A 461373-nucleotide genomic window follows, 5' to 3' on the forward strand; every position below is an offset into this window, starting at 1 on the left:
ATATCGCCGAAGCCCGCCGCGGCTGGCGTAACCGGACGCTGATCCGCTATGTGTGCGAGTGCCGCGCCACCGGGCAGCTCGCGGGCGTGATCGAACTCACCCCCGACCTGCCCGGGGTTCGCCTGTCGGTGATGATCGCGAAGCGCGGCGGCACACGGCGCCGGCGCGCGTGCCTGATGGCGCTGCAGGAACTGCTCGGCTGGCTGCTCGGCCAGCGCGGCGTGCAACGGATCCAAGCGCATTGCGTGGCCGGCAGCCCGGCCGGTCATTGCATCGAGCGCCTGGGTTTCCGCTGCGAAGCGGTGCTGAAACGTCACGAGCCGCAGCCGAATCGCGATCTGGACGCAGCGGACTGCCTGCTTTACGTGTTGACCCGGCACGCTTGTCCAGCCGCGCCGGCGCCCGATGCCGGCACCTGGCTGCGCGACTTGCTGCGCGATTCGTCCGGCGGCCGCGCGCGCCTGTGACGCAGGCGGTGCGCTCCGCCGCGCCGCCTGAGCCGCACTACGGCGCGTCGGCCGGGATCGCCGCCGCGGTCGCGCCCGGCGTCGCGTATTGCGCGCACACCGGGTCTTTCCAGTGCGTCGCCTGGACCAGCCGGTGCGCGTCGAATTGCACCTGGTACTGACACGTCGCGTATTCGCCGGGGCGGCCGGTCGGCAGCTTGAAGAGGTAGTTCCACGCGCGGACGCCGTACGTGCCTTCGCTGAAATGCGGTTCATGAATCAGCAGGTACACCTGGTTCTCGGTGATGCCGGGCACGACCTGCCGCAGGTCGCGCGCACTGACCCGGGCGCCGCCGGCCACCCATGCCGCACCCGGATCGGGGAACACCGGCGTGCCGTTTGCCGCGGAGGGTGCGGGCGTGCTGCAACCCGCGAGCAGCATGCTGCCCAGCAGCGCGATCGCCGCGCCCTGCATCGTGTCGATTCTCATGTCGAAGCGGGTCATCCCCGTCGGTTGGTCGGTTGAAAAGGAACGAGGCGGTGCTCGCTCATGGGCCGCGCCGTGTGCATCCCGCGCGGCAGTGCCAGCGGCAACGCAGGCTGCGGCGATGCGGGCAGCCGGCCGCCGGCGTGCGCGGGCGTCGCTCGTCCAGCCATTCGCGTGCCTGCACCACGAACCGCACGACGTTCACCACGCCGGCGGCTTCGTTGCCCGACGCGACGGACGACGGATCGCCCGCATCCGTGCCGGCACCCGTACCGATGCCGGCTTCGTCCGATGGCACGGACGACCGCGTACGACGGGCGAGCCACCCGCGTTCGACGAGGTTGGCCTCCAGCGCGCGCACGCCCGGCAGCGCCGCGCCGTGCGCGGCCAGCGAACGTCCCGTGGCGGCCGCGAGCGTGCCTGCGCGGCGCACGGTCGCGCTCGCGTAGCGGCCGGCCGTGCCGGCTGCATCGGCGATGACGTCGTGGGCGGAGCGGGCCGTCGGTGCCGCTTCGCCGCGTCGCGCCGTAGGCATTTGCGTCGTGGCGGTGGTGGTGACGGGCAGCGTGGACGCTCGCGGTTCCGTATCGGGCAGTGCATGACCGCGTGCCGGAGTGAACGGCTCGTTTTGCGCGACGGCGCCGGCACCGGCACGCGGTGGCGTTGCGAGTGGCCCTGCCGGTCCGGCAAAAACCGGCGTTCCGGCCAGCCCCCGCACCGTTTCGCCGGCCGCGCCGCCGGCGTGCGGCCCGACGTCGTCCCGACCTGCGGTGTGCAGCGCCGGCTGCGTATCGGCCGCGGATGCCCCGGCGTTACCTGCACCGGACCGAGGAGACAGGTCGCCCTCCGGTGCCGACGGAAGTGGCAGCGCGCCTTCGGGCGCGGCCAGCTCAGGTTCCTGCCGCTGGGCCGTGTCGCCGCCTTCGTCGGGCACGATGCCCGATACCGCGTTGCCACCTGCCTGCGCGCTTCCAGCGAGTGCCGGGCCCGTGCCGGGCGCCACCGGCCCTGTCGCGCCCCCGCGTATGCCGGGCACACCAAGCGCACCGGGCGCACCGGACGCCGTGCGCGGCCACGGTACGCCGTCACGTGCCGGCGCGGGCGCCGTGTCCGCGGGCCGCCCCTGGCCCTGCCCGCCACCGGCCGCGTCCTTCAGTTCCGCGCCCCCGCCGCCGATCACCGCGAGCAGGCTCAGCACGACATCGCCGTCGAGCTGCACCGCATCGCGCGCGGCATCCGGCGTCGCGCCGTCGGGCCCGCGCGTGTCGTCGGTCCGGGCGGCCTCAGTTGCCGTGCGGTGTGATGGAATGTGCGAAGACATGGGAGCGAACCGGGGCGAACGGGATGGCGAGCGCTTCCATCCGGCGAAGCCACGGCAGGCAACGTGCCCCGGCTCGATCGATCGTCGCGCGTGCCCGTGTCATGCGTCAGCGCCCGGCGGCCGCGTGCCGCGCGACCGGCGCATCGATGTCGTCGGCATACGCCGGCACCGGCATCGTCGTGCGTTGCCGTACCGGCGCGACGCGGTGTTCGCTCGTCTGGATGAAGATGCGGTAGCCGACGGCATACATCGTGCGCAGGTAGACGCCGTGCTCGCCGTTCAGGCTGAGCTTCTTGCGCAGCTTGTAGATGTGCTGTTCGAGCGAGCGGCTGACGACGTCCTCCGGGCTGCCCCACACCGTCCGTGCGATCTCGCCGCGGGCGACGTACTTGTCGAACTGCGAGAACAGCATCCACGCGATCGCGAACTCGCGCGACGTGAGCCGGATCACGTCGCCGGCCACGCTGACCGCCGACGCGTGGCGATCCAGCCGGTACGGGCCGCACGTCAAGCGTTCGCGGTCCACGCTGCTGCGCGTGCACTGGAGCCGGCGGCTGGTCAGGCGCAGACGCAGCAACAGTTCCGGCAGGCTGATCGGCGCGAGCACGATCTCGTCCGTTTCGTAGTCCAGCAGGTCCACGGCGTCCATGCTGTCGCCCGGCGAGCAGATCAGGATCAGCGGCGCGCGCTGGACGCCGTGGCACGCGCGATGGACGAGCACGGGATGCTGCGGATCGATGCCCCGCTCCATGCTGATCAGGATCGCATCGAACTCGCGACGCGTGAGCGCGCGGGCGAAGGTCGTTTCGTCGTCGAACCGGTCGACGGCGATGCCGTTCGCGGCGAGATGGCTGCAGATTGCATCGCGCCGCGTCATGTCTTTGGAGAAAACCGCAAGATTCATTATCAGCTCGTTCCCTGTATGAGCAGGCAGGAAAGGCGTCGTCCATGCCGGCCGGCGGGCGGCTTCATGCGAGGAGCGATGTCATGGTTCCGACTGCGGCAACTGGATGCTCCGGCGACGGCGACGGGCTGCATCGTCGAAGGCGGATGCGATGAATGCTACATACGACCCTGGGCAAGGGAGCCGGATCGGTAAACGGAGAATGTCAGGCGAAATCAGCGGAATACGCCGCAGCTATACGCAAATGGCGTCACCTGAAAAATAGCCACGTGGGAAACATTGGTATTGATTTTCAATGCCATTCCCATCATTGAATTCGCTTGAATTCGTTTAGCTTAATCGGTAAACAAATCAATGAAAAATGAGTTGATCGTGTCGCGCAAATTGTTATGCGGACCCCAGGAAAACCGCAATGCGATGAGATTATGCTGCATCCGGCAAACTTTCGTATTGCGCTTATCTGTAACGAATTGTCAATGAGGCTTCCCTTGCTGATTTCACCTTGATTTGTTTATCTTGATGTGTAAACAAATTAATATCGACCGATTGCGCTGGCGACAATCTTTTATGTCGATTCGATTAAATCCGCAATGATTCCATTGTGTCGATTTATGCCGATTTTTCATGAAGTGCGCCTTCCATTCATCGCGCGTCGATTGATGGTATCGGTTCACCCGTTTCAAGGCACGACCGCTTCCGGTTGTGCGAGGTCGCGGTTCATCGCCGCCAGGTAGCGGCCGTCGAGGAACCGGCACTCGTGTTTCAGCATGCCGTAGAGGATGAAGTCGGTCCGGTCGGACGCCCCCTCGCGAATCACCCCTTCGCGCCGGAAGCCGAGATTTTCGTCGAGCCGCTGCGCGGCCGGGTTGTCGGCGCGGACGTAGCCGCTGATCCGGTTGCAGCGCAACAGGATGAACGGGAAGCGGAACGCCGCGCAGACGAATCCGGGCGTGATGACGTGCGGCGAGCCGGCCACCGCGAAATGCATCGCCACGTTGGGGCCGTTGTAGGCCTGATACACGACGCCGGCCACGAGTCGGCCATCTTTCTCGAGGCCGATCGCGTCGTCGTAGTTGGGGTAACGCGCTTCCCCCGTCAAGGACGCTACGAACTGCATCACGTCCTCGCTTCGATCCAGAATGAGCCGTCTCATGCCAATTGCGAGTGCCATGCGGCGAGGCGCGTCGCGCCCGCCGCGTCGTCCGTCGTATCCGGGCCGGCGGATTGCCGCTGCCGGTCCGGCCGTGCCCGCTGCGTCAGACGGTGACCGTCTGCCCCTGCGGATCCACCGGTCCCAGCCCCAACTGGCTGAGTTTTTCGACTTCCTTGCCGGTCGCCGCATCCTGCGCTTCGCCCTGGCTGCCGCGCAGGTCGCCCGCCGACACGCTGACATCGGACGCGTCGATCGTTTCGCGGCCCTGCGGCTGATGCTTCCCGTTCGTCGAGCCGGTGTTCAGGATCTCGGCTGCGGTGCTCTTGCCGCTGTCGAACGTGACCGAGCCGTCCGCGTTCTGCTTGCCGATGCTCTTGCCGCTCTTGTCGTAGATATTGCCCTGATCGTCCATCTGCACCTGCACCGTGCCCTTGTCGGTGCTCAGCTTCACGTTGTGCAGCCCCTGGCCGGCCTGCCCGGAGCCGCCCAGGCCGACCGGTAGCCCGCCGTTCGCATACGGCGAGTTGCCCGATGGCGGCACGCTGCCATTCGGCGACGCGCCGTCGCCGAGCGTGATCGTGATGGTCTGGCCGCCGGTCGGCGCATTGCCCATGCCGAAGTTGGCGTTCTGGCCGCCACCGGGCACGCTGTTGCCGCCGTTCGCGTTGTACCCGCCGTTATTTTGCGGGTAGCTCACCGGGATCGTCGAACCGGCGTCCGGGCTGCCGTTTCCGTTGCCGTTCGGGCCGCGGAGATCGCCCGCCGACACGCTGACGTCGGACGCATCCATCGTTTCACGGCCTTGCGGCTGGTGCTTGCCGTTCGCCGAGCCGGTATTCAGGATTTCGGCCTCGGGGCTCTTGCCGCTGTCGAAGGTGAACGAGCCGTCCGGGTTCTGCTTGCCGATGCTCTTGCCGCTCTTGTCGTAGAGGTTGCCCTGGCTGTCCATCTGCACCTGCACGGTACCCTTGTCCGAGCTCAGCTTGACGTTGTGCAGCCCCTGGCCCGCGCCACCGAGGCCGTTCACGCCACCGTTACCGCCGGCCGGCGGCTTCAGGAGCGCGGCCAGCGAACCGGCGTCCAGCGTGAGGTTCACCGGCTGATTCGCCGACGATGCACCATTGGCGCCTGAATTGCCGAAGTCGGTCGGCGTGGTCGTCGACGGACTGACGGTAATCGTGATATTCGCGGCCATATCGGACACTCCTGTCTTTGATTGGAAGTATTTACCCGGCTTGCATTCCGTGCGGTCAATATAGGTGAGTGGATGACCCGACACGGGAACCGGCACGTATCGACGCGCATAAATACGAAGCGAAATATCGATTGCAACGCGTCATAATTACCTGACTCAAAATCGCGATCATGAAAAATTGACCGCTCCCTCTGCAATTACCGGCTTCTTCGCCGATCGCCGGCGATTGCCGCGCCGCTAGCGCCGCCCCATCGCTGAACCGAGTGCCGATTCGAGACGGTCGGTTGGCGACTGCGCCATCAGCCTGACGATCGGATCGGGATCGTCCTTCATCTGCTTGGCCTGATCCTCGTCGAGCGGCTTCTGCGCGACACCGCCGGCCGCGGTCCGCAGGTGGGCGATCGCCTCCATCTTCGACATCCCGAGATCGCGCATCAGTTGCAATGCCGATGCGATGTCGCTGCCGCCGTCGGCTCGCCGGTCGTCGTCGACCGCCTTGCGATAGAACGCCTTCAACTCCTTGTGACGCACGCCGCCGCTCGCCTGCAGATAGGCGGGCGCCAGCGACTGGCGCCCGTGGCTTTCCTCCAGCATGCCGACCACGCGCGCGGCCGCATGCTTCTTCACGAGGTCGACTTCCTGCTTCTTGTTGTCGGTCGACTTGTTCTCGTCGAACAGGTCGAACTTGAGCGGCAGGAAGCGCCCGATGCGCTGCTGGTTGACGGTGTCGCGAATGCCGTCCCAATCGCCCTTTTCCGTCGCGCCCGGCTCGCCGTCGAACTGTTTCTCCAGCCGGTTGCGCATCGCGCCATCGGCGATGGCCGCCATCTTCTTGTCGCGGTAGTGCTGCTTGAGCGAGTGGGCGGCCTTGCGGTTGTCGAGCAGGTCGCGCCCCGACAGGATCGCGCCGCCTGCGATCGCCGCCGGCGCGGCGCCATGCGTGCCGACCGCGAGACCGACGCCGGCCCCGATCCCCACGGCCGACATGGTCGTCTTGATCGCTGACCGGACCACGCGGTTCTTGCCCTGGACCTCGGCGATGTAGCGCCCGGTCAGCACGTCGAGCATCTTCTCCCGCTGGGGGCCCTCGGGCTGATTCAGGATCGCCACCTTGAGATCGTAGCGGGACTGGAAGTCGGTCTTTCCCGCGACTTCCGACAACGGCACCTCGTGGCCGCCCGTCGCGACCTTCGGCTCGTCGGCGGAAGCCGGCCAGTTCCCCAGCTGCTTCTGGTAGCGGCTCTTGCGCAGCGCGGACGAGCCCAGCTCCTGCGCTGCGTAGACCGTATTCACGCCTTCGTGCGCCAGGGCCAGCGCGGACGCCGGCGAGGCGGTCAGATGCGCCTTCGTCAGCCCCTGCACGATCCCGCCTTCCGGTTTCGTCCTGTTCAGCAGTTGGGGAAGCGCGTTCTCGTTGTCGACCTTGATCCATCGCCCGAATCTGCGTAGCGCCTTCGCGCCGACGGAGGCGTTCGGCACGAGCTGGCCCAGTGCTTCGCCATGCGGGCGCGGCGCGGCTTCCTTCTTGCCGGTGTTCGTCGTTCCGTCCGTCTTTTTGGGTGGGTCGTCGGCGCGCTTGCCCGTGGCCAGGTCGGCCGGCGGCGGGGTCGTGACGGTCGGGGTCGGCGACGCCGGCTTCGGTTTCGTCGCGTCGATCCCGCTGCCGGCTGCCTTGCCCGGTGTACTGGTAATCGCCTCGAAGTGCCCGTGCTGGTCCCAGACGACGACACGGTGCGTCGGCACCTGTCCCGCGCGATGCTGGCTGCCGTGAAACTGGCCGAGCGTCGTGACCGGATGCGTGTCGTCGACCCCCGCCTGCACGACACCGACCTGCATGTCGACCCCGAACTTCTCGTTCACGAGCGAGACGAGTGCCGCGCCGTGTCCGCCTTCGTTGGTGTCCAGCAGCAGCATCCTGCCTCTCTCGTCCGGGTGCTGCGCGTCGAAGCCGGCGCGGATCTCGCTCACCGCCTGGTCCAGCGCCGGACCGTCGAGGTCCGGCCTCGCGCACTGCACGAGCGCGTAAATCGAGCAGTTGTTGTCGCGGCCGCTGTTGCGGATCGGCTGCATGTCCTGACCGGCAAGCGACCGCTCGAAGCGCTCGTTGGACGCGCGAGTCGCGTCGAGTTGTGCGTTGCGCGCTGCCTGCGGCACATCGGCGACCACCGGCGTGTGCTTGTCCTTGCCGGAAGGCGGTTTGACGGACGGCGGCGTGACGGCCGGCGTGTCGACGTCGCCGGCTTCGCCGAAATACGTGTCGAATACGCGACCGAGACGCGCCACATGGTCGCCCGTTGCAGGCGGATCGGCGGTCTCGGCCGTCTTGGCGGCCTTCGCGACCGGTGTCGTCCCGGTCTCCGTCTCGTGCAGCGTGGCCGCGACGACGGCCGGCACATGCCGGGGCTCGGACGGTTCGACCTCGCTCGTCTTGTCCGTGATCGATGCGGGCCGGCTTTTCGATTTCAGCGAAGCGAGCGACGTGTTCGAGCGTAGCGACGGCGATTTCCTGACGGTGAAGCCCGTCGCGCGCTCGCTGCCCGGCAGCGCGCCGGGCCGCGCGACGCCATCCAGCGCCTTCAGCGTTTCCGCGCCCCAGTCGGACGGCGATTCCCGCGGCGTCTCCGCCGACTTCCTGGGCGAGCGCGTATCCAGCCCGGCAAGCTGCGGTGGCGGCGTCGCGACCGGAGGAGCCTTCTGCTTGCCGGTTTCCGGCGCCTTGCGTTCGCCGGACGTCGTCGAGGGCTCGGGCTGCCGCCGCTCGAGCACGGCATTGCTGATCTTTCGGAACATGGGGATCTCGCGGCAGGATCGTATTGCGCGCTACGTTGGCATAGTGCGGGCGCGGATCCGGCAGCGATACGAAGCGAGCGCCACTTTCGCGAAGGCCGTTCAGGCTCGTCCGCGCACGGATGCCGACAGCGGCGCTGCGCGCTGCGCGTTGCGCGGTGAATGCGAAAAGACGTTCGGGGATCCGAATGCGCCACGGTTTCAGGCATGACGCATCCACTACACTCGATTCGACCTGTCCGGCGACCGTCGCATCTTCCCCGGAACACCGTTGCCTGACCGGGGCCGCCGGCGTCCTCCCGATTCTCCCTGGAGCATTTCCACCATGAAAATTTCGTCTGCCCGCAACGGTGCCGTTTCCGAACACACGCAGGACAGCCCGATCGAGCCTTCCGCGGGAAAGCCGCGGGCGCCTGCAGCATCGTTGGGAAAGCTATCCGACTTGTCGTCGATGGCGCGCCCGAAGCGCGGCGCAGGTGCAACGGGTGCCACGATGGGCGCGGACAACGGCACGACGCCGTTTCACGCCGGCACGCAGAACGATTGCGGCCTGCATACCATCGCGTCCCTCACCGGCTGGTCCGAACCCACCGTGGTGCAGAAGCTCGGGCTGTCGGAGCAGGACGTGAAAGACATCAGCGCGCACGGCATGCAGCCCGATACGGTGACCGCCGCGTTCAAGCACATCAACAACGGCAACGTCGAGCATCGTCAGGGCACCGCCGACGATCTCGTCAAGGGGCTCGCGCAATTCCCCGAAGGTCACCAGTTCGCGCTCGGCATGCAACGCGATTCGGGCATCGGTCACCTGGTGTCCGCGAAACGGGTCGGCGACCGTCTCGACATCACCGACCGTCAAATCAACCAGACCACATCGGTCCGCAACGAGCAGGAGCTTCAGCAATACCTGCAGCAACAGGGTGCATCGAAAATCCACACCTGGTACGACAAGTAAGCCGCGTACCGGCAACCGGTTCCCTGCCCGATCCGGTCGGGCAGCGCCGGCGAGCAGATCGGCGCGTTGACGGCGACGCGCCTGACACACGGCAACACCGTTGCGCGTGGCCGTTCCCGCGATTGCACCGCTGTCACCGATCTGCCACCGTCGACCGGTAGCGTTCGGGGCTGACCCACGCTATCGACAGACGGATTCGCCATGCAGCGCACGTCGCGCGCCACGCCCCACGTCTATGCGGCCACGTCCCGCGCCCTCGCCGTCAGCCTCGCGATCAACCTGCTGCTGCTCACCGTGGAGACGGTCGCGGCGTGGTCCGCGCATTCGTCGGGGCTGCTCGCGGACGTCGCCCACGCGGCGATCGATCTCGCGGCCGATGCACTGATCCTCATTGCGTGCCGGCTCGACGCGCGCCTGCCGCCGGCGCGGCGCCCGACCTACGAACCGCTCGCGCTCGCGGGCCTCGGCGCGTTGCTCGTCGCGACCGGCGCGCAGATGATCTGGCACGCGGCGAACCGTTTTGCCACGCCGCCCGTCGTGCAGCCGGGCGCGACGGCGCTCGCGCTCGTCGCGCTCACGCTCGCCGGCAAGGCCGGGCTGTCGCACTGGATGCTGCGCAAGGCGCGCGAGACCGGCTCCGCGCTGCTCGAGGCGAGCGGCTGGCATGTGCGGACCGATGCGCTGTCGTCGCTGCTGGCGGCGCTCGCGATGAGCGCGGCATGGGTCGGTTTCGGTCGTCTCGACGATCTGGCCGCGCTGGCGATCGGCGCACTCGTGATCCGCACGGGTGTGGGTTTCATCCGGCGCGGCTGTGTACAGTGGCCGGCGCTGTCGGCATGGGCCGATCGGTCGACGCGCGGCTCGTGAACGCAGCGGGCATCGCCCTGCATTAGCCGCTATCGGCGATGAATGGAGAAGAGGCTCGCGCGGTGCGAGCCTCTTTTGCATGACGTCGCCGCCCTCATCGTGCCATACGCGACACGTCGACCCCTGTCGATGTATCGCCAGACGAATGCGGCCGGTTCCGATGGATCGACCTTGATGGTCGCTTACCCGAGCGGCACGACACTCCCGAGCAGAATCCGCACGAGCGTCGCCTGGCGCGTGACCCCTGTCTTCGAGAAGATCGCGCGCAGATGGGTGCGCGCCGTGTTCTTGCTGATCCCCGATTCCTCCGCGGCTTCCTCGAGGGTCAGTCCGTTCGTCAGCAGCAGCGCGAGCGACGTCTCGGCGGGCGTCAGGTCGAACAGCTTGCGGATGATTTCCTGCGCGCCCTGCGGCTTGCGGTCGGGGTCGCGCAGGAACAGCGTGACGGCCGGCCGCCGCTTGTTGTCCTCCGACCAGTCGGACAGCAGCACCGTGCGCACCAGCAGCCCGAGGCGCGGCTTGTCGAAGCTGCGCGTGATCGGCATCGCCTCGACGGTTGCCGCGGCCGTGCCGTGGTGCCCCATCACCGCATGGCGGATCAGCCGTTTCAGCGTGCGGTTCTCCTGCGCATCGGTCGCCTCGATCGTGCCGCGCGCAATCGTCAGACCGTTGTTCTGCTTGAGGATCTCGTCGGCCACGCTGTTCAGGTCGATGATCGTGCCGTTCTCGTCGAGCGTGATCGTGCCGATCTGCATCCGGTTGATCGCATTCGCATAGATCGAGCGTTCGACCTCGGCCGTGTCGAGCCGCGAATGCAATTCCACCGCGCGTTTCAGGTGCGGCAGCAGCAGCGCGCAGATCGCCTTGTCGCGCGCGGAAAACTGCTTCGACGCATGGTTGCGGCACACGCGGAAGCGGCACTCGACGCCCGACGCCGTGCGCAGGTCGGCGCCGAGGATATAACGCACGTCCTGCGGTTTCAGGAACTGCTTGTACAGCTCGCTCGACAACCAGCCCGTGTCGCCGAACACGTCGTCGACCGTGACCACGCGATCGGCCGGCAGGCCGACGAACGGGTCGAGCGAATAGTAGTAGTTGTTGTACGACGCCTCGCCGTCGCCCGGCACCACCGGGCCGAATTCCGACGCGTGCACGGACAGCGGCGCGCGGCGGTCGCTGGCGGCCGCGCGCAGGATCAGCGTCACGTAGTTCGCCTGCAGCCAACGGCGGACCAGTTCGAGCGCGCCGGCCCATGGCGGCGTCTCCAGCGGCCCCTGGTAGATGCGCGCCATCAGTTCGCTGAAATCCGCGACGCCGATGTCGGCCTCGTCACTGGTTGCCTGGCTCTCTTGCGGAGCCCATCTCGTCTCCATCAGCACGCTCCATCCTCCATACGGCATGTTTCCGGCGCGACCCAACCGCGCCGCCATGATTAAGACGCGTCTAAATTCCGGCGTCATCGGGAGATTCACTGAATGGTGAGAATTGGCCATCCGTGCGAACGAACCATCGTCCGATCGGATGATGTGGCGCCCTGCCCGCTGCGCTGGAATGCCCGTCAGGCCGTGCCGGCAAGCGTCCGGCGCGGACTCAGGGAAAACCGCGACACGGGTTTACCTGATTCAAAACGCATCCGATTCAGACAGGAGTCCCCATGCCGCTCGACCCACAGGCGCAGGCGCTGCTCGCCGCGTTTGCCCAGGCACCCGCGATCGATTTCGCGCAGCTGACCGTTCCCGCGTATCGCGCGAGCCTTGCCGCCGGCGGCGCGTTCGCCCCGGGCGATGCCGTCGCCGCCGAGGAGGACTGGCGGATTCCGCTGTCGGGCCGTCAGTTGTCCGCACGGCTGTATCGGCCCGCCACTGATGGGCCGTTGCCGCTGACCGTGTTCTTCCACGGCGGCGGCTTCGTGTCGTGCGGGATCGATACGCATGCGAACCTGTGCCGCAGCCTCGCCACCCGGGCGCGCACGCTCGTGCTGTCGGTCGACTACCGGCTTGCGCCCGAGGCACGCTTCCCGGCGGCCGCGCACGACGCATGCGACGCGGTGCGCTGGGCCGCCGCCAGTGCGCGCGATCTCGGCGCGCGCGCCGGGGCGATCGCCGTGGCCGGCGACAGCGCCGGCGGCAATCTCGCGGCGGTCGCCGCGCTGCAGTTGCGCGGCTCGGGCGTCGCGATCGCGCACCAGTTGCTGCTGTATCCGGTCGTCGATTGCGCGACCGAGCATCCGTCGTACGAAACGCTCGGCAACGGCTATTTCCTGACGGCGGACGCGATGCGCTGGTTCAAGCAGCACTATTTCGACGACGGCGCCGATCGCGCGTCGCCGCTCGCGAGCCCGCTCGCCGCGCCGGACGTCGCAGGCGTGGCGCCGGCGACGATCATCAGCGCCGAATTCGATCCGCTGCGCGACGAGGCCGAAGCGTATGCGCTGCGCCTCGCGCAGGCCGGCACCCCGGTGACGCTCGTGCGCTGGCCGGGCCAGCTCCATGGTTTCGCGAGCATGCTCGGCGCGATCGATGCGGCCGACCGCGTGCTGACCTTCGGCGCCGACGCGCTGCGCCGCGCGTTCGATTTGACGGAGGCACGATGACGCTCGCCGGCACGCTGGAGATCGTCGACGAACTGCGGGCGGGCCGGATGGTCCTGCTCGTCGACGAAGAGGATCGCGAGAACGAAGGCGATCTCGTGATCGCGGCCGATCACGTGACGCCCGACGCGATCAATTTCATGGCGCGCTTTGGGCGCGGGCTGATCTGCCTCACGCTGACCGCCGAGCGCTGCGAGCAGTTGAAGCTGCCGCCGATGGCCGATCACAACGGCACGCCGTTCGGCACCGCGTTCACCGTCAGCATCGAGGCGGCCGAAGGCGTGACGACCGGCATTTCGGCGGCCGATCGCGCGCACACGATCCGCGCGGCGGTGCGGGCCGGCGCCCGCCCGGACGATCTCGTGCAGCCCGGCCACGTGTTCCCGATCGCCGCGCGCCCCGGCGGCGTGCTCGTGCGTGCGGGACACACCGAGGCCGGCTGCGATCTTGCGGCGCTCGCGGGGCTCACGCCCGCGTCGGTGATCTGCGAGGTGATGAACGACGACGGCACGATGGCGCGGCTGCCCGAGCTGAAGGCGTTCGCCGCGCATCACGGGCTGAAGATCGGCACGATCGCCGACCTGATCCATTACCGACGCGAACACGAGTCGCTCGTCGAGCGCATCGGCGAGCGGCCGCTGCATACGCCTTGGGGACGATTCCGCGCGATCGAGTATCGCGATACGGTGCACGGCGCGCCGCATCTCGCGCTCGTGCGCGGCGAGCCCGATCCGTCGACGCCGGTGCTGACGCGCGTGCACGAATGCCATTCGCTGCTCGACCTGCTCGATGCGGAGCCGTCCGCGCACTCGTGGCCGCTGCACGCCGCGCTGCAACGGATCGACGCGGCCGGCTGCGGGGTGGCGGTGCTGCTCGACTGCGACATGCGTGGCGACGCGACGCGGGTGCCGACCGGCCATGCGCGCCGCGACGGACGCGTGACGGGGATCGGCTCGCAAATCCTGCGCGAGCTCGGCGTGCGACGGCTGAACGTGCTGTCGAGCCCGTTCCGGCTGCCGGCGTTGTCGGGGCACGACCTCGAGATCATGGCGTTCATTCCGCTCGGCGACGACGATCCGGAAAGCGCACGGAGCGTGCAGGCGAATCCGCTGAAGGCGGCGTGACGCGTTGACGCGGGATGGCCGGCGGGGTCTTCATTTGACAGTCTATCGTTTGTTTTTATTGAATACAGCCGATCATTTGTATTTTGACAATACATACCATAGGCTGTATTTTCAGATTACAAACGATCGCTTGTCATCCTGCGGAGCGCCCGATGGCTTTTCCTGTCCAGACCCTGACCCAACTGCGTCCGATACTCGTCGGCTTCCGGAAAGCCGCGGGCCTCACGCAGGCGCAATTGGCTGCCCGTCTGGGCGTCACGCAACAATCCTACGCGCAACTCGAGGCCAACCCGTCGGCGGTCAGCATCGAGCGGCTATTCAAAGTGCTGAACGCGCTCGGCGTTCACATGACGCTCGCACTGGGCAAGCAGGACGTGTCGGCGGCATCGGCCGATCCCGTGCCGGTGCCCGATGCCGCGCCGTCGGTTCGGAAACCGACCTCGAGCAAGCGCAAGCAGGAAACGGCCCGCGGCACCACGCCCGCCAAGAATCCAGCCAAACCTGCAACCGGCGCCAAGCGCAAGCGGCCCACTGACGCAGCACCCGGCAAGCCCCGGGTTTCGAAGCGGGAGGACTGGTGACGATGGCCACGCGTGGCCGCCACGACCGGCTCGACCTGTGGATGAATGGCATTCCGGTCGGCTACTGGGAAGTCCGGCGCGGCGTCGAGCGCCTCGTCTACCTGCCTGAATGGCTCGACGATCCACAGGGGCGGCCGCTGTCGCTGTCGTTGCCCTTCACGCCCGGCAACCAGTCGCACCGGGGCGCGATCGTCGCCGATTACTTCGACAACCTGCTGCCGGACAGCGAGCCGATCCGCCGTCGCATCGCGCAGCGTTACCGGCTCCGCTCGACGGCGCCGTTCGAGCTGCTCGCGTCGATCGGCCGCGATTGCGTCGGCGCGATCCAGATGCTGCCGCCCGGTGAGACGCCCGTCGATCTCGAGGCGATCGACGGCATGACGCTTGACGACGCGGACGTCGCCGACGTGCTGCGCCACGCGACCGCCACGCCGCTGCCCGGCCGCGCGGAGCTGGAAAGCGACCTGCGCCTGTCGATTGCCGGCGCGCAGGAAAAGACCGCGTTGCTGCGTCAGGGAAACCGCTGGCTGCGGCCATTGGGCAGCACGCCGACGACGCACATCTTCAAGCTGCCGCTCGGACGCGTCGGGAACATGCAGGCCGACATGCGGACGTCCGTCGAAAACGAATGGCTATGCTCGACGCTCGTCGCCGCGTACGGCCTGCCGGTCGCACCGTGCGAGATCGGCCGGTTCGACGACCAGAAAGCGCTGATCGTCGAGCGCTTCGACCGGCGTCCATCGCGCGACCGCACGTGGATCCTGCGATTGCCGCAGGAGGACATGTGCCAGGCGACCGGCACGCCCGCAGGCGCGAAATACGAATCCGACGGCGGCCCCGGCATCGAGACGATCATGGGCATCCTCGCGAATTCGGCCGACGCTGCGCGCGACCGGATGAATTTCTTCGTCGTGCAGCTCGTGTTCTGGGTGCTGGCGGCGATCGACGGCCACGCGAAGAACTTCAGCATCGCGCATTTGCCCGGCAACACCTACCGCAGCACGCCGCTGTACGACGTCCTGTCCGCGCATCCGATCATCGGCACGCGCCGCAACCAGCTTCCGCCGCGCCGCGCCCGGCTCGCGATGGCCGTGTGCGGGAATAACCGGCACTACGTGATCGGCGAGATCCAGCCGCGCCACTGGATCGCGCAGGGCCGGCGTGTCGGCCTGACCGAAGACGACGTGCACGCCGCGATGGCAGCCGTCGTCGCGCGCACGGAACCCGCGATCACCGAGGCTGCAGCGCAGATCCCGGCGGCGTTTCCGGCGGACGTGGCGGATGCGATCTTCGAGGGCATGCGACGGCAGGCCCGCAAGCTGGGCGCGGCCGGGTAGCCTCGGCAGTCGCCCGCGGCGATACGCTACGCGCCGGCGGCGAAGCGCCGGCAATGCTCCAGATACCCCGCTTCATGGCTGCTCACGAGCTGGACGATGCTGTTCCACAGCCACATCGGGGCATCGATCGTCTTCGCGCGGTTGCGGCCGAGTTCGGTGCGCCACGCCGCGCGTGTCGGCTTGTCCATCTGGCGCGCGTGGGCCACGCCGACCACCGCACCGAGATAGCGCGCGACGTCACGCGCATCGTCCTCGGCGAGCAGATCGATGTCGAGCTTCAGGTCCTGCGGCAGCAGTTCGCGGATCACGACCGCGCGATCGAGCAGGCGGGCAGCCCGCATCCGCTCCCCGAGCGCCGGCGACAGATGCCGTGCGCCTTCCACGACGCGCTCGGCGTTGTCGCGCGGCATCGCGGCCGTTTCGTCGCGCGGTGCAGCGGCCGTCACGCCCTCCTTGATGTCCATCAGACACAGGTCGTCGCCGTCGCTCACGTCGCCGTCGATGTCGAGCAGCACCGCGTAGCGCAGCCGTCCCAGCGAACTGCAGCCCTTCACCCAGTACGCCGCGTCGAGCACGTCGACCTTGCCCCCGTCCTTGCGGCCCTTGAGGCTCGTCGCGAGTGACGCGATCGCCTCGTCGCCAAACAGCTTGCCGATCGCACGGGATTCCTTCGCACTCAGCGGCCAGAAGCGACGGCCAAGCGGAATCGTCGGCGCGAGCCCTTCGATCCGTTCGACCGCGAGTTGCCGCCACGAGCGGCGCATGGCCTGCTTCATCACGAGGTGCACGGGTTCGGGGCGTTCGGGCAGCTTCGCGTGGCGGCTGCCGAATGCCGACGTATAACCCGCCGTCATCGCCTCCATCATGTGCACGATCGTCAGGCCCGCCAGTGCGGACCCGCGCGCGGCCGTCGCCAGCGAAAGCCCGAGGCGGATCAGGTCGTGAACGGGATTGCCGATGACCGTCTGGTCGAGATCCCGGATCTGCACGTCGACCTTCCCTTCGCTGTTCGCGACCGGGCCGAGATTGCCGGTATGGCAGTCGCCGCAGATCCAGATCGACGGCCCGTGCGGCAGCGCGCTGCCGTTGGTTTCGACGAGCCATTCGTAGAAACGCGCCGTATTGCCGCGCACGTACGCGTGGGGTGAACGCGCCATCTTCCGGCGGCGCTGTTCGGTGAGGATCGCCTGGCGCCCGGCGGGTTTCGGCATGCGCTTCTGCTTTTGTTTCTGCTTCGGCTGTGACTGGCTGCTCATTCGGTTCTCCGGATGTTCCTGTCGTGTGTGCGGCATGCCGCTTCGTCACGATGCCATTGATCGATGCCATTCTGCAAACCGGCAGCGTCGCCAAAGTCCGAACCCCCGGCCTGCCGTCTCATGCTTCATTCGGCCGGATCGGGGCCATCCACCTGGACGATGCGCGCCGGTGCGGGTTGCGCACAATGACCGTCGAACCCATTCCCGACGTCTTCCCGACATGGAACCCACCGAACTGTCTCCCGCGTTCAGCCCGCTGCAGATCGGCCCGCTGACGCTGCGCAATCGCCTGATCAAGTCCGCCACCAACGAGGGCATGACGCCGAACGGCGTGCCGTCGCGCGCGCTCGTCCGCTTTCACGAACGCATCGCCGAAGGCGGCGCCGCGCTGACGACCGTCGCGTACTGCGCGATCAGCGACGACGGCCGCACGTTCGTCGACCAGGCGCGGCTCGACGCGCCGACGGTCCGCCAGTTCCGCGCGCTGACCGACGCCGTCCATCGCCACGGCGCCGCCGCATCCGCGCAGATCACGCACGGCGGCTGCTTCACGTTCCTGCCGTCGCTGTCGACCAAGCGGCCATTGAGCGCGTCGGGCGGCTTCAACAAGGTCGGCGTGATGAGCGGCCGCTTCCTGAAGCAGGCGATGACGCGTGACCAGATGTCGATCATCGCCGACGAATTCGCGCAGGCCGCACGCCATGCGCGCGACGCCGGCTTCGACGCAGTCGAGATCCACATGGGGCACGGCTATCTGCTCAGCCAGTTCCTGTCGCCGCTGTACAACCGCCGCCGCGATGCGTATGGCGGCGACGCGGCGCGGCGTGCCGCGTTCCCGGCCGAGGTGCTGCGCCGCGTGCTCGATGCGGTGGGCCGCGACCTCGCCGTCGTCTGCAAGATCGGCGTGACCGAAGGTGTGCGCGGCGGCGGTACGGCCGACGATGCCTGCGAAGTCGCGCGGCGGCTCGAAGCCGAAGGCGCGCATCTGCTCGTGCTCAGCGGCGGGATGAACGTCGAATCGGTGTGGCAGTTGTTCGGCAGCCCGTTGCCCGGCGAGGCCCGCGCGAATGCCGACAACGCGATCGTGCGCGCGGCAATGGCGTTGCAGAAGCTCACCGAGCCGAAGATGGGCGCGTTTCGGGAGATGTATTTCCTCGAGCACTCGAGGAAGGTGCGCGCGGCCGTCAGGATGCCGCTCGCTTACCTCGGCGGCGTGCGTTCACGCGGGAACGTCGAGCGGGCGATGCGCGAAGGGTTCGACGCGGTGGCGCTCGCACGTGCGCTCGTGTTCGAACCGGATTTCGTCAACGGGCTGCGCGACGGCCGGCTCGCGCAGTCGGGCTGCACGTCGTGCAACCGTTGTGTCGTGTCGATGTACACGCCGGGCGGCACCGCGTGCGTGCTGCGCGAGCCGAACGACCCCGCGCCGAACCGCGTGCCGGCCGCAGGCATCTGAGGTTTGACGTGAACGCGTGATGCCCGACGCCTGATGCCTGATGCCTGATGCCTGATGCCTGATGCGGGCGCCGCGGCGGCTCAGCCGGCGTCGCGTGCGCGGGCGAGTGCCGCGAGATTCCCTTCGCCGAACCCGTGGTGCCCCTTGCGCTGCACGATTTCGAAGAAGATCTCGCCGGGCCGGCGCTTGACGAAGGTCTGGAAGAACAGGCGCGGCACGCCGTCGCTGCCGATCTCCCCGTCGACCAGCACCGCGCGGCGGCGCAGCGCGTCGAGGTCGACGCCGTGCCCCGGCAGCCGTGCGTCGACGTCGTCGTAATAGCGGGCCGGCGGCTCGACGAATTCGACGCCGTTCGCCCGCAGCGCATCGACGCAGGACAGGATGTCGTCGGTGGCCAGCGCGACGTGCTGCACGCCCTCGCCGGGGTGGTCGGGCAGGTACGCATGCATCAGCTCGGTGCGCCGCGTGCCTTCCTCATAGACCGGAATCCGCACCGCGCCGCACGGCGACACCATCACACGCGATTCCTCCGACACGTGCCAGTGCGCGTCGATTTCGTGGATCTCGCGAAAATGCAGCAGGTCGTGGTAGAAATCCAGCCACTCCTGCATGCGCCCCGCGCCGACAGTCTGCGTGAAATGATCGACTTGCTGCAGCCCGACACCCACGCAGTCGAGATCGGTATGCGCGGTTGCGATGTCGATCGACCGGAAATCGATGTCGAAGATGGAAATATCGCCGACGCCGCCGCGCTGGCCGTCACGCCCGCGCCAGCGGTCGACGAAATAGAGGTGCGAATCGCCGATGCCCTGGATCGCCGGAATCTTCAGCTCGCCGACGCCGACCTTCTCGCCCTCGAACGCCCACGCGCCGAGTTCGATCGCCCGCTCGAACGCGCGCCGGGCGCTGGCCACGCGCAGCCCGATCGCGCAGACGCCCATCCCGTATTCCTCCGCGTAGCGCGCGGCGAACGAGTCGGGCTCGGCGTTGATCAGGAAGTGCATCTGCCCTTGCCGGTAGAGCGTGACGTTCTTGCTGACGTGGCGTGCGATCGCCTTGAAGCCGAGCTGCTCGAAGCGCTGCGCGAGCGCTTCCGGCACCGGCGCCGCGAACTCGACGAACTCGAGGCCGGCCATCCCGAGCGGATTGGCAGCCGGATCGGCAGCGGGCGGCGTATCGCAGGACAGGGGGTGGGAATTGCCGGGCATTCCAGTCTCCGGGGGCATGCGTCGATGGGGATGGCGCTCGTTGCGTGCGGAAGGCGCGGCCAGGGGGGCGACCGCGCGTCCGCTCCGAACAGGCGAGTTTTCAATGCGCCAATTTTAACCAGTTCGTTCACGGCGGCACACCCTGGCCAAACGGGATATCGTCCCGCCGCCTAGTGCAAACCCGAAAAGCGTTCGATAATCGCACGGACTTGAACGCTAATCGCGCACTCTGTCCGATTGGCCAATTGCCGCCGTGCGGCGCGCGCCCTATTCTCCGTTCACTCATCGACTTCAATGCAGCATCGGACGCGGCGCCGCCACGATTCCACGATGCGCCGTGCCAGGAGACATCGCCATGACCCCAACCTTCGACACCCTCGACGCCGCAGCCGGCGCCCGCATACGCAGCCAGGCCCGCAAGGCCGCGATCGGCAGCTTCGTGGGCGCCGTCGTCGACTGGTACGACTTCCTGCTGTACGGGATCGTCGCCGCGCTGGTATTCAATTCCGAGTTCTTCCCGAAAGTCAGCCCGACGATGGGCACGCTCGCGGCGTTCGCGACCTTCGGCGTCGGCTTCCTGTTCCGGCCGCTCGGCGGCGTCGTGTTCGGCCACTACGGCGACCGGCTCGGCCGCAAGCGGATGCTGGTGCTGACCGTGATGCTGATGGGGCTGTCGACGGTCGCGATCGGCCTGCTGCCGGCGTTCTCGACGATCGGCTGGTGGGCGCCCGTGCTGCTGGTGCTGATGCGCGCGATCCAGGGTTTCGCGGTCGGCGGCGAATGGGGCGGCGCGGCGCTGATGGCCGTCGAGAGCGCGCCGAAGCAGAAGAAGGCGTTCTACAGCAGCGGCGTGCAGGTCGGCTACGGCGTCGGCCTCGTGCTGGCCACGGGCATCGTGTCGATCCTGAGCCACACGCTCGGCGAGGCCGCGTTCAAGTCGTGGGGCTGGCGCCTGCCGTTCGTGTTCAGCATCGTGCTCGTGCTGATCGGGCTGTGGGTGCGCAAGAACATGGACGAATCGCAGGAGTTCGTCGAGAAGGTCGAACACGGCAACCGCAAGTTGCGCCTGCCGGTGCTGGAAGCGCTCACGCGTCATCCGAAGGCATTCCTGCTGATCATCGCGCTGCGCCTGGCCGAACTGTTCACGATGTATATCGTCACCGCGTTCGCGCTCAGCTATTCGACGACGAACCTCGGCATGTCGCGCGACCTGTTCCTGAACATCGGCCTGCTGGTGGGCGCGGTGAGCTGCGTGACGATCCCGTGCTTCGCGTGGCTGGCCGACCGCTACGGCCTGCGCCGCATCTACCTGATCGGCGCGCTGATCGGCCTCGCGTCCGCGGTGCCGTTCTTCGTCGCGCTGGAAGCGCGGTCGCTCGCATGGATCGTGATCTTCTCGATCCTGCTCGCTAACGCCGCGCACGACATGGTCGTGAGCGTCCAGCAGCCGCTGTTCACCGAGCTGTTCGGCGCCGAGTACCGCTATAGCGGCGCGGGCGTCGGCTACCAGTTCGCGAGCGTGGTCGGCGGCGGGTTCACGCCGTTCATCGCGGTCGGCCTCGTCAGCGTGGCCGGCGGCTCGTGGCACCTCGTCGCCGGTTATCTCGCGGTGGGCTGCCTGATCTCGCTGGTGGTCGCCGCGCGGATGCGGGCGGCGCAGTAACACGCTGACCGGATGGCCGGCCCGATGCGCGGCCGGCCATCCCGCGTGGCTCGACGATGACCTGCAATGGCGCCACTGCCTCGCGTTCGAGCGCACGACGTCAAACACTGTCAGTTACACGCGTCGATTCGCCCTTTTCCCCGCTGAACATGCCACGCCGCGTGCCGACCAATGGCATCATATGGGCCTACGTCAGTCACCGATACGCCCCCATATCATGTCGAATCTCATCGTCCACGGCGGCACTCCGCTGCGCGGGGACATCAAGCCGTCCGCGAACAAGAACGCCGTCCTGCCGATTCTGTGCGCCACCCTGTTGACCGATCAGCCGCTGCGCCTCATCGGCGTGCCGGACATCACCGACGTGCGCAAGATCCTCGACATCTTCCGCACGCTCGGCAGCGACGTGTCGGTCGACTTCACGACGGGCCTGCTCGAACTCCACCATCGCAACACGAAATTCGATCCGGCCGTTCACCGGCTGCCGGAAGCGATGCGCTCGTCGATCATGCTGATCCCCCCGCTGCTCGCGCGCTTCGGCGTCGCGCGCCTCGAGAACGACGTGAAGGGCTGCACGCTCGGCGTGCGCGAGATCGATCCGCACGTCGAGGTGTTCGAGCGCTTCGGCGCGCACATCGAGCGCACGCCCGATTCGCTGATCGTCCGTACCGACGGCCCGTTGACGGCCAACGACCACTGGCTCGACTACGCGTCGGTCACGACCACCGAGAACTTCGCGCTCTGCGCGACAGCCGCCAACGGCACGTCGACGCTGATGAACGCCGCGTCCGAGCCGCACGTGCAGGAGTTCTGCCAGTTCCTCGCGATGATCGGCGTCGCGATCGAGGGCATCGGCACGTCGCGGCTGTGCGTGACGGGCGGCCGCAAGCTCGGCGGCGGCGAGTTCCGCTTCGCCGAGGATTTCCACGAGATCGCGACGTTCCTCGCGCTCGGCGCGATCACCGGCGGCGACATCACGGTGCGCAACTCGTCGCCCGAACATTTCCCGCTAATCGATCGCACGTTCGCGAAGTTCGGCGTGACCGTCACGCACCGCGACGGCTGGTCGCGCGCGGAACGCGACGGCCCGCTGCGCGTGCGCCGGCCGTTCACGCAGAACATCCTCACCAAGGTCGAAGCCGCGCCGTGGCCGTACCTGCCGGTCGACCTGCTGCCGATCTTCATCGCACTCGGCGTGCGCGCGGAAGGCAGCGCGATGTTCTGGAACAAGGTGTACGACGGCGCGCTCGGCTGGTCCGGCGAACTGTCGAAGTTCGGCGCGCACGTGCTGCTGTCCGATCCGCACCGGCTGATCACGTTCGGCGGGCTGCAGCTGACGCCGGCGCGCGTCGAGAGCCCGTACATCATCCGCGTCGCGATCGCGCTGCTGATGGTGGCCGCGAGTATCGAAGGCCGCTCGGAAATCATGAACGCGCTGCCGATCCGCCGTGCTCACCCGCACTTCGTCGAGAACCTGCGCTCGGTCGGCGCGAACGTCGAATGGACGAGCAGCGAATAAAGCACTGACGGTACGGCGCACGCCCGGCGAACAACCGTACCATCCTCCCCACCCGGCCGGCGCCTGCGCCGGCCGCGCCCTCCCGCGTTACTCGCCTCCCCCGCAATCGACATCGCCGCCGCCCATGTGGTCGAACCCGTAGAGCATCACGGCCGTCGTGCCGCGCGCGGGGTTGCTCGGGCGTTTCGCCAGGCCTTCATCGAGCGGAGACGACGGATACTGGACACTCGTGTCCATCAGGTTGCCCGGCTCCGAGCGCAGCTCCGCTTCGGTCAGCTTGCTCCCTTCCGCGCGCGGCAGCCCGAACGCCTTGCGCACGTCCGCTTCGTTCCACGTCCCCTTCAGCGTGACGGTGACCATCTGCAGCCTGCCTTGCTCCCAGTCGAGATCCACCTTCGTCGCGAGCGGATGCACGCTGGCCGCGAGCCGGTCGGGGAACGCCGGGCCCTCGTAGTAGGCCTTCGTGTTCTTGCACGCGTCGCCGGTGTTCCGGTACTGCTTCAGCGCGCAATTGAAGCGCTTGTCACGGTAGCCAAAGGCCGTTTCGACGTAGCAGCCGAATTTCGGTGACGTCATGCGCGGCCACGCGCGGATGTCGGCGGCCGGACGCGGCAATGACGTGTCAGCCGAGGAGTTGGCAGCGGCAAGTAACGGCGCGAACGCGGCGTACGCGATAAACAGGGATTGTCGGATTTTCATGTCCAGTTCAAGTCGATGCCGGGTTTGGCCCGATGTCATGTTCGCCTGCGCTGACAGACGCGCGGGGCGGGCAACTGAAACCGTCGGTACTCACACGAACGGATTTCTCAGCACCGGCCCGCCCTCCACACGCAAGCCGTCGTGCATGTCCTCGGTGTAGAGGTATTCACAGCCGTCGATCGAAGCGCTTGCAACGATACACGCGTCGTAAAAGGACAAGCCGTGCCGCTCCGCCAGCTTTCGCCCCAGGTCATGCGTGTCGACCGAGATCGGCACGACACGGCACAAACCCCTGATCGGCTCCAGAAACTGCCCCACGTCGATCCACGGCATCCGCAATTTGCGACTGCAGACACTGGCTACCTCGTTCAATACCTGGACACTGATGGTCGGCCGCCGAAGCAGGAGCGACTCGGCCAGGTTCGCCTTGGTATCGTCCTCGGACAACAGGTAAAGCACGACGTTGCTGTCGACGAACGAGTGCGTCGCATCAGTCCCGCTCATTCGCATCATCCCGGCTGAACTTGAAATCGGCGGGCAACTTGCCACGGAAACGCCGCAACCGCTGCAGAAGCTCTTCGGGCCTGGGCTTGCGACTCACGGCGAAAACGCGAGGGCTATCGACCACGATTTCGATGTCGTCACCTTCGCGAAGCTCCAGAGCGTCGACCACACTGGCCGGAAGGCGGACGGCCAGACTATTGCCCCACTTTGCAACCTGCATATGGACCTCCTTGGATATACGTCCTCAATTGTATATCCCAGTCTCCCGTCGGCAAAGCTGGCCAAATGGGGGATCCCGTCCTCCGCACGCCTTCCACCTGAAAAGGTGCGCGATAATCGCCCATTCACGCGCGATGACCGCGCATTCCGACGCCTGCTCACGACGATGAAAAAGCCCGAACTCGACCGACGCGACTGGATTGCCGGCCTCGAAAAAGGCCTGGCGATCCTCGAGGCGTTCGACAGCCAGCATGCGCGCATGACGCCCACCCAGGCCGCCGCGCGCACCGGCCTCACGCGCACGGCCGCGCGGCGCTACCTGCTGACGCTCGAATCACTCGGCTACGTGTATACCGACGGCAAGCTGTACGGTCTCACGCCGCGCGTGCTGCGGGTCGGCTGGTCGTACTTCGATTCGGCCCGCCTGCCGCGCACGGTCCAGCCCTATCTGCAGCAATTGAGCGCGTCGCTGAACGAGTCGGCGTACGTGAGCGTGCTCGACGACTGGGAACTCGTGTTCATCGCGCGCAACGGCGTGTCGCGCGTGATGACGACCGGCTTCGTGCTCGGCGCGCGCGTGCCGGCGCCGCTGACGTCGCCCGGCGTCGTGCTGCTCGCCCATCATCCGGATCGCGAAGCCGTACGCGCGTGGCTCGACGACACCGAACTGCCGCCGTTCACGCCGCACACGATCACCAACAAGGCGCGCCTGCTCGAACAGGTCGACCAGGCACGCGACGCCGGTTTCGCGGCGATCGAACAGCAATTGCAGGTCGGCGTGCGCGGCATCGCGGTGCCGCTGAAGAACCGTCACGGTGAAGTGGTCGCCGCGCTGAGCACCAACATGCCGATCGGCGCGGAGACGGCCGACGCGGCCGTGCGGCGCGTCCTGCCGCATCTGCAGGAAGCCGCGCTCGCGATGCTGAATGTGCTGTAGCGGCAGCACTCACCCAGGCCGCGTCCGCGGCCGCCCGATCTCGCTACGCGACGGATGGCGCTCACCTGCCGGAATCGGCAGTCTGCCGGCAGCGCCTCGTCCGTCTCACCCGATCCGCCACCACCGCGGCAGCAGGTCGCGCACTTCGCGCCGCCGGTAACGGTCGTCGATCAGGTGCACGACGCCTTCGTCGTGCTCGGTGCGGATCACGCGCCCAGCCGCCTGCACGACCTTCTGCAAGCCCGGGTACAGGTACATGTAGTCGTAGCCGTTGCCGAAGCGTGCTTCCATCGCGCGCCGCATCTGCTCGTTGACGTCGTTGACCTGCGGCAACCCGAGCGTCGCGATGAACGCGCCGATCAGGCGCTCGCCGACCAGGTCCACGCCTTCCGAGAATGCCCCGCCCAGCACCGCGAAGCCGACGCCACGACCGCCAGCGTCGAAGCGGGCGAGAAAGGCGTCGCGCTCGCTTTCCGCCATGCCGGGCGCCTGCGCCCAGACGGGCACGTCCGGATGCCGCGTCTGCATCAGCGCGACCACGCGCCCCAGGTAGTCGAAGCTGCTCAGGAAGCCGAGGTAGTTGCCGGGCCGCGTCGCGTATTGCGCGGCGATCAGATCGGCGATCGGTTCGAGCGAACGGTCGCGGTCGCGCCAGCGCGTCGACACGTGGCTCGCGACGCGCACCGTGAGTTGCTCGGCGCGGAACGGCCCGTCGACGTCGAGCCAGCCCGTGTCGCCGGGCAACCCGAGCGTGTCGCGATAGAAATGAAACGGGCTCAGCGTGCCCGAGAACAGCACGGTCGCGCACGCGGCTTCGTAGCGCGGCGCAAGAAAGCCGGCCGGAATCACGTTGCGCACGCACAGCGTCGACTGGACGCGGCGCCGGCGGCCGGCCGACGCCACGCCGTCCAGCGCCGGCTGGCGCGGCATCGGTTCGCCGTGCAGCGTCGCGTCGAAGATCGACGCGCTGTCGAACGCCTCGGCCAGCACGCCGAACTGGATCGCCTCGAAATGAAACCGCAGCAGTGCATCGCCGTTCGCGCGCGGCGCGTCGGCCAGGTGTTCGCCGATTGCTGCAACGAGGTTCTGCACGGCCGACACGATCGGGCCCGGGATCTCCGGATACGCGGCATAGCGCTCGGCCTGCGCGCGGCTGACCGAGCCCCAGGCGCGGGCGAGCCGGTCGAACGCCTTGCGCAGCGCCGCGGGCGCAATCTCGCGGGCCGCCGCGAACGCGAACGGATCGAGCGATGCGCTGTACATCTTCCTCGCGCGATCGAGCAGGTTGTGCGCTTCGTCGACGAGCACGCCGACGCGCCACTGGTTCTGCTGCGCGAGCGTGTGCAGCATTGCGCTGCCGTCGTAGTAGTAGTTGTAGTCGCCGATCACCATGTCGGACCAGCGCGCGAGCTCCTGCGACAGGTAGTACGGGCACACGTCGTGCGCGAGCGCCGCTGCGCGCACGGTCTCGCGGTCGAGCAGCCCGGCCTCGATCGCCGCATCGCGCGCGGCCGGCAGCCGGTCGTAGAAGCCTTTCGCGAGCGGACACGATTCGCCGTGGCATGCGCTGTCCGGATGCTCGCACGCCTTGTCGCGCGCGACGAGTTCCAGCACGCGCAGCGGCAGCACGGGCGTGCCGGCGCCGAGCGTCGTCGCCGCTTCGAGCGCGAGCGCGCGGCCGGGCGTTTTCGCGGTCAGGAAGTACACATGATCGAGCTCGCCCTCGCCGCAGGCCTTCAGCAGCGGAAACACGGTGCCGAGCGTCTTGCCGATGCCGGTCGGCGCCTGCGCCATCAGGCACCGCTCGTCGCGTGCGGCGCGATAGACGGCCACCGCCAGCTCGCGCTGGCCGCTGCGGAACTGCTCGTGCGGAAACGCCAGCGCGCGCAGCGCCGCATCGCGCGCCGCCCGATGGGCCGTCTCGCGCTCGGCCCAGCCGACGAAGCACGCGCACTGCTCGGCAAAGAACGTCGCAAGCTCGGCCGCGCCCAGCGTTTGCGTCAGCACCGTCTCGCGCTCGGACACGATGTCGAAATAGACGAGCGCGACGTCGATTTCCGGGAGGCTGCGCGCGTCGCACATCAGGTGCGCGTAGACCTTCGCCTGCGCCCAGTGCAGCGCGCGGTGGTTGTCGGGCATCGCATCGAGGCTGCCGCGATAAGTCTTGATCTCCTCGAGACGGTTCGCCACCGGGTCGTAGCCGTCCGCGCGGCCGCGCACGGTGAGCGTGCCCCAGGTGCCCGTCAGCGCGATCTCGGTTTCGTAGCGGGCGCCGCGGTTCGACGTGACCGCGCCGTGGCCGGCGATGCCTTCGAGCGCGGTCGGTGCGGGCGTGAAGCGCAGGTCGAGGTCGCCGCGTCGCGCGGTGAACTCGCACATCGCCCGCACCGCGACGACGTAGCTCATGCGGACAGTCCCGCCGCTTCGGCGTGCGCGACGCCCTCGCCGGCCCACTCGACATCGATCACGCGCACCGGGATGCCGTGCGCGACGCAGTACGCGAGCCAGCGCGTCTGGTTGTCCTGCAGGCGGTCGCCGGGGCCTTTCACCTCGATCAGCTCGTAGCGGCGCTCGCCGGGCCAGAAGCGGACGAGATCGGGCAACCCCGAGCGGTTGCTGCGGATATCCGCGAGCAGGCGCGTGAACCACAGCCGCAAGTGCTCGGGCGGCAGGCATGCGAGCGCCTCGTCGAGCAACGCGTCCGTCAGCACGCCCCAGAACACGAACGGCGATTGCAGCCCGGCCTTCGTCGCGAAATGCCGGCGGATCGTGTCGCGATAGGCGCCCGAATCGAGCTGCGCAAAGCACGCGGCGAACGCTTCCGCACGACGCGCGACGAAATCGGGTGCGTGCAGATCGGCCGGGCCGCGCTGGAACGGGTGGAAGAACGCGCCGGGCACCGCGGCGAACACGGGCTCCCAGCACAGCAGCCCGAACAGCGAATTGATCAGCGTGTTTTCGACGTAATGGACCGGCGAAGCCGGCTGCGCAAGATGGTCGCGCACCGCGAATTCGACACTGACGAACGCATCGGGGCGCGCGATCAGGAGCGTCTCGCGCGGCACGTCTGCGACCGCGGCAGCACGTTCGACGCGCTGGCCGAGCCGGCGCTGCAGGCGCGGCAGCATGCGCTCGACACGCTGGCGCTCCTCGTCGCTCTCGAAGCCGCCGCGCGCGGCGAGCGCCAGCGCGAGCGCCTCGTCGTCACGCCCGCAGCGTTCGAGCACGCGGATGCGCCGATGGCGGCTGCCGGGCCATGCGCTGCGTGCATACGCGTCGAGCGCGCCGTCCCAGTCGGCCCGGCGCTCACACGTCTGCCCGAGCGCGAACAGCAGCTTCGCGCGACGCGTCGCAAGCCACGGCTGGGTGCAGCCAACCGCGTCGATGGCGCGCATCAGGTCGTCGAACGGCAGATCGTCGGGCCACGCGTCGAGCGCGTCGCGACACATCTGCAGCGCGAGGTACGCATCGACGTCGCCGCGCTGCTGGAACGCACGCGACGACGGCGCGATCGGCACGCTTTCATACTGGAACACGCCGAGATCGGCGAGCACGAACTCGCTCCAGTCCTGATGGAGATTGCCGAAGAACATCAGGCGCAGCCGGTCGCACAGCGCGCCGACCGTCACGCGCAGCACGCGGTCGCCGGCCTGCGCGCACCACGCGTCGAGCGGTTGCGCGACGTCGTGCGCGGGCCGCAGCCGCTCGAGCCAGTCGGGCTTGCGCTCGCCCGCATGCGCGGCGAGTGCCGGAAAGATGCGCAGCAGATCGGCCTTGGTCGACAGCGCGAACAGTTCGTCGAGCGTCAGCGCAGGCGCCGGATCGACCCAGCCGAGGGTGACGAGCGGCGCGACCGCGTCGAGCGCGCAGCCGATTTCGTCGTAGACGAGCTTGCTGGCGCGGAAGTCGGACCCGTTGCGCATCAGCATCCGCACGAGCAGCGCGCGCGACGCCTGCGGCAGCGTCGTGAACTGGCGGACGAACGCGTGCTCGTGTGCGTCGAACAGGTCGGCGTAACGCGCGCCGAGCCAGGCCAGCGCGCGTTCGAAATTGGTCAGGTAGTAAAACGCCGGGGGCGTCGGCGATGCAGGCGTCACGGGGATCGATCACTGTACATTTGTACAGGTCGGAATCATATCAAATGTGACGGCAACTGCCGCACGCCCCGTCGGCGATCGGCTTCCCGGCCCCGCTCAGAACTGGTAATTCACCGACATGTCGAACACGCCGTTGGTCTTCTGCTGCGTGATCGGGCTGTGCGCGGCGCGGCCGACGAGCTGCTCGAGCGCGCCGTCGATCGTCACGAACCAGTGCTTGTTCACGAACCAGGCCATCGTCACGCCCGCGCCGACCGACTTGAGCCCGGCCCCCGACGAATAGGCCGGCAACCCGGAACGCGCGGCGGCGCCCTGGCTCACGCCGAACCAGCTGTTCATGTAGCGCGAATCGGCGAACGACACGGTCGGCCCCGCGAACCAGAAGAAATGCTCGTTGCTGCCCGGCAACGGCATGTATGCGGAGAAATCGCCGACCCACCCATTCGAGCCGCCGATGCTGCGCCGGATATCCGCGCGCAGCACGAGCGGAAATTCCTTCGAGATCACGTAATCGGCCGCCAGTTTCATCACCGGTGCCGCGTTGATGTTGTCGAGGCCGTTCAGGTGCTGGATGTCGTCGGCCGAGCGGCGCCCGAGGTCGTAACCGACGGACAGGCTCACGCGCCAGTTCGGCCCGCGCAGCACGTTCGCGCCGAGCCCTTCGCCGGTCGACAGGAAGAACAGGTCGCGATAGCGGATATCGACCGTCGGGCCGCCCATCACGCGATAGCGATCGGAGCCCGCATAGCGCGGCTGCAGCGTCATCGCGGCGCCCATGCTGATATCCCAGGTGGAGACATTCGGCTCGAACAGCTTCTGGAGCGGCACGCCCGCCGAGTATTGCCACTCGCCGAGCGGTGAAGGCGTCTGGGCCGACGCGTCGCGGGCGCCGGCCGCGGCGAGCGCCGCGCAGGCCGACACCCCGGAAACGAACCGGCGTGCGCCGGGTGACAGCAAAGGGCGAGCAACAGTCATCAAGGTCCCCGTCGGTTGCGCGAAACGAACCCGAAGTGAAGAAGCGCATTGCGCCTCTTCGGCTGCAGCGGCTGGCAGCCTGCGGCGCGAACGTAGCGTGCGCTGAATTAACGGACATCCTACGCGACACGCGCGCGGACGCAAAGCGCCCGCTGCGTGCGGGCACTTTGCCGTACGCGGGACAGTCCGGTGAAGCGGGATGGAATCAGAATCGCTCGACGTGATAGTCACCGGCCAGCGCGGCCGGGCTGCGCGTCGACATCATCCGCGAGAAGCCGTCGGCGAGCCGACCGAGCGCGAGTTGCTTCTGGCTCGCATCCCAGTGCGTATAGGTGTCGTACGCGGCATCGTCGAACGACACGGTGACGGCGGCCGGGCGGCCGCTGGCGCGAAAGCCGATCTGCAGCACGCCGCCCGGCAATTCCTCGATGTGATAGCGCAACGAGCGCGATTCGAAGTAGCGGCCCAGCACCTGAGCGATCGCGCGCTTGTCTGGCGATTGCACGTGAATGTCCATGAGGGTCCTCCTTTTTTGAGTGTTCGCGCGGACGGTTGTGACGCACCGCCTCCCGGCATCCGCATCGGTGGCGGCTGCGACGGCGGGTCGCCCTGCGGCGGCCCGTCTGGCACGGGCGGATCGACGGGATCGTCGTGCCCGGGCGGCGGCGGATCCGGGTCGACATCGGGCGTCGTCGGCTCGGGGCGGTGCAGCCTGGATGGCGTATTCATGTCTCTCCTGCGCGACGGCGCGCGCATCTCGATGGCGCCGGCATCGTGCGCAAGCGGCGTGCCCGCTCCTGCGCGCCCGGTTGCCCGCTCCGGTCGGACGCTGCCGCGCACTCAGTCGTCGTAGGCCGCCATCACCAGCCACATCGTGCGGCCTTCCGCGGTCAGCCGCGCCGCGAGCGCGAACCGGTCGGACGGCGTGCATTCCGCGACGAGCGCCCGCTGCGCACGCTCGGGGCCGTCGTAGACGGTGTCGTTCAGTTCGCGAACCTCGTCCTCGCCGTCGAACATGCGCCGCTCGGGCCGATAGACCAGCGACTCGCGCTTCCATGTGTCGAAACGCTCGCGTACATGGGCGAAATCGCCGCCGCATACGTTCGCGTCGTAACGTATTCTTTCCCTGGATGCATTCATCACGATGTCCTCTCGTCCACGCCGACGGCGCGCGTGGCTGCGCAGCGTGCGGTTTCGCCAACGCGCAACCGTCGTGCCGTCGGCCCGCGCAGGCATGGCGCTTGCGCCTCTATCCATGACCAAGGAGGTTCGACCATGACCGTTCACGCCCCCGGCCGCCACGACGCCGTGTCACCGGCTGCCGGACTGCTCTGGCTCGCCACGTCGCGTCCGCCGTCCAAAGACAAGACGGAGGAACGCATCGACGAGGGCCTCGAGGAGACGTTTCCGGCCAGCGACCCGCCCGCCGTGGGCGGCGCGACCCGTATCGATCCTGCCAAGCCATCCGGCAAGCACGAACGCCGCTCGCCGGACGTCCCTTCACCGCCCCGCGATCACGGCTGACGGCGGCAACCGGCCCGCGCTGCGCGGCGGCGCAGCCGCGTGCCGGAGCAATCTGGAGTTGATCTGATGAAACGCCTTGAACGCAGATGGCATGAAGTCAGCGGCGCCGCCGGCGTCGCCGCGCTGGCGGCGATCGAAAGCGCGGTGGTGCTCGCGATCGTCGCGATGACGGGCATCGGCCACTGAGGTCCTGCCCCGCCCGCTCGCGGCTGTCGCCGTGGAAGATGTACAAGCGGGCTGGCAAATTTCTCCGTCGCCTCGCCGGCCAGGCCCGGCGTGTGCGGCCCGCGCGCGGCACGCCTTCTGCTCCCCGATAGTCTTGCTCACGAAGGAGACGTTCATGTATCGCGTCACCGAGATCATGTCGCGCGACGTGGTGTGCGTCGCGCCGACCGACACGATTCGCCACGCGGCCGAACTGATGCGGCGCTTCGATATCGGCGTGCTGCCCGTTTGCGACGGCGCCGAACTCGTCGCGATCGTGACCGACCGCGACCTCGCGGTGCGCGGACTGTCGCACGGCCATTCGTCCGATACGCCCGTGCAGGCGGTCGCGTCCCAACCCGTGCAGTGGTGCGTCGAGGACGACGGTGTCGGCGACGTCCAGCAGCGGATGGCCGACGTGCAGTTGCATCGGATGCCGGTGCTCGACCGCAACCGGCGGCTGGTCGGCATCGTGTCGCTCGGCGACATCGCGACGCGCGCCGGCGGCCCCGAGCGCGACGAGCTGGCCAATACGCTCGAGGACGTGTCGCTGCCGCGCCGGCGTTGACCGGCGCCCGTTGATACCGCGTGGCCCGCCCGGGTGCCGCTTCGACCAGGAGGTGTTCGATGACAACGGACAGACCGTCGCGTGACGACACGCGCATCGTCGGCGGCAATCGCCGCACGACCGGCGGCGGGCCGGGGCCCGACGTGATGGCCGCCCGCACGCTCGAAGGCGATCGCGTGCTGACGATGGACGGCGACGACATCGGCCAGATCGCCGACATCATGCTCGACGTGCGCTCCGGCCGGATCGCGTATGCGGTCGTGTCGGCGGGCAACCCGCCCGGGAGCGGCGACAAGCTGCTCGCGGTGCCGTGGAACGTGCTCGTGCTCGACGTCGAGCGCCGCTGCTTCGTGTTGCCCGTCGCCACCGAACGCGTGCGCGAAGCCCCCGGCTTCGGCAGGGACCGCTGGCCCGCCATGGCCGATCCGGCGTGGGCCGAGGCGCTGCATGCGTACTACGGCAGTTCGCCGTACTGGCTGATCGAGGAAGGCGAAACGGCGCTCGACTCGCCGCCGTACGAGGCGTCGCCGGGCGGCCCCGAAGCGCCGGAAAGCCCTGACGGCGGCAAGCGGTAACGCGGATCGGCGCTCAGTGTGCGGCCGCCACCGTCTGCGCGAGTTGCCGGGCGGCGGTCAGGTGCGCCTTCAGCGTCGGCAACGCGTTGGCCGCGAACGCGCGAAGCTGCGGATCGCGGCCAACGCGCGCCTCTGTTTCGTAGAGCCGGATCGCTTCTTCATGCGCGCGCGGGCCCGCCAGCGCGACATAGGCCGTGTCGAACGCATGACCTTCCTTGGTTCGCAACGCGGTCACGGCCGGATCGACGAGCATCCGCGACTGGACCGGTACGCCCTTGGTCGCGCCAAGCTCCCGCAATTCGGCGGCGAGCCGTTCGTGATCGTCGACCATCCGGCGCGCGAACGCCTTCACGTTGGGGTTCGACGAGCGATCGAGCGCGAGCTGGCTGGCCTGCCGCTCCACCTTGCCGATCATGCCGGCCTTGTCGATGAATTCGACATCGATGCCGGTCGGCCGCTGGGTCATGCCGGCCTCGTCGGGCGTCGTGCCGGGGCGGATGACGCCCGGCGCGACCTGGGCCGACGAAGCGGGTAACGCCTGCGCATGAGCGAGTACGGCGATCGATGCGCCGACGCTCGCGGCCAGCATGATCGCCGCCGGCCGATGAATTCGATTCGTGTTCATCCGGACCTCCGTGTGTCGCGACGGAGCGGGCCGGCCGCGCGGGCGCCGTTGCGCCCATCGCGCCGCCTCCCTTCGTCATGACCGGGCGAGCCGCCACGCCGGCTGCTAGCGGCCGCGCCCTTTCCGATCGTGCGCGGCGTCCGGCGCGACATCGGCGATCACGCTCGCCAGCGTCGGCATGTCCACCGGCTTGCGCAGATACGCGTCGAACCCGGCCGCCATCACGCGGTGCCGGTCGGCGTTGCCGGCGTGGGCCGTGACCGCGACGACGGGCAGATGCCCGCTGCTGCCCGGCAAATGACGGATGCGGTCGAGCAGCCAGAAGCCGTCACCGTCCGGCATGGCGAGATCCGACAGCACGACGTTCGGCGCCTGCCGCTCCACCGCGTCGAGCGCGTCGTGTCCCGACTGCGCGGTCGATACCTGCGCGCCCATCGTTTCGAGGGCCGCGGCGAGGCTCGCGCGCGATGTCGCGTCGTCGTCGACGACGAGCACGCGCTGGCCGTCGAGCGTCACCGGCTCCGGCGTGGCCGCCGCGTGCAGCAGGTTGTCGGCCGGATCGTCGATGTCCCAGCCAGCCGGCAGCGTGACCGTGACGGTCGTCCCGCGCCCGGTGCCCGCGCTCGTCGCCACGACATCGCCGCCGTGCAGCTGCGCGATGTGGCGCACGATCGACAGGCCGAGCCCGAGGCCGCGCTCCGGCGACGCGAATGCGCGTTCGGGCCGGCTGAACGTCTCGAACAGGTGCGGCAGGTATTCCGGCGCAATGCCCTGCCCCGTATCGGCGACCGACAGCCGCACGCGCTCGCCTGCCCGGGCCAGCGCCACGACGATGCGCCCGCCCGGCGGCGTGAACTTGATCGCATTCGACAACAGGTTCGACAGGAGCTGGCGCACGCGCTCGCGGTCCGCCGGAATCACGCAGGTCGGCATCGCGTAGTGGGTCGACAGCTCGAGCCCGCTCGCCCGTGCCGTTGCGTCGAGTTCACGCGTGGCATCGCGCACGATCCGCACGAGATCGACCGGCACGCGCTCGAGGCGCAACCGGCCGGTCGCGAGCGACGACGCGTCGAGCAGGTCGGCCACCATGTGCGACAGCGACCGCGCGCTGCGATCGATCGCGTCGACGGCCTGTTGCGCGAGCCCCTGGCCGTCGATGTTGCGCAGCACCTCGACCCAGCCGTAGATCACGTTCAGCGGCGTGCGCAGCTCGTGCGACACCGTGGCCAGCAGTTCGTCCTTCAGCCGGTTCGACGTGTCCGCCTGGGCGCGTGCGTCGCGTGCGCCGCGCAGCGAGCGCAGGTTGCGCCGCTCGTCGCGGCGTCGTTCGTGCGCGTCGCGCAGCGTCATCGACAGGCCCGTGCAGTTGCCCTGCGCATCGACCATCGGCGAGGCGGCGAAGGTCGCCCGAAAACGGCTCCCGTCGCGTCGCACGCACAGCACGTCGAGCGGACCGACCGGCGCGTGCAGGTTCGCGAACGATGCGGGCAACGGATGGCGGCGCAACCAGCGCGGCGCGATCATCGCGGCGACGTCGCGCCCGGCGGCCTGCGCCGCGTCGATGCCGAAGATCCGGCGCGCGGCCGGATTCCAGCTCGTGATCCGGCGTGCGGCATCGACCCCGACGATCGCGTCGGGCGAAGCGTCGACCACACGGCGCAGCAGGCGGTCGTCGGGTACCGGCACAGGTGCGACCGGCGCCGGTTCGCGATGCGGCTCGCGGGCGTCGGCGTTGCCGCTGTCATCGGGTTCGCGCAGGCGATCGTTCGCGAGCAGCGGCTTCACGGCCATCACGAGCACGCACTCGACGAAGCTGATCGCGACGAACGCACCGGCTTGTACGAGCAGCGCGGCCAGCGGCGCATCGCGCCACCACAGCGTGCCGATCACGGCCACGCTCAACGCGGCCGCGACCAGCCCCCCGCCGAACGACGTCAGCCAGGCGGCAGCCGCAACGCCTGCATAAAAGGGCAGCGGCGCAAATGGCGCGTGCTCGCCGACGACGCGAACCGCCCACGCCTGCAGCGCGGACGCCAGCCCGACGGCCAGCACGATCCATGCACCCTGCCGTAACAGCTCACGGGTCAGGGTCCTCATTGCATCCTTGCCTCGCGCCGGCTCCGGTCGCACGGCGTCATGCCGCAAGTCGACCATCCGGCCTGCCGTCGAGCGTGCCGGGCGAGCCTGATGGCATCCGCAAGCGGCATGCCCGGCGCGTATCGCAGGATGGCTGCCTGCCTGACTCCGTCTGTCGGGTGTGCCGTAACCGGTTGAGCACCGGCCGGTGTCGCGCGCTGCATCAACGCACGTTGGTCATGACCAGCTTTTTCATCGAAATTCTGTAAAAAAGCACCGATACGACCCCGGATGGCACAGGAGTGCCGCGATGCGCGTCAGGACTCGATGGCCTGTTTCTTCCGTCCCCGCCGCGTACATTGGAAATTTCTATTTTGCGGCACCTTCGTGGTCGTTTCGCTGTCGATGAAAATATTGCAATCAACGGAGCGCGTGGTGCCGATTTTCAAAACGGCCCCACCCATGCCGATCCATGCCAATGGGAGAAACCGCAAACCGGTCGAAGCAACGTGCGGACGGCCGCCGGTTGTCCGGCCGGTCCACCGCGATGCGCACGCTGCTCGGCCGCATCGAGAAGATCGCCCCGACCCGCGCCAGCGTGATGATTGCCGGCGAAAGCGGGGTCGGCAAGGATATCGTCGCACGCCGGCTGCATGATCTCAGTGCCCGCTGCGACGGCCCGTTCGTCCCCGTGAACTGCGGCGCGATTCCGCCCGATATCGCGGAATCGCAATTGTTCGGGCACGAGAAAGGCAGCTTCACGGGTGCCATTGCGCAGCGCGAAGGGTTCTTCGAAGCCGCGCGCGGCGGCACGCTGCTGCTCGACGAGATCGCGGAAATGCCCGCGTCATTGCAGGTGAAGCTGCTGCGGGCGATCGAATCGAACGTGATCGTGCGGGTGGGCGGCACCGAGCCGATTGCGCTCGACGTGCGCATCGTGTCGGCCACGCGCCACAACCCGGCCGAAGCCGTGCGCGACGGCCGGCTGCGCGAGGACCTGTTCTATCGTCTCGCCGCGTTCGCGCTGTACGTGCCGCCGCTGCGCCAGCGCGACAGCGACATCGAGACGATCGCACTGGAATTCGTCGACGCGCTCAACGCGCGGCACCATGCGCACAAGCGGCTGACCGACGCGGCGATCGCCGCACTGCGCGCGTATTCGTGGCCCGGCAACGTCCGCGAGCTGCACAACACGATCGAGCGCGCGTACATCCTGGCGGACGAAGGCATCGACGTCACGCTGCCGAAGCCGGCGATGCCGCCCGAGCGCCTGTCGGAGAACACGATGGCGCTGCCGCTCGGCGCGACCTTGCACCATGCGCAGCAGCGCTTCATCGCGGCGACGCTGCGCCACTTCGACGGCAACAAGCCGCGCGCCGCGAAAGCGCTCGGGATCAGCCTGAAAACGCTTTACAACCGGCTCGCGCTGATGCGCGACAACGGCCGCTCCTGAGCGGCGCGGCCGTCTTTCCCGCGCGCCGCGTCAAGCGACCTTGAACCGCCCGACCGTGGTCGCCAGCGCGTTCGCCTGCGACTGCAGCGCGGTCGCGGCGGCCGTCGACTGTTCGACGAGCGCCGCGTTCTGCTGCACCATTTCGTCGAGCTGCGTGACCGCGCGATTCACTTCCTGGATGCCACGCGTCTGCTCGTTCGCGGCGTGCGTGATCTCGGAGATGATCGTCGTCACGTTCGATACGTTGGACACGATCTCGCGCATCGTGTCGCCCGCCTGGCGCACCTGCCCGGACCCGGCCGACACGCTCGCGACCGTCGATTCGACCAGCACCTTCACTTCGCGTGCGGCCTGCGCGCTGCGTTGCGCGAGGCTGCGCACTTCCTGCGCGACGACCGCGAAGCCGCGGCCCTGCTCGCCCGCGCGCGCCGCTTCGACGGCCGCGTTCAGCGCAAGGATGTTGGTCTGGAACGCGATCCCGTCGATCACGCCGATGATGTCGCCGATGCGGCCCGAGGCTTCCTCGATCTTCTCCATCGTCGCAACGACGTCCGACACGACCACGCCGCCGTGCGACGCGATCCGCGACGCGGCCGCCGCGCGTTCGTCGGCCTGGCCGGCGGCGGCGGCCGATTGGCCCACCGTCGCGGTGATTTCTTCCATCGACGCGGCCGTTTCCTCGAGGCTCGCCGCCGCCGATTCGGTGCGCGACGACAGGTCCTGGTTGCCCGCCGCGATCTCGTTCGCGGCCGTGCGCACCGATTCGCTCGCATCGCGGATCTGGCGCATCACGTCGTTCAGCTTGTCGACGAAGCTGTTGAACGAGCGGGCGATGTCGGCCACTTCGTCACGTCCGTCGGCCGGCAGGCGCTGCGTCAGGTCGCCGGCGCCCGAGCCGATCGCGGCCATGGCCTGGCGCACTTGCGACAGGCGGCGGAACGCGGTCGCGGTGATCGCGCCGATGATCAGCGACGCCACGCCGACGATCACGAGCAGCGTGATCAGCGACGCGGTCAGCAGCGAGCGCATCCCGGCCGTCGCTTCGTTCTTGTCGAGCAGCACCAGCGCGTACCAGTCCGTGCCCGGCACGGGGCGCGCGCGCACCAGCTTCGCGTCGCCGCCGACCGTCACCTCGACGGGCGCGGCCGCGGCCGCGATCGTCGCGCCGTTCGTCGCGCCGAGTTCGGGCGACACGTCGGCGACCGGCTTCAGCGTGAGCTTCGCGTCCGGGTGGGCAACCACGTGGCCGCTGCTGTCGATCAACATCCCGAAGCTCGCGGGCGTCGGGTGGATCGTCTTCACGTTCGCGATCACGGTGTCCATCGAGACGTCCGCCGCGACGACGCCCTTGACCGCGCCATCGCGCAGGATCGGCACCGCGAACGTGACGACGAGGTTGCCCGTGCCGGCGTCGACGTACGGCGGCGTGACGACCGGCTTGCCGGCCTGCGCGGCCTGCTTGTACCACGGGCGGCCGGTCGGATCGTAGTCGGGTGGAATGCCGGTCGGGTCGGAGAAGTGGAACGCCTTGTCGGCGTAGCCCGCGTAGACGTTCGTGAAACCGCCGGCCGTGGCCATCTGCTTGAACACCGGCAGCGGATCGGGCGTCAGCGCGGCATCCTGCAGCGACGCGATCATCCGGCTCCGGGTGGCGACCCAGTCGGCGATCCCGACCACGTGGCCGCTGGCGACGGAGGTCAGGTTGCGGTCGATCGCGTCGTCGTTGTACGAGCGCGCGATGAAATAGTTGATGAGCGTGGTGGCGACCAGCGCGAATACGACGATGGCGACGCACGCGGCAAGGATGCGGGCGCGGATGGACGAGAGCATGGCAACGACTCGGTAAGGGAGCGCGAACGCCCGGTGGACGAATTCACCGGGTAAACGGCAATCGCGCCACTTACTTGAGACCGCTGTGACAATTCAGTGAAAGTATGACGAAACGTAAGGCAGGTTGTTAGCGGATCGTCAGGTTGACTGTGCTGTGCGGCGCCGTGTGCGCACCGCCTGGGGAAGCGACGACGGCCCCGTCGATCCCGGGCACGGCGATAAAGAAGCGCGCTGGAACGGGCCGGTTCGCTGTCGATCAACGTATGAATGTCGATCAGGATCCGGCCCCGGCCCCGGCCACGGATCGTGTCACGTCCGCGCATCCGCCGCGGCGCTCGCCCGTCACAGGCGATGGCTCGGACGCGGATCGGCGTCCGCGGGCGCATCTGCACGCGTGTCGTCGTGGAGATCGTCCTGTCGGCGCATCCGTTCGCGCAGGTGCCGGATCGCGAATACGTGGATGTAGTCGTGCACCCGCGCGTCGGACGACAGCGCGCGGACTTCGTCGTCGAGCATCGCGCGCAACTGATCCGAACCGATCGCACGCTGTTTGGCGGCTTCCTTGAGTGAATCGAGCAAACTGTCCTTGGACATCGACGGACTCCTGACGGTCGAGGAACGAAAAGAAGAAGGTACCGGAAGCTTAAAGACTGAACGGCGGCGCGGCGTGCGATGCGCCGGCGCATGTTTGTGCGCGATCAACGGCACGTTGCGTGCCGCCGTGCCGATCCGTCCCCGAACCGGCCGCGCAAGATTCGCGGCGCAAACTGCCCGCGAACGAGACTGGAAACCCTGCCACGCCACCCCGGGGCGCGGCACCGGCTGACACAGGCCAACGATGGAACGTTGCCCGACGCCGATGCACTGGCCAAGTTAGACCGGCCGAAATCATGCGTCAAGCGATCCCCTCCGCGCGCTCCCCATTCGTCCGAATGAACGGGCCGGCGTGTCAGCGGATTCCTATAGGTGCCGCGCATTACCTGACAGCGACTTCAGCGCGCGCTGCTTGGCAGCGCACGGGCGCGACACGATACTGGTGACATGGACGAAACGTTCATACGGGTCATCGCTCAGCCGGCCGTCGAGCCGGCATGCGGGGCCTGGCGCAGGAGACCAACTATGGCACATCGCAACTTACCGGGCCGGGACGGCCAGCGGCGCGCGTCGGGCAAAGCGCGCGCCCTGCCTGCCCAGCCCGTGTCGGCGGGCAACCTTCCGTCCGACAATATCGACACCTTGCTTGCGCTGGCGCGCGAGGCCGGCTTGCTCGTCACGCTCGACGGGCAGATCGGCCGCGAAAAGTACCAGAGCGTCGCGGGCTCGGTGCTCGCGTTGCAACGGTTCGCCGCGGCACTCTGCGCGCGGGCCGCACCCGACGCGCCGGCCGATGCCGAGCCACGTCGCAAGGCGCGCCCCGGCTGGCCGCACGCGAACCGCCTGCGCAACCGCATGTGCAGCGCGTGCGCGCCGCTGCATGTCGGGCGTCAGCGTCCGCGGGTGCGCCGCGCTCCCGGCCGACGGCACGACCTGCGGTCGATGGTTCGCTTCACCTGAGCATGCAGGCAGCCGTTGGGCGGCGCGGGGGCCGTGCAACGGCTGAACGTCTCACGACGTCGCAGCGCCTGACGCACGCCGCGCCTGTACTACAGCGAGCGGCGCACCTGCCGCGATCCTCACCGATCCGCATCGACGCCACCGCGCGCCATCACGCCTCATGACGCGCCGTTCGACGCGGCGGCCATGACGACGATTCCTGCGGGGAAGGCAATCCAGACGGGGCCAACTACAACACGAACGCGGAAAGCGGACGGGGTGACTTGCACCCCGCCCGTCCTCCAAGGCAACCGTGGCTGCCTACCCTCGTGCCAGAGAGTTCTCGGTCGGATGACGCGCCGTGCATCGCACGGTGCGGCTCCGGAAATTGATGTCACGGCTGTGAATGCACCGTCGATCACCGCCATCAACACGCGTGTTGCAGCGTGGCTGCGCGGTACATGCACGACAGACCGGCGGTGTCGCCGGACGTTCCTTCAATGTCTCACGCGCGAGGCACGCCGTTTCTGATGCAGGTCAAGCCAAGCCTGCTTCGCTCTCGACATCGCACGATTTATTCGGCACCGCGCACGAGGAGGACCGGCACCTGTGCGAGATGCGCTATGCGGCGCGCCACGCTGCCGATCAGCCAGGCGGCGATGCCGCGCCTGCCATGCGTGCCGACCACCAGCAGTTCGGCGCGCCAGTGCACGGCGTCGCGCATCAGCGCATGAGCGACGTCGTCGCTGGTCGGGCGGGTTTCGACGACACCGCGCTTGCTCGGGTTCCCGGTCGCATGGAACAGCGGGCCGATCTTCGCGAGCGCATCCTCGCCCTCCGCGCGATAGGCATCCTCGAGCGCGCGCACCGGCACGATATCCGTCAGACGAACCGCGCGATCGATCACGTAGGCCGCATACAGCAACGTCGTCGGCGTCGCGAAGCCGAGCCCGACGCGCACCGCGTGCAGCGACGGCTCGCTGCCGTCGACCGCGAACATCAGCCGCTGCAGGCCGCCGTCCGACGGCCGTACGTAGGCTGCCGGCACGATCAGCAACGCGCAGCGCACGCGTGTCGTCAACGTGTCCGACATCGCGCCTTCGACGAGCCGCAGCAGCCCGTGATGCGGATTCGCGCCGACCATCAGCACGTCCGCGTTCCATGCCGACGTATCGCTCACCAAGGCATCGGCCACCGAGCCGCCCGTCACCGACGTATCGATGATGGCCTGCTCGACCTCGACACCGCTGCCGGCGAACATCGCCGCGATCCGTTCGTTGATGGCTTGCGCGTCGCGCATCAGGTCCTCGCGCGCGGACGTCAGCAGTGCGTCGATGCGCGGGATGTCGGGCAACACGAGGCGCGGGTTGTCGATGGCGCAGACAATGCGCAATCGCATGCCGGGGCGCAGCAGCGTGCGCGCATAGCGCGCGGCGGACAGCGATTCGGGCGTCGGATCGACGGCCAGCGCGATCCGCGCAAGCGTCGGGATGGGCTGGGCAGGCTGCATGGCGAAGGCCTCCGTGCGTGCGCGTCGTCGCGGAACGACGACGGGAGCTTCGCGCGGAAGCGGCGCACGGCGGCCGGGCCACCGCCGCGGTCGCGGCGGTCACGGGGATCGGCGGGTTGCCACGCGAAACGCGGACAATCGATTCGTTCAGCATAGGTCGTCCGGCCCGCGCGTGCATGATCGCGATCAAGGGTCGCGCGGGCCCCTGCCCGTGCGGCTTACGACTTCGTCGGCACCGATGCCGCCGGACGGTTCGCGTAGAACAGCGCATACGTGATGCCGAGCAGGACGATCCAGACCGGCCCGATCACGAGCGCGACGCGTGTGTCGGGCGTGAACGCCATCAGCACGACGACCAGCACGAGAAAGCCGAGCGCGACGAACGAACCCAGCGGATAGAACGGCACGCGGATCGGCAGGCGCGCGATCTTGTCGGCCGACAGCGTGCGGCGAAAGCGCATCTGCGCGATCAGGATCACGCACCACGTCCAGATCGCGCCGAACGTCGACACCGACGTGAGCCACGTGAACACGTGCTGCGGCGCGAGATAGTTGAGCAGCACGCCGATCAGCAGCAGCGCGACCGACACGATCACGCCGTACACCGGCACGCCGTTGCGATTGACCTGGCCGAGCTTGCTCGGCGCCTGGCCCTGCTGCGCGAGGTTGTAGAGCATCCGCGCGGTGCTGAACAGGCCGCTGTTGCACGACGACAGCGCCGCGGTCAGCACGACGAAGTTGATGATGCCGGCCGCCGCCGGGATGCCGAGCCGCGAGAACGTCATCACGAACGGGCTGCCCTGAGTGCCGATCTGGTCCCACGGATACAGCGACATGATCACGAACAGCGCACCGATGTAGAAAATCAGCACGCGCCAGAACACCGAGTTCACCGCCTTCGTCAGCGACTTCTCCGGGTTGCGCGCCTCGCCGGCGGTGAGGCCGAGCATCTCGACGCCGAGATACGCGAACATCACGATCGGCAACGCGGCGACCACGCCGTTCAGGCCGTTCGGCATGAAACCGCCGTGCGCCCACAGGTTCGACAGGCCGATCGCGACACCGCCGTTGCCGATGCCGAACGCGATCATCAACCCGCCGCCGATGATCATCAGCACGATCGTGACGATCTTGATCAGCGCGAACCAGAACTCGAATTCCCCGTACAGCTTGACCGCGATGAAGTTCACCGAGCCCATCGCCATGAGCGCCGCGAGCGCCCAGATCCAGTTCGGCACGCCAGGGAACCACATGTGCATATAGACGCCGACCGCCGTGATCTCCGCCATGCAGGTGACGATCCATACGAACCAGTAGGTCCAGCCGGTCAGGTAGCCGGCGAGCGGCCCGAGGTAGTCGCGCGCGTAGCGGCTGAACGCGCCGGCGACGGGATTGGCGATCGCCATCTCGCCGAGCGCGCGCATGATCAGGAAAATCGCGATGCCGCCCAGCAGGTAGGTCAGCAGGATGGCCGGGCCGGCGACGCGGATCGCGGTGGCCGAGCCGAGGAACAGGCCGACGCCGATCGTCGCGCCGAGCGCCATCAGGTTGATGTGCCGCTCTTCCAGCCCTCGATGCAACTGGTCTTCTGGTTGTTTCAAGTCCGTCTCCTGGCAACCGCGAATGGGCCGCCGTCATTGTCGATATCAATGCGCGACCGTTCATGCCGATCCCGGCATGCCGAAAACGAAATAATCTCCGCCGTCGTTTTCTGAATTAGAAACGACACGGATGTTGCGTCAATCCGATGGGAATCGCCGCCGATTATCCGTATGTTCCGAAACAATCCGGAAAACGGATCGGGCCTTTCACGGAATACGCCCGCGCGGCCCGTTCGACGCGGCTGTGCGCGTAACGGACGGCGACGGGATCAATCGCTTTCGGCGCGAACGAACACGCGTCGAAGGTGCGCAATCAGGCGCACGCATTATGCAGGCGGGATTATAGGGAGGATAAGCCGTTTCACGCCAGTCGATTTTCGTAAAAATCGCGGGGCGTGAAACCGGTAGTGGAATCCGAATGCGCGCGACGCTCGCGCTTGGATTTATTTCGACAGTGTCGCGCGCACCGTATATTCGCCTTCGATCGCACCGTGATCCGGCCGCACGAAATACCGCGACGCATCGAGATCGGCCGGCATCGGCTCGACCGGATAGCCGTGCTTTTCCCACGCATCGAGGCCGCCCTTCAGCGCGCGGATGTTGTGGATCATCTTCTTGCGCTGCATCTTCGCGATCAGGCGCTTCGCGGTGGCTTCGTTCGGGCACACGCAATACACGACGATCGGCCGCTTCAGCATCTCCGGATCGAGCAGGTCCGGCGAATCGAGATCGACCGGCACCGCGCCGGCGATCCGGTACGGTTCGCGCTCGCGAATTGCTTTCGGCCGCGCGTCGAAGATCAGCGGCGGCTCGTCCGACGTCATCATTTCGACGAGCTGCGGCGGCGAGATGCGCACTTGCGCGAGATAGCGGCGGAACTGCACGCGACGCACCCAGCGGTACAGCAGGAACGTGATGAAGATCGCGAGGAATGCATCGAGGATCGTGCCGCCGCTCGCGCGCACCCACAGCACGAACTGGACGATCTGGTCGTGAATGGCCGCACCGCCGACCAGCCAGAACGCGGCCCACAGCGATGCGCCGGCCAGGTCCCAGAACAGGAACACGCCGACGCCGATCGCGGTCGTGCCGAGCAGCGGCGCCGACACGAGGCCGAGGCCCGGCAGGAATTTGGACAGCACCAGCAGCGGTGCGCCGTATCTTTCGAAGACGTTACGTGCGAAACGCAGTGTCGTGTCGAGCGACAGCGAGAAGCGCACGAGGCCGTTCAACAGGCGCCGGCCACGCGTGCGGCCCATGAAGAACCACAGCGAATCGGCCAGCATCGTCGCGCCGATCGCCGCCGCGAACATGCTGACCCAGGACGCCTGCCCCATTGCCGCCATCGTGCCGCCGAGAATCAGCATCGGCACGGCCGGCACCGGCACGCCGAGCTGCGTGATCAACACGCTCGCGAACACGGCCCACGGGCCGAGCGACGATGGAATAGCGATGGGAAAGTGCCACACGGCGGCGCTCCTGGAAGGCATGCAGCCGTGCGACGAGGGCCGTCGGCACCGCTGGGCAACGGCCGCCGCGGCACGCCCGCGGCCGACCCGATGCACCACGGCATTCTAAACGGGTTTGGCCGCGGCCGCGCGGAACACGCACCATCGGCACGGGCTTCGCGCCCCGGGGTGGCGCCGCCGTGACAGTCACATGTCGGTGCGCTGGGCAAGTTGCCCGACGTGTTCCGAGTAATCGGGAAACGCGGCGGCCAGCGCGGCCGCGTCGGCCAGCTCGAATTCCGCGAACTCGAAGCCCGGCGCCACCGTGCAGCCGACGAGCGCGACATGCTCCGGCAACGCGCAGCGCGCGCCGAACCAGCGCCCGGCCCGCACGACCGCCTGGAACACGGTGCCCGGATGCGTGAGCGGGTTGCCGAGCCGGTGGATCGTCAGCCCGTCGCGCTCGTCGAGCACCCACACTTCGATCGGGTCACCCGCGTAGAAATGCCAGACTTCGTCGGAACGGATCCGGTGCCACGACGAATATGCGCCGTCGCACAACAGGTAATAGATCGCGGTCGACGCGGCGCGTGGCGCGCCGTCGGCCGGACGCACGACCGAATCGGCCGCACGGTAGGTTTCGCGGAAATAGCCGCCTTCGGGATGCGGCTGCAGGTCGAACTGGCGAATCAGGTCGGTCGCGGATATCGGCATGGCGGATGACGTCGGTAAGGTAAGGAACCGGGCACCCGGCGGACGGCGTCGCCTCGCTCATCGCGAACGCGGTCGCCTATCGCCGGATGCTGCTGCGTCGATCGCCGCGGCCATGCGCGCGGCGAACAAGCGGACACCGGTCGATGCTGCCAGAACTGCATGTCGGGATGCAACCGCCGGCACGCGATCGCGCGCGGGGGGACACCGGGCGTGCCGCCCTCGCGCGGTCGATGTGTCGGCAGCGGCAGTCGCGCTCACCCGCCGTGCGCGGGGCGTTTCCGTTTCATCAGGCCGTCATCCTACGAATGCGCGAGACGACCGCCGCCCGCGACCGTGCGTGCGTCAACGTCGGTGCGTTGCCGCGTGCGTCACGCAGCCGCCGACGTGCCGGTCTCGCTGTGCCGCACCAGCAGCACGGGCCGGTCGGCCGCGCGCAGCAGCGATTCGGCGACACTGCCGAGCAGCAGCCGGCGCAGGCCATGCCGCCCGCTCGTGCCCATCACGATCAGGTCGGCATCGGCTTCGGCCGCCGTGCGCATCAGCACGGTGGCGACATCCTCGCCGTACGCGTCGAGCGCGCGCACGGTGCCCGATACATGCGCCTGCGCAAGCACTGCTTTCGCCTCGTCGAGCACCGGCGTCACGGCATCGGTCGCGGCCGCCTCGCCCTCGCGCGCGGCCGCGAAGCCCGCATCGACGTCGACGAGCTGCGGCCGGTGCTCGACGACATACGCGCAGGTCACGTCGCCGCCGGACGCCGCCGCGATCCGGATCGCCTCGTTCAGCGCGAGACGCGCGCTCGGGCTGCCGTCGAGCCCGACGAAAATCCGCTTGTACATGGTCCGTCCCTCCGACCGGGCACGCATCGCGCGTCGCGCGACGGCGGCCCGTCATCGCCACCCGGCCCGATGCCGGATGGCCTGCCGAACAGTCTGCCCCACGTGCCGACGCGCCCGTTGATGCGCGTCAAGCGCGGCCGGCGCGCCCGCTGCTTCACGCCGGTTGCCGCAATTTCCAGTGACCCCATTACAAAAAACATGTAAATCGCGCACAATTTCATCTTGAAATTAGACGTTGCGCGCAGCCGGTGCGAGTTTCGCCCGGTTTTGCTGTGCCGCTCCCGGTGCCAGGGGGCGGCCCCTGACAACAGAATGCCAATCGAATGACCGCAAGTGGAACCCCGACGCGTGACACCCGAGGGCCCACGCGCCTCCAGACCATGTTACGCCAGCCGCTCGCGTCCAGCGTCGTTGCCCTGTGCGCCGGCGCCGTGCTGTCGCTCGGCGTCGCGCTGCTCGTGCGCGAGCAGTGGCAAGGCGCCGTCCACACGCGTTTCGAACGCCGCACGACGCATGTGACAGCCATGCTCCGCCACGAGCTGCAATCCGGCGCGGCCGTGCTCGAAGGCGCGCGCGGCGCGTTCAACCTCGTCCCGGGCATGACGCCCGAACAATGGCGCCGGTATGCGGAGATGCTCGACCTCGACAGCGGCCGCTCGCCGGTCCGCCAGATCGGCTATGTGCCGCTGCCGCCCGCGGCGCGCACCGCCCTCGCCGGCGCGAAGCCGATGCCGGCCGGCACGCTCGCGACCGCCGCGCTCAGCGCACCGGCGTCGAATTCACCGGTCGTGCGCTTCGGCGCGTCCGATGCGGCGCCGCTCACGCGCGCGCTGCAGACGGGCGACGTCGCGCTCGGCGTCCACCCGGCCGACGACGACACGTCCCGCGACGCCCGCACCTTCACGCTGTTCCTGCCGGTCGCCGCGTCGCCGCATGCGGCCGCCGCACCGCCCGGCCTGCGCGAAACCGGCGCCGACGGCGTGCTGTTCGCGGCGTTGAGCCCGCGGCGCCTGGTCGAGCGTGCGCTCGACGCGGAACGCGGGATCGACGTGTGGATCACCGCCGGCGGCGATCGGCGCGCGATCGTCAGCGTCGAAACGACGACCGACGAGGCGTCGGCATCGCCCGACCTGATGCGGCGCACCGACGAGCTGAATTTCGGCGGTACCGTGCTGACGCTCGCGTATTCCGCGGACGGCCGCCCGAGCGCCACCGGCGCGCAGCGCGCGGCCGGCACCGTGCTCGCCGCGGGCCTGATCGCGTCGATCGCGTTCGCGGTGCTGATCCATGCGCTGCTGCGCGGCCGCTCCGCCGCCGATCCGGGCGCGAGCAGCCGCGGCATCCTCAACGAGGCGCGGATGATGGGCATCATCCGTTCGTCGATGGAAGCGATCATCACGATCGACGAAAAACAGACGGTCGTGATCTTCAATCCGATGGCCGAGCAGGTGTTCGGCGTATCCGCGATGGAGGCGATCGGTGCGCCGCTGTCGCGCTTCATCCCCGAGCGGTTCCGCGCCGCGCACGCCAAGCACGTCGACCAGTTCGGCGTGACGGGCGTGTCCGAGCGCCAGATGGGCCGCCAGCGGGTGCTGTTCGGGTTGCGCGCCAACGGCGAGGAATTCCCCATCGAGGCGTCGATCTCGCAGATCCGCGACGCGTCGGGCAAGCTCTATACGGTGATGCTGCGCGACATCACCGAGCGGCAGCGCGCCGATAACGCGCTCAAGCAGTCGCGCGAGGAATTGCGCGAACTGTCGGCGAACCTGCAGAACGTGCGCGAAGAGGAAAAGACCCGCATCGCGCGCGAACTGCACGACGACCTCGGCCAGCAGCTCACCGCGCTGAAGATGGATCTGTCGGTGGTCGAACAGCAGCTGCGCGTGCCAGGTCGCACGCAACCCGACGAAGACGTGCAGACGCACCTGCAGGGCATGCGACGGCTGATCGACGCGACGGTCGCGTCGGTGCGGCGCATCGCGGCCGACCTGCGGCCCGTGATGCTCGACGATCTCGGCCTCGTGCCGGCGATCGAATGGCTCGCGAACGATTTCACGAACCGCTACGGGATCGATGTCGAGCGGCACATCGAAACCGGCGGGCTCACGTTCACCAGCGCGGGCGCGACCACGTTGTTCCGGATCGTCCAGGAAGCGCTGACGAACGTCGCGCGCCACGCGGATGCGACGCGCGTCGCGCTGCGGCTCGACGTCGAGGAAGGCTTCTGCGTGTTGCGTGTCGCGGACAACGGCCGCGGCTCGGCGCCCGGCGGCCCGGCCCATGAAGACAAATCGTTCGGCCTGATCGGCATTCGCGAACGCGCCCACATGCTGGGCGGCAGCGTGACGATCGACACCGCGCTCGCGCGCGGTTTCTCGATCACCGTCGCGCTCCCGCTCAGTACCGTCCAACAGGAAACGCTCATCACATGATCAAGGTGCTCATCGCCGACGACCATACGCTCGTACGCGACGGTCTGCGGCACATCCTCCAGAACGCCACCGGATTCGAGGTGGCCGGCGAAGCCTGCGACGGCCCGTCGACGATCGCGCTCGTGCGCGCCACGCCCGCGCAGGTGCTCGTGCTCGACCTGTCGATGCCGGGCCGCAACGGCGTCGAGCTGATCAAGCAGATCAAGGACGAGAAGCCCGCGCTGCGCGTCCTCGTGCTGACCATGCACGCGGAGCAGCAATACGCGGTGCGCGCGTTCCGCGCCGGCGCGTCCGGGTATCTGACGAAGGAAAGCGCGAGCGCCGAACTGGTCGGCGCGGTCACGAAGGTCGCGTCAGGCGGCGTCTACGTGAGCCTCGCGATGGCCGAGCAGTTCGCGCAGAGCCTGAACGAGCCGGCCGAGACGCTGCCGCACCAGCGGCTGTCCGACCGCGAATTCGACGTGTTCCGGCGGATCGCCGCCGGCCAGACGCTGACGGAGATCGCCAACGCGCTGTGCGTGAGCGCGAAGACGGTCAGCACCTACAAGACGCGGATCCTGGAAAAGATGCAGATGCCGCACGAAGCGGCGCTGGTGCGTTACGCGATGCGGCACAAGCTGCTCGACGAAACGGACGACGTGTAACGGACGACGTGTAACGGACGACGTGTAACGGACGACGCCCCGCCCCGGCTGGATCTCAGGTGCCGCCGGCCGCACGGCCTGCGGCCGTACGGAGTACCCCGCTTACCCGCTTACTTGGCCGGCACGGGGCACGCGAGATCGCCTTCCTCGCACGACAGATAGCCCTTCAGCGTTTCGGTACGGGCTTTCGTCAGATCGTCGAGGCAGGTCGACACGACCATCGGATACACGCTGCCGCCCTCGGCGTTCGCGCTGGAGAAGCTGCATTCGGCATCGCGGTACGCGATCCACGCACGCTGCGCATTCACGAGTTTGTCGGCGAGCGGCCGCGTATCGCGCAGGCGCGCGGTGACGGCCTGGTACGTCCGGTTCAGTTCCCCGTCGGTTTTCTTGTACGCGCGATCGGCGCACGCCGTCATCGCCGCCTGATCCGTCGCGTCGGCACAATTCGCCTGCGCGTGGGCGAGGTTCGCCGCCAGTGCGAGCGAGCACAGCAGACCGGTCATGACACGCATGGATGCTCCTGGTTGTTCGTTGAAGTCGTGGAACCCGGTGCCGGGCTTGCCGCGCGGTCGCGCATCGGCCGCCGTCTCGGGGCGACACCGATCGCGATGCTAGCGCACGCGCGCCGGCTTGTCAGCCGGTGTCGCAGCCCGCGACGGCTTGCATATCGCCCCTTCGCACCTACACTTGAAAATCGATACGCCGCTTCAGGCCCGCGCTATCGCATCCATCCCGTCTCCGCTTCCGCGCATTCCTCAGCGCATTTCGCGTTCGCATCGCCGAGCGGGGTGACGATTCGTCTGCCAGCCTCCTCCCCCCGGCCCGACGTGCCTTCGCCGTCGCCCCCTGGAGGGAATCATGAGTTATCACCTTGAAGGCCGTCTGCTCGAGGTCTGCAACTGTCGCGTACTCTGCCCGTGCTGGATCGGCGAGGATCCCGATTTCGGCGTCTGCGACACGATCGTCGCGTGGCATGTCGACAAGGGCACCGTCGACGGCGTCGACGTGGGCGGCAACACGATCGCCGCCGTGTGCCGGGTGCCCGGCAACATCCTCGAAGGCAACTGGACGGCTGCGATCTACGTCAGCGACACGGCGTCCGAAGCGCAGGAGCAGGCGCTCCTCAGGGTCTACACGGGCCAGGCCGGCGGCCCCATCGCCGAACTCGCGAAACTGATCGGCACGGTCGTGTCGATCGAACGCGCGCCCATCACGTTCAATGTCGAGGGGGCTCGCGGCACGCTGTCGATCGGCACCGACTACCACGCGGAACTCGAGCCGTACCTCGGCCCGAGCGGCGCGCAGACGACGCTGACCGACACCGTGTTCTCGACGGTGCCCGGCGCGCCGGTGTTCGTCGGCAAGGCGCCCGTCTACCGGTCGAAGAATGCGGCGATCGGCATCGACGTCGACCTGAAGAATCACAACGCGCTGCAGAGCACGTTCCGGTTCGACGCGTGACGCGCGATCGCACGCCCACGGTCATGGCTGCATCGCTGCACCGGCGCCTGTTTCCGCTCGTGCTCGCGAGTCTCGTCGCGTTCGCCTGGCTCACCCTGTGGGCGTGGACGCGCAGTCCTTACGGGCGCTACCTCGACCACGGCGACGGCACGTTGGCCGAACCGTTCAACGCGCTTTGCCGCGCGCTGCCCGGCGGCGCGCTATGGCTGCCGGCCGCGTTCACCGCGGCCGGCTGGACGCTGATGATCCTCGCGATGATGCTGCCGACGACGCTGTCGCTGTTCGACGCGTTCGCCCGCGTCGTCGCCAGCCGCCCCGACCAGACGCGCCTGCTCGCGCTCGTCGGCATCGGCTACGTCGCCACGTGGAGCGGCTTCGGCCTCGTCGCGCATGGGCTGCACGGGCTGCTGCTGACCGGTGTCGCGCGGGTGCCGGCGCTCGCGTGGCGCGGCTGGTTGATCGGCGCGGCCGTCTTCGCGCTCGCCGGCGCGTTCCAGTTCAGCGGACTGAAGACGCACTGCCTCGACCGGTGCCGCACCCCCTTCAGTTTCGTGATCAGCCGCTGGCGCGGCCGCACGCCGATGCGTCACGCGTTTGCATTGGGCGTCAGCCATGGGCTCTTCTGCGTCGGCTGCTGCTGGGCGCTGATGCTGCTGATGTTCGTCGTCGGCGCCGGCAGTCTCGGCTGGATGCTGGCGCTCGCCGCGTTGATGGCCCTCGAGAAGAACGCGTCGTGGGGGCAGGCGCTCACCGCGCCGCTCGGCGCCGCGTTGTTCGGCGCGGCCGTGCTGATCGTCGCCAGCCACGCGTGAGGCCCGCGATGCGACCGCCCGCGTCCGCCCTCGTGCTGCATGTCCGGCCGGGCATGCGCGCCGTTGCGCTGACGTCGATCGCGATGCTCGCTTTCGCATCGAATTCGCTGCTGTGCCGGCTCGCGCTGCAGGCCGGCCGGATCGACGCGGCCAGCTTCGGCAGCCTGCGCCTCGTATCGGGCGCGCTGATGCTCGCGATCGTCGCGCGTGCTGGGGCACGACGGCCCGCCCCGCCCGCCGACTGGCCGGCCGCGGCGATGCTGTTCGTGTACGTCACGTGCTTCTCGTTTGCGTATCTGACCGTTAGCGCAGCCACCGGCGCGCTGATCCTGTTCGGCGCGGTGCAACTGACGATGTTCGCGGCGGGATGGCATGCCGGCGAGCGGTTTGCCGCGACCGGCTGGGCCGGATTCGGCGCGGCGCTCGGCGGGCTGGTCTACCTCGTGTCGCCCGGGCTCGCCGCGCCGACGCCGCGCGGCGCCGCGTTGATGACGGCAGCCGGCATCGCATGGGGCATCTATTCGATCCGTGGCCGTCGCCCCGTCGATCCGGTCGCGACCACCGCCGGCAACTTCCTGCGCGCCGCGCCGCTGGCGCTCGCGCTGAGCGTCGCACTCGCCGCGCGCGTGCACGTCACGCCGGCCGGCCTCGCGCTCGCCGCGCTTTCCGGTGCGCTGACGTCGGGCCTCGGCTACGTGGTCTGGTATGCCGCGCTACGGCACCTCACGGCGATGCGCGCCGCGGCGGTTCAGTTGTCCGTCCCGCCCATCGCCGCGTGCGGCGCCGTGCTGCTCCTGTCCGAACAGCCGACCTGGCGGCTCGCGCTCGCATCGGCCGCGATCCTCGGCGGCGTCGCGGCCGTGCTCGCGACGCGGGCCCGGCGGGCGGGCAGCACGCGGTGATGCCCGTCAGGCGCGGCACGCTCACGCAGCCCCGCCCATTCCAGCGGCCCAAATGCAAAACCCGTACACGGATACCGTGCACGGGTTTCGGATGAAACGGCAAACCGGGCGCCCTTGCGGGCGCTGCCTGGCTTAGTGGCCGAAGAACACCGACGAACGGTCGGTGGCGGCCGGCACGACCACGCGCTGGCCCGATTGCGACGCCGCGGCCGGGTTCGAACCGTAGCCCGTTGCATCAGCTTGCGCGCCGGTGTTCTGTGCGGCGGCGATCTTTGCCTGGGCGGCCTGGATGTTCTCCGGGTAGTTCATCCAGTCGTTCGGGTTGTAGCCGGCCTTCTCGAGCTGGACCAGCTCGGCGCGCACTTGCGCGCGCGTCAGCGGCTGCTGGTTCGATTGGGCGAACGAGACGACCGGTGCGGCCACCAGGGCGGCCAGTGCAACTGCCTTGATCAGCGATTTCATGATGCGTTACCTCCAGAATTGTTTTGTCAGGCGCTTCGGACTCGGGGTCGTTGCGCATGAGTAGAAGTCTAGGAGGCGACGCTATCAGGGTAAATACTTAAATCGCGAATTCACTGTTGACGGAAACCAGACAATCGCCACGGAATACGTCGAATCGTCAGATGATTATCGGCATTCACGTGCTGAATACCGTGGCGCGGCGCCCCGTGCGTCCGGCCGTGCATCAGCGCCGCCGGTCGGTATCCGACGGCGCCATGAGCCGGTCGAACAGCAGCGCCTTGAGGCGGATCAGGTCGTCGGCGCCGGTCTCGCCGAACGCCGCGTGATGCAGCGTCAGCGCGGGCGCGGCCGGGTCGGCATGGACGGCCCGCACCGTGCCGTCGAGCGCCAGCAGCTCGACCCGGTCGCCCGCCGCGTACGGAAGCTGCACGCGCAAGGGTTCGCCGGTTGCGGCGATCGGCCGGTCGACGGCAATCGACAGGCCGCTCAAGCTGATGTCGTGCACCATCCCGATGCCTTCCGCGCCCTCCGACCCGCCTGCGCAACAGGCGGCGATCCGCACCGGCACGCGCGGCTCCGCACGCGTGCGCAGCCGGTCGACGAAGCCGGGCGGCGACAGCACCAGGAACCGCGCGGCACCCGCCGCCTGCACCGACTCGACCGTCGCACCGAACCGCGACACCGCGGCACGGCCGATCGCCACGGCCTCGATGTCGTCGCCCCGTACGAAGTCGAGGGCGGCCGCCGGCTGCGGCTCGACGAACAGCGCGCCCGACGCGGCGATGCCGATCAGCCGGCAGCGCTGCAGCCCGCGGGTCGTGCCGACCCGGCGGCGGATGCCGATCGAAGCGCCCGCCGACAACCCCATCCGCGGCGCGTGAGGCACCGCGTCAGGCGCGCGCGGCTCGGCCACGGCTTCGGCGTCGTCGCGCCGCCGTACCGGCCGGAAATGGTCGAACAGGAAGGCATGCTGCGCGGCATCGCGCAGCGTCGTGCCGGCCGGCAGTAGCGCGGCGCCGTCGGCATCGTAGAGATCGAAACCGAGCGGGACGCCGGCGGCGAGATCGTCGCGCGTGAGCGGGACGTAGTCGGTAGATAGCCTCATCGTGGAGGCGCGGAGCGACCGCGCGAGCTGTCATGACAACATGATTACGGCAGCATCGCGCGAATTCTGAACGGCTCCGTTACTGCGATGCGCCGGTTGCGTCCGGCGCGGCCGGTGCCGGCGCCTGGGACGGTGCGGTCGAAGGGGCGGCAGCCGGTGCGGCGCCGAGGCCCGCGCTGCCTCCGCCGGCCGCGCTCGCCCCCGCCGGCGGCTGCGCGGGTGGCGGCTGCGACGCGCCCGCCGACAGCGCGGCGGCCGACGCGGCCACTTCGGACGCCGGCACCCATTCCTCGACGATGCCCCCGGATGCCGCTTCGGGCGCCGAGGCAGCCGAGGCGGCCGACGCCTCGTCGGTATCCGCCTCGGGCGCCCGCTCCACCCGCTGCGTCCTGACCGGTGCGGGCGCCTTCTTCGCGTCGGGCGGGAACCACGTGTCGAACAGGTCCGTCGCGCGTTCGCGCAGCGACGCGAACCAGCCCGGCGACGGCTCGGTATCGAATTTCGCCTTCGTATCGACGAGCCGGGCGCGCTGCGCACGCTGGAAGAAATCGCCGACGATCGGCAGCGCGCTGTGCGCGCCCTGCCCCCAGTAGTCGCTGCGCAGCGTCACGCGGCCGTCGTCGAAACCGACCCACGCACCGGCGACGAGGCCCGGCTGCATCAGGATGAACCAGCCGTCCGCGTTGTCCTGCGTCGTGCCCGTCTTGCCGGCCACGTCGCCACGGATCCCGAAGCGCGTGCGGATGCTGCCGCCCGTGCCGCGCGTCACGACGTCGCGCATCACGCTGAGCAGCGTCTTGTCGGTTTCGGCGTCGAGCGCGCGCTCGGGCGGCGCCGGCGCGTATTCGGCAAGCACGTCGCCCTGGCGGTTCTCGATGCGCGTCACCATCTGCGGCTCGACATACAACCCGCCGTTCGCGATCGTCGCGTACGACGCGACCATCTCCTTCAGCGTGACCGGGCTCGTGCCGAGCGCCAGCGACGGCACGCGTTCGAGCGGGCTTTCGCGCACGCCCATGTCGCGTGCGAGTCGGGCCACGGCAGCCGGGCCGACCTTCTCCATCACCTGCGCGGTGATCCGGTTGCGCGACAGCGCGACCGCGTCGCGCAGCGTCATCGGCTTGCCGGTGGGCGGCACGTCGTCGTTCGGCCGCCAGATCTCGCCGCCCTTCAACGGGATCTCGACCGGCTGGTCGATGAAGGTATCGTCCGGCTTCATCCCGTTCGCGAACGCGACGCCATAGACGAACGGCTTGAACGTCGAACCCGGCTGGCGCCGCGCCTGCGCGACGTGGTCGAACGGCTCGTGGGTGAAGTCGCGGCTGCCGACCCACGCGCGGATCTGCCCGTCGCGCGGATCGATCGCGAGGAAGCCGGCCTGCACGTCGGTCTTCGTCTTGCACAGCGCGCGCATGAAACCACGGTCGGCCGCGAGCAGCTTCATCGCGGCCGCGTCGTCCTTGCCGGCGTCCTGCGCGGCCTTGTACTCGGGCGACTCGCGCATGAAGGTGCGGAACACCTCGTTGTCGGTGCCGCAGCCGTCGCGGCCGCTCCACGCGCTGTTCGCGATGCCCTGCAGCTGGTTGCCCTGCAGCGTGAGCGCCTGCGTCGCCATCTGCTGCAGCCGCGCGTCGATCGTCGTGCGCACGATCAGCCCGTCCGAGTAGATGTTGTAGTCGTTGCGGTCGGCCCACGCGATCAGCCATTTGCGCAGCTGCTGCGCGAAGTGCGGTGCCGGCCCCGGCGGCTCCTTCTGGCGCTCGAAGTCGATCCGCAGCGGCCGGCGCTGCCACTGCGCGAACTGCGCGGGCGACAGCTTGCCGTACTTCACCATCTGGCCGAGCACCGTATTGCGCCGCTGCAGCGCGCGCTCGGGGTTCAGCACCGGGTTGTAGTAACTGTTGCCCTTCAGCATCCCGACCAGCGTCGCGCTGTCGAGCACGTCGAGCTCGTCGGCCGACTTGTCGAAATAGGTGCGCGCGGCCATCTCGACGCCGTACGCGTTGTACAGGAACGGCACCGTGTTCAGGTAGGTCTCGAGGATCTGGTCCTTACTGTAGATCGCCTCGATCTTCAGCGCGGTGATCGCCTCCTTCACCTTGCGCGTGAGCGTCGGCGCACGGCCGATCTCGTCCGGATACAGGTTGCGCGCGAGTTGCTGCGTGATCGTCGAGCCGCCCTGGCGGCTGCCCGAGAGCGTATGGAGCGCGGCCGACGCCGTGCGCTTCCAGTCGAGGCCGTGGTGCTCGTAGAAACGGTGATCCTCGGTCGCGATCAGTGCGTCGACCATGTGCGGCGAGATCTGCTTGAGCGGAACCCACTCGCGGTTCGACGGCTTGAATTCGGCCAGCAGCTTGCCGTCGGCGGACAGCACCTGCGCGGGCTGGTCGACGCGCGCCTTGCGGATGTCGCCGATGCCCGGCGTGAACGGGATGAGCACGACCACGTACACCACGAACAGCGCCGGCACGGCGGCGCCGGCGAGCAGTACGCCGCGGCGCGTCGGGTGACGGACATGGCGCCACGCGGTGGCGGCGAGAGGCTTGACCCGCGCGACGGCGGCAGCCGCGACGGGTTGGGCGCGCGCGACCCATCTGGCACAGAAGGCACGCACTGACGACACGTTTCGGCGATTCACGCGGGTGGAGCTCGGCTGAAAAGGGTGCATCGTACCAAACTCGCGCGGGCCGCCGGACGGCGATGGCCCGGTGGCGACCTACCCGGGGCGGCTGCGCGGGCGGTCCGCACGCAAAAAAGGCGCGCGCCCCGCAACGGGAACGGCGCGCCAAGCCTGGTACGACAAACGGGCGGCCGCGACTCAGCGCACGAGAAAACCGTAGGTCAGCGGATCGCGCTCGTCGACGATCCAGTTCGCGAACCCGCAGATATGGGCGCTGCCTTCGACTTCCGGAATCACGGCCGGGATGTCGCCGACCGTCGTTTCGCGCAGCACGCGCCCCTTGAAGACCGTGCCGACGATCGATTCGTTGACGAGCGTGTCGCCGGCCGCGAGCAGCCCGCGCTGGCAGAGCTGCGCGACCCGGCCGCCGGTGCCGGAACCCGTCGGCGAACGGTCGACCTCGCGATCCGCGAACACGCAGCAGTTCGCCTGCGTCGATCCCGGGTGGCGCGGCGCATTCGCGATGATCGTGCCGTAGATGTGGTTGATTTCCGGGATCTCCGGATGCACGACCGGGTACTTCGCGTTCGCGGCGGCCTTCACTTCCGCGCCGAAGCGGATCAGCCGTTCCACCGCCGCTTCGCGCACCGGCAGGTCGAACGGCGCACCGTCGACGTAGAAATAGAACGCGCCGCCGTACGCGATGTCACCGGTCACGGTGCCGAACGACGGCGTCTCGACCGACACGTCGCGCTGCCAGATGAACGACGGCACGTTGACGAAGCGCACCGGCCCCGCATGCTCGCCGTCCCATTTGACGAACGCCTCGATGAAGCCGCACGGCGCGTCGATGCCGACCCGCGTTTCCGGCACCGTGCGCTGCACCCAGCCGAGCTCGACCGCCGCGGTCGACAGCGCGATCACGCCGTGTCCGCAATGGTCGCTGTAGCCTTCGTTGTGCACGAAGATCACGCCGAAATCCGCGTTCGGCGACACCGGCTCGGTCAGGTAGCCGCCGTACATGTCGGCGTGGCCGCGCGGTTCGAACATCAGCGCGCGGCGGATCTCGTCGGCGTTGTCCTTGAGCCACGCGCGGCGCTGGACGATCGTGTCGCCGGGCGCGCGCGGCAGCCCGCTCGTGACGATGCGGAACGCTTCACCGCCCGTATGGACTTCGACGGTGGAAAGGGATCGGGAAATTTTCATGGGGGAATCGGAAGCGTTGAAACGAAGAACGGCGGCCGCGCCGCCGTCCGATGGCAGGCTGGCCGTTACTTCGCGTACGGTTCCGGCAGGCCGTTGCGGATCACGTAGACGGTGGTCGGCGCGCCCTTCAGGTCGCCGTTCGCGTCGAACGAATAGGTGCCGGCGACGCCCGTGTAGTTCGATTTCGCCAGTTGCGCGATCAGCTTCGCCTTGTCGGTGGTCGTGCCGGCCTTGACCATCGCGTCGGCGAGCAGCTTCATCCCGTCGTAGTAGTTCACGCCATAGACCTGCGTATCGGTGTGATACGTGTCGTGGTACTTCTTCAGGAATTCGCGCCCGGCCGCCGTCTTCTCGAGCGCGACGCCGCCCTGCGCGCAGTAGACGATCGACGCCGCATCGCCCGCGACCTTGCCCATGTCGGCCGAGCAGATGCCGTCGCCGCCGAGCAGCTTCGCGCGCAGGCCGCGCTGCTTCATCTGCTTGGCCATCGGCGCGCCCTGTGCGGCATAGCCGCCGAGGAAGATCACGTCGGGGTTGCTGGCCTTGATCTTGGTGAGAATGCCGAGGAAATCGGTGGCCGACGAACTCGTGAATTCCTGGTCGATGATCTTGATCCCGTTCGCCTTCGCGACGTTCATGAACTGCTCGGCCACGCCCTGCCCGTACGCGGTGCGATCGTCGATCACCGCGGCGGTCTTCGCGTTCAGCGTCTTCGCGGCGAAGGTCGCCATCGTGCCGCCGAGCTGTTCGTCGCTCGCGCCGATCCGGAAGATGTTCTTGAAGCCCTGCTTGGTCAGTGCCGGGTTCGACGCGACCGGCAGCATCGGCACGCCGGCAGTCGAGTACACGCGCGAGGCGGGAATCGCGACGCCCGAGTTGTACGGCCCGAGCACCGCGACGACGCCCTTGTCGACGAGGTTCTGCGCCACCTGTACGCCGGCCTTCGGATCGGCCTGGTCGTCGTCGGAGACCAGTTTGAAGGTGACGGTCTTGCCGGCGACCTTGATGCCGGCCTTGTTGAGTTCGTCGACGGCCAGGCGTGCGCCGTTTTCATTGTCCTTGCCGTTCGCGGCCTGCGGACCGGTCAGCGGCGCCGAATGGCCGATCATGACCGCTTCCTGCGCCTGCGCGGAAGTCAGCGCGCCGGCGGCGATGGCCACCGAGAGCGCGGTAACGAGGTGTCGCATGATGTCTCCTGATTGGTTTTGTGTGAAACCAATGTAGGATACGCGTGGTTACCATGCAAGCAATTTCAAAATAAAAATGTCGATTTTGGTCATTTTTCAGACCAGAACGAGCCCAGCACGGTCACTTGGGCGTGATGTCGCGCCGCACGCGGCGGATGTGCTGCTCGACATAGAACGCCGCCGCATCGGCATCGCCGGACACGATCGCCTCGTAGATCAGCCGGTGTTCGGACACGTACAGCCGGATCCGGCCCGCATCGTAGATGCCGTCGTCCTTCAGCCGCTTCCACAGCGGCTGGTCCATCGTCTTCGCGACTTCGTCCGCGATCTTCACGATCAGCGCGTCGCCGGTCATCAACGCCAGCTGGCGGTGGAACAGCCGGTCGCTCTCGTTCCACAGCGCGCGCTGATGCGGATCGTCGACATCGGTAATGGTCTCCATCTGGGCCAGATAGCGTTCGGCACCGGAGTCGGCGCGGCCGTGCGCAGCCGCGAGGCGCGCGATCGCGGGCTCCAGGATCAGCCGCACGTCGAGCGTCGACGTCGGGCTGAAATCGGGTTCGGCCGCCCGGTGCGTGTCGCCGCGCGCCGCGAGCACGTCGAGCGGCGACGCGACGACGTAGGTGCCCGAATTGCGCTTCGTGAACACGAGCCCTTCGTTCTGCAGTGCGCCGAGCGCCTCGCGCACGGCCGGCCGGCCGACCTGGAACAGCCCTGCGAGCTCGCGCTCGGACGGCAGCCGCGACTCGGCGGCATAGCGCCCCGCGCGGATTTCGTCGCGGATCTTCTCGGCCACCTGCTCGTAGATCTGCAGCGGCCTGAAACCGCCTTCGAGTGTGTCGGGACGCGCGGACATCATCGTATGGCTCCTGCCCGGTCGAGGGCGTGAATCGGGAATGGGTTCGCACTATACCGGAGCGCGCCGGCATCGAGGCCATGGCGGCCCTTCTGGACAGATATTAGAACCAAAACCGGCGAGGCGCTTTATTTTCTGGGTTGCGGCCGGGCCAGCAAGTGGTATAGATTCGATCCACACTGCCCTGTGTCACGGTATCCGGCAGCTCTTGGCGGGCGCGGCATGCGCCCGTCGTCCACGCTCACCGACGCATGCGACGTACACGATGACCGCTCTTTCCCCGATTCCCGTTTTCGATGCGGCCGACACGGCCGCGCTGCTCGACTACCCGGCGCTGCTCGCCACGCTCAGGCAGGCCGTCGCCGACTATGCGGCGGGCGAGATCGTCAGCCCCGAACGCCTGGTCGTGCCGCTGCAGGCAGGCGGCGTGATGCTGTCGATGCCGTCGAGCGCACCCGACCTCGCGACCCACAAGCTCGTGAACGTGTGCCCGGGCAACGGCGCGCGCGGGCTGCCGACGATCCTCGGCCAGGTCACCGCCTACGACGCGACCACCGGCGAGATGCGCTTCGCGCTCGACGGCCCGACGGTCACCGGGCGCCGCACGGCGGCCATCACCGCGCTCGGCATCCAGGCGCTGCAGGGCGCCGCGCCGCAGGACATCCTGCTGATCGGCACCGGCAAGCAGGCGGCCAATCACGCGGAAGCGCTCGCCGCGATCTTTCCCGAAGCGCGCCTTCACGTGCGCGGCACGCGCGCCGACAGCGCAGCGGCATTCTGTGCCGCGCACCGCGCGCAGGCGCCGCGTCTCGTACCGCTCGACGGCGACGCGATTCCCGCTGCGATCGACGTGGTCGTCACGCTGACGACGAGCCGCACGCCCGTCTATCGCGAAGCCGCGCGCGCAGGCCGGCTCGTGGTCGGCGTCGGCGCGTTCACCGCGGACGCGGCCGAGATCGACGCGAACACGGTGCGTGCCAGCCGGCTGGTCGTCGACGATCCGGCCGGCGCGCGCCACGAGGCCGGCGACCTGATCGTCGCGCAGGTCGACTGGCAGCACGTCGCATCGCTCGCCGACGTGCTGGGCGGCGCATTCGACCGCACCGGGCCGCTGCTGTTCAAGAGCGTCGGCTGTGCGGCGTGGGATCTCGCCGCATGCCGCACGGCGCGCGATGCGCTGGCTGCGCGCCAGGCCGGCTGACCCGGCAACGCCCCCCCTTCGGCCGCGCTCGCGGCATCGCCCCCTCGCAGCCGCGCCGGCGATTTCCCGTACGCGTTGTAGGAATCGCCCTACAACGCGTCGCAGCGGCCTACATCAACTTCCAATTCGGCCGATTTCATTTTCGGCGGCGCAACACGATACTGCCCGCATGAATGCCAGCCAGTTACCCGCCGCGCTCCGGGTATTTCTCGTCGATCATGCCGCTGCCGTCCGGCAGCGGATCGCGCTGCTCGTCGGCGCGATCCGCGGTGTCGCCGTCGTCGGCGAAGCGGAAGACGGCCAGGACGCGTGGGCCCATATCCGCAGCAGCCAGGCGGACGTGGTGATCGTCGACCTGCGGCTGGCGGACGGCAGCGGCCTCGAGCTGATCGGGACGCTGTCGAAGGCCGCGCCGCGCATCGTCACGATCGTGCTGACGAATCACTCGGCGCCGGCATTCAGAGAGGCATGCGCGTTGGCCGGAGCCGACTACTTCTTCGACAAGACCGTCGAATTCGACGCCGCATGCCAGGTCATCGAATCCCTGGCGCACGCTCGCGTGCCCCACCCCTGACGAGCCGGAGTGACTCATGTCCACAGCCACCCCCTGCGCCGCCGACGTATCCATCACGCCCCGGCCGACGATTCCGCTTCGCGCGGTCACGCGCGCCGACGCCGCCAAACATCCCGCCGCGCGCTGCTCGGTGTGCGCGATGCGCTCGATGTGCCTGCCGCCGCACCTGACCGCGGCCGAATACGGCCGCCTCGACTCGATCATCTGCACGACCCGGCAGGTGCGCCAGGGCGACGCGCTGTTCCGCACCGACGATCCGTTCCAGAGCATCTATGCGGTACGTGCGGGTTCGTTCAAGACGGTGATGATGCATCGCGACGGCCGCGAACACGTGACGGGCTTCCAGATCGCCGGTGAAACGCTCGGGATGGACGGCATCGGCGGCGGCCAGCATTGCTGCGACGCGATCGCGCTTGAGGACAGCGTCGTGTGCATCATCCCGTTCGGTGCGCTTGAAGCGGCGTGCCGCGAGATCAAGCCGATGCAGCACTTCCTCTACCAGATGCTGAGCAGCGAGATCGTCCGCGAATCGAGCCAGATGCTGCTGCTCGGCACGATGTCGGCCGAGCAGCGCGTCGCGCATTTCCTGCTGAACCTGTCGTCGCGCTTCGAGGCGCGCGGCTATTCGGCGACGGAATTCAACCTGCGGATGACGCGCGAGGAAATCGGCTGCTATCTCGGGATGAAGCTCGAAACCGTGAGCCGGATGTTCTCGCGGTTCCATCGCGAAGCGCTGGTCGAAACGCGCGGCAAGCGCGTGCGCATCATCGATTCGCAAGCGCTCGCACGGGTCTGACAACCCGGAACCCAGGCCGCGCCTGGCGGCGCCGCGCGCGGTGCATCATCGCACCGCGCCATCGGCCGCCGCGTTGCGCAGCCCCACCCTTGCACCGGCCGCCTGGCACGCGAGCAGCGCCTGTTCGGCCTGCATGAACGCGCGGCGCAGCGCGTCGTCCAGGTTGACGCCGACGCACGGCGGCAGCGGCCAGCGCGCGGTGTCGTGCATCACGAGGTCGAGTCGTACGTCGTACACGCGTGCGCCATCGGCGTCGGCGCTCGCTTCAATGGCGAGGTGACAGCCGTCGATCAGCGTGCGAAACCGTTCGAGCCGCACCAACTGCGCGCCGGCTTCGGCTTCGACCGCGGCGGTCCCCGCGAATCCCAGGCAGGCGATCTGCATGCCCACGCCCATGTCGTGTCTCCTGACGGGGCCGCCCGCTCGTCGACCGCCTTGCATGTGCCGCCCCCACCGAAAGGCGGCGGCACGCGTTGCCCGTGGCACGGCGCGATTTCTGCGATCGCTGCCGGCCGATAGTCTGCCCGCGCCGTCGCCGGCGCGGGTCCGTTCATACGTTGAAGGTCTGCGACGTCTTCATCTCGATCCACGTCATGCCGGCCCGCAGCCCTTCGATCATCGCCTCGCGTTCGGTCGGATACGCATGACTGTGCTCGAACGTATGATGAAAACGCGCGGCGCCGCTGCCGTGCTCGACCGACACGCGGCAGCGGAATTCGCCCGATTCGCACGGGCGCGTCTCGACTTCGACGGACCAGTCGCGTTCGTGAATGTTGCCCTGCAGTGTCATGCGCCCTCCTGCGGTATCAGTCTCCGAGCCGGAAGTGGCCGCTGTGCAGCAGCACCGGCCGGCCGCCGATTTCCTCGAGCATGCGTCGTGCCATCGCCTCGATCGCCGACCGGTGCGCGTCGAATGCGGCCAGCAGGTCGCGTTCGAGCAGCGACGGCGCGCCGAAATGATCCTCCAGCGCCTCGGCCGTGACCGCGCACTGCACGCACCGTCCGTCGACCAGCGCCGAAAACGCCACGACCAGGTCGCGTGCGCAATATTCGGGTGGTTCCGACGGGAAAACAATCTGCATCTGTCGGCCTGTCATCGTCGTGATGGCTCCATGACAAGAGCATAGTGGCGCGCGCGCCCGCACGCTTGACCCACGTCAACCGGTTCGCTGCGCCGCACGATGACGGCGCGGCGGCGTGCCGGCGCGGCTGCGCGATGCCGCTGCAAACGGCTTTCAGCCCGCGTCGGGCTCGATCGCCGCGCCGCGCTCCGCGAGCAGTTCGCGCAGCACGCCGCGGTGGCAATGGCGCTCGTCGTCGCAATAGCAGCCGATCGAAAACGCGGTGGTCGCCGACAGCGCCGCCAGCAGGTCGAGCACCTTCGGCGCATCGCCATGCGCCATCTCCGCGCGGAAGTGACGCCGGAACGCGTTCCATTCGGCATCGGTTTTGGCGGCCTGCGCCTGGGCGACGAGTTCGGGGCTCGGCGACAACGTCGGCAGCCATACATCATAGTAGTTGCGCGACGCGAATTCCGCCTTCGGCACGCCGCGCGGCGGCCGCCGCACCGTGCCGATCCGCAGGCCCTCGCCGGCCGCGCGCGGCGTGCCGAGCTGGATGATCCGGATGCCCATGTGCTTCCTTCCGAGTTGCGTGGGATGCCGTGATCGTACCGCCGTGCGTGCCCCCGCGTCAGCCGGGTGACGCACATTGCGGCCGCGCAACGAAAAACCGGCTGCCTCCTTGCGGAGACAGCCGGTTCGGCCAGCCGCGTGGCGCGCCGGAGCGCGCCGCGCTCAGACGCCGCTCTTCAGCACCTTGCCGATGGCATCCGCGACGATGGCGACGTTCGAGTCGTTCAGGCCCGCGACACACATCCGGCCCGAACGCAGGACGTACACGCCGTGCACTTCGCGCAGCGCGTCGACCTGCGATTCGGTCAGGCCCGTGTACGTGAACATCCCGCGCTGCTTCACGTAGCGCGTCAGTGCCTCGCCGCTGACGTGGTCGCGCAGGCCGTCATGGATCGACTGGCGCATCCGCGCGATGCGGCGGCACATCGCCGCCAGTTCCTCTTCCCACTGCTTGCGCAGCGCGGGCGTGCCGAGCACGGTTGCCACGACCTTCGCGCCGTAGGTTTGCGGGTTGCTGTAGTTCGAGCGCACCGCGCCGGCCAGCTGGCCGAGCACGCGGTCGGCCGCGGCGGCATCCTCGCAGACGACGCTCAGGCCGCCCACGCGCTCGCCGTACAGCGAGAAGTTCTTCGAGAACGAGTTCGCGACCAGCGCCGGCACGCCACGGCGGGCCAGTTCGCGCACCGCGAACGCATCCGCGTCGAGGCCCGCGCCGAAGCCCTGGTACGCCATGTCGACGAACGGCAGCAGCCCGCGCGCCTCGATCACGTCGATCAGCTTCTCCCACTGGCCTTCATCGAGGTCGACGCCGGTCGGGTTGTGGCAGCACGCGTGCAGCAGCACGATGCTGCGCGCCGGCAGCGCGTCGATCGCCGCGAGCATCGCGTCGAACTTCAGGCCGCCCGTCGCTTCGTCGTAGTACGGATACGTGTTCACCGTGAAGCCGGCGCGCTCGAAGATGAAGCGATGGTTTTCCCAGCTCGGATCGCTGAGCCACACCTGCGATTCCGGGAAATAGCGCTTCAGGAAATCGGCGCCCACCTTCAGTGCGCCGGAGCCGCCGAGCGTCTGCAGCGTCGCGATGCGGCCGGCCGCGCGGGCCGGGTGATCGGCGCCGAACACGAGCGCCTGCACGGCGTCGCGATACGCGGCCAGGCCGACCATCGGCAGGTACGGCTTCGCGCCGCTGTCGCGCTGCAGCGCGGTTTCGGCTTCGCGCACGGCGCCCATCACCGGAATCCGGCCTTCGGCGTCGAAGTAGATCCCGATGCTCAGGTTGACCTTCTGGTCGCGCGGATCTTTCTGGAAGTTCTCGTTGAGCGTGAGGATCGGGTCGCCCGGGTACGCGTCGATGTGTTCGAACATGGCTTGAGTCGGTCTCGTTTGGAAGAATGGTCGGTCGTGGCCTGTATCAGCGTGCGGATGCGCCGTCGTGCACCGCATAGCCTGCATTCTTCTGACGGAAGCGATACCCGACCGCGAGCACCGCGAGCCATACCGGGATCAGGTACACCGACAGACGGAGATCCGGCGTCAGGTACATCACGACGAGAATGCCGGCCATGAATGCCAGGCACAGGTAATTCGTGAAAGGATAGCCCAGACTGCGGAAGGAAGTCTCCTCCCCGGCCGCGCGCTTGGCCTGGCGGAACTTCAGGTGGATCAGCGTGATCATCGCCCAGTTGATGATCAGCGCCGACACGACGAGGCCCATCAGCACCTCGAACGCCTTGCCCGGCATGAAGTAGTTGACCAGCACGCACACGCCGGTCGCGAGCGCCGACGCGCCGAGCGCGGCGAGCGGAATGCCGCGCTTGTTCACCGAGCACAGCACCTTCGGCGCATTGCCCTGCTTCGCGAGGCCGAACAGCATCCGGCTGTTGCTGTACACGCCGCTGTTGTAGACCGACAGCGCGGCCGTCAGCACGACCACGTTCAGCACGTTGGCCACCAGGTTGCTGCTCAGCGCGTGGAAGATCAGCACGAACGGGCTGCCGCCGGTGACGACCTTTTCCCACGGATACAGCGACAGCAGCACGGCGAGCGCGCCGATGTAGAAGATCAGGATGCGATAGATCACCTGGTTGGTCGCGCGCGGAATGCTGCGCTTCGGATCGTCGGCCTCGGCCGCGGTGATGCCGATCAGCTCGAGCCCGCCGAACGAGAACATGATCGCCGCCATCGACATCACGAGCCCCGACACGCCGTTCGGGAAGAAGCCGCCGTGCTGCCACAGGTTCCGGACACTCGCCTCCGGCCCCGCATGGCCGCTCGCGAGCAGCCAGCCGCCGAAGCCGATCATCCCGACGATCGCGGCGACCTTGATGATCGAGAACCAGAATTCCGTCTCGCCGTACGACTTCACGCTGGCCAGGTTGAGCAGGTTGATCGCGACGAAGAAGACCAGCGCCGACACCCAGGTCGGCACGCCCGGCCACCAGTACTGCACGTAGATCCCGACGGCCGACAGCTCGGCCATGCTGACGAGGATGTACAGCACCCAGTAGTTCCAGCCCGACAGGAAGCCGGTGAAGTGGCCGACGTACTTGTTGGCGAAGTAGCTGAACGAGCCGGCGACGGGCTCGTCGACGACCATCTCGCCGAGCTGGCGCATGATGAAGAACGCGACGATGCCGGCCACCGCGTAGCCGAGCAGCACGGACGGGCCCGCCATCTTGATCGTCTGCGCGATGCCGAGGAACAGCCCCGTGCCGAGCGCGCCGCCGAGCGCAATCAGCTGGATGTGCCGGTTCTTCAGCCCGCGCTTCAGGCCGTCGCTCTCGTTTCCAGAAACCATGTCTTCTCCACTCTGTCCGCGCCCGCCTGCAGCGGGGTGCGGCGCGCCTCGGTGTGCCGGGCGCTGTTTTGGTGTGCCGGGGCCGTTCGTGGAGCCGCCGGGTTGGGGACTGCAATCTTCGCGTGGCGGCGCCCGATTCGCGTCGGCGTGCCCGCCAGACCGGCCGCCGACCGTCGCCGCGCCCGCCTTGCTGCGCTCGCACACGAAAATCCGGCGTCAGTTTAGCGTCGCGACGGCGAAATCGGGTTTCGTAACCCGTTCATGCAAACCCTACATTATGAGATAAGATTGCATCTGGGAGACGGATGAGGAAATAAAAATGCATGAACCGGTTCTGGATCGCCTCGATCGCCACTTGCTCGCGATCCTGCAGGAGAACGGCCGCGCGTCGAACCTCGACCTGGCGAAGGCCGTCGGCCTGTCACCCGCGCAGACGCTGCGCCGCCACCGGCGGCTGGAGGAAATCGGTGCGATCCGTCGCTATGAAACCCGGCTGTGCCCCGACACGCTCGGTTTCGGCGTGACCGCTTTCGTGCACGTGACGATGGAGCGCGGGCATATCCGCGACCTGTCGAAGTTCCAGAAACTGGTGTCCGATCTCGCGCAGATCCAGGAGTGCTTCTCGGTGACGGGCGACATCGACTACGTGTTGAAGGTCGTCGCGCACGATCTGAAGGGCTTGTCGCGGTTCCTGCTCGAGACGCTGATGCGCATTCCCGGCGTGAGCGGCGTGCATTCGAGCGTGTGCCTCGACGAGATCAAGTGCACGAGTGCGATGCCGGTAGAGGCGTAACGCCAGCGCGCCGGTTGCGATCAACGATTGCTCGGAAAACGTGGTCGGCTCCGTCCTTGCCCATATCAATAATTAACAAGACGCCCAAAAATCGTTGGCAGATTTCTCGAAAAATCGTACAAGTCTAATAGGCGACTTGTTTTCTATGGGCGATCGTCGTCCACTCCTTAATGCGCCTGGGACCGACGATAAAAAAAATATTGGCGGCAATTCATCCCGATGTGGTGAGTGGCAGAATGTGCAGCAACCTTTATCGCAATTGGCCTTAACGCGCATCGCGGTGGACGCTCACCGCGAATCGCCCACAGGCGATCGACGGCACCCTAGGCGCTAATGCCTTTGCCGGAAGCTAAGATACCCCATGGCAAATCGTTCATATTCACTCAAGACCATCAAAGTCTTGTTCGGCAGCAGCGGCAACCAATGCGCTCATCCCGATTGCACAAATCCTGTCATAGTTTCTGGGACTGAGCAGTCTCATGACGCTGTATTGGGCCAAATCTGCCATATATATGCCGCTTCCGATAACGGCCCACGAGGACAGCCCGGTCTCAGCGACGAAGAACGGAACAGCCCTGACAATCTGATCCTCTTGTGCGGGTTCCATCATCCAATGGTGGATACCCAATATCAGAACTACCCCGCTGACCTTTTGAAGCAGTGGAAACGGGACCACGAGGCAAAATTCCAGAGAGACACTGCTGAGGCCATACATCGCCAAGAACAAGTTCAGCAATTCGCCTTCACCGTGGCGCTTACGGATCAGCAAATCGACGCAGAGGTACGCCGTATCCGGCAAGCTCGACATCTCGCAGGATATTCCAGCGTTGACAAAGCCCGCGCTCTAGCGGCGAGTGTTGAGAGCACCGAGCTTGCCGGTGGCTCCAAGGAAGTTAGAGCCCGAGCATTAGCCTGGTGTGCCAGGATGCTCACCCAGGATGAGAATCTCGCGCGCGCCAAGGAACTGCTGGCGAAGTCGCGTGATCTTGGGGGATCTCCGGAAACCGACATTGCCAACGCATGTATCGTGGCCGCTGAGTCCTCGTCGAGCACCGCCGGCCTAGCGCTGCTTGCACCGCTGGGAACATCTGAATCCCGATCCGTCATGTTGCGTATCGTCAGCAATGAGAGAGGACACGAGGGCTCGCTTGACTGGGTACGAAGCGCTGGCTTAAGCCTCACCTCTTTCAGTGGTGACGGCAAACTGACACTCATCATGAACCAAGAGCTTGCTGGGTGCTGGAGCGACGCGTATGCGAATGTTCAATTACTTACTGCCGCCGACTTTGAAGAGACGCCAGTATTGAACTATGCAGCCGCTCAAGCCCATCTCGCTCAAATCGTTCCCGAGGAATTGCGGACACAGGCGCTCTCACAAGTTCCGCTCAATGCCGCACACTTCCCCATTGCAGATAATCGGCAAGCGCTGCACGATCGACGCTGCGCCATAGAATTCTATGAGAAGCAAGCGACCGTCGCCAAGGAATTCGGAGCCAACGAAGCTGCGCAGCTGAGTTCTGACATGGCTTTGTGGCTTCGCCTTCGCGACCCCGAGCTTCATGATCTTGCTTTGGCAGCTTTGCGCGAAAACATGTCTAACGATGCGCTGATGATCAGGCGCTTTCCACTTGCCGCGCAGTTCGGCCTCAAAATCGATCTCGAAACAGTAGAACGCCGCATAAATGAGCGGGTTGCACTGACCGGCAAAGGCACTGCCGACGAAGCCTTAGCTCGACTGGCGCTCGCAATGACGAAAGGAACCCCCGCGGCGGCCGTCGAATACATCGCCGCACACCGCAGCCAGCTAAGCGAGTTTCTCGAGCGCACACCACTCCTCGCCATAGAAATCGAACTACTGTGCAAATCGGGGCAGGTCAACACAGCGAAAACAGCTCTAGCTCAATTGATGCCGATAGAGATAGGCGCGCTGGAATATCAGCGCTTGCAACGCATGATCGCCGAGGCGGACGGAGCCGACCCGGCTTCCGAGCGCCGGAAACTATACGAGAAGACTGGCGAACTACGCGATCTCGTGAACCTCGTCGACACTCTTGAAGAAGAGAGTGCGTGGCAGGACCTATGCCCGTTGGTCGAGGTGCTATTCAATCAGACGCACTCGGTCCAAAACGCGTTGCGCGCAACCCGCGCTTTTAATGGCGCCGGCGAGCATAAGCGTGCTCTGGGGTTCTTGGAAAATATTCCTGACATTGTTGATCAGGATAACGATCTGCAATCGCTACTCGCTTGGGCGCTCTATCACGATGGCCAATTTAGCAAGGCGTCAGAGATTCTGACACTCTTGCGCACTGAGCGAGATCACATCAACGACCGCGCTCTTTTCGTCAACCTTGCTATCGCATCTGGTCAATGGAACACGCTGGTCGAACATGCGACGCGCGAGTGGGAACACAAAGGCGATCGTACTGCAGCGGAATTGCTGAATGCGGGTCAATTGGCTCAGGCAGTGAATTCTCCCCATGCGAAGGATCTAATCATTGCATCAACAGAAGCTGACCCTGAAAATCCCCACATTTTGGCTCCGGCATACTTCCACGCGTCAAATGCTGGATGGGAAAGTGATTCGATGGTCAGCGATTGGCTGCTGCGCGCGGCTGCAAAGTCAGACGATCACGGTCCTCTGAAATCGGTCACGATGAGAGAACTGTTTGACGAGATGAAGCCAAATTGGGATCGTCGCCAGACTCATTTCTCAACGGCGTTAAGGGCCGGTGAGATCACGATTTCCGGTGCGGCCTACGCCCTAAATCAATCGATGATCGAAAATTGTCTGCTGCGCCCAGCGGCCAATCGACTGGAGTCCGACGCGCGGCGGCGCAGTGTTGTATATGCCTTCAGCGGGGCACGACCGCCAACGGTCCAAACGGAGCCGAAGCGCATAGCGCTTGATCTCACGGCGATCTTTACCTTCGCGCAGCTCAGCATTTTGCAGAAAGTCATCGATCACTTTGAGCGCGTGCTCATTCCAGATCAACTGTTGGTATGGTTATTTCAGGAACGCCAGCGCGTCGCTTTCCATCAACCTAGCCGCGTCAAGGACGCGCAGGCCCTGAAGCGCTTACTCGCGAACAATTCTCTGAAAATCTTTGAATCTGAAGTGTCGGCGAACCCCTTCCTCGTCCAAGAGGTGGGAGTTGACCTGGCGTCTATGCTAGAAACCGCGACTCAATCGCCGAACCATGCCTACGTCGTCCGCCCCACACCGGTTCGGCGCCTTGGCAGCGTAATGGAAGAGGAGGTCGACCTTACACAATACGAGGCGCGTTTGTGCAGTTGTCATGCGGTAGTCGAGGCACTCCGCTTAAAAGGAATGATCACAGCAGCCGAAGAGCAACGAGCCCTTTCGCATCTCAAACTCCATGAGAAGCGCTGGCCGAGCGAACCACGCATCCGAGACGGCGCTAGCCTCTATTTGGACGATCTATCGACAAGCTATCTACGGACAGCGGGCGTCCTCGGGAAACTAAAGGGTTCAGGTTTCACGGTCTACGTTACGAAGTCGCTAGATGATCGAGACAATGAACTTCTGGCTTACGAAAGTTTTGCCGATGAACAACTCGCCGTCATCGAGAACATCCGGGCGATACTGGCCCCCGCAATAGCAGATCGCCAGATCGAAACGATCGCGTCTCCCGATCGCGATAGAGAGGATTCTCGGCCACAAGCCCAACTGAATTTCCTAGCTACAGATAAGTTAGTTGATGCTTTTGTCGTCGATGATCGCTTCGTAAATCGCTATCTTCATATGACGCGTGGCGACCAACAGACCCCCATTCTGACCAGCCTGGATGTAGTGGAACATCTAGTCGCTTCTGGCTACCTCAGTGTAGATGAGGGGCGAGAGCACCGAACGACACTCAGAAGATCCGGGTACACCTTTGTACCCGTGCTTAACGATGAGCTGGCACATCACGTGATGCAGGCGCCGCTCGAAAATGGATCACTGATTGAAACCGCAGAACTTCGGGCGATACGAGAAGCCGCCCAGCGTTTGAGGCTGGCAAAGGTGCTCCAAGCTCCCACCGAGCTCGCATGGCTCAATCAGTACATCGTCGCCCTGATTCAAGCCGTGAGCTCGGTGTGGGACGGAGAAAACGATCCAAAGGTCGCGGAAGCCCGTTGCGAATGGCTACTTGGGCAACTTGACGTTCGCGGGTGGGCGTCGATTGCTGACCCACGTGCCGCTACGCAGTTCTCCGTGATGAGCTACGCGGGAATACTTCACGCACTTTGTTGCGCTCCGACAATTGCCCTGAAGCAAAAGAACAGCGCCTATCATCAGTGGATCGACGAGCGAATTTTCAGAGAAATCAAAGAAACTGAACCGGAGATCTTTCGTCAAGTTGTCGCATCAGCGGCAGAGTTATTCGGTGAAGTAGTGAAGGAAAATTGGGAGAACGGCAAATGATCGCCGAAGATAAATACCTCCGGGCAGCTCGTGTCATGGTCTTCGCCAATAGCTACGCACCGCTGCTCAGGCACGAACTGCTATCAAGGCCCGACATTCTTGATCAGGATGAAATCGAGACAGATGCAACGATCACACTCGGTTCGGAAGATTTGTCGTTTTTACGATCCCAGCTTTTCCCAGCCATTGCTTCGGCCTATGACCGAGTCTCTACTCCAACCGTTAAGACTGTCACCGGTGATGAATGGATAATCGTGTTTGTTGGCGAATCTCAGCCGCCCAACGTTGCGCTCGTGCAAGGCGACAAACGGTTCATTGTTGCCCAGTTCGCTCTGCTTGCGCCTGAAGTTAAGATGCGCCTTCATGCTCTCGAACAGATTGCCGACCATAACCAGCTCCCAAGTGATGTGATAGATCGCTGGCGCGTACTGCTTGAGCAGAGAGTACCGACGGACCGCGAGATTACTGCACTCCGAGATGAGCTTCAAAACACACCTATTCGAGTAGCCGAAGCCATTCGCGAAAGCCTAGAAGCCGGAAATCTATCGCTTGATACCCTTGTACCCCGAGATGAGGCCTACTACCGCCAGCTGGTTGGCGGCATCGGTGGCGCCATTACGCTAGAAGAATATGTTGCCGAGGTGACTGCTCCGTTCCTAGCAAAACTACTCGCCGGCGGTCATCGACGAGCATTGAGCTTAGCGTGGCCTCTCTGCTCCCACCAATCTATCAGCCCGCTGATTGAACGAGAGTGGAAAGGCGACGAGCAAGTCCTAGTCACTGAAATCTTGCGACTGGCTGAAAGTGGCGATCCTATAAGCCGCACTGGCGCAATCGAAGTTGGCCTGCGGAGGGTACAAAAACACCCAACACTGACGCAGCCGCTAGCAGCGTTGATCAATGCGTTTCTCGACGGCGAACCAACTGACGAGATAGACACGTTCGGACTCCATTCAGCCCTGTTCACCTGCATCTACGCCCAAATGGCCAAACGCCGCATCCTTGCGACATGGCCACCCTTCGCTCGCCGACTGGCAGCTATCGCGCACGCGAGTTGGATCGGCAACCACTTTCTGACACTAGTCGCGGACCGAACCGAACTCGTCCGCTGGCTGCAGAACGTGAGCGATAGGTATTTCGTAATCCAGACTCTGCTCGACATGCGGATTGAGCCACGTTGGTTTCCGGAGCTTGGTTCAGCCGAACAATGGAAAAACGAATTGTTGGGTCGAGTCTGGACGGCCGCGAATTGTGCGCCGGAGGCTGCCAAAGACTTAGGACTGGAAGAACGACTCATTGGAGATGTCGCACAGGTCATTACACATCAGATCGATCGCGCGGCGGCACATCTACCAGGCCCGCTCGAGGGCGGAACTCGCTCACAGATTGAACTTTCGCCAGAGGTAACAGCTCGGCTAGCGGAGTCGCTGAAAGGAGCGATCGACACCGCGACATTCATCAGCTTGATCAACGCGTCCCTGTGGTTTCATATCCCCGATCATCTAGCTGGTCTCGTAGCTGACGCTCTTGAGCGCTACCACTACCAAATTCAGGCTGACGAACATGTCACCCTGCCCGCCTGCCTTCTAGGCTTAGCCTCCGTTGCGGCTGTCAGCCGTAGCACAAAGCTGTGCGAGGCTATCCGAACGACACTGCGCGTCAATTGGCGTGTCGCCCCCGGGCGACTTACTGCTGATGAAACGTTTCGGGTAGGAATATTGGGATGTGCAGCCCATGCTGATTTGGCCGATTGGGCTACGCACGTTGGTCAATTTCTGACTGAGCTTTCGCTACAAGACTTATCAGCGGAAGACGCCGACACTTTGCAGTCGCATGTGCAAACCATGTGCCATCTCGTGCCAGAGCTATGGGGGACTTGTGGGCAAGCTCACGCGAGCTTCGGTTTGATAGCCGGAAAGTAAGTTGACTACGCTCGTACCCGATGCGATTTCATGGCGCGATCTTCGTGATCGTGACGCGCCATGCCGGCCATGAACCTCATCGGGTCACGAATCGCTCTACCCCGAGTGCACACTCACGCCCTCTGCCACGTCATTCTGGCGGTTTCGCATCAGCGTGCGGTCCATGATCAACCCGCTCGATTATCTTCGGGGTCGACGCGGAAATTGGTACTTGGATCTGGTCGATTCGACAGAAATCCTTTTCTGGGAAATTGAGTGAAACGACTGGCTGCCGCCTTTGTCGGATTCATTTGGGGCTTGCTCGTCACCAGCGCATCCCGGTTTCCGTCAACAGTCTCCATCAGCGACAGTCCACCGTGCTGCGCGTGCAACGATTACTCTCGCACTCGCCGAAACCAACGGCTTTCGCATCGACTCACCGCACCGCTTCGAACGCACTGATCAGCAACGCCCCCGCCGCGATCACCATGCAACCGGCCGCCCGGCGCGGCGTCAGCCGCTCACCGAGATACACGCGCGCGATCAGCGCCGCGAACACCACGCTCGTTTCGCGCAGCGCCGACACCGGCCCCATCGGCGCGCGATCCATCGCCCAGATCACGATGCCGTACGCGAGCGCCGCGAACACGCCGCCGCACGCGGCCTTCGCCGTTTCGCCGACCTCCTGCGTCAGCCGCAGCGGCCCCGCCCGCAGCCGGTAGTAGGCCGCCATCATCGCGCCCGTCAGCACGAACATCCACGCGGTATAGCCGACCGTATTGCCGCTCTCCCGCACGCCGATCCCGTCGACCACGCTGTAGGCCGCGATCGACACGCCGGTCGCGAACGCGGTCGGCAGCACCTGCATCATCCGGTGCTTCGCGCCGCGCCCGCGCTCCAGGCCGATCGCCAGGATGCCCGCGCAGATCAGCACGAGCCCTGCCTGCGCGCCCGGGTTCAGCCGCTCGCCCGCGAACGCCGCCGCACCGAGCGTGACGAGCAGCGGCGCGGTGCCGCGTGCGACCGGATACGCGACGGTGAGGTCGCCGTGCTCGTATGCGCGCACCAGCAGCAGCGTATAGACGACGTGCAGCACGGCCGACGCGACGACGCACGCCCAGCTCGCGGGCGTGATCGGCGCCGCGGCCGGCAGGAACAGCAGCGCGAACAGCCCGATCGCGATCTGCAGCACCGTGGCCGACCGCAGCCGGTCGCCGCTGCTGCGGACGAGCGCATTCCACGACGCGTGCAGGAACGCCGCACAGAGGACGGCAAACAGAACGGGGATCGGCACGGTGAATACTCGCTGACGGTCGGCCACGCGAATCGTCGCCGCAGGGCGTTCATCGTAGGAATACGTCATCCGATTGTCAAAAAAAGGGCGCTGCAGCGCACCGTGCGGCCACCGGTCGATCACGTCCTTTCGCCTGCCCCGCGCGGCATCCGCGGCAACCGACCCACGCACCGCGAGATGTGACGCGAAGGTGGCATGCGGGCAGCCCCTTTCCGTTCGCTTTCGCGTCGCATTCCGCCGTAATGAAATCGATACCGCAACGCAATCGCGACGAAACCACTCCGTCCCCATATCTTCATATGGGGCTGTTCCAATGCGCGTGCTCGCTCAAGAGCTTCGCGCCGAACCGACACGGCGACGGGGCCGCTCTCCACCATCGAAGACCTTACCTGGAGTTTCCCGATGTTCCGTCAAGCCTTGCTCGTCACCGCCTGCGCAGCCGCGGCGCTGGCGCTGTTCGCCTGCGGCGGCAGCGACGATCCCACGTCGACGCCTGCCGTGTCGTCGCAGGATGCGCTGCAGACCGCCACGCCGATCAAGCACGTCGTCGTGATCTACGGCGAAAACATCTCGTTCGACCATTACTTCGGCACCTACCCGAACGCGACGAACCCGTCGGGCGAACCGGCGTTCACCGCCCAGTCCGGCACGCCGACGATCAACGGGCTGACCGGCACGCTGCTCACCGCGAACCCGAACTTCACGAACACGGCCAACGGCACCGACGCGGCGAACCCGTTCCGCCTCGACCGCACGCAGGCCGCGACCGCCGACCAGAACCACGCGTACACGGCCGAGCAGCAGGCCGAGGACAACGGCCTCGCCGACCTGTTCCCGAAATACACCGGCAAGGGCTCGTCCGGCGGCGCCGGCGCGTTCGGCACGAAGGGCCAGGTGATGGGCTACTTCGACGGCAACACCGTGACGGCACTGTGGAACTACGCGCAGCGCTTCGCGATGAGCGACAACACGTTCACGACGGTCTACGGCCCGTCGACGCCGGGGGCGCTGAACGTCGTGTCGGGCCAGACCAACGGGATGCAGATCGTCAAGACGTCGAAGCAGCCGTCGACGCTCGCCGCGACCTCGTACTACATCAACGACGGCCAGGGCGGCTTCACGATGATCAACGACGTCGACCCGGGCTTCGACGTGTGCTCGAGCACGACCGACCAGGCGATGATGACGGGCAAGAACATCGGCGACCTGCTGAACGGCGCGAAGATCACGTGGGGCGGCTTCATGGGCGGCTTCAACCTGTCGACGACGAACGGCAACGGCACCACGGGCTGCGCGCGCAGCACGGTCGCCACCGCCGTGAACGCCGCGACGTCCGACTACATCCCGCACCACAACTGGTTCCAGTACTACGCGTCGACCGCGAACCCGCAGCACACGCGCCCGAGCTCGGTCGCCGCGATCGGTTCGAGCTTCCAGACCGACGGCAAGACCGCCGAACCGGCGAACCACCAGTACGACACGGACGACTTCTTCGCCGCCGTGAAGGCCGGCAACTTCCCGTCGGTCAGCTACCTGAAGGCGCCGGCGGCGCAGGACGGGCATGCGGGCTATTCGGATCCGCTCGACGAGCAGGCGTTCGTGACGAAGGTGGTCAACTTCCTGCAACAGCAGCCGGACTGGCAGAACACGGCCGTGATCGTCACCTATGACGACTCGGACGGCTGGTACGACCACGTGTACACGGCGCCGACGCACGCATCGTCGGACCCGGTCGACCAGGTCAACGGCAGCGGCAAGTGCGGCACGGGCGGCACCACCGGCGTGAACGGCGCGACCGTGAACGGCCGCTGCGGCCCGGGCGTGCGCATTCCGCTCGTCGTGATCTCGCCGTACGCGAAGCAGAACTACGTCGACCACACGATGCTCGACCAGGCGTCCGTCGTGCGCTTCATCGAGGACAACTGGCTCGGCGGCCAGCGCATCGGCGGCGGCTCGTTCGATGCGACGGCAGGCGACCTGCGCGCGTTGTTCGACTTCACGTCGAAGCCGAACACGACGCCGCTGTACCTCGACCCGACGCTCGGCACCGTATTGAGCTCGGCACCGGCGATCTGACCGGGACGTCGTGACCGCATGGCCGGCGCAGCACGCGCCGGCCGTTTCCATTTCAACGCGTCGCTTCGTGCGACGCCCGTTTTTCGACCGACAGCATGACAGCCCGCCCCGCGTTTCCGTCTCCCGATGCCGCCGGCACACCTACGCCGCGTGCCCCTTCCCGCCTGCTGCGCCGCGCGGCGTTCGTGATCGGCGCCGCCGTGCTCGGCTACGGCGCGTTCGCGATCGCGTTCCCCGCGCAGGTGCCCGCGGCGATCGGCACCGTCGTCGCCGACTGGACGGGCGCGAACCCGCATCCGGTCGTGCTGCAGCGGCCCGCTGCGCAACCGCTGTCGGCGGTCGCGCAGCTCGGCCGCGCGCTGTTCGCCGATCCGTCGCTGTCCGCGTCGGGCAAGCAGTCGTGCGCGTCGTGCCACAGCCCGGATCATGCGTATGGCCCGCCGAATGCGCTCGACGTGCAGCCGGGCGGCCTCGCGATGACGCAGCAGGGCTATCGCCCGCCGCCGTCGCTGATGTACCTGTACCGTCAGCCGAACTTCAGCATCGGCCCCGATGCCGGTGAAAACGACGCCGCGCCGAGCGTCGCGCAGCAGGCTGCATCCGCGGCCGGCGTCGTGAAGGCGCAGAAGGTGGCCGGCACGTCGGCCGCGCCGCAACTCGTGCCGCAGGGCGGGTTGTTCTGGGATGGCCGCGCCGATACGCTGCAGCAACAGGCGTTCGGCCCGCTGCTGAATCCGGTCGAGATGGCGAACGCGAGCGTCGCCGACGTCGCGCGCAAGCTCAAGCAGTCGTCGCACCGCGCGCAGCTCGAGCAACTGTTCGGCCCGCGCGTGTTCGACAGCCCGCAGCTCGCGGTGTCGGAGGCGATGTTCGCGATCGCGCGCTACCAGGTGGAAGATCCGTCGTTCCATCCGTACAACAGCAAGTACGACCGCTGGCTCGAAGGCCGTGCGCGCTTCACGCAGGCCGAACTGCGCGGGCTGCGCCTGTTCAACGATCCGGACAAGGCGAATTGCGCGGGCTGCCATCTGTCGAAACCCGGCAAGGACGGGCTGCCGCCGATGTTGACCGATTACCAGTACGAGGCGCTCGGCGCGCCGCGCAACAAGGAGCTGGCGCAGAACCGCAACCCGGCGTTCTACGATCTCGGCGTGTGCGGGCCGTTCCGCGACGACCTGAAGGACCAGACGCAGTATTGCGGGATGTTCCTGACGCCGACGCTGCGCAATTCGGCGACGCGCCACGTGTTCTTCCACAACGGCGTGTTCCACACGCTCGACCAGGTGATGGCGTTCTACAACGAGCGCAGCATCTCGCCGCAGAAGTTCTATTCGCGCAGCGCGGACGGCAAGGTCGACGAGTACGACGACATCCCGCCGAAATATCGCGCGAACGTCGACGTGACCGATGCGCCGTTCGACCGCAAGCCGGGCGACCAGCCCGCGATGACGGCGCAGGACATCAAGGATATCGAAGCGTTCCTCGGCACGCTGAACGACGAGCCGGTTCGGCATTGAGTGCGAGCCCGCGCGACGCGCGGCGCGGCCGGTTCGCGCTCGACCGATCGCCCGCGCGACGCATGCGGGCGAGCGCGAGCGTTTCCGGCGTCATGTCTCGATGCGCGAAAGATAAGTGTCCTGCATCGATTCCGTGTGATTTTCCGGCAGATATCGGCCCGGCATCGCGCGATGCCATTCGTAGTTGCCGCGCATGATTCCTTCCATCATCGCGACGTAGCGGCCCAGTTGCTCCTGTAGCGCGGCGTCCAGCCCCATGCTCTCGCACCAGGCAGGCATGCCGGATTTCAGTGCGATGAAATCCTGACAAAGACGCGCGACAATCTGCTGTGACTCCGCGATGGCATGGGCCCGGCTCATGCCGTGCCCATGCGTCAACTGGATCACGATGTTGTTGCGCTCACCTTCGCTCTCCTCGCGCTCCAGCGAGACGACATCGTTCACGATGCAGCATGCGGCAAAGCACACAAACGCCACGTCTTCGATGTACCCCGATCCGAGAAGCGCGGAAGGAAGTTCAATCGCGTTCCCGCGTTCGCCCAGATCGAGAAGCATATGGTAGGCGTAGCTCCTGACCCGTTTCCGCAGATAGGTCTGCACGTCCGGGTCCCAGGTATCCGCCGCGTGTTCTTCGGTTTCTTCCAGCAGGCGCTGGAAGTAATCCCCCAAATCCCGCAGGAAACGTGCGCGCCATTCGGACGACATGTCGCCCTCCCTCACCCGCGCCCATATATCCAGCCAGGCTGACTCGGGCCCTGACTGCGGGGCAAAAGCATCGGGGTCGCGCACGATCTCGATCACCCTCTCCAGCACCGGGCGAACCCGAGCAAGGTCGCCATTGTTGCGCACGCAATAATCGTCAAACACGGCCGCCCACATCATGGTGTCGCAAATGATCCGATTGTCCTCGAACGGGATGTTTCCCCACATCCACGCGACCGCCAAGGGCAGATCCGTCTTCATCAGGCTCTGCACGGCGGGCTCGCTGCCGGCGAGCCCTTTCTCCCGTAGCCACTGTTCATGAGCGTCCACCAATGCGGCAAGCTGGGGATGCAGGCTGGCGGAAAATGGCACATCGAAGTCAACAATTGGCATAACCGCTCCCGATTCATTTCTGCTTTGAAACTGCAATAGCCGCGTCACCCTGCACTTGCCGGTGCTCACGCGCAATGGCCGCAATACCCATTTTGAGTTATATGCGCAGGAAAATTCATTAACGCCCGAAACGACGCTGGCGAGAATGGAAGAATCGCATCGCCTCGTCAAAATCGGACCGTCTGAAATCGGGCCAGCATACCGGTGTGAAATACAGCTCGGAATACGAGCTTTGCCACAGCATGAAGTTCGATAGCCGCTGCTCCCCCGACGTCCGGATCACGAAATCCGGATCGGGCAGTCCGGCCGTATAGAGCCGGCTCGCGACCAGTTCCGGGCCGAGATCGGCCAGCAGGTGGTCCAGTGTGCCGGCCGCTGCGTATTCCGAGATTAGCGACCGGAACGCGTGCAGCAGCTCAAGACGCCCGCTGTAGGCAATCGCGACGTTCACGTCGATACCGTCAACGCCGACGGTGCGCCGCTCGGCCGTGCGTATGCGCTCCGTCACGGCCGTTGGCAGTCTGGTCAGATCGCCGATGACGCGCAGCCGGCAGAGGCCGCCGTCCGTCAGCGCGTCGAGCACCTCGACAATGACGGTCAGAAGCCCGTGCAGTTCATCGTCATCCCGCTTGAGGTTATCCGCGGAGAGCGGCCACAGCGTAACCATTGGAATACGGACATCCCTGCACCAGGACAGCAGTGCGTGGACGTTTTTGCCGCCGGCGCGGTAGCCATCAATCATCGGCAGTTGGCGTCGGCTCGCCCAGCGCCGGTTGCCGTCGAGAATGACCGCAAGGTGGTTGATCGCCGGCGCAGCGAAAGCCGCTCCATCGAGCTTGCCGATTGCCTGTTCGACCGCGACAGGCAGAATTGTCTCTTGACTCATCGAAACTCCTTTTCGACCAGGCAGACACCGGCGAGGGAAAACGGGCAGGCAATCAGATTCGGATTTGCCGTTCGCGACGATACGGTACGGCGCGGACTTCGGATTTTCAACAAATTTCAACCTCCATTATTTCTCTCCATGCGCAATTGAAATTGCAATTCAGGAAACTGAATAATGGTTGATATTGTTTTCTCATTCGTTCATTTCACAGGCGTCGCCATGCAAGGCGGCCGTGCATTCGGCGCGGCGCGATCCGCAGATCTGGCTCGCGATTTTCGAGTGGTTCTGCCACCAACTGATGATCTAAACGTTTCCCGCGTCGCAGCTTGCCGGCAGCGCGCTCGCGAGCGGGCTCGGGCTCGTGAATACCTGCTGGCTGCCGGGCGGCTCCGTCGGGCCGCCTGTCGCCGGCGCGATCGAACAGGCGACTGGCAATGCGAAGAACAGGCTCGCGCTGCTGGCGGCGCTAGTGGTCACTGCAATGGCCAGCCTGGCGCTGCCCCACGTAACTGGCGCAGAACCGCAACCCGGCGTTCTACGATCTCGGCGTGTGCGGGCCGTTCCGCGACGACCTGAAGGACCAGACGCAGTATTGCGGGATGTTCCTGACGCCGACGCTGCGCAATTCGGCGACGCGCCACGTGTTCTTCCACAACGGCGTGTTCCACACGCTCGACCAGGTGATGGCGTTCTACAACGAGCGCAGCATCTCGCCGCAGAAGTTCTATTCGCGCAGCGCGGACGGCAAGGTCGACGAGTACGACGACATCCCGCCGAAATATCGCGCGAACGTGGACGTGACCGATGCGCCGTTCGACCGCAAGCCGGGCGACCGGCCCGCGATGACGGCGCAGGACATCAAGGATATCGAAGCGTTCCTCGGCACGCTGAACGACGAGCCGGTTCGGCATTGAGTGCGGGATGACCGCCGCGTCGTATCAGCGGCGCGCGCGGATGCAGAGGAACGCCGGGGCCAGCGACAGCTCCGCATGAAGCCGCTCCGATGCGGCCTTCATCTCCGGCAGCGGCTTCGGCTCGACGAACCGGTCGAGCCGCCAGCCGCTGTCGGCCACGGCGTTCAGGATGTCGGCAAGCGGCCGCCGCCACGCTTCGACATAGGGTTTCGGTTCGCCGAAACCCGACCAGTGGAAGCCAAAGCGGGACGTATCGAAATAGGTGCCCTCGCCGCGCGTGCGTTCGTCCATCCAGTCGCGCATCGGATGCGCCATCGAAAACACGAGCGTGGCGCCCGGCCGTGCGACGCGCCGGAATTCGCGCAGCGTCGGCGCAAGGTCGCGCACGTAGTCGAACGCAAGCGAACAGACGATCTTGTCGAACGCTTCGTCGGGCAACCACGTGAGCGGCCCCTCCAGATCGCCCTCCACGACGTTGACCGCGAGGCCCTCGCAGCGCGTTTTCGCCAGCGCGACCATCTCCGGCGTGACGTCGAACGCATGCACAGTCGCGCCCAGGCGTGCGAGGTGTTCGCTGCAGATCCCGGGCCCGCAGCCGGCATCGAGCACCGCCAGGCCGTCGACGTCGCCGAGCAGCGCCATCGTTGCCGGACGTTCGTAGAGCGCGTTGTGCGCCTTCGTCGGCGCGATGTCGGCGTAGCGTTGCGCGAAGCTCGCGTATGCCTGGCGGCCGGGTGGTTCGTTCGGATCGGTCATGCGGACTCCGTCGATAGAAACTGGGGGGAGCCGATTCTGCCTGATCCGCCGGCGGGTGGCGACTCGACGTCTCGCCTGCCTCACGACAGGCCGTCGAGCAGCCGATACCAGGCCACGCCGGCCGCAATGTAGAAGCGCTGCAGCCCGTGAAACGGAATGGGCCGGATCGGCGTGCGCCGGAACGGCAGAGGCAGTTGCGCATCGCCCGACAGGTGCGCGGCCAGATGCTTGCCGAGCGTCGTCGCCATCGCGATGCCGCGCCCGTTGTAGCCGAGCGCGATCGTCACGCCCGGCGCGGGCTCGTGCACGTGGGGCATGAAATCCGCGGTGATCGCAACGCGCCCGGCCCACCGGTACTCGAACCGGACCCCCTTCAGTTGCGGATACAGCAGCGTCGTCGCACGCTCGAGATGGCGCCAGTCGCTCGTCGCACGCGGTTCCGCGAACGGGCCGCGGCCGCCCATCAGCAGGCGTCCCGCAGCATCTCGCCGGAAGTACAGCAACAGGCGCCGTGCATCCGATGCGACCTCGCCGCCGGCGAGGATGTCGCGACCGAGTTCCGGCGCGAGCGGTTGCGTCGCGACGATGAAGCTGTTCGCGGCGATCACCGACTGGCGCAAACCCGGCCACAGCCCGTCCGTGTACCCGTTGGTCGCGATCACGACGCGGTCCGCCGATACCGTCGCGCCGCCAGCCGTCGCGACCTGCCAGCGTCCGTCGGCACGCGTCAGCCCGACGGCGCGCGTCAGCCCGTGCACGATCGCCCCGCTCGCCTGCGCGGCGCGCACGAGGCCGCGCGTATAGCTGAGCGGCTGCACGCTGCCCGCGCGGCGATCGATCCAGCCGCCCGCATACACTCGCGTGCCGAGCCGGCGCGCGACCTCGTCGCGACCGAGCAGTTCGACCGGTGCGCCGCGCGCGGCCCATTGCCGCGCACGCCGGGCGACCGTGTCGAGCATCGCGGCGGTCGGCGCCGGCTGGATCCAGCCGTGGCGCCGCGCATCGCAGTCGATCGCGTGCCGCGCGATCAGGTCGAATACCGTGTCGGCCGCACCGCCGACCACGGCGGCAAGCTGCTCGCCGGCTTCGTCGCCGAACCGGCGGATCAATTCATCGGGGTCGTATTTCAGGCCGGGGATCACTTGCCCGCCGTTGCGGCCGGACGCGCCCCAGCCCGGCTGCGCGCCGTCGATCACGCGCACGCTCACGCCACGTTCGGCCAGGTGAAGCGCGGTCGACAGTCCCGTGAAGCCGGCGCCGACGATCGCCACGTCGCACGACGCGGAAGCGTCGAGCGCGGGCGTTTCGGGCGCCGGCGCGGCGGTCGCCGCCCACAGCGAATCCGGCCACTGGGCGTCGGGCCATCCGGGTGCCGCGTTCCTTGCACTCATGTTCGATCCGGGTTGGCGGCGTCGTCCGACGCCAGCAGTCGACGCAGGAATTCCTGCGTGCGGGGATGCTTCGGCTGCGTGAGCACGTCGCGCGCGGATCCGCTTTCGCAGATGGTGCCGTCGTGCAGGAAACACACGCGATCGGCCACCTCGCGCGCGAATGCCATTTCGTGCGTGACGACCACCATGGTCATGCCGTCGCGCGCGAGGCCGCGCATCACGCCGAGCACTTCGCCGACGAGTTCGGGGTCGAGCGCCGACGTCGGTTCGTCGAACAGGATCGCCTGCGGCTCCATCGCGAGCGCGCGTGCGATCGCGACGCGCTGCTGCTGCCCGCCCGACAGCTCGGACGGGTACGCATTCATCCGGTGCGCGAGCCCGACCTTGTCGAGCAGCGCGCGGGCCTGCTCGCGCGCTTGCGCGGCCGGCGTGCGCCGCACGTGGACCGGCCCTTCCATCACGTTCTCGAGCGCCGTGCGATGCGAGAACAGGTTGAAGCGCTGGAACACCATGCCGACCCGCATCCGCAGCTCGTGGATCCGTTTCGAATGCGCGTCGACCTTCACGCCGTCGATCGTGATCGATCCTTCGTCGTAAGTCTCGAAGCCGTTGATACAGCGCAGCACGGTCGATTTGCCCGAGCCGGACGGCCCGATCAGGCACACGACCTCACCTTGCTGCACGTCGAGGCTGACGCCCTTCAGCACCGCGTGCTGCTGAAAGCGCTTGTGTATCGCATCGATCCGGATCATGCGCTTCTCCTCAGCGAGAGTCGCTTGCCGAGCCGGTTCACGCCGAACATCAGCGGCAGGCCGAGCGCCAGATACAGCAACGCGACGAGCGTATAGACGCTCATGTTCTGGAACGTCGACGACGCGATCAGCTGGCCGGCGCGCGTGATCTCCGCGACCGTGATCGTCGACGCGACCGATGAATCCTTCAGCAGCATCACCAGCGTGTTGCCGTAAGGCGGCAGCGCGATGCGGAACGCCTGCGGCAGCACCACGCGCCGCATGATCATCGGCCCGCGCATGCCGATCGCGTGCGCGGCTTCGATCTGGCCGCGGTCGATCGCCTCGATGCCCGCGCGGAAGTTTTCCGCCTGGTAGGCCGAATACGCGATGCCGAGGCCGAGCACCCCGGCCTGGAATGCCGACAGCTGGATGCCGAGATCGGGTAATACGAAGTACATGTAGAACAGCTGCACGATGATCGGCAGGCCGCGAATCACGTTGACGACCGTGCTCCCGACCGTCGACACGGCACGGTTGGGCGACACCTTCAGCAACGCGAGGATCAGCCCGAGCACCGAGCTGAGCACGAACGCGCATGCCGTGATCTCGATCGTGACCACCGCCCCCTTCAGCAGGATCGGCAGGAAATCGATCGCGTTCTGAAAAAACATGAGGTCTCCTATGCGACGACCCTGCGGCACATCGCAGTGGGTGCCCGCGATGCGCGGGCGATACCGCTCGGGAATCCCGGGCGCGCGCTCAGCTCATGTGCCACTTCTGCAGGATCTGCTGCAGCGTGCCGTCGCTCTTCATCTTGCGGATCGCGCCGTTGAGCTGTTCGAGCGTCGCCGTGTCGCCCTTGCGCACGATGAAGCACACCTGCCCCTTCACGACGCTCTGGTATTCGGGCACGAGCCGGACCTGGCGGTTGACGCCGTGTTCGATCTGGTACGCGACGATCGGCTGGTCGGCGAAGCCGGCCTTGATGCGGCCGAGCGCGACGTCGCGCATGATGTCGGCGATCGAATCGTAGGTCCGGACTTCCTTGAAGATGCCCTTCTTGTTGAGCGCATCGACGAACGCCGTGCCGACCTGCGCGCCGACCACCTGGTCCTTGAAATCGTCCATCGACGTATAGCGGCCGGGGTCGTCCGCTTTCACGATCAGGCCTTCGCCGAACGTATAGACCGTGTCGGAGAAGTCGACGACCTGCTGGCGCGCCGGCGTTTTCAGCATCGCGGCCGAGATGATGTCGATCTTCTGCGTGGTGAGCGACGGGATCAGCGCCGAGAACACGGTCTGCTGCACGTCGACGCGAAACCCGGCCGACTTCCCGGCCGCGGTGATCGCATCGACCATCATCCCCTGGATCGAATTGCTCTTGACGTCGAGAAACGTGAACGGCACGCCGGTGGCCGTCGCGCCGACCTTCAGCGTGGGCTCGGCCGCACCGGCGCCGGCCGATGCCGTGGAGAAAGCGATGCAGGTGGCGAAACCGGCGGCCAGTGCGCCGAACCGCTTGATGAACGAAACCATGATGTCTCCTTCTCGAATACTTCGGTGCGCCGGCCGGTCGCGGATCGACACTGCGACGATGACTCGATCTTAAAACGAATCAAAAATATCGTAAAAAGATTTTTGAGTATCGATATGCGATACGGTATGATGCGATATCGAATCGCTTCGGCCCCTTGCACATGGAAACGTCGCCCGATCAGTCAAACGACCTGCTGTTCAACCAGTCGCTGGAGAAAGGGCTGAACGTGTTGCGCGCGTTCAGCGCGAAGCGGCGCACGATGACGCTGGCGGAAGTCGCCGACGCGGCCGGCATGACGAAAAGCTCGGCGCAGCGGATGGTCTATACGCTCGAGAAGCTCGGTTACATCCGCAAGCATCCAGTGACGCGGCGCTACCAGCTCACGCCGCACGTGATGCGGATCGGCTTCAACTATCTCGCGGCCGATACGCTGATCGACGTGGCGAATCCGTTTCTGTCCGAACTCACGAACCTGACCGGCGAAACCACCAACCTCACCGAGCCGGACGAGGACGAGATGGTGTACGTCGCGCGTTTCGTGTCGACGAAGTTCGTGCCGATCCACATGCCGATCGGCAGCCGCATCCCGATGTATTGCACCGGTTCCGGCCGTGCATTCCTGAGCGCGCTGCCGCCCGCCGACGCGCGCGCGCGTCTCGACGGCATGGCGCGTCCGCTGCACACGCCGCGCACGGTCACGGCGCTCGACGAACTCGTCGCGCTGCTCGACAGCGCGCGGCTCGAAGGCTATGCCACCAACCAGGAGGAGCTGTTCATCGGCGACATGTCGATTGCCGCACCCGTGCTCGGCAGCCAGGGGCAGCCGGTGGCCGCCGTGCACGTGGTGGCGCCGACGAGCCGCTGGACCTTCGACGACGCGCGCCGCAAGCTCGCGCCGGCCGTGATCGACTGCGCACGCGGCATCAGCAATTCGATCCGGACGCTCGAGTAGCACGCGCCACATGGCAGACACCGCGTGCGCCCTGTCGCGGCACGCCGGGTTGCACGACGCGCGAGTGCCGCTGCCAATAGCCTTGCCAGCGCCGGGCGCCTGCTCGTACGCGGTAGCCGGGCCCGTCGTGGTGCCGGCCTGGCCACCGCTTCAACCACCCTCCTCCGCGTTTTCCCCGATCCCGTTCGCCTTGACTCGATGCCTTCGATCGTCAACACTTTGCACATTGCAAGTGTGATCACACATCACAGATCAAACCTCGGAGAACCCCGTCTTGGCGCCTCGTATCGTCACGCCCGCACTGAAAGCCGTTGAACAGGAAACGATGGCCGACAAGGTCTACCAGCAACTGCGCGAAGCGCTGATGAGCGGCCGTTTCGCGCCCGGTCAGGCGCTGAGCCTGCGCAGCGTCGCCGAGGCGGTCGGCTCGTCGACGATGCCCGTGCGCGCAGCACTCACCCGGCTGCACGCCGAGCGCGCGCTGGTCGACGGCCCGAATCGCGCGCTCGTCGTGCCGCCGATGACGCTCGACATGCTCGACGAGTTGCGCGACGTGCGTATCGCACTCGAAGGCTGCATCGCCGAACGCGCGTGCGCACGCATGAGCGGCGCGCAGATCGCGGCCGTGCGCAAGACCTGCGAGACGATGCAGGCGCACGCCGAGGCAGGCCGCTCGCGCGCTTACCTGCAAAGCAATTTCGCGTTCCACAGCGGGATCTACGCGCACGGCGCAAGCGAAAGCACGCTCGCGATCGTCGAGAACCTGTGGATGCGCGTCGGCCCCTTCCTCAACATGGTCGCGCTCGACATCCCGCACATGCGGCGCTCGATGGATGCGCACCGCGCCATCGTCGATGCGCTCGAACGGCGCGACGGCGCAGGCGTGCGCGCAGGCATCGCGCTCGACATCGGCGGCGCGGCACACGATCTCGCCGAGACGCTGCGGGCGGAACAGACCCCGCGGACCGTGAACGCGAAGCCGTAGCGGCCGCCTGCCGCGGGCGCCCGGTCGCGAGCGTCCGCGATCCGACTACATCAACGATGGAGACAACCCGGTATGACAGCTTCCGACCTGCTGAAACCCTTTGACGGCCTGCGCGTCCTCGTGACGGGCGGCGCATCGGGCATCGGTCTTGAAATCGCGGACGCCTTCGCCGAATGCGGCGCACACGTGCATGTATGCGACGCGTCACAAGCCGCGATTGCAGCGCTCGCCGACCGGCCGCCGCGCGCCGGAGCCGGCGCGATCAGCGCGACGCTGGCCGACGTATCCGATCCGGCCGCCGTCGAACGCGTGTTCGCCGACGTATCGGCCACGCTCGGCGGCCTCGACGTGCTCGTCAACAATGCCGGCATCGCCGGTCCGACCGGCGGCATCGACGAAATCGACCCGGTGCAGTGGGAACAAACCGTCGCGATCAACCTGACCGCGCAATTCCAGTTCGCGCGCCGCGCGGTGCCGCTGCTGCGCGACGCGAAACACGGCGGCGCGATCATCGCGCTGTCGTCGGTCGCTGGCCGGCTCGGTTACGCGTTCCGCACGCCGTATGCGGCAACCAAATGGGCCGTGGTCGGCCTCGTGAAGAGCCTCGCGATCGAACTCGGCCCGCTCGGCATTCGCGTGAACGCCATTCAACCCGGCATCGTGCGCGGCCCGCGGATGCGCCGCGTGATCCAGGCCCGTGCGCAGCAGCTCGGCATCGGTTACGACGAAATGGAGACGCGCTATCTCGAGAAGATCTCGCTGCGGCGCATGACCGACCCGGCCGAGATCGCCGCGACCGCGCTGTTCCTGTGCTCGCCGGGCGGGCATGGCATCACCGGGCAGGCGATCTCCGTCTGCGGCAACGTCGAAGTGCTCTGACGCACCCTGCATCGTTCACCGAAAGGAATCCATCCGTGGCCAACGCTCGCAAAGTCATCATCACCTGTGCGCCGACCGGCGCGATCCATACGCCGTCGATGTCGCCGTACCTGCCCGTCACGCCGCACGAGATCGAAACGGCCGCCGTCGCGGCCGCCGAGGCCGGCGCAGCGATCCTGCATCTCCACGCACGCAATCCGTCCGACGGCAAGCCGACCCAGGATCCGGCCGTGTTCGCCGAATTCCTGCCGCGCATCAAGGCGCAAACCGACGCGGTGATCAACCTCACGTCGGGCGGCAGCCCGCACATGACGGTCGACGAACGCCTCCAGCCCGCGCTGCATTTCCAGCCCGAAGTCGCATCGCTGAACATGGGCTCGATGAACTTCGGGCTGTACCCGATGCTCGAGCGCTTTCGCGAGCTGAGGCATCCGTGGGAACGCGAACATCTCGAGAAGAGCCGCGACCTCGTGTTCAAGAACACATTCGCCGATATCGAAACGATCCTCACGCGCTGCGGGGCGAACGGCACGCGCTTCGAATTCGAGTGCTACGACATCTCGCACCTGTACAACCTTGCGCATTTTGTCGACCGCGGGCTCGCGAAGCCGCCGTTCTTCGTGCAAAGTGTGTTCGGCCTGCTCGGCGGGATCGGCGCACACCCGGAAGACCTGATGCACATGCGCCGCACGGCCGACCGCCTGTTCGGCAACGATTACGTGTGGTCGATCCTCGGCGCAGGCCGCAACCAGATTCCGCTGGCGACGATCGGGGCGGCCCAGGGCGCGAACGTGCGTGTCGGGCTCGAGGATTCGCTGTGGATCGCGCCGGGCAAGCTCGCGGAATCGAGCGCCGCGCAGGTCCTGAAAATGCGACAGGTGCTTGAAGGCCTGTCGCTCGAGATCGCGACACCGGCCGAGGCGCGCACGATGCTCGCACTCAAGGGCGGCGACGCGGTGAATTTCTGATCGCCGGGTAGCGCCCCAACACCAGAATCCGCAAGCGCAGTGACAAGGCGCCGGCCCGAGCCGGCCGGCGCCAGGACGCCCATTATCGCCCCGCTCCGTTCGAGCGCTGCCGGCGCGGCTCCGTCGTCTGCCCATCCGCTGCATGCATCGCAGCGGCATCTGCCGAACGCGGCGCACCGTGCTTGCCGTGCGCGCCGGTTCGCCCTTACCGGAGTCGTCCGCATGTCCACTCATCAGGCCCAGGCCCTGTCTTCCGCCGCCGGCGACGCGAGCGCGTCGCTGAACCGGCTGCTGTTCCGCAAACTCCTGCCGCTGCTGATCGCCGCGTATGTGATCAGCTTCCTCGACCGCACCAACATCGCGTTCGCCAAACATTCGATGGGGGTCGATCTCGGCATTTCGTCGGCCGCGTACGGACTCGGCGCGGGGCTGTTCTTCCTGACCTATGCGCTCTTCGAAATTCCGAGCAACCTGATCATGCATCGCGTCGGCGCGCGCTTCTGGATCACGCGGATCATGATCACGTGGGGTGCACTGTCGGTCGCGATGGCATTCGTCAGCGGCGAGACGTCGTTCTACGTGATGCGCCTGCTGCTCGGGGCCGCCGAAGCCGGCCTGTTTCCCGGCGTGATGCTGTACCTGACGTACTGGTTCGGCCGCGAGGAGCGTGCGCGCGCAACCGGCTATTTCCTGCTGGGCGTGTGCATCGCAAACATCGTCGGCGGGCCGCTGGCCGGCGCGCTGATCGAGCTCGACGGCACGCTCGGCTTCCACGGCTGGCAATGGCTGTTCGTCGTCGAAGGCATTCCGGCGATCCTGCTCGCATTCGTCGTGTGGACACGGCTGCCGGATCGTCCGAGCACCGCGCCGTGGCTCTCCCCGGAAACCGGGCGTGCACTCGAACGCACGCTGGCCGCCGAGCAGAATGCGGGCGCCGGCGCGCACGGCGGCCATGCGTTCGGCGCCGCGCTGCGCGATCCGCAGATCTGGCTCGCGATCTTCGTGTACTTCTGCCACCAGTTGACCATCTACACGGTGATTTTCTTCCTGCCGGGCATCATCGGCGCATCGGGACGCTTCTCGCCGTTCGCGGTCGGGTTGTTGACCGCGCTGCCCTGGCTCGCCGCCGCGTGCGGCGCCGCCACGCTGCCGCGCTTTGCGCGCGAGTCGCGGCATTCGCGCCGGATGCTGTGTGCGGGGCTGGTCGTGATGGCGGCCGGGATGGTCGGCGCCGCGCATGCGTCGCCTGCCGCGGGGCTCCTGTGCGTGTGCGTGGCCGCATTCATGTTCTTCGTCGTTCAGTCGATCGTCTTCACGTTTCCCGCGTCGCGGCTCGCCGGTAACGCACTGGCCGGCGGACTCGGACTAGTGAATACGTGCGGGTTGCTCGGCGGTTTCGTCGGACCGACCGTCGTCGGTGCGATCGAGCAGGCAACCGGCAATGCGAAGAACGGGTTGACGCTGCTGGCGGCCGCGCTCGTCATCGCGGCGTTCGCCAGCCTCGCGTTGCGGCACGGACACGAGCGGCCGGACGCGCGGTCGCACGGCTGACGGCCGGCCGGATTCGGGATCGCGAGAGGCGGACGTGTACGCCGCCCGTCTCTCGCGTCGCCCTGTCAGAACAGATACATCCCCGCGACGAACACGACGCCCGAGAACAGCAGCGTCGTCACGCAATACCCCATGATGTCGCGCACGCCGAGCCCGGCGATCGCCAGCGCGGGCAGCGCCCAGAACGGCTGCGCCATGTTGGTCCAGGCCTCGCCGTACGCAATCGCCATCGCGGCCTTGCCGAGATCCGCGCCGAGCGCCTGGGCCGCCGGCATCACGAACGGGCCCTGCACGACCCAGTGACCGCCGCCGGACGGCACCGCGAAATTGATCACGGCCGAGCTCAGGAACGCGAGCAGCGGGAACGTGTGCACGTTCGCGATATCGACGAACCACTTCGTGATCACGCCCGCGAGCCCCGAGTGATCCATCAGCGCCTGGATGCCCGCGTAAAACGGAAACTGAATCATGATCCCCGATGCGCCGCGCGCCGCGCCGGCCACTGCGCGTGCATAGGCCATCGGCGTACGGTGCAGCAGGATGCCGGCTGCGAGGAACGCGAGGTTCACGGTGTCGATGTCGAGCGCGAAGCCCTTCTGCACGAATTTCAGCACGAGGAACGCCGCACACAGCGCCGCGACGAAAACCGACAGCAGGCGGCTTTCCTCCAGCCGTTCCGCAAACGTCGCATCGGGCCCGAGCTGGCGCTCGACGCTCGGCGGTTCGGCCAGCAGCGCCGGATCGACGCTGACGACGTCACCCGGCTTCGGCATCATCATGCGCGCGAGGAACGGCAGCATCACGATCAGGCCGATCGTGATGAACGCGTTGTAGCCGGTGAAGATCGTCTCCGACACGGGAATCAGCCCGATGGTCTTCTCCATCGGATTGCCCTTCGTGGCCGCGACGAGCGGGACCGAGCCCGACAAGCCGCCGTGCCAGCTCAGGAAGCCCATGTAGGCGGACGCAACGAGCAGCCGGTAATCGCTGCCGGCGACACGGCGCGCCACTTCGCGCGCGAGCATCGCGCCGAGCACGAGGCCGAAGCCCCAGTTGATCGCGCACGCGAGCGCGCCGACGAACGCAACGAGCATCACGCCCTGCCCCGGCGTGCGCGCGGTGCTCGCGAGCGCGACGAGCATGCGCTTCACGGGCGGCGAACTCGCAAGTGCGTGACCGGTGACGAGGATCATGACCATTTGCATCGAGAACGCGAGCAGGTTCCAGAAACCCGAACCCCACATCGTCGTGAGTTGCACGGGCGTATTCGGCGTGAGGCCGAACGCGAGCGCGAACGTGACGATCGTCAGCAGGATCGCGAAAATCAACGGGTCGGGCAACACGCGGTGGACCACCTGCGTGAAGAATTGGGAAATGCGCTGTATCAACTTGAGCTCCTCGTTTCCTGATAGGGACGTCCGCGCGTGTCGTTGTTGGTTGAGGCGCGGAAACGCGCGGATTCTTGCACAGAACCGGCGCACGCGCTTTGGAGCACGCGGCTACGATCGCGTGCTGGCGCGGATGGGGAAACGGGAGAGGAAAACAGCGACCGGCGGTGCGATCGGCACCGCCGGTGAAAAGGACGGAAGCGTGTGCGTCAGCGCACGGCGGTCGCAGGTGTGCTCATGGTTGCAACCGGATTCGCCCGCCGCTCCGCCAGCCGCTGCGCGAACCGGTACGCAACGAGCGAGCCGGCCACCGCAAGCAGCATCGGCACGAGGCTGTCGTGATCCGCGCGCGTGAATTCGAGCAGCAGCACGACCGCCGTGATCGGCATCTGCATCGACGCGGCGAGAAACGCGGTCGCACCGATCAGTGCGCATCCGCCGATCGACGCGCCCGGCCATACAAGGCTCCACAACCCGCCGAGCACGACGCCGAGCAGCGCACCGTTCGCGAGGCCCGGTGTCAGCAGCCCCCCTTCCGCACCCGCCCGCAGGCTGCCGGCCTCGATCAGCACCTTCAGCACGAGCAGCGCCGCGGCGAGGCCGATCGTCAACGTGCCGTCGAAGCCCAGCGACGCCGGGCCCTTGCCGTTGCCGAGCAATGACGGAAACCCCATCGCGAGCACGCCGATCATCGCGAAGTTGATCAGTGCGAGCACCGGCAACCGCCCGTCTTTCGGCGCGTTCGCCCGGGCACGTGTGGTGAGCCGCACGAAGCCGTAAGCGGCAAGGCCGAACAGCGGACCGCAGACGATCGACCACGCCACCAGCGGCGTGCTCAGCACGAACGGCGGCACCGTGTACTGGTGCTCGTTGCCGAGGCCGATCCACGCAACGGCCGCGGCGATCGCCGACGTCGCGACCGCCACGACCAGCGCACGCAGTTCGAACGTGCCGAGCAGCACTTCGAGCACGAAGATCGCCCCGCCGAGCGGCACGTTATAGACGGCCGCGAGCCCCGCACCGGCACCGCACGCGACCATCAGCCGGCAGTCGTCGGGCGTGAGCCCCGCCGCGTGCGCAAACCGCCCGGCAAGCAGCGAACCGATCTCGCGCGGCGCGACTTCGCGGCCGAGCGGCGAGCCGAGCGCGACGGTGACGATCTGCAGCAGCGCGTGAACCGTCGTGCTGACGACCGGCATCCGCGGATCGGCTGCACGCACTGCGCGGCGAATGCTGACGAGCGGCCGGCCATACCGGTACAACGCCCACCAGCCGCCGCCGGCGACGATCCCGCAGACGACCAGCACCGCGAGGCGGCGCAGCGGATCGGCGCCGGTCACGCCGGTGAGGAAGCTCTCGGGGCCGATCACGTGCGCGACGCTGTAGCCGTACGCGACGTGCTGGATCGCATGCAGCAGCAGTGCGAGCAGCATGCCGCCGAGGCCCGCGCCGACGCCGGTCAGGATCGCGACGACGGCCACGCGCGCGAACGGGCTGGCGGCCGGCGAGGAGGATGCGGGGGCGGATGGGAGATCGGGGCGCATGGGATCGGCGAATGGAATCGAAAAGACGGCGCGCAACATGCACGCCGCCGTCAGGACCGCATCGTAGGCCGGCGCCCCATCATGAGACAAACGTATTTTTCGAATCGACTGATGCATTTTGTGAATACATGGCGTCTGACGGGCCCAAATCGCCCGCCGTTCACCTCAATCCGGATATATGACGCGCTCAGGTTCGCACCGCAGGATCGCCATCCGTTGACAGATCGACAGCGTGGCCTTGGCCTGTCGCCGCACCGCTTCGTCGTCGCTGTCCGCATCAAGCACGACGAGATTCGCCGGACGCGCCGATCAACCGCCGTACCGCACGGCGCGCATGTTGCAACGACGCGACAGGCGCGCCTCGATGAACGGATGCCGCCCGCACACGATCACGCAAAAACCGCCGGCGTCACGCGCGCGCGGCACATCGTGTCAGTTTTGTGAAGGACTCTTGCGGGATCCGGAAAGGTGCGCTCGCCGCCCCGGTGGCCTTGCGCGCGCGATGCGCCCCTACACTTGCGCCGAACTTTCGTTCCCAGTCCCACACGCAGGAGCCCTGACTTGAAAAAAACCCTCATCGCCGGCGCATGCACCGCCGCCCTGTTCGCCCCGCTCGCTCACGCACAGAGTTCGGTCACGCTGTACGGCCTGATCGACGCCGGCATCGTCTACACCAACAACGCCAACGGCGCGTCGCTGTGGCGCCTGAACAGCGGCACCGTCAACGGCAGCCGCGTCGGGTTTCGCGGCACCGAGGATCTCGGCGGCGGCCTGAAGGCGCTGTTCGTGCTCGAGAACGGCTTCAACGTGAACAACGGCGGGCTCGGGCAGGACGGCAAGCTGTTCGGCCGCCACGCGTACGTCGGCCTGAGCCAGAGCGGCTTCGGCACGCTGACGCTCGGCCGCCAGTACGACACGATGGTCGACTTCGTCGCGCCGCTGTCGGCCACGGCCGGCGATTTCGGCGACGCGAGCTTCGCGCATCCGTTCGACAACGACAACCTGAACCACTCGCTGCGCATCAACAACGCGGTCAAGTACACGAGCGAGACCTATGCGGGCTTCAAGGTCGGCGCGATGTACGCGTTCTCGAACGCGACCAACTTCGGCGCGAACCGCGCGTACAGCGTCGCGGCGAGCTACACGAACGGCCCGTTGAAGCTGGCCGGCGCGTACCTGCAGATGAACGGCACGAAGGGCTCGACGAGCGCGAGCCCCGGCGCGACCGATGCGGCCGAAGCGAAGAGCCTGAACCAGGGCGGCTGGTCGATCGGCTCGGACCGCATGCGTTCGTACGGCGGCGGCATCAGCTACGGGTTCGGCCCGGCCACCGTCGGCTTCGTCTATACGCGTTCGCAGTACGACAACACGGGCTCGTTCGGCTCGACCGGCCAGGTCGCGTTCAACAACTACGACGTGAACGTGCGCTATGCGGTGACGCCGGCCGTCAGCCTCGGCGCGGCCTACGTGTACACGGACGCCAGCGTGTCGAACCCCGACAGCAAGCACGGCACCGATCCGAAATGGCACCAGGTCGACCTGCAGGCCGTCTACAAGCTGTCGCGCCGCACGGACGTCTACGCGGAAGCGATGTATCAGCACGCAGCGGGCCGCGGCTACCAGGCGTTCATCAACGGCTCGGGCGGCGCATCGAGCACGGCGAACCAGATCGTCGGCACGATCGGCATGCGCACGCGCTTCTGACCGGCGCGATGCGTCGCCGCCCGCCGGCCACGAACCCGCGTTCGCACGCGGGTTCGCCGGCCGCGGGCGGCGTCGATCAATGTTGTGCCATCTGGAAGGCAGCCTGCCTGGAATCGGGGTTTTTGCGCGCGGGGGCGCTGCGTAGACTGCCTGCAAAGGTCGGGGTCACGCATCGCGCGTCGAACCGGCCGCCCACCCCGTCCCCAGGAGAACCTCGTGAAATCGCTCGTCGTTACCGCCGCCGCTGCCGTCCTGCTCGTTGCACCGGCCCTGTCTTTCGCCCAGTCGGCCCAGTCGCCCGTCACGCGCGCGCAAGTGCTGCAGGAGCTGATCGATCTCGAGTCGGTCGGCTACAACCCGGCGCGCGGCGAGATCAACAACTATCCGGACGACATCATGGCGGCGCAGGAACGACTCCACGAAAAGCGTCTCGCGGAACAGAAGGCAGCGCAGGCCGCCTACGGTCACGCCGGCGCACCGGCGACGGAATCGGGCGTGGCTACCAAGCCCGCGCTGTAACGGCATGACGAAGCGCCGCGCCCGCATGAACGATGTCATGCAGGCGCGGCGCGGTTGCGTTCGCTTGATTGGCTTTAAGAGAAGACGCCGGCAGCGTGGCAATGCGCCGGTACGCGCCTGCCGCTCAGGCGGCCTGCGGTTCGCGATCGATCGCGTTCAGCATCTCGACGTCGCGCGCGATCATCCCCGGCACCTGGGCCCGCAGCATCTCGACCCAGGTCCGCACCTTCGCATCGACGAAGCGGCGCGACGGATACAGCGCATACACGTTCATCTTCTGCAGGATATGCGCGGGCAGCACGCGGACGAGCGTGCCGTCGCGCAGCGCGTCGATCGCCGAGTACAGCGGCAGCATGCCGATCCCGATGCCGTCGCGGATGGCAAGGGCAAGCGATTCGGCCGTATTGGTCTGCACCGGCCCCGCGACGTGGATCTGCTCGACGCCTTCCGGCCCTTCGAGCACCCATTCGTGCGTCGGGAACGCTGGCGTGCACAGCGTCAGGCACGCATGCGCCGCGAGATCCTGCGGACGGGCCGGTGCGCCATGGCGTTTCACGTAATCGGGCGACGCGCACAGGATGCTGAAGGTCGAGCCGAGCAGGTGCGACACGAGTTCCGAATCGGGCAGCGACGACGCGGTCACGACGGCCATGTCGCTCGTGCCGTCGAACAGGTCGGGCATGCGCTGCGACAACGACAGTTCGATCGACACGTCCGGGAACTGCGCGTGATAGCGCGTCAGCGCGGGCAACACATAGTGATGGCCGACGCTCGCGAAGCTGTGCATGCGCAGCACGCCGGCCGGCCGTTCGTGCGCGCAACTTGCCTCTTCTTCCGCGCGGTCGACGTCGGCGAGGATCTGGCGGCAGCGCCGCAGATAGCTTTCGCCGGCCGACGTGAGCGCGAGACGGCGCGTCGAACGATTCATCAGACGGGTGCGCAGGCGCGCCTCGAGTTCCGACACCGCGCGCGACATCGCGCCCGTCGTCGAATTCAGCGATTGCGCGGCGGCGGTGAAACTGCCCGTCTCGACGACGCGCGAAAACACCCGCATGTTTTGTAGGGTATCCATTCCTGTGAGCAACCTGTAGCGGAGCCGCTATTTTCCTCCACGGGATGCGACAGATTGTTACTCCGGCTGCAACTATCGTTTCCCCGAAGCTGCGTTAATGCGCGGGCGCCGCACTCCTACAATCGGCGCCTCAACAGTCGAACGGACCCGTTCGGATGCGCCGCGCACCGTGCCGGCCCCGTACCGGCCCCCTCTTTTCATGAAGCCACAACCTGCGATCGAGCGCCCTTCCATCGAACCGGCACGATGGAGAACCTGGCTCGATCCACTCGGCGACGCGGCGCGCGACTGGGCCGCGAGCGACGGGCTGATCTGGCTGCACCTCGCGAAAACCGTGTTCGCGGCGCTCCTCGCAATGGGCATCGCGATGCGCCTGGAGATGTCGCAGCCGCGCACGGCGATGACGACCGTGTTCGTGCTGATGCAGCCGCTGTCGGGGATGGTGTTCGCGAAGAGCTTCTACCGCGTGCTCGGCACGGCGGCCGGCCTCGTCGCCGCGCTCGCGCTCGGCGGTCTGTTCGCGCAGCAGCCCGAGCTGTACATGGCCGGCATCACGCTGTGGATCGGCACCTGTATCGCGCTCGCGGTGCGCAACCGCCACTTCCGCTGGTACGGCTTCGTGCTGGCCGGCTATACGGCCGCGCTGATCGGCCTGCCGTCCGTGATGACCCCGCAGACGCTGTTCCAGTCCGCGCTCACGCGCGCCGCGGAAGTCGCGCTCGGCATCGCGTGCTCGGGTGCGGTCAGCGCGCTGATCCTGCCGCTCAGCTCCGCGAAGGCGCTGATGCGTTCGCTGGGCACCCGCCACGCGACGTTCGCGGCGTTCACGGCCGGCGCGCTCGCGGGCGACGTCGCTCGCGGCGATTTCGAACGACGCTTCGCCGATTTTGTCGACGACATCGTCGGCTTCGAGGCCAACCGTGCGTTCGCGTCGTTCGAGGATCCGCACATTCGCGCGCGCAGCCGTCGCCTCGCGCGGCTGAACAGCGAGTTCATGAACGCGTGCACGCGGCTGCATGCGCTGCACCAGCTCGTCAAGCGATTGCGCGCCAATGGCTCCGACGCGGTGCTCGATGCGCTGGCGCCGCACGTCGATGCGCTTGCGCAACGCTTCGCCGCGCTGCGCGACGAGCAGCAGCGCGGCATCGCGCCGGCCGCCGACGCACTGCTCGAGCTGCGCCGCTTCCACAGCGCGTTGCCGAAAGCCGCGCGGGCATCGCGGCGAACCATCGAGGCGCACGCTGCCGGCGGCCTGCTCGACTTCGATACCGCAATCGAGCTGCTGTACCGCTTCATCGGCGAATATCTCGGCTACGCCGACACCTATGCGTCGCTCGACCAGGACGATCACGCGTTCGAGCGCTCGGTCACGCACTACGCGGTGAAGACCAATTCGTTCTTCGTCGGGTTCGCGTTCCTGCGCACGATCGTCGCCGTCGGCGCGATGAGCGCATTCTGGCTCGCATCCGAATGGCCGAGCGGACCGCTCGCCGTGATCGCCACCGCGATTGCGTGCGCGCTCAGCTCGACGTCGCCGCGCGCGCCGAAGTTCGTCGCGCAGATGAGCGTCGGCGCGGCGTTCGCGACCGCGGTCGGCTACGTGTACCTGTGCTACGTGTATCCGAACATCGAAGGGTTCCCGCTGCTGTGCGCCGCGCTCGCGCCGGTGCTCGGCCTCGGCGCGTTTCTCGCGATGCGGCCGGGCTTGTCCGGCTACGGGATCGGCTTCGCGGTGTTCTTCTGCCTGCTCGCGGGGCCCGACAACGTGATCGCCTATACGCCCGAGCTGCTGATCAACAACGGGCTGGCGATCGTCGTCGCGATGCTCGCGTGCTCGCTCGTGTTCGCGGTCGTCTTTCCTACCCACATGCCATGGCTCACGGGCCGCATCGCGCACGACCTGCGCCGTCAGGTCACGCTGGCGTGCGAAGGGCCGACGGAGCGCCTCGCGCAGCGCTTCCAGTCGAGCACGCACGACCTGATGGCGCAACTGCGCACGCTGCTCGTGCGGCGCACGCGACAGCATCGCGACGCGCTGCGCTGGATGCTGTCGACGCTCGAGGTCGGCCACGCGGTGATCGACCTGCGCGACGAACTGAACGGGTTCTGCGCATCGAAACCGCCGCAAACGCTGCGCTGGACCGGCTCGATCGACGCGGTGCTGCACGAGTTGCCGCGCTTCTTCGACGACCCGACGCCCGGCCACCACGCGCGCACGCTGAAATCGGTGAACCTGGCGATCCGCGCGGCGCAGCACACGCTGCAGGCATGGTATGCGGTGCCCGACGAGCGGCACCGGATGCAGCGCATCGTCGGCTGCCTGCACTTCATGCGCAGCGCGCTGCTCGACAAGGATGCGCCGTTCAACCGGCACCGCCATTGACGATCGGTGCGCGCGCAACGGGATCCTTGTTCCGGATGGAAATAAGCTCTACAGCCGCGGTGATTAATCTTTAAGCAGTGCGAGCCTATAGTGTCCTCACTGCCAGCGAGACTGGCACCCACCCAGGAGAAACCCAAATGAAGCCGCTGCACCTCGCCCTCGTTGCCCTGTCGCTCACCGCTACTGTTGCTCACGCACAGCCGGCACCGGCAGACGTCGCACAGCAACCGGCGAACCGCGCTGAAGCCGTGAAGGCCGCCGGCCGCGTCGATCGTTCGCAATCGAAGCAGGAAGACCCGAACGCGTGTGTCGGCCCCGTCAGCTTCTGCAACATCTACTTCGGCAGCTGAGCATGACGCCGCGTCGTCACAGCCAGGCCCGCACCGCCCGCGTTGCATCCATGGGCGAGCGGCGGCCCGGCCGATCGCGGCCCGGCCGATCGCCGCATCGCCGCTCCCTTCCGCGCCGCTTCGATTGAAGCGGCGCATGCCGTTTCAGGCGCCGCGCCCCGGCCGCCAGCCCACCTCGCGCAACGCATCCAGCAAGCGCGCCTGCCCCAGCCCTTCGACCCGCGCCCCGCGCGACTCGACGTCGCCGCCCGCGACGAGCGCATTCACGATCGCTTCCTCCACCGCTTCCGCCGCCGCGACGAACAACGCGGAAATATGGTCGTTGTTGACCATCTTCACGCCGGTGGTCGGCGCGCCCTTGCTGCCGTAGTTCGCCGCCGGCAGGCCGTCGTTGCCGGTTGCAAACGCAAGGAAGATGTCGCCGCTCGAATCTTCCGTACCGCCGCCGACGCGCGCCAGCCCGACGCTCGCGCGCTGGGCGAGACGCGTGCACTGGTGCGGCAGCAGCGGCGCGTCGGTTGCGATCGTCACGACGATCGACCCCATCCCTGCCTCGCCTTGCGCGCCTGGCGCGCGGAACGGCGACGGCACGTGCCGCAGCACTTCGCCGACCGGATAACCCGCCACACGCAGCATCTCGCGCACGCCGTAGTTCGCCTGCACGAGCGCGCCGACGGTCCAGCCGCCCGCATCGGCCGCGAGCACGCGCGACGCGGTGCCGATGCCGCCCTTGAACTCGTGGCAGATCATCCCCGTGCCGCCGCCCACGCCGCCTTCGGCAACCGGCCCCGACTGCGCGGCGGCCAGCGCGCGCTGCACATGCGCGGCGCTCACGTGCTGGCCCCAGATGTCGTTCAGCAGCCCGTCGTAGGTTTCCATCACGACCGGCATGCACCAGTACACGCGGCCGGCCGCCGCTTCGCGCTCGTTCGCGACGAGCGCATCGCGCACCGCGCCGACGCTGTGCGTGTTCGTATAGGCGATCGGCGTGGTCAGCAGGCCGGCCTCGCGGATCCATTCCAGCCCCGTCGCGTCGCCGTTGCCGTTCAGCACGTGCACGCCCGCGAAGCACGGCGAATCGTGCGCCGCGCCCGCGCGCGGCTCGATGACGGTGACGCCGGTGCGGATCGACGCGTCGCCATTCTCGACGTTCAGCGTGCAATGTCCGACCCGCACGCCCGGAACGTCCGTGATCGCGTTGAAGCGGCCCGGCGTGCCGAGTCCGATGCGGATGCCGAGATCCCTCGTGCGCATGATGCAATTCCTCCAGTCTTTCAGTAGTTCGATGATTCAGTGTTTCGATGTTTCGGTACGGCAAGCTTTCGATCCCGCGCTCAGAGCGCGCGGAAGGCTTCGCTGTGGCGCGCCCAGACCGCATACATCACGAGCGCGGCGACCAGCAGCCCCGCGATGATGATCAGGTCGGTCGGCTTCGTGGCCGTTGCGAGCGTGGTGTAGAGCGTATACGCGGCGCCGATTACCGCGACGAGCGGCGTCACGGGCCACAACGGCATCCGGTAATGATGCTCGACATCACGACGCACGAAGCGGCTCGCGAGCGCGGCCAGCCCGACGACCAGATAGATCAGCAGCAGCAGGTCGACCGTGAACGCGGTCAATTCGTCGAGGCTCGACACGAACACGAGCCCCGCCGACGGCACCGCGAGCGCGATCGTGGCGAGCCACGGCGATTCGAAGCGCGGATGGATCGTCGAGAAGGCGCGGTTGCAGGTGCGCGACCAGAGCGCGTGCCGGCCGCTGCTGTACAGCAGCCGGCCCATCGTGATCACGATCGCGATGATCGCGTTGAACACCGACAGGAAGATCCCGCCGCTGACCACGCGCGACACGGCCGGGTTGCTCAGCGAACGCACGACATAGCCGATCGGGTCGGCGCTCTTCGTCAGCTCCGTCAGCGACGGCGCACCGAGCACGATCGCGGTGAGCGGAATCAGTTCGACGACGAGGATCACGAGCAGCGAGTAGATCACCGCCTTCGCGACATTGCGGTTGCCGCCGCGCAGGTCTTCCGCGAGATAGGCGGCGGAGCCGAAGCCGTTGTAGCAGAAGATCGCGGTGCCGATCGCCGGGACGATCGCGGCCAGCGTCGCCGGCACGAGCGCGTTGCCGCTCGCGACGACCGGCGCGATCAGCGCGTCGGCGCCGCGATGCGGCGAACCGAAGCCGAGGCCCGCGATCAGCATCAGCACGCCGATCTCGACGACGAGAAACGCGCCCGTGATCCACGCGTTCGTCTTGATGTTCAGCATGCCGAGCAGGTAGCTGAGCAGCACGATCGTCAGCGCGACCGACTGGTTGCTGAAATGCGTGCCGAGCGCGTTGTTCAGGTAGGGCGCGGCGCCGCTCGCGAGCACGGCGGGGATGAACACGCTGACGGACAGCACCGTGATGAAGGTCAGGTAGCCGGGCAGCGTGCCGAACACGCGCTTGGCCATCACGTACTCGCCGCCCGCGCTGCGGTGCGCGGCGCTGAGCTCCGCATAGCAGAGCGCGAACGCCAGCGCGAGCACGCCGCCGAGCAGGAACGACAGCACGGCGCCGCTGCCGGCCTGCTGGATCGCGAACGGCGCGATCACGAAGATCGAGCTCGCGGGCGTCACGCCCGAGACGGTGATCATCACCGCATCGCGCACGCTGAGCGTCTGCGACAGCGCGCGCGGCGCGTCTTCCGTTGCAGGCGCCGCTTGCAGCGTGCCCGTCGATTCCGACATCATCGCCATTTCGTTCTCCTGTGCTTGGGCCAATCCTTTGCCACTCTTTTTTGAACGCCCATACTCGGGCCCGATTGATTGCGTGGCAGTCTAGGAAGCCAATTTCAGGACCGCTATTCCCCCTTCGTGTTACGCCCTTCCGGTGGTGGTATGGATCGTCTCTTTTCCGAAATCGCGATGCACCAGGCGCTCGGCCGCGCAATCGATCATCTCGGCCAGCCGCGCTTCTGGCGGTTCCTGGTGCTGCTGCTCAATGAAATGGTGCCGTTCGACAACGCGCTCGCGACCGCGATCGGCCGCGACGGCGTGCCGCTCGTGCTCGACGAATACGACACCGGCGGCACCGATGTCGCATCGCCGGTGCCGCTCTACCTGAACGGCTTGTATCTGCTCGACCCGTTCCTGCAGGCCGCGCACGACGGGCTCGCCGACGGCTGCTACCGGCTCGAGGAAGTCGCGCCCGACCTGTTCCGGCAGAGCGAATATTTCCTGAGCTACTTCCGCGATGCGGTCGGCGACGACGAGATCCAGATCCTCGTGCGGCCGAACGCCGACGTGCTGCTGTCGCTGTCGCTCGGTGCGGGCACGCGGTTCGACGTCGAGCCGCTCGGCAAGCTGACGGCCGCGATGCCGTGGGTGCTCGCGGCGATCCGGCAGCACTGGCGGCTGGTGGGCGACGCGGCGCGCGCGACGCCCGATGCCGATCTCGGCGCACGGGTCGAGCAGGCGCTTGCCCGCTTCGGCGCGGGCGTGCTGACCGATCGCGAGATGTCGATCGCGAGAATGGTGCTGCGCGGCAATTCGTCGAAGGCGATCGCCGAGCGGCTGGCGATCTCCCCCGAAACGGTGAAGGTGCACCGGCGGCATTTGTACGCGAAGCTCGGGATTTCGTCGCAGCCCGAACTGTTTTCGCGCTTCATCCAGGCGCTGGGGGAAGACGCGGCCGGATGACGGCATCGGTGCCGACGGAGGGCAACCGGCGTGGAATCGGGCACACTCCGTGAAACGCCGCATGCCGCGGTCATCCGGTAAGGCCGATACGGACGCACCGTCGACAACAGGATTGCCCGACAACAGGAGCCCCGATTCATGTCGCTCATTCCGATCATCGGACTTGGCTGGCTGCTGCTGTGCGCGATCAGTGCCGCATCGATCGTGCTCATCCCGCCGGCGGTACTGGTCGCCTGCCTGATGGGCAAGCACGTCTGGTCGATCCTGACCCGCGGCCGGCTGCAGTGCGCGTTCCTGGCCTATCTCGGTTCAGCGCCGGTGCCGGCCATCTTCACGTTCCTGCTGGAGGCCGGCGCCTCGGCCGGGAGTCACGGCGGCGTGGCGTCCGACAGCCTGCGCCAATGGAACGAACAGTGCTTTTTCGTGTTCGTCGCGGCTGCGGCACTGAGCGGCCTGCTGTTGCTGGTGCGGCCGAAAGACGGGAAAACGGCGAACGCCGAACCGTCGCAGCCTGCGCGATAGCCGGCATGCGAACGACGGCGCGCCAAGCCGCCTGCCCGGGTCTCGAACAGGGGCATCGTCCTGCGCCGATTCCCGCAACGTCTATGTCGACTTCCACTTCGCGCCGATCTGTGCAAGCCCGGCGTGCTTGAGATCGTCCGGCAACATCACCACGCGGAACTCGCAGTCCGCATTCAGCATCAGGAACCACGGCTCCGCGAGCGCCGGGATCTGTGACGGATCATTCAGGTCGACGATCACGACCGCCCCGCGCCCGCCGTTCTGCTCAGTGAAATACACGGCCTCCGGCTTGACCGCTTCGAGTATTCGCCCGATCACGTCGCCGACGCTGCCGTCGCGCACCAGCGTGTTGAACGGCTCGTGAGGAATTCGTATGTTGAGAAGCATGCGCATGACCATCCTCCTTGGGCTGCGCCCGGCCTGGGCCCTTCAAGCATAGGTGCTGCGCGATGCCGCGCCAGTGGCGTCGAAGGCGGTTGCCGGCAGACATTCACATTTCGACGATTCGATTTCGTTGCGTGTCGCGAACGGCAAGCGTTCGCGACACGCGAATCAGCCGAGCCTGCCGTCGCGTTCGATATCGGTCGTCGACTCAGCGGCCCGCTCGCGCGGCCACGCCGGCCGCATCACATGGAACGCCCATCCGCCGCCGGCGCGATCGCGAGATGCAGCGGCCGGTCCGGCCGCAGCGTCACGTTCAGCACCGGCCGCGGCGGCACCCTGCCGGGCGGCGCCGACAACGCGTAGCGCTGCAGGATCATCGCCGCGACGACCGTCATTTCCGTCATCGCCAGATGCTGGCCGAGACACACGCGCGGGCCCGTGCCGAACGGCATGTAGGTTCCGCGCGGTGCGGCCGGCGCGTCGTCGGCAAAACGCTCGGGGCGAAACACGTCGGGCGCGTCGAACCATCGCGCATCGCGCTGCATGAGTTGCAGCGGCAGCATGAACAGCGTCCGCGCGGGAAACTGCCACGGGCCCAGCACGATCGGCCGCGACGCGCGGCGGCTGATCAGCATCGGCGCCGACGGATACAGGCGCAGCGTTTCCTCGAGCGTGTGCGTCAGGTAGCGTAGCGACGCTCGCGACTCGGCCGACGGTGCGCAACCGCCCAGCACGCGCGACACTTCATCGCGCGCGGCGGCCTGCGCCGCCGGATTCGTCGCCATGCACCACGCCCACCAGGTCAGTGCGCCGGCCGTCGTCTCGTGGCCCGCGAGGAACGCGGTCATGCATTCGTCGTGCACGGCCTGCAACGGCCATCGCCGCGCGTCGTCCCGATGCAGCCGCAACAAACGCGACAGCAGATCGTCGGGCCACGCACGCGCCGGCAGGTCGAGACGCGCATGCAGTTGCCGGTCGATCAGCCCGTTCAGCACGGCCATCGCCCGTGCCTTGCCGCGCTTCCACGGCACCCAGTCCGGCGTGCTCGCGGGCCAGTAAAAATCGGCGTTGGCCGCCGCGCTCACCGCGCGCACGGCTTCCTCGGCCGCACGTGCGTCGTCGCCGATCGCGTCGGAGAACATCGTGCGCATGATCACGTCCATCGCCAGCGACGTCAGCGCGCTTTCGATCGGCCAGTCCGGATCGCGCGCGGGCCACTGCGCGAGCGCATGTCCGGCCGTCGCCGCGATCGACGGCACGAACGTCTGCACCGCCTTCGGCATGAAATTCGGCTGCAACGCCTGCCGCTTGCCGCGCCACGCGTCGCCTTCGGCGATCAGCACGCTATGGCCGTGGACCTCCGCAAACACGCGGACGGCACGCTCCCAGCGCCCGAGCGCATCGTGATGCGTGACCAGGAGTTCGCGCACGAGCGCGGGATCGGTCACGACCACCGCATGCTCGGGCCACACGCGCACGTGCACGACGTCACCGTATGCGCGCTGCCAGCCGGCCAGCGTGCCGAGCAGGTCGCGCGACATCGCGCGCAGCAGCCCCCAACCCGTCAGGCCGGCAGGCGGCCCCGGCGGCCATACGCCGGGCGGGTGAAGCACGGGCGCCGCAGCAGCAGCGCCCGTATGGAATGGACATGAGGATGTGGATCGCGTGTTCATGGGCCGGATTGTCCGCACCGGCATGGCGGCGGTCTTGAACGCAAACGACATCGACACGCGTCGGGCCGCTCCCTATACTCCAGCGTCATGTTCTCCGACCCGTCATCGATCCCGCCGTCGTGCCCCGATCCGCTGGCGCGCGCCCCTCGCGCGCCGAGCGACGGGCGAGCGCCGCGTGGACGGCTGTACCCCGCGCCGGCTGCCCTGCAGGGCGCGGTGGTCGCGATCGTGTTGCACGATACGCGCGGGGTCGCCTTGAGCGACGCGCAGCGGCTCTCGCATTTTCCGGCCACGCCGCTCGTGTGCGTGTCGTGGTATCGGGATCTCGACGTGGGCTTCGTCGAACCCACGGCCGACGGGCCCCGGTGGCGCCCCTTCGGTGCCGCCGTGACGCTGTCGGGCAGCCATTCGGCCCCCACCGTGGCCTGGGCGCCGACGGGCGGACGAATCGGCATGATCTGCTTCACCGCCGATGCGGCGCGGGCGCTGTTCGGCATCGCGCTCGCGGACATCCACGATCGCGTGCTCGACGCCCATGCGTGCCTCGGCGACGACTGGCACCCGCTGCTCGATGCGCTGGCCGGCGCGGACCGCGATGCCGATGCGCTGGCGGCGATCGAACGTCATCTTGCACGTCGCTGGCAGGCGTTACGGCCCGCGACGCCGCTGTCGTCGCTACGCAATGCGGGACGCAGTTGGGTCGAGCGCCTCGCGCTGCAGGCGCGCGAATGGCGGCATACCCACAGCCCGCGCCAGGTCGAGCGGCGGATCAAGACCTACAGCGGCCGATCGCTGCGCGAATGGCAAACGCTCGTCAGGACGGAAAGCGCGTTCTTCGCGGCGCGCGACCGGTACGAAGCCGGCGCCGCGTTCAACTGGGCCACGCTGGCGCTGGACGAAGGGTTCGCCGACCAGGCGCACCTGAGCCGCGAGGTCAAGCGCATCACGGGGTTCTCGCCGAGCGAATTCACGCAACGCTTCATCGACGACGAATCGTTCTGGATGTACCGGCTGTGGGTGTAAGGCGCCGGCGATCGCGCTTCGGCCGCCGTTGCCGTACCGGTTCCCGGTTGCCCGATCCAACCCGAGCGGGCACGATGGGCGCGGACCCTGCGCATGCCTGTCGTCCGCGGTCCATCCCGCCCCTCATGTGACTTCACCCATGTCATTACGCGCATTCAGAACGCTGGTCGCCATCGCCCGACACCGTACATTCGCACGCGCCGGCGAAGCCATCGGCCTCACGCAATCGGCGGTGAGCCTGCAGATCAAGACGCTCGAAAGCGAATACAACGTGCAGTTGTTCGATCGCTCGCGCCGACAGCCGGTGCTCACCGAGGCCGGCAACATCCTGCTGGCCCAGGCCGAGCAGGTGCTCGCAATGGTCGACCGGATTCCCGACGCGCTCAGCGACGAGAAGAAGCTGGTCGGCCGCCTGCGGATCGGCGCGATCCAGACCGCGCTGTCCGGCCCGCTGCCCGACGCGCTGCTCGCGCTGCGCGCGGCGCACCCGCGGCTGCGCGTGCACGTGTCGGCCGGGATGTCGGCCGAACTCGCGAACCGCGTCGCGGCCGGCGAACTCGATGCGGCGATCACGACGCGCCCCGTGCGCCCGCATCCGGCGGAACTGACGTGGACCACGCTGTACGAGGATCGCTTCTGGCTCCTCGCGCCGCCCGACCATGCGGAACGCGACGCGGTCACGCTGCTCGATTCGCTGCCGTTCATCCGCTTCGATGCGCAGGCATGGGCCGGGCGCATGATCGCCGCCGAGCTGCGCCGCATCGGCGTGCGCGTGCGCGAGGAGATGGTGCTGGACAGCGCGGAAACGATCGCGCGCATGGTCGCGCGAGGGCTCGGCGCGGCGATCGTCGCGCTCCCCGATTCGACGCTCGCGCGGCTGCCGCCCGTCACGCGCTTGCCGTTCGGCCAGCCGCAGATGGGGCGCGCGGTCGTCCTGCTCGAACACCAGTCGCGTCCGGCCGAGCGTTTCGCACGTGCGCTGGCCGCCGAAGTCACCGCGTCACCGATAAGAATTGCTCATTGAACACCCGATAATTAACCATTATTCCTGTTGCTTGCGCGTGTTAACTTGGCGGCATCGTCACTCTTTCGATTGCGTGTCGCCATGGTGCCCGCCGGATGGATTCCCGCCTCGTTCCGCCGTTTTGCGTGCCAGCCGCTCGCGGCGGCCCGCACCGCCCGCACGGCTCGCGTGAAGGCGTGTCGATGATCGGCCCGATCCTGCTCGCGCTGGCACCGGTTGCGCTGCTGGTCGCGTTCGGCCACGGCCTGCGGCGCTCCGGCTTCATCGGCGATGCGTTCTGGCCGCAGGCCGAGCGGCTGTGCTACTACGTGCTGTTGCCCGCGCTGTTCGCGGACAGTCTCGCGAACGCACGGCTGCAATCACTGCCCGTTTTACCGCTCGCGGCCGCGCTGGTCGGTTCGACCGCACTCGCCGCGGCGCTTCTCCTGCTGGTCCGCCGGTTCGTGCGGGTCGACGGCGCCGGCTTCACGTCGGTATTCCAGGGCGCCGTGCGCTTCAACAACTATGTCGGCACCGCGCTGGCGGCCGGCCTGTTCGGCGCAAAAGGCATCGCGCTCGCGGCCGTATGCGTCGCGGCGATCGTCCCGACCGCCAACCTGATGTGCGTGCTGGTGTTCGCGCGCTACGGCGACACGCGGCTCGGCGCGGCGGCGCTCGCGCGCCAGATCCTGTCGAATCCGCTCGTCGTCGCGTGCGCGCTCGGGATCGCGATGCAGGCCGGCGGCGTCTCGTTCCCCGCGGCCGTCGCGCCGGCCGTGCGCGCGCTCGGCGTCGCGTCGATGCCGCTCGGCCTGCTGTGCGTGGGCGCGGCACTGAGATTCGATGCGGCGCGTGCGTGGCTGCAGCCGGTGTGTGTCGCGTCGGCATTCAAGTTCATGGCGATGCCGCTCATCACGCTCGCCGCCGGCCGGCTGTTCGGGCTCGGCGATGCGGCGCTGACGGTCGCGCTGCTGTTCCAGGCGCTGCCGACGTCGTCGGCGTCCTACATCATGGCGCGCCAGCTCGGCGGCGATGCACCGCTGATGGCCGGCATCACCGCGTTCCAGACGGTCGCCGCGGCGCTCGCGATGCCGGTCGTGCTGAGCGCGCTCGCGTCGGCGCCCGCGTTTCGCTGACGACGCAGCGCCTCCCTCCTTCCCCCTGAATCCAGACTGCCAGCCGGCCATCGCGCGATTCCGCATCGTCGGCCGCGCGCGGTCGCTCACGCGTTGCCGCAGGCGCTCACCGAGAAACCCTTCACATGAACGCTCCCGCCCCGCCCGCCGCCCTCGTCGCCCCCAGGCCGCATGCGGCCATCTACGTGAAGCTCACGCTCGTCGCGCTGTTCTGGGGCGGCACATTCATCGCAGGTCGGATCCTGGCCGCAACGATGTCCGCGACCGCCGCGGCCACCGGCCGCTTCGCGATCGCCGCGCTGCTGCTGGTCGTGCTGACGTGGAAGATCGAAGGCGGGCTGCCGAAGCTGAGCGGCCGCCAGATCCTGACGACCTTCGGGCTCGGCGCGACCGGCATCTTCCTGTACAACGTTTGCTTTTTCGCGGCACTGGCGCGGATGCCGGCGGGCCGCACCGCGCTGTTCGTCGCGCTGAACCCGGTGGCCACTGCCGTGCTGCTGTCGATCGTCGTGCGCGGGGAGCGCCTGTCGCTGTCGCGCTGGGCCGGCATCGCCGTCGCGCTGTTCGGCGCGCTGGTCGTGATCAGCCGCGGCGACTTGCTGCGGGTGCTGACCGATCTCGGCGACACGTTCGGCTCGGGCGAACGTTTCATGCTGTGCGCGGTGCTGAGCTGGGCCGCCTATACGGTGATCGGCCGACGCGCGCTCGACGGGCTGTCGCCGCTCGCGGCCACGACGTATGCGGCGCTGTGGGGCCTCGCGCTGCTGATCGGCGCGCACCTGTTCGGCTCGCCCGCCGTCAGCGGCACGCCGCTGACGTGGCAGGCCGTCGCGTCGATGCTCTACCTCGGCGCGATCGGCACGGTGGTCGCGTTCGTCTGGTATTCGCAGGGCATCCGCGAACTCGGGCCGGCCCGTGCGGCCGTGTTCACCAACCTGGTCCCCGTGTTCGGCGTGCTGCTGTCGGTCGCGCTGCTCGGCGAGCCGTTGTCGCCGTCGATGCTGGCCGGTGGTGCGCTCGTGATCGCGGGCGTCGCGTTGACCAATCGCGCGAGGCGCTGACGCATCGGCATGCGCTCCTCGCGCCCAAGGGGACGGATGTCGAATCTCGGCGCCGGAGCGTGACGGCCGTTGTGTCACGCCCACGCGCGGCCGATACGCCCCCCGATGTTCTCGCAGCCCCGCCAAAAACCGCCTATCGTGAATGGAGCGCCCCGTTCACCGCCACTCGACCCTGCGTCGCTCGCACCGGCGGTAACGGCACCGCGTTCCGGCACCATTCATCGCGATCCCGGCGCACGCTCGCCCGTGCGCCATCGCGGCCGCCCACCGGATTACAGGAGGCCCTCATGAAAGCCGCGCTGCTCGTCAGTTCCGCCCTGCTCGCCATTGCATCCGCTTCGGCGTCGGCCCAAGGCTCGATCACGAAAGTCGAAAACGGCGCGCTCGTCGCCGCAAACGGGATGACCGTCTACGCATTCGACCAGGACAAGCCCAACGCCGGCACCAGCGCCTGCACCGGCCAGTGCGAATCCTTCTGGCCACCCTACAAGGCCAGCGCGACCGACGTCCCGGTCGGCCCCTACACGATCATCAAGCGCGATGACGGCAGCCCGCAATGGGCGTACAAGGGCAAGCCGCTGTACTTCTTCTCGAAGGACATGAAACAGGGCGACCGCAACGGCGACAACTTCAAGAACATGTGGCACGTGGTGGCGCCGTAACCGTCCTTCCGACGTCTTCCGCGCGCGCCGCGCGGACGTAAAAAAAGCCCGCGCGGATCGTCGATCCGGGCGGGCCTTGTCGCGGTCACGCCGGCCGCATTGCATGGCGTTGCCCGCCGTCAGGCAGGCGGACGACGCATGCAGCCGGGTGGCGCGTCAGCGGTTCGACGGGAAGCTGAACACGGTGCCTTCGCGCACGCCGGCCGACGGCCAGCGCTGCGTGATCGTCTTGCGCTTCGTGTAGAAGCGCACGGCGTCCGGGCCGTACGCGTGCAAATCGCCGAACAGCGAACGCTTCCAGCCGCCGAACGAGTGGTACGCGACCGGCACCGGCAGCGGCACGTTGATGCCGACCATGCCGATCTGGATGTTGTCGCTGAAGTAGCGCGCGGCCTCGCCGTCGCGCGTGAACAGGCAGGTGCCGTTGCCGTACTCGTGCGCGTCGATCAGCGCCATCGCCTCGTCGAGCGACTTCAGGCGGATCACGCCGAGCACCGGCCCGAAGATCTCGTGCTGGTAGATCGGCATGCCGGGCTTCACGTTGTCGAACAGGCACGGGCCGAGGTAGTAACCGCCGTCGTGACCGTCGACCTTCACGCCGCGGCCGTCGACGACGAGCGTCGCGCCCGCTGCCACACCGGCTTCGACGAAACCCGTCACCTTCTCGAAATGCTGCTGCGTGACGAGCGGGCCCATGTCGATGCCCGCGCCGTTGCCCGGGCCGACCTTCATCTTTTCGATTTCGGCTTTCAGGCCCGCGACGACCTGGTCGCCCGTCTCGTCGCCGATCGCGACGACCAGAGGAATCGCCATGCAGCGCTCGCCGCACGAACCGTACGCGGCACCCATCAGCGCGTTCACCGCGTTGCCGATGTCGGCGTCCGGCATCACGACCGCGAAGTTCTTCGCGCCGCCGAGCGCCTGCACGCGCTTGCCGTGCGCGCAGCCGGTCGAATAGATGTATTCGGCGATCGGCGTCGAGCCGACGAAGCTCACCGCCTTCACGCGCGGGTCGGTCAGCAGCGTGTCGACCGCTTCCTTGTCGCCGTTCACGACGTTCAGCACGCCCGGCGGCAGGCCCGCTTCGAGCGCGAGCTCGGCCATGCGCAGCGTCGACGACGGCGTGCGCTCCGACGGCTTCAGCACGAACGTGTTGCCGCACGCGACCGCCATCGGCCACATCCACAGCGGCACCATCACCGGGAAGTTGAACGGCGTGATGCCGGCCGCGACGCCGAGCGCCTGGAACTCGCTCCACGAATCGATCGCGGGGCCGACGTTCTTGCTGTGCTCTCCCTTCAGCAGTTCGGGCACGTAGGTCGCGTATTCGACGTTCTCGATCCCGCGCTGCAGCTCGCCCATCGCATCGGCGAGCACCTTGCCGTGCTCGGCGGTGATCAGCGCGCACAGCTCGTCGGCGTGCTCCTCGAGCAGCGTCTTGAAGCGGCTCATCACGCGGGCGCGCTTCAGCGGCGGCGTATTGCGCCAGGCCGGGAACGCGGCCTGCGCGGACGCGATCGCGGCTTCGACGGTCAGCTTGTCGGCGAGCGCGACGCTCTTGTGCGATTCGCCGGTGGCCGGGTCGAACACCGGCTGGACGCGGCTGCCGCCGTCGACGCGCTTGCCGTCGATCAGGTGGCCGACGGTGGACGTTACGTTGCTGTCGTGTTTCATGTATCTGACTCTTTCGTGAATTCGGTTATCGCTCGGGGCAAGCCGCGGCTCAGTCCACTTCGTTCAGCGCGTCGGACAGCGCGTTGACCAGGTTGTCGATCTCGCGCTTCTCCGAGATGAACGGGGGCGCCAGCTGGATCGTGTCGCCGCCGTAGCGCACGTAGAAGCCCTTCGCCCAGCAGCGCATCGCGATCTCGTACGGGCGCCGTGCCGGCTCGCCCGGCAGCGCCGCGATCGTCAGGCCGGCAGCCAGCCCGTAGTTGCGGATGTCCGTAATGTGGCGCTGGCCCTTCAGCCCATGCACAGCGGCCTCGAAATGCGGCGCGAGATCGCGCACGCGGGCCACCGCGTCTTCCTTCACCAGCAGGTCGAGCGCCGCGACGCCGGCCGCGCAGGCCACCGGGTGCGCCGAATACGTATAGCCGTGCGGGAACTCGAGCATGTACTCGGGGCCGCCCGCGGCCATGAACGTGTCGTAGATTTCCTTCGTCGCGATCACGCCGCCGAGCGGCTGCACGCCGTTCGTCACCTGCTTCGCGAAGTTCATGATGTCCGGCACCACGCCGAACGCGTCGGCGCCCGTCATCGCGCCGGCCCGGCCGAAGCCCGTGATGACTTCGTCGAAAATCAGCAGGATGTCGTGCGCGGTACAGATATCGCGCAGGCGCTTCAGATAGCCCTTCGGCGGCACGACCACGCCCGCCGAACCGGAGAACGGCTCGACGATCACGGCCGCGATGTTCGATGCGTCGTGCAGCGCGATCAGCTCGAGCAGGCGGTCGGCCAGCTCGGCGCCGTGCTCGGGCATGCCGCGCGAGAACTTGTTTTCGGCGAGTTGCGTGTGCGGCAGGAAGTCGGCATCGAGGCCCTGGCCGAACAGCTTGCGGTTCGGCCCGATCCCGCCGACCGAGATGCCGCCGAAGTTTACGCCGTGATAGCCCTTCTCGCGGCCGATCAGGCGCGTCTTCGTGCCCTTGCCCTTCGCGCGCCAGTAAGCGCGGGCCAGCTTCAGCGACGTATCGGCCGCCTCCGAACCCGAACCCGTGAAGAACACGTAGTCGAGGCCGGCCGGCGTCAGGTCCTTGATCTTGTTCGCGAGCTCGAACGATTTCGGATGGCCGAACTGGAATGCCGGCGCGTAGTCGAGCTGCGCGACCTGGCGGCTCACGGCTTCGACGATTTCCGTGCGGCCGTGACCGAGGCCCGTGCACCAGAGACCCGACAGGCCGTCGAAGATCTTGCGGCCTTCGGCGTCCGTGTAATACGCGCCCTTGCCCGACACGATCAGGCGCGGATCGGCCTTGAACTGGCGGTTGGCCGTGAACGGCATCCAGTGCGCGTCGAGCCACGCAGCGTCGGTGCGGAGGGTGGTTTCGTCGTGCTGGGCGGTGGTGATGTCGGTCATGTCGGTCGGCGCGGGGCGCCCCTCCTCCTTATGTTGATATTGCGCATTGTCGGGAGGCCAATTAGTCTTTTGAATATCGCAATATCAATGTTCACTTGCGCATCTATGCAAGCAAAGCAACCGAAGAGTCGCGCGCTGCTCGGGCAGCTCAGCGACATGGATCTCCGCCTGCTGCGGGTCTTCAAGGGCGTCGTGCAGTGCGGCGGGATGGCCGCGGCCGAACTGGAACTGAATATCGGCATCTCGACCATCAGCCGGCACGTGAAGGATCTGGAAACGCGCCTCGGCCTCGTGCTGTGCCGGCGCGGCCGCGCGGGCTTCACGCTGACGCCCGAGGGCCAGACGGTGTACGAGGAGACGTTGCGGCTGCTCGCGTCGATGGAAGCATTTCGCAGCAGGATCGACGGCATTCACGACCGGATGGGCGGCGAACTGCACATCGCGGTATTCGACAAGACGGCCACCAACGCGAACGCACGGCTCGGCGACGCGATCCGCCAGTTCGCCGACGAAGCGCCCGACGTCTCGCTGAACCTGCATGTCGCGTCGATCAACGAGGTCGAGCGCGGGATCATCGACGGCAGCTATCAGGTCGGGATCATTCCCGCGCACCGCAACTCGGGCAGCCTCGTGTATTCGGAGCTGTTCGACGAACGGATGCTGCTCTACTGCGGCCGCCAGCATCCGCTCTACGATGCGCCGCACGGCAAGCTCACGTGGACGACGATTCGCAACCATGCGTTCGCGGGCCTCGGCTTCCATTCGCCGAACATGGAGCTGAGCCATCGCGCGAAGCTCACGCGCAGCGCGACCGCGTCGGACCAGGAGTCGATCGCGACGCTGATCCTGTCCGGCCGCTATCTCGGCTTCCTGCCCGACCATTACGCGGAAAGCTTCGAAAACAAGGGGCTGATGCAGCCGATCGCGCCGCATCGGTTCAATTACCGGTGCCGGTTCGTGAGCCTGCTGCGGCGCTCGCCGCGGCCGTCGCGGGCTGCGTTGCTGTTTCAGTCGTGCCTTGAGGCCGCGCATGCTGCGGCGCGGCCGGTCGCTTAACGGCCGTCGTGGCTGAGTGGCTGAGTGGCTGAGTGGCTGAGTGGCTGAGTGGCTGAGTGGCTGAGTGGCTGAGTGGCTGAGTGGCTGAGTGGCTGAGTGGCTGAACGGCTGAACGGCTGAACGGCTGAACGGCTGAACGGCTGAACGGTCGGGTAGCCTACGTCGGTTTCACTGCCGGTCAAGCGCCGTCGCCCGTGCCCGCCTGTGCATGCATCCGCTTCATGAAATGCGTCGCGACGAGCGCCGCGGCAAAACCGGACATCGCGCCGACGCCGAGCGCCCAGCGCGGGCCGAGATGATTCGCGACCCAGCCAGCCACCGGCGCGCCGATCGGCGTGCCGCCGAGCGCCACCGCGAGGCGCAGCGCCATCACACGCCCACGCATCGCCGGCTCGGTCGACAGCTGCACGAGGCTGTTGGTCGAGTTCATGAAGGTGATCGCGGCGATTCCGGTCAGCACGAGCGCGGCGCCGAACAGCCAGTAACCCGGTGCCAGCGCCGCCAGCGTGCAGCCGAGCCCGAGCAGCGCCGCGCCGATCCACAGATGCCGGAAACGCGGCCGGTCGCGGCGCGCCGCGAGCAGCGCACCGGTGATCGTGCCGACGGCCATCATCGACGACAGCACGCCGAAGCCACGCGCGTCGACATGAAACACGCTGGCCGCCATCGTCGAGATGAACAGCTGGAAATTGAGCCCGAACGTGCCGATCAGGAACAGCATCACGAGGATCGCCTTCAGGTCCGGGCGCTGCCATACATAGCGGAACCCGTCGAGCAGGCTCCCGCGCGTGCGGTCGGCCCGCGCATGCGCACGTAGTTCGTCGTCACGCAGCATCGACAGCGACGCCAGCACCGCGACGAAGCTGAGCCCGTTGAGCAGGAACGCCCAGCCGGTGCCGACCGACGCGATGATGAAGCCGGCCGCCGCCGGCCCGATCATCCGCGCCGCGTTGAACGACGTCGAGTTGAGCGCGACGGCGTTCGCCAGCTCCCGATCGGCGACCAGCTCGGCAACGAACGTCTGCCGCACCGGCGCATCGAACGCCGACGCACAGCCGAACAGGAACGCGAACAGATACACGTGCCACAGCTGCGCGACGCCGGTCACCGTCAGCAGCCCCAGCAGGAGCGCGAGCCCGCCCATCAGCGCCTGGGTCGCCATCAGCAGCTTGCGCTGGTCGAAACGGTCGGCCGCGTAGCCCGTCCACGGCAGCAGCAGAAGCTGCGGGCCGAACTGCAGCGACATCACGATCCCGACGGCCGACGCGTCGTGATGCGTGAGCTGCGTGAGGACGAGCCAGTCCTGCGCGGTGCGCTGGATCCACGTGCCGATGTTCGACACCAGCGAGCCGATCGCCCACACGCGATAGTTGAAGCTGCGCAGCGAGCGGAAGACGCCCGCCGCCGGCACGTTCATGGCCGCTCCCGGTCGGGCTCGTTGCCGCCGTGCAGCTCACCGAAGCGCCGCGCGAGGAACAGGCCGAGCGCGAGGATGCCGAGGCCGAACGCCGCCGCGTCGGCCGTGATGCGGAGATCGAAGTCGCCGACCCTGCACACCAGCACGTAGGCAATCACGAGGTTCGCGACGCCCCACAACACATTCACCGTGGACGACGACAACCCACGCCCGGGCGGATTCGCGAACGGGGTCTGGAACGGCTCGCCGCGCAACCCGCTGACGAGATGCGGCACGACGTTCGCGAGAAACGCACCGCCGAAGAAATACGACACGAGATGCGGGAAGTTCATGTTTAGGCTGTCCTTGCGGCAAACGGGGCGAGGCGGTTTACGGGTTTACGGACGCGCCGGCTCCTGGAATTCGGCGAGCCGCTGCAGCAGCTTCACGGCCGCCGCGAGCTCGGCCTGCTCCGCCGCCGACAGTTGCGCGTGCAACGCACGGAACAGCCAGTCGTCCTTGGCCGCGCGGTTCGCTTGCAGCACCTTGCGGAAAGCGGGCGTGAGCGCGATCAGCGTCTGCCGGCCGTCGGTGGGATCGGGCTCGCCGCTGACGGCGCCGAGCGTCTCGAGCGTCGCGACCGTCACGCGCATCGACTGCGGTCGCACGCTTTCGGCACGTGCGAGCGCCGACACGGTCGCGGGGCCGTCGCGGTCGAGCCGCAACAGCACCGACTTCTGCGATGACGTGAGGTCGTTCGGGTGGATTTGCTCCCGCATCCGCCGCATCAGCTTGCCGACCGAGATGCGAAGTTCGCCGGCAAGGCCGGCCAGCGGGAGCGCTTCGGAGGGAGGCAATGGCGTGTTCATGAATTCAAGATATCAGATATACAGGAAAACTGTACAGTTTAGCTGCATATTTCAAGCTGTAAGGATCGCGTCGTCGCGTGCGCTCGATTCGATGCGACATGTCCCGTTCGGCTGCGTGAGCCGGCTCTGCGATAATGCGGGCTCCCCATTTCCGCTCTGCCGCCCGCCATGACGCAGCCGTCCGCCCCGCTCTCCACCGACCTGCCGCCGATCTCGTGCCTGCCCGGCGACGCGCTGCCGTGGCTGCCGATGAGCGCCGACCTGCCGGGGCTGGCGATCAAGTACCTGCACATCAATGCGGCCGAGGACACACTCACCGCGCTGCTGAAGATGCCGGCCGGCGGCACGCTGCCGCGCCACCGTCATGAAGGCGAGGTGTTCGTCCATACGTTGCAGGGGGCGTGGCGCTACCGCGAATACGACTGGGTGGCGCACCCCGGCTCGACGGTGCTCGAGCCGGCCGGCTCGGTGCACACACCGGAAACGCTCGGCGCGCCGGGTGAGGACGTGATCACGCTCAACGTGATGCGCGGCGATCTCGTGCTGCTCGACGACGACGGCCGCGAGACCGCGCGCGAGAACTGCCGTGTCGCGCTGCTGCGCCAGCGCAAGCATGCGCGTACGGCGCCGGACGACGCCGCGCCGTTCGTCACGCGCTAAGGCAGGCGCTAAGGCAGGCGCCGCCGTCGCGTCACGATCCGCGTGGCGCTCGCGTTCCTTGTCGACCGGATGGTCGCCGGTGCGCTTCGCCGGCCACCCCGATCGTCACCGAAAGCGCCGGAAAAATGTCCGAATGTCGTCGGCCAGCCGATCCGGCTCTTCCATCGCCGCGAAATGGCCGCCGCTCGGCATGTCGGTCCACTGCACGACGTCGAACCCGCGTTCGAGCCAGCTGCGCGGCGGACGGCCGATTTCCTTCGGAAAGCGCGCGAACGCGACGGGCACCGTCACGCGTTGCCCGGCCGCGAAGCGCATGGGCTGCAGCCGGTTTTCCCAATACATCTGCATGGATGAGCCGATGCAGCCGGTGAACCAGTAGAGCGAGATGCCGGTCAGCAGATCGTCGTGCGAAAACCGCCGTGCGACGTCGCCGTCGCAATCGCTCCACGCGCGGAATTTCTCGGCGATCCAGGCGGCCAGTCCGGCCGGCGAATCGTTGAGCGCGACGGCCAGCGTCTGCGGCTTCGTCATGTGCACATGCGCGTATCCGCCTTCCAGCGCGGCCCACTCGCCGCGCTGCGTCACGAAGGCCCGTTCGTCGTCGGTCAGCGGCACGGCCGCGTCGGCCGGAGGTTCGTAGCTGCCGGGCAGGTAGTTCAGATGGATACCGTCCACCCGGTCGGCATGCCGCGCGCCGAGCGCGATCGACACGCCTGCGCCGAGATCGCCGCCTTGTGCGCCGAAGCGTCGATAGCCGAGGCCGGACATCAACGCCGCCCAGCAGTCGGCGACCTGCCATGCCGACATGCCGGGTGCCGTTGGCGCGGGCGAGAACAGGAAGCCGGGCAGCGACGGGACGACGACATCGAACGCGTCGTCAGGATCGCCGCCGAATGCCGCCGGATCGCACAGGCGCTCGATCAGTGCGGCAAATTCGAACACGGAGCCCGGCCAGCCGTGCGTGATGACGAGCGGATAAGGTTTCGATCCCGCCCCACGCCGATGGATGAAGTGCACGCGCTGCCCGCCTGCGTCCGCGACGAACTGCGGCAACCGGTTCAGCGCACGCTCCACCGCGCGCCAGTCGAAGCGCTCGGCCCAGTAGTCGGTCAGCTCGCGCAGCCACGCGCCGTCCACACCCTGCTGCCACGGCTCGGCGGGCGTGAGCAACGGCGGGCGGCGGGCGCGCAGGCGCCGACGCAGGTCATCCAGCGCGTGATCGGGTATCGCAATCTCGAACGGCTCGGCGTGCATGGTGTCTCCTCGCGAAACGTGCCGGAGATTCTGCGCGATTTTTCCGACCTTCGCTGGCGTCCCGCGCCCGCGGGCATCAGCCCGCTTCCCGCTCGTCCGCACGCGCGTCGCGCCGCATCGCCTGCGGCGGGACGCCGAACCCGCGCACGAACGCCTCGCGCATGTGCCGGCGGTCGCGAAAGCCGTTTTCCTTCGCGATCACGTCGAGCGAGTGGCGGCTTTGCTCGATCATCAGTCGCGCCCCCTCCAGCCGCAGCCGCTCGATCGCCTTCGCCGGCGACTGCCCCGTTTCGAGCGTGAACACGCGGCTGAACTGGCGCGGGCTCAGGTGGACGGCTTCGGCGAGATCCTCGACGGTCAGCGCGCGGCCGAGATTCTGCCGCGCGTAGTTCAGCGCGTTCTGGATCCGGTCGGATTTCGGTGCGAGTTCCAGCATTTCGGAATGCTGCGACTGGCCGCCGGCGCGCCGCTGGTGCATCACCAGCTTGTGCGCGACCGACCGGGCGGCATCGGCGCCGAGATCCTTTTCCACCATCGCGAGTGCGAGGTCGAGGCCGGCCGTCATCCCGGCCGACGTCCAGATCGGACCGTCGACGATGTAGATCCGGTCGTCCTCGACGCGGATCTCCGGATAGCACCGCTGCATGTCGCGGCCGAACGCCCAGTGCGTCGTCGCGCGGCGCTGCGCGAGCAGCCCGGCTTCGGCCAGCACGAACGCGCCCGTGCAGATGCCGGCGATCCGCCGCGCGCGTGCCTGGGTGCGGCGCAGGAACGTCACGACACCGGCCGGCGCCGGCGAAGCGAGCGGATCGTTGACGCCCGCGACGATCCACGTATCGACGGCGATCCGCCCGCGCAGCGCGTGCGTGGCGACCGGCAGCCCAAGCGACGAGCGCACGTCGCCGCCGTCGACCGAATAGTTGGCCATCCCGTAGAACGGCTCGCTCATGCCCATGTTCGCGTACTCGAACACCGATTGCGCGGCGAGCGCCATGATCTGGAAGCCGTCGCTGATCAGAAAGCCGATGCGGTGCATGTGAGTTCTCCCGTCCCGGGCGAAGGGGTCGACCAGATGTCCTGAATCATACCCATCTACGTCATTTGTGTCGCAGCGATTCGGGACCAGAATGGCTTCACGCCATCCGGCCATTTCCCTCGAAACGGAGCACATCATGACGCAAGCACATCGCGGTACCGCCCTCATTACCGGCGCCTCGTCGGGCATCGGCGCCGTCTACGCGGATCGCCTCGCGCGCCGCGGCTACGACCTGATCCTGGTCGCGCGCAACCGCGACCGCCTGGCCGCCCTCGCCGACCGCATCACGAACGACACGCAGCGCAGCGTCGAGATCATCGACGCCGACCTCAACGACCGCGCCGCGCTCGCCGCCGTCGAAGCGAAGCTGAAGCAGGATGCGAGCATCACGCTGCTCGTGAACAACGCGGGCATCGGCACGCACACGCCGCTGCTCGACAGCGACGTCGATGCGATGACGCGGATGATCGACCTCAACGTGACCGCGCTCACGCGCCTCACCTATGCGGCGGTGCCCGGCTTCGTCGCCCGCGGCAACGGCGCGGTGATCAACATTTCGTCGATCGTCGCGATCTCGCCGGAAACGCTGAACGGCGTGTACGGCGGCAGCAAGGCGTTCGTGCTCGCGTTCAGCCAGTCGCTGCATCACGAACTCGCCGACAAGGGCGTGCAGGTGCAGGCCGTGCTGCCCGGCGCGACCGCCACCGATTTCTGGCAAACGGGCGGCCTGCCGCTCGAGCACCTGCCGAAGGAAATCGTGATGTCGGCGACCGACATGGTCGACGCGGCGCTGGTCGGCTTCGATCGCGGCGAACTCGTGACGATCCCGTCGCTGCACGCGGGTGACGAATGGGCCGCGTACGAGGCCGCGCGCCGCACGATGGCGCCGCACCTGTCGGCCGACACGCCCGCGCCGCGCTATTCGACGGCAGGCTGACCACGCGGCATCCCGCAGGTCGAAAGCAACAGGCACGTCGAACCCGGGAGGTGCCGCGGAACACGGTGATACGTGGCGAGTCGCCCGCAATCATCCGCGGTTCCGCGGCACGTTTCCGGGCCGATGCGGATCGATGAATTCGTCTGCGGGAAGACGTGTCGGATTGCTTCCCGGTCGGCGTAAATGTCGCGCGCGGACCGACGATTCCGGTTCGCTTGCCACGCATTCCGCGCAACAGTAAGCTCTGCGATTGCAGCCCCCAAGCGACCTCGTTCGACCGGCATTCGTCCGATCACGAGGGCAATCGTCCGTTGCGGAATTCGATCATGCAGGCCCGTATGTTCATCACCGAGACCGGCGACGCGCCGGCCTCCGCACGCGGGTCGGCCGACCGTCTGCCCGCGCTCCCACCCCTGCCGGAACTGGACACCATCTGCCGTGTCGCGCGTGCGCATGTCGGTGCGGCCGGCGCGTTCATCGCGCGCACCGACGCCGGTGCGCCACGCGTGCTGGCCGCCGACGGAGCATTGCCCGATCGGCTTCCCGACCCGCTGCCCGCCGATGCCTTGCTGCCCGAAGCCGAGCCGACGCCGGCCGCCGATTCGCGCTTCGTCCCGCGTAGCACGCACGCCAACGGGCAACGCAACGACGGCCCGCGTCGCGCGCTGCGGGTCGTCGCGGCCTGCGAACTCACCGCGCCCGATGGCACGACATTCGGCATGCTGTGCGTCGTGGACGACAAGCCCCCGGTGCTCGACGCGACGCAACGCGCGACGCTGCGCGACCTCGCCGCACTGGCTGCAAGCACGCTTGCCCGCGCGATCGAAACGGTTACCTTGCGCGAACGCCTCGGCACCGTCGAGGAACACAGCGCGCTGACCACGCTCGCGCTCACCGAAAGCGGCACCGGTGTGTGGGATCGCAACGTGGAAACCGGCGAGATCCATTACTCGCCGGCCTGGAAGGCGCTGCTCGGCTACGCGCCGCACGAGCTCAGCACCCGGATCGAGGATGCGTACGAACGGCTGCATCCGGACGACGTCGCCGACGTGAAGGCCGCGATGCTCGCGCACTTCGAGCAGCGCACCGACCATTACGCGGTCGAGCACCGCATCCGCTGCAAGGACGGCTCATACAAATGGATCTGCAGCCGCGGCAAGGTGATCGACCGCGACAGCCGCGGCCGCGCGCTCCGGATGGTCGGGACGACCACGGACATCACCGCGCTGCGCGAGCTCGCCGCGCGATTGCGCGACTCGGCCGCGCTCGTCACCGATCTCACCGACCAGGTTCCCGGGCTCGTGTTCCAGCTGCGGCAGGCGCCCGACGGGCGCCGCTTCTTTTCCTACGCGAGCGCGGGTGTCGCCGACATCTACGAGCTGACGCCCGAGCAGCTCGCCGGCAGCGCGGAGACGGTCGAGACGCGCATCCATCCGGCCGACCTGGTCGCCTACCGGCTGTCGCTGCACGACTCGGCGGTGCGACTGACGCCGTGGCGCCTCGAATATCGCGTGCTGCTGCCGGGCCAGGGCCTGCGCTGGCGCGAAGGCGATGCGCGGCCGCAGCGCACGGCCGACGGCGGCACCGTGTGGCACGGCTTCATCACCGACGCGACCGACCGCAAGCACATCGAGGCCGAACTGCACCGGATGGCGACCACCGACCACCTGACGCAGCTGTCGAACCGCCATGCGTTCATGCGGCAAAGCGAGGCCGCGCTGCGCGCCGTGCGTACGACCGGCCAGGCCGCCGCGGTGCTGATGCTCGATCTCGATCACTTCAAGGCGCTGAACGACCGCTGGGGCCACCCGGTCGGCGACCGCGCGCTCCGGCATTTCGCGCGGCTGCTGCTCGCGGAAACCGGGCCGGACGGCATCGTCGGACGCGTCGGCGGGGAGGAATTCGCGATCGTGCTGCCGGGTGCGGATCTCGACCGCGCGCTGGCCTTCGCGCAGCGCGTGCAGCAACGCGCGATGCAGGCGCGGCTCATGCACGATGACCAGCAGGTCACGCTGACCGTCAGCATCGGCATCGACGCGATGCGGGCGTCGGACTTCGGCGCCTACCAGCCGCTGTCGCGCGCCGACAAAGCGCTCTATCTCGCGAAGGAGCGCGGCCGCAACCGGATCGAGGTGTATCGGGCGTAGCGTTCGGGCGCGCGACGTCCGCCCCCGCCTGGCGTCCCGCCGCCTCCATTGAGCGACATATTCGGGACCGATCGTGTAGGCTAGCGCTCCGGGCCCTACTGACCACGATTTGCCATGGACAATTCCAAACTGACCGCGCGTCTCGCGACAGGTCTTCTCGCCGTCGCGCTCATCGAGCTGCTGGCGCTGCTGTTCGGCTATGGGTTCGCCAGTTCGATGGACGATCCGTACATGGGCCTTCGCGTGTTCATCACCGCGCTCTTCTGGGCGGCAGGCCTGTCGGTCATCGGCGTCATGGCGGCAATCGCGTGCCTGTCGATCGACCAGCAGGCGCGCGGCGGCACGATCAACTGGGCGCTGGCGCTGCACGGCCTGATCGTCCTGCCCGGGCTGTTTATGTCCTTCCACTGAACCACACCGCCGAACCGCACCGCCGCCGCCCGCGTCACGCCGATTCCGCACGCGGCGCCGCCCGCACACCCGGCAGCATCGCGACCGCGCACGCGGCCAGCAGCGCCGCGATCATCAGCATCGCCAGGTCCATGCTGCCGGTTCTCGTGCGGATCAGCCCGACGAGCCACGGCGTGATCATGCCGCTCGACACGCCGATGCTGCTGATCAGCGCGATCCCGCCCGCCGCGCCCGCGCCGGAGAAATACACGGACGGCACGGCCCAGAACACCGGATGCGCGGCGAAGATCAGCATCGCCGCGACCGACACCGCGCGCCACAGGAACATGATCCGCGCAAACGTGCGGCGCGCGCCGAAGCGGCGCAGCAGCGCGTTGCTCGGCACCTCGAACAAGACATAGCCGACGAAGAACAGCACCGCGCCGAGGCTGTACATCGCATCAGTAAGGCCGAGATCCTGCCGCATCTGCAACTGCGCGAAGCCGATGTTGCTGCGATCGAGGATCGACACGATGTAGCAGATGAACAGGAACGGCACGATTCGCGCGCCGATGCGGCGGTACAGTGCGTCGTCGTCCGTTGAAGCGATACCGGACGCGACGGCACGCGCGGCGTCCGCTTGAAGAGGGGCTGACATCGATCGTCTCCTCGCTGGATTCGGGTGCGGGGCTCACACGTCGTGCCGGTCGCCGCCGCCCGCGAGCGGCGACCGGCCGTGGCTCGCTCAGTCGCGCGGCGCGGCTTCGCCCTTCACGCCGAGCATCAGCGCGATGCCGCTCGCCACCAGCAGCGCGGCCAGCAGATACACGGCGAGATCCATGCTGCCGGTGCGCGTGCGGATCATCCCGATCACCCACGGGCTGACGATCCCGCTCGTGATCCCGATGCTGCTGATCAGCGCGATCCCGGCCGCGGCCGCGTTGCCCGACAGGTAGCGGGTCGGCACCGCCCAGAAGATCGGCAGTGCGGCGAAGATCAGCGTCGCCGCGACCGACAGGCACGCGAGCATCGCCGCGAAGCTGTGCAGGTGCAGCGTCAGCGCCGCGAGCGCGAGCCCGCCGCCGATCGTGCAGCACGCGAAGTGCTTGCGCCGCTCGCCGGTACGATCCGAACGGCGCGCGATCAGGATCAGCCCCACCGCGCCGACCGCGTTCGGCACGACCGTGTACAGGCTCACGGCCACGACGTCGGTCACGCCGAAGTCGCGGATCATCAACGGCATCCAGAAGTTGAGCGTCAGCGACGCGCAGGTCAGCGAGAAATAGATGAACGCGAACAGGTACACGCGCCGGTTCGCGAGTGCCGCCATGAGGCTGCGCCCGTCGTGCGCGTTGCCGTGGCCGCGGCCATCGGCGCACAGCGCGGCGACCCGCGCCTTCTCATCGGGCGTAAGCCACGTGGCGTCCTGCGGCCGGTCGACCAGCAACGTGAACGCGGCGAACGCGAGCAGGATCGCCGGCGCACCTTCGATCGCGAACATCCATTGCCAGCCGTGCAGCCCGAGCACGCCGCTCATGTCGCGCATGATCCAGCCCGACATCAGGCCGCCGAGCACGCCGGCCACCGCGACGCCCGCGAAGAACACCGAGATCGCGGCCGCCCGCCGGTTCGCGGGGAACCAGTAGGTCAGGTACAGCACGATGCCGGGAAAGAAGCCCGCTTCGAACACGCCGAGCAGGAAGCGCAGCACGTAGAAATGCGACGGCTGCGACACGAACATCATCCCGGTCGACGCGATGCCCCACAGCAGCATGATCCGCGTGAAGGTGCGGCGCGCGCCGAAACGCGCGAGCAGCAGGTTGCTCGGCACTTCACAGAACACGTAGCCGACGTAGAACACCGCGGCGCCGAGGCCGTACATCGCGTCGCTGAAGCCGAGATCGTGCTTCATCTGCAACTGCGCGAAGCCGATGTTGATGCGGTCGAGGAACGAGATGACGTAGCAGAGGAACAGGAACGGCACGATCCGCCACGCGATCTTGCGGAACAGCAGCGCGTCGTCCGTGGCGGCGGATGCGGAAGCCGAAGCGCTCGCGTGCGCGAGCGTCGCTTCGGCGGGAAGCGATTGGGGCATGTCTCTCTCCAAACAGGTTGCGCGATTCGAGCGCGCAGCCGTCTCCCAGGGCGTACGTGCGCCCTGCTTTCTTGTGAGATCGGATACGGCGGACGGAAAGCCGGCGGGAAACCGTGGCCCGTCGCCGCGTCAGAAAAAAGGCGGAGCGCCCTGCCGGACACCCCGCCTGTGCAAGCCGCTCAGTCCTGCAGCGCGGCCCACATTTCCTTGTCGCGCTGCGCGGTCCAGATGCGCGGATGCGTGATGCCGCTCGCTTCGTCGAAGGCACGCGACACGTCGAACGGCAGACAGTGCTCGTAGATGAACACGTGGCCGAACTTCGGATCCATCGCTTCACGCGTGAGCGCCATCGACGCCTTCAGGTCGAGCTTCTGCTCGACGGCCTTGCGGCCCTGCGCGAGCAGCGTCGTGACGAAATCCTTCGTGTAGTCGAGGCCCTTGTTCACGTCGGCCGGGTTCAGCAGCGCGGGGCCGCGGCCCGGCACGAGCTTCTCGGCGCCGAGCGCGCGCAGCGCCTCGAGCGTGGCCGGCCATTGTTCGAGCTGCGCGTCGCCGCAGTAGCACGCAGCGTCGTATTCGACGAGGTCGCCCGAGAACAGCACTTTCTGCGACGGGATCCAGACGATCGTGTCGCCCTTCGTGTGGCCCGAGCCGACGTGCATGATCTTCACTTCGAGCTTGCCGAGGAACAGCGTGATCTCGCGCTCGAACACGAGCGTCGGCCAGGTCAGGCCGGGCACCGTCTCGACACCCGCGAACAGGCGCGGGAAACGCTCGATCTCCGACTTCATGTCGGCCTCGCCGCGCTCGACGATCATCTCGTACGTGCCGCGGCTCGCGATCACGTGCTGCGCGCCTTCGTCGAAATACGCGGACGCGCCGAGCACGCGCACCGCGTGGTAATGCGACAGCACCACGTGCTTGATCGGCTTGTCGGTCACGCTGCGGATCTTCGCGATCAGGTCCTGCGCCATCGCGGGCGTCGCGGTCGTGTCGACGATCAGCACGCTGTCGTCGCCGATGATCACGCCCGAGTTCGGGTCGCCTTCGGCGGTGTACGCGTACGCGTTCTCGGACAGCTTCGTCCAGGTGACTTTCTTCTCTTCCAGATCGGCTTGGGAGGCGAATGCTTTGGCCATGTTGCGTTCCGTGGCTGCGAGCCATGTGTTGAGGGGAGTGAGCGGATCTTCGTCCTGCGACGAATATTTGTCAATGGCAAAGTCACTTGCTATTGTTTAATACGGGTAAACCTGCGGGCTGGCGCGATAAATGGCGTCGGATACCATGCGGGGTTTCGTCAACGGAAGAATCATCGCGTGCAGAACCACGAAGTCAGCGCAGACGACGCGCCGCCCAAGGCGCAGCGCGGGATCCAGAGTGTCGAGGTCGGCGGCCGGCTGCTCGACGCGCTCGCGCGCCGGCGCAAGCCGCTCGGCCTGTCCGAGCTGGCCGCGGCGGCCGATCTGTCGACCGCGCAGGCGCACACCTATCTCGTCAGCCTGACGCGGCTCGCGCTCGTGAAACGCGATGCGCTCACCGGCAACTACGAGCCGGGCCCGTTGTCGCTGCGGCTCGGGCTGATGTCGATCGAGCGCCAGCCGGCCTATCGCGCGGCGCTGCCGCACGCGGCGCGGCTCGCGGAAGCGGTCGGCCTGAGCGTCGCGCTGTCGGTGCCGGGCGTGCCCGGGCCGACGATCGTGCGCATCGAGCACGGCGGCTATCCGCTGCACGTGAACCTGCATGTGGGCTCGGTGATGTCGCTCGACACGACGGCCACCGGCCGCGTGTTCCGCGCGTTCGGCGAGCCCGCGCAACTCGACGCGATGGCGGCCAGCCAGGCCGGCGCGGGCGCCACGCTCGCGGGCGCCGAGCAGCCCGCGCCGGACGCCGGCGTGCCGCAGGCGGAACTCGACGCGATCCGCGCACGCGGTATCGAGCGCGGCGTCGACCTGCCGAGCCCCGGCGTCAGCGCGATGTGCGTGCCGGTGTTCGACGCACAAGGCACGCTGCAACTCGCGTTGACGGTGATCGGTTCGACCGGCTCGATCGACGTCGACTGGGACGGCCCGATCGCGGCGGCGTTACGCGACGCGGCTCTTCAGGCAACCGCATCGCTCGGCGCGGCGCACGATGCGCTTCCGCAGGCTTCCACCTCGGCGCCGACAGCCCCGCGCGTGCCGCCCGCACTGGCCGACGATATGAAGACGCAGCGCGGAATCAATGCGCTCGACAGCACCGGCGAGCTGCTGCTCGCGCTGGTGTCGGCGGGCCGCGCGCTGCCGCTGCGCGATCTCGCGGCGGCCACCGGCATGCCGGCCGCGAAGGCCTTTCCGCATCTCGTCAGCCTGCAGAAGATCGGCCTGCTGAGCCGCGACGACGCTGGCTGCTTCGGCGGCGGCCCGCTCGGGCAGGCGCTCGGCCTGATCGCGATGCAGCGCGTGTCGCCGACACGCGACGCGGAAGCCGAGATCGTCGCGCTGGCCAGCGCGACCGACATGAGCGTGGCGGCCGCGACGCTGGGGCCGCTCGGCCCGACCGTGATCCGCCTCGAAGAGTCGGCGCGGCCGCAGCACGTGAGCCTGCAGGTCGGCACGGTGATGTCGCTCGTCAATACGGCGATCGGCCGGATCTTCGCGGCCGGCATGTCCGACGACGTACTGGCCGACCTGCTCGCCAACGAGCCCGTGCGCCTCGCGGGCCGCGCCGCCGCGCCGGCCGACGCGGCCTTCCGCGCACGGCTCGCGACGATCCGCGCGGACGAACTCGATTTCGCGTTCGACGCGCCGGTGCCGGGCATCGGGACGGTCGCCGCGCCCGTGTTCGATCACACCGGCAGCATCCGGCTCGTGATCGCGATCATCGGTTCGTCGCGCGGCTTCCCGCGCGGGCCGGACAGCGATCTCGCGCAGGCGTTGCTCGCCGCGACGCGACGGCTGTCGTGGCGGTTCGGGTGGATCGGCGGATAGCCGTCCCCTTTTTCCTCTTCTTCTCCCCTCTGCCAGACCGCGCCGCGAGGCGCAACCTCGTCACGCCTGCGCGCGGGGCCTTTCCGGGGCGGGATGGCCGTATCAAGTGACATCGATATGAAGCCGTGCGCGACCGTCATTCATGTTGCATCGCGGCAACACAAACTGTCAGGAATTCTCATATAACGAAATCGCATTTCACAAAGCGGAGGTGTTTCGCTATGATTAGGGTTATCCCTAACTCGCCACCTATACGGGGCTTCGTCATGCAAACGTCTAACCTTTCCGACCGTTCCACCGAATCCGCTGGCTGGCTCGCACGTATGGGCGAGCTGATCGCAGAAGCTTGGGCACTCCACCTCGATAACTGCGAAATCATCGCTGAAGCACACGCACGCCTGCCGCACTGAGCGCGGAATGGCCGGCCGCCAGCCGGTTGGCCCACGAAACCCTGCCTGATCCGCTTGCCCGGACGCGCGCCATGAGGTCGCGGCGTCGAGCAACGGGTTGCAAGGCAAGTCGTCGGAAACAGGCCGGGTAGTGCCGTTGGATGCGCGCGCTGTTTCAGGCGCGCGTTGAAGTCGCTCTGCAGTTGCTTTAAAGCCGATGCCGGCGCCGATCAACCTCGGCGCGGTTTTGTCTGCCGGTTGCCCGGGCAGGCAACAGTTATCTCGCCAGCGCGTAAGTCCGACGGATCACCACGGACAGAAGATTCATCCGCGTTGCAGACCCCGGCGCCGAACCGCGCCTCTGCCTGGCCCCTCTCCCGATTGCCGGCTTGCTCCGCGCACATGCGCGGCCCCAATGCGCCGTCGTTTCAACGACGGCCGCACCCGCTTCCCCGCCCCCATCACACCTGAATCGACGGCACGTCCTTCATGCAGCGCAGCGCGAACATCGAGCGGCTGTGACGAATGCTCGAAATCTTGTACAGCTTTTCGCGCAGGAACCGCTCGTAACCGGCCGTGCCGTCCACCGCGACCTTGATCCAGTAGTCGTACTCGCCCGACACGAGATAGGCCTCGAGCACCTCGGGCAGCGCCGCGAGTTCCTCGCCGAAGCGCGCGAGCGCGTCGTCCTCGTGGCGATCGAGCGTGACTTCGAGAATCACGATGTCCGCATAGCCCAGCTTGCGCTGATTGACGAGCGCGACGTAACCGTCGATGTAGCCGTCCACCTCCAGTTGCCGCGTGCGGTTCCAGCATGCGGTGGTCGACATGCCGATCTGTTCGGCCAGTTCGGCGTTCGACAGACGCGCATTTTTCTGCAGGGCACCGAGGATCTTGCGGTCCTGGCTGTCGAGCGTTTTCGGCGAGCGTTCACGTGTGGCCATGGCAAAAGGAATCTTCTCCTGAAAACCGGGATTCTATCTGAACGATATTCCGGATTTGTGTCGGTTTGTGTGGAAAAGCGGAAGCCTTTTAATCCGGCCCCTTGATATATTTTCACCCATGCCTGCTGTCCGGCACGTTCCCCGCGACAACCCCTTCGCACCGGGACGCACAGCCGCAATCACGAGTTGCGGTGCCGGCCGCCAGGCATGCGATTCCCCGCCGTCCGCGCGCCTATCCGGCCGCGCGGCCTCGGCGCCCGTGTTCCTGTTCCTGCCCTACCCGTCATGTCGTTCAGGCTTTACCTCTCGTTTCTCGCGGCTTCCGCCGTTCTCGTCTACGCTCCCGGCCCCGTCAACCTCCTCACCATGAACCAGGCACTACGCGCCGGCTGGCGCCGCGCGCTGCCGTGCGTCTGGGGCGGCACGCTCGCCGTGCTGCTGCAACTCGCGCTGACCGCGCTGTGCCTGAATTCGCTCGTGCATCTCGACGAGCGCGCGCTGACCGTGCTGCGCTGGGCCGGCGCGGCCTACCTCGTCTGGCTCGGCTGCAAGCAATGGCTCAGCCGCACGCCGGCCGGCGCACCCGCCGCCGCGGCCGGGTCGGCCACGCCGGACACCGACTCGCACCGCGCGCTGTTCTGGCGCGGCGTGGCAACCTCGGGCCTGAATCCGAAGACGCTGCTGTTCTTCCCGTCGTTCTTCCCGCAGTTCATCAGCCCCGGCGCCGACTGGAGCCTGAACCAGCAGTTCCTGCTGCTCGCGGCGACGTTCGCGGTGCTGTTCGCGGGCGGCGTCGCGTCGATGGCGCTGTTCTCGCACCGGCTGAGCCGCGCGCTGCAGCGGCCCGCAAGGATGCGCGCGATGAACCGCGTCACGGGCGGGCTGCTCGTCGGGATGGGCGCGATCATGGTCGGCTGGAACTGAAAGCGGCCGCGGGCGGCCGGCGTCGTCGCGGCCGCCGCCAACGTGCCTCTAAAAAGCAGCCGAGCGCCGAATGCTTTAGGGTAGCGGCTGTTTCGATGGACATGCCCGGCCAGCCGGGCGACTGGATGAAGCTTCTCACTTCCCGCCTGCGGCGCCTGTTCGCGCCGATCGGCCTGCACTGGTATCTCGCTCTCCTCCTCGCGCTCGACGCGCTCATGGTGCTGCGCCCCGTCGTCGAGCATGCCCGGCTCGGCGTGCATCACGCGTGGCTCGCCGACGCGCTGAACCTCGTCGACAACGCCGGGCTCGTCGTGTTGCCGCAAGTGGTCGTCGCGGCCGGCCTCGCGACGATGGCCATCGGCATCGTGCTGCGCGCCCGCGTCGCGTGGGTGCTGTCGATCCTGCTGCTGGTCGCGGCCGCCGCGATCAGCGTGCTCGGCGGCTATCGCAGCCACGCGGTGTTCGTCTATACGGCCGTGCTGGTCGTCGCGCTGCTGTATTACTGGCGGCACTTCGACCGCGCGAGCGTCGCCGCGAGCAGCCTGTTCGCGTTGCTGAGCATCGTGTCGCTGCTGATCTACGCGACCTTCGGCGTGCTGTATCTCGGCGACGAATTCACGCCGCCCGTCCACGATCTCGCCACGGCCGTCTATTTCTCGATCGTGTCGATGTCGACGGTGGGCTACGGCGACATCGTTCCGCACGCGCCGACCGCCCGCCTGTTCACCGCGTCGGTGATCGTGCTCGGCATCACGGTGTTCGCGACGTCGATCAGCGCGGTCGTCGGGCCCGTGATCGGCGGCAATCTGAAACGGATCGTCAAGGGAGGCATTTCGAACGTGATCCGCAAGCATCATTACCTGATCGTCGGCGCGACACCCGTCGCGCATGCGGTGCACGACGGGCTGCGCAAGCGCGGCTACGCGGTGACCGTCGTCGTGCCGGCCGGCGTCGAGCACAACTATCCGGCCGCGACCGACCTGATCGTCGGCGATGCGACCGACCACGCGGTGCTGGAACGCGCCGGCGCGGCGACCGCGCGCGCGGTGCTCGCGCTGCGCTCCGACGATGCCGAGAACGCCTTCATCATCCTCGCGATCCGCGAGATCGCACCGACGGTGCGCACGGTCGCGCTCGTGAACCAGCAGCGCAACCTCGAACGGCTGCGCCTGCTGAAGCCCGACATGGTGTTCTCGCCTCAGCAACTGGCGGGCGAACTGCTGGCCAGCACGCTCAACGACGAACCCGTCGACAAGTCGCTGATCTCGCACCTGCTGTTCGGCACGGCCGACGCCGCATGACCGCATGACCGTGTGCCCCGGATTGGCCGGTGCGTGCCCGGTACAATCGCGCGATGTCCGAATTGTTCACTTACGGCGGCCTGTTCGCCGTGTCGATGGTCGCCGCGACCCTGTTCCCGCTCCAGTCCGAAGCCGTGCTCGCCGGCCTGCTGCTCGCCGGGCGCGAACCCGTGTGGGCGCTGGTGCTCGTCGCGAGCATCGGCAACGTCGCCGGCTCGGTAATCAACTGGGCGCTCGGGCGCGGCATCGAGCACTTCCGCGAACGCCGCTGGTTTCCCGTCAAGCCCGCCGCGCTCGCGCGCGCCGAGCGCTGGTATGCGCGCTACGGCCGCTGGTCGCTGCTGCTGAGCTGGGCGCCCGTGATCGGCGATCCGCTGACGATGATCGCCGGCGTGCTGCGCGAGCCGCTGCCGTCGTTCCTCGCGATCGTGACCGTCGCGAAGGTCGCGCGGTATCTCGCGATCGCGTGGCTCGTGACGCACTGACACCCCGCTTCCCGTCGTCCACCCGCGCGATGGCCGCACTTGCCGGCGCCGCCATCGACGACGCGCTGCTAAAGATTTCGCCGAAGTTGCCGTATTAACCGGTCGACTAGCGGTGACGCGTGCGTTCCGCCCCCTCTCCCTCCCCACTCAGGATGTTCCATGAGATTGACCCAATTGGGCCGGGTGAGCGTCGGCGCGCGTCTTGCGGCGCTGGCGTGCGCGCTCGTTGCCGTGCTGTTTACCGTGTTCGCGTGGACGCTCGCCCATTTCGCCGGCCAGCAGCTGGCTGAAGAAGCACACATGCGGATCGTCGACAAGGAACAGTCGATCCGCGCGATGGTCGACCTGTTCGACAAGGCGCTGTCGGCCGAAGCCAACCGCTCGATGTCGCTGTTCGCGAGCTTCCTGCCGCCCGATTTCTCGCTCGACCCGGCGCGCACCGTCGACATCGGCGGCGTCGCCGCGCCGACCTTGCTCGCGGGCGGCCAGCCGCTCGACCTCGACTATTCGATTCCCGACCAGTTCCTGAAGAAAAGCGGCGCGATCGCGACGATCTTCGCGCGCGACGGCGACGATTTCGTGCGCATCACGACGTCGCTGAAGAAGCAGGACGGCGCGCGTGCCGTCGGCACGAAACTCGACCGTGCCGGCCCCGCGTACGCACCGCTCGTCGCCGGACGCAGCTACACGGGCCTCGCGAAGCTGTTCGGCCGGCCGTACATCACGCAGTACAAGCCGGTGACCGATGCGACCGGCCGCGTGATCGGTGCGCTGTTCGTCGGCCTCGACATCGGCGCCGAACTCAAGCTCGTCGAGGACGGCATCCGCTCGCTGAAGATCGGCGACAACGGCTACTACTTCGTGATCGATGCGTCGCAGGGCCCGTCGCGCGGCACCTTCGTCGTGCACCCGGATGCCGACGGCCAACGTGCCGACGACACGCGCGCGCCGTACGCGCAGATGCTCGCGGCCGGCCAGGGGCGGCTCGCGTACACGTCGACCGACCCGGCCGCGCACGACGGCGGCCCGACCGCGAAATTCGTGTCGTTCACGACGATTCCGCAGTGGCAATGGCTCGTCGGCGGCATCGCGCTCGACGACGAACTGCTCGCCACCATGCGCGCCACCCGCAACCGCTTCCTGATGATCGGCGCCGTGCTCGTCGCGGCGTTCGCGACGCTGTTCGTCATCGTCGTACGCCGCGTCGTGAGCCGGCCGCTCGATGCGGCGGCACGGGCCTCCGAACGCTATGCGGCGGGCGATCTCAGCGTGCGCATCCGCGATGGCGCGGCCACGCGCGGCCAGGCGGGCGACGACGAGATCGGCCGGCTCGTGCAGGCGGTCGACGGGATCGGCGACGGCCTCGCGCGGATCGTCGCGCAGGTGCGCAACAGCTCCGCCGACATCGCGCGCGGCACGGTCGACATTGCCGCCGGCAGCAGCGACATCGCCGCGCGGATCGCGACGCAGGCGAGCAGCGTCGAACAGACGGCCGCCAGCATGGAACAGATCACCGCCGCCGTGCAGCAGAGTGCCGAGCACGCGGCGCAAGCCAATGCGCTGGTCGCGGATGCGTCGGCCGCCGCGACGAACGGCGACGCCGCGGTGCAGCGCGTGGTCGCGACGATGGACGACATCGGCCGCGCGACGCGCCGGATCGCCGAGATCACGGGCGCGATCGAAGGCATCGCGTTCCAGACCAACATCCTGGCGCTGAACGCGGCCGTCGAGGCCGCGCGCGCGGGCGAACACGGCAAGGGCTTCGCGGTGGTCGCGGCCGAGGTGCGTGCGCTCGCGCAGCGCAGCGCGGCCGCGGTCAAGGAGATCGACGCGCTGAGCGCCGAATCGTCGACGACCGTCGAACAGGGCTACCGGATCGCGGAGGCCGCACGCGGCACGATGCGCGACATCGTCGCGCGCGTCGACCAGGTCCGCACGCTGATCGGCGAGATCAGCGCCGCGTCGCGCGAACAGTCGACCGGTATCGAGCAGGTGAACCTGGCCGTCACGCAGATCGGCGACGCGACGCAGCAGAACGCGATGCTGATCTCGGATGCCGAACGCGCGGCCGTCGCGCTGCGCGACCAGGCCGCGCACCTGTCGGACGCGGTCAGCGTGTTCCGGCTCGAACGGAAGGCGTGATGGAGAACGGCTGGCCGGCGACGGCCGGCCCATCGCCTACTTCTTGTTCTTGTCGTCACCTGCCAGATCGATCGCCTTGTCCGATCCCACCGCGTTGCGCAGCTGGAACTTCTGGATCTTGCCGGTCGATGTTTTCGGCAGTTCGCCGAACCGCACGGCCTTCGGCACCTTGAAGCCCGCCAGCAGCGCCTTGCAATGCGCGACGATCTCCGCCTCGGTCACGCTCGCGCCTTCGCGCAGCTCGACGAACGCGCACGGCACCTCGCCCCACTTCGGGTCGGGCATCGCGACGACGGCCGCGACCGCCACCGCGGGGTGCCGGTACAGCGCATCCTCGACCTCGATGCTCGAGATGTTCTCGCCGCCCGAGATGATGATGTCCTTCTTGCGATCCTTGATCCGGATATAGCCGTCCGGCATCAGCACCGCGAGATCGCCGGTATGGAACCAGCCGCCGTGGAACGCGTCGTCGGTCGCCTTCGGGTTCTTCAGGTAGCCCTTCATGCAGATGTTGCCGCGGAACATGATCTCGCCGAGCGTCTCGCCGTCGGCCGGCACCGGCGCCATCGTGTCGGGATCGAGCACCGTCGCGCCCGCCTCCAGGTGATAGCGCACGCCCTGGCGCGCGTTGAGCCGCGCGCGCTCGTCGTCGCTCAGTGCCTCCCAGTGCGACTGCTTCGCGCAGACGGTCGCCGGGCCGTAGACCTCGGTCAGCCCGTACACGTGCAGCAGATCGAAGCCGATCTCCTTCATCTTCGCGATCACGGCCGGCGCGGGCGCCGCGCCCGCGACCATCGCGTGCACCGTGTGATCGATGCCTTCACGGAATTCGGCCGGAGCGTTCGCGATCGCGCTCTGCACGATCGGCGCGCCGCAATAGTGCGTGATGCGTTCGCGGCGGATCAGGTCGAACACCGTCTTCGCATCGAACTTGCGCAGGCAGACGTTCACGCCCGCGCGCGCCGCGACGGCCCACGGGAAGCACCAGCCGTTGCAGTGGAACATCGGCAGCGTCCACAGGTAGACGGCGTGCTTCGGCATGTCCCATTCGAGGAGGTTGCTGACCGCCGCGAGATACGCGCCGCGATGGTGATAGACCACGCCCTTCGGGTCGCCGGTCGTGCCGGACGTGTAGTTCAGCGCGATCGCCTCCCATTCGTCGGCGGGCGGCGTCCACGCATAGTCGGCATCGCCGCTCGCGACGAACGCCTCGTAGTCGGTCGCGCCCGCGAAACGCGCGGGGTCGGCCGGCATCGCGTCGGCCACGCTGACGATTCTCAGGCCCGGCACCTCGAGCGCCGCGCGATGCGCGAACTCCGCATACTCGGTGTCGACGATCAGCACCTTCGCCTCGCCATGACGCAGCATGAACAGCACCGACGACACGTCGAGCCGCGTGTTGATCGTGTTCAGCACCGCGCCGGCCATCGGCACGCCGAAGTGCGCCTCGACCATCGCCGGAATGTTCGGCAGCATCGCCGCGACCGTGTCGCCACGTTCGACGCCGAGCCGCGCGAGCGCGCTCGCCAGTTGCTTCGCGCGCGTGTAGGTCTCGCCCCAGGTGCGCCGCACGTCGCCGTGCACGATCGCGAGGCGCTCGCCGTAGACTTCGGCCGTCCTGACCAGGAAGTCGATCGGGGTGAGCGGCACGTAATTGGCGTCGCGGCGGCCGAGTCCGGCCTCGAACATCTGCGTCATGATCCTGTCTCCCGTGTCCTGTCGACCGGGGCCCATCCACCCCGGATCGTTTTGATGTGGTTCAATTGCCGACAGCCTAACGGGCGCTATTGTGAGCCGTCTGTCATCGAAACGACAGAGTGCCTTTCACGCGCTGCGCGTTATCCCTATCCTCGCAAACCCGCACCCATGCACGACCCTCTCGTTGCCCCGCCCGACGCGCCCGCTCATCCCGCCGACGCGCTGCCCGAACCGGGCCCGCTGCCGGCGCTGGCCACGCTGTTCGGCCAGTGCGCGTGGTTCCGCACGCTCGCGCCCGAGCACCAGGCGCTCGTGCTCGCGCAGTCGCGCGTCGAGCACTGCGAGGCCGGCGACGTGATCGCGCATCGGCTCGCGCCATCCGAATACTGGATCGGCGTGCACCGCGGGCTGCTGAAGCTCGCGATCTTCAATGCGTCGGGGCGCGGCTGCACGTTCTCCGGCGTGCCGTCGGGCGGCTGGTTCGGCGAAGGCAGCGTGATCAAGCGCGAGCTGCGCAAGTACGAGGTCGTCGCGATCCAGCGCTCGACCGTGCTGTTCGTGCCGGTCGACACGTTCCATGCGCTGCTCGACACGAGCCTGCCGTTCACGCGCTTCGTGATCCACCAGTTGAACAACCGGATGGGCGAGTTCATCGCGTCGATCCAGAACAGCCGGCTGCTGGATGTCGATGCGCGCGTCGCGCAGGCGCTCGCGCAACTCTTCAACCCCGACCTGTACCCGGACACCGGCCCGTCGCTGTCGATCTCGCAGGAGGAACTGGGGATGCTCGTCGGCGTATCGCGACAGCGCATCAACCAGGCGCTGCAGCAGCTCGAGAAGCTCGGCGCGCTGCGGCTCGCGTACAACCAGATCGACGTCGTCGATCTCGGTGCGCTCGCGCGTGTCGGGATGGAGCAGATCTGAGCGCGCGCCGATGAACGGAATCGCCATCGAAGCAGCACGCCCATCCGGTATCGCAGCCGTTTTCCGGCCATCGCGCCGCGCGGCGTTTCCTCTGCTGAATCGGCAATCGGCCGCCCCGCCCCCACCTGACAATTCCGCCAGTTTCGCGACAGTAACCCGTTCCACGCCGACGCCTATCATTCGGGTGCCCTTTACCCACGCCTGATCACCGCCCGCCCCGCTGCCTCCATGTGGATCGTCAATCTCGCGCTCAAGCGCCCCTACACGTTCATCGTGATGGCCATCATGATCGTGCTGGCCACCCCGCTTGCGCTGATGCGCACGCCGGTCGACGTGCTGCCCGCGATCAACATTCCCGTGATCAGCGTCATCTGGAATTACAGCGGCTTCTCCGCGACCGAGATGACGAACCGCATCACGTCCGTGCATGAGCGGATCCTGACGACGACCGTCAACAACATCCAGCACGTCGAATCGACGTCGTTGCCCGGCATCGCGGTCGTGAAGGTGTTCCTGCAGCCGGGCGCGAACGTGCAGACGGCGATCGCGCAGACGGTCTCGTCCGCGCAGGCGATCGTACGGCAGATGCCGCAGGGCGCGACGCCGCCGCTCGTGATCACCTATTCGGCGTCGAGCATCCCGGTGATCCAGCTCGGGCTGTCGAGCAAGACGCTCAGCGAACAGTCGCTCGCCGACATCGCGCTCAACTTCCTGCGCCCGCAGCTGATCACGGTGCCGGGCGTGCAGATCCCGTTCCCGTACGGCGGCCGCACGCGCGTGGTCGCCATCGACCTCGATCCGCAGGCGCTGCAGGCGAAGGGGCTCACGCCCGCCGACATCGTCAACGCGGTCAACGCGCAGAACCTCGTGCTGCCGACCGGCACCGCGAAGATGGGCCAGACCGAATACCGGATCGACACGAACGCGTCGGCCGACACCGTCGCCGACATCAGCAGCCTGCCGGTTCAGACCATCAACGGCGCGACCACCTACCTGCGCGAGGTGGCGTCGGTGCGAGACGGCTTCGCGCCGCAGACCAACGTCGTGCGCCAGAACGGCCAGCGCGGCGTGCTCATCTCGATCCTGAAGAGCGGCGACGCGTCGACGCTCAAGGTCGTGTCGGACCTGAAGGCGCTGCTGCCGAAGGTGATCCCGACGCTGCCCGAAGGGCTCACGATCACGCCGCTGTTCGACCAGTCGGTGTTCGTCAACGCGGCCGTCCAGGGCGTGATTCACGAGGCGCTGATCGCCGCCGTGCTGACCGCGATGATGATCCTGCTGTTCCTCGGCAACTGGCGCAGCACGCTGATCATCGCGATCTCGATTCCACTGTCGATCTTCACGTCGCTGATCGCGCTGTCCGCGCTCGGCGAGACCATCAACATCATGACGCTCGGCGGGCTCGCGCTTGCGGTCGGGATCCTGGTGGACGATGCGACCGTCACGATCGAGAACATCGAGCGGCACCTGCATCTCGGTACCAACCTGCACGACGCGATCCTCGAAGGCGCGGGCGAGATCGCGGTGCCCGCGTTCGTGTCGACGCTGTGCATCTGCATCGTGTTCGTGCCGATGTTCTTCCTGACGGGCGTCGCGCGCTTCCTGTTCGTGCCGCTCGCGGAAGCCGTCGTGTTCGCGATGCTCGCGTCGTACGTGCTGTCGCGCACGCTGGTGCCGACGCTCGCGATGCTGCTGTTCCGCCCGCAGCAGGCCAGCACCGGCTCCGGCCATGCGACGTCGCGCTTCGCGCGCATCCATCACGCGTTCAACGCGGCGTTCGAGCGGCTGCGGGCGTGGTACATCGTGCTGCTCAGCATCCTGCTGGTGCGCCGCCGCTTCTACGCGATGTGCTTCCTCGGCTTCTGCGTGCTGTCGACGGGCCTCGTGTTCGTGCTCGGCCGCGACTTCTTCCCGAATGCGGATTCCGGCAACATCCGGCTGCACATGCGCGCGCCGACCGGCTACCGGATCGAGGAAACCGCGCGCCTCGCCGACCAGGTCGAGCGCGTGATCCGCGAGACCGTGCCGCCCGACGAGCTCGGCGCGCTCGTCGACAACCTCGGCCTGCCGGTGAGCGGCATCAACCTGTCGTACAGCAACGCGGGCACGATCGGCACGCTCGACGGCGAGCTGCTGATCGCGCTCAAGCCCGGCCACCGCGCGACCCAGCACTACGTGCAGGCGCTGCGCCAAGTGCTGCCCGAGCGCTTCCCGGGCGTCGAGTTCTTCTTCCAGCCGTCGGACATCATCACGCAGATCCTCAACTTCGGCCAACCGGCCGCGATCGACCTGCAGGTGCTCGGCAACGATCTCGCGAGTAACATGACTATCGCGAGCGGCCTGATGAAAAAGATCAGGCAAATCCCCGGCGCCGTCGACGTGCACGTGCTGCAACGTAACGACGAACCGACCCTGCTGGCCGACATGGACCGTACGCGCATGCAGCAGCTCAATCTCTCCGCGCAGAACGTCGCGCAGAACATGCTGATCTCGCTGTCCGGCAGTTCTCAGACCACGCCGTCGTTCTGGATCAACCCGCGCACCGGCGTCCAGTACCCGCTGCAGATCCAGACCCCGCAATACAACATCGCGTCGGTCGACGATCTGCTCGGCACGCCGATCTCGGCGAGCGGCCGCACGGGCATGCCGCTGCAACTGCTCGGCAACCTCGTGCAGGTGCGCAGCACCGCGAACCCGGCCGTGATCACGCACTACAACATCCGCCCGGCGATCGACGTGTACGTGAGCGTCGAAGGCCGCGACCTCGGCGCGGTGGCCGGCGAGATCGACCGCATCGTGTCGGATGCGCGCGCGACGCTGCCGCGCGGCACCGAGCTGACGATGCGCGGCCAGATCGAGACGATGCGCACGTCGTATATCGGCCTCGGCGCGGGCGTCGCGATGGCGATCGTACTGGTCTACCTGCTGATCGTCGTCAATTTCCAGTCGTGGCTCGACCCGCTGATCATCATCAGCGCGATGCCGGCCGCGCTCGCCGGCATCGTCTGGATGCTGTTCATCACCGGCACGCACCTGAGCGTGCCCGCGCTGACGGGCGCGATCATGACGGTGGGCGTCGCGACCGCCAACAGCATCCTGGTCGTGTCGTTCGCGCGCCAGCGCCTCGCGGACGGCGCGCCGCCGCTCACGGCCGCGCTGGAAGCCGGCGCGACGCGGATCCGGCCGGTGCTGATGACGGCGCTCGCGATGATCATCGGGATGGTGCCGATGGCGCTCGGCCTCGGCGAAGGCGCCGAGCAGAATGCGCCGCTCGGCCGCGCGGTGATCGGCGGGCTGCTGTTCGCGACCGTGTCGACCCTGCTGTTCGTGCCGCTGGTGTTCGGCGGCGTGCATGCGCGGCTGGCCCGCCGGCGTGCGCGCCAGGCCGGCCACTGACTTTCGTCCCACTACCCGGTTGATTTGGTTGAATTCATGGAAGAGAAACATCACAGCGCAGTCGGCATCCAGGTGGACGAACACGGCATGCACCTGCCGACACGGTCGTCGGTGTCGCGACGCGGGAAAATCGTCCTGGTCGTGATCGGCGTGCTGCTGGCCGCCGGCGCGGCGCGCACGATCGTCGTCAACGTGCTGAACCACAGCCGGCTCGACGCGGTCGCCGAGCAGAACACGCGCCAGTACGTGACCATCGCGCATCCGGTCGATGCGGCCACCGGCGGCAAGTTGACGCTGCCCGGCACGCTGCGCGGCTTCGTCGAGGCGCCGATCTATGCCCGCGCGAGCGGCTACGTGCTGCGCTGGCAGGCCGACATCGGCGCGCACGTGAAGCAGGGCCAGACGCTTGCCGAACTCGACACGCCCGAGCTGAACCAGGAACTCGCGCAGGCCACCGCGCAGCGCCAGCAGGCGCAGGCCGCACTCGCGCTCGCGAAGACGTCGTTCGACCGCGCGCAGCAGTTGCGCCAGCGCGATGCCGTCTCGCAGCAGGAACTCGACGACCGGCAAGGCGCGTTCAACCAGGGCACCGCGAACCTCGCCGCGGCCGATGCGAACATGCGCCGCCTCACCGAGCTGAAAGGCTTCCAGCGGATCGCCGCGCCGATCGACGGAATCGTCACGCAGCGCAACGTCGACGTGGGCGATCTCGTCAGTTCCGGCAACGCGGGCCGCTCCCTGTTCACGGTCGTGCAGGCCGACCGTCTGCGCCTCTACGTGCAGGTGCCGCAGGCGTACGCGCAGCAGGTGAAGGTCGGCCAGCACGTGAGCGTCGCGCAGGCCGAACTGCCGGGCCGGACCTTCGACGGGACGGTCACGCGCACGTCGGAGGCGATCGATGTCGCGACGCGCTCGCTGCAGATCGAGATCACGCTGCCGAACCCGGACGGCCGGCTGCTGCCCGGCGCGTACGTGCAGGCGACGTTGCCGATGACGCCGGTCGGCCGCCTGCAGGTGCCGGCCAATACGTTGCTGTTCCGCGCCGAAGGCCCGACGGTCGCGACCGTCGATGCGAACGGCCAGGTGCGCCTCAAGCAGGTGACGGTCGTGCGCACGATCGGGCAGACGCTCGAAGTCGACGGCCCGCTCACGCCGAACGACCGCCTCGTCACGAACCCGAGCGACGCGCTCGCGAACGGCGATCCGGTGATCGTCACGGCGCCGGCCGCGAAGCCGGCCTCCGGCGCCGCGGAGGCGAAGTCGTGATCGCGATGCGCCCCCGCCGGCGGCCTGCCGCCGTCTCCATCACGTCGATTGCGCTCGCCGCCGCGCTCGCCGGCTGCACGGTCGGCCCCGATTACAAACGGCCCGACGTCGACACGCCGGCCGCGTGGCGGCTCGACCCGGCGGATGCGTACTGGCACCCGGCCGCACCGGCCCGCGCGCCGCTCGACCCGGCATGGTGGACCGCGTTCGGCGATCCGCAGCTCGACGCGCTGGAAGCCGACGCGCTGCGCAACAACCAGACCCTGAAAGCCGTCGCCGCGCGCTACGACCAGGCGAAGGCGACGCTCGCGTCGGTCGCCTCGGCGCAGTATCCGGCCGTCGGCCTGAACGCGAGCGGCCAGCGCTTCAAGATCTCCGCCGACCGGCCGCAGACCAACTACGCGACGAAAAGCGCATCGACCGTGCAGAACGACATCCAGGTCGGCGCGGCCGTCAGCTACGAACTCGACCTGTTCGGCCGCGTGCGGCGCAGCGTCGAATCGGCGCAGGCGACCACCGAGCAGGCCGGCGACGATTTCGCGAACGCGCGCCTGGTGCTGACCGCCAATCTCGCGTCGAGCTATTTCGCGCTGCGCGAATTCGATACCGAGATCGACGTCGTCAAGCGCTCGATCGACCTGCAGCAGAAGGCGCTCGACTACGTGAGCGCGCGCCACGACCTCGGCGCGGTGTCGGGCCTCGACCTGCTGCAGCAGCGCGCGCAGCTCGACGCGACGCGCACGCAGGCGCAATTGCTGCTCCAGCAGCGCGTGCAGGTCGAAACCGCGATCGCGACGCTGGTCGGCACACCGGCCCCCGCCTTCTCGATCGCACCGCGCGTCGTGCCGATCAACGCGCCGGCGCTGCCGACCGGCCTGCCGAGCGACGTGCTGCAGCGGCGGCCCGACGTCGCGTCGGCCGAGCGCGCGATGGCCGCCGCGAATGCGCAGATCGGCGTCGCGCGCGCTGCGTATTTCCCGCGCATCACGCTGTCGCCCGATATCGGCTGGGACGCGACGCGCTTCGCCGGCCTGTTCACCGTGCCGGCGTTGCTGTGGTCGGTCGGCGGATCGCTCAGCCAGCCGCTGTTCGAAGGCGGCAAGCTGAAAGCCGGCGTCGATTTCGCGCAGGCCGGCTACGTCGCCGCGCAGGCCAGCTACCGGCAGACCGTGCTCACCGCGTTCCAGGAGGTGCAGAATGCGGTCACGGGACTGTCGGTGCTCGCCGACGCCGCGCAGCAGGCCGCCGCGGCCGTCGACGACGCGCGCAAGCTCGTGTCGCTCGCGCAGGATCGCTACGCGGGCGGCCTGACGCCGTTCATCGACGTGCTGACGGCCCAACAGCAGTTGCTGACGAGCGAGCGGCAGGCCGTGCAGATCCAGGGCCAGCGCGCGGCGCTCGTCGTGTTTCTCGCGAAGGCGCTGGGCGGCGGCTGGGATGGCCACACCGCGGGCGGCCCCGCTCCGGCCGAGGTCGCCACGGCAGCGCCGGTGCCAGCCCCGGCCCCGGCGCACCCGAGCCCTTAACCGGATTACCCGGACAACGGATTCGAACATGAAAGTCCTGATCGTCGAAGACGAACCGAAAGTCGTTGAATACCTGAAGAGCGGCCTGACCGAGGAAGGCTGGGTCGTCGACACCGCGCTCGACGGCGAGGACGGCGCGTGGAAAGCCGTCGAATTCGACTACGACGTGGTCGTGCTCGACGTGATGCTGCCGAAGCTGGACGGCTTCGGCGTGCTGCGTGCACTGCGCGCGCAGAAGCAGACGCCCGTCATCATGCTGACCGCGCGCGACCGCGTCGACGATCGCGTGCGGGGCTTGCGCGGCGGCGCCGACGACTACCTGACCAAGCCGTTCTCGTTCCTCGAGCTGATCGAGCGGCTGCGCGCGCTGACGCGCCGCGCGCGCGTGCAGGAATCGACGCTGATCTCGATCGGCGACCTGCGCGTCGACCTGATCGGCCGCCGCGCGACCCGCGACGGCACGCGGCTCGACCTGACCGCGCAGGAATTCCAGCTGCTCGGCGTGCTCGCGCGGCGCAGCGGCGAAGTGCTGTCGAAGACAACCATCGCCGAACTCGTGTGGGACGTGAACTTCGACAGCAACGCGAACGTCGTCGAAACGGCAATCAAGCGCCTGCGCGCGAAACTCGACGGCCCGTTCACGGACAAGCTGCTGCACACGATCCGCGGCATGGGCTACGTCCTCGAGGCGCGTGAGGACGGCGACACCGAGAGGCCCGCATGAAACGCTCGATCGTCCTGCGGCTGTCGGCGATGTTCGGCATCGTGTCGCTGCTCGTGTTCACGCTGGTGGGCTGCGGGCTGTTCGTGATGATGGAGCGCCAGCTGTTCGCCGAGCTGCGCGCGACGCTCGACACGCGCACCAAGGTGGCCGAGATGATCGTGTCGCATGCGACCACGGCCATGCGCGGGCGCCTCATGCAGGAAAAGCTCGCCGACCTCGAACCGCCCGACGGCTCCACGCACTACCAGGTCGACAGCCCGAACCCGGATTTCCGCTTCGGCACGCCCGTCGACGGCATGCCCGTCGGCGCGCCGTTCGGCGCGTTCCAGCGCTACGCGCTGAACCACAGCACCTACGACGTGATGACGAAGACCGTCACGGTGGCCGGCAACGGCGAGCGGCCGGCGCTGAAGCTGATCGTCGCCAGCTCGTGCGAGCGCACGCAGCGGATGCTGCGCCGCTTCGGCTGGACGCTCGCCGGGCTGATCACGATTGCCACGATCATCACGCTGCTGCTGAGCCGCGCGGTGGCCCGCTTCGGGCTCGCGCCGCTCGACCGCCTGTCGCAGGACGCCTCGGCAATCAGCCTCGCGAGCCGCCGCCAGCGGCTGCAGACCAACGCGCTGCCGCCCGAGCTGCGCGACCTCGCCACATCGTTCAACGGTGCGCTCGACCGCATCCAGCAAACCTACGCGCGGCTCGAGGCGTTCAACGCGGACGTCGCGCACGAGCTGCGCACACCGATCAGCATCCTGATCGGCCAGACCCAGGTCGCGCTGACGAGCCGCGACCGCACGGTCGAGCGGATGGAGCGGACGCTGCAGTCGAACCTCGAGGAATTCGAGCGGCTGCGCGTGATCATCAACGACATGCTGTTCCTGTCGCGCAGCGACCGCGGCGAACGCGCGACCGACCTGAAGGACGTGTCGCTCGCCGACGAAGTGCGGCGCATGCTCGACTTCCTCGAAATCCCGCTCGACGAAGCGCAGTTGCGCGCCGAGCTGCATGGCGATGCGCGCGCGGCCGTCGATCCGTCGCTGTTCCGCCGCGCGATGACGAACCTGCTGATCAACGCGATCCAGCATTCGGCGCCCGGCGCGACGGTCAGCGTGACGATCGTGCGCCGTGACACGCTCGTCGAAATGTCCGTCGCGAACCCCGGCGAGCCGATCGACCCCGCCCGGCGCTCGCACGTGTTCGAGCGCTTCTACCGGCTCGAGGAAGCGCGCGCGAACAGCAAGGAGAACCACGGGCTCGGGCTGTCGATCGTCAAGGCCGTCGCCGAGATGCACGGCGGCAGCGTATTCGTCGCGTGCTCGGGCGGCATCAACACGTTCGGCTTCTCGGTATCGACGAAACCCTGCGCCGGCGGCCCGCTGCCCCCGGCCGACCGCCACGAGACCCGGCCGGCGCACGCGCCGAGCGCGCTGCACTGACGACGGCGGCCGCGCGGCCGCCCGACGAGGGCAGTTTTCTTCAATACGGGCCCGTGCGGCGCCCGTAGTCTCGATGCGACTTTCGACCTTTCGCATGGAGACACACCCAATGAGCATGCTGGTTTCGATGGCCGCGTTCGCGCTCGCCTCGTCGATCACCCCCGGCCCCGTCAACATCGTCGCGCTCAGTGCCGGCGCACGCCACGGCCTCGGCGCGAGCCTGCGCTATGCGGCCGGCGCGACGCTCGGCTTCGTCGCGCTGTTCCTGCTGATCGGCCTCGGGCTGCACGCGGCGCTCGCGCGCTGGCCGGTGCTGACGACCGCCACGCAGTGGTCGGGGATCGCGTTCCTGCTGTATATGGCGCTGCGGCTCGCGCTCGATGACGGCCGGCTGTCGGCCGACCCGGACGTGGCCGGCCCGTCGGCGGCGGCCGGCGCGGCGATGCAGTGGCTGAATCCGAAGGCGTGGCTCGCGTGCGTGGCCGCGATGGGCGCATATGCGGCCGATGGCGACCGCACGCAGGTCTGGCAGTTCGCCGCGCTGTACCTGGTGATCTGTTTCGCGTCGATCGCGTGCTGGTCGTATGCGGGCGCGTCGCTGCGGCACCGGCTGGCGAACGCGCGGCACATGCGCGTGTTCAACCGGCTGATGGCGCTGCTGCTCGCGGGCAGCGCCCTGTTCCTGCTCGACGTGTAGCGCGTGCCGTTCAGTTCGTCGCGCTGCGGTATTGCCCGGGCGTCGCCGCCGCGATCCGCCGGAACGCGCGCTGGAAATGCGCCTGGTCGGCGAAGCCCGCGTCCAGCGCGACGTCGGCGATCGGCCGGCCGCGGCGCAGCTCCGTGCGGCCGTACTGCACGCGACGATCGATCAGGAACGCATGCGGCGTCATCCCGTAGCGGGCGTTGAACGCGCGGATCAGGTATGACGGCGACAGATCGGCCGCCGCGCAGATCGCATCGAGCGTGACGCCCTCGCGGCAATGCGCGGCGATGTAGTCGGCCGCGCGTGCGAGCCGGGCGTTGTCGTCCCCTGCGCGCGGGCCGGGCAGGTCGCGATCGAGCGCGCCGTGCAGCGCCGTGAAGAACTCGACCGCCGCGCTCTCCTTGCCGAGGGGATCGACGCCGGATGTGACGAGCGTGCGGTAGAAGCCGCCAAATTGCGCGAACAGGTCGTGCCGCTCCGTCAATTTCTGCGAAAAGCCGTGAAAATCGCCGTTCGGATCGCGGCCTAGCGAATGTTGAAGCCGCGCGAGCCACGGCACGTCGACATAGACCATCCGGTACGCCCATGCGTCGGGGCCATACGGATTGCACGCATGCACCTGTTCCGGATCGATGATCACGAGCACGCCGCGCCCGACGTGCGCGTTCGTCGCGCCGTTCACGTAGGTGCTCGTGCCGCCGACGATCGCACCCACCGAAAACGTGTCGTGCGTGTGCTTCGCGTAACAGATCGCGCGGCCGTCGTCGACGGTGCGCGCCTCGATGAACGGCAGCGCGGCGTCACGCCAGAACGGCGACGGGACGACGGATCGGTTGGCGGTACGGCTCACGCGGCGGGCTCCCGGTTCGGATGGCGAACGCTCACCGTACAAGACTGTGCGGCGCCGCGCAACCGGAGCGGCGGATCGCAGCTTCCATACCGGATCGCGCCGTTTCGCCTAAGCTTTGAATTCCGTCCGCCGCGGCACCCGCAGCGATTCCGTTCATTCCTCTCCCGTCACGCACATGCATATCGATCTGAAAGGCAAGACCGCGGTCGTCACCGCCTCCACCGCCGGCATCGGGCTCGCGATCGCCGAAGGGCTCGCGCGCGCCGGCGCACGCGTCGTCGTCAACGGCCGCAGCGATGCGTCGGTGCAGTCCGCGCTCAAGCACCTGCGCGCCGCCCTCCCCGATGCGGACTTCGACGGCGTCGCGGCCGACCTGTCCGATGCCGCCGGCGTTGCGCGCGTCACGCAGCACACGAGCGCGGCCGACATCCTCGTCAACAATGCGGGCATCTACGGCCTGAAGGCGTTCTTCGACATCGACGACGCCGAATGGGAACATTACTTCCAGATGAACGTGATGTCCGGCGTGCGCCTCGCGCGGCATTACCTGTTGGGGATGATCGAACGCAATGCCGGGCGCATCGTGTTCATTTCGTCGGAATCCGGCCTGAACATCCCGGTCGACATGATTCACTACGGTTTCACGAAAACCGCGCAGCTGTCGATCTCACGCGGCCTCGCGAAGCTCGCGGCCGGCACGAACGTGACGGTCAACTCGGTGCTGCCGGGGCCGACGATGTCGGACGGCGTGCGGGCGCTGCTGAAGGAAACGGCCGACGAAACCGGCCGCAGCGTCGAGGACGTGGCCGTGGATTTCGTGCGCAGCCAGCGCTCGAGCTCGATCATCCAGCGGCCGGCGACGCCGGAGGAAGTCGCGAACCTGGTCGTCTACGTGTGCTCGCCGCTCGCGTCGGCAACGACGGGCGCCGCGTTGCGGGTGGACGGCGGCGTGGTCGACACGATCGCCTGACGGCAGGCGGGCAAGGCCGCCGCCGCGCTAGCGCGACGCGGCCTTGCCCGGCTGGAGCGTGCCCTTGCGGTCGGCGTTCATGCAGGAATCGAAGCCGTATTGCGTGACGACGCCGGCCCGGTCGAACACGACGAAATATTCGCGGTGATCGTTGCCGTGCTCGATGAAGTAGTTGTAGCAGACGCCGTTGCCGTTGCGGACCATCCACACGCTGCGCGGATTGCCGGCGGCCCGGACGACATCGGCGCGCGTCGCGCCGTGCCGCGACGCGGCCCTCGCGAGCGGCGTGCGCGAATACGAGAATGGCAGCCACGAATCGAACCACGCGCAACCGTGCAACATCAGGCAGCTGGCGGCCAGCGACAGCGTCGCTGCGGGACGGGACATCGTAATCAATCGCATGCTTGGTGAGATCTGCTGCGCCATGCCGGCGTGATCGAAAGCGCCATGCTACTCGACCTTTGGGTCCGGATCGAAAAGAAATGTAGAGATCTTTATCCGAATCCTTGCATTGCAGGATCCGGCACACGCCTGAGCAGCATCCGTCGCGGCGGCCGATGCGCGCTTGAACGCGCATCCGTACCGCCGCTTCATGCCGCCGCCTCGGCGCGCATCGTCACGCGATCCATTCGGCCCACAGCATCGTCAGCACCGTCATCAGCGCGGGGCCGACGAACAGCCCGATCAGGCCGAACGTCTCGGCGCCGCCGAGGATGCCGAACAGCACGAGCAGGAACGGCAGCCGCGCGGAACTGCCGATCAGCACCGGCCGCACGAAGTGCTCGGCGACGAACACGACGACGAACCCGAGCACGGCCACCACGATGGCCCACATGGTCGCGCCCTGCACGAACAGCCAGAGTGCGGCGCCGCAGAACACGACGGGCGCGCAGAACGGCAGCATCGCGGCGATGGCCGTGACGAGGCCGAGCAGCGCCGCATGCGGGACACCGGCCAGCGCGTACGCGATACCGAGCAGCGCGCCCTCGCCGAGCCCGACGACGACGAGCCCCGTCACCGTGCCGAACACGGCCGCGACCATCCGCTCGATCAGCTCCGCGCCGCTGCGCCCGAACGCGCGCCGTGCGCCCTGCAGCAGCGCCCCCGACAGCTTGTGGCCGGCGCGCAGGATCACGAACAGCGTGACGAGCATGAAGCCGAATTCGAGCAGCGCGTGCGCGAGCTTCGTGCCGAACTGCCGGCCGAACGCGAGGAATTTCTCGCTGTTGACGCCGTGCATCGCGGTGGCCGCATGCAGCGGATGGGCGAGGTTGGCCTGCCACCATTCGGTGACCTGCGCCGCGCCGTAAGGCAGCCTCGCGACCACGTCCGGCACCGGGATGCCGTTTTCCTGGATCGTGCGCAGCCACTCGCGCAGGTCATGCACCTGGCCGATCGCCTGGGTCGCCGCGACGGCCACCGGCAGCACGACCAGCAACGAGATCGCCGCCGTGATGACGACCGCGGTGAGCGTCGGGCGGTTGCGGAACAGCCGGTGCGATTCGAAGCGCTTCAGCATCGGCCACATCGCGATGGCGATCACGCAGGCCCACGCGATGGCGGGAATGAAATCGCGGATCACCCACAGCGCGATGACCAGCAGCGCCGCAACCAGCACGGCGCGGGAAACCTGCTGCGTGCGCGGCCGTACGGCGGGCTCGGGAGACGACGGGACATGTGCGGCCATGGCACCTCTGTCGAAAAGAAAAAATGGCGGTTCGCGCAGGCAACCGGCCTGCGCGAACCGCCATTCTATCCATCGGCGCCGGATCGGCGGCGCATGGGATGCGCGCGCCGCCCCGACATCCCGCCCGCTCAGGCCACCTTGTCGGCGCTCCGGTAACGCTCGAGCCAGTGTGCGTACGGCGCGGGCAGCGTCCACGACGGACGCTCGACGCCAAGTTGCTTGGCCGCGTAGTACGGCCAGTGCGGGTCGGCCAGATGCGCGCGGCCGACCATCACGAGATCGAGCTGCTCCTCCGCCACCACGCGGTTCGCCAGTTGCGGCGTGTCGATCCCCCACGCGGACGACACCGGCAGCCCGGCCTCGCGACGCACGCGCTCGGCGATCGGCGCGAGGAACGCCGGGCCCCACGGGATCTGCGCGTCGGGCGTCGAGAACCCGACCGACACGCTCAGCATGTCGAGCCCTTCCCGCTTCAGCCGCTGCGTGAGCGCGATCGACTCGGCGAGCGTCTCCTCGTCGCGACCGTCGTACTCGATCACGCCGAAGCGCGCGGTCAGCGGCAGATGCTCCGGCCACACCTTGCGCACGGCCGCCAGCGTCTCGACGAGGAAGCGGCCGCGGTTCTCGGCCGAGCCACCGTATTCGTCGTCACGCTGGTTCGCATGCACCGAGAAGAAGCTCTGGCCAAGATAGCCGTGCGCGAAGTGCAGTTCGAGCCATTCGAAGCCCAGGTCGCGCGCGCGCTTCGCCGCCGCAACGAAGTCGGCCTGCACGCGTGCGATGTCGTCGCGCGTCATCGCGCGCGGCGTCTTCGGCAGGTGCGCGCCGAACGGCACGGCCGACGGCGCGATGGTCTGCCAGCCGCGCGGATCGCCGTCGGCGATATGGTCGTCGCCTTCCCAAGGACGGTTCGCGCTCGCCTTGCGGCCCGCGTGCGCGATCTGGATGCCGGGCACCGCGCCGGCCGCCTTGATCGCCGCGACCGACGGCGCGAACGCTTCGGCCTGCGCATCGTTCCACAGCCCCGCGCAACCCGGCGTGATGCGCCCTTCCGGCGACACGGCCGTCGCCTCGGCGATCACGAGGCCCGCACCGCCACGCGCGATGCCGGCCAGATGCACGTGATGCCAGTCGTTGACGACGCCCTCTTCCGCGACGTACTGGCACATCGGCGGCACCGCGATGCGGTTGCGCAGCGTGACATCCTTGAGTTTGAACGGTTCGAACAGGGCAGACATCCACGGCTCCTTTGCTTGGTTCTGCAAAACGACGGGAAACGCGTCGTGCAACGTGCACGACGGATCGATTCGGGCCGTCGACGGGCCGGCCTGCGCCCGGCGACGGATACGGGATGGCGCCAGCCGGGCCGGCGCCCATGGCTCAACGGCGGCCGAGCTGCGCGAGCAGCGCCTCGGCGGCAGGCTCCGACGACGCGGGGTTCTGCCCCGTGATCAGCAGCCCGTCGGTGACGACATGCGGCGCCCAGTCGGCGCTGCGCTCGAACTCCGCGCCGTTGGTCTTCAGCATGTCCTCGACGAGGAACGGCACGACTTCCGTCAGTTCGACGGCCGCTTCCTCGCTGTTGGTGAAGCCCGTCACACGCTTGCCGCGCACGACCGATTCGCCGGTCTGCGGGTTCTTCACGTGACGCAGCACGCCCGGCGCGTGGCACACGGCCGCGACCGGCTTGCCGGCCGCCAGCGCGCGCTCGATCAGGCCGATCGAATGCAGATCCTCGGCGAGATCCCACAGCGGGCCATGGCCGCCCGGGTAGAACACGGCGTCGTAGTCGTCCACGGACACGTCGGCCAGCTTGCGCGTCGAAGCCAGTTCGGCCTTGGCCGCCGCATCGACGTCGAAGCGGCGCGTCGCGTCGGTCTGGGCCGTCGGGTCACTGCTTTTCGGATCGAGCGGCGGCTGGCCGCCCTTCGGCGACGCGAGCGTCAGCTCGACGCCCGCATCCTTGAACGTGTAGTACGGCGCGGCCAGTTCCTCGAGCCAGAAGCCGGTTTTCTTGCCGGTGTCGCCGAGCGTGTCGTGCGAGGTCAGGACAACCAGAATCTTCATGATCGGACACTCCTTCGAAAAATGGATGACGGGAACGGGGCCGCTCGACCGGCAAATCCGGCTGGTGGGCGCGGCACGCCTGTGGGTTAGTCAGCTGTGACGCGTCAACGTGCGACCCGTGTATCCGAATGCGGCTTGCGCCTATTAGACCAGTCGTCTAGAACAATTCGAAATGAAACGACGGCGTCTCGCTGCACCATCAGCATCGCAGGGCGAAATGGCATTCAAATGGCATTTTCGCGTGTTCGTTGCCTGCGCCGCGAACGTCGTCGCATTCATGGGAACGGATGATAGCCCCGGATTAGACCGGTCGTCTAGTAACCCCTGCCTTCGTCATGGCCTTTTCGGTGGAGCGCGATCCGCCGGCACCTGCCGTCGCTCGCGCCCTCACCTGCGCCGCCGCGGCTAGCCGCGCAACGGGCCGTCCGTGTCACCCGCCTCGATCGCCGGTGCTTCGAGCCGCTGCTCGCGAACCCCGTCGCCCAGCAGCCGCAGCATCAGTTCCGCCAGTGCGCGCCCCGACGCGTGGCCGGTCGGCTGCACGACCGCCGTCACGCGATACGGATGCGCGAGGTTCGGCGGCACGCCGTCGTAGACGATCAGCGACATGTCCTCGCCCAGGCGCAGCCCGCTGTCCACGAGCGCCCGAAACGCGCCGCCGCCCGCGATATTGTTGTCGACCAGCAGCGCCGTCGGCCGCTCGGCGCGCGCGAGCAGCGCCCGCGCCGCCTGCCACCCGCCGTCGTGCGTAAACGGACACTCGACCATCAGCGCCGGATCCGGCTCGACACCGGCTTCGCGCAGGGCCGACAGATAGCCTGCTCGGCGCTGCGCGGCGAAATTCAGCGCCAGCGGCGCGCTGATCATCGCAATGCGCCGGTGCCCGAACGCCGTCAGCCGGCGCACCGCGTCCCGCGCGCCGGCCTCGTTGTCGAAATCGAACCACGCATATGGCTCGGCCACCTGCGTCCGGCCATAGGCCACGTACGGAAACGCGCTCGCTTGCAAGTACGCGATGCGCGGATCGTCGACCCGTGTGCGCGCGACGATCAGCCCGTCGACGAGCTTGCCGTCGACGATGCGCCGATAGGTGTCCAGTTCCGCGTTCGGTCGCGCCGACGCGATGATGAAATCGAGGTTGCGTTCCGCGAGCCGCTCGGTGATGCCCGCGACGACCTCGCCGAAACGCGGATCGCCGAGATCGCCCGCGCCGAACGGGTAGACGATCCCGATCACGTCCGCCCGCCCGGTCGCGAGCCGGCGCGCGGTCGGATCCGCCACATAGCCCATTTCCCGCGCAGCCCGCGCCACGCGCTCGCGCGTCGCCTCGCTGACGTCGTCGTAACCGTTCAGCGCGCGGCTGACCGTCGTCCGCGACAGCCCGAGCGCGTCCGAGAGCGCCTTCAGATTCACCTTCACCGTCGTTCCTCGCATTCGCCGATCCGCCCGGCCGCCCGACGTGCGGGACGCGCCGACCGGGTAATTATTTCCAATTGGTAACGATTACCGTCAAATAAATATCTTTTGCGTTCCAAACCGGTTTGAAATAGCATCCAAACCGGTTTGGACATCGATGCCCACTCAGCCGTTCACTTTCACTTTCCCAGGAAACGACGACGAGATGACATACTTTTCCCTTTTCCGCCCGACGGCGGCCCGACGCTTGTTCCTCGCTGGCGGCGCACTCGCCGCCTTCGCGTCCGTCGCGCATGCGCAGTCCGGCGGCACGGGCGCGCCCCTGCCCACGCCCCATACGCAGCAGGCCTACGATCCCGAAGGCAACTTCACGATGCGCTGGACGCGGGCGGACATCCGTCAGATCGTCGCGCAGTCGCATACCGCCGGCGCCGACAAGAACTCGCTGCCGCAAGCGCTGACGATGCCGGACATCCCGCAGGATTTCCCGCTGATCAACTCGAACGTGTGGGTGTGGGACACGTGGCCGCTGGCCGACCTGCGTGCGAACCAGCTCAGCTACAAGGGCTGGGAGGTGATCTTCTCGCTCACCGCCGATCCGCATGCGGGCTACACGTTCGACGACCGTCACGTCCATGCGCGCATCGGCTTCTTCTACCGTCGCGCGGGCATCCCCGCGTCGCAGCGCCCCGCGAACGGCGGCTGGACCTGGGGCGGCCACCTGTTCCCGGACGGCGCCAGCGCCAAGGTGTTCGGCACCGCGCCGATGACCAACAACGCCGAATGGTCGGGCTCCGCGCGGCTCACGCACGGCGACAACGTCAGCCTCTACTACACCGCGACGTCGTTCAACCGCTCGGCGCCCGGCGGCGCCGACATCACGCCGCCGCAGGCGATCATCACGCGCGCCGACGGCCATATCCACGCCGACGCCACGCACGTCTGGTTCAGCGGCTTCGACGATCACAAGGCGCTGCTGCAACCGGACGGCAACTACTACCAGTCCGGCCAGCAGAACACCTACTTCTCGTTCCGTGACCCGTTCGTGTTCACCGATCCCGCGCACCCGGGCAAGACCTACATGGTCTTCGAGGGCAACACGGGCGGCCCGCGCGGCGCACGCACCTGCACCAACGCGGATCTCGGCTACGCGCCGAACGATCCGTACAAGGAAGATCTCAACGCGGTGATGAATTCGGGCGCAGTGTATCAAAAGGCCAATGTCGGCCTCGCGATCGCAACGAACCCGCAATTGACCGAGTGGAAGTTCCTGCCGCCGATCCTGTCGGCGAACTGCGTCGACGACCAGACCGAGCGCCCGCAGATCTACCTGAAGGACGGCAAGTACTACCTGTTCACGATCAGCCACCGCACGACGATGGCGGCCGGCGTCGACGGGCCGGACGGCGTGTACGGCTTCGTCGGCAACGGCATCCGCAGCGACTTCCTGCCGCTGAACGGCGGCAGCGGCCTCGTGCTCGGCAACCCGACGGACTTCTCCGCGCCGGCCGGCGCGCCGTATTCGCAGGATCCGAACCAGAATCCGCGCGAATTCCAGTCGTATTCGCACTACGTGATGCCGGGCGGGCTCGTCGAGTCGTTCATCGATGCGATCGGCGCGCGCCGCGGCGGCACGCTCGCGCCGACGGTGAAGGTCAACATCAACGGCACGTCGACGGCGGTCGACCGCGCCTACGGACGCGGCGGACTCGGCGGCTACGGCGACATTCCGGCGAACCTGCCCGCGACCGGCGGCGGCCACAACAGCGGCAACAGCCAGGGCAATCAGGATAACCAACAATAACGAACGCTGGTAAAGGCACGGGGTTAAGGAGGCGCGTATCGCGCGTGTCGCGTGCGCGCCTCTTTTTTTCTTCCATCCATCGCGCACATCGCCGCTGAAAGCGGCATGCGCCCTCCTTTCCCGCTTTGCACGACGAAGCACGAAACCCCGCATGATATCGACGTCTTTCCGCTTTTCCGTCCGCATCGCCCGGTTGCTGCTCGCCTGCGTGGCCTGCTCCCAGGCCGCTGCCGCGCCTTGCAACGTACCGGCCGAACATGGCACGCCGCAATGGCGGCCCGCGCTCCACTACACGCCGCAGCGCAACTGGATGAACGACCCGAACGGGCTCGTCTACGACAACGGCCGCTATCACCTGTTCTATCAATACAATCCGCTCGGCCGCGACTGGGGCAACATGTCGTGGGGCCACGCGACGAGCACCGACCTCGTCCACTGGCGCGAGCAGCCGGTCGCGATGCGCGCGAACGCGACGGAGGAAATCTTCTCCGGCTCGATCGTCGCCGACACGCTCAATACGTCCGGCCTGGGCCAACCGGGCCACACGCCGCTCGTCGCGCTTTATACGAGCGTGTACAAGGCAGGCGCCGGTCACGCGCCGGGCGTCCAGGCGCAGTCGCTGGCGTACAGCCTCGATCAAGGCGCGACCTGGCAGCCGTACGCTCGCAATCCGGTGCTGACGCTCGATCCGGAATCGAAGCAATTTCGCGATCCGAAAGTCTCGTGGTATGCGCCGGGCGGCTACTGGCTGATGACGACGGTCGTCGCCGACGCGCACGTCGTGAAGCTCTATCGCTCGGACGACCTGATCCACTGGAATTTCCTGAGCGACTTCACGCGGCCGGGCGTGCCGCACGACGGCACGCTGTGGGAAATGCCCGACCTCGTACCGCTGCCGCTCGACGGCGACCCCGCACGCATCCGGTGGGTCATGATCGTCAACGTCAATCCGTGGTCGATCGCCGGCGGCTCCGGTGCGATGTACTTCGTCGGCGACTTCGACGGCCGCACGTTTGTGCCGGACCGCATTGCGCCCGCCGGCTCCGATCCCGCGCAATTCCGCTGGGTCGACCATGGCGCGGACTTCTACGCAGCCGGCACCTTCTCGGGCGCGCCCGGCTCACGGCCGGTCGCGATCGCGTGGATGAGCAACTGGGATTACGCGGCGAAAGCGCCGACCACGCCGTGGCGCGGCGCGATGACGCTGCCGCGCGAACTGTCGCTGAAAACGATCGACGGCGAACCGACGCTCGTGGTCGCGCCGGCCGCCGCATTCGACGCCTGGGCGGACCGCAGGCCCGCCGTGCATGAAGGCGACCTCGCGGTCGATTCCACGACACGTGCGCTGTCGGCCGCGACGCGCGGCGTCGTCCAGCGCATCACGGTCACGCTCGCACCGCAGCATGCGGCGCGTGCCGGCCTGATCGTCCGGCGCTCGGCGGATGGCGCGGTCGGCACCCGGATCGTGTACGACACGGCAAAGCGCACGCTGACGCTGGACCGCTCGCAGTCCGGCGAATCCCATTTCGCCGACACGTTCAGCAAAGAGCACATCGTGGACCTGCCGCTCGAGCATGGGCAGTTGCGGCTCGAGATCGTCGTCGATCGCGGTTCGGTGGAAGTGTTCGCGAACGGCGGCCGGGTCGCGCTCACCGACCTGATCTTCCCGCCGCTCGACGCGGACCGCGTCGCCGTGTTCGCCGAACACGGCCGCGCGACGTTCTCCGGGCTCACGGTGACGCAGCTCGAAGCCGGTGGTGACAGCCATCACGCCTGTGCGGCGCGATAGATGCGATGGGCGGACGGCCATCGGTCCTGCATGTGGCGGGGGCTGCCCGCCCGGCATCTCGCCGGCCGGTTGCAGTCCCCGCCTGAGCCGCCCGATCAGAGCAAGCCCATTCCGCCCGACGCGATGATCTCCGCCCCGACGATGAACGCGGATTCCGGCGCGCTGAGGTGCAGCACCGTCGACGCGATCTCGTCCGGCGTGCCGAACCGGCCGACCGGCACGAGGCCCTTGATCTTCTCGGCCGTTTCGTCGAGCGTGGCCGCGTCAAATCCGAGCTTGCCGTAGAGCGGCGTCTGAACGGGCCCGGGGCTCACGACGTTCACGCGCACGCCGTGCGGCAGCAACTCCGCCGACAGCGTCTTCGCGAACGAATTGACGGCCGCCTTGCTCGCCGCATACACCGACGAGCCGGGCATCCCGATGTGCGCGTTGATCGAGCCGTTGATCACGATCGACGCGCCGCGGTTCAGCAGCGGCACCAGCGACTGGATCTGGAAATACGCGCCCTTCACGTTGGTGTTGAACACGAGATCCCACATGGCCTCGTCGCTGTCGGCGAACGGCGCGAGCTTCGCGACGCCCGCGTTGATGAACACGGCGTCGAGCCGCGCCCCCGCCGACGCGATCGCATCGGCCAGCGCGCGGGCCGACGCGACGCTGCCGGCCTCGTTGCGGATCGCCAGCGCGCCTTCGCCGAGCGTTTGCCGCGCGGCCTCGAGCGTCTGCGCATCGCGCCCGGTGATGATGACGCGTGCGCCTTCTGCCGCGAATGCCTTGGCGGCTGCCAGGCCGATACCGCTGTTGCCACCCGTGACGAGGACCGTCTTTCCTTCGAAGCGTTGCATGATGTTCTCCTGTGAACCGGTGAGTTGACCGTGAACACAGGATGCGCGCCGCGCCCGGTCATGCCGTACGACGGGCGTGACGAACACGTTCGAAATCGTCGAACGTGTTTGGGCGGGTGGATTCGAACGCCCGGTTCCGTCCGGTTCCGCGCCGCGTCAGCCAGCTACGTCGATGCCGTCGAGCAGGCGCTGCGCGAGCCGCGGTTCGCGCAATTGCTCGAGCCACCATTGCAGCGCGCGGCCGTCCCGGTCGCCGTGCCATGCGACATACAGCCGGTTCGGCTCGCGCGGATCGGCCGTCTGCCTTTCCACGAGTTCGCCGCGCGCGAGCAGCGACGCCACGCGCCGGCGCGGCACCCAGCCGACGCCGAGCCCGTCGCGCTGCGCGAGGATCTTCGCGCGCATCGACGGCACCGCCAGCACGGGTTGCCCGCCGAGCAGGCCATACGCGCGGCCGGCCGCGCGCCGCGACGAATCGGCGACGACGACGGCCCGGTGGGCGCCGATCGCGTCCCGCGTCAGCGCGCCGCTCACGGTGGCCAGCGGATGGCGCGGCGACACCGCGAACACCCACTCCATCGCGCCCAGCTCGAACCACTTGAAACCGGGAATCGCCGGCGGCTCGTTGGTCGCGCCGATCACCAGGTCCGCGCGCCCGTCGCGCAGCGCTTCCCAGGTCCCGCCGAGCACTTCGTGCGTGAAACGCAGCGACACACCCGAGTCGAGCGCATCGAACGCGCGGACCACCGGCAACAGCGTGTCGAACTCCAGCACCTCGTCGCTGACGATCCACAGCCGGTCTTCCCAGCCGCTCGCGACCTGCCGCACGCGCTGCGTCAGCCGCGCGACGTCCAGCGCCAGCCGCGCCGCTTCGTCGGTCAGTAACTGGCCGGCCGGCGTGAGCTGCAGCCGGTAGCCGCGGCGGTCGAACAGCAGCGCGTCGAAGCGCGTTTCGAGCTGGCGCGCCGCGTGCGACACCGTCGACGGCGCCTTGCCGAGCCGCGCGGCCGCGCGCGACAGGCTGCCGGTGGCGCGGATCGCGTCGAGCAGCGCAAGTTCGTCTTCGGACAGCATGGGCACGCTCCGGTGTGGGGTTGTCGTGGATCTGTCGTGGATCGTAAGGCAGCGGCGGGCCGAGGTCCAATCGCGCGACGGGGCCGCGTCGTCTGACGATGCCCGTCACCCCTGACGAATGCCCCCGGGCCGGCGTTGCGCGATGCACCGGTTCGCCGGCCGCCCGCGTCGCCCTGCCGGGATGCCTTGCACCGTGCGGCCGGTTCGTGCATCGAGCGAAACCCGCGAAGCCGTCACGTCGCGCGGAACCGCCCATTCTTTCGTCGCCTCCGGTATTCTGATCGGCACGAAATTTCAGCAATCGAGGTAACCACTGCGATGGACATCGCGATCCGCATCGAAGGCCGTCACGACCTGACGGGGCAGATCTTCCGGCAACTGCGCACCGCGATCGTCGACGGGCGGCTCGCCGGCGGCGCGCGGCTGCCGTCGACGCGCGACCTCGCGAAACAGCTCGGCGTATCGCGCAAGACCACGCTCGACGCATTCGAGCGTCTCGTCGCCGAGGGTTACCTGACCACGCGCGCGGGCGACGGCACGTTCGTCGCCGACGGCCTCGCGCGCGTGCCGCACGCCGCGGCCATGTCGGCGCCCTCCCTCGTCGAATACACGCCGCGCATCGACGCGGTCGACGCGCGTGCACTGTGGGACGACCTGCCCGACGCGCTCGCGATGCCCGCGCCGCAGGACACACCGGGCTTCGACTTTCGCGGCGGCATGACCGACAAGGCGCTGTTCCCGTTCGACGCGTGGCGGCGCTGCCTGCATCACGCGCTGCGTCAGCAGATGCGCGGCCCCGCCCAGTACCACGACCCGGCCGGCGATCCGCAATTGCGCGGCGCGATCGCGCGCTACGTCGCGTTCAGCCGCGCGGTCGCATGCGGCTGGGACGACGTGCTCGTCACGCAAGGCGCGCAACAGGCGCTCGACCTGATCGCCCGCGTCGTCGTACGGCCGGGCGATGTGGTGGCGGTCGAGGATCCCGGCTATCCGCCCGCCCGCGCCGCGTTCGCGTCGCTCGGCGCGACGGTGATCGGCGTGCCGGTCGACGCGCACGGGCTGGTGACGGAACGGCTGCCGGATGACGCGCGCCTCGTCTACGTCACGCCGTCGCATCAGTTCCCGCTCGGGATGCCGATGACGCTGGACCGGCGCGTCGCGCTGCTCGAATGGGCGCAGCGCCGCCGCGCGGTGATCATCGAGGACGACTACGACGGCGAGTTCCGCTTCGAAGGCCGGCCGGTGGAATCGCTGAAGAGCCTCGACCGCACGGGCCTCGTCGCGTACGTCGGCACGTTTTCGAAGACGATCTTTCCGGAGTTGCGGATCGGCTACGCGATTCCGCCGCGCGCGCTGCGCGGCGCGCTGACCAAGGCGAAGCAGATCGTCGACTGGCACACCTGCACGCTGACGCAGGCCGCACTCGCGCGCTTCATGCTCGAAGGCGATTTCGCGCGGCACCTGAAGCGCGTGCAGAAGCACTACGATGCGCGCCGCAAGATGCTGATCGCGCATCTGCGCGGCGAACTCGCGCCGTGGTTCGACGCGATCGTGCCGACCGCCGGCATTCACCTCGCGGCCTACCTGAAGCCGGGGCTCGACGAAGCGGCGCTGGTCCGCGCGGCCCGCGCGCAGGACATCGGCCTGTACGGCATCTCGGCGTTCCACGTCGGCGTGCCGGTCCGCGCGGGGCTGCTGTTCGGCTATGGCGGGATCGACACGCCGCGCATCGACACGGCGCTCGCGACGCTGGCCGGCCTGCTGGGTTCGGACGCCATTGGCGGCTCGGCACTGGTTACCTGAATTTACCGGAAATTGGCCATTCAAGCAGGCCAGAATGCGTCTTAAAGTGGGTCCTGTCGCGCCACCGCGCGCTCCAACCGAAAAAGGATCTGCCATGCAACCGCGCCTGAACTTCTACACTGCCAGCCCGAATGCGATCAAGGTGATGCGCAACGCCGAGGAATTCCTCGCGAAGAGCTCGATCGAGAAGCCGCTCGCCGAACTCGTCCGGCTGCGCGCGTCGCAGATCAACGGCTGCGCGTTCTGCGTCGACATGCACACGACCGACGCGCGCAACGGCGGCGAAACCGACCGCCGCCTGGCCACCGTCGTCACGTGGCGCGAGACGCCGTTCTTCACCGAGCGCGAACGCGCGGCGCTGGAATGGACCGAGGCGCTGACGCTGGTTGCCAGCAACCACGTGCCCGACGCCGTGTGGGAAGCCGTGAAGCCGCATTTCACCGACGAGGAGCTGTTCGACCTGTCGATGCTGATCGCGACGATCAACTCGTGGAACCGCTTCGCGATTGCGTTCCGCAAGATGCCCGAGTAAGGAGACGACGATGAGGGACGCCACGCTCCGTCGCGCCGCACTGTGCGCCTTGCTCGCGGCCGGCGTCGCGCTGCTGCCGGCCGCCGCCCGGGCGCACGACGCCGGCGACAACGTGCACACGATCCTGCAGCAGGCCGTGCCCGAAGCGCCCGGCAAGCTCGCGGTCGTCGCGACCGTCGACTACGCGCCCGGCCAGGCGTCCGAAGCCCATCGGCACCTCGGCTCGGTGTTCGCGGTCGTGTCGAAAGGCGAAGTGCTGTCGCAGGTGAACGGCGGCCCGCTGCTCCGCTACCGCGCCGGCGAAGGCTGGTATGAAGCGCCCGGCTCGCGCCACACGGTGTCGCGCAACGCGAGCGCGACCGAGCCGGCTCAACTCGTCGTATTCGGGCTGACCGGCGAACACGTGCCGCTGACGTCGCCGATCGATCAGTAACCGCTTTCCGGGGGGCGTGCGATCGTCCAGGCACGCGCCCCCCGCTTCGCGACCGGTTTTCCATACCGTGGGGCCGCCACGCCTCCGGTTTCTCCATTAGCTGCTCCCTACACTCCGCCACCGGCTTGCCGTACCGTGCCGCGTCACGTCGCCTCCTCGCCCACCCGCGTCCCCCTTCGACGCTCGCCTGATCGCCATCAACTCGGGCGGAAACCCTCCCTTGAAATTAACTAACTCATCAATTAGCGTCGATTTCATGAACGCGAAATCCACCGTCACCAAGCCGCGCGGGCGCCGCCCGTCGGTCGACGATTTCGACCTGCGCGACCACATGCTCGACGTCGCGATGCAGCTGTTCGCCGAGCGCGGCATCGCCGCGACGACCGTCGCGCAGATCGCCGCCGCCACCGGTGTCACGTCGGCGATGGTTCACTACTACTTCACGAATCGCGAGCAACTGCTCGACGCGATCGTCGAGGAACGGCTCGCGCAGGTCATCGCGTTCGTGTGGCGACCGACCGAGCCGCAGATCGAAAACGATCCGTTCGCGCTCGTCGCCGAACTCGTCGACCGCTTCTTCGACGTCACGCACCGCATGCCGTGGCTGCCGTCGATCTGGCTGCGCGAGATCATCCACGAAGGCGGGCTGCTGCGCGAGCGGATGGTCCGCCGCATTCCGCTCGAACATGTCGGGCGCTTCGCCGAACGCATCCGCGGCGCGCAGCAGGCCGGCACGCTGAATCCCGCACTCGAACCGGCGTTCCTGTTCCATTCGATCATCGCGCTGGTGATGCTGCCGCTCGCGACCGCAAAGCTGTGGCAAAGCGCGCGCGGCGGCCTGCCGCCGATCGACCGCGACGTGCTGCACCGGCACGTCCGCGCACTGCTCGGGTCGGGCATGCAGCCGCCGGCCGCCGCGCCGCGCGCACGGGCCCGCTCGCCCTCGCCGCGGAGGCCGTCATGAACGCGCCCCGCGCGCGGTCGCTCGCGCTGGCCGCCGCCGTCGCGCTGCTCGCCGGTTGCGAACGCCAGGCGAACAACGGCACGACCTACCAGGGCTACGTCGAAGGCGAATTCGTGTACCTGTCGTCGTCGCAATCGGGCACGCTGACGCAGTTGTCGGTCGCGCGCGGCCAGACCCTCGCCGCCGGCACGCCGGCCTTCTCGCTCGAAGCCGTCAGCGAAACGGCCGCGCTGCTGCAGGCGCAGCACCAGCTTGCAGCCGCCCGCGCCCAGCTTGCCGACCTGCAAACGGGCAAGCGCCCGCCGGAAATCGCGGTCACGCAGGCGCAGCTCGCGCAGTCCACCGCGCAGGCCGCGCGAGCCGCCGCGCAACTCGCGCGCGATGAAAGCCAGTACGCCGCTGGCGGCCTGTCGAAACAGCAGCTCGACGATTCGCGCACGTCCGCGCAAACGACCGCCGCGCAGAGGCGCGAACTGCAGAAACAGGTCGACGTCGCGCGCTTGCCGGGCCGCGCGCAGCAGGTCGCCGCACAGGCCGCGCAGGTCGATGCCGCGCATGCGGCGGTCGCCGAGGCGCAATGGAAGCTCGACCAGAAGCGCGTCGCCGCGCCCGCCGCCGGGCGCGTGTACGACACGCTGTACCGCGTCGGCGAATGGGTGCAGGCCGGCAATCCGGTCGTGCAGATGCTGCCGCCGCAAAACCTGAAGGTGCGCTTCTTCGTGCCGGAGGCCGCGATCGCATCGCTCACGCCGGGGCGCACGGTCGCGATCCACTGCGACGGCTGTGCGGCCGACGTGCCCGCGCGCATCACCTACGTGTCGAGCGAGGCCGAATACACGCCGCCCGTGATCTACAGCAACGAGAGCCGGACCAAGCTCGTGTTCATGATCGAGGCGCGCCCGGCCGTCGTCGACGCGTCGAAGCTTCATCCGGGCCAGCCCGTCACCGTGAGGGTGCAATGACCGCGCCGCCCGCACCGTACGCGATCGACGTCGATCGCCTGAACAAGCATTTCGGCGACAAGCACGTCGTGAAGGACGTGTCGCTGCGCGTCGCGCGCGGCGAGATCTTCGGCTTTCTCGGGCCGAACGGCAGCGGCAAGACCACGTCGATCCGGATGATGTGCGGGCTGCTCACGCCCGACTCGGGCAGCGGCACCTGCCTCGGCTACGATATCGTGCGCGACAGCGCGCAGATCAAGCGGCGCGTCGGCTACATGACGCAGCGCTTCTCGTACTGGGAAGACCTGTCGATCCGCGAGAACCTCGACTTCGTCGCCCGCGTGTACGGGATGCCCGACCGCAAGGCGGCCGTCGCGCGCGCACTCGACGGGCTCGGCCTCGCGAGCCGCGCGGACCAGCTCACCGGCGCGCTGTCGGGCGGCTGGAAGCAGCGCCTCGCGCTGGCCGCCTGCATGCTGCACGAGCCGGCGCTGCTGCTGCTCGACGAACCGACGGCCGGCGTCGATCCGGCCGCGCGCCGCGACTTCTGGGAAGAACTGCACCGGCTGGCCGCGCAAGGGATCTCGGTGCTCGTCAGCACGCACTACATGGACGAGGCCGAGCGCTGCCACAAGCTGGCGTACATCTCGTACGGCGAGCTGCTCGCGCAGGGCACGTCGGCGGAGATCGTCGCGTCGCAGGGGCTCGTGACCCGCGCGATCACCGGTGCGCATCTGAGCGATCTGTCCGCGCGGCTGCGCACGATGCCGGGCGTCGAGCAGACGGTCGTATTCGGCTCGGCGCTGCACGTGAGCGGCCGCGATCGCGCGCAGCTCGACGCGACGCTCGCGCAGGTCGCGGCACAAACCGACGGGTCTGCCGCGCTGCGGGTCGCGCCGATCGACACCGGGCTCGAGGACGTCTTCATCTACATGATGGGCCGCGCATCCGGGCCGCCCGCCGGGGCGTCGTCATGAACGCGTGGGCGCGCCTGCGCGATGCGTTCTCGGTCGCCCGCTGGTGGAGCATCGTGCTGAAGGAATTCCTGCAGCTGCGGCGCGACCGCGTGACGTTCGCGATGATCGTCGGCGTGCCGATCATCCAGCTCACGCTGTTCGGCTTCGCGATCAACACCGATCCGAAGCACCTGCCGACCGCGGTGATCATCGCCGATGCAAGCCCGTTCGCGCGCAGCTTCGTCGCGGCGATGCGCAATTCCGCGTACTTCGACATCGTCGCGACGCTGCCCGACGAGGCAGCCGGCCGGCACGCGCTCGCCCGCGGCGACGTGCAGTTCGTGCTGAGCGTGCCGGCCGATTTCTCGCGGCGGCTGCTGCGCGGCGAGCGTCCGTCGCTGCTCGTCGAGGCGGACGCGACCGATCCCGTCGCGACCGCGTCGGCAATCGGCGCGCTGCCGGGCCTCGTGCAGCCCGTCGCGGACAAGGACCTGACGGGCCCGCTCGCCTACCTGAACGGCCGCCCGACCGCGTTCGACATCGTGCTGCACCGGCTGTACAACCCCGAGGGCATCACGCAGTACAACGTCGTGCCGGGCCTGATGGGCGTGATCCTGACGATGACGATGGTGATGATGACGGGCCTCGCGATCACCCGCGAACGCGAGCGCGGCACGATGGAGAACCTGCTGGCGACGCCCGTGCGGCCGCTCGAGGTGATGACGGGCAAGATCGTCCCGTACGTGCTGATCGGGCTGATCCAGGTGTCGATCATCGTCGCCGCGGCGCGGTTCGTGTTCGAGGTGCCGTTCGTCGGCGGCGTGTTCGCGATCTACCTGTCCGCGCTGCTGTTCATCGCGGCGAACCTGACGGTCGGCATCACGCTGTCGTCGCTCGCGCAGAACCAGTTGCAGGCGATGCAGCTCGCGGTGTTCTACTTCCTGCCGAACATCCTGCTGTCGGGCTTCATGTTCCCGTTCGCCGGGATGCCGAAGTGGGCGCAGTTCGTCGGCAACCTGCTGCCGCTCACCTACTTCAACCGCCTCGTGCGCGGCATCCTGCTGAAAGGCAACGGCTGGAGCGACCTGTGGCCGTCGGTGTGGCCGGTCGCGCTGTTCACCGTCGTCGTGATGGGCGTCGCGCTGCGCTTCTACCGGCGTACGCTCGACTAGGGGCCGTACGATGAAACCGGCTTCGCGTCGCCCCTTCCACGCCGCCCGCGGTTGCATGCTGATCGTCGCCGCGCTGCTCGTCGCCGGATGCGCGGTCGGGCCGGATTTCCACGCGCCGGATGCGCCCGCCACGCAGCGCTACACGCGCGGCGAGCCGCCCGCGACGACGGCCGCCACTGCCGGCCCGACTGGCGACGCGCAGACGTTCGCATCGGCCGCGCATACGCCGCGGCACTGGTGGACGCAGTTCGGCTCCGAACCGCTGAACCGGCTCGTCGATACCGCGTGGCACAACAGCCCGACGCTTGCCGAGGCCCGCGCGCGACTCGACGAAGCGCGGCAGAACCATGCGGCCGAAGCCGGTGCGACGATGCTGCCGAAAGTCGATGCGAGCCTGTCCGCCACGCGCGAGCAGGTCGACACGACCGCGTTCGGCCTGCCCGCCAACGTGCCCAGCCCGGGGCCGTTCACGCTGTATGACGCGTCGGTCAGCGTGTCGTATGGTCTCGATGTGTTCGGCGGCAACCGGCGCGCGCTCGAAGCGCTGCGCGCGCAGGTCGACTACCAGGCGTACACGCTCGACGCGGCCCGCCTGACGCTCGCGGGCAACGTCGTCGCGACCGCGATCCTGCGCGCGTCGCTCGCGCAGCAGGTCGCGCTCACGCGGCAACTGATCGATGCACAGGCGCGCCAGTTGCGCATCGTCGAAGCGCGTTTCGCGGCGGGTGGCGTTTCGCAGGCCGACGTGCATGCGCAGCGCGAGCTGCTCGCGCAAACGCAGGCGTCGCTGCCAGCGCTCGAGGCCCGCCTCGCGCAGGCCGGCCACCGGCTCGCGATCCTGCTCGGCGTGGCGCCGTCCGATGCCGTGCTGCCCGACCTCTACCTCGATGCGCTCGCGCTGCCGCGCACGCTGCCCATCGCGCTGCCATCGACGCTCGCGCGCGAACGACCCGACATCCGCGCGGCCGAAGCCATGCTGCACCAGGCGAGCGCGAACGTCGGCGTGGCCACCGCGAACCTGTATCCGCGCTTGTCGATTTCGGCGGGAATCGGCTCGGAGCGCACGCGCATCGCGGATCTCTTGAGCGGGCTCAATGTGTGGAATGTCGGCCTCGGGCTGACGCAACCGCTCTTTCATGGCGGTGAACTGCGCGCGAAGAAACGTGCGGCCGAAGCGGCGTACGAAGCGGCGTTCGCGAGCTACCGCGAAACCGTGCTCGAGGCACTGCAGCAGGTGGCCGATGCAATGCGCGCGGTCGAGCACGACGCGGCGACATTGCAGGCGAGAGACACCGCCGCGCAGGAAGCGGCGGCCAGCAACCGGATTGCCGGCGCCCGTTACGCGGCGGGCGGGATCAGCACGTTCGACCTGCTCGACGCGCAGCGGCAGGCGCTGCAGACGGCGCTCGACCGGACGCGCGCGCAGGCCGACCGGCTCGCCGATACGGCGGCGCTGTTTCAGGCGCTGGCGGGGAGCTGGACGGATGACGCGGCGGAGTGATCGGATGGACGACATTGGCACGGGCCGGATGCTGCCGTCTGCACGCCGGGCACCGCGTGAGCGGTGCGCTTGTCAGGCACGGCTTTCGTCGCCGCCCGCATCCGGTCGATGTCGGCCGGCGACGGCACCGGAATACGCGCAATACGTACCGCAAACAAAAAAACCGGCCCGAAGGCCGGTTTTCATACCGCATACCGTAAGCGGCGCTCACGCGCCGCGTGGCACTTAGAAGCGGTGGATCAGGCCGACGCCGACGCCGATCTGGTTCTGCTTCGAACCTGCGCCCACGCCGTCGCCGATGGACGTCGTTGCAGCGATGATCTTGCCGCCGTTCAGCGTGTTGCCGCTCGAATGCTGGTAAGCCTCAACTGCGTACAGGCCCGTGCGCTTCGACAGGCTGTAGTACTGCGACAGCGTGACCTGGTGGTACTTGGCCGAGCTGGTGATGCCGTTCGACTGCGTTGCCGCCGTGTACGAGTAGCCCGCTGCGAAGTCCCACTGAGCGGCTGCCTTCCAGTGCAGCACGGCGCCTGCCGTGTTGAAGATGGCCGTGTTGCGGAACGCCGAACCCGTGCCCGGCGTGTACTGGACGTTCGAGTACGATGCCGAGATGTCCCATGCCGGCGTGAACTGGTAGCCCGCCGTCACGGCGATACGCTGTTGCGATTGCGCCGTGGCATAGCCGTTGTTGATCGACGAAACGGCCGGCTGGTTGCCGTCGCCCGATGCCGTCAGGCCGTTCTGGACCGTCGAGTTCGCGCCCCACACGCCGCCGCCGAGCGTCGCGTTGTTGACCTTCTGATAGCCGACCGCGATGCCTGCCGGGCCGTTCAGGTACTGGATCGCCGCGCTCCACGTCGAGCCGCGGTTCGTCGCGCCTGCGACGCCGCCGAACGAGTACGAACCGCCGACCGTGAAGCCGTAGAACTTCGGCGACATGTAGACGAGCGAGTTGTTCGCGCGGTAGCTCGTATCCAGCGAGTCGATATCGCCCGGGTGTGCGCCGTAATAGCCGGTCAGCCAGGTCGTCGGGCTGTACGGCGACAGCAGCGTGTAGTACGCGGTGTACTGGCGGCCGGCCGTCAGCGTACCGTACGTGCTGTTGGTCAGGCCAACCCACGCCTGACGCGTGAAGATGCCGTTGGTCCACTGCGACGAGCCGTTAGCCGTGTTGACGCCGGCTTCCAACTGGAAAATCGCCTTCGTGCCGCCGCCGAGATCTTCGCTGCCCTTCAGGCCGAAGCGGCTGCCTGCCCACACGCCGGTGGACATTTGCACCTTCGAGTGACCACCCGTGGTCGCACCGACGGCCGACGAATTGTTCTGCCAAGCCAGACCGTTGTCGACGATACCGTACAGGGTCACGCTGCTCTGGGCGTGGGCGGCGGTAGCGGCTGCGAGACCGACTGCCGTCATGGCGAAAGCGACGCGCTTTTTCATTGATTCTCCGTCCTCAAAGAATGATTTCTTTTCTGGTGTGGTTTTATGACTGACACATGTGCGAGTACATGCCGACGGGATTCTGACGGATTACCGATTATTTCCCAACACGTGCAGTCGGTCATCGTATGATCGACGCAACGCAGGGGTTCACCAAGCGGTTACATAACACCTGAAAACGCTTACGCGGCGGGCTTGCCCGGCATTTCCCGGTGAAAACCCTAGCTTTACATTTTTACGGGTGCAACGCGACCGTCGGATGTCGTCAGATGCCTTCGGCAAGATACATCTTACAAATGCGCGACCGTGACTGACGCCACGACTCACGCCGCCGCGAAGGATCGCTGACGTTCATGACACCCACGTTTCGCGACACGAAATAATGAAAACGTTTTTAGTCGAGGCGTGAAGAAGCGGACGATGATGGCCCGGCGAACGCGGGCCGAGGGGCGATGCCGGCCCCTGTCGCGCCGGCATCGTTCAGTGCGAATCAGCGCGTGGCCGGCTGCACGAGATGCGCGCTCACGGCATCGGCGAGCGCGGTCAGGCGCGCGCGAATCGCGGCGTTCGAGCCGACCAGCGCGAGCGACGACGCCATGATCCGGTAGACGCGCTTTCTCGGCACCTTGGCCGGCTTTGCCGGATCGAGCCACGCATCGTTGCCGGCCAGCAACTCGAGCGTTTCGAGGCCGATCATGATCGGCCACAGACACGCGAGCCGCAGCCGCACGAAGCGGCGCGGGATCGCGAGCGTATACAGGCCCGCGTCGCGATACTGGTCGAGCGTCACGCGCAGCAGGTCGACGAGCACGCCGCGCGCGCGCGCCGACGCCTCGGGCGCCATCAGGTCGGCGACGCCGAGCCCGTGCGCGCCCAGCACGTCGTCGGGCAGGTAACACCGGCCGATGCGCAGGTCCTTCCCGCAGTCGCGCAGGATGTTGGTCATCTGCAGCGCCTTGCCGAAACGGATGCCCTTCTCGCACATCTCCGGCAGGTTCCAGCGGCGCGCGGCCGGCGTGTGCATGCCCGTCATGTCGGTCCAGAACTCGCCCACGCAGCCGGCCACGAGATACGTGTAGCGGTCGAGTTCGCCGCGCGTCGGCAGCGACACGACGCGCCCCGACTGCTCGTCGGGGAACGTGCGCAGGTCGAATACCATCCCCGCCGTCAGCGTTGCGACGACCTTGCGGATCGATGCGCGGTCGGCGTCCGGCTGCGTGCGCAGCAGCGCGAGCATCGGCTCGATCGAGCCGAGCAGCACGTGCTCGTGCGAATCGGTCTGCATCCGCGTCACGTCCTCGAGCGCCCGCGACAGCGCGACGCCGTCGCCGAGCCGCTCGACCTCGTCGCGCAGGTCGGTCAGCAACGCGGCCCGGCGATCGGGTGCGACGAGCGCCGTGTCGGCAATCGTGTCGGCCGCGCGCGCAAGCAGGTACGCAAGGCCGACCGGGTCGCGCATGCCGTCGGGCAGCACGCGCAGCGTCAGGTAGAAGGAGCGGGAAACGTTCTTCAGCAGGTCGCCGAGCAGGAAAGCGGAATCGGTTCGAGTGGTCATGGGTCGGGAAAAATCGGCCGGCGCGGGCCCCGGACGCACACGGGCGCCGGGCGCCCGCGCCGGCCCGCGAGTCGCCGCATCGTCGCGCCAGGCGGGCGTCGGCCCCGGCGCGGCGATGCAAAATTCCCGCAAGTTTAGTGCATCCGGCGCGCAGCCTGCCCGAGGCGGCCGGAATGCGCGTCATGCCAAGCCGCATTCAACCGCCCTGCCACCGGCATCGCACCCCAAAAATAGAAAACGGAAAGGCGCAAGTAATACATATGTAATTATTCAGTGCGACGATCGCGTCCCATTCGACTCCGTGCGACACGCCACGACAGCCGCACCGTCGGATCGATCGCCCCTTTCCGACTCTCGTTTCGAAGGTTCATCGACATGCTCCTCAAGCACCCGACCTCCCTGCGCTACGTCCCGTTCGCCTGTGCCGCCGCGTTCCTGCTCGCCGCGTGCGGCGGCGACGACGACGTCGCGTCCGATCCCACCCAGCCGATTTCCGCGAAGATCCAGGTGGTCGGCCATCGCGGCGCGAGCGCGCTGCGCCCCGAACACACGCTCGCGTCGTACCGCAAGGCGGTCGAGGACGGCGCGGACGTGATCGAGCCCGACCTCGTGTCGACCCGCGACGGGGTGCTCGTCGCGCGACACGAGAACGAGATCTCGGGCACGACGAACGTGTCGACGCTGCCGCAGTTCGCGAGCCGCAAGGCGACCAAGACGATCGACGGCGCGGCGCTGACGGGCTGGTTCACCGAGGATTTCACGCTCGCCGAGCTGAAGACGCTGCGCGCCCGCGAGCGCATTCCGCAGGTGCGCCCCGCGAACACCGCGTACAACGACCAGTTCGAGATCCCGACCTTCGACGAGATCGTCGCGCTCGCGAAGCAGATGGCCGCGCAGACCGGCCGCACGATCCACCTGTATCCGGAAACCAAGCATCCGACCTACTTCCAGTCGATCGGCCTGCCGCTCGAGGACCGTCTCGTCGATGCACTGCTGAAGGATTCGTACACGGCACGCACGGCGACCGTCTACATCCAGTCGTTCGAGGTCGCGAACCTGAAGACGATCCGCAACCGGATCAAGTCGAGCCAGCCGAACTGGAAGCTCGTGCAGCTGATGGACGAAGCCGCCCAGCGCCCGTACGACTTCGTGAAGGCGAACGACAAGCGCACCTACGGCGACCTGTCGACGCGCGACGGCATGCGCGAGATCGCGACCTATGCGAACGGCGTCGGCCCGTACAAGACGTCGATCATCGCGGTCGCCGCGGACGGCACGCTGCAGCAGCCGACGCCGTACGTGCGCTACGCGCACGAGGCCGGCCTCGTCGTGCATCCCTACACGTTCCGCCCGGAGAACAACTTCCTGCCCGCATCGCTGAAGGATGGCGGCACGCCGGCCACGCGCAACCCGGCCGGCTCGGTGCGCGAGATCCAGGCATACCTGCGCGTGGGCATCGACGGCTTCTTCACCGACGATCCGGCCGTCGGCCGCACGGCCGTCGATACGTTCAAGCGCTGACAGGCGCGCTGACCGGGCGCGACGCACGACGCGCCGCGCCCGGGTGCACCGTTTCGGTCAGATCACGTTGAAGTGATGCGTGCCGTCCCGCTTCAACTGATCGACCAGTCCGTACTCCCAGTCGAGATACGCCTGCATCGCAGCCGCCGCGTTGTCGGTGCCTTCGTACGGGCGCCGGTAGCGGTCGACGCGCGGTGAGGCCAGATGCGTCTCGCCGCTTTCGAGCGGCAGCCCGGCGTCGATCCATGCGGCCGTGCCGCCGGTGAGCACCGAGATGTCGGCCGAAGCGGGCAGGAGCGCGCGGGCGTCGTCCGCCGCGAACCGCGCCAGCAGGCTCGACCCGCACGTGAACACGTAGCGCTTCGCGGGCGGAATCGCCGCGAGCGCGTCGCGCAGTTGCGCACGCACCGCGAACCACGCCCCCGGGATATGCCGCTTCACGTAGTTCGCGCTGGCCGTCACGTCGACGATCGCCAGCTCGCCCGGCGCGGCCTCCTTCAGCCATCCCGCGAGCGTCGCGGACGACACTTCCGCCACGGCCGGCGTCGCCGGCACGTCGCGCGGCGGCTGGCCGCGCTCGCCGAACTTCGCCGTGCCGTCCTCCGGTTCGACGACTCGCACGTCCCAGCCCATCTGCGCGAGCCACGACGCGGTCATGTCGGCGCGCACGCCGTCGTCGTCGGCGAGCACGATCCGCGCGCCGCGCACGGCCGCATGATGGTCGGTCTCCTGCACGAGCTGGCCGCCCGGCGTGCTCAGGAAGCCCGGCAGATGGCCGGCTTCGTATTCCTCCGGCGTGCGCACGTCGAAGCGGTACAGCGTGCGGCCCGGCACGTCGAGCGAGGCAACGTCCGCGAGCGCGATGCGCGGCACGCCCGCGCGTTCGGCCACCGCGCGCGCCGCCCGGCGTGCGTCGGCGCGCTGCGTCGCGTCGATGTCGTCCGGAAAGCGTCGCGCGGCGCCGCGTTCGAGCGTCTGGCCCGCGAGCGTCCAGCCGATCGTGCCGTTGCGCAGCGCGGCGACCGGATTCGGCAGCCCCGCGTTGACGAGCGACTGCGTGCCGATGATGCTGCGCGTGCGGCCCGCGCAGTTGACGATCACCTGCGTCGCCGGGTTCGGCGCGAGCGCGCGCACGCGCAGCACGAGCTCCGCGCCCGGCACGCTCGTCGACGTCGGGATGTTCATCGTCTGGTATTCGTCGAAACGGCGCGCGTCGACGATCACGACATCGGCCTTCGCGTCGATCAGCGCCTGCACCTCCTGCGCGGACAGCGACGGCGTATGCCGCTCGGCCTCGACCCATTCGCCGAACGACTTGCTCGGCACGTTCACGTCGATGAACAGTTCGCCGCCCGCGGCGAGCCAGCCCGCGAGGCCGCCGTCGAGGAGCCGCACGTCGGTGTAGCCGAGTTGCGCGAGCTTGGCGGCCGCGCGCGGCGCAAGGTCCTCGCCGCCCGCTTCGCCGAACACGACGATCGGCGTGTCGCGACGCGGAATCCGCGTCCACGCGTCGAGTTCGAGTTTCGACAACGGAAAGTTGGCGGCCCACAGCGGGTGGCCCTGCGCGTACGGATCTTCCTCGCGTACGTCGATCAGCGCGATCTCGTCGCGGGCAAGCAGGCGTGCGCGCACGTCCTGGTACGACGCGACGGGAAAGCGGGAGGTGGAGTCGGCGGATTGCGTCACGGTGTCTCTGTGTTGATTGAATGCGTTGAGGTTGGTGAAGAAAGCGGAACGGATGAATCTCGGGCCTGCCGGCGCGTGCCGGAAGCCGCCCGCGCGTGCGGGCGTTGCATCAGGCATCAGGCATTCGAATAACCCGACACGAACGGCTTCACGGTACCGTCGTCGAGGAACACCGCGCGCTCGACCTTGCCGATGTTCGCGCCGTACACGTGGATGCTGATCGATACCTGATCGTCGAACGCGTTGGTCACGCGATGGACGTCGCCGATGCGCGGCGACACGGCCTCGATTTCGCCGGGCTGCAGCCGCACGGCGTCACCCGCCGGCACCGGCTTGCCCGCCGCGTCGAACCGGTACGGCTGCGAGAACTCGCCGCCGCGCAGCATCCCGATCAGCCCCCACACCGTGTGGTTATGGATCGGCGTCGTCTGGCCGGGCCCCCACACGAAACTGACGACCGAGAACCGCTCGTCCGGGTCGAGATACAGCAGGTACTGCCGATAGCGCGCGGGGTCGGGCTGCGCGAATGCGTCGGGCAACCAGTCGTCGTGTTCGACGAGCGCGGCGAGCAGCGCACCGCCCTCGTCGAGGATGCGCGCCTCGTTCGCGCCGGACGCGAGCAGCGCACCCAGACCGTCGACGAACGGCCGCAGCGGCGTCTGATGCAACGAAAGCGTACTCATCGGCTGACTCCTCGAATATGATGCCGAATATGATGGATCGTCATGATGCACCCGAAAGACCATGCAGAACAAACATGAAAATTAGCGATATCGACGCTTTTGCAGCGGTCGTCCGCTGCCAGACCCTGAGCCAGGCCGCGGCCGAGCTCGGGATGACGCAGCCCGCGATCACGCGGCGCGTCCAGAATCTCGAGGAAGCGCTCGGCGTGACCCTGCTCGATCGCAACACCAAGCCGCCGCGCCCGACCGACATCGGCCGGCGGGTGTTCGAGCAGTGTCGCGCGATCCTGCGCGAAGTCGATGCGCTGCGCGAGCTGACGGCCGGCGAGCAGCCGCCGGCCGGCGAATTCCGGATCGGGCTCACGCAGGGCCTCGGCGAGCTGATGCTGCCCGCGCTGATCGCCGAACTCGCCGCGCAGTGGCCCGCGCTCGCGACGCAGGTCACGACCGCCTGGGGCGGCATGCTCGTCGAGCGCGTCGCCCGGCGCGAACTCGATGCGGCGCTCGTGTTCCTCGCACGCGAAATGGTGCAGCCGGCGCAGGTCGAAGGCGAACGGCTGCTGGCCACCCGGCTCGTCGCGGTCGGCCGCAAGGGTGACTGGCCGCGCCGCAGCTACCGGCTCGCCGATTGCCACGCGCGTGGCTGGGTGCTCAATCCGGACGGCTGCGGTTTTCGCGCGGGCTTGCGGCGGGCGCTCGACGCGCAGCGCCTGCCGATGCCGGTCACACTCGACACCTACGGCCGCGACCTGCAGCTGCAGAGCGTCGCGAACGGCTTCGGCATCGGACTGATGCCGCTGCCGCTCGTCGAAGGCAGCCCGCTGCGCGATGCGCTCGACATCGTGCCGCTCGCCGATTTCAAGCCGCAGATCGATCTGTGGCTGCTGCGCCGGCACGATGCGGCCCGCTTCGACGCGCCGCTCGCCGCCGTTGCCGCGCATGCGCGCACCGCGTTCGCGTTGCCCGAGCAGGCGCACGGCAAGGCTGCTTGACCGAATCGGGCGGCGAAGGCGTCGCGCCGCCCGATTGACGCCCGCGCCCGCCCGGCTCCCATCACGCATCGTTGCGGCCGCGTTCGATCCCGTTGACCGACGCCCCGCGCGTCTCCGTCTCGCCGTTCACTGCGCGCTTCGTCTCGCTGCGGCTCGCCGCGTCGAGCGCCGCGCGCCCTGCCGCCACCGCGATCGCATCGTCCTGCGGCGTATGCACGCGGCTGCACAGCACGTCGCGATAGTGGCGTTCGAGCGGATTGGCGCGACTCAGCCCGTGATTGCCCGACAGCTTCAACGCCTGCTCGACCACGCGGATCGCGTGCTCGGTCACGGTCCGCTTGACGAGGCCGCTCGTCGTGACCGTCGGTGCCTGGCCCGCGCCGGTGCGCGCGATGTGATCGTCGAGCAGCACACGGTTTGCATGCAGCCAGCCCTCGATTTCGCCGACCGCTTCCTGCACGCGCGGCAGCGTCGCCAGCGGCGCGCCCAGCCCGCTCGGCGCACGCGTCGTCGCGAACCCGACCAGCCAGTCGCGCGACGCACGCGCCACCGCGTCGTACAGGCTGCCGAGCAGCGCGACCATCCACGCCTGCTGGTCAGCCTGCGCGTCGGCATCCGCATGGGTCGCCGCCGACACGGCCCATGCGTCCGGTGTGCGTACGTCGACCGCGTGATCGGCCGGCAGCCGCACGTCGTCGAACACGACCTCGTGGCTGCCTGACGCACGCAGGCCGAGGTGATTCCAGCTTTCGATCACGCGGATGCGATCGCCGTCCGCGTCGCGGTCGCGCGGCACGAGAAACACGCCGACCCGCGGCGCCGGCTCGTCGGTGCGCGCCCACACGGCCAGCCAGCGCAGCGCCGGAATCCCGGTGCTGTACAGCTTGTGGCCGGACAACCGCCAGCCGTCGCCGTCGCGCCGTGCAATGGTTTCCGGCAGGCCGCCGCGCGACGGCGAACCGAGCGCGGGCTCGACGCGCAGCGCGTTGATCAGCGCTCCTTCGGTGACCGCGCTGTCGAATACCGCCCGCCGAACCTGTGCCGGCCAGCGGTTGTCGGCGCGGCCGAGCGCGCGATGCTGCAGGTAGGTCATCGTCAGCACCAGCGCGGTCGCCGGGTCGGCGCTCGCGACGGCGGCCACGATCCGGCTCGCCTGCGCGAGCGTCGCTCCGGCGCCGCCATGCTCGCGCGGCACGACCTGGGCGATCAGCCCCGCGCGATGCAGCCGCGCGAAGTTCTCGTGCGGAAAGCGGCCGTCAGCGTCGTTGCGGGCCGCGTCGGCGGCCAGCTCCGGCGCGAGGCGGTCGAGCAGCGCGGCGACGCGTGCGTCGTCGGCGTCGGCATCGTCGGTGGACAGGAGGCGCAGCGAACGCGGCTGCGGCGCTGGCGAGGAAGCGGCAAGGCTGGCGGACATCGAGACGGATTCCCTGGGCAATACGCAAAGTAATACGGACAGGCGGCAATCGCGGCAATCGATCGCCACGCGGCGCGGTTTCTGATGAAGCCGGCGATCCGTCACGCGCGGCGCCGGATTCGCTGGCGCCCGCGCGCCCGATCTTTCGTGAGCCCACAGCGTATGCGCAGCGCACCTTCGCCCAAACCATGCAAATCTGATATTCAATTCGGGATTGATTATTTCCGTTTCGCATGATCCCGGCGTTAACCTGCGCTCCATTCCTGCCCGGCCGCGCGCCGGGACGTCCCTGCACCGGAGACCCAGATGAGCGTCGAATTCATCGGCATGATCCAGAGCCAGAAGCAGTCGGAAATCCATCCGGCGTCCGGCCCCGTGGTCGATCCCGATTACGTGCGCGACTTTGCACGCGCCCACGAGACGGCCGGCTTCGACCGGATCCTCGTGCCGCACCACTCGACCGGCCCGTCGGCGACGCTGACGATCGCGTTCGCCGCGGCCGCGACCGAGCGCATTCACTTCATGCTCGCGCATCGCCCGGGTTTCACCGCGCCGACGCTCGCCGCGCGGCAGATCGCGACGCTCGACCAGTTCAGCCGCGGCCGGCTCGCCGTGCACTTCATCTCCGGCGGCTCGGACAGCGAACAGCAGCGCGACGGCGACTTCCTCGACCACGACGCGCGCTATGCGCGCACCGACGAATACCTCGGCATCCTCCGACGAATCTGGACCGAAACGCAGCCGTTCGATCACGACGGTGCGCACTACCGGTTCAAACAGGGCTTTTCGGAAGTGAAGCCGTTCCAGCAGCCGCATGTGCCGATCTATTTCGGCGGCGCATCGGAAGCGGCGCTCGAAGTGGCCGGCAAGCACGCGGACGTCTACGCGCTGTGGGGCGAATCGCTCGACCAGGTGCGCGACCTGACGACGCGCGTGCGCGCCGAAGCCGCGAAGCATGGCCGCCAGGTGCGCTTCTCCGTGTCGTTCCGCCCGATCCTCGCCCCGACCGAAGACGAAGCCTGGGCGCGCGCGCATCGCATCCTCGACGAAACGCGCCGGTTGCGCGAAGCGGCCGGCCTCGGCGCCGGCGGCCCGCAGCAGAGCGAAGGCGCGCGCCGCCTGCTCGCCGCGGCCGAACGCGGCTCGCGCGTCGACAAGCGGCTGTGGACCGAGATCGCGAAACTCACCGGCGCACGCTCGAATTCGACGGCGCTCGTCGGCACGCCCGAACAGGTCGCCGACGCACTGCTCGACTACTACGACCTCGGCGTCACGACGTTCCTGATCCGCGGCTTCGATCCGCTGGAAGACGCGATCGACTACGGCCGCGAACTGATTCCGCGCGTGCGCAGCGCCGTCGCCGCCCGCGACGCGGCACGCCGCGCGGCCTGAGCCCAACGGAGCCTACTGGAGCCATCCGCCATCATGTCCGCCGTCCTTGCCTCGCCCGTGCGCACCGCATCGGGTCTCGAATTCGCCGAAGCGCCGCGCCAGCATTTCTGGTTCGATCCGCCGGCACCGCGCATCGACGTCGCCGCCGAGCGCCGTCACCGTCAGGAACGGCTCGCGGGCGCATTCCGCCTGTTCGCCCGCTTCGGCTTCTCACAGGGGCTCGCCGGCCACATCACCGCACGCGACCCCGAGCTGCCCGACCACTTCTGGGTGAATCCGCTCGGCGTGCATTTCTCGCAGATCAAGGTGTCCGACCTGCTGCTCGTCAACGCGCGCGGCGAAACCGCGATCGGCACGCGGCCGCTGAACAAGGCCGCGTTCGCGATCCATGCGGCGATCCACGAAGCGCATCCGCACATCGTCGCCGCCGCGCACACGCACTCGACGTACGGCAAGGCGTGGTCGACACTCGGCCGCCTGCTCGATCCGCTCACGCAGGATGCCTGCGTGTTCTATGAAGACCACGCGCTGTTCGACGACTTCACGGGGATGGTCGTCGACACGAGCGAAGGCGCACGGATCGCGGCGGCGCTCGCGAAGCCGGACGGCACCACGCACAAGGGCGCGATCCTGAAGAACCACGGGATCCTGAGCGCCGGCCCGACGGTCGAGGCCGCCGCGTGGTGGTACATCGCGCTCGACAACGCCGCGCATACGCAGTTGCTGGCCGAGGCGGCCGGCACGCCGCAACCGATCGATCACGCGACCGCACGCCACACGCACGGCCAGATCGGCGGCCCCGACGGCGCGCTGCACGCATTCGACAGCCTGTTCGCGCGCGTCGTCGCCGACGAACCCGACCTGCTCGACTGAGCGCCTTTCCGCACGACCGGAGACCAGACCACATGACCCGAACCACCGCACCCGCACCCGTGCCCGCCGACGCGCACGACGACAAGCGCCGCAAGCTGCTGCGCGCCGCCGGCGCCGTCGCGCTCGCCGCGCCCGCGATCACGCTGGGCCGCAAGGCCTGGTCCGCGCCGCCGCTGAAGAAGCTCACGTTCGCGTGGAACCAGAACGCGTTCTGCCTGACGCCGATCGTCGTCGCGCAGGAGCGCGGCTTCTTCGAGAAGAACGGCCTGAAGGTCGATCTGATCAACTACAGCGGCTCGACCGACCAGCTGCTCGAATCGATCGCGACCGGCAAGGCCGATGCGGCGGTCGGGATGATCCACCGCTGGCTGAAGCCGCTCGAAGCCGGTTTCGACGTGAAGATCATCGGCAGCTCGCACGGCGGCTGCGTGCGGCTCGTCGGCGCGAAGGCGGCCGGCGTGACGACGCTGCAGGCGCTGAAGGGCAAGACGGTCGGCGTCAGCGATCTGGCCGCGCCCGGCAAGCATTTCTTCTCTATCCTGCTCGCGAAGAACGGGATCGATCCCGAGCGCGACATCACGTGGCGGCAGTATCCGGCGGACCTGCTCGGCGTGGCGGTCGACAAGGGCGAGATCCACGCGATCGCCGACGGCGACCCGAATCTCTATCTGCTCGAGAAGCGCAGCAACGGCGCATACACCGAGCTGGCGACGAACCTGTCCGGCGAATACGCGCGCAAGGTGTGCTGCGTGATTGGCGCGCGCGGCGACCTCGTGCGCAACGACCGGCCGTCGGCCGCCGCGCTCGCGCGCTCGATCGTGCAGGCCACCGAGTTCACGCACGACAACCCGAACGAAGCCGCGAAGGTGTTCGCGAAGTATTCGCCGAAGATCAACCCCGATGATCTGCGCAAGCTCTACGCGACGCTCACCTACAACCACCACCCGACCAACGTCGACCTGCAGCAGGAAATCGCGTTCTACGCGGACGACTTCCGCCGCATCAGCGTGCTGAAGAAGAGCACCGACCCGCAGCGCTTCGCGCAGCAGGTCTATGCGAACGTGCTGGGGTGACGCGATGTCGACGCTCGAACACGCGCCCGCCGCACGCACCGCGTCCGCCGCTTCCGGCGGCAGTGCCGCCGCATCCGCGCCCGCACCCGCGTCCGGCGTCGCGTGCATCGCCTGCGAAGCCACGTTGGCCGCCGAAGCCCGCCGCGCGCGCACCTGGCCCACCGGCATCGCCGCCGCGCTCGCCTGGGGCGTGCTCGGCGCCCTCACGCAACTGTGGCCGAACCGCGTCGTCGGTTTCAGCGACTGGGCGTACACCGGCGAATTCGCCGTCGGCGCATGGACGATCGCCGCGTTGTTGCTCGTCGCCGCGACGCTCGGCCATCTCGTTCCCGCGACGCGCACGCGGCTCGCGCGCGTGCGCCCGGCCGGCCCGTGGCTCGTCGCGCTGCCGCTCGTGCTCGCCGCGTGGGAAATCGTCACCGCGAAAACCGGCTGGCTGCCGACCCCGTTCTTCGCGCCGCCGCAGGCGCTGATCGAGGTCTACGTCGACGACTGGCCGCGCCTCGCCGGCAGCGCCGGCAACACGCTGAAGCTGCTCGCGCTCGGCTTTGCCTACGGCGTCGCGGTGGGCTTTGCCGTAGGCGTGTCGATTGGCTGGTCGCGCCGGATCGGCTACTGGGTGCATCCGGTGCTGCGCGTGCTCGGCCCCGTGCCGGCCACCGCGCTGCTGCCGCTCACGTTCTACTTCTTCCCGTCGAGCTATTCGGCGGCTGCGTTCCTGATCGCGCTCGCAACCGGCTTCCCGGTCGCGGTGCTCACGTGGTCGGGCGTCGCGAGCGTCAACAAGCAGTATTACGACGTCGCGCGCACGCTCGGCGCGAACGCGCGCTTCCTCGTGCTGCGCGTCGCGATTCCGGCCGCGCTGCCGCACGTGTTCGTCGGCATCTTCATGGGGCTGAGCGCGTCGTTCACGGTGCTGGTCGTCGCCGAGATGATGGGCGTCAAGTCGGGGCTCGGCTGGTACCTGAGCTGGGCGCAGGGCTGGGCATCGTACGTGAACATGTATGCGGCGCTGATCGTGATGGCGCTGCTGTTTTCCGGGCTGATCGCGCTGCTGTTCGCGGTGCGCGACCGCGTGCTCGCCTGGCAGAAAGGAACCGTCAAATGGTGAGCGCCGCCGTACTCGAATCGTCCGTTGCATCGTCCGTTGCCGCTACGCCCGCCGTCACGGCGCCGCGCGGCGCGCGCATCGACATCCGCCGCGTGAGCCATGCGTTCGACGGCCCCGGCGGTGCGCTGCCGGTGCTCGACGACGTCACGCTGTCGGTCGCGGCCGGCGAATTCGTCGCGCTGCTCGGCCCGAGCGGCTGCGGGAAGTCGACGCTGCTGCGCCTCGTCGCGGGCCTCGACGCCGCGCGGCAAGGCACGATCGCGCAGGACGGCGTGCCGATCGAGCAACCCGATCCGTCGCGCATCGTCGTGTTCCAGGACCCGACGCTGTACCCGTGGCGGCGCGTGCGTGCGAACGTCGCGCTCGGCCTCGAGGCACGCGGCGTGGCGCGCGCGTCGCAGCATCGCGTCGACGATGCGCTCGCGCGCGTCGGGCTGCAGGAATTCGCGAACGTGTTCCCCCATCAGTTGTCCGGCGGGATGGCGCAGCGGGTCGCGCTGGCCCGCGCGCTCGTCAACGATCCGCGCCTGCTGATTCTCGACGAGCCGCTCGGCAAGCTCGATTCGCTGACGCGGCTCACGATGCAGGCCGAGCTCACCGGGCTGTGGCAACGCGACGGCTTCTCCGCGCTGCTCGTCACGCACGATGTCGAGGAAGCGCTGTTCCTCGCGCAGCGCGTGATCGTGTTCGGGCCGCGCCCCGCGCGGATCGTCGCCGAGTTGCACGTCGACCTGCCCTATCCGCGCCATCGCGGCGACCCGCGCCTCGCCGAACTGCGTCACGACGCGCTGCGGCATCTCGGGCTCGATGCGAGCTGGTAGATGCGCGGTACCGTTCGACGAAGGGCCGCCGCGCGGCGCGGCCGTAGCCGATGAACGCGCCGACGTTCGCCGACTGGGCGCTCCTGTTTCTGCAAGGGCTGTATCGCGCGCAAATCGCGCTGGCGCGCGTGCTGCATGCGATCGGGCTGACGGGCGACGCCGACAGTCAAGCCGCGTGGCCGTGGGCCCATCGCATCGCGCTCGAAACGCTGCGCATCGACGCGGGACTCACGCGGCAGCTCGCGTTCGCCGGGGCGGCGACGGTGCTGGCGGTCGTGCTCGCGGGCATCGCACTTGCTTCGCGCAAGTGGCGTGTCGTATCGGCAGTCGCCGCGCTGGCCGTTGCGTGGTTCGCGCCGTGGCCGCCGTCTTCGCTGTGGCTCTCGCCCGCCGTGCCGACGAGTTTCCAGCGCGATCCCGCGCCGTTTTCGGTATCGAACGTGATGCGCGGCGCGCACCTGTATGCACAACATTGCGCGGCATGCCACGGCACGGACGGACGCGGCGAAGGGCCGCTCGCGGCCACGCTCCCGCACTGGCCGCCGACCTTCGCCGGCGCGCTGCTCGCCCGACGTCTCGACGGCGAACTGTTCTGGCGCGTGCGCCACGGCACGCGCGACGAACACGGCGCGTCGACGATGCCCGGCTTCGCCGCGACGCTCGGCCCCGAGGACACCTGGGCCGTGCTCGACTACCTGAAAGCGCTCGCCGCGGGCAGCGGCGCGCAGGCGGAAGGCGCGTGGCCCGTGCCGGTCCCGCTGCCGGCGCTCGACGTGCGCTGCGGCGCCGCCGCGCCCCAGCCGCTCGAACGCTGGCGCGACGGCCAGCGCGTGCGCGTCGTCGCGCTCGCGCCGGGCGCGACGCCGCCGCCAGAAGACGCGCGCTGGCAAACCTTGCTCGTCACGGCACGCGGCGCGCCCGTGGCACTGGCAACCGGCGCCGCGCGAGCCGATTGCGTCGCGTCGACGCCCGACGCGTGGCGCGCCTTCGCGACGATCGCCGGCGTGGCGCCCGACGCGCTCGCCGGCACGCAACTGCTCGCCGATCGGCGCGGCTGGCTGCGAGCACGCGCGTTGCCGGGCAGTGCCGGCTGGTCGGATGCCGACCTGCTGTGCCGCTCGGACGCCACCGCACGACCGGCCGGACCGACACCGACCGGCGATCCGCTGACCGCGCTGCTGCTGCGCGTCGACACCGAACCCGTACGCGATGTGCAGGCCGGGCTTCCGCATTGATTGAATCCCTGAACTTCTCTTCCGACCGAGCTTCACGATGAATCCGACCCGACGCCATTTCCTCGCACAGGCGAGCGCCCTCGCCACGATCGCCGCGGCCCCGGCTGCCCTGCACGCGCAATCGGGCTCGCGGCCGCTGCTGCGCGCCGGCGACCAGAAAGGCGGGCTGCGCGCGCTGCTCGAAGCGGCCGGCGAACTGAACGGCCTGGCGTACGACATCGCGTGGACCGAGTTCCCGGCCGCCGCGCCGCTCGCCGAAGCGCTGAACGCGGCCGCGGTCGACTGCGGCCCGATCGGCGATGCGCCGGTGATCTTTGCGCTCGCATCGGGCGCACGCATCAAGGTGATCGGCGCGAACCGCTCCGACCCGTACGGCACGGCGGTGCTCGTGCAGCCCGACGCGGCGCTGAAAGGCGCGGCCGACCTGAAGGGCAAGCGCATCGGCACCACGCGCGGCTCGATCGGCCATTTCGTCACGCTGAAGGCGCTCGATGCGGCCGGCCTGCCGCCCGACGCCGTGTCGTTCCGCTTCCTGCCGCCGGCCGACACGATGCTTGCGCTCGCAACCGGCTCGATCGACGCGTGGGCGACCTGGGAACCCTATACCGCGCTCGCCGAAACGAGCGGCCGCGCGCGCGTGCTCGTCAATGGCCGCGGGCTGTGGTCGGGCCTCAGCTACCTCGCGGCGACCGACGCGGCGATCGCGTCGAAGCGCGACGTGCTGCACGATTTCCTGCGGCGCGTCGTCCGCGCGCAGACCTGGTCGTACCGCCATGTCGATGCGTATTCCGCCGCGCTCGCGCGCATCATCGGCATTCCGCCGGCGGCCGCGAAGCTGCAGTTCGAGCGCCGCAACACGCGCTGGCTGCCGATCGACGCGACGGTCATCGCGGAGCAACAACGCACGGCCGACTTCTATCTGAAAGCGGGACTGCTGCGCCAGCCGCTCGACGTGCGCACGACGTTCGACTCCGGCTTTCCGCTCGCATGACCGGCTGCGCAACGGCGCGCAGCCGTCCAAACGGCTTCGGCATGATCTGGCACAATCGCAGTCTCGCCATTCGCCTCCAGCCAGCGTCATGCCAGCCATCGCCGAACTCTTCGTCTACCCGATCAAATCCTGCGCCGGCATCGCGCTGTCGCGCGCGCAACTGCTCGAAACGGGCCTCGCGTACGACCGCCACTGGCTGATCACCGACCCGGCCGGGCAAATGATCACGCAGCGCACGCACCCGCGCCTCGCGCTGATCCGCCCCGCGCTCGACAGCGATGCGCTCGTGCTGAACGCACCGGGCATGCGCGAGATCCGCACGCCGCTCGACGGCGACGTATCGCCCGCCACGCCGAAAATGGCCGCGACCGTGTGGCGCGACACCGTCGACGCGATCGACACGGGTGCCGAAACGGCCGCCTGGCTCACCGAATTCCTCGGCACGCCCACGAAGCTCGTGCGCTTCGCGCCCGACGCGCGCCGCGGCTGCAACCGCAAATGGACCGGCGAGATCGATACGCACACGCAGTTCGCGGACGGCTACCCGCTGCTCGTGATCGGCCAGTCGTCGCTCGACGACCTGAATGCGCGGCTCGCCGCGAAGGGCGCACCGGCGATCCCGATGAACCGCTTCCGCCCGAATATCGTCGTGTCGGATCTCGACGCGTTCGAAGAGGATTTCGTCGAACACCTCGACACGGAAGGCACGACACCCGTGCGGCTGCGCCTCGTGAAACCGTGCACGCGCTGCCCGATGCCGACGATCGACCAGGCCACCGGCGCGCCCGATCCGGCGTGGCCGCACGAGCCGACCGACACGATGCAGACCTATCGCGCGAACCCGAACTTCAACGGCGAGCTGACGTTCGGCATCAATGCGATCGTCGTCGAGGGCGCGGGCGCGTGGCTCGAAGTCGGCCAGTCGTTGGAAGCGGAGATCGGGTTCGGCGATTGAGCCGGGCGCGCGGAGCCGCTCGCCCCCTTTCACTGCCGGGAAGCCGCGGCTCACAGCCACCGCTTCCCGCCTCGCTGATCGCCATCACGCAGCGCGCGGCGCGGCGTCGTTCACCGCCGGCAACCAGATCGTCACGACCAGTCCACCGCCAGCCGCATCAGCCAGCGTCACGCTACCCTGATGCACGCGTGCGATCTCGCGCACGATCGACAGCCCGAGCCCCGTCCCTTCGACCGTCTGCGTCTTGCTGCCGCGATGGAAGCGCTCGAACACCGCGTCGCGTTCGTCCGCCGGAATGCCCGGCCCGTTGTCGATGACGTCGAGCCGCGCGTGTTCACCGTCGCGCGATACGCGCACCGTGATCACCGCGCGGTCGCCCGCATAACGGATCGCGTTGTCGATCAGGTTGCCGATCATCTCGCCGAGCAGGTCGGACTGCCCGTGCACGTCGAGGTCGGCCTCGTGCTCGAAACCGAGATCGATGTCGCGCGCGCGGGCGACCGGCGACCAGTCGAGCGTTACGCTGCGCGCGAGTCGGTGCAGCGCGACCGGCTTGTGCGCGACCGCATGGCCGCTGTCCGAATCGAGCCGCGACAGCGACAGCAGTTGCTGCACGATCTTCGCGGCCTGCCGCACCGCACCGTTCGCACGCCGCAGATGCCCGTTCGCGCGCGGCTGCTCGTCGGGCCGCAGCGCGAGCTCGACCCCGGCCTGCACGGCCGCGAGCGGCGTCTTCAGTTGATGGGCCGCATCGGCAAAGAAACGGCGCCGCGCGACCTGCATCCGCTGCGTGCGGCCGATGTACTGGTTGATCGACTCGACGAGCGGCGCGAGTTCGCTCGGCACCGCGCCGGTATCGAGCGGCGTCGTATCGTCCTCGCTGCGGGCGGCGACGGTGGCCGACAGCCGGTTCAGCGGCCGCAGCCCGCGCCCGACGCCGAGCCACACGATGCCGAGCGCCAGCACGACGAGCAACCCTTCCTGCAGCAGCGAGCCCACCAGGATCTCGCGCGCGAGCGCCTGGCGCGCCTCGATCGTCTCGCCGACCATCACCCACACGATGCGCGACTGTGCGGTCGGCACGTCGTGCACGGGGATGCGCAGCGCGGCCATTCGCAACTGCTCGCCGCGATAGACGACGTCGTAGTAACGCGTGACGAACAGCGCGCCGTCGCCTGCGTCGCGCCCGTGCGGCAGCGGCAGGTCCGGGTAGCCGGTGATCGTGTGGCCGTTGTCCTCGCGGATCAGGTAGTAGACCTTGCCGCCGTCGCTCGACTCGAGCATTTCGAGCGCGAGATACGGCAGGTCGACCTCGATCTCGCCGTCGTTGAGCCGCACGCCTTCGCGGATCGACTTCAGCGACGACGACAGCGTGCGGTCGAACGCGACGTGCGCGGCGCTCATCGCGCGCTGGTACGTGAGCCACGAGTCGAGCGCGAGCAGCCCGAGCAGCGGCAGCAGCAGCCACAGCGCGACCTGGGTGCGCAGGTTCGTGCGGGTCACTCGGCCTCCTGCCAGGCGGGCCCATGGGGCATGGCGGAACATGCACCCCGCACCACTCGGCGCCCGCGCGGCCGGCCGTGAAGGGCGTGCGTGTCGTTGGCGGGCCGCGAACGTGTCGATCCGGCATGGCGCGTCAACGTGCCCACCCGTTCCGCGCAAAGATCGTGAGCGCTGCGGCGGCTCATTCAGCCGTCTCCGCCTTCGCTTCCAGCAGATAACCGAGCCCCCGCAGCGTGACGATCGCGATGCCCGTGTTCTCGAGCTTCTTGCGCAGCCGGTACACGTAGATCTCGATCGCGTCGGCGTTCACCGACTCGTCGAGCCCGAAGATCTTCTCCGACAGCGTTTCCTTGTTGATCGCGCGGCCGTTGCGCAGGATCAGCACCTCGAGCACCGAGCGCTCGCGCGGCGTGAGCGACAACGGCTCGCCCGCAAGCTGGAAGCTGCGGTCGATACTGTCGTACGAAAGCGGCCCGCATTCGACCCGCGAATGCTCGTGGCCGAGGCTGCGGCGGATCAGCGCGCGGGCGCGTGCCTCCAGTTCGGTCAGTTCGAACGGCTTCGCCAGATAGTCGTCGGCGCCGAGATCGAGCCCCTTCACGCGATCCTCGACCGATCCGTGCGCGGTCAGGATCAGCACCGGCACCGGATTGCGGCGCGCGCGCAGCCGCCGCAGCACTTCCAGCCCGTCGAGCTTCGGCAGCCCGAGGTCGAGAATCACCAGCGCGTAATCCTGCGTGCGCAGCACGTGGTCGGCCGCCTCGCCGTCCGCCATGTGATCGACCGCGAAGCGCGCCGCGCTCAGCGCATCGTTCAGCGACTGGGCGAGGTTCGGATTGTCTTCGACGAGCAGCACACGCATGGGGATTCCGTAAGGTCAGCGACAGGCCGCTACATTACATGATCCTTTCCATCACGACGCCTCGCGGAAACACGGGTTGCGCCGCCCGTGCGGGCGCGCGTCGGCCGGCGCGCCGTCCGTCGCTCAGCGCTCGGCGGCGGGACGATTCCGCGTGGCGAAGCGCGAACCGTCGTCTGCCCGGCGCGGCTCGCGCAGGCCGACCGCCACCGCCAGGAATGCGGCGCTCGCGCCGGCCGTGACGACGATCATCGGGCGCGCGGTGCCGTCCGACAGCCATGCCAGCACGCCGCCGCACGCGGCCGTGATCGCCATCTGGATAAAGAAGAACAGCCCGGACGCCGTCCCGGCGATCGTCGTATACGGCTGCATCACCGCGAACTGGCAGGCCGGAATCGCGATCCCGACGGCGATCATCACGAAGAACATCGGGACGACCAGCGCCGCGACCGCCGTCGGCGCGATCGCGCCGCCGATCCACAGCACGGCGGCGCTGGCCAGATTGACGCCCGCCGCCGCCGCAATGACCGAATCGGCCTTCCAGCGCGTGCCGGTCCGCGCGAACAGGTTCGAACCGATCAGGTAGCCGAGCACGGTCAGGCCGAAGATCGCCGCATACACCGGGCCCGATACGCCGCGCTGCCGCTGGAACAGCGTCGACGATTCCGCGATGAACGGGTAGTACGTGCAGTACGCGAAACTGATGGCGAGCGAGTGGCGCAGGAAACTGCGCTCGCGCAGCAGGCCCGCGTACGTCCGCAGAAGCCCCGCGCCCGATGCTGGCCGTCCGTCGCGTTCGCGCGTCTCCGGCAGGTAGCGCAGCACCATCGCCGTTGCGATCAGCCCGCCCGCCGCCAGCAAACCGAACACGCCGCGCCAGCCGAGCCATTCGGCCACCGCGCTGCCGGCCAGCGGCGCAATCACTGGCGACAGCGCCATGCCCGCCGAGATGCGGCCCAGCATCGTGGCCTGCATCGCCGTCGGGAAGCGCTCGCGCACGATCACCCGCCCGATCACCGTTCCGCTGCAGCCGCCCAACGCCTGGAAGATGCGGGCGGCGACGATCGCCGTGACGCTGGTCGACCACGCGCAGGCAACGCTTGCGACCACGTAGAGGCACAGGCCGCCGAGCAGGACGGGACGGCGGCCATAGCGGTCGGACAACGGCCCCGACGCCAGCATCGACAGCGCGTAGCCGACCATGTACAGGGTGAGCGTGAGCTGCAACTGGGCATCGGTGCCGTGCAGCGCGTCCGCCATCGCCGGCAGCGATGGCAGGTATGCATCGATCGTGACCCGCGGCAGGCACACGACGAGCATCAACAGGAGCAGCCAGCCCCACTGGGGTAATGAACGCGTTTTCATGCGGTGAGCTCGTCTCCGGTCGGATTGATGGGGTCGACAGCAATCTAAGGTCAAAGTGATATAAGCTGAAGGGCCATTAAATCCGTGACTGAATAGACCACTATGCCGCGAGGCAAAGCCGCGATTCCGCTTGATCTGCCGTGCCCGGCCGGGCTGTCCGCGGGCAGTCCGCAGTCGAAGCAGGAATGCATCGCCGACGCGCTGCGCGACGCGATCCTGAAGCGCCTGCTGCCCGGCGACAGCCCGCTGCCGTCCAGCCGTACGCTTGCCGCGCGCTGGGGCGTCGCCCGGGGGACCGTCGAAGCGGCGTACGACCGGCTGTGCTCCGAGGGCTACATTGCCCGCACGCAAGGGTCGGGGTCGCGGGTATGCGCGGTGGTGCCGGACAGCTATCTGCGCGCGGCCGCGCAATCGCGCGACACCAATGGCTTTCCCCCTTCCGACGCACGCCCCGCGCCAGTGCGCCCGACCGACGACGCCGCGCCGGAACAAGGCGTGCGCCCGGGCGTCCCGTTCGTCGCGCGGCTTGCCGATCCCGGCCTGCTGCCGATGCAGCAATGGAAGAAGGCGCTCGGGGCCAGCCTGCTTGCCGCGACCGCGCACGACCTCGGGGCCACGCCGGCGCAAGGCGTCGAAAGCCTGCGCGACGAAATCGCCGCCTACCTGCGCGAATACCGCGGCATCCCGTGCGACGCCGGCGACATCTTCATCACGACCGGCATCCGCCATTCGATCGACCTCGTCGCGCGCACGCTGCTCGCGCCCGGCTCGACAGTGCTGATGGAGGATCCCGGCTATGCGTCGGCGTGGCAGATCTTCACGATCGCGGGCGCGACCGTGATCGACGTGCCGGTCGATCGGGAAGGCATCGACACTGCGTCGCTGGACCGCTATCCCGAGGCGCGCGCGGCGTACGTGACGCCTGCCCATCAGGCGCCGCTCGGCGTGACGATGTCGGTGTCGCGCCGGCTCGAACTGCTCGACTGGGCGCAGCGCACCCGTGCATGGATCATCGAGGACGACTACGACGGCGAATTCAGCTACCAGACCGCGCCGCTGCCCGCGCTGAAATCACTCGACGCGTGCAATCGCGTGATCTACTGCGGCTCGTTCAACAAGACGCTGTTCTCGGGCCTGCGCATCGGCTTCATGGTCGTGCCCGCGGAACTGCGGCCGGCGCTGTCGGCCGTGTGGCATGCGACCGCGCGCTCGGTCGGCGTGGCGCCGCAGCTGGCGCTGGCCCGCTTCATCGCGCACGGCGATTTTGCGAAGCACCTGCGCGCCGCGCGTCACGCGTACCGCCAGCGGCGCGACCTCGTGCTCGACCAGCTGGCGAAACACGCGGGCGGGCGGTACACGGTGTCCGGCGAGCATGCGGGCTTTCATTTCGTGCTGTGGCTGCCGCCCGGGATGGACGACGCGACGTACGTCGCGCAAGCCCAGGCGGACGGCGTCGAATTGCAGCCGATCCGCGGATTCTGTCGAAGCGCCCGGTGCGAAGCGGGCGTGGTCGTCGGGTATTCCGCGCTGACGGCCGCGCACGCGCGGCATGGCGGCCGGCTGCTCGGCAAGCTGCTCGCGCAACCCGCCTAGCCGCGCCTGTCATCGTTGCCGCGCCCCGCGGCAACCCGCCGCTCTCCCTTGTCCAGCCGTGCCGCGCGCTGCGAAACGCGCGGCCGCCGCCGCTTCGACCTCGGGAAATCCATGACACGAACGACACGATTGTGAACAGAAATGAAAGCGGGCTGAAAGTGCGCCGCAATTAACATCCGCTCCACTCGAACAACACCTAGACGTAACTGGAGGAAGACATGCCGTTTGCACCGAAGCACCTCGCCGCCGCGCTGGCGGTCGTTCTGGGCACTGCCGCCGGCAGCGCCGCCGCGCAGGTTCCGGCCGGGTATCCGGGGAGCTACCAGGGCGTCATCGACGCCGCGAAGAAGGAAGGCAAGCTGATCGTCTACTCGACGACCGACACGGGCCTCGTGCGCCCGCTGATCAAGGACTTCGAAAGCCTGTACGGCGTGAAGGTCGAGTACAACGACATGAACAGCACCGAGCTGTACAACCGCTACATCAGCGAGAACGCGGCGAGCAGCACCAGCGCCGACGTGCTGTGGAGCTCGGCGATGGACCTGCAGGTCAAGCTCGTCAACGACGGCCTGATGGCGTCGTACGATTCCCCCGAAAGCGCGAACCTGCCGCAATGGGCGCAGTACCAGAAGCAGGCCTACGGCACGACGTTCGAGCCGCTCGCGATCGTCTACAACAAGCGCCTGATCCCCGAGAACGAAGTGCCGAAGACGCGCGCCGAGCTGATCAAGCTGCTCGCGTCGCAACCGGACAAGTTCAAGGGCAAGCTCACGACGTACGACGTCGAGAAATCCGGCGTCGGCTTCAACGCGCTGACGCAGGACGCGCACCTGAACGAGAAGGTCACATGGGAACTCGTGAAGGCGATCGGCGCGACCGGCCCGAAGCTGCAGTCGAGCACCGGCGCGATGATGGAGCGCATCTCGTCGGGCGAGAACCTGATCGGCTACAACATCTTCGGATCGTACGCGTACGCGAAGGCAAAGAAGGACAAGTCGATCGGCTACGTGTTTCCGAAGGACTACACACAGATCGTGAGCCGCCTCACCACCATCTCGAAGAAGGCGAAGAATCCGAACGCCGCGAAGCTGTGGGTCGACTACCTGCTGTCGAAACGCGGCCAGACGCTGATCGCGAACCAGGCCAACCTGTACGCAATCCGCACGGACGTGACCGGCGAAACGTCGGCCGCGGGCCTCACGAAGGAACTCGGCGATTCGCTGAAGCCGATCCAGATCGGCACCGGCCTGCTCGTCTATCTGGACCAGTCGAAGCGGCTCGCGTTCCTGAAGCAATGGCAGCAGGCGATCAAGGGCTGATCCGCTGATCCACTGACCGGCTTCGGCCGGCCAATGGCCGCCCGCCACGTCGCGCGGGCGGCCCCTTCCCCATACCGACTTCCTAGAGGCGGCCATCCGGATGGCCGCAGGGGCGAACTCATGCTTTCAACCAGCACACGCGGATCGGTGCCTGCCGTTCCGCCCGCCACCGGCCCGCGCGACGCGATTCCCGCGCTGCCGGTCAGCAGCCTGCAGCCGCTCGCCGGCATGCTGCGCTGGATCGTCGTCGCGGTACTGACCATCGCGGTCGCGCTGCCGCTCGGCTTCATCCTGTTCCAGAGCCTGCTGTCCGCACCGTTCTTCGATGCGAACAAGACGCTCGGCATCGAAGGCTTCCGTTTCGTCTTCAGCGACCCCGATTTCTGGTCGGCCGTGAAGAACTCGTTCATCATCGCCGGCGGGATGCTGTTCATCTCGATCCCGCTCGGCGGCATCCTCGCGTTCCTGATGGTGCGCACCGACTTGCCCGGCCGCCGCTGGCTCGAACCGCTGCTGCTCACGCCGGTGTTCGTGTCGCCGATGGTGCTCGCGTTCGGCTACGTGGTCGCGGCCGGCCCGGTCGGCTTCTACTCGGTGTGGTTCAAGGCACTGTTCGGGGTGCAAAGCGTGCCCTGGAACGTGTACTCCGTCTTCGCGATCACTATGATCGTCGGCCTCACGCACGTGCCGCACGTGTACCTGTACTCGTCGGCCGCGCTGCGCAACCTCGGCTCGGACGTCGAGGAAGCCGCGCGCGTGACGGGCGCCCGCCCGTTCCGCGTCGCGCTCGACGTGAGCCTGCCGATGACGATGCCCGCGCTGCTGTTCGCCGGCGTGCTGGTGTTCTTCCTCGGCTTCGAGGTGTTCGGGCTGCCGCTCGTGCTCGGCGATCCGGAAGGCCACCTCGTGCTCGCGACCTACCTGTACAAGCTGACCAACAAGCTCGGCGTGCCGTCGTATCACCTGATGGCCGCGGTCGCGGTGTGCATCGTCGCGATCACGTTCCCGCTCGTGCTGCTGCAGCGCCGCCTGCTGAAGACCGCGAACCGCTTCGTCACCGTGAAGGGCAAGGCCGGCCGCGCGACCGTGCTGCCGCTCGGCGTATGGCGCTGGGTCGCGCTCGCGATCGTCGCGCTGTGGCTGATGCTGACCGTGATCGTGCCGATCTCGGGCATCGTGCTGCGCGCGTTCGTGACCAACTGGGGCGAAGGCGTCGCGCTCGCCGAGGTGCTCACGCTGTCGAACTTCATCGAACTGTTCGAGCAGGACAACCTGGTGCGCGCGATCGTCAATACGCTCGGTATCGGCGTGATCGGCGGCGCGCTCGCGATCGGCTTCTACTCGCTGGTCGCGTTCGCCGGCCACCGCCGCCCCGACTGGGCCACCAAGCTGCTCGATTACCTGGTGCTGCTGCCGCGCGCGGTGCCCGGCCTGCTCGCCGGTCTCGCGTTCCTGTGGATCTTCCTGTTCGTCCCGGGCCTGCGCGAGCTGAAGAACTCGATGTGGAGCATCTGGATCGCGTACACGGTCGTGTGGCTCGCGTACGGGATGCGGCTCATCCAGAGCGCGCTGCTGCAGGTCGGCCCCGAGCTCGAGGAAGCCGGCCGCAGCGTCGGCGCGACGCGCAGCCGCGTGTCGCTCGACGTGACGCTGCCGCTCGTGCGTTTCGGCCTGCTCGCCGCGTGGCTCCTGATCTTCATGATCTTCGAGCGCGAATACTCGACGGCCGTCTACCTGCTGTCGCCCGGCACCGAAGTGATCGGCGCGCTGCTCGTGTCGCTGTGGGCGACCGGCGCCGTCGACCAGGTCGCCGCGCTTTCTGTCATCAACATTGCGATGGTCGGCGCCGGTCTCGGCGTGGCCCTGCGTTTCGGAGTGAAACTTCATGGATAAGCTCATCGTCGACGACCTGCACCTCAGCTACGGCACCAATCCGATCCTCAAGGGCGTGTCGTTCGAACTGAAGGCCGGCGAAGTCGTGTGCCTGCTCGGCGCGTCGGGCAGCGGCAAGACCACGCTGCTGCGCGCGGTGGCCGGCCTCGAACAGCCGTCCGACGGCCGCATCCAGCTCGACGACCGCGTGTTCTTCGACGGCGCGCAGCGCGTCGACCTACCCGTCGAGCAGCGCTCGCTCGGCCTCGTGTTCCAGTCGTACGCGCTGTGGCCGCACCGTACCGTCGCCGACAACGTCGGTTACGGGCTCAAGCTGCGCCGCGTCGCACCGGCCGAACAGAAGCGCCGCGTGCAGTCCGCGCTCGACCAGCTCGGCCTCGGCCATCTCGCGGAACGCTTCCCGCATCAGCTGTCGGGCGGCCAGCAGCAACGCGTCGCGATTGCGCGCGCGCTCGTCTACAACCCGCCGGTGATCCTGCTCGACGAACCGCTGTCGAACCTCGACGCGAAGCTGCGCGAGGAAGCGCGCGCATGGCTGCGCGAGCTGATCGTATCGCTCGGGCTGTCGGCCCTGTGCGTGACGCACGACCAGACCGAAGCGATGGCGATGTCCGACCGCATCCTGCTGCTACGCAACGGCCGCATCGAGCAGGAAGGCACGCCGGCCGAGCTGTACGGCGCGCCGCGCTCGCTGTACACGGCCGAGTTCATGGGCAGCAACAACCGGATCGACGCGCGCGTCGCGGCCATTGACGGCGAACGCGTGACGCTCGCCGGCGACGGCTGGGAACTGCAGGCGCTCGCCCGCGACACCTTCGCGCCGGGCCAGGACGCGCAGGCCGTGATCCGCCTCGAGCGTGTGCAGGTCGCTGACGGCCCGGGTGCGAACCGGCTGCAAGCCGACCTCGTCACGTCGATGTATCTCGGCGACCGCTGGGAATACCTGTTCCATTGCGGCGAAATGCGCCTGCGCGCATTCGGTCACGTGCCGCGCGCAGCGGGCAAGCACTGGATCGAATTCCCGGCCAACGACTGCTGGGCGTTCGCGAAAGCGGGCTGACCCCGTCGCGGCGGCCCACGCGCCGCCGCGCATGCATTCGCGCACACATCCCTTCGCGCCCCGCATCGGCGCGACGCGTACCCGTTTTCTGTTTCAACCCGCCCACAAAAACCAAGGAGACACCGTCAAAATGAAGTCACGCGTAGAACGTTCGATTCGAACAGTAGTCCTCACCGGTTCGGCCGCGGCAGCCTGTATCGCCGTGCCGGCCGCGCACGCGCAGTCGTCGGTCACGATCTACGGGATCATGGACGCCGGCATCGAGTTCGCCAACCACGCGGCGCCGGAAGGCGGCAATTCCGTCAAGCTCAAGTCGGGCAACAAGAACACGTCGCGCTGGGGCTTGCGCGGCGTCGAGGATCTCGGCGGCGGGCTGAAGGCGGTGTTCCGGCTGGAAAGCGGGATCGACCTCGCGAACGGCGCGTCCGACGACGGCCCCGACTCGATCTTCGCGCGCCGCGCGACGGTCGGCCTGAAAAGCAAATGGGGCGAACTGACGCTCGGCCGCAACTTCACCGTCACGTACGACTACATGATGCCGTTCGACCCGATGGGTTATTCGCAGAACTACTCGTGGGCCTCGTCGTCGATGGCGACCGGCGGTCGCAAGGACGGCATGTTCACGCGCTCGTCGAATGCGGTGCGCTACGACGGTGAATTCAGCGGCTTCAAGTTCGGCGCGTTGTACGGCTTCGGCAACGTGCCGGGCAGCATGAAGACCAGCTCGAAATACGACTTCGCGGCCGGCTACGAAACAGGCCCGTTCGCCGCGGTGGTCGCGTTCGACCGGCAGAACGGCGCGGCCGACAGCGTCACGCCGGCCGATGCGGTCAACTATATCCAGGGGATTCATGCCGGCCTGAGCTACGACTTCGGCAACCTGAAGACGATGGCCGGCTATCGCAACTACAAGCGCACGTATCGCACGAGCGCCGCGAACCAGTTGAGCGACATGTACTGGGTCGGCGGCTCGTATCAGTTCACGCCGACGTTCTCGCTGATCGGCGCCGTGTATCACCAGAACATCAAGGGCGGCACCGATGCCGATCCGACGCTCGTGTCGATGCGCGCGCAATACGCGCTGTCGAAGCGCACGGTGCTGTACGCAGCCGGTGCGTTTGCGATCGGGCAGCATGGGCAGAAGGTCGGTGTATCGCGCGATGTCAACGGGTACGGCACCACGCAGGTCGGGGTGACGGCCGGGATTCAGCAGCGGTTCTGAGGCTGATGCGGCGGGTGGCGGCGCGTGCGTTGCGTCGCTGCGCCGCGTTGCCCGTTCGCTCGCGATGGGCCACCGTTCCCGTGGTTGTTGCACGAAGCGTGATCGCCGGACCCATCGGTATCGTGAGGAGATCACGCGCGTAAACGGTGCCCGCCGTGCGTTCAGCCACGCGGTGCACCGCCTCTTCTTCATCTGCCCTCGCCCATCGTGAACACCGATCGCACGAGGCTGCTCGTATCGCCCCAATGCACGCCGACGTCTGCCAGCGGCACTGCCCGCGTCTCGATCGCCAGGCCCGCCGGCCCGGCCGCGTCGAACACGCCGCGCACCGAGGCCAGCAGGCGCGGCAGCGATACACTGCCGAGGCCGCTGCCCATCAGCTCGATCGCGGTCGCGCGCAGCACCGCGCCCGGCAACAGCACATCCGCGCCGCCGATCGAGCCGATCTGCACGAAGCGCAGCCGGCGGCCTTCGGGCGTTGCCTTCGCCGCAGCAACCAGCAGCGTCTGCGCGCTGGCACCCCACAAATAGTCGAGCACAACGTCGACGCCTGCGCGGAAGTGTGGCTCGAGCGCACGCGCCAAATGCGCGTCGTCCTGCTGCAGCGACACGACGGCATCCGCGCCCGCGTTCAGCAATGCCTGCAGCGCGGCCGCGTTGCGGCCAGTCGCGATCACCTTCGCGGCGCCGAGATGCTTCGCGATCCGCACCGCCAGCCGCCCCGACGTACCCGTCGCGCCGTTGACGAGCACCGTCTCGCCCGCGACGAGCCGGGCGCGCTCGGTCAGCGCGGCCCACGACGACATTCCGGGAATCGCGATCGCCGCGGCCGTGATGTCGTCGAGCGCGTCGGGCAACGGCACGCACCGCGCATCGGGCACGATCGTGCGCTCGGCCATCGCGCCGAACGGTGCGGGCGCTCCGAAGAAATAGACGCGCTGCCCGTCGTCGAGGCGGCCCACGCCGTCGACGCCGACGACGAACGGATAACGCCCTTCCGATGAATAATGCGTACCGGACGCCCGCCCCTGCGCGATCCGGCTCAGCGCGGACGCCGTCACGTCGATCAGGCAATGGCCCGGCATCGCGCGCGGCGCGTCGAATTCCATATGGGCGGGACGCTCGCCGGCGCCCGTCACGACTGCTGCTTTCATGGTGACTCCTTGAATCGGGATACTCGATCGACAGTTCCGGCGCGTGTCAATGCGCTTCGAGCCACGCGCGCAGCGCGGGATCGCGTACGTCCAGCACGTCGAACAGGCCAAGTGCGCGCAACGCGGGCAACGCGTCGATCGTGTCGGCTTCCGCGCGCGCCCGGTCGGCAGGCGCGGCGTTCGGGTCGGTCAGCACTCGCGCGTTGACCAGGAACGCGCCGACGGTGCCCTTGCGGATCGTCGTTCCGTCGGCCTCGATCCGGTCGGCATGGTCGGGAAGCATCTGTTCGGCTCGCATCGTGTCGTACTCCGGTTGTCATCGATGGATGCAGTGTAGGCGTGCGAATTCGGCCGATCTCCGGTATAACGGCCATTCGATACCGCTATCCGGCCATGTCCGATCCCCTCCTGCCCGCCCGATTCGTCACGTCCGACGACGGCCCGTTCGTCGTCGCGGCTGTCCTGTCGCAACGCGATCCTCGCGTGACGCCACCCCACTCGCACGCGCGCGGCCAGCTCGTCGGCGCGCTGAGCGGGCTGCTGACGATCGGTCTCGACGATCAGGACTGGGTCGTGCCGGCGATCCATGCAATCTGGATTCCGCCGCATTGCCGGCATTCGCTGCGCTCGTTCGGACCGATTTCCGGCTGGTCGGCGTTCGTTGCCGAAGCACGCTGCGCGGCGCTGCCGGATACGCCGCGCGCGATCCGCACGACGCCGCTGCTGCGCGAGGCCGTGCAGCGGGCGGCGAGTTGGGAGGGTTCGGCGCTGGATGCCGCTCGGACGCGGATCGCCGACGTGATCCTCGATGAAATCGCGTCATCGGAAATCGAGGCGCTTGGGCTGGTGCGGCCGCAAGACCCGCGGCTGATGAAGATCACCGATGCGCTTGCCGCGGATCTCGCGGACAACCGGCGGCTGGAGGAATGGGCCGAATGGGCGGGCATCAGTGCGCGGACGATGAGCCGCCGCTTCGTCGCGGAAACAGGGCTGACGTTCGCGCAGTGGCGTCAGCAGGCGAGGCTGCTGAAGGCGCTTGAGCGCATTGCCGACGGCGTGCCGGTGACGACGATTGCGCTCGACCTCGGGTACGACAACGTGAGCGCGTTCATCGACATGTTCCGGCGGGCGTTGGGGACGACGCCGGGGAGGTATATGGCGGATGGGCCGCCGACTCCAAGCGCTGCATAGCGAGTAATTCGCGTATAGCATCGACCCAACTCATCGCACAACAGCTATCCAATGGATTTCCCGATAGGCTTTGAACACCTTGCAAGTCTGAGCCATGCCCGGGCGGTGCAGATTATCGAGATAATAACTGCATTGGGCATCCCCCGATTCATCAAACATGATGTCCGCTCGAGTTGCTCCGCGAGCAAATCGGAACGATTGCGCAGCAAACGTACTTGTCGAGAATGTGTCTGCTTTAGCGTCTAATCACACACGAAAATCGCGAATCGCTTTCACGGGCCCGGGACCGCTTCTTTGCCAGATTACCGACAGCTACGGCAACATCGCCGTGAATCGATCAAAATGTGTAGGCGGGAGTTTAATCTCTCCACCACTATCAACGGCAGTATCGAATATCAAGGATTCCTTAGTCCACACCAAGCGGACGGCATCCGGATACTCGTAAGTCCGCTCGGCAAGCAATCGCATGTCGGATGTCCGATAGAGTCGCAAAAGAATCCGATCTCTTCCCAGGTACGCATATTGCGCCGTGTAACGGCCCCCATCGTTCCTCGATCGCTCGGTATCAAAATGTGTTGCATGAGCACGTATGCGCGCATCCTGATAGTAAGAGCCGGCCCAGCACAGAAAAGTGACAAATGCCAGAGCAAAACCTAGCGTCTTCATTCGTGCTTTCATTCGCGTGAAACGCCCCTCTTTATGCGACATCCCATACAAAACAACCGTCAGAATACATGCAATTACTACAATCACCACAATTTCCGCGAGCACAAGAATTCCCGCCCCTTGCATAGCAGTGGCCAAGCCATTCATTCAAAATACACCGTTATTGGTTTAGCCAGCATGATTGGCTTATAGTCGGAAAAAATTATGAAATCTCCCCCTCGGCGGTACTTAGCTTGCCACTCTCTGAACGAGCGATTTCGAACCGGATAGTATGTTTTCCCGGGTTCATAGAGGTTCGCGGCCGTGCCGCCTGCCACTATGGGAAAATCAAACCAGGGCTGATCCGCAAGATTCGCCGCCGCGTAAATCGGCACGATTATCACGCCGCCTTTTCCCCAATGGCCTAGATACTGTGACCGCGAATCCTCAGGCCCTTCAAAGGAATAACCATCTCTCACGTATACGACGATATGCGTAACCGTCGCGCTATTATTCTCAGCATCGAAAGTAGCGCGAGCCACTGCCGCATAAAAATTGAACGCCCCCAATGCACCAGTAAGATCGTCGGGAACGCCACCTTCCGGAAACCGTCGAACAGCCTGCAATGCTTTCTGTTCAAATGAACTCTCCACCGCCGCTCGCTGGAACTGGAATTTCTTGTGTAGTTTTCGGATATCGTTTCCGCTTATTTCCCACGGTGATACGCCCCCGATACTGCTATATCGAACAAGAATATCCTTAAGTATTTCGTATGCGAGCGGACTATATATGGCGGCATTTATGAGATAATCATATTGCTTTTTTGCACGCACATGCCTAAGAACCCAATCTAGTTTAATGGTGGTTCGATCGACCATCGACTCAGGGTAGAGCTCGCCATTCTGGTTGATCTCGTTCTGCTGATCCTTTGGTGTGATCGAATAGTTAAGCTCTCCAGAAAACCATCGCTCCATCAGCTTCGCCGAAACCGGCATATGCTCCTTGCGCATAGCGTCTGGGATTTGCTGAATATCGAAAGGCGGCACTTCCCTTTCCTTCTCCGCCGGTTTCGGTCGCTTGGGCGGATCAGGCGCATCCAACCATTGCTTGAAGCGTGAAAATGCACCCGCAATTCTTTCGATGTCGTCCACCATCTTATCGAACGAATCCCGCTTGTCGGCCCGTGCGATGGGCGTAGATGGCTTTACTGGTGACGCCTTCACTGGGGGAGCCATTGCCATTGATAAACCGACATCGCACACCGGGATGCCTGCATCGTCCCCCTCACATCGCTTCCACGTCCAAACTAGCTTGTTGATCTTGAAGTATGGAATCCTATTGTTATAGCGCGTCATGCTTTCACTCGGATTGTAGAGTCGTCGACCTTACAATGCCGCACGAAACCCAACAATGCCGCGCACCACCACTCATCAACAGTGCCCCATCGAGCGAGTCACAGCAAACTTACAGAAGCACTTGTCGCGCTTGCCTGTCACGGGCCAGATAGTCGAACTAAATCCTTCCCGACCATTGTCGACAACTGCAAACGGCGAACTTGTCATTCGTAGACCATCCGCAACGCCTGAGCCCACCTTGCGTCGGCACTCGCCTGACCGCGCTCTGCCTTGTGATGCCTCAAATCGGAAAAGCGTATGCGCCGATGCTTGACTATGGCAACGCATCCGGTTCAAGCAGCGTGACCGGGTGGGGACGAGAAGCATTGAGAAATTTTGCCGCTTCCTGGGTCGTCAATTCCGCATGAATGGGTACACCTTGACCGCGTTTCGGTCGGCCAACTCCGCGAGGATGTTCACCAAAAGACCCAAAGCAGGCGTCGGAAGCTCAACCGGATGCTCGCGATTCTGCCGTCGAAGATCTGAATGGGCTGCAAATCGGTTCCCGTTGCGAGATAAACCGTCGGCATGCGCGGCCTTTCGTCAGTCGCCTGCATCCCGCGCTCGACGGGCAAGCCCACTTGGCTCAATACGTCCCATCCCCCTTCTTCACGGCCCCCTCCCCCTTGAACAGCGCAGCCAACCGCTCCGCGCCCCTTGCCAGCAGTGTCGTATCCACCCCGACCGCGACGAACAACGCCCCCGCCTCCAGATAGCGCCGCGCGGCCGCCTCATCGGCGCTCAGAATGCCCGGCGCCTTGCCGGCCGCCTTGATCGTCCGGATCGCGCCGTCGATTGCCGCCTGCACATCCGGATGCCCCGGATTGCCGAGATGCCCGAGATCGGCCGCGAGATCCGCCGGCCCGATGAACACGCCGTCCACATCTTCGACCCGCGCGATCGCATCGATCGCGTCGAGCCCCGCCCGCGTCTCGACCTGCACGAGCACGGCCATCTCGTCGTTCGCGCGATGCAGGTAGTCACCGACGCGATTCCACCGCGACGCACGCGCCAGCGCGCTGCCGACGCCTCGAATACCATGCGGCGGATAACGCGTCGCCGCCACCGCCGCGCGCGCCTCGTCGGCACTCTGCACCATCGGCACGAGCAACGTCTGCGCCCCGAGGTCGAGCACCTGCTTGACGATCACCGGATCGTTCCACGGCACGCGCACGACCGGCTGCGATGGATACGGCGCGATCGCCTGCAGTTGCGCGAGAATCGTCGGCACCGTGTTCGGCGCATGCTCGCCGTCGATCAGCAGCCAGTCGAAACCGGCGCCCGCAACCACCTCGGCGCTGTACGGATTCGCGAGCCCGAGCCACAGCCCGATCTGCGCGTCGCCACGCGCGAGCGCCGTCTTGAAGACATTCGAAGGAATCTGCATCGCTCGCTCACCTCACTCGAAGTAGCACTGGATCGTCCCGAGCGGGCCGTAGTCGACGCTGAACGTATCGCCCGGCCGCGCCGCGCACGGCCGCGTGAACGAGCCGGCGAGCACGATCTGCCCCGGCTCCAGCGCGACATCGAAGCGCGCCAGCCGGTTCGCGAGCCACGCGACGCCGTTCGCCGGATGGTTCAGCACGCCTGCCGCGACGCCCGTTTCCTCGACCACGCCATTACGCGACATGATCGCCGCGACCCAGCGCAGGTCGACGTCCTGCGGTTTCACCGGCCGCCCGCCGATCACGACGCCCGCGTTCGCCGCGTTGTCGGCGATCGTGTCGAACACCTTGCGCGGCCGCTTCGTGTCGGGGTCGATCGACTGGCTGCGCGCGTCGATGATCTCGAGCGCCGGCACCACATAGTCGACCGCGTCGTACACGTCGAAGATCGTGCAGTCCGGGCCGGTGAGCCGCTTGCCGAGCACGAACGCGAGCTCAACCTCGACGCGCGGCACGATGAAGCGGCCGGTGGGAATCGTGCCGCCGTCGGCGAAGAACATGTCGTCGAGCAGCGCGCCGTAGTCGGGCTCGTCGATCTGCGACGTGTTCTGCATCGCCTTCGACGTCAGGCCGATCTTGTGGCCCTTCAGCGTGCGGCCTTCCGCGAGCTTGAGGGCGACCCACGTGCGCTGGATCGCGTACGCGTCGTCGATCGTGATGTCGGGATGGTCGAGCGAGATCTGGCGGATCTGCTTGCGCTCGCGCTCGGCGTCGTGCAGACGCTGCGCGAGCTGGTCGATGATGGCGGGTTCGAGCATGGTCGGATCGGGAATGGGGTTCAGCCGGCCCGCTTGTAGCGGGCGTGAATGTTGTTGTGCTTGTACGAGCCGCTTTCGCTGAACTCGGTCAGCTCCATCGACAGCGCCAGGTAGCGTTTCGCGTACAACTCCGCGAAATGCGCGTTGATCGCATCGAACAGTGCGTCGCACGCGGCCTTTTTCTGCTCGTCGGTACGGCCCGAGCCGATCTTGAGCGTCACGTGGACGAACGCGTCGTCCTCCGTGCCGTCGGCCACGCAATAGTCCTGCAGCTCGATCGCGCGCGAGCGGATGCCGCCCGTCGGGAACACGCCGCCCTGTGCGATCAGCGTGGCGTTGATCGTGCGCAGCAGCGCGGGAATGCGCGCGTCGTCGCGAATGTTCGCGGTGTATTCGACGACGATATGGGGCATGGCGGGTCTCCTGTCGAAGGCGTGGCACAGCGCTCAGGCGAGCGGAAAGATCGCATTGATCTGCCCGGTGCCCGAACTCGCGAAATAGTCGGTGACGATCTCGACGGGCTTGTCGTAGCGATCCCAGCCGAGCAAGCCGAGCAGCATCGCGGTGTCGTGCATCCCGCCTTCGCCGTGGCAATGCGTGTTGTACTCGGGCAGCATCGCGCAGAAGGTCTTGAAGTCCCCCTGCTTCCACAGCTCGACCACGCGCAGGTCGACCTGCCGGAAGAATTCGCGGCTGATCTCGTGAATCGATTCCTCGGGACTGCCGTTGTCGTTGAATCGGTGCGACAGCGACCCGCTCGCGAGGAACGCGACGTTCGAGTCGCTCTTCTCGATCGCTTCGAGCAGCGCCTCGCCGAAGCGCCGGCTTTCATCGAGCTGATGCCACATGCACCAGCCGGCGATCGACACGACCTTGAAGTGCTGGTCGGCGTTCATGTAGCGCATCGGCACCAGCGTGCCGTATTCGAGTTCGAGGCTGTCGATCTCGTGCGCGCGGGTCGCGATCCCGCGCTCGCTGGCCGTCTCGGCGATCAGCCGGCCGAGCGCCGGGTTGCCCGGATACGCGTACTGCATGTCGCGGATGAAATGCGGCAGCTCGTTGCTCGTGTACGTGCCCGAGAACTGCGCATTGCAGTTCACGTGATAGCCGGCGTTGACGAGCCAGTGCACGTCCGACACGACGATCGTGTCGACGCCGAGCGCGCGACAGCGCTCGCCGATCAGTTGATGGCCGCGGATCGCCGCTTCGCGGCAGCCGTGATGCCTGCCGGGCAGTTCCGACAGGTACATCGACGGCACGTGCGTGATTTTCGCGGCGAGGGACAGTTTGCCCATCGTTCAAGTCTCCGTATGGTTCTTTCGTGCTGCCGACGACCGTCGCCCGTCACACGCCCCAGCGCGGAATGTGGTGCGAACCCATCGAGATGCACACGTTCTTGATTTCCGCGAACACCTCGAAGCTGTATTCGCCGCCCTCGCGCCCGGTGCCCGACTCCTTCACGCCGCCGAACGGCTGGCGCAGATCCCGCACGTTCTGGCTGTTCACGAACACCATCCCGGCCTCGATGCCGCGTGCGAGGCGATGCACCTTGCCGACATCCTGCGTCCAGATGTACGAGGCAAGCCCGTACGACGTGTCGTTCGCGAGCCGCAGCCCTTCTTCCTCGTCCTCGAACGGGATCAGGCACGCGACCGGCCCGAAGATCTCTTCCTGCGCGACGCGCATCCGGTTGTCGACGTCGGCCAGCACGGTCGGCCGCACGAAGTTGCCGTTGCGCAGATGGTCGGGCAGGCCCGCCGGCTTGTCCGCGCCGCCCGCGACCACGCGCGCGCCTTCCTGCTCGCCGATGCGGATATAGCCCGTCACCTTCTCCCAGTGCTGGCGTGTGATCATCGCGCCGAGATTCGTGGCGGGATCGGACGGATCGCCGACCACCAGGTTGTTCGCGCGGCGCGCGAATTCCTGCACGAAGCGGTCGTAGATCGTGCGCTGCACGAAAATCCGCGAGCCGGCCGTGCAGCGTTCGCCGTTGATCGAGAAGATCGTGAACAGCGACGCGTCGAGCGCGCGATCGAAATCGGCGTCGTCGAAGATCAGCACCGGCGACTTGCCGCCGAGCTCCATCGAATACTTCTTGAGACCGGCACGCTCCATGATCCGCTTGCCGGTCACCGTGCCGCCGGTAAACGACACCGCACGCACGTCCGGATGGCGCACGAGTGCATCGCCGGCCGTCGCGCCATAACCCTGCACGACGTTGAGCACGCCGGGCGGAATGCCGGCTTCGAGCGCGAGGCGGCCGAGCTGGTCGGCCGTCAGCGGCGACAGTTCCGACATCTTCAGCACGGCCGTGTTGCCGAGCGCGAGACACGGCGCCGTCTTCCACGTCGCGGTCATGAACGGCACGTTCCACGGCGACACCAGCGCACACACGCCGACCGGCTGGTACAGCGTGTAGTTCAGCATCTGGTCGTCGACCGGATAAGTGCGGCCGTTCATCTGCACGCACACTTCCGCGAAGAAGTTGAAGTTCTCCGACGCGCGCGGAATCAGTTGCTTGCTCGTCTGCGCGATCGGCAGGCCGGTGTCCTGCGTCTCCAGCGCCGCGAGCATCGGCACGTTCTTCTCGATCAGCTCGCCGAGCTTGCGCATCAGCTTCGCGCGCTCCTTGGCGGGCGTGTTCGCCCATTTCGGGAACGCTTCCTTGGCGGCGCGCACAGCCGCATCGACTTCGGCCTCGCCGCCCGATGCGACTTCGGTGATGACCTCGCCCGTCGCGGGATTCAGCGTCGTGAACGTCTCGCGGCTCTCGACTTCGCGGCCGTCGATCCAGTGCTTGATGGTCATGCTCTCTCCTTGGGCGACGGGCTCAGCCGGCGCGATAGTAGTCTGCTTCGCCGACGATCGTGTTCACGAGCCGGCCAATCCCTTCGATCTCGGTCACGACCTCGTCGCCCGGCTTCGTGTCCGCCAGCCCCTCGGGCGTGCCGGTCAGGATCAGGTCGCCCGGCGAGAGCGTCATGAAGCCGCTGATGTGCTCGATCAGCGCGGGCACGTCGAAAATCATGTCGCGCGTGCTGCCGCGCTGCGTCTCCTGGCCGTTCACCGTCGTGCGCAGCGTCAGGTCGCCCGCATCGCCGATCTCGTCGCGGCTGACGAACCACGGGCCGAGCGGCGTGCAGGTGTCGCGGTTCTTCACGCGCAGGTTCGGGCGGTAGTAGTTCTCGAGATAGTCGCGGATCGCGTAGTCGTTCGCGACCGTATAGCCGGCCACGTAGTCGAGCGCCTGCGCGCGGCTCACGTTGCGCGCGGGCCGGCCGATCACGACGGCCAGTTCGCACTCGTAATGCATGTGGGTGGCATCCGCCGGGCGCACGGTGCGCGACCGGTGGCCGATGAACGTGTTCGGCCCCTTCAGGAAGATCAGCGGCTCGCTCGGCGCCTTGAAGGCGAGTTCCTTCGCGTGGTCGGCGTAGTTGAGGCCGAGCGCGAACGTCGTGCGCGGCGCGACGGGCGGCAGCCATTCGACCGCCTCTTCCGCGACGACGCGCCCCGTATCGAGGCGGATCGCACCGTCGCCGGCCGGTTCGGCCGCATGCAGTGCGCCGTTGTAGATCACGCGCGCCGTCTTCATCGTGCTTCCTCCGCGATCAGCGTGTGCCGCAACGTGCCGATGCCGGCGGCCGAAATCTCGATCGTGCTGCCCGCGCGGGCGCGCGGTGCGCCGCCGGCAACGCCGAGCAGCAGGACATCGCCCGCGTCGAAGGACATGAACGCCGTCACGTCGGCGATCAGCTCAGGCACGGGCCGAATCAGCGTGGCCGTCGAGGCAGACACGGCCACCTCGCCATCGATCCGCACGGTCAGGCCGATCGCGTCGACCTCGCCCAGCGCAGACGCCGGCACGATGGCCGGGCCCAGCGGGCAGAAACCGTCGCGGCACTTGAAGCGCACGGCCGGACGGTAGTAATCCGGGTGCGGCACCGACACATCGCTTGCGAGCGTGAAGCCGTGCACATAGTCGAGCGCGCGTTCGGCCGGCACGCGCGTCGCGCGGCGAGCAAACACGACGGCCATCGACGCACCGATCTCCAGCGCGTCGACGCCGGCCGGCACGACGACGGCCGCGCCGTCGCTCGCATGCGTGTTGGCGGGCTTGATGTACAGGATCGGCGCCTGCGGCGGGCGGCCGTAAGGAGGTGCGTTAACGGCATCGCCGAGCGCGTCGAGCGCCGCGCGCTCGTTGAGCAGCGCACCGTAGACGGTACCGATGGCGACCGGCAACGGCGGCGCCGCGGCGGTCGTGCAAGACAGCTTCATGCGTCATTCCCCTGCCGCGCGTCGCGGCGCATCGTCAATAGTTAATATCTTAAGTAAACAATCGAACGCTGGCAACCTCGATTACCCTGATACGCGAAATTCACTACCCGCGGCTGTTAAGATTGATGCGTCCCCGTCCTCCGCTCTCCCCGATGAACCGTACGCTCGACCACCGCAACCTGGCCATGCTGCTGCTCGAGGCCCGCGAAACGCTGATGGGTCTGTTTCGCCCCATTCTCAAGGAATTCGCGCTGACCGAACAGCAATGGCGGATCATCCGCGTGCTCGACGGCGAACCGGCGCAGGCGCTCGAAGCGGGACAGATCGCGCGGCGCTGCTGCATCCTGAGCCCGAGCCTGACCGGCGTGCTGGAACGGATGGAGCGCGACGGCCTGATCACGCGCACGCGCGCGCAGGAAGATCAGCGCCGGCTGCTGGTCAGCCTGACGCCGCAAAGCAGGAAACTGGTCACGGAAATCGGTCCGCGGATCGACGAGCAGTACCGGCAGCTCGAATCGCGGTTCGGCCAGGACGGCCTCGAAGACATCTATCGCGCGCTCGACCGGCTCATCGAGCTCGGCGGCAACACGTGAAAACGGCGCCCGTTCCCGCCAACCGCGGGAACGGGCGCCGGTGCGGCGCGGGCGATCAGTGCACCGCGCCGCGTATCAGTTCGGTCACGGCCACGCCGCGCGACGTGCGCATGCATTCCTCGACGTAATCGATGAACGGCAGCGGCTCGAAATCTATTTCGTCGCGCACGCGGCGGTTGTCGAACACGCGATCGACCGTCGCGAATTCCCCGCAGCGCTGGAGTGCCCGGCCGATCACGCGTTCGAGTGCCGGATCGGTCCGCCCCAGCACATCGCGCACCACGAGCGGCAACTCGGCCGGCGCACACGCCGCGTAGCGCGGCGCGCCCGTCATCCCTGCCGCCTCGTCCATCGCCCGCACGATCTGCGCGACCTGCGGCGCCTCGTCGCCGGCCGACACGTGATACAGGTCGTGCGCGAGCGTCGGCTTGACGGCCAGCAGCATCGTCGCACGCGCCACGTCGTCCACCGACACGATGTCGATGCGGGTCATCGGCCGCGCGGTGAAGCGGCGCGCGGCATGCGCGAGCCGGAACATCCAGAACGAATTCGGCGCGGGCCGCGTGCCGAGCACCGTGTGGCCGACCACATGCGACGGCCGCACCACGACGAGCGGCAGCCCGAGCGCCCGCAGCCGCTGCTCGGTCTCGGCCTTCGCATGCAGGTAGTCCGCCGCGAGCACCGCACCCGGCAGGCCTTCTGCGTCGCGCGCGCCGTCGTTCGCCGCAGCGGCCGCGGCTTCTTCCTGCACGATGCCGCCGCGGCCCGCATGCGCATAGGCTGTGCCGACGTACACGAAGCGCTGCAGGCGCGGCGCCCGGGCGAAGCGTTCGGCGAAGCGCACCGCATCGGCGATGTCGGCGCGCAGGTGCGCGCCGTCGGCCGGCGACGCATGGCCTGCACAATGAATCACGTGCGTCGCGGCGGCGAGGCGCGGCGCGTCGGCGCCCTGCCACACGTCGCCGAGCGCACCGACGATCACGTTCGCATCGGTCAGGCGCGACGCCCAGTACGGCGCCAGCCCCGCGCGCAGCGCCGCTTCGCGCAGCCGCGCGACGGCGTGGCCGCGATCCTGCGCCCGCACGACGCAGACGATGCGCTCGAGCAGCCCCGCATTGACGAGCGCCGTCAGCACGGTACTGCCGATGAAGCCGGTTGCGCCGGTCAGCACCAGCCGCCCGACGTTCGCCGCCGCGACCGGTGCGCTGGCCGGCGACACGAGGCTCGTCCGCCAGTTGAGCGACAACGCGGTTTTCCAGATCAGCACGATAGTCTCCTTCGAAGAGTCGGCCGGGCGGCGCGACGCCCGCGGTTGCGGGCTGCGCACGGCTCACCGGCCGGGCCGGGGCCTGACGCGCGCCCCGGCAGTCCCGATCGGGCGTGCGGCCCGCGATCGCGTCGATCGCGTCTCTGGCACGAGGCGGCGGCAGCCGCCGAGGACGGGCGTCCGCGGCAGTGGATCGGGAAGATCCCAGTGTGGGGCCCGACCGCAGGCAAGTCTGTCCCGAAAGTTTCGTGAAAGTGTGCCGATTTGTATGGGATTGTCGGAGTCTGTCGTACCGGGCGCGCCGTCAACCTGCCGCAACATCCGATCGGCCCGCGTTTCGACGACAGCGTGCCGCCCCGGTCGGCCCGGTTTCCCCGGCGGGTCCTGCGCGACAGATCGACGCGCCTCGCGGCCCTGTCATCCCATGTCTCGATGATCGGCCGCCCCCCATCGGCACCGCGATCGCCGGTACGCATGTGTTTGCGCGTGCCCGGCCGGAATAACCATGAATCGTCAGACGTCGTTCCATCTGAAATCGCAATGGACTCGCTATGAATTTATTGCGGATTATCACTTGCGTTTCACACCAGTCTATCTAGACTGATCAAGTCAAAACGGTCGAATGTGTCATTTTTTTAGGAGACGATCACAATGCGCCTCACCATTCGGATTAATGGCAGCGAATCGGCAACCCGGCATGCCTTCGCGGTACTGTGGGTCGATACCGACGAGGGCCTGTGGTCGCGCGAGGCACATCAGGGCATGGATCTTCCGACCTGGGGCAAGGTCCGCGACGTCGAGGGCGCAATGGCGCTCTGCGCGGCCGACAGCGGGAATGCCGTGTGCCAGTTGAAGGGACTGTCGTTCGATGCGACCCAGCGCGAACAGGGCCCCGCGGTGCTCGCCGGCAATCACCCCGGCGCGTGGCGACTGCAGGCTGTCGATCGTTGCACGAGCGAGCCGGAATACCGGGAATTCATTTCCGTCGCCCGATAGAAATTATCGATGTAATTCGTCTGCGGTTTTCGGGTTTATTCCGGTTTCAGCGATATTCATTTCGATATTCAGCATTAACGGCGCCCCACTTCGGGGCGTTTTTCATTTTCCGGTTTAAAGAAATAACCGCGGGCCGGTCAATTGATCGCACACCGGGGGACCGGCCTCGATCCATACCTGAAATCCCCGGCCGCCCCCCGTTCTGCACGTCGCAAGTCACCCGAGTTTCATCGTCACCTGCTTCGGGAAAATATCGCTCACTCCCCCTTTTTCACCCGGTGTCAGCGCGCCGATACCCGCGTTTTCTCGGGGCCGGAACATACTTTCCCCACACGGCGATTACTCATTTATTACAATCGCATTATTCAGACTGACTCGCCGCCCCCGGGCGGCCCGACCCGGCCATTGCATGAGCGTGAAAAAGAAGACCCACCCCGCCGATCCGTACGCGGCCGCGACCAAGCATCCGATGCTTGCGTCACGCCTGCCGATGTGGCGCTCGAAACTGATCGTGATCATCGTGTTCCTCGCGTTCGCCGCGCTGATCGGCCGCGCCTTCTGGGTGCAGGTCGCGAACAAGGAGTTCTACGTCGGCCAGGGTCAGAAACGCTACCAGCGCACGATCGAGCTCGATGCGACGCGCGGGCGCATCGTCGACCGCAACGGCGCGATGCTTGCCGTCAGCCTGTCGACCTATGAAATCTGGGCGAACCCGAAGCAGGTCGCCGACACCGATTACCCGCAGATCTCGAAGCTGCTCGACATGCCGCTCGTCGAGGTCAAGCGGCGCCTCGGCAACGACAAGACGTTCGTGCTGCTCAAGCGGCAGGTCGACGCGGACACCGCGGGCAAGCTCGACAAGCTCGCGATCGACGGCATCACGCAGATCGCCGATTCGAAGCGTTTCTACCCGGAAGGCGAATCGGCCGCGCACGTGGTCGGCTTCACGAACGTCGAGGACAAGGGGCAGGAGGGCGTCGAGCTCGCGGCGAATGCGCGCCTGGTGGGCACGTCCGGGCAGCGCGAAGTGATCCGCGACCGGCTCGGCCGTATCGTGTCGGACACGCGCCCGCTCGTCCCGGCGCAGCATGGCGCGACGATCGAACTGACGATCGACCGCCGCATCCAGCAGCTCGCGTTCAGCCAGCTCAAGGCGGCCGTGGTCGAGAACAACGCGGTGGCCGGCAGCGTCGTGGTGCTCGACGCGCAGAACGGCGAAATCCTCGCGCTCGCGAACTATCCGACCTTCGACCCGAACGACCGCGCGCGCCTCACCGGCCAGCAGTTGCGCAACCGCGCGGTGATCGACACGTTCGAGCCGGGCTCGACGATCAAGCCGCTCGTCGTCGCGCTGTCGATCGACGAGCGCAAGGTCACGCCGAACACGATCATCAACACGTCGCCGGGCACCTACAAGATCGGCCCGGCCGTGATCCACGACACGTCGAATCACGGGTCGCTGACGGTGTCGCAGGCGCTGCAGAAGTCGAGCAACGTCGCGCTCGCGAAGCTCGCGCTGAACCTGCCTGCCGAAACGATCTGGAACAAATACCAGGAATACGGCATCGGCCGCGCGCCGGAACTCACGTTCCCGGGCGTCGCGTCGGGCCGGCTGCGCGGCTACAAGCGCTGGCGGCCGATCGAGCAGGCGACGATGGCGTACGGCTACGGCCTGTCGATGTCGCTGCTGCAGATCGCGCAAACCTACACGGCCTATGCCGGCGACGGCACGCTGCACCCGGTGTCGCTGCTGAAGAACGGCACCGACCAGCAGACGATCGACGCGCATCGCGGCCACCGCGTGACGTCGCCGCAAACGGCCGCGGCGATCCGCTCGATGCTCGAGATGGCGGTCGGCGAAGGCGGCACGGGGCGCCGCGCGCGCGTCGACGGCTACCGGATCGGCGGCAAGACGGGTACCGCGCGCAAGCAGGTCGGCGCGACCTATGCGAAGGGCAAGTACCGCGCGCTGTTCGCCGGGATGGCGCCGATGAGCAACCCGCGCCTGATCGTCGCGGTGATGATCGACGAGCCGCGCGGCAAGGGCTACTACGGCGGCACGGTGGCCGGCCCGGTGTTCGCGTCGGTCACGAGCGGCTCGCTGCAACTGCTCGGCGTGCCGCCCGACGCGCCGGTCGAGCCCGAGAATACGCCGCCGGCGAAGGCCGTTGCGCCGCAAAAGACGGTGGCTGCACCGAAAGCGGCGGCGACGCAGGCCAAGACAGCCGCGGCGCCGAAAACCGCCGCATCCCTGAAGACTGCCTCGCCATCGAGCGCGCCGGCGCAGGCAAACACGGCGGCGGGTTGATCGGCGCAGCCCGCGCGACGTGCCGCCGTCCCGGCGCGCGCGTCACGCTCCGACGGCCTCGTCGCCGCCTCGGACTTCCCCGTCATCGGGCACCGTCATTCGATCCAGGAACGCAGCGCATCATTTGAGCGTTCCCGCCGTCGCCTCCTGCCATTTTTGCGCGCCTCGGCCCACCCGGGCCGCCGCGCCCTGCCCACGATGCCGCGCGCCGTCAATGCGAAGCTGCGACCGCCGGCTTCGTCATCCTGCCGAGCACGTGCTCGGTCATCCCGCGCGCGAGTTCGGTCTCGCCCATGAACACGGTGCCGATCCCCTCGTTCGACAGCAGCGACGCCTCGTCGCCGCTGTTCGTGCACAGCACGACCTCGAGCGCCGGATTCAAGGTGCGCGAGATCTCGACGATCTGCCGCACGTCGAACACGTCGGGCAGCGTGACGACCAGCATCCCGGCGCGCGCGATATGCGCCTGCACGAGCACGATCGGCTCGATCGCGTCGCCCGACACGGCCGCGACACCGTCCTCACGCAGTTTCTCGACGAGCTCGCGATTCTGCTCGACGACGACATACGCGATGCCGCGCTCGTCCAGCGCGTGCGCGATTCGGGTACCGACCTTGCCGTAGCCGACGATCACGACCTGCCCGGTCAGGTGCGTCTGCGGCGTCGACATCGGCAGCGCGGCGAGCGGATCGTCGCGCGCCTCGAGCTTGCGCGCGAACGCCGAATGCTTGCGGATCCACGCGAGCGCCGGATCGATCATCGCGAACAGCAGCGTGTTCATCGCGATCGAGATCAGCGCGACGGCCAGAATCAGGCTCTGCCCCTCGGCCGACAGCAGCCCGAGCGCGCGGCCGAGCCCGGCGAGGATGAACGAGAATTCACCGATCTGCGCGAGACCCGCACCGACCGTCAGCGCGGTATTCAGCGGATAGCGGAACGCGATCACGAGCGCGACCGCCGCGAGCGTCTTGCCGATCACCACGATCGCCGCGACCTCGATCACGTGCAGCGGCTCCGCGAGCAGGATCTTCGGGTCGAACAGCATCCCGACCGAAATGAAGAACAGCACCGAGAACGCATCGCGCAGCGGCAGCGTCTCGTCGGCCGCGCGCCGGCTGAATTCCGACTCGCGCATCATCATCCCGGCGAAGAACGCGCCGAGCGCGAACGACACGTCGAACAGCTTCGCCGCGCCGAATGCGATGCCGACCGCGGCCGCGATCATGCACAGCGTGAACAGCTCGCGCGAGCCGGTGCGCGCGACGAGCCACAGAATGCGCGGAAACACGCGCTTGCCGACCACCAGCATCAGCGCGATGAACGCCGCGACCTTCAGCATCGTGACACCGAGCGTGCCCCACACGCTGCCGCCGGCCGCCTGCGCGTCGCCGGGCGGCGTGCCGCCGAGCAGCCCCGCGACGGGTGGCAGCAGCACCAGCACGAGCACCATCACGAGATCCTCGACGACGAGCCAGCCCACCGCGATGCGCCCGTTGACCGTCTCGACCAGCCCGCGCCCTTCGAGCGCACGCAGCAGCACCACCGTGCTCGCGACCGATAGCGCGAGCCCGAACACGAGCGCTGCGCCGACGCTCCAGCCCCAGGTGAGCGCGAGCCCGCCGCCGAGCAGCGTGGCCACCGTAATCTGGACGATCGCGCCGGGCAGCGCGATCTTGCGCACCGCGAGCAGATCGCCGAGCGAGAAATGCAGGCCGACGCCGAACATCAGCAGCATCACGCCGACTTCGGCGAGCTGCTGCGCGAGCGACAGGTCGCCGACGAAGCCGGGCGTGCCGGGGCCGATCACGATCCCGGCAAGCAGATAGCCGACGAGCGGCGGCATTTTCAACAGCGACGCGAAATAACCGAAGACCATCGCGAGACCGAAACCGGCCGCGAGCAACGCAATCAGGCTGACGTCATGAGGCATCCCCCCTCCCGAAGTTCTTGTAACTATTTAGTAAGGTTCAAGAACGAAAGGATAAGGGATGAGGCGGAAAAATGGCGCGCCGCCGCGAAAATTTCACGCATCGGCGCGCCCTTGCGGGGTGCAACCCCCGGCGAAACAAAAGGCGCCGCGCGGAAACGGCGGCGCCTTGAAGCACATCCGACAGGCGGGGCCGGCGCCCCGCCGCCCCGTCAGCGCGACGCTTGCGGGAACCGCGCGCCCGGCGGCGGTTCGGGCCGGGTCGACGGCACGCTCTTGCGCACCTTCGCGACCTGCGCGGCCGTCACGGCAGCCCCCGTGTTGCCCCAGCTCGTGCGCACGAAGTTGGACACGTCCGCGACTTCCTGGTCCGACAGGCGCCAGCCGAACGGCGGCATCGTGAACGTCGACGGCGCGGTGCGCGTGCCCTGCAGTGCGCTGCCTTCCAGCACGACGTGGATCAGCGAGGTCGGATCGTCGCCCTGCACGACCGGGTTGCCGGCGAGCGCCGGGAACACGCGCGTGTAGCCGTGGCCGTCGCTGCGGTGGCACGCCATGCAGTTGTCGCGATAGACGGCCGCGCCCGGCTTGCTCGCGTCGCCGGTCTGCAGCGCCTTCGCGGCGGCCGCGTCGTACACGTGCGGCTGCTCGCCCTGCACGCGCGGCGGCAGCGTCTTCAGGTAGCGCGCGATCGCGTTCAGGTCGTCGTCGGTCATGTGCTGCATGCTGTGGCCGACCACGTCCGTCATCCCGCCGAACGCGGCCGTGCGCAACGTGCGGCCCGTCTTCAGGAACTGCACGATCTCGGTTTCCGTCCACGTGCCGAGGCCCGTGCGCGGCTCGCCGCGCAGGCTCGTCGGCACCCAGCCGTCGATCGCCGCGCCGCCGGCCAGGAAGTCCGGGCCGTCCGCGTCGGTCAGCCCGCGCTCCTGCATGGTCGGCGCGCGCGGCGTATGGCACGCGCCGCAGTGGCCGAGACCCTGCACGAGATACGCACCGCGCGCGACCACCGGATCGGTGTATGGCGCCGCGTCGAACGGCTTCGGGGTCGGCGCGAACATCTTGCGCCAGATGCCGAGCGGCCAGCGCATCGACAACGGCCACACGATGTCGACCGCGCGGTTCTCGTGCTCGACGGGCGCGACGCCGTGCATGAAGTACGCGTACAGCGCCTTCATGTCGTCGTCGGTCAGGCGCGCGTAGGACGGGAACGGCATGGCCGGATACATCGTGTCGCCGTTCTTGCGCACGCCTTCGCGCACGGCGCGCGTGAAGTCCTCGACGGTCCAGCCGCCCAGGCCCGTTTTCGGGTCCGGCGTGATGTTCGTCGAGTAGATCCCGCCGATCGGCGTGTCGAATTTCAGCCCGCCCGCGAACGGCTTGCCGCCGCTCGCGGTGTGGCACGCGATACAGTCGCCTGCCCGCGCGAGATATTCGCCGCGCTTGATCAGGGCCGCGTCGGCGGATTGGGCCGCGGGTGCGGCCGCCGGGCCGGAAGCCGCCGCGGGAGTTGCCGGCTGCGCGAACGCCGTCGAGCCGGCGAAGCCGAACGCGGCCCAGGCCGCACCGGCTGCCAGCGCGCGCGACATCCGGCGCGTGACGTTGTGGTTCATCGTCCTCTTCATGCGGTCACCAGCGGGGCGGGATTTTTCAGGTATTGCTCGCGGATCGCACGTGCCGACCAGTAGGCCAGCGCCGCGATGATCCCGGTCGGGTTGTAGCCGATGCCCTGCGGCAGCGCCGATGCGCCCATCACGAACACGTTGTGCACGTCCCAGCACTGCAGGTAGCGGTTCAGCACGCTCGTCTTCGGGTCGGTGCCCATGATCGCGCCGCCGACGAGGTGGGTCGTCTGGTACGCGCGCGAATCGAAGTGCTTGCCGAACTCGCGCGTCGACACGCCGATCGCCTTCGGCCCCATCGCCTCCGCGATCTTCTTCATCTGCCCGGTCACGTACTGCGCCATCTTGATGTCGTTGTCCTTCCAGTCGAACGTCATCCGCAACAGCGGCTGGCCGTACGAATCGCGATAGGTCGGATCGAGGTCGAGATACACGTCGCGGTACGACATGTTGGTGCCGTGCGCGTCCATCGAGATCGTGTGCGCGTAGTTGTCCTTCACCGCCTTCTTCCACGCCGAGCCCCACTGCGGCGTACCCGGCGGCGTCGCGATGCCGCTGATCGGCTTCACGCCGGCCTGGTTCACCCACAGCGGCGAGCCGCCGACGAAGCCGAGCGGGCCGTGGTCGAAGTTGTCCGCGTTGAAATCGTCCACCGCGACGCCGTTGCCGCCTGCGCCGATGAACGGATTCGTGTAGGTGTCCTTGTCGAAGAACGCCTTGATCGTCGACAGGTTCTGGTACGCGAAATTGCGGCCCACGACGCCTTCGCCCGAGATCGGGTCGTACGGCTTGCCGATGCCCGACAGCAGCAGCAGGTGCACGTTGTGGTACTGGAACGCGGCCACGATCACGAGATCGGCCGGCTGGTGCACTTCACGCCCGGCCGGATCGACGTAGGTCACGCCCGTCGCGCGCTTCTTCGTATCGTCGAGGTCGACGCGCAGCACGTGGCACTTCGAGCGCAGCTCGAAGTTCGGCGCCTGCTTCAGCGCGGGCAGGATGTTCAGGTTCGGCGACGCCTTCGAGTACATGTAGCACGCGTAGCCGCTGCAATAGCCGCAGAAGTTGCACGGGCCCATCTGCACGCCGTACGGGTTCGTGTACGGCCCCGACGTGTTCGCCGACGGCAGCCGGTACGGATGCAGGCCGAGCGACTTGGCGGCATCGGAGAAGCGCTGCGCCGAATAGGTATTGAGCTGCGCGGGCAGCGGGAAGTTGTCGCTACGGTTCGCTTCGAACACGTTGCCGTCGCCGACCACCTTGCCACCTACCTTGTACGCCTGCCCCGACGTGCCGAACACCTTCTCGGCGAAGTCGAAATGCGGCTCGAGCTCCTCGTAGGTCACGCCCGTGTCCTGGATCGTCATCCCTTCGGGAATGAACTTCTTGCCGTAGCGCTCTTCATAGTGGCTGCGCAGGCGCAACTCTTCCGGCGTGATCCGGAAATGCACGCCCGACCAGTGCAGCCCCGCGCCGCCCACGCCTTCGCCCGGCAGGAACGCGGCGAGCTGCCGGTACGGCAGCGCGGTGTCCTGCAGGCCGTGGCGGATCGACACGGTCGTCTTCGACAGGTCGAGGAACAGCTTCTTGCGGATGTTGTAGGTCAGCTCGTCGATCGTGTTCGGATACGCGCCGTCCGGATAGGTGTCGCGATACTCGCCACGCTCGAGCGCAACCACGTTCAGGCCCGCTTCGGTCAGTTCCTTCGCGAGAATCGCGCCGGTCCAGCCGAAGCCGACGATCACCGCATCGACATGCGGTTTTTTCTCTGCGGCCATCAGCTGCGCTCCCCGTTGATCGAGACGGGGCCGTACGGATACGACTTGCCGTTCTGGTTGACGAAATCCATGAAGTCCGCGCGCGCGCCCGGAAAGCCGATCATCTTCCACGCGGCCATGTCGTGATTGCCGCCATGCACCGGATCGCAGAAGTAACCTTCGCGCGTGTTCTGCAGCAACTGGCCGAAGAACACGCCGGGCGGCACGTCGTCGATCTGCGCGCCGCCCTTCTCCAGCGCGCCGAGCACGGTGTCGCGCGTCGGCGCGTCGAGATCCGCGAACGCCTTGCCGTGAGTCTTCTCGCAATAGCGGTTGACCGCCGCGATACCGAGCCGGTAGATGTCGCGCGGCACCAGCTTCAGCTGGTAGCCCAGCTCGGGCACGCCTTGCTGGAACGGACCCTGCATGTACCAGGTGGCGCCGTGCGCATACGGCGTCTCCATCTGGCGGTCGATGAATTCGGGCACGCCCGATTCGAGCGCACCGGGGCCTTCAGCGTCGGCCGGAATCAGCCGGTCGACGGCGGCCTGGACGAACGCCCATTCCTTCGCATCGAAGAAGGTCGGCTTGTATGGCGCGCGTTCGGCACTGGCCGATGCACCGGGCGCGTTGCCGGTCGTCGCGGAAGGCGACGACGAACGCAGGTCGCAGCCGGCGACCGACGCGATCGGCACGAGCGCGACCGACGTGCGCAGGAAACGGCGGCGCGAGTTGGGTTTGTCAGGTGGCGTGGACATGGTCGGATGTTGATCGTTGGGGATCGGGACCCGGACGCGCGCACTCCGCATGCGGCATGTCCGGCATGGCAGCCATGCCGCATGCGGCTGGCCGTCCTGTTCTTTCGTCTGTTGCGAACAACCTCGCTGCTGGCGCCGCCCATGTCATGCACGGCAGCGCCTTCAAGCAGCCGCGCATCGCGCCAATTCAGGATGCGCTGCACGGATCGGCTTCTTCGTGAGCCTTATCGTCTGACAAATACCGGCATTTGCCGGCATCTGCCCCTCATCGCTCATGACCCTCATTCAACTTAGACGCCGCGTTTGCCGACAGCAAGCGCAACGTGCACGACCCTCTTTCGGGCCCGGCGACAAGTGCCGCGAATTATAGATGGAACCGGTTCCATTGAGTGTCGTATCAGTGCAATTCAATGCATCGAAAATCGCAACAATTGAAAAATCGGGGAGTCGGAATCGGCAAGGATCGCGTGAACGCCGACTGATGAGGGGCGTCAGGTAGACGATTGTTGTGTGGCGAGCGGCGCCAAAGGTTGTCTCTTTCCAGCTACGCGGGGTACCGGGCGTGCCCTTTTGCGGGGTGCTCTGGTAGCCTCCGCGTCTGATGAAACCACACCAGAACAATGAACTGCCGGCGACCGACGCGACCGGCATCAGCCGATATCTCAGCTACCTGCTGCGCCACGCACCGCAGTCGATCGGGCTGCAACTCAACCCGGAAGGCTGGGCCGATATCGACGCACTGCTTACCGGCGCTGCCCGCCGTGGGCTCCACCTCGATCGTGCAACGCTCGAAACCGTCTGCGCGACCAACGACAAGCAGCGCTTCGCCCTTTCCGACGACGGCCGTCGCATCCGTGCGGTCCAAGGCCATTCGACGCCCGCCGTGCAGCGCCGCTATCCCACCGCGCAGCCGCCCGAGCGCCTGTATCACGGCACGGCGACGCGCTTCCTGGATTCGATTCGGGTGCAAGGGCTGAAACCCGGCGCCCGTCATCACGTGCATCTGTCGCCGGACATCCGGACGGCGCTGGCCGTCGGCACACGCTACGGCGTGCCCGTGATACTCGAAGTCGATGCGCTGCGCATGCATCGGCAAGACCACACGTTCTTCGTCGCGGAAAACGGCGTATGGCTGACCGACACCGTGCCGGCGGAATGCCTTAAAGAGATCGACGGGCCCGCGCGCTGAGACGCGCGCTCACCACGGCCAGAACATCGACGCGATGGACAGCGCCAGCGCCGCGCAAAGCGGCGAGTAATACAGCGTGTCCATGCGTGCGAAACGCGACCCGCGAATCCGCTTGAAGAAGCCGACGTAACGGAAATCGCCGACGGCCCGCACCGCGAAGATCAGTGCGAACGCAACGACCGCGAACGAGATCGTACCGGGATACGCGTTCGGCCCCAGCCAGCCGGCACGCGCGGCAACCACGCACGCGCCGCCCAGTAACGCCACCGCGACCGCGAGCGTGCCGATGGCGGTCGGCCGCAACAGCGGCTCGCCGTCCTGCTCCGGAATGGCCGCCCCCTTGCCGCGCCGCCCGCCCAACGCCCAGTAGACGTGAACGAGCGCGATTGCGCAAAGCGTCGGCACGCTGAAGTACGCTCCGGTCATGTCAGTCGATGTCCTCGTGTCGTTGTCTCGCTATCTCGATGGGTCGCCGGCAACGTTCCGGCGCGCGGCCCCGATCCGCGACACATGCGACGATACCGAAACCCGGCAGCTCGTGCATAGCGACCTCCGGTCGCAACCCGCCACCCGCGACAGCGCATGTTGCGATGCAGTGCGCGCGCCGCTGCACGCGGTCCGGCCGCTTGACTTCCCTCCGCGCACTACTACCCTGATATTCCAGTACTGCGGTCGATACGCCTCTGCGCGATCGGCCGCACGTGCATCGTTCGCCGCGTTGCACACCTGCACGAAAACGATAACGAAGGCCATGGAGGCGACTCATGCTGATCGGTGTGCCGAAAGAGATCAAGAACCACGAATATCGCGTGGGCCTCACGCCGGCCGGCGCGCGCGAACTGACGCGGCACGGCCATCGCGTATTGGTGCAGCGCGGCGCGGGCACGGCGATCGGCCTGCTCGACCGCGACTATACGGCCGCGGGCGCATCGCTCTGCGACGGCGCCGACGAAGTCTTCGCGCGCGCCGACATGATCATCAAGGTCAAGGAGCCGCAGCCGGCGGAATGCGCGATGCTGCGACGCGGCCAGATCCTCTACACGTACCTGCATCTCGCGCCCGATCCCGACCAGGCGGCCGCACTCGTGAAGTCCGGCGCCGTCTGCATCGCGTACGAAACCGTGACGGGCCCGGGTGGCGGCCTGCCGCTGCTCGCACCGATGAGCGAGGTGGCCGGGCGCATGTCGATCCAGGTCGCGGCGACGCATCTCGAAAGCCCGCGCGGCGGGCGTGGCCTGCTGATGGCCGGGGTGCCCGGCGTGCCGGCCGCGCATGTCGTCGTGCTCGGCGCGGGCGTGGTGGGCACCGGCGCCCTGCAGATGGCGGTCGGCCTCGGCGCACGCGTCACCGTGCTCGATACCAACGTGAACCGGCTGCGCCAGCTCGACCTCGTCTTCGCCAACCGGATCGCGACCGTCTGCTCGAATACACACACGATCGACGAAGCCGTGCGCGATGCCGACGTCGTGATCGGCGCCGTGCTCGTGCCGGGCGCATCGGCGCCGCGGCTCGTCACGCGCGACATGATCGCGACGATGCGCACGGGAGCGGTCGTCGTCGACGTCGCGATCGACCAGGGCGGATGCTTCGAGACCTCGCATGCGACGACGCACGCGGACCCGACCTTCGTCGTCGACGGCGTCGTGCACTACTGCGTCGCGAACATGCCCGGCGCAGTCGCGCGCACGTCGACCTTCGCGCTGAACAACGCGACGCTCACCCATGCGCTCGCGCTCGCCGACAAGGGCTGGAAGCAGGCGATGGTCGACGATCCGCATCTGCGCGCGGGCCTGAACGTGTGCGACGGACACATCACGTACGAAGCCGTAGCACTGGCGCTCGGCCTGCCCTATGTGCCGGCGGCCGGCGTACTGGCATGACGCGACCGCAATCATGACCGGCCGGCCGCTGACGGCACGCGCCGGCGGCTGCGTTCACGCGCCCTTCGCGCCGCCGCTGCGCTTCGACGCGCCGCCCGCTCCCATCGTGCGTGCCAGCAGCGGCCTCAATTGCGCGAGCGTGCGCGTGTTGAGCACGTCGGGCCGCGTGAGCCAGCCCCGTCGCGCCTGATCGACGCCGTACGCAAGATGGTCGAGTTCGTCCGGGCTGCACGCATCCGAGCCAATCGCCACGGGCACGCCGGCCTTCGCGGCCTCGCGGCACCAGACGTCCGGCAGGTCGAGCCGCCGCGGCTGCGCATCGAGTTCGACGAAGCAACCGCGCGCCGCGGCGTGCGCGATCACGCGCGGCACGTCGAGTTCGCAAGCATCACGCTCGCCGAGCACGCGGCCCGTCGGGTGCGCGAGAATCGAGAAATACGGATGGTCCATCGCGCGCAGCATGCGCGCGGTCTGTGCGTCGCGCGACAGCTCGAAGCCGTCGCGTACCGCGCCGACCACGAGATCGAGCCGGCCGAGCATCGCATCGGGCACATCGAGGCTGCCATCCTCGCGAATGCCGGCCTCAACGCCCTTGAGCAGCACGAGATCGTCGAACGACGCGTTGAGACGATCGATCTCGTCGAGCTGCCGGGCAAGCCAGTCGAAGTCGCTGCGGCTGCCGCCGGCCTGCGGCGCCCGGTCGGTGATGGCCAGGTACGCGAACCCGCGTGCGCGGGCCGCATCGGCCATCGCACGCAGGCTGTCGCGGCCGGCCGACGCGTCGGTATGCGCGTGCAGGTCGCCGCGCACGTGCTTGCGCTCGACCAGTGCCGGCAGCGTGCCCGCGCGCGCGGCGTCGATCTCGCCGCGATCCTCGCGCAACTCGGGCGGCACGTCGTGCAACCCGATCGCCGCATAGACCGACGCCTCGGTCGCGCCGGCAATCCGTTCTTCGCCGCGAAACACGCCGTATTCGTTGATCTTCAGCCCGCCGGCCTGCGCGATCCTGCGCAACGCGATGTTGTGCGCCTTCGATCCGGTGAAGTAGACGAGCGCCGCGCCGAACGCATCGGCATCGACGACGCGCAGGTCGACCTGCAACCCGCCGGCGAGCACGACGCTCGACTTCGTCTTGCCGTGCGCGAGCACGCGCACGACCTCGCCATAGGCGACGAACGCGTCGGCGACGGCCACCGGATCACGTGCGGTGACGAGGATGTCGAGATCGCCGACCGTCTCGCGGCGGCGGCGAAAGCTGCCGGCCGGCACGGCCTTGCCGACGCCCGCGATCGCGCGCAGGCGTTCGAGCAGCGGCTGCAGCGCGTGCGTCGCATCCGGCAGCAGGAAACGTTGAGGTTCGCGTTTCAGCCGGTCGTCGATCGCTTCGAGCAGATGCGCTTCGGTTTTCGCGCCGAAGCCCGGCAACTCGCGCACGTGCCCGCTCTTCGCTTCCGCGCGAAGCTGCTCGAGCGAATCGACGTGCAGTGCGTCATGGAGCGCCTTCACGCGCTTCGCGCCGAGCCCCGGCACGTCGAGCAGCTCGACGATCGCGCCCGGCAGCGCGTGACGCAGCGTTTGCTGCAGTTCGCAGGTGCCGGTCGCGGCGATCTCGCGCAGCTTCGACGCGAGATCGGGCCCGATCGACGGAATCTTCCCGAGATCGTCGCCGTTCGCGATCATCGTCGGGATATCGCGCCCGTAGTCGGCAATCGTCCGTGCTGCGTTGCGATAGGCACGCACCCGGAACGGATTGGCGCCCTGGATTTCGAGCATGTCGGCGATCTCGGCGAACACGGTCGCACACTCGGCATTGTGGATCGGCATGATCGGCGTGGCTCCCTTCCACGTGGATGGCGCCGCGCATACGCGACGGCGTCTGCCCGCCCGGCGCCGCATGCTGACGCCGCCGGGCGCCCGTTCATCATCGTACGCCGGCCGCGCCGCGTGCGCGGCGCCGTGATGGCGACGATGTCGGCGTCAGAGGGAGGCGCGCGGCGTGGTGGCGTAGTGCCGCTCGTAGATCGACTGGCAATGCGTGCAGCGTTCGGCGGCCGGGCGCGCCAGCAGGCGCTCGTAGCCGACCGAGCCGTCGCAGTCGATGCACTCGCCGTAGCTGCCGTCACGTATCCGCTGCTGGGCGCGGCCGATCGCGCGCAGCTCAGTCAGTTTCATGCCGATCAACGCATGATCGACGTCGACGAACAGATCCGCATTGGCCTCGTCGCCCTCGTCCGGCGCCGCGCCGGCGAGGTCTGCGTAGGATTCCGACGCACGCTGGTCTTCGCTGGCGCGGATCTCCGCACGCAACGTCTGCTCGCTCTCGTTCAGCCGCTGTTTCAGCGTCTGCCGTTGTTGTGGGTCGAGCGCCATGGCCGTCTCTCCTGTTCCGGGTTCCGCGCGGCGCATGGCGGCGCGCGGTGTCGCACCGGTGCACGGCGAGCCGGCGTCACCGCCTGCCACCGTGTCCGAATGTGCACCCGGCGACACGAAGCGCCGGACGCATTCGACGCAGGATAAACCCATTGAACACGCGTGTGTTGACCGGAATCAGCGTGCCGGTCAGGCAGCGGCAGCCGTGCGGAAACTGGGGCCGGACGCGTAATCCGGACCTGCGGTGCACGCTCGGACGCTCGCCGGCACGACCGCAGCGCAGCAAATTCCGGCACGACCACAACACTTCGGCCGCGCGCACGAACCGGCATGACTCTGTCGGGACGATCGCTCGCGCGGCGCCTCCTCAATCATTCGTGATCCTCAGAATGCATTGCGTCCGATGAAGCCGCGCACGATCGTCAGCAGGATGATCTTCATGTCGAACCAGAAGCTCCAGTGCTGCATGTAGAACAGATCGAACTTCACACGTGCCTCCATCGCCTCGACTTTGCGCGTTTCACCGCGATAGCCGTTCACCTGGGCCCATCCGGTGATGCCGGGCCGCACGCGGTAGCGATACATGTAGCAGTCGATCAATTGTCGATAGAGGTCGTCGTGTTCGATCGCGTGCGGGCGCGGGCCGACCACCGACATCTGCCCGAACAGCACGTTGAAGAACTGCGGCAGTTCATCGAGCGACGTACGTCGCAGGAACGCGCCGACGCGCGTGATGCGCGAATCGTTGCGCGACGCCTGCTGCAGCACGCCCGGCTGGGCGCGATGCACGCGCATCGTCCGGAACTTGAGAATGTCGAACTCCCGGCCGTCGACACCCTTGCGGCGCTGCCTGAACAACACGGGCCCCGGCGACGACAGCTTGACCGCGATCGCCAGCAGCGACAGCAGCGGCAGCAACGGAATCAGCACGCCGAATGCGAACAGCCGGTCGAACGCGAACTTCGCCCACAGCTCCGGCGCCGAACGCGGCGTGGTCGCGAGGTTGATGGCCGGCATGCCGAGCACGTCGGTCGCCGAGCGATCGACCACCGCCATCTGCCGCACGTCGGGCAACAGCCGCAGTTCCACGAACTCGTCGCGCAACTCTCGGACGATGCGCTGGATCCGCCACTCGTGCGACATCGGCAGCGTGAGCCAGACCTCGTCGATGTCGCCGCCGCGAATCAGGTCGCGCAACGCGTTCCAGTCGTCGATCACCGGCACGCCACCGATGCCGCCGGAGGCAGCCTGGGCATCGTCGTCGAATACGCACGCCGCCACGAAAGGCCCCTGCGGCGCCAGCTGCATCCGCTCGACCGCGACACGCCCGTACGCCGTTGCGCCGACCACCGCGACGCGGCGCTGCCGCGCGCGCGGGTCGTCACGCGTCAGCGCAAGCGCCAGCAGCGCGGCGCGGCCGAGCAGCAACGCAACGTCGCCGGCCAGCACCGTGCGCACGATCCAGGGTGTCGTGATCGTGCCGCCGCGATTCATGATCCACATCGCGGCGGTCACCGTCAGCACGCTCGCGCAGACGAGCGCCACCATCGTCTGCGTCAGTGCATGCGTGCCGCCTTGCGGCGCCATGCCGCCACGCACCGTGCGCAGATAGCGCGGCAGCAAGGCCACGGTCAGCACGCACAGCAGCGCAATCGCGCCGCGCTGCGCGTCGGACAGCTCGCGCCACGCAAGGCCCGATGCCGCCTGCGCGGCAAGCGCGCCTGTCAGCACGAGCACGGCGTCGGTAACTGCGATCACAGAACGCCGCAGCGAATTCGTCCCACCGGACTTCGATAGCATCGTCACGCACCATGTGCCGGGAACCCGCGATGCGCGTCCGGCATGCGGGGCCGAACCGGTGTCGGTGTCGGCCTCGCCGTCCCGCGCGTGCCGAGCAGCCTGCGATAGTCCGCGCGAATCAGGTTGTAGCATTCGCACGCGTGATGTTCGAGGCCGTCGCGGTCGAGCACCGTGATGCGGCCGCGGCGCTGCCGGATCAGCCCGGCTTCCTGCAGGTTGCCTGCCGCTTCCGTCACGCCTTCGCGCCGCACGCCGAGCATGTTCGCGATCGTCTGCTGCGTGACGGCCAGTTCGTCGCCGTCGATGCGGTCATGTGCAAGCAGCAGCCAGCGGCTGAGCTGCTCGCTGACCGAATGATGCCGGTTGCACAGCGCGCTGCGCGAGATCTGTGCCATCGCCGCCTGGCAGTAGTTGAGCAGCAGCCGGTAGGTTTCCGGCGAGCGCTCGAATTCGGCACGCACCACGCAGCTCGGCACGCGATAGGCCATCCCGCCGATGCGGACCTCGACCCGTTGCGACGCCGCGGCGCCACCGACCATCGTCGCCAGCCCGACCACGCCTTCGCGGCCGACCTGTGCCACCTCGACCATCGCACCGTCCTCCATCAAATGCTGCACCGACATCATCGACGTCGTCGGGAAATGCACGTGGCGCATCGGCTCGCCGACCCGGTCGAGCATCCCGGCCTTGATCCTGACCAGTTCGAGATGCGGTGCGATGGTGCGGATGCTGTCCTCGGGGAGGGCATCGAGGATGGCATTCGCCGAGTAGCTCGAGTGAAGATGAAGCATGTCTGTATCCCTTTTATCGTCCGCACCGCCTGCAGCCGCGTGCACGGAATTCGTTATCGCGATGCGCGCCCGGACGTTGACTGGAGTTGCGGCCACAACCCTGATTCCAACCGACCATCGGCTTCTCGCCGCCGGATCGAGTCGACCGTCCCGTTTCAACGCGCCAGCCCGAATAAGCGATTTACGTGCCAAACCATGCCCGTCCTTAATATATGAATCACGCCGGAATTAGATCGACCGAATTACCGGCAAAAAGACAAAAAAAGCGTCTCATTTCCGGACACTCTTCCCGGCGGCGGACACTGCGCGCCATTTGACTGATCAATTCCCTCGCGTTGACCCAAGGCCGGTGCGACCGGGCTACCTGGCTTGCCGCTCATATACTTACAGTCGATTTTCAATTGTTTCCGTGATGTACCGGACACCGCTCCGCTGCGGCACCACGCCTCACACGGTCGTTTGAAACTGTCTCAAATCTGAATCGACGCACTAATTTTCCGCTTTGTACGCCACCGCACACTCCGTCGTCAAACCATTGATTTCCATGAGTAATATTGCTGGAACCATTTATTTGTCAAAGAGTGTTCAATGCCCGACAACCAGTTTCGTTACACGACGCACATCGCCGAAGAATTGATTCCCGGTTGACATCGAATGAATGACAGGCGCCCCATTCCATTTCCGGATGATTAATTCCACCGTAATGATTCACTAAAACCGGATAACGTCTGCAGCCGGTCTAAATCGTCAAACTTTGTGAAATGACGCAATATGCAATTGATCGATTTCAATGGCGTGCTAGCCTTTTTGCCAGTATCGTCACTCCATTTTTGACGAACACAAGTCCGCACGATCGTGCGAATTCCCCATTCCCGGGATATCGCCGCGACGACGCGTGACCGCCACCCTACGAGGATGCGCCGTGACTCACCAGGCCCCTGACGCCGTCGCATACGCGAACGGCATGATCGAGCTTTCCCACAGCTTCGACGCGAACCGCTTTCTCGCGGCCATCGACCGCGACGAACTCGCGACGCTGGCCCCGCACCTTCAACTCGTCCACCTGAAATCGGGGCAAGTGCTCTGCGAGCCCGGCGAAATGCTCACCGCGGTCTACCTGCCCGTCACGACCGCGATTTCGCTGCAGTACGTGTCGTCCGGCGGCATGACGCTGGAAGTCGCGGAGATCGGCAGCGAGAGCGTGGTGTGCGACGACGTGATCGGCGGCAGCGGCCGGATGCCCTGTCGCGCCGTGGCCTGCCGCGACGGTTTCGTCTACCGGCTCGACCGGCGCATGTTCGCCGCGGCGTTCGACGCCTCGCCGGTGATCCGTCATCTCGTGTTCATCTGCGTGCGGCTGCTGATGGCGCAGGTCTCGCAGATCACGTTCTGCAGCCGTCATCACGTGCTCAAACATCAGTTATGCAGATGGTTCCTGCTCGCGTACGACCGGACCCGCAGCATCGAGATCCAGGTGACGCACAGCATGCTCGCGCAGATGCTCGGCGTGCGGCGCGAAACGGTTACCGATGCCGCGGGCGAAATCCAGAAGCTGGGCCTGATCCGGCAGTACCGGAGCTCGATCGAGCTCGCCGATCTCGCCGGCCTCGAAAAAATGTCGTGCGGCTGCCGCGCGATCGTGCGCGACGAGATGAAGCGCATCCTGTCGGCCGATTCGGGCGTGCCGGCCGCGTCGCGCGCCTGATCGGCATGCCGCATCGGGCGTCGCTGTCGCGCCGCCTGCCTGCCGGGTCAGCCGTTTGTAGGGTGGCGAACAGAACGCCGTGTCTGCCAATGGTCTACTGATGCCGGACTGCCGGGGGGACGTCAGCGCGTGTCGCGCGTCTGCCCGAGCGGACGACACCACGCACGCCGGAGCAGCACGTGAAAAAAGAAATCAGAACCATCCTGAAACACGTCGCCCATCTCGAAGCCGCGATCGATTCGATCGGCGACGGGGACGACCTCTACGAAGCGGGCCTTTCGTCACTCGACACGATCCAGCTGATGCTCGCGATCGAGAAGCAATTCAACATCGAGATTCCCGACGAGATGCTGAACCGCAACCTGTTCCGCAGCATTGACGCGCTCGCGGACACGATCACCACGCTGCAACGCACCGAGCATTCGGCATGAGCGCGCTGCTTCCCGAACTCGCGAGCGACAGCGACACGCGTCGGCTCGACGAGGCCGCGCATGCCGTCGCGCAGATCGCCGCGCAGCACGCGGACGCGGTCGACCGCGACGCGCGCTGCCCCGTCGAGGCGATCGAGGCGATGCGCGCGCGCCGCCTGCTCGGCGCGATGGTGCCGACCCATCTCGGCGGCGCGGGTGCGTCGCTGGAAGACATCGCGTCGGCCTGCTCGATTCTCGGCCAGGCCTGCGCCTCGTCGGCGATGGTGTTCGCGATGCACCAGATCCAGGTCGCCTGCATCGTCGATCATGCCGCCGACCAGGGCTGGCACAAGCTGTTCCTGCAGCAGCTCGTGCGCCACCAGTGGCTGCTCGCATCGGCCACGTCGGAAGACGGCGTCGGCGGCAACCTGCGCGCGAGCCAATGCGCGCTCGAAGCCAGCGGTGGCGAGTTCCGGCTGCGCAAATCGGCGCCGACGATCTCGTATGGCGACTACGCGGACGGCATCCTCGCGACCGCACGACGCGATGCGGACGCGCCGGCTTCCGAGCAGGTGCTCGTCACGCTGCTGCGCGACGGCTACACGCTCACGCGCCGCGGCGAATGGGACACGCTCGGGATGCGCGGCACCTGCAGCAACGGCTTCGAGCTCGATGCGCAAGGCGCCGCCGTCCAGTGCCTGCCGGTGCCGTTCGCGACGATCGCCGAGGAAACGATGGTGCCTGTGTCGCACATCCTGTGGGCCGCGGTCTGGATCGGCGTGGCCGGCGACGCGTTCCACCGCGCGCACCAGTTCTTCCGCGCGCAGGCCCGCCAGACCGACGGCGCACCGTCGCCCGCGTCGCGGCGCATCGCCGAATCGCTCGCGCTGATGCAGGCGATGCAGGCCCGCGTCGACACCGTGCTGCGCCTTCATGCGAATCCGGCGTCGCGCTCGTGGTCGGCCGGCATGGCCCGGGCCGCCGAGATCAACACGCTGAAGACCTACGTGTCGACGACCGCGCTGGAAGTCGCGCACCAGGCCATGATGATCTGCGGGATGGCCGGCTACAAGCAGGGCACGCCGTTCAGCATCGGCCGCCACATTCGCGACCTGCATGCGGCGCCGCTGATGATCAGCAACGACCGCATTGCCGTCAACACCTCGAACCTGCTGCTCGCGCTGCGTCCTGCGACGCTGGAGAAACATACGTGAACGATCGCCTTGCCGTGCCCTCCGCCGCCTCCGCTCCCGCCGATGCACCGATCGACCGCGCGGGCGTCAACCCGCTGCGCGACGCACTGATCGACGCGGGCCTGCTGGTCTCGACCGGCATCCAGGGCCTGTTCGGCCGCAGCGAACGGTTCGAGCGCGTCGTCGAAGCGCTCGACGCGTTCGTCACGCGCCTCGGCGCCGACCAGCAGGCCGAAGTGCTGCGCTTCCCGCCGGCGATGAGCCGCACCGAGTTCGAGCGCAGCGAATACATGAAGAGCTTTCCGCAACTCGCGGGCAGCGTGCACGCGTTCTGCGGCGACGAACACCAGCACCAGCGCGTACTGCAGTGCCTCGATCGCGGCGACGACTGGACGGAAAGCCAGAAGCCGACCTACGTCGTGATGACGCCCGCCGCGTGCTACCCGGTCTACCCCGTCGTCGCCCGCGCGGGTGCGCTGCCGGCGGACGGCCGGATCGTCGACGTTTTCTCGTACTGCTTCCGTCACGAGCCGTCGCTCGACCCGACCCGCATGCAGTTGTTCCGGATGCGCGAGTACGTGCGGATCGGCACGCCCGAGCAGATCGTGTCGTTCCGCGAGACCTGGATCGAACGCGGCACGCGGATGATCGACGCGCTGCGCCTGCCCAACGCGATCGACCTCGCGAACGATCCGTTCTTCGGGCGCGGCGGCAAGATCGTCGCGAACAGCCAGCGCGAGCAGAACCTGAAGTTCGAGCTGCTGATCCCGATCGAGCACGACGATCGCCAGACCGCGTGCCTGAGCTTCAACTACCACATGGATCATTTCGGGCTGCTGTGGGATATCCGCACCGCGACGGGCGACGTCGCGCACACGGGCTGCGTCGGCTTCGGCCTCGAACGGCTCACGCTCGCGCTGTTCCGCCATCACGGCTTCGACATCGAGGCGTGGCCGCGCGAAGTCCGCGACGTGCTGTGGGGCACGCCATGAGATTCGTGTCCCGCGACGGCGAACACGCGTCGTTCGAGGATGTGCGCCACCGCGCGCGCCACTACCGGCCGCATCCGCTGCATAGCCAGGAGATGGTCTGGAAGCAGACCAACTGCTACGTCGACATGTGGCTCGAGGTGCTCCGGTGGTGGGGCTTCAATCCATACGCGGCGCTGCCGTTTACGATCGCGCTCGATTTCGAGGGCGACCAGTTCACGTTCTTCAAGTTTCCGCACGACGAACTGGAGCGGCTGTACGGCATCGTCGTGCAGGAGCACTCGATCTACGAACCGCTCGACCAGCACATCGAGACGCAGGTTGCGCGCGGCCATCTGATGATCGTCGAGGTCGACGCATGGTTCCTGCCCGATACGCGCGGCAGCAGCTACCGCACGCAGCATACGAAGACGACGATCGGCATCGATGCGATCGACCGCGCGAAGCGCCAGATCGGCTACTTCCACAACAGCGGCTATTACGTGGCCGAGGATTTCGACTACAACGGGCTCGTCGGCGGCAGCTCGCCGATGACGCTGCCGCCTTACGTGGAATGCGCGAAGCGGCGGTTTTCGCCGCTCGACGAACGTGAGCTGTGCGAAACGTCGCTCGCCGCGCTGCAGCGCCACCTGCGGCGCCTGCCGGTCGTCAACCCGATCGCCGCGTTCCGGCGGCAGTTGCAGACCGATGCGCGAACGCTCGCCGATTCGCCGCTCGAGCATTTCCACGCGTACTCGTTCAACTCGGTGCGCCAGCTCGGCGCGAATTTCGAGCTGTTCGGCCATTACGCGCGCTGGCTGCAGGCCAGCGGTTGCGTCGGGCCGTTCGCCGAGATCCGCGCCGCGTGCGACCGCATCGCATCCGAAGCGATGGTGCTCGAATTCCGGCTCGCACGCGCGTGCGCGCGCGGCAAGGAGGAGCGCGGCGACTCGACGCTCGAGGCGATCGAGGCCGCCTACGCGGACGTCGTCGCGTGCGCGCGGCAGATCTGCGCGCCGTTGCGGCACGTGACGCCCGTACGCAGCGAGTCCAGCGACATCGCGGCGCCCGTGCCGGCCATGCGGTGACGCGCGCGCGCGCCCTGCCCGCGTGGTCGATGCTGGCGACGGCCGCAGGCGCCGTGCGAGAACCGCGCGACCTCCCGGTCGACGGCGGCGACTGGATCACAGCGCCGGTGCCCGGCACGGTCGCGCAGGCGCTCGCGGTGGCCGGCCGGCTCGACGAAGCTGCATCGCTCGACGAGCGCGACCACTGGTACCGCGTCGAGCTGCGCGGGCGCGGGCCGCGCATCCTGCGCTTTCACGGCCTCGCGACGCTCGCGCAAGCGTGGCTCGACGACACGCCGATCCTCCGCTCCGACAGCATGTTCGTCACGCATGACGTGCCCGTGTCGCTCAACGGCACCCACCGGCTGACCCTCTGTTTCCGCGCACTCGCGCCGCACCTGCGCGACGCACGCGCACCGCGCCGTGCGCGCTGGCGCACGCGGCTCGCCGAGCCGGCCGGGCTGCGCACGATCCGCACGTCGCTGTTCGGGCACATGCCGGGCTGGTTTCCGCCGTATGTGCCCACCGGCCCGTGGCGGCCCGTCGACGTGCTCGATCCGGCCGACGGGCCGGTTCTGGCCGACTGCAAGCTGCAGGCGCGCGTCGAAGGCGACACGGGCTGGCTCGATGCGGAACTGACGTTCGCCGCGCCGCTGCCCGATACGTTCGCAGCGCGGCTGTCGTGCGGCGAACATCATGCGACGCTCGAACGTGACGGCGCCGACCGGCTGCGTACGCACGTCGCGATACCGAACGTACGTCGCTGGTGGCCGCATACGCACGGCGAACCGGCGCTCTACGACGTTGTGCTGCATATCGGCGATGCGCGCCGGCCGCTCGGCTCGACCGGTTTCCGCACGATCGAGATCGATTCCGGCGCCGACGGCAAGGGTTTCGGACTGCGCATCAACGGCGTGCCCGTGTTCGCGCGCGGCGCATGCTGGAGCAGCGCCGCGCCGCTCGCGCTACACACGGACGACGCGACCTACGGCCGCCTGCTCGGGCTCGCACGCGACGCCGGCTTCAACATGATCCGCGTCGGCGGCACGATGACCTACGAGGCCGACGCGTTCCACGCGGGGTGTGACCGGCTCGGGCTGCTGGTCTGGCAGGACTTCAGTTTCGCGAACTTCGATTACGCGCTCGACGATCCGGCGTTCGCGGCCAACGTCGATCGCGAAGCGACCCAGTTCCTGTCGCGTCACGGCGCTTCGCCGTCGCTGGCGGTGCTGTGCGGCGGCAGCGAGATCGCGCAACAGGCCGCGATGTCGGGGCTCGGGCCGAAGCAGCGCTTCCTCGAACTGACGGCCGACCGGCTGGCCGGCCACGCGGCCGCGCTCCGTCCCGATGTCCCGTACGTGCCCGATTCGCCCGACGGCGGCGTACTGCCGTTCACGCCGCGCGAACGCGTGTCGCACTACTACGGCGTCGGTGCGTACCTGCGTCCGCTCGACGACGCGCGACGCGCGGACGTGCGCTTTGCGAGCGAATGCCTCGCGTTCGCGAACGTGCCGTGCGACGCGACACTCGCCGGACTCGGCTGGCCCGGCGTGCACGAGCCGCGGTGGAAAGCGGCCGTGCCGCGCGACCCCGGCACGTCGTGGGATTTCGAGGACATTCGCGACCACTATTTGCAGACGCTGTACGACGTCGTGCCCGACCGGCTGCGGCGCGAGGATCCGGCGCGCTACTTCGAGCTGTCGCGCGCGGTGATCGCTGACCTGATGCGCGAAACGTTTTCCGAATGGCGGCGCACCGGCTCGCGCTGCGCCGGCGCGCTCGTCTGGCAGTTCCAGGACGTGATGCCGGGCGCCGGATGGGGCGTGATCGACGCCGCACACCGGCCGAAATCGGCATGGTATGCGCTGCGTCAGGTGCTGCAGCCGATCCAGGTGCTCCTCGTCGACGAAGGGCTGAACGGGCTCGACGTGCACGTCGTCAACGAGCGCCCGGCGCCGCTGGCGGCGTCAATCGAGCTGGTCGCGCTGCGCGACGGCCGTACGCCGGTCGCGCGGGCCGGCTGCCCGGTGCGGATCGCCGCGCACGACACGGTGCGGCTCGGCTCGGCCGAGTTGCTCGGCCGCTTCTTCGACTGGACCTATGCATACCGTTTTGGCCCGTGCGAACACGATACGGTCGTCGCGACCCTGCGTGCCGACGACGGCGCGCTGCTGTCGCAGGCGTTCCATTTTGTGTCGCGCACGCATCCGGCCGTGCTGGCACGTCGCGAACTCGGGATCGAGGCATGCGTGTCGCGCACCGGCGAGACCTGGCACGTCGACGTCGACACGCGACACGTCGCGCGCCATGTGCAGATCGACGCGCCGGGTTTCATGCCAGGCGACGACTGGTTCCATCTCGCGCCCGGCACGCCGGCGCGCATCGCGCTCGTTCCATTGCGCATCGACGGGAAGCCTGTGGCGGGCGGCGACAATGTCCCGCCCGCGGTGGAAATCCGCGCCGTGAACGCCGCGCGCGCGGTGCGAGCCACGCAGGCCGGCTGACACGACGCTCGCGGCCGCCGCGAGCGTCGTGCCGCCCTGGATCAATCGGACGAGCCCGTCCCGCGCGGCCGCTCGATACCGTACGCCTCCATCCAGCGATACAGTGTCGCGCGCGACACGCCGAGTTCGCGCGCCGAAGCGGCAACGCGCCCGCGCGTTCGCAGCAACGCGGTTTCGATCGCCTCGCGCTCGATCGACTTGCGGATGTCGGCCACCGACGGCGACGCCGCATCGAGACAGTATTCGAGCTCGAGGTCACGCGCGGTGATCAAGCGCCCCTCCGTCATCACGACCGCACGGCGCACGCGGTTGATCAGTTCGCGGACATTGCCCGGCCAGTCGTGCTTGTAGAGCGCGGTAATCGCATCCGTCGAGAACCCGCGCACGCGATGGCGCGCATCGCCGCGGAAGCGTTCGAGCATGTGGTGCGCGAGCAGTTCGATGTCCTTGCCGCGCGCGCGCAACGGCGGCTGGTCGATGCGCATCACGCACAGACGGTGGAACAGGTCGGCGCGAAAGCGTCCTTCTTCCATCGCATCGCGCAGGTCGACGTGCGTCGCCGACACGATCCTGACATCCACCGGCACCGGCTCGCTGCCGCCAAGACGGTGAATCGAGCGTTCCTGCAGAAACCGCAGCAGGCTCGCCTGGCTCTCGTGCGGCAGGTCGCCGATCTCGTCGAGCAGCAGCGTGCCGCCGTTCGCGGCTTCGACGTAGCCGATCTTGCGCGCGTTCGCGCCGGTAAACGCACCGCGCTCATAGCCGAACAGTTCCGATTGCAGCAGATGCGGCGGAATCGCACCGCAGTTGACCGCGACGAACGGGCCGTTGCGCCGCGCTGAATGGCGATGGATCGCGACGGCCGTGAGTTCCTTGCCGGTTCCCGTTTCGCCGAACACGAACACCGGCGCGTCGGTGCGGGCGAAACGACGCACCGTATCGAACAGCCGCAGCATCGCGCTGCAGGTGCCGACGATGCCCTTTTCCTCCGATTCGAGCTGTTCGCGATCGCGCGCGAACAGGCATTCCATGCCGTAGGCATGGCCGACCGTATCGGCGATCCGCTGATGCGACGCCGGCAACGTCACGTAGTCGAAGCAGTAGTCGCGCAACAGCGCGCGCACGTTCGGCGAGGTGGTCTGACCGACATCCACGAGCGCCACCCAGACGACATCGCGCATCGACGCGCAGGTCGACGCGATGCTGCCGATCGCATCGGCATGGCCGCCGCTCAGGTCGAGAATGCCGCAGGTAATTTCGCCGGACGTGTCGCGCAACTCGCTCGCATGCGCGACGACCGACACCTTCCAGTCGCGGCGCGACAATTCCTTTCGCAGCATCACGGACGGCGATTGCGTCCAGTAAATCAGCGGACGCTGCCCGTTACTGCTCCCCACGCCGGCGCTCTTATCGCGCGTTATTGGCATATTCATAACAAACCATCATTTTCTGCACTCCGCGAACCGTTCGCGTGCGCGGCGGCAGGCGGCGCATGGCCGCCTTTCCGCGCTGCGTTTCCGCAGCCTTGGCGAAGATCGAAACTGCACACGGCGAGAACCCCCGGAGATCGAGCCGGATATCATCCCGTCTCGTTGTCATCGAACTCGAACGGAACACGCGGCTACGGGAGCCACGACATTCCGGCTTTGAAGCAACCCGCCGCCAGGCGGGGCACGTCGGCAAACAAAAAGCCGTCCGCATGGGCATCGCGTCGTACACGACAATCGCGCCGATGCTGAACCGGAGGGCCGCCAAACCGCGCCCGGATTGACTACCCCATTTCATTCGCACCTGAATTTACACCCCGTTTCGGGCCGGTTTTGTTAGCAAAAGATAAACCTGAATCAAGCCGTTACGGCGCCGGCCGTTCCGCACCGCCCCCTTTTTGAACACTGAGATTTGATTATCTATGACCTTTCCCGTCAATCAGTGGCAAATACTACTTTTCCGCAAGATTGATACCGTCGATTACCCGCAATTTCCATCGAAATCTCGTCAAAGTGGCGGCACCGTTTCCCTCGCACCACATAATCGCGCGCGCCCCCGGATAACCCCATCCCATTGCGCCGGCGCGAGGGCCGCCCCGCCGTTACACGTCGTAATCACGCCGTAATCAACGGCATCGCGCCTGCTGGCGCTTTTCGCGCGAATCGCCGTCGACGAGTTTGAAATACGCGGGGCCGGCACGCGCGTCTCGCGGCGCAGCATGATGGCCATTCCCACGCGACCGGACACCCCCGCGGTTCGACCGGATGCAGGCCCAACGGTAGGTCGCGGCGGCCGTCCACGCATGCGGTCGGCAGCTTGCCGACGATACGGTACGCAAGCGGCCCGTCGGCGGCACGCGCAATCCTCGGTCCCGCGCCCCGCTGCCTCGTTCGCGTGCGATGCTGGCCAGTCGCACTTCATTGCAGCCCGCCACGATGAATCAATTATGAAAAGGCAGCGGCCCCGACGATGTGTGCTGTCGCACATTGCGACGCTCACCTGTCGCGCACACCGCCCCATAGCGCGCGCCGGACTTGCGAATCCGGAGCGTGAGTACGCTTTCGAACAGACCGCCGGAGCGCGCATCCGGATGATGAAGATCGCCACGCCGTACGGAACGATCGCGTTCGTGCAGCGCGGCATGCCGAAGGCATCACGCGAGGACAGCATCATGGAATGGCATTGTTGTGAATTCGAACATCTGAGCGCCGTCGATCTCTATGCAATCCTGCGCGCGCGCAACGCCGTGCTGGTGGTCGAAGACGCCCACACGCATCTCGACATCGACGGCAAGGACGCGGGCGCGCTGCACGTCTATGCGAGCGCGAGCGACGGCGACACGACGGAAGTCGCCGCCTACGCGCGCATCCTGCCCGGCGACGACATCGATCCGGACGTCATGATCGACAAGGTGCTGACGAGCGAAAGCTGCCGCGACGACGAGACGCTCGAGCGCTTGATCGAGCGCGCACTCACCGCTGCGCAGGCCGCATGGCCGGACACCGCGGTGCGCATGCACGTCCCCGCGCCGCGTCAGGCGTTCTACAAACGGTTCGGATTCCGCAAGGCCTACGGTCCGTATCTCGAACTAGGGGCGCCGTTCGTCGGCCTGATCCGGCCGGCCGACCGTACGGCCGGTGCGCTGCGTCACCTGCTGTCGCGCGCCGTTTCGTTCTCGCGCGACGACGATACGCGCGCCGACGGCCGCCCTCACACCCGGCTGCCCGCCGATACCGGAGCGAACCGATGACCCGCGCCCTTCACCCGGTTCCCGAACCCGATCTGCCGAATATCCTGCCGGTGATTCTCGCCGGCGGTTCCGGCACGCGGCTGTGGCCGCTGTCGCGCGAGCAGTATCCGAAGCAGCTGATCGAGCTGGTCTCGAACGAGTCGCCGCTGTCGGCGACGGCGCGCCGCCTGAACGGCATCGCGAACGCGTCGCTCGGCGACACGCTGCTACTCGTATGCGGCGAACAACATCGCTTCATGAGCGCCGAGCAGGTACACGGCCGCTCGGCGCCTGCCCGCATCCTGCTGGAGCCCACGGCGCGCAACACGGCGCCCGCGCTGACGCTGGCCGCGCTCGATGCGAACGCGCTCGCGAACGATCCTGTCCTCGCCGTGATGCCGGCCGATCACGTGATCGCGGATGTCGCCGCGTTCCAGGACGCGGTCGCACGCGCGGCGCGTTATGCGCAGGAAGGCGCGATCGTCACGCTTGGCGTGCTGCCGCGCCGCGCTGAGACGGGCTACGGCTACATCCAGGTCGGCGAGCCGCGCTCGGGCCGCCACGGCAGCCACGGCGGCTACGCGATCGGACGCTTCGTCGAAAAACCCGATGCGACGCTCGCCGAGCGCTACCTGCAATCGGGCGATTACTGGTGGAACAGCGGAATCTTCGTCACGCGCGCCTCGGTCTGGCTGAAAGCGATCGGCGCACTCGCGCCGGACATCCATGCCGCTTGCGACAGCGCGTGGCGCGCGGGCGTCGCCGACGATCCGTTCTTCCGGGTCGATGCGGCCGCCTTCGATGCGTGCCCATCGGATTCGATCGATTATGCGGTGATGGAGCGCCTCGCGGAACACACCGAACTCGGCATCGAAGGCATTGTGGTGCCGCTCGCGGCCGGCTGGTCGGACGTCGGCACGTGGGACGCGATCTGGGAAATCATGCCGAAGGACGATCACGGCAACGTCGCGCGCGGCTCGATCGTCTTCGAGGATACGCAGGACAGCCTCGTGCGTTCGGAAGGCCGCCTCGTCGCGTGCGTCGGGATGAAGGACGTCGTCGTGATCGAGACGGCCGATGCCGTGCTGGTCGCGAACAAGCACGACGTGCAGCGCGTGAAGAACATCGTCGCGCGCCTGAAGAGCGACCGGCGCCCGCAGGTGAGCGAGCACCGCAAGGTGCAGCGGCCGTGGGGCCATTACGATTCGATCGATCTCGGCGAGCGCTTCCAGGTGAAGCGGATTGTGGTCGAACCCGGCAAGCAGCTGTCGCTGCAGATGCACTATCACCGCGCCGAGCACTGGATCGTCGTGCGCGGCACCGCGAAGGTGACGCGCGGCACCGAGACGTTCCTGCTGTGCGAGAACGAATCGACCTACATCGCCGTCGGCGAAGTGCATCGGCTCGAGAATCCCGGCCGGATTCCGCTCGAAATCATCGAGGTTCAATCGGGCAACTATCTCGGCGAGGACGATATCGTGCGGTTCGAGGATCAGTACGGGCGGGCAGTCGTCGGGACCGCGCCGCCGCACCCGTCGCTCGCCTCGCGCGAACCGGACGAGGAAGCCGCGGAACGCGACGTCATCCGGTAAGTGCATGCGGATTGCGACGGCGTGTGCGACGCCAACACCTGCCGCCGCGCGAACAACGGGCGGCCGCCTGTTCTTCGCCTGGCGCCGCCGGCCCACGCAACGCATGATCAGTGGAGGCCGCCTTGCGGCCAGCGCGGCCGCCTGAGGGACTCGCGCACGCGCGGCAACACCGACGTGTCCGCGCCGATCGCGCCGCCTGCCGCCGACAGCGGCTGAAGCGCGGCGCCCGCACATGGCGTGCCCTTCGCCTGCTGTGCCGATGCCCCCACCTGCCGGCCGGCCGCGCAATCGTGCGCAGGGTCGATCCGGACCGGCATTCCGCCGATCCCCGACAGTTGATTGTCCGCGAGCCGCACGCCCGACACGTTTCCCCACAGGCGAATGCCGTCGAACCGCGCATGCGACACGCGATTGCCGATCACGGTCACGCGCGACACCGAACCCGACCACGTGCTGACCTCGATCGCCGCCTGCTGCGTGACCGGGCGAGCATCGGCCCGATCCGTCGCCGTCTGGATATCCGCGATCGAATTACCCTCGATGCGGATGTCGGACGAGCCGGCAGTGCGATTGCTGTCTTCCTGGGCGACCAGAATGCCGGAGCTCACCTGTACGTTGCGCACGACGTTGTTCGAGATGGTGACTTCCGCACCGCCGACTACCGTGATGCCCCGCCCCCACGGATTGCCCTCCAGCGAGTTGCCGGTAATCAGCACGTTGCGCGTCAGCACGCCTTCCGCCTGATAACTCACCACGGCGATCATGTCGTCGCCGGTGCCGCGCACGACGTTGCCCTGCACCAGCACGTTGCGCGAGCCGTGCGTCATGTGGATACCGTCCGCCAGCGTCGACAGCACCTCGTTGCCGACGATCGCGACATCCGCGCCGCCGAACACGAAGATCCCGCCTCCCGCGCCGCCGTCGATGACGTTGTCGAGCACCTGCACACCGCGCCCCGTCACCTCGACCTTCGACGACTCCGGCGTCGTGAGGCGTGTCGTGCCGGTTCCGGTGAGCCGGAAGCCGACGAGCGTCGTACCGTCCCCGCTCATCTCGATCGTCTGGTCGCCGGGAGTGGTCGCGATCAGCGTCGCGCCGTAGCCCGACAACACCACCTGCCGCTGCCGCACGACCAGCGACCGGCCGACCACATACCGGCCCGGCGCGAACACCAGTCGCTGGCCCGGCTGCAACGCGTCCAGCGCATGTTGCAGCATGTCGGCCTGATCGGCCGCGTCCGCGGCGGGACGAACGACCGCATCCGGTACAGTCGCATGAAGCGCACCAGGCGCGGACGTGCCGGATGCCGCCGCGGCACCGCCCGGCCCCGCCAGCCCGCCTGCCGCGCACATGGCGGCGAGCGCTGCGCGCACGAGAAACGTGCCACGTGATCTACGCATATCGAGTCGACTCCCTGGAATGACTTCGAACCTGCCGGCCCGCGCATCCGAATCGCTGCATGCCGACCGAGTTGTCCTCCGACGATACCGTCGATTGGACCATTCGAACCCGCCGCGCTTCAGTGCGTCAACAGACCAATACATCCTGCCCGCGCGGCGTATCGGGTATCCGGCTTGCCGTTGACGCTTCATCGCGCTTTCGCTGAAGCGGATCGCGAAACGGTAGGCTCGCGAACCGAATGCCGATCGACGACGCGTATCATGGCCGCCATGCGATGCGACCGTGCTCCGGGGCACCGCACCCCGCGCGCCGGGCACCCGGATCGTCCGCACTTCGCTCGTCCAGAATCCGTTCATGACCACCCTGACCATCGCAATCTGCAACTACAACCACGGCGCGTACCTGCGCGAAGCGATCGATTCGGCGCTCGCACAAAGCGCGCCCGGCATCCGCGTGCTGGTCGTCGACGACGGTTCCACCGACGATTCGCGCGACATCATTCGCTCGTACGGCGAGCGCGTGACGGCGGTGTTCCAGGAGAATCGCGGTCAGGTCGCCGCATACAATCGCGCGATCGAGCATCTCACGACGCGCTACGTGATCCTGCTCGACGCCGACGACCTGCTCTATGCCGACGCCGCGGCCCGCGTGCTGGCCGCGTTCGCCTCCGGCGACTTCGTGAAGGTGCATTTCCGGCTCGACGTGATCGCGCGGGACGGTGCGGTGACCGGGGCCAGCGTACCGCAGTCGGCCGTCGACACCGATTGCGGCCGCCTGTTGCGCGCAGGCTGGCTATACCCGTCGCCGCCCGCATCGGGCAACGCGTATCGGGTCGATGCGCTCAAGCGCATCTTTCCGGTGCCTGTCACCCCGGACAATCTGCACGGTGCGGATTTCTACGCGATCTACGGTATCGCGTTGCTCGGCAACGTGCACATGATCGATGCGACGCTCGGCGGCTATCGCGTCCACCAGCAGCCAGGGACGCGCCCGTCCGTCGACACGCCGGCGCTTGCGCTCACCAATTCGGAAGACGCCGCGACAGGCGCGCTGAAAGCCGAACGCCGGTGGGCGACGCTGCGCATGCTCGCCGCCACGCGGCTGCACGAAGCATTGCCGATCGCGCCGCTCGACTTCGCGATCGAGAAGGCCCGCTTCGCCAGCACGCTCTATCACGCCCCGCTCGTGCGGCGCTGGCGCTGGTTCCTGTGCGAATCAGGACGCTACTGGCAAACCGTGCTGCGCAACCCGTTCTGGGGCGTTGCCAAGAAAGCGGCCGTAGCCGGGCTGTCGCTCGCATGCTTGCTGCCGTCGGCAACGCTCAGCAACCGCGCGATTCGCTATATCTCCAATCCGCTCGCGCGCGTGCGGAAGTCATCCGGCCATCACGCCGACGCGCGATAGCGTCGCCGAATCGCGCATTCGGTAAGCCATCGCACCCAGTGGGTCGCGCATGCGCTGCACAATGATCCGGACCAGTGGATTCACGCGCACTGACCGGACTTCGTCGTTGTCCCGGCTCCAGTCGTCGTAGTCGAACGCCGGTTTCGATGTTCGGAGGAATCGCGCCTGCACGTATGTCGCGGTATGGATTCCTCACGCTGCATCGTGTCCGGCGCCCTGCGGCAAGGTCGGCTCGGCATTCCAGCGGCGGAAACCATCACGCTGCCTCGTCGGCGCCAACCAGCGACTGTGACAGCAGGATCCAATGGCCGCGACTGCCATGCATTTATCAATCAGGAATGCATAGTTTCACGAACCGGATATCGAGACCGCAAGATTCGCCGGCGACTCATCGTCACGACGTGCGATGAATCTGCGAGCGAATCGCTGGACCCACAGATGACCCAACAAAAGATCGTTCATATCGCCGAAGCATTCGGTGGCGGCGTGCTTTCGATGCTGACCCATCTCGCCAACCATGCCGCAGCGACCGGCGTCGACGTGACGGTTCTGCACTCGATCCGACCGGAAACCCCGACCGATTTTTCGACGCTGTTCCTGCCCGGCGTGAAGCTCGTGTACGTCGACATGGCGCGCGAGGTGAGCGTCAAACAGGATCTGCGGAGCGTGCGTGCGCTGGCCCGGAGCCTGCGCGACTGCAAGCCGACCGCGATTCATCTGCACTCGTCGAAGGCCGGCGTACTGGGGCGAATCGCCGCCCGGATCGCCGCCCCGAACGCGAAGGTGCTCTACTCGCCGCACGGACTCTCGTTCCTGCGTCGCGACGTGTCGCGCATGAAGCAGTACGCCTATCTGAGCTTCGAACGCATCGCGGCGCACATCGGCGGCACCATCGTCGCGTGCTCGGGCAGCGAGCTCGCCGAGATCAGGGGAAAGGTCCGCGCGAAATCGACGGTCCTGGTGGAAAACGGTGTCGATGTGGCGGAGATCCCGCCGCGTCGAATGCGCGACGATCGCAAGGTCGTCATCGGGATGAGCGGTCGGGCATCGTACCAGAAGAATCATCAGGCATTCGTGCGACTCGCCGACATGCTGCACGACGCGGACGTCGAGTTTCTCTGGATCGGCGGCAACGCGGCCGAGATTCCGGATCCCGGCCAGCGCGGAGCCATCGTCTGCAGCGGCTGGATACCCCGCGCACGTGCGCTCGCGCTGACCGCGGAACTGGACATCTACGTCCAGACTTCCCGCTGGGAAGGCATGCCGGTCGCGCTGATCGAAGCGCAGGTCGCCGGCATACCGGCCGTGGTGACGGACGTCGTGGGCAATCGCGACGTGGTGATTCACGGCGTGACCGGCTACGTCGCGTCGAACGCCGCCGAGATGGCCGCGTATCTAACGACGCTGCGCGACGACCGGCAGCTTCGCGAGCAAATGGGCGCGGCAGCGCGAAAACGGGCGATTCAGCGGTTTTCGATGAACGCGATTTTCCGGCAGTGGAATGCGCTCTACGGACTGGATACCGAGGAGCCGCGTGTCGACACGCGCGACTTCAAGCCGGTCGCACCGGATCACGTCAAAGCCTGATTCCGAATTCGATATCTTCTTGTTGACATGATCACTTTCAATAAACCGAAGCAACTCGTCTATAACGGCCGCTTCACCACGCAGAAGACGACCGGGGTGCAGCGCGTCGCGCGCGAGCTGATTGCCGCATTGATCAAGTTTCAGCCGCAGGATCCGGTGACCGTGCTGGTGCCTCCGCAACCCGGCGTCGAGGTCAGCGGCGCGAGGACGGTCAAGGTCGGCTTTTACAAGGGCGTGGTCTGGGAGCAGTTGGTGCTCCCGTTGTTCGCTCGCCGAGGCCGCATCGTCAATCTCAGCAATTCGGCATCCGTTTTCATCGGCAACCAGATCATCTACATGCACGATGCGGCGGTGTTCGACACGCCCGCACATTTCTCACGCCCGTTTCGCGTGTGGTACCGGATCATGTTCTGGATCCTCGCGCGAACCTCCGTTTGCGTGCTGACCAACTCCTATTTCTCACGGGATCGCCTTGCGCATCATTGCGGCGTGCCCGCGGAGAAGATCAGCGTCGTGCCGCTCGGTGCGGATCATCTCGATGCGCTGGAAGCGGACACGAGCGTGCTCGACAAGCATGCGCTGACACCCGGCCGCTTCGTGCTCGCGGTCAGCAGCATGAATCCGACCAAGAACTTCGGGCGGCTGATCGCGGCTTTCCGGCAGATCGACGATCCGTCGGTCGATCTCGTCATCGTCGGCATGCAGAACGCCACCGTATTCGGCAAGCAGGATCCTCTGTCGGCCGCCGAACCGAACGTCAAGTACGTCGGCTACATCAGCGACGAGCAATTGAAGGCGCTGTATCAGAACGCGGCGTGCTTCCTGTATCCGTCGATCTATGAAGGCTTCGGCATACCGCCTCTCGAGGCGATGCGCTGCGGCTGTCCGGCGGTCGTCGGCAAATCGGCCGCGCTGCCGGAAGTCTGTGCCGATGCGGCACTGTACTGCGATCCGTATTCCCAGGACGACATCGCACGGCAATTGCGGACCCTGCTCGATTCGGCCGAGCTCAGGGCCGAGCTCAAACGCAAGGGCAGCCTGCACGCGGAGAAATATCGCTGGCGCCGAAGCGCCGAGATGATGACGGAGATCTTCGAGGGGCTGTAGCGTTTCATCGCACGCCGGCGCCGCAACGGACGCCGGCGTGCCCGGCCGGCCGTACTGCTTATCCTGCGCTGATCGCGCTGCCGTTCGCGATCCGACCATTCGCAAACAAGCGCGTGCCCAGATACGACCGGATCGGTTCCTCGACGAATTTCGCGAGGACAGCGGCGGCCGCCATCGACAGCAACGCGGCAAGCATCGCCGTTCTGACAATGTGGCTCTCGGCCTGCGGCGCATACGCGAACACCAGCCTGCCGACCGGATAGTGCACACAGTAAAGCGGATACGAGATCCAGCCGAGGAACGCGCTGATCCGTGCAATCGTCTTGCCGCTCGGCGCGAGCGTCGCACCGCGATAGACCAACGCGGGGGCGACGAACAGCAGGATCGCCGCCGAATACGTTCCCTTGATCGACGTCGGAAACGCAATGACCAGCGCGAAGGCGACAAACAGCATGTAGTCGTTCTTGACGAGCCTGGCGATGAACCAATGCGGCTTCGCCGGGAGATTCGCCTCGTACATCTTTCCGATTGCCACGCCCAGGAGGAACCCGTAGCCGACCCGGAAGAATCCGCCCATGAAATTGTCGGCCGACCAACCCTGATTGAGGATGATCGAGACCTTGCCGTTGTCGAGGCCCACGAGCACGCCGTACACGACGAAAGCACCGAAGCACGCGTATGCCAGCCTCATCAGGCGCCGCTCGCTCATCCTGATTGCGGCGATCAGCGCGACGCTCGCCACCAGCTCGAAGAACAGTGACCACGCCGGAGGATTCAGCGGAAACGCGCCGGGATCGTCTACCGCCGGCAAGCCGTGACCCGCGGCGCCGGCAAATCCGGATACCAGGAAACGGCCGAAATACGGAACGAAAAAATAATTCTGCCCGGCGGCTGCCGCCAGGTTGCCCAACGAAAACGCCGCCGACGATTGAATTCGCATGACGACGAGACTCACCAGCCCTATCGTCATCCCGATGCCTATCATCGGATACAGACGAATCACGCGTCGCTTCAGATACGCGCCCTGCCACGCTCCCTGAAGCAGTCTTTCGCCGTAAGAGTACGTGAGGATGAATCCGCTCAGCATGAAAAATACGTCTACCGAAAGATAGGCGCTCTGCAGTATCGGAATCGGCAGATCCTCGAGGAAATGCATGAACATCACGCTGATGGCCGCGATACCGCGCAATCCGTCCAGCGTTTCGAATTTCTGTTTATGTGTAGCCATGGACGGTAGCGGCAACCGAAAAATGATCAAGCGACTCGATGATGTCGATTCGGCGCGGCATGCCCCGTCGCGCGTGCCGGTGCCCTGGCAAACCAGCGGAATACGCCGATCAACAGGACGACCGGCACGAAATTCCGCCCGCTGAACAGGTTCGGCGTTCGCATGATTTCCATGACCGAGACGAACAGCACCGCATGGATACAGCACCAGCACCCGTTTCCGGTCCGCCAGCCCGCATAGCTTCGGCCAATCGCCCAGCCGAGCACGATCGCATCGAGCAAACCTAACCATCCCCACTCGTAGAAGTGGACGAAAATTCCTGACGGATTGTTGAACTCGGGGTCGGCGTAGCTGTTCAGGAACAGGTTGATGCTGTCGCTCGAGTCGAGCCACGGCTGCAACGTCGCGCCGATGACGGGGAAGCGCAGCAGCCAGTCGAACGTGAACATCGGGTGGCCCTGGTTCCAGCCCAGCACACTCACGATTCCTGCGCCGTTGTTCAATGCAGTCGAGTAATACAGGCCCAGACGCTCGAGGGCAAAATCGAACAGGTTGTCGTAGATGTTGACGTAATAGGCTTCCCACGACCGGTTGTACTCGTTCGCGATGAACAGGCCGAACAGCAACGGAATCGCCGCATAAGGACCGAGCGTCAGCAGACGAGCATACCGTCCGCCGAGCCGGAACCGCACGACCATGAGCGCAAGCGGCATCACCATCTCGATCAGTGCAAGCCGTTCCGCGAAGATGAAGCTGCGCAGCAGCGTCAGCACCGCGAGCACGGCGAAATAGATCTTGTAGCGATTCAGGCCCTTTACCGGTGTCCTGAACACATAGAAATACAGCACGACAAACGGTGCCGTGGCCTGCGTGAACGTGCTGAGGCCCGTGATGCGCCCTTTCAGTTCAAGCATGTCATATGCATTCGCTTCGCCTCGCACGAACGCGATCAGCAGCGCCGGATGCAACAGGATGCCGCTCAGCAACAGCGCATAACCGAACAGCGCGAGCGCGAAGACGAAATCGAGCACGCGGGGCGACAGCGTCACTGCGGCGGGAGGCGGCCCGCGCCGCGTCCGAACCTCGGTCGTCGCGAGCCACGCCGCCGCCGTCAGCGCGATCAGGAACAACGCGCCGACAAACGCGTAGTAGCTGTCGAAATAGATCCGTGCGATCGATTTCTGGTCACCGAGCAGGCTCAGTGAAAGCAGGCCATACAGCGGCAGGATGAACATCAGCACGAGCCGCGCCGGATCTTCCCACCAATAGCCCGTATAACCGCCGGCGTGATCGCTCCTGCTTGCCGCTCTGCGCCGTGTTACCGCCCGCTCCCGCGGCCCGCCCCCCGTGCTGCCCGCTCGCCCGCTCACGACGCGCGCTCCACGCTTTGCCGCTGCGCCATCGCTCCGGCGTATCCGGACGCGGCCTGATGCGTATTCGTATCCGAGTAGCCGTAGTCGTACCGCCCCGGCGCGCCCTGGTAATCGTTCAGGATCACGCCGCGCACATCGATATGCGCGTGCTCGAGCCGTCGCGCGCTTTCGTCGAGCTCCGTCAGCGTCGTCACGCCGCTACGCGCGACGAGGAACACCGTGCCCGCCAGACGCCCCAGCACCAGCGCATCGGCGACCGGCAGCAGCGGCGGGCCGTCGAGCACCACCATGTCGTAGCGCGACGCGAGCTGCCCGATTAATTCGGCGAACGCGGGCTGCAGCAGCAGTTCGCCCGGATCGGAAACGACGCTGCCCATCGCGATGAAATCGAGGCCCGGTGTGACACCGCGCTTGATTGCCTCGTCGAGCGCATGGGTGCCCGCCACCACGTCCGACAGCCCCGGCGCGCGGCTATAGCGGAACCGGTCGTGCAGCGAACCCTTGCGCAGATCGGCGTCGATCAGCAGGACCCGCCGTTTCGCGGCACCGGCGAGCGACGCAATATTCGCAGCGACGAACGACTTGCCGACGCCCGTCGTCGGCCCGGAGATCAGCACGACCGGATTCGACGCGGCCGGCATCGCCAATTGCAGCGACGCGCGCAGACCGCGCAGGCTTTCGAGCGCGGCGTCCTGCGCGCCGACCGGCGCAATCGATGTGCGCGGACCGGGCCGGCCGGCCTTGGACCGCAGTTCCGCTGCCGCCGCGATCGCGCTGTGCGGGACGGTCGCGAATACCGGCAGCCCCGTCGCCCATTCGATTTCTTCCGCGTCGCCGATCGTGCCGACGACACGCTGCCGGGCGATCACGATCGCCGCGCCAGCCAGCAGGCCCACCATCAGGAGACCGACCACCGCAACCCCGCGATGCGGACCAATCGGCTGCTCGGCGATCTTCGCCGTATCGACGATCCGCACGGTGCCGGTCTTGCTGGCACGCGCGAGGACCATCTGCTGGCGCGTATTGAGCAAGTTCGTGTACAGCGCGGTATCCACGGCCACGTCGCGCTGCAGTTGCAGCACGCCCTGCTCCACGGTCGGCAGCTGCTGGATCTGCTTGCGTGTCGTGTCGAGCGAACGCTGCGCATCGGCGAGCTGCGCATCGACGGCGGCAACCGCCGGATGCTTCGGCATGAAGCGCGTCATCAGTTCCTCACGCCGCTGCTGCAGCGTCTGCACGCGCGTCTCGATGTCGACTGCCTGTTGCCGCAGTGCCAGCGCTTCGTCGCTCGTATTGACCGTCCCGTGCGATGCACGGAATGCATTGAAGCGGTTTTCCGCCGCCTCCAGTTGGGCCTTCAACTGCGGCAACTGGCCGTCCATATAGCGGATCAGCTTGTCGGCCGCCTCGGACTTGCGTTGCGTGTTCTGCGCCAGATACGCGTCGCCGATCGCGTTCAGCACGCGGCTATCCTGCACGGGATCGGTGCCGTCGAGCGTCACGCCAACCATGTTCGACTGCTTGCCGCGCTCCGAGATCAGCGCGTTCTTCTGCAGCCACGTGGACGCCTCCTCGTCGCTGTAACGCGTCAGGTCGAAGCGTGCACCGGGCTTGCCGGCCACACCGCGCACGAACACGTCGATCGCGCCTTCCGGCGTCTCGACGTGCAACGGCTGGCCGATACGGCCCTGCCACATCGGCCCTTTCCGGCCGAACAGGCCGGTGCGCTGCAGCGTATAGGCGCCGTCATCGCCGACGGTCAACGCGAAGCGCTTGCCAAGCAGTCGTTTCGGCACGTCGAAGGTCGGCACGTCGATGCGCTCGGTGCCGTACACGTATCCGCCCGGCAACGGCGACGACAACCCGTCGGCGGCATTCACGAATCGCCAGCCGATCAGCGGCAGGTAATGCGGTCGGGTGTCGAGCGCGAGGTTGGTGCTGTCGATCGCGCGATCGAGCACCGCGCGGGATTTCAGCACCTCGATCTCCGTCGATGCATCCGTCTTCAGATCGAACACCGACGATGGATCGCCAGGCGGCGACGTCTGCTTCGAGTCGGTCTGGCTTTGCTCGACCTGGAACAGGATGTCGGTGCGGTAGACGGGGGCCGCGCACAGCGCATACAGGCCTCCGGCAATCGCGCCCGCAAGCGCCGTGCAAAGGATCAGGCGCCGGCCGCCATACAGCACGCTCCAGTAGCGGCGCACCGAATGGGACGGCCGCGGAATGCGCCCGCTGTGCGAGTCAGGCAGGGTCGAAGTATTCATACAGCCTCAGTCCCGTATGGCGCGACGCACCGTCGCGGTCACAAAATCCGCCGCGAATATCACGGCGAAATGGCCTTCGCCGTCAGCGCACCTTGCGCGGACGATGGAATCAGCAGGTTCACGACGCGGCTCCAGCGCACGAGCGACGACGCATCGACGAACACGACGTCGCGCCGCTCGAGCGGAAACTGGTCGGCGAGCGCGAACGACGCGGGCGAACTGCCGTCGAGGTGGTACACCCGCGGTCGGTTGTCCGGGCCACGGCGCACGACGAACACCTGGCGCGCGTCGGACGTGTACTGACTGACGCCGCCCGTGTCGCCGAGCGCCTCGCCGAGGCTCATCCGGCCGTCAGTCAATGTCAGCGTCGCGGGGCGCGACACCTCGCCGAGCACGAACACCTTCGCGTCGCTCGCCGCGCGCACGCGCACGAGATCGCCGTCGCGCAGCAGGATGTTCGACGGATTCACGCCCGCCGAAATCAATGCGGGCAGGCTCACGTTCACGGTCTTGTCGCCGCGCGTCACCGAAACCTGAGAGCGGTCTGCCGTCGGGGTGAAACCGCCCGCACGGTCGATCGCCTCGGGCAGCGTCATCGGCATGTCGTTGACGATCTGCAGACCCGGCGTGCGCACCTCGCCGTCGAGATAGACGCGCTTGCTGCGGTAGCTCTGCACGCGCAGCGAGAGCTGCGGCTTGCGCACGTATTCGCCGAGCCGCTTCATCAGCAGCGCGCCTGCCTGCGCCTCGGTCAACCCGGCCACGTGAACGAGGCCCGCGTAAGCGAACTGCACGTTGCCGTTCGCATCGACCGTGTAGCCCGTCGCGACCGAGCTGGCGCCGACCCCGTCGCCGCCACCGACCGTCTGCGTCGTCGGCAGGTTCAACTCGGGGTGGTCCCAGACGACGATGCCCAGCACATCGCCAGGGCCGATCGTGTACGGCACCGGCTTGCCGAACAGCTGGCGGATCTCCGCGTCGACGTTGGCCGGCCGCCCCGCATGATGCTGCGCGACGAAGGCCGGCGTGATCTCGATCAGATCCTCGCTCGACACGTTCTGCACGCCGTCGAGGCCGCCCGATCCCGATGCGTCGGCGCTCACGCGCGCATTCGCGTCGCGCTCGGCCGGCGGGTGATAAGTCATGCCGGGCGACAGCGCGCATGCGCTCAGTGCGCACGCGGCGGCCGCGATCGCCAGGCGCGACCGCCACGATGCGCGACGGGCGATGGTCCGGCCTGGCCTCGGCGTGCCGAGCGTCGATTCCGGTTGCGTGGTGATTGACATGATGTCCTTCCAAAACTGTGCGGTAACCCGCCGAACGCGGCGAATTCCGGCATTACGCTTGCCCAGCGCGGCTCGCATTGCATCGCCGCACCGCCCTCTTCACCGCACGTCACTCCATACGATTCGTCATGAACTTCTCTTCATCGCTTTCGTCGTTCGTCTGCATCGTGTCGGCCGGCTTCGTCTGTACCGCCGGTGCGCAGACGCTGTCCAGCAGCCCCGCCGACACCCCGTCCTTTGCGTCGTCGACGCTACCGGGCCCGGTGCCGCCCCAGCGTTCGGCGCAAGCGGCGGTCGCACGCGCGGCCGCCGAACCTGCCACGCCCGCATCCGCGAATGCCGCGCCCGCGCTCACGCGTCCCGCCGCGAGCGCCGCCGGTCAGCCCGACCCGCGCGCCCACAGCACGTTGCGCCGGCCGCTCGTACCGGCGCGCCCGCATCGCGCGCAGGTGGCCGGCACACCGGCCGACGACGCATGGGGCAGTGGCACGTTGTACGCATCGCCCTACGCGAAATCACCCTTTGACGCGCCAGCCGATCCGGACTGAAGCACCCGGCCGGGCATGCCTCGGCATGACCGCGCATGCATCGATAAGGGATTGGACACCACGGCAAACGGCGCGTCTGTGAGCAACCCCACCGAACGCCCATCTTCATACGCGGGCGCGATCGCACCCCGACGCGCCACTGCGAGCAACGCATGCGGCACAGCGCCCGTCACGGCCGGCCGACCGACACGCTCCCGTACGATCCTGCGGCCGCTTCGAGGGTGGCAGGATCGGAAACGCGCACGACCGGCCTCGCCGAATCACGGCCGAGCGCCTGCATGCAAAGCCCGATCACGATGTCCGTGCCGACCGCGCCGTACACCGCGTGATCGACCTGCGGCTCGAGATGCAGTCGCACGTGACGCGAGCGCCTGAACGCGCGCTCGATCGCACCGAAGTGGCGCCGCACGTCGTCGATGCCGGGATCGAGCGCGCCGTACACCAGCGTCGTCCGGACATTGCGTTGCGCCAGCACGTGCATCACGCCGCGTGGCGTACCGGCGCGCGGCTTCCAGCCGAAGCGCGCGGCGGCCTCTTTCATCGGCACGCTGACCCGCGCGATCGCATTGGCGGCGACGGCCCCCACGATCGGTCGCAAATCGCGCCGTTCGCGCACGAGGCCCTTCCACTTTTTCCAGTCGCGCACCGATAGCCAGTAGCCGCGCACCGAATTGTTCCGCTGCTTCTGCACCGCCTCCAGCGAGAGCCCGGCCGGCCACACGAAACGCGCCAGGTTGATCGCGATCACGCCGCCGAGCGACGGCGTCTTCACGGCCGCATGCAATGCCGCATAGGCGCCCGAACAGATGCCGGTTGCGATCACCTCCGGGTAGCCGAGTGCACGCAGCCAGTCCGCGGCGGCCGCCACGTCGTCGCTCGACTGCGGTGCATACACGACCGGCGCCTGGTCGTCGGGCGCGGCAGCCCCGCTGTCGCCCACGCCATGCACGTCGATCCTCAGCGTCGTCACGCCGGCGCGTGCGAGCGTGCGCGCGAGGCGCACGCTGAAGCGCCCTTCTCCGCTGCGCGGATTCGTCGACGTGTTCGCGATCACGAGTGCCGGAGCGACGGGATTTGCCGGCCCCGTATCGGCGGGACGGCACAGCACGCCGACCACCCGGTCCGGCCCTACCGCGACGACCTGCTCGGTCATGTCCGTCATGTCGAGCGCGACAGCCGGCGCTCCATTCCATGACGGGTCCAGCGGCCGCGCGGGGTCGATGCCTGTCGCCGCGCGCGGCGCCCGTTCGGCGATCCAGTTCGCGAGCGTGTCGATCGCCTCGAGCGGCAGGCGCGAGCGCGTACCGTCCAGCATCGTCGTCGACCATTCGCGGAACGAGTCGGTGGCCACGTCGACGCCGCGAGCGAGCAGTGCATCGCGCAACGCAGGGCCGTCCCCCTGATCCGGATCGATCAGCAGCACCGCGCCGGGCAACGTCGCTGCATCGCGCACGACGTCGCACAGATCGACCGCCTTCAGCGCATCGACGAAATCGTCGGGAAAGCGGTGCCCGAGCACGTTCATGCACGGTTCGTCGCGATGTGCGGCACGAATGGCCGGCGACGTGATGTCGAGCCACTGGCGATGCACGAACGACATCTCGCGCAGGTACGCGCGCCCACGCACGACGGGCGCGAAGGCCGCCAATGCGTCGACGCGCGGCGACGGACGCTGGCCGTTGCCCGCGGCGGCCAGCATCGCGAACAGCGCGCCCGCACGGATTCCGACGAGCGTCAGCGACGCGACACCGACCTGGTCGCGCAGCATGTCGATCGCATCGTGAATGCTGTCGATGCACGCGGCATAGCGACCGGCATCGAGATCGTCGCCCGCGGAGTCACCACTGCACGGATAGTTGAACCGCAGCACCGTGACGCCGTCGCCGGCAAGGCGTTCGGCGATCGCCCGCATGAGCTTGTGCGTCCACGATGCCTCGTGGCCCAATGCCTCGCACAGGACCACCCCTTGTGTCGTCTGTCCCTCGTGCAGCCACCCCACGCAGCTGCCGAATGTAATCGGCTTCAATCGGTACTCCTCGGATCGGTATTTTTATCGGACGCGGACGCGTGTTCCGGCGGCTCCACCGAAATGAGCGATTCCACGATCGTGCGACTGCTCGACGAACACACGGCGGCGCCCCCAGCCGCGCCCCTGCGCGGCCCGCCCTGTTTCGTTCGTTACCCTGCCCGCATGCCCGCGGGAGGTGATGTTGCGTGCCCGGCACGCCGTCACGGTTTGCGCCGGGAACCCGTGCAGCGTGAGCCAAAACTGTGCGCTCGATTAAAGCACCCGGTTCGAGCGTCCTTCGGTGCGCCAGCTTACAAATGGATTCATCACTGTCGCGATACGACGACGCGCGACGGTGTGCGCGGTGTCGGGATCCACGCATACGTGCGCACGGCATCCGCGAACGGTAGGCTCGCGAACACAGTCGTCTCGTGCGGCCGGTATCATGGCCGCCATACGATGATGTGGCCGTGCCCGGCGACGCCGGACGCGCCACCCACCCATGAATCCGGGTCAGCGCCGACCGGATGCACACACGCATCGCGGCCCCATGCCGCCGCACCGCGACACCCACGGCGCCGACCGAGCGAATGTCTAACCTCAAGAAGAACTTCCTGCTGCTGCTGACGTTGCAGATTTCGATGTACGCGGTGCCGCTGATGATCGCGCCGCTGCTGACGCACGCACTGGGGCCTGAAGGCTACGGCCAACTCGCGTTCTCGCTCGCGGTCATCGCCTACCTGACCAACTGCACGAGCTACAGCTTCGACCTGACCGCCACGCCGCGCATCGCGCTCGCCCGCGACGACCGCGCCGAGCGCTCCCGTATCTTCTGGGCGACGTTGTACGCCCAGATCGGCATCGCCGTCATCTGCTTCATCGTGCTGGTCGCGCTGACTTTCCTGTTCAAGCGCTTCGGCGAGGACCGCGATCTGCTGCTGATCGGTTTCGGCATGGTGGCCGGCGTGGCGTTTACGCCGGGTTGGTATTTCCAGGGCATGGAGAAACTGCGCGCGCTGAGCGTGATCCTGTTCATCGGCCGCATCCTGAGCCTGCCCGCGATGTTCGCGCTCGTGCACAGCCCGGCGGACATCGACCGCGCGATGATCGTCAACGCAGCCGTCCCGACGCTGTCCGCGATCGTGCTGGCCATCTACCTTTATGCGCAGCGCGAAATCGACTTCATTCGCGTGGAGTTCTCCGACATCGCGGAATCGCTGAAAGGCGGCTGGCAGGTGTTCCTCGCGTCGACGTCCATCGCGTTCTATGCGTCGACCAACACCGTGCTGCTCGGCTTCGTATCGGGCAACGTCGCGGCAGGCTACTTCGCCGCCGGCGACAAGCTGATCCGTGCGGCGCTCAGCATGCTGCAACCGCTGAAGGCCGCCACCTATCCGCGCATCAACTACCTGATGCGGCACGCGCGCAACGATGCGTTCTCGTTCCTGCGCAAGCTGTTCGTCGTGCAGGTTGCGATGGTGCTCGGCATCTCGCTCGCGATCTTCTTCGGCGCGCCGCTCGCCGTACGCATCCTGTATGGCCCTTCGTACGAACCGACGGTCCAGGTGCTGCGCTGGATGGCCTTCATTCCGTTCATGGCCGGCATGACCGACCTGTTCGGTGTGCAGACGATGCTGCCGCTCGGGATGAAGTCCGCATTCACGCGCATCCTGATGTCATCGGGCATTCTGAACATCGTGCTGGTACCCGTGCTCGCCAAGTACTTCGCCGAGCTGGGCGCAGCCGCCGCCGTGCTGACGGCCGAGGCGGCGGTCGCCGCAGCGCTCGCCACCGTCGTCTATCGCGCCGGGATTCCGCTTCCCGGCAGTCCGGTCGCGCGACGCGGCTAGCGCGAGGTGGCCGGCATCGGACGGTGTTCCGTTCGATGCGAGCGCAACGAACCGCACCGTGCCACACGCCCCCTGATTGCCCGCCGCCTCCGCACGCTCGCACACAGGTACTTCTTACTCCTCCGCGCACGCTCGATCGGGAACGATGACCGTCTTTCCGCCCCGCTACGCGCCCCTACGAAATAAAGATCACACGTATCGGTAGAAACACCGATGCTGTAGTCAAACTACATTTGTACGATTGGTCGCTGCAGAGAATCGCTACATCCGATTCGGCAGCGCCGGGCGGTCCGCGTCGCCGTCCTCGAGGTTCGATCGGGCCCAACCGGCCGTAACGATTCCCCGCCTGGCCCGGCATGCCGACGCGCAACCACCCAGCATCGCCGGCCAATTGCGTCCGGTGCGAATCCACCGGACGTGCGCAGCTCCAGACATCATCCGAACAACCGGCAATACGATCATGGAGAGCAACATGCGGGACACACTCTGGCCGGCCGTCGTGCTGGCAGCGACCCTCTGCACCACCGCCTACGCGGGCGACGCCGATTTCAACGCGCAGGGCGACGCGACCGACGCATTCGCGTCGGCCGCGGCGGCTCGGCGCGCTGACCTGCTCGTGCGCAAGATGACGCTCGACGAAAAACTGCAATTCATTCATTCGCAATACGAAATGTCAAAGGTGCCGGGCGGCGGCGCCGGCTACATCCAGGGGGTGCCGCGCCTCGGCATTCCCGACCTGAACATGGTCGATTCGGCGACCGGCTCCGGCAGCACGTCGCAGGCCAGCACGACGTTCCCCGCGACGATCGCCGTCGCCGCGAGCTGGGATCGCCGCCTGTCGTACGACTATGGCAAGCAGGTCGCGATCCAGTTGCGCGCGCAAGGATTCGGCATGGGCCTCGCCGGCGGCACCAACCTCGCGCGCGAACCGCGCGGCGGCCGCCTGTTCGAGTATCTCGGCGAGGATCCGCTGCTGGCCGGCGACCTGCTCGCCGAACGCACGCTCGCCACGCAGCGGCAGAAAGTCATCGCGACCATCAAGCACTACGCGGGCAACGAGCAGGAGCACGGCCGGATGGGCGGCAACACGCAGATCGACGAACGCACGCTGCGCGAGCTTTACCTGCTGCCGTTCGAGATCGCCGCGAAGCGCGGCCGGCCCGGCAGCGTGATGTGCAGCTACAACCGCTTGAACGGCACCTATGCGTGCGAGAACCCCCATCTCCTGAACGACGTGCTGAAGAACGAATGGGGCTTCCAGGGCCAGGTGCAGTCCGACTGGGGCGCGACGCACAGCACCGCCGCCGCGATCAACGCCGGGCTCGACGAGGAAGAAGACGTCGGGCCGAGCGTGTACCTGACGCCGGCGGCAGTCAAGCAGGCGATCGCGAACGGCTCGGTGTCGACCGCGCGCCTCGACGACATGGTGCGCCGCAAGCTCGCGGTGATGATCCGCGTCGGCGTGATGGACGATCCGGCCAAGGGCGGCGGCACGATCGATTTCGCGGCCGGCAACCGGTTCGCGCAGGCGGCCTCCGAGCAGTCGATCGTTCTGCTGAAGAACGACGGCAACCAGTTGCCGCTCGCCGCGTCGGCGCTGTCGCGGATCGCCGTGATCGGCGGCCATGCCGATGCGGCCGTGCTGTCGGGCGGCGGCTCGGGCAACACGCGCGACCCCGTATCGGGATCGTTCGCGGGCTGCGGCGGCCTGACGTTCGGGTCATCGACGGGGTGCAGCTGGTGGCGCAATCCGTGGCTGAAGGTGGACGTGCCGATCGTCGCGGCGATCCGCGCGCTCGCGCCGGCCGCGCAGGTCACGTATGCCGGCAACAGCGATCAGCAGTCGCCGTTCCGCGCGTACACGCAGCAGGAGATCGACCAGGCCGCGGCACTCGCGGGCCGCTCGGACGTCGCGATCGTCGTGGTCGCGCAGCCGGCCGGCGAGGATTTCGGCGATCTCCAGAGCCTGAGCCTCGCGAACCCGTCGAACCAGGACGCACTGGTCGAAGCCGTCGCCCGCGCGAATCCGCACACGATCGTCGTCGTCCAGAGCGGCAACCCGGTGCTGATGCCGTGGAAGGACAACGTGTCGGCCATCGTCGAGGCGTGGTATCCGGGCGAAGCCGGCGGCAAGGCGATCGCGAACGTGCTGTTCGGTGCGGTCAATCCGTCCGGCAAACTGCCCGTCACGTTCCCCGCGCGCGATCAGGATTCGCCGGCCTGGGGGCAAAACGGCGCGTTCGACAACGATCCCGTCTATGCGGAAAAGCTGAACATGGGCTATCGCTGGTATGACGCGCACAACATCAAGCCGATGTTCGAGTTCGGCTACGGGCTGTCGTACACGCACTTCGCGTATTCGGGGCTGTCGGTGTCGAAGCAATGGGACGGTGCCCTGAGCGTCGCGTTCACGGTGCGCAACGACGGGCGCGTCGCCGGCGCGGAAACGCCGCAGGTCTATCTCGGCGTGCCGTACAAGGACGAGCCGCCGAAGCGGCTGGTCGGCTGGGAAAAGATCCGGCTGAATCCGGGCGAGGCGCGGCGTGTGCACGTGACCGTGTCACCGCGGATGCAGAGCGTGTGGGATACGTCGCGTAACGGCTGGCGCGTGGTGCCGGGTGGGACGGTGTACATCGGTGCGTCGTCGCGGGATATCCGGTTGCAGGGGCACTGAGCGGTCATCACCCGACGGAAGCGCCGCGTGCGTCGTGCGCGGCGCTTCCGTATTCACTCATCCGCAAACGCGCACCTTACCGGAACAACAGCGCCAGCACCGTCGCGAGCGCGGCAATCGCGGCGATCCCCGCCGCCAGCCCGGCGAGATGCGCGACGACCACCAGGCCGGCCGGCAATCGCGCGGATGCCGAGCCGCAGGGCTCACCCGCCGACCCGGCCCGCGATCGGAACACAGCGCCGGCCATCACACCCCACTCCCTTCGAGCGTATCGAGCAACGGCCTGGCCAGATGCAGGACCTGGTACACCGGACCTGCGCCGCCGTCGTCCGGCTCCTGCTCCGATACGAGCACGCGCGTCAGCCGCCAGCGCAGCGGATCGAGGCTGACGGCGGCCGCAACCGTACCCTGCCGCGCCGCCACATCGCGATTGCGCTCGACTTCCCGTGCCAGCGTCGCATCGAGGTCGGCGTCCGCCGGAATATCGACGGCCTCCAGCCGCACGAAGCGTCCCGTCGACGCGCTGCCCTTGCGCGCATCGAGCGCGACCTGCACATCGATCGGCGCGCGCCCGAAACTGTCCGTCACGACCCGATAGCGGCCGTCCGTGACGAACCGGGCGAACGCCTGTTCATTGCGCCAAAGATAAAGCGACGCATAGCCGTTTTCCGTCGCACCGTAGCGGCCCGCCTCGCGCAGCAGAAACGCCTTGAACACGAGATCCGGCGTGTCGTCCCAGAGCCTGCCGCGCTCGCGCACGCGATTGCGGATGATGTCGAGGTCGTAGTCCGCCGGCAGGCGGTGCACGTAGTATGCGGTCAGCATGATCGACTCCTGGGATTGACAAGGTAGATTCCGAACGGCTCGAGAACAGCGTAGAAGACCTTGAATCATTTGAAAAGACGATGGCAGAATATTTCAATGATTCATTTTCTCAATGGATGAGTGCGTGATGAAAACGCTCGACATCGAAGCCGTGCAGGCGTTCGTGCTGACCGCCGACCTCAAGAGCTTCACGCGGGCCGCCGAGGCGATGGACACGACACAGTCCGCGGTGAGCCTGAAGATCAAGCGACTTGAAGACGGCCTCGGCCGCCGTTTGCTGGAACGCACGCCGCGGCAGGTTCGCCTGTCGGCCGACGGCTCCGCGTTCCTGGAACCCGCGCGCGAGCTCGTAGCAGCTCACCAGGGTGCGGTCGGCGCGTTCGGCGCCGGCCAGCGGCGGCTGGTGATCGGCGTGAGCCATCATGCCGTCGGCGCCGATCTGCCGATGCTGCTTCGGCGCATGAGCGAAGCGGAACCGGGGCTCGTGCTGGAGATCCGGGTCGCCGCGTCGCGCGACGTACTCGATGCGTTCGATCGCGGCCAGCTCGACGCCGCCGTCGCGCTACAGCACGGCAGCCGGCGGCTCGATGGGGAAACCCTGCTGTCGGAGTCGTTCGGCTGGATGGCCGCGACCGATTTCGACTACCATCCGCCGCAACCGCTGCGGCTCGCGACGCAGGCCGAGCCGTGCAGCGTGCGCCACATGGCGATCGGCGCGCTGGACGAAGCCGGTGTGGCGTGGACTGAAGTGTTCGTCGGCGGCGGCGTGGCGACGATCGGCGCGGCGGTGTCCGCGGGGCTGGCCGTCGCCGCGCTCGGGCATCGCGTGGCGCCCGTCGGGACGGTCGACGTGGGCGCGCGATACGGGCTGCCGCCGTTGCCGGCGCGCGACGTCGTGCTCTACTCGAACCTGACCGATGCGCGGGCCCGGCAGGCGCTGCGCACGCTGGGCGCGGCGCTGCGGTCGTCGGTCGGCGCGCGGTGAGGTTTCGCTCGAACAGCCCGCAGAACAATATGCACCCGCTGGACGAACTGGTAAACGAACGCGATTCAGCGCTCCCGACGTTGATCGAATGGGCGGCAGCAGCCCGTCACCGTTGCGAAATACTGCCCGCATCCGATCGGCGTGGCGAAGTGCTCTCAGCACTTCAGGTATCCACGCGTTCGACCCTGGGGGCAATCGCCTATTCGACCGGCGGCATCCTGGTGGACGGAGGCTACCTTCGTCTGCTTGGCTCACGCCATCCCAGACTGCTCAGAGACATCGTCGGCTGGAACACCGGGCGATCGTCCGGTTTCCTGTTGATCGCAGACGATGCCGTCGGCGGCTTCCTCGCATTGAACGGCGACGCACTCGGCGAAGACACCGGTTCGGTGTACTACCTTGCACCCGACACCTTGGGATGGGAGCCCCTCGAAATCACAGCGACTTCGTGCGCTGGTCGCTCGGCGAGACGCCGCATGACTTCTATACGAGCTCGCGCTGGCCCGGCTGGCAAGCCGAGGTTCAGCATCTGACGACGGATCAATGCTTCAGCTTTTATCCGTTCCTGTGGACAAAAGATGGATCAGTCGAACACAGCAGCCGCAAGGCGGTCAGCGAGTCCGAGCTGTACGCGCTCCATGTCGCCCCCGGATCCGCGAAGGTATCCAGGATTCGTGCGTGAGCCGGGCCAGGACTCGGGCCTCGACGTTGCATCGTCCGCGGTAACGCCGTGCAAACGCCGCGATCGGCTCAAGCGCGTCGGTCCGGACGGCAGATTTCGGCAAGCACGTCGAGGCCGCGCACCGGTTCCCGGACGAACGGGTTCGATTCGTCCCACGCGTAGCCAGCCAGGATCGAGCAGATCATCCGCTTCACGTCCGGTGCCTTGTCGTCGTAAAACACGATGTCCTGCAGCGCGCCCGAATACCAGCGTTCGACGAAAGCACGAAAGGTGTTGATGCCCTTGCGCAGCGCGGCATCGTAGTCGCGCGCCCAGTCGACCGTCTCGCCGCGCATCTGGCGCTCGAGCGTCGCGACCGCCAGATGGGCCGAGCACATCGCGATAGTCACACCCGACGAGAAGATGGGATCGAGGAATTCGCCCGCATTGCCGAGCAGCGCATACCCCGGGCCATGCAGGCGCTCGACGTTGGACGCATAGCCCGCGATGCGGCGCACCGGCATCACGAACGGCTTGCTGCCGACGAGACGCGCGAGAGTCGGTTCGCTCTGCAGCAGTTCGCGCAACCGCTGCTCGCGCTGCGCTTCCGGCACATCGAGAAAATCGGCGTCGGCAACGCAACCGACCGACGAACGCCCGTTCGTCAGCGGGATCATCCAGTACCAGACGTCGCACCGCTCGGGGTGCACGGCAATGCAGATTTTGTCGCGATCGGTCGAGCCCGCCGGCAGCCGGTCCTCGACATGCGAAAAGATCGCCGCGCGCGTCGGCAAGCCCGTCGGCGCTTCGAGGCCGAGCAGCCCCGGCAGCACGCGGCCGAAACCGCTCGCATCGAGGACGAACGACGCCTCCACGCGATATGCTCGGCCGGACTCCTCGACGACGTCGAGTCGCGGGCGCTCGCCGGGTTCAAATGCCCGCACCGTATCGCCGAATCGTACGTCAGCACCTTTCCCGGCCGCACAGCGGATCAGCACGTCGTCGAACGCCGCGCGCTCGACCTGATACGCGGTCCCCCAGCCTCCGGAAAATTTCTCGCGGAAATCGAACGACGACATCCGGTCGCGATGAACGAAATACGCACCGTTCTTGAACTGGAAACCGGCCTCGACGACCGCCTGCAGCATGCCCGCCTCTTCGAGATAGTGCATGCTCTGCGGCAACAGGCTCTCCCCGATCGAAAATCGCGGAAAGTGCTGGCGCTCGAGCACGAGCACGGAACGTCCCGCCTTGCGCAGCAATCCCGCCGCAACGGCACCGGCCGGCCCGGCGCCGATGATTGCGACGTCGACCGGGTTCGATTTCATTTCATTCATGTCTGCCACTTCATTCCGATTGATTGGGTGTCTTATGTTTCTCGCGCCACGTTTCGGCGTTGCAAACTACAATAGGCGCTCAAAATCCAAGATACCGCCGAGGGACCCATGACGTCTTACCGCACGCAAGCCCCTGCCTATGTTCCCGAAACCGCATTCGGCATCTGGTTTCTTCGCACGCATACCTGGGAACATCACGTGCTTCGCGTGGCCATCAACGATCTGAAACAGCTCGTCGCAGCGCCGCTGCCCGACGCCCCGGTCATCCTCGACGCAGGATGCGGCCAGGGCAATTCGTTTCGCCTGTTGAACGAGGCATTCTCGCCCGAAAAGATCATCGGCATCGATTGCCACGACGATTCGCTCGAGCACGCGTCCGCAGCCGCACGTCGCTGCACGGTGCCGGTCGAGTTGCACCATGCGGACTGCGCACGGATTCCGCTCGCCGACGCGAGCGTCGACATCGTGTTCTGCCATCAGACCTTTCACCATCTGGTCGAGCAAGAACGCGCGCTGGCCGAATTTCGCCGCGTGCTGAAGCCCGGTGGGCTGCTGCTGTTCGCGGAATCGACCGACGCGTATATCAAGTCGTGGGTCATCCGGCTGTTGTTCCGCCACCCGATGCAGGTCCAGAAAAGCGCCGACGGCTATCTCGCCATGCTGCGCGACGCGGGGTTCGTGTTCGACACCCGCAACGTGTCGTTGCCGTATCTGTGGTGGAGTCGTGCGAAAGACTTCGGCCTGCTGGAGCGCATCGGCCTGTATACGCCGCAACCCGGCAAGCGTCGCGAAACGCTCGTCAACGTCGCCGCGAGCAAGCCCGCCTGAACGAAGGAGCCGGCCGCACGGCCGGCTCCTGCCAACGAGCACGCCGCCGCTTACCGCTTCAGCATCACGACCTCGCCCGTGAGCGCCACGCCGGCTACGACTGCCCCGGCCCCGCAGGTGTACTCGGTCGTGCTCGACCGCGCAACGTTGCGGTAGTTGCTCTTGATGCCGACGACAGCGTTACCGCCCTCCTTCCGAGCCCGCGCCTGAAGCTCGATCACGGCCGACAGAAATACGTGTCGGCACGCCTCCTCGTCGCTCTTGCCGAACGCGTTGGTCTTCTTGTTGGTCGCAAACGAGCCGTACGACTTGGCGATGCCCGGAGGCGACTGGTCGCCGAAATAAAGCGCGACGTCTTCGCCCAGCTTGCCGTCCCCGCTCTTCAACGCGTCCGCGATCGGATAATTGCCGATCGTGTCCCGTGCATGCGCCGGCGACACTGCCAGCGCCGCACCCAGCAATGCCATCGCAATGCGGTATTTCACGTCGCCCCCGCCTTATTGCGCGTTCAGTTGCACGACGTCGCCCGACACCGCAATCGCGCCGGCACTGCCGCTTACGCCGCACGTGTATTCGGTCGTCGAGCTGGAGCGCTTTTCATGAAAGCGGGTCGTCACGTTGATGACCGCATTGCCGCCATGCCCCTTCGCATAGGTACGCAGACGGTTCAGCGCTTCGGTCAGCGCCTGGTCGCACGTCGGCTGCTCGGCTTCCGCACGCCGCACTCGCGCCGACTCCGAACGCGGTCCGAGATTCGTCTTGACCTCCGGATGCGGCTGTTCGCCGAAATAGATCGCGACACCGCTCGCGTCCGGCGCGGTTGCCGTCGCCGGCAACGGCAGCGAACGAACCACCGTCCCACACCCCGCCAGCAACGATGCCACGACCAGCATGCCGGCCAGATATCCCTTCTGCTTCATGGTTCTTGCCCTCTCATCTCAGTACGTTCACTTCAATCGCCCTTCCAGGCGTCCAACAACACACTTGCGCAACTGCCGCCAAACCCGAAGGACACCGACAGCGCACGCTCGATCGACGCTTCGCGCGCGGCATGCACAAGCGGCTTGCCGGCGACCGCCGGATCCGGTGCATCGCCCACGGCCGTCCCGGCGATGAAACCGTCGCGCATCATCAGCATCGTGTAGATCGCCTCGTGCACGCCGCTGGCCCCGAGCGGATGCCCCGTCATCCCTTTCGTCGACGAGAACACGGGCAGGTCGCCACCGAATACGTCGTCGAGCGCCTTCAGCTCCTCGATATCGCCCAGCGGCGTCGACGGTGCATGGGTGTTGACGTAGTCCGGGCGCCGCTCCGCCCCGTCCAGCGCCATGCGCATCGCGCGCGCGATTCCGGGCGCATGGGGCGTCGCCATGCCCGCGTTGTCCGTGCATTGACCGAAGCCGGACAACTCCGCGTAAATCCGTGCACCACGCGAACGCGCATGATCGAGCGATTCGAGTACGAGGATGCCCGCACCCGACGCGATCACGAAACCGTCGCGGCCGAGCGCATAGGGGCGCGACGCCTGTGCAGGCGTATCGTTGAAGCTGCCGGACAACGCGCCCATCGCGTCGAACATCAGCGTCATGTTGTCGTGCAGCGCCTCGCTCCCGCCTGCCAGCACGATGTCCTGACAACCGGACCGAATCAGCTGCATGGCCTGCCCGATTGCCAGGGTCGAACTCGTACAGGCCGACGACGGTGAATAGGAAATGCCTTCGATACCGAACAACTGCGCGACGCACGCCGATGCCGTGCTGCTCATCGCCTTTGGAACGACGTAGGGCGGCGTCTTGTCGACGCCGCGCTGATACGCGATCGCCATCGCATCGTCGTAATCGGCCATCGACCCGATGCCCGAGCCTACAATCGCACCCGCGCGCGGCGAGCGAAGGGCCGCGGGATCAAGCCCCGCATCGTCGAGCGCCCAGGCCGTTGCATGCGCGGCAAAGCGCGCCGTATCGCCCATGAAGCGCTCGTGCTTGCGCGCGAACGGTGTAGCGGAGCCCACGGATGCGACACCTGCAACCTGGCTGCGAAAGCCGCGCGTGCGCCATGCATCGACCCCGCTCACGCCCGAACGGCCGGTGCGCAGCGCGGCCGATACGTCGTCGAGCGAATTGCCGAGGCACGACACGATGCCCAGCCCCGTGACGACGACGCGCGTCCGCGCATTGTCGAATGCCCTCACGCAGCGACCCGCCTGAAGATCAGCGACGTGTTGATCCCGCCGAACGCGAAGTTGTTGCTCATCACGAATTCGGCATCGATCGCACGCGCATCGCCGACGATGTAATCGAGCGGCGCGCAGGCCGGATCGACGTTGTCGAGGTTGAGGGTCGGCACGTACCAGTTGCGCTTCATCATCTCGATCGTCCACCATGCTTCGAGCGCGCCGCACGCGCCGAGCGTGTGGCCCACATAGCTTTTCAACGAACTGATCGGCATGCGCTCGTCGAACACCAATGCCGTTGCGTGACTTTCCGCCACGTCGCCGCGATCGGTCGACGTGCCGTGCGCGTTCACGTAGGCGATCGCCCCGGCGTCGAGCCGCGCATCGCGAAGCGCGAGCCTCATGGCGACCGCCATCGTCTCCGCCGTGGGTTGCGTGATATGCGCGCCATCGGAGTTGCAGCCGAATCCGACGATTTCCGCATGAATGACTGCGCCACGCGCGATCGCATGCTCGTATTCCTCGAGCACGAGCGTCGCCGCGCCTTCCCCGACCACCAGGCCGTCGCGGTCGACATCGAACGGGCGCGGCGTCAGGTTCGCAGCATCGTTGCGCGTGCTGGTCGCATACAACGTATCGAACACCGCGACCGCCGGGCCGGACAATTCTTCCGCACCGCCCGCGAGCATCAACGTCTGCTTCCCGGTCGCAATCGCCTCGTACGCGTAACCGATCGCCTGGCTACCGGAGGCGCACGCCGACGACGTCGGCACGATCCGGCCCTTCAGATCCCAGAACAGGCTGACGTTGACAGCCGTGGTGTGCGGCATCATCTGCACATAGCTGTTCGACGTCACATCCCGCATCGATCCGGTCTCGATCATCGTGCCGAACGCGCGAATCGGCTCGACCGACCCCGACGACGACCCATAGGCAACGCCCATGCGACCGTCCCGGATCGACGCATCGTCGGCCAGCCCCGCGTCAGCCAGCGCCAGCTCGCTCGCCCGCACCGCATACATTGAGACCGGCCCCATCGAACGCGTCTTCTTGCGCGGATATGTGCCCGGCAGCACGAAGCCCGGCAGCGGACACGCGAGCCGCGTGTGCAGTGCTTCGTAGCAGTCCCATTCGGGCATGCGCCGCACCGCGTTCCTCGCGCCCTTCAGGCGCGCTTCGATTTCCGGCCAGTTGTCGCCGAACGCGGTCACGCCGCCCATCCCCGTTACGACCACGCGCTTCATCACACCATCCCGCCATTGACACCGATCACTTGCCGGGTGACGTAGGTCGCCGCGTCCGACATCAGGAAACCGACCACCGCCGCGACTTCGTCGGGCTGCCCGACGCGGCCCATCGGTACGGTCTTCAACGCGTGCTCGAGCGGTACGTCGTCGAGCATGCCGGTATCGACCAGCCCGGGCGCGACGCAGTTGACCGTGATCTTTCGCGACGCCAGTTCGACCGCCAACGCCTTGGTCGCGCCGATCAGGCCCGCCTTCGCCGCGCTGTAGTTGACCTGGCCGCGATTGCCCATCACGCCCGATATGGACGCGATCGTCACGATCCGGCCGCCGCCCCGCAGGCGCACCATCGGCATGGTCAACGGATGGACGACGTTGTAGAAACTGTCCAGCCCGGTCTCGATCACGACGTCCCAATCCTCTTCAGACAACGCCGGGAACGCACCGTCTCGCGTCACGCCCGCGCTGCAGACGATGCCGTAGTACGCACCGTTTGCCTCGACGTCCGCTTCCAGCTCGCGTCGGCAAGCGGCACGGTCCCGCACGTCGAACTGCAGCACGCTCGCCGTGCCGCCTTGCGCGTGAATCGCGCCTGCCACCGCTTCCGCATCGTCACGGCCGGTACGGCAATGCACCGTCACCGCGAAACCATCGGACGCGAGACGCAGCGCCACGGCCCGGCCGATGCCGCGGCTCGCGCCGGTCACGAGTACTCGCCGAGTCATGAATTGAAGCTCCCTTCGATAAAAGATTGAAAATCGTTCGGTTGGTACACCTTGACGATCGCTTCGGCGCAGCACACGCCGTCGGCATGAATCGCGCACTCGTACGCACCGTGCCCCTCGTCGCCGCGCAACAGTTCACGCGCGATGATATGCAGCACCGTATCCGCATCGAACGAGGAACGATGCGCGACATAGCGGTTGGCGCCGAGCAGCACGCCCGGCTTGGCTCGACCGCCTGCGTGGGCGGCGAGCAGGCCGACATGCGCGGCGATCGCCTGCGCCATCAACTCGATGCCGATCCACGCCGGCATCGCGCCGTTGCCGTCGGCGTACCATGCATCGCGGCGCGCAGTCGCACTCACCTCGATGCCGGCCTCGGAACAGCGCCCGATCGCGTCGAGCAGCAACATCGTGCCGCGATGCGGCAGCACGTCCCGCACGTCGCCGGCGGGAATATCCGCGCCGCTGTGCAGCGCGTCGATCAACGAACCAGTGTGCATGTCAGCGCCCCAGAATCAGACTGGCATTGCTGCCGCCGAAAGCAAACGAATTGCTCATCACGTATTGCCCAGCCACGCCGGCGGCCAGGCGTCGCTCGGTCTGCACGAGATCGAGCGCGGGCAGCGTGGGGTCGCGCTCGCCATCCCACACGTGCGCCGGCAACGCCAGCCCGCGGCCCAGCACCAGCCAGCCGAATCCGAGCTCCGTCGCGCCTGCCGCACCGAGCATGTGCCCTGTCAGCGGTTTGGTGCCGCTCGCGGGCACGCCGTCCGGAAAGACCCGCGCCGTCACGTTTGCCTCCATCTGGTCGTTCAGGCGGGTCGCCGTCGCGTGCAGATTCAGGTAGCCGATGTCGGCAGCCCGCACGCCGGCGTCCGTGAGCGCGGCGCGCAATGCCTGTTCCGCGCCGTCTCCCGCCGGATCCGGCGCCGAAATATGATGCGCATCGCTCGACTCGCCGACACCCGCCAACCGCACCGCGCCTTCGTCGCGGCACATCACGAACAGCGCGGCACCTTCGCCGATATTGATGCCGCTCCGGTTGACGCTCATCGGATTGGTCCGCGCCGGGCTGACCGATTCGAGCGACGCAAAGCCTTGCAGCGTCAGCTCGCACAGCGAATCCGCGCCGCCCACGACAACCGCGTCGCACAGATTCAGCCGCAGCAGGCGGCGCGCGGCCGCAAATGCCTTCGCGCCCGACGTGCATGCCGTCGACAGCGTATAGGCCGGCCCCGTGACACCCAGCGCGGCCCGCACGAACGGCGCAGCCGTGCCGATCTCCATCTGCCGGTAGTCGAATCCGTCGGGCATCGCGCCCGTTGCGGCGCGCTGTGCAAACGCCTGTTCGGCGGCCTGAATTCCGGAGGTACTGGTGCCGATCACGACGCCGATGCGGCGAGGCCCGTAACGCGCAACGGCGGCATCGACCGACGCGCGGATCTGCGCGAGCGCAGCCAGCAGCAGCCGGTTGTTCCTGCAATCGAAATGCGCCAGCGACGCCGGCGGCGCCACCTCGAGCGCCGACCGTACGCGCCCGACCCAGCCCCCGCCAGGGGCGTCCGGATACGCAGCCATACCGGGCGCGATGCCGGCGCGCAGCGCGTCCGCGATATCGTCGGTCGACGCGCCGAGCGCGTTGATCATGCCGGGCGCCGACAGATAGACCGCCACGCGTGTCGGATTCATGTCCGGCTCTCCTTCCCGAACGGCGTCGCGAGCGGTGCGAACAGCACCGAAAATACGATGCCCATTGCAAGCGTCGTGCCGAAACTGCGCAACGCGGGCATCGCGCTGGCACCCAGCATGCCGAACGACAACAGCGTCGTCGCAGCGGACAGCAGCACGCCGGTCCACACCGCACCGAGATCCGTCATGTCCCGCATGCACCCTTCCCGCAGGAACACCGCGTAGTTGGCGCCCACGCCGAGCACCAGCATCAGCGCAAGCCAGTTGAACAACGTGAGCGGCACCCGTGCGTAACCGAACACCGCCAGCGTCAGCCCGATCGCGAACACGACCGGCAGCGTCGTCGCGATGCCGCCGCGCACGCCATATCGCCACATCAGCAGCGCCGCGACCAGGATCAGCGCGCCGGCCAGCCAGAGGCCGCTATCGACGCGATACGCACCGAACAGGTTCGATACGCTGGCGGCCTTGTCGACCCACGACACGCCTGGCAGGCCGTGCGCTACTGCGGCAAGTGCAGCCGCATTCGCCGCATCGACCCGCTCGGGAATAGCCAGCGCCGCGTAGACCGGCCCCGCGGCACCGTCGACCCGACCGAGCCACAGATGCCGGAACGGCGCCGACCAGCGTGCCGTCAACCAGGCGTCGACGGACAACTTCGTCGCCGCGTGACGCGAAAAGGCCTGGATCCACGCATCCGCAACATCGTTGCGGAGCCCCGCGCGTTCCAGGGTCGCGCGCAACGCAGCAGGATCGGCAAACACACGTGCTTCCAGCACCGCACGATTGCGCGCCTGCTGCTGTGCCGAAGGCACGAACGTCGCGACCGACTGCACGCGGCCGACTCGTTGCGAATCGAGCGCCGCGACCAGCGACTCCGAGCGCTCGAGCACCGCTTCAGGCGTCGCCCCCTGAACGACGAAGAACTGCGCCGTATTCGCCAGCCCGACCGCCGCGCGGATGTCGTTTTCCTGACGCGCCAGACCAGTATCGCGCTGAATCAGCAAGCGAATGTCGTCATCGCTGCGCAACGCGACCCAGCCCGGGATCGCAACGAGCGAGACCAGTACGGCGACCGCCACCGCGCGCCGGCCGGCAAGCAGCGACTGCCATCCACGCAGCACACGCACTGCGCGGGAAAAAACGCGGGAGGGCACGCGCCGGGGCGCCTGTGTCAGCATGAGCGGCAAGAAGCCGGTCACGGCAGCGAACGCGCTCAGGATCCCGACGATCGCAAAGCACGCGATCTGCTTGAGCGCCGGGAACGGCACCCACATCAGGATCGCGTAACCGAGCAGGCTGGTTGCCAGCGCCACCACGAGCGCCGGCCTCACCGCGGCCGCTCCGCGCCGCGCGTCCCATTGCCGCCCTGCGGACAGATAGGCGACGAAATACTGAATCGAATAGTCGACGGCCTCGCCGATGAGACTCACGCCAAATACCAGCGTCAGCAAATGCAGCTTGCCGAACACGAGGAGCGTCACGGCCAGCGCGCAAACGATGCCGAGGGCCGTCGATGCGAATGCGAGCACCAGCAGGCGGGGCGAACGAAACACGCTCATCAGCAGCAGCGCGATGCCGGCCAGCGAAACCGCGCCGATCAGATGCACGTCGCGCTCCGCGCTGGCGCGCGCCGCCTCCGCATAGAACACGGCGCCGGCCCGATCGACCCGGACGCCGCGATAGTCGGCCGCGAGCGCATGCTCCGCGTCGGCCGTTGCGTCGCGCACCGCGCGCTGGACCTTCGACTCGTAGGCCGAGCCCGCCAGCGACGTCATCACGAGCACGCCCGTCGCCTCGTCGCGATGCGCGACCAGCATGCCGTCTTCGAGCGACAGATTCGATGTGGTCAGCGGCAGGTTCCCGAGCCAGTGCTGGAGCCAGCCGAACGGATCGTCCGCCACGCCGGTCTGCAGGCCATCGACTGGCGGCGCATAGAGCCGCCGGGTCAATCGATCGGCGAGCGTGGCGTCGCCGCGTTCGAGCGACGCACGGTCCGCTTCCGTCAGCAGACCGAAGCGGGCCGGCAAATACGTGGCCGCGATCCGCGACAGGTCGAACGGCGGCACCTCGACCGTCACCGAACGAAAGGCGCCGCTGCCCGCAAGCCGCGCGCCGAACGCCTTCGCGGCCGCCTTCGCGCGCGCGGCGTCCCGGTCGGTCACCAGATAGACGGTACGATTGCCGAGCGCTTCGCCCAGCATCTCGACGGCCCGTTCGGCGACGGGATTCGCTTCGGTCGCCGGCAGCAGCGCGAGCAGATTCGTCTGTAGCGGCGACGGTCCGCTGAACCGCCAGAGGTTGTAACCGGTGGCCACCAGTGCGACGAGCAACCACGCGGCGCACAACAAGCGTCGCCTGGCTCGCCCGGCGGATACGTCGCCCCCCTCGCTCATCGTGTTCATCAACGCGCCTCCAGCCACGCGCGCTCGACCGAGGCATGGCCGTCGACCGGCGTCGGCCGGGAAAATTCGAGCACGGTCACGTTGCCGTTCGCGAATGTCATGTCGAGCCGGCCCAGATAAGCGCCACCGCTCATCTCCAGCGTGCGGATCGCCTGCGCGAGCTGCGGTTGATTCGGCCGCAGGACCATCCGCCACCGTTCGCGCGTTCCGCTCGCGTCGACGTCGAATTGGGCATACAGCGCCGACAGGTCGCCGCCGAGCATGCCACGCATCATTCGCGCTACCTGTGCCACGCCACGGCTGCCGCCAGGTGCGACGAGCCGCCCGTCGGCACCCACTTCGCGCACGCCGTCATCGGTAATCACGTAGGTGGCCTTGTAAGGCGTTTCGACACGCCAGACGACGCCAGAGGCACGGTCGAACAGCATCGATCCGGTGCTGACGAGCGGCTGCTTCATCGCCGACAGTGTCTGGGTCTGGCGGAAATCTGCGCGAATCGCACCGACACGTGCAAGTTGAGCCGCGATTTCCGGCACCAGCGCGACATTCGCCGGGCTCGACGCCGGCGCGGCCGCCGCGTGACCGGCGGCGAGCGCCACGCATGCCGCCAGCATCGCGGTCAACCGTCTGCGGGATACGTTCAGGCCCATTGCGCGTGCACCCTTTCGATCAAGGCCGGCGGCGACACGAATTGCAGCTCGCGCGTCGTCGCGTCGATCGCCAGTTGCACCGTATAGCCCTTCGTCAAGCGCTCGCCCGAGCCTGCATCGACGATCTCGTAGCCGATCTTCAGCCGGTTTTCGAATTCGAGCAGCGTTGCGCGCGCGTCGAGCTGCTGGCCATACGTGGCCGGCCGCACGTACTTGAGATGCGCTTCGACGACAGGCCACATGTAGCCCGACGCGAGCATCGCCGGATAGTCGTAGTCGATCATGCGCAGCAACGCGGCACGGCTGCTTTCGAAGAACTTCAGGTAGTGACCGTGCCAGCAGACGTTCATCGCGTCGACGTCGTGGAACAGGACCTCGACGCGAGCGGTCGCCGTCAACGGCGAGCGGGATTCGTTCATGCCGCCTCCCCATGCCATGCACCGATCGGGTCGCACGCGGCAAGGCGCGCAGTCAGCGCGCGCAACTCCGCTTCGAGCGGCCGGTCCTCGATCACCGGTGGCGATTCGCGGCCCACTTCGTCGATGAACGACCGAAGCGCGGACGAAAGCTGCGTTTCCGGATCGTCGCGCAGCCGCAGGCGGACGGCCTGCACGGAGGCCAGCACGTGCGCGGCCGCGACCTGCTCGGTCAGCGTCAGCACGCGCAGGCAATCGCGCGCGGCAATCGTGCCCATGCTGACCTTGTCCTGGTTGTGCGACTCGGTCGAGCGCGAGAACACGCTTGCCGGCATCGTATGTTTCAGCGCCTCCGCCGTCCACGCAGACGACGAAATCTGCACGGCCTTGAAGCCGTGATTGATCGCGGCACGATCGGGCGCCGCGCCCGTCAGGTTGCGCGGCAGCCCATTGCTGAACTTGTCGTCGACCAGCAGCGCGAGCTGGCGATCCATCAGATCCGCGAGGTTGGCTACCGCGGCCTTCAGCGCGTCCATCGCGAATGCGATATGTCCGCCGTAGAAATTACCGCCGTGCAGGACGCAACCTTCGTCCGGATCGATCAGCGGATTGTCGTTCGCGCTGTTCAGCTCGTTCTCGATATCGCGACGCATCCACGACAACGCGTCGCGCACCACGCCGATCACGTGCGGCGCGCACCGCACCGAATAGCGATCTTGCAGCCGGCGCGCCGGCGATTCGTCGCGTCCGGCCAGATCGGCGCGTATCCACGCAGCCGCCTCGGCCTGCCCCGCATGCGGTTTCGCGTCGAACAGCCGCGCGTCGAAATGCCCCGCCCGCCCGTCGAGAGCCACGGTCGTCAGCGCTGTCAGGCGTGCGGCAATCCTCGTCAAATGGTCGGCACGCGCGAACGCGAGACAGGCCAACCCCGTCATGACCGCCGTGCCGTTCATCAGCGCAAGCCCTTCCTTCGGCGCGAGCGTCAGCGGCGCACGCGCGATCGCTTGCCAGGCCGCTCGCGCGTCGTGTTCGCCACCGTCGAACACGACTGTGCGCTCCCCGACCAGCGCAGCGGCGACGTACGACAGCGGCGTCAGATCGCCGCTTGCGCCGACCGAGCCTTCCGACGGAATGCGCGGCAGGATGCGGTAGTTCACCAGATCGGCCAGCCGCTCGAGCAACAGGAGCCTGACGCCCGAGTAGCCGAACGCGAGCGAATTGAGCCGCGCGACGATGATCGCCAACGTTTGCGTTGCATCGAACCGGTCGCCCATTCCGCACCCGTGATAACGGGTCAACTGCAACGGCAGCGCTTCAACCAGCGACGCAGGCACCTCGACGACGCATGCATCGCCGTATCCGGTCGTGACGCCATACAGCGTGCCCCCGCTCGCGAGATAGTCGCGCAGCCAGGTTGCGCCGCGCTCGATGCGCGCACGCCAGCCGGGCTCCCCGCTCAGCGCGACCGGCACGCCGTCGCGTGCGATCGCGACGACGTCCTCGATCGTCAGATGCCGGCCGCCCACTACGACGGCCGCCCGGCACGTCTGCGGGCCGGCGGCGGCCGGGATGTCCTTCAAATCATGCTCCGCCACGCGGGCCTCCGTCGGGCCGCGCCCAGAAATCGAAAAAATTGAACCACTGATAGGGTGCCTTGCGGCAATAGTGTTCGAGACGCAACGCATAGCGCTGCGCCCATTCGGCAACGTGGCCGGCACGCTCCCGGCGCGGCAGCTCGATCCGCTCGGCGAACGGTTCGAAATAGAGCCGGTAGCCCCGCCTTTCCTTCAGGCAGAAGAACAGATAGACCGGGCAGCCAAGTGCGTGCGCGAGCACATACGGACCCTGCGCAAACGGCGCTGCCGCGTCGAGAAAGCGGGCGTCGACCGTCTTGCCCGAGTCGCGAGGCGGCACACGATCGCCGACGATCACGAGCAGCTCGCCCGCATCGATACGCGACTGCATCATCATCGCCGTGTCCGGCCCGAAGTCCGTCACCTCGATCAGCTGCTTGCCGAAGTCGTCGTTCGTCCCGGCAAGCACGCCGGTGAAACGCTTCGCATGCTCGGTGTACACCACCGCGGTCACCTTCGTATGCGCGTCGCGCAATGCCAGCGCTCGCGTCATCTCCAGGTTGCCCAGATGCGCGCCGATCACGAGCGCCCCTCGGCCGCTCGCCGCGAGCGCGTCGAACGCGGACGAATCGTCGAAGCGCACGTCGAATGCGTCGAGCCGGCCCGACCACGCGACAAATTTGTCGAATCCCGATTGGGCGAACGCCAGCATGTGCCGGTACGCGCTGTGCCAGCCCGGCTTCGGCGCTGCCGCGTCCGTGTCTTGCAGTCGAGCGAGATACGCGTACGACGCGGTGCGCGCGGCGCGGTTCGTCAACACGAAATAGCCGACGATCGGATAAAGCCAGATCGACGTGAACCCGATGCCGAACCAGCGACAGCTGAGCGCCAGCAATTTCATGCCGACGAGACTGCCGCGTTCGGGCGTTCGCCACCATGCGCGAGCGTGCCCGGGCGCCGCCGCACCGCGCCGCCCGACTAGCCGTCTGGCCAGCAGCAGCGGCGCGCGTGCGAGCATCCCGGCGACGAGTCGCGTATGGCTCATGCTGATGCGCAGGTTGTCGCGCCATACGTCGAAATGCGACACGCCGTCGGGCGGATACACGACGCGCGTCTGGATCGTCCTGAAAGTCAGCCCCCGCCAGTGCAGCCGCACGAGGATCTCACTGTCGAACGCCATGCGCGTCGGTATCGATACCGCGTCGATCAGTTCGCAGACGGCGTCGACTGGGTAGAGGCGAAAGCCGCACATCGCGTCGGGAATGTCCATCGACAGCGTCTCGATCCATACCCATACGTGCGTAAGGTAGCGGCCGTACAGGCGGGCTTTCGGCACGCTGTCGTCGAAACGGGGCCGGCCGAGGATCACCGCATCCGGCTCGACCTTCGCGGCAGCGACGAACTTCGGCACGTCGGCGGCATCGTGCTGGCCATCGGCGTCGATCTGAATCGCATGCCGGTATCCGTGCGCACGCGCCGCGCGCAGTCCGGCCATCACCGCCGCCCCCTTGCCGCCGTTAGCGGGCAAGCGCAGCAGCGTCACGGCCTCCGCGTACCGCTGCGCCAGCCCGGCCAGCACTTGTTGCGTCGGAACGTCGCTGCCGTCGTCGACCACGATGATCGGCAGCCCGTGCACGACCAGGCGCGCGAGCGTGTCGCCGATCGCGTCGCGATGGTTGTAGATCGGGATGACGATGCAGGTGCCGCTCATCTCGCCGCCGCTCCATAGACCAGCGTGCCGGACGTGCATTCGCGGCCATTGCAGCGAAACGCGAATCGCGCGCATCCGCGCGCCGGATCGTACGCGATGCGCAGCGCCAGCATCGCGCCGGGCGGTACCGGCGCCTTGAACTTCAGGTGATCGATCGAACGGACCTCGTGCACGGTGGGAAGGTCGCGTGCGGCAAGGCGTGCCGCCCAGTCGATCTGCACGACGCCCGGCAGGATCGGCAGCCCGGGAAAGTGGCCCTCGAAGTGGGCGAGCGCAGGCGGCACGCGCAACTCGTAGTTCAGCGCATCGGCGCCGCGCCACGACGCGAGCAGTTCGAACCCCTCCGGCGCGACGTCGAATGCGGCGGCGAGCGCCGCAGCCGGCAACTTGCCGCGCGCATCGAACGGCATCGCATGCCGGAATCGCCAGTGTCGCGGCAAGGCGGTCGCATCGAAATACGCGGCCAGGTCATGTCGCAATGCCGCGGCAACGGCGATACGGCCGTCGGCGGCAAGCGCCGCATGGCCCACCTCGGTCAATACCGCGACCACGCCGACGTGCGCACGCGTCGCGCCGTCGACCACCACGGCCGCGGCCTGCTCGACGTACGGGTGGCGAAGTATCCGTGCCTCGAGTTCCGGCAGCGATACACGCTTGCCGTCGAGCTTGACGACGCGATCGCGCCGACCCGCGAGTTCGAAACGGCCATACGCATCGAAGTGCGCCGTGTCGTCGGTACGGTGCCAGTCGTCATGGCCGAGATGCGCGGAGCGCACGCACAGCGCGCCATCGTCGTCGCATCGCACGTCGATGCCCGTCAACGGCTGCCACGCCGACGAGACGTCCTGGCGCCGCCACGCGATGCCCCCGGTTTCGGTGCTGCCGAATATCTCGAATGGCGCCACGCCGAAGGCTTCCGAATAAGCCGTCGCGGCATCGGCAGGCAGCGGGCCGCCCGACGAGAAGAAAACGCACGGCGCGGGGGCGCGCATCGGGAAACCCGGCAACGCGGGCCAGCGCATCAATTGCGACGGCGTGGACACGACCGCTCCGGCGCCGTAGGCGGCAAGCCTCTGCTGCATCTGCAGCGGCTCGATCACCGTCGCCCGGTCGAACGAACGCCCCGCCGCCAGCGGCCACAGGATCCTGAAGAGCAATCCGTAGATATGGTGATGCGGTACGCTCGATAGCGTCACCGCCGCGCCGACGCGATCCGCCCATTCGCGCTGCAAGGTGCGAACCTCGGCATCGAACTGCGCGAGCGATTTCCGCACCGGTTTCGCGGTGCCGCTGCTGCCGGACGTATAAAGCGTGATCGCGGCAGCCTCGCAGATGGTGCGAGACGCGATCTCGGCACCGGATACCCGCTCGCACGCGGCCAGCGCATGCGCATCGAGAAGCAGGTCGTACGCATGGGCGAGATCGTCGAGATAACCGGGTGCGTTGCTGGCGGGAATCACGATCTCCCGCTGCGCCGCCGCCACCGCAAAGAATGCGCAGGCGAAGTCGTACGGATCATCGGTGGAGATCGCGACGCGCTGCGCGTCGGCCGCCTCGACGGCCCGGGCAATGGCGTCCGCGCGAGCGCGAAAATCGCCCAGCGTCAGCACGACGCCACCGTCGCGGCAGACGACCGTGCCGGCATCCACGCGAGCGGACAGAATCTCGTGCAACGCGATCATGCGGCACCTGCACGGTCGCGCCGGCCGGATACGACCAGACTGCGCCACAGCCATTCGCCGGCCAGCAACGTGCCGATCAGCACGTACGCGATCAGTCCGTTGTAGAGCGCCCACGATTCACGGCTCCAGTACAGCGCCGTATAGACCGAAAAACCGCCGTTTGCGATGAAGAACGCACACCAGACCTGAGTGACTCGACGCATGTATCGGACGATCTCCGCGCTTGGGTCGGGATGCGTGGACCGCGCGAATTTTTCGACCATCGTCGGGCCGCGCCGAAGCGTCGCACCGAACGCGACCAGCAAGCCGGCGCTCACGCATGCGGGATAGAGATGAAACAGTTGTTCGCTGTCGGTCACCGCGATCGCGAGCGACAAGCCGGTCAATGCGCTGGCTACGCACCAGTCGAGCACTGTCAGCCGCCTGAGCGCGTTCGCCAATGCGCCCTTGCCGACCGTGCGCTGAAGCCACAGCATCGCGATCAGCAGACAACCGATGTAGCGCGGCGTCATCCCCTGCCACGCAAACAGGATGACGAGCGGATAGGCGAGCGCAAGCATCACCCTGAGCGCGGCGCCTGTCCAGCGCGGCAGGATGATGCCGGTCTCTCGCATATGCATCACCGCCACGTCAGGCGCGCGCAAGCAGCGCGTGAACCGCGGCAATCACGTCGCCGACCGTTCGCACGGACTTGAACTCTTCGGGCTTGATCCGCCGGCCCGTCATTTCCTGCAGCTTGATGGCCAGATCGACCGCGTCGATGCTGTCCAGATCGAGTTCTTCGAACAGATGCGTGTCCGGCGTCACGCGCTCCGGTTCGATCGCGAAATTCTCGTGAAAAATGGCGCGGATGCGCTCAAGGATTTCTGCGTCGGTCACAACTCACTCCCCCTTTTCCAGCACGGCTTCTTGCGGTGCAGCCTGATGCGCCTGTTGTTCTGCAATGAATGCCGCCAGCGTATTGATCGAGCGGAAATGCGCCTTCGTGCGCTCGTCGTTCGCGGCGATCGTCAGGTGAAACTGCTTGCGCAGCATGATGCCGACTTCAAGCGCATCGACGGAGTCGAGCCCGATACCGTCGGTCGAAAACAGCGGTGCGTCGTCGTCGATATCGTCGACCGTCATGTCGTTGAGGTCGAGCATCTCGATCAGAAGCCGCTTAATTTGCAGTTTTAAAGTATCCATGCTGAAACAGGCCTTGGGTAATGTGCACTTCCACTTCGCGGGCAATACTACGAGCGGCGATCGACGGCGAGGTGACGCCGGAAGCCAGCCCGCTCATGTCCATCGGCTCAAGCACGTTGATGCGCATGCGAAATGCACGGGGCGGTACGTGATACCAGCGCAGGGTCTTGGTGAATACCGGCGGATCGCAATCGATCAGCACCGGCTGGATCCGGCTGCGCGACTGCAACGCCATATGGGCGAAGCCGCGGGAAAATGCATGCAGGCGATTACCGCCCGGGCTGCGCGTCCCCTCAGGGAAAACGATCATCGTGTATCCCGCGGCCAGTTGCCGCGCGCCGGCCTCGACCAGATCCACCGCATCGGCGTTGCTCACGTATTCGGCGGCCCGAACGATGCCCCAGAAGCAAGGGTTGCCCCAATGGCCGCGCTTGACGACGCAGCATGCTTTCGGCGCCAGTGACAGCAACACCATCACGTCAAGCCAGGTCGGGTGATTCGCGACGACGATCGCCGGATCGGCTTTGCCGAGCCGCTCCACGCCGGTCACCTCCAGCCGCATCACGCCGACGCGCTGCAGCACCGCAACCAGCATGCGGAAGAAATAATGGATAACGAGCGTCACAGCGCGTTGACGCGAACGCCGGTGCGGCCAGCACAGGCCGGCAGCGATTGCCAGCACCGAGAATGCCGATCCGCACAGGGCAAAGAAAGCGAGACTGGCGCCGGTCGCGAACAGGCGCCAGCCGTAATCAAGCCGCGCACTCATGCCAGCTCCAGCGCCACTGTGAATCGTCGCCGCGCCAGACCGTGGTCCCGCGCGTGGAAAGGCAACGCAGAACCGCTGCGCTTTGCGTTCCGGCCGGCTCGGTCGCACCCTGATCCAACGGGCCGATTGCCGCCATCTCGCATGCAAGATGACCCGCCGCCCCGTCGGAATCGACAAGAACGGCAAACCCGATACTGTCCGGATCGTCGTCGACGGCGGCATAAACGGAATCGGCCGGCTCATGTGCATAAACCAGCAACACCGGCGTTTCGGGCGACGTTTCGTACTGGGAAAAGGCTTCGAGCAATGCGAAGCCCAGGGTTTCACGCCCGGCCGCGATCGCCGTCGCGGCAGACCGGTCGCGTCGTGCGATACCGAATATGCCTGTCGCCGCATTCAGCACCGAGAGACTGAATGCGGTCGGAGACACCGGTTCGGCAGCTTGAATACTGTCGAGAATGGTCGTGGTACGGGTCAGCTCACCGTGCCGAGAAGCAAAAACCACGCGCAACGCGGCTTTTTCCCGGGCGCAGTCGAAAGCCGCCTGAAGCGCGAGCCGCGACAGCCGGCTCATACGACGGCGCACCATCGGATCGAGGGCTTCGACGCCCGGCACCTCCGCGGTCGAAATCGACGTCCACCTGGCGATTGGCATGGTCCAATGCAAATCAGCCATTTTTCTTCTCGTTGAGGTTATTTCACTGAAGGTGTTTTTATATTGTGCCGCCCTGTACCAGACAGTCACGCCGCGCTTCCGCCAACCCCATGCGCGCTCTCGAGCGCACCCCGCCAACCGCATGAATATATTAAGGAAAGCGAAAAAATGCCGGCCTTGCTCGATTCGCGAGCAGATTGTCAAACACTGTGACTTAATGGCCAGCGACTCCTACCGTCCCAGTGGGGCCGAACTGTAACAGGGATGTTACACAAGATCAACTTTGCGACGCTCGAATTCAGGATATTTGACGTTCATTCATCCCGCTCGAAAAAATATCCGCGTCGTCCATATCCCCGGCGACTCGAAGCACTGAGAATGACTGTCTGAAGTTCGAAAATCGGCATACTTCCGACGCCAATTGTTCCCCTCGCGCGGAATATGCCGGCCACACCGAAGCACATGCGTCCGGACGCGTCCGCCGAACCATTGAAACGAGCATCGCCGCCGGACGTCGCTCCACCCGTGTACCGGGATGGCCCATAATGCGTCCGACGCAGATTCTTCCGCCTTTCATTCAATGAGTTACTCGCTCGCCACCACCTACATCCGCGAACTCGAGATCCGCAAGAGCCGCTTCATCGCTTACGCGATTCCCGTCGACGACCGCGACGCCGCGATGCAGGCACTGCAACGCCTGCGCGACGAACATCCAGCCGCCACGCACGTGTGCTGGGCATTGCTGGCGGGCGGCCAATCGGGGATGTCGGACGACGGCGAGCCGTCGGGCACGGCGGGCCGGCCCATCCTGGAAGTGCTGCGCCATCACGATCTCGACGGTGTGCTCGGCGCGGTCGTCCGTTACTACGGCGGCGTGAAGCTCGGCGCGGGCGGGCTGGTGCGCGCGTACACCGATGCAATCGCGTCGGCGCTGCTCGATGCCGAGCGCGTCGAGCGGATCCGCTACACGCGGCTCGCCATCGAGATCGGCTACCCCGAGGAGGCGCGCGTGCGCCGCTGGATCGAACAGGCGGGCTACGAACTGGTGGACAGCGCGTACGGGATGACGGTCAAGCTCGTGATCAAGCTGCCTGAGACCGCCGACGCGAACGCGCGGACCGAGTTGTTCGACCTGACGCAAGGGCGATCGGGCTTTCCCGATCTGTAACGAGCGGCCGCTATCGTCCCCGCCCCGCCACCCCGCCGCCTGCAAATTCCGCCGAAAAATCAGATACGTCCGATAGAAAAACCGCGCACCGCCACTTAATCTCACCGAGTTCCCGGCGATTCGTGCCGTACACGTTTTATCCGCAGGCCGGCGCAGGCAGCACGCAACCGCTACCGGCCGAGGCGGCACGCCAAGGCCGGGCGTGCCGACGTGCGGTTCGTCACGCGTCGCCAATAATCAAAACTCGACTACGGGATAACGGACGCATGCATCAACTGCAGACACTGCAAGCCCAGCTTGCGGAACTCGATCGGCGCATCAAGGCGGCACGCAGCCGCGAACGCCGCGCGGTGCTGGCGCAAGTACGCGAGCTCGTCACCGGCTACGCGCTGACCGCGCGGGAAATCTTCGGGCAGGGTTACAGCGATCGCGCGAAGCTGTTTACGGTCGGTGCGAAGTATCGCGACCCGGCAACCGGCGCGACATGGAGCGGCCGCGGCCGTGCACCCACATGGATCGTCGGGCGCGACCGCACCGCGTTCCTGATCCGGGAGTAACGCGCGCCGCATTGCGCGGCGCGCCCGGTCATCGCATCGAATCCGCGCCTGCCGTTCAGTAAGTGTCCGGCACGATCATGTTGTCCGGCACCGGTCGACGGATGTAATCCTCGTGATGCTCACGCGGCGGCAGGTCGATCGGTGCGTGCGGCACCTCGTGATACGGCACCTGCTGCAGCAAGTGGTGAATGCAGTTCAGCCGCGCGCGCTTCTTGTCGACGGCCTGCACGACCCACCACGGCGCTTCCGGAATGTGCGTGCGCTGCAGCATCTCTTCCTTCGCGGCGGTATAGGCTTCCCAGCGGCGGCGGCTCTCGAGATCCATCGGGCTCAGCTTCCACTGCTTGAGCGGATCCTCGATCCGGCTCTGGAAGCGCACTTCCTGCTCGTGATCGGTGATCGAGAACCAGTACTTGACGATCTGGATCCCGCTACGCACCAGCATCTTCTCGAACTCGGGCACCGAACGGAAAAATTCCTCGTATTCCTCGTCGGTACAGAAGTTCATCACGCGCTCGACGCCCGCGCGGTTGTACCAGCTACGGTCGAACAGCACGATCTCGCCGCCGGCCGGCAGATGCGCGACATAGCGCTGGAAATACCATTGCGTGCGCTCGCGATTGTTCGGCGCCGGGAGCGCCGCCACGCGGCAGACGCGCGGGTTCAGCCGCTGCGTGATGCGCTTGATCGCACCGCCCTTGCCGGCCGCGTCGCGCCCCTCGAAAATGACGACGAGCCGGTGCCCGGTGCTCACGACCCAGTCCTGCAGCTTCACGAGCTCGCCCTGCAGCCGGAACAGCTCGCGGAAATACTCCTTGCGCGCCTCGCGGCGCTCCTGCGAAAACAGGAGGTCGTCGCTGTCGTCGAAGCGGCGATCGTCGAGCTCCATCTCGAGCTCTTCGTCGTAGGCGTCGACCAGATCTTCCTCGAAACGGCGCTGGCGCGCCTCCATCGATTCCATATCGGTGCGGTCGTCGGTCTCGGTGCGGGTATCGTTGTCGCCCATGGGGCCTCCTTCCATCATTGACGCAGCAAACGCAGACATTATCCCAGTGTCGCGCGTCAAATTCATGAAAAAGGGGCCGGCGCGCCGGTCAGAAGCGGAACGCGAGCAGCACGCTGGCCAGCACGGCGTTCGCGGAAATATCGAACGTGTTCGATGCGAGTTGCCGATTCGGCTGGTCGATGTCCAGCGTAATCTTCGTCCGTAACGGGATATAGGTCACCATGCCGGTGATCCAGAACTGGCGGGTGATCTGGTAGCTCGCGCCGACGGTGAACACCGGCTCCCACACGCTCTTCACCTTGGCGGACACGTTGGTCTTGCCCGACAGCAGCAGGTCGCCGCCGGCATCCCAGATCCGCTGGAACAGCGACGGGTCGAGCAGCAGCGACTGCAGGCTGCCGATGTCCGCGCCCGCCGCGAGCAGCCCGCCGAGCGACGCGAGCTTGCGCTGGAACACGGGATTCAGGTTCGTGTTCGTGAAGCGCGTATAGCTGACGCCGATGCCCGCGAACGGGCGAAAACGATCGTCGCGCTCGCCGAGGTAATACTTGAACACGACGGAGCCGAGCCACGCGCGCGTGGTCGCGAGCGGGTTGCTTTGCGTGTTCGCGAGGTCGATCAGCGGAAGGCGCCCCTGGACACCGGAAAAGATCCGGTCGAGCGGCAACGCGATGCTGCCGTGCCCGCGCAGCGTCAGTACCGGCGGAATGCCCCCGCCGAGTTCGGCCGCCCAGTTCTCGGAGAAAAAGTGGGTGAACGTGAAGGCCAGCGTGTTCGTATTGCTGAGCGACAGGCTCGAACCGGAGTTCTGGAAGCTGTTCAGCCCGAGTGCGTCCGTGTGCGTCGTCACCGGCGTCGATCGGCCGGTCGTGCCGACGAAGTGCCAGCCGAGGCCGACCATGTTGCGGTCGTCGCCCATCAGCTGCGTCAGCAGCGGCGGCGCCTGGGCGGCCGGCAGATCGGGCAGCCGCGACGGGTCGATCGGATGCAGTTCGTACGGCATCCGGTCGGCGTGGACGACACCGCCCGCCGGTGCGTCATCCGCCGTTGCATCGCGTGTCGCGGCCGGCTCGCAGCCGCCGGCTGCGCCGTTGTCGTCGAAGCCGATGCCGTCCGCGCCGTCCTCGCGTGTGGCCGCGCATGCGCGCCCCGCCCCGCGGGTCCGCTGGCCGAGCGTGATCTTGCGCGCCGTGAACGGTACGGCGTCGGGTTGCGGCGCATCGCCCGACTCGCCGCGGCCGCCGCGGGCCGGCCCCGCATCGGTCGCCCACGCGCTCGCATCGAACCCGTCCGCGTCGCCGCCCGGCCAGAAGCCGATCCCGTCGGCACCGGCCTGCCAGCGTGGCGCGGCGTCGCCGTCCGGCTGCGGCGCGCCGTGCGCGGCGGCCGCGCACGCGAACAGCGTCGCGCCGAGCCAGCGCGACAGCGAGCGCACCGTGCCCGGCCGCGCGCGGCGGCGGTCCTTGTCCCGGCTCGCCATCGGCTCAGGCCGGCACGCCGAACAGGCGCTGACGGATGCGGTACAGCGGCTCGAACAGCCATTCGAGCAGGCTGCGCCGCTCCAGCACGATGTCGGCCTTCAGCATCATCCCGGCGCGCAGCGACAGCGGCCGCCCTTCGAATGCCGGCGTGCGGTCGGCCAGCTCGACCCAGGTCTTGAAGTAGGTCTGCGGCGCGGCGGCATCGCCCGGCAGGTTCAGCTCCTTCGCCGAAAACGCGACCGGCGAGATCGACAGCACCTTGCCGCGATACGTGCCGAACTTCTCGACCGGATAGCTGGCGTACGCCACCTTCACTTCCTGCCCCTTCTTCACGAAGCCGGCCTTCGACGACGGAATGTAGACCTCGGCGATCAGCCCGTCGGCCTTCGCGGGCAGGATCTCGACGACGCGCGTGCCCGGCGGGTCGATCACGCCGCCCTGCACGACGTCGAGCCGCACGATCTGCCCGTCGGCCGGCGCGTACAGCACCTGGTTCACGTTCTCGTCGATGTTGTATTCCTTCGCGTTCAGCTCCTCCTGCTTGATCTTCAGTTCCGCGTTCGCACCGTCGTACTTGCTCTGCATCGTGTCGAGGTCGCCGCGCAGCTTCATCGCGTTCTTCGCGAGTTCGGCGCGGCGCAGCAGCAGGTCCTGGTACGCCTGCCCGGCCTGCAGATACTGCGTGTTGACCTGGTTGTACTGCTCGAGCGTCACGACCTGTTCGTCCAGCAGCTGCTTCACGCGCGCGCGCCGTTCGCCGTACTCGTCGACGATGCGTTTCTGGTCCTGGATCTGCCGGTCGATCAGCCCGCGGCTTTCACCCTGCGCGGCAATCTGCTGGTTGATCTGCTGCACCGACGACTTGTATTCGAGCCGCGCCGCGTCGATCTGCTGCATGACCTCGACGCGCTGCCGGTCGAGCGCCGCGCGCAGCCCCTGCACGTTGTTCGCCTGGCTCACGAAGCTCGTGTCGCGCGTCACCGCGAGCAGCCGCTGGCCGGCCTTAACGTGCTGGTCCTTGCCGACGTAGACGTCGCGCACGGCCCAGCCCGGCGGCGCGCTGACGCCGATCAGCCCCGAGCGCGGCGTCAGCATCCCCGACACGCTCTCGGTGTTCGCATAGCTCAGCTCGACGAGCGCGGTCACGAACATCGCGAACATCGCAAGCGACAGGTAGCAGAAGAACCGCATCGACACCGGCACGTCGACGACGCCGTGAATCACGGTGCCGAAGGTCGTGCCGCGCGCGAGCTTGCGCGACGGCTTCTGTTCTCGAAGGGCGGAATTCCAGGTCGGCATGGGGCGGGCTCGTCAGGAGCGACGCCGCGCGGCCGCATCGAGCAGCGGCGCCGGCATCAGGTAAGGCGTGAAGTGTTCCCAGAAATGCCATTGCTCGGGCTGACGCACGAGCGCTTGCTCGAGCCGGTCGACGATGCGCTGGTGCGTCGCGCGCACGGGCGACGCGTCGTCGTCCGCGCCGAGCATCGGCGCGAGCGGGCTGGCCGCGAGCTCGGTGAAATGCACTGCGCAGCGATCGCGGAACGGCACGCCGGTCGCATACGCGACGAGCAGCGGAATCTCCTGCTCGACCGCGAGCTTCACGCCGCCGCCGGCCATCCGCACCCAGCGGCCGCCGAGCCGGCAGCGGTTGGTCTTGCCGAACTTGCCGTGCAGGTCGGAGAACAGCAGGAATACCGGCGCCTCGCGCCGCAGGCTCGTAATCAGCCGGCGCAGATGCACGCGCTCCTCGATGTCGATGAACTCGACTTCGCCGGCACCGTATTCGGCGACGAGCCGCAGTGCATCGTCGAAGAACGCGCCGGGCGCATCGCGGTGCAGGATCACCATCAACTTGCGGTCGTCGGGAATCATGAAGCGCAGCTTCGTGACGAACAGCATCAGGTTGCCGAAGTGCAGCCCCGCGAGCATCAGCGGGCCGCCGCGCGCGAGCGCCGCCTGCAGTTGCGCGTCGCCTTCGCACGCCATTCCATCGATCATCGACTTCATCGATTCGAGGCTGTGCGACCGCAGCTTGAGCCCCGCGAACTCCGCTTCGAACAGCTCGCACACGATCGCCGCCGACACTTCCCGCACGCGCCGCGGATCGTCGTTCAGGTGCGCGCTCAGCATGAACGCGACCGCACGCTCGATCGACTCGCGAATGCATGGAAAGCAGCGCAGGCATGCGCCCGAGCACCAGCGCATCAGCCGCAGCCCGCGCGCGGGCGACGTGCGCAGCGCGACGGCGCGCACCACGCGCCGCACCAGGAACGCATACGAGAACGGATTGAGCAGAAAGAGTCGTCCGATCATCACCGCATCTCCTCGGCCGAACGCCACGCGTCGGTCACATCGGTCAGTACGCCGTCCTGCATCTCGTAGATCCGGTCGACCCGCGACAGGATCGACGCGTCGTGCGTGACGAGCACGATCGTGCACGGCAGCGTCAGCACGTTGCGGCAGATCTCGTGGGTCGTCGCCTGGTCGAGGTTCGACGAAAACTCGTCGAGGATCAGCAGGCGCGGCTCGCAATACAGCGCCCGCGCGATCAGCAGCCGCTGCATCTGGCCGGCCGACAGGAATTTCTGCGTATCGCCGAGTGGCGTGTCGTAGCGATGGTCGAGCCGCTCGATCTCGTCGTGGATGCACGCGAGCTTCGCCGCGTCGAACATCGCGCCGATCCGCGGCGCGGGCGCGAAGTTCGTGATGTTGTCGCGGATCGTCCCGCGAAACAGCTGGTCGGACTGCGTGACGGCCGCGAGATGCTTGCGGTACTGCCGCAGGTTCACTTCCGCGAGATCGACGCCGCCGACGAACAGCGTGCCGGGCTCGGGCCGCACGAGCCCGCAGATCAGGTTCAGCAGCGTCGTCTTGCCGCTGCCGGTGCGGCCGACGATCGCGATCTTGCTGCCCGCCGGCACATCGAGCGCGATGTCGCGCAGGATCGGGCGGTTACCGCCCTTCGGCGTATACGACAGCGCGCGAATCGCCAGCGCGCCGTCGAAACCGTCGACCGGCCGCACGACCGCGTCGGGCGCGGGCTCCTCCGTCTCGGTCTGCAGCACGTCCGCGACGCGGTCCATGTGCACCTGCAACACCTTGCGGCGCACGTAGAGCTGGATCGAGTCGATGAACTTGTCGGCGAACAGGTTCTTGTACTGGATGAACGCGTAGATCACGCCGATCGTGCTCTGCCCATGCATCACGAGCCACGCGCCGTACGTGACGATCGCGAGCTGCTCGACATGCACGATCCCTTTCGAGATCGCGTCGAACAGCAGCTGCAGCCGCTCCTGCTGGCGCATCGCCTGCAGCTTCTGCGTGAACGCGTTCACCCACAGGCTGCTGCGCGCGGTCTCGGCCGACAGCAGCTTGATCGAGTGCGCGGAGCGGATGTTCTCGATCAGCAGCGCGTCGGCTTCGGCGCCGCGCGTGAGGATCTGCGACATCGCGTCCTGCAGTTGCGGCTGGATCGCGAGCCGGCTCAGCGCGAACAGCACCATCCCCGCGAGACTGATGCCGGCCAGCACCGGGCTGTAGTACAGCATCAGCACGAGCGTCAACGTGCAGGTGACGATATTGAGCAGCCCGCCGACGAGGCCATCGACGAGAAAGCGCCCGACCTCCGACACCGACGACACGCGCGAGATCGAATCGCCGGTGTTGTGGAACAGGAAATAGCCGATCGGCAGCCGCGCGAGATGCCCGACCATGTTCGCCGACAACTGCTGCGACACGATGTTGCGCAGGTAGCTCTTGATGTTGCCGACGAGGTTCGAGTAGAGCGTATCGAACAGGAACACGATCGCGAACAGGATCGTCAGCAGGTACAGGATGTCGACGTCGGTCTTCTTCAGCGCCTCGTCGATCGTCAGCTGCACGTACGACGGGCCGAGCAGCAGCAGGAGCTGCGCGGCGACGCCGCCCGCGATGCCGATCGCGAGGCTCTTGCGGATGCCGGTCAGCCCTTCGAGATAGTCGCGCAGCCGGATCCGGTCGGCCTGCCCCGCCCGCGTGAAGCCGATGTCCGGATTCAGTTCGAGCGCGTAGCCGGTGATGTGCGTAAGCGCCTGCGCGAGCGGCAGCTTCGTCTCGCCGAGCGCGGGATCGACGATGTGCACGCTGCCGTAGCCGACCTTCGTCAGCACGACATAGTGGTTCATCCCCCAGTGCAGGATGCACGGCGTCTTGAGCGCGTCGAGTTCGCCCGCGTCGAACTGCAGCCCGCGTGCGCGCAGGCCGAGATCGTTCGCGATTTCCATCAGGTCGAAGAACGACAGCCCGGAATCGATCCGCACCGGATAGCGGTTGCGCAGCGTGCGCAACGTGGTTTCGCGCCCGTGCCACGACGCGATCATCGCGAGGCAGGCCAGGCCGCACTCCGTCACCTCGTCCTGCAGGACCGGACGGACTTTACGCGTATTGAAGAGCATGGTCGGGCACCCGGGGCGCGACGACGCGCCGCCCGGGCCTGCCGCTAGCGGGCCCGTGGCGGGTCGTGCGCGATACGCATGGGCGCAGCCGGCACGCTGCCGGCTGCGACGGAAGATCGGTGTTACCGGCTGCTGGGCGGGCCGCTCAGCGCGACGAACCGAGCGACATCCGGAACTGTTCGACGGCGCGGGTCTGGTACTGGGTCATCAGGCCCTGGAGCGTGGTCCCGATCGACTGGTTGACGAGATCGACCGTATAGGCGGCCGAATTGGAGTAAAGCGACGCGCCGCCTCGAATCTGGCGGGCCTGTTCTTCCGTGATGTCTCGCATTTGTCGTGGCCTTTATATTGTCGGAATGCCCGCCACCGTCAGCCAATTGCAATCTCAATGGCCGTTAACTTTATTACGGGGATAATCCGGCACTCCCGCCTCCTGATAATCGCCCGAACCGAAAATAACGCATTCGGATTCGCTTTATTTCCACTGCGGCGATCGATTCTTTTCCTTCTGTTTCGCAGCATTTCGCGCGGGGGGCGCCTCCCCGCGCACGGCGCTTACTTGCCGGTGTTATTGAACGTCTTCGGGTTCTGCAGGTAATTACCGAGGCTCGGCAGGAACTGGCCGAGCGCGGTCACCACCGGCGCGGCGTCAACGGCGAGGCTACCCAGCGAGCTGATCGCACCGCCGCCATGCACATTCCTGACCTGTTCCGTCGTCATGACCTTCATCATTCTCTCCTCGTAAAAAATAAAGATGACGCAAAGAACCTTCATTGAAAGACAAACGGCCTTTAATCCCTAGCGACTTGTTAATCTAATAATCACCGTGATTACGAGCCGAAATCAGGCTATCATGCGAGCGCATCGAAATTCAATGGAGGACACACTCTTACAGTGGTGTTTTCCGATGCACCACGATTGGCAGGCATTCACGCTGTTTGAATTTCAATTTCAATACGTTTAAATCCCGCCGCAATGCGTTGCGGCATGGGCAGGAGACGGAGACGGCCATGTTTGAAACGAGGCGCGCGAATCGCGGAGCGGCAACGCTGAATGCGGGTAATTCCCTATCAAGATTTTCGACTAGGTGGAATCCCCGACTTGCAACCATGACATTGTTCGCTGTAACGATAAGCAGCCTGTCCGCGAACGCGCATGCGTTCTGCCTCGACACCGCGTTCCAGTACGCGGTCGTGCACGATCCGCGCTACCTGCAGGCGCGCAGCGAATACGACGCGGCCCGCCAGAAATTCCCGGAAGCGCGCGCGCAGATGCTGCCGCAGGCCGCCGCGCAACTTGAATGGGGACGCTACGGGACGCACGCGAACCTGTTCGGCATCGACGTCAGCGGGTCGAGCAATGCCGCATACGGTTCCGCGCAGGTCACGCAGGCGCTGTTCAACGTGCCCTACCTGTACGACATGCGGCGCGCGACCGAGTACGAGGAATCGGCGAAACAGAAGCTCGAGGTGGCGCGTCAGGACCTGATCCTGCGCGTCGCGAACGCGTGCTTCGACCTGCTGAGCGCGCGCGAGAAACTGCAGTCGGCCGACGACGAAGTGAACGCGCTCAGCCGGCTCGAAAGCGACACGCGGCGCATGGCGCAGCTCGGGATGAAGACGATCGGCGATACGGCCGAAATCGAGGCGCGCCGCAGCCTCGCGCAATCCGACGAAGCCCTCGCGCAAACCGACGTCGACGCACGCCGTGCGCGCTACGAGACGCTGCTCGGTTCGACGATCGATTTCTCGCGCTGGCCGCGGCTCGCGATGCGCGGGTCGTCGCCGCGGATTCCGTCGGGCGACTACGCGCCGCAGGACAACCCCGCATACCGGCAGGCATATCGCGACGTCGAGGTCGCGCGGCTCGCCGCGAAGCGCGTCAGCGCCGAGCACTTGCCGACCGTCGACCTGTTCGCGTCGTATTCGCGCGGGCTCAACCCGAACCTGCGCGGGCTCACCGATCGCTCCGACTTCCATCAGAGCGCGGTCGGCGTGCAGGTGACGATCCCGATCTTCTCCGGCGGCAGCGTGTACTACCGGCAGGTGGAAGCCGAGCACGTGACCGAGCAATATCGCAACCGGCTGCGCGAGGTCGAGGAGCAACTGGGCACCGATCATCGCGAGGCGCTGTCCGCGCTCGAATCGGTCGGCAAGCGCATCCGCGCGCTGCAGCAGTCGCTGCAGGCCGCGCGGCTCGCGTACGATTCATCGATGAAGGCGCACCAGGTCGGCTACAGCACGACGTACGAAACGCTGAACCTGCGCCGTGATATCTCGGGCATCCGGCAGAAGCTGTTCGACAGCTATCTCGACGCGCTGAAGCTGCAACTGAAGCTGAAAAGCGTGCTGGGTACGCTCAACGAACAGTCGCTGATCGCGGTGGACAGCTTCCTCGAAAGCAACGCCGCGAGCGACCGGAGTTGAATGCGGCACGCGCCCGGTCGCCGCTCGTCAGTCGGGCGGCGGCAACACGACCGTGTCCTCCGGCCCGAGCACGCGCCCGTCCTGCGAACGCAGTTCGAGCTTCCTGACCGGCAACCCGCTCTTCCGGTCGACGAGCAGCACGTGTGCCTCGTCCGGTTCGAAGAAGAAATCCTCGCCCCACTGCCGCAGCGCGACGAGCAGCGGAAACAGGCCGCGCCCTTTCTCGGTCAGCACGTATTCGTGATGCGCGCCGCCGTCCGCAGCCGGCACGATGTCCATGATCCCGTGCGCGACCAGGTTGCGCAGGCGCGCGGCCAGGATGTTCTTGGCCAGCCCGAGATTCTTCTGGAATTCGCCGAAGCGGCGCAGCCCGTCGAACGCGTCGCGGACGATCAGCAGCGACCACCAGTCGCCGATCGCGTCCAGCGGGCGGGCTACGCCGCAAAGGGAATCTTCGTGCGTGGTTCGTCTGTTCATCGATGCATGGGGCGATGCCGTTCCCGGCATGCGGGCGGAACGGCGGTCGTTTCCGTTGAAATGAATGGTTGCAATATAAAACTCGTTGCACGAAAGATCAATCTCCCGGGGCCCGACTGTTCGCGATCGGCGAATTGAGCGGTCGATTCGAACGCGATTGGCATTCCAGCGCATACGTCCGCGTCAATGCTTTAATGCTGCGTTCCCTTCCGGCACATCATCGCGCACCCGTATTCCAGTCACGCGTCCAGCCGTCCAGTCACGATTTTGGTTGCAACTTGAAACCCAATATCCTACGCTTTTACTCGGTTTCAATTTGAAACCAAACTATCCGACTATCCGAAGGAGCGTTCGATGATCCGGTCCGATGCCACGTTCGACGGCACCTTTCCATTCGCCCCGCATTTCGACGACGCATCCGGCTTCCGGATGCACTACGTGGACGAAGGTCCGCACGACGGCGAAACCCTCCTGTGCCTGCATGGCGAACCCACTTGGGGTTATCTGTTCCGCCATCTGATTGCCGCGCTGAGTCCGACGCACCGCGTCGTCGTCCCCGATCACATGGGCTTCGGCAAAAGCGCGACGCCGCAGGACCGCAGCTACTGGCTGCAGGACCATGTCGACAACCTGGAGCGCTTCGTGCTCGCGCGCGGCCTCGATCGCATCACGCTCGTGATGCACGATTTCGGCGGCCCGGTCGGCATGGGGCTGGCTGCGCGGCATCCGGATCGCATCCGGCGGATCGTGTCCGCGAACGGGCCGACGCCGTTCGGCCAGCCCGACCTGGTCGAACGACTGAACGCGAACGGTCGCGCTGCGCCGTGGTTCCAGTGGATCATGCGTGCGGCGGCGAACGATACGCTGGAGACAGTGCTCGGTCAGCTCGGCTTCAACATCCTGAGCACGCTGAAGCTGAACGGGTTCGAAAATCACGCGGTGATCAACGACACGTGGATCGCCGCATACGGTGCGCCGTTCGCGCAACCGGAAGACTGCGTCGGCGCGATCGGATGGGCCCGCGGGTTTGCCGCTGGCACGCATCGGTTCGAGGCGCCCGATGCGGCGGCGCTGCGCGCGATACGCGAAAAGCCCGCGCTCGCGATCTGGGGAGACGCCGACCGAACGCTCGGCGCCGAACACTTCCTGCCGCTCTTCACGGCACTGTTTCCGTCCGCGCCCGTCGAACGGCTGACGGGCGTCGGGCACTACTGCTTCGAGGATGCGCCCGACGTCATTGCGTCACGCATCGCCGAATTCGTCCGGACCACCGGCTGAGTGTATTCCGCAGCCGGCGGCACGATGCCCGGCTGCGGAACACCGCGTGCGCGGTCGCCTTCGCCACCGCGCACGCGCAACTTCACGTCAGTGGATGATCCGCGTCACGCCACGCCCACGCGGGTCGGCCATCGCCTCCGGCGTCTTGCCGTCGATCTTGATCACCTGGATGTCGCCGCTGAAATCCTGCCCCTTCAGCGTATAGCCGCGCGCCTCGATCTGCTTCGCGAGTTCGCCTTCGATCGGGTGGTACGGCTCCCAGAAGATCGTGTTCGGCGGCAGCAGCTGGTGATGGAAGCGCATCGCGCCGACGGCCTCCTTCAACGGCATCTTGAAGTCGTAGATGTTGTTGATCACCTGGAAGATCGACGTGAAGATGCGCGAGCCGCCCGGCGTGCCAATCACGAGCGACACCTTGCCGTCCTTGGTCATGATCGTCGGCGACATCGACGACAGCGGACGCTTCTTCGGTTCGATCGCGTTCGCGTCGCTGCCGACCACGCCGAACATGTTCGCGACGCCCGGCTTCGCGGAGAAGTCGTCCATCTCGTCGTTCAGCACGATGCCCGTGCCGTCGGCGATCACGCCCGAGCCGAAATAGCCGTTGATCGTGTACGTGTTCGACACTGCATTGCCCCACTTGTCGACCACCGAGAAGTGCGTCGTTTCAGCCTTCTCCGGCATCGTCGTGCCGAGGCCCGGCTGCACGCTCTTCGTATCCGACGGCTCCTTCGGGTTGACTTCGCCCGCCCGCTTCGCGATGTAAGCGTCGTCGGTCAGCTGCGCGATCGGCACCTTGTAGAAATCCGGATCGCCGAGATACTGCGCACGATCGGCGAACACGCGCTTCTCGATTTCCGCGACGAGGTGGATGTACTGCGGCGAGTTGAGCTTCACGCCCTCGAAGTCCTGCTTGAGGTCGGCCTTCATCTTCAGCAGCTGCACGAGGCCGATGCCGCCCGAACTCGGAGGCGGCGCGGTGATCACGTCATAACCGTTCCACTTCGCCTGCACCGGCTGGCGCCACACCGCGCGGTACTGCGCGAGATCCTCGGTGGTGATCAGCCCGTTGCCGTCGCCGGTCTTCATCGACGCGGCGATCAGCTCGGCCGTCTTGCCCTTGTAGAAACCTTCCGCGCCGTCGTTCGCGATGCGCGTGAGCACGTCGGCGAGATCCGGCTGCTTGAAGTTCACGCCCGCCTTCAGCCCGGAGAAATACTTGTCGAAGTTGGTCTTGCCGCCGAACTCCTTCGATGCGTCGACGCCGCGCTGCGCGAGCTGCTCGTCGACGACAAAGCCGTCACGCGCATAGTGGATCGCCGGCGCGAGCACCTGCTTCCACTTCAGCTTGCCGAAGCGTTTCTGCGCTTCCCACATGCCCGCGACCGTGCCCGGCACGCCGACCGCGCGCGGGCCGTACAGGCTCATGCCCTTGACGACGTTGCCGTCCTTGTCGAGATACATGTCCTTCGTCGCGGCAAGCGGCGCGCGCTCGCGGTAATCGATGAAGTACGGCTTGCCGTCCTTGTAGATCGTCATGAAGCCGCCACCGCCGATGTTGCCGGCTTCCGGATACGTGACGGCGAGCGTGAATGCGATCGCGACGGCCGCGTCGATCGCGTTGCCGCCTTCCTTGAAGATCCGCTCCGCGGCATCCGCGCTGTACTTGTCGGCCACCGCGACCGCCGAACTCGTCAGGATGGCCGGCTGCGGCCCCTTCGCATAGACGGGCGCGTTCGGCAGGAAGCCGATGCCGGCCACCGTCGCGAGCACGACGGCGGATGATTTGAAGCGATTCAGCGTAGTCATTGCATGTCCCCCATGTGGATCTCCTTCAGGCAGGAAAAGCACCTGTTCCGCATGGCCGCTGGCGCGCCGACGGCCACATCCGGTCTCGTAGTATAGGGGGACAAAAAGGGTCGAACACGGGGCGTGCCGCGAAAGCGCATTCGTCATGTGCGCGACGTCATGTCGAGGCATCCGAACAGGGATGCGAATCGGTCGAAATGGCACGCGGTACACGTCATCACGCAATGCACAAAAAACCGAAAGTTGCGAACCGCGCGGAATGCCACACGGGACGTGCAAAAAAATCTGCAAACGTCCCTCCCGCTGCGTGGGCCGATCTGCGAAGATAGCGCCCCGCTTTCGCGGTGCATCATTTTTCGTGCACGCATCGCTTCACGTTTCTTCGTCTCGCTTCCTATGGCATCACACAATGCGCATCATGCGTCCGGCTTCGCGGCCGGTGTCGCCGCAGCCGTCCTCGTCGCACAAACCGGCGCAACCGGCCCGTGGCATTCGGGCCTGTTCGCCGCGTTCGCGGCCGGCGTCGCGGGCGGCACCGCGCCCGACTGGCTCGAAGTCGCATGGTGGAGCCGCAAGCGCCGTTTGTGGATCACGCATCGCACCGTCACGCACTGGGGCATCGGCTGGATCGCGCTGCTGGCGCTCGGATGGCACGGGCTCATCCATCATCCGCATCCGCTGTGGGCCGCGCCGCTGTTCGGCTTCGCATGCGGCGGCTTGATGCACCTGCTCGCCGACTGGCCGAACCCGCTCGGCGTGCCGTGGATCTGGCGGCGTCACTCGCTCAACCTGTGGAAGAGCGGGCATTGCGACCTGATCGTCGTAGCCGCCGCATGGGGCGGCACGCTGTGGCTCGCGCAGTCGCTGTGCTCGCGTGCACCGCTGCTCGAGCACTGGCTCGGCTGGCTCAATCGCGTTTAATTGCAATTCGACGCAATTCGGCACGCGATCGGCGTGCCGACGCGCATGCAACTTTCCGTTCGTTGAAAATGCGGTGACGGCCCCCATCTGAATGTGAATCGTCGCCACACGTGCCCGGCGCGCACGCGCGACGTCTGGCACACTGACGATTCGATTCGCACGCGCGCCCTCCGCGCGCTTGCACCCCATTTCAACGCTCCGATGGACGTCACCACTACCCGCCCTGCCGCCCGTGCGCTCGACGTGTTCCACCCGGCCGTCGCCGCGTGGTTCGGGCGCACGTTCGCCGCGCCCACTGGCGCGCAGGCACTCGCGTGGCCGCACATCAAGGCCGACCGATCAACGCTCGTTGCGGCACCGACCGGCTCCGGCAAGACGCTCACCGCGTTTCTGTGTGCAATCGACGATCTGGTGCGCGATGCGCTGGCGCACGACGGCACGCTGCCCGACGCGACGCTCGTCGTGTACGTGTCGCCGCTGAAAGCGCTGTCGAACGACATCCACGTGAACCTCGATGCGCCGCTGGCCGGCATCGCCGAATCGCTCGCGCAGCTCGGCCTGCCGGTGCCGGCGATCCGCACCGCCGTGCGCACCGGCGACACGACGCAGGCCGAGCGCGCCGCGCTGCGCAAGCGCGCGCCGCACATTCTCGTCACGACGCCCGAGTCGTTGTACGTGCTGCTGTCGTCCACGTCGGGGCGGCAGATGCTGTCGAACGTGCGCTCGGTCATCGTCGACGAAATCCATGCGCTCGCGTCATCGAAGCGCGGCAGCCATCTCGCGTTGTCGCTCGAACGTCTCGACGCGCTGGCCGGCCGTGCGCTGCCGCGCATCGGGCTGTCGGCCACGCAAAAGCCGATCGACGCGGTCGCGCGCTTCCTGGTCGGCGGCCCGGCAGACGCGCCGCGCGACTGCACGATCGTCGACACGGGCCACACACGCGAGCGCGACCTCGCACTCGAACTGCCGAACGTGCCGCTCGAACCCGTGATGGCAACCGACGTGTGGGAACAGGTGTACGACCGCATCGCCGGCCTCGCGGCCGCGCATCGCACGACGCTGGTGTTCGTCAATACGCGGCGCACCGCCGAGCGCATGGCGCGCCATCTCGCCGATCGGCTCGGCAAGGAAGCGATCGCCGCGCATCACGGCAGTCTCGCGAAGGAGCACCGCTTCGACGCCGAGCAGCGCCTGAAGCGCGGCGAACTGAAACTGCTCGTCGCCACTGCATCACTTGAACTCGGCATCGATATCGGCGACGTCGATCTCGTCTGCCAGGTCGGCTCGCCGCGCGGGATCGCACCGTTCCTGCAGCGCGTCGGCCGCTCCGGGCACCATGTCGGCGGCGTGCCGAAGGGCCGGCTGTTCCCGCTGTCGCGCGACGAGCTCGTCGAATGCGCGGCGCTGCTCGATTGCGTGCAGCGCGGCGAGCTCGACACGCTGCGCATTCCCGAAGCGCCGCTCGACGTGCTCGCGCAGCAGATCGTCGCCGAAGTGGCGTGCACGGAATGGCAGGAAGACGCGCTGTATGCGAGTTTCACGCGCGCGGCGCCGTATGCGCGGCTGACGCGCGAGCGCTTCGACGAAGTGATGAAGATGCTCGCCGAAGGCTTCACGAGCCGCCGCGGCGTGCGCGGCGCGTACCTGCATCGCGACGTGGTCGGCGGCACCGTGCGCGGGCGCCGCAACGCGATGATGACCGCCACGACGTCGGGCGGCACGATCCCCGACATGGCCGATTACGCGGTGCTCCTCGAACCGCAGGGCATTCAGGTCGGCACGGTCAACGAGGATTTCGCGATCGAAAGCCTGGCCGGCGACGTGTTCCAGCTGGGCAACCAGTCGTACCGGATCATTCGCGTGGAAACGGGCCGCGTGCGTGTCGAGGACGCGCAGGGCCAGTCGCCGAACATTCCGTTCTGGCTCGGCGAGGCGCCGGGGCGCAGCGACGAGCTGTCGGCGGCGGTCGGCCGGCTGCGCGCGCGGCTCGACGGGCTGTTCGCCGATGGCGAACGGCAAGCGCATGCCCGAGGCGCTGAAGGCGCTGTCGACGATATCCGCGGGAAGACGACGGCTGAAACAACGGCGACGACCAAAGCCAAGACCAAAGGCGGAGCAAAATCGACGCGACGTGTTGAAGCCGAAGCCGAAGCCGAAGCCGAAGCCGAAGCCGAAGCCGAAGCCGAAGCCGAAGCCGAAGCCGAAGCCGAAGCCGCGATCAGTGTACGAAACGACGTCGCCCGGGTCGCCCCTGCCAGCCCGGCCGACAGCCGCCTCGCGCCGGCGTTGCGCTGGCTCGTCGACGATCTGCACCTGTCGCCCGACGCCGCGCACCAGATCGTCGACTATCTCGCACGCACGCGCGCCGCGCTCGGCGCGCTGCCGACGCAGGACACGCTCGTGATGGAGCGCTTCTTCGACGAATCGGGCGGCACGCAGCTCGTGATCCATTCGCCGTTCGGCAGCCGCATCAACCGCGCGTGGGGGCTCGCGCTGCGCAAGCGCTTCTGCCGCAATTTCAACTTCGAGCTGCAAGCGGCCGCGACCGACGACGCGATCATCCTGTCGCTGTCGCTCGCGCACAGCTTCGCGCTCGACGAAGTGTGGCGCTACCTGCGCTCGGCGAGCGCCGAGCACGTGCTGGTCCAGGCCCTGCTCGACGCGCCGATGTTCGGCGTGCGCTGGCGCTGGAACGCGACCACCGCGCTTGCATTGCCGCGCTTCACCGGCGGCAAGCGCACGGCGCCGCAACTGCAGCGGATGAAGAGCGACGACCTGCTCGCGACTGTGTTCCCCGATCAGGTCGCGTGCCTCGAGAACATCGTCGGCGAGCGCGAGATCCCGCATCACCCGCTCGTCGACCAGACGCTCGACGACTGCCTGCACGACGCGATGGACACCGAGGGCTGGCTTGCGCTGCTGCGCCGGATCGAGAGCGGCGCGATCGAGCTCGTCGCGCGCGACCTGCCCGCGCCGTCACCGCTCGCGGCCGAGATCCTGAACGCGAAACCCTACGCGTTCCTCGACGATGCCCCGCTCGAGGAACGCCGCACGCAGGCCGTGCAGTCACGCCGCTGGAGCGATCCCGAATCGGCCGACGATCTCGGCGCGCTCGACGCCGACGCGATCGATGCCGTGCGCGACGAAGCCTGGCCGCTCGTGCGCGACGCCGACGAAATGCACGACGCGCTGCTCACGCTCGCATGCATCGCCGACAGCGAAGCACGCCAACACGAAGGCTGGCTCGACCGGCTCGCGGAACTCGCCGAACACCGCCGTGCGACGAAACTCGTGACACCCGGCGACGCCGCACTATGGGTACCGGTCGAACGACTCGTGTGCCTGCGTGCACTGCATCCCGACGCACGCATCGTGCCGGCGCTCAAGGTGCCGGTCGCGTGCGCGCAGCCGTGGGAAGCCGATGCCGCACTCGTCGACGTGATCCGCGCGCGGCTCACCGGCTTCGGGCCGCTTGCGCTCGACGCGATCGCGACACCGCTCGGGCTGCCGCCTGCGTCGATCGCGACGGCACTCGCGGCGCTGGAGCGCGAAGGCTATGTGATGCGCGGCCGGTTCACACCGGGCACGACGGTGGACGAATGGTGCGAACGCCACCTGCTTGCGCGCATTCATCGCTATACGGTGAAGCGGCTGCGCCGCGAAATCGAGCCGGTCGAGCGCGCCGATTTCATGCGCTTCCTGTTCCACTGGCAACACCTGACGCCGGACACGCGCGGCACGGGCCGCGACGCACTCGCGGCCGTGGTCGAACAGCTCGAAGGCTACGAGGCCGCGGCAAGCGCCTGGGAAGACGCGCTGCTGCCCGCGCGGCTCACCGACTACATGGCGGGCGGGCTCGACGAGCTGTGCCGCTCGGGCAAGCTCGTGTGGACCCGCATCGGCGCACCGGCGCGCGCGGCCGGCACACCCGTGAAGACGACACCGATCGTGCTGCTGCCGCGCCGCCACCTCTCCGCGTGGCAGGCGCTGCGCGATCCCGACGCGCAACCGGCGCTGTCCGCGCGCGCCACGCAGGTACGCGATGCCCTCGCCGCGCATGGCGCGATGTTCTTCGATGCGCTGCTCGACGACCTGCACATGCTGCCCGTCGAACTCGAACAGGCACTCGGCGAACTGGTGTCGGCCGGCCTCGTGAATGCGGACAGCTACGCGGGCCTGCGTGCGCTGTTGAAGCCCGCCGTCAAGCGCAGCGCGACCTATTCGCCACGCACCCGGCGCGGCGGTGCGCTGATCGGCGGGATGGATGACGCAGGTCGCTGGGCACTCGTGCAACGTCACGCGCCGCCGGACGATGCGCCCGTGCCGAAACGCGGCCAGGCCGCGACCGACCCCGGCGCGCTCGAACACATCGCCTGTACGCTGCTGCGCCGCTACGGCGTCGTGTTCTGGCGGCTGCTCGAACGCGAAGCCGACTGGCTGCCGAGCTGGCGCGAACTCGTGCGCGTGCTGCAGCGTCTCGAAGCGCGCGGCGAGATTCGCGGCGGACGCTTCGTCGCCGGGCTCGCGGGCGAGCAATTCGCGCTGCCCGAAGCGATTCCGATCCTGCGCGAACTGCGGCGGCAACCCGGCGACGGGCAGTACGTATGCGTGACGGGCGCCGATCCGCTGAATCTCGCCGGCACGCTGCTGCCCGGCGACAAGGTGCCGGCACTGGCCGGCAATCGCGTGCTGTTCCGCGACGGCGTGCCCGTCGCCTCGCTGGTTTCGGGCGCGTTCCACTACGCCCCCGAGCTGTCGCCCGCCGCGCGTGAGGATGCCCGCCTGCGGCTCGCACGCCACTGCTGACATCGGCTGACACGCGATACCGCACGGACTACTGATCGCCGGGCCGCGCTGCCGCCGTCGTTCGGGTAGCATCGAACGATTTTCCGCGCGAGCGCCCGCGCTCGAACACAACAAGACTTCCGGAGACTGCCGTCCATGCCCTCGCATGTCGAATCGCCCGCCGCTCATCACGCGGGCTCGCTGACGATTTTCCAGGGCGCCGCGCTCTATATCGGCGCGGTGCTCGGCACCGGCGTGATCGCGCTGCCCGCACTGGCCGCCGAAGTGGCGGGGCCCGCCTCGCTACTCGCCTGGGCGGCGTTGGTCGTGCTGTCCGGGCCGCTCGCGGCCACCTTCGCCGCACTCGGCGCGCGCTATCCCGACGCAGGCGGCGTATCGACCTATGCGCGGCGCGCATTCGGGCCGAAAGCCGCGGCGATCGTCGGATGGTGCTTCTACTTCGCGGTACCGGCCGGCGCACCGGCCGCCGCCATGTTCGGCGGCGCCTACGTCGCGGCCGTCACGGGCGGCGGGCACACCACGGTCATCGTCACCGCTGCCGCGCTGATCGCGACCGTGTCGGCCGCGAATGCATTCGGCGTCACGGTTTCGGGCCGCATGCAGCTCGTGCTGTCGGCACTGCTCGTCACGCTGCTGCTCGCCGCGGTGCTCGCCTCCGCGCCGCACGCACGCACCGCGAACCTGCATCCGTTCGCGCCGCACGGCTGGCTCGCGGTCGGCCAGGCTGCCGCGCTGCTCGTGTGGAGTTTCGCCGGCTGGGAAGCGATCACGCATCTCGCGGCCGAATTCCGCCGGCCCGCGCACGACATGCCGCGCTCGGCGGGAATCGCGGTCGTGGTGGTCGGGTTTCTGTATCTGTCGGTTGCTGCCGCGAGCGTGACGGTGCTCGGGCCGTCCGCGGGCGGAACAGGTGCGCCGCTCGCCGAACTGATCGCGGGCGGCATCGGCGGCCATGCGCAGGTGCTCGCCGCCGCAGCCGCAGTACTGCTCACGCTCGGTACGATGAACGCGTATTTCGCGGGCGCGGCGAAGCTCGGCGCGGCGCTCGGGCGCGACGGCGCATTGCCCGCGTGGCTCGCGCAAGGCAGCCAGGTCGGCGGCGTCCCGCGCCGCAGCCTCGGCGTGATCGCCCTGCTCGCCGTGGTCGCACTCGCTGCGACGACGCTGTCGGACGTCGGGCCGAAACCGCTCGTGCTCGTCACCTCCGGGTGCTTCGTGATGGTGTACGGGCTCGGTGCGGCCGCCGCGCTGAAACTGCTGCCGCGCGGCTGCATCGCACACCGTTGCGCATGGATTTCGCTGGTCGCGGTGGCCGCGCTGTTCCTGACGACCGGCTGGTACATCCTGTGCCCGCTGCTGCTCGCGGGCGGTGCGCTGCTCTATCTGCAGGTGGCCGGGCCGCGCCAGTGACCCGGCCACCTGCGCGCGGGCCGGCACGCGCCTGCTGGCGGCGACGCGCGAGCTGATCATCGCCGACCCGCTGGCCGGATTGCCGGCCACGCCGCCGCGCGCATCATGCGTAGGGGCGCAGCCTCGGCCGTCCGCCGCTGCTTCGCGCCCGTCAGGCAGGCACCAGCTCGAAGCTGAGCCGTTTGCCGAGCGCGGTGGCCGCGCTCGCGAGCGTCGCCAGCGTGAGGCTCGTGTCGGTTTCGTCGAGCAGACGGTTGAGCGCGGCGCGGCTGGTTTTCATCCGTGCGGCCATCGCGGTTTTCGTGATGTGCTGCGCCTTCATTTCCTGCCCGATCTGCCACGCGATCACGCGCTTGATCGCGGTGGCGGTGGCCGCTTCGAGATTGCCGTCCTCCTCGAGGAAGGTATCGAAATCGCTGCCGATATGCGGATTGTTCGTGGTCGTCATGGGTACTCCAGTACATGGCGTTGCCGGCGGCCTGACCGTCGAAGACGGCGCGTTCCGGCGCAACCGGGGAATTCAGATGGCGCGCCTCAGCGCTTTCAGGCGCGCGACGGTGACATCGAGATCGTCCGACGGCGTGGCCCGCGACTGCTTGAAGAAGCCGTGCAGCAGGACCATCGTGTCGCCGACGACCGTAAACAGCACGCGGGCGTTTCGCCCCGGCAACATCACGCGGATCTCCCACAGATCCTGCGCCATCTTCCGAACCAGCGGCATGCCGAGCGGCCAGCCGAGTTGAACGGTCTTGATCTCTTCGCCGATCGCCCTTCGCTCCGCTTGCCCGAGCGCCTTCAGCCATTCGCACACCGGCTCGTTGCCACGGGCCGTCTGGAAGAACCGCACGCCGAGCGTGACCTGGATCTGCTGTCTCGTCATCGTCTTGACACCAATCGTACCAAAATCGGTACGATATGCCAAGCACCCCGCAGCCGGCTACTGACCGGATGGCCAATCCGGCAGCCGGGAACGGCGGGCGGTCCGCCGGCTCAATCGTCGCGACGAGCCGGCTTGCGCGCCGCGCGAGACGCCCCCCGTTCACGCGTCTCGCCGAACCGCGACCGTGCGATGTCGCGCACGGCATCGATCAGCGTCCGCGCGACCGGCGACGGCTGCGCATCGGTGCGCAGCACCAGCCCGACCGGCTCGTCGGTACCTGCCGAAGGCAGCGGCAAGCGTGCCAGCGCCCCGGCCGACAGGTCGTATTCGGCCGCATAGAGCGGCACGAACCAGACCGCGTCGTTTTCGAGCGTCAGCGCACGCGCGACCGATACCGACAACACCTCGATGAACGCATCCAGCGGCGGCACGCCGCAAGCACCAAGCAGCTGCTCGGCCGACTGGCGGATCAGCGTGCCGAACGGCGGCAGCACGACCGGATAGCGCGCAAGCTCGGCCGCCGGCGCCGCATTCGAGAGCAGCGGATGCCCGGCGCGCACGACGGCGACGAGCGGCTCGTTGTACAACTGCTCGAACGCGAGCCCGATCATCCGCTCCGGCTCCGACAGCCGCCCGATCGCGCACTCGATCGCGCCGGACTTCAGGCGCTCGAGCAGATCGGCGTTCGCGGCCGTCGCGATCCGCACGACGACGCGCGGCCAGCGCACCGCGAGCGCCTTCATCAATGCGGGCGCGAGCGATGCCGCGACGGTCGGCAGCATGCCGATTTCCAGCGTCGCCGCGGCGGCCCCGCCTTCGCGCGCGAGCAGCCCGACACCTTGCCGCAACGCCAGCACGCACGCGTTCGCATGCGGCATGAACAGTTGCGCCTCACGGGTCGGCTGCGCGCCCTGCCGGCCGCGCTCGAACAGCTTCACGCCGAGGATCGCCTCCAGCTCGGCGATCGTTTTCGATACGGCCGGCTGCGTGATCGACAGGCTTTCGGCTGCCTTCTGCACGCCGCCCAGCTGGGCGACCGCGAGAAAGCACTGCAGGTGCCGAAACTTGACGCGGCCGTCGGCGATACGGTTATTCATAACGGGTGGTTATGCGATTGACGATGAAATGCCATTTTGCATAACTTTCCGGATAGTCCCAAGCGCTCGACGATACGTCACGCGTCACGCGTTGCGCCGCAGTGCCTGGAAGCCGGCCGGCTCCCACATCCGCTTCGCGATCAGCAAGCTGGTGCCGCGCTTCTGCGCGAGCGGGGCCGACGACGATTCCGCATGCAGCGCGGCCGCCTTGCTGCGCAGCCGGCGCAATTCCAGTTCGAGCTCGGCGGAAGCGGCCTCCGTCAGCATCCCCTGCGAGAACGTCATCGTCTCGCCTTCGCCGTCGAAGCGGCTGTCGAGGAAATCGCCGAGCGCGTGCGCATGGAAGTAACGGCGGATCGGCCCGCCCGGCAGCCAGTCGAAATCGCGCGCGACGCGCACGCGAATCCGGTCGCCCGGCAACAGCGCGACGACGTTCATCCGGTCGAGCATCAACAGGTATTTCACGCACTCGGCCTTCGTCACCTGATAGGCCGACACGATGTCCTGCACGGTCCAGTAGTTGATCGCGCAGACGGCGACCAGCAGCAGCTTGTCGTCCGACACGAGCAGCGCCTCCTGCTGCTCGGTCAGCACGTGCAGCCTCGGCGCCGACACGGACGCCTCCTGCACGAGCTCGGCCAGCGTATAGCCGAGCAGCTGGGAGATCTCCACGACGCGCTCCAGCGTGAAGCGGCCGCTGGCGAACAGCCGCTTCACGCTGGTCTCGGAAACGTCGAGCGCACGCGCGACGTCGCGGTAGGTCATGCCCTGCGCCTTCAGCTGGCGCTTCAGCATGTCGATGAGTTGGGCGGTTTCGGTCATTTTGGTATCGAAAAGTGATGCTCGAGGTCAGATATTAGGCTACCTGCGCGCGACGATGAACACATTCGGATACTTGTCTGCATAATCCGCTCCGTGCTGTCACTGAACGACGGAGCCGACATGACCACCCGAACCGACACCGCTGCCTACGAATCGCATCACCCCGCCCCGCGCGATGCCCGCGACACGGATCGCACGATGCCGCTCGCCACGGTCCGCACGCTGGCCGCCAGCGCGCACGTTGGGGATCTCGTGTTCATCCGCGTGCCGGCGAACGCGCCGCGCGACGCGGCAGGCGCGACGGGTGCGTGGGCCAATCGCTTCGGCATCGTCGTCGACACGTCGGGCGACGAGCCCGTGATCGCCGAATCCGCGTGGGCGTGGACGAAGCTCACGCCGCTGTCGCGCTTCGTCGCCCGCACCGACGGCGGACGCATCGCGCTGGCCCGTCGCGTCGCGGCGCCGAGCGCCGATGCGCAGCGCCAGGTGCACGCAACGGCCGAACAACGGATCGACGCCCTGCTCGGCAACCGCTTCAACCTGCGGACGCGGCGCGGGTTCTGCGCGCGCTACGTGAGCGACGTGCTCGGTGCCGACCGGGATGCGACGCCGGCCGCACTGCTGCGCAGCGGCGTGCTGTCACTCGAATTCGACGGGATCGTGTTCGATCCCGGCCGCCCGTCATAACAGGCGCTCAGGGAGACCGGATAACAACAAGAACGACAACACAAAAAAGCGGCGACGGGCTGGCTGGAGGGCCGTGCACGGGGTCGTCACCGACGACGCGAAGCCCGATCGCTTTTTCCGCCGGACAGGATGCCTGTCCGGCGGAATTTTCATTGGCGCATCGGACATAACGAACGGTTATGCGATTCGCGAAAAAAGGTCATTTTGCATAACTTTCCGGATTGGCTAAAGTCGTGCCATCCACTTCGCGAAAGACCTATCAGGAGACGCCCCGATGGATTCCCCCACGATCCTCACGCCGCGCGACTGGCCGTCGCATCCGGCCTATATCCACCCCGAGTACCGTTCGTCGGTGAAGCGCGGCCCGACGCGCCCGCTGATCCCGCTGAAGGAGAAGCTCCGCGACCAGTACGCACCCGTCTACGGCGCCGAAGATCTCGGCGCACTCGACCATGACCTGACGAAGAACGCCGTGAAGAACGGCGAGCCGCTCGGCGAGCGCATGGTCGTCACGGGCCGCGTGCTCGACGAAGGCGGCAAGCCCGTGCGCAACACGCTCGTCGAGGTGTGGCAGGCAAACGCTGCCGGCCGCTACGTGCACAAGGTCGACCAGCACGACGCGCCGCTCGACCCGAACTTCCTCGGCGCCGGTCGCTGCCTGACCGACGACGAAGGCCGCTACCGCTTCCTGACGATCAAGCCCGGCGCATACCCGTGGGGCAACCATCCGAACGCGTGGCGCCCGAATCACATCCACTTCTCGCTGTTCGGCGATTATTTCGGCTCGCGTCTCGTCACGCAGATGTACTTCCCCGGCGACCCGCTGCTCGCGTACGACCCGATCTTCCAGGGCACGCCCGAGGCCGCGCGCGATCGCCTGATCTCGCGCTTCTCGATGGACATCACCGAAGAAGGCTATGCGCTCGGCTACGAATTCGACATCGTGCTGCGCGGCCGCGACGCTACCCCGATGGAGCGCTGAACCATGACGACGCTGAAGCAAACCCCTTCGCAGACGGTCGGCCCGTACTTCGCGTACGGCCTGTGCCCGCAGCAATACGACTACGACCTGAAGAGCCTGTTCACGCCGACGATCGCCGCGGCACACGCCGAAGGCGAGCACGTGCTGCTGGTCGGCCAGGTGTTCGACGGTGACGGCAACGTCGTCGGCGACGCGGTGCTCGAATTCACGCAGGTGGACAGCGCGGGCCGCTACCCCGCGTCGCGCGACGACATCGCGAAATCCGGCTTCACGGGCTTCGCGCGGGTCGGCACCGGCACCGATGCGCAGCAGCGCTTCGTCGTCGAGACGGTGAAGCCGGGCCGCGTCGCCGCCGGCGAAGCGCCGCACATCAACGTGACCGTGATGATGCGCGGGATCCTCACCCACGCATTCACGCGCGTGTATTTCGACGACGAAGCCGCCGCGAACGCAGCCGACCCTGTGCTGAACGCCGTGCCGGCCGAACGCCGCGCGACGCTCGTCGCGAAACGCGATGCGCAGCCGGGCCGCCCGGTCGTCTACCGCTTCGACATCCGCATGCAGGGGCCGGACGAAACCGTGTTCTTCGACGTGTGACGCGCGGGCCGGTGCACGCCGGCTTCGCCCGCTACCGCACCGCCGCGTGGCGCGATACCGACAGGCATCGCGCCACGCGGCGTTTTTCCTGGTCCGTCGTCATCATTCGATGCTGCAGTGCATCGCGCCGCGTCACGGGTGCCGACGGCCTTGCCACGGGACTTCCGCCCCCGCATCGAACGCACGGTTGAAGCGCATGCTGCGAGAGCACACAAGTCGTTCGTCCGACACGATATCGTTTGCGCGTTACGTAGCGTATTCTTCGCTATCCGCAACGCTTCAATGAGATTGAATCGGAACAGGAAACAATTACGCATGTCATGCGCGACACCGCCCGGCAGGCCGTGCGCGCATTTTTTCTGACCGAGTGCCTTGAAACGCGTCTGACCGAAGTTGGCAGGCGCGTTTTTTTTGCGGCAACCGGCACGCCGACGTGGCATGCGCCACTTCGTTCCGGTCAGCGCCGAATCTCCAGATAGCGGCTCGGCGTATCGCCCAGAATGCGGCGAAACGCCGACGTGAACGCGCTGGCGCTCGCATACCCGAGATCGAGCGCGACCCGCGTCACCGGCTGCCCGTCGCTCAGGCGCGCGATCGCCGCGAGCATGCACACCTGCTGGCGCCATACAGCAAAACTCACGCCCGTCTGCGCCCGGAACTGCCGCGTGAACGTGCGGCGGCTCAAGCCCGCGTCCGCGGCGACCTGGTCGAGATCGGCCGCGATCGACGGCGAAGCAAGCAGGTGCCGGCACACCTTCGCCAGCCGCGCGTCGGCCGGCAGCGGCGCATGCAGCGACAGGCGCGGCATCGTCGCGATTTCCGCGACCAGCAGCGCCATCAGCTTGCCCGCGCGCCCGTCGACGTCGTACAGGGCCGGCAAGTCGATCGCATCGTCGATCAGTTGCCGCAGCAGCGCCGAAACGCCATACACACCGCACTGTTCGGGCAGGCCCGCCTCCTGCGCGGCGGCGCCGGACACGAACGTGTTGAGCATCGTGACCGGTCCGGTCATCGTCATTTCGTGCCGCACGCCGGCCGGCACCCAGCATGCGCGCTGCGGCGGCACCAGCCAGCGCCCGTGCGCGTGTTCCGGAAACGTCGTGCCCGCCGCATAGTCGTTCGCGGTCACCACCACGCTCCGGGGAATGTTTTCGTAGGGATCTAGCAGCGTATTTCTCACGGCCCGAATTCCATCATCAATGACCCGATATCGAAGGCGGGTCTCCTTCGCGCGATCTACGATCCGCTCCACCCTTGCGCGACCTGACGGCCGCAAGACCCGTCGGCCTGATCGGCCGGATTACCACTGCATCGGAGCGGACATGCCGAATACGTTTCATCGCGTGGGGGACGGCCCCCACCCTGTTCTTGTACTGCCCGGCTGGTTCGGCGACGCCCACGCGTTCGAACCCGTCGAAGCGTGGCTGTCACGCCAGCACTTCAGCTATGTATTCATGGACTACCGAGGCTACGGCCGCATGCGCGACGCGGTGGGCCACTTCACGATCGACGAGATCGCCGCCGACGCGCTCGCGCTGGCCGATACGCTCGATTTCGCGACCTTCAGCATCGTCGGCCATTCGATGGGCGCGATGGCGGCCGAGAAAATCGCCGTCATCGCGCCCGGGCGTGTGCGCGCTGGTACCGATCACGCCCGTGCCGTGCGGCGGCCTGCCGTTCGACGCGGAGAAACGAGCACTATTCGAGCGCGCCGCCGACCACGTCGCCGATCGCCGAACCATCATCGATCGCAGCACCGGCGGCCGCCTGCCCGCCGCCTGGGTCGAGTGGAAAGCGGCGTATTCGGCAGCCCGTTCTTCGTCGTCGGCGTTCGGCGCGTACTTCCGCGCGTGGGCCGATACGGATTTCGGCGACGAGATCGCCGGCATCCATCCGGTGAAAGTGCTGATCGGCGAGCACGATCCGGCGTTCGACGCGGCACTGATGGCCCGCACCTACCTGCGGCGTTATCCGCTCGCCACCGTCGACGTGCTGCGCAATGCGGGCCACTACCCGATGAACGAGACGCCGCTCGCGCTGGTCGCCGCGATGGAAGCGTTCCTGCTCGCCGTGACGGCGAACCCCGTCGGCAACTCCTGACGACGCGCGGCGCGCAACGGGCGTGGCGGTCATGCGCATCACCGCAGCATGAACGACATCGCCGACAAGCTGTTCAGCGTGCGCACCACATGCTCGACCGAAGGTCCGTCGAAGCGCAGCGTCACCGCATCGACGCGCTCCAGCGACGGCAGCACGCAGAACAGGTCGGCCAGCGCCGCCGTCTGCACGCGCAGCGTGCACGCGGCCGGCGCGGGCCGATGGGCGCCGGCGCGCACGCCTGCCGACAATGCGCGCGCAACCGCTTCGCGCGCAGCCGTGGCGATCCGCGCACATGACGCAGCAGGCGTGAGCGTATCGCCGCTCGACGCGCCGCCGGCCGTCTTGACCGTCTCGAAATGCGCATCCGGGAACAGCGGCTGCGTTTCCGCCGCGAACACGTCGTCGCCCGTGGCCAGCGCGACGTGCGCGCCGTATTCGCGCGCCAGCGCACCGTACAGCCCGGCTTCACCGAGTTCGACGCCGTTCAGCCAGACCTGCGTGAACGCAAAGCTGTTGATCGTGTGCGCGAGCACGCCGCGCGTCTGCGATTTCGCGTGATAGCCGATCATGAACACGAGATCGGGCTGCTGCTCGACGCCCGTCATCATCCCGAGCGTGCGCGGCTTGCCGAGGACGACACGCGCACGCGCATCGAGCCCGTCGGGCAGCAGGTTGCGGAAACCGCCGTGCGAATCGTTGACCCACACCACCTGCGCACCGCCCATGAACGCGCCTTCGATCGCCGCGTTCGCCTCGGCGGTCATCCAGCGGCGCGCGCGCTCGTATTCCGGATTGCCGGCGCGCGTCTGCTCGATGGCGAATACGCCGGCGACGCCTTCGATGTCGGTCGAAATCAGGATCTTCATGACTGGGTAAGACGTCCTTCGTGGCCTTCGTTGAACAGGCGATCGAGATCGGGCACCGCATCGCGCAGCGATTGCCGCACGTGGCCGTCGCGCCCGGCCACCGTCACGGCCTGCAGCAGCGCGTCGGCGATCGCATGCTCGACGCTTTCGGCCGCGGCCATGAACAACGGATCGAGCGCCGCATCGGCGACGAGGGCCGGCAGCGCGAGGGTCGATGCGTCGTGCGCGATCGTGTAGGCCGTGGAGAAGGCGAGCGCGATGTCGCCGCTGCCGTGCCCGTAGACCGAGCCGGTGCGGGCCAGCCCCGCCCCGGCGCGGCGCGCGAGCCGCGACAGTTGCCGCGCATCGAGCGGCGCGTCGGTCGCCAGCAGCAGGATGATCGATCCTTGCTCCGGCGGCGCCGCATGCGCGGCCTCGGCCGCACGCCGTTGCGCGACGATGCGTCCGACCGGCACGCCGCCGAGCGTCAGCATCGGCAGCCGGCCGAAATTCGCGAGCACGAGCGCGCCGACCGTATAGGGCCGCCCCGCCGCGACGGCGACGCGCGATGCCGAACCGATCCCGCCCTTCAGGTCGAAGCTCGACATCCCGCGCCCCGCGCCCACCGCGCCGCGTGCGACGTCACGCGATGCCGCGCGGCACGCGTCGTCGTAATGCGCGGGCGTGACCGCGAACGCCTGGATATCGTTCAGATAGCCGTCGTTGCACTCGAACACGAGCGGGTTGACGGTCGACCAGTCGCGGCCGACCTGCGGATTCGCCGCGATCGCCGCACGAATCTGCGCCTGCGCGAGCGCGCCGACGCCGAACGTATTGGTGAGCGCGATCGGCGTCTCGAGCGTGCCGAGCTCGTCGACCTGCACGAGCCCGACACTCTTGCCGAAGCCGTTGATCACCGCCGCCCCCGCCGGCACCTTGCTGCGGTACACGTCGCCCGGATGCGGCTTCACGACGGTCACGCCCGTCTGCACGTTGCCTGCGTCGAGCGTGCAATGGCCGACCGTCACGCCCGGCACGTCGGCGATCGTGCCGCGCGGCCCGGACGGCAGCGTCGCCGTCCACATCGGTGCATGGCGCATCAGCGGCGCTCCAGCTTCGGATCGAGCGCGTCGCGCAGCCCGTCGCCGAGCAGGTTGAACGCGAGCACGGTCAGGAAGATCGCCAGGCTCGGGAAGATCGCGATGTGCGGCGCCGTCACCATGTCCGCGCGCGCCTCGTTGAGCATCGCGCCCCACTCCGGTGTGGGCGGTTGCGCGCCGAGCCCGAGGAACGACAGGCTCGCGGCCGTGATGATCGACGTGCCGATCCGCATCGTGAAGTAGACGACGACCGACGATACGGTGCCCGGCAGGATGTGCCGCATGATGATCGTCCAGTCCGACGCGCCGATGCTGCGCGCGGCCTCGACGTAGGTCATGTGCTTGAGCATCAGCGTGTTGCCGCGCACGAGCCGCGCGAACGCCGGGATGCTGAAGATCGCGACCGCGCAGATCACGTTGACCATCCCGTTGCCGAGGATCGCGACCACGCCGATCGCGAGCAGGATGCCCGGGAACGCGAACAGCACGTCGGCCACGCGCATCGTGATGCGGTCCCACCAGCCTTCGTAGTAGCCGGCGAGCAGCCCGAAGATCGTGCCGATCACCGCACCGAGCGCAACCGAGAAGAAGCCGGCCGCGAGCGAGATACGCGTGCCCGCGATGATCCGGCTGAAGATGTCGCGGCCGAGCGAATCGACGCCGAACCAGTGCACGGCCGACGGCCCCGCGTTCAGCGCGTCGTAGTCGAAATAGTTCTCCGGATCGAACGGCACGATGTGCGGGCCGACGAACGCCAGCACGACGAGCGCCAGCACGAAGCCGCCCGCGACGAGCGCGACGGTCTGCTTGCGGAACTTGCGCCAGAATTCGCGCCATGGCGTGCGGATCGCGGCGGGTGCGGCCGGCGCCGCGGTCTGGACTGTCGCGTTCATGCGCGCCTCACTTGAACCGGATGGTCGGGTTGATGACCGCGTACAGCACGTCGACGGTCAGGTTGATCAGGATGAACTCGAGCGAAAACAGCAACACGATCGCCTGGATCACCGGGTAGTCGCGCATCGTCACCGCGTCGACGAGCAGGCGGCCGAGCCCCGGCCAGTTGAACACGACCTCGACGACGATCGAGCCGCCGAGCAGGAAGCCGAACTGCAGCCCCATCATCGTGACGACCGGGATCATCGCGTTGCGCAGGCAGTGCTTGAGCACCACCATCGGCTCGTGCACGCCTTTCGCACGCGCGGTGCGCACGAAATCCTCGTTCAGCACCTCGACGAACGACGCGCGCGTGAAGCGCGCCATCACGGCCGCGACCGCGGCGCCGAGCGTCAGCGACGGCAGCACGTAGCTTTTCCACGAACCGTCCGGCACGACCGGCAGCCAGCCGAGCTTCACCGAGAAGACTTCCATCAGCAGCATGCCGAGCGCGAACGCGGGAAACGAGATGCCCGACACCGCGAGCGTCATGCCGAGGCGATCCGGCCAGCGGTTGCGCCATACCGCCGACGCGATGCCGATCGCCATCCCGAAGGCCGTCGCCCACACCATGCTGACGAGCGTCAGCATCAGCGTCGGCATGAAGCGCTCGCCGATCTCGGTCGAGACCGGCCGCTTGCTGCGCGTCGACATGCCGAAGTCGCCGTGCGCGATCTTCGTGAAGAAGTTCACGAACTGCGCGGGCAGCGGCCGGTCGAGCCCGAGATCGGCACGCACGAGCGCGACCGTCGCGTCGTCGGCTTCGGGGCCGGCCGCGAGCCGCGCCGGGTCGCCCGGCAGCAGGTGAACGAACAGGAACACCAGCACCGCGACGATCGCGAGCGTGGGCAGCAGGCCGAACAGGCGTTTGACGAGAAAATTCAGCATGGGGCACCGATCGAATCAGCGTGCCGGCGGCTCGCGCCGCCGGCACCGCATGGCGGACGAACCGCCGTCATCACCACTGTCATTTCAGCGAGATTTCGTCGAAGTTGAACGAGCCGTCCGGCATCACGTACGCACCCTGCAGCCGCTTGCTGCGCGCATACACGATCTTCTCCTGGACGAGGAAGATCCACGGCGCATCGGTCCAGATCTGCTTCTGCGCATCGGCGTAGAGGTCGGTCTTCTTCGCGCGATCGACCGTCTCGAGCGCCTTCGTCAGATCGCCGTCGACCGTGTCGTTCTTGTAGTACGCGGTGTTGACGAGCTTCGGCGGCGCCGACGCGCCGGCGAGCAGCGGCGTGATCGCCCAGTTCGCTTCACCCGTCGACGACGACCAGCCGATGTAGTACATCCGCACCGGCGCCTTCGCCGGATCCGGCGCGCTCTCGACCTTCGCGACGCGCTCGCCGGCCTCCAGCGCCTGCACCTGCACCTTCACGCCGACCTGCGCGAGCTGCTGCTGCACGAACTGGATCGCCTTCTGCGATGTCGAGTTGTTATACGCGGACCACAGCGTCGTCTCGAAGCCGTTCGGATAGCCGGCCTCCTTCAGCAGCGCGCGCGCCTTCGCCGGGTCGTACGGCCACGGGCCCAGCTTCGTCGCGTAGTCGACACCCTGCGGCACCACGCCGGTGGACGGCGTCGCGAAGCCGGAGAACGCGACCTTCGCGAGCGCTTCCTTGTTCACCGCGTAGTTCAGCGCCTGGCGCACCTTCGGGTTGTCGAACGGCTTCTGCAGCATGTTCAGCGACACGTAGCGCTGCACGATCGACGGCCGCTCCACGATGTCGACCTTCGGGTTGCCCTTCAGGTCGACCGCCTGCTCGAACGGGATGCGGAACGCGAAATCGGCTTCGCCCGTCTTGATCAGCGCGGCACGCGTGTTGTTGTCGACCACCGGCTTCCAGTCGATCGCGTCGATCTTCGGATAGCCCTTCTTCCAGTAGCCGGTGAACTTCTTCACCTTCAAGTCGTCGGTCTGCTTCCATTCGACGAACTCGAACGGGCCGGTGCCGACCGGATGCAGCGCGATGTCGCGGCCCCACTTCTTCAGCGCGGCCGGCGAGATCATCACGGCCGACGGGTGCGCGAACGTGTTGATCAGCGCCGAGAACGGCTCGCGCAGCGTGATCTTCACCGTGTACGGATCGACCACTTCGGTCTTCTCGATCACGCGGAACATGTTGTAGCGCTTCAGGTGGTTCGCCGGATCGGTCACGCGGTCGAAGTTCGCCTTCACGGCCGCCGCGTTGAAATCGGTGCCGTCGTGGAACTTCACGCCCTGGCGCAGCTTGATCGTGTAGACCTTCGCATCGGGGCTCGCGTCGTAGCTCGTCGCCAGCACGTTGACGAGCTTCATGTCCTTGTCGAAGCCGAACAGGCCCTGGTAGAACGACTTGACGACGGCCTGCGACACCGTGTCGTTCGCGTCGTACGGGTCCATCGTCGTGAACGTCGAATCCACCGCCATCACCGCGGTCTGCTGCGCGAACGCGGGCACCGCGGCCGACAGCGCGAACGCGCCGGCAAGCGCGACGAAACACGCGCGCGGACGAAACATCGGGAACGGATGCTGCTTGGTCATGTTGCTGGGCTCCTATCGGTGAATCGGTGACGCCTCACGGGCGTTTCGGTTTCGACTTCCTGCACGCTCGCGCATCGCCATGGCGACGCATTGCTTCAGTACGCGCCGCCGACGCGATGCGTCGCGACGTAATGATCGGGGCCGACCGCGACGAGCGGTGCGACGACCGGGTCGTCGCCGACCGCGCGGATCGGGCTCGGGATTTCGTCGGCCGCCAGCTGGCGCGGCGCATGCCGGCGCGCCGGATCGGCCACCGGCACCGCGCTCATCAGCTTCTTCGTGTACGGGTGCTGCGGCGCCTCGAACACCGCGCGGCGCGGGCCGATCTCGATGATCTGGCCGAGATACATCACCGCGACGCGATGGCTGATGCGCTCGACCACCGCCATGTCGTGCGAGATGAACAGGTACGCGACGCCGAGCTCGCGCTGCAGGTCGAGCATCAGGTTGACGATCTGCGCCTGCACCGACACGTCGAGCGCCGACACCGATTCGTCGGCGATCACGACCTTCGGGTTCAGCGCGAGCGCGCGCGCGATCGCGATCCGCTGGCGCTGGCCGCCCGAGAATTCGTGCGGATAGCGGCGCGCGGCCTCGGGCGGCAGGCCGACCTTGTCGAGCAACCAGTCGACGCGCGCCTGCGCTTCGCGGCCGCTCGCGACGCCGTGCACGAGCAGCGGCTCCATGATCGAGAAGCCGACGGTCAGGCGCGGGTTCAGCGACGCGAACGGATCCTGGAAGATGAACTGGATGTTCCGGCGCAGCGCCTGCAGGTCCGGGCCCTTCAGCGCACTGATGTCGCGGCCGTCGAATTCGATCGAGCCGCTCTGCGATTCGACGAGGCGCAGCAGCGAGCGGCCGGTGGTCGACTTGCCGCAGCCCGATTCGCCGACCAGCGCGAGCGTCTCGCCCGCGCGCAGTTCGAAGCTCACCCGTTCCACCGCGTGCACGTATTGCGACACGCGGCCGAACACGCCGCTCTTCACCGGGAAGCGCGTCACGAGATCGCGCACGCGCAGGATCGGCGACGCGGACGGGTCGACGGGCGGCTGCACATCGTCGTTCGCCGCGGGGGCGGGCGACGCCGCCGGGGTTGCCGCACTCGCGCCCTCCACCTTCAGCAGCGGGAATTTCTCGGGTGCATCGGTGCCCTGCATCGAGCCGAGTTTCGGCACGGCCGCGAGCAGCGCACGCGTGTAGCGATGCTCAGGCGCCGCGAAAATGCGATCCGATTCGCCCTCCTCGACCTTCTCGCCGCGATACATCACGAGCACGCGGTCGGCCACTTCGGCCACCACGCCCATGTCGTGCGTGATGAAGATCACGCCCATGTTCATCTCGTCCTGCAGCCCGCGCACCAGTTGCAGGATCTGCGCCTGGATCGTCACGTCGAGCGCGGTCGTCGGCTCGTCGGCGATCAGCAGCGACGGCCGGCACGACAGCGCCATCGCGATCATCACCCGCTGCCGCATCCCGCCCGACAACTGGTGCGGATAGCGCGCGAACACGCGGCGCGCCTCCGGAATGCGCACGAGTTCGAGCAGCCGCAGCGTTTCCGCGCGCGCTTCCGACAGGCTTTTCGACTGGTGCAGCGCGATCGCCTCGCTGATCTGGTCGCCGACCGTGAACACCGGGTTCAGCGACGTCATCGGCTCCTGGAAGATCATCGCGATGTCCGCGCCGCGAATGCCGCGCATCGTCGCGCCGCTGGCCTGCGCGAGATCGACGATCGCGCCGCCGCGCCGGCGGAACGCGATCCGGCCGTTCGTGATCGCGCCGCCGCCGTGCTCGACGAGCCGCATCAGCGCGAGCGACGTGACCGACTTGCCCGAGCCCGATTCGCCGACGATCGCGAGCGTCTCGCCGCGATCGACGTGAAACGACACGTTGCGTACCGCGTCGAACGTCGCGCCTTCGCGGCGGAACGTGACCGACAGGTCGTCGACGGCCACCACGCGCTGCTCGGGCAGCACCAGGCCGGACGGGTTACGGCTCGAAGTCATCGTGGGTCTCCTCCTCGTGCGGGCCGGGATCAGGCCGTGTCGTCGTCGCGATAGATGCCGACCACCGGCGCTTCGCCGACGCGCGCATAGCCGCGGTACATCCCTTCGGTGTTGAACGGCATCGCGACGTTGCCCTGCGCATCGACCGCGATGATCCCGCCGCGGCCCGCGAGGCGCGGCAGCTTGTTCATCACGACGTCGTGCGCGGCCTCGGCGAGCGATGCGCCGCGATACGCGATCTGCGCGGCCACGTCATGCGCGGTCGCGAGCCGGATGAACATCTCGCCGGTGCCCGTCGCGGATACGGCGCAGGTCGCGTCGTCCGCATAGCAGCCCGCGCCGATGATCGGCGAATCGCCGACACGCCCCGGCTGCTTGTTCGTGATGCCGCCCGTCGACGTCGCGGCCGCGATGTGGCCGTGCTGGTCGCATGCGACCGCGCCGACCGTGCCGTGCTTGCGGTCCGGGTCGAGCGGTTCGGCCGGTTGCTGCAGCTGCTGTGATGCGCCGAACGTGAACGTCGCCGCGTCGTGGTCGAGCATGGCGCCCGCCGCTGCGCGCGCCTTGACCCACTGCGCGTGACGCGCCTCGGTGTGGAAGTAACCCGGTTCCGCGAGTTCGAGCCCCTGCGCGGCCGCGAACGCATCGGCGCCGTCACCGGCGAACAGCACGTGCTCGCTGGCTTCCATCACGCGCCGCGCGGCCAGCACCGGATTGCGCACACGCGTCGCGCAGCAGATCGCGCCGGCGCCGAGCGTCGCGCCATCCATCACCGCCGCGTCGAGTTCATGCTTGCCCTCGGCCGTATAGACGGCGCCGCGCCCAGCGTTGAACAGCGGACAATCCTCGAGCATCCGCACCGCGACGGTGACGGCGTCGAGCGCGCTGCCGCCATCGGCCAGCACTTGCTGCGCGGCCGTCAGGATGGCGGTCAGTTCGGCACGGTACTGACGTTCGGTGTCGGAATCCATCGCTTCGCGCAGGATCGTGCCTGCGCCGCCGTGAATCGCCACGATCGCGGGTGAAGTCATGTTTTTTTCGGACGGTGAGTAGAAGGGTTGGCGGCCGGTGGCGTCGCTTGCGGCTGGATGAGCCACGGCAGCAGGAATTCGGTCATCTCGGCCGCGGATTTCGCGGACCGGTGCGTGCGCAGCGCGACCGCGTCGATCAGCGCCTCGATCATCGCGAGCACGGCCGCTTCCGACGTCGCCGCGAATCGCCGCTCGGCCTTGACGTACAGGTTCAGCGACGCGATCGGCGCAAGCGGCGATTGCGGGCCGTCGGAGATACCCAGCACGCGTGCCCCGCGCGCCGCCGCGCGACGGGCGAGTTCGATCGTGTCCTTCACGTAGCGCGGAAACGCGAGCGCGATCACGAGATCGCGCGAGTCGGCCGTATACAGCCGCCGCGCCGCGTGCGACGGGCCGCCGAGCAGCGCGAGCGACTGCACGTTGTCGTGACAGACGGACAGCCCGTGCTCCATCAGCCCGGTGAGAAACGCGCTCGACCCCGCGCCGAGAATCAGCACGCGCCGCGCGCCGACGATCGCCTCGACCGCGGCCTCGACATCGGCTGCGTCCAGTTGCGCACGCGTGTTCTCGATGTTCGCGACGGCCTGGTCGAATACCGCGTCGATCCACGCGGCGCCGCGCACGCCCGGCTCCTGCTCCTGCGCGGAACGCAGCCGCTCGACCGGCCCGAGCGTCGCCTCGAAGCCACGCACGAGCGCCGCGCGCATCGCCGGATAGCCATCGAAACCGAGCGCCTTCGCGAAGCGGTTCGCGGTCGCGATCGACGCATTCACGGCCTGCGCGAGTTCGTCGATGCGCATCGTCGCCGCGCGGAACGGATTCGCGAGCACGAACTCGCCCATGCGGCGGTGGATCGGCGTCATCAACGGCATTGCCGACGCGATCCGCTCGGCGATGGCGGGTTCGTCGCGACTGGCGTCGGGCGGAACGAGAGGCGTCATGCGAAGGGTTGTTGCAAGGATGATGAAAATGAATTTACACAACTCCCGTCTCGAAAAGAAATAAATTTTCATCAGGGTTGTCACGTCCCGCCCCCATGCCGTTCGATCACCCGATGCGCGCACAGCCCCGCCGCACGGGCCTTCGCGCGCGATCGCCGTGCGTTGCCACGCATGCCGCGTGGCCGTGCTCCTCGGGAAAACCCCGAGCAAGTTCGTTCGAATGCATTTTCACGTTGACCGGATTCGAATTCGAACATAGGATGCTCGAAAATGATCAGTCGTCAGATAACATCGCAACTCGATGACGACAAAATGTTCGTTCGAATACCGTATTTTCGATATAAGGCGGCATGACCCGCGCCCATCAAGATCGGACATCGTACGAATAAAACGAATAAGCCATCCCGGGCGGATGGCCCTTACGGATCGGCGGGCGCTGTGCGCCCGCCCCTCTGACAGGAGACAGCAGTGAAGACAGTCAAGGCGTTGCGCTGGTGGATCATCGTGCTCGTATGTCTCGGCACGATCCTCAACTACCTCGCACGGAACTCCCTCGCGGTGCTCGCCCCCGAGCTGAAGCAGGTCTTTTCGATCTCGACGCAGCAGTATTCGTACATCGTCGGCGCGTTCCAGATCGGCTACACGATCATGCAGCCCGTGTGCGGCTTCGTCGTCGACCTGATCGGGCTACGGCTCGGGTTCGCGCTGTTCGCGATGCTGTGGTCGATCGTCGGCGTCGCGCACGGCTTCGCGTCGGGCTGGCTGTCGCTCGGCATCCTGCGCGGCTTTCTCGGGCTGTTCGAAGCCGCCGCGATTCCGTCCGGGATGAAGGCGGTCGCCGAATGGTTTCCCGATCGCGAGAAATCCGTCGCGGTCGGCTATTTCAATGCGGGCACGTCGCTCGGCGCCGCGATCGCGCCGCCGCTCGTCGTGTTCCTGTCGATGCGGTTCGGCTGGCAGGCCGCGTTCATGGCCACCGGCGCGCTCGGCTTCGTGTGGGCCGCGCTCTGGTACGCGCAGTACCGGTCGCCGGCCGATCATCCGCGCATCACGCCACAGGAGCGCGCGCTGATCCGCGACGGCCAGGCGACGATGCCGCCCGTGTCGAAGCGCCGCATTCGCGACGTCGTCACCGCGCGGCGCTTCTGGGCCATCGCGCTGCCGCGCTTCTTCGCCGAGCCCGCGTGGCAGACCTTCAGCTTCTGGATTCCGCTGTATCTCGCGACCGAGCGCCACATGGAACTCAAGCAGATCGCGATCTTCGCGTGGATGCCGTTTCTCGCGGCCGACCTCGGCGGCATCGCGGGCGGCTACCTGTCGCCGTATCTCGCGAAGCGGTTCGAGCTGCCGCTCGTGTGGTCGCGCGTTGCCGGCGTCGCGCTCGGCGCGGTGCTGATGCTCGGCCCCGCGATGATCGGGCTCGTCGCGTCGCCGTACATGGCCATCGCGCTGTTCTGCGTCGGCGGCTTCGCGCACCAGATGATCTCCGCACTCGTCAACACGCTGTCGGCCGACGTGTTCGATCCCGAGGAAGTCGGCACCGCGAGCGGCTTCGCCGGAATGGCCGCGTGGATCGGCGGGCTCGGCTTCTCGCTGCTGGTCGGCGCGCTCGCCGACAAGATCGGCTATGCGCCGCTGTTCGCGTGCCTCGGCCTGTTCGACATCATCGGCGTCACGCTGCTCGCGGTGCTGATTCGCGGGCAGTCGAAGCAGGAACGCCTGCTCGCCCGGCACGCCTGACCTTCGCCCTTACCAGGAATCGCATTCATGACTTCGCTTCTTCATCCGCCCGTGTTCCGCGTCGCCGGCCAGCACGCGAACCGTGTGCTGCTCGCGTCCGAGGCGGGCGCAACCCTTGAAATCTTCGTGCTCGAGGATGACATCGTGCGGGTGCGCGTGCTGCCCGATGCGACGGCGCGCAACCCGCGCACGTGGTCGATCGCGCCTGGCCTCGAGGACGTGCCGCTCGACGGGCGCGACCGCCTCGACTTGAGCGGCTTCGCGCTGCCCTCCTTTACCCTCGTCGAAGACGATGACAGCGTGTGCATCGAGACCGTACAGATCCGGCTCGCGGTCCGCCGGCAAAGCGGCCATTGCACGTGGTCGATGCGCGGTGCGGACGGCACGTGGCGCGTCGCACTCGCCGACCGTGCGACGCAGGCGTACAACTTCGGCTGGTGGGACGATCGCGCGTATCACTACGTCGCCCGCGAGCGCGGCGACAAGGTGTTCGGCCTCGGCGAACGCGCGGGCGACCTCGATCGCACCGGCGCGCGCTTCGAGATGCGCAACATCGACGCGATGGGCTACAGCGCGAAGCACACCGACCCGCTGTACAAGCACATTCCGTTCTACATCACGTGGTCGCCCGCTGCGTGCCAGGGGTTCGGGCTGTTCTACGACACGCTGTCGGACTGCGCGTTCGACATGGGCCGCGAGCTCGACAACTATCACGGCCCGTACCGCTATTTCGTCGCCGAGCATGGCGATCTCGACTACTACTTCATCGCGTCGCCCGACACGCCGCTCGCGGCCGCGCGGCGCTTCACGTGGCTCACCGGGCGCCCCGCGCGCACGCCGAAATGGGGGCTCGGCTACTCGGGATCGACGATGCGCTACACCGATGCGCCGGATGCGCAGCAGCAGATGAACCAGTTCGTCGAGCAATGCGACACGCACGACATCCTGTGCGATTCGTTCCACCTGTCGTCGGGCTATACGTCGATCGGCGCGAAGCGCTACGTATTCAACTGGAACCGCGACAAGTTTCCCGACGCAAAGGGCTTCGTGAAGCATTACCGCGACCACGGCATCCGCCTGTGCGCGAACATCAAGCCGTGCCTGCTGCGCGACCATCCCGCATTCGAAGACGCGGCCACGCGCGGGCTGCTGATCCGCTCGGCGTCCGGCGAGCCCGCATGGGTGCAGTTCTGGGACGAGGTCGGCGCGTATCTCGACTTCACGCAGCCCGACGCGTACCGCTGGTGGCGCGAGCAGGTCACGTCGGCGCTGCTCGAATACGGGATCGAGTCGACCTGGAACGACAACAACGAGTACGAGATCTGGTCGCCCGACGCGATCGCGCACGGCTTCGGCCAGCCGTATCCCGTGCGTGAAGCGAAGGTGCTGCAGACGATGCTGATGATGCGCGCGTCGCGCGACGCGCAGCGCGCGCATGCGCCGGCGCGGCGGCCGTTCCTCGTGTCGCGCTCCGGCGGCGCCGGCATGCAGCGCTACGTGCAGACCTGGTCCGGCGACAACTATACGTCGTGGGAAACCCTGCGCTACAACCTGAAGATGGGCCTCGGGCTCGCGCTGTCGGGCGTGTCGAACATCGGTCACGACATCGGTGGCTTCTCCGGGCCCGCACCGTCGCCGGAGTTGCTGCTGCGCTGGGTGCAGTTCGGCCTCTTCATGCCGCGCTTCAGCATCCACTCGTGGAACGACGACGGCACCGTCAACGAACCGTGGATGTACCCGGAGATCACCGCGCAGATCGCGTCGCTGATCAAGCAGCGCTACCGGCTGCTGCCCTACCTCTATCACCTGCTGTGGCTGTCGACGACGCGCTACGAGCCCGTGCTGCGGCCGACCTTCGCCGATTTCCCCGGCGATGCGCGCTGCTACGACGAATGCGACGACATGATGCTCGGCGACGCGCTGCTCGTCGCGCCGGTCGTCGATCCCGGCCTGACGGCGCGCACCGTCTACCTGCCGTCGGGCGCGCGCTGGTTGTGCTGCGCGAGCGCGCAAGCGTTCGACGGCGGCGCGAGCGTGACGCTGCCCGCGCCGCTCGACTCGCCGGTGAGGCTGCTGCGCGAGGGCCGCGTGCTGCCGCTGAACGTCGCCGAGCAACATTTCGGCGCGCGTGCCGACACGCGCGGCTTCCTCGTCGCGCCGCGCATCGAGGACGGCGTCGCCTACGGCGAATGCGTCGAGGACGATGGCGAGACGGAAGCATGGCGCGACGGCGAATACGGACTGTGGCGCATCGAGACCGGCCGCGAAGCGTCGGGCGCGCTCGGCGTATCGGTGCGCTGGGACGGCCGCCCGGCACGCCCGGCCGACCGCGTCGAAATCCTGTTGCCCGCGTCGCTGCACGGCGCGGTCGCCGTGCGCGGCGCGCATGTCGAGCAGGATGCGCAGGACGGCGCATGGCGCCGCCTCGTCATCGCATTCGACAGCTGAACCGCGTCACCCACGCCAGACGGGCCGTTCACACGGCCCGTCGCTCGCCACAGAGGAGGCGACCGAGCCTCCCGCTCACCTTGAAAAGATGAAGAGATCTGGAGATCGTCAATGAAAGCACCCGTCAACCGCTATGCAATCCTGATTTTATCGGCCGCCTCGCTCGGCACGACCGCCGCCCACGCGCAGAGCAGCGTGACGCTGTACGGCGTCGTCGACGATTCGCTCGCGTACGTGAACAACCAGCAGGGCCACTCGAACGTCTACATGCGCGACGGCAACCTGTATGCATCGAAGTTCGGGCTGCGCGGCGACGAGGATCTCGGCGGCGGCACGCATGCGATCTTCGACCTGCAGTCCGGTTTCAACCTGAACAACGGCGCGCAATCCGCCGCCGGCCTGATCTTCAATCGCCAGGCGTTCGTCGGCCTGCGCAACGATCGCTACGGCACGATGACGGCCGGCCGCCAGTACACGCCCTACTTCCTGTTCGTCGGGCCGTACGCATCGAGCAGCTGGCTGACCGGCGCGACGGGCGCGCATCCGGGTGACATCGACGGCCTCGACACGACGATCCGCGTGAACAACTCGGTCACTTATACATCACCGACCTTCGCCGGGCTGACCGCCAGCGCGATGTACGCGTTCGGCGGCATTGCAGGCGCGACCGGCAAGGGCAACACGTTCAGCGCCGCGCTGCGTTATGCGAACGGGCCGATCGGCGTCGCGGCCGGCTACCTGCGCATCAACAGCTCGGGCTCGTCGGCGGGCTTCCTGAATCCGGCGACCGCCGCGTCGGGCAGCTTCGCGGTGTCCGTGCTGAACCAGGGCTACCTGACCGCGAAGGCCGTCGAGCAGGTCGCGGCGGCCGGCAACTACACGCTCGGCGACCTGACGATGGGTCTCAACTATTCCAACGTGAAGTACCTGCCCGGCAACGGCTCCGCGTTCACGGACACGGCCGTGTTCAACACCTACGGCGCGCTCGCCGCGTACCGCTTCACGCCGGTGTTCTCGGTGGCCGGCGCGTTCGCATACACGCTCGCGTCGAAGGCGAACGGCATCAACAGTGCGGCCCGCTACCAGCAGTATTCGCTGAAGGAGTCGTACAGCCTGTCGAAGCGCACGACGCTCTATGCGCTGCAGGCGTACACGCATTCGAGCGGGCAGACGCTCGGTGCGCAAGGCGCCGGCCACGTGATCGATGCGGCGCCGATCGTCGGCGATTCGCAGCAGCTCACGCCATCGACGACGCACGGCCAGTTCGTCGGCATGGCGGGCATCGCCGTCACGTTCTGAACCCTCGCGGCAGCGCTTTCGGCGCGCTGCCCCTGCCCCGGACGACACGCGCATTTCCCGCATTCCACGCGCGCCGTCCGGGCGCCCGATACACATCCGCCACGGCGTTTGCAGCGCCCCGTCCGCCCGCCGGGCGAATCTCCCGGGTTTTCTCGATCTTCTCAATACCTTACAATTCGTCAGGTTTATCCCTTCTGCATGCCCCTTCTTGCAGTCCTGACACCGCGGTACACTCGACGCACGCCGTATCAGGGTCCGACGCGCGCCACGCGCGCCGGGCGGCGTCGCGCCTCGTTGCGCCCACAACTGGATGCCAGCCATGCCAGATTCCCGTCCCTCGCCCCGCACGACGTTCAAGCCGCAGGTCGTCCTGCCCGCGCTCGCGGTCATCGGCGCACTGCTCGTCGTGTGCGCGCTGCACCCGAGCGAAGCCGGCGCGCTGTTCTCCGCCGGCCAGCAATGGGTCATCGCTCACTTCGACTGGTTCTACGTGCTCGCCATCACCGGCTTCCTCGTGTTTCTCGTGCTGATCGCCGCGAGCGACTTCGGCAACATCCGGCTCGGCCCCGACGACGCCGAACCCGAATTCAGCTTCGTGTCGTGGACGGCCATGTTGTTCGCGGCCGGCATGGGCATCGGCCTCATGTATTTCGGCGTCGGCGAGCCGATGCAGCATTTCCTGAAGCCGCCGACCGTCGACCCCGGCACGCCCGCCGCCGCGCGCGAGGCGATGCTGATGACGTTCTTCCACTGGGGCTTCCATGCGTGGGCGATCTACGGGCTGATGGGGCTCGTGCTCGCGTACTTCGGCTTCCGCTACAACCTGCCGCTGACGCTGCGCTCGGGGCTGTATCCGGTGCTGCGCGAGCGCATCAACGGCTGGATCGGCCATACGGTCGACGCGTTCGCGCTGGTCGGCACGGTCGCCGGCATCGCGACGACGCTCGGCTACGGCGTGATGCAGATCAGCGCCGGCCTGCACACGGTCGTGGGCTGGGACACCAGCGGCAACACGTTCCGCATCGGGCTCGTCGTGCTGGTCGTGATGCTCGCGGGTGCTTCGGCCGCGAGTGGCCTCGACAAGGGCGTGCGGCGGCTGTCCGAGCTGAACCTGCTGCTCGCGTTCCTGTTGCTCGCGTTCGTGGTCGTCGCGGGACCGACGTCGTTCCTGCTGCGCGCGCTCGGCGACAACATCGGCCAGTACCTGTCGCATCTCGTCGACCTGTCGTTCCGCACCTATGCGTACGCGTCGCCGCGCGAGGAAGGCTGGTTCGGCGGCTGGACGATCCTCTACTGGGCGTGGTGGGTGTCGTGGTCGCCGTTCGTCGGCATGTTCATCGCGCGCATCTCGCGCGGCCGCACGATCCGCCAGTTCGTGATCGGCGTGCTGCTCGTGCCGACCGCGTTCAATCTCGTGTGGATGACCGTGTTCGGCAACAGCGCGATCTGGCTCGATACGCACGGCGCGGCCGGCGCGCTCGCGCAGACGGCCACCAACGTCGACGCGCTGCTGTTCCGCTTCTTCGACTTCCTGCCGCTATCGCAAGGGCTGTCGATCGTCGCGATCGTGCTGATCGCGGTGTTCTTCGTCACGTCCGCCGATTCGGGCGCGTTCGTGCTCGACCAGATCGCGACGCGCGGCAACGCACACTCGCCCGTCTGGCAACGGCTGTTCTGGGCCGCGCTGCTCGGCGTGACCGCCGCGGTGCTGCTCGTCGCCGGCGGGCTCGGCGCGTTGCAGGCGATGACGCTGATCGCCGCACTTCCCGTGGCGATCATCATGATCGCGCTCTGCTACGGGCTGTGGCGCGGGCTCGCGGCCGACCGCGTGCACTATTCTCAGGACATCGCGCCCGCGACGAGCTTCTGGACCGGCCAGCACTGGCGCCACCGCCTGACGCACATCCTGCGGCAGACGACCGAAGCCGAAGCGCGCCAGTTCGTCGCCGAGACGGTCGAGCCCGCGTTGCGCAAAGTCGCCGACGAGTTGCGCGCGAGCGGTGTCGATGCGAACGTGCAGCGCGACAGCGACGACGCCGTGCGGCTCACCGTGCCGACCGCCGACCACCGCGATTTCGTGTACGGCGTGCGCGTGACGGTGAAATCCGCCGCCGCGTTCCTGGTGCGCGAGGCGGCCGAGCCGGAAGCGGAACGGGCCCACGTGTACGGGATCGTCACGTTCTTCGAGGACGGGCGGCTCGGCTACGACGTCGAATATCTGCGCGGCGACGAAGTGATTGCCGATGTGCTGCGCCAGTACGAACGCTACGTGTCGCTCGCGGCCGACAAGCGCACGCATCTGCTGAGCCGCGCGCCGGGGCATGCGACGGAGGCCGAATGAACGCCGTCCTTGCCACGCCGTGGCGGTTCGCCATCCACGACGGAGCGGCTCGATGACCGGACTCCTGCAAAGCCGCGCCTCCGACGTCATCGCGCTCGGCACGCTCGCCGTGCTCTACCTCGGCGGCGCCGGCATCGCGCTGTGGCGAATCCGGGCCGCGGCGCCGCGCGGCAAGGTCTACTGGATCGTCTGCGCGGCGCTGCTCGCCGGCGGCGCCATCGCGATGGGCATCAACCTGTCGCCGGTGCCGGACACCGGGAACATGCCGCCCGGATTTGCGCTTGGCGTCGAAGCCGTGCTGCTCGGTCTCGCCCTGGTCGCCGGCGGATGCGCGTGGTTGATGTTGCGCGCGCGGCGACACTGACGCGCGTGCGTCACGCGGCCCGGCTTCGTCCCGCGCGAACGGCCACGCGCGGGGCGAACCGGCCGGCCCCTTCCTTGACCTGCCTCGTTACCGCGACGCGTTACACGGACGGTGCCCGCGCCGTCACGAGCCAGCACGCCGCGTCGAAGCGTACATCGGCACCCTCCACGTAACGCGCGAACGCGGCACGCATCGTGTCGACCACGCGCCGCCTCGTTGCCTCGTCCACCTCCAGCAATGCCAGCCCGACCGGGCCCAGCCGCGAGATGTAGTCGTCCAGCGCGGAAGCAGGCAGCGCGCACGCCAGATCGACCGGCTCGATCACGATGTCCGCCCAGCCGCTGTCCGACAGCACCGACACAACGCGCTGCCGGTCGCCGAACGCGAATTGCCCGGGCGCGCCGGGCCGCCGGGCGGGCAGGTTCGGCAGCAACGGCGCGGCGGCCCGCTCGGCGATCGTCATGAACGGATTGTCGGCCGCGCTGCGCCATGCGACGAACCGCATCCGCGCATTCGGCCGTGCCGCTTGCCGCAGATTCGCGAAGGCCCGCACCGGATCGTCGAAGAACATCACACCGAGGCGCGACACGATCAGGTCGACGCTCGCGGGCTCGAACGCGTGAGTCTGCACATCCGCGCACACGAAACGGGCGCGGACGCCGCTGCGTTCGGCGCGCGCCCGTGCGGCGTCGATCATCCGGGCCGAGATATCGATGCCCGTGCATTGCGCGTCTGCGCCGAGCCGCTGCGCGATCGCAAGCGTAACCGCGCCCGTGCCGCAGCCGACGTCGAGCACGCGGCGCGCGGACGACGTGGCCCCCGCATCCACGAGCAACTGCGCCAGCGGTTCGAACATCCGGTCGATCGGCGCCTGCGTGTCGACCCACGCGCGCCCCGACGGGCCGTTCCACAGCGCGGATTGTTCGTCGTTGGGCTGGCTGGTTTCCATCGTCGATTCCCCTTCTGGCTCATTGATCGTACATCGCACTTTGCTGCTTCAAGCCGGCTTGAAGTCAAGGCCCTCCGGCCGCGACCTGCCATCGCGATGTCGATGCCCGGCCTGTATGCAAGCGCCCCCCGTCATTTCACATTTCTTACATTCGCGCTGCGTATCGTTGACGACTTTCCTACGGTGCCTCCCATGCGACGACTCCTCACGCGCGCGCTGCTCGTGCGCTGCGCTCCCCTTGCTGCCCTCGCCGCGCTGTTCGCGTGCTCGAACCACATCGATTCGCCGGCCGATCCGGCGAGCGCGTCGGCCAACGTCCAGGCCGCATGGGTCGAGATCGGCGAATCGAACCAGGCGATCGCGCGCGTCATCACGAACTACACGCCCGCGTCGGCCGGCGATCCGCTGTGCCCGCAACTGACCGTCGACGGCAAGCTGTCGCGCATGTCCGTGCGCGCGGGCGCCGCGACCCTCGCCCAACGGCCGACCGCCAGCGATCCGGCCGATTCGAAGCCGTCGAGCTTCCCGGTGTCCGTCTGCGAGATGACGCTGCCGGCCGGCGCGCAGGCGGCAAGCGTCGCGGGCCGCACGCTGCCGCTGCCGAAGGCGCAGCCGCAACGCATCGCGATCATCGCCGACACCGGCTGCCGCATGAAGAAAGCCGACAACGCGTGGCAGGCGTGCAACGACGCGACGGTGTGGCCGTTCGACACGATCGCGGCCAGCGTCGCGAAGCTGTCGCCCGACCTCGTGATGCACATCGGCGACTACCACTATCGCGAGAACGCGTGCCCGCCGGACATCGCCGGCTGCAAGGACAGCCCGTGGGGCTATGGCTGGGATACGTGGCAGGCCGACCTGTTCCGCCCGGCCGCGCCGCTGCTCGCGAAGGCGCCATGGGTCGTCGTGCGCGGCAACCACGAGGAGTGCGCGCGTGCAGGCCAGGGCTGGTTCCGCTTCCTCGATCCGCGCCCGTATTCGGCCGCGCGCTCGTGCGACGATCCGGCCAACGACAACAACGCGAACTATTCGGAACCCTATGCGGTGTCGCTCGGCGGCGGCTCGCAGGTGATCGTGTTCGACACCGCGAAGGTCGGCCGCACGCCGCTCAAACCGACCGACGTGCAATTCGGCATCTACCAGAAGCAGTTCCAGACGGTCGCCGCGCTCGCGTCGAAGGCCGGCATGACGACGACGATCTTCACGAACCACCATCCGATCCTCGCGTTCGCGCCGATCGCCGGCAGCACGCCCGCGCCGGGCAACCTCGCGCTGCAGTCGGTGATGTCGAGCCTCAACGCGCAGGCGTACTACCCGCCCGGCGTGCACGTCGCGCTGCACGGGCACGTGCACGACTTCCAGGCAATCAACTTCTCGTCCGGGCATCCGGCGACGATCGTGTCCGGCAACGGCGGCGACAATCTCGACGTCGCGCTGCCCGACCCGTTCCCGGCCGGCCTGACGCCCGCACCGGGCGCCGTGATCGAACGGCTGTCGCACAACAACAGCTTCGGCTTCCTGATCATGGAACGCCGCGCCTCCCCGGCGACCGGCTGGGTGTTCCACGCGTATTCGGCGGCCGGCAAGCTGCTCGCGTCGTGCAACCAGTCCGGCACGACGCTCGCCTGCGACAAGACGGGGTTCATTGCGCCGTGAGTGAAGGGGTTCGATGTGACGGCCGCCGTGCGGGCGGCCTGCAAACGCTGCGCACGCTGGCCGCGGCGGCCGTATTCTCCGGCCTGGCGCTCGCGGCTCACGCCGCGCCGGCCGAAACGGTCCTGCTTCCCGGTGCGCCGCCTTCGCGAATCGTCGATACGATCGGCAACGGCACGCCGCAGGTGACGAGCAAGATCGATGCGGCGACCGCGCGCTTCGCGCCCGACCCGACGCTCGTCGCACTCGGCCGCCGGATCTTCTTCGATCCGCGACTGTCCGAGCCGCGCGGCATGTCGTGCGCGGGCTGCCACGATCCGGGCCGCGCGTTCGCGCCGACGCTGTCGGCCGCCTCGCTCGCGGGGCCCGGCGTGCCGGAAGGCAGCCGGCCCGGGCATTTCAGCCAGCGCAACGCGCCGTCGCTGCTCTATGTGCGTTACGTGCCGCGCCGCCACTTTTATCAGGATGACGACGCACCCGCGCCGTCGCCGTTCGGCGGCCTGTTCAGCGATGGCCGCGCGGATACGCTCGCCGAGCAGATCCGCGGGCCGCTGTTCGATCCGAACGAAATGAACAACCGGTCGCCGGCCGCGCTGCTGCGCAAGGTCGACACGACCGAACTCGCGCCCGATCTCGCCGCGCGCTTCGGTGCGCCGGTGCGGCGTGATCCCGAGCAACTGGTGCGTGCGATGGGCCTGGCCGTCGAAGCCTATCTGCAGAGCGACGAGATGGCGCCGTTCACGTCGCGTTTCGATGTTTTCCTGCGCACGCGCAAGCCACTGGCGCCGGCCGAAATGCGCGGCCTCGCGCTGTTCCGGAATCCCGACAAGGGCAACTGCATGAGCTGCCATACGCTGTCGGAAACATCGAGCCGACCGGAGCGTTCGCTCTTCACCGATTTCGGCTACGACGCGATCGCGGTGCCACGAAACCGCGCGCTGCCGGCGAACCGCGATCCGCGCCATTTCGACAACGGGCTGTGCGACACCGCAAGGCGGCTGCGCTGGCCCGAGCCGACGCAATGGTGCGGCTACCTGCGCACGCCGGGGCTGCGCAACGTCGCGGTCAAGCAGACGTTCATGCACAACGGCGTGTTCACGACGCTGCGCGACGCGGTCGCGTTCTACAACACACGCTCGACCGACCCGGGCTTCTGGTATCACGGGGCCAGAACGTTCGACGACGTGCCGGCCGCCTACCGCGGCAACATCAACGTCAACTCGACGCCGATGAACCGCCGGCCCGGCACGCCGCCTGCGCTGAGCGACGCGGAAATCGACGATATCGTCGCGTTCCTCGGCACGCTGACTGACGCGCGCTATACGAAGGTTGCTGCTTCTATGGCGCCCGCGGCCCCTGCTGGCCGGATCACGCGAACCGCCGTGCCGGCCCGCTGACCCTGGCCGAACGGCCAGCCGCACGCATACCCACTTGCGGTCACCGCAAACACTGGTTATATTTACAGTACTGTATTTATGAACAGTGAGGTGCGCGATGGAACATCTGGTCCGTATCGTCAACGAAGCCGATCGCCAAGTGCTGGCGTGGCTCCGCGCTCAGGTCGGTGATGCCCGCGTCGAGCGCGCGGCTCGCCAGCTCGGGCATACGCGCAAGCCGTTCCCATCGGCGGTATGCCGGTATCTGGGCATGAGCGCACCGGCCACGCTGCGCCAAGCCGAACGGCCGCGCGCCGCGCGCGATTTCTCGGTCGGTGATCGTTACCTGTCGCTGATCCGCCAGCACCTCGCCACGCACTCGGCCAGCCGATGAAATGGCGGCGGCTCGCCGCGTCGGTGGCCCGGAATGACGGAGGGCCTGCGCATTCGCTAGCCCGGCCGGCCGACACCGTGCTTACGTGGCCGCGGTGGCTTCCCGTACGAGGCGGCCGAGCGTTTCAAATGCCGCTTCGTGCGCCGCATCGAACACACGCGTGCAAGCGAGCCGGACATAGCCGTCGAAGCGGTCGCAATTCGAGAAGATCGAACCGGGCGCGATCCTGACTCCGTGCGCGAGCGCGGCGTCGAACAGCGGCTCCGAGCGCACGCCGTCCGGCAGCGCGATCCACAGCAGCATTCCGCCCGGCGGCTGGTTCATCCGCGTTCCGGCCGGGAAATACCGCGCAATTGCATCGATCGTCGCGTCACGCTGCACGCGCAACCGCCGCACCCTGCCTGGCACGCGGCGGCCCCGACATCACCGCACGCTCCTGCGCCGCTCGACCCATTCGAATACCGCCATCCCGGCCAGCATCGCGACGACGAACACGATCCCCTTCGCCGACCCGAAGCCGATCGACACGATCGCGGGCCCCGGGCAGAACCCGGCGATCCCCCAGCCGATGCCGAACACCGCACTTCCGGCAACCAGCCGCATGGTGATCGCCCGCGCGGCCGGCAACTGCATCGGCAAGCCGAGCCACGTCCGCGTCCGGCGCTTCGCCCACGCGAACGCGAACACGGCCACGCCCATCGCACCGGCCATCACGAACGCGAGCGACGGATCCCAGCGCCCCGCCAGGTCGAGAAAACCGAGCACCTTCTGCGGATTGGCCATGCCCGACACGATGAGGCCGACGCCGAACAGCAGCCCCGCCAGAAACGCGAATCCTGCCTGCATGTCAGGCTCCCAGCACGTGCCGTCGCACGAAGACGGTCACGAAGCCCGCGACCATGAAGACCACCGTCGCGACCACCGAGCGCAGCGCACCGCGCGACATCCCGCACACGCCGTGGCCGCTCGTGCAACCGCCCGCGTACCGCGTGCCGACGCCGACCAGCAGCCCGGCCGCCACCAGTTCGACCCAGCCTGCATCGACCTGCGGCGTCATACGATTCCCTGCGACGTACATCACAAGCGGTGCGGCGATCAGCCCGACGATGAACGCGGCGCGCCAGTCGCGCTCGCCCGCGCGTGCCGTGAACAGACCACCGACGATACCGCTGATGCCGGCAATCCGGCCGTTGAACGCGACGAGCCACGCGGCCGCGAGCCCGATCAGCACGCCGCCGGCCAGCGACAGCCACGGCGTGAAATGAAGCGCATCAAGCTGCATCGCGCCGCCCCTTCGCGGCCGGGCCGCAGAACTGTTCGTACAACACGCCCATCACCGCGATCGCGGCCGGGCTGTCGAGCGAATAGTGGATGTTCTTGCCCTCGCGGCGTGTGCGAACCAGCGCGTTGTCCCGCAACACGCCGAGCTGCTGCGACAGGGTCGGCTGGCGAATATCCAGCGCTGTCTCGAGATCGCTGACGCAGCGTTCGCCCTGAGACAGTTCGCAAAGCAGCAGCAGTCGGTCGGGATTCGACAGCACCTTGAGCAGCGCGCAGGCCGATTCGGCAGCCGCGCGCATCGAGTCGGGTTCCGGCAACCCGGCGGAAAGATCGTCGTTCATTGGCGCAGGGAGACAATTAACGAATCAATATTATATTAATTTATATAATATCGCTCCCCGCTGTTTGCCGGCAGGCGGCCTTGCACCGCCTCCTTCGCTCAAGTGGTCTGCTCGCCCGCCATCGCCTTCGCGGCCGGCATGCGCGCCGCATCGGCACGCACCACACCGAGCGCCAGCACCGCCATCCCTGCGATCAAGCACGGCGCCGCGACGACGGCAAACGCAGTCGACAACGGCACGCCCATCGCGAGCATCGCGCCGCCCGTCATCGATCCGACGACCGAGCCGCCACGGCCGATCCCGTTCGCCCAGCTCACGCCGGTGGTGCGACACTCGGTCGGATAAAACGCAGCCGACAGCGCGTTCGCGCCGACCTGAGAACCCGACACGCAGAAGCCGGCCGCGAACACCGCGAGCGCGGCGCCCCAGGGCGATGCGGCAAACACGCCGATCGCGGCGACGAATACGCCGGCCGCCGCATAGCTGCAGGCCAGTACGCGATGCGGATCGAAACGGTCCATCAGCCCGCCGAGGACGATCGCGCCGAGCGTGCCGCCGACCTGGAACATCGCGGTCACGCGCGCGGCCGTCTGCAGCGTCGCGCCGGTCGTGCGCAGCAGCGTCGGCAGCCAGCTCGACAGCAGGTAGATCACGAGCAGGCTCATGAAGAACGTGAGCCACAGCAGCAGCGTGCCGCGCAACAGGTCGGCGCCGAACAGGCGGCCGAGCGGCGACCCGGCCGGCTTGCTGGCGGGCGCGATGAACGACGCGTTCAGAAGATGCGGATCCGGCGCGATACGACCGAGCATCGCCGCGATCCGTTCGCGCGCCGCGCCTGTATTGACGAGATAGCGCACCGATTCCGGCAGCCGCCACGCAAGCACCGGCAGCAGCAACAACGGCGCGGCGCCGCCGACGACGAGCACCGCCCGCCAGCCGTGGTGTTCGATCAACGACGCAGCCGCAAGCCCACCGAGTGCGGAACCGATCGTGAAGCCGCAGAACATCGTCGTCACCAGCAGCGAGCGGCGTCGCGCCGGGCAGTATTCGGACGTCAGCGTGATCGCATTGGGCATCGCGCCGCCGAGCCCGAGCCCGGTCACGAAGCGCCACGCGATCAGCTCGGTCAGGCCGCCCGCGCTCGCCGACGCGGCGCTCGCAATGCCGAAGCATGCCACGCAGGCGAGCAGCAGCCGCTTGCGGCCGAACCGGTCGCCGAACGGCCCGAACACGAGCGCGCCGGCCATCAGCCCCGCGAGCCCCGCACCGAACACCGGTGCGAGCTGCGCGGGCGACAGCCCCCATTCCGCACGGATGACGGGGGCGATGAACCCGATCGATGCGGTATCGAAACCGTCGATCGCGACGATCAGAAAGCACAGGACGACGATCGCGGCCTGAAACGGCGCCACGCGATGCCGGTCGATCCATTCGCTGACGTCGATGGACAGCGTATCGGTCATGATGGTGTCTCCTCCAGGAAGGCGGTCGCGCGTCGTGTCGTTGAATTGCGCGCCGCCGGAATCGGGGCAACCGCGCCGCGTTACGCGACCGTCTTCAGGCAATCCTCCGCGCGCCAGCCGTGCAGCCAGTCGAGCGCGTCGTAGAACTGCGCCTGCGTGCGGCCGACCCAGAGCCCGTTGCGCACCTGCCGCTCGACGCCCTTCGCGTGGTAGATCCGCCCCATCTCGCGCGCCGAATACAGCACGCGTGCGGTGCGCGGAATCCGCACACGTTCGTACAGCGCGAACGCGGCCTCGAAATCGCCATCGGTGCGGGCCACGGCCGCACCGAGCGTCACCGCGTCCTCGAGCGCCTGGCACGCGCCCTGCGCGATGTATTGCGTCATCGGATGCGCGGCGTCGCCGAGCACCGTCGCGCGGCCCTCGCTCCAGCGTTCGACCGGATCGCGATCGGCGGTCGCCCAGCGCTTCCACGACGTCGGCCGGTCGAGCATCTGCTTCGGCAGCGGATGGACGCCGTCGAAGTACGACAGCACTTCTTCCTTGCTGCCCTCGCGCACGCCCCAGGTTTCCTGCTCGCGGCTGTGGAACGTGACGACGAGGTTGTACTGCCGTCCACCGCGCAGCGGGTAGTGGACGAGATGGCAATGCGGGCCGGCCCATACCACCGGCGCATTGATCTGCAGGTCCTGCGGCATGTTGTCGACGTCGACCACCGCGCGATACACGACGTGGCCCGTCACGCGATGCGCGTCGCCGATCAGCGCTTGACGGATCGCGGATTTCACGCCGTCGCAGCCGATCACCGCATCCGCGCGATAACGCTCGCCGTGCTGGTCGGTCACGGTCACGCCGTTGCCGTCCTGCTCGAAGCCGCACACCTGCGTGCTCGTCCGGAATTCGATCAGCGGGTGGTCCTTGACCGCCTCGTAGATCGACAGGTGAATGTCCGCGCGATGAATCACCGCATACGGATTGCCGAAGCGCTCGCGGTACGCGGCGCCCGTATCGACCCGCGCCACCTCGCGCGCATCGACCGCATCCATCAGTTGCAGCCAGTCGGTGAACACCGCCCGGCCGCGCGCGGCCTCGCCGACACCCAGCGCATCGAGCGCGTTGAATGCGTTCGCCGCGAGCTGGATCCCCGCGCCGATCTCGCCGATCTCATCGGCCTGTTCGAGCAGCTTCACGCGGATGCCCTGGCGCGCGAGCGCGAGCGCCGTCGCGAGCCCGCCGATGCCGCCGCCGATCACCAGCACGCGCCGGCCGTTGTGTTTTGTCTCGCCCATGTCTGTCTCCTGCTTCGTGTTACGCGACGTAATCCGGTTGCCGCTGCGGCTGTGCCGCGTCGAACGCCGGCTCGTGCCGCGCGTGTTCATAAACCGCGAGGCTGCGCGGATACGCGCTCAGGTCGCAATCCATCCGCAACGCGTTCGCGACCTGCGGCACGAGGCATACGTCCGCGAGCGTCGGCGTGTCGCCGAAGCACCACGGGCCCTCGTCCGCGCGCACGAGCAGCCGCTCGACGGCGGCCATCCCTTCCGCGATCCAGTGGCGGTACCACGCGGTCTTCTGCTGCGGCGTGACCTTCAACTCGGTGTCGAGATAGCGCAGCACGCGCAGGTTGTTGACCGGATGGATGTCGCATGCGATCAGCGTCGCGAGTTCCAGCACGCGCGCACGATGGTGCAGTTCGAGCGGAATCAGTCGAGGCGTCGGCTGGATCTGGTCGAGGTAATCGAGGATCGCGAGCGACTGCCCGAGACGAAAATCCCCATCGACCAGCGCCGGCACCGCGGCCGACGGATTCACGTTCGCGACGTACGCCGCCTCGCGATGCTCGCCGGTGCGGATGTTCACCGGCAGCGTGTCGTACGGCAGCCCTTTCAGCGCGAGCGCGATACGCACCCGGTAGGACGTCGAACTGTTGAAGAAGCTATGCAGTTGCACGATGTCGCCTTTTGATCAAGATGCGTCAGACCACGCGCACGGTCAGTTCGCCGAGCCGTTCGACGCCGACCTTCATCACGTCGCCCGCGACCACCGCGCCGACGCCTTCGGGCGTGCCCGTGAAGATCACGTCGCCCGGTTCGAGGCGGAAGAACTTCGACAGGTCGGCCACCGTTTCCGCGACCGACCAGATCAGGTGCGACACGTCGCTCCTCTGCTTCGTCGCATCGTTGACGGTCAGCCACAGGCCGCCCTGTTCGAAGTGGCCGACCTCGCTCGCCGGATGCACGGGCCCGATCGGCGCCGAGCGGTCGAATGCCTTGCCGATTTCCCATGGCCGGCCCATCTCGCGCATCTTCATCTGCAGGTCGCGGCGCGTCATGTCGAGGCCGACCGCGTAGCCCCACACGTGTTCGAGCGCGCGCTCGAGCGGGATGTCCGAACCGCCCTTGCCGATCACCGCGACGAGCTCGGCTTCGTAGTGATAGTTCTGCGTCTGCGACGGATAGGCGAGATCGAGCGTGTCGCCGTACGCGACCGGCACGATCGAATCGGCCGGCTTGCAGAAGAAGAACGGCGGCTCGCGATCGGGATCGAAGCCCATTTCACGTGCATGGGCCGCGTAGTTGCGACCGACGCAATACACGCGGCGCACCGCGAACTGCGCGTCACTGCCGACGACGGGGAGCGCCACGGGCGCTTCGGGCTGGAAAACGAAAGTCATGAATGGCTCCAGCATCAATACGAATGAAGGGGGCGCGCCGCCGCAGCGACGCACGGGAAACGGGAAACGGGAAACGGAAAACGGATCGTCGAAACCGGCCGGCGTCAGTCGCGCGCTTCGCGCAGCAGGTTCAGCGCGGAGAGCACGGGCCGGTCGGAATAGCTGAACAGCACGCTGTCGGACGACGCAGACAGCCGCACCGGCACCCACGACGGCGCGACGAAGATGTCGTGCGCCTCGAATTCGAAGGCGTTGCCGCCGATGTGCGCGGTGCCGCGGCCTTCGACGACGCAGTAGATCGTCGCGTCGGTGCTGCGGTACGTGCGGCCGTCGAAACCGGCCGGCAGGAACTGCATGAAGGTGGCGATCGTCGGCATCGGCCAGCCGCCCGTCGCGGGGTTCACATAGCGCAGCTTCACGCCGTCCCACGCATCGAGCTCGCCGTTCCGGTACAGCGCGTCGAGCGCTTCGCGGGTGCGGGCATACGGGTAGCTGAATACCGGCGACGTCGGATCGCTCGCGCGATGCCGCACCGGCACCATGTTGTGACCGAAGCGCGCGAAGCTGTCGCCTTCCGGGCGATTCACCGGCTGCACGGCTTCCGGGTAGTTCTCCGCGAAGCCTGCGTCGAGGTTCGCGAGCAGCGGGATGTCGAGCCCGTCGAGCCACACGACCGGCTCGCCGCCCGCTTCTTCCGGCGGGTTGCCGTGGTCGTGCCATGCCCACGACGGCGTGATGATGAAGTCGCCCGGATGCATCGTCGTGCGCTCGCCGTTCACGGCCGTCCACGCGCCACGCCCTTCGACGATGAAGCGCAGCGCCGACTGCGTGTGCCGGTGGCTTGGCGCGATCTCGCCCGGCAGGATCAGCTGCAGGCCCGCGTACAGGGTCGGCGTCATGCTCGACTTGCCGGGCAGCCCCGGGTTCTCCAGCACCAGCACCCGGCGCACGGCTTCTTCCGCGCTGATCACGCTGCCGGCCTGCATCACGAGGTCGCGCACCTGCGCGTATTTCCAGATCGCGGCCTGCGCGGCCGGCTGCGGGGATGTCGGCACGAGGTTGTGCAGCGATTCCCACAGCGGCGCCAGGCGTTGCTCGGCGATCCGTGCGTAGTAGGCGGCGCGCGACGCGTCCGGGTGGGTCGTCATGATGTCTCCTTGGAGTCGGCCGATCGGCGTCGGCGCTATGTCGGGGCGAGACCGTGCTGCAGTCCGTTAGCTGATTTATATTCGACCCAGACATACCCGGTAAAATGGTCAAATCATCTGATCCATATATTTCTGGATATACCTACTCGCGACGAGGCATGCGATGGACTGGACCCACCGGCTGCGACTGCGGCATCTGCAGGTACTGTTGAGTCTTGCCGGCACCGGCAATCTGAGCCAGTCGGCAGTCGCGCTCGCCACCACGCAGCCCGCGCTGTCGAAATGGCTGAAGGAACTGGAAGAGGATGTCGGGCTGCCGCTGTTCGAGCGGCATGCGCGCGGCCTGCGGCCGACGCCGTACGGCGAAGCATTGATCGAGCATGCGCGCCGCGTCGAAGCGCAGCTCGACATCGCACGCGACGACATGGCCGCGCTGCGGGAAGGCGGCAGCGGCCTCGTGACGATCGGTACGTCCGGCGTAGCGGCGGCCGACACGGTGCCGCTCGCGGTGTCGCAATTGCTGAAACGGATGCCGCGCGCGCAGGTCCGGATGACCGAAAGCACGATGAACCAGCTGATGCCTCAGCTCGCACGCAGCGAACTGGATATCGTCGTGGGCCGCTCGGGGTCGACATCCGTCGATCCGCTGCTGCATGCCGAAGCGCTGTATGTCGATCCGGTCGTGTTCGTCGCGCGGCCCGGCCACGCGCTCGCCGGTGCGACGTCGGTCGACTGGGACGACGTGCTCGCCTACTCGTGGATCGTATGGCCGTCGGGCACGCCCGTGCACAACGCGCTGGAGGCCGCGCTGTCGGCCGCCGGCCGCGCACGGCCGCCACACTGCGTCGAATCGAATTCGTCGATCCTCAACCTCACGCTGCTGAACAACACCGACCTGCTCGGCGTGGCATCGCACCGCGCTGCGCAGCGCTTCGCGCAACTGAACGCGATCCGGATCCTGCCGATGCAGCTCGAGGGCCAGGGTGCGGTGTCGATGTACTGGCATCCCGACAGCGCGAATCGCGCGGCCGTGGCCGCGACGATCGAGTGCCTGCGCGCCTGCGCGGCGCCGCAGGTCGGCGGATGGGAGAAAGTGAAGGCGGAATGAATGGCGCGGCCCGGTGTCAACCGGGCCGTGTTGCCGTGTTGCCGTGTTGCCGTGTTGCCGTGTTGCCGTGTTGCCGTGTTGCCGTGTTGCCGTGTTGCCGTGTTGCCGTGTTGCCGTGTTGCCGTGTTGCCGTGTTGCCGTGTTGCCGTGTTGCCGTGTTGCCGTGTTGCCGTGTTGCCGTGTTGCGGCGACGCGTCACGCGCCGTCGCAGGATGCCGTACCGTCCAGCATCAGCGTGCCGACCCGCGCGGGCACGAGCGGCGTGCGCGGCGCCGGCGGTGTCCAGCCGAACAGCGCCTGCGCAGCGGCGCCGCACACGCGGCCCTGACACGCGCCCATCCCACAGCGTGATTGCAGCTTCGCGGCCGTCCAGCCCGGTGCTTGCGCGACGGCGTCGAAACGCACGTCCTCGCAACGGCACAGCAACGTGTCGGCCCGCGCGAGCCGGCGGATCGGTTCGCGGATCGCGAAACGCTCGCGTACGGCATCGGCAAACACCTGCCAGTGCGCCCGCTGCGTAACCAGCGCGGCCAACCGCGCCGTCTGCCCGGTCGCCGCCAAACCGGCGATTTCGCCTTCGACCATCGCCAGTTCGCTACCGCCGACGCCCGTGCACTCGCCCGCCGCAAAAACACCATCGCGGCTCGTACGCTGGTGCACATCGACCGCCACCGCGCCATCGTCGATCCGGCAGCCGAGATGACTCGGCAGCGCGGTATTCGGCACGAGGCCGAAGCCGCACGCGAGCCGGTCGCAGTCGACGTCGAACTCACGATCGCCCTGACGAATCCGCACGCGTTCGAGCCGCTTGTCGCCGAACGCCTCGACGACATGCGCATCAGGCCGATAGGCGGCGGTGACGAGCTTCGCGGCCTGCGCAAGCTTCGACGGCCAGCGCCACAGCCCCGCCCCGAACCCGGCCACGTCGCCCCATGCGGCCTGTTCGAGCACGTGCGACACGCGCGCGCCGGCCTGCCGGGCCGTCGCCGCGCTCGCCAGCAGCAGCGGCCCGCTGCCCGCGATCACCGTGCGCTGCCCGCGCACGTCGAGGCCGTACTTGATCAACGCCTGCAAGCCGCCTGCGCCGGTGACACCCGGCAGCGTCCAGCCCGGAAACGGCAACAGCAGCTCGCGTGCGCCGCAGCAGAGAATCAGCGTGCGGAAATCGAGCAACAGCCCGCGTTCGTCATCCTCGAGCAGCAGCGTACCCGGCTGCGTTTCGGCGACGATGCGCGTCGCCGCGAGATGCGTGACGTTCGGCTGCCGCAACACGGCGAGCCGCTCGGCGGCGGCCGGCGTCGGCGTAGTCGCCGCGCCTTGCCGCCAGATCTGCCCGCCCGCGCGCGGATTGTCGTCGACGATCGCAACCGTCGCACCGCTGCGCGCGGCGGCCCGCGCGGCCGACAGCCCGGCCGGCCCCGCACCGACGATCGCGACGTCGACGCTCAGTCGTTCCTGTTTCATCGCGTGCGCTCCACCTGCATCCCGTCGCGGCACAGCGTCTGGCAAGCCAGCCGGCGACGGCCATCGATCGTCATCCTGCACTCCTGGCAGATGCCCATTCCGCAAAACGGCGCACGCGCCGCACCCGTGCACGACACGCGCGTCGTGTCGTCGCCGCTCGCCGCGACGGCGGCCGCGACGGTCGCGCCGTCGGCCACCGTCAGCGCGCGGCCGTCCAGATGAATGATCATGTCAGCCTCCGCCGGGCCGCCCCAAGGGGGCTGACTGCCCCCACGGGGGGCAGCGAACGAAGTGAGCGTGGGGGTCGTTTCATCTCAGCCTCCGCCGGGCCGCCCCAAGGAGGTTGACCGCCCCCGCGGGGGGCGCCGTGCATGGGACCGGAGTAAACGCTGAAGCGCCAACACCGGTCGACAGCGAACGAAGTGAGCGTGGGGGTCGTTTCATGTCAGCGCTCCGGCGACGAGGGACGCGCTCAGGAAGCGTCCCGGCAAATACGGTTCGATATCGATGGGCGGCCGTTCGCCGGCCATCAGCGCCGCGACGAGCCGCGCGCTGCCCGGCGCGGTCGTCACGCCGAGCCCTTCATGCCCGACCGCGAGCCACACGCCAGGCCGCGCCGGATGCTCGCCGAGCAGCGGCAGCCCGTCGGGGCTCGCGGAACGGAAGCCCGTCCATGCGCGGATGCCGTTCAGGTCGGCCAGGTCCGGCAGATAACCCACTGCGCGGCGCAGCATGCGCGCGAGCACCGGCGGGTCGACTTGCGCGTCCTCGGTGTCGAACTGGCGCGACGAACCGATCAGCAACTGGCCGGTCGGCCGCGGCTGCACGTTGAACGCGACCGACGTGCCGTCGCTCGCATGTGCGCTCGCCGCATAGCCCAGCTCGACGAGCTGGTGCGACACCTGGCCCGGATAGCGGTCGGTGATCAGCAGATGGCCCTTTTTCGGGCGCAGCGGCAACTCGGGCAGCAGCGTGCGCGCGGCCACGCCGTTCGCGACGATCACCCGCTCCGCGCGCAGCGTGTCGCCGCTCGCGAGCGTCACGCTCGGGCCATCGACCGCGACGGCCCGGTCGCGCCGCAACGTGATGCGCGGCGCGCGCTGCAGCAGCCAGTTCGCGGTGACGGGCGCATAGAGGATCGCGTCGCCGGGAATCTTCAGCGCACCGCCGAGGCCCGCGCGCAGCATCGGCTCCAGTCGCGCGAGCGTCGCCGCGTCGATCAGCTCGCCCGCCACGCCATGCGCGGCCAGCGTCGCCTGCTTCGCACGCGCCAGATCCATTTCGTGCGCATCGGCGGCGAGCCACAACGTGCCGCAGTTGCGGTACGCGCACCCTTCCGGCATCTCGCCGCTCAGCGCGCGCCACAGTTCGATCGAGTAATGGCTGAGCGCGAGTTCGGCCGCGTTGTCGTCCATCGCGACGAGGTGCCCCATGCCCGCGCCGGTTGCCCCGCCGCTCGCGTCGTCGACGACGAGCACGCGCAGCCCGCGCTGCGCGAGTTCGTGTGCGCACGCCGCGCCGACGATGCCGGCGCCGATCACGACGACATCCGTCTTCGTGTCGCTCACGGCGCAATGCCCCAGCCGAATGGATCATCTTCCTCGATCAGCAGCGTCGCTTCCGCGCTCAGGTGCGCGCTGCCACGAATCGTCGGCACGATGCCGCCGTCGGCCACTTCGTAGCTCGCCTGGAACACGCTGCCGATCACGCTCGCCTGCCGCCATACGGCGCCCGGTTCGAGCTTGCCGTCGGCCGCGAGGCACGCGAGCTTCGCGCTCGTGCCGGTGCCGCACGGTGAGCGGTCGTAGGCGAGGCCCGGGCACAGCACGAAGCTGCGGCTGTCGTGCTCGGGATCGTCGGCGAACAGCTCGATATGGTCGATCTCGCCGCCGTTCGCGCCGGTGATGCCCGCGCGTTCGAGCCCTTCGCGCACGGCCGACGCATACGCGGTGAGCGCCGCGACGTTGTCGCCGGCGACGCGCTGCCCATGGTCGCTGATCAGGAAGAACCAGTTGCCGCCCCATGCGATGTCGCCCTTCACGGGGCCGTAACCCGGTACGTCGAGCGCGACGCCCTTCGCATGGCGATATGCGGGTACGTTGCGCACGCTGACCGACAGGTCGTCGTGCAGCGTCGCCTCGACGGTGCCGACGGGCGTCTCGATCCGGTGCACGCCGGGCGCGATGCGCCTCATATGGTGCAGCGTACGCACGACGCCGATCGTGCCGTGCCCGCACATCCCGAGATAGCCGCTATTGTTGAAGAAGATCACGCCGGCCGCCGCCTCGGGCGACACGGGTTCGCACAGCAGCGCGCCGACCAGCACGTCGCTGCCGCGCGGTTCGAGAATGCAGGCGGTGCGGTAGCGGTCGTGTTCGCGCGCGAGCACGTCGCGACGCTCGGCCATCGTGCCGCTGCCGAGCGCGGGGAAACCGGACACGACGAGCCGAGTGGGTTCGCCGCCCGTGTGCGAATCGATGATCTGGATGCGCTTCATCATGAGCCGTCCGAAGTGGGGAAAGGAGCACAGCTTCCTCCGTCGCGCGTCCGCCCGCTTGTGGCTTTTCGATGAGGACGACGACGAAATCGGCATAGTGCGAAGCGCCCTTCCCGCGCCGTCCGGCCGCTATGCCGATTTCGTCATTTTGCTCCGCGATACGACTCAAGCGTGATGGGCATTTGCGCGGCGATACTGGTTGCCACACCGACACCTGTCGGCCGACCGATACAAACACGTAGGAGATTGAAGTGAGCCGAAACGCCATTCAGTGGACCGGGGTTTTCCCGGCCGTCAGCACCCAGTTCAAGCCGGACTTTTCCCTCGACATCGATGCCACGCACCGCGTGGTGAAGAACCTGGTGAACGACGGCGTATCGGGCCTCGTGGTCTGCGGCACGGTCGGCGAGAACACGTCGCTGTCGACGAGCGAGAAGCTCCAGGTGATCGAGGCCGCACGCGACGCGGCCGGCGGCAAGATTCCGGTGATCGCCGGCATCGCCGAATTCACGACCGAATTCGCGCGCAACACGGTGCGTGAGGCGCAGCGCGTCGGCGTCGAAGGCGTGATGGTGATGCCCGCGCTGGTCTATTCGGCGAAGCCGCACGAAACCGCTGCGCACTTCCGTGCGGTCGCGACGAGCACCGACCTGCCGGTGATGGTCTACAACAACCCGCCGATCTACAAGAACGACGTGACACCCGACGTGCTGATCGCGCTGCAGGATTGCGAGAACATCGTCTGCTTCAAGGATTCGTCGGGCGATACGCGCCGCTTCATCGACCTGCGCAACGCCGTCGGCGATCGCTTCGTGCTGTTCGCGGGCCTCGACGACGTCGTGGTCGAGAGCATTGCCGTCGGCGCCGAAGGCTGGGTATCGGGCATGTCGAACGCGTTCCCGAAGGAAGGCGAGACGCTGTTCCGCCTCGCGAAGCAGAAGCGCTTCGACGAAGCGCTCGCGCTATATCGCTGGTTCATGCCGCTGCTGCACCTCGACGCACGCCCCGACCTCGTGCAGTGCATCAAGCTGTGCGAAGAGCTGGTCGGCCGCGGCAGCGCGATCACGCGCCCGCCGCGCCTCGCGCTGCAGGGCGACACGCTCGCGGAAGTGAAGGCCATCGTCGCGAAGGCGCTCGAAACGCGCCCCGCGCTGCCCGACGTCGGTCTCTGATCGACTCCCGCTGCGGCGGCGCGCGGGCTTTCCCCCCTGCGCGCCGCCGTCTCCGGTCCGGCATGGCTTGCGGGCCCGTTCATACCGGCGCCCGAGCGCGCCGCGCGTGAACGCCCCGCAGCCCGCCCCGGTCGTTCGAACCGGGCGACGCCGGCCGGCAGGCTGGCGCCGCTGCTCCGTCGGAGCGCGGCGCACCTCGAGCCTGTGCCGATATTCCTCCAGGAGACACGCCCATGCCAGGCCAAGGCAACGCTCACCCGTCTGTCCCGCTTTCCCGTTCCGCGCACCCCGACGCGGGTCACGGCAAGTTCAAGAAACAGCTGTCGCTGACCGATCTCACGTTCATCGGTCTCGGCGCCATTTTTGGTTCGGGGTGGCTGTTCGCCGCGAGTCACGTGTCGACGATCGCGGGCCCGGCCGGCATCTTCTCGTGGCTGCTCGGCGGCTTCGCGGTGCTGCTGCTCGGCATCGTCTACTGCGAACTCGGCGCCGCGCTGCCGCGCGCGGGCGGCGTCGTGCGCTACCCGGTGTTCTCGCACGGCCCGCTGCTCGGCTACCTGATGGGCTTCATCACGCTGATCGCCTTTTCGAGCCTGATCGCGATCGAGGTCGTCGCCGCGCGCCAGTATGCGGCCGCGTGGTTTCCGGGCCTGACCGTCGCAGGATCGAGCGACCCGACCACGCTCGGCTGGCTCGTGCAGGCCGCGCTGCTGGGCTTCTTCTTTTACCTGAACTATTCGAGCGTGAAGACGTTCGCGAAGGCGAACAACATCATCAGCCTCTTCAAGTTCATCGTGCCGCTGGCCGTGATCGCGGTGCTGTTCACGTTCTTCAAGCCCGCGAACCTGACGATCCAGGGCTTCGCGCCGTTCGGCATGCCGGGCATCGAGATGGCCGTGTCCGCGGGCGGCATCATCTTCGCGTACCTCGGGCTCACGCCGATCGTGTCGGTCGCGAGCGAGGTGCGCAATCCGCAGCGCACGATCCCGATCGCGCTGATCCTGTCGATCCTGCTGTCGACGCTGATCTACGTGCTGCTGCAGCTCGCGTTCATCGGCAGCATCCCCACCGACATGCTCGCCGCCGGCTGGCATGACGTGAGCAAGGCGTTCTCGCTGCCGTACCGCGACATCGCGCTGGCGCTCGGCGTCGGCTGGCTCGCGGTGATGGTCGTCGCCGACGCGATGATCTCGCCGAGCGGCTGCGGCAACATCTACATGAACGCGACGCCGCGCGTGGTCTACGGCTGGGCGAAGACGGGCACGTTCTTCAAGGTGTTCACGCGCGTCGACGAAGCGTCGGGCATCCCGCGCGCGGGCCTGTGGCTCACGTTCGGCCTCGCGATCTTCTGGACGCTGCCGTTCCCGTCGTGGGAAGCGCTGATCAACATCGTGTCGGCCGCGCTGGTGCTGAGCTATGCGGTGGCGCCGGTGTCGGTCGCCGCACTCCGCCGCACCGCACCGGATCTCCCCCGGCCGTTCCGCGCAAGCGCGTTCGGCATCACCGGCCCCGCGTCGTTCGTGATCGCCGCGCTGATCGTCTACTGGTCGGGCTGGAGCACGGTGTCCTGGCTGCTCGGCCTGCAGATCGTGATGTTCGTGATCTATCTGGCGTGCCGCCGCTGGGTGCCGACCGCGCACCTGAGCCTTGCCGAGCAGGTGCGCTCGTCCGCGTGGCTGATCGCGTTCTACGCCGCGATGATCGTGCTGTCGTATCTCGGCGGCTTCGGCGGCACGGGCCAGCTTGCCCATCCGTACGACACGGTCGTCGTCGCGGCCGTCGCGCTCGTCATCTACTACTGGGGGGCGAACACCGGCGTGCGCTCGGAGAAGCTGCAACTCGACGACGACGAGGACTGACGCACTCGCTCCTTTTCCCATGATCCCTTCGGCCGGGCGCTCCACGCCCGGCTCCTGTTTTTTCCGAGGAAAACCATGCAACTCACAGGTCAGCTCCTGATCGGCCCGTCCGCCGTCGCCGGACAGAACGGCACCCTCCACGCGATCGCCGCCGCCACCGGCGAACGGCTCGAACCCGCCTTCGGCGGTGCGAGCCTGCACGACCTGGAGACGGCCTGCGCGCTCGCCGACGACGCCTTCGACACCTATCGCGAAACGTCGCTCGAAGCCCGCACCGCGTTTCTCGACGCGATCGGCCGCCACATCATGGCGCTCGGCGACGACCTGATCGAGCGCTGCGTCATCGAAACGGGCCTGCCGCGCGCGCGCATCGAAGGCGAGCGCGGCCGCACGGTCGGCCAGCTCGCGCTGTTCGCGTCGCTCGTGCGCGACGGCGGCTTTCTCGACGCGCGGATCGATCCGGCGCGCCCCGAGCGCAAGCCGCTGCCGCGCGTCGACCTGCGCCTGCGCAACGTCGCGGTCGGGCCCGTCGCCGTGTTCGGTGCGTCGAACTTCCCGCTCGCGTTCTCGGTCGCCGGCGGCGATACCGCCTCGGCGCTCGCGGCCGGCTGCCCGGTGATCGTCAAGGCGCATTCGGCGCATCCTGGTACCTCGGAACTCGTCGGCCGCGCGATCCAGCAAGCCGCGCGTGAATGCGGGATGCCGGCCGGCGTGTTCTCGCTGCTGTTCGACGCGTCGCGCGAGATCGGCCAGGCGCTCGTCGCCGATCCGCGCATGAAGGCCGTCGGCTTCACCGGCTCGCGCCGCGGCGGCGTCGCGCTGATGCACATCGCGGCCGCGCGCCCCGAGCCGATTCCCGTCTATGCGGAAATGAGCTCGATCAATCCCGTGCTGCTGTTTCCCGCCGCGCTCGACACGCGCCACGATGCGATCGCGCCGCAGTTCGTCGCGTCGCTCACGCTCGGCGCCGGTCAGTTCTGCACGAACCCGGGCCTCGTGCTCGCCGTCGACGGTCCCGCGCTGCGCGCGTTCGAGGAAACGGCCGCCGCCGCGGTGCGTGCCGCGCCCGCGCAAACGATGCTGACGCCGCCCATCCACGCCAGCTACGAACAAGGTGTCGCGGCGCTGCGCGATCACGCGGCCGTCGAGCTGCTCGCGCAAGGCGCCGAAGGCAATCGTCTGCAGGCCCGCGCGGCGCTGCTCGCGACCTCGGCCGACGCTTTCATCGCGCATCCCGAATTGCGCGACGAGGTGTTCGGCCCCGCTTCGCTGATCGTGCGTTGCCCGGACGCGGACACGCTGCATCGCGTGCTGAAGTCGCTCGAAGGCCAGTTGACGATCGCCGCGCATCTCGCCGATGGCGACGCGCCGCTGTTCGCCGCGCTGCGCCCGCTGCTCGAGCGCAAGGCCGGCCGCATTCTCGTCAACGGCTTCGGCACGGGCGTCGAGGTCGGCCATGCGATGGTGCACGGCGGCCCGTTCCCGGCCACGTCCGATACGCGCACGACGTCCGTCGGCGCGCGCGCGATCGAGCGCTTCCTGCGTCCGGTGTCGTATCAGGACCTGCCTGACGCGCTGCTGCCGGACGCGATCCGCAACGGCAATCCGTTGAACGTGCCGCAACGTATCGACGGCGTGCCCGCGCCGCGGGGGGCGTGAGATGACCGCATCCACCGACGAAATCGTCCTGTCGCTCGATGAAGTCCATGCGCTCGCGCTGCGCGTGCTGACGCATCATGGAATGTCCGACGCGCATGCGCATGCCATCGCCAACGTGATCACGCAAGGCCAGCGCGACGAATGCCATTCGCACGGCGTGTACCGGCTGCTCGTCTGCGTGCGTTCGCTGAAGAAGGGCAAGGTCGATCCGCAAGCCGTGCCGACGCTGCGCCGGCTGTCGTCGTCGATCGTCTCGGTCGACGCCCATCGCGGCTTCTCGCTGCTGAGCTTCGAGACAGGCCTGCCGGTGCTCGTCGAGATGGCGAAACAGCACGGCATCGCCGCGATGACGATCAACCATTGCTACCACTTCTCCGCGCTGTGGCCCGAGGTCGAGGCCATCGCGGCCGAGGGGCTCGTCGGCATTGCGATGAATCCGAGCCATAGCTGGGTTGCGCCGGAAGGCGGCAAGGAGCCGGTGTTCGGCACAAACCCGATCGCGTTCGCATGGCCGCGCCCGGGCGGCGTGCCGTTCGTGTTCGATTTCGCGACGAGCGCGATCGCGCGCGGCGACATCGAGCTGCATGCGAAGCAAGGCAAGGCGATCCCGCCGGAATGGGCCATCGACGCCGACGGCCGGCCGACCACCGATCCGAAAGCCGCGCTGCAGGGCGCGATGCGCACGTTCGGCGGCCACAAGGGTTCGGCGCTCGCGGCGATGGTCGAACTGCTCGGCGGCGCGCTGATCGGCGACATGACGAGCCGCGAGTCGATGGACTTCGACGAAGGCGTCGGCGCGACGCCGTGCCACGGCGAGCTCGTGATCGCGTTCGATCCGAAGGTGTTCCTCGGCGACGATCTCGACACGGGGCTCGCGCGCGGCGAACGGATGTTCGAATCGATCGTCGCGCAGGGTGCGCGGCTGCCGTCGCAACGCCGCTTCGACGCCCGCGCGCGCAGCATCGCGAACGGCGTGCGGATTCCGAAGGCGCTGTACGACGAGATCCTGACGCTGCTCGGCTGACGCGCGATCGAGCGGCGCGGCTTCGACGTCGGCAAGACGGGCGATGAAGCCGCTGCCGGGCTCCGCTGGCGATGGCCGGCTTCCGGCTTCGCGTGTTCCCGCCATGGCATCTTCGCGCCGCGCTTTGTTCGGTTCTTTCGGCTTGTGCGCCTACGCGCTGCCCGCCGCGCCCCACCCGCGCCGGTCGGCCTTGCCCGCCGGCGCCGCCCGCCCGGCGGCTGTGGGATAATTACGGAGTTTGCCCAGGGCGCAGCTCAAGAGGTTGTTCGCACGGGCGCGCGAGAGGCCTTTATTCCCCCTGCCTCCACCCTTTTCCCGCGATATTTCTTCTGCAACGACCATGCCCACTTACCGTTCCAAAACCTCCACCGCTGGCCGCAACATGGCAGGGGCGCGCTCGCTCTGGCGCGCCACCGGCATGAAAGACGACGATTTCTCGAAGCCGATCATCGCGGTCGTCAACTCGTTCACGCAGTTCGTGCCGGGGCACGTGCACCTGAAGGATCTCGGCCAACTGGTCGCGCGCGAGATCGAGGCTGCCGGCGGCGTCGCGAAGGAATTCAACACGATCGCGGTCGACGACGGCATCGCGATGGGCCACGACGGCATGCTGTATTCGCTGCCGAGCCGCGACATCATCGCCGACTCGGTCGAGTACATGGTGAACGCGCACTGCGCGGACGCGATGGTCTGCATCTCGAACTGCGACAAGATCACGCCGGGGATGCTGATGGCCGCGATGCGCCTCAACATCCCGGTGATCTTCGTGTCGGGCGGCCCGATGGAAGCGGGCAAGACGCGCCTCGCGAACCCGGTCACCAAGGCCATCGAAGTGAAGAAGCTCGACCTCGTCGACGCAATGGTGATCGCGGTCGACCCGTCGTATTCCGACGCCGAAGTCGCCGAAGTCGAACGCTCGGCCTGCCCGACCTGCGGCTCGTGCTCGGGCATGTTCACCGCGAACTCGATGAACTGCCTGACCGAAGCGCTCGGCCTGTCGCTGCCCGGCAACGGCACGGTGGTGGCCACGCACGCCGATCGCGAGCAACTGTTCAAGCGCGCCGGCCGTCGCATCGTCGAACTCACCCGCCAGCACTACGAGCAGGACGACGAACGCGTGCTGCCGCGCTCGGTGGGCTTCAAGGCGTTCGAGAACGCGATGACGCTCGACATCGCGATGGGCGGTTCGACCAACACGATCCTGCACCTGCTGGCGATCGCGCAGGAAGCCGGCATCGACTTCACGATGAAGGACATCGACCGCCTGTCGCGCGTCGTGCCGCAGCTGTGCAAGGTCGCGCCGAACACGAACAAGTACCACATCGAGGACGTGCACCGCGCAGGCGGCATCATGGCGATCCTCGGCGAGCTCGACCGCGCCGGCAAGCTGCACACCGACGTGCCGACCGTGCACACGCCGTCGCTGAAGGACGCCCTCGACCAATGGGACATCGTCCGCACGCAGGACGACGCGGTCCGCACGTTCTACCAGGCCGGCCCGGCCGGCATCCCGACGCAGGTCGCGTTCAGCCAGAACACGCGCTGGCCGAGCCTCGACCTCGATCGCGCCGAAGGCTGCATCCGCTCGTACGAGCATGCGTTCTCGAAGGAAGGCGGCCTCGCCGTGCTGACGGGCAACATCGCGCTCGACGGCTGCGTGGTGAAGACGGCCGGCGTCGACGAGAGCATCCTCGTGTTCGAAGGCACGGCTCACGTGACCGAATCGCAGGATGAGGCAGTCGACAACATCCTGAACGACAAGGTCAAGGCCGGCGACGTGGTGATCGTGCGCTACGAAGGCCCGAAAGGCGGCCCCGGCATGCAGGAAATGCTCTACCCGACCAGCTACATCAAGTCGAAGGGCCTCGGCAAGGCGTGCGCGCTGCTGACGGACGGCCGCTTCTCGGGCGGCACGTCGGGCCTGTCGATCGGCCACTGCTCGCCGGAAGCGGCAGCGGGCGGTGCGATCGGCCTCGTGCGCGACGGCGACAAGATCCGCATCGACATCCCGAACCGCACGATCAACGTGCTGGTGTCGGACGAGGAACTGGCGCGCCGCCGCGAAGCGCAGAACGCCAAGGGCTGGAAGCCGGCGCAGCCGCGTCCGCGCAAGGTGTCCGCTGCGCTGAAGGCCTACGCGAAGCTGGTCATGTCCGCCGACAAGGGCGCGGTGCGCGACCTGTCGCTGCTCGACGACTGATTGGGGTCACAACCAGCAAGACCGGCTGCTTGTAACACGTAGCCGGTCAGGCTGCGGGCCGAAGCCCGCTCGCCCGATCCAGAAGCCGCTCTCCGGAGCGGCTTTTTTTCGTCCTGCGCCGACCGAATGCATCGGCATCGTCAGTGACGGAATTCTTCCGGGCCGCCGCCTCCGCCACCACCGTGGCTTCCGCCGCCGTTCCCGCCACCCTGCGGTCGCCCGCCGCCGTAACCGCCGCCACCACCCCCACCGCCGCCCGGGTGCACCGGTACCGGCATCGCGCGGCCCTCACCGCCCGGCGCGGGAGGCGGACGCATGACGGCGGCCGGTGGCGGACGCATGACGGCCGGCGGCGGCGCTGCCGGACGCGGATTGCCGGCTGCACCCGGCATCGGCGCAGGCGCAGGCGCGGGTGCAGGCTCAGCCGGCGGCGGCGTGCGAATCGCGCCGTTCCAGCCGCCGCGAGCAGCGGACGGCCGCGTGTCATGCACGGGCGGCGGTCCGCCCGGTGCGGCCTGCGGCAGCCCGCCCGGTTGCGGGCGCCCCTGTCCCGGCGGCACGCGCCCCTGTCCCGGCGGCATGCCGCCCGGGCCGAGCCGCGGTTCCGCGCGGTGTTCCCACCGATCGCGGTCATGGAACCACGGCCGGTGACGGTAGTAGCGATCCCAGTACGCACCGATCGCGAACCCCGTGATCGGCACGCCGATGATCGCGCCATATTCGACCAGCGGCGCGTAACCGCCCTGGTACGGATAGTCGATCAGTTGCGCGTCGATCCAGCCGCGCACGCCCGGCAGTGCGACGTCGCACCATGTGTAGTCGCTCAGGCAGCCGAACACGTCCAGCGCGGTGCCCGGCGGAATCTGCGCGACGACCGGATAGTCGGGCGCGGGCCCGGCGAACAGTTCGGCCGGGGAATTCGTGTAGCCGGTGCTTTGTGCCTGTGTCATACCCGGCACGGCCGCCAGGCCGAGCAGAACGACGCACAGGCTTCGGACAATCGTGTTCCTCATGATGCTCTCCCGTGCGGTGCCGCCGCGCGCCGGTCAGTGCCGATGCCCGCCCCAGCCGCCACCCCAGTGGCCGCCGCCCCACGGACGATGCCCGTACCCGCCGCGTCCACGCCACCCGCCGCCCCATCCGCCCCAGAAGCCGACCGAGATCGCCGGTGCGCCCCAGCCGTACCAGCCCGGGTAATACGCGGGCGCATAGTACGGATACGGATAGGGATACGGTGGCGGATAGGCCGGCGCGACGTAGACGGGCGCCGGATCGACCACCGGCGGCGCGACCGCCGTCGCAGCCGGGCCCGGCGCAGTGGTGGCCGGCGCAGCCGGCGTGACGGGAATCTCGCGCTGCGTCAGCGTGGCCGGCGCCGGCGCGTAATACGGAGCATAGCCATACGGACTCGTGTAATAACAACCGCCGAGGGTCAGCGTCGTCAATGCGAATACCGCACACCTCGCGGCAGGAATCGGGGTCATGTGTTGCTCCGGCAGAATCCGCGCGTCGCCGCCAGGCGCGCGCCTGACTCTAGCTTACGTCCCCTGCAGATTTCCGCTCGGTATGATCGGTTACTTTTTGTTTCCTGCACCGGACGGCCGCGCGGGCACGCCGCGTGCTGGCCCGTCTGCCACGCTCGCGTTGAAGTTCGCGCAAATGCCCTCAACTTGAACGATGTCAGGCTGGCCGGCGCGGACGGGGTTCGCGAGCAACCGGCGGCCCGAAACCCGCGGACTTCGGCCCGCCCAGACAGGAACGCGGCTCGCGCCGCCATCGACATGACTACGCCACGCCCCACTCCCCGGGCGGACACGCCGCTCGATCCGATCATCCAGTTGCTGGCGCTCGCCGGCGAACAGGGTTATCTGACGCACGCCGACCTCGTCGACGCGCTGCCGCCCGAAAGCGACAGCCCCGACGCGCTCGACGTCGTGCGCGCCGCGCTCGCCGACATCGGCATCGCCGTGCTCGACGAGCCGCCAGCGCCTGCGCCGTTCGCCGGTTCGGCGCCTGTCGACGTCGATCGCGATACGCTCGACGAAGGCCGCGCGATGCTCGGCGACCTCGCGCGCGGCACGAGCGCATCGACCGATCCGCTCGCCCTCTACATGCGCCGCATGCAGGCGGTGCCGCTGCTCACGCGCGAAGGCGAAATCGTGCTGGCGCGCGAGATCGAGACGGGCCGCCACCAGATCCTGCACGCGCTCGCCGGCTATCCGGCGGCGGTGGACGCGCTGCTCGCGCGTCATCGCGCCACGGCTTCGACCCGCGCAGCCGGGTCGTCCGACGACGACGCCGGCGACACGCCTGCGCCCGCCAGCTACGACGCGCTGCAGGCGGCCGTCGCGGCCGTGCGCGGCGCATTGCACGCGCATGGCTACCGTTCAGACGAATACCGTGACGCCCGCAACCACGTCGCCGCCCTGCTTGGCTCGATCGCGTGGGTCGCACCGGCCGTCGACGACGCGAGCGGCGTCGTGCGCACGCTCGTGTCCGCGCCGCATCACGACGCGGCGGGCGAAGCCGCCTGCTTCGACGCGGTCGCGCGGCGGGCACTTGCCGCGGCGCTGGCAGACGGCCAGCAGAAAGTGCGCGACGCCACGCGCGCGATGCTCGAGGCGAACCTGCGGCTCGTGCTGTCGATCGCGCGCAAGTACATGAACCGCGGCGTCGACCTGCCCGATCTCGTGCAGGACGGCAGTCTCGGCCTGATGCGTGCGATCGAGAAATTCGAATACCGGCGCGGGTTCAAGTTCTCGACCTATGCGACCTGGTGGATCCGCCAGGCGATCGCGCGCGCGGTCGCGGATCGCGCCCGCACGATCCGCGTGCCCGTGCACGTCGGCGACCAGTACCAGCGGGTGCAGCGGCATGCGCTGCGTTTTCGGCAGCGCACGGGCCGCCGGGCGACGCCGGCCGACCTCGCGGCCGAAACCGGCCTCGACGAGGACAAGCTGCGCGCGGTGCTCGCGCTGCCCGCCGAACCCGTGTCGCTCGACGCGCCGCTGCCCGACGCGGACACCGGTCTCGTCGAGCTGATCGAGGACCAGGCGTCGGCCAGCCCGTTCGAGCAACTGGCCGACACGCGGATGCGCGAATGCGTGAGGTCGCTGCTCCGGTCGGTCACGCCGGCCGAGGCCGACGTGCTGCGCCGGCGGTTCGGGCTCGGCGGCGCCGAGCCCGACACCTACGACGCGATCGCGCAGGACGCGGGCATGTCGCGCGAACGCGTGCGGCAGATCGAGAAGCGGGCGCTCGCCGCGTTGCGCACGGCAGCCGAGGCCGAAAACGCGCAGTCGTTCCTCGACGCGTGACCGCATCACGCGACGCACGGTCGTGCCGCTTTCCGGCACGACCGTGCGCGTCGAACCTGTGCTACGTTTGCCATTGACGTGCGTCAAGCTTTCTTCGTCGCGTATCGCGACAATGATGAAAAGGCGACCGGCGCATCGTTCACCGTGTCCGTTCCGTTTGTGCTTCCCCGGGTCCCTCGCCATGCAGACGACCGTCAGCCAAACGTTCGAGGAAAACCGGCATATCGCGGCCTGCCTGCGCGAGGCGGCGCAGCGGCTGGCTGACCAGGGCGCGAATCCGTACCGGGTCGCCGCGTACCGCGCGTCGGCCGAGACGGTCGACGCACTCGACCTCGACATCCGCACCCTGTTCGAATCCGGTGGCGTCGATGCGCTCGGGATGCTGCCCGAGGTCGGCACGGGCGTCGCCCAGGCGATGGCCGAGCTGCTGGTGACGGGGCGCTGGCGCCAGCTCGACCGGCTGTGCGGCGACGCCGAACGCACCTCCGCGTTCGAAGCGGTGCCGGGCATCGGCCACGCGCTCGCGTTGCGCATTCACGACCTGCTGCACATCGATACGCTCGAGGAACTCGAACGCGCGGCCCGCAACGGCCAGCTCGAAACGATCTCGGGCGTCGGCCCGCGGCGCGCGGCCGGCATCCGCGCCGCGCTCGACGACGTACTGAGCCGCCGCCGGCGCTGGCAGGGCCACGTGCAGGACGCCGGCCCCGGCACGGAGCCGCCCGTCGAACTGCTGCTCTACATCGACCGCCTGTACCGCAACAAGGCCGCCGCCGGCGTGTTGCCGACGCCTGGCTTCGTGCAACGCGTCACCGCGCATCGGCGCCCGAATGCGGACGACTCCGTGCCGCGGCCCGTGATGCACATGACCAAGGGCGGCTGGCATTTCACCGCGCTGTGCCTGCATGCCGCGATGCGCACGCCGGAGGCGTCCCGCCCGACGGACTGGGTCTCGCTGTATTTCTACGACGCCTTGCAGCGCGAAAACCAGCGCACCGTCTTCACCGAAACGTACGGCTCGCTCGTCGGCAAGCGGATCGTGCGCGGGCGCGAGCAGGAATGCCGCGTGTACTACGCGGGCTGAATCAGTCGTCGCCGGTTTCGTCGATGTCGAACACCACGCCGAGCACCGACGCGGTCTCGCGACATGCATGGGTGAGCGCGCGCGATCGGCGGCCGGAATAGTCTGCCGCGAGATAGAACCAGGTCGAATGCGGCCCGCAATCGTCTTGACTGTTCCGTTTCGGTACGTCGAACCAGAACTTCACCATGTAGCCGCCCTTCCAGCGAACCGGAATCACCTGCGTGAGCTGCATTCTCGTGATTGCACCGTGGCGGAACCGGAAGCTGTCGTCGCCGACGCGGAACCCCGACCACGCGCCGTCGTTCGACACGAACACGGTCAGCATTTCGTCCGGCAGCACGACGGTCGGGGCGTCTTCCTGGGCCAGCTCGGCCGCCGACACCATCGCCGCCCCCGAACCGTCACGCCCCGTCTCGACGTCCACATAGGCTTCGATCGTCCGCTTCGCCTTATCGTAGAAACTGCGCGTGACGTCGGACCGCACGGCGTCGGCGATCAGCACCAGTTGCTTGAATCGTGCACGCTCGCCGTATCGAAACGGCACATCGGGTGCGTCGCCGGGCTCGTCATCCAGTTCGTCCTCCAGACTATCGGTCTGTACAGGCGGAGCGGTCGTGACAGGCGGTTCAATGCCTCCGCGCCGCCGTGTCACCCAATCGATTCCCAACGCCAGCAGCACTTGCGGCGTCACCATCACGACGGCCACCGTCGCGAGCCCGGCGAGCACCCCGTAATGCGGCGCGACCCGCGATGCCGCATACGCGGCAGGAAACACAAGCAAAATCCACACGCTGCAACCCCGTTGTTCCAGTTTGCGATGTCTGGCACCACATGACTCTGCGCATCACCCTGCCATCAGCCAACGCGCCAACCCACCGATGCATGCTCGCCGCCTACGCACCTTCCGTCTTCGTGCGGCGGGCCGGATGGCGATGCGCGGCGATGCGCAGCAGCTTCTGGAACGACGGGCATTCGAGATGGTTCGATGCCGGGCACACGGCCGCATGCCGCAACGCATCGCGCACGGCGCCGAGACGGCGGATCGTGCGGTCGAGTTCGTCGGCCTTGCCGTCGAGCTTCGCGCGATCGATCGCAGGCAGGCCGTCCGTGCCGACCATCGCGAGGATGTCGTCGAGCGAAAAGCCGGCCTCGCGGCCCAGTGCGACCAGCGCCAGGCGCTCCAGCACCGACTCGTCGTATTGCCGCCGCAGCCCGTGGCGGCCGATCGGCACGATCAACCCTTTTTCCTCGTAGTAGCGCAGCGTCGACGCGGGCAATCCCGAGCGTCGCGCCACCTCTGCAATGTCCAGCCGGCTCATGCTTGACCTCAAGTGAACTTGAAGTTGCAAGATAGTCGCTCGACTCGATGAAGACAAGCCCGGACTGCCATGAAACCGCTGAAACGATGCCGTATTCCGCTGCACCGCGCAGCCTGTTCCCTGCTTTGCGGAGGGACGCGATGAGCCTGCCCGACGTCCTGCCCGACGTCCTGCCCCACGTCCTGCCCGACCTGCTGCTGATCGGCACGGGCGCCACGCTCGTGATGGATCTGTGGACACTGTTCCGGCGGCGTGCATTCGGCGTGCCGTCGCTCGACTATGCGCTGGTCGGCCGCTGGATCGGTCACATGATGCACGGCCGGTTCCGGCATGCGTCGATTGGCGCCTCGGCGCCCGTGCCGGGCGAACGCGCGCTCGGCTGGATCGCGCATTACGCGATCGGCATGGTGTTTGCGGCACTGCCTCTCCTGATCGCCGGCCCGGCGTGGATCGACGCGCCGACGCCGCTCCCCGCACTCGTCGCCGGCCTCGCTAGCGTCGTCGCCCCGTTCTTCGTGATGCAGCCGGCGTTCGGTTTCGGCATCGCGGCGTCGCGCACGCCGAACCCGGGCGTCGCGCGGCGGCGCAGTCTCATCACGCATCTGTCGTACGGGGTGGGGCTTTATCTGGCGGCGCTCACGCTCGCGGCGCTGGCCCGTTGAGCACATGGACGCCCCAAGGCCGTAACAGCCAGCGTCGGCTCAACCGAGCCGACATCGAGACCCACGCAAGCGCTTCGTCGAGCACGGCGGGCGCATCGTCCCGTGCCAGCCCGACGAAGGCCACGCCAGGCATCGGCGCCCGCGCAACGGCGACGACAACGCCGCATGTCGGCATGGGGGCATACGCGGCGTGCTCGCGCGCTGCCACCCGGTGTTTTCAAGTCATTCATCCGGCCCGCCCGACCGGCGGGCCACGTCATTCCCCGCCGCAGTCGATCAGGTTGTGGCGCACGCGCCCGAGCAGCCGCACCAGCGTATCGCGCTCGTCGGGCGTGAAGCCGCGCAGCCCGTCGTCGGCGACGGTGTCACCCACCTCGAGCATCTGCGGAAAGATCTCGCGCGACTTGTCGGTCAGCCGGATCACGAATGCGCGGCGGTCGTCGTCGTTCGCGATGCGCTCGATCCAGCCATAGCTTTCCATCCGGTCGAGCAACCGCGTGAGCGAGATCGGCGCGATCTCGAGCCATTCGGCGAGGCGCGCCTGATTCATCTCGCCCTTCCACGTCAGGTACGCGAGCACGCGGCTTTGCGCCCGTGTCAGCCCGATGCGCTTCGCGCGTCGGTCGAACAGGCGTCCGTTCAGGCGCGCGACGTCGGCGATCAGATAGCCGATCCGGTTCTCGTAAGTCTTGTCCATGCGGCGATTATAGGGGTCAAGCCGGCCATGCCTCGGCGATAAGCGGATATATAATAAGCGTGCTTATAATTCCAGCCATACCGGATCGCCGCCCACGGCGACCGCCCCGTGGAGACACCCGCTTGAACGCCGCCGCCGACGCCCCCGCCTCGCCCGCCCTGAACCGGCCGATGCTGACCTTGTCGATCATGCTCGCCACGCTGATCCAGACCCTCGACAGCACGATCGCGAACGTCGCGCTGCCACACATGCAGGGCACGCTATCCGCGTCGCAGGACGAGATCACGTGGGTGCTGACCTCGTATATCGTCGCCGCGGCGATCGCGACGCCGCTCACCGGCTGGCTGTCCGACCGGCTCAGCGTGAAACGGCTGCTGATCGTGTCGATCGCGGGCTTCACGGTTGCGTCGGCGCTGTGCGGGCTGTCCGAGACGCTCGTGCAGATCGTCGGCGCGCGCCTGCTGCAGGGCGTGTTCGGCGCCGCGCTGGTGCCGTTGTCGCAGTCGATCCTGCTCGACATCAACCCGCGCGAGAAACAAGGCCAGGCGATGGCGATCTGGGGGATGGGCGTGATGGTCGGCCCGATCCTCGGCCCGACGCTCGGCGGCTGGCTCACCGACAGCTACAACTGGCGCTGGGTGTTCTTCATCAACGTGCCGATCGGCGCGTTCGCGCTCGCCGGCGTGATGACCTTCCTGCCCGCGCGCGCGCCGCGCCCGCACGTGAAGTTCGACGCGTTCGGCTTCGCGACGCTGGCGCTCGCGATCGGCGCGTTCCAGGCGATGCTCGACCGCGGCGAACAGCTCGACTGGTTCGGCTCGTATGAGATCCGCATCGAGGCGATCGTCGCGGCGCTCAGCTTCGCGTTCTTCCTCGTGCATACGGCGACCGTCGGCAAGGCGTCGTTCTTCAAGTCGGAACTGCTGCGCGACCCCAACTTCGCGACGGGCACGCTGTTCATCTTCGTGGTCGGCGCGGTGCTGTACGCGACCCGCGCGCTGCTGCCGCCGATGCTGCAGAACCTGATGGGCTACCCGGTCGCGACCACGGGCCTCGTCACCGCGCCAAGCGGCGCCGGCACGATGATCGCGATGCTGTGCGTCGGCAGGCTGCTGAAATACGTGGATGCGCGGATGCTGCTGCTCGCGGGGCTATCGATTTCCGCGCTCGCGCTCTGGCAGATGATGCAGTACACGGTCGTGCTGTCCGAAGCGGACATCGTGTGGCCCGGCGTGGTGCAGGGCTTCGGGCTGGGGCTCGTGTTCGTGCCGCTGAGCGCGCTGTCGTTCTCGACGCTGCCGCCCGAGCTGCGTGCGGACGGCACGGCCACCTACAGCCTGATGCGCAACATCGGCAGCAGTATCGGCATCTCGATCGTGCAGACGCTGATGACGCGCAACACGCAGGTCGCGCATGCCGACCTCGCGACCCACATCACGCCGTTCAACCCGGCCGTGCAGGCGATGGCCGGCAGCCGCGTCGACATCGCGCTGCTCGACCGCACGATCAACCAGCAGGCGTCGATGATCGCGTACCTGAACGACTTCAAGCTGATGTTCGTCGCGACGCTGCTGATGATTCCGCTGTTGCTGCTGATTCGCCCGCCGCAGAAGGCGGCGAGCGTGGAGATCGCGCACGCGGCGATGGATTGACGGGCGCACGCGCGGCGCGCGCCCGCCTCGCTTCGCGTCAGGCCTTCATCGTGCCCGTGCGCACGTAGCGCTCGTGCCACGACAGCGCCTCGGCGAGCAGGTGCGGCGTGTGCTTGCCGAAGCTGTCGCGCGACGCACGCTCGAAGTAATCCTCGAGCATCGGCCGGTAGTCGGGATGCGCGCAGGTCGCGATGACCTTGCGTGCGCGCTGCTTCGGCGACAGGCCGCGCAAATCCGCGAGGCCCTGCTCGGTGACGACCACCGCGACGTCGTGCTCGGTGTGGTCGACGTGGCTCGCCATCGGCACGATCCGCGAGATCGCGCCGCCCTTCGCGGTACTCGCCGACATGAAGCACGACAGGTAACCGTTGCGCGCGAAGTCGCCCGAGCCGCCGATGCCGTTCTGGATCTTCGTGCCCATCACGTGCGTCGAGTTCACGTTGCCGTAGATGTCGGCCTCGATCATCCCGTTCATCGCGATGCAGCCGAGCCGGCGCACGAGCTCCGGATGGTTGCTGATCTCCTGCGGGCGCAGCACGATCTTCTCGCGGAACGTCGCGATTTCGTCGGCGAAGCGCTGCACGGCGGCCGGGCTCAGCGACAGCGCGGTGGCCGACGCGAAGCTCAACGTGCCGTCCTGCAGCAGGTCGAGCATGCCGTCCTGGATCACTTCCGTGTACGCGGTCAGGTTCGAGAAGCCGGCCGAGCTGAGTTCCGCGAGCACCGCGTTCGTGATGTTGCCGACGCCCGACTGCAGCGGCAGCAGGTTTTCCGGCAGGCGGCCGCGCTTCACTTCATGGCGCAGGAAGTCGATCAGTTGCAGCGCGATCTGCTTCGACGTCGCGTCCGGCGCGGAGAACGCATTGCTGCGATCCGGCGCATCGGTCTCGACGATCGCGACGATCTTGTCGGCCGGGCAGCGCAGGTACGGCTCGCCGATCCGGTCGTCGCTCTTCGTCAGCGGAATCGGCTTGCGGTGCGGCGGCAGCGCGGTGCCGTAATAGACGTCGTGCATCCCGTCGAGGCCGAGCGGCTGGCGCGAGTTGACCTCGAGGATCACGTGCTTCGCGCGTTCGAGCCAGGTCTTGTTGTTGCCGATCGACGCGGACGGAATCAGCAGCCCGTCCTCGCGGATGCCCGCGACTTCGACGATCGCGACATCGAGATCGCCGTACAGCCCGAACCAGGCGTACTGCGCGACGTGGCTCAGGTGGACGTCCTGGTAGTCGACTTCGCCGCCGTTGATCTTGTCGCGCAACGTCGGGTCGGACTGGTACGGCAGGCGCATCGAGATGCCGTTGGTGCGGGCGAGCGCGCCGTCGAGTTCCGGCGCGGTCGACGCGCCCGTCAGCACGTTGATCCGGAAGTCCTCGCCGCGCGTGTGTGCCGCGTCGATGTGGGCGGCAAGCGCGGCCGGGACGGCCTTCGGATAGCCGGAGCCCGTGAAGCCGCTCATGGCGACGGTCATGCCGGGACGGATCAGCGCGGCGGCTTCGTCGGCGGTGCGGACGAGCGAACGCAGGGCGGGAGCGAGGATGCGTGATGAAGACATGGCTGGTTTCTGACGCTTGGGGTCTGTCGTTGACGTCGCGGGGGGTGTCTCCTGAGCGACATGAAGCCCTTGGGGCCGCGAGCGGCGGCCGGCACCACAGGCACGGTCGGAGTATCGCAGAGGCAATCGCCGCGAAATGTCCGCTAAATGCAAAAGATCCTTGCCGGATTTGCCGGGTATCGAACGACCGTTCTGTGACAGGCGGGCCGTTTAAAGCGGATGCACACGAAAGGTGCGCGAAAGCATCGGACAGAAAGACGGTTATCGATCGACAACTCACGCGCATCAATCGATGAATTTCCACTGCACTTTATCGCCTGCGGATCGGGAATGACCGACGCCCGTCCGGCGCGGCCAATTGTCACCCGATGCGGCGCGTTCCGACCTGACGCACGTCAAGTTCGCACGCGCCGCGCGACGCGCTGCGGGAAGCGCGAAACGCACCGCCGCACCGGCCTGTGAGGCCCGTCCGTCCTTGACAGTCGCGCGATGCGAACCACACTGGAATACGGATGCCGCCGCCCCGGTTGGCCGCCCTTTCGCGCACGCGTTTTTCGGCCGGCCGATCGCGACAAGACGCGGTAACACTCCTTCATGTCAGGACATTGATCGAATAAAAAGCACCAAATTACAATTCCGTATATATTTCGCCGATGGACCAAAGAAAAACCGCCACACGTTCCGAACCGCCCCTGCCACGCACCTGGGATGCGCGGCTGGCGCGCTCGCTTGTCCGACCGCTCGTCGACACGCCCGTCACCCCGAATCACCTCACTACCGTTCGCCTGCTGATCGGCCTCGCCGGCGCCTGGTGCCTTGCGCACGGCGGCTTCGGCTGGAGCAATGCAGGCGCGTTCCTGATCGTGCTGTCGAACTTCGTCGACCACACCGATGGCGAGCTCGCGCGCATCAGCGGGAAATCCAGCAAGATCGGTCATTTTTACGACCTCGCGGCAGACGCGCTCGTCACGGTCGCGCTGTTCGTCAGCATGGGCGTCGGCATCGTCGCCCAGGGCGGCCAGATGGCCGCGTCGCCGGTGCTGCTCGGCGCGGTGGCCGGCGCGGCCGTCGCGCTGATCTTCTTCCTGCGCATGCGGATCGAATCGTTCGCCGGCAAGGCCGGCACCAAGCAGGCATTCGCCGGCGGCTTCGAGACCGAAGACGTGCTGTACCTGCTGCCGCTCGTGACGCTGTTCGACGGCGTCGAGCCGTTCCTGCTCGCGGCGTCGATCGGCGCCCCGCTGTTCGCCGCGTGGGTCGTGTTCGACTGGTGGCGCATCGTGCGGCGCGGCAACCTCCCGCAGAACCCGGCCGCCACGCAGAACCCAACCGAAATCCAGGCTTCCAAATGACTCCTAGCACGCGCGACGACTCCGTGCTGAGCCCGGCACGCCCCGCGCCCGTGCGCGCGGCCGCGGCCGATCCCGATCGCACCGTGGCCGACCGCGTCGGCCAGCTCGACCTCGACCGCCTGCGCGGCGACTACACGCGCCAGGGCTCGTTCCTTTATCTCGACACCTTCCTGCCGGCCGACGCGCACGCGAAGCTGGCCGACGCCGCCCGCGCGATGCAGGCCGGCCTGAACCGCAATTACCTGCCCGGCCACAAGCAGGGCGGCAGCGTGAGCCGTCATACGATCGACGAGCAGGCGCCGTACATCGCCGAACTGTATCGCTCGAAGGCCCTGATCTCGTTCCTCGAGAAAGTCACGGGCGACAAGCTGATGCTGTCGCCGGACGACGATCCGCACGCGTACGCGCTGTATTACTACACGAAGCCCGGCGACCACATCGGCTGGCATTACGACACGTCGTACTACGACGGCCGCCGCTACACGCTGCTGATCGGCGTGATCGACGAATCGTCGTGCCGGCTCGACTACGAGTTGCACACGCGCAATCCGGACGTCGCCGACGAACCCGGCTCCGTGCAGATCGCCGACGGCGGCATCGTGCTGTTCGACGGCGACAAGCTGCGCCACCGCATCACGCCGCTCGGCCAGAACGAGATGCGCGTGTCGCTCACGTTCGAATACGTGACGAACCCCGGCATGCGGCCGTGGAAGCGCTTCATCTCGAACATGAAGGACGCGATCGCGTATTTCGGTTTCCGCCAGGTGTTCAAGCAACTGGCAACGCGACGCACGACCGGGTCATGACACGCGCGGGCCTCATCCTGCTGTCCCTCGGGACCGCACTCTTCGTCGCACTGCTGGCCTGGCAGGGCGTCGGCGCCGTGGCGTCCACGTTCCTCGCGGCCGGCTGGGGGCTCGCGCTCGTCGCGGCGTTCCACGTCGTGCCGCTCGCGATCGACGCGGTCGCAATCTCCGTGATGTTCCGCCCCGGGCAGCCGGGCGCCGAACTCGGCAACGCGCTGCGCGCGCGCTGGGTCGGCGAATCGGTGAACAGCCTGCTGCCCGCCGGGCAGATCGGCGGCCCCGTGCTGATGGTGCGCCACCTCGCGCAGCGCGGCACGCGGATGGCCGACGCGGCGGCAGCCGTCACGGTCAGTACGACGATGCAGGCGCTCGCGCAGATGGCGTTCGCGCTGATCGGCATCGCCGCGTTCAGCCTGTATGCGACGCACGAATCGGTCGCGCATCTGCGCACGCCCGCGCTGATCGCCACCGGCGTGCTCGGCGCCCTCGCCATCGCGTTTTATGCGGCGCAGCGGCGCGGGCTGTTCGGCCGCGGCCTGCGCCTCGCGTCGAAGCTGCTCGGCCCGCGCGACTGGTCGTCGCTGGCCACCCGCGCGGATGCGATCGACGACGCAGTGGGCGCGCTGTACCGCGATCGTGCGAAAGTCGCGAAGACGTTCGCATTGAGTCTCGTCGGCTGGATCGTCGGCACCGCCGAAGTGTGGCTCGCGCTGCACTTCCTCGGGCACCCGGTGAGCTGGCTCGACGCGCTGCTGCTCGAGAGTGTCGGCCAGGCCATTCGTGGCGCGGCCTTCGCGATCCCGGGCTCGCTCGGCGCGCAGGAAGGCGGCTACCTGCTGCTCGCGCCGCTGGTCGGACTGCCGCCCGACGCGGCGCTCGCGCTGTCGCTTGCGAAACGCGCGCGCGAACTCGCGCTCGGCCTGCCCGGCCTGCTCTATCTGCATTTCAGTGAAAGAAACTGGCAGCGGCGCCGTGCGCCGCAGCCGCTCGCCGACTGATCGTTCAGATCCGCCGGCTTTTTGGTTGGAGAACCCATGCGAGCCATCATTCTTGCGGCAGGCCTCGGCTTGCGCCTGCAACAACCGCCCGAGGCGCAGTTCCCGAAGTGCCTGCTGCGCTTCGACGACGTGTCGCTGCTCGAGCGCCATCTGCGCGTACTCGATGCCGCAGGCGTCGACGAGATCGTGCTTGGGCTGGGCTTCCAGCACGAGAAGGTCGAGCAGGAATTGAAGCGTCTCGGCCGCCAGGCCGAGATCGTGATCAACGACCGCTACGACCTCGGCAGCGTGCTGACCGTGCATACCGTCGCCGATGCGATGACGCGCGGCGGCGACGTGCTGCTGATGGACGCCGACGTGCTGTATGACGAGAACATCCTGCACGCGCTGGTGGCCGATTCCGACAAGGCGGTCGACCGCCTGCTGATCGATCGCGACTTCGAGGCCGGCGACGAGCCCGTCAAGCTGTGCCTGAAGAACGGCGTGCCGGTCGAGCTGCGCAAGCAGCTTGCAGTCGACCTCGACTACGACACGATCGGCGAATCGGTTGGCTTCTTCCGCTTCACCGAAGGCACCGCGCGCCGCCTCGCGACGATCGTCGCGGGCTACGTCGACAGCGGCCGCGCGAACATGCCGCACGAAGAAGCCGTGCGCGACCTGCTGCTCGAAGGCGGTCACTCGTTCGACGTCGCCGACGTCACTGGCTCGCCGTGGATCGAGATCGACTTCCCGAACGACGTCGCTCGCGCCACGCAAGAAATCCTCCCCCTGATTCAACGCACCACCGCAGGAGTCGCACGATGAACGCACGCGAACCCAACTTCACCGAATCGCGCAGCGCACGCCTGCGCCGCATGCTCGTCAGCAGCGACCTCGAATTCCTGATGGAAGCGCACAACGGCCTGTCCGCGCGGATCGTCCGCGAAGCCGGCTTCAAGGGCATCTGGGCATCGGGCCTCGCGATCTCCGCGCAGTTCGGCGTGCGTGACAACAACGAGGCGAGCTGGACCCAGGTCGTCGACGTGCTCGAATTCATGGCCGACGCGAGCGACCTGCCGATCCTGCTCGACGGCGACACCGGCTACGGCAACTTCAACAACGTGCGCCGCCTCGTGAAGAAGCTCGAGCAGCGCGGCATCGCGGGCGTCTGTATCGAGGACAAGCAGTTCCCGAAGACCAACAGCTTCATCGGCGGCGAGCGCCAGCCGCTCGCGGAAATCGACGAGTTCTGCGGCAAGATCAAGGCCGGCAAGGATTCGCAGACCGATCCCGACTTCTCGATCGTCGCGCGTGTCGAAGCGCTGATCGCGGGCTGGGGCATGGACGAGGCGCTGCGCCGCGCGAACGCGTACGCGGAAGCCGGCGCCGACGCGATCCTGATCCACAGCAAGCTGTCGCGCCCGGACGAGATCCTGCAGTTCGCGCGCGAATGGAGCGGCAAGGCGCCGCTCGTGATCGTGCCGACCAAGTACTACAGCACGCCGACCGACGTGTTCCGCCAGGCCGGCATCAGCACCGTGATCTGGGCGAACCACCTGATCCGCGCGTCGGCCTCCGCGATGCAGGCGACCGCACGCGAGATCCACGAGAGCGAAACGCTGATCAACGTCGAAGACCGCGTTGCATCGGTCAACGAGATCTTCCGCCTGCAGGACGCCGACGAATACTCGGCGGCCGAGCGTATCTACCTGTCGTCGTCGTCGCGCGCGTCGAACGCGGCGATCGTGCTCGCCGCGAGCCGCGGCAAGGGCCTCGAAGCCGTGACCGAAGACAAGCCGAAGGTCATGCTGCCGGTCGCCGGCAAGCCGCTGCTGCGCTGGCTCGTCGACGGCTTCAAGACGCACGGCGTGAACGACATCACCGTGGTCGGCGGCTATCGTGCCGACGCGATCGACACGTCGGGCATCAAGCTCGTCGTCAACGAACGCCATGCACAGACGGGCGAGCTCGCGTCGCTCGCCTGCGCGGCCGACCGCCTGACCGGCGACACCGTGATCTCGTACGGCGACCTGCTGTTCCGCAGCTATATCGTGCGCGACCTCGCGGAGAGCGAGGCCGAGTTCAGCGTGGTGGTCGATTCGTCGCCCACCGAGACCAACCAGAGCGTGCGCGACTTCGCGCTCTGCTCCGCCGCAGACGATCGCGGCCTGTTCGGCCAGAAGACGTACCTGCAACGCGTATCGAGCGACGTCGCCGCAGGCACGCCGCACGGCCGCTGGATCGGCCTGCTGAACGTGCGCGGCGCCGGTGTCGATCGCCTGAAGGCCATGCTCGCGACGCTGCAGGCGCGCCCTGATTTCGACACGCTCGATATCCCGTCGCTGCTCAACGAACTGATCGCCGCCGGCGAGAAGATCGAGGTGCAGTACGTGCACGGCCACTGGCGCGGCGTCAACGATCTCGAGGACTTCCGCCGCGCGGGCGACTTCGCGCACGGCCAGACGCCGCTGTCCGAACCGGGTGCCGGCAACGGGGGCGCGCAATGATCGAAGCGGCCCAGTTCGTCGAGGCCGCGCGCGCGCGTGGTTTCGACTGGTACGCGGGGGTGCCCTGCTCGTACCTGACGCCGTTCATCAATTACGTGCTGCAGGACCCGACGCTGAATTACGTGTCGGCCGCGAACGAAGGCGACGCGGTCGCGCTGATCGCGGGCGCGACGCTCGGCGGCAAGCGCGGGATCGCGATGATGCAGAACTCGGGGCTCGGCAACGCGGTGAGCCCGCTCACGTCGCTCACGTGGACGTTCCGGCTGCCGCAGCTGCTGATCGTCACGTGGCGCGGCCAGCCGGGCGTGGCCGACGAGCCGCAGCACGCGCTGATGGGCCCGATCACGCCCGCGATGCTCGACACGATGGAGATCCCGTGGGAGACGTTCCCGACCGACCCCGATCAGGTCGGCCCGGCACTCGACCGCGCGATCGCGCACATGGACGCGACGGGCCGCCCGTACGCGCTCGTGATGCAGAAAGGCAGCGTCGCGCCGTATGAACTGAAGGCCAACCCGGCGGCGAAGCCGCGCGTGCATGTCGCTGCGCAGTCGTCGTCGCGCGCCGCGTCGACCGATGCGTGGCCGACCCGCCAGGACGCGCTGCAGCGCGTGATCGCGCACACGCCGGTCGAATCGACCGTCGTGCTCGCGTCGACCGGCTTCTGCGGCCGCGAACTCTACGCCATCGACGATCGCCCGAACCAGCTGTACATGGTCGGCTCGATGGGTTGCGTGACGCCGATGGCGCTCGGTCTCGCGCTTGCGCGCCCCGACCTGCGTGTCGTCGCGGTCGACGGCGACGGCGCCGCGCTGATGCGCATGGGCGTGTTCGCGACGCTCGGCACCTACGGCCCGGCCAACCTCACGCACGTGCTGCTCGACAACGGCGCGCACGAATCGACGGGTGGCCAGGCCACCGTGTCGCAACATGTTTCGTTCGCGGGTGTGGCTGCCGCGTGCGGGTATGCGTCGGCGGTCGAAGGCGACACGCTGGACGTGCTCGATACGGCGCTTGCTTCGTCGGCCGACGGTGCACAGTTCGTGCGACTGGCAATCCGCACCGGCGTGCCCGACGGCCTGCCCCGCCCGACCGTCACGCCGGTCGAGGTCAAGACCCGTCTGATGCGGCACATCGGCGCCGCGCAGACCGAAGCCCACGTTGAAGGAGCCCATTGATGCTGCTGCTGAACCCCGGCCCGGTCACGCTCACCGAACGCGTGCGCCGCAGCCTGCTGCAACCCGACCTGTGCCATCGCGAAAGCGAATTCTTCGATCTGCAGGATGAGGCGCGTGCGCGTCTCGTTGCTGCGTATGAGCTTGATCCGGCTGAGTGGACGGCCGTGCTGATGACGGGCTCGGGTACCGCTGCCGTTGAAAGCATGATCGCCGCGCTCGTGCCGAAGGACGGCAAGCTGCTCGTGATCGAGAACGGTGTCTATGGTGAGCGGATCACGCAGATCGCGACGCAGTATGGGATCGCGCATGATGTGCTCAAGCACGAGTGGATGCAGGCGCCTGATCTTGCGCAGATTGGTGCGAAGCTTGATGCGGGCGGATATTCGCACGTTGCGGTGATTCATCATGAAACGACGACGGGTCGCCTAAACGATCTCGGCGCGATCGCGGAAGTCTGCCGTTCGCGTGGCGTGAAGATGCTCGTCGACGGCGTCAGCAGCTTCGGCGCGGAAGCGATCGATTTTGCCGGCGGCGATATCGATGCTGTGGCTGCCACCGCGAACAAATGCCTGCATGGTGTGCCGGGCGCAGCGTTCGTAATCGTGCGCCGTAGTGCGCTCGCCAAGGCCGCAAGCCGCACTTATTACCTCGATCTCGGTCGTCTCGCGAAGCTGCAGGATCAGCGCAATACGCCGTTCACGCCTTCCGTGCATGCGTATTACGCGCTCGTCGAGGCGCTGCGCGAGTTTGACGAAGCCGGCGGGTGGCGTGCGCGGCATGCGCATTACAAGGCGCTCGCCGATCAGGCGCAAGCCGGGCTTGCGGCGCGCGGGATGCCGTTGGTGCTGCCGGAAGGTGAATCGTCGGTTGTGCTGCGTGCTTATCGGTTGCCGCAAGGTGTGACGTACGAAACGCTGCACGACGGGTTGAAGGCACGTGGCTTCGTGATTTACGCGGGGCAAGGCGGGCTGTCGAAGGAACTGTTCCGGATTTCGACGATGGGCGCGATTCAGGCGGCTGATGTTGAGCGGTTGCTGGAGGGGTTTACGGCGTTGGCGCAGTAAGCGCTGCCCGCCCCCCTCATCTACAAAAGGCCCGCAAGGGCCTTTTCTTATTCTTCTCAGATTTCTAGAATCACGGGACGCAATGTCAGCATTCGATCAGAGAAGGGTCTTTCCAACTCACGGCACACGACATCGGACTGACAACTTGCATTCGAAACGCGGTCGCTCGTGCGCTCATCGTTGATCACCGTCTAGTCCTGCCAAGAGCGAAGCGTAGCGGCACCTCGGGGCGCACGGACATCGATGCGACCGCCCGTTGGCTTCGACATGTTCGCTCTACCTCGGCGTCTCAGGTGAGAATATGCCTTAATAAGGCCTCACCGAAACACAGCGCTCGAATACAATGCTTGCCACGATGAATCTATTAGATTGACAATAAGGTGGTACGCTTGCTTTTCGGGGGAGGGGATAAGGCGAATGCTCCATAGTTTTGATCCGGATTCGAATCCGTATGCAGAAGATCTTCTGCAACTCAGTCGCGCACCGCAATTACGTTACTCTGAAGCTGAGCGGCGGGCGTTAGCGCGAATCGTTGCCAGCAAGTTGTATCAGATTTCCCTCGTCGAACCCTATGAAACTGATTGGCGGTTCGGCGATTGGAAAAATGAAATTGCTTCGGAATCGTTTTTAGATATCGATGTACTCTTTGATTCCGATCTCATTGAGCTCGACCCCATGCGTTATCGTGACATCAAAAGTCAACTTATTGTATTGAGTGTCGGGCAAAATGGTGTGATCGAGCTATTTAACGGCAAAACGAACGTTGACGTCTTCGAGTGGGTGCAGCGAGCCATCCAGCGAATCGGTGACGACAAATGGAGTGGTGAAAGAACTGACGATGGCAGAATCCCACATCGCAGCGACGAAGCCGCAACCGCCGACTACAGGGGCGAGTCGGCCGTTGAAAACGGTTTTGATCGGAATGGCGGTGGCACTGGAGGCCGAAATGGCGGTGGCCGGGGCGGCAACGGTGACGGTGATTCTCCAGACGGGCCTCCCGGTAGTGGCAGGGGTGGTGTGGCAGAAGTGATCAATCACCCTGTTCTTTTTTCTGCCGACCCTGAGATTCTGGATGCCATCTTGAGGCAAATCTGATGTCAGAACTTAATACACCTGAAGACGCGATGCCCTTGCTCGCGTACAAGATCGCTCCGCGGCAATTTGATCTTAGCTACCGATTTTCCAATATTAGCTTGCGAGACCAAATCGTTCGCGCGCAAATGTTGATACGAACACTCGTTGAAACAAAATTGGTCAAAACCGAACCCAACGACGCCAATGCCAACAACAATTCTCGGACATTCCAACTTCTAATATGCGGCGCCGGCGCAGCGGGTCTGTCTGCCGCCAAAGAAGCCGACGCACATAACATCAGTTTTGTGCTCGTTGAAAAAGGACGATCTGTTCCTGGAGGAGTGCTTCGTAGCAAGGCACTGCGATACGTCAGCACTGCCATGTATGAGTGGCCGCATCCAAACCATCGCGAGCATACCTACCCTTTATCTGAGCCTGCACTACTCGGAGACGATGTTCCACCTCGGCCCACGTTGCCTCTTACATTCGATACACCAGTATTGATAAAGAAATTCGGCGACGAGTTGCGAAATAAACTTAAGACTGACATACGGCAGTGGAGGAGCAACTTTGCAGCTTTTCAAGCTACTGGACTCCCGACCAAGCGGAGTTTGCTTACAACTAACGCCAATATCTCCGAAGACAGCAAGAACGCCCTAAAAGACCTTCTTAAAGAAAGCGATAGTGTTCATGGCGCGACCCTTACAGACACCGAACTTCCCGAAATCGAGATCCACGCCCATTCAGACTTGACAATCGCTGCCCCTTACAAATTTTCCTATGTAATTTACGCTGTCGGCTTCTCGAAAGAATCGAAAACCTACGATGGAAAAAGACACCCTTATAGAGGATTCAAACATACACCCTTCTGGCAGCCTGACAATATCTTCGAGGACAAGATCCGTTTTGGTTTCCCACCGCGCGTTGGGATATTGGGGTCTGGCGACGGCGCTCTGCAGGATGCATTGCGTTGTCTGATAAAAAAGAATTATCAGCATCCGCTCGATATCTGGAACGGACTCATGCAGTGTGAGCAGGCCGACAATGTTCCACTAGAAAACTCCATCCATGTTCGAGAAGCGATGGCGAAAGTGGCCGCGGCGGATGGTTACACCACCGGCGGTGCAATATGGCATCACGAAACCAATCTATTCCAGTCTCTGGACAACGCATTTGAGAAAATCGCCAGCATCTTGATTAATAGCGAAGGCGTGAAGCTGCGGCACGCACTTAGCCTGATGGCTCGGGATGATGTGAAAAGCGTCACTATTGTGAGACTGCGCACGTATTTTTCAAAAGCGTATGCATTGAACCGATTTCTCGTTATTCTACTCAGGCAGTTAATGAAAGATCCAGATTATAATAATGGCCCAACACTAGAATTCATCGATGGCAAAGTCACTGAATTCCGGAAGCTTGACTCGCATTCTCGTGGTGGACACCTCGTGATCAATTCAGCGGCAGATGTGACGACCCAGCGGGACTTCGACCTAGTCCTCATTCGTGGCGGACTGGACAGAACCAACCCGACATTGCAGTTTGTTGGTTTGAAAGACAAGGACACTGGGCGAGTAGGGCTTGGACGCATTCCGCCACCGATTCGCCCCGTTGCCTCAGCAACGTAAAGCGCAGGGAACAGAGCCAAGCGCGGAGACGGCAGGCAAAAGCAGTTGCACTCACGAGTGGCTACACAGCGCTGATAACCGATATGACGAGGACGGAATAAAGCTCGAGAAACAACGTCAGCATACAAAATTGGCTGCGTCGGTCCCTAGTAATTGGCCAACCGGGGACGCTTTTCGATTCGATTGAAAGCTCGTGCACGTCTCGTTCATTGAACGGCAGTTATAGCCAACAGGCAGCCATACATGATCACTAGCGTTGAATGGCTGGTTCGTCAGCGGTAAGCGACACTCATGGAAATCCGTGAAGACCCTTTTTCCGTCATAACTGTGAAAATTCTCCGCTTCGCCCCGCTGCTGGCGCTCGTCGCCGCCTCCGCCGTTCAGGCTGCCGACAACCAGGCTTGCAACGACGATACCGTCACGGCCGTCGCGCGCTGGGCCGGCATCGCGAACGCACGTATCGCCACGCGCGACGCGGACCACGTCGTGGCCGCATCTGCGTGCAAGGTCATGCCGAATGCGCCCGAAACGACGATCGCGGCCGTCGCATTCGATTCGCTGCCAAAGAGCAAGAATCCCGACGATAGCGAAAAGCTGCAGGTCGTCGCGCTCGTCGAAGGCGGCAAGGTCGTGGCGGCAGAAAAGTCGATGGTCCAGGAAGATGCGACGACCGAAATCGGCGAGAACAGCTATCGCATCGATACGGCGCAGTACCAGTTGTCGCCTGACCTGCGCGCATTCGGCGTTGTGTTCACTAGCGGCGCGCGAGGGGCGAGTTGTCCCGATGCCGACGCGGACGGGGAACTGACGCTATGGGTACGTGAAGGCAACCGCATCCGTTCGGTATTCGGTACCAACCTTCGCGGGTGGGTCAGTGTCGAAGGCGAATCCTGTGGCCCGGGCGTCGGCGATGCGAGCAGCGAAGAGGCCCGAATGACAGTCGCCGTCGATAAAACGTCGAGCCATGGCTTCGCCGATCTGTCGATCACGGCTCACATCACGAAGTCGCAGCGCAAGAACGGCGAATACTCGGATACGGGAAAGCGTACCGCGCGCACGGTCGTCCACTACGACGGCAAGACGTACGGAATCGATATGTTCCGAAACTTCTGGTATTCGCCTGCCGCAATGAAGCGCTTCAAGTAAGGCCCAGGCGGGGCACCGCCCCGCCCGCCTACTCCGCCACCTTCGCCCCGATCGCCTCGCCCGACGCCGGCCTCCGCAGCGCATCGTCGCGCTCCCGCAGCATCTCGCGCGTCGAATACCGATCCTTCAACCGCAGGAACGGCTTCTCGATGAGGAAGTAGCTGGCCGTCGCCGCCATCAACGCCCACACGATCCCGAGCGGGAACGCATGCGGCACGGCCAGATCTGGATTCGCGAACGGCTGCTGCCACAGATAAAGACTGAACGAGATCGTGCCGAAGAACACGACCGGCCGCGTACGCAACCACCGCGCACACCAGAACTCGTGACGGAAATTCAGCACGACGATCACGATCGCGATCAACGCGGCTTCGAGCGTCACGCCATACGTCGCATTCCAGAACCCGCCGAGCCGATGTTCGGCGAGCGGCATGCCGATCAGCACGATGACGATGATCGCCGTCATGATGCGTGCCTCGCCGCGCCACGTACGAATCCAGGCTTCAAGCCGCTCACGATTGAGCGACACATAACAGCCGATCAGGATCGGATCGACGCCCGTGTGAAGCATCATCCCGAGTTGCCCGCGCAACGCGGGCGCAACGAAATACGTCACGGCACGCACCAGCGGCACGACCAGAATCAACACGGCCAGCCAGCGCGTGCCGCCCCGCCGCATCCCATACACGAACAGCAGCGGCCAGAACCAGTAGAACTGTTCCTCGAGCGCGAGCGACCAGAAATGACCGAGATACCACGCGCCGTCCGGATGCAGCGTGTTGTCGCCGGTCAGCCCGAACCACGCCGAGTAATTCCACAGGTGCAGCGCCGCATACAACCACTGCCGGCGATCGACGTCGAACCAGCCGGCGAAGGCCACGATCGCGACCGCCGCGAGATACACGTAGTAGGCCGGCCAGATCCGCAGTGCGCGACGCACGTAGAACGACGTCAGTGCGATGCCGCCCGTGCGCGCGAACTCGGCGCGCAGCACGTTGGTGATCAGGAAACCGCTGAGGACGAAGAAGATCAGCACGCCGAGCCGGCCGTCGGCGATCAGCCGCAACGGCGCGTACCAGCCCGTGTAGCCGCCGGGCAGCACGTGCTCGGCATGTCCGATCACCACCATCGCGACCGCGACGGCGCGCAACCCGGTCAACTGCGTGACGCGATGGTTCATCGGCTGGTTTCCGTTGGCACGGTGGATGGGCAGTGCACGCTCTACAACAATACTGTGGCCTTGATAGACCACCCTCGCTGCACAGTGCGGGCCACAAAGGTACCAAGAAAAAATCGCCGAAAAAATCGGACAAAATACGCTGACGATTTTTGATAGCACCTTCCATCAAACGCATTTATTCGCCGTTCAAAATTTTTTGAGCAAAATCCGACACCGCCCGCCTAAAATTCTGGTAGGACGCTAAATTCGTCACCGGTCCATTTGGATCCAAATCGAATGTTAGGCGAGCACGCATTTCCGGAAATTGGTTTTTAAATTTTCTCAACCGGGCCCCCTGAGTTTCGCTTGCCTCACACAAGGCCTCCAGCAAAACTTCCTTCGCCCCATGAACCCCCTCGAGGTTACGAACTGTCGGTATACAGTTCAAAGCACCGCCATAGCCAACATTACCTGCAACACGCTTTATCGCAGCCCTGTCAGTCAAAAGCCAGGTCTCAAACTCCGTCACTGGAATAACAGGAATTACCCTATGATTTTTAATCAACCCATTAGCTGCATCGAAAATCTCTCGTCTTCGAGCGTCCACCCCCGCCCTATCTGCATCTCTATGAACAAAAATTGCATCAACATTTGGATACAATTGCAATATAACATTTATTTTTTCCCGAACACCACGACCAACCGGATTGGGAAGCAATCCGAGATCAGGGGCACTTCCACTAACCTCCACAAAACCCTCTTCAATGAGAATACTCTCAATATGATCAACCAAATTGCGGTCAGACGGCCCTTCCCCTGTAAGCACGAAATTCACTTTCATTTATTATACCCACTCAATCAACCAAATCAAAGTCAATTTCAATCTGAGAATTTACCGGAAGATTCAAATACGCAATAATTGCCCCGCGATCTATATAACTACCCCCATCGATCTTGTTTCTCCAACTACCATCCAAGCTCTTACAGCGAATGGTTGACGCCGGCTTTCCATTAGGCCCACGAACTTTTACAATATCCGCATATATCAAATCACTAGGCGTCTCCAACTTCACTAAAACTGGCGAGTGAGTAGCAATAAATATTTGCCTCATTGGATTATCCTCACCAACAGACTCACCCGCATCAACAGCAATTTCCTTCAAGAGATTTAATATCGCGCTCATCTTAGCGGGGTGAATTCCATTTTCCGGCTCTTCAAAACAAAGCAACCCCTTAAAATCAGGATCCTCTGCCATAATACACAGAGTCAAAAATCGGAGTGTCCCATCAGACAATGAACGCGCTGGCAAAAATGCTCCGGACCGCTCCTTCACTTCAACGGTCAAGAGTTGTCTCACCTGATCGACATCAACTCTCACATCTGAGGTTGGCACTATCTCGGAGAGCCGACTCGCGATTCGAGAGCAAACATTTTGATCCTGCCTATACAATTTATAGAGAGTAGCAGCGAGATTGCCTCCATCAACTCCAACGCTATTGTGTTCATGCATCTTATTTGATCGACGCATAGCACTAGGCTCGAGGGACAAAAAGCGCCAGGACTGCATCTCGCGACGGGCAGCTAGCACCGTCGGCCAAACGGCGCTATTTGTATTCGCCACGACGGTTTTAGGGATGTGATGGGCAGGAATTTTCTGTGGCAACCCCCTACTACCACCATCTTGATGCAACTGAATTTCAGTCACCCCATCATCTGTGATTCTGGTAGAAATATACCCAACACCCTTTCTATTATTAACGACAACTTGATTTCTAAACTTTGATGCGTTTGCAGGGAAATTTATTCTACCAACCGCCTCCCCCTTATTAATATATGTCAGCCCTTCTCGGGCCAAATATATTCCGAGCGATCCTGACGATTCCTCGTTAGGATTTCTAGCCAACTCGATTTCATATCGAAGAAATGTGGATGTGGCAGTTGCTTTTCGCCCAAAATCATCAATTACATTAAGTGGAACCAGCATCTCAACCGCCATGGAAAGTCGCTCCGCACGAAACTCCCCATTGGTCCAAAATATATCCAGAGGATCAGATGCCTCAGACTCTCGCGCCGCCAGGGCGGCCTCAAGAATTGATTTCTCACTCAAAAGAGATAAGAATCTAATTGCATCAAATACATTTGATTTACCAACACCATTCAAGCCAGCGATACAATTAAACGCGCCGAATGACACGGAGAAATCAATTAAATTCTTAAACCCATTTACCTCAAGTCTTGTCAGCATAGTCTACCCAATCTCAACACCAACCAAAATAAAAGCAATCGATCATTAGATTACAACCCCGCCACCTCAAAATATTAAACAATTATCACTATTGTTTAAGATTCTGAGGCGCACATTGACGCCCCAAACGGCCCCAATCACGATAGCAAACATCGCTACGTCACAACTACTCTCAGCCAGCCGAGCCAGTGCCTTCTTTCGCCCACGTACGGGCGTGCATAACTAAACCGTATCAGCCACAATGTTGTAAAGTGTTTCTACAGAATTTATTTCCCAATTATGTACCCACCGATCGAACCCTACGCCCACGGCCACCTCGACACCGGCGACGGCCACCGCATCTACTGGGAGCGCTGCGGCAATCCGGCCGGCAAGCCCGCCGTCTTCCTGCACGGCGGCCCCGGCGCCGGCTGCAGCCCCGACCATCGCCGCCTGTTCGATCCGGAGCGCTACGACATCCTGCTGTTCGACCAGCGCGGCTGCGGGCGCTCGACGCCGCATGCGAGCCTCGAGAACAACACGACGTGGGATCTGGTCGCCGACATCGAGCGCCTGCGCGAGATGGTCGGCGCGGACAAGTGGCTCGTGTTCGGCGGCTCGTGGGGCAGCGCGTTGTCGATCGCGTACGCGGAAACGCATCCCGAGCGCGTGAGCGCACTGGTCGTGCGCGGCATCTTCACGATGCGTCGCGCGGAATTGCTGTGGTACTACCAGGAAGGCGCGTCGTGGCTGTTCCCCGACCTGTGGGAAGACTTCGTTGCACCGATTCCGGAAGCCGAGCGCGGCGACCTGATGGCCGCCTACCATCGGCGGCTGACCGGCAACGACGAAGCCATGAAGCTCGAAGCCGCACGTGCGTGGAGTATCTGGGAAGGCCGCACGATCACGCTGCTGCCCGACCCCAAACTCGCCGCGCACTTCGCGGACGGTCACTACGCGCTCGCGTTCGCGCGCATCGAGAACCACTACTTCGTGAACCAGGGCTTCGTCGAGGAAGGCCAGTTGCTGCGCGACGCGCCTCGCCTCGCCGGCATTCCGGGCGTGATCGTGCAGGGTCGCTATGACGTCGCGACACCCGCGCGCACCGCATGGGAGTTGTCGAAGGCGTGGCCGGATGCGACGTTCGAGATCGTGCCCGGCGCGGGGCATGCGTACAACGAGCCGGGGATTCTGGAAGCGCTGGTCGCGGCGACGGACCGGTTCGCCGCGTAAGCGCAATCAACGTGATGCAACGCGGTGCGTGCGGCCGTGCCTGCCGGCACGCTCACGCACCGCCCTGTCAAAGCGCCGCTTCGACGATCGCCCTGCCGCTGATCGCCCGCTCGACGAGCTGTTCGTCGCCGACCTTGCGGATCGCATCGTCGAGCAATCCTTCCGGCGCTTCGGTCGCCACCTTCAGCAAGCCCGACAGGCCGCGCGCGTCGAGTACCACCAGCGTCTCCATCGAATCCGCGCGGCTCACGAGCACGCGGCGCCACGCCGGCCCCGCGCCGAAGCTCGCGCAGAGCGCAATCGTGTCGCCGCCGAGTGTGTAGTCGAAGTTCTTGATCATGATCCGCCGCCGTTGCAAGGGAATGGCGATGCGCGACGGTGCGGCGCCGTGACGTCGACGCACCCGCGCGTGCCGCCGGTGCCCCGGATCGAGTCCGATCCGTTCGCCGGCATGACCATGCTAGGCGTGCAGTATTAACGAAGACTTAAACGGCATTCGCGCGGGCACACGGCATGCGGCACACGTCAGGGCGCGTCGAGCGGCTCCACCGTCACGCCGACCTTCAGCTCCTGATCCGCGCCGCCGCCGCGAATCACGCCGCGCAGCGGCGTCACGTCCGCATAGTCGCGGCCGATCGACAGCATCACGTAGTCGTCGCCGGGCGCGCGATCGTTGGTCGGATCGAGCTGCAGCCAGCCGTTGTCCTCGGGCCATGCCGGGTCGTACACCTCGACCCATGCATGCGACGCGTCGGCGCCGATCAGCCTCGGCTGCCCGGGCGGCGGCTGCGTGAGCAGGTAGCCGCTCACGTAACGCGCGGCCAGGCCGAGCGAGCGCAGCGCGCCGATCATCACGTGCGCGAAATCCTGGCACACGCCCTTGCGCAAGCGCAGCGCGTCGAGCGCCGACGTCGTGATGTCGGTGCTGTTCGGCGTATACGCAAAATCGGCATGCACGCGCCGCATCAGCTCCCACGCGGCCTGCACGAGCGGCCGTTGCGGCGTGAAGCTCGCGGCCGCATACGCGGCGAGTTCGGGATCGCACATGACATGCGGCGACGTGAACACGAATTCGCTCGCCGCGTCGTAGGGCTGCCCCGCGCGGAACCGCAAGCGGTCGCGCACCGCTTCCCACGCCATCGCCTGTTTTGGGTCGGGTTTCGCGATGGCGGGCGGCGGCTCGCCGCGCGCACCGCGCGACCACACCGGCGGCGTCACGCGTACCGTGCTGCGGCTGCGCACGAGCAGCGCATCGTGCGGCTGGTTCAACGCAAACGACGCGCGCGCGTTGCCGAATGCGTCGACCTCGGTCCCGACCGATTCCGGCGCGGGGTCGATGTCGAGCGCGAACGACAGCACCTGCTGGCGCGGCGTGACGAGTGGCTGCAGGCGTGCCTGGTGCTGCGCCGATTCGACGCGCGCCGCGTAACGGTATTCGGTGTCGTGCGTGACGCGCAGCAACCGGCCGGGCGCAACGTCGGCCTTTGCGGCCGGCGCCGATGGCGGTGCCGATGCGTTCCGCGCCGTGCCGGAACCGTGCGGCGCTTTCGCCGCGCCCTTCGTCGTCACCATAACGTCCTGCCCGCCTCGCGCACGTGGCTGAAATAGCGCTCGCCGATCCGGTTCGACAGTTCCCATACTGCCTTCACCGTCGTGTCGAGCGCCTCGAGCAGCTTGTCGTGCCGGCCGCCGTCGGCGGTCTCGCACAGCTCGTGCAGCGACCACGCGGGAACGTCGGGAATCGTCTCGGCCAGCTCGGACAGCGCATAACCTTCGCTGCGCTCGACCTTCGTCAGCCGGCCGCGCAGCGCCTGCACGACCCAGCCGAGCGAGCGCGGATTGTCGGTATCGAGCACGACGAGCGACAGCAGCGGCGCGACGTCGAAGCCGCGCTGGAACCGCGAACGGAACGTGATCGTGCTGTCGAACAGCTCCAGCACGAGTTCGAAGCCGTCCTGCCGGTGCACCGCGCCTTCGTCGAAGGCCGCCTTCAGCACGCTGCACAGGAAGTCCAGCCGGTCGATCTGCCGGCCGATCGACAGCAATCGCCAGCCGTCGTCGCGCGTCATGTTGTCGGTCTGCGCGCCCGTGATCGCGCCGAGCAGCAGGCCGAGGCGCTCCAGCAACTGCAGCGCCTCGTTGCCGATCTGCTCCTCGGCTTCCGGCTGGCCGGCGCTGTCCGCGAACAGCTGGGTCGCGTCGTCGATCAGCCGCCACTGATCGCTCGACAGTCGCTCGCGAATCGCGGCGGCCGCGCCACGCATGCCGAACAGGCAGGACGCAATGCCCGACGTGCGATCCGCGCCGCGCGTCAGCGACGTCGCGAGCGTGTGCTGGAACGCACGCGGCGCATCGACGGCGTTCGGCGCGTCGGCCGCGATCAGGCCCGTGTCGCGGCACAGCGTGTCGAGCAGTTCCAGGTGCGCGGGGCTGTCGACGTCGTCCTCGCCGCGCAGCCGTTCGAGCGCGGCACGTGCGAGGCGCATCAGGTTGGTCGCACGCTCGGTGTAACGGCCGAGCCAGAACAGGTTCTCGGCCGCACGGCTCGCGATCGCGCGCGGGCGTTCGACGAGATCGTCGGGGCCGAGGTGCGTCTGGAGCAGCGTCGTCGAATCGACGATGCCTTCGGTCATCACCCACGTATCGACGGTGCTGCCGCCGCGCGGCATCGGCGCATTGAACAGCGTGTCGCGCGTGCCGACCCGCGACAGCCCGCCGGGCAGGAGCCGCCAGCGCTGCGCGCCGTCGGCGAGTGCAAACACGCGCAGCAGCACCGGCTTCGGCACGATACGCGCGCCGCCGTTGCTGTCGGGTGCGTCGTGGCCCGGCCAGGTCGGCGCCTGCGACAGCGGCAGGTCGGCCTGCACCGTGTAGTGCTCGGGCCGCGCGAGAATCCGCGCGCGCCACTCGGCCAGTTGCGCCTGCGTGAGCCGCGCGCCGATCACCGGCTCGAATGCGCCGCCTTCCTGCACGTCGGGTGGATAGGATGCCTTGACGATGCCGCGCGCGAGCTGCGGCAGCGCGTCGTCGCACGCGGCGGCCTCGCCGCACCACCATGAATGCACGGCCGGCAGCGTCAGCGTTTCGCCGAGCAGCCCTTCCGCCAGGCGCGGCATGAAGCCGAGCATCGCCGGCGATTCGAGGAAGCCCGAACCCGGCGCGTTCGCGAGCAGCACGTTGCCCGCGCGCACTGCCTGCAGCAACCCCGGCACGCCGAGCATCGAATCGGTTCGCAGTTCGAGCGGATCGAGCCATGCATCGTCGACGCGCCGCAGGATGCCGTGCACCGGCTCGAGCCCGCTCAGCGTCTTCAGGAACACGCGGTTGTCGCGCGCGGTCAGGTCGCCGCCTTCGACGAGCGTGAGGCCGAGGTAGCGCGCGAGATACGCGTGCTCGAAATAGGTCGCGCTGTGCGGGCCCGGTGTGAGCAGCACGATCCGCGAATTCTTTCGGGTCGGGCTGAGCGCCTGCATGCTCTGCAGCAGCGCGCGATACGCGGACGCGAGCCGCTGCACGCGCAGCCCGCGAAACCCGCGCGGAAAGAGCCGCGACACGATCAGCCGGTTTTCGAGCAGGTAGCCGAGGCCGGCCGCGCCCTGCGTGTGCTGCGCGACGATCCGCCACTGCCCGTCCGGGCCGCGCGCAAGGTCGAACGCGACGACGTGCAGCCAGGTATCGCCCGGCACGCGCGCGCCGCGCATCGCGCGCAGGTAGCCGGGATGCCCGGTGACGAGCGCGGGCGGCAGCAGCCCGCGTTCGAGGATCGTCTGCGGCCCGTACAGGTCGGCCAGCGTCGCGTTGAGCAGCCGCACGCGCTGCAGCACGCCGCGCTCGATCGCGACCCAGTCCTCGGGCGTGACGATCATCGGCAGCAGGTCGAGCGACCACGGGCCGGCCGCGCCGTCGCCGGCGCGCTGCTCGTGCAGTTGATAGAACAGGCCGTTCTCGCGCATGCGGCGGTGCAGCGCGTCGGCGCGGCGATCGAGGTCGGCCACGCCGTCGCTGCCGATCGACGTGAAGAAACTGCGCCACGCGGGCGCAAGCGCGGGCGCGTTCAGGCCGGCCGCGCTACCGCGCAGTTCGTCGTAGCGGCCGGCAGCAGCCGGCGCCGCGAGCGCGGCGGCCAGTTCCGCGGCATCCGGCTGCGCGCCGGTATCGAAAAGCGTGGGCATCGCGTCGAGGGCGGCGAGATGATCGGTGTCAATGGGCGGCACGATGTCGTTCCGTCGTCAGGGCGCGGCCGCGCACGCGCGCCGCCACCCGGGCGGCGGGCCGCGGCGCGCGGCCGCAATCTGCCCGCATCCTAGCATTCCGGCGGGGCCGCCAGCGACCGAAACCGCCGGGTATCGCGAACCGCGCATCGTCATCCGCGTCGTCATCGTCCGGTCACGGCCGCCGCAGGTCGAGCGTGAACGGGAATTCGCGGCTCGGCGCGGCAGCCGCGACATCCATCCGCCCCGGCGTATGCCCCATCTCGACGAAGCGCGCGAGCCGGCGGCTCTCGGCCTCGTACGCATTGACCGGGAACGTCGCGTAGTTGCGCCCGCCCGGATGCGCGACGTGGTAGCGGCAACCGCCGAGCGAACGCTGCAGCCACGTATCGACGATGTCGAACGTGAGCGGCGCGTGCACGCCGAGGGTCGGATGCAGCGCGGACGGCGGCGACCACGCCTTGTAGCGCACGCCGGCGACGTATTCGCCGACGGTGCCGGTCGGCTGCAGCGGCAGCGCGCGGCCGTTGACCGTCACGACGTGCCGGTTGTCGTTCAGCCCCGTCACGCGCACTTCGAGCCGTTCGACCGACGAATCGACGTAGCGCACCGTGCCGCCGGGTGCGCCCTCCTCGCCCATCACGTGCCACGGCTCCAGCGCGCCGCGCAGCGACAGCTCCATGCCGTTCACCGCGATCTGGCCGAACAGCGGGAAGCGGAATTCGAAGTGCGGCGCAAACCATGCCGGATCGAACGCGAAGCCGGCGTCGCGCAGTTCGGTCAGCACGTCGTCGAAATCCATCTGAAGAAACGCGGGCAACATGAAGCGGTCATGCAGCGCGGTGCCCCAGCGCGTGAGCGGCGTCGTGTACGGCGCAGCCCAGAAACGCGCGACCAGCGCGCGCAGCAGCAATTGCTGCACGATGCTCATCCGCGCATGCGGCGGCATCTCGAACGCGCGCAGTTCGAGCAGGCCGAGCCGGCCGGTCGACGAGTCCGGCGAATACAGCTTGTCGATGCAGAACTCGCTGCGGTGCGTGTTGCCGGTCACGTCGATCAGCAGGTTGCGCAGCACGCGGTCGACGAGCCACGGCGGCATGTCCTGCCCGAACAGCAGCTTGTTGCGCTGGATCTCGGCGAACGCGATGTCGAGTTCGTAGAGCTGGTCGTTGCGCGCCTCGTCGACGCGCGGCGCCTGGCTCGTCGGCCCGATGAAGAGCCCGGAGAACAGGTACGACAGCGACGGATGGTTGTGCCAGTACGCGATCAGGCTCGCGAGCAGGTCCGGGCGGCGCAGGAACGGGCTGTCGGCCGGCGTCGCGCCGCCGAGCACGAAGTGGTTGCCGCCGCCCGTGCCGACGTGGCGGCCGTCGACCATGAACTTCTCGCTGCACAGCCGCGACTGCCACGCGGCGTCGTACAGGAATTCGGTGTGGTCGACGAGCTCGTCGAAGTTGCTGGCCGGATGGATGTTCACCTCGATCACGCCGGGATCGGGCGTCACCTGCAGCAGCTTCAGCCGCGCGTCGCGCGGCGGCGGATAGCCTTCCAGCACGAGCTTCACGCCCAGCGCGTGCGCGGTCAGCTCGATCGCGCCGAGCAGCTCGAGATAATCCTCGAGCGCGGCAAGCGGCGGCATGAACAGGTACAGGATGCCGTTGCGCACTTCGACGCACAGCGCGGTGCGCGTGATCCATGCGGCCGATTCGAAGCGCTCGGGCTGGCGACCCGGGTCGCGCGCGGCCGGCCGCCCGTTGCCGGCCGTGCCGTCGTCGCGCCACTGCATCACGGTCTGCGCGGACGCCTCGCGATGCACGCCGGACAGGTAGCGCGGCGCATCGGCCGGCCCCGCGTAGCGCGCGCGGATCGCGGCGGCATCCGGCAGCGCGTCACGCGGCGCGAACGGGTCGCGCTCGACGAGATACGGATAGTCGGCGCGGCTCGCCCACGGCAGCGAATCGAGCGGCAGCCGATAGCCCATCGGCGAATCGCCGGGCATGAGGTACATCCGCTCGTCGCGGAAGAACCACGGGCCCGTCTGCCAGCGCGGGCCGTCGAGACCCGGCGCGTTTTCCGCACGCTTGACCGGCAGCACGTAGCCGACCACGCTGTCGAGCTGCTGCTCGAACACCTTGCGCAGCCGCGCGCGTTCGAGCTCGTCGTCGAGACGCGAGTCGAACGGGTCGACGTTGACCGGCAGCCGGCGCTCGCGCCACAGGTAGTACCAGACGTCCTCGTAGCCGGGCCGGATGAATTCGCCGGTCAGGTTCAGCCGCGCGGCGAGCGCATCGATGAAGCGCTTCGCGTCGTCGGTCGTATACGCGGACGGCTCGCGTTCGTCGGCGAACAGCGACGGATCGTGCCATACGGGCTGGCCGTCCGCGCGCCAGAAGATCGACAGCGCCCAGCGCGGTAGTTGCTCGCCCGGATACCACTTGCCCTGCCCGAAATGCAGGAAGCCGCCGTCGCCGTATTCGGCGCGCAGCCGCTGCACGAGTTCGGTGGCATAGCCGCGCTTGGTCGGGCCGAGCGCGTCGGTGTTCCACTCGGCGCCGTCGCGATCGTCGATCGACACGAAGGTCGGCTCGCCGCCCTGCGTGAGCCGCACGTCGCCGGCCGCCAGCGCGCCGTCGACCTGCGTGCCGAGCGCCAGCACGCCGTCCCACTGCGATTCCGTGTACGGCTTCGTCACGCGCGGCGATTCGTACACGCGCGTCACGGTCATCTCGTGCTCGAACGACACCTCGCACTCGTCGATCAGCCCCTCGACCGGCGCGGCGCTGGTCGGCTGCGGCGTGCAGGCCAGCGGAATGTGGCCTTCGCCGGCGAGCAGGCCCGAGGTCGGGTCGAAGCCGATCCAGCCGGCACCCGGCAGGTACACCTCGCACCATGCGTGCAGGTCGGTGAAGTCGACCGACGTGCCGCTCGGGCCGTCGAGCGACTTCACGTCGGGCGTGAGCTGGATCAGGTAGCCCGACACGAAGCGCGCGGCGATGCCGAGATGACGGCACAGCTGCACGAGCAGCCATGCGCTGTCGCGGCACGAGCCCGAGGCCAGTTCGAGCGTCTGCTCGGGCGTCTGCACGCCCGGCTCCATCCGCACGAGATAGCCGATGTCGTGCTGCAGTTGCTGGTTCAGCGCGACGAGGAAGTTCACGGTGCCGGCCGGCGTGCGGTCGACGCCGTCGAGATACGCGCGGAACAGCGGCGACGCGCTCGTCTGCGGGTCGCACACAAGATACGGCGCGAGCTCGGTCTTCAGCGCGTCGTCATAGCTGAACGGGTATTGCTCCGCGCTGGCTTCGAGGAAGAAGTCGAACGGGTTGTACACCGACATCTCGGCGACGAGATCGATCGTGATCTCGAAGTGCTCGGTGCGCTCCGGAAACACGAGCCGCGCGAGATAGTTCGAGAACGGATCCTGCTGCCAGTTGATGAAGTGCTGCGCGGGCTCGACCGTCATCGAATACGCGAGGATCGGCGTCCGGCAGTGCGGCGCGGGCCGCAGGCGCACGACCTGCGGGCCGAGGTTGACGAGCCGGTCGTAGCGATAGCGGGTGGTGTGATGCAGCGCGACGTGGATGGACATGGGAGCTCGGTTCGGGTTGGGCCGGCCGCGCGCCGCGTCGCGCTCGATGCGACGCGGCACCCCGGCCTGGCGGATTCGGCGAAAACGTGCGCGAGGTCAGACGAGCTCGGGCGTCTGCACGACGCTGATCTCGACACCGACGGCCGTCGCGCCGAGCCCCGTCACCGGCTGCGCGTCGCGATAGTCGAGGCCGACCGCGATGCGCACGTAGCGCTCGTCCGGGCAGCGATTCATGAACGGATCGAACCCGACCCAGCCGAGCCCTTCCACATACGCCTCGGCCCACGCATGGCCGGCCGGCTGCTGCGTCAGCCCGGCCGCCTGCGACTGCGCGCCGTGCGCCGGCTGCGGCATTCCCTGCGACTGCGATTGCGACTGCGACTGGGACTGCGACTGCGCCCCATGCGACGCGCCGAGCACCTGCTGCATGCCCTCGCCGCTCTGCAGCGCGAGCGCTTCTTCCTGCTCGACGTCGCCCGCGTTCTGCTTCGCGTCGGCGATGCGCTGCATCGCGCTGTCCGCCAGCACGTAGCCCGAGATATAGCGCGCGGGAATCTTCAGCACGCGCGCGGCCGCGATGAACGCATGCGCATGGTCGCGGCTCGTGCCCTCGCCGCTTTGCAGCGCGGTTTCCGCGTCGACGGGTGCGTCGGCGGCCAGGTTCGGCGCATACGCGATGCGGTCGTGCACTTCCGTCATCAGCCAGTGCAGCGCGTCGAGGCTGTGCGGCGCGATCGGCAGCGCTTGCGCGAGCGCACGCACGATGTCGCCCGCCTTCGTCAGCGCCGTTTCGCGCTCGAAGATCCACGGCGGCGCATAGCCTTCAGGATGACCGAGTATGCCCGCGCGGTCCTGCGTCTCGACGACGCCGGCCGCGACGACGACGATCTCGGCCTTCGCGCCGCGGTCGTGCCGCACGAGGTCGATCCGGTTGCCGAGCCCGTCGGCATAGGACAGCGACGGCTCGACGCCGTCGATCGTGACCTGCCACGCGCGCACCGTCTGCCCGGGGCCCGACTGCGGGCGCAGCCGCAGCCGTTGCAGCGCATGGGTGGCTTGATCGTCGAACTGATAACGCGAGATGTGTCGGATGGCGAGTCGCATGGCAAGTCTCAGTCGAAGTTGTAAGCCTGGGCGATTTCGAGCCCGAGGCTGTTGTTGCGGCCGATGAAGTCGGTCAGGAACTCGTGCAGGCCGCTCTTGAAGATCCGCTCGACCGAGGTGTCGGACAGCATTTGCAGGATCTTCGTGGCCGTGTCGTGACACGGGTGTGTCACACCGTAATCCTTTGCGAGCAGGTTCAGGCTCGACACGACGCGCCCGTAGCAATAACGCAGCGAACGCGGCATGCGGCCGTTCAGGATCAGGTAGTCGGCGATGTTCATCGGCTTGTACTGCACGTCGTACACCCAGCGGTACGAACGGTGCGCGGCGACGCAGCGCAGGATCGTCTCCCACTGGTAGTTGTCGAGGATCGTGCCGACGTGCGACACCGACGGCAGCAGCAGGTGGTATTTCACGTCGATGATCCGCGCGGTGTTGTCGGCGCGCTCGACGAACGCGCCGATCTGCGCGAAATCGAAGATCTCGTTGCGCAGCATCGTGCTGTAGAAGCTGCCGAGGATCAGCGCGGTTTCGCGCTTCACCTGGTCGAGCACGGCCGGCAGCTCGCTCTCCGGCACCGGCTGCGCGAGCGCGCGGCGCAGCGCGAGCCACGCACCGTTCACGCTCTCCCATGCCTCGCGGGTGAGCGCCGTGCGCACCATCCGCGCGTTCGAGCGCGCGGCGTCGATGCACGACAGCACGCTCGACGGGTTGTCGCGGTCGCGCAGCAGGTAGTCGGTCACGGTATCGGCCGCATACGCGTCGTATTTCTGCCGGTAGCCGTCGTCCGTGCCCGAGCTGACGAGCACCGACGACCATTCGGCCGGCGCGTCGGACGTGCGCGTGAGCGCCATCCGCAGCCCGGCATCGACGATGCGCGCGATGTTCTCCGCGCGCTCGATATAGCGGTACATCCAGTAGAGACCGCTTGCAGTACGTCCCAGAAGCATCTCGTGTCCACTCCGTCTTCGTTCGGTTGGCGCCCCGGTCGCGGGGCGCGCGGTCGCGTCCGGCTCAGTCGGCCAGCACCCAGGTGTCCTTGGTGCCGCCGCCCTGGCTCGAGTTGACGACGAGCGATCCCTCCTTCAGCGCGACGCGCGTCAGCCCACCCGGCGTGATGCGGATGCGATCCGACACCAGCACGAACGGCCGCAGGTCGACGTGGCGCGGCGCGAGGCCGGCTTCGGTCAGGATCGGCGTCGTGGACAGCGCGAGCGTCGGCTGCGCGATGTAGTTCGCGGGGCGCGCGCGCAGCTTCGCGGCAAAGGCTTCGAGCTCGGCCTTCGACGCGCACGGCCCGACCAGCATCCCGTAGCCGCCCGAGCCGTGCACTTCCTTCACGACCAGTTCGTCGAGATGGTCGAGCACGTATTTCAGGCTGTCGGCTTCGCCGCAGCGCCAGGTCGGCACGTTCTCCAGCAGCGCCTTGCGCCCCGTGTAGAACTCGACGATCTCCGGCATGTACGAGTAGATCGCCTTGTCGTCGGCGATGCCGGTGCCGGGCGCGTTCGCGATCGTGATGTTGCCCGCGCGGTACACGTCCATGATCCCGGCGACGCCGAGCACCGAATCGGGGCGGAACGTGAGCGGATCGAGGAACGCGTCGTCGACGCGGCGGTACAGCACGTCGATCGGCTGGAAGCCTTCGGTCGTGCGCATCGCGACGCGGCCGTCGATCACCTGCAAGTCGCTGCCCTCGACGAGATGCACGCCCATCTGGTCGGCGAGGAACGAATGTTCGTAGTACGCGGAATTGTGGATGCCGGGCGTGAGCACGGCGACGGTCGGGTTGTCGGCGTTGCCGCCCGGCGGGCACACGGCCGCGAGCGACTGGCGCAGCATCTGCGGATAGGTCTCGACCGGGCGCACCTTCACCTGCTGGAACAGCTCCGGGAAGAGCTGCATCATCGTCTCGCGGTTTTCCAGCATGTACGACACGCCGGACGGCGTGCGCGCGTTGTCTTCCAGCACGTAGAATTCGTTCTCGCCGGTGCGCACGATGTCCACGCCGATGATGTGCGTGTAAACGTTTCCGGGCGGCCGGAAATCGATCATTTCCGGGATGAACGCCTCGTTGTGCGCGATCAGGTGCTTCGGCACGATGCCCGCGCGGACGATTTCCTGGCGGTGGTAGATGTCGTCGAGGAACGCGTTGAGCGCCATCACGCGCTGCTCGATGCCGAGCGACAGCCGGCTCCATTCGGCGCCCGAGATGATGCGCGGGACGATGTCGAACGGAATCAGCCGCTCGGCGGCCTCCGCGTCGCCATAGACGGCGAACGTGATGCCCGTCTTGCGGAACACGCCTTCCGCGTCGTAGGCCTTCTGGGCGAGGCTCGCGGGATTCTGCGTGTCGAGCCACTGCTTCAGGCGCGCGTAGGGCGCCCTTACCATGTCGCCGGATTGCAGCATTTCATCGAATGGCTTCATCGATCTTTTCTCCATCGATCGTTTTCCCCGGCATTGCGCATGCCGGACCGGCGTAATGAATGCTTTGCAAGGAACGTGCCTTGCTCGACCCCTCGATATCCCCCCGTTTTTGCGCCGCGCCGGGCACGCCCGCGCGGCATTGCGCACCATCACGGTGCAGCGTCCGACGCGACGGGCGACGACGGTGCGTCGCCGGCGCGCACGGTTCATGCTGCGCCGCGTCTTTCGAACATAGTTCCCCCGCGTGTCACGAATGTGCAATCTGCACTGCACAAAAAACGGCCCGCCCCGGCATCGGGCCACCGGAACGAAAGAATGGGAAGGCGGGCCGGCACGCGCACGGCGCAACCGGCCCTGGGGAAGTACCGTCTGCGGCCGCACCGGCAGTTCGACGCGATGAACTGTCCGGTTAAGCCGGGTCCGGCACCTCAACGCTATGCAGCCGTAATCCCGCCGACAACGCCCATGCATATTTCGACTGACACCCATCGAAAAAAAACATCGGGTCGAGCGGCGCGAGGCGCGGTACGCTAGAACGTTCGTGCAGCACACGGTGCCGCCGCCTTTCAGGCGCCCGACTATAAAAAGCGAAGATCGAAATGGAAGCAAAGTGGCTGGAAGATTTCCTGAGCCTTGCGGATACCAAGAGCTTTTCCCGGGCCGCGCGTAACCGGCACCTCACGCAATCGGCATTCAGCAGACGAATAGCGGCACTCGAAACCTGGATGGACGCGAAGCTGGTGGACCGGAGCATCAACCCGATCACGCTCACGCCAGCCGGCCAGATGTTCCGCGGCCTCGCCGCGGACATCCTGCGCAGCATGTATGCGGCGCGCAATCTCGTGAACGGCTACGACCAGTTCGCGGCCAGCGACCAGGTCGTGCGTTTCGCGGTGGCCCATACGCTCGTCTTCACGCTGTTTCCCGAATGGCTCAAGCAGCTCAACGGCGAGGTCGGCCACGTCACCGCGCGCGTCAACGCGGTGAACGTGCCGGAAGGCGTGCAGCAGCTCGTCGAAGGCGAATGCGACCTGCTGCTCGGCTACCACCATCCGCAGTTGCCGATCGTGCTCGACCCGAACCACTTCCCGTTCGTCAGCCTCGGCGTCGAACGGATCCTGCCCGTGTCGACACCCGATGCGCGCGGCAAGCCCGTGTTCCAGCTGCCGGGCACCCCCGATGCCCCGCTGCCGCTGCTCGCGTATTCGTCGGGTGCGTTTCTCGGCAACATCGTCGAGATGCTGCTGCTGAATGCCACCGAGCCGTACGTGCTGCACCGCTGCTTCGAGACGCATATGTCCGAGGCGTTGAAGGGCATGGTCGTGGCCGGGCACGGGATCGGCTGGCTGCCGGAAAGCTGCGTCGCGAAGGAACTCGCGGAAGGCACGCTCGTGTGCGCGGGTTCCGGCGACTGGATCACCGAGCTCGAAATCCGCCTGTACCGGTCGGCCCGCAAGCGCGGGCTCGCGGCCGAGCAACTGTGGACCTACATCATGAACCGGCCGCGCACGGCGGTCGAAGATGCAGCCGGCGCGGCCGAACCCGCGGCCGCACCGGCGATGCGCATCGCCCGGCGCAGCGCGGGCGGCAGCCGCTGATCGTCGCGTTCGCGTCGCTCCCGCGGACGACGCGAACGCCAGTCCGGTTGGCGGCAATCCGGTGCGCGCATCCATTCGCGCCGCGCCGCTGCCCGATTTCACACCCCGCTCGCCGGTAGCAATCAACGATCCCGCTTTAGCCTGAAAAATGACCGCGCCGGACGCGTAATCGATATCAGACGAATCGCAATCGTTTGCATTCCGACGATGAACTTTTTACGTCCGACATAGCACGCCGGTATTTTCCGTCTGATTATCATGACAGCAATACCCTGTTACAGAACAAATTAAAAGTTTCGATTTACCTGTAACAATCTAAACTACCCACAACGCCTCCTTCGCATTTCATATCGCGCGACTTGTATCTGGATCGATTTCAATTCCCCTGGAACACAGTCGCAAAAATTCCTTTTATCAGTCGTTATTTTTCGGCACGAATGGCCATACGTCCGACGTGATTCAATGCGTGCTCGATCATCGCTACCGAATAGCAATATTCATATTCGGCAATATCGACTTTCTTCATAGTTAAGAGATTCATACGAATACGTCGCAATCCTATTTAAATAGGATATTTAAAGCCGTTCCATTCAGTCCACACGCGGTTGTTGGTTCAAAGTCCATCGTGTATCAATAGCGTGTCGCAAAAAGAACGCTGGCAAATCTGACTCGGAATAAATGCTCACCATTGATTCCGGACGGGAGGTTGCAATGTCTTCCTCGTTTCGACAGCATGCTCGCCCTTTCCTGAGCGTCTTCCTCTGCACGCTCAGCATGAATGCGATGGCCCAGACGCTCGCGTCCCAGCCACCCGCGTCCGCACCCGCCCCTGCATCCGCCCCGGGTGCGGATCGCTACGTCATCTCGTATATCTGCGGCGATGCGCGGATCGACGGTACCGCCCCGCTGCCGCCCGACGGCCGGCCGTACAACCTGGGCGTGTCGTTTGCTTCGGCCAAGACAGGGCAGCCGCTCGCCAACGTCCAGGTGCGCCTGCGGCGACATGGCCGCGTCCTCGTCGAATTCAATGCGGCAGGGTCGCGTTGCCTGTTCAGCGTGCCCGATGCGAGCTACCGGGTCGAAGGAACCTATCAGGGCGCGACCCAGTTCGCGATCGTCGAAACCGGTGCGCTGACCACGCAGTTGAAATGGTGACCGCCACCTGAGCGCACCCCAATCACGTCTTACACCAGAACGTATCGAATCGAGGAGACATGAATGACTCGTGCAGAACGACAGGACGGCTCGCCCGCCCACCCGCCGAAACCCTCCTGGGGTCCCGGAAAGAACGCGGCGCTCAGCGTCGCCGCATTCGCCGCGATCTTCGGCATCTTCGCGTACGCCGAACGGGACACGACGGTCGGCCATGCGAGCGTGACGCACGACCTCTCCGGCGCGATCGGCACCGCCGTCGGGAAAACCCGCAACGCGATCATGACCCTTGCCTCGCACGCAACCGCAACGGGACCGTCCGGAACCTCGGCCGAGCCCGGGGCAGCCTCGACACGCACGCCGGCCTCGCCGCCCGCGCCGCCGTCGCAGGTCGCGTCGACTTCGGCCGCGCCCGAGGTATCCACCGCGCCGCCCGTCTCGCTCGCGGTCGAACCGAAAGCCGCGCGGCAGCCCGCCCCCCAAGCCGTCGCGAAACAGCGGCAGTCGGCGCATGCGCCGCCCGTGACGCTCGCGGCCGGTACGCATGCGGCATCGGCCTACGGTCGCGCCGCCACGCGGCACGGCGCAGCGCACCGTGCGCAGCGTGCCGAAGCGCTGGCCGGCACGAGCAGGCGCCTGGACTTCGCGCCCAAGCCCCGGCCGGATGGCACCGACACCCTGCGCATGCAGACGGCCAGCATCACGCACGCGGAGCTGGAAAGCGCGCGTGCGCTGGCGAAGGCGCGCTCGTGCGCGGTGATCGACGAATGGGACTGTGTGGAACACAACGCGAGCCGGGCGCTCGCGATCGACCCCAAGAACAGCGAATCGCGCGCCTTGCTCGGTCAGGCGATCCGCAACCGGCTGTAAGTCGGGTCCGCATCGCCGGGCACTCGCAGCCCGGCCGCGCGACGTGCGACGACGTGCGTCGTCAGGCGGGCAACCGATGTGATCGTGTCAAAAGGAGGACACCTCGTGGACAACAATCGGAAACAACAATGCACCACCGTCGCTCCGTCCAGCCGACGGCTCCTCCTGCATGCGCCGCTGGTGTTGCTGCTCGTCGCGTCCGGCCCCTGCTTCTCCGCCGACGGCGATCCGGAAGCCGGCCGCGTCAACGAATTCGCCGGGACCCGCGGTGCCCCGGATGCGGTGCCGCGCGGTGCGCAGCCGACGGTCGTATCGATCCAGATTGCCCAGGCCGAGGTCCCCCCGCCCCCACATGCGCCGACGCCGATCGCGCAGGCTTCGGATGCGTCGATGCAGATCGCGCAGGCATCGAACCCGCAGCAGCAGCCCCTGCCGACCACGGTCGTGGTGGAACCGGAAGCACCGCCATCGAGCGCCGCGGTGCCGGGTGCGCGTTCGCCGGATACGGCGAATACGCCGGCACCGGTCGCGCAGACATCGACAGCGCCGATGCTGCTTGCGCAGGCCGAGAACGCCCGCCAGCCCGAAGCGCCGACGCCCGCCGCCGCGACGGGGTCCGACACGTCCGCCTCCCCTTCGCCGGCGCCGCTCGCGCCGCCTTCGGATACCCTGCCGAAGATCGAACAAGCGGCCCCCGCCACGCCGCCGCTTGCGCCGACGCAAACCGCGCAGGTATCCGGCACCCCGATGCCGAACTCGCCCGCGCCCGTTCCCCAGATGCCGGGCGCGCCGCCGCCGTCGTCCCCGGCGCCGAACTCGCAGACGCCCGGCGCCCAGTTGCCCGGCGAGCCGACCCAGCGATCGCAGGGGCCCGACGTCGAAACGCCGAATGCCCAGGCACCGAATCTGCGTACCGCCGACGTCGAGACCGTGCGCAACGACGTGTTCGGCCTCGCGGCGAGCGGCGGCGCGGTCAAGGCGCTCGATGAAGCGAAGGCCCGCCCCGATGCGTTCTCCGCCGTCGACATCGCGCAACTGGAAGAACTGTCGATTCGCCAGCAGGTGCGCGGCGGCCGCGACAAGTCGCGCTCGATGACGAGTGCCGACCGCTTCGACGGGATCGACACCGCGCTGCGCGCGGCAGACGATCTCGACAAGCGGATGCCGGCCACGCCCGAGTACACGCCGGTCAGGACTGCGCTCGCGGGCGACCGGACGGTCGCCCTTGCGGCGCGCGGCGACATGAAGCAGGCCGTCGCGACGTTCGAGACGATTCCGTCCAACGCGGAAATTTCGATCGACGCGCTGGCGGCCGTGGGCGACGCCTACCTGTACCTGAGCGAACCGGGCAAGGCGAATGCCGTGTACCAGCGCGCGCTGAAGCAGGCGACCGCGTCGCCGACGGATCGCGCGACCCGCGGCTTCCAGTACGGCGAGCGCACGCGTCCGATCGAACTGCGCGAAGGGCTGTTCTGGTCGTACATCGACCAGGGACGCGCGGCGGACGCAAAGCAGGCGCTCGACGACATGGGCGCGTCGCTGCCGCCGGCCAAGCAGGTGACCAACGTCGGTCCGGGAGAAAGCGACTATCTGCGCTACTACCGGCTGCGTGCGCAATACCTGATCTTCACGGGTCACCCCGATGAAGGGATCGCCGCACTCGAAGAGCTCGAGAAAGAGGTGCCGTTCAACGCGGAGGTGCGCGCCGCGCACGCCGACGCTGTGTCGGGCCAGGCGCATCCGCGCCAGGCGATCGCGATGTATCGCGCGTCGCTGACCGACCACCCCGACAGCGTCGAGATGCTCGCGGGCCTCGGCCGCGCATCGCTCACGGCCGACGACTACGCGACCGCGAAGTACGTCGACCAGACGCTGGACAACACATTCCCCGACAGCGGCGCCGTGCGCGGATTCAAGCGCGACTACAACGCGTACCGCAGCCCGGTGTTCACCACCGACCTGAGCTTCGAGCACGGCAACAGCGCACTGGCCGACAACAGCTTCACGTCGGACAGCTACCTCTATTCGCAACCGTTCGGCGACAACTGGCGGGTCTTCGCGCATACGTTCTACGGCCATGCGCAAACCGACGGCGGCAGCGTCAGCCGCACGCGCACGGGCATCGGCGGCGACTACCGGCACGGGCCGCTCACCGTGCAGGGCGAAGTCACGCGCTCGCTCGGCGGGGACGGACGCACGGGCGGCCGCGGATCGATCGCGTACGCGCTGAACGACTACTGGACCGTCAGCGGCGGACTCGATTCCAACGACAACTCGCTGCCGTGGAAGGCGTATGCCGCGCACATCTGGGGCCGCTCGGCGAACGTGTCGGTGGTGTATCGCCAGAACGACCGTCGCGAGGTCAAGCTGAGCTACGGCGTGAGCCGCTACAGCGATTCGAACTTCCACCAGGAGATCTCGGCGACCGCCACGCAACGCGTGTACACGACCGCCACCCAGCAGGTCAACGTCTCGCTGGATCTCGGCACCGACAGCAACACGCGCACGAACGCGCCCTACTTCAGCCCGGGCCGCGACTACGCGGCCGCGGCCACCGTCATGCACCAGCTGACGCTGTGGAAGAAGGGCGACATGGGGCTGCAGCAGCGCGTCTCGGTGTCCGGCGGCATGTACAACGAGCGCGGCTTCGGCACCAGCGCCCTGTGGAGCGCGCGCCTCGAGCACGCGTGGACCTTCAAGCACGACATCACGCTGAGCTATGGCGTGGAGGTCAGCAGCCACGCGTACGACGGCCAGCGCGAACGCTCCGAAACCGGCTTCATGTCGGTCAACCTGCCGTTTTAGCAAGGAGATCGAGCCATGCTGCAATCCAGACGGACCTTCATGTGCGGATGCATGGGCGCATTTGCCGCCTGTTCGCTGTTTCCGGGCGTGACCAATGCCAGGATGATCGACCTGCTTCCGCCGTCCGATCCGGCCGACGGCAAGACGTTTCGCGTGATCTGCATGCATGACGTGCGTGACAACCTGATGGCGACGTTCAACTCCGGTACGGCGATGGTCGACGCGTTCGCGGTCGATACCGGCACGCTGACCGCCATCTTCTCGTGGCTGCAGACCAACAACTACCACACCATCACGGTCAAGCAGATCGAGGAGTCGCGGCACGGCGGCAAGCCGCTGCCGCCGCGCTCGGTGCTGCTCACGTTCGACGACGGCTTTCGCAGCCACTACACGAAAGTGCTGCCGCTGCTCGAGCGCTTCAAGTATCCGGCGGTGATGGGCCTCGTCACCGCGTGGATCGACACCCCGCCGGATACGCCGATCCGCATCAGCGACAAGGTTCAGGTGCCGCGCGACTATTTCCTGTCGTGGGACGAGGTGAAGAAGCTCGGCCAGTCGCCGTTCGTCGAGCTCGGTTGCCACACCCACAATCTCCATCACGGCGCGGTCGCGAATCCGCAGGGCAACGAATTGCCGGCGACCACGTCGCATCTCTACCTGCAAGACCAGAAGCGCTACGAAACCGACGCCGAATTCCACGCACGCGTGCACGACGACCTGCAGACTTGTGTGCGGCAGATCCGCGAACGCACGGGCATCGTCGCACGGTCGATGGTGTGGCCATACGGCGCGGAAAACCAGCCGGTGCGCCAGATCTCGACGTCGCTCGGGATGGACATCCAGTTCAGTCTCGATGCCGGCCCGAATACGCCGGACGTGCCGCTGGACCGGCTGCGGCGGATCCTGATGATGTACGACATCGACATCGGCGGGTTCGAGCGCTCGATGCGCGAGCCGGCGTCGAACCGCGGCGACGTCGACGTGCCCGAACGCATCGTGCAGGTCGACCTGGACCAGGTCTACGATCCGGACCCCGCGCGGCAGGAAGCGAATCTCGGCAAGCTGATCGAACGCATCTACCGGATGCAGCCGAAATCGGTTTACCTGCAGGCGTATGCGGACCCGAAAGGCACGGGCGTGGCCGAATCCGTGTATTTCCCGAACCGGCACCTGCCGATGCGCTCCGACCTGTTCTCGCGCGCCGCGTGGCAGCTCAACACGCGCGCCAACGTGCAGGTGTATGCCTGGATGCCCGTGCTCGCGTTCCGGCCGCCGGCCGACAAGCTGCGCGGGCTCGAGGCCGTGAGCGCCTACGGCGGCGCGCCGGCCCGCGAGAACGGCACGCGCACGTTCCGGCTGAGCCCGTTCGATCCGGATGCGCGGCTGATGATCCAGCAGGTCTACGAGGATCTCAGCAAGCACGCCTCGTTCAGCGGCATCCTGTTCAGCGACGACGCGGTGCTCGACGACTACGAGGATGCGGGCCGGCACGCGCTGCGCATCTATTCGCAGTGGGGGCTGCCGGCCGACGTCGGCAAGATCCGCGAGAACCCCGACCTGCTGAAGCGCTGGACCCGCCAGAAGTCGCGCTACCTGATCGACCTGACCAGGCAGCTGGAACAGGTCGTGCTGGCCCACCAGAACGTGGGCGACGTGCTGACCGCGCGCAACATCTTCGCGATGCCGGTGCTCAAGCCCGAATCGGAAGCGTGGTACGCGCAGAACTACGACGATTTCCTCGCGACCTACGACTACGTCGCGCTGATGGCGATGCCGTACATGGAGCAGGCGAAGGATCCCGACGGCTGGCTGGACCAGCTCGTGAAAGCCGTGCACGCGAAGCAGCGCGGCCTGCAGCGCACCGTGTTCGAACTGCAGTCGTACGACTGGCACGCCCAGAAGCCGGTGCCGGCCAGCACGCTGCTCGCGCAGATGCGGCGGCTGCGCAGCGAAGGCGCGGTGAATTTCGGCTACTACCCGGACAACTTCCTGAACGGACAGCCGGAACTCGACGCGATGCGCGACGTGATGTCGCTGAAGTCCCGCCTCGACCCGACCTCGATCAACGCGCTGATGCAACAACATACGCAGGGGACGAAGACGCCATGACCACCCACAGCATCATCCAGCGCCTGCAGGATTTCGTCTTCTACTACCCGTTCTTCATGTCGTACCTGTGGATGATCGGCGGCGTCGTGCACTACTTCCTGCTCGAGGAAGGCCGCGAGCTGTCCACGCGGACGATCGCGTCGAGCGGTATTCCGAAGATCTCGATCGTCGTGCCCTGCTTCAACGAAGCCGCGAACGCGCGCAGCGTGATCAGCCACCTGGACCGGATGCAGTATCCGAACTACGACATCATCGCGGTCAACGACGGCAGCCAGGATCGCACCGGCGAGATCCTCAACGAGCTGGCCGTCGAGATCCCGCGGCTGCTCGTGATCCATCACGCGCGCAACGAAGGCAAGGCGGTCGGGCTCACGACCGCGGCGGCCGTGTCGAACGCGGAATACCTGCTCTGCATCGACGGCGACGCGCTGCTCGCGCATGACGCGATCGGCTGGATGCTCGAGCATTTCCTGACCGATCCGGGCGTCGGCGCCGTGACCGGCAACCCGCGCATCCGCACGCGCACGTCGCTGCTCGGCCGCATGCAGGTCGGCGAATTCTCGTCGATCGTCGGGCTGATCAAGCGCACGCAGCAGGTGTACGGCCGCATCTTCACGGTATCCGGCGTGATCACGATGTTCCGCAAGACCGCGCTCGCCGACGTCGGCTACTGGAGCTCGGACATGCTGACCGAGGACATCGACATCAGCTGGAAGCTGCAGTGCCGCGACTGGCGCGTCGTGTACGAGCCGCACGCGCTGAGCTGGATCCTGATGCCCGAGACGGTGAAGGGCCTGTACCGGCAGCGCTTGCGCTGGTCGAAGGGCGGCATCCAGGTGCTGATGAAGTACGCGGGCACGCTCGCGCGGCCGACGCAGATGATGATGTGGCCGCTGTTCGCCGAGTACCTGATCGGCATCGCATGGGCGTATTCGATGACGTTCATCCTGCTGCTCGCGCTCATCAATGTCGTGTACCCGCTGCCGCAAGACTGGCACGTATCGGTCGTGCCGCACTGGCACGGCATGCTGCTGGTCGCCACCTGCATCCTGCAACTGATCATCGGCAGCATGATCGATCGTCGTTACGACGAAAAACTCCTGATGTATTTCCTGGACACCATCTGGTATCCCGTCGCCTTCTGGCTGATCAGCATGATCACCACCGTCGTCGCCCTGCCAGCCGTCATGCTGCGGGGCCGCGGCAAGCGGGCCGTATGGGTCAGCCCCGACCGAGGCATTCAACATGAAGAACGCACCGATTATTGACCTTTCCCTGCGCACACCGCGCGAACTGATCGCCGAGCGCGGCCGCATCATCGGGTCCGTGCTGACCATCTGGTTCCGGCTCCTGCGGCCGGCGCTGGTGGGCGCCGTGTGGGCATCGATCTGCATCTACACGTACCGCTACCTGCTGCCATTCAATCCGGCCGAGATGCCGATCGAACAGATGGTGTTCTACGCGACCAGCATCGCGCTCATCGCGGGCACCATCGTCATGTGGCTGATCGCCGGGCGCGTCGTGCATCCGCTGGCCTACCGGCTGCGCGTGTCGAAGATGCTGCGGCGCTCGGCCAGCGCGAAGGTGCGCTCGGTGCCGCCGACCGTGCTGGCAAGCGCCCGCCGGCGCGGCGCGCGGCGCACGACGCGCATTCTCGTCGCGTCGCACGACGCGAACGGCTCGATTTCCGACATCGAATGGGTAGCCCACGCGGGGCCGCAGCCCCGCGAGTAGGTCAGCGGAGACGCGCCGTTGCGCACGGGGATGCCATTCGTGCGACGCGGCGCCACTCCAGATACCGCGCTGCCGCACTTCGCCGGCAGCCCGGCAACCTTTTGTGGACGAGGTGAATCATGTGCGGAATCGTCGGAGCAAGCGGCCTGAACAATCAGGTCCCGCAACTGGTCAATGCGCTGAGCAGGCTCGAGTATCGCGGCTACGATTCGTGCGGCATTGCCGTACAGGACGACGGCCGCCTGCGCAGCGAACGCACGTTGCGGCGCGTGACCGACCTGCAGGCCCGCGTGCTGACGCTGGGTCTCGAAGCGCAGACCTGCATCGCGCATACGCGCTGGGCGACCCACGGCGCACCGTCCGAAATGAACGCGCATCCGATCATGTCCGGCGACACGATCGCGGTCGTGCACAACGGCATCATCGAGAACCACGACGCGCTGCGCGTGGAGCTGCGGGAGCGCGGCTATACGTTTCGCGGCCAGACCGACACCGAGGTGATCGCGCACCTGATCCACAGCCTCTATCGCGACGATCTGTTCGACGCGGTCGTGCGCGCCGTCAAGCGGCTGCATGGCGCGTACGCGATCGCGGTGCTGAGCGCGAAGGAGCCGCAGCGCCTCGTCGCCGCGCGCGCCGGCTCGCCGCTCGTGATCGGCATCGGCGCCGAACAGAACTACCTCGCGTCGGACTGCGCGGCGCTCGGCGACCTGACCGACCGCTTCGTCTACCTGGAAGACGGCGACGTCGCGCTGATCACGCCGGACCGGATCGCCGTGGTCGACTCGGGCGGGCACGAGGCCCAGCGCCCGCTGTGCCATGTGAAGGCGCGCGAAGGCGACGCCGCGCTCGGCCCGTACCAGCATTTCATGCAGAAGGAGATCTTCGAGCAGCCGAAGGCGATCGCCAGCACGCTCGACGGTATCGACACGATTTCGCCGGCGTTGTTCGACGCGACCGACGACACGCGCGCGCTGCTGTCGCGAGTGAAGAACGTGCTGCTGCTCGGCTGCGGCACCAGCTACTACGCGGGGCTGACCGCGAAGTACTGGCTGGAGGCCATCGCGGGCGTGCCCGCCCAGGTCGAGATCGCCAGCGAATTCCGCTACCGCGAGACGGTGCCCGATCCGCGCACGCTCGTCGTCGGCATTTCGCAATCGGGCGAGACGGCCGACACGATCGGCGCGATCGAGCAGGCGCGCGACATGGGCCAGGCACTGTCGATGGCGATCTGCAACGTGGCGACCAGCACGATCGCGCGCAACGCGCCGCTGCGGTTCCTGACGCGGGCCGGCATCGAGCTCGGCGTCGCGTCGACCAAGGCGTTCACGACGCAGCTCGTCGCGCTGTTCGTGCTGACGCTGACGCTCGCGCAGCTGCGCGGCCGGCTCGACGCGAAGCAGGTCGCGCTGCACCTGAAGCAGCTGCATGCGCTGCCCGAGCGCATCGGCCACGCACTCGCGCTCGAAACGCAGATCATGGGCTGGGCCACGAAGTTCGCACGCACCGAGAACGCGCTGTTCCTCGGGCGCGGCATTCATTTCCCGATCGCGATGGAAGGCGCGCTGAAGCTCAAGGAGGTGTCGTACATCCACGCGGAAGGCTATGCGGCCGGCGAACTGAAGCACGGCCCGCTCGCGCTCGTCACGAGCGCGATGCCGGTCGTCACGATCGCGCCGGACGACCGCCTGTTCCAGAAGCTGAAATCCAACATGGCCGAGGTACGCGCGCGCGGCGGACGGCTCTACGTGCTGGCCGGCGACCAGCTCGGGATCGACGCCGACCGCGACACGCACCTGATCCGCGTGCGCGAATCGGGCGACGTGCTGTCGCCGATCGTCAACGTGATTCCGCTGCAACTGCTCGCCTATCACGTCGGCTGCGCGCGCGGCGCCGACGTCGACAAGCCGCGCAACCTCGCGAAATCGGTGACCGTCGAATGAAGGGGCGAACGCGCCCGGCACAGGCGGTCGCGCAGCGCGTCGCGGCCGCGCTGTGCGGCGCATGCGGCATCGTCACGGCGATGCCGCCCGCCTTCGCCGCCACACCGGTCGTGCATACGGTCACCGTGCAGGGCGGCCCTTCATCTCGCCCGGCCGTCGATCCGCGCAGCTTCATGCACGGCATCGGCGTGGCCGACGCCGGCAACGGCAAGCGCTGGGTGTTCTTCAGCAGCTCGGGTGTCGTGCCGCGCGGCGCGATGCGCGGCGGCAGCTGGCCGCATGACGTGTACGTCGGCGAATGGCTGCCCGGCAAGCCGAACCTGCTGCACGTCCGCACGTTCATCAGCCGCCCCGAGGCGCAGGAGCCCGTTTCGATCGCGCAGAACGCGCGCGGCGACATCTTCGTCACGTTCGAGGACGGCTGGAATGCGCCGCAGGAAGTCAGCCAGCGCTACGGCGTCTACCGCCGCGACCTGAAGCCGATCAAGCCCTACCCGAACGACGTCGAATCGGGCGGCCACTCGGGGCATGTCGCCACGGCGGCCGACCGCTTCGTCGTGTTCTATTCGGCCGACTGGATCGACGGCGGCGGCGTCGACAACCTCGGCACCGGCAACGGCGTGTACGTGAAAACCTACGACGCGGCCGGGCGCGTGCTGAACCATGTCGCGGTCGTGCCGCACCGCCGCGAGTGGTGGCCCGTCGTCGCGGGCTCGCCGCATACGGCGCTGCTCGTGTGGCAGAAATACATCGAGGGCAGCACGGACGCGACGCTCGAATACGCGATGTTCGACCCGGTCACGGCGAAGCTGGACAAGCTGGGGACGCTGAACGACGCGATCCAGTACTACGTGTATTCGTCGGCTTACGTGCCGGAGATCGACCGCTTCATCGTCGTCACGACGACGGCGGACGATCGCGGCGTCGCGATGCTGATCGCGCCGGACGGCCGCCGCACGGCGACGCTCGACTGCCTGCCGGCGTCGGTGCGCGAATCCGGTATCGGGGTGTCCGGCTCGCATGCGTACGTACCGATCCGCGACGGGCGGCTGCTGACTCTCGCGCTCGGGCCGTCGGACATTTCAGCGAGCGGCGTGCAGCGTTCGCCGATTCCGTGGGGTTTGACCGGTATCGCCGGCTTCCCGGGGAGCGGCACCGCGATGCATTTCGTGTCGCTGACGCCGTCGGGCACGCGCGAAGCCGATTTCGAACCGGCGCACGAAACGCCGTTGCCGAAGCGCGAAGTGCCTTGTTCTAGTCATTGACGGCGGGCTTGGTAACGGGCCGGCTCGCAGTGAGTGCCGCGGGCCCGCTTCTTCCGCTTCTTCCGCTTCTTCCGCTTCTTCCGCTTCTTCCGCTCCTTCCGCTCCTTCCGCTTCTTCCGCTTCTTCGTGCTCAAACCTCGCCCCGCAATGCCGCCTCCCTCTCGCGGGCCGGCCGCCAGCCGCGCTGCCGCCGGCCGGCCCGATCATGACTGGCCGCCCCATCCCCGCGCCGCAGTCGCCAGCGCCGCGCGTACCGGATAGACTGTCGCCCGATTCCTTCCATCGGCCGCGGCCAGCCACTCCGGTCGCCGCCGGAATGCCCTTTCCCGGAGAACGAATGCTGAAGCGCCGGTGGTTTTCGCTTTTGCTGCTGACGGTTTGCCTGATCGGACAACGCGCGTGGGCCCAGTCCGCGCTCGAACTCGAGACCGACGGCACGGCCCGCGCCCTCACCCGGCAGACGCTGCTCGCGCGCCCCGATGCCGCCGACATCCACGTGCCGCGCGACATCGCGTACGGCCGGCCGATGACGTTCCGCGCGGTGCCGTTCGCCGCGCTGCTCGGCGACACGCTGCCGGCCGACGGTGTGCTCGAAACCCGTGCCGCCGACGGCTTCGCCGCGCAACTGCCGCTGGATCTCGTGCGCCGCCGCCCGCAGGCGGGCGCCATCCCGTGGCTCGCGATCGAGGATCCGGCGCATCCGTGGCCGACGCTGCCCGGCAAACAGGTCAGCGCCGGGCCGTTCTACCTGGTCTGGCTCGGGCCTGACGCGTCGTCGGTGCGCGGCGAGCAGTGGCCGTACCAGATCGTGCGCGTCACGATCGAATCGTCGCCGCTCGCGCGCTGGCCGTCGCTCGCCGTCGATGCCGCGCTGCCTGCAAACGACCCGGCTCGCGCGGGCCAGCACCTGTTCGTCACGCAATGCCTCGCGTGCCACCGCCTCGACGGCGCGGGCAGCAGCCATGCCGGCCCCGACCTGAACACGCCGATGAACCCGGTCGACTACTTCCAGCCCGCCGCGCTGCGCCGCTATATCCGCAACCCGGCGTCGGTGCGCGACTGGCCGGGCCGCAGCATGCCGGCGTTTCCGCCCGACCAGCTGAGCGACCGCGAACTCGACCAGATCGTCGCGTATCTCGCTTATATGGCGCGGCGCAAGGCCGCTCAGTAACGCGCGGCTGAATCGAATGACTCGAGGAACGTTGATGACGTCAGGCGACACGCTGTTCACCATCGCGCCGATCGATGCCGCGCAGACGCGCCCGCTCCGCGCGATGATCCTGCTGAATGGCGATCTGGATGCGAGCGCGCTGGCCGGCGACCTTGCGCCGACGACGCTGCACGTCGGCGTACGTGATACGTCGGGCATCGTCGCGGTTGCGTCGATCTGCGAGGAGGTGCGCGAAGACGATCCCGCGCGACCGGCGTGGCGGCTTCGCGGGATGGCCGTCCACCCTGCCGTCCGTGGCATGGGCTTCGGGCGTGTGCTGGTGCAGGTCTGCGTACGGCACGCGGAAGCACATGGGGCCGCACTCGTGTGGTGTACGGCACGCGAATCCGCGCACCGGTTCTATGAAAAACTCGGCTTCGCAGCCGATGACGCGACGATCACGATTCCGGAGCGCACCGATCTCGCGTTCCATGTGATGCGGCGGTACATCGATCGGCATTCGCCGGGCGCCTGACGACGCAACCCACGCGTTCGCATCGTCAGGCATTGACCCGCGTAGCCTGGCGCAGATTCTCCCGCCGGACCACTACCGTCACACTCCGGTTCAGCTTTCCTGCGCGCTCCGCAGCACCGCCCGCAACAGCACGTCGGCACCCGCCGCCGCCCACTCGGGCGTAATCGCTTCGGCTTCGTTGTGGCTCAGCCCATCGACGCACGGGACGAAGATCATCCCCGTCGGCGCGACGCGCGCCACATAGCACGCGTCATGCCCCGCGCCGGACACGATATCCATGTGCGACAACCCGAGCGCCTGCGCCGCCTCACGCACCGTATCGATGCAACGCGGCGCGAACGGAATCGGCGCATACGTGAAGATCTGCTCGATCTGCGCACCGAGGCCCGTTTCGTCGGCCACCCGTGCGAGTTCCGCGCGCAGCGTCGCGTCGAGCTCGTCGAGCACCGCGTCATCGGGATGACGGAATTCGATCGTGAAGAAGCAGCCGCCCGGCACGGTATTCCGCGAGTTCGGCCGCGCCTCGATCATCCCGACGGTCGCCCGCGCGTACGGCGCGTAACGGCGGCCGAGCACTTCGACGAACGAGACCATCCGTGCGGCGCCAACGAGCGCATCGCGGCGGAATTCCATCGGCGTCGTGCCCGCATGCGCGTCGACACCGGTGAGCGTCACCTCGTACCAGCGCTGCCCCTGCCCGGCCGTCACGACGCCGATCGTCTTGCCGGCCCGTTCGAGAATCGCGCCCTGTTCGATATGCAGCTCGTACGCCGCATGCACCGGATAGCCGCCGACGGGCTCGGCGCCCGCGTAGCCGATCCGCGCCAGTTCCTCGCCGATCGTCCTGCCTGCGCCATCGGTGCGCGACAGCCCGTATTCGAGCGTATAGACGCCCGAGAACACGCCGGCCGACACCATCGCCGGCGCGAAGCGCGAGCCTTCCTCGTTGGTCCAGATCACGACGTCGATCGGGCGCTCGGTCTCGATGCCCGCATCGTTCAGCGCGCGCACGACCTCGAGCCCGCCGAGCACGCCGTAGATGCCGTCGTAGCGGCCGCCCGTCGGCTGCGAATCGGCGTGCGAGCCGGTCATGACGGGCGCGGCGTCGGGGTTGCGCCCCGCGCGGCGCGCGAACACGTTGCCCATCCGGTCCACGCGCACCGTGCAGCCGGCGTCTTGCGCCCATTGCACGAACAGGTCGCGCGACTCGCGATCGAGATCGGTCAGCGCGAGGCGGCAGACGCCGCCCTTCGGCGTTGCACCGATCTGCGCCATCCGGTCGAGCGACGCCCACAGGCGGTCGCCGTCGACGCGCGGCGCGCTCACGCTTTCGGCAATCGTGGTGTCGTCACGCATCGCCGTTCTCCGGCGCGGCCCGCAGCGCGTAACGGAAATCGCAGCGCTTGCCGCCCTGCATGATCGTGCTCGTCCGCGTGAGCGCGATGTCCGGCGCATAGCCCTGGATGAAATAGCTGTCGCGCGCGCAGCTCAGCAGGTGGCCGATCTCGCCGAGCCCCATCGCGTGATACATCTCCGCGTAGCTGCAGCGGTGCACGTCGTAGTCGTAATGCGCGTCGTCCGCGCGCCGCACCTCGACGTCGAGCGCGTCGTCCTTCTCCCACAGCACCTGCAGCGCGATGAACGACTTCACGCTCGTGCCACCCGGTTCCTGCGCGGCGAACGTGCGGCCGGCGTCCACTGCCGCGCCGCGCACGGCTTCCGCGATCACGGCCTGCGCGCGCTCGGCGCCGAACTCGCGCTTCATGATCTCGTAGATCGGCTTGATGATTTCCGCTTCGATGCGGCGCCGCGCGAGGATCCCGAGGCGCGTGTCCTCGGGTGCGGCGGCGGATGTCTGGGTGGCTTCGGTCATGGGGATCGTCTTGGTTGTTTTATCGCAGAGTCGTGCTGGGTCGTTTACTTGGTCGCGGTGCGCGAGCCGCCGAGCACGTCGACGACGGTCCACTTGCCGCCGCGCACCTGGTAGATCGTGAACGCCGGATCCTTCAGGTTGCCTGCGTTGTCGAACGCGATCCGCCCCGTCACGCCGGGCCGGTCGATCGCACGCACCGCCGCGACCAGTTTCGCCGGCTGCGTCGTGCCGGCCTTCTGCGCGGCCGCGATCAGCGTGGCGGCCGCGTCGTACGCGAACGGCGCATGCAGCTCGATCGGGGCGCGGAAGCGCGCCTGGTAATGCGTGTCGAACGCCTTGCCGCCCGGCATCCGGTCGAGCGGCAGGCCCGGTTCGAGCGCCGTCACGCCGTCGCCGTCCTTGCCGGCCAGCGACAGGAAGGTCTGGCTCACGAAGCCGCCCGCGCCGAGCAGCGGCGCGTTCACGCCGAGCTGACGCATCCGGCGCGAGATCGGCGCGGCCTGCGCATCGAGGCCGCCGAAGAACACGAGATCCGAGCGCTTGCCCTTGATCGCGGTCAGCACGCCGCTGAAGTCGGTCGTCTTGTCGTTCACGTACTGGCGATCGACGATCGTGCCGCCGTTCGCCTGCACGCCCTTGATGAACTGGTCGGCCAGGCCCGAGCCGAACGACGTGCGATCGTCGATCACCGCGATGCGCTTCGCCTTCAGCGTCTTCACCGCATACGCGCCGGTGAAATTGCCGCCCGCATCATCGTGGCCCATGATGCGGAAGGCCGTCGCGTAGCCCTGCTGCGTGTATTGATGGCCGGTGGACGCCGGCGCGATCTGCGGGATGCCCGCATCGCGGTAGACGCGCGACGCCGGCACGCTGCAGCCCGTGTTCCAGTGGCCGACGACGCCGATCACGTGCTGGTCGACGAGCTGCTGCGCAACCGCGACGGCCGTGCGCGGATCGGATTGATCATCGGCCGCGACGAGCTTGTAGACGACCGGCTTGCCGCCGATGGTCGGATGCTTCGCGTTCGCGTCGTCGATCGCGAGTTGCGCGCCGTTCTGCAGATCCTTGCCGATCCGCGCGGACGGGCCGGTGAGCGGCGCGGCGAGACCGATCAGGACGGTCTGCGGCGCGGATTGCGCGAACGCGGGAACGGAGGCGACCAGGGCGGCCGCCGAGAATGCGAGGCTGGCGGGGAGAAAGGCGATTTTCATGTGCGGGGGGATCGGTGAATTGAATCAAAACATGAAAAATATTAAATATTCAGCACCCAAACCCCAAATATCCAATTGTTGGATGCTTATGCCGTTCCCGCCACATTAACGCACCCCACTGTAAACACGGGATATTTTTGTGTTGTCGCTTACCCTGACTTTTCGATAAAATTCGATACATGAAAAATATCGAACAATTACCGCACGATCCGCCGCTGCGCGCGGTGCGTGCGTTCGAAGCTTTCGCGCGTCTCGGGTCGGTCACCGCGGCGGCGGGCGAGCTCGACATCACGCCGTCGGCGGTCAGCCATCAGCTGCAACTGCTCGAAGCGTTCATCCAGACGCCGCTGACGGTGCGCGAGGGCCGGCTGCTCGCGCTCACGGACGAAGGCCGCGACTACTACCGCTCGATCAGCGCCGCGTTCTCGGTGCTGCGCAGCGCGACGCGCTTCGCGCGCGACCGCTCGTCCCTGCGGCAGATCACCGTCAGCCTGATTCCGCTGCTCGGCATCGGCTGGTTCATTCCGCGGCTGCACGCATTCCTGGCCGACAACACGGACGTCGACGTGACCGTGCTGTACGCGCATCACCGCAACTACCGCAGCGATGCATCGGACCTGTCGATCCGCTTCGGCACCGGCGACTGGCCCGGCTACCGCTGCGAACGGCTGCTGCCGGGCGCGATGGTGCCGATGTGCAGCCCGTCGTTCCTGAAGCGCCACGGGCCGTTCCGCACGCCGGCCGATCTCGCGCGCGCCCCGCTCGTGCACGACGAGGATCGCAGCACGTGGGTCAACTGGCTGCAGGGCGCGGGCGTCAAGCATGTGTCGCATGCGGTCGGGCCGATGTTCGAGGACGGCCAGCTCACGCTGAGCGCCGCGCGCGCGGATCTCGGCGCGGCGTTGCTGCGCGCGCCGCTGGTCGAGCGTGAACTGGCGAATGGCGAGCTCGTGAAGCTGTTCGATCACGTGCTCGACGACGGCCGCGATTACTACCTGTGCACCCGCGAGGACGCGGACATGCCGGACGGCGCCAGGCGGCTGGCGGCGTGGTTGAGGAAGATGGCGGGGATTTGAGCGGAGCGCGAAGACGCCGCTCCGACAACCGGCGAATCGGGAAGCCGCATTCGCATGGGACGTGCCGCGCACTTGCACCTGGCCGACCGGATCGGCACGATGGTCGTGTCCCGTCACGGAGGTTGAGATGAGCAGAATTCCAGTCGATCTATCGGATGACCAGCATGCCGCGTTGACCCGCATCGCCACACACCAGAACAGATCCTCGGCCGAGGTCGTCCGGGACGCGATCGACGCCTACATCGCGCTACGGAACCGGACACTTGCTGACAATGTGTTCGGCCTCTGGAAGGGGTGCAATGCCGTCGCCCAGGAAGACTTGCGCTCGGAGTGGTGAACGCGCCCCCGAACGCCCATCGCTGCCGCCTGGAGTCGATCCACTGCGGCTTTTGACTTTCTGCGCATTCCCGCTCGCCGCATCTCCGCCCGGTTACCGCTCATCCACGCACCCGCGCGTCAATGACCTCCCCCGCCCCCCGCCAATCAAGGGCCGGAAGCAGATAGAAATTCCTGATGCCCCGGATTGAAACAAGCAATTTCACAAGCTCAGGGTGAACCCGGATACTGGCAACACTCCACTCACCACTGACGAAAAGGAATTGTCCAGATGCCGATCATCAACACCCAAATCAAGCCGTTCAAGGCAACCGCATACCACAACGGCGATTTCGTGCCCGTCTCGGAAGAGAACTTCAAGGGCAAGTGGTCCGTCGTCGTGTTCTACCCGGCCGACTTCACGTTCGTCTGCCCGACCGAGCTGGGCGACCTCGCCGACCGTTACGCGGAATTCCAGAAGCTGGGTGTCGAAATCTACGGCGTGTCGACCGACACCCACTTCACGCACAAGGCCTGGCACGACACGTCGGACACGATCGGCAAGATCAAGTACCCGATGATCGGCGACCCGACGCTCACGCTGTCGCGCAACTTCGACGTGCTGATCGAGGAAGAAGGGATGGCCCTGCGCGGCACGTTCGTGATCAACCCGGAAGGCGAGATCAAGCTGTGCGAAATCCACGACAACGGCATCGGCCGCGACGCAGGCGAACTGCTGCGCAAGGTGCAGGCGGCGCAATACATCGCGGCGCACCCGGGTGAAGTGTGCCCGGCCAAGTGGACGCCGGGTGCGGAAACGCTGACCCCGTCGCTCGACCTGATCGGCAAGATCTGACGATCGCGCCGCGCGCCTCGCACGAGGCGCGCGAGCCTCCCGATGACGGGCCGCCGCGGCATGCGGCCCGCGCCCTCCTCCGGCACGACGTGCCCGACCAGAATCATTAATACGGAATCCGAAACGCCATGCTCGACGCCAATCTCAAGAACCAACTCAAAGCGTACCTCGAAAAGATCACGCGCCCGATCGAACTCGTCGCCTCGCTCGACGACAGCGCGAAATCGCAGGAACTGCTGGCGCTGCTGAACGAGATTGCGTCGCTGACGGATCGCGTGACCGTGACCGAACGCCGCGACGACGCCGAGCGCAAGCCGTCGTTCTCGATCGGCGAGCCCGGCAAGCCGTCCGGCATCCGCTTCGCCGGCATCCCGATGGGCCATGAATTCACGTCGCTCGTGCTCGCGCTGCTGCAGACGGGCGGCCATCCGATCAAGCTCGACGACGACGTGATCGAACAGATCCGCGCGCTCGACGGCGACTACGCGTTCGAGACGTATTTCTCGCTGTCGTGCCAGAACTGCCCGGAAGTCGTGCAGGCGCTGAACGTGATGTCGCTGATCAACCCGCGCATCCGTCACGTCGCGATCGACGGCGCGCTGTTCCAGGGCGAAGTCGAGTCGCGCCAGATCATGGCCGTGCCGACGATGTTCCTGAACGGCGCGTCGTTCGGCCAGGGCCGCAGCAGCGTGAAGGAAATCCTCGCGAAGCTCGATACGGGCGCCAGCGCACGGGCCGCGAAGTCGCTCGAGACCAAGGCGGTGTTCGATACGCTGATCGTCGGCGGCGGCCCGGCAGGCGCGGCGGCCGCGATCTACTCGGCGCGCAAGGGCATTGCGACGGGTGTCGTGGCCGAGCGTTTCGGCGGCCAGGTGCTCGACACGATGGCGATCGAGAACTTCGTGTCGGTGCAGGAAACCGAAGGGCCGAAGTTCGCGACCGCGCTCGAACAGCACGTGAAGCAGTACGACGTCGACATCATGGACGTGCAGCGCGCCGATGCGCTGATTCCGGGCGACGTGCACCAGATCCGCCTCGCGAACGGCGCGGTGCTGAAGGCGAAGACGATCATCCTCGCGACCGGCGCGCGCTGGCGTGAAATCAACGTGCCGGGCGAGCGCGAATACCGCAACCGCGGTGTCGCGTACTGCCCGCACTGCGACGGCCCGCTGTTCAAGGGCAAGCGCGTCGCGGTGGTCGGCGGCGGCAACTCGGGCGTCGAGGCCGCGATCGACCTCGCCGGCATCGTGAAGGAAGTCACGCTGATCGAATACGGCGCGCAACTGCGCGCGGACGAAGTGCTGCAGCGCAAGCTGCGCAGCCTGCCGAACGTGACGATCGTCACGCAGGCGCAAACGACCGAGCTGACCGGCGACGGCAGCAAACTGAACGGGCTCGTCTACAAGGATCTGCGCTCGGGCGATACGCAGCGCATCGATCTCGAAGGCGTGTTCGTGCAGATCGGCCTCGTGCCGAACACCGAATGGCTGAAGGGAACGGTCGAACTGTCGAAGCACGGCGAGATCGTCGTCGATGCACGCGGCGCGACGTCGGTACCGGGCGTGTTCGCGGCCGGCGACGTGACGACGGTGCCGTTCAAGCAGATCGTGATCGCCGTGGGCGAAGGCGCGAAGGCATCGCTCGGTGCGTTCGACCACCTGATCCGGCAGGACGTGGCGCCGGTTGCCGCCGCGCAGCGGCAGGCCGAGGAAGCGGTCGCCGCGTAACGCGCGTCAGCCCGTCGGCACAACAGTTTGTCTCTCTTGGCCCCGCATGCTTTGGTCGGCATGCGGGGTCCTTTTTATTCCGGAAGCGATTGCGGTTACTTGGTCGCGGTCGGGCCGCCGTCCGCGGGCGCAGGCGCCGTCGACTTGAAGCTGCTCGACTGCCTGACCAGTTGCTCGGTCATCGCGGCCGCCACCGGATTCGCGCCGGACGACGAACCGCCCTGCCGGGTCGAACCGGTGTTCGCCGGCATCGACGACACCGATGACATCGACGGCGGCGGCAACGACGGGTCGAGCTTCGCCGATTCCCTGACGAGCGCGGCCGTCTCCGGCGTTTCGGATTTCGTTGCGGAGGGTGCTGCGCCCGCGTGGCGTTCGAGGCCGTCGCGCTTGCGCGGCGCGCGCTGCGTGACCTGCGCGGGCGCCGGTGCCGGTGCGGCCTGCTGCATAGGTTTGGCGGATGGCGGCGGTGCCGATGGGGTCGAATCCTGCGCATCGACGGTCACGACGTTGACCTTCGGCGGCGGCGCGTTCGGCTTCGTCACCGGCTGCGGTTTGTCGCTGACAACCGGCACGGCCGGCGCTGCGCTGACGCGCGCGGTTTCGGCCGGCGCAGCAGGCGCCGGTGCGGGGGGCGGCGGCGCGACAGCCGCCTGTTTCGATGCCATCGCGGCGGCCGGGGCCGGCGGCGCGATGGTGCCCTGCACCGCGTGATCGTTGCCCGCCGGCGCCGCGGCAACGGGCGCGGCCGAATCGCCGATGCCGGCATCCTCGATCGCGCGGTGATCCGCACGCAGGAGCATCACGTAGGCAGTGCCGGCGGCGGCTACCAGGAGCCCACCGGCGATCATCAAGGTCTTGCGGGTACTCGTCATGCTTGCTCACCGCTCATATCGACGTGAACAAGCCATCATACGCGGCGATGGGCCGTCGATCCCGCACGAATACATTTGGTTGCATTGTGCCGGAACAGGTCGGCAACACGTTCGTCAGACGTATCGCTTCCGTTGTTCCGGCACGATCAACGTTCGGGCATCACTCCGGAAACGGCAATTCGGTCTGCCCTTGCGCGCGCATGCCGAACGTGTTCAGCGTCATCGCGACGAGCGCGTAGTAGCCGAGCAATGCAACGAGATTGACGACGGTTTCGTGGCCGAAGCGCGCTTGCGCCCGTGCGAACGTCGCGTCGCTCACGCGCCGCGTGTCGTACAGCTCGCTCGCGAATGCATGAATCAGCGCATCGTCGTCCGACTCGAATGCGGGCGCGACGCCGCGCCGGATCGCGTCGGCCGTCGCGGCCGGCACGCCCGCCTCCAGTGCGATCGGATGGTGGATGTGCCACTCGGCCTGCGAGCGCCAGCGCGCGGCCGTCACGAGAATCGCGAGTTCCGACAGGCGCAGCGGCAGGCCCGTGCGATAGCGGCAGAACGCGCCGAGTTTCTGTGCGTGCTGCGCCAGCTCGGGGCTCGCGATCCAGCCGAGAAACGGCCCGTTCAGGTTGCCGCGCGGGCCGCTGAGAATGTCGGCCAGCACGGCCTTCTGTTCATCGGTGGCCGATGCGGGATCGAACGGAGGCAATCTGTTGGTCATGGCGAAGTCCTGACAAGGTTCGATGAATACGGTCACGCGCCGGCCGACGCGAGCGCCGCGCCGATCGCGCCCGACAGCCGCTCGACGATCGTATCGATCTGCTGCGCGGTGCAAATGAACGGCGGTGCGATCAGGATGTGATCGCCGTGAACGCCGTCGATCGTCCCGCCCATCGGATACACCATCAGGCCGCGCTGCATCGCCTCGCGCTTGACCGTCGCATGCAGCTTCAGCGCCGGATCGAACGTCGCCTTGCTGTCGCGATCGCGCACGAGCTCGACGCCGACGAACAGCCCGCGGCCGCGCACGTCGCCGATATGCGGATGCGGGCCGTAATGCTCGCGCAACGATGCGCGCAGTTGCTCGCCGCGTGCCTTCACGTTGTCGAGCAGCTTCTCCTCGGCGATCACGCGCTGCACTTCGAGCGCGGCCGCGCATGCGGTTGCGTGGCCGAGGTACGTGTGGCCGTGCTGGAAGAAACCAGAGCCGTCGACGATCGTCCGGTAGATGCGGTCGCTGACGAGCGTCGCGCCGATCGGCTGGTAGCCCGCGCCGAGCCCTTTCGCGATCGTCAGCAGATCGGGCGCGACGCCGTCTTCGTCGCACGCGTACAGGTAGCCGGTGCGCCCCATCCCCGACATGATCTCGTCGAGGATCAGCAGCACGCCGTACTTGTCGCACACCGCGCGAATCTTCTTCAGGTACGTGCGCACCGGCGGCACCGCGCCGGCCGTTGCGCCCACGACCGTCTCCGCGACGAACGCCGCGACGTTGTCCGCGCCGAGTTCGACGATCTTCCGTTCGAGTTCGTCCGCGAGGCGTTGCGCATACGCGTCGTCGGTTTCACCCGCCTGCTGGTCGCGATACGCATAACACGGGCTCACGTGGTGCGCCTCGATCAGCAGCGGCAGGAACGGCTCGCGCCGCCACGCATTGCCGCCGATCGCGAGCGCGCCGAGCGTATTGCCGTGATAGCTCTGGCGTCGCGCGATGAAATGGCGGCGCTGCGGCTCGCCCTTCTCGACGAAATACTGGCGCGCAAGCTTCAGCGCGGCCTCGACCGCCTCGGAACCGCCCGACACGAAATACACGTGTTCGAGGCCGGCCGGCGCGGCGTCGACGAGCCGGTCGGCCAGTTCCTCGGCCACGTCGGTCGTGAAGAACGACGTATGCGCGTACGCCAGTTGCTGCGCCTGCCGCTTGATCGCGTCGATCACGCGCGGGTTGCTGTGGCCGAGACACGAAACGGCCGCGCCGCCGCACGCGTCGATATAGCGTTTGCCGGTCGAATCGATGATCTCGATGCCGTCGCCTGCGACGGCAACGGGCAAGGTGGCGCGCGGAGCGCGATGGAAAACGGTCGTCATGCGTTGCCTCATGGATCAGGGCGCGTCGTGCGCGCGCCCGGACGGCACGATGCGCGTCGCGAAACGCTGCGTGCCGTGTTGGTGAAGAGTGAAATCGATCGATGCCGCGCCGATCGCGAACACGGCCGTGGCCAGCGTGTTCTCGTCGTCGGGGTCGGCCGGATCGTCGCGGTAGATCGGCAGCCCTTGCGGCGCGCGATCGCCGAGCACGCGCCGCAGCGCGGCTTCGTCGATCGCGTCGATGGCGGGCGTGAGCGCGTCGACGCGGCGCTGGCGGTCGGCCGACGATTGCGTGACGATCTGCGCTTCCGCGTCGCAGCCGGGATGCACGAGATGGTTCGCATGCCCCGCGAGCCGCGTGACGTCGATCACCGAACAGCGCGCGACGCTTGCCTCGATGCTCAGCAGCCGCGCATCGCCGGTCGCGCCCAGCGTGTGATGAAAGCCGCTTGCACGCGCATGGCTACGCAGCACGTCGGCCGCCGCGTCGAGCGATGTCGCATCGAGCACGGCACGCGCGAGGATCATGCGCGGCACGCCCGCTGCCGGCGTGCGGATCCGCAGGTTGTTGATCGCCTGCGCGATGCCCGCGCGGTTCGCCGCAAAGGTATGGCCGGGCAGCGAACCCGGGTAATAGAAGCTGATGAAGCCGGGCTTGCCCGCCGGCTGCACGTCGACGAGCAGGCAGCGCTCGCGCAGGTACGGATCGCCGTCCTCGTTGTGCGCGATCCAGCGCGTGCCGGCCGCGTCGCGCGCGGCAAGCGTCGTGCAGCCGTCCGGCGCGTTGTGGATCAGCTCGCCGCGGCAGTTCCACAAGAAGATGTCCTCGGCCGGCCAGCCGACACCCGCCGCGATCCCGTCCAGCTCCGCGACGAGCTCCGGATACGCGGCCAGCGCAGCCTGCCGCAGCGCGGCGACGAACGGATGGCCGCGCCAGCGGCGCACGGCCTGCCACGCGCTGCTCTGCTGCATATATTCATCGAATACGGGACGGGCAAGCTCACCGAGGCGCACGCCGATGTCGAACGGCGCGCCGGCGATGACGGGGGAAAGGGAAAGCGGCATGTCGGTATTTCGGTTTCGTTCAGGACACGTGTTTCAGGAATTCCTTCAGGCGCGGGGTCGGCGGCCGGTCGATCAGCTCGACCGGATGGCCGTCTTCCGCGATCCCGCCCTGATCCATGAACAGCAGCCGCGTGCCGACCCGCTTCGCAAAGCCGATCTCGTGCGTGACGACGATCATCGTCATCCCTTCGGTCGCAAGATCCTGCATCACTTTCAGCACTTCGTGGCGTAATTCCGGATCGAGCGCCGACGTCGGTTCGTCGAACAGCATCAGCCGCGGCCGGATCGCGAGCGCGCGCGCAATCGCGACGCGCTGCTGCTGGCCGCCCGACAACTCCGACGGGTAATGATTCGCGCGCGATTCAAGGCCGACCTTGTCGAGCAGCGCCATCGCCTGGTCGCGCGCGTCGGCGCGTGACGCGCCGCGCACCTGCATCGGCCCGAACATCACGTTCTCGAGCGCGGTCATTTGCGGGAACAGGTTGAACTGCTGGAACACCATGCCGGCTTCGAGCCGGATGTTGCGGATCGTCGTCGCGTTGCCGCGCACGCTCTGGCCGTCGACCAGTAGCTCGCCGCCGGTGATTTTCTCGAGCGCGTTGATACAGCGCAACATCGTCGACTTGCCCGAGCCGGACGGGCCGACCACGACGACCACCTCGCCCGCGTCGATCTTCAGGTCGATGTTCTTCAGCACCGGCACGTGGCCGAAGCTCTTCGACACGTTCTGGAATTCGATCATGCTCATAGAATCCTCATGCGCTTTTCGACGAGCCGCAGCGTCAACGTCATGGCGCCGGTCAGCAACAGGTAGATGACGGCCACCGCACTCCAGATCTCGACCGCCTGGAAATTGCCCGCGATGATTTCCTGCCCCTTGCGCGTCAGCTCGCCGACGCCGATCACGATGAACAGCGACGTGTCCTTCAGGCTCACGATGCACTGGTTGCCGAGCGGCGGAATCAGCCGCCGGAACGCGAGCGGCCCGACCACCTTCAACAGCACGCGCGGCATCGACAGGCCCATCGCGAGCCCCGCTTCCGTCAGCCCCTTCGGGATCGACAGCAGCGCGCCGCGCACCACTTCCGCGAGATACGCGCCGGAATTCACCGTGATCGCGATGATCGCGGCCGTCAGGCCGTCGATGCGGATATGCGCGAGCAGCGGCAGCGCGAAATACAGGAACATCACCTGCACGACGATCGGCGTGCCGCGGATCAATTCAATATAAACCTGGGCGAGCACGTTCATCGCCTTCGGCCCGTATGCGCGGAACATGCCCGCGACCATCCCGACGACGAAGCCGCCCACCAGCCCGAAAAATGCGATGAACACCGTCAACCGGACCCCGTCCATCAGGTCCGGCAACGCCGCCCAGATCGCCGACCAATCGAAATTCACTTGTCGCTCCCCGTTCGATTCAAGACCGGCGCGGCCATCCGGCCGCGCACTGTTGCGGCGTCACGCTCACATCTTCGGCGGTTCGGCCCCGAACCACTTCTTGTAGATCTGCGCGTAGCGGCCATCGGCCCGGATCTTCACGAGCGATGCGTTGACCTTCGGCACGAGCGGGCTGCCCTTCGGGAAACCCACGCCGTACTTGTCGCCACTGACCGGCTGGCCCGCGACCTTCACCTTGCCCTTGCCTTCGTTGTTCACGAAAAACAGCACGTTCGGCGTGTCGTGCATCGCCGCGTCGACGCGGCCGGCTTCGAGCGCGAGGTACGCCTGGTCGATGTTCGGGAACTGGCGGATCTCCTTCGGCTTCAGGTGCGCCTTGATCCAGTCGATCGTCGCGGTGCCCGTTTTCGCGGCGATCACCTTGCCGTTCAGGTCGTCGATCGATTTGATCGTCGTGTTGCCGGTCTGCACCATCGCCGCGAGGCCGCTGTCGTAGTACGGCGCGGAGAAGTCGATCGCCTTCTTCCGCTCCTCCTTGATCGTCATGCCCGACAGCGCGACGTCGATGTTCTGCGTCTGCAGTGCCGGGATCAGGCCCGCGAAATCCATCGGCTGGATCGTGTATTTCCAGCCCTGGTCCTTCGCGATCTCCGCCCAGAGGTCGAGATCGAAGCCGACGTACTTGTCGCCCTGCTTGAACTCGAACGGCATGAACGACGTATCGGTGCCGACGACGAGCGTCTTGGTATCCGCGTGTGCGAGGCTGGCGCCGAGCGCGGCAACGACCGCGACGGATTTCAGGAAGGAACGGCGACTCATGGTTTCTCTCCGCATGATTGAGCGATGTGACCGGCCAGGCGGCCGGCGGAACGACGACATCAAGCCGCACCGCAACATGCGATGTCGAATTAGACCTTAGTGCAACAAGTGTTGTCAATGGCGATACTACGACAACAAAAAAAACCGCAACGGGGAAATGCATCGTGACAAACCCGCGGCGCGGATAGATCGGAAGAAAGCGGCGGATGGAGGGCGAAATGCCCGGGCCGGGGCGTGCCGCGCAGCCCTCCCTAGGGCAGCCGTCCCCTTGGGCTTTCCGAAGCCCACCCGTGAGAGTTGCCAATAGCGCGCGATCGGGCGCGGGAATGAGGCGGGACCGTGTTCGGGCTCCACCGGCAGGGCCGCCCTAGAAGCGTTGTACGACGGTAATGGATGAACGGATGCGCGGGCGCTGCCCCCGAAAAAATCGGCGGATTGATGGGGAGCAAATCCGTCGTGGTTGATCGCATTCACAATGCTTGTAACGCGTAACGTTACAGGCTATACTTGCCTTGCGTCTTGTGCGAGACGCTTTGATTCACCGCGAAAAAAGGGAATCCACTATGCGTAATTTCTATGATCAAGAGCTTTCGCCATAAAGGCATTCAGCGCTTCTTTGAATCTGGCTCCACAGCGGGCATTCAAGCGGCGCACATGAGCAAACTCAAGCGGCTACTGTCTGCGTTGAACCGGGCGAAAAGCCCGAACGACATGAACCAACCGGGGTGGCGGTTGCACCCTTGGAAGGGAACCGGCGACGGTGTATGGTCGGTCGACGTGAACGGAAATTGGAGGTTGACGTTCGAGTTCGATGGGGAGGATGCAGTCCTCGTCGATTATCTCGATCCTCACTGACAGGCCGCCTCTACTACGGTTCCACAGTACAGCGTTCATTACAACGGCTATGTCCATCATGTTTGACCCGCCGCATCCCGCGGCAATCCTTCGGGAAGATGTGCTTCCTGCACTGAACCTGACGGTGACTCAAGCGGCAGAACAACTGGGCGTTTCGCGCGTCCAATTGTCCCGTGTTCTCAACGAAAGGGCGAGTATCTCGCCCGATATGGCGCTACGCCTCGAGCAGTGGCTTGGTGCGGAGCGCGGCGGCCGAGCTGATTTCTGGCTCGGCATGCAGTTGGACTATGACCTGTGGCAGGCACGAAAGCATGCGCCGACGAAGGTTAAGCCTGCCCCTTCAGAGACAGTGCATGCTTAACGAGAAACCGGCTTTGGTCCGGATCCCTATTCAGTTAAAGCCCGCCTTGCGCGGGCTTTTTTACTAATGACTCGTCGTCCACGTCTTCCGGTTGCACGTAAATGGCGCCCTCATCGATCGGCGCGACGTAGTAACCGCGTGTGGTCAGTTCGATCCTGAAGTCCCTGAATACCTGGAACAGCTCGTTATCGAACGGCAAAGACGTGAACTTGAGATCGACACGTTCCCCGGTTTCATACGACGTTCGGAAGAGTCATGCGCAGGCGGGCTCAAGGCAGAGGGCTGAAGGGAGGATCGCAGCGGCTGGTGCGGGCCGGCACGACGGCCGTCCAGTGCAACGCGCGCGGCAGGATGACGACCGCGCCATCGCCGCCACCCGCACATCGGTTTGCGCGGCGGCCGGCGATTCAACCAGGCGTCTTGTCGGGACGAACGTGCGCGCCAAGCCGGCAACCGCCGGCGCGGCTCAACGCAGGTTGCGGAATTCGCGCGGCATCGCCGAACGACGGTGCGCCGATGCCGCGTCGCTTACGCCGCCACCCCGCTCGCCTGATGCGACACGAGCCGCCCATACGCGCCCTGCCGCGCCATCAGGTCCGCATGCCGTCCGGCCTCGATCACGCTGCCGTGCTCCATCACGAGAATCAGGTCGGCATTGCGCACGGTCGATAGCCGGTGCGCGATGATGATCGACGTGCGCTGCGTCATCAGGTCTTCCAGCGCCGCGCGGATCTGCTGCTCGCTGAGCGTGTCCAGATGGGACGTCGCTTCGTCGAGGATCAGCACCGGCGCATCCTTCAGGAACGCACGCGCAATCGCGACACGCTGGCGCTGGCCGCCCGACAGTTGCACACCGCGCTCGCCGACGCGCGTCGCGAGCCCGTCCGGCAGCCGCGCGACGAAGTCGCCGAGCGCCGCATGGTCGATCGCGCGCTGCACGTCCGCGTCGGACGCGTCGCTCGCGGCGAGCCGGATGTTCGCTTCGAGCGTGTCGTTGAACAGGTAGGTATCCTGCGCAACCAGCGCGATGTGCTGCCGCAGTTCGTCGAGCCTAAGATCGCGCAGGTCGACGCCGCCGAGCGTCACGCGGCCCTGCTGCGGATCCCAGAAGCGCAGCAGCAAGCTCGCGACCGTCGACTTGCCGGCGCCCGACGCCCCGACCAGCGCGACCGTGCTGCCGGGCGGCACGTCGAAGCTCACGCGGTCGATCGCGGGCACGCTGCGGCCTGGGTACGTGAAGGACGCGGCCTCGAACCGCACCGCCGGATCGGCCGGCATCGCATGCGTGCCGTCCGTCACCGGCACCGGCTCCTTCTCCAGCGCACGCAAGCGTCGCGTCGACGCGATCGTGTCGGCGAGCTGGCGCGCGACCTGGCCGATTTCGGCCACCGGCATGAAAGCGGCCACGGCCACCAGCACCAGCAGCGGCAACGACTCGCGCGGAAACCAGCCGCGTGCGCACAGCAGCGCGCCGAGCGCCGCGACGACCAGCCCGCCGAGCCCGCTCGCGATTTCCAGCGCGGCACTTTGCGCCGACAGATCGTCGAGCAGCTTCGCGCGCTGCTTGCGGTACGCATCGACTTCGGCCACGAACGCCGCGCGCCGGCGCGCGACGGCCTGGAACGCGGTGAGTTCCGCGAGCCCCTGGATCGTTTCGGTCAGGTGCGCGCCGAGCTGGCCGAGCGCTTCACGTGCGCCGGTGCCGAGCCGGTCGACGTCGCGCCGCGCCAGCACCGGCGCGAGCCCGGCCCACAACAGGAACGGCAGCAGCACGAGCGCGAGCGGCCACGCGACCGACGCGAGCAGCACCAGCACGGCGGCCGGCACGAGCACCGCGACGAACGCGGGCGCCAGCGTGTGCGCATAGAAATACTCGACGGTCTCGACGTCCTGCGTCGCGAGCGACACGAGATCACCCGAACGGCGACGCAGCAGCCCGGCCGGCGCGAGGCGTTCGAGCGTCGCGAACAGCGCGATGCGCATCTCCGCGAGCAATCGGTACGCCATGTCGTGCGCGAGCCACGATTCGAGCCAGTGCAGCACGGCCGCCACGGGTGCGATCACGAGCAACGCGGTGACGAGCGCCGGGCTCACGTGGCCACTCGGTACCGCACCGACCACCAGCGCGCCGATCACGCCGACGCCGATGAAGGCGAGCACGCGGCCGATCCCGAACAGCACCGTCAGCACGACCTTGCCCGTCCACGGGCGCACGAAGCGCAGCAGCGTCCTCAGGGTTTCCGGCCAGCCGATCTCCGCCGCATCGTCGTTCAACGGCCGCACCTGCGGGCCCGACGACGCGCGCGCGGTCGCGCCGGCCGTTGCCGCCACACCGACCGATTCGGCGACCGCCTCCAGTTGCGGCCCCATCAGCCGGCGATACGGGCCGTCGCGCGAGATCAGCGCCGCGTGCGTGCCCTCGTCGACCACCTGCCCCTGGTCGAGCACCAGGATGCGGTCGGCGCCGATCACGCTCGACAGCCGGTGCGCGAGCACGAGCGTGGTCCGCCCGCGCGTGAGCCGGTCGAGCGCCTGCTGGATCAGCGCTTCGTTCTCCGCGTCGACCGACGACAGCGCCTCGTCGAGCAGCAGGATCGGCGCATCGCGCAGCAGCGCGCGGGCAATCGCGAGACGCTGGCGCTGGCCGCCCGACAACATCAGCCCGCGTTCGCCGATGCGCGTCGCGTAGCCGTCGGGCAGCGCCGAGATGAAATCGTGCGCATTGGCCGCGCGCGCGGCGGCGATCATGTCCGCATCGCTCGCGTCGGGGCGGCCGAGCCGCAGGTTGTCGGCCACGCTGCCGTCGAACAGCGTCGCATCCTGCGCGACGACCGCGATCATCTCGCGCACCTGGCCGGCATCGAGCGTGCGCACGTCGTGGCCGCCGATGCGGATCGCGCCGCCCTGCGCATCGTGCTGGCGCAACAGCAGGCGCACGATGGTCGACTTGCCCGCGCCGCTCGGCCCGACGATCGCCACCGTCTCGCCTTCGCGCACCGAGAAGCTCAGTGCCGCATGCGCGTCCGCGCGGCGCCCCGGATACGCGAAGCTGACGGCGTCGAACGCGATCTCGGGCCGCAGGCCCGCGACGCGCGGCGCGTCGGTGGCCGGTGCATGACTCTGCGCGTCGAGCAGCGCGTGGATCGCATTCGCCGCCGACTGGCCGATCATCCCCTGGTGCAGCACGGCACGCAGGTCGCGCAGCGGCCGGAAGATCTCGCTGCCGGCCATCAGCACGATCAGCAGCGCCTCGAGGCTCATGTCGCCGTGCCGCACGCGCCACGCACCGACGGCGATCGCGGCGGCCGCGCCGAGGCCCGTGCCGAGATCGGTGAAGAGCCGCGTCAGCAGGCCGAGCGCGAGCACCCAGAACGTGCTGTCGGACAGTGCGCGTGCCTTCGCGGCCAGCTTCGCGCCGAATGCCGTGCTTTGCCCGAACGCCTTCAGCGTCGGCAGGCCTTGCACCGCGTCGAGGAACTCCTCGCCGAACGCATTGAAGGCGGCCGAGCGCGCGAGCGCCGCGCGCTTGTCGGCGCGATGCACGAGTTGCGGCAGCGCGAGCGTGACGAGTGCCGCGACCAGCAGGATCGCGGCCGTCGGCACGTCCCACCACGCGAGCACCGCGAAGATCATCACCGGCGCGCACGCGGCGATCACGAGCTGCGGCAAATAGGTGCCGAAAAAGGTCTGCAGTTGCTCGACGCCGTCGACGACGGCCAGCATCACGCCGCCCGTGCGTTCGCCGCTGAACCACGCGGGGCCGAGTGCGGCGATCCGGTCGAACAGCCGCGCGCGCAGCGTGGCCTGCACGCGCCCGGCCGTGTGCTGCGCGAGCACCGTGCGGCGATGGTCGAGCCACGCGCGCAGCAGCACGCAGCCCGCCGTTGCAACGACGGCTTCGCCGATGCTGCGTGCCGGCGCACCGGCAAAGACCAGCGCCAGCACGCGGCCGAGAAAGACGAAACGCAGGATCCCGACACCCATCGCGAGCAGGCCGAGCGCGACGGCCGCGGCCACCCGCCAGCGCAGCCCCGCCATCATTGCCCATAGTCGTCGGTCGAAATACATGAAGCCCTCCGGTGGTGTCCGATGATGTTTTTTCTTGACCGGATCGAGGCTACCCGCGCGGCCCGCGCGCGGCAAAAGATGATTTTTCAACGGGTGTTGAGTCAACTACAATACCCCGCATGTCGCACCTCCCTCCCCTCAGCGCATTGCGAGCTTTCGAGGCGGCCGTCCGCCTCGGCGGATTCGCGCGCGCGGCGGCGGAGCTGAACGTGTCGACGAGTGCGGTCAGTCACCAGATTCGCGCGCTCGAGGAATCGCTCGGCGCGCGGCTGCTCGAACGCAGCACGGGGCTCGGCGGCATCAGCCTCACGCCGGCCGGCGCACGCCTGCTGCCGGCCGTCAGCGATGCGCTGTCGCGACTCACCGACGCCTGTGCCGACATTCGCGGCACCGCGCAACGGCTCACCGTATCCGCCAATGCGCCGTTTTCGGCGATGTGGCTCGCCCGCCGCCTCGCGGAATTCTCGTCGCGTCATCCCGACACGCCGCTGCATGCCGTCGTGCTCGACGACGAACCGGATTTCGCGCGCGGCGGCGTCGATCTGGCGATCGTGCACGTGCCCGCGCACCGGCTGCAGGCCGACGACGACATCCTGCTGCAGGAAACGGTGTTCCCGGTATGCAGCCCCGAACTGCATCCGTTTGCCTCCGTGAACGTGTGCCGCTCGCGGCTGCTGCAGGAGATGCACAAGCACAGCCCCGAGATCGACTGGCGCAACTGGTCCACGGAGTTCGGCCTGCCGGGCGACTTCGAGACGAAGATCGTCCGCTACAGCAGTTTCAGCCAGGTCATTGGCGCGGCGGTCGGCGGCGCGGGCATCGCGCTCGGCCGCGCGCCGCTGATCGAGCCCGAGCTGCGCAGCGGGCGCCTCGTGCCACTGCGGCCGGGCCTCGAACGCGCCGCGTCGTGGCGCTTCGTGCTGCGCCGCAACCCATCGACGCGGCACCGGCTGCTCGATCCCCTGATCGCGTTCCTGCGCCGCGAAGCGGAAGCCGACGCGGAAGCGGAAGCCCCGCCGATCGCGGGCCCGATCGTTGCGCCCGCATCCAACGACAGCCGCGTGCGGGGCACCGGCGGCGCGACCGGCAAATAACGCGCCGGCCTCGCCCGCATGCGCCGCTTACGGCGCAGCGAAGAACAACGCCACCGCGCACGCCATCCCGCCGAACCACACGAGCGAACGCAGCGACGCCCAGTTCAGCAGGTACATCAGCATGTAGACGACGCGGATCGCGACGAACGCCATCGCCAGCTGGTCGACGCGATGCACGTTCGCACCGTTGTGCCATGCCACCACCAGCGCGGCCGTGAACAGCGCAAGCGCTTCCCACCCGTTCTGGTGCGCGGCCTGCGCACGGGCGCGCCAGCCTTCGAGTTTCGCCAGGTAGTCGCGCGGCGTGCGGTTGTCGTAGCCCTTGCGGGCCTTCGCGAGAAACGTCATCGAGAACGGCAACAGCGCCACGATGAACAGGCACAGCTGGGACGTCGTCATCAAATGTCTCCTCCTTTATGATTACATTGATCAATGACAAGATCGCCGAGAGCTTAGCATTGCGTCGTGCTGTTCGTGCACCGGTTTTCTAGACGGGAGACTCGGCTGCGCGGCCCGCCAGCAGCCGCGACGCGCCTGGTTCGACACCAAAATTTCCACCAAATCGTCGCCAAAAACGTTAATTAAAACTGGTCGAACACCAATAAGATAGCGTTCAACACTGGCCCGACGCATTGTCGCGCCAGGCCGCCGAACCCGCGCCGCCGCGCGCGCCGAACGACATCCGATCCGAGACATCGCCATGCCCCGTCCCATCGTCGCCCATATCCGCCCTGACGCCGTCCGCCACAACCTCGACTTCATCCGCCGCACCGCCGCGCAATCGCGCGTGTGGGCCGTGATCAAGGCCAATGCGTACGGTCACGGCATCGAGCGGATCTACCCGGGCCTCGCCGCCGCCGACGGCATCGCGCTGCTCGATCTCGACGAAGCCGTGCGCGTGCGCGAACTCGGCTGGGACAAGCCCGTGCTGCTGCTCGAAGGGATCTTCGAGCCGGCCGACGTCGAGCTGGCCGATCGCCACCGCCTGACGGTGGCCGTGCACTGCGACGAGCAGCTCGACCTGCTGATCGCGGCGAAGCCGCAGCAGCCGATCGACATCCAGCTCAAGATGAACTCCGGGATGAACCGGCTCGGCTACCGCCCCGCCGTGTTCCGCGCCGCGTGGGAGCGCGCGGCGAGCGCGCCGTCGATCGGCAAGATCACGCTGATGATGCATTTCGCGAACGCCGACGAAGGCGAAGTCGACTGGCAGCTCGACCAGTTCGATGCGGCGACGGCGGGGATACCCGGCGAGCGCTCGACGTCGAATTCGGCCGCCGTGCTGTGGCATCCGCGCGCGCACCGCGACTGGGTGCGGCCCGGCACGATCCTGTACGGTGCGTCGCCGACGGGTGCGGCGCGGGGTATCGCCGACACGCCGCTGATGCCCGCGATGACGCTGACGAGCAAGCTCATCGGTGTGCAGACGCTGTCGCCGGAAGAGACCGTCGGCTACGGCCGCCGCTTCACGGCCGACCGGCCGATGCGGATCGGCGTCGTCGCGTGCGGCTATGCGGACGGCTATCCGCGCCACGCACCGACCGGCACGCCGATCGCGGTGGACGGCGTGATGACGCGCGTCGTCGGCCGCGTATCGATGGACATGCTGACCGTCGACCTGACGCCGTGCCCGAACGCGGGCATCGGGTCGAGCGTCGAGCTGTGGGGCGACCAGGTAAAGGTGGATGACGTGGCGGAAGCCAGCGGCACGATCGGCTACGAGCTGATGTGCGCACTCGCGCGCCGCGTGCCGGTCGTGATCGTGCCGCCGGGCGCGTCGAGCGAGCAGCCGACGCTGCGGACCGGGAGCTACGGGCGCTGACCGGCTTGGATGCGGCGCACGCGCTGTCGCGTCGCCTGACGTGCGCTTCGGTTGCGGGTCGCCTTCGGGCGGCCCGCTTGCTTTTCCGTGCGAGCGCAAGGCGCGGGTGACGGCCCTTCCGCTTCGCTCGCCGCGCTCCGCTAGTAACGCACTACGAACGCCACGTCGGCTTGCGCTTCTCGAGGAACGCGTCGATCCCTTCGCCGGCATCCTCCTCCATCATGTTGCGCGCCATCACGTCGCCCGCATACGCATAGGCTTCGTCGAGCGGCAACTCGCGCTGGCGATAGAACATCTGCTTGCCATACCGCACCGCGGCCGGGCTCTTCGCGACGATCTCCGCGACCTTGCGCGCGACGGCCGCGTCGAGCGCATCCTCGGGCACGGCCTCGTTGACGAGGCCCCATGCGGCGGCCGTTGCGGCGTCGACGAAGCGCCCGGTCACGAGCATGTCGAACGCGCGCTTCGCCGTGACGTTGCGGCTCAACGCAACGGCCGGCGTCGAACAGAACAGCCCGACGTTGATGCCCGATACCGCGAAGCGCGCGGTGTCGGCCGCGATCGCCAGGTCGCACGCGGCGACGAGCTGGCAGCCGGCCGCCGTCGCGATGCCGTGCACGCGCGCGATCACCGGCACCGGTAACGCACGCATCGCGAGCATCACGCGGCTGCACTGCGCGAACAGCGTGCGGTAGTAATCGAGTTCGGGCTGGCTGCGCATCTGCCGCAGGTCGTGGCCCGCGCAGAACGCCTTGCCCTCCGCGGCCAGCACGACGCAGCGCACGTGCGGATCGGCCGCCAGCGACTCGAACGCATCGTGCAGGCTCGCGAGCATCGCCTCGGACAGTGCATTGAATTGCTGCGGACGGTTCAGCCGCAGCGTGACGACGCCGTCGTGCGCGTCGCGCAACAGGATCGGCTCGGCCGTGTCTTGATCGGGTTTCATGATGTTCCGCTCGATGGGGTTCGGCAGGATTCGATGCGGCGCGAACGCGCGGCGATGATGCGTGCACGCTCACGGCACCGTGGTGATGAAATGCTCCTCCACATTCCGTGCGACGTCCAGTCGTGGTGCAGCAGGCTCGCACGGTCACATCCGCGTGCGCCCCCGGCGCCACGCGCGCACGCCCGAGCGTAGTTGACTGATGCCAGCGAGGAAAAAGACCGCGCCCATCCCGCCGAAGGTCAGTACGCCACCCCAGATCGCGCCGAACGTATTCATCCGCGCCGTCATATGGGGCGCGTCGGGTGCGTAGCGCACCTCGACCGTCGCGCCCTCCTCCACGCTGACGTCGCCGCCCTGCGGGTATTCGACGTGCTCGCCCGCGAGCGTCGTGAACGCGATCTCCGGATGATGCGGGCCCGCGTTCAGCTTGATGACGCGCCCCGGCACGACGACCGATGTCCGCAGGAATTCGCGCGTCGACTGCGCGTACAAGGCAGTGCCGATCAGCAGGCACGTACCGACGATGGTAAAGACGATGCCCTTCGCGATCAGCGTTTCCGTCTGCTGCGCGTCGGTGCGGCCGGATCCGGACACCATTGCGCTCACCTCAAGGTCGCGACTGATGGAACGACACGTCGATCTTCGACTGCGTGTTGCAGCGGCACATCACGCCGCGCCCCGTTTCGTCGGTCACGCGTTCATACGGGCCGTTGCATGCGCCGCGCACGCGCGCCGCCCGATCGATCCTGATTGTCATGGGAAGGTGTCCCGTTCCTGATTGTCGTGGATGCCGTGCGTGCTGCGCAGGTCGCGCAGACACGCCGCCCTCGGCATCCGGCAGGATACGGAGATCGCGGTGCGCTGTAAATTGCGCGCGCGATCGTCTGCGTCGTCGCCGGGCAAACGCTCGCGTCGCTGCTGATCGACCACTACGGGCTGATGGGGCTCGCGCCCCCCGGCCGCATCGCGGGCGTCGCGCTGATCTTCGCGGGGATGATCGTCGTGCAATGGCAGATGCCCGCGCCACACGTGCCGGCCGCGACCGGCGACGCGTCGGCCGCGCAACCGGAACCGCAGCGCCGAATGCGCGGGCGGCAGCGGGCGCGCTAAAGCCCGGAGTGCGTCAGCCCGCGAGCTTCTTCAGCGCGTCGAGCACCGCATCGCCCTTGAACGGCTTCACGATCCAGCCCTTCACGCCGGCGGCCTTGCCGCGCTCCTTCATCGCCGGGCTGCTTTCGGTCGTCAGCATCACGACGTTGACCGTCGCGTTCGCCAGTTCGCCACGGATCTTCTCGACCATCGTCAGGCCGTCCATGTTCGGCATGTTCACGTCGCTGATCACGAGGCGCACGCCGGGCGTCGCCTTGAGCTTCGCGAGCCCGTCCTTGCCGTCGACGGCCGTCGCGACGTCGAGCCCGTGATTGCGCAGGAAGCCCGCGACTTCGTCGCGCACCGTGCCCGAATCGTCGACCACCAGAATCTTTGCCATGTCGTCTTCCCCTTTCCTTTCCTTGTTGCTGACTTCAGTCTTCAAAACAGTTCGAGTTCGCCCGATTCGACCATCGGCCCCACGTCCTGCACCGATTCGCGGAAATCCTCCGGCGACCAGCTCAGGCTGAACACGAAGCGCTGGTCGAGGCACACGGAGCGCCCCGAGGCCGGATCGGTCATCCGGTACTTGAAGCAGAGCTGCGGGCAATCGCCGCCGAACGAGATGAACTTCTGCTTGTGATTGACGACGAGCGGCACCTGCACCGGATGGCGCGCCAGCGCCTCGGCGTCGCCGAGATAGCGGTTCTTGAACGCGCCCCATACGAGGTTGGTCAGCTCGCCGAGCACGCTGTTCACGTCGCGGAAATCCGGCGCGCGGCCGTCTTCGCGCGTGCCGCCAATCATGTCGAGCAGCGGCTGCTCGCTCGTCTGCAGCAGCATGTAGCCGCGGCACCACGCGCTTTCGAGCGCGATCAGGCTGAACACTTCGCCGAAGATGATCTGGTCGCGCACGATGCACGGCGTTTCGTGCTCGATCGTCATGCCCGGGAACAGGCTGTCGATGCGCGCCTCGGTGATCTCCGAGATGCCGCGCACGAGCGCGTTCGGGTAGTCGCGACCGAACAGGTATTCGTCGATCGCGCGCTTGAGCGGCGTCATGTCGTCCGCGACGTAGGCCGCGCACGCGACGCGCGCGAGCGCCTCCGGCAGCCCGTCGCGCGACGCGAGCGATTCGCGGCGCAGGATGATCGGCAATTCGGGGCGCAGCGCATCGATCTGCGTCGCGATAATCGCGCTCTCGGCCGGCGAACCGCCGTAATCCTCGGCCAGCAGGATCGCGCCCAGGTCGATGTTCGAGCGCAGCACCTTCAGCAACCGGCTGCGCCGCACGGTCAGGCCGACCAGGTTGTGCTCGTCGCAGAAGCGCTTGATCGCGTCGGCGTGCGCGCGACTGTCGTCGAGTACGAGCACCTTGCTGACGGGTTTGTCCAGGGTCATCTCAAGGTTTCCTCATGGTCGGTCAGGGTCGGTCAGAACAGTTCGAGCTCGCCGCCGGTATCCACCGTGGCCGTTGCCGGCACATGGAAATCGACCGGCGCGTTCGCGCACACGCACAACGTCGCGCCGACCCGCACGTCGCCATCGAGCGTCAGGTCGTAGGCGGCCACGTAATCGGGCGAGAGCGCGTGCATGAAGTCGATGCTCGCGCCGCTCAGCAGGTAAGGCGTCGACATCCCGAGGTCGGGAAACGACGCGGTCAGCGCCTGGTTGATCGCGCCGCAACACAGGTTCGCGACTTCCATGAACGCATCGGTCAACGATCGCTGGCTGTTCGCGCCCGCTGTCGCGCCGGCGAAATGGCGGCGCGTCGCGTCGTCGTCGCTGAAGCGCAGCGCGAGCAGCAGGCGGAAATTCAGTGCGGAGATCGTCAGCACAACCACATGTTCGGGCGCCTGCGGCTTCGATCGCGACCTCGCGTGCGTGCGATCCGGCGCGTCGTGTTCTTGCCCGGCTCGCGGCCGGATGTCGCACGCGCCGCCTGCCGCGAGCCGCGTGCGCGCGGCATCGAAAAAGATCCGTTCGAACCCGGCCCTCGCCTGCGCACTGATCACGCGGCTTCTCCCTCGATCCGCGCGTGCAACTGCCCGGCCAGCGTCTCGACGGTCGCGAGCGCGGCCGTGATCATCTTGCCGCCGGCCTGGATGTCCTGGAACGTCGCGGCCGTCACGAGATCGTTGCGGTTCAGGCTGTCGCGATAGCTGTTCGACAGCTGCTGCGAGCGCGCGGCCAGCCCGCGCACCTCGCTCGCGACGATCGAGAAGCCGCGCCCGGCCGTGCCGGCGCGCGCGGCCTCGATCGACGCGTTCAGCGACACGATCGACACGTGCGCGACGATCGCCGACAGCTCCTGGTTCTTCGTGCGCATGTCCTGGTTCTGCGTGGTCAGCGAGATCATCTGCTCGTGCCAGCGCTCGAAGGTGCCGGCGAGCCCGCGCAGGCGCGCCGCTTCGTCGGCGATCTTCATCGCGTGCTGCGCGAGCGCCGCGCGATCGGCCGACAGCGCCTGCATCGCGTCGCGCTGCGAGCCGGCGGCGGACGTCTCGCGCGCCAGCGCATCCTCGAGCTGCGCCTCGCGCTGCGCCCATGCGTCGGCCGCCTCCGCATGCGCCGACGCGGCGTCGGCGACGCGCGCGTCGGCTGCGTCGAGCGCGCCGCGCAACTGCGCCGCATCGCGCTCGAGCGCCGCGACGAGCCGCATGCGCGTCACGCGAAACACCACCGCCGCCACGATGGCGACGACGGCACCGCCCGCCAGTGCGGCGGCCATCTGGATCATCCACGCCTGCCCGGTCACGTCGTCACTCCGCCGCGCCGATGTCCGCGCTGCGTGCACGCTCGTGCGCGACGCCCTGGGCGGCGCCGTCGGCCGCGAAGCGGGCCGGCAGCGTCACGATCGTCTCGAACGCGCGATACGGCGCGCCGACGCGATCGTCGGTAAAGCGCAGCGCGATATCGCCGCCGTCGCGCTTCAGGAAGTTGCGCACCGCGTCCATGCCGACGCCGCGCCCCGACACTTCGGTCACCGTGCTCGCGGTCGAGAAACCCGGCCGGAAGATCAGCTCGGCCACATCCTCGTCGGACAGCCCCGCGTCGTGGTCGGCATCGATCCAGCCGCGCTCGCGCGCGATGCTACGAATCCGGTCGAGCGCGAGGCCGCGGCCGTCGTCGCTCAGCACGAACCACAGCTCGCCGCCGCCCACGCCGACCGCGATGTCGATCGTGCCGGACGCCGCCTTGCCGGCCGCGCGCCGCTCGTCGGACGATTCGATCCCGTGGTCCATCGAATTGCGCAGCAGGTGCATGAACACGTTCTTCAGCGTCGCGGCGATTTCGCTGCGCACGCGGTGGCCGTGGCTGTCGATATGCACGACCGGCGCCGGCTTGCCGAGTTCGGCCGCGAGCGACGGCAGCGACTCGATCACGCCGCCGAGCGCATCACCGATGCCCTGCGTGCCGAGCTGGCTCAGCATGCGGCGCACGGCGTCGCGCGCCGCGTGCCAGTCGGACGCGTTCGCCGGATCGGCGCCGTCGAGCACGCGCAGGCTCTCGCTGATGTGCGCGCGTTCGACCATCAGGAAGTCGGCGCCCTGGACCGCTTCGCCGCTGCGGCCGAGCGTGACCGCGTTGATCGTCGCGTAGTGCTCGACCGCGTCGCGCACGCGGGCCAGGTCGTCCATCAGCGCGTCGCGGTTCCACTCCGGGCCGCCGTCCGCGCGGCGCAGCGAGTCGTACGCCTGCTCCGCTTCATGGACGATGTTGGTCAGGTGCTGGAGGCTGTACGTGCGCGCATTGCCCTTGATCGTGTGCATGTTGCGGAACAGCGCCGCGACGATCGAGTGATCGGCGCGCTCGTGCTGGCGGATCATCCGCTCGTTCTCGCTGAGGAAGCCCTTCGCGCTGTGCACGAAGTCGTGGAACTTGTCCTGGCTGATCGACAAAATCTCGCCGATCATTTCGAGGCGGCGCTGCTGCTCGCCGGCCTGCGCGGTCAGCTCGCGAATCTCGGTCACGTCGCGCACGCACAGCATCAGGCGCACGACCGTGTCGGTCTCGTCGGTGATCGCCGACCAGCTCAGGTCGAGCCACTTGTCGCGGCCGTCCGGCATCCGCTTCGCGACTTCGTTCACGAGCAGGTGCTCGTTGAACGCGAAGTTCATGCTGTCTTCGCCGAGGCATGCGTGCACGGCCGCATCGACCTGCGAGCGCGCGTCGGAACCGATGTTCGAATCGTCGAACACGAGCGCCATCAGGTCGCGGCCGGCGATATCGTTCGTCTCGAAGATGGTTTCGAGGTACGCCGAATACTCCGCATGCACGACGCCGCCCTCGACGACGGTCAGGATCCCCTGCTGCATGTTCTGCAGCATCGCCTGGATGTCGGCCGTCTTCTGCTTGAGCTGCGCCGAGTTCTCCTGGATCTTCTCGATCATCCCGTTGAACGCGACGATCGAATGGCCGATTTCGTCCATCCGGCCCACCGGCACGCGGCGCGTGAAATCCTGGCTCGTCGCGATCTCGCTCATCGCCGTCTGCATCCCGATCAGCGGGCGCGTGATCTGGCGATACAGCAGCAGGCCGAGTGCGGTCAGCAGCACGATCACCGTGCCGGCGACGCCCGCGATCGCCGTCGCCGTGGTCGACAGCATCCCGTTCAGCGCGCTGATCGCGTCGTCCTTCTGGCGGTTCTTCTCGACGCGCAGCGTGTCGACGATGCTTTCGAGTTCGTCGCGATACTGCGCGACGTTCGCGAACAGGTACGCCTGCGCCATCTCGGGCTTGCCGTCGGCCTTCATCTTCACGGTGTCGTCGATCGCCGCGAAATAGTTCGTGGCGCTCTCCTTCGCCTGCGAGACGAGCCCGACCTGCGCCTGGCCGACCGCCGACTTCGCCTGCACGTCGAGCGCGGCGCGCAGCGCGCCCTGCTTCGCCTTCAGCTCGTCGCGCGCCTGCGCGGCGGTGTTCGCGTCGGGCGCATAGACGAGCGTCATCGTCGCGATCTGGATGTTCTTCACATCGGCGACGAGATCCGCCGACGCGAGCGCGCTCGGCACGATTCCCTGGGTGACCTGGCGTACCTCGGACGCGCTCTTGCGGGTCTGGTACACGGCATAGATGCCGATCGCGGACAGCGCGAAGAACGTCAGGACGACTAGCAGCGTAATGCGATGACGGATGGTCATGAGTACAGCTCCCCGCAGCGATCCGGCTTCGACCGCCGTTTGGTCTATTGAAAGAATGTGAGCGCCGAATTATCGGGGATGGTGTATGACGCTCCGATGACCGGAAATCAATCATTCATTGATAAAAATGAAATGAATAATTGCGACGAAAGCGCCCTAAAGGTTTGCCGGGATCTGCCGTTAACCTCATGCCACAAGGCTTCGATCGGCGATCCTGCGCGGCCTTTGAATTCCAGGTTCGGATATTTTATTTTTATTTATTTAATCCGCGAATTAGCCGCAATCGGGCTTTCGTAAAACGTTTGCGCATTATCGACGAATTCAGTCGAGTTCGCGATTTTTTATTGCCGGGCGTGATTCTACGGACGGATGAAAACGATTCCGCCCGCCCCGGAGCGACGATACATGGACTGCATCGTCGGCCCCGGTGCGGGCTTGAGCGGCTAACGACCGGTCAGTGGCTGCTGGCGCGCGTCGCCCCCAGCCCCGTTTCCGAACGCACCTGCTGCGCGGCGAACGCGCCCTTCTCCGCCTTCGCGCGCAGGCTCGTGTCGAGCACCGAGAACAGCCACACGCCGACGAAGCCGATCGTCATCGAGAACAACGCGGGCGACGTGTACGGGAACCATGCCGAACCCTTCGGATAACCGAGCGTCGCCTCCCACACCGACGGCGACACGATCGTCAGCCCCACCGACGAGACCAGCCCGAGGAAGCCGCCGATGACCGCGCCACGCGTGGTGCAGCCCTTCCACATCATCGACAGGAACAGCACCGGGAAATTGGCCGATGCCGCCACGGCAAACGCCAGCGACACCATGAACGCGACGTTCTGCTTCTCGAACGCGATGCCCAGCAGCACGGCGATCACGCCGAGCACCAGCGTCGTGATGCGCGACACCTTCAGCTCGTCGGCACTGTTGGCCTTGCCGTTCTTGAAGACGGTGGCGTAGAGATCGTGCGACACCGCGGACGCGCCCGACAGCGTGAGCCCGGCCACCACCGCCAGGATCGTCGCGAACGCCACGGCCGAGATGAAGCCGTAGAACACGTCGCCGCCCACCGTCTTGGCCACCAGCACCGCGGCCATGTTGGCCGTGCCCGCGCCGCCCTTGATCACGCCCTTGGCCACGTCGGCCAGTTCCGGATTGGTCAGCACCAGCGTGATCGCACCGAAACCGATGATGAAGATCAGCACGTAGAAGTAGCCGATCCACGTGGTGGCCCAGAACACGGATTTACGCGCTTCCTTCGCATCCGGCACCGTGAAGAAGCGCATCAGGATGTGCGGCAGGCCGGCGGTGCCGAACATCAGCGCCATGCCGAACGAGATGGCCGAGATCGGATCCTTGATGAACCCGCCCGGCGACATCACCGACAGCCCGATGCGGGTCGCGTCGTCCGGCGACTTGCCGGCATTCGCGGCGATCGCGGTCTTGACTTCGACGGCATGGGCGAACAGCGCCTCCGGGCTGAAGCCGTACTGCGCGAGCACCATGATCGCCATGAAGGTCACGCCCGCGAGCAGCATGCACGCCTTGATGATCTGCACCCAGGTGGTGGCCGTCATGCCGCCGAACAGCACGTAGACCATCATCAGCGCGCCGACGATGACGACCGCCACCCAGTAGTCGAGACCGAACAGCAGCTTGATGAGCTGCCCCGCGCCCACCATCTGCGCGATCAGGTAGAACGCCACCACCACCAGCGTGCCGATCGCGGCGAAGCTGCGGATCGGCCCCTGCTCGAAGCGATAGCCCGCGACGTCGGCGAAGGTGAACTTGCCGAGGTTGCGCAGCCGCTCGGCCATCAGGAACGTGATGATCGGCCAGCCGACCAGGAAGCCGATCGAGTAGATCAGGCCGTCGTAGCCCGACGTCATCACCGCCGCGGAAATGCCGAGGAAGGATGCCGCCGACATGTAGTCGCCCGAGATCGCCAGGCCGTTCTGGAACCCGGTAATGCCGCCGCCGGCCGTGTAGAAATCCGCCGCGGAACGCGTGCGCGACGCCGCCCACTTGGTGATCCACAACGTCCCGGCCACGAACAGCGCGAACAGGACGATGGCCGTGGTGTTGGTCGCCTGCTTGGCGGTCTGCCCGACATCGCCGCCGCCGGCGACAGCCGCGCCGCATACGCCCGCAGCCAGCAGCGCGACCAGCGTCATCGAAAGTGTCTTCTTCATTGGGCGACGTCCTGCAGGATGTCCTGCGTCAGTTGATCGTATTCGTTGTTCGCGCGGCGCACGTAGATGCCGGTGATGACGACGGTGAACACGATCACCGCCATGCCCACCGGTACGCCGACGCTCGTCACGCCGGTGCTCACCGGCTTCGCGAGGAACGACTTGTCGAATGCGATCAGTGCGATGTAGCCGTAGTACACGATCAGCATCAGCACGGTCAGGCAGATGCCGAGCGTGTTGCGCCGTCGCTTGAGCTGCGCATACTTCGGATGCGCTTCGATTTTTTTCACCAACCCATCATGCATCGCCTGTCTCCTGGTTTGCCTTTTGAATGAGTGTGGCGATTCTGAAGAGCGAAGCTGACTGCGGGCTTACTCGGTCTTTCGCGAGTGGCATCGCGAGGACTATGGTTTTCCCTAGCGGTACGGGCGCTGTGGCGCTGTCGCACGCGAGCTGCTTATCACGTGTTCTCCACCGTACATCGGGCACGCCTCAATGGCGATGCCATTTCGGCGTCGCGATGCGGGTTGGTCGAGACGCAATTTCTCGACAGTCGTCAATCAATGGATATTCGCGCGCAGCAGGCGTCACTCACATCGATCGAGCGATGGTGGGGACAGGAGTGTCGACGGAGCATGCCGTCGGTGCGGCGTGAAGAATCTGAAGCCTTTTTTTGCCGTCGGCCCGTTGACATCCCGCCCCCGCCGGCCGCGCTTGCGTAGTGGTCGACAAGATCGAATCGCGGATCTTCATGCTCTTATTCGTCGTCCGCGAATCGAATTGCTTGCGAGGGGTTTCCGCGAGATGGCGGATTCGCTGCGCCGCCAGCGCATCCCCCGCTGCACGCGCTGGGGAAAAATACGGAGTTGAAGTCGACGGTGATTCGGTTGCGGTGACGCGAAACGGGCACCCGCGCGCCGGACGATTCCACTCCCGTTGCAGCCTGACAGCCATGCGATCAGTTTTCACGCGCGTCGGCGAGCCAATCCTCGACCTGTAGCCCCGGAACTCGCGCAAACTCGCGCACGTTATGCGTGACGAGCACCAGACGCCGCGCGCGTGCCTGCCCGGCGATCAACGCATCGTACGGACCGATCGGGGTGCCCGCCGCGGTCAGATGCGCACGAATCTCGCCGGCGTGCTGAGCATCTTCGACATCGAACGCCACCCCCTCGAACTGAAGTGCCTCGACACGTGCCACGTTCGCAGCCGCTCTCTGGCTCTTGTAGGCACCGTAATAGAGTTCATGCGCGACGATCGCCGGCATGCCGAAATCGGCTGGCTGATACGTGCGCAGCCGTGCCAGCATGGCCGGCTCGCCTTTCAGGATGGCGATTACCGCGTTGGTATCCAGCAGAAATTTCATTCGAATACGTCCAGATCCGGTCGCTCCTGAGCACCAGGCTCGGTCGTGGCGGCGGCTTCGAAATCGGCGTCCACCGGGCCGATCAGCGGCGTGAGCCAGGCCCAGTCTTGCGGCACCGGCTCGAGAATCACGGATGAACCGTGGCGACGAATCCGGACCTCGGTCGTGTCGAAGCGGAAATCCTTCGGCAGACGGACAGCCTGCGATCCGCCATGCTTGAAAATCTTGGCAGTATCCATCCTCGCCCCTCGTGTATCTACGAAATGTATCTATTTTAACCATTCCGGGCGCTGATGACGAGTCACCCGATCGGTATATGAACAACGAGCAACGGGGCATCGCGGGACACCCGATTCATTCCCGCAAGGAAACAATCAATCGCACGGCGGCGATTCACGTCGCCGCCCGCACGCCCTAGACTGTCGCATCGCTCCCCTTTCCGGACCCCACGCAATGCCCGACGTCCTGCCGCTGACCACCGATCCCGAGTCGGGCCTCCAGTACCGGCTGCGCCCGGCCACCGGCCGCCCCGCTGCCCGCCTGTTGCTGCTGCATGGCGTCGGCGGCAACGAAACCAACCTGCTGAACCTGGCCGACGTCATCGATCCGCGCATCGAGATCGCCTTCCTGCGCGCGCCGCTCGCGTTCGGGCCCGACCAGCACGCGTGGTTTCCGGTGCGCTTCGGCCCGAACGGCCCCGAAATCGACGCGGCCCGCGCGGACGCGAGCCGACTCAAGCTGATCACGCTGCTCCGCAGCTTCCGTGGCAACGATGACGCGGGCGCCGCGCTGCCGACCGTGATTGCCGGCTTCAGCCAGGGCGGCATCATGAGCGCGAGCGTCGGCCTCACGTCGCCGCAGGACGTCACCGCATTCGCAGTGCTGTGCGGGCGCATCCTGCCCGAAATCGATCCGCTGATCGCGCCGCGCGATGCCCTTCGCCCGCTCCACGCGCTGATCGTGCACGGCCGCGCCGACGACAAGCTGCCCGTCGCGTGGGCCGACACCGCCGACGCGAAGCTCACCGCGCTCGGCATCGCGCACGAAACGCGGCTGTATGCGGCCGGCCACGAGCTGACCGCGGAGATGGCCGGCTCGTTCGCCCGATGGGTCGGCGAACGAGCCGGTTTGAACTGACCTTGGCGGCAAGCCGGGGCGCCGGCCGCGAACGACCCGGCGCGCCCGGCGCATACCGTCTTCAGGCGCCCCGCACCGGATCGGCAACGGCGCGCGTGGCCGAAGATGCAAGCGCATCCGCCGCCTGCTCGCGCGCCGCACCACGCTTCGCCAGCTTCCAGCCGACCACCAGTGCGAGCACGACGACCGGAATCGTCGCGATGGTCCACGTGCCGCCCGGATAGTCGAATGCCATCAGCACCAGCACGCCGACGAGGAAGGCCAGCGTGAGCCACGACGTGAACGGCGCGCCGGGCATCCGGAACGACACGGCCTTCAGCTCGCCGCGATCGACCGCACGACGGAACAGGATCTGGCACATGACGATGAAGCCCCACGTCGTGATGATCCCGAGCGACGCCATGTTCAGCACGATCTCGAACGCCTGCGCCGGCACGATGTAGTTCAGCGGCACGCCGATCGCATTGATCGCGACCGTGATCAGGATCCCGCCGTACGGCACGCCGCGTGCGTTCATCCGCGACACGAAGCGCGGCGCCGATCCGCCCATCGCGAGCGAGCGCAGCACGCGCCCGGTCGAATAGAGGCCGGAGTTCAGGCTCGACAGCGCGGCGGTCAGCACCACGACGTTCATCACGGTGCCGACGTACGGCACGCCGAGCTTGCTGAAGAACGTCACGAACGGGCTTTCGTGCGCGCTGTACGCCGTCCACGGCAGCAGCATCGTCAACAGCACGACCGAGCCGACGTAGAACAGCGCAATCCGCCACATCACGCTGTTGATGGCTTTAGGCAAGACCTTGCGCGCATCGGCCGTCTCGCCCGCCGCGACGCCGACGAGCTCGATGCTCGCGTACGCAAATACGACGCCCTGCACGATCAGCACGGCCGGCAGGATGCCGTGCGGGAAGATCCCGCCGTGATCCGCGACCAGGTGAAGCCCCGGCATCTGCCCGGCGACCGGATGGCCGCTCGCGAGAAACACGGCGCCGACCGCGAGGAACACCGCGAGCGTCCCCACCTTGACGAGCGAGAACCAGAACTCCATCTCGCCGAACACCTTCACGCCGATCATGTTCATTACCGACACGATCCCGAGCGCGCCGAGCGCGAACACCCACTGCGGCACGTCCGTGAACACGGCCCAGTACTTCATGTAGATCGCGACCGCGGTGATGTCGACGATGCCGGTGGTCGCCCAGTTCAGGTAGTACATCCAGCCCGCGACGAACGATGCGCGTTCACCCATGAACTCCCGCGCATACGACACGAAGCTGCCGCTGGTCGGCCGGTGCATCACGAGCTCGCCGAGCGCGCGCATGATCAGGAACGCGAACACGCCGCAGACGAGGTACACGAGCGCGAGCGCCGGCCCCGCGTGCTGCAGGCGCCCGCCCGCACCGAGAAAGAGTCCGGTGCCGATCGCGCCGCCCATCGCGATCATCTGCACGTGCCGGGGCTTCAACTGCTTCGCATAGCCGGCTTCGTGCGACGCGAACATCGCATCCGGGTCGGCATGTCGGGAATCCGCGCCACCGGCCGGATCGGCCGGGCGCTCGCTGCTGTGGGTCATCGTGTGTCTCCGTTGTTTCTTGATGTGTCGCGCCCCGCGCGGGGGCGCGTCGGATGCAGTCGCATGCAAGCCGCCGGCGTCACGCACCGACGGCCCGCGCAGCCGGCGTCAAAGCACGCGCGGCCGGATCAGTGCTTCGGGTTGCAGCGCTTCCTCGACCTGCGCAGCGGTCATCCACTCGCGCTCCAGCACGACCTCGCGGATCGACTTGCCGGTCGCGTGCGCTTCGGCTGCCACGGCGGTCGCGCGCTTGTAGCCGATGTACGGGTTCAGCGCGGTCGCGAGCGCGACCGAGCGTTCCATCGTTTCGCGCAGCCGCTCGGGATTCGCGGTGATCCCGCTCACGCACCGCTGCGCGAGCGTCGTGCAAGCGGCCGTCAGGTGGCTGAAGCTGCGGAACAGCGCGCTGGCGATCACCGGCTCGAACGCGTTCAACTGAAGCTGCCCGGCCTCGGCCGCGAAGGTCACGGTCAGGTCGTTGCCGAACACCTCGAAGGCAACCTGGTTGACGACTTCCGGGATCACCGGATTGACCTTGCCGGGCATGATCGACGAGCCGGCCTGCACGGGCGGCAGGTTGATCTCGCCGAACCCCGCGCGCGGGCCGCTCGACAGCAGCCGCAGGTCGTTGCAGATCTTCGACAGCTTCACCGCGATCCGCTTGAGCACGCCCGACACCTGCACGAACGCGCCGCAATCCTGGGTCGCTTCGATCAGGTTCGGCGCGGTGCTCAGGTCGAGCCCGGTAATGCGCCGCAGCGCCGCGAGCGCCTTCTCCGCGTACTGCGGATGCGCGGTGATCCCCGTGCCGATCGCGGTCGCGCCGAGATTGATCTCGCGAATCAGCCAGCCGGCTTCCTGCAGGCGCGCGATGTCTTCCGTCAGCATCACCGCGTAGGTCGAGAATTCCTGGCCGAGCGTCATCGGCACCGCGTCCTGCAGCTGCGTGCGCCCGAGCTTCAGCAAGCCGGCGAACGCGTCGGCGCGCTCCGCGAACGCATCGCGCAGGCGTGCCATCGCTTCGAGCAGGTGCTCGACCGCGAAGCAGGTCGCCACGCGGATCGCGGTCGGATAAACGTCGTTGGTGCTCTGCGCGAGGTTCACGTGCTCGTTCGGATGCAGGTATTCGTACTGCCCGCGCGCGTGCCCCATGAGTTCGAGCGCGCGGTTGCAGATCACCTCGTTCGCGTTCATGTTGGTCGACGTGCCGGCCCCGCCCTGGATGATGTCGACGACGAACTGGTCGTGCAGGCGCCCTTCGCGGATCTCGACGCACGCGGCGGCGATCGCATCGCGGTACGGCCGCGGCAGCAGCCCGAGTTCGCAGTTCGCGTCGGCCGCGGCCTCCTTCACTGCAGCGAGCGCCATCACGAAGTACGGCAGCGACGCGATGGTGCGGCCCGAAATGTCGAAATTCTCCTTCGCGCGCAGCGTATGGACGCCGTAGTAGGCCTCATTCGGGATGCTTCGCTTACCTAAAAGATCCGCTTCGACGCGGAAGCCGTTTTCTGTCATCGTGCCCCTCCTGGATGTCTCGTGCCGCTCGTCGTGCACCGCTTCCCGACGCGACGGGTTCGCATTCTATGCCTTTGCAAAAACAACCTCACTTCTGTATTATCGAAAGCGGTTTTGCGTGGCACGCAACAATGAGAATCGGATGAAAAAAGGCGCGAGGGAAACCGGCATCGATCACATGGGCGCGATGCGCGCGTTCGTCAGGGTGGTCGAAACGGGGAGTTTTTCGGCGGTCGCCAAGGAGATGCACGTGTCGACGTCCACCGTCGCACGCAAGGTCACCGCGATCGAGGAGGCGCTCGGCGTCGCGCTGCTGCACCGCTCCACGCATAGCGTGACGCTCACCGAAGCCGGCCATATCTACCTGGAACGCGCCGTCACGCTGATCGCCGATCTCGACGACACCTTGCGCGTGGTCGCCGAGCTGAATGCGCAGCCGAGCGGCCCGCTGAAGCTCACCGCGCCGGTGGCGTTCGGCCGCCGCCATCTCGCGCCGCTGGTCGCGCCGTTCCTCGCGCGCTACCCGACGATCCAGCTCGACGTGCGGCTCACCGACAACCACAACGACCTCGTGGCCGGCGGCTTCGATCTCGACATTCACGAAGGCGAGAACTACCTGGACAACCTCGTCGTCCACCGCCTGTCACGCAACGACAGCATCCTGTGCGCGACGCCCGGCTATCTCGACCGCTGCGGGCGCCCGGTCACGCCGGACGACCTCAAGCAACACAACTGCCTGCGCTACGTGCATCCGGAAGGCGATCCGCGCTGGGATCTCGTGAACGGCGACGCGCATCACAGCGTGCTGCCGGCCGGCAACCTCGTCACCGACCATTCGGAGCTGCTGCTCGAAGCGACCTGCGCCGGGCTCGGCATCGCGGAGTTCGAGATCTGGCTGGTGCGCGACCTGCTCGCGAGCGGCCGGCTCGAAGCCGTGCTGCCGCGCTACCGGCTGCAGAACCGGCTGACGGGCGAATACATCTACATCGCGTACCTGGCGAACCGGCGCAGCTCGGCGAAGCTGCGCGTGCTGAAGGACTTTCTCGCGGAACACCTCGCGCATATCGGCGAGTTGTCGGCGCTGGAGCTGACGAAGATTCGCGGCGCGAGCGTGTAGCGCACGCGCCCTGGGTCGGGTTCGCGCCGCCGCGCACGGCCCGCGTCGCGGACCACCGGCAGCAGCGCATCCGCGCCGTTCAGGCCGATCAAGCCGCCTGCAATTCGAACGGGAACGTGGCGTGCCCGATCTCGACACCCTGCGTGTTGAGCATCCGCGGCCGATGGAAGCCGGCCAGCGGCGCGCGCTGCTCGGCCGTGCCGATCTGCAGCCGCTCGAGCAGCTCGCTGACGACCATGTAGAGCACGTCGAGATTGCCGTCCTCGATCTTCACCGAGATGCCGAGCGCGCCATCGGCGCCCAGCGCCCGCGTGCGCTCGGACGCCCGCACGCCGATCCCGTAGCACGCATCGGCGCCGAGCTTGCCGACCACCTGCCCGCCGAACGCGTTCATCAGCACCGTGCAGTAGCGCCCTTCGCCGGCAACCAGCTCCGGATACGCGGTCATCGCATGATGAATGCGCGCCAGCGCGCGGACGCGATCGGTGATGGCGTCACCGCCCGCTTCCACCGTATCCGCCCCGTCGGCCAGCGATGCGTAAAGCCGCGCGAGCCGGTCCAGCGAAAACGCCGGCGTCGGCAGGTTGCACCCGTCGATGCCCCACTCGACCTCGTCGTCGCGCAGCCCGCACGCGTCGGCCACCACGTGCTTCACGCGCACCTGCATCGGATGTTCGGGCAGATGGTAATCGGCGATCGCGGCGCCGATCGCCTGCGCGCCGGCCAGCATCCCGACGTGCTTGCCCGAACAGTTGCTGCACACGCCGGTTGGCGTGTAGTCGCGCTTGATCCACGCGCGGTACACCGCGTCCGACAACGGCGGATGGCCGCCGCACCGCAAGTCCGATTCGTGCGCGGCGACCTTGGCGAGCATCGCGCGCGTGCGTTCGATGTGCCGGTCCTCGCTGCTGTGCGACGCGCACATCAGCGCGATATCCGCATCGTCGAAGCCGAAACGCTCGGGCGCGCCCGTCTCGAGCACCGACAGCGCCTGCGCCGGCTTGGCCGCCGAGCGCGCGAGCGTCATCCGGAACGGATCGCCGAACCGGGCCAGCAACCTGCCGCGTGCATCGACCACCGCCACATGGGCGACGTGCGTGTTCTCGATCGCATCGCCTCGGTACGTGACGACTGCTGCGCGTTGGGTGTCCATCGTGTGTTGTCTCCATGCTCGGGGCCTGCTTGCCGGGGCCCGTCCAACCGGTACGGCAGTGTATCGAGTCGCCGCCGCCGCGCACCGGCCGGTGATGGAAAGTGGTGTTGCACGCCACGCAAAGGCAATCCGCCCCCCACGAAAGCCTGACCGAATTAGTACAAAAACCATTCGATCGTTTACAGAATTAGTACTAATCCGTACAATTGCGACCGCAAACGCGAATCATACGCATTTACATTGACGTTTTCCGATGTTCCGTGCGGCCCGCCCGGCATCGAGAAGACGCACCTGCTCACCGAACCTTCTGCTGCCTCTCGATATGCCCGCCCAGTTCAAGACGAGGCCTCGCGCCCTCGTGTCGGCGCTGACCTGCTCCGTGTTCCTGACCCCGCTGCTCGCTTCCGCCGAAACCGCCCCTGCTCCCGCACCCGCCGCCGGCCAGCCCGCCCCGGCCGCCGACGTGCAGGCGACGCTGCCGACGATCCACGTCCAGTCGACCGCGCCGTCGGACATGCAGGTGAAACGTTCGCCGTCGTACAAATTCACCGCACCGCTGCTCGACACGCCGCGCTCGGTCACGGTGATCCCCGAGCAACTCATCAAGGAAAAGAACGTCACGTCGTTCGCGGACGCGCTGCGCTCGGTGCCGGGCATCACGTTCCTCGGCGGCGACGCGGCCGCGAACCCGTCGGCCGATCGCCCGGTGATCCGCGGCTTCGAATCGCGCAACTCGATCTTCGTCGACGGGATGCGCGACTCGGGGTTGCAGAACCGCGAAACGTTCGCGGTCGAGCAGATCAGCGTGATCAAGGGCCCCGATTCGGTCTACGCGGGCCGCGGCTCGGTGGGCGGCAGCATCGACATCGTCACGAAGACGCCGAAGAACGACAACTTCATCAACAGCAGCATCGGCTTCGGCACCGACGGCTACAAGCGCGCGACGGTCGACGCGAACCACAAGATCAACGACACGACGGCGGTACGCCTGAACGTGATGGGTCACGACGCGAACCAGGCCGGCCGCAACGACGTGTACAACAAGCGCTGGGGCGTCGCGCCGTCGATCGTGTTCGGGCTGAATACGCCGACCACGGTCACGGTCAGCTACTACCACATGAACTCGTACGACATGCCGGACTTCAGCGTGCCGTTCCGCGCGTCGGGCGGCACGCCGGTGCCGACCGATCGCGGGCAGTTCTTCGGGCTGAACACGCGCGACTACCGCTACGGGCAGACCGACACCGCCCAGGTGCGCGTCGAGCACAAGCTCAACGACGACTGGAAACTGAAGAACACGACGATGTTCGGCCGCTCGACGCTCGATTACGTGGCGACGAATCCGCAGATCCTCGCGTCGAATCCGACCATGCTGAGCCTGCAGGCGAAGAGCGGCAAGTACGCGCTCAACGGCTTCTCGAACCAGACCGAAGTGACCGGCAGCGCAAGCCTGTTCGGCATGAAGCACACGATGACGGCCGGCGTCGAGTTCAGCCATGAACAGGCACGCTACGAGGGCTACCTCGTGTCGGATGCGGCCGGCAACAACATCCGCTCGGGCGGCCCCTGCTCGGTGGCCGGCAACTGCACGCCGCTCGCGGGCGGCTGGAACCCGAACATGCCGTGGACCGGCAGCATCGTGCTGAACGGCGACAAGGGCTTCCCCGGCGCGACGACGAACACGCGCACCGACACGGTCTCCGCGTACCTCTTCGATACCGTGAAGCTGTCCGAGCGCTGGCAGTTCAACACGGGGCTGCGCTTCGACCGCTACGACACGACCGGCAAGCAGGCCGGCGTGGCCGACCTGTCGAACACGTCGAACCTGTTCAGCTACCAGTTCGGCCTCGTGTTCAAGCCGGTGAGCAACGTGAGCCTGTATGCGTCGTACGGCACGTCGTCGAACCCGCCGGGTTCGAACGGCGGCCTCGGCGGAGGCACCGACCAGATCACCGCGACGAACCAGGATCTCGCGCCGGAACGCTCGCGCAACATCGAGATCGGCGCGAAGTGGGACGTGCTGCAGGATCAGCTGTCGCTGACGTCGGCGCTGTTCCAGACCGAGAAGACCAACGCGCGCGTGAGCGACGGCCTCGGTCACACGGTCAACGCGGGCAAGCAGCGCGTGCGCGGCGTCGAATTCGGCTTCGCGGGCAACTTGACGCCGAAGTGGCACGTGTTCGGCGGCTACTCGTACCTGAACGCGATCACGACCGATGCCGGCCCCGGCAGCCCGGGCGCATCGGGCCTGCCGATGGTGATGGTGCCGAAGCACAACTTCACGCTGTGGACGAGCTACGACGTAATGCCGAAGCTCACGCTCGGCGCGGGTGCGACGGTGATGAGCCAGACCTATGCGTCGGTGTCGGCGACGACGAAGAAATGGACGCCCGGCTACGCACGCTTCGACGCGGCCGCGACGTGGCGCGTGAACAAGACGATGGACGTGCAGCTCAACGTGCAGAACCTGTTCGACAAGAAGTATTACTCGAGCGCGTATCCGATCTACGCGACGTGGGCGCCGGGCCGTTCGGCGATGGTCACGCTCAACTTCTATCAGTAACGCGGTTGGCGGCGGGCGGGCGCGATGCACCCTTCCCCGCCGCGCTCACCACGGCAGCGAATACGTCTTCACGTTCGTGAAGCTCTTCATCGCTTCCTGCACGCCTTCCTTGTAACCGAGCCCCGAATCCTTCACGCCGCCGAACGGCGTCACTTCGAGCCGGTAGCCCGGCACTTCACGCACGTTCACGCTGCCGACTTCCAGCTCGGTGATGAAGCGCGTGATGTGGTCGAAGCGGTTCGTGCAGACCGACGACGACAGCGCATAGTCGGTGCTGTTCGACATCCGGATCGCGTCGTCGATGTCGCGGAAGCGCATGATCGGCGACACGGGGCCGAAGGTTTCGTACTTCACGAGCGGCATGTCGGGCGTCACGCGATCGATCACCGTCGGCGAATACAGCGCGCCGCTGCGGACGTTGCCGACCAGCAGCCGCGCCCCGCGCGCGATCGCGTCGTTCACCTGCTGCTCGCAGAACTTCGCGGCGGCCTCGTCGATCACCGTGCCCATGTCGACCGACGGATCGGACGGATTGCCGTACGACCACGCACGCGTTTTCTCGACCACGAGTTCGGTAAAGCGATCGGCCACCGACTCGTGCACAAGCATCCGCTTGATCGCGGTACAGCGCTGCCCCGAGTTTTTATACGAACCCGACACCGCGAGCGTGCTCGCTTCATCGAGATCGGCGTCTTCCATCACGATGATCGGATCGTTGCCACCGAGTTCGAGCACCGCACGTCGGTAGCCCATGCGCGACGCAATCGACTTGCCGATCGACACACCGCCCGTGAACGTAATGAGATCGATCGCCGGGTTCGTGATCAGCTCGTCGGCAATCTCCTCCGGGTCGCCGGTGAGCACTTGCAGCATCTGTGGCGGCAAACCGGCTTCGTACAGGATGTCCGCGAACAGGTAGCACGACAGCGGCACCTTCTCCGACGGCTTCACCACGATCCGGTTGTTGGTCGCGACCGACGGCACGATCTTGTGCGCGACCTGGTTCATCGGATGATTGAACGGCGTGATCGCCGAGATCACGCCGAGCAGCGGATCGCGCTGCGTGTACACGCGGCGCTTCTTGCCGTGCGGAGTCAAGTCGCACGAGAAGATCTGCCCGTCGTCCTTCAGCACTTCACCGGCGCCGAACGTCAGCACGTCGGCCACGCGGCCGGCTTCGTATGTGGAATCCTTGATGCACAAGCCGGACTCGGCCGTAATTAGCGCTGCAATCTCGGCGGTGCGCGAACGCACGATGTCGGCCGCGCGGCGCAGAATCGCCGCTCGATCGTAACGTGTGAGCGTCGGCCGGTAAGCGCGTGCGACCGCAAACGCACGCCGCACATCGTCCAGTGTCGCCTTCGGCACGGTGCCGACCAGCGCGCCGTCGTACGGGTTGCGCACGTCGATGACCGCGTCGCGCCACACGCGCTGCCCGTCGATGCGCAGCGCTTCGTGCCGCACGTCGGATGCGGGAATCGGCTTCAGGACCGTGCTCATGTCGTCTCCGTCTTTGTGAAGCGTGATCTTGGTCACGCTTCCGGTTAGCGCACCACCACCAGCCCTTCGTATTCGAGGCAGCGGCACAGCGTCGCCCAGGCCGGCGTATCGGGCCATTCCCGTGCGTGGGCATCGATGCGGATCGGCCGCCCGAATTCGCGCGACGCACACGCCAGCAGCGTGTGCGCGATGCCGCTGCGCCGATACGCGGGTTCGACATACAGCCGCGTGAGCGACGGCGATCGCACCGCACCGCCACTGTCGTCGTCGATGCCGAGTTCGCCGATCGCCTCGTCGTCGCGATACGCGACCGCCGTCGCGCGTGCGTCGTCGAACACGATGCGGATCACGCGCTCGCAGCGATCCCTGAACACGACGACGTGCATGGTGCGCCTCTCCTTGGCATCACGTTGCAGGCGAACGCGATGCGCGCACGCCTCCCTGCGCCCGCGAACCGGGGACTAATCCGGATCGTCCAGCGGCGACGGTTTGAGTATCGTCTTGCCACGTCGGCGCGCAGTAGTGCCAGACGGCACCTTTCATTGAGTCCACATCCGCGGCGCGGCGCGCGTATTCTCGCGACATCGCGCCCCTCGCGGGCCGCACGCACGCCACGCGCACCGCCTCGCGTTTCCCGTACCGATCACAGGAGGAAGCATGCCGAGTCGTACCCCGACCGCCTTATGGGCCCAGCAGTTCCGGCGGTCGTCGGCGTCGAGCCTGCAGGACCAGATCCGGCGGATGCTCGTGGCCGCGATCCTCGACGGCCAGCTCGCGCCCGATGCCGCGCTGCCGTCGAGCCGCGAGCTCGCCGACCAGCTCGGCGTCGCGCGCAACACCGTCGTGCTCGCGTACCAGATGCTCGTCGAAGAGGGCTACCTGATCTCGCGCGAACGCAGCGGGCACTTCGTGAACCCGAAGATGCTCGAGGGCGTGCCTGGCTTCGCGGCCGCCAAGCCCACTGTGCAGCCGGGCGGCAGCGAAGCAACACCCGGCCGCCCCGCATGGGACAAGCGCATCGCGTATCCGCCGTCGAGGCAGCGCAACATCGTGAAACCCGCGAACTGGCAGCATTACGAATATCCGTTCATCTACGGGCAGTTCGACCAGTCGCTGTTTCCGACCAACGACTGGCGCGAATGCTGCCTGAAGGCGCTGTCGGTGATGGAGATCCGCAACTGGGCGCCCGACCTGATCGAACGCGACGACGAATCGCTGATCCAGCAAATCCGCACGCGCGTGCTGCCGCGGCGCGGCGTGTTCGCGATGCCCGACGAGATCGTCGTCACGAACGGCTGCCAGCAGGCGCTGTACCTGATCGCGGACCTGCTGTGCGGCAAGCACACGACGGTCGGCTTCGAGAACCCCGGTTATCCGGACGCGCGCAACATCTTCGAGAACCGCAACGCACGGCTCTTGCCGCTGCCCGTCGACGGCCACGGGATCGCACCCGACGCGCTCGGCGCGACGCTCTCGCGCTGCGACTACGTGTACGTGACGCCGAGCCACCAGTGCCCGACCACCGCGACGATGCCGGTCGAACGCCGCCGCGCGCTGCTCGATTGCGCGCAGCAGCATGACTTCGTGATCATCGAGGACGACTACGAGAGCGAGAACACGTTCTCCGGCACGCCGCATCCGGCGCTGAAGAGCCTCGACACGGCCGACCGCGTGATCTACGTCGGCAGCCTGTCGAAGACATTCGCGCCGGGGCTGCGGCTCGGCTACGTGGTCGGGCCGCGCGAGCTGATCCGCGAACTGCGCGCGCTGCGGCGGCTGATGGTGCGCCACCCGGTTGCGTATATCCAGCGCGCGTTCGCGACCTTTCTCGCGCTCGGTCATCACGACGCGTTGCTGCGTCGGCTCGCGCATGCGTACAGCGAGCGCTCGCAGGCACTGATGGCCGCGCTCGATGCGCACTTGCCGGAAGCGCGCTACGTGCCGGTGACGGGCGGCGCGTCGTGCTGGGTCGAGGGCCCGCCGTGGCTGGATGCGACGCGCCTCGCCGCCGATGCACAGGAAGCCCGCATCCTGATCGAGCCGGGCAGCGTGTTCTTCATGAACGATGAAGGCGACGCGCGGCGCTGCTTCCGGATGGGGTTTTCCGCGATCCCGCTCGAGCGGATCGAGCCGGGTGTGCGGGCGCTCGCGCAATGCGTGCGTTCGCAACGACCGGGGGCCTGACCGGCGGCGAAAAGGCGTCGTGCGCCGGTGCGGCGGAGTCACCTCGAAGCCCGCATGTTTCGCGCGCTGCAGCTCGAAAAACCGCTTCAACGGTCGGCCGTGAGTCATCCTGCAGCGTGACTCACGGACACATGCGTGCTGACCGCCTCGTCGGGTATCGATGAACCGCAGGCGTGAACGCATGACGCATCGGTTCGACCGGCAGGCGATGTTCCGTTTCCTCATCGGACACCGTGTGCGTCGCTCACGCCCGCACACCGCTACCGCGCGACTTCAACACGACGTCGTCTGAATTCATTGCGTTTCGATTCGTTTAGTAAATCCAATAAAAACATTACAACTCTCCAAATCCGATTGACAACGGATTCGTCCAAATCCTAGTGTTACGACGCTGAAAGACGGCAACAAGCGACGACGCAGCAACGGTTCGATCGATTGGATTGCCAACGAAAAAAATGCGTGGACAACCGGAGGGGCGATCATGATTCGATTCACGACGCTCGCGGCAATCCTGGCCGCGGCGTGCGCATTGAGCGGGTGCGGAGGCGGTGACGGCAGCGACGGAACCGCGGCGTCGGTGTTGGCGGCACGCCCGTCGGACGCCTCGGCCGATACGACCAATCTCGATGACAACCGCAACCTGTCGTTGACGCAGTACGTCGATCCCTTGATCGGCACGCTCGCGAGCAATTCGCCGAACCCGGTGCCGGCGGGACAGGCCGGCAGCGTCGAACCGGCCGCCGGCCTGCCGTCGGGCATGGTGCAGTGGGCGCCCGACACCAACACCACGCCGGCGCCGAGCAACAGTCAGGAGCCGAACTCGCCCGCCGGCTACTACTACGACATCCACTCGATCCAGGGTTTCAGCCTGACGCACATGCCGGGCGCCGGCTGCAGCGGCAACAACGGCGAATTTCCGGTCATGCCGACCACCGACCCGACGCAGCTCTCGCCAACCTTCAGTCATGCGAATGAAACGGCCAGGCCCGGCTACTATTCCGTGCTGCTCGACTCGCAGATCAAGGTGGAGCTGACCGCTACGCTGCGCACCGGCTTCGGCCAGTTCGCGTACCCGGCCGGCAAACCCGCGCTGCTGGTACTCGACGCGACCCGCACCAACACCAAGACCTCGACCACCGGCGCCATCACGCAGGTTTCCGACAGCGCCATCTCCGGCAGCACGATCGGCGGCGGCTTCTGCGGCAACTCGGTGCCAGTGCCCGTCTACTTCTACGCCGCCTTCGACCAGGCTTTTACGTCGGCGTCGATTACGCACGGCGTGGCCCAACTGGGTTTCCGCCCGGGCCAGACGGTCAGGATGAAGATCGGCATCTCCTACGTCAGCGTCGCCAACGCGAAAGCCAACCTCGACGCGGAAAATCGCGGCTGGGACTTCGCGGGTGTCCGCACACAGGCCGACCGTATCTGGAACGACCGCCTCAATAGCATCCGCGTGGCGGGCGGCACGCTCGACGCGAAGAAGAAGTTCTACACGGCGCTCTATCACGCGCTCTGGGCACCCAGCATCTTCAGTGACGTGAACGGCCAGTACATCGGCTTCGACAACACCGTGCACCAGGTCGCCAAGGGCCAGCAGGCCCAGTATTCGTCGTTCTCGGGTTGGGACATCTACCGCTCGCTGATCCAGCTGAAGTCGATCCTCAACCCGTCCGAGACCAGCGACATGATCCAGTCGCTGATCAACGACGCGGATCAATGCGGCGCGATTCCGCACTGGGTCAACGACAACGTCGAGGACGGCGTGATGCCGGGCGACGCCGGTTCGCTGATCGTCTCGAACGCCTATGCGTTCGGCGCGCGGCGCTTCGATACGCGGTCCGCGCTGCAGCACATGGTGAAGATGGCGAACATCCCCGGCACGGCCTGCAACAACGTGACCACCAACGGCGGTCGCGCGAGCTACCTGCAGACCGGCTACATCACCAGCGGCGAGTGGGGACAGGCTTCGTCCACGCTCGAATACACGAGCAGCGATTTCGCGATCTCGCGCTTCGCCGGCGCGCTCGGCGATACCGCCACGCAGCGCATGCTGCTGAGCCGCTCCGCTTACTGGCAGAACCTGCTCGACACCACGCTGACGCCGCCGCTGATCGCGGCGCGCCAGTCGAACGGCACGTGGATTCCCGAGACGCCGAGCAGCGGCGACAACTATGTGGAAGGCAATGCCGAGCAGTACACGTGGATGGTGCCGTACAACGGCGCCGGCCTGTTCGCGCAGCTGGGCGGCAATGCGGCAGTGACGTCGCGGCTCGACCAGTTCTTCACGGTGCTCAATGCGGGCCTGAGCCTGCCCAACTTCTACATGGGCAACGAGCCGACCTTCGAGGTGCCCTGGCTCTACAACTGGGCCGGACAGCCGTCGGGCACGCAGCGCGTGGTGCAGCAGATCCTCGCCAGCGCGTTCGGCACCGGCCCCGACGGCTTGCCGGGCAACGACGACCTCGGCGCCGTGTCGGGCTGGTATGTGTGGGGCGCGCTGGGCCTGTATCCGCAGATCCCCGGCGTCGCGGGCCTGGCGATCGGCAGTCCGCAGTTCCCGCAGATCGATGTGCGGCTCGGCAACGGCCGCACGTGGCGGATTCGCGCCGAGGGCGCGCCTGCGTCCAGCTATGTGCAGTCGCTGTCGATCAACGGTCGCGCTCACGATATGCCGTGGGTCGCCTACGACGACATCGCGAACGGTGCGACGCTGCACTTCGCGATGGGCAGCGCGCCGTCGCAATGGGGCAGCCGGAAGCAGCCGCCGTCGTTCGGCGTGCCGGTGGCGCTCAACGCGGTCGACAGCTACAACAATCGCGGCTTCAGCGCGGACGGCGCGACCAATGCCGACGGCCAGGGCGCGGACTTCGACGGCAGCCTGTTCAGCTACTCGCTGAATGCGCTGGCAGCGGCGGGCGTGCAGCCCGGCAAGCCGTTCGCGGTGGCCGGCGCGAGCGTGGCAGTGGCGGGCGGGCCGCTCTCGCTCGACAACACCGTGACCGTCGGCCAGACCGTGATGCTGCCGCCGGGATCGGCCGGCACCGGCGTGGTGGTGCTCGGCTCGGCCAACAATGGCCCGAGCAGCGGTACGGCGCAGCTGAATTTTGCTGATGGATCGAGTCAGGCTGTGACGCTGGCGTTTGACGACTGGACGCTGAATGGCGGCAGCGCGCACGCCAGCGCGGCGATCGCCGTAACTATGGCTTACCGCAATTCGGGCAGCGGCCAGCAGGACAACGTCAAGACCTATATCTTCGCGCAGAAGATTCCGGTGCCGCCCGGCAAGGTGGTGACGAGCATCGTGCTGCCGCGGCAGGTGAGCGCCGGCAAGATGCATGTGTTCGGGATCGGGATGGCGGCGTCTTGATGCCCGCTTGACCGTCGGGGATGCATCGGGCCTTCCGATGTATCCCCTCGCCGGCCGGCGCTGCTGCCGCGTGCGCGTGCGCGCCGTGACTCATCGCGCAACAGCGACGGATTCGCGATACTCCCCTGCGGCAGATCTTTTTACCCATTGCTCCGCACCGATGCTTTCTGTCGATGCGCGTCACCGAACTCGCCGTCGGGCATCCACCGGGCGCCGGTAGCCAGGCGCACCGGCCCGGCTTCTCCCGCTGGCCCAAGCGAATCCCCCCCACTGGCGCTACCGCCAACAACGAGCGCTCACTAACGTGTCGATACCGCGTGCCGCATCCGCGCCAGCGCCTTGCGCACCGCTCACCATTCGACAGGAGACACGTTATGGCAGATACGCTCACCGCCCCCGTCACGGCCGCCACGCTCGCGGCATTTTCCGACGCCTTCAACCGGCACGACGCCAATGCGTTGATGGGCTTCATGACCGAGGACTGCGTGTTCGACGCGGCCGGCGGCCCCGACATCCACGGCACGCGCTTCGTCGGCCGTGACGCGGTACGCGCCGCGTTCGAAGCCGTGTTCAAGACCTTCCCCGACGCGCACTGGGGTCACGGCCGCCACACCGTCGCCGGCGAGCGCGGCGTCTCCGAATGGGTGTTCACGGGCACGCACGCCGAAGGCTGGCGTATCGAGGCCGAAGGCTGCGACCTGTTCGAATTCCGCGACGGACTGATCGCCGTCAAGCGTGCCTTCCGCAAGGAACGGCCGAAGCAGCCGGCCTGAGCGCACCGCCCGGGCCACCGTGCCCGGCGCGCATTTTGAAACGAATCGATTCATTTCATTCCACATTCCCCGGCAGCGGGCGGAATGACTTGACCGGCCTTCCCCGGCAAATAGCATCTGGAACAAGACGTTCCGTTAATTGAACAATCGGAGACAACCCATGAGCGAACAATCCACTTCCCTGCGTGCATCGGCGAACGGTCCGCAGGACATGACGCCGTCCGAAGCCTTCGTCGAGACCCTCGCGGCCAACGGCGTGACCGACATGTTCGGCATCATGGGCTCCGCGTTCATGGATGCGATGGACATCTTCGCGCCGGCCGGCATCCGCCTGATCCCGGTCGTGCACGAACAGGGCGCGGGCCACATGGCCGACGGCTATGCGCGCGTATCGGGCCGCCACGGCGTCGTGATCGGCCAGAACGGCCCCGGCATCAGCAACTGCGTGACGGCGATCGCGGCCGCGTACTGGGCGCATAGCCCGGTCGTGATCGTCACGCCGGAAGCCGGCACGATGGGCATCGGCCTCGGCGGCTTCCAGGAAGCGAACCAGCTGCCGATGTTCCAGGAGTTCACGAAATACCAGGGCCACGTCACGCACCCGGCGCGGATGGCCGAATTCACCGCGCGCTGCTTCGACCGCGCGCAGGCCGAGATGGGCCCGACCCAGCTGAACATCCCGCGCGACTACTTCTACGGCAAGGTCAAGGTCGAGATTCCGCAACCGCGCCGGCTCGATCGCGGCGCCGGCGGCGAACAGAGCCTGGACGACGCAGCCGCACTGATCGCGCAGGCGAAGTTCCCGGTGATCATCTCGGGCGGCGGCGTCGTGATGGCCGACGCGATCGAGGAATGCAAGGCGCTCGCCGAACGGCTCGGCGCGCCGGTCGTCAACAGCTACCTGCACAACGACTCGTTCCCGGCGAACCATCCGCTGTGGTGCGGCCCGCTCGGCTACCAGGGCTCGAAGGCCGCGATGAAGCTGCTGTCGCGCGCGGACGTCGTGATCGCGCTCGGCTCGCGCCTCGGGCCGTTCGGCACGCTGCCGCAGCACGGGATGGACTACTGGCCGAAGGACGCGAAGATCATCCAGATCGACGCCGATCACAAGATGCTCGGCCTCGTGAAGAAGATCTCGGTCGGCATCTGCGGCGACGCGAAGGCCGCGGCGGTCGCGCTCACGCAACGTCTCGAAGGCCGCACGCTCGCGTGCGACGGCTCGCGCGGCGAGCGCGCCGACCAGATCGCGACCGAGAAGGCCGCGTGGGAGAAGGAACTCGACGACTGGACGCACGAGCGCGACGCGTACAGCCTCGACATGATCGAGGAGCAGAAGCACGAGAAGCCGTTCAGCGGCGGCCAGTACCTGCATCCGCGCCAGGTGCTGCGCGAGCTCGAGAAGGCGATGCCCGAGGACGTGATGGTGTCGACCGACATCGGCAACATCAACTCGGTCGCGAACAGCTACCTGCGCTTCAACAAGCCGCGCAGCTTCTTCGCGGCGATGAGCTGGGGCAACTGCGGCTATGCGTTCCCGACGATCATCGGCGCGAAGGTCGCCGCGCCGCACCGCCCGGCCGTGTCGTATGCGGGCGACGGCGCGTGGGGCATGAGCCTGATGGAAACGATGACCTGCGTGCGCCACAACATCCCGGTCACGGCCGTCGTGTTCCACAACCGCCAATGGGGCGCGGAAAAGAAGAACCAGGTCGACTTCTACAACCGCCGCTTCGTCGCCGGTGAACTCGACAACCAGAGCTTCGCGGCGATCGCGCGGGCGATGGGCGCCGAAGGGATCACGGTCGACCGCCTCGAGGATGTCGGCCCGGCGCTCAAGCGCGCGATCGACATGCAGATGAACGAAGGCAAGACGACGATCATCGAGATCATGTGCACGCGCGAACTCGGCGACCCGTTCCGTCGCGACGCGCTGTCGAAGCCGGTACGCATGCTCGACAAGTACAAGGACTACGTGTAACGCCGCGTCGCCGACGCAACCCGTTGCCGGCCGCGCGCCCCTCTCGCGCGGCCGGCCCTCCGGCCGGACGCCGTGCCCCGTGCGGGCCGCCGCATCCGGCCGTTTTTTCTTTTCCTACCCGAGCGAACGATGAAAGCCCTCGACCGCATTCTCGACGCCGCGCGCCGCCAGCCGATGCGCATCGCACTGTGCGAAGCCGACGATCCGCGCGTGCTGCAGGCCGCCGCGCGCGCGACGCGCGACGGTATCGCCCGCATCGTGCTCGTCGGCAACCGTGCAGCCATTCACGCGGCGGCCGCGCGCGACGCGATCGATCTCGCCGGCATGACGCTCGTCGATCCGGCCACCGCCACGCAGCGCGATGCCTATGCCGACACGCTGCACGCGCTGCGCAAGAGCAAGGGCATGACGGCCGATGCCGCACGCGACGCGGTGCTCGACCCGCTCTGCCACGCGAATCTGATGGTGCGGCTCGGCGACGCGGACGGCTCGGTCGCGGGCGCCGTGCATGCGACGGCCGACGTCGTGCGCGCGGCAATCCAACTGATCGGCGTCGATCCGGCGTTCCGGATCGTGTCGAGCTTCTTCCTGATGATGCTGTGCGAACCATTCCACACGATCAAGGGCGGGCTGATCTTCTCCGACTGCGCGCTGGTCGTCGATCCGGACGCCAGTCAGCTCGCCGAGATCGCGATGGCCGCCGCCGACAGCGCGCACGCACTGCTCGGCGAGGAACCGCGCGTGGCAATGCTGTCGTTCTCGACGAGCGGCAGCGCGCATCACGCGGCGGTCGACAAGGTGACGGCCGCGACCGCGCACGTGCGCGAACTCCGCCCCACCCTCGCGATCGACGGCGACGTGCAGCTCGACGCGGCGATCGTCGCGGAAATCGCCGAGCGCAAGATCGCGCATTCGCAGGTGGGCGGCCACGCGAACGTGCTCGTGTTCCCGAGCCTCGAAGCCGGCAACATCGGCTACAAGCTTGCCGAGCGGATCGGCCGCGCGAAGGCCGTCGGCCCGCTGCTGCAGGGGCTGCGCCGGCCCGCGAACGACCTGTCGCGCGGCTGCAGCGCCGACGACGTGTACCACGTGATCGCGGCGACCACCGTGCAGGCGCAGGCGGCCGCGCAGCGCGCCGCAACCGGCGAGGCTGCGCACGCATGACCGCCGACAAACTGGCGATCCTGATCGCGGTGATCGGCGCCGGCAGCTATTTCCAGACCGTCACCGGCTTCGGGCTCGGGATGATCGTGATGGGCGCGACGAGCGGCTTCGGGCTCGCGCCGCTCGCCACCGTCGCCACGCTGATGAGCGTCGTATCGCTCGCGAACGGCGCGACCGCGCTGCCCGGCCGGCTGCATCACATCGACTGGCGCGCGGTCGGCGCGGCGACGCTCGGCATCCTGCCGTCCGTCGTCGCGGGCGTGCTGCTGCTCGAATGCCTGAGCCGCTCGGCGGCCGACCTGCTGCAACTGATCCTCGGCGCGGTCGTGCTGTATGGCGGACTGAGCGCGGCGCTGCGGCCGACGCCGCTCACCGAGCGCTCGGACAACCGCAGCTTCTTCGTCAGCGGCCTGTTCGGCGGCTTGCTGAGCGGGATGTTCGGCGTGTCGGGGCCGCCGCTGATCTTCCAGTTCTACCGGCAGCCGCTGACGCTCGTGCAGATCCGCTGCGCGCTGATCGTGCTGTTCACGACGACCTCGGCCACACGCGTGCTGTACAGCGCATGCGAAGGCCAGCTCGATCGCGACATCTGGCTGCTGGCCGCGATCGCGACGCCGGTCGTGATGCTGACGACGGTGGCCGCGCGCCAGTACCCGCCGCCGCTGTCGCCGGTCGCGCTGCGCCGGCTTGCGTTCGGCGTGCTGATGGCGATCGGTCTCGGGCTGATCGCGACGTCGTTGCCGCCGTTGCTGCATCGTGCTTGATGCCGCGCGGCGTGCGCCACGTCGAACCGCCTTGGTCCCGGCAATCGATTCGGGCTCGACGCATCCGAGTCGAACGCAGTCGCCCGCGTCACCGCCGCGCGCCGATCCATCCGACGATTTCGACGAGCCGCTTCATATCGGGCGCCGACGCGAGATCGATCGCGAGCCGGTGCCGATAATACGGGCCGAGATCGAGCCCGACGCCCAACCCTAGCACTTCGACGCGGCCCGCCGACTCCTGGCGCGCAACGACCTGCTTCAGATGGTTGTCGAGGTAGAACGGATCGTTCGCGAGCGCCGTCGCGCCGTCCATCGGGCTGCCGTCCGAGATCACGACGAGGATCTTGCGCGCCTCGGGCCGCGCCGCGAGCCGCGCGCACGCCCATTCGACCGCTTCGCCATCCACCCCTTCGCGGAACAGATCGGCCTTGAACAGCGCGGCAATGCCCGTGCGCGCATGCCGCCAGCGGGTATCCGCGTCCTTGAACACCAGGTGGCCGGTTTCGTTGAGCCGGCCCGGATGACGCGGCTTGCCGCGCGCGAGCCAGTCCTGCCGCGCGCGCCCGCCGTTCCAGGCGAGCGTCGTGAAGCCCAGCACTTCGGTTGCGAGACCGGCGGCATCGCCCGCGCGGGCCAGCGTGTCGACCATCAGCGCGACGCCGTCGATCCACGTCTTCATCGACCCCGAGCAGTCGATCAGGAACGCGAGCGCGCAGTCGGCATGCGGCCGCACGCGTTCGAGCCGGAACAGCCGACGTTCAGCCGGCGAGCTGACGAGTTGCGCGAGCCGGCGGCCGTCGAGACGGCCATGCTCCTCGCCGAACGACCAGCCGTCGGCCTGCGGCACGACGAGCGCCGCGCGCAGCACACGTGCGAGCCGCGTGACGTTGATCCGCTGCGCGGCAACCTGGGCGTCGAGCCGGTCGCGGTACTCGCGCAGCAGTGCCGTGCGGATCTGCGCGGCCGGTCGAAGCTCGCGGTCGTAGCGCGTCGTATAGGCACGATAGACGGCATCGCCGCCCTGCAGCACGACGCTGTCGCCCGTCTCCACGAGCGCCGGCAGGTCGATGCCCGTTTCGTCGAAGTCGACCCACAGCGAGAAATTCGTCAGTGCGTCGTCCTGCTCGCGCGCGTCTTCCGTCGCCGTTTCCGCGACGGCTGCACGCGCATCTCGGATCATCGCCGCAATGCATTTCGCGAGCGTCAGCGCGTGTTCCGCGAAGGCCCGCTGATCGTGCCGGCAGCGCTTGAGCCCGGCAAGCTGCACGCCGATCTCGGGCACGATCGCCGCGCGCGACGCTTCGATCAGGTCTTCCGTCTCTTCGAGCACGGGCCAGCCCGTCAGCCGCGACCACGCGATCTGCGCGACGGTGTACACGAGAATCCCGACATGCGTATCGGCCTGACCCGATCGATGAAACGCGCGTGACCAGGACTCGAAGCGATGACGCAGGTTCTGCACGACACCGCGCATGGCGGGCGGCGCGAGCGATTCGCAGCGCAGTTGCTCGAGCATCTCGAACAGCACGCGTTCGACCAGATCGTCGCCGGACAACGCGCGATGCAGGTCCGCATCCGAATGCAGGATGCGCAGCGCGACGCCGTCGGCCGCGCCGCGCCATGACGTGAGATCGTCGTCGGCGGCCTGCGTGCGCAGGTGCGGCGCATGGATCGGCAACGGCCGCAAGTCGCGGCACACGCGGCCCGCCCGGTAATGCAATGCGGCGTCGCGTGTCAGCGCGCGTACCGTCGACGCGCCCAGCGCTTCGCGCGCCGACGCGCGGCGCGCGGCGTCGCGATCGGCGCTCACCGCCCTGCCCCCGGCTCGCCGCCGCCGGCCCGCGACGCAACCGCCAGCCCCTCGCCGAAACAGCGCTGGTAATACTCGGCGACGACCGGCCGTTCGGCGTCGTCGCACTTGTTCAGGAACGTGAGCCGGAACGCGAGCGCCGGATCGCGGAAGATCTGGCAGTTCTCGGCCCAGTTGATCACCGTGCGCGGCGACATCAGCGTCGACAGGTCGCCGGTCGCGAAGCCGTTGCGCGTCAGCTCCGCGAGGCTCACCATCGATTCAAGCAGCGGGCGGCCGGCTTCGTCCGCGAGTTCCGGCACGCGCGCCCGCACGATGCCGATCTCCTCGTCGCGCGGCAGGTAGTCGAGCGTCGCGACCACGTTCCAGCGGTCCATCTGCGCGTGGTTGAGCATCTGCGTGCCGTGGTAGAGCCCGTTCAGGTTGCCGAGCCCGACCGTGTTCGCGGTCGCGAACAGCCTGAACGCCGGATGCGGATGAAGCACGCGGTTCTGGTCGAGCAGCGTGAACTTGCCGTCGCGCTCCAGTATCCGCTGGATCACGAACATCACGTCGGGCCGCCCCGCGTCGTATTCGTCGAAGATCAGCGCGACCGGGCGCTGCAGTGCCCACGGCACGATCCCTTCCTGGAATTCGGTCACCTGCACGTCGTCGCGCACGACGATCGCATCCTTGCCGACCAGATCGAGCCGGCTGATGTGGCCGTCGAGGTTCACGCGCACGCACGGCCAGTTCAGCCGTGCCGCGACCTGTTCGATATGCGTCGACTTGCCGGTGCCGTGCATCCCCTGCACGAGCACGCGGCGGTTACGCGCGAAGCCCGCGAGGATCGCGAGCGTGACGTCCGGGTTGAAACGGTATGCGTCGTCGATATCGGGTACGTGGTCGTCGCGCGTGCTGAACGCGGGCACCGTCAGGTCCGAATCGAACCCGAACCGTTCGCGGACCGACACCATGCAGTCCGGCTTGTTCGCCACCCCATCCATTGCGTTGCGCTCCTGTCGTTGCTGTCGTTGCTGGCCGCATTTATGGAACGATTCGTTCCATCGCTGAAAATGCGTGCCGGATTGCCGCGCCCACCGCCCCGCGCGGCCGGCCTGCCCGGCCGTTCGGCACAATGGCCGCCATCCAGTTTCCGGAATGCCTGCCATGCTGCCCGCGGATACGCCCACGCTGCGCGCCTTCGCGCTGCTCGAACATCTCGTCCAGGCCGGCGACGCCGTGTCGCTCGCCGATCTCGTGCGGGAAGTCGATCTCCCGAAGGCGTCGCTGCACCGGATGCTCGCGTCGCTCGAAGCCGGCGGCCTCGTGATCCGCGAGCCGGGCCGCAAGAACGCGTATGCGATCGGCCCGCGCCTCGCGCGGCTCGGCACCGGCGTGATGCTGCATGCGGGCGCGCGCCGGCTGCGCCACGCGATCCTCGAACGGCTCGTCGCCGATCTCGGCGAAACCTGCAACCTCACCGCGCTGCACGACACGGAAGTCGTCTATCTCGACCGCGTCGAAGCCGACTGGCCGCTGCGGCTCGACCTGAAACCGGGCTCGCGCGTGCCCGCGCACTGCAGCGCCAGCGGCAAGCTGCTGCTCGCGCTGCTGCCGCGCGACGAACGCACCGCGCTGGTACGCGCACTGGCGCTGCCGCACTACACGCCGAACACGATCTCCGACCCCGAGCTGCTCGAAGCCGAACTCGACCGCACCGCGCACAAGGGCGTCGCGATCGACAACGAGGAATTCGTCGCGGGCATCGTGTGCATCGCGGCGCCGATCGTCGGCGACGACGGCGCGTGCATCGCCGCGGTCGCCGTGCATGCGCCCGTGTCGCGCGCACCGCTGTCGCAGCTGCTCGACCACGTGCCGCGTTTGCAGGAAGCGGCGCGCGCGCTCGCGGAAACGTTCTAGTTCCCGCGCGGCGTGGCGGCGCACGCGCAACGTCATGACGCGCGCTGGTAGTAGAGGTTCTGCGGATGGCGCGCATCCGCGAAGAAGAACCAGCGTTCCGCGACCAGCCCCGCGTACTGGATCACGAACGCCGCGCCGAGCGCGACGGCGGCCGCGACCGACGTCGGCGCGAGCGCGCCCGCGCCGGTCAGCACGAACGGCACCGCGAATGCGCCGATCAGGAAGCCGGCCTTCACCGCGCGCAACGTGCCGTTGCCCTGCCCGTGAAAGAACTCCCGCGTATTGAACGCGCTGGCCGTGAAGCCGCGCGATTTCTGTTCGACCTTGTCGCTGCGGATCCCGGTCGCGCTCTGCACGGTCGACTTCGGCCGCAGCCGCG

The 461373-nt window shown here is 67.3% G+C and carries 397 protein-coding genes and 8 pseudogenes (2 of these 405 only partly in view); 186 read left to right on the top strand and 219 right to left on the bottom strand.

Annotation, left to right across the window (positions count from 1 at the left end):
• Positions 1-467: the 3' portion of a GNAT family N-acetyltransferase gene (locus CFB43_RS24745; protein ID WP_089496967.1), read on the top strand. It extends 163 nt beyond the left edge of the window; 467 of the gene's 630 nt are visible here — the last part of the coding sequence; its start codon lies off the left edge, out of view; its stop codon occupies positions 465-467.
• Between the two features lie 37 nt (positions 468-504).
• On the opposite strand, the gene CFB43_RS24750 is transcribed toward CFB43_RS24745, so the two are convergent.
• The 6 genes from CFB43_RS24750 to CFB43_RS24775 form a co-directional block, all read right to left on the bottom strand.
• Entirely contained in the window at positions 505-936 is a 432-nt protein-coding gene (locus CFB43_RS24750; protein ID WP_179254895.1) for an outer membrane protein assembly factor BamE, read from the bottom strand.
• Between the two features lie 58 nt (positions 937-994).
• On the bottom strand, positions 995-2254 hold the full coding sequence (locus tag CFB43_RS24755; protein WP_089496969.1) for a hypothetical protein: 1260 nt from the start codon (positions 2252-2254) through the stop codon (positions 995-997).
• A 106-nt stretch (positions 2255-2360) separates the two neighbouring features.
• The gene (locus CFB43_RS24760; protein WP_089496970.1) at positions 2361-3158 is read right to left on the bottom strand and encodes a response regulator transcription factor; all 798 of its coding nucleotides are present in this window, start codon (positions 3156-3158) and stop codon (positions 2361-2363) included.
• 679 nt (positions 3159-3837) lie between these two features.
• Complete coding sequence (locus tag CFB43_RS24765) at positions 3838-4311, bottom strand: GNAT family N-acetyltransferase (protein WP_046548532.1); 474 nt, start codon at positions 4309-4311, stop codon at positions 3838-3840.
• 103 nt (positions 4312-4414) lie between these two features.
• Positions 4415-5506, bottom strand: a complete 1092-nt coding sequence (locus CFB43_RS24770) for a hypothetical protein (protein ID WP_089496971.1) — start codon at positions 5504-5506, stop codon at positions 4415-4417.
• Between the two features lie 237 nt (positions 5507-5743).
• On the bottom strand, positions 5744-8296 hold the full coding sequence (locus CFB43_RS24775; RefSeq protein ID WP_089496972.1) for a hypothetical protein: 2553 nt from the start codon (positions 8294-8296) through the stop codon (positions 5744-5746).
• 421 nt (positions 8297-8717) lie between these two features.
• Between CFB43_RS24775 and CFB43_RS24780 the strand changes: the two genes are divergently transcribed.
• Both CFB43_RS24780 and CFB43_RS24785 read left to right on the top strand, forming a co-directional pair.
• Entirely contained in the window at positions 8718-9248 is a 531-nt protein-coding gene (locus CFB43_RS24780; RefSeq protein ID WP_144023107.1) for a hypothetical protein, read from the top strand.
• Between the two features lie 201 nt (positions 9249-9449).
• The gene (locus CFB43_RS24785) at positions 9450-10115 is read left to right on the top strand and encodes a cation diffusion facilitator family transporter (RefSeq protein WP_089496974.1); all 666 of its coding nucleotides are present in this window, start codon (positions 9450-9452) and stop codon (positions 10113-10115) included.
• Between the two features lie 182 nt (positions 10116-10297).
• On the opposite strand, the gene CFB43_RS24790 is transcribed toward CFB43_RS24785, so the two are convergent.
• Positions 10298-11488, bottom strand: coding sequence for a helix-turn-helix transcriptional regulator (locus CFB43_RS24790; protein WP_069251570.1), 1191 nt, complete (start codon positions 11486-11488; stop codon positions 10298-10300).
• A gap of 281 nt (positions 11489-11769) precedes the next feature.
• Here CFB43_RS24790 and CFB43_RS24795 point away from each other — a divergent pair, with 281 nt between their 5' ends.
• The 4 genes from CFB43_RS24795 (at position 11770) to CFB43_RS24810 (ending at position 15747) form a co-directional block, all read left to right on the top strand.
• The gene (locus tag CFB43_RS24795) at positions 11770-12708 is read left to right on the top strand and encodes an alpha/beta hydrolase (protein ID WP_089496975.1); all 939 of its coding nucleotides are present in this window, start codon (positions 11770-11772) and stop codon (positions 12706-12708) included.
• Positions 12705-13829 (top strand): bifunctional 3,4-dihydroxy-2-butanone-4-phosphate synthase/GTP cyclohydrolase II, encoded by a 1125-nt coding sequence (gene ribBA / locus CFB43_RS24800; RefSeq protein WP_089496976.1) that lies wholly within the window; start codon positions 12705-12707, stop codon positions 13827-13829. Before CFB43_RS24795 ends, ribBA begins: the two co-directional genes overlap by 4 nt.
• A 152-nt stretch (positions 13830-13981) precedes the next feature.
• Complete coding sequence (locus CFB43_RS24805) at positions 13982-14410, top strand: helix-turn-helix domain-containing protein (protein WP_089496977.1); 429 nt, start codon at positions 13982-13984, stop codon at positions 14408-14410.
• Between the two features lie 2 nt (positions 14411-14412).
• Positions 14413-15747: a type II toxin-antitoxin system HipA family toxin gene (locus CFB43_RS24810; RefSeq protein WP_089496978.1), complete on the top strand. Its 1335-nt coding sequence runs from the start codon at positions 14413-14415 to the stop codon at positions 15745-15747.
• A gap of 26 nt (positions 15748-15773) precedes the next feature.
• Here CFB43_RS24810 and CFB43_RS24815 read toward each other — a convergent pair whose 3' ends face one another.
• Positions 15774-17003: a DUF2252 family protein gene (locus tag CFB43_RS24815; protein ID WP_089496979.1), complete on the bottom strand. Its 1230-nt coding sequence runs from the start codon at positions 17001-17003 to the stop codon at positions 15774-15776.
• Positions 17004-17223: 220 nt separating this feature from the next.
• Here CFB43_RS24815 and CFB43_RS24820 point away from each other — a divergent pair, with 220 nt between their 5' ends.
• Positions 17224-18459: an NADH:flavin oxidoreductase gene (locus CFB43_RS24820; protein WP_089496980.1), complete on the top strand. Its 1236-nt coding sequence runs from the start codon at positions 17224-17226 to the stop codon at positions 18457-18459.
• Positions 18460-18539: 80 nt separating this feature from the next.
• Here the strand turns inward: CFB43_RS24820 and CFB43_RS24825 are convergent, their stop codons facing one another.
• Positions 18540-19667: a 4-hydroxyphenylpyruvate dioxygenase family protein gene (locus CFB43_RS24825; RefSeq protein WP_089496981.1), complete on the bottom strand. Its 1128-nt coding sequence runs from the start codon at positions 19665-19667 to the stop codon at positions 18540-18542.
• A 355-nt stretch (positions 19668-20022) separates the two neighbouring features.
• On the opposite strand from CFB43_RS24825, the gene shiA reads away from it, so the two are divergent.
• Both shiA and CFB43_RS24840 read left to right on the top strand, forming a co-directional pair.
• Positions 20023-21330 (top strand): shikimate transporter, encoded by a 1308-nt coding sequence (gene shiA / locus CFB43_RS24835; RefSeq protein ID WP_089496983.1) that lies wholly within the window; start codon positions 20023-20025, stop codon positions 21328-21330.
• Positions 21331-21547: 217 nt separating this feature from the next.
• The gene (locus CFB43_RS24840) at positions 21548-22849 is read left to right on the top strand and encodes a UDP-N-acetylglucosamine 1-carboxyvinyltransferase (RefSeq protein WP_089496984.1); all 1302 of its coding nucleotides are present in this window, start codon (positions 21548-21550) and stop codon (positions 22847-22849) included.
• 87 nt (positions 22850-22936) lie between these two features.
• On the opposite strand, the gene CFB43_RS24845 is transcribed toward CFB43_RS24840, so the two are convergent.
• The 3 genes from CFB43_RS24845 to CFB43_RS24855 all read right to left on the bottom strand — a co-directional run bounded on the left by CFB43_RS24845 (position 22937) and on the right by CFB43_RS24855 (position 24272).
• The gene (locus CFB43_RS24845; protein WP_226274677.1) at positions 22937-23425 is read right to left on the bottom strand and encodes a hypothetical protein; all 489 of its coding nucleotides are present in this window, start codon (positions 23423-23425) and stop codon (positions 22937-22939) included.
• Positions 23426-23638: 213 nt separating this feature from the next.
• Entirely contained in the window at positions 23639-24058 is a 420-nt protein-coding gene (locus tag CFB43_RS24850) for a PIN domain-containing protein (RefSeq protein WP_373452565.1), read from the bottom strand.
• Positions 24039-24272 (bottom strand): AbrB/MazE/SpoVT family DNA-binding domain-containing protein, encoded by a 234-nt coding sequence (locus tag CFB43_RS24855; protein ID WP_089462651.1) that lies wholly within the window; start codon positions 24270-24272, stop codon positions 24039-24041. The genes CFB43_RS24850 and CFB43_RS24855 overlap by 20 nt, the downstream gene beginning before the upstream one ends.
• Positions 24273-24437: 165 nt before the next feature.
• Between CFB43_RS24855 and CFB43_RS24860 the strand changes: the two genes are divergently transcribed.
• Positions 24438-25208: an IclR family transcriptional regulator domain-containing protein gene (locus tag CFB43_RS24860; protein WP_089498130.1), complete on the top strand. Its 771-nt coding sequence runs from the start codon at positions 24438-24440 to the stop codon at positions 25206-25208.
• A 105-nt stretch (positions 25209-25313) separates the two neighbouring features.
• Here CFB43_RS24860 and CFB43_RS24865 read toward each other — a convergent pair whose 3' ends face one another.
• From CFB43_RS24865 to CFB43_RS24885, 5 genes are all read right to left on the bottom strand, one after another.
• On the bottom strand, positions 25314-27614 hold the full coding sequence (locus tag CFB43_RS24865) for an ATP-dependent DNA helicase (RefSeq protein WP_089496987.1): 2301 nt from the start codon (positions 27612-27614) through the stop codon (positions 25314-25316).
• Positions 27611-29305, bottom strand: a complete 1695-nt coding sequence (locus CFB43_RS24870; RefSeq protein WP_089496988.1) for a VRR-NUC domain-containing protein — start codon at positions 29303-29305, stop codon at positions 27611-27613. The genes CFB43_RS24865 and CFB43_RS24870 overlap by 4 nt, the downstream gene beginning before the upstream one ends.
• Positions 29306-29401: 96 nt before the next feature.
• Positions 29402-30280 (bottom strand): MipA/OmpV family protein, encoded by an 879-nt coding sequence (locus CFB43_RS24875; protein ID WP_089496989.1) that lies wholly within the window; start codon positions 30278-30280, stop codon positions 29402-29404.
• Between the two features lie 205 nt (positions 30281-30485).
• Positions 30486-30797 (bottom strand): hypothetical protein, encoded by a 312-nt coding sequence (locus CFB43_RS24880; protein WP_046547786.1) that lies wholly within the window; start codon positions 30795-30797, stop codon positions 30486-30488.
• 323 nt (positions 30798-31120) lie between these two features.
• Positions 31121-31420 (bottom strand): hypothetical protein, encoded by a 300-nt coding sequence (locus tag CFB43_RS24885; protein ID WP_089498131.1) that lies wholly within the window; start codon positions 31418-31420, stop codon positions 31121-31123.
• Positions 31421-31555: 135 nt separating this feature from the next.
• Between CFB43_RS24885 and CFB43_RS24890 the strand changes: the two genes are divergently transcribed.
• The 3 genes from CFB43_RS24890 (at position 31556) to CFB43_RS24900 (ending at position 33151) form a co-directional block, all read left to right on the top strand.
• Positions 31556-31804 carry a hypothetical protein gene (locus tag CFB43_RS24890; RefSeq protein ID WP_089427509.1) on the top strand — a complete coding sequence of 83 codons (249 nt, stop codon included), beginning with the start codon at positions 31556-31558 and terminating at the stop codon, positions 31802-31804.
• A gap of 340 nt (positions 31805-32144) precedes the next feature.
• Complete coding sequence (locus tag CFB43_RS24895; protein ID WP_089442497.1) at positions 32145-32576, top strand: CBS domain-containing protein; 432 nt, start codon at positions 32145-32147, stop codon at positions 32574-32576.
• A gap of 59 nt (positions 32577-32635) precedes the next feature.
• Positions 32636-33151: a PRC-barrel domain-containing protein gene (locus CFB43_RS24900; RefSeq protein WP_089496990.1), complete on the top strand. Its 516-nt coding sequence runs from the start codon at positions 32636-32638 to the stop codon at positions 33149-33151.
• Between the two features lie 13 nt (positions 33152-33164).
• On the opposite strand, the gene CFB43_RS24905 is transcribed toward CFB43_RS24900, so the two are convergent.
• Positions 33165-33776, bottom strand: a complete 612-nt coding sequence (locus tag CFB43_RS24905) for a DUF4142 domain-containing protein (RefSeq protein ID WP_089496991.1) — start codon at positions 33774-33776, stop codon at positions 33165-33167.
• Between the two features lie 105 nt (positions 33777-33881).
• Entirely contained in the window at positions 33882-35873 is a 1992-nt protein-coding gene (locus CFB43_RS24910) for a hybrid sensor histidine kinase/response regulator (protein WP_089496992.1), read from the bottom strand.
• A 384-nt stretch (positions 35874-36257) separates the two neighbouring features.
• Here CFB43_RS24910 and CFB43_RS24915 point away from each other — a divergent pair.
• Positions 36258-37305 (top strand): annotated as a pseudogene (locus CFB43_RS24915) (sigma-54 interaction domain-containing protein).
• A gap of 30 nt (positions 37306-37335) precedes the next feature.
• Here CFB43_RS24915 and CFB43_RS24920 read toward each other — a convergent pair.
• Both CFB43_RS24920 and CFB43_RS24925 read right to left on the bottom strand, forming a co-directional pair.
• On the bottom strand, positions 37336-39135 hold the full coding sequence (locus tag CFB43_RS24920; protein ID WP_089496994.1) for a methyl-accepting chemotaxis protein: 1800 nt from the start codon (positions 39133-39135) through the stop codon (positions 37336-37338).
• A 342-nt stretch (positions 39136-39477) separates the two neighbouring features.
• The gene (locus CFB43_RS24925; protein ID WP_089427514.1) at positions 39478-39729 is read right to left on the bottom strand and encodes a DUF3562 domain-containing protein; all 252 of its coding nucleotides are present in this window, start codon (positions 39727-39729) and stop codon (positions 39478-39480) included.
• A gap of 525 nt (positions 39730-40254) precedes the next feature.
• Between CFB43_RS24925 and CFB43_RS24930 the strand changes: the two genes are divergently transcribed.
• Entirely contained in the window at positions 40255-40689 is a 435-nt protein-coding gene (locus CFB43_RS24930) for a hypothetical protein (RefSeq protein WP_089496995.1), read from the top strand.
• A gap of 553 nt (positions 40690-41242) precedes the next feature.
• Here the strand turns inward: CFB43_RS24930 and CFB43_RS24935 are convergent.
• The 5 genes from CFB43_RS24935 to CFB43_RS24960 form a co-directional block, all read right to left on the bottom strand.
• Entirely contained in the window at positions 41243-42178 is a 936-nt protein-coding gene (locus tag CFB43_RS24935; RefSeq protein ID WP_089496996.1) for a universal stress protein, read from the bottom strand.
• Between the two features lie 218 nt (positions 42179-42396).
• A complete protein-coding gene (locus CFB43_RS24940) occupies positions 42397-43779 on the bottom strand; it encodes an amino acid permease (RefSeq protein ID WP_089496997.1) in 1383 nt (460 codons plus the stop codon).
• A gap of 443 nt (positions 43780-44222) precedes the next feature.
• A complete protein-coding gene (locus CFB43_RS24950; protein WP_041493311.1) occupies positions 44223-45248 on the bottom strand; it encodes a DedA family protein/thiosulfate sulfurtransferase GlpE in 1026 nt (341 codons plus the stop codon).
• Between the two features lie 186 nt (positions 45249-45434).
• Positions 45435-45941 (bottom strand): cupin domain-containing protein, encoded by a 507-nt coding sequence (locus CFB43_RS24955; protein WP_089496998.1) that lies wholly within the window; start codon positions 45939-45941, stop codon positions 45435-45437.
• A 368-nt stretch (positions 45942-46309) separates the two neighbouring features.
• Entirely contained in the window at positions 46310-46780 is a 471-nt protein-coding gene (locus tag CFB43_RS24960; RefSeq protein ID WP_089496999.1) for a universal stress protein, read from the bottom strand.
• Positions 46781-47103: 323 nt separating this feature from the next.
• Here CFB43_RS24960 and CFB43_RS24965 point away from each other — a divergent pair, with 323 nt between their 5' ends.
• Both CFB43_RS24965 and CFB43_RS24970 read left to right on the top strand, forming a co-directional pair.
• Entirely contained in the window at positions 47104-49212 is a 2109-nt protein-coding gene (locus CFB43_RS24965) for a PAS domain-containing sensor histidine kinase (protein WP_089497000.1), read from the top strand.
• Positions 49209-49856 (top strand): response regulator, encoded by a 648-nt coding sequence (locus CFB43_RS24970; protein WP_006483707.1) that lies wholly within the window; start codon positions 49209-49211, stop codon positions 49854-49856. The genes CFB43_RS24965 and CFB43_RS24970 overlap by 4 nt, the downstream gene beginning before the upstream one ends.
• A 110-nt stretch (positions 49857-49966) precedes the next feature.
• On the opposite strand, the gene CFB43_RS24975 is transcribed toward CFB43_RS24970, so the two are convergent.
• A complete protein-coding gene (locus CFB43_RS24975) occupies positions 49967-50371 on the bottom strand; it encodes a lysozyme inhibitor LprI family protein (RefSeq protein ID WP_089497001.1) in 405 nt (134 codons plus the stop codon).
• Positions 50372-50717: 346 nt separating this feature from the next.
• Here CFB43_RS24975 and CFB43_RS24980 point away from each other — a divergent pair, with 346 nt between their 5' ends.
• Genes CFB43_RS24980 through CFB43_RS24990 form a run of 3 tightly spaced genes read left to right on the top strand, consistent with a single transcriptional unit; the run spans position 50718 to position 53034 of the window.
• Positions 50718-51320 (top strand): DUF1326 domain-containing protein, encoded by a 603-nt coding sequence (locus CFB43_RS24980; RefSeq protein WP_089458173.1) that lies wholly within the window; start codon positions 50718-50720, stop codon positions 51318-51320.
• A gap of 23 nt (positions 51321-51343) precedes the next feature.
• The gene (locus CFB43_RS24985) at positions 51344-52132 is read left to right on the top strand and encodes a DUF2182 domain-containing protein (protein WP_089498132.1); all 789 of its coding nucleotides are present in this window, start codon (positions 51344-51346) and stop codon (positions 52130-52132) included.
• Between the two features lie 8 nt (positions 52133-52140).
• Entirely contained in the window at positions 52141-53034 is an 894-nt protein-coding gene (locus tag CFB43_RS24990; RefSeq protein ID WP_089497002.1) for a DMT family transporter, read from the top strand.
• A gap of 132 nt (positions 53035-53166) precedes the next feature.
• Here the strand turns inward: CFB43_RS24990 and CFB43_RS24995 are convergent, their stop codons facing one another.
• The 6 genes from CFB43_RS24995 to CFB43_RS25020 all read right to left on the bottom strand — a co-directional run bounded on the left by CFB43_RS24995 (position 53167) and on the right by CFB43_RS25020 (position 60473).
• Complete coding sequence (locus tag CFB43_RS24995; RefSeq protein ID WP_069251539.1) at positions 53167-53496, bottom strand: DUF4148 domain-containing protein; 330 nt, start codon at positions 53494-53496, stop codon at positions 53167-53169.
• A 223-nt stretch (positions 53497-53719) separates the two neighbouring features.
• The gene (locus tag CFB43_RS25000) at positions 53720-54601 is read right to left on the bottom strand and encodes a PilZ domain-containing protein (protein WP_089497003.1); all 882 of its coding nucleotides are present in this window, start codon (positions 54599-54601) and stop codon (positions 53720-53722) included.
• Between the two features lie 79 nt (positions 54602-54680).
• A complete protein-coding gene (locus CFB43_RS25005) occupies positions 54681-57269 on the bottom strand; it encodes a penicillin-binding protein 1A (RefSeq protein ID WP_089497004.1) in 2589 nt (862 codons plus the stop codon).
• Positions 57270-57419: 150 nt separating this feature from the next.
• On the bottom strand, positions 57420-58427 hold the full coding sequence (gene lhpH, locus CFB43_RS25010; RefSeq protein WP_089497005.1) for a trans-3-hydroxy-L-proline dehydratase: 1008 nt from the start codon (positions 58425-58427) through the stop codon (positions 57420-57422).
• 65 nt (positions 58428-58492) lie between these two features.
• A complete protein-coding gene (locus tag CFB43_RS25015) occupies positions 58493-59614 on the bottom strand; it encodes a branched-chain amino acid ABC transporter substrate-binding protein (RefSeq protein WP_089497006.1) in 1122 nt (373 codons plus the stop codon).
• A 121-nt stretch (positions 59615-59735) separates the two neighbouring features.
• Positions 59736-60473: a FadR/GntR family transcriptional regulator gene (locus CFB43_RS25020; protein ID WP_089497007.1), complete on the bottom strand. Its 738-nt coding sequence runs from the start codon at positions 60471-60473 to the stop codon at positions 59736-59738.
• 262 nt (positions 60474-60735) lie between these two features.
• On the opposite strand from CFB43_RS25020, the gene lhpI reads away from it, so the two are divergent.
• The 3 genes from lhpI to CFB43_RS25035 all read left to right on the top strand — a co-directional run bounded on the left by lhpI (position 60736) and on the right by CFB43_RS25035 (position 63041).
• Positions 60736-61671: a bifunctional Delta(1)-pyrroline-2-carboxylate/Delta(1)-piperideine-2-carboxylate reductase gene (gene lhpI / locus CFB43_RS25025; protein WP_089497008.1), complete on the top strand. Its 936-nt coding sequence runs from the start codon at positions 60736-60738 to the stop codon at positions 61669-61671.
• Positions 61672-61840: 169 nt separating this feature from the next.
• Positions 61841-62245, top strand: a complete 405-nt coding sequence (locus CFB43_RS25030) for a response regulator transcription factor (protein WP_089497009.1) — start codon at positions 61841-61843, stop codon at positions 62243-62245.
• Positions 62246-62261: 16 nt separating this feature from the next.
• Entirely contained in the window at positions 62262-63041 is a 780-nt protein-coding gene (locus tag CFB43_RS25035; protein WP_089497010.1) for a helix-turn-helix domain-containing protein, read from the top strand.
• A 45-nt stretch (positions 63042-63086) separates the two neighbouring features.
• Here the strand turns inward: CFB43_RS25035 and CFB43_RS25040 are convergent, their stop codons facing one another.
• The 6 genes from CFB43_RS25040 to CFB43_RS25065 form a co-directional block, all read right to left on the bottom strand.
• Positions 63087-63437 carry a metal ABC transporter ATPase gene (locus CFB43_RS25040; RefSeq protein WP_089497011.1) on the bottom strand — a complete coding sequence of 117 codons (351 nt, stop codon included), beginning with the start codon at positions 63435-63437 and terminating at the stop codon, positions 63087-63089.
• Between the two features lie 154 nt (positions 63438-63591).
• Complete coding sequence (locus CFB43_RS25045) at positions 63592-63831, bottom strand: UDP-glucose 4-epimerase (RefSeq protein ID WP_089497012.1); 240 nt, start codon at positions 63829-63831, stop codon at positions 63592-63594.
• Between the two features lie 16 nt (positions 63832-63847).
• Positions 63848-64138, bottom strand: coding sequence for a DUF1488 domain-containing protein (locus CFB43_RS25050; RefSeq protein ID WP_089497013.1), 291 nt, complete (start codon positions 64136-64138; stop codon positions 63848-63850).
• Positions 64139-64276: 138 nt separating this feature from the next.
• Entirely contained in the window at positions 64277-64675 is a 399-nt protein-coding gene (locus tag CFB43_RS25055) for a DUF488 domain-containing protein (RefSeq protein ID WP_089497014.1), read from the bottom strand.
• A gap of 162 nt (positions 64676-64837) precedes the next feature.
• Complete coding sequence (locus tag CFB43_RS25060) at positions 64838-66040, bottom strand: amino acid aminotransferase (RefSeq protein ID WP_089474821.1); 1203 nt, start codon at positions 66038-66040, stop codon at positions 64838-64840.
• A 46-nt stretch (positions 66041-66086) separates the two neighbouring features.
• Entirely contained in the window at positions 66087-67472 is a 1386-nt protein-coding gene (locus tag CFB43_RS25065) for an amino acid permease (protein ID WP_069251526.1), read from the bottom strand.
• A gap of 319 nt (positions 67473-67791) precedes the next feature.
• On the opposite strand from CFB43_RS25065, the gene CFB43_RS25070 reads away from it, so the two are divergent.
• Positions 67792-68265: an Lrp/AsnC family transcriptional regulator gene (locus CFB43_RS25070; protein ID WP_039367332.1), complete on the top strand. Its 474-nt coding sequence runs from the start codon at positions 67792-67794 to the stop codon at positions 68263-68265.
• Positions 68266-68644: 379 nt separating this feature from the next.
• Here CFB43_RS25070 and CFB43_RS25075 read toward each other — a convergent pair whose 3' ends face one another.
• Positions 68645-69073 carry a hypothetical protein gene (locus tag CFB43_RS25075; RefSeq protein WP_089497015.1) on the bottom strand — a complete coding sequence of 143 codons (429 nt, stop codon included), beginning with the start codon at positions 69071-69073 and terminating at the stop codon, positions 68645-68647.
• A gap of 117 nt (positions 69074-69190) precedes the next feature.
• Here CFB43_RS25075 and CFB43_RS25080 point away from each other — a divergent pair, with 117 nt between their 5' ends.
• Positions 69191-72691, top strand: a complete 3501-nt coding sequence (locus CFB43_RS25080; RefSeq protein WP_089497016.1) for an HTH domain-containing protein — start codon at positions 69191-69193, stop codon at positions 72689-72691.
• Positions 72688-74613, top strand: coding sequence for a hypothetical protein (locus CFB43_RS37965; RefSeq protein WP_144023108.1), 1926 nt, complete (start codon positions 72688-72690; stop codon positions 74611-74613). Before CFB43_RS25080 ends, CFB43_RS37965 begins: the two co-directional genes overlap by 4 nt.
• 415 nt (positions 74614-75028) lie before the next feature.
• On the opposite strand, the gene CFB43_RS25095 is transcribed toward CFB43_RS37965, so the two are convergent.
• Positions 75029-75886: an EamA family transporter gene (locus CFB43_RS25095; protein WP_089498133.1), complete on the bottom strand. Its 858-nt coding sequence runs from the start codon at positions 75884-75886 to the stop codon at positions 75029-75031.
• A 402-nt stretch (positions 75887-76288) separates the two neighbouring features.
• Here CFB43_RS25095 and CFB43_RS25100 point away from each other — a divergent pair, with 402 nt between their 5' ends.
• Both CFB43_RS25100 and CFB43_RS25105 read left to right on the top strand, forming a co-directional pair.
• Positions 76289-77962 (top strand): phospholipase C, encoded by a 1674-nt coding sequence (locus CFB43_RS25100; protein ID WP_089497018.1) that lies wholly within the window; start codon positions 76289-76291, stop codon positions 77960-77962.
• Positions 77963-78057: 95 nt separating this feature from the next.
• On the top strand, positions 78058-79479 hold the full coding sequence (locus CFB43_RS25105) for a cytochrome-c peroxidase (protein WP_089497019.1): 1422 nt from the start codon (positions 78058-78060) through the stop codon (positions 79477-79479).
• Positions 79480-79569: 90 nt separating this feature from the next.
• On the opposite strand, the gene CFB43_RS25110 is transcribed toward CFB43_RS25105, so the two are convergent.
• Together CFB43_RS25110 and uppS are read right to left on the bottom strand one after the other, a co-directional pair.
• Entirely contained in the window at positions 79570-80574 is a 1005-nt protein-coding gene (locus tag CFB43_RS25110) for a terpene synthase family protein (RefSeq protein WP_089497020.1), read from the bottom strand.
• Between the two features lie 118 nt (positions 80575-80692).
• Positions 80693-81460: a polyprenyl diphosphate synthase gene (uppS, locus tag CFB43_RS25115; protein ID WP_089497021.1), complete on the bottom strand. Its 768-nt coding sequence runs from the start codon at positions 81458-81460 to the stop codon at positions 80693-80695.
• Between the two features lie 307 nt (positions 81461-81767).
• On the opposite strand from uppS, the pseudogene CFB43_RS38920 reads away from it, so the two are divergent.
• Positions 81768-81965 (top strand): annotated as a pseudogene (locus tag CFB43_RS38920) (MFS transporter); the annotation flags it as partial.
• A gap of 4 nt (positions 81966-81969) precedes the next feature.
• Positions 81970-82374: pseudogene (locus CFB43_RS25120) on the top strand (cytochrome-c peroxidase); the annotation flags it as partial.
• Positions 82375-82398: 24 nt separating this feature from the next.
• Here CFB43_RS25120 and CFB43_RS25125 read toward each other — a convergent pair.
• The 5 genes from CFB43_RS25125 to CFB43_RS25145 all read right to left on the bottom strand — a co-directional run bounded on the left by CFB43_RS25125 (position 82399) and on the right by CFB43_RS25145 (position 86791).
• On the bottom strand, positions 82399-83130 hold the full coding sequence (locus CFB43_RS25125; RefSeq protein ID WP_089497022.1) for a class I SAM-dependent methyltransferase: 732 nt from the start codon (positions 83128-83130) through the stop codon (positions 82399-82401).
• A gap of 80 nt (positions 83131-83210) precedes the next feature.
• Positions 83211-84521: an NAD(P)/FAD-dependent oxidoreductase gene (locus CFB43_RS25130; protein ID WP_089497023.1), complete on the bottom strand. Its 1311-nt coding sequence runs from the start codon at positions 84519-84521 to the stop codon at positions 83211-83213.
• Positions 84518-85273: an amino acid ABC transporter ATP-binding protein gene (locus CFB43_RS25135; protein ID WP_089442530.1), complete on the bottom strand. Its 756-nt coding sequence runs from the start codon at positions 85271-85273 to the stop codon at positions 84518-84520. Before CFB43_RS25135 ends, CFB43_RS25130 begins: the two co-directional genes overlap by 4 nt.
• Positions 85270-85926 (bottom strand): amino acid ABC transporter permease, encoded by a 657-nt coding sequence (locus CFB43_RS25140; protein WP_046547751.1) that lies wholly within the window; start codon positions 85924-85926, stop codon positions 85270-85272. The genes CFB43_RS25135 and CFB43_RS25140 overlap by 4 nt, the downstream gene beginning before the upstream one ends.
• Before the next feature lie 88 nt (positions 85927-86014).
• Positions 86015-86791: an ABC transporter substrate-binding protein gene (locus CFB43_RS25145; protein WP_089497024.1), complete on the bottom strand. Its 777-nt coding sequence runs from the start codon at positions 86789-86791 to the stop codon at positions 86015-86017.
• A gap of 161 nt (positions 86792-86952) precedes the next feature.
• On the opposite strand from CFB43_RS25145, the gene CFB43_RS25150 reads away from it, so the two are divergent.
• The 5 genes from CFB43_RS25150 to CFB43_RS25170 all read left to right on the top strand — a co-directional run bounded on the left by CFB43_RS25150 (position 86953) and on the right by CFB43_RS25170 (position 92127).
• Positions 86953-87744, top strand: coding sequence for an IclR family transcriptional regulator (locus CFB43_RS25150; protein ID WP_089474814.1), 792 nt, complete (start codon positions 86953-86955; stop codon positions 87742-87744).
• 274 nt (positions 87745-88018) lie between these two features.
• On the top strand, positions 88019-88729 hold the full coding sequence (locus CFB43_RS25155; protein WP_089497025.1) for a GntR family transcriptional regulator: 711 nt from the start codon (positions 88019-88021) through the stop codon (positions 88727-88729).
• Between the two features lie 72 nt (positions 88730-88801).
• Entirely contained in the window at positions 88802-89608 is an 807-nt protein-coding gene (locus CFB43_RS25160) for an SDR family oxidoreductase (protein ID WP_089497026.1), read from the top strand.
• 35 nt (positions 89609-89643) lie between these two features.
• Positions 89644-90576, top strand: coding sequence for a 3-keto-5-aminohexanoate cleavage protein (locus CFB43_RS25165; protein ID WP_089497027.1), 933 nt, complete (start codon positions 89644-89646; stop codon positions 90574-90576).
• A gap of 222 nt (positions 90577-90798) precedes the next feature.
• Entirely contained in the window at positions 90799-92127 is a 1329-nt protein-coding gene (locus tag CFB43_RS25170; RefSeq protein WP_089497028.1) for an MFS transporter, read from the top strand.
• Between the two features lie 65 nt (positions 92128-92192).
• Here CFB43_RS25170 and CFB43_RS25175 read toward each other — a convergent pair whose 3' ends face one another.
• From CFB43_RS25175 to CFB43_RS38925, 3 genes and pseudogenes are all read right to left on the bottom strand, one after another.
• Positions 92193-93515: a TIGR00366 family protein gene (locus tag CFB43_RS25175; protein ID WP_039367294.1), complete on the bottom strand. Its 1323-nt coding sequence runs from the start codon at positions 93513-93515 to the stop codon at positions 92193-92195.
• A gap of 209 nt (positions 93516-93724) precedes the next feature.
• Positions 93725-95059, bottom strand: a complete 1335-nt coding sequence (locus CFB43_RS25180; RefSeq protein ID WP_089498134.1) for a chloride channel protein — start codon at positions 95057-95059, stop codon at positions 93725-93727.
• 165 nt (positions 95060-95224) lie between these two features.
• Positions 95225-95362, bottom strand: a pseudogene (locus tag CFB43_RS38925) (cytosine deaminase); the annotation flags it as partial.
• A gap of 258 nt (positions 95363-95620) precedes the next feature.
• Between CFB43_RS38925 and CFB43_RS25185 the strand changes: the two are divergent.
• Positions 95621-96763, top strand: coding sequence for a porin (locus CFB43_RS25185; RefSeq protein WP_089497029.1), 1143 nt, complete (start codon positions 95621-95623; stop codon positions 96761-96763).
• Positions 96764-96979: 216 nt separating this feature from the next.
• On the top strand, positions 96980-97282 hold the full coding sequence (locus CFB43_RS25190; protein WP_089497030.1) for a DUF4148 domain-containing protein: 303 nt from the start codon (positions 96980-96982) through the stop codon (positions 97280-97282).
• Between the two features lie 124 nt (positions 97283-97406).
• Here CFB43_RS25190 and CFB43_RS25195 read toward each other — a convergent pair whose 3' ends face one another.
• Entirely contained in the window at positions 97407-98354 is a 948-nt protein-coding gene (locus CFB43_RS25195) for a LysR family transcriptional regulator (protein ID WP_027791525.1), read from the bottom strand.
• A gap of 199 nt (positions 98355-98553) precedes the next feature.
• Here CFB43_RS25195 and CFB43_RS25200 point away from each other — a divergent pair, with 199 nt between their 5' ends.
• A complete protein-coding gene (locus tag CFB43_RS25200; RefSeq protein WP_089497031.1) occupies positions 98554-100737 on the top strand; it encodes an FUSC family protein in 2184 nt (727 codons plus the stop codon).
• A 137-nt stretch (positions 100738-100874) separates the two neighbouring features.
• Positions 100875-101087, top strand: a complete 213-nt coding sequence (locus tag CFB43_RS25205; protein ID WP_089497032.1) for a hypothetical protein — start codon at positions 100875-100877, stop codon at positions 101085-101087.
• A gap of 144 nt (positions 101088-101231) precedes the next feature.
• Here the strand turns inward: CFB43_RS25205 and CFB43_RS25210 are convergent, their stop codons facing one another.
• Positions 101232-102341, bottom strand: a complete 1110-nt coding sequence (locus CFB43_RS25210; protein ID WP_089497033.1) for a DmpA family aminopeptidase — start codon at positions 102339-102341, stop codon at positions 101232-101234.
• A gap of 80 nt (positions 102342-102421) precedes the next feature.
• Positions 102422-103828 carry an APC family permease gene (locus CFB43_RS25215; protein WP_089497034.1) on the bottom strand — a complete coding sequence of 469 codons (1407 nt, stop codon included), beginning with the start codon at positions 103826-103828 and terminating at the stop codon, positions 102422-102424.
• A 141-nt stretch (positions 103829-103969) separates the two neighbouring features.
• Between CFB43_RS25215 and CFB43_RS25220 the strand changes: the two genes are divergently transcribed.
• A complete protein-coding gene (locus CFB43_RS25220; protein ID WP_089497035.1) occupies positions 103970-104770 on the top strand; it encodes a helix-turn-helix transcriptional regulator in 801 nt (266 codons plus the stop codon).
• 138 nt (positions 104771-104908) lie between these two features.
• Positions 104909-105292 (top strand): hypothetical protein, encoded by a 384-nt coding sequence (locus CFB43_RS25225; RefSeq protein ID WP_089497036.1) that lies wholly within the window; start codon positions 104909-104911, stop codon positions 105290-105292.
• Positions 105293-105373: 81 nt separating this feature from the next.
• On the opposite strand, the gene CFB43_RS25230 is transcribed toward CFB43_RS25225, so the two are convergent.
• Both CFB43_RS25230 and CFB43_RS25235 read right to left on the bottom strand, forming a co-directional pair.
• Positions 105374-105685 (bottom strand): panthothenate synthetase, encoded by a 312-nt coding sequence (locus CFB43_RS25230; RefSeq protein ID WP_089474805.1) that lies wholly within the window; start codon positions 105683-105685, stop codon positions 105374-105376.
• Positions 105686-105918: 233 nt separating this feature from the next.
• The gene (locus tag CFB43_RS25235) at positions 105919-107349 is read right to left on the bottom strand and encodes a cytochrome P450 (RefSeq protein ID WP_089498135.1); all 1431 of its coding nucleotides are present in this window, start codon (positions 107347-107349) and stop codon (positions 105919-105921) included.
• A gap of 87 nt (positions 107350-107436) precedes the next feature.
• Between CFB43_RS25235 and CFB43_RS25240 the strand changes: the two genes are divergently transcribed.
• The 5 genes from CFB43_RS25240 (at position 107437) to CFB43_RS25260 (ending at position 112234) form a co-directional block, all read left to right on the top strand.
• Positions 107437-108372: a helix-turn-helix transcriptional regulator gene (locus tag CFB43_RS25240; RefSeq protein WP_089497037.1), complete on the top strand. Its 936-nt coding sequence runs from the start codon at positions 107437-107439 to the stop codon at positions 108370-108372.
• A 139-nt stretch (positions 108373-108511) separates the two neighbouring features.
• Complete coding sequence (locus CFB43_RS25245) at positions 108512-109396, top strand: LysR substrate-binding domain-containing protein (RefSeq protein ID WP_089497038.1); 885 nt, start codon at positions 108512-108514, stop codon at positions 109394-109396.
• A 182-nt stretch (positions 109397-109578) separates the two neighbouring features.
• Complete coding sequence (locus CFB43_RS25250) at positions 109579-110511, top strand: AEC family transporter (protein ID WP_218828071.1); 933 nt, start codon at positions 109579-109581, stop codon at positions 110509-110511.
• A gap of 125 nt (positions 110512-110636) precedes the next feature.
• Positions 110637-111572, top strand: coding sequence for a DMT family transporter (locus CFB43_RS25255; RefSeq protein ID WP_089497040.1), 936 nt, complete (start codon positions 110637-110639; stop codon positions 111570-111572).
• A gap of 287 nt (positions 111573-111859) precedes the next feature.
• Positions 111860-112234 carry a COG4315 family predicted lipoprotein gene (locus tag CFB43_RS25260; protein ID WP_089427567.1) on the top strand — a complete coding sequence of 125 codons (375 nt, stop codon included), beginning with the start codon at positions 111860-111862 and terminating at the stop codon, positions 112232-112234.
• Between the two features lie 156 nt (positions 112235-112390).
• Here CFB43_RS25260 and CFB43_RS25265 read toward each other — a convergent pair whose 3' ends face one another.
• The gene (locus CFB43_RS25265) at positions 112391-113908 is read right to left on the bottom strand and encodes a CoA-acylating methylmalonate-semialdehyde dehydrogenase (protein WP_089497041.1); all 1518 of its coding nucleotides are present in this window, start codon (positions 113906-113908) and stop codon (positions 112391-112393) included.
• A 49-nt stretch (positions 113909-113957) separates the two neighbouring features.
• Complete coding sequence (locus tag CFB43_RS25270) at positions 113958-115313, bottom strand: aspartate aminotransferase family protein (RefSeq protein ID WP_089497042.1); 1356 nt, start codon at positions 115311-115313, stop codon at positions 113958-113960.
• A 105-nt stretch (positions 115314-115418) separates the two neighbouring features.
• On the opposite strand from CFB43_RS25270, the gene CFB43_RS25275 reads away from it, so the two are divergent.
• Complete coding sequence (locus tag CFB43_RS25275; RefSeq protein WP_179254898.1) at positions 115419-116369, top strand: LysR family transcriptional regulator; 951 nt, start codon at positions 115419-115421, stop codon at positions 116367-116369.
• Positions 116370-116547: 178 nt separating this feature from the next.
• Here the strand turns inward: CFB43_RS25275 and CFB43_RS25280 are convergent, their stop codons facing one another.
• Genes CFB43_RS25280 through CFB43_RS25290 form a run of 3 tightly spaced genes read right to left on the bottom strand, consistent with a single transcriptional unit; the run spans position 116548 to position 118634 of the window.
• Complete coding sequence (locus CFB43_RS25280; RefSeq protein WP_089497044.1) at positions 116548-117786, bottom strand: MFS transporter; 1239 nt, start codon at positions 117784-117786, stop codon at positions 116548-116550.
• On the bottom strand, positions 117783-118118 hold the full coding sequence (locus CFB43_RS25285) for a hypothetical protein (protein WP_089497045.1): 336 nt from the start codon (positions 118116-118118) through the stop codon (positions 117783-117785). The genes CFB43_RS25280 and CFB43_RS25285 overlap by 4 nt, the downstream gene beginning before the upstream one ends.
• A gap of 45 nt (positions 118119-118163) precedes the next feature.
• Positions 118164-118634 (bottom strand): MarR family winged helix-turn-helix transcriptional regulator, encoded by a 471-nt coding sequence (locus CFB43_RS25290; protein ID WP_089497046.1) that lies wholly within the window; start codon positions 118632-118634, stop codon positions 118164-118166.
• Between the two features lie 168 nt (positions 118635-118802).
• On the opposite strand from CFB43_RS25290, the gene CFB43_RS25295 reads away from it, so the two are divergent.
• Positions 118803-119294, top strand: a complete 492-nt coding sequence (locus tag CFB43_RS25295; RefSeq protein ID WP_089497047.1) for a 2,4'-dihydroxyacetophenone dioxygenase family protein — start codon at positions 118803-118805, stop codon at positions 119292-119294.
• A gap of 105 nt (positions 119295-119399) precedes the next feature.
• On the opposite strand, the gene CFB43_RS25300 is transcribed toward CFB43_RS25295, so the two are convergent.
• Together CFB43_RS25300 and CFB43_RS25305 are read right to left on the bottom strand one after the other, a co-directional pair.
• A complete protein-coding gene (locus CFB43_RS25300; RefSeq protein ID WP_089497048.1) occupies positions 119400-120548 on the bottom strand; it encodes an epoxide hydrolase family protein in 1149 nt (382 codons plus the stop codon).
• Between the two features lie 76 nt (positions 120549-120624).
• A complete protein-coding gene (locus CFB43_RS25305) occupies positions 120625-121584 on the bottom strand; it encodes a GlxA family transcriptional regulator (RefSeq protein ID WP_089497049.1) in 960 nt (319 codons plus the stop codon).
• 136 nt (positions 121585-121720) lie between these two features.
• Here CFB43_RS25305 and CFB43_RS25310 point away from each other — a divergent pair, with 136 nt between their 5' ends.
• The 3 genes from CFB43_RS25310 (at position 121721) to CFB43_RS25320 (ending at position 125079) form a co-directional block, all read left to right on the top strand.
• Positions 121721-122521 (top strand): SDR family NAD(P)-dependent oxidoreductase, encoded by an 801-nt coding sequence (locus CFB43_RS25310; RefSeq protein WP_089497050.1) that lies wholly within the window; start codon positions 121721-121723, stop codon positions 122519-122521.
• 326 nt (positions 122522-122847) lie between these two features.
• Positions 122848-124668, top strand: coding sequence for a sensor domain-containing diguanylate cyclase (locus tag CFB43_RS25315; protein ID WP_256990119.1), 1821 nt, complete (start codon positions 122848-122850; stop codon positions 124666-124668).
• Positions 124669-124782: 114 nt separating this feature from the next.
• A complete protein-coding gene (locus tag CFB43_RS25320) occupies positions 124783-125079 on the top strand; it encodes a hypothetical protein (RefSeq protein WP_089497051.1) in 297 nt (98 codons plus the stop codon).
• Between the two features lie 34 nt (positions 125080-125113).
• Here CFB43_RS25320 and CFB43_RS25325 read toward each other — a convergent pair whose 3' ends face one another.
• The 3 genes from CFB43_RS25325 to CFB43_RS25335 form a co-directional block, all read right to left on the bottom strand.
• Positions 125114-125716, bottom strand: coding sequence for an MFS transporter (locus tag CFB43_RS25325; protein ID WP_089497052.1), 603 nt, complete (start codon positions 125714-125716; stop codon positions 125114-125116).
• A gap of 87 nt (positions 125717-125803) precedes the next feature.
• A complete protein-coding gene (locus CFB43_RS25330; RefSeq protein ID WP_089497053.1) occupies positions 125804-127153 on the bottom strand; it encodes an MFS transporter in 1350 nt (449 codons plus the stop codon).
• A gap of 179 nt (positions 127154-127332) precedes the next feature.
• Positions 127333-128292, bottom strand: a complete 960-nt coding sequence (locus CFB43_RS25335; protein ID WP_089427583.1) for an MBL fold metallo-hydrolase — start codon at positions 128290-128292, stop codon at positions 127333-127335.
• A gap of 177 nt (positions 128293-128469) precedes the next feature.
• On the opposite strand from CFB43_RS25335, the gene CFB43_RS25340 reads away from it, so the two are divergent.
• Complete coding sequence (locus CFB43_RS25340; protein WP_089497054.1) at positions 128470-130119, top strand: IclR family transcriptional regulator; 1650 nt, start codon at positions 128470-128472, stop codon at positions 130117-130119.
• An 850-nt stretch (positions 130120-130969) separates the two neighbouring features.
• On the opposite strand, the gene CFB43_RS25350 is transcribed toward CFB43_RS25340, so the two are convergent.
• On the bottom strand, positions 130970-131452 hold the full coding sequence (locus tag CFB43_RS25350; RefSeq protein WP_021159229.1) for an Lrp/AsnC family transcriptional regulator: 483 nt from the start codon (positions 131450-131452) through the stop codon (positions 130970-130972).
• A 285-nt stretch (positions 131453-131737) separates the two neighbouring features.
• Here CFB43_RS25350 and CFB43_RS25355 point away from each other — a divergent pair, with 285 nt between their 5' ends.
• The 4 genes from CFB43_RS25355 (at position 131738) to CFB43_RS25370 (ending at position 136304) form a co-directional block, all read left to right on the top strand.
• The gene (locus CFB43_RS25355) at positions 131738-132376 is read left to right on the top strand and encodes a LysE family translocator (protein WP_089497056.1); all 639 of its coding nucleotides are present in this window, start codon (positions 131738-131740) and stop codon (positions 132374-132376) included.
• A 125-nt stretch (positions 132377-132501) separates the two neighbouring features.
• Positions 132502-133677 carry a voltage-gated potassium channel protein gene (gene kch / locus CFB43_RS25360; protein ID WP_089498137.1) on the top strand — a complete coding sequence of 392 codons (1176 nt, stop codon included), beginning with the start codon at positions 132502-132504 and terminating at the stop codon, positions 133675-133677.
• 53 nt (positions 133678-133730) lie between these two features.
• The gene (locus CFB43_RS25365; protein ID WP_089497057.1) at positions 133731-134162 is read left to right on the top strand and encodes a YqaA family protein; all 432 of its coding nucleotides are present in this window, start codon (positions 133731-133733) and stop codon (positions 134160-134162) included.
• Between the two features lie 159 nt (positions 134163-134321).
• Positions 134322-136304, top strand: a complete 1983-nt coding sequence (locus CFB43_RS25370) for a methyl-accepting chemotaxis protein (protein ID WP_089497058.1) — start codon at positions 134322-134324, stop codon at positions 136302-136304.
• A 36-nt stretch (positions 136305-136340) separates the two neighbouring features.
• Here the strand turns inward: CFB43_RS25370 and CFB43_RS25375 are convergent, their stop codons facing one another.
• Positions 136341-138002, bottom strand: coding sequence for an acyl-CoA synthetase (locus CFB43_RS25375; RefSeq protein WP_089497059.1), 1662 nt, complete (start codon positions 138000-138002; stop codon positions 136341-136343).
• Between the two features lie 168 nt (positions 138003-138170).
• On the opposite strand from CFB43_RS25375, the gene CFB43_RS25380 reads away from it, so the two are divergent.
• From CFB43_RS25380 to CFB43_RS25410, 7 genes are all read left to right on the top strand, one after another.
• Complete coding sequence (locus CFB43_RS25380) at positions 138171-138926, top strand: Crp/Fnr family transcriptional regulator (RefSeq protein ID WP_179254899.1); 756 nt, start codon at positions 138171-138173, stop codon at positions 138924-138926.
• Positions 138927-139154: 228 nt separating this feature from the next.
• Entirely contained in the window at positions 139155-142322 is a 3168-nt protein-coding gene (locus CFB43_RS25385) for an efflux RND transporter permease subunit (protein ID WP_089497060.1), read from the top strand.
• A gap of 36 nt (positions 142323-142358) precedes the next feature.
• Positions 142359-143588, top strand: a complete 1230-nt coding sequence (locus CFB43_RS25390; protein ID WP_089442575.1) for an efflux RND transporter periplasmic adaptor subunit — start codon at positions 142359-142361, stop codon at positions 143586-143588.
• Between the two features lie 5 nt (positions 143589-143593).
• Complete coding sequence (locus tag CFB43_RS25395) at positions 143594-145114, top strand: efflux transporter outer membrane subunit (RefSeq protein WP_089498139.1); 1521 nt, start codon at positions 143594-143596, stop codon at positions 145112-145114.
• A gap of 28 nt (positions 145115-145142) precedes the next feature.
• Positions 145143-145838, top strand: coding sequence for a heavy metal response regulator transcription factor (locus tag CFB43_RS25400; RefSeq protein ID WP_011355331.1), 696 nt, complete (start codon positions 145143-145145; stop codon positions 145836-145838).
• A complete protein-coding gene (locus tag CFB43_RS25405; RefSeq protein ID WP_089497061.1) occupies positions 145835-147274 on the top strand; it encodes a heavy metal sensor histidine kinase in 1440 nt (479 codons plus the stop codon). Before CFB43_RS25400 ends, CFB43_RS25405 begins: the two co-directional genes overlap by 4 nt.
• Before the next feature lie 109 nt (positions 147275-147383).
• Positions 147384-147971, top strand: a complete 588-nt coding sequence (locus CFB43_RS25410; RefSeq protein ID WP_089442578.1) for a LysE family translocator — start codon at positions 147384-147386, stop codon at positions 147969-147971.
• 10 nt (positions 147972-147981) lie between these two features.
• Here the strand turns inward: CFB43_RS25410 and CFB43_RS25415 are convergent, their stop codons facing one another.
• Positions 147982-148827, bottom strand: a complete 846-nt coding sequence (locus CFB43_RS25415) for an AraC family transcriptional regulator (protein WP_089497062.1) — start codon at positions 148825-148827, stop codon at positions 147982-147984.
• Between the two features lie 175 nt (positions 148828-149002).
• Between CFB43_RS25415 and CFB43_RS25420 the strand changes: the two genes are divergently transcribed.
• Complete coding sequence (locus tag CFB43_RS25420) at positions 149003-149797, top strand: SDR family NAD(P)-dependent oxidoreductase (RefSeq protein WP_089497063.1); 795 nt, start codon at positions 149003-149005, stop codon at positions 149795-149797.
• Between the two features lie 27 nt (positions 149798-149824).
• Here the strand turns inward: CFB43_RS25420 and CFB43_RS25425 are convergent, their stop codons facing one another.
• The 5 genes from CFB43_RS25425 to CFB43_RS25445 form a co-directional block, all read right to left on the bottom strand.
• Positions 149825-150199, bottom strand: coding sequence for a hypothetical protein (locus CFB43_RS25425; RefSeq protein WP_089442751.1), 375 nt, complete (start codon positions 150197-150199; stop codon positions 149825-149827).
• A gap of 214 nt (positions 150200-150413) precedes the next feature.
• Positions 150414-151484 (bottom strand): AI-2E family transporter, encoded by a 1071-nt coding sequence (locus tag CFB43_RS25430; RefSeq protein ID WP_089497064.1) that lies wholly within the window; start codon positions 151482-151484, stop codon positions 150414-150416.
• Positions 151485-151612: 128 nt separating this feature from the next.
• Positions 151613-152722, bottom strand: coding sequence for an NADH:flavin oxidoreductase/NADH oxidase (locus tag CFB43_RS25435; protein WP_089497065.1), 1110 nt, complete (start codon positions 152720-152722; stop codon positions 151613-151615).
• Positions 152723-152864: 142 nt separating this feature from the next.
• Positions 152865-153551, bottom strand: a complete 687-nt coding sequence (locus CFB43_RS25440) for a type 1 glutamine amidotransferase domain-containing protein (protein WP_089497066.1) — start codon at positions 153549-153551, stop codon at positions 152865-152867.
• A gap of 405 nt (positions 153552-153956) precedes the next feature.
• A complete protein-coding gene (locus CFB43_RS25445; protein ID WP_089497067.1) occupies positions 153957-154985 on the bottom strand; it encodes a substrate-binding domain-containing protein in 1029 nt (342 codons plus the stop codon).
• Positions 154986-155172: 187 nt separating this feature from the next.
• Here CFB43_RS25445 and CFB43_RS25450 point away from each other — a divergent pair, with 187 nt between their 5' ends.
• Together CFB43_RS25450 and CFB43_RS25455 are read left to right on the top strand one after the other, a co-directional pair.
• Complete coding sequence (locus CFB43_RS25450; protein WP_089497068.1) at positions 155173-156771, top strand: glycoside hydrolase family 68 protein; 1599 nt, start codon at positions 155173-155175, stop codon at positions 156769-156771.
• Positions 156772-156922: 151 nt separating this feature from the next.
• On the top strand, positions 156923-158560 hold the full coding sequence (locus CFB43_RS25455) for a glycoside hydrolase family 32 protein (protein WP_089497069.1): 1638 nt from the start codon (positions 156923-156925) through the stop codon (positions 158558-158560).
• Positions 158561-158655: 95 nt separating this feature from the next.
• On the opposite strand, the gene CFB43_RS25460 is transcribed toward CFB43_RS25455, so the two are convergent.
• Together CFB43_RS25460 and CFB43_RS25465 are read right to left on the bottom strand one after the other, a co-directional pair.
• Positions 158656-159405: an SDR family oxidoreductase gene (locus CFB43_RS25460; RefSeq protein WP_089427602.1), complete on the bottom strand. Its 750-nt coding sequence runs from the start codon at positions 159403-159405 to the stop codon at positions 158656-158658.
• Between the two features lie 156 nt (positions 159406-159561).
• Entirely contained in the window at positions 159562-160479 is a 918-nt protein-coding gene (locus CFB43_RS25465; RefSeq protein WP_089497070.1) for a LysR family transcriptional regulator, read from the bottom strand.
• A gap of 318 nt (positions 160480-160797) precedes the next feature.
• Between CFB43_RS25465 and pdxR (CFB43_RS25470) the strand changes: the two genes are divergently transcribed.
• The 8 genes from pdxR (CFB43_RS25470) (at position 160798) to CFB43_RS25505 (ending at position 168781) form a co-directional block, all read left to right on the top strand.
• Positions 160798-162282: a MocR-like pyridoxine biosynthesis transcription factor PdxR gene (gene pdxR, locus CFB43_RS25470; RefSeq protein ID WP_089497071.1), complete on the top strand. Its 1485-nt coding sequence runs from the start codon at positions 160798-160800 to the stop codon at positions 162280-162282.
• A gap of 94 nt (positions 162283-162376) precedes the next feature.
• On the top strand, positions 162377-162814 hold the full coding sequence (locus CFB43_RS25475) for a carboxymuconolactone decarboxylase family protein (protein WP_089497072.1): 438 nt from the start codon (positions 162377-162379) through the stop codon (positions 162812-162814).
• Positions 162815-162824: 10 nt separating this feature from the next.
• Positions 162825-163247: a cupin domain-containing protein gene (locus CFB43_RS25480; protein WP_089497073.1), complete on the top strand. Its 423-nt coding sequence runs from the start codon at positions 162825-162827 to the stop codon at positions 163245-163247.
• 256 nt (positions 163248-163503) lie between these two features.
• Positions 163504-164211, top strand: a complete 708-nt coding sequence (locus CFB43_RS25485; protein ID WP_089497074.1) for a TetR/AcrR family transcriptional regulator — start codon at positions 163504-163506, stop codon at positions 164209-164211.
• Positions 164208-165173: an HlyD family secretion protein gene (locus tag CFB43_RS25490; protein ID WP_089497075.1), complete on the top strand. Its 966-nt coding sequence runs from the start codon at positions 164208-164210 to the stop codon at positions 165171-165173. Before CFB43_RS25485 ends, CFB43_RS25490 begins: the two co-directional genes overlap by 4 nt.
• Positions 165170-166129, top strand: a complete 960-nt coding sequence (locus CFB43_RS25495; protein ID WP_089497076.1) for an ABC transporter ATP-binding protein — start codon at positions 165170-165172, stop codon at positions 166127-166129. The genes CFB43_RS25490 and CFB43_RS25495 overlap by 4 nt, the downstream gene beginning before the upstream one ends.
• Complete coding sequence (locus tag CFB43_RS25500) at positions 166126-167280, top strand: ABC transporter permease (RefSeq protein ID WP_089497077.1); 1155 nt, start codon at positions 166126-166128, stop codon at positions 167278-167280. Before CFB43_RS25495 ends, CFB43_RS25500 begins: the two co-directional genes overlap by 4 nt.
• Positions 167281-167290: 10 nt before the next feature.
• The gene (locus CFB43_RS25505) at positions 167291-168781 is read left to right on the top strand and encodes an efflux transporter outer membrane subunit (protein WP_089497078.1); all 1491 of its coding nucleotides are present in this window, start codon (positions 167291-167293) and stop codon (positions 168779-168781) included.
• 225 nt (positions 168782-169006) lie between these two features.
• On the opposite strand, the gene CFB43_RS25510 is transcribed toward CFB43_RS25505, so the two are convergent.
• Together CFB43_RS25510 and CFB43_RS25515 are read right to left on the bottom strand one after the other, a co-directional pair.
• Positions 169007-170221, bottom strand: coding sequence for a porin (locus tag CFB43_RS25510; protein ID WP_089442597.1), 1215 nt, complete (start codon positions 170219-170221; stop codon positions 169007-169009).
• 490 nt (positions 170222-170711) lie between these two features.
• The gene (locus tag CFB43_RS25515; RefSeq protein WP_089497079.1) at positions 170712-171776 is read right to left on the bottom strand and encodes a phytoene/squalene synthase family protein; all 1065 of its coding nucleotides are present in this window, start codon (positions 171774-171776) and stop codon (positions 170712-170714) included.
• Between the two features lie 375 nt (positions 171777-172151).
• Here CFB43_RS25515 and CFB43_RS25520 point away from each other — a divergent pair, with 375 nt between their 5' ends.
• Positions 172152-173297: a glycerophosphodiester phosphodiesterase gene (locus tag CFB43_RS25520; protein WP_089497080.1), complete on the top strand. Its 1146-nt coding sequence runs from the start codon at positions 172152-172154 to the stop codon at positions 173295-173297.
• Between the two features lie 57 nt (positions 173298-173354).
• On the opposite strand, the gene CFB43_RS25525 is transcribed toward CFB43_RS25520, so the two are convergent.
• A complete protein-coding gene (locus tag CFB43_RS25525; RefSeq protein WP_089498140.1) occupies positions 173355-174983 on the bottom strand; it encodes a rhodanese-related sulfurtransferase in 1629 nt (542 codons plus the stop codon).
• 116 nt (positions 174984-175099) lie between these two features.
• Positions 175100-175666: a cysteine dioxygenase gene (locus tag CFB43_RS25530; protein ID WP_089497081.1), complete on the bottom strand. Its 567-nt coding sequence runs from the start codon at positions 175664-175666 to the stop codon at positions 175100-175102.
• 17 nt (positions 175667-175683) lie between these two features.
• Between CFB43_RS25530 and CFB43_RS25535 the strand changes: the two genes are divergently transcribed.
• Complete coding sequence (locus CFB43_RS25535) at positions 175684-176658, top strand: LysR family transcriptional regulator (protein ID WP_179254900.1); 975 nt, start codon at positions 175684-175686, stop codon at positions 176656-176658.
• 61 nt (positions 176659-176719) lie between these two features.
• Here the strand turns inward: CFB43_RS25535 and CFB43_RS25540 are convergent, their stop codons facing one another.
• Entirely contained in the window at positions 176720-178072 is a 1353-nt protein-coding gene (locus CFB43_RS25540) for an acyl-CoA dehydrogenase family protein (RefSeq protein WP_089497082.1), read from the bottom strand.
• 306 nt (positions 178073-178378) lie between these two features.
• Here CFB43_RS25540 and CFB43_RS25545 point away from each other — a divergent pair, with 306 nt between their 5' ends.
• The 8 genes from CFB43_RS25545 (at position 178379) to CFB43_RS25580 (ending at position 186523) form a co-directional block, all read left to right on the top strand.
• A complete protein-coding gene (locus CFB43_RS25545; protein ID WP_089497083.1) occupies positions 178379-179464 on the top strand; it encodes an LLM class flavin-dependent oxidoreductase in 1086 nt (361 codons plus the stop codon).
• A 33-nt stretch (positions 179465-179497) separates the two neighbouring features.
• Positions 179498-180337, top strand: coding sequence for a class II aldolase/adducin family protein (locus CFB43_RS25550; protein WP_089497084.1), 840 nt, complete (start codon positions 179498-179500; stop codon positions 180335-180337).
• A gap of 32 nt (positions 180338-180369) precedes the next feature.
• Complete coding sequence (locus CFB43_RS25555; RefSeq protein WP_089442604.1) at positions 180370-181410, top strand: ABC transporter substrate-binding protein; 1041 nt, start codon at positions 180370-180372, stop codon at positions 181408-181410.
• A 4-nt stretch (positions 181411-181414) separates the two neighbouring features.
• Positions 181415-182521 (top strand): ABC transporter permease, encoded by a 1107-nt coding sequence (locus CFB43_RS25560; protein ID WP_089498142.1) that lies wholly within the window; start codon positions 181415-181417, stop codon positions 182519-182521.
• Positions 182515-183342: an ABC transporter ATP-binding protein gene (locus CFB43_RS25565; RefSeq protein ID WP_089497085.1), complete on the top strand. Its 828-nt coding sequence runs from the start codon at positions 182515-182517 to the stop codon at positions 183340-183342. Before CFB43_RS25560 ends, CFB43_RS25565 begins: the two co-directional genes overlap by 7 nt.
• Before the next feature lie 50 nt (positions 183343-183392).
• Positions 183393-184577: a c-type cytochrome gene (locus CFB43_RS25570; protein ID WP_089497086.1), complete on the top strand. Its 1185-nt coding sequence runs from the start codon at positions 183393-183395 to the stop codon at positions 184575-184577.
• Between the two features lie 37 nt (positions 184578-184614).
• Positions 184615-185568: an ABC transporter substrate-binding protein gene (locus tag CFB43_RS25575; protein ID WP_089497087.1), complete on the top strand. Its 954-nt coding sequence runs from the start codon at positions 184615-184617 to the stop codon at positions 185566-185568.
• A gap of 88 nt (positions 185569-185656) precedes the next feature.
• Complete coding sequence (locus CFB43_RS25580; RefSeq protein ID WP_089497088.1) at positions 185657-186523, top strand: MOSC domain-containing protein; 867 nt, start codon at positions 185657-185659, stop codon at positions 186521-186523.
• Between the two features lie 84 nt (positions 186524-186607).
• On the opposite strand, the gene CFB43_RS25585 is transcribed toward CFB43_RS25580, so the two are convergent.
• From CFB43_RS25585 to CFB43_RS25595, 3 genes are all read right to left on the bottom strand, one after another.
• Positions 186608-188026 carry a sensor histidine kinase gene (locus tag CFB43_RS25585; protein WP_089497089.1) on the bottom strand — a complete coding sequence of 473 codons (1419 nt, stop codon included), beginning with the start codon at positions 188024-188026 and terminating at the stop codon, positions 186608-186610.
• A 181-nt stretch (positions 188027-188207) separates the two neighbouring features.
• The gene (locus tag CFB43_RS25590; protein ID WP_089497090.1) at positions 188208-188888 is read right to left on the bottom strand and encodes a response regulator; all 681 of its coding nucleotides are present in this window, start codon (positions 188886-188888) and stop codon (positions 188208-188210) included.
• A gap of 123 nt (positions 188889-189011) precedes the next feature.
• A complete protein-coding gene (locus CFB43_RS25595; RefSeq protein WP_089497091.1) occupies positions 189012-190250 on the bottom strand; it encodes a multidrug effflux MFS transporter in 1239 nt (412 codons plus the stop codon).
• Between the two features lie 102 nt (positions 190251-190352).
• Here CFB43_RS25595 and pdxR (CFB43_RS25600) point away from each other — a divergent pair, with 102 nt between their 5' ends.
• From pdxR (CFB43_RS25600) to CFB43_RS25620, 5 genes are all read left to right on the top strand, one after another.
• Positions 190353-191843 (top strand): MocR-like pyridoxine biosynthesis transcription factor PdxR, encoded by a 1491-nt coding sequence (gene pdxR, locus CFB43_RS25600; RefSeq protein ID WP_089497092.1) that lies wholly within the window; start codon positions 190353-190355, stop codon positions 191841-191843.
• Between the two features lie 218 nt (positions 191844-192061).
• On the top strand, positions 192062-193162 hold the full coding sequence (locus CFB43_RS25605) for an ABC transporter substrate-binding protein (protein WP_089427630.1): 1101 nt from the start codon (positions 192062-192064) through the stop codon (positions 193160-193162).
• A 120-nt stretch (positions 193163-193282) separates the two neighbouring features.
• Positions 193283-195055, top strand: coding sequence for an ABC transporter permease (locus CFB43_RS25610; protein WP_089497093.1), 1773 nt, complete (start codon positions 193283-193285; stop codon positions 195053-195055).
• On the top strand, positions 195048-196115 hold the full coding sequence (locus tag CFB43_RS25615; protein ID WP_089458085.1) for an ABC transporter ATP-binding protein: 1068 nt from the start codon (positions 195048-195050) through the stop codon (positions 196113-196115). Before CFB43_RS25610 ends, CFB43_RS25615 begins: the two co-directional genes overlap by 8 nt.
• A gap of 130 nt (positions 196116-196245) precedes the next feature.
• A complete protein-coding gene (locus CFB43_RS25620; RefSeq protein ID WP_089497094.1) occupies positions 196246-197337 on the top strand; it encodes a porin in 1092 nt (363 codons plus the stop codon).
• Positions 197338-197525: 188 nt separating this feature from the next.
• On the opposite strand, the gene CFB43_RS25625 is transcribed toward CFB43_RS25620, so the two are convergent.
• Together CFB43_RS25625 and CFB43_RS25630 are read right to left on the bottom strand one after the other, a co-directional pair.
• Entirely contained in the window at positions 197526-198491 is a 966-nt protein-coding gene (locus tag CFB43_RS25625) for a quinone oxidoreductase family protein (protein WP_089497095.1), read from the bottom strand.
• A gap of 46 nt (positions 198492-198537) precedes the next feature.
• A complete protein-coding gene (locus CFB43_RS25630) occupies positions 198538-198789 on the bottom strand; it encodes a hypothetical protein (protein WP_089497096.1) in 252 nt (83 codons plus the stop codon).
• A gap of 95 nt (positions 198790-198884) precedes the next feature.
• On the opposite strand from CFB43_RS25630, the gene CFB43_RS25635 reads away from it, so the two are divergent.
• A complete protein-coding gene (locus tag CFB43_RS25635; RefSeq protein WP_089497097.1) occupies positions 198885-199682 on the top strand; it encodes an AraC family transcriptional regulator in 798 nt (265 codons plus the stop codon).
• A 312-nt stretch (positions 199683-199994) separates the two neighbouring features.
• Here the strand turns inward: CFB43_RS25635 and CFB43_RS25640 are convergent, their stop codons facing one another.
• The 10 genes and pseudogenes from CFB43_RS25640 to CFB43_RS25685 form a co-directional block, all read right to left on the bottom strand.
• Entirely contained in the window at positions 199995-200495 is a 501-nt protein-coding gene (locus CFB43_RS25640) for a hypothetical protein (RefSeq protein ID WP_256990120.1), read from the bottom strand.
• Complete coding sequence (locus CFB43_RS25645) at positions 200492-201682, bottom strand: DUF6402 family protein (RefSeq protein WP_179254901.1); 1191 nt, start codon at positions 201680-201682, stop codon at positions 200492-200494. Before CFB43_RS25645 ends, CFB43_RS25640 begins: the two co-directional genes overlap by 4 nt.
• Before the next feature lie 203 nt (positions 201683-201885).
• Positions 201886-202278 (bottom strand): annotated as a pseudogene (locus CFB43_RS38930) (DNA-binding protein).
• 29 nt (positions 202279-202307) lie between these two features.
• Positions 202308-203108: a 4-hydroxy-2-oxoheptanedioate aldolase gene (hpaI, locus tag CFB43_RS25655; RefSeq protein WP_089497099.1), complete on the bottom strand. Its 801-nt coding sequence runs from the start codon at positions 203106-203108 to the stop codon at positions 202308-202310.
• Positions 203109-203120: 12 nt separating this feature from the next.
• Positions 203121-203924 carry a 2-oxo-hept-4-ene-1,7-dioate hydratase gene (gene hpaH / locus CFB43_RS25660; protein ID WP_089497100.1) on the bottom strand — a complete coding sequence of 268 codons (804 nt, stop codon included), beginning with the start codon at positions 203922-203924 and terminating at the stop codon, positions 203121-203123.
• A gap of 20 nt (positions 203925-203944) precedes the next feature.
• Positions 203945-204337, bottom strand: coding sequence for a 5-carboxymethyl-2-hydroxymuconate Delta-isomerase (locus tag CFB43_RS25665; RefSeq protein WP_089427640.1), 393 nt, complete (start codon positions 204335-204337; stop codon positions 203945-203947).
• A 33-nt stretch (positions 204338-204370) separates the two neighbouring features.
• The gene (gene hpaD, locus CFB43_RS25670; RefSeq protein WP_089497101.1) at positions 204371-205219 is read right to left on the bottom strand and encodes a 3,4-dihydroxyphenylacetate 2,3-dioxygenase; all 849 of its coding nucleotides are present in this window, start codon (positions 205217-205219) and stop codon (positions 204371-204373) included.
• A gap of 49 nt (positions 205220-205268) precedes the next feature.
• Entirely contained in the window at positions 205269-206732 is a 1464-nt protein-coding gene (gene hpaE, locus CFB43_RS25675; protein ID WP_089497102.1) for a 5-carboxymethyl-2-hydroxymuconate semialdehyde dehydrogenase, read from the bottom strand.
• A gap of 22 nt (positions 206733-206754) precedes the next feature.
• Entirely contained in the window at positions 206755-207519 is a 765-nt protein-coding gene (locus CFB43_RS25680; protein ID WP_089474734.1) for a fumarylacetoacetate hydrolase family protein, read from the bottom strand.
• Positions 207516-208205, bottom strand: a complete 690-nt coding sequence (locus tag CFB43_RS25685; protein ID WP_089497103.1) for a fumarylacetoacetate hydrolase family protein — start codon at positions 208203-208205, stop codon at positions 207516-207518. Before CFB43_RS25685 ends, CFB43_RS25680 begins: the two co-directional genes overlap by 4 nt.
• A gap of 152 nt (positions 208206-208357) precedes the next feature.
• Between CFB43_RS25685 and hpaR the strand changes: the two genes are divergently transcribed.
• Positions 208358-208798, top strand: a complete 441-nt coding sequence (gene hpaR, locus CFB43_RS25690; protein ID WP_039356885.1) for a homoprotocatechuate degradation operon regulator HpaR — start codon at positions 208358-208360, stop codon at positions 208796-208798.
• 55 nt (positions 208799-208853) lie between these two features.
• On the opposite strand, the gene CFB43_RS25695 is transcribed toward hpaR, so the two are convergent.
• A complete protein-coding gene (locus CFB43_RS25695) occupies positions 208854-210065 on the bottom strand; it encodes an SDR family oxidoreductase (RefSeq protein WP_089497104.1) in 1212 nt (403 codons plus the stop codon).
• Between the two features lie 651 nt (positions 210066-210716).
• On the opposite strand from CFB43_RS25695, the gene CFB43_RS25700 reads away from it, so the two are divergent.
• Together CFB43_RS25700 and CFB43_RS25705 are read left to right on the top strand one after the other, a co-directional pair.
• On the top strand, positions 210717-211061 hold the full coding sequence (locus tag CFB43_RS25700; protein WP_089474731.1) for a DUF3564 family protein: 345 nt from the start codon (positions 210717-210719) through the stop codon (positions 211059-211061).
• Positions 211062-211470: 409 nt separating this feature from the next.
• On the top strand, positions 211471-213369 hold the full coding sequence (locus CFB43_RS25705; protein WP_089497105.1) for a peptidoglycan D,D-transpeptidase FtsI family protein: 1899 nt from the start codon (positions 211471-211473) through the stop codon (positions 213367-213369).
• A gap of 211 nt (positions 213370-213580) precedes the next feature.
• Here CFB43_RS25705 and CFB43_RS25710 read toward each other — a convergent pair whose 3' ends face one another.
• The 4 genes from CFB43_RS25710 to CFB43_RS25725 form a co-directional block, all read right to left on the bottom strand.
• Positions 213581-215299 (bottom strand): cation:proton antiporter domain-containing protein, encoded by a 1719-nt coding sequence (locus CFB43_RS25710; protein ID WP_089497106.1) that lies wholly within the window; start codon positions 215297-215299, stop codon positions 213581-213583.
• A gap of 209 nt (positions 215300-215508) precedes the next feature.
• Entirely contained in the window at positions 215509-216921 is a 1413-nt protein-coding gene (locus tag CFB43_RS25715) for a c-type cytochrome (RefSeq protein ID WP_089497107.1), read from the bottom strand.
• Positions 216918-218696 (bottom strand): GMC family oxidoreductase, encoded by a 1779-nt coding sequence (locus tag CFB43_RS25720; RefSeq protein ID WP_089497108.1) that lies wholly within the window; start codon positions 218694-218696, stop codon positions 216918-216920. The genes CFB43_RS25715 and CFB43_RS25720 overlap by 4 nt, the downstream gene beginning before the upstream one ends.
• Positions 218696-219433, bottom strand: coding sequence for a gluconate 2-dehydrogenase subunit 3 family protein (locus CFB43_RS25725; RefSeq protein ID WP_089427651.1), 738 nt, complete (start codon positions 219431-219433; stop codon positions 218696-218698). Before CFB43_RS25725 ends, CFB43_RS25720 begins: the two co-directional genes overlap by 1 nt.
• 56 nt (positions 219434-219489) lie before the next feature.
• Between CFB43_RS25725 and CFB43_RS38510 the strand changes: the two genes are divergently transcribed.
• Both CFB43_RS38510 and CFB43_RS25735 read left to right on the top strand, forming a co-directional pair.
• The gene (locus CFB43_RS38510; protein ID WP_179254902.1) at positions 219490-219654 is read left to right on the top strand and encodes a hypothetical protein; all 165 of its coding nucleotides are present in this window, start codon (positions 219490-219492) and stop codon (positions 219652-219654) included.
• Positions 219655-220034: 380 nt separating this feature from the next.
• Positions 220035-220622, top strand: a complete 588-nt coding sequence (locus CFB43_RS25735; RefSeq protein ID WP_089497109.1) for an RNA 2'-phosphotransferase — start codon at positions 220035-220037, stop codon at positions 220620-220622.
• A 9-nt stretch (positions 220623-220631) separates the two neighbouring features.
• Here the strand turns inward: CFB43_RS25735 and CFB43_RS25740 are convergent, their stop codons facing one another.
• Positions 220632-221048, bottom strand: coding sequence for a DUF3995 domain-containing protein (locus CFB43_RS25740; RefSeq protein WP_089432585.1), 417 nt, complete (start codon positions 221046-221048; stop codon positions 220632-220634).
• Positions 221049-221386: 338 nt separating this feature from the next.
• Here CFB43_RS25740 and ald point away from each other — a divergent pair, with 338 nt between their 5' ends.
• On the top strand, positions 221387-222502 hold the full coding sequence (gene ald, locus CFB43_RS25745; RefSeq protein WP_089497110.1) for an alanine dehydrogenase: 1116 nt from the start codon (positions 221387-221389) through the stop codon (positions 222500-222502).
• 54 nt (positions 222503-222556) lie between these two features.
• Here ald and polX read toward each other — a convergent pair whose 3' ends face one another.
• From polX to CFB43_RS25765, 4 genes are all read right to left on the bottom strand, one after another.
• Positions 222557-224326 (bottom strand): DNA polymerase/3'-5' exonuclease PolX, encoded by a 1770-nt coding sequence (gene polX, locus CFB43_RS25750; protein WP_089497111.1) that lies wholly within the window; start codon positions 224324-224326, stop codon positions 222557-222559.
• A gap of 153 nt (positions 224327-224479) precedes the next feature.
• Positions 224480-224872: a TraR/DksA family transcriptional regulator gene (locus CFB43_RS25755; protein WP_089497112.1), complete on the bottom strand. Its 393-nt coding sequence runs from the start codon at positions 224870-224872 to the stop codon at positions 224480-224482.
• Between the two features lie 384 nt (positions 224873-225256).
• Complete coding sequence (locus CFB43_RS25760) at positions 225257-226672, bottom strand: undecaprenyl-phosphate glucose phosphotransferase (protein ID WP_089497113.1); 1416 nt, start codon at positions 226670-226672, stop codon at positions 225257-225259.
• 2 nt (positions 226673-226674) lie between these two features.
• Positions 226675-227463, bottom strand: a complete 789-nt coding sequence (locus CFB43_RS25765) for a Crp/Fnr family transcriptional regulator (protein WP_089497114.1) — start codon at positions 227461-227463, stop codon at positions 226675-226677.
• 922 nt (positions 227464-228385) lie between these two features.
• On the opposite strand from CFB43_RS25765, the gene CFB43_RS25770 reads away from it, so the two are divergent.
• From CFB43_RS25770 to CFB43_RS25795, 6 genes are all read left to right on the top strand, one after another.
• On the top strand, positions 228386-229168 hold the full coding sequence (locus tag CFB43_RS25770) for a Crp/Fnr family transcriptional regulator (RefSeq protein ID WP_179254903.1): 783 nt from the start codon (positions 228386-228388) through the stop codon (positions 229166-229168).
• A gap of 179 nt (positions 229169-229347) precedes the next feature.
• On the top strand, positions 229348-229599 hold the full coding sequence (locus CFB43_RS25775) for an acyl carrier protein (RefSeq protein WP_089497115.1): 252 nt from the start codon (positions 229348-229350) through the stop codon (positions 229597-229599).
• Positions 229596-230792 (top strand): acyl-CoA dehydrogenase family protein, encoded by a 1197-nt coding sequence (locus tag CFB43_RS25780; protein ID WP_089497116.1) that lies wholly within the window; start codon positions 229596-229598, stop codon positions 230790-230792. The genes CFB43_RS25775 and CFB43_RS25780 overlap by 4 nt, the downstream gene beginning before the upstream one ends.
• A complete protein-coding gene (locus tag CFB43_RS25785; protein ID WP_089497117.1) occupies positions 230789-231763 on the top strand; it encodes an amino acid--[acyl-carrier-protein] ligase in 975 nt (324 codons plus the stop codon). The genes CFB43_RS25780 and CFB43_RS25785 overlap by 4 nt, the downstream gene beginning before the upstream one ends.
• Positions 231760-232827: a DUF1839 family protein gene (locus CFB43_RS25790; RefSeq protein ID WP_089498144.1), complete on the top strand. Its 1068-nt coding sequence runs from the start codon at positions 231760-231762 to the stop codon at positions 232825-232827. The genes CFB43_RS25785 and CFB43_RS25790 overlap by 4 nt, the downstream gene beginning before the upstream one ends.
• A gap of 29 nt (positions 232828-232856) precedes the next feature.
• A complete protein-coding gene (locus CFB43_RS25795; protein WP_373452559.1) occupies positions 232857-235310 on the top strand; it encodes a glycoside hydrolase family 2 protein in 2454 nt (817 codons plus the stop codon).
• 41 nt (positions 235311-235351) lie between these two features.
• Here CFB43_RS25795 and CFB43_RS25800 read toward each other — a convergent pair whose 3' ends face one another.
• Positions 235352-236743, bottom strand: coding sequence for a sigma-54 dependent transcriptional regulator (locus CFB43_RS25800; RefSeq protein WP_179243726.1), 1392 nt, complete (start codon positions 236741-236743; stop codon positions 235352-235354).
• A gap of 59 nt (positions 236744-236802) precedes the next feature.
• Here CFB43_RS25800 and CFB43_RS38515 point away from each other — a divergent pair, with 59 nt between their 5' ends.
• The 3 genes from CFB43_RS38515 (at position 236803) to CFB43_RS25810 (ending at position 240119) form a co-directional block, all read left to right on the top strand.
• Positions 236803-237081 (top strand): hypothetical protein, encoded by a 279-nt coding sequence (locus tag CFB43_RS38515; protein WP_179254865.1) that lies wholly within the window; start codon positions 236803-236805, stop codon positions 237079-237081.
• 888 nt (positions 237082-237969) lie between these two features.
• Positions 237970-238548 carry a drug:proton antiporter gene (locus CFB43_RS25805; protein WP_089498145.1) on the top strand — a complete coding sequence of 193 codons (579 nt, stop codon included), beginning with the start codon at positions 237970-237972 and terminating at the stop codon, positions 238546-238548.
• A complete protein-coding gene (locus tag CFB43_RS25810) occupies positions 238545-240119 on the top strand; it encodes a mannose-1-phosphate guanylyltransferase/mannose-6-phosphate isomerase (protein ID WP_089497119.1) in 1575 nt (524 codons plus the stop codon). The genes CFB43_RS25805 and CFB43_RS25810 overlap by 4 nt, the downstream gene beginning before the upstream one ends.
• 107 nt (positions 240120-240226) lie before the next feature.
• Here CFB43_RS25810 and CFB43_RS25815 read toward each other — a convergent pair whose 3' ends face one another.
• Positions 240227-241519, bottom strand: a complete 1293-nt coding sequence (locus CFB43_RS25815) for a right-handed parallel beta-helix repeat-containing protein (RefSeq protein WP_089497120.1) — start codon at positions 241517-241519, stop codon at positions 240227-240229.
• Between the two features lie 355 nt (positions 241520-241874).
• Here CFB43_RS25815 and CFB43_RS25820 point away from each other — a divergent pair, with 355 nt between their 5' ends.
• From CFB43_RS25820 to CFB43_RS25830, 3 genes are all read left to right on the top strand, one after another.
• Positions 241875-242924 carry a glycosyltransferase family 2 protein gene (locus tag CFB43_RS25820; RefSeq protein ID WP_089497121.1) on the top strand — a complete coding sequence of 350 codons (1050 nt, stop codon included), beginning with the start codon at positions 241875-241877 and terminating at the stop codon, positions 242922-242924.
• 438 nt (positions 242925-243362) lie between these two features.
• A complete protein-coding gene (locus tag CFB43_RS25825; RefSeq protein WP_089497122.1) occupies positions 243363-244511 on the top strand; it encodes a glycosyltransferase in 1149 nt (382 codons plus the stop codon).
• A 27-nt stretch (positions 244512-244538) separates the two neighbouring features.
• The gene (locus CFB43_RS25830; protein ID WP_089497123.1) at positions 244539-245618 is read left to right on the top strand and encodes a glycosyltransferase family 4 protein; all 1080 of its coding nucleotides are present in this window, start codon (positions 244539-244541) and stop codon (positions 245616-245618) included.
• Positions 245619-245676: 58 nt separating this feature from the next.
• Here the strand turns inward: CFB43_RS25830 and CFB43_RS25835 are convergent, their stop codons facing one another.
• Genes CFB43_RS25835 through CFB43_RS25850 form a run of 4 tightly spaced genes read right to left on the bottom strand, consistent with a single transcriptional unit; the run spans position 245677 to position 251772 of the window.
• Positions 245677-246846, bottom strand: a complete 1170-nt coding sequence (locus CFB43_RS25835) for an acyltransferase family protein (protein WP_089497124.1) — start codon at positions 246844-246846, stop codon at positions 245677-245679.
• A 26-nt stretch (positions 246847-246872) separates the two neighbouring features.
• Complete coding sequence (locus tag CFB43_RS25840) at positions 246873-248216, bottom strand: oligosaccharide repeat unit polymerase (protein ID WP_089497125.1); 1344 nt, start codon at positions 248214-248216, stop codon at positions 246873-246875.
• Positions 248213-250486: a polysaccharide biosynthesis tyrosine autokinase gene (locus CFB43_RS25845; RefSeq protein WP_089497126.1), complete on the bottom strand. Its 2274-nt coding sequence runs from the start codon at positions 250484-250486 to the stop codon at positions 248213-248215. Before CFB43_RS25845 ends, CFB43_RS25840 begins: the two co-directional genes overlap by 4 nt.
• 59 nt (positions 250487-250545) lie before the next feature.
• The gene (locus CFB43_RS25850) at positions 250546-251772 is read right to left on the bottom strand and encodes a polysaccharide biosynthesis/export family protein (protein WP_089497127.1); all 1227 of its coding nucleotides are present in this window, start codon (positions 251770-251772) and stop codon (positions 250546-250548) included.
• A gap of 128 nt (positions 251773-251900) precedes the next feature.
• On the opposite strand from CFB43_RS25850, the gene CFB43_RS25855 reads away from it, so the two are divergent.
• Complete coding sequence (locus tag CFB43_RS25855) at positions 251901-252320, top strand: hypothetical protein (protein ID WP_089497128.1); 420 nt, start codon at positions 251901-251903, stop codon at positions 252318-252320.
• A 169-nt stretch (positions 252321-252489) separates the two neighbouring features.
• Here the strand turns inward: CFB43_RS25855 and CFB43_RS25860 are convergent, their stop codons facing one another.
• Positions 252490-254346, bottom strand: a complete 1857-nt coding sequence (locus CFB43_RS25860) for a serine aminopeptidase domain-containing protein (protein WP_089497129.1) — start codon at positions 254344-254346, stop codon at positions 252490-252492.
• A 572-nt stretch (positions 254347-254918) separates the two neighbouring features.
• Here CFB43_RS25860 and CFB43_RS25865 point away from each other — a divergent pair.
• Together CFB43_RS25865 and CFB43_RS25870 are read left to right on the top strand one after the other, a co-directional pair.
• Entirely contained in the window at positions 254919-256178 is a 1260-nt protein-coding gene (locus CFB43_RS25865) for an oligosaccharide flippase family protein (RefSeq protein ID WP_089497130.1), read from the top strand.
• A 472-nt stretch (positions 256179-256650) separates the two neighbouring features.
• Positions 256651-258852: a glycoside hydrolase family 3 C-terminal domain-containing protein gene (locus CFB43_RS25870; RefSeq protein ID WP_089497131.1), complete on the top strand. Its 2202-nt coding sequence runs from the start codon at positions 256651-256653 to the stop codon at positions 258850-258852.
• A gap of 76 nt (positions 258853-258928) precedes the next feature.
• On the opposite strand, the gene CFB43_RS38520 is transcribed toward CFB43_RS25870, so the two are convergent.
• Positions 258929-259099 (bottom strand): hypothetical protein, encoded by a 171-nt coding sequence (locus CFB43_RS38520; protein ID WP_179254904.1) that lies wholly within the window; start codon positions 259097-259099, stop codon positions 258929-258931.
• Positions 259099-259677, bottom strand: a complete 579-nt coding sequence (locus CFB43_RS25875) for a DUF4865 family protein (protein ID WP_179254905.1) — start codon at positions 259675-259677, stop codon at positions 259099-259101. The genes CFB43_RS38520 and CFB43_RS25875 overlap by 1 nt, the downstream gene beginning before the upstream one ends.
• Before the next feature lie 127 nt (positions 259678-259804).
• On the opposite strand from CFB43_RS25875, the gene CFB43_RS25880 reads away from it, so the two are divergent.
• Complete coding sequence (locus CFB43_RS25880; protein ID WP_089497133.1) at positions 259805-260662, top strand: LysR family transcriptional regulator; 858 nt, start codon at positions 259805-259807, stop codon at positions 260660-260662.
• Positions 260663-260691: 29 nt separating this feature from the next.
• A pseudogene (locus CFB43_RS25885) lies at positions 260692-261344 on the top strand (DUF2625 family protein).
• Positions 261345-261412: 68 nt separating this feature from the next.
• Here the strand turns inward: CFB43_RS25885 and CFB43_RS25890 are convergent.
• The gene (locus CFB43_RS25890; RefSeq protein WP_089497134.1) at positions 261413-262660 is read right to left on the bottom strand and encodes an NAD(P)/FAD-dependent oxidoreductase; all 1248 of its coding nucleotides are present in this window, start codon (positions 262658-262660) and stop codon (positions 261413-261415) included.
• A gap of 108 nt (positions 262661-262768) precedes the next feature.
• Here CFB43_RS25890 and CFB43_RS25895 point away from each other — a divergent pair, with 108 nt between their 5' ends.
• On the top strand, positions 262769-263488 hold the full coding sequence (locus tag CFB43_RS25895; RefSeq protein WP_089497135.1) for a class I SAM-dependent methyltransferase: 720 nt from the start codon (positions 262769-262771) through the stop codon (positions 263486-263488).
• A gap of 50 nt (positions 263489-263538) precedes the next feature.
• Here the strand turns inward: CFB43_RS25895 and CFB43_RS25900 are convergent, their stop codons facing one another.
• The 18 genes from CFB43_RS25900 to CFB43_RS25985 are packed head-to-tail and all read right to left on the bottom strand — an operon-like array spanning position 263539 to position 280387.
• Positions 263539-263973: an excinuclease ABC subunit A gene (locus CFB43_RS25900; RefSeq protein ID WP_413226755.1), complete on the bottom strand. Its 435-nt coding sequence runs from the start codon at positions 263971-263973 to the stop codon at positions 263539-263541.
• A 12-nt stretch (positions 263974-263985) separates the two neighbouring features.
• A complete protein-coding gene (locus tag CFB43_RS25905; protein WP_089497136.1) occupies positions 263986-264408 on the bottom strand; it encodes a signal peptidase in 423 nt (140 codons plus the stop codon).
• Positions 264409-264440: 32 nt separating this feature from the next.
• Positions 264441-265679, bottom strand: a complete 1239-nt coding sequence (locus tag CFB43_RS25910; protein WP_089497137.1) for a beta-ketoacyl-[acyl-carrier-protein] synthase family protein — start codon at positions 265677-265679, stop codon at positions 264441-264443.
• Positions 265676-266905 (bottom strand): beta-ketoacyl-ACP synthase, encoded by a 1230-nt coding sequence (locus tag CFB43_RS25915; RefSeq protein WP_089497138.1) that lies wholly within the window; start codon positions 266903-266905, stop codon positions 265676-265678. The genes CFB43_RS25910 and CFB43_RS25915 overlap by 4 nt, the downstream gene beginning before the upstream one ends.
• Positions 266905-267630, bottom strand: a complete 726-nt coding sequence (locus CFB43_RS25920; RefSeq protein ID WP_089497139.1) for a 3-ketoacyl-ACP reductase FabG2 — start codon at positions 267628-267630, stop codon at positions 266905-266907. Before CFB43_RS25920 ends, CFB43_RS25915 begins: the two co-directional genes overlap by 1 nt.
• Positions 267627-268130 carry a hotdog family protein gene (locus CFB43_RS25925; RefSeq protein WP_089497140.1) on the bottom strand — a complete coding sequence of 168 codons (504 nt, stop codon included), beginning with the start codon at positions 268128-268130 and terminating at the stop codon, positions 267627-267629. Before CFB43_RS25925 ends, CFB43_RS25920 begins: the two co-directional genes overlap by 4 nt.
• A 1-nt stretch (position 268131) precedes the next feature.
• Positions 268132-269319, bottom strand: coding sequence for a beta-ketoacyl-[acyl-carrier-protein] synthase family protein (locus CFB43_RS25930; protein WP_089497141.1), 1188 nt, complete (start codon positions 269317-269319; stop codon positions 268132-268134).
• Complete coding sequence (locus CFB43_RS25935; protein WP_089498148.1) at positions 269316-271715, bottom strand: MMPL family transporter; 2400 nt, start codon at positions 271713-271715, stop codon at positions 269316-269318. The genes CFB43_RS25930 and CFB43_RS25935 overlap by 4 nt, the downstream gene beginning before the upstream one ends.
• 8 nt (positions 271716-271723) lie before the next feature.
• On the bottom strand, positions 271724-272374 hold the full coding sequence (locus tag CFB43_RS25940) for a LolA family protein (protein WP_089497142.1): 651 nt from the start codon (positions 272372-272374) through the stop codon (positions 271724-271726).
• Positions 272365-272793, bottom strand: a complete 429-nt coding sequence (locus CFB43_RS25945) for an acyl-CoA thioesterase (protein ID WP_089498147.1) — start codon at positions 272791-272793, stop codon at positions 272365-272367. Before CFB43_RS25945 ends, CFB43_RS25940 begins: the two co-directional genes overlap by 10 nt.
• The gene (locus CFB43_RS25950) at positions 272790-274385 is read right to left on the bottom strand and encodes an HAL/PAL/TAL family ammonia-lyase (RefSeq protein ID WP_089497143.1); all 1596 of its coding nucleotides are present in this window, start codon (positions 274383-274385) and stop codon (positions 272790-272792) included. The genes CFB43_RS25945 and CFB43_RS25950 overlap by 4 nt, the downstream gene beginning before the upstream one ends.
• Positions 274372-276075, bottom strand: a complete 1704-nt coding sequence (locus CFB43_RS25955; protein WP_089497144.1) for a glycosyltransferase family 2 protein — start codon at positions 276073-276075, stop codon at positions 274372-274374. Before CFB43_RS25955 ends, CFB43_RS25950 begins: the two co-directional genes overlap by 14 nt.
• Entirely contained in the window at positions 276072-277757 is a 1686-nt protein-coding gene (locus tag CFB43_RS25960) for an AMP-binding protein (protein ID WP_089497145.1), read from the bottom strand. Before CFB43_RS25960 ends, CFB43_RS25955 begins: the two co-directional genes overlap by 4 nt.
• Positions 277754-278371: a hypothetical protein gene (locus CFB43_RS25965; protein ID WP_179254906.1), complete on the bottom strand. Its 618-nt coding sequence runs from the start codon at positions 278369-278371 to the stop codon at positions 277754-277756. The genes CFB43_RS25960 and CFB43_RS25965 overlap by 4 nt, the downstream gene beginning before the upstream one ends.
• A gap of 16 nt (positions 278372-278387) precedes the next feature.
• On the bottom strand, positions 278388-278636 hold the full coding sequence (locus CFB43_RS25970; RefSeq protein ID WP_071332739.1) for an acyl carrier protein: 249 nt from the start codon (positions 278634-278636) through the stop codon (positions 278388-278390).
• Between the two features lie 3 nt (positions 278637-278639).
• On the bottom strand, positions 278640-278942 hold the full coding sequence (locus CFB43_RS25975) for a phosphopantetheine-binding protein (RefSeq protein WP_089497146.1): 303 nt from the start codon (positions 278940-278942) through the stop codon (positions 278640-278642).
• Positions 278917-279711 (bottom strand): lysophospholipid acyltransferase family protein, encoded by a 795-nt coding sequence (locus CFB43_RS25980; RefSeq protein WP_089497147.1) that lies wholly within the window; start codon positions 279709-279711, stop codon positions 278917-278919. Before CFB43_RS25980 ends, CFB43_RS25975 begins: the two co-directional genes overlap by 26 nt.
• Positions 279695-280387, bottom strand: a complete 693-nt coding sequence (locus CFB43_RS25985) for a beta-ketoacyl synthase chain length factor (protein WP_089497148.1) — start codon at positions 280385-280387, stop codon at positions 279695-279697. The genes CFB43_RS25980 and CFB43_RS25985 overlap by 17 nt, the downstream gene beginning before the upstream one ends.
• Before the next feature lie 559 nt (positions 280388-280946).
• Here CFB43_RS25985 and CFB43_RS25990 point away from each other — a divergent pair.
• Positions 280947-281534 (top strand): IMPACT family protein, encoded by a 588-nt coding sequence (locus tag CFB43_RS25990; protein WP_089497149.1) that lies wholly within the window; start codon positions 280947-280949, stop codon positions 281532-281534.
• Positions 281535-281800: 266 nt separating this feature from the next.
• Positions 281801-282091: an H-NS histone family protein gene (locus CFB43_RS25995; RefSeq protein ID WP_089497150.1), complete on the top strand. Its 291-nt coding sequence runs from the start codon at positions 281801-281803 to the stop codon at positions 282089-282091.
• Between the two features lie 55 nt (positions 282092-282146).
• Here the strand turns inward: CFB43_RS25995 and ppk2 are convergent, their stop codons facing one another.
• The 7 genes from ppk2 to CFB43_RS38525 all read right to left on the bottom strand — a co-directional run bounded on the left by ppk2 (position 282147) and on the right by CFB43_RS38525 (position 289743).
• Positions 282147-283097, bottom strand: coding sequence for a polyphosphate kinase 2 (gene ppk2 / locus CFB43_RS26000; RefSeq protein ID WP_089427680.1), 951 nt, complete (start codon positions 283095-283097; stop codon positions 282147-282149).
• A gap of 88 nt (positions 283098-283185) precedes the next feature.
• On the bottom strand, positions 283186-284577 hold the full coding sequence (locus tag CFB43_RS26005; protein ID WP_089497151.1) for an OmpW/AlkL family protein: 1392 nt from the start codon (positions 284575-284577) through the stop codon (positions 283186-283188).
• 4 nt (positions 284578-284581) lie between these two features.
• Positions 284582-285877 (bottom strand): HlyD family secretion protein, encoded by a 1296-nt coding sequence (locus CFB43_RS26010; RefSeq protein ID WP_089497152.1) that lies wholly within the window; start codon positions 285875-285877, stop codon positions 284582-284584.
• 12 nt (positions 285878-285889) lie between these two features.
• Positions 285890-286894, bottom strand: coding sequence for a hypothetical protein (locus CFB43_RS26015; protein WP_179254907.1), 1005 nt, complete (start codon positions 286892-286894; stop codon positions 285890-285892).
• Positions 286891-289011, bottom strand: coding sequence for a peptidase domain-containing ABC transporter (locus CFB43_RS26020; protein WP_089497154.1), 2121 nt, complete (start codon positions 289009-289011; stop codon positions 286891-286893). Before CFB43_RS26020 ends, CFB43_RS26015 begins: the two co-directional genes overlap by 4 nt.
• 145 nt (positions 289012-289156) lie before the next feature.
• Positions 289157-289342 carry a hypothetical protein gene (locus CFB43_RS26025; RefSeq protein ID WP_027791386.1) on the bottom strand — a complete coding sequence of 62 codons (186 nt, stop codon included), beginning with the start codon at positions 289340-289342 and terminating at the stop codon, positions 289157-289159.
• Between the two features lie 224 nt (positions 289343-289566).
• Complete coding sequence (locus tag CFB43_RS38525; protein ID WP_006479216.1) at positions 289567-289743, bottom strand: hypothetical protein; 177 nt, start codon at positions 289741-289743, stop codon at positions 289567-289569.
• A 278-nt stretch (positions 289744-290021) separates the two neighbouring features.
• On the opposite strand from CFB43_RS38525, the gene CFB43_RS26035 reads away from it, so the two are divergent.
• On the top strand, positions 290022-291437 hold the full coding sequence (locus CFB43_RS26035; RefSeq protein WP_089497155.1) for a TolC family protein: 1416 nt from the start codon (positions 290022-290024) through the stop codon (positions 291435-291437).
• 27 nt (positions 291438-291464) lie between these two features.
• Here the strand turns inward: CFB43_RS26035 and CFB43_RS26040 are convergent, their stop codons facing one another.
• Positions 291465-291914 carry a winged helix-turn-helix transcriptional regulator gene (locus CFB43_RS26040; RefSeq protein WP_039356969.1) on the bottom strand — a complete coding sequence of 150 codons (450 nt, stop codon included), beginning with the start codon at positions 291912-291914 and terminating at the stop codon, positions 291465-291467.
• A gap of 354 nt (positions 291915-292268) precedes the next feature.
• Here CFB43_RS26040 and CFB43_RS26045 point away from each other — a divergent pair, with 354 nt between their 5' ends.
• Entirely contained in the window at positions 292269-293192 is a 924-nt protein-coding gene (locus CFB43_RS26045; RefSeq protein WP_089497156.1) for an alpha/beta fold hydrolase, read from the top strand.
• Positions 293193-293279: 87 nt separating this feature from the next.
• Here CFB43_RS26045 and ggt read toward each other — a convergent pair whose 3' ends face one another.
• Positions 293280-295001, bottom strand: coding sequence for a gamma-glutamyltransferase (gene ggt / locus CFB43_RS26050; protein WP_089497157.1), 1722 nt, complete (start codon positions 294999-295001; stop codon positions 293280-293282).
• A gap of 396 nt (positions 295002-295397) precedes the next feature.
• Here ggt and CFB43_RS26055 point away from each other — a divergent pair, with 396 nt between their 5' ends.
• The 3 genes from CFB43_RS26055 to CFB43_RS26065 all read left to right on the top strand — a co-directional run bounded on the left by CFB43_RS26055 (position 295398) and on the right by CFB43_RS26065 (position 302138).
• Entirely contained in the window at positions 295398-295922 is a 525-nt protein-coding gene (locus CFB43_RS26055) for a metal-dependent hydrolase (protein WP_089497158.1), read from the top strand.
• Between the two features lie 201 nt (positions 295923-296123).
• A complete protein-coding gene (locus CFB43_RS26060; protein ID WP_089497159.1) occupies positions 296124-300728 on the top strand; it encodes a DEAD/DEAH box helicase in 4605 nt (1534 codons plus the stop codon).
• 135 nt (positions 300729-300863) lie between these two features.
• Positions 300864-302138, top strand: a complete 1275-nt coding sequence (locus tag CFB43_RS26065) for an APC family permease (protein ID WP_089497160.1) — start codon at positions 300864-300866, stop codon at positions 302136-302138.
• A gap of 151 nt (positions 302139-302289) precedes the next feature.
• Here CFB43_RS26065 and CFB43_RS26070 read toward each other — a convergent pair whose 3' ends face one another.
• The 4 genes from CFB43_RS26070 to CFB43_RS26085 form a co-directional block, all read right to left on the bottom strand.
• Positions 302290-302586, bottom strand: coding sequence for an XRE family transcriptional regulator (locus tag CFB43_RS26070; protein WP_011658604.1), 297 nt, complete (start codon positions 302584-302586; stop codon positions 302290-302292).
• A 72-nt stretch (positions 302587-302658) separates the two neighbouring features.
• Positions 302659-303018, bottom strand: a complete 360-nt coding sequence (locus tag CFB43_RS26075; protein WP_089497161.1) for a type II toxin-antitoxin system RelE/ParE family toxin — start codon at positions 303016-303018, stop codon at positions 302659-302661.
• Between the two features lie 110 nt (positions 303019-303128).
• On the bottom strand, positions 303129-304115 hold the full coding sequence (gene pcaQ / locus CFB43_RS26080) for a pca operon transcription factor PcaQ (protein ID WP_089497162.1): 987 nt from the start codon (positions 304113-304115) through the stop codon (positions 303129-303131).
• Between the two features lie 84 nt (positions 304116-304199).
• Positions 304200-304937 carry a helix-turn-helix domain-containing protein gene (locus CFB43_RS26085; RefSeq protein WP_089497163.1) on the bottom strand — a complete coding sequence of 246 codons (738 nt, stop codon included), beginning with the start codon at positions 304935-304937 and terminating at the stop codon, positions 304200-304202.
• 120 nt (positions 304938-305057) lie between these two features.
• Between CFB43_RS26085 and CFB43_RS26090 the strand changes: the two genes are divergently transcribed.
• The 3 genes from CFB43_RS26090 to pcaG all read left to right on the top strand — a co-directional run bounded on the left by CFB43_RS26090 (position 305058) and on the right by pcaG (position 307203).
• Positions 305058-305624, top strand: coding sequence for a YiiX/YebB-like N1pC/P60 family cysteine hydrolase (locus CFB43_RS26090; RefSeq protein WP_089497164.1), 567 nt, complete (start codon positions 305058-305060; stop codon positions 305622-305624).
• Between the two features lie 274 nt (positions 305625-305898).
• Entirely contained in the window at positions 305899-306606 is a 708-nt protein-coding gene (pcaH, locus tag CFB43_RS26095; protein ID WP_059683235.1) for a protocatechuate 3,4-dioxygenase subunit beta, read from the top strand.
• Between the two features lie 3 nt (positions 306607-306609).
• A complete protein-coding gene (gene pcaG / locus CFB43_RS26100) occupies positions 306610-307203 on the top strand; it encodes a protocatechuate 3,4-dioxygenase subunit alpha (protein WP_089442670.1) in 594 nt (197 codons plus the stop codon).
• A 457-nt stretch (positions 307204-307660) separates the two neighbouring features.
• Here pcaG and CFB43_RS26105 read toward each other — a convergent pair whose 3' ends face one another.
• Positions 307661-308383, bottom strand: coding sequence for an AraC family transcriptional regulator (locus CFB43_RS26105; RefSeq protein WP_089497165.1), 723 nt, complete (start codon positions 308381-308383; stop codon positions 307661-307663).
• 142 nt (positions 308384-308525) lie between these two features.
• Here CFB43_RS26105 and CFB43_RS26110 point away from each other — a divergent pair.
• Positions 308526-309303: pseudogene (locus CFB43_RS26110) on the top strand (alpha/beta fold hydrolase).
• Between the two features lie 38 nt (positions 309304-309341).
• On the opposite strand, the gene CFB43_RS26115 reads toward CFB43_RS26110, so the two are convergent.
• From CFB43_RS26115 to CFB43_RS26150, 8 genes are all read right to left on the bottom strand, one after another.
• On the bottom strand, positions 309342-310169 hold the full coding sequence (locus tag CFB43_RS26115) for a M55 family metallopeptidase (RefSeq protein WP_089497166.1): 828 nt from the start codon (positions 310167-310169) through the stop codon (positions 309342-309344).
• Entirely contained in the window at positions 310166-311248 is a 1083-nt protein-coding gene (locus CFB43_RS26120; RefSeq protein ID WP_089497167.1) for a DmpA family aminopeptidase, read from the bottom strand. The genes CFB43_RS26115 and CFB43_RS26120 overlap by 4 nt, the downstream gene beginning before the upstream one ends.
• Entirely contained in the window at positions 311248-312141 is an 894-nt protein-coding gene (gene gsiD / locus CFB43_RS26125) for a glutathione ABC transporter permease GsiD (protein WP_089497168.1), read from the bottom strand. Before gsiD ends, CFB43_RS26120 begins: the two co-directional genes overlap by 1 nt.
• 7 nt (positions 312142-312148) lie before the next feature.
• Complete coding sequence (gene gsiC, locus CFB43_RS26130; protein WP_085037810.1) at positions 312149-313069, bottom strand: glutathione ABC transporter permease GsiC; 921 nt, start codon at positions 313067-313069, stop codon at positions 312149-312151.
• 79 nt (positions 313070-313148) lie between these two features.
• Positions 313149-314711 carry a glutathione ABC transporter substrate-binding protein GsiB gene (gsiB, locus tag CFB43_RS26135; RefSeq protein ID WP_089497169.1) on the bottom strand — a complete coding sequence of 521 codons (1563 nt, stop codon included), beginning with the start codon at positions 314709-314711 and terminating at the stop codon, positions 313149-313151.
• Between the two features lie 95 nt (positions 314712-314806).
• Positions 314807-316714 (bottom strand): dipeptide ABC transporter ATP-binding protein, encoded by a 1908-nt coding sequence (locus CFB43_RS26140; RefSeq protein WP_089497170.1) that lies wholly within the window; start codon positions 316712-316714, stop codon positions 314807-314809.
• A 29-nt stretch (positions 316715-316743) separates the two neighbouring features.
• On the bottom strand, positions 316744-317745 hold the full coding sequence (locus tag CFB43_RS26145) for an isoaspartyl peptidase/L-asparaginase family protein (RefSeq protein WP_089497171.1): 1002 nt from the start codon (positions 317743-317745) through the stop codon (positions 316744-316746).
• Positions 317742-318686 (bottom strand): MurR/RpiR family transcriptional regulator, encoded by a 945-nt coding sequence (locus CFB43_RS26150; protein ID WP_089497172.1) that lies wholly within the window; start codon positions 318684-318686, stop codon positions 317742-317744. Before CFB43_RS26150 ends, CFB43_RS26145 begins: the two co-directional genes overlap by 4 nt.
• Positions 318687-319154: 468 nt before the next feature.
• Between CFB43_RS26150 and CFB43_RS26155 the strand changes: the two genes are divergently transcribed.
• From CFB43_RS26155 to CFB43_RS26175, 5 genes are all read left to right on the top strand, one after another.
• Complete coding sequence (locus CFB43_RS26155; RefSeq protein WP_089497173.1) at positions 319155-320426, top strand: MFS transporter; 1272 nt, start codon at positions 319155-319157, stop codon at positions 320424-320426.
• Between the two features lie 27 nt (positions 320427-320453).
• Complete coding sequence (locus tag CFB43_RS26160) at positions 320454-322874, top strand: glycoside hydrolase family 31 protein (RefSeq protein WP_089497174.1); 2421 nt, start codon at positions 320454-320456, stop codon at positions 322872-322874.
• Positions 322875-322985: 111 nt separating this feature from the next.
• Positions 322986-324173: a porin gene (locus CFB43_RS26165; protein ID WP_089497175.1), complete on the top strand. Its 1188-nt coding sequence runs from the start codon at positions 322986-322988 to the stop codon at positions 324171-324173.
• A 319-nt stretch (positions 324174-324492) separates the two neighbouring features.
• Complete coding sequence (locus tag CFB43_RS26170; RefSeq protein ID WP_089497176.1) at positions 324493-326514, top strand: BCCT family transporter; 2022 nt, start codon at positions 324493-324495, stop codon at positions 326512-326514.
• Between the two features lie 52 nt (positions 326515-326566).
• A complete protein-coding gene (locus CFB43_RS26175; protein WP_089497177.1) occupies positions 326567-326878 on the top strand; it encodes a hypothetical protein in 312 nt (103 codons plus the stop codon).
• Between the two features lie 100 nt (positions 326879-326978).
• Here the strand turns inward: CFB43_RS26175 and CFB43_RS26180 are convergent, their stop codons facing one another.
• Entirely contained in the window at positions 326979-327827 is an 849-nt protein-coding gene (locus CFB43_RS26180; RefSeq protein ID WP_089497178.1) for a class I SAM-dependent methyltransferase, read from the bottom strand.
• 192 nt (positions 327828-328019) lie between these two features.
• On the opposite strand from CFB43_RS26180, the gene CFB43_RS26185 reads away from it, so the two are divergent.
• From CFB43_RS26185 to CFB43_RS26195, 3 genes are all read left to right on the top strand, one after another.
• The gene (locus CFB43_RS26185) at positions 328020-329483 is read left to right on the top strand and encodes a metallophosphoesterase family protein (protein WP_089497179.1); all 1464 of its coding nucleotides are present in this window, start codon (positions 328020-328022) and stop codon (positions 329481-329483) included.
• Positions 329484-329539: 56 nt separating this feature from the next.
• On the top strand, positions 329540-330877 hold the full coding sequence (locus tag CFB43_RS26190) for a cytochrome-c peroxidase (RefSeq protein WP_256990158.1): 1338 nt from the start codon (positions 329540-329542) through the stop codon (positions 330875-330877).
• A 97-nt stretch (positions 330878-330974) separates the two neighbouring features.
• Entirely contained in the window at positions 330975-331250 is a 276-nt protein-coding gene (locus CFB43_RS26195; protein WP_011355479.1) for a hypothetical protein, read from the top strand.
• 81 nt (positions 331251-331331) lie between these two features.
• Here the strand turns inward: CFB43_RS26195 and CFB43_RS26200 are convergent.
• From CFB43_RS26200 to gtdA, 9 genes and pseudogenes are all read right to left on the bottom strand, one after another.
• Positions 331332-331640: pseudogene (locus CFB43_RS26200) on the bottom strand (PLP-dependent aminotransferase family protein); the annotation flags it as partial.
• Positions 331641-331673: 33 nt separating this feature from the next.
• A complete protein-coding gene (locus tag CFB43_RS26205; RefSeq protein WP_089497180.1) occupies positions 331674-332096 on the bottom strand; it encodes a DUF6691 family protein in 423 nt (140 codons plus the stop codon).
• 1 nt (position 332097) lies between these two features.
• Positions 332098-332532 (bottom strand): YeeE/YedE family protein, encoded by a 435-nt coding sequence (locus CFB43_RS26210; protein ID WP_089497181.1) that lies wholly within the window; start codon positions 332530-332532, stop codon positions 332098-332100.
• On the bottom strand, positions 332522-332872 hold the full coding sequence (locus CFB43_RS26215; RefSeq protein WP_089497182.1) for an ArsR/SmtB family transcription factor: 351 nt from the start codon (positions 332870-332872) through the stop codon (positions 332522-332524). The genes CFB43_RS26210 and CFB43_RS26215 overlap by 11 nt, the downstream gene beginning before the upstream one ends.
• Positions 332873-332970: 98 nt before the next feature.
• Complete coding sequence (locus CFB43_RS26220) at positions 332971-334335, bottom strand: MFS transporter (protein ID WP_089497183.1); 1365 nt, start codon at positions 334333-334335, stop codon at positions 332971-332973.
• 80 nt (positions 334336-334415) lie between these two features.
• Positions 334416-335624 (bottom strand): 3-hydroxybenzoate 6-monooxygenase, encoded by a 1209-nt coding sequence (locus CFB43_RS26225; protein WP_089497184.1) that lies wholly within the window; start codon positions 335622-335624, stop codon positions 334416-334418.
• A gap of 19 nt (positions 335625-335643) precedes the next feature.
• Positions 335644-336285 (bottom strand): maleylacetoacetate isomerase, encoded by a 642-nt coding sequence (gene maiA / locus CFB43_RS26230; protein ID WP_089497185.1) that lies wholly within the window; start codon positions 336283-336285, stop codon positions 335644-335646.
• A gap of 25 nt (positions 336286-336310) precedes the next feature.
• On the bottom strand, positions 336311-337009 hold the full coding sequence (locus tag CFB43_RS26235; RefSeq protein ID WP_089497186.1) for a fumarylacetoacetate hydrolase family protein: 699 nt from the start codon (positions 337007-337009) through the stop codon (positions 336311-336313).
• Between the two features lie 104 nt (positions 337010-337113).
• On the bottom strand, positions 337114-338157 hold the full coding sequence (gene gtdA, locus CFB43_RS26240; protein ID WP_089497187.1) for a gentisate 1,2-dioxygenase: 1044 nt from the start codon (positions 338155-338157) through the stop codon (positions 337114-337116).
• Between the two features lie 163 nt (positions 338158-338320).
• Here gtdA and CFB43_RS26245 point away from each other — a divergent pair, with 163 nt between their 5' ends.
• Positions 338321-339265 carry a LysR substrate-binding domain-containing protein gene (locus CFB43_RS26245; RefSeq protein WP_089497188.1) on the top strand — a complete coding sequence of 315 codons (945 nt, stop codon included), beginning with the start codon at positions 338321-338323 and terminating at the stop codon, positions 339263-339265.
• A gap of 195 nt (positions 339266-339460) precedes the next feature.
• Here the strand turns inward: CFB43_RS26245 and CFB43_RS26250 are convergent, their stop codons facing one another.
• From CFB43_RS26250 to CFB43_RS26265, 4 genes are all read right to left on the bottom strand, one after another.
• Positions 339461-340729 (bottom strand): NAD(P)/FAD-dependent oxidoreductase, encoded by a 1269-nt coding sequence (locus CFB43_RS26250; RefSeq protein ID WP_089497189.1) that lies wholly within the window; start codon positions 340727-340729, stop codon positions 339461-339463.
• Positions 340726-340959 carry a 2Fe-2S iron-sulfur cluster-binding protein gene (locus CFB43_RS26255; protein ID WP_012338331.1) on the bottom strand — a complete coding sequence of 78 codons (234 nt, stop codon included), beginning with the start codon at positions 340957-340959 and terminating at the stop codon, positions 340726-340728. The genes CFB43_RS26250 and CFB43_RS26255 overlap by 4 nt, the downstream gene beginning before the upstream one ends.
• A 210-nt stretch (positions 340960-341169) precedes the next feature.
• Positions 341170-342297, bottom strand: a complete 1128-nt coding sequence (locus CFB43_RS26260) for an NAD(P)/FAD-dependent oxidoreductase (protein ID WP_089497190.1) — start codon at positions 342295-342297, stop codon at positions 341170-341172.
• Positions 342294-343226 (bottom strand): 4-hydroxyproline epimerase, encoded by a 933-nt coding sequence (locus CFB43_RS26265; protein ID WP_089498151.1) that lies wholly within the window; start codon positions 343224-343226, stop codon positions 342294-342296. The genes CFB43_RS26260 and CFB43_RS26265 overlap by 4 nt, the downstream gene beginning before the upstream one ends.
• Position 343227: 1 nt before the next feature.
• On the opposite strand from CFB43_RS26265, the gene CFB43_RS38530 reads away from it, so the two are divergent.
• From CFB43_RS38530 to ilvD, 6 genes are all read left to right on the top strand, one after another.
• On the top strand, positions 343228-343401 hold the full coding sequence (locus CFB43_RS38530; RefSeq protein WP_179254909.1) for a hypothetical protein: 174 nt from the start codon (positions 343228-343230) through the stop codon (positions 343399-343401).
• A gap of 76 nt (positions 343402-343477) precedes the next feature.
• Positions 343478-344398 (top strand): dihydrodipicolinate synthase family protein, encoded by a 921-nt coding sequence (locus tag CFB43_RS26270; RefSeq protein ID WP_089497191.1) that lies wholly within the window; start codon positions 343478-343480, stop codon positions 344396-344398.
• A 233-nt stretch (positions 344399-344631) separates the two neighbouring features.
• On the top strand, positions 344632-346257 hold the full coding sequence (locus tag CFB43_RS26280; protein WP_089427722.1) for an APC family permease: 1626 nt from the start codon (positions 344632-344634) through the stop codon (positions 346255-346257).
• A gap of 75 nt (positions 346258-346332) precedes the next feature.
• Positions 346333-347916, top strand: a complete 1584-nt coding sequence (locus tag CFB43_RS26285; protein ID WP_089497192.1) for an aldehyde dehydrogenase (NADP(+)) — start codon at positions 346333-346335, stop codon at positions 347914-347916.
• Between the two features lies 1 nt (position 347917).
• The gene (locus tag CFB43_RS26290) at positions 347918-348940 is read left to right on the top strand and encodes an Ldh family oxidoreductase (RefSeq protein WP_089497193.1); all 1023 of its coding nucleotides are present in this window, start codon (positions 347918-347920) and stop codon (positions 348938-348940) included.
• 340 nt (positions 348941-349280) lie between these two features.
• Positions 349281-351140 (top strand): dihydroxy-acid dehydratase, encoded by a 1860-nt coding sequence (gene ilvD, locus CFB43_RS26295; RefSeq protein WP_089497194.1) that lies wholly within the window; start codon positions 349281-349283, stop codon positions 351138-351140.
• A 140-nt stretch (positions 351141-351280) separates the two neighbouring features.
• Here the strand turns inward: ilvD and CFB43_RS37985 are convergent, their stop codons facing one another.
• Positions 351281-352153: an SH3 domain-containing protein gene (locus CFB43_RS37985; RefSeq protein ID WP_144023110.1), complete on the bottom strand. Its 873-nt coding sequence runs from the start codon at positions 352151-352153 to the stop codon at positions 351281-351283.
• Between the two features lie 33 nt (positions 352154-352186).
• Positions 352187-352624, bottom strand: coding sequence for a hypothetical protein (locus CFB43_RS26305; protein ID WP_089497195.1), 438 nt, complete (start codon positions 352622-352624; stop codon positions 352187-352189).
• Between the two features lie 297 nt (positions 352625-352921).
• Here CFB43_RS26305 and CFB43_RS26310 point away from each other — a divergent pair, with 297 nt between their 5' ends.
• Positions 352922-354457 carry a sigma-70 family RNA polymerase sigma factor gene (locus tag CFB43_RS26310; RefSeq protein ID WP_089497196.1) on the top strand — a complete coding sequence of 512 codons (1536 nt, stop codon included), beginning with the start codon at positions 352922-352924 and terminating at the stop codon, positions 354455-354457.
• 181 nt (positions 354458-354638) lie between these two features.
• Positions 354639-355541, top strand: coding sequence for a helix-hairpin-helix domain-containing protein (locus CFB43_RS26315; RefSeq protein WP_089497197.1), 903 nt, complete (start codon positions 354639-354641; stop codon positions 355539-355541).
• 1 nt (position 355542) lies between these two features.
• Here the strand turns inward: CFB43_RS26315 and CFB43_RS26320 are convergent, their stop codons facing one another.
• Positions 355543-356268: a hypothetical protein gene (locus tag CFB43_RS26320; RefSeq protein WP_144023111.1), complete on the bottom strand. Its 726-nt coding sequence runs from the start codon at positions 356266-356268 to the stop codon at positions 355543-355545.
• Positions 356269-356434: 166 nt separating this feature from the next.
• A complete protein-coding gene (locus tag CFB43_RS26325) occupies positions 356435-356860 on the bottom strand; it encodes a helix-turn-helix domain-containing protein (protein WP_089497199.1) in 426 nt (141 codons plus the stop codon).
• A gap of 140 nt (positions 356861-357000) precedes the next feature.
• On the opposite strand from CFB43_RS26325, the gene CFB43_RS26330 reads away from it, so the two are divergent.
• Positions 357001-357522 carry a DUF2938 domain-containing protein gene (locus CFB43_RS26330; protein ID WP_089497200.1) on the top strand — a complete coding sequence of 174 codons (522 nt, stop codon included), beginning with the start codon at positions 357001-357003 and terminating at the stop codon, positions 357520-357522.
• A 256-nt stretch (positions 357523-357778) separates the two neighbouring features.
• Here CFB43_RS26330 and CFB43_RS26335 read toward each other — a convergent pair whose 3' ends face one another.
• Positions 357779-358219, bottom strand: coding sequence for a MarR family winged helix-turn-helix transcriptional regulator (locus CFB43_RS26335; RefSeq protein WP_047850156.1), 441 nt, complete (start codon positions 358217-358219; stop codon positions 357779-357781).
• 122 nt (positions 358220-358341) lie between these two features.
• Here CFB43_RS26335 and CFB43_RS26340 point away from each other — a divergent pair, with 122 nt between their 5' ends.
• Positions 358342-359871 carry a DHA2 family efflux MFS transporter permease subunit gene (locus tag CFB43_RS26340; protein ID WP_089497201.1) on the top strand — a complete coding sequence of 510 codons (1530 nt, stop codon included), beginning with the start codon at positions 358342-358344 and terminating at the stop codon, positions 359869-359871.
• Positions 359872-359908: 37 nt separating this feature from the next.
• On the opposite strand, the gene CFB43_RS26345 is transcribed toward CFB43_RS26340, so the two are convergent.
• Positions 359909-361423 (bottom strand): acetyl-CoA hydrolase/transferase family protein, encoded by a 1515-nt coding sequence (locus tag CFB43_RS26345; protein ID WP_089474649.1) that lies wholly within the window; start codon positions 361421-361423, stop codon positions 359909-359911.
• Between the two features lie 653 nt (positions 361424-362076).
• Between CFB43_RS26345 and CFB43_RS26350 the strand changes: the two genes are divergently transcribed.
• From CFB43_RS26350 to CFB43_RS26390, 10 genes are all read left to right on the top strand, one after another.
• Positions 362077-362775 (top strand): CDP-alcohol phosphatidyltransferase family protein, encoded by a 699-nt coding sequence (locus CFB43_RS26350; protein ID WP_089458003.1) that lies wholly within the window; start codon positions 362077-362079, stop codon positions 362773-362775.
• A complete protein-coding gene (locus CFB43_RS26355; protein WP_089442773.1) occupies positions 362772-363581 on the top strand; it encodes a HalD/BesD family halogenase in 810 nt (269 codons plus the stop codon). The genes CFB43_RS26350 and CFB43_RS26355 overlap by 4 nt, the downstream gene beginning before the upstream one ends.
• Entirely contained in the window at positions 363578-364579 is a 1002-nt protein-coding gene (locus CFB43_RS26360) for an HpnL family protein (RefSeq protein WP_089497202.1), read from the top strand. The genes CFB43_RS26355 and CFB43_RS26360 overlap by 4 nt, the downstream gene beginning before the upstream one ends.
• Before the next feature lie 36 nt (positions 364580-364615).
• On the top strand, positions 364616-365383 hold the full coding sequence (locus tag CFB43_RS26365) for a phosphocholine cytidylyltransferase family protein (RefSeq protein WP_089447471.1): 768 nt from the start codon (positions 364616-364618) through the stop codon (positions 365381-365383).
• On the top strand, positions 365380-367065 hold the full coding sequence (aepX, locus tag CFB43_RS26370) for a phosphoenolpyruvate mutase (protein WP_089497203.1): 1686 nt from the start codon (positions 365380-365382) through the stop codon (positions 367063-367065). The genes CFB43_RS26365 and aepX overlap by 4 nt, the downstream gene beginning before the upstream one ends.
• Positions 367062-368243: a phosphonopyruvate decarboxylase gene (gene aepY / locus CFB43_RS26375; RefSeq protein WP_089497204.1), complete on the top strand. Its 1182-nt coding sequence runs from the start codon at positions 367062-367064 to the stop codon at positions 368241-368243. The genes aepX and aepY overlap by 4 nt, the downstream gene beginning before the upstream one ends.
• A complete protein-coding gene (locus tag CFB43_RS26380; protein WP_089497205.1) occupies positions 368243-369307 on the top strand; it encodes a 2-aminoethylphosphonate aminotransferase in 1065 nt (354 codons plus the stop codon). Before aepY ends, CFB43_RS26380 begins: the two co-directional genes overlap by 1 nt.
• Before the next feature lie 417 nt (positions 369308-369724).
• A complete protein-coding gene (locus CFB43_RS37995; RefSeq protein WP_144023113.1) occupies positions 369725-370402 on the top strand; it encodes a hypothetical protein in 678 nt (225 codons plus the stop codon).
• Positions 370402-372006 carry an NAD(P)-binding protein gene (locus CFB43_RS38000; protein ID WP_144023114.1) on the top strand — a complete coding sequence of 535 codons (1605 nt, stop codon included), beginning with the start codon at positions 370402-370404 and terminating at the stop codon, positions 372004-372006. Before CFB43_RS37995 ends, CFB43_RS38000 begins: the two co-directional genes overlap by 1 nt.
• 291 nt (positions 372007-372297) lie before the next feature.
• Positions 372298-373152 carry a multidrug ABC transporter ATPase gene (locus CFB43_RS26390; RefSeq protein WP_256990121.1) on the top strand — a complete coding sequence of 285 codons (855 nt, stop codon included), beginning with the start codon at positions 372298-372300 and terminating at the stop codon, positions 373150-373152.
• Between the two features lie 28 nt (positions 373153-373180).
• On the opposite strand, the gene CFB43_RS26395 is transcribed toward CFB43_RS26390, so the two are convergent.
• The 3 genes from CFB43_RS26395 to CFB43_RS26400 form a co-directional block, all read right to left on the bottom strand.
• Positions 373181-374332 (bottom strand): acyltransferase family protein, encoded by a 1152-nt coding sequence (locus CFB43_RS26395; protein WP_089497208.1) that lies wholly within the window; start codon positions 374330-374332, stop codon positions 373181-373183.
• Between the two features lie 175 nt (positions 374333-374507).
• Complete coding sequence (locus CFB43_RS38005; protein WP_144023115.1) at positions 374508-375152, bottom strand: DUF4276 family protein; 645 nt, start codon at positions 375150-375152, stop codon at positions 374508-374510.
• A gap of 13 nt (positions 375153-375165) precedes the next feature.
• Complete coding sequence (locus tag CFB43_RS26400) at positions 375166-376557, bottom strand: AAA family ATPase (RefSeq protein WP_089497209.1); 1392 nt, start codon at positions 376555-376557, stop codon at positions 375166-375168.
• Between the two features lie 279 nt (positions 376558-376836).
• Between CFB43_RS26400 and pip the strand changes: the two genes are divergently transcribed.
• Positions 376837-377769, top strand: a complete 933-nt coding sequence (gene pip, locus CFB43_RS26405; protein ID WP_089497210.1) for a prolyl aminopeptidase — start codon at positions 376837-376839, stop codon at positions 377767-377769.
• A gap of 67 nt (positions 377770-377836) precedes the next feature.
• On the opposite strand, the gene CFB43_RS26410 is transcribed toward pip, so the two are convergent.
• The 7 genes from CFB43_RS26410 to CFB43_RS26440 all read right to left on the bottom strand — a co-directional run bounded on the left by CFB43_RS26410 (position 377837) and on the right by CFB43_RS26440 (position 389103).
• Positions 377837-378109 (bottom strand): hypothetical protein, encoded by a 273-nt coding sequence (locus CFB43_RS26410; RefSeq protein WP_089497211.1) that lies wholly within the window; start codon positions 378107-378109, stop codon positions 377837-377839.
• A gap of 185 nt (positions 378110-378294) precedes the next feature.
• Positions 378295-379341, bottom strand: coding sequence for a transglutaminase family protein (locus CFB43_RS26415; RefSeq protein ID WP_089497212.1), 1047 nt, complete (start codon positions 379339-379341; stop codon positions 378295-378297).
• Positions 379335-381941 (bottom strand): circularly permuted type 2 ATP-grasp protein, encoded by a 2607-nt coding sequence (locus CFB43_RS26420; protein WP_256990159.1) that lies wholly within the window; start codon positions 381939-381941, stop codon positions 379335-379337. Before CFB43_RS26420 ends, CFB43_RS26415 begins: the two co-directional genes overlap by 7 nt.
• A gap of 214 nt (positions 381942-382155) precedes the next feature.
• On the bottom strand, positions 382156-385569 hold the full coding sequence (locus CFB43_RS26425; RefSeq protein ID WP_089497214.1) for a transglutaminase family protein: 3414 nt from the start codon (positions 385567-385569) through the stop codon (positions 382156-382158).
• Positions 385570-385665: 96 nt separating this feature from the next.
• Positions 385666-386673 (bottom strand): transglutaminase family protein, encoded by a 1008-nt coding sequence (locus CFB43_RS26430; protein WP_089497215.1) that lies wholly within the window; start codon positions 386671-386673, stop codon positions 385666-385668.
• An 8-nt stretch (positions 386674-386681) separates the two neighbouring features.
• Entirely contained in the window at positions 386682-387623 is a 942-nt protein-coding gene (locus CFB43_RS26435) for an alpha-E domain-containing protein (RefSeq protein ID WP_089427755.1), read from the bottom strand.
• 64 nt (positions 387624-387687) lie between these two features.
• Positions 387688-389103 (bottom strand): circularly permuted type 2 ATP-grasp protein, encoded by a 1416-nt coding sequence (locus CFB43_RS26440; RefSeq protein ID WP_046547558.1) that lies wholly within the window; start codon positions 389101-389103, stop codon positions 387688-387690.
• Positions 389104-389702: 599 nt separating this feature from the next.
• On the opposite strand from CFB43_RS26440, the gene CFB43_RS26450 reads away from it, so the two are divergent.
• The 11 genes from CFB43_RS26450 (at position 389703) to CFB43_RS26505 (ending at position 404264) form a co-directional block, all read left to right on the top strand.
• On the top strand, positions 389703-390701 hold the full coding sequence (locus CFB43_RS26450) for a LysR substrate-binding domain-containing protein (RefSeq protein ID WP_089497216.1): 999 nt from the start codon (positions 389703-389705) through the stop codon (positions 390699-390701).
• A 711-nt stretch (positions 390702-391412) separates the two neighbouring features.
• On the top strand, positions 391413-391856 hold the full coding sequence (locus tag CFB43_RS26460; protein ID WP_089497217.1) for a hypothetical protein: 444 nt from the start codon (positions 391413-391415) through the stop codon (positions 391854-391856).
• Positions 391857-391919: 63 nt separating this feature from the next.
• Positions 391920-392723, top strand: a complete 804-nt coding sequence (locus CFB43_RS26465; protein ID WP_089497218.1) for a hypothetical protein — start codon at positions 391920-391922, stop codon at positions 392721-392723.
• A 105-nt stretch (positions 392724-392828) separates the two neighbouring features.
• Positions 392829-395528: a poly-beta-1,6 N-acetyl-D-glucosamine export porin PgaA gene (pgaA, locus tag CFB43_RS26470; RefSeq protein WP_089497219.1), complete on the top strand. Its 2700-nt coding sequence runs from the start codon at positions 392829-392831 to the stop codon at positions 395526-395528.
• A gap of 18 nt (positions 395529-395546) precedes the next feature.
• A complete protein-coding gene (gene pgaB / locus CFB43_RS26475; RefSeq protein ID WP_089498153.1) occupies positions 395547-397637 on the top strand; it encodes a poly-beta-1,6-N-acetyl-D-glucosamine N-deacetylase PgaB in 2091 nt (696 codons plus the stop codon).
• A complete protein-coding gene (gene pgaC / locus CFB43_RS26480) occupies positions 397634-398905 on the top strand; it encodes a poly-beta-1,6-N-acetyl-D-glucosamine synthase (RefSeq protein ID WP_089497220.1) in 1272 nt (423 codons plus the stop codon). Before pgaB ends, pgaC begins: the two co-directional genes overlap by 4 nt.
• The gene (locus tag CFB43_RS26485) at positions 398883-399371 is read left to right on the top strand and encodes a Biofilm PGA synthesis auxiliary protein PgaD (protein ID WP_089497221.1); all 489 of its coding nucleotides are present in this window, start codon (positions 398883-398885) and stop codon (positions 399369-399371) included. The genes pgaC and CFB43_RS26485 overlap by 23 nt, the downstream gene beginning before the upstream one ends.
• 119 nt (positions 399372-399490) lie before the next feature.
• On the top strand, positions 399491-401314 hold the full coding sequence (gene glmS / locus CFB43_RS26490; protein ID WP_089497222.1) for a glutamine--fructose-6-phosphate transaminase (isomerizing): 1824 nt from the start codon (positions 399491-399493) through the stop codon (positions 401312-401314).
• Complete coding sequence (locus CFB43_RS26495) at positions 401311-402579, top strand: hypothetical protein (RefSeq protein ID WP_089497223.1); 1269 nt, start codon at positions 401311-401313, stop codon at positions 402577-402579. The genes glmS and CFB43_RS26495 overlap by 4 nt, the downstream gene beginning before the upstream one ends.
• A 337-nt stretch (positions 402580-402916) precedes the next feature.
• Positions 402917-403750, top strand: a complete 834-nt coding sequence (locus CFB43_RS26500) for a c-type cytochrome (protein ID WP_089497224.1) — start codon at positions 402917-402919, stop codon at positions 403748-403750.
• A gap of 34 nt (positions 403751-403784) precedes the next feature.
• The gene (locus CFB43_RS26505; protein WP_089497225.1) at positions 403785-404264 is read left to right on the top strand and encodes a GNAT family N-acetyltransferase; all 480 of its coding nucleotides are present in this window, start codon (positions 403785-403787) and stop codon (positions 404262-404264) included.
• Positions 404265-404354: 90 nt separating this feature from the next.
• Here the strand turns inward: CFB43_RS26505 and CFB43_RS26510 are convergent, their stop codons facing one another.
• Genes CFB43_RS26510 through CFB43_RS26520 form a run of 3 tightly spaced genes read right to left on the bottom strand, consistent with a single transcriptional unit; the run spans position 404355 to position 407348 of the window.
• A complete protein-coding gene (locus tag CFB43_RS26510; protein WP_089497226.1) occupies positions 404355-405620 on the bottom strand; it encodes a Zn-dependent hydrolase in 1266 nt (421 codons plus the stop codon).
• Positions 405613-406137 carry an L-2-amino-thiazoline-4-carboxylic acid hydrolase gene (locus CFB43_RS26515; RefSeq protein WP_089497227.1) on the bottom strand — a complete coding sequence of 175 codons (525 nt, stop codon included), beginning with the start codon at positions 406135-406137 and terminating at the stop codon, positions 405613-405615. Before CFB43_RS26515 ends, CFB43_RS26510 begins: the two co-directional genes overlap by 8 nt.
• Positions 406138-406181: 44 nt before the next feature.
• Positions 406182-407348, bottom strand: a complete 1167-nt coding sequence (locus CFB43_RS26520) for a branched-chain amino acid ABC transporter substrate-binding protein (RefSeq protein ID WP_089497228.1) — start codon at positions 407346-407348, stop codon at positions 406182-406184.
• Positions 407349-407527: 179 nt separating this feature from the next.
• On the opposite strand from CFB43_RS26520, the gene CFB43_RS26525 reads away from it, so the two are divergent.
• From CFB43_RS26525 to ahpF, 4 genes are all read left to right on the top strand, one after another.
• The gene (locus CFB43_RS26525; RefSeq protein ID WP_089497229.1) at positions 407528-408424 is read left to right on the top strand and encodes a LysR substrate-binding domain-containing protein; all 897 of its coding nucleotides are present in this window, start codon (positions 407528-407530) and stop codon (positions 408422-408424) included.
• A gap of 127 nt (positions 408425-408551) precedes the next feature.
• Positions 408552-408761: a ribbon-helix-helix protein, CopG family gene (locus CFB43_RS26530; protein WP_089497230.1), complete on the top strand. Its 210-nt coding sequence runs from the start codon at positions 408552-408554 to the stop codon at positions 408759-408761.
• A 270-nt stretch (positions 408762-409031) separates the two neighbouring features.
• Positions 409032-409595: an alkyl hydroperoxide reductase subunit C gene (gene ahpC / locus CFB43_RS26535; RefSeq protein ID WP_006488685.1), complete on the top strand. Its 564-nt coding sequence runs from the start codon at positions 409032-409034 to the stop codon at positions 409593-409595.
• A gap of 128 nt (positions 409596-409723) precedes the next feature.
• A complete protein-coding gene (gene ahpF, locus CFB43_RS26540; protein WP_089497231.1) occupies positions 409724-411322 on the top strand; it encodes an alkyl hydroperoxide reductase subunit F in 1599 nt (532 codons plus the stop codon).
• A 95-nt stretch (positions 411323-411417) separates the two neighbouring features.
• Here the strand turns inward: ahpF and CFB43_RS26545 are convergent, their stop codons facing one another.
• From CFB43_RS26545 to glnH, 7 genes are all read right to left on the bottom strand, one after another.
• Positions 411418-412197, bottom strand: coding sequence for an extensin (locus tag CFB43_RS26545; protein ID WP_089497232.1), 780 nt, complete (start codon positions 412195-412197; stop codon positions 411418-411420).
• A 160-nt stretch (positions 412198-412357) separates the two neighbouring features.
• On the bottom strand, positions 412358-412912 hold the full coding sequence (locus tag CFB43_RS26550) for a carboxymuconolactone decarboxylase family protein (protein ID WP_089497233.1): 555 nt from the start codon (positions 412910-412912) through the stop codon (positions 412358-412360).
• A gap of 32 nt (positions 412913-412944) precedes the next feature.
• Entirely contained in the window at positions 412945-414279 is a 1335-nt protein-coding gene (locus CFB43_RS26555; protein ID WP_089497234.1) for an aspartate aminotransferase family protein, read from the bottom strand.
• Positions 414280-414294: 15 nt separating this feature from the next.
• On the bottom strand, positions 414295-415344 hold the full coding sequence (locus CFB43_RS26560) for a C45 family autoproteolytic acyltransferase/hydolase (RefSeq protein ID WP_089497235.1): 1050 nt from the start codon (positions 415342-415344) through the stop codon (positions 414295-414297).
• Positions 415345-415363: 19 nt separating this feature from the next.
• On the bottom strand, positions 415364-416092 hold the full coding sequence (glnQ, locus tag CFB43_RS26565; RefSeq protein ID WP_174388472.1) for a glutamine ABC transporter ATP-binding protein GlnQ: 729 nt from the start codon (positions 416090-416092) through the stop codon (positions 415364-415366).
• Complete coding sequence (gene glnP, locus CFB43_RS26570; protein WP_089474611.1) at positions 416089-416745, bottom strand: glutamine ABC transporter permease GlnP; 657 nt, start codon at positions 416743-416745, stop codon at positions 416089-416091. The genes glnQ and glnP overlap by 4 nt, the downstream gene beginning before the upstream one ends.
• A 66-nt stretch (positions 416746-416811) precedes the next feature.
• Complete coding sequence (gene glnH, locus CFB43_RS26575) at positions 416812-417564, bottom strand: glutamine ABC transporter substrate-binding protein GlnH (RefSeq protein ID WP_089497236.1); 753 nt, start codon at positions 417562-417564, stop codon at positions 416812-416814.
• A 576-nt stretch (positions 417565-418140) separates the two neighbouring features.
• Here glnH and CFB43_RS26580 point away from each other — a divergent pair.
• The gene (locus tag CFB43_RS26580) at positions 418141-418419 is read left to right on the top strand and encodes a type II toxin-antitoxin system RelE/ParE family toxin (protein ID WP_074803724.1); all 279 of its coding nucleotides are present in this window, start codon (positions 418141-418143) and stop codon (positions 418417-418419) included.
• A 49-nt stretch (positions 418420-418468) separates the two neighbouring features.
• Positions 418469-418780 (top strand): HigA family addiction module antitoxin, encoded by a 312-nt coding sequence (locus CFB43_RS26585; RefSeq protein ID WP_089497237.1) that lies wholly within the window; start codon positions 418469-418471, stop codon positions 418778-418780.
• A gap of 528 nt (positions 418781-419308) precedes the next feature.
• Here the strand turns inward: CFB43_RS26585 and CFB43_RS26590 are convergent.
• Positions 419309-422848 carry an ABC transporter ATP-binding protein/permease gene (locus tag CFB43_RS26590; protein WP_089497238.1) on the bottom strand — a complete coding sequence of 1180 codons (3540 nt, stop codon included), beginning with the start codon at positions 422846-422848 and terminating at the stop codon, positions 419309-419311.
• A gap of 119 nt (positions 422849-422967) precedes the next feature.
• On the opposite strand from CFB43_RS26590, the gene CFB43_RS26595 reads away from it, so the two are divergent.
• Positions 422968-423942 (top strand): LysR family transcriptional regulator, encoded by a 975-nt coding sequence (locus CFB43_RS26595; RefSeq protein ID WP_089497239.1) that lies wholly within the window; start codon positions 422968-422970, stop codon positions 423940-423942.
• 27 nt (positions 423943-423969) lie between these two features.
• Here the strand turns inward: CFB43_RS26595 and CFB43_RS26600 are convergent, their stop codons facing one another.
• Positions 423970-424341 (bottom strand): MAPEG family protein, encoded by a 372-nt coding sequence (locus CFB43_RS26600; protein WP_089497240.1) that lies wholly within the window; start codon positions 424339-424341, stop codon positions 423970-423972.
• A gap of 301 nt (positions 424342-424642) precedes the next feature.
• On the opposite strand from CFB43_RS26600, the gene alr reads away from it, so the two are divergent.
• Positions 424643-425764, top strand: coding sequence for an alanine racemase (gene alr / locus CFB43_RS26605; RefSeq protein WP_089497241.1), 1122 nt, complete (start codon positions 424643-424645; stop codon positions 425762-425764).
• Between the two features lie 151 nt (positions 425765-425915).
• On the opposite strand, the gene CFB43_RS26610 is transcribed toward alr, so the two are convergent.
• The 4 genes from CFB43_RS26610 to CFB43_RS39215 form a co-directional block, all read right to left on the bottom strand.
• Positions 425916-426710, bottom strand: coding sequence for an enoyl-CoA hydratase (locus CFB43_RS26610; protein WP_089497242.1), 795 nt, complete (start codon positions 426708-426710; stop codon positions 425916-425918).
• Positions 426711-426854: 144 nt separating this feature from the next.
• Complete coding sequence (locus CFB43_RS26615) at positions 426855-427307, bottom strand: DUF3592 domain-containing protein (RefSeq protein WP_089497243.1); 453 nt, start codon at positions 427305-427307, stop codon at positions 426855-426857.
• 10 nt (positions 427308-427317) lie between these two features.
• Positions 427318-427467, bottom strand: coding sequence for a hypothetical protein (locus CFB43_RS38535; RefSeq protein ID WP_179254910.1), 150 nt, complete (start codon positions 427465-427467; stop codon positions 427318-427320).
• Positions 427409-427633, bottom strand: coding sequence for a 2Fe-2S iron-sulfur cluster-binding protein (locus CFB43_RS39215; RefSeq protein ID WP_144023144.1), 225 nt, complete (start codon positions 427631-427633; stop codon positions 427409-427411). The genes CFB43_RS38535 and CFB43_RS39215 overlap by 59 nt, the downstream gene beginning before the upstream one ends.
• Between CFB43_RS39215 and CFB43_RS26620 the strand changes: the two genes are divergently transcribed.
• Complete coding sequence (locus CFB43_RS26620; RefSeq protein WP_373452566.1) at positions 427590-427820, top strand: DMT family transporter; 231 nt, start codon at positions 427590-427592, stop codon at positions 427818-427820. The two genes, CFB43_RS39215 and CFB43_RS26620, sit on opposite strands and share 44 nt — an antisense overlap.
• A gap of 13 nt (positions 427821-427833) precedes the next feature.
• On the opposite strand, the gene CFB43_RS26625 is transcribed toward CFB43_RS26620, so the two are convergent.
• The 9 genes from CFB43_RS26625 to CFB43_RS26670 form a co-directional block, all read right to left on the bottom strand.
• Positions 427834-428199: a response regulator gene (locus CFB43_RS26625; protein WP_031401467.1), complete on the bottom strand. Its 366-nt coding sequence runs from the start codon at positions 428197-428199 to the stop codon at positions 427834-427836.
• A gap of 41 nt (positions 428200-428240) precedes the next feature.
• Complete coding sequence (locus CFB43_RS26630) at positions 428241-429200, bottom strand: chemotaxis protein CheX (protein WP_089497244.1); 960 nt, start codon at positions 429198-429200, stop codon at positions 428241-428243.
• A 32-nt stretch (positions 429201-429232) separates the two neighbouring features.
• Positions 429233-429814: a hypothetical protein gene (locus tag CFB43_RS26635; protein ID WP_089497245.1), complete on the bottom strand. Its 582-nt coding sequence runs from the start codon at positions 429812-429814 to the stop codon at positions 429233-429235.
• Positions 429811-430539: a methyl-accepting chemotaxis protein gene (locus CFB43_RS39140; protein WP_089498154.1), complete on the bottom strand. Its 729-nt coding sequence runs from the start codon at positions 430537-430539 to the stop codon at positions 429811-429813. Before CFB43_RS39140 ends, CFB43_RS26635 begins: the two co-directional genes overlap by 4 nt.
• 22 nt (positions 430540-430561) lie before the next feature.
• Positions 430562-432943, bottom strand: a complete 2382-nt coding sequence (locus CFB43_RS26645; protein WP_089497246.1) for an ATP-binding protein — start codon at positions 432941-432943, stop codon at positions 430562-430564.
• A 454-nt stretch (positions 432944-433397) separates the two neighbouring features.
• Positions 433398-435128, bottom strand: a complete 1731-nt coding sequence (locus CFB43_RS26655; RefSeq protein WP_089497248.1) for a cation acetate symporter — start codon at positions 435126-435128, stop codon at positions 433398-433400.
• A complete protein-coding gene (locus CFB43_RS26660) occupies positions 435125-435433 on the bottom strand; it encodes a DUF485 domain-containing protein (RefSeq protein WP_043179330.1) in 309 nt (102 codons plus the stop codon). Before CFB43_RS26660 ends, CFB43_RS26655 begins: the two co-directional genes overlap by 4 nt.
• Positions 435434-436086: 653 nt before the next feature.
• The gene (locus CFB43_RS26665; RefSeq protein ID WP_089497249.1) at positions 436087-436494 is read right to left on the bottom strand and encodes a type II toxin-antitoxin system VapC family toxin; all 408 of its coding nucleotides are present in this window, start codon (positions 436492-436494) and stop codon (positions 436087-436089) included.
• Positions 436491-436733, bottom strand: a complete 243-nt coding sequence (locus CFB43_RS26670) for an antitoxin (protein WP_089497250.1) — start codon at positions 436731-436733, stop codon at positions 436491-436493. The genes CFB43_RS26665 and CFB43_RS26670 overlap by 4 nt, the downstream gene beginning before the upstream one ends.
• Positions 436734-436947: 214 nt before the next feature.
• Here CFB43_RS26670 and CFB43_RS26675 point away from each other — a divergent pair, with 214 nt between their 5' ends.
• A complete protein-coding gene (locus CFB43_RS26675) occupies positions 436948-437631 on the top strand; it encodes an alpha/beta hydrolase (RefSeq protein WP_089497251.1) in 684 nt (227 codons plus the stop codon).
• A gap of 61 nt (positions 437632-437692) precedes the next feature.
• Here CFB43_RS26675 and CFB43_RS26680 read toward each other — a convergent pair whose 3' ends face one another.
• Positions 437693-439204 carry an amino acid permease gene (locus CFB43_RS26680; protein ID WP_089497252.1) on the bottom strand — a complete coding sequence of 504 codons (1512 nt, stop codon included), beginning with the start codon at positions 439202-439204 and terminating at the stop codon, positions 437693-437695.
• A gap of 108 nt (positions 439205-439312) precedes the next feature.
• Positions 439313-440719, bottom strand: coding sequence for an aspartate ammonia-lyase (locus tag CFB43_RS26685; protein ID WP_089427816.1), 1407 nt, complete (start codon positions 440717-440719; stop codon positions 439313-439315).
• 142 nt (positions 440720-440861) lie between these two features.
• Between CFB43_RS26685 and CFB43_RS26690 the strand changes: the two genes are divergently transcribed.
• Positions 440862-441836, top strand: a complete 975-nt coding sequence (locus tag CFB43_RS26690) for a LysR family transcriptional regulator (RefSeq protein WP_089474592.1) — start codon at positions 440862-440864, stop codon at positions 441834-441836.
• Positions 441837-441924: 88 nt separating this feature from the next.
• Here the strand turns inward: CFB43_RS26690 and CFB43_RS26695 are convergent, their stop codons facing one another.
• The gene (locus CFB43_RS26695) at positions 441925-442989 is read right to left on the bottom strand and encodes an asparaginase (protein WP_089432480.1); all 1065 of its coding nucleotides are present in this window, start codon (positions 442987-442989) and stop codon (positions 441925-441927) included.
• Positions 442990-443311: 322 nt separating this feature from the next.
• Here CFB43_RS26695 and CFB43_RS26700 point away from each other — a divergent pair, with 322 nt between their 5' ends.
• On the top strand, positions 443312-445552 hold the full coding sequence (locus CFB43_RS26700; protein ID WP_089497253.1) for a TonB-dependent receptor: 2241 nt from the start codon (positions 443312-443314) through the stop codon (positions 445550-445552).
• Between the two features lie 45 nt (positions 445553-445597).
• Here the strand turns inward: CFB43_RS26700 and phnY are convergent, their stop codons facing one another.
• Together phnY and CFB43_RS26710 are read right to left on the bottom strand one after the other, a co-directional pair.
• The gene (gene phnY / locus CFB43_RS26705; protein ID WP_089497254.1) at positions 445598-447052 is read right to left on the bottom strand and encodes a phosphonoacetaldehyde dehydrogenase; all 1455 of its coding nucleotides are present in this window, start codon (positions 447050-447052) and stop codon (positions 445598-445600) included.
• Positions 447053-447096: 44 nt separating this feature from the next.
• Positions 447097-447438, bottom strand: a complete 342-nt coding sequence (locus CFB43_RS26710) for a GNAT family N-acetyltransferase (RefSeq protein WP_089497255.1) — start codon at positions 447436-447438, stop codon at positions 447097-447099.
• A 271-nt stretch (positions 447439-447709) separates the two neighbouring features.
• Between CFB43_RS26710 and pdxR (CFB43_RS26715) the strand changes: the two genes are divergently transcribed.
• The 6 genes from pdxR (CFB43_RS26715) (at position 447710) to CFB43_RS26740 (ending at position 457282) form a co-directional block, all read left to right on the top strand.
• On the top strand, positions 447710-449236 hold the full coding sequence (gene pdxR, locus CFB43_RS26715) for a MocR-like pyridoxine biosynthesis transcription factor PdxR (protein WP_089497256.1): 1527 nt from the start codon (positions 447710-447712) through the stop codon (positions 449234-449236).
• A gap of 481 nt (positions 449237-449717) precedes the next feature.
• Positions 449718-452603, top strand: coding sequence for a GH92 family glycosyl hydrolase (locus CFB43_RS26720; protein ID WP_089497257.1), 2886 nt, complete (start codon positions 449718-449720; stop codon positions 452601-452603).
• Positions 452604-452977: 374 nt separating this feature from the next.
• Entirely contained in the window at positions 452978-453376 is a 399-nt protein-coding gene (locus CFB43_RS26725; protein ID WP_089497258.1) for a nuclear transport factor 2 family protein, read from the top strand.
• A gap of 160 nt (positions 453377-453536) precedes the next feature.
• Positions 453537-455354, top strand: a complete 1818-nt coding sequence (gene xsc, locus CFB43_RS26730; RefSeq protein WP_089427823.1) for a sulfoacetaldehyde acetyltransferase — start codon at positions 453537-453539, stop codon at positions 455352-455354.
• 129 nt (positions 455355-455483) lie between these two features.
• Positions 455484-456518 (top strand): phosphate acetyltransferase, encoded by a 1035-nt coding sequence (gene pta / locus CFB43_RS26735; RefSeq protein WP_089497259.1) that lies wholly within the window; start codon positions 455484-455486, stop codon positions 456516-456518.
• On the top strand, positions 456515-457282 hold the full coding sequence (locus tag CFB43_RS26740) for a sulfite exporter TauE/SafE family protein (RefSeq protein WP_089457927.1): 768 nt from the start codon (positions 456515-456517) through the stop codon (positions 457280-457282). The genes pta and CFB43_RS26740 overlap by 4 nt, the downstream gene beginning before the upstream one ends.
• 88 nt (positions 457283-457370) lie before the next feature.
• Here CFB43_RS26740 and CFB43_RS26745 read toward each other — a convergent pair whose 3' ends face one another.
• Positions 457371-459092, bottom strand: coding sequence for a cobaltochelatase CobT-related protein (locus CFB43_RS26745; RefSeq protein WP_089497260.1), 1722 nt, complete (start codon positions 459090-459092; stop codon positions 457371-457373).
• On the bottom strand, positions 459089-460078 hold the full coding sequence (locus tag CFB43_RS26750) for an AAA family ATPase (protein ID WP_089497261.1): 990 nt from the start codon (positions 460076-460078) through the stop codon (positions 459089-459091). Before CFB43_RS26750 ends, CFB43_RS26745 begins: the two co-directional genes overlap by 4 nt.
• Before the next feature lie 163 nt (positions 460079-460241).
• Between CFB43_RS26750 and CFB43_RS26755 the strand changes: the two genes are divergently transcribed.
• A complete protein-coding gene (locus tag CFB43_RS26755; protein WP_089497262.1) occupies positions 460242-460994 on the top strand; it encodes an IclR family transcriptional regulator in 753 nt (250 codons plus the stop codon).
• A gap of 32 nt (positions 460995-461026) precedes the next feature.
• Here the strand turns inward: CFB43_RS26755 and CFB43_RS26760 are convergent, their stop codons facing one another.
• A protein-coding gene (locus tag CFB43_RS26760; protein ID WP_089497263.1) for a dimethyl sulfoxide reductase anchor subunit family protein crosses the window boundary here: on the bottom strand, positions 461027-461373 show its end. The gene runs 601 nt beyond the window's last position; only the last 347 of its 948 coding nucleotides appear in the window; its start codon lies beyond the right edge, outside the window; its stop codon occupies positions 461027-461029.

Origin of the sequence: Burkholderia sp. AU15512, assembly GCF_002223325.1 — a bacterium.
Taxonomy (GTDB): Bacteria; Pseudomonadota; Gammaproteobacteria; order Burkholderiales; family Burkholderiaceae; genus Burkholderia.

What these genes read in the sequence shown, in the direction of transcription:
- CFB43_RS26005 (WP_089497151.1), bottom strand. Translation starts at nt 284,577, where the DNA reads ATGGCGAGCCGGGACAAGGACCGCCGCCGCGCGCGGCCGGGCACGGTG.
- CFB43_RS25665 (WP_089427640.1), bottom strand. Translation starts at nt 204,337, where the DNA reads ATGCCCCATATCGTCGTCGAATACACCGCGAACATTCGCGACGACGCG.
- CFB43_RS25235 (WP_089498135.1), bottom strand. Translation starts at nt 107,349, where the DNA reads ATGAACACGCGATCCACATCCTCATGTCCATTCCATACGGGCGCTGCT.
- ribBA (WP_089496976.1), top strand. Translation starts at nt 12,705, where the DNA reads ATGACGCTCGCCGGCACGCTGGAGATCGTCGACGAACTGCGGGCGGGC.
- CFB43_RS26335 (WP_047850156.1), bottom strand. Translation starts at nt 358,219, where the DNA reads ATGGACAAGACTTACGAGAACCGGATCGGCTATCTGATCGCCGACGTC.
- CFB43_RS26600 (WP_089497240.1), bottom strand. Translation starts at nt 424,341, where the DNA reads ATGACGACGTCCCAGCTGTGCCTGTTCATCGTGGCGCTGTTGCCGTTC.
- CFB43_RS38510 (WP_179254902.1), top strand. Translation starts at nt 219,490, where the DNA reads ATGTCCGGCATGGCAGCCATGCCGCATGCGGCTGGCCGTCCTGTTCTT.
- CFB43_RS26685 (WP_089427816.1), bottom strand. Translation starts at nt 440,719, where the DNA reads ATGACAGAAAACGGCTTCCGCGTCGAAGCGGATCTTTTAGGTAAGCGA.
- CFB43_RS25645 (WP_179254901.1), bottom strand. Translation starts at nt 201,682, where the DNA reads ATGACGCGCTATAACAATAGGATTCCATACTTCAAGATCAACAAGCTA.
- CFB43_RS25765 (WP_089497114.1), bottom strand. Translation starts at nt 227,463, where the DNA reads ATGCTTCATCTTCACTCGAGCTACTCGGCGAATGCCATCCTCGATGCC.
- phnY (WP_089497254.1), bottom strand. Translation starts at nt 447,052, where the DNA reads ATGAGCACGGTCCTGAAGCCGATTCCCGCATCCGACGTGCGGCACGAA.
- CFB43_RS26520 (WP_089497228.1), bottom strand. Translation starts at nt 407,348, where the DNA reads ATGAAAATCGCCTTTCTCCCCGCCAGCCTCGCATTCTCGGCGGCCGCC.
- CFB43_RS26290 (WP_089497193.1), top strand. Translation starts at nt 347,918, where the DNA reads ATGACCGCATCCACCGACGAAATCGTCCTGTCGCTCGATGAAGTCCAT.
- pdxR (WP_089497071.1), top strand. Translation starts at nt 160,798, where the DNA reads ATGGACATCGCGATCCGCATCGAAGGCCGTCACGACCTGACGGGGCAG.
- CFB43_RS25780 (WP_089497116.1), top strand. Translation starts at nt 229,596, where the DNA reads ATGAGCGCGCTGCTTCCCGAACTCGCGAGCGACAGCGACACGCGTCGG.
- CFB43_RS25480 (WP_089497073.1), top strand. Translation starts at nt 162,825, where the DNA reads ATGAGGGACGCCACGCTCCGTCGCGCCGCACTGTGCGCCTTGCTCGCG.
- CFB43_RS26440 (WP_046547558.1), bottom strand. Translation starts at nt 389,103, where the DNA reads ATGAAGCCATTCGATGAAATGCTGCAATCCGGCGACATGGTAAGGGCG.
- CFB43_RS24985 (WP_089498132.1), top strand. Translation starts at nt 51,344, where the DNA reads ATGGCTGCATCGCTGCACCGGCGCCTGTTTCCGCTCGTGCTCGCGAGT.
- CFB43_RS24770 (WP_089496971.1), bottom strand. Translation starts at nt 5,506, where the DNA reads ATGGCCGCGAATATCACGATTACCGTCAGTCCGTCGACGACCACGCCG.
- CFB43_RS25935 (WP_089498148.1), bottom strand. Translation starts at nt 271,715, where the DNA reads ATGAGCGAGGGGGGCGACGTATCCGCCGGGCGAGCCAGGCGACGCTTG.
- CFB43_RS25275 (WP_179254898.1), top strand. Translation starts at nt 115,419, where the DNA reads ATGCAAGCAAAGCAACCGAAGAGTCGCGCGCTGCTCGGGCAGCTCAGC.
- CFB43_RS25800 (WP_179243726.1), bottom strand. Translation starts at nt 236,743, where the DNA reads ATGAATATGCCAATAACGCGCGATAAGAGCGCCGGCGTGGGGAGCAGT.
- CFB43_RS25540 (WP_089497082.1), bottom strand. Translation starts at nt 178,072, where the DNA reads ATGTCCGCCAGCCTTGCCGCTTCCTCGCCAGCGCCGCAGCCGCGTTCG.
- CFB43_RS25700 (WP_089474731.1), top strand. Translation starts at nt 210,717, where the DNA reads ATGCGCCTCACCATTCGGATTAATGGCAGCGAATCGGCAACCCGGCAT.
- CFB43_RS26610 (WP_089497242.1), bottom strand. Translation starts at nt 426,710, where the DNA reads ATGAAACCCGATCAAGACACGGCCGAGCCGATCCTGTTGCGCGACGCG.
- CFB43_RS26415 (WP_089497212.1), bottom strand. Translation starts at nt 379,341, where the DNA reads ATGGTGACGACGAAGGGCGCGGCGAAAGCGCCGCACGGTTCCGGCACG.
- ahpF (WP_089497231.1), top strand. Translation starts at nt 409,724, where the DNA reads ATGCTCGACGCCAATCTCAAGAACCAACTCAAAGCGTACCTCGAAAAG.
- CFB43_RS25305 (WP_089497049.1), bottom strand. Translation starts at nt 121,584, where the DNA reads ATGCACCGCATCGGCTTTCTGATCAGCGACGGCTTCCAGATCATGGCG.
- CFB43_RS25810 (WP_089497119.1), top strand. Translation starts at nt 238,545, where the DNA reads ATGACCCGCGCCCTTCACCCGGTTCCCGAACCCGATCTGCCGAATATC.
- CFB43_RS25200 (WP_089497031.1), top strand. Translation starts at nt 98,554, where the DNA reads ATGAAGCCACAACCTGCGATCGAGCGCCCTTCCATCGAACCGGCACGA.
- CFB43_RS26655 (WP_089497248.1), bottom strand. Translation starts at nt 435,128, where the DNA reads ATGAAGAAGACACTTTCGATGACGCTGGTCGCGCTGCTGGCTGCGGGC.
- CFB43_RS25680 (WP_089474734.1), bottom strand. Translation starts at nt 207,519, where the DNA reads ATGAAGACGGCGCGCGTGATCTACAACGGCGCACTGCATGCGGCCGAA.
- CFB43_RS25105 (WP_089497019.1), top strand. Translation starts at nt 78,058, where the DNA reads ATGACAGCCCGCCCCGCGTTTCCGTCTCCCGATGCCGCCGGCACACCT.
- CFB43_RS25385 (WP_089497060.1), top strand. Translation starts at nt 139,155, where the DNA reads ATGTGGATCGTCAATCTCGCGCTCAAGCGCCCCTACACGTTCATCGTG.
- CFB43_RS24850 (WP_373452565.1), bottom strand. Translation starts at nt 24,058, where the DNA reads ATGCGAATGAGCGGGACTGATGCGACGCACTCGTTCGTCGACAGCAAC.
- CFB43_RS26330 (WP_089497200.1), top strand. Translation starts at nt 357,001, where the DNA reads ATGAGCCTGCCCGACGTCCTGCCCGACGTCCTGCCCCACGTCCTGCCC.
- CFB43_RS25460 (WP_089427602.1), bottom strand. Translation starts at nt 159,405, where the DNA reads ATGCAACGCTTCGAAGGAAAGACGGTCCTCGTCACGGGTGGCAACAGC.
- CFB43_RS25515 (WP_089497079.1), bottom strand. Translation starts at nt 171,776, where the DNA reads ATGACCACTCGAACCGATTCCGCTTTCCTGCTCGGCGACCTGCTGAAG.
- CFB43_RS26250 (WP_089497189.1), bottom strand. Translation starts at nt 340,729, where the DNA reads ATGAAACAGGAACGACTGAGCGTCGACGTCGCGATCGTCGGTGCGGGG.
- CFB43_RS25830 (WP_089497123.1), top strand. Translation starts at nt 244,539, where the DNA reads ATGATCACTTTCAATAAACCGAAGCAACTCGTCTATAACGGCCGCTTC.
- CFB43_RS37965 (WP_144023108.1), top strand. Translation starts at nt 72,688, where the DNA reads ATGATCGCCGAAGATAAATACCTCCGGGCAGCTCGTGTCATGGTCTTC.
- CFB43_RS25290 (WP_089497046.1), bottom strand. Translation starts at nt 118,634, where the DNA reads ATGAACACGCCATTGCCTCCCTCCGAAGCGCTCCCGCTGGCCGGCCTT.
- CFB43_RS25505 (WP_089497078.1), top strand. Translation starts at nt 167,291, where the DNA reads ATGAAACCGGCTTCGCGTCGCCCCTTCCACGCCGCCCGCGGTTGCATG.
- CFB43_RS26380 (WP_089497205.1), top strand. Translation starts at nt 368,243, where the DNA reads ATGCTGCTGCTGAACCCCGGCCCGGTCACGCTCACCGAACGCGTGCGC.
- CFB43_RS24960 (WP_089496999.1), bottom strand. Translation starts at nt 46,780, where the DNA reads ATGTACAAGCGGATTTTCGTCGGGCTCGACGGCAGCCCGAGCGCGCGT.
- CFB43_RS26505 (WP_089497225.1), top strand. Translation starts at nt 403,785, where the DNA reads ATGACGTCAGGCGACACGCTGTTCACCATCGCGCCGATCGATGCCGCG.
- CFB43_RS26360 (WP_089497202.1), top strand. Translation starts at nt 363,578, where the DNA reads ATGACACGCGCGGGCCTCATCCTGCTGTCCCTCGGGACCGCACTCTTC.
- CFB43_RS25625 (WP_089497095.1), bottom strand. Translation starts at nt 198,491, where the DNA reads ATGAAAGCAGCAGTCGTGACGGGCGCCGGCGAGCGTCCCGCCCATATG.
- CFB43_RS25225 (WP_089497036.1), top strand. Translation starts at nt 104,909, where the DNA reads ATGTCGCTCATTCCGATCATCGGACTTGGCTGGCTGCTGCTGTGCGCG.
- CFB43_RS26310 (WP_089497196.1), top strand. Translation starts at nt 352,922, where the DNA reads ATGACTACGCCACGCCCCACTCCCCGGGCGGACACGCCGCTCGATCCG.
- CFB43_RS24765 (WP_046548532.1), bottom strand. Translation starts at nt 4,311, where the DNA reads ATGAGACGGCTCATTCTGGATCGAAGCGAGGACGTGATGCAGTTCGTA.
- CFB43_RS24895 (WP_089442497.1), top strand. Translation starts at nt 32,145, where the DNA reads ATGTATCGCGTCACCGAGATCATGTCGCGCGACGTGGTGTGCGTCGCG.
- CFB43_RS26495 (WP_089497223.1), top strand. Translation starts at nt 401,311, where the DNA reads ATGAAGGGGCGAACGCGCCCGGCACAGGCGGTCGCGCAGCGCGTCGCG.
- CFB43_RS26740 (WP_089457927.1), top strand. Translation starts at nt 456,515, where the DNA reads ATGACCGCCGACAAACTGGCGATCCTGATCGCGGTGATCGGCGCCGGC.
- CFB43_RS25510 (WP_089442597.1), bottom strand. Translation starts at nt 170,221, where the DNA reads ATGAAAAAGCGCGTCGCTTTCGCCATGACGGCAGTCGGTCTCGCAGCC.
- CFB43_RS26485 (WP_089497221.1), top strand. Translation starts at nt 398,883, where the DNA reads ATGAAGAACGCACCGATTATTGACCTTTCCCTGCGCACACCGCGCGAA.
- CFB43_RS25000 (WP_089497003.1), bottom strand. Translation starts at nt 54,601, where the DNA reads ATGAGGCTATCTACCGACTACGTCCCGCTCACGCGCGACGATCTCGCC.
- CFB43_RS25390 (WP_089442575.1), top strand. Translation starts at nt 142,359, where the DNA reads ATGGAAGAGAAACATCACAGCGCAGTCGGCATCCAGGTGGACGAACAC.
- CFB43_RS26315 (WP_089497197.1), top strand. Translation starts at nt 354,639, where the DNA reads ATGCAGACGACCGTCAGCCAAACGTTCGAGGAAAACCGGCATATCGCG.
- CFB43_RS25590 (WP_089497090.1), bottom strand. Translation starts at nt 188,888, where the DNA reads ATGCGTGTGCTGCTCGTCGAAGACAATCCGAACCTCGCCCAGTCGCTG.
- CFB43_RS25500 (WP_089497077.1), top strand. Translation starts at nt 166,126, where the DNA reads ATGAACGCGTGGGCGCGCCTGCGCGATGCGTTCTCGGTCGCCCGCTGG.
- CFB43_RS24750 (WP_179254895.1), bottom strand. Translation starts at nt 936, where the DNA reads ATGAGAATCGACACGATGCAGGGCGCGGCGATCGCGCTGCTGGGCAGC.
- CFB43_RS25205 (WP_089497032.1), top strand. Translation starts at nt 100,875, where the DNA reads ATGAAGCCGCTGCACCTCGCCCTCGTTGCCCTGTCGCTCACCGCTACT.
- CFB43_RS26195 (WP_011355479.1), top strand. Translation starts at nt 330,975, where the DNA reads ATGGAACATCTGGTCCGTATCGTCAACGAAGCCGATCGCCAAGTGCTG.
- CFB43_RS25685 (WP_089497103.1), bottom strand. Translation starts at nt 208,205, where the DNA reads ATGAAGCTGTCTTGCACGACCGCCGCGGCGCCGCCGTTGCCGGTCGCC.
- CFB43_RS25940 (WP_089497142.1), bottom strand. Translation starts at nt 272,374, where the DNA reads ATGGGCCTGAACGTATCCCGCAGACGGTTGACCGCGATGCTGGCGGCA.
- CFB43_RS26205 (WP_089497180.1), bottom strand. Translation starts at nt 332,096, where the DNA reads ATGCAGGCAGGATTCGCGTTTCTGGCGGGGCTGCTGTTCGGCGTCGGC.
- CFB43_RS25570 (WP_089497086.1), top strand. Translation starts at nt 183,393, where the DNA reads ATGAACGCGCCGACGTTCGCCGACTGGGCGCTCCTGTTTCTGCAAGGG.
- CFB43_RS25905 (WP_089497136.1), bottom strand. Translation starts at nt 264,408, where the DNA reads ATGAAGCAGAAGGGATATCTGGCCGGCATGCTGGTCGTGGCATCGTTG.
- CFB43_RS38515 (WP_179254865.1), top strand. Translation starts at nt 236,803, where the DNA reads ATGGCCGCCTTTCCGCGCTGCGTTTCCGCAGCCTTGGCGAAGATCGAA.
- CFB43_RS25315 (WP_256990119.1), top strand. Translation starts at nt 122,848, where the DNA reads ATGCAGGCCCGTATGTTCATCACCGAGACCGGCGACGCGCCGGCCTCC.
- CFB43_RS25330 (WP_089497053.1), bottom strand. Translation starts at nt 127,153, where the DNA reads ATGCCCCAATCGCTTCCCGCCGAAGCGACGCTCGCGCACGCGAGCGCT.
- CFB43_RS26025 (WP_027791386.1), bottom strand. Translation starts at nt 289,342, where the DNA reads ATGCGAGACATCACGGAAGAACAGGCCCGCCAGATTCGAGGCGGCGCG.
- CFB43_RS26170 (WP_089497176.1), top strand. Translation starts at nt 324,493, where the DNA reads ATGCCAGATTCCCGTCCCTCGCCCCGCACGACGTTCAAGCCGCAGGTC.
- CFB43_RS25075 (WP_089497015.1), bottom strand. Translation starts at nt 69,073, where the DNA reads ATGTCGAGCTTGCCGGATACGGCGTACCTCTGCGTCGATTTGCTGATC.
- CFB43_RS24860 (WP_089498130.1), top strand. Translation starts at nt 24,438, where the DNA reads ATGAAAAAGCCCGAACTCGACCGACGCGACTGGATTGCCGGCCTCGAA.
- CFB43_RS26345 (WP_089474649.1), bottom strand. Translation starts at nt 361,423, where the DNA reads ATGTCTTCATCACGCATCCTCGCTCCCGCCCTGCGTTCGCTCGTCCGC.
- CFB43_RS26410 (WP_089497211.1), bottom strand. Translation starts at nt 378,109, where the DNA reads ATGATCAAGAACTTCGACTACACACTCGGCGGCGACACGATTGCGCTC.
- CFB43_RS25520 (WP_089497080.1), top strand. Translation starts at nt 172,152, where the DNA reads ATGCTCCTCAAGCACCCGACCTCCCTGCGCTACGTCCCGTTCGCCTGT.
- CFB43_RS25960 (WP_089497145.1), bottom strand. Translation starts at nt 277,757, where the DNA reads ATGATCGCGTTGCACGAGATTCTGTCCGCTCGCGTGGATGCCGGCACG.
- CFB43_RS25450 (WP_089497068.1), top strand. Translation starts at nt 155,173, where the DNA reads ATGACATACTTTTCCCTTTTCCGCCCGACGGCGGCCCGACGCTTGTTC.
- CFB43_RS25400 (WP_011355331.1), top strand. Translation starts at nt 145,143, where the DNA reads ATGAAAGTCCTGATCGTCGAAGACGAACCGAAAGTCGTTGAATACCTG.
- CFB43_RS25220 (WP_089497035.1), top strand. Translation starts at nt 103,970, where the DNA reads ATGGATCGTCTCTTTTCCGAAATCGCGATGCACCAGGCGCTCGGCCGC.
- CFB43_RS38525 (WP_006479216.1), bottom strand. Translation starts at nt 289,743, where the DNA reads ATGATGAAGGTCATGACGACGGAACAGGTCAGGAATGTGCATGGCGGC.
- CFB43_RS24790 (WP_069251570.1), bottom strand. Translation starts at nt 11,488, where the DNA reads ATGGAGACGAGATGGGCTCCGCAAGAGAGCCAGGCAACCAGTGACGAG.
- CFB43_RS26070 (WP_011658604.1), bottom strand. Translation starts at nt 302,586, where the DNA reads ATGACGACCACGAACAATCCGCATATCGGCAGCGATTTCGATACCTTC.
- CFB43_RS25425 (WP_089442751.1), bottom strand. Translation starts at nt 150,199, where the DNA reads ATGCGATTGATTACGATGTCCCGTCCCGCAGCGACGCTGTCGCTGGCC.
- CFB43_RS25395 (WP_089498139.1), top strand. Translation starts at nt 143,594, where the DNA reads ATGCGCCCCCGCCGGCGGCCTGCCGCCGTCTCCATCACGTCGATTGCG.
- CFB43_RS25065 (WP_069251526.1), bottom strand. Translation starts at nt 67,472, where the DNA reads ATGGTTTCTGGAAACGAGAGCGACGGCCTGAAGCGCGGGCTGAAGAAC.
- CFB43_RS26430 (WP_089497215.1), bottom strand. Translation starts at nt 386,673, where the DNA reads ATGCGACTCGCCATCCGACACATCTCGCGTTATCAGTTCGACGATCAA.
- CFB43_RS25610 (WP_089497093.1), top strand. Translation starts at nt 193,283, where the DNA reads ATGCTTTCAACCAGCACACGCGGATCGGTGCCTGCCGTTCCGCCCGCC.
- CFB43_RS25265 (WP_089497041.1), bottom strand. Translation starts at nt 113,908, where the DNA reads ATGAAACACGACAGCAACGTAACGTCCACCGTCGGCCACCTGATCGAC.
- CFB43_RS26085 (WP_089497163.1), bottom strand. Translation starts at nt 304,937, where the DNA reads ATGACCGAAACCGCCCAACTCATCGACATGCTGAAGCGCCAGCTGAAG.
- CFB43_RS25495 (WP_089497076.1), top strand. Translation starts at nt 165,170, where the DNA reads ATGACCGCGCCGCCCGCACCGTACGCGATCGACGTCGATCGCCTGAAC.
- CFB43_RS25145 (WP_089497024.1), bottom strand. Translation starts at nt 86,791, where the DNA reads ATGGTTTCGTTCATCAAGCGGTTCGGCGCACTGGCCGCCGGTTTCGCC.
- CFB43_RS25280 (WP_089497044.1), bottom strand. Translation starts at nt 117,786, where the DNA reads ATGAACGTGCCGGCGGCGGGCGTCTTCCGCTCGCTGCGCAGCTTCAAC.
- CFB43_RS25580 (WP_089497088.1), top strand. Translation starts at nt 185,657, where the DNA reads ATGCCAGCCATCGCCGAACTCTTCGTCTACCCGATCAAATCCTGCGCC.
- CFB43_RS25965 (WP_179254906.1), bottom strand. Translation starts at nt 278,371, where the DNA reads ATGCGAGAGACCGGCATCATCCTGCCGCGCTGGACAGGCGCCGCGCTC.
- CFB43_RS26695 (WP_089432480.1), bottom strand. Translation starts at nt 442,989, where the DNA reads ATGGACACCCAACGCGCAGCAGTCGTCACGTACCGAGGCGATGCGATC.
- CFB43_RS24970 (WP_006483707.1), top strand. Translation starts at nt 49,209, where the DNA reads ATGATCAAGGTGCTCATCGCCGACGACCATACGCTCGTACGCGACGGT.
- ahpC (WP_006488685.1), top strand. Translation starts at nt 409,032, where the DNA reads ATGCCGATCATCAACACCCAAATCAAGCCGTTCAAGGCAACCGCATAC.
- aepX (WP_089497203.1), top strand. Translation starts at nt 365,380, where the DNA reads ATGAACGCACGCGAACCCAACTTCACCGAATCGCGCAGCGCACGCCTG.
- CFB43_RS24875 (WP_089496989.1), bottom strand. Translation starts at nt 30,280, where the DNA reads ATGACTGTTGCTCGCCCTTTGCTGTCACCCGGCGCACGCCGGTTCGTT.
- shiA (WP_089496983.1), top strand. Translation starts at nt 20,023, where the DNA reads ATGACCCCAACCTTCGACACCCTCGACGCCGCAGCCGGCGCCCGCATA.
- CFB43_RS26225 (WP_089497184.1), bottom strand. Translation starts at nt 335,624, where the DNA reads ATGGGCGAGACAAAACACAACGGCCGGCGCGTGCTGGTGATCGGCGGC.
- CFB43_RS25100 (WP_089497018.1), top strand. Translation starts at nt 76,289, where the DNA reads ATGTTCCGTCAAGCCTTGCTCGTCACCGCCTGCGCAGCCGCGGCGCTG.
- CFB43_RS26460 (WP_089497217.1), top strand. Translation starts at nt 391,413, where the DNA reads ATGTCTTCCTCGTTTCGACAGCATGCTCGCCCTTTCCTGAGCGTCTTC.
- CFB43_RS26425 (WP_089497214.1), bottom strand. Translation starts at nt 385,569, where the DNA reads ATGTCCATCCACGTCGCGCTGCATCACACCACCCGCTATCGCTACGAC.
- CFB43_RS26040 (WP_039356969.1), bottom strand. Translation starts at nt 291,914, where the DNA reads ATGAACAGACGAACCACGCACGAAGATTCCCTTTGCGGCGTAGCCCGC.
- CFB43_RS25795 (WP_373452559.1), top strand. Translation starts at nt 232,857, where the DNA reads ATGCTGGCGACGGCCGCAGGCGCCGTGCGAGAACCGCGCGACCTCCCG.
- CFB43_RS25635 (WP_089497097.1), top strand. Translation starts at nt 198,885, where the DNA reads ATGTCCGATCCCCTCCTGCCCGCCCGATTCGTCACGTCCGACGACGGC.
- CFB43_RS24955 (WP_089496998.1), bottom strand. Translation starts at nt 45,941, where the DNA reads ATGCCGATATCCGCGACCGACCTGATTCGCCAGTTCGACCTGCAGCCG.
- CFB43_RS26035 (WP_089497155.1), top strand. Translation starts at nt 290,022, where the DNA reads ATGTTTGAAACGAGGCGCGCGAATCGCGGAGCGGCAACGCTGAATGCG.
- CFB43_RS26545 (WP_089497232.1), bottom strand. Translation starts at nt 412,197, where the DNA reads ATGACGAGTACCCGCAAGACCTTGATGATCGCCGGTGGGCTCCTGGTA.
- CFB43_RS24840 (WP_089496984.1), top strand. Translation starts at nt 21,548, where the DNA reads ATGTCGAATCTCATCGTCCACGGCGGCACTCCGCTGCGCGGGGACATC.
- CFB43_RS24805 (WP_089496977.1), top strand. Translation starts at nt 13,982, where the DNA reads ATGGCTTTTCCTGTCCAGACCCTGACCCAACTGCGTCCGATACTCGTC.
- CFB43_RS38535 (WP_179254910.1), bottom strand. Translation starts at nt 427,467, where the DNA reads ATGACAATCAGGATCGATCGGGCGGCGCGCGTGCGCGGCGCATGCAAC.
- CFB43_RS25150 (WP_089474814.1), top strand. Translation starts at nt 86,953, where the DNA reads ATGGAAACGTCGCCCGATCAGTCAAACGACCTGCTGTTCAACCAGTCG.
- CFB43_RS25140 (WP_046547751.1), bottom strand. Translation starts at nt 85,926, where the DNA reads ATGTTTTTTCAGAACGCGATCGATTTCCTGCCGATCCTGCTGAAGGGG.
- CFB43_RS26625 (WP_031401467.1), bottom strand. Translation starts at nt 428,199, where the DNA reads ATGGCAAAGATTCTGGTGGTCGACGATTCGGGCACGGTGCGCGACGAA.
- ald (WP_089497110.1), top strand. Translation starts at nt 221,387, where the DNA reads ATGCTGATCGGTGTGCCGAAAGAGATCAAGAACCACGAATATCGCGTG.
- CFB43_RS38530 (WP_179254909.1), top strand. Translation starts at nt 343,228, where the DNA reads ATGAGCCGTCCGAAGTGGGGAAAGGAGCACAGCTTCCTCCGTCGCGCG.
- CFB43_RS24855 (WP_089462651.1), bottom strand. Translation starts at nt 24,272, where the DNA reads ATGCAGGTTGCAAAGTGGGGCAATAGTCTGGCCGTCCGCCTTCCGGCC.
- CFB43_RS26645 (WP_089497246.1), bottom strand. Translation starts at nt 432,943, where the DNA reads ATGACCATCCGTCATCGCATTACGCTGCTAGTCGTCCTGACGTTCTTC.
- CFB43_RS25545 (WP_089497083.1), top strand. Translation starts at nt 178,379, where the DNA reads ATGAGCGTCGAATTCATCGGCATGATCCAGAGCCAGAAGCAGTCGGAA.
- CFB43_RS25955 (WP_089497144.1), bottom strand. Translation starts at nt 276,075, where the DNA reads ATGAGCGGCACCTGCATCGTCATCCCGATCTACAACCATCGCGACGCG.
- CFB43_RS25535 (WP_179254900.1), top strand. Translation starts at nt 175,684, where the DNA reads ATGATGCCGAATATGATGGATCGTCATGATGCACCCGAAAGACCATGC.
- CFB43_RS26630 (WP_089497244.1), bottom strand. Translation starts at nt 429,200, where the DNA reads ATGACCCTGGACAAACCCGTCAGCAAGGTGCTCGTACTCGACGACAGT.
- CFB43_RS25710 (WP_089497106.1), bottom strand. Translation starts at nt 215,299, where the DNA reads ATGCCTCATGACGTCAGCCTGATTGCGTTGCTCGCGGCCGGTTTCGGT.
- CFB43_RS25845 (WP_089497126.1), bottom strand. Translation starts at nt 250,486, where the DNA reads ATGAATACTTCGACCCTGCCTGACTCGCACAGCGGGCGCATTCCGCGG.
- CFB43_RS26500 (WP_089497224.1), top strand. Translation starts at nt 402,917, where the DNA reads ATGCTGAAGCGCCGGTGGTTTTCGCTTTTGCTGCTGACGGTTTGCCTG.
- CFB43_RS25825 (WP_089497122.1), top strand. Translation starts at nt 243,363, where the DNA reads ATGACCCAACAAAAGATCGTTCATATCGCCGAAGCATTCGGTGGCGGC.
- CFB43_RS38000 (WP_144023114.1), top strand. Translation starts at nt 370,402, where the DNA reads ATGTCAGAACTTAATACACCTGAAGACGCGATGCCCTTGCTCGCGTAC.
- CFB43_RS25240 (WP_089497037.1), top strand. Translation starts at nt 107,437, where the DNA reads ATGTTCTCCGACCCGTCATCGATCCCGCCGTCGTGCCCCGATCCGCTG.
- CFB43_RS26175 (WP_089497177.1), top strand. Translation starts at nt 326,567, where the DNA reads ATGACCGGACTCCTGCAAAGCCGCGCCTCCGACGTCATCGCGCTCGGC.
- CFB43_RS26055 (WP_089497158.1), top strand. Translation starts at nt 295,398, where the DNA reads ATGGCATCACACAATGCGCATCATGCGTCCGGCTTCGCGGCCGGTGTC.
- CFB43_RS25070 (WP_039367332.1), top strand. Translation starts at nt 67,792, where the DNA reads ATGCATGAACCGGTTCTGGATCGCCTCGATCGCCACTTGCTCGCGATC.
- CFB43_RS25755 (WP_089497112.1), bottom strand. Translation starts at nt 224,872, where the DNA reads ATGGCGCTCGACCCACAACAACGGCAGACGCTGAAACAGCGGCTGAAC.
- CFB43_RS25055 (WP_089497014.1), bottom strand. Translation starts at nt 64,675, where the DNA reads ATGGGCATCCGGATCATCCAGCTCGGCACGCCGCGCGCGGCCGGCGAG.
- hpaI (WP_089497099.1), bottom strand. Translation starts at nt 203,108, where the DNA reads ATGCAGATTCCTTCGAATGTCTTCAAGACGGCGCTCGCGCGTGGCGAC.
- CFB43_RS24975 (WP_089497001.1), bottom strand. Translation starts at nt 50,371, where the DNA reads ATGCGTGTCATGACCGGTCTGCTGTGCTCGCTCGCACTGGCGGCGAAC.
- CFB43_RS26665 (WP_089497249.1), bottom strand. Translation starts at nt 436,494, where the DNA reads ATGAAATTTCTGCTGGATACCAACGCGGTAATCGCCATCCTGAAAGGC.
- CFB43_RS25705 (WP_089497105.1), top strand. Translation starts at nt 211,471, where the DNA reads ATGAGCGTGAAAAAGAAGACCCACCCCGCCGATCCGTACGCGGCCGCG.
- CFB43_RS26700 (WP_089497253.1), top strand. Translation starts at nt 443,312, where the DNA reads ATGCCCGCCCAGTTCAAGACGAGGCCTCGCGCCCTCGTGTCGGCGCTG.
- CFB43_RS25605 (WP_089427630.1), top strand. Translation starts at nt 192,062, where the DNA reads ATGCCGTTTGCACCGAAGCACCTCGCCGCCGCGCTGGCGGTCGTTCTG.
- gtdA (WP_089497187.1), bottom strand. Translation starts at nt 338,157, where the DNA reads ATGACGACCCACCCGGACGCGTCGCGCGCCGCCTACTACGCACGGATC.
- CFB43_RS25430 (WP_089497064.1), bottom strand. Translation starts at nt 151,484, where the DNA reads ATGGCCGCACATGTCCCGTCGTCTCCCGAGCCCGCCGTACGGCCGCGC.
- glnQ (WP_174388472.1), bottom strand. Translation starts at nt 416,092, where the DNA reads ATGAGCATGATCGAATTCCAGAACGTGTCGAAGAGCTTCGGCCACGTG.
- CFB43_RS26530 (WP_089497230.1), top strand. Translation starts at nt 408,552, where the DNA reads ATGAGCAGAATTCCAGTCGATCTATCGGATGACCAGCATGCCGCGTTG.
- CFB43_RS25720 (WP_089497108.1), bottom strand. Translation starts at nt 218,696, where the DNA reads ATGGCCGCAGAGAAAAAACCGCATGTCGATGCGGTGATCGTCGGCTTC.
- CFB43_RS38520 (WP_179254904.1), bottom strand. Translation starts at nt 259,099, where the DNA reads ATGGCCGGCGCTGTGTTCCGATCGCGGGCCGGGTCGGCGGGTGAGCCC.
- CFB43_RS26525 (WP_089497229.1), top strand. Translation starts at nt 407,528, where the DNA reads ATGAAAAATATCGAACAATTACCGCACGATCCGCCGCTGCGCGCGGTG.
- CFB43_RS25445 (WP_089497067.1), bottom strand. Translation starts at nt 154,985, where the DNA reads ATGCGAGGAACGACGGTGAAGGTGAATCTGAAGGCGCTCTCGGACGCG.
- CFB43_RS25870 (WP_089497131.1), top strand. Translation starts at nt 256,651, where the DNA reads ATGCGGGACACACTCTGGCCGGCCGTCGTGCTGGCAGCGACCCTCTGC.
- CFB43_RS25740 (WP_089432585.1), bottom strand. Translation starts at nt 221,048, where the DNA reads ATGACCGGAGCGTACTTCAGCGTGCCGACGCTTTGCGCAATCGCGCTC.
- hpaH (WP_089497100.1), bottom strand. Translation starts at nt 203,924, where the DNA reads ATGCTCGAACCCGCCATCATCGACCAGCTCGCGCAGCGTCTGCACGAC.
- CFB43_RS26140 (WP_089497170.1), bottom strand. Translation starts at nt 316,714, where the DNA reads ATGACTTCGAGCCGTAACCCGTCCGGCCTGGTGCTGCCCGAGCAGCGC.
- CFB43_RS24890 (WP_089427509.1), top strand. Translation starts at nt 31,556, where the DNA reads ATGACCGTTCACGCCCCCGGCCGCCACGACGCCGTGTCACCGGCTGCC.
- CFB43_RS26010 (WP_089497152.1), bottom strand. Translation starts at nt 285,877, where the DNA reads ATGCCGACCTGGAATTCCGCCCTTCGAGAACAGAAGCCGTCGCGCAAG.
- CFB43_RS26245 (WP_089497188.1), top strand. Translation starts at nt 338,321, where the DNA reads ATGGACTGGACCCACCGGCTGCGACTGCGGCATCTGCAGGTACTGTTG.
- CFB43_RS25875 (WP_179254905.1), bottom strand. Translation starts at nt 259,677, where the DNA reads ATGCTGACCGCATACTACGTGCACCGCCTGCCGGCGGACTACGACCTC.
- CFB43_RS26185 (WP_089497179.1), top strand. Translation starts at nt 328,020, where the DNA reads ATGCGACGACTCCTCACGCGCGCGCTGCTCGTGCGCTGCGCTCCCCTT.
- CFB43_RS25270 (WP_089497042.1), bottom strand. Translation starts at nt 115,313, where the DNA reads ATGACCGACATCACCACCGCCCAGCACGACGAAACCACCCTCCGCACC.
- CFB43_RS25410 (WP_089442578.1), top strand. Translation starts at nt 147,384, where the DNA reads ATGAGCATGCTGGTTTCGATGGCCGCGTTCGCGCTCGCCTCGTCGATC.
- CFB43_RS24935 (WP_089496996.1), bottom strand. Translation starts at nt 42,178, where the DNA reads ATGCAGCCTGCCCAGCCCATCCCGACGCTTGCGCGGATCGCGCTGGCC.
- CFB43_RS25300 (WP_089497048.1), bottom strand. Translation starts at nt 120,548, where the DNA reads ATGCACGCCGAGCCGTTCGAGATTGCGATACCCGATCACGCGCTGGAT.
- CFB43_RS25180 (WP_089498134.1), bottom strand. Translation starts at nt 95,059, where the DNA reads ATGCGCCCCGATCTCCCATCCGCCCCCGCATCCTCCTCGCCGGCCGCC.
- CFB43_RS24795 (WP_089496975.1), top strand. Translation starts at nt 11,770, where the DNA reads ATGCCGCTCGACCCACAGGCGCAGGCGCTGCTCGCCGCGTTTGCCCAG.
- CFB43_RS26180 (WP_089497178.1), bottom strand. Translation starts at nt 327,827, where the DNA reads ATGGAAACCAGCCAGCCCAACGACGAACAATCCGCGCTGTGGAACGGC.
- CFB43_RS26585 (WP_089497237.1), top strand. Translation starts at nt 418,469, where the DNA reads ATGTCCATCATGTTTGACCCGCCGCATCCCGCGGCAATCCTTCGGGAA.
- CFB43_RS26160 (WP_089497174.1), top strand. Translation starts at nt 320,454, where the DNA reads ATGACTTCGCTTCTTCATCCGCCCGTGTTCCGCGTCGCCGGCCAGCAC.
- CFB43_RS26675 (WP_089497251.1), top strand. Translation starts at nt 436,948, where the DNA reads ATGCCCGACGTCCTGCCGCTGACCACCGATCCCGAGTCGGGCCTCCAG.
- CFB43_RS24990 (WP_089497002.1), top strand. Translation starts at nt 52,141, where the DNA reads ATGCGACCGCCCGCGTCCGCCCTCGTGCTGCATGTCCGGCCGGGCATG.
- CFB43_RS26045 (WP_089497156.1), top strand. Translation starts at nt 292,269, where the DNA reads ATGATCCGGTCCGATGCCACGTTCGACGGCACCTTTCCATTCGCCCCG.
- CFB43_RS24965 (WP_089497000.1), top strand. Translation starts at nt 47,104, where the DNA reads ATGACCGCAAGTGGAACCCCGACGCGTGACACCCGAGGGCCCACGCGC.
- CFB43_RS24825 (WP_089496981.1), bottom strand. Translation starts at nt 19,667, where the DNA reads ATGCCCGGCAATTCCCACCCCCTGTCCTGCGATACGCCGCCCGCTGCC.
- glnH (WP_089497236.1), bottom strand. Translation starts at nt 417,564, where the DNA reads ATGAGTCGCCGTTCCTTCCTGAAATCCGTCGCGGTCGTTGCCGCGCTC.
- pgaC (WP_089497220.1), top strand. Translation starts at nt 397,634, where the DNA reads ATGACCACCCACAGCATCATCCAGCGCCTGCAGGATTTCGTCTTCTAC.
- CFB43_RS26215 (WP_089497182.1), bottom strand. Translation starts at nt 332,872, where the DNA reads ATGAACGACGATCTTTCCGCCGGGTTGCCGGAACCCGACTCGATGCGC.
- CFB43_RS24775 (WP_089496972.1), bottom strand. Translation starts at nt 8,296, where the DNA reads ATGTTCCGAAAGATCAGCAATGCCGTGCTCGAGCGGCGGCAGCCCGAG.
- CFB43_RS25835 (WP_089497124.1), bottom strand. Translation starts at nt 246,846, where the DNA reads ATGGCTACACATAAACAGAAATTCGAAACGCTGGACGGATTGCGCGGT.
- CFB43_RS25925 (WP_089497140.1), bottom strand. Translation starts at nt 268,130, where the DNA reads ATGCACACTGGTTCGTTGATCGACGCGCTGCACAGCGGCGCGGATATT.
- CFB43_RS26515 (WP_089497227.1), bottom strand. Translation starts at nt 406,137, where the DNA reads ATGACCGAAGCCACCCAGACATCCGCCGCCGCACCCGAGGACACGCGC.
- CFB43_RS24755 (WP_089496969.1), bottom strand. Translation starts at nt 2,254, where the DNA reads ATGTCTTCGCACATTCCATCACACCGCACGGCAACTGAGGCCGCCCGG.
- lhpI (WP_089497008.1), top strand. Translation starts at nt 60,736, where the DNA reads ATGACCGCTCTTTCCCCGATTCCCGTTTTCGATGCGGCCGACACGGCC.
- CFB43_RS25915 (WP_089497138.1), bottom strand. Translation starts at nt 266,905, where the DNA reads ATGAAGCGCGTGGTCGTAACGGGGATGGGCGGCGTGACCGCGTTCGGC.
- CFB43_RS26165 (WP_089497175.1), top strand. Translation starts at nt 322,986, where the DNA reads ATGAAAGCACCCGTCAACCGCTATGCAATCCTGATTTTATCGGCCGCC.
- CFB43_RS24900 (WP_089496990.1), top strand. Translation starts at nt 32,636, where the DNA reads ATGACAACGGACAGACCGTCGCGTGACGACACGCGCATCGTCGGCGGC.
- CFB43_RS25045 (WP_089497012.1), bottom strand. Translation starts at nt 63,831, where the DNA reads ATGACACTGCAGGGCAACATTCACGAACGCGACTGGTCCGTCGAAGTC.
- CFB43_RS25620 (WP_089497094.1), top strand. Translation starts at nt 196,246, where the DNA reads ATGAAGTCACGCGTAGAACGTTCGATTCGAACAGTAGTCCTCACCGGT.
- CFB43_RS25435 (WP_089497065.1), bottom strand. Translation starts at nt 152,722, where the DNA reads ATGTCTGCCCTGTTCGAACCGTTCAAACTCAAGGATGTCACGCTGCGC.
- CFB43_RS25375 (WP_089497059.1), bottom strand. Translation starts at nt 138,002, where the DNA reads ATGACGCAGATGTTCGAGGCCGGACTCGGCCGCCGCGACGCCAATTAC.
- CFB43_RS26390 (WP_256990121.1), top strand. Translation starts at nt 372,298, where the DNA reads ATGGAAATCCGTGAAGACCCTTTTTCCGTCATAACTGTGAAAATTCTC.
- CFB43_RS26725 (WP_089497258.1), top strand. Translation starts at nt 452,978, where the DNA reads ATGGCAGATACGCTCACCGCCCCCGTCACGGCCGCCACGCTCGCGGCA.
- CFB43_RS26670 (WP_089497250.1), bottom strand. Translation starts at nt 436,733, where the DNA reads ATGGATACTGCCAAGATTTTCAAGCATGGCGGATCGCAGGCTGTCCGT.
- uppS (WP_089497021.1), bottom strand. Translation starts at nt 81,460, where the DNA reads ATGAGTCAAGAGACAATTCTGCCTGTCGCGGTCGAACAGGCAATCGGC.
- CFB43_RS24930 (WP_089496995.1), top strand. Translation starts at nt 40,255, where the DNA reads ATGGCACATCGCAACTTACCGGGCCGGGACGGCCAGCGGCGCGCGTCG.
- gsiD (WP_089497168.1), bottom strand. Translation starts at nt 312,141, where the DNA reads ATGAACGCGACAGTCCAGACCGCGGCGCCGGCCGCACCCGCCGCGATC.
- CFB43_RS25975 (WP_089497146.1), bottom strand. Translation starts at nt 278,942, where the DNA reads ATGGATACTTTAAAACTGCAAATTAAGCGGCTTCTGATCGAGATGCTC.
- CFB43_RS25815 (WP_089497120.1), bottom strand. Translation starts at nt 241,519, where the DNA reads ATGCGTAGATCACGTGGCACGTTTCTCGTGCGCGCAGCGCTCGCCGCC.
- CFB43_RS25555 (WP_089442604.1), top strand. Translation starts at nt 180,370, where the DNA reads ATGACCCGAACCACCGCACCCGCACCCGTGCCCGCCGACGCGCACGAC.
- hpaR (WP_039356885.1), top strand. Translation starts at nt 208,358, where the DNA reads ATGAACCGTACGCTCGACCACCGCAACCTGGCCATGCTGCTGCTCGAG.
- CFB43_RS25760 (WP_089497113.1), bottom strand. Translation starts at nt 226,672, where the DNA reads ATGCTATCGAAGTCCGGTGGGACGAATTCGCTGCGGCGTTCTGTGATC.
- CFB43_RS26450 (WP_089497216.1), top strand. Translation starts at nt 389,703, where the DNA reads ATGGAAGCAAAGTGGCTGGAAGATTTCCTGAGCCTTGCGGATACCAAG.
- CFB43_RS26365 (WP_089447471.1), top strand. Translation starts at nt 364,616, where the DNA reads ATGCGAGCCATCATTCTTGCGGCAGGCCTCGGCTTGCGCCTGCAACAA.
- CFB43_RS26510 (WP_089497226.1), bottom strand. Translation starts at nt 405,620, where the DNA reads ATGCGTGACGACACCACGATTGCCGAAAGCGTGAGCGCGCCGCGCGTC.
- CFB43_RS26065 (WP_089497160.1), top strand. Translation starts at nt 300,864, where the DNA reads ATGCCCTCGCATGTCGAATCGCCCGCCGCTCATCACGCGGGCTCGCTG.
- ilvD (WP_089497194.1), top strand. Translation starts at nt 349,281, where the DNA reads ATGCCCACTTACCGTTCCAAAACCTCCACCGCTGGCCGCAACATGGCA.
- xsc (WP_089427823.1), top strand. Translation starts at nt 453,537, where the DNA reads ATGAGCGAACAATCCACTTCCCTGCGTGCATCGGCGAACGGTCCGCAG.
- CFB43_RS26210 (WP_089497181.1), bottom strand. Translation starts at nt 332,532, where the DNA reads ATGCAGCTTGATGCGCTTCATTTCACGCCGTGGCTGTCGCTGGCCGGC.
- CFB43_RS25030 (WP_089497009.1), top strand. Translation starts at nt 61,841, where the DNA reads ATGAATGCCAGCCAGTTACCCGCCGCGCTCCGGGTATTTCTCGTCGAT.
- CFB43_RS24885 (WP_089498131.1), bottom strand. Translation starts at nt 31,420, where the DNA reads ATGAATGCATCCAGGGAAAGAATACGTTACGACGCGAACGTATGCGGC.
- CFB43_RS26400 (WP_089497209.1), bottom strand. Translation starts at nt 376,557, where the DNA reads ATGCTGACAAGACTTGAGGTAAATGGGTTTAAGAATTTAATTGATTTC.
- CFB43_RS25335 (WP_089427583.1), bottom strand. Translation starts at nt 128,292, where the DNA reads ATGGCCAAAGCATTCGCCTCCCAAGCCGATCTGGAAGAGAAGAAAGTC.
- CFB43_RS26115 (WP_089497166.1), bottom strand. Translation starts at nt 310,169, where the DNA reads ATGAAGATCCTGATTTCGACCGACATCGAAGGCGTCGCCGGCGTATTC.
- CFB43_RS26560 (WP_089497235.1), bottom strand. Translation starts at nt 415,344, where the DNA reads ATGCCGCTTTCCCTTTCCCCCGTCATCGCCGGCGCGCCGTTCGACATC.
- CFB43_RS24925 (WP_089427514.1), bottom strand. Translation starts at nt 39,729, where the DNA reads ATGTCCAAGGACAGTTTGCTCGATTCACTCAAGGAAGCCGCCAAACAG.
- CFB43_RS26660 (WP_043179330.1), bottom strand. Translation starts at nt 435,433, where the DNA reads ATGCATGATGGGTTGGTGAAAAAAATCGAAGCGCATCCGAAGTATGCG.
- CFB43_RS24820 (WP_089496980.1), top strand. Translation starts at nt 17,224, where the DNA reads ATGGAACCCACCGAACTGTCTCCCGCGTTCAGCCCGCTGCAGATCGGC.
- CFB43_RS25160 (WP_089497026.1), top strand. Translation starts at nt 88,802, where the DNA reads ATGACAGCTTCCGACCTGCTGAAACCCTTTGACGGCCTGCGCGTCCTC.
- CFB43_RS25355 (WP_089497056.1), top strand. Translation starts at nt 131,738, where the DNA reads ATGTCGTTCAGGCTTTACCTCTCGTTTCTCGCGGCTTCCGCCGTTCTC.
- CFB43_RS25125 (WP_089497022.1), bottom strand. Translation starts at nt 83,130, where the DNA reads ATGACCGATCCGAACGAACCACCCGGCCGCCAGGCATACGCGAGCTTC.
- CFB43_RS25895 (WP_089497135.1), top strand. Translation starts at nt 262,769, where the DNA reads ATGACGTCTTACCGCACGCAAGCCCCTGCCTATGTTCCCGAAACCGCA.
- CFB43_RS24845 (WP_226274677.1), bottom strand. Translation starts at nt 23,425, where the DNA reads ATGACGTCACCGAAATTCGGCTGCTACGTCGAAACGGCCTTTGGCTAC.
- CFB43_RS25060 (WP_089474821.1), bottom strand. Translation starts at nt 66,040, where the DNA reads ATGTTCGAACACATCGACGCGTACCCGGGCGACCCGATCCTCACGCTC.
- CFB43_RS25725 (WP_089427651.1), bottom strand. Translation starts at nt 219,433, where the DNA reads ATGTCCACGCCACCTGACAAACCCAACTCGCGCCGCCGTTTCCTGCGC.
- gsiC (WP_085037810.1), bottom strand. Translation starts at nt 313,069, where the DNA reads ATGCTGAATTTTCTCGTCAAACGCCTGTTCGGCCTGCTGCCCACGCTC.
- CFB43_RS25210 (WP_089497033.1), bottom strand. Translation starts at nt 102,341, where the DNA reads ATGCGCACGAGGGATCTCGGCATCCGCATCGGACTCGGCACGCCGGGC.
- CFB43_RS26395 (WP_089497208.1), bottom strand. Translation starts at nt 374,332, where the DNA reads ATGAACCATCGCGTCACGCAGTTGACCGGGTTGCGCGCCGTCGCGGTC.
- CFB43_RS26280 (WP_089427722.1), top strand. Translation starts at nt 344,632, where the DNA reads ATGCCAGGCCAAGGCAACGCTCACCCGTCTGTCCCGCTTTCCCGTTCC.
- CFB43_RS25930 (WP_089497141.1), bottom strand. Translation starts at nt 269,319, where the DNA reads ATGAATCCGACACGCGTGGCGGTCTATCTGTCGGCGCCCGGCATGATC.
- CFB43_RS25050 (WP_089497013.1), bottom strand. Translation starts at nt 64,138, where the DNA reads ATGACAGGCCGACAGATGCAGATTGTTTTCCCGTCGGAACCACCCGAA.
- CFB43_RS26060 (WP_089497159.1), top strand. Translation starts at nt 296,124, where the DNA reads ATGGACGTCACCACTACCCGCCCTGCCGCCCGTGCGCTCGACGTGTTC.
- CFB43_RS26580 (WP_074803724.1), top strand. Translation starts at nt 418,141, where the DNA reads ATGATCAAGAGCTTTCGCCATAAAGGCATTCAGCGCTTCTTTGAATCT.
- CFB43_RS24785 (WP_089496974.1), top strand. Translation starts at nt 9,450, where the DNA reads ATGCAGCGCACGTCGCGCGCCACGCCCCACGTCTATGCGGCCACGTCC.
- CFB43_RS26355 (WP_089442773.1), top strand. Translation starts at nt 362,772, where the DNA reads ATGACTCCTAGCACGCGCGACGACTCCGTGCTGAGCCCGGCACGCCCC.
- CFB43_RS26325 (WP_089497199.1), bottom strand. Translation starts at nt 356,860, where the DNA reads ATGAGCCGGCTGGACATTGCAGAGGTGGCGCGACGCTCGGGATTGCCC.
- CFB43_RS26555 (WP_089497234.1), bottom strand. Translation starts at nt 414,279, where the DNA reads ATGACGACCGTTTTCCATCGCGCTCCGCGCGCCACCTTGCCCGTTGCC.
- CFB43_RS25735 (WP_089497109.1), top strand. Translation starts at nt 220,035, where the DNA reads ATGAAACCACACCAGAACAATGAACTGCCGGCGACCGACGCGACCGGC.
- CFB43_RS25005 (WP_089497004.1), bottom strand. Translation starts at nt 57,269, where the DNA reads ATGCACCCTTTTCAGCCGAGCTCCACCCGCGTGAATCGCCGAAACGTG.
- CFB43_RS26710 (WP_089497255.1), bottom strand. Translation starts at nt 447,438, where the DNA reads ATGCACGTCGTCGTGTTCAGGGATCGCTGCGAGCGCGTGATCCGCATC.
- lhpH (WP_089497005.1), bottom strand. Translation starts at nt 58,427, where the DNA reads ATGAAAATTTCCCGATCCCTTTCCACCGTCGAAGTCCATACGGGCGGT.
- CFB43_RS25035 (WP_089497010.1), top strand. Translation starts at nt 62,262, where the DNA reads ATGTCCACAGCCACCCCCTGCGCCGCCGACGTATCCATCACGCCCCGG.
- CFB43_RS25945 (WP_089498147.1), bottom strand. Translation starts at nt 272,793, where the DNA reads ATGAACGAATCCCGCTCGCCGTTGACGGCGACCGCTCGCGTCGAGGTC.
- CFB43_RS26680 (WP_089497252.1), bottom strand. Translation starts at nt 439,204, where the DNA reads ATGACCCACAGCAGCGAGCGCCCGGCCGATCCGGCCGGTGGCGCGGAT.
- CFB43_RS25420 (WP_089497063.1), top strand. Translation starts at nt 149,003, where the DNA reads ATGCATATCGATCTGAAAGGCAAGACCGCGGTCGTCACCGCCTCCACC.
- CFB43_RS25550 (WP_089497084.1), top strand. Translation starts at nt 179,498, where the DNA reads ATGTCCGCCGTCCTTGCCTCGCCCGTGCGCACCGCATCGGGTCTCGAA.
- CFB43_RS25630 (WP_089497096.1), bottom strand. Translation starts at nt 198,789, where the DNA reads ATGCGAGCCGAACAGATGCTTCCCGACCATGCCGACCGGATCGAGGCC.
- CFB43_RS25215 (WP_089497034.1), bottom strand. Translation starts at nt 103,828, where the DNA reads ATGGCGATGATGTCGGAATCGACGGGCACGCTGCAAGCGGCGCCTGCA.
- CFB43_RS26755 (WP_089497262.1), top strand. Translation starts at nt 460,242, where the DNA reads ATGCTGCCCGCGGATACGCCCACGCTGCGCGCCTTCGCGCTGCTCGAA.
- CFB43_RS25995 (WP_089497150.1), top strand. Translation starts at nt 281,801, where the DNA reads ATGCATCAACTGCAGACACTGCAAGCCCAGCTTGCGGAACTCGATCGG.
- CFB43_RS26020 (WP_089497154.1), bottom strand. Translation starts at nt 289,011, where the DNA reads ATGCTCTTCAATACGCGTAAAGTCCGTCCGGTCCTGCAGGACGAGGTG.
- CFB43_RS25380 (WP_179254899.1), top strand. Translation starts at nt 138,171, where the DNA reads ATGCACGACCCTCTCGTTGCCCCGCCCGACGCGCCCGCTCATCCCGCC.
- CFB43_RS24760 (WP_089496970.1), bottom strand. Translation starts at nt 3,158, where the DNA reads ATGAATCTTGCGGTTTTCTCCAAAGACATGACGCGGCGCGATGCAATC.
- CFB43_RS25350 (WP_021159229.1), bottom strand. Translation starts at nt 131,452, where the DNA reads ATGGCCACACGTGAACGCTCGCCGAAAACGCTCGACAGCCAGGACCGC.
- CFB43_RS26235 (WP_089497186.1), bottom strand. Translation starts at nt 337,009, where the DNA reads ATGACTTTCGTTTTCCAGCCCGAAGCGCCCGTGGCGCTCCCCGTCGTC.
- CFB43_RS25890 (WP_089497134.1), bottom strand. Translation starts at nt 262,660, where the DNA reads ATGAATGAAATGAAATCGAACCCGGTCGACGTCGCAATCATCGGCGCC.
- CFB43_RS25020 (WP_089497007.1), bottom strand. Translation starts at nt 60,473, where the DNA reads ATGATGTCCGCGCGTCCCGACACACTCGAAGGCGGTTTCAGGCCGCTG.
- CFB43_RS25260 (WP_089427567.1), top strand. Translation starts at nt 111,860, where the DNA reads ATGAAAGCCGCGCTGCTCGTCAGTTCCGCCCTGCTCGCCATTGCATCC.
- CFB43_RS26285 (WP_089497192.1), top strand. Translation starts at nt 346,333, where the DNA reads ATGCAACTCACAGGTCAGCTCCTGATCGGCCCGTCCGCCGTCGCCGGA.
- CFB43_RS25640 (WP_256990120.1), bottom strand. Translation starts at nt 200,495, where the DNA reads ATGAATGGCTTGGCCACTGCTATGCAAGGGGCGGGAATTCTTGTGCTC.
- CFB43_RS25615 (WP_089458085.1), top strand. Translation starts at nt 195,048, where the DNA reads ATGGATAAGCTCATCGTCGACGACCTGCACCTCAGCTACGGCACCAAT.
- CFB43_RS25475 (WP_089497072.1), top strand. Translation starts at nt 162,377, where the DNA reads ATGCAACCGCGCCTGAACTTCTACACTGCCAGCCCGAATGCGATCAAG.
- CFB43_RS25805 (WP_089498145.1), top strand. Translation starts at nt 237,970, where the DNA reads ATGGAATGGCATTGTTGTGAATTCGAACATCTGAGCGCCGTCGATCTC.
- CFB43_RS26075 (WP_089497161.1), bottom strand. Translation starts at nt 303,018, where the DNA reads ATGACGAGACAGCAGATCCAGGTCACGCTCGGCGTGCGGTTCTTCCAG.
- CFB43_RS26255 (WP_012338331.1), bottom strand. Translation starts at nt 340,959, where the DNA reads ATGATCATTCATCTGGACGGCCGCGCGCTGACGGTGGCCGACGGCGCG.
- hpaD (WP_089497101.1), bottom strand. Translation starts at nt 205,219, where the DNA reads ATGGGCAAACTGTCCCTCGCCGCGAAAATCACGCACGTGCCGTCGATG.
- aepY (WP_089497204.1), top strand. Translation starts at nt 367,062, where the DNA reads ATGATCGAAGCGGCCCAGTTCGTCGAGGCCGCGCGCGCGCGTGGTTTC.
- CFB43_RS26550 (WP_089497233.1), bottom strand. Translation starts at nt 412,912, where the DNA reads ATGACCAACAGATTGCCTCCGTTCGATCCCGCATCGGCCACCGATGAA.
- CFB43_RS37985 (WP_144023110.1), bottom strand. Translation starts at nt 352,153, where the DNA reads ATGAGGAACACGATTGTCCGAAGCCTGTGCGTCGTTCTGCTCGGCCTG.
- ggt (WP_089497157.1), bottom strand. Translation starts at nt 295,001, where the DNA reads ATGACTACGCTGAATCGCTTCAAATCATCCGCCGTCGTGCTCGCGACG.
- CFB43_RS25575 (WP_089497087.1), top strand. Translation starts at nt 184,615, where the DNA reads ATGAATCCGACCCGACGCCATTTCCTCGCACAGGCGAGCGCCCTCGCC.
- CFB43_RS25170 (WP_089497028.1), top strand. Translation starts at nt 90,799, where the DNA reads ATGTCCACTCATCAGGCCCAGGCCCTGTCTTCCGCCGCCGGCGACGCG.
- CFB43_RS24920 (WP_089496994.1), bottom strand. Translation starts at nt 39,135, where the DNA reads ATGCTCTCGTCCATCCGCGCCCGCATCCTTGCCGCGTGCGTCGCCATC.
- pcaG (WP_089442670.1), top strand. Translation starts at nt 306,610, where the DNA reads ATGACGACGCTGAAGCAAACCCCTTCGCAGACGGTCGGCCCGTACTTC.
- CFB43_RS25920 (WP_089497139.1), bottom strand. Translation starts at nt 267,630, where the DNA reads ATGACTCGGCGAGTACTCGTGACCGGCGCGAGCCGCGGCATCGGCCGG.
- CFB43_RS25595 (WP_089497091.1), bottom strand. Translation starts at nt 190,250, where the DNA reads ATGAAAACGCGTTCATTACCCCAGTGGGGCTGGCTGCTCCTGTTGATG.
- CFB43_RS26090 (WP_089497164.1), top strand. Translation starts at nt 305,058, where the DNA reads ATGACCACCCGAACCGACACCGCTGCCTACGAATCGCATCACCCCGCC.
- CFB43_RS25230 (WP_089474805.1), bottom strand. Translation starts at nt 105,685, where the DNA reads ATGCGCATGCTTCTCAACATACGAATTCCTCACGAGCCGTTCAACACG.
- alr (WP_089497241.1), top strand. Translation starts at nt 424,643, where the DNA reads ATGCCCCGTCCCATCGTCGCCCATATCCGCCCTGACGCCGTCCGCCAC.
- CFB43_RS26720 (WP_089497257.1), top strand. Translation starts at nt 449,718, where the DNA reads ATGATTCGATTCACGACGCTCGCGGCAATCCTGGCCGCGGCGTGCGCA.
- CFB43_RS26120 (WP_089497167.1), bottom strand. Translation starts at nt 311,248, where the DNA reads ATGCGCCATGCACCGATGTGGACGGCGACGCTGCCGTCCGGGCCGCGC.
- ppk2 (WP_089427680.1), bottom strand. Translation starts at nt 283,097, where the DNA reads ATGGGCGACAACGATACCCGCACCGAGACCGACGACCGCACCGATATG.
- CFB43_RS39140 (WP_089498154.1), bottom strand. Translation starts at nt 430,539, where the DNA reads ATGATCCAGATGGCCGCCGCACTGGCGGGCGGTGCCGTCGTCGCCATC.
- CFB43_RS25980 (WP_089497147.1), bottom strand. Translation starts at nt 279,711, where the DNA reads ATGAGTGCGCGGCTTGATTACGGCTGGCGCCTGTTCGCGACCGGCGCC.
- CFB43_RS25080 (WP_089497016.1), top strand. Translation starts at nt 69,191, where the DNA reads ATGCTCACCCAGGATGAGAATCTCGCGCGCGCCAAGGAACTGCTGGCG.
- CFB43_RS26750 (WP_089497261.1), bottom strand. Translation starts at nt 460,078, where the DNA reads ATGGATGGGGTGGCGAACAAGCCGGACTGCATGGTGTCGGTCCGCGAA.
- CFB43_RS25255 (WP_089497040.1), top strand. Translation starts at nt 110,637, where the DNA reads ATGAACGCTCCCGCCCCGCCCGCCGCCCTCGTCGCCCCCAGGCCGCAT.
- CFB43_RS25485 (WP_089497074.1), top strand. Translation starts at nt 163,504, where the DNA reads ATGAACGCGAAATCCACCGTCACCAAGCCGCGCGGGCGCCGCCCGTCG.
- CFB43_RS24905 (WP_089496991.1), bottom strand. Translation starts at nt 33,776, where the DNA reads ATGAACACGAATCGAATTCATCGGCCGGCGGCGATCATGCTGGCCGCG.
- CFB43_RS25565 (WP_089497085.1), top strand. Translation starts at nt 182,515, where the DNA reads ATGGTGAGCGCCGCCGTACTCGAATCGTCCGTTGCATCGTCCGTTGCC.
- CFB43_RS24810 (WP_089496978.1), top strand. Translation starts at nt 14,413, where the DNA reads ATGGCCACGCGTGGCCGCCACGACCGGCTCGACCTGTGGATGAATGGC.
- CFB43_RS24865 (WP_089496987.1), bottom strand. Translation starts at nt 27,614, where the DNA reads ATGAGCTACGTCGTCGCGGTGCGGGCGATGTGCGAGTTCACCGCGCGA.
- pcaH (WP_059683235.1), top strand. Translation starts at nt 305,899, where the DNA reads ATGGATTCCCCCACGATCCTCACGCCGCGCGACTGGCCGTCGCATCCG.
- gsiB (WP_089497169.1), bottom strand. Translation starts at nt 314,711, where the DNA reads ATGACCAAGCAGCATCCGTTCCCGATGTTTCGTCCGCGCGCGTGTTTC.
- CFB43_RS25285 (WP_089497045.1), bottom strand. Translation starts at nt 118,118, where the DNA reads ATGAACTTCCCGCATCTCGTGTCGTATTTCTTCGGCGGTGCGTTTCTC.
- CFB43_RS26690 (WP_089474592.1), top strand. Translation starts at nt 440,862, where the DNA reads ATGAAAAAAGGCGCGAGGGAAACCGGCATCGATCACATGGGCGCGATG.
- CFB43_RS25865 (WP_089497130.1), top strand. Translation starts at nt 254,919, where the DNA reads ATGTCTAACCTCAAGAAGAACTTCCTGCTGCTGCTGACGTTGCAGATT.
- CFB43_RS26220 (WP_089497183.1), bottom strand. Translation starts at nt 334,335, where the DNA reads ATGACCGATACGCTGTCCATCGACGTCAGCGAATGGATCGACCGGCAT.
- CFB43_RS25365 (WP_089497057.1), top strand. Translation starts at nt 133,731, where the DNA reads ATGTCCGAATTGTTCACTTACGGCGGCCTGTTCGCCGTGTCGATGGTC.
- CFB43_RS24880 (WP_046547786.1), bottom strand. Translation starts at nt 30,797, where the DNA reads ATGGACATTCACGTGCAATCGCCAGACAAGCGCGCGATCGCTCAGGTG.
- kch (WP_089498137.1), top strand. Translation starts at nt 132,502, where the DNA reads ATGAAGCTTCTCACTTCCCGCCTGCGGCGCCTGTTCGCGCCGATCGGC.
- pta (WP_089497259.1), top strand. Translation starts at nt 455,484, where the DNA reads ATGAAAGCCCTCGACCGCATTCTCGACGCCGCGCGCCGCCAGCCGATG.
- CFB43_RS25040 (WP_089497011.1), bottom strand. Translation starts at nt 63,437, where the DNA reads ATGGGCGTGGGCATGCAGATCGCCTGCCTGGGATTCGCGGGGACCGCC.
- hpaE (WP_089497102.1), bottom strand. Translation starts at nt 206,732, where the DNA reads ATGACCATCAAGCACTGGATCGACGGCCGCGAAGTCGAGAGCCGCGAG.
- pip (WP_089497210.1), top strand. Translation starts at nt 376,837, where the DNA reads ATGTACCCACCGATCGAACCCTACGCCCACGGCCACCTCGACACCGGC.
- CFB43_RS25250 (WP_218828071.1), top strand. Translation starts at nt 109,579, where the DNA reads ATGATCGGCCCGATCCTGCTCGCGCTGGCACCGGTTGCGCTGCTGGTC.
- CFB43_RS25880 (WP_089497133.1), top strand. Translation starts at nt 259,805, where the DNA reads ATGAAAACGCTCGACATCGAAGCCGTGCAGGCGTTCGTGCTGACCGCC.
- CFB43_RS25130 (WP_089497023.1), bottom strand. Translation starts at nt 84,521, where the DNA reads ATGAGTGCAAGGAACGCGGCACCCGGATGGCCCGACGCCCAGTGGCCG.
- CFB43_RS25850 (WP_089497127.1), bottom strand. Translation starts at nt 251,772, where the DNA reads ATGTCAATCACCACGCAACCGGAATCGACGCTCGGCACGCCGAGGCCA.
- CFB43_RS25560 (WP_089498142.1), top strand. Translation starts at nt 181,415, where the DNA reads ATGTCGACGCTCGAACACGCGCCCGCCGCACGCACCGCGTCCGCCGCT.
- CFB43_RS26590 (WP_089497238.1), bottom strand. Translation starts at nt 422,848, where the DNA reads ATGTATTTCGACCGACGACTATGGGCAATGATGGCGGGGCTGCGCTGG.
- CFB43_RS25465 (WP_089497070.1), bottom strand. Translation starts at nt 160,479, where the DNA reads ATGCTGTCCGAAGACGAACTTGCGCTGCTCGACGCGATCCGCGCCACC.
- CFB43_RS25110 (WP_089497020.1), bottom strand. Translation starts at nt 80,574, where the DNA reads ATGCCAATTGTTGACTTCGATGTGCCATTTTCCGCCAGCCTGCATCCC.
- pdxR (WP_089497092.1), top strand. Translation starts at nt 190,353, where the DNA reads ATGCCGCGAGGCAAAGCCGCGATTCCGCTTGATCTGCCGTGCCCGGCC.
- CFB43_RS38005 (WP_144023115.1), bottom strand. Translation starts at nt 375,152, where the DNA reads ATGAAAGTGAATTTCGTGCTTACAGGGGAAGGGCCGTCTGACCGCAAT.
- CFB43_RS25245 (WP_089497038.1), top strand. Translation starts at nt 108,512, where the DNA reads ATGTCATTACGCGCATTCAGAACGCTGGTCGCCATCGCCCGACACCGT.
- CFB43_RS25455 (WP_089497069.1), top strand. Translation starts at nt 156,923, where the DNA reads ATGATATCGACGTCTTTCCGCTTTTCCGTCCGCATCGCCCGGTTGCTG.
- CFB43_RS26595 (WP_089497239.1), top strand. Translation starts at nt 422,968, where the DNA reads ATGTCGCACCTCCCTCCCCTCAGCGCATTGCGAGCTTTCGAGGCGGCC.
- CFB43_RS26265 (WP_089498151.1), bottom strand. Translation starts at nt 343,226, where the DNA reads ATGAAGCGCATCCAGATCATCGATTCGCACACGGGCGGCGAACCCACT.
- CFB43_RS25855 (WP_089497128.1), top strand. Translation starts at nt 251,901, where the DNA reads ATGAACTTCTCTTCATCGCTTTCGTCGTTCGTCTGCATCGTGTCGGCC.
- CFB43_RS25530 (WP_089497081.1), bottom strand. Translation starts at nt 175,666, where the DNA reads ATGAGTACGCTTTCGTTGCATCAGACGCCGCTGCGGCCGTTCGTCGAC.
- CFB43_RS25490 (WP_089497075.1), top strand. Translation starts at nt 164,208, where the DNA reads ATGAACGCGCCCCGCGCGCGGTCGCTCGCGCTGGCCGCCGCCGTCGCG.
- CFB43_RS25405 (WP_089497061.1), top strand. Translation starts at nt 145,835, where the DNA reads ATGAAACGCTCGATCGTCCTGCGGCTGTCGGCGATGTTCGGCATCGTG.
- CFB43_RS26615 (WP_089497243.1), bottom strand. Translation starts at nt 427,307, where the DNA reads ATGGTGTCCGGATCCGGCCGCACCGACGCGCAGCAGACGGAAACGCTG.
- CFB43_RS24980 (WP_089458173.1), top strand. Translation starts at nt 50,718, where the DNA reads ATGAGTTATCACCTTGAAGGCCGTCTGCTCGAGGTCTGCAACTGTCGC.
- CFB43_RS24815 (WP_089496979.1), bottom strand. Translation starts at nt 17,003, where the DNA reads ATGAGCAGCCAGTCACAGCCGAAGCAGAAACAAAAGCAGAAGCGCATG.
- CFB43_RS26305 (WP_089497195.1), bottom strand. Translation starts at nt 352,624, where the DNA reads ATGACCCCGATTCCTGCCGCGAGGTGTGCGGTATTCGCATTGACGACG.
- CFB43_RS26145 (WP_089497171.1), bottom strand. Translation starts at nt 317,745, where the DNA reads ATGACTTCACCCGCGATCGTGGCGATTCACGGCGGCGCAGGCACGATC.
- CFB43_RS25135 (WP_089442530.1), bottom strand. Translation starts at nt 85,273, where the DNA reads ATGATCCGGATCGATGCGATACACAAGCGCTTTCAGCAGCACGCGGTG.
- CFB43_RS25820 (WP_089497121.1), top strand. Translation starts at nt 241,875, where the DNA reads ATGACCACCCTGACCATCGCAATCTGCAACTACAACCACGGCGCGTAC.
- CFB43_RS26350 (WP_089458003.1), top strand. Translation starts at nt 362,077, where the DNA reads ATGGACCAAAGAAAAACCGCCACACGTTCCGAACCGCCCCTGCCACGC.
- CFB43_RS25320 (WP_089497051.1), top strand. Translation starts at nt 124,783, where the DNA reads ATGGACAATTCCAAACTGACCGCGCGTCTCGCGACAGGTCTTCTCGCC.
- polX (WP_089497111.1), bottom strand. Translation starts at nt 224,326, where the DNA reads ATGCCGATCCACAATGCCGAGTGTGCGACCGTGTTCGCCGAGATCGCC.
- CFB43_RS25310 (WP_089497050.1), top strand. Translation starts at nt 121,721, where the DNA reads ATGACGCAAGCACATCGCGGTACCGCCCTCATTACCGGCGCCTCGTCG.
- CFB43_RS26465 (WP_089497218.1), top strand. Translation starts at nt 391,920, where the DNA reads ATGACTCGTGCAGAACGACAGGACGGCTCGCCCGCCCACCCGCCGAAA.
- CFB43_RS25715 (WP_089497107.1), bottom strand. Translation starts at nt 216,921, where the DNA reads ATGAAGAGGACGATGAACCACAACGTCACGCGCCGGATGTCGCGCGCG.
- CFB43_RS26435 (WP_089427755.1), bottom strand. Translation starts at nt 387,623, where the DNA reads ATGCTTCTGGGACGTACTGCAAGCGGTCTCTACTGGATGTACCGCTAT.
- CFB43_RS37995 (WP_144023113.1), top strand. Translation starts at nt 369,725, where the DNA reads ATGCTCCATAGTTTTGATCCGGATTCGAATCCGTATGCAGAAGATCTT.
- CFB43_RS25015 (WP_089497006.1), bottom strand. Translation starts at nt 59,614, where the DNA reads ATGCGACACCTCGTTACCGCGCTCTCGGTGGCCATCGCCGCCGGCGCG.
- CFB43_RS25990 (WP_089497149.1), top strand. Translation starts at nt 280,947, where the DNA reads ATGAGTTACTCGCTCGCCACCACCTACATCCGCGAACTCGAGATCCGC.
- CFB43_RS25790 (WP_089498144.1), top strand. Translation starts at nt 231,760, where the DNA reads ATGAGATTCGTGTCCCGCGACGGCGAACACGCGTCGTTCGAGGATGTG.
- CFB43_RS25325 (WP_089497052.1), bottom strand. Translation starts at nt 125,716, where the DNA reads ATGTCAGCCCCTCTTCAAGCGGACGCCGCGCGTGCCGTCGCGTCCGGT.
- CFB43_RS25195 (WP_027791525.1), bottom strand. Translation starts at nt 98,354, where the DNA reads ATGGATACCCTACAAAACATGCGGGTGTTTTCGCGCGTCGTCGAGACG.
- CFB43_RS24910 (WP_089496992.1), bottom strand. Translation starts at nt 35,873, where the DNA reads ATGAGGACCCTGACCCGTGAGCTGTTACGGCAGGGTGCATGGATCGTG.
- CFB43_RS25985 (WP_089497148.1), bottom strand. Translation starts at nt 280,387, where the DNA reads ATGGCTGATTTGCATTGGACCATGCCAATCGCCAGGTGGACGTCGATT.
- CFB43_RS25295 (WP_089497047.1), top strand. Translation starts at nt 118,803, where the DNA reads ATGACGCAGCCGTCCGCCCCGCTCTCCACCGACCTGCCGCCGATCTCG.
- pdxR (WP_089497256.1), top strand. Translation starts at nt 447,710, where the DNA reads ATGCCGAGTCGTACCCCGACCGCCTTATGGGCCCAGCAGTTCCGGCGG.
- CFB43_RS26150 (WP_089497172.1), bottom strand. Translation starts at nt 318,686, where the DNA reads ATGACGCCTCTCGTTCCGCCCGACGCCAGTCGCGACGAACCCGCCATC.
- CFB43_RS25440 (WP_089497066.1), bottom strand. Translation starts at nt 153,551, where the DNA reads ATGAAGATTCTGGTTGTCCTGACCTCGCACGACACGCTCGGCGACACC.
- CFB43_RS24995 (WP_069251539.1), bottom strand. Translation starts at nt 53,496, where the DNA reads ATGAAATCGCTGATCAAGGCAGTTGCACTGGCCGCCCTGGTGGCCGCA.
- pcaQ (WP_089497162.1), bottom strand. Translation starts at nt 304,115, where the DNA reads ATGAATAACCGTATCGCCGACGGCCGCGTCAAGTTTCGGCACCTGCAG.
- CFB43_RS25370 (WP_089497058.1), top strand. Translation starts at nt 134,322, where the DNA reads ATGAGATTGACCCAATTGGGCCGGGTGAGCGTCGGCGCGCGTCTTGCG.
- CFB43_RS26420 (WP_256990159.1), bottom strand. Translation starts at nt 381,941, where the DNA reads ATGCCCACGCTTTTCGATACCGGCGCGCAGCCGGATGCCGCGGAACTG.
- glmS (WP_089497222.1), top strand. Translation starts at nt 399,491, where the DNA reads ATGTGCGGAATCGTCGGAGCAAGCGGCCTGAACAATCAGGTCCCGCAA.